Genomic DNA, 363,449 nt, shown 5'->3' on the forward strand with positions numbered 1-363,449 from the left:
TATCTGAGTGCCGAGGGCGATGCCATCAAAGCCAATGACTGAAAGCTGCTGGGGGACGTGCCAGCCGTTGCGACGCAGTTGTGCAATCAGGCTGATTGCCAACAGATCGTTGGAGCAAACCAGCGCACTGAGGGCTTGCGGGCCTTGCAGCAGCGGCTCGATGGCGGCGAAGTCGGCTTGGGTATGGGCCGGCATTTCAATCACCGGCAGGCAGTCGAGACCGGCCTCACGCATGGCGTCGCAATAACCGGCGTAACGCAGGCGAGCACGGTCCGATTGCAGTGCCGGGCCGGCCACCATGCCAATGCGCCAATGCCCGGCTTCGAGCAGATAACGCGTGGCGAGGGCCATGCCGGCACGGTTGTCCACCGACACGGCGCTGTAGTCCGGATTGCCCGGCTGGTGATAGGCCAGCACAAAAGGCGTGTCCTCGTTGTCCAGGCTTTGCAGCACGCGGTTGCTCTCGGCGTCGGTCACCGTGAGGACCAGGCCGTCGACGCGCTGGCGCAACAACTCCTCGACCACCACGCTTTCGCGCTCGCTGCTGTAGTCGGTCGTTGCCAGGAGCAGGTTGTAGCCGCGCAAGCGCGCAGCGCGCTCCATGGCCTGGAATTGTTCGGCGAACACTGGATTGAGCAGGTTAGGGACCACCACACCGATCAGCTTGGTCACCTGCAGGCGCAGTTGGCGGCCCAGACGATTGGGCCGAAAACCCAGTTGGCGCGCAGCGGCGAACACTTGCTCGCGGGTCGCCGGACGCACCACTTCAGGGGAGGCAAAGGTGCGGGCCGCGGTTGCCCGCGAAACCCCAGCCAAACGTGCCACTTCTTTCAAATCAGTCATTGTCACTCGCTTGAGATCGATCTCATTGGCGAGGACAGTACCCAGCCGCCATGGCATTTCAGCGACGGAGTGATGACGATTTGATGTCAGTTTGCGATAGCAGCCTCTGACGGTTATGCAGGTCGCGCACGCCGCATCTGGTCGCAGGTCGGCGAATGGACGCGCTGGCACCAACCATTGGTGCAGGTGGGCGCCGAAGGGGCGATGGTTACTTGCGAATCAAGGCTATGACGTATTCGCACACTTGCGATGTGGCGTTTTCGAACGTGCAGGCTTCTTCCGGCAGCCCCAGTTGCAAACAGTCGCCTTGCTCCAGGACATAGGTGGTAGTGCCCTTGGTAAACGTCAGCGTGCCTTGCGTGGTCCACACCTGCTGATGAAGGAACGCATAGGCCGTGGCGGGGTAGCTGATACGCACGCCCGGAGGCAGTTGCACGCTGATGAGTTCCAACGGCCAGCCCTCCCGCGGGGAGACTTGCTGGCGCGAATAGCCGGTTTCCGGGTCTACCCAGCGCGGTTGCTCTGCCGCCCTTGAAAGAAGTCCCGAGCGCCCCTCGGCTCGATGCAACAGTGTGGAGAGGGGCAAGCCGAACGCCCCCGACAACCGACCCAGGATGGTCGAAGTCGGGCTGACCTGCGCGTTTTCAATTTTGCTGATCATTGCCTTTGATACGCCAGATAGCTGGGCGAGCTCGCCGATGGACCATTCCCGAGCGGTTCGCTCGGCTTTGATGGTGAGGGCGATGTCGATGGGTTGATTGTTCACTATAGAAGACTTCCAGATCGGGGTGATTTAATTTGAGCTTAGCGCCCGACATGCATCTTGTTGGTGCAAAAAATAAATAATGCTCTATTTCTGTGCGATAAAATTTCACCGAATCATAATCTATTGATTTTAAATGGAATTAATATCACAAATTTGATGTTTCAAAATAAATCTATTGTTCGTAGCGCCGTCGATTAAAAGTATTAATTTGTTTGCGGGAATCGCTTGTTTACTATCTGAAACGCGCAGCGACATTCCGTCGCGGCCATCCAAGCTACCTTATCGTATTTGGGGGGATCTATGCCGGCTCAGCAAATGGAACAAGGCTGTCTGACGGGTGAGCAAATCATCCATTCGATTAAAGGAATGATCACGGCTTCGGGGATCAACACCAATGCGTTCTATAAAACCTTTCGACAGGCCCCGCTGCCCAAGGCGACGCTGAAGAAAGTGTTCCAGCAGTACTTTTATTACATTCGTACGTTCCCTCAGATCCTGGCGGGCACCTCGCACCGTACCGACAGCGAAGTGATTCGGATGAAGTTGGCGCGCACGGTCGTGTCTGAGCTGGGCGATGGGGTAGGCGAGGCACACTTCATCATGTTTGAGCGTGTACTTGCCGGCGTTGGCATCACGTTGGATGACTGGAAGAAGGTTGAATATATTCCCGAAGCCAGTGAACTGGTCGACGGCCTGCGTCGAATTTTCCTCGAGGGTTCGACAGAGCATGCCATTGGTGCTCATTACGTTATCGAAGAGTTCGGCTTTCCGATGATCGCCAACCTGTACGAAGGCTTCCGCCTCTACAGCGGGTGGAAACACGAAGACTTCACCTACTTCTATCTGCACATGCTGGTAGAAACCGATCATGTGCAATGGATCAGTGACGCGGTCATGGAGGCGGCCCGGGACACTGACAACGGCAACAATATTCTGGAGGGCGCTGCCGATGTACTGAACTTGTTGACCCGATTCTGGCAAGGACTCAACCGAGTAGCCACTCACGCCTGACCGATCAATACAAGGGGGCGGGAAGTCATGGATGATTTGACATTGATTGGTCGAGTGGCGCCCTTCAGGGATGCCAGTGCATACGCAGCATCCTCAGGAGCGTTGAACCTTTCGCAAGGAATTCCTGAACCCCTGTTTGACAATGCCATGAATGCGGCGCTGGCCCGCCAGGTCCGGGCGGGCTGGCAGTACGCCGACCCTCGCGGCGAAATGATTTTGCGCGAAAGCATTGCAGCTCACAGTGCAGGCTATGCACCCGACAGCGAAGTGCTGGTGACCAGTGGCTGTACCGAGGCCTTGTACCTGGCCCTGTACGCAGCGTCCACGCAGTACGGCAGCCGGGTCGCGTTCTTTGAGCCCTTTTATCCCTATTACCCAGGAATGGCCTCGTTGCTGGGGTTGGAGTTTGTTGCAGTGCCGTTGTCGGCAGGGGAGTCGATCGGCCCCGATTGGGCAGTGCTCGAACAGCAATTGCGCGCTGGTGTTCGCATACTGCTGCTCAATACACCCCATAACCCGACGGGGTGGTGCATGTCCGCTGATGATTGGCAGCACATGGTGGCGCTGGCAAAAAACCATGACTTCATGGTGATTGTCGACGAAGCCTATCGTCACTATCAGTACGACACTGACACATCGGCGCGGTACCCCCGGCAGCAGATTCCCATGATGGTGGCAGGCAGCGCATCAAAGTTGTTGTCCATGACGGGCGTCCGGATCGGCTGGTTGTGCGCGCAGGCAACCTTCATGGAGCGAGCCTATGCCCATCACCTCTACCTGAGCTATTGCCAACCCACCCCCATACAGGCAGCCGTTGCTGTTTTGCTCGATGAGTTGACCGCCGGGCGCCTGGATAGCCTGCGCGAGCACTACAAGCACAAACGTGATCGCCTGGCAGGTGCGCTGACGGCTGCCGGGCTGGATATCCGGTTACCGGCGGGCGGCCATTACATCATGGCCGACTATTCACGGCGGGCGCCTTCATTGTCCCCCGTTGAATTCAGTCAACACCTGGCCGTTCGTTGCGGGGTCATGCCATTGCCTGCGACGCCCTTCTACCAGGGGCCGTGCCCCACCTATGTCAGGTTTTCTTTCTCGGTAGCCAAACCCATTGTTGATCAAGCCTGTGCCCGCCTGGAGGATTTTTGAAATGGAGCAGCATGTGTTCGACGTCATTGTCGTAGGCGGCGGTCCCGCAGGGCTTAGCGAGTGTATCCGGCTGATTGATCTGGGCCTGAAAGTCGCTGTTATCAGCGATGTATTCGGGGGGTGCATGGGCATGATGGGGGATCATCCATTGCAGTCCTACTGCAATGAACTGGAGATCGAAGGCGCGCCCTATCCCTTGCATCGGTTCATGCGCAAGTTGTGCGTCAGCCCCACCGGTGAGGAATACGCAGCCTACATCCGTAGTAACTTCGAAGCCTTGCCCTTGACCAGGATCCAGCAACGGGTGGTCACCGTCAGCAAGGCCCAGGGGCTGTTCGAGGTGAGCCTGGCCCCGGGTTCCCAGCATCGGTCCTTGCGTGCACAGCAGATTATCCTGGCAACCGGGATTCGCCCGAAGGCGCCGCCCTTCGAAATGCCCAGTGCCCATTGGTTGAAGTGCTTTGACGTCTATCAAATGGTTGCGCGGGGCGAGGCCCACCGTTTCCTGCAGCAGGATGTGGTCATCTTCGGCAGCGGTAACAGTGCGTTTCAGATCGCACTGCTCCTGGCCCCGTTCGCCCGCAATGTGTCGATTCTGATCAAATCCTATCTGGGGCTGTATCCCCAAGAGACCGATGATCGCTTTGCCCTCAGGTCCCTTAGCCAGCGCACGCTGGAAATGATTGCCAAGACTTCGTCCAGTTCCTTTCAAGGGCCGCTCAACAGCGCCAGCAGCACAGGCCGGGCCAATATCTGGCTGCATGCCTACAGCAGCATTCGCCAGGATGGCGACAAGGTCGTCCTGGACCTTCCGTCGTCACTCAACGGCAATCCGCTGCTCCAGGCTTCCTGTCGCAAGGCTCAAGAGGCGGGCCGGTTGGTCGCCGCCCAGGCATCCGACGGGCATGAGTTGCACTTGGATGTGTCGGCCAAGGAGCAATGCCTTGTTTCGGCCATCGGCGTCACCGCACAACTCCCCGCCACCGACTGGCCGCAACTGCTCAACCAGCAAACCGGCTTTACCTGCCACCAGGATGGGAAAAGCCCTGTCGCCGGCCTGTATTTCGCGGGTGCTGCCTCAGGTTATGCGTCGATCAATACGATGGTGCCGGCAGCTGCAGAAATGAGTGCCGCAATATCGCTGCAAGAAGGACTGCGGTCATGGGCGTGAGGATGTTCCAGCCGCTGCGCCTGGACCTCGGCGACGTGCTCGGGCAGTCGGCAGCGGAGCTCAGGCAGGCCATCGCGCAGGCCAAGGTGCTGGTCATCGCCAACCAGGACGTCAGCGTCGCCCCTTATGTGCAGTTGATGCGCAGGCTGGGCTCGCCTGTCCATCATGTGTTGGCCAAGTACTGCCTCGAGGATTATCGGGAAGTGCTGACCGTGACCAATCTCCATCGGGACGGCCAGGCCTTGGGCGTGCATGAAGGAGGAGGGTATTGGCACACCGACATGTCGTACAAATCGGCGAACACGGTATTCACCTCACTGCTGTCGGTACGTGTACCAGACCAGCACGGCGAGACCCAATTCATCGATTGTGTCGCGGGCCTGCATCAGGTTCGCCAGTGGCTGGAAAGCCCAGGTTGCCCGTCGTACCTGAAGGGGCTCGACCTGGAAAACCTGCGGATTCACCACCGTTTCGGCAATCGAGACGCGCTGCGCAATGCCGACGCCGCGGTGCAACAGCTCAATTCCCAGGAGGCTGGCGCACTGGAAAACACCGTGGTCCACCCCCTGGTGTACAAGCACCCACTCGCTTGCACGGCGTCGCTGTATGCACCGGCTGCCACGGCCATGCAAATAGAAGGGGTCACGCCTGCACTGTCCCATCGCATTCTCGACAGTCTGGTCGACTTCCTTGTCCAGCACGCACCGCGCTATCGGCATGCCTACCGCCCAGGCGACATCGTCATCTGGGACAACCTTTCAACGCTACATAAAGGTCCGCCCATACCCAAAAGTGAAGGGGGCGCCGATGCGCGCCTTCTCTATCGCATGAACGTCGACTTCCAGTGAGGCACTACCATGATCCAGACCATCGTTTTCCTGACGCCCCATTACCTTAACTTTGCCTCCGAGAAGGCGCTGCAGACGCTGGGTCGAGATTGCCGGACAGTGTTGATCGCCTATCACGCCGACGTCCTGCCGCCTACGCTTGAGCGCAATGTCTCGCAGATCGTGCGTGTCGATGCGGACCTGCAGCGCAACATCCGCCCGTTGCTGGATCATGACCAATGTCGCAGCGTCATCAGCGATGAGCTGCGAGCCGTGCAAGGCAAAACTTCCTCATTGCGTATTTTCTGCCAGGAAGAGTGCCACGTTGAACTGGCGGCTCAGTTGCGCGAGGAGTTCGGATTAGAAGGCGACACACAGGCGATCGTGGCGAACTTTCGCGACAAGGTGCTGATGAAACACGCCGTCAGCAAGAAGGGGATACGCATTCCCGAGTTTGTGCCACTGGATCACGTACGGCTATCGGCTGAGCCTCAGGCTTACTACGCTGATCTGACGGCGCGATTGGGCTTGCCCCTGGTCCTGAAGCCGGTGAACGCAGCGGGCAGTTTCGAGGTGTCGATCATTCGCAACGAGGCCGAATTCATCAAGGCCCGCGAACAAGTGTTGGCCTCGCCGTATCATTTTGATTATGAGGTGGACGAGTTCATTGACGGCGACATGTTCCAATGCGACTCGTTTGTGGTCGACGGTCAAATCCGCTACTGCGGTGTGCTGGAACTGGGCTGCACCAACTTCGACTTTGTCCAGGGCAAGCCCTTGAGCGTGATTCCCGTGGCCGACCCCACGCTCAAGGCGACCCTGGAGGCATTCAATCGGGACGTGATTGCGGCCCTGAACTTTCGCAACGGTTCGACGCACCACGAGGTCTTCGTGGACCGCAAGCGCGGTTATCCGGTGTTCCTGGAAATTGCTGCACGCGTACCTGGCGGCATCGGGGTGCCGTACCACGAGAAAAACAGCGACATCAACCTGATCGACGCCAATCTCTACCTCGTAGCCGGCGCCGCAGCACTCGATGACATCAAGCCCAACGAGAAGAACAACGTTGTGTCCGCCTTGTTGCCCTTGCGCAAAGGCCGGATCAGCCAGCTCAACGAACCGCCCATTTCCAGTACCTACGACATCGACTGGCGGGTCGCCCCCGGAATGGTGGTGGACTCCCGGTCCCTGGCCGATACCGCGGGCATCCTGACTTTGTACAACGCAGACCCAAAGGTACTTCGCGCCGACTTCGAAGCCTTGCAGGACTACGTACCGACCCAGGTGGAAGTGCTGGAGCCGGGAACCGCTTGATTGATCCAGCGGGCGGCAGGCAACAGGTTTTTCTCAAGGAGCAGGCATGAAGACAGGAATACTCGGTGCCGTCAGCATGGCGGTCTACTGCATCTCGACGGCGCTCTCGGCCGTCTGGGTCATGGTGGCGTTCACCCGCATCAGTGGGGCGGCGTTGACATTCATTACCTTCCTGATGGCCTGGGCGGTATTTTTCCTGGTGCATACCTTGCGGGGTCATGACCCGTTTCGTCTGCTGCGCGAGGAGTGGCGAGGCGTTCTGCTGCTCAATGTGCTGACGTTGTTCAGTTGGTGGTTGATGTTCATGGCATTGCAGCGCATTGAGGCGTCGGTGGAGTCAGCGATCTATCAGGGCTGGATGCCGCTGGTGGTGGTGGTCTGTGAAATGCTGGTGGCGCGTTCCTCGGTCAGTCGTTCCCGCTGGCTGGGCGCGCTGCTGATCCTGTTGTCGCTGATGGCGTTGGTCCTTATGCGTCTCGCGCTTGGAGTCACGGCCCAGGTAAGCCTGGTCAACTTGCATGAGGGCATTGCCCTGGCGACTGTCGCCGGGATCACTGGTGGGATCTATGTGTTCTGCTCGGCTCGACTGAACCGCGATAGCAAGTACAGCGCCATGGATATCCTGTGCGTCAGGTTCTTCCTGCTATTGATCGTCACAGGGTGGGTCGGCCGGGAAAATTTGCACCAGTTGCTCACGCTGGATACCGCCATGCTCGGCCAGTTGATCAAGCTGGCGTTTGTCAGCGTGCTGATTCCGGTGTTTACCCTGCAATTTGCCATTCAGCACCTGGGAGGCGGGCGGGTGTCCATTCTCACGCCTTGCGTACCGGTCATCGCCTTGGCCGCCGAGTTCGTGCTCTCCACCTGGCATAGCCCTTGGGTTCCCGTCCTGGTTACGGTGGTGTGTGTGGCGGTGTTGTTGTCCAACGTCTGGTTTTCGCGAGACAGGCGCGTTGTTCGTTCAGGGCCCATGCCTGTTGCCCTTCAAAAATAGACTTCTGTTTGCTGGAGCATCCCATGACTCTTTCCTTGGCCTTTGCGCAGGGGGCGGCAGACGCGTGCTCGAATGACGGCCGCAGCGTGCTGGCACGCACGTTGGAAATCGCACGAACCTTGATCGGTTTTCCTTCGGTCAGCGACCGCTCCAATCTGGACCTCATCGAATGGGTGAGCGGTTACCTGCACGGCTTCGGGGTACAGGCCCGGATTCTGCCGGACGCCTCCGGGCGCAAGGCGAACCTGTTTGCCAGTCTCGGACCGCCGCGCCCCGGGGGCATCATCCTGTCCGGACATACTGACGTGGTGCCGGTAGCGGGCCAGGCCTGGGCGCAGGATCCGTTCAGCGCTCACCTGGATCAGGATCGGCTCTACGGTCGTGGCAGTTCGGACATGAAGGGGTTCATCGCCGTGGTGCTGGCAATGGTTCCCGAGCTGATGGCGTCTGCACGACAAAGCTTTCACCTGGCCTTGTCCTATGACGAAGAAGTGGGGGCGATGGGGGCGAAACATCTGGCCCCATTCATCTCCCAGGCACAGCTGGAACCCGCCGGTTGCATTGTCGGCGAGCCGACTTCAATGGCGTTGGTGATCGGCCACAAGGGGCGTCACGAAATCAATTGCTGCGTCCATGGCAAGGTGGCGCACTCATCGTTGCCGAGCGAGGGGGTCAACGCCATCGACTATGCCGCGCGGGTACAGATGCAGCTTCAGCAAGTGGCCAGGCGGCTTTCACAAGGGCCGCTGGATAGCGGGTTTGATGTCCCGTACACCACCGTCCAGGTCTGCCGGGTCAATGGCGGTGTCGCTGGCAATGTCATTCCTGGTCAATGCAGCTTTGACTTTGAGATTCGCTACCTGCCCGGCTGCGATGCCGAGCAACTGCTGGTGCAGATCAAGGACGACGCCAGGCAGGTCATGCACAGTGAGATGGATGATCGCGCCGCGGCGGCGTCCATCGAGTTTTCCCACACGCTGCACACCCCGGGGTTGGATGAGAAGGGCAACCAGGCGTTCGCGCAGTGGGTCCGCGAGGCTAGCTCAATGGCCCATGGCCAACAACGCGTGGCGTACAGCACCGAGGCCGGGCTGTTTCAGGCCGCAGGGATCCCCACGATCGTCTGCGGCCCAGGGAGCATCAAGCAAGCGCACAAGGTGAACGAGTATGTGGACCTGGCTCAGCTTGAGGCCTGTGAACAGTTCCTGCGCCGCCTGGCACGTTGTGAGCCATTGCCTCCATTTCCCGCTGGGGGTGCGCAATGAGCGCCACAGCCCAGGATAGCCAGGGGCGCAAACGCAGAAAACTGGTGCTCGCGGTGAGCGTGGGCGCCGCCCTGGAATGGTTCGACTTCACCCTGTTTGCGATCTTCGCCTTGCAGATCGCCGCGGCGTTCTTTCCGGCATCCGATCCATTGATGTCGTTGCTCGCGTCCTACCTGGCACTCGCCGTCGGCTTCGTGGCCCGGCCGTTGGGCGCGCTGCTGATGGGGCGCTATGCCGATCGCCAGGGGCGCAAGGCCGCGTTGACGCTGTCGATCATGCTGATGGGCGCCGGAACCCTGATCATTGCCGTATGCCCGACCTACGAGACCATCGGTTGGTGGGCACCGCTGAGCATTGTCGTCGCGCGCATATTGCAGGGGGTTGCAGCAGGAGGAGAGATCGGTGGTGCGCTGGCCTATCTTGTCGAGACAGCACCTGCGGACCGCCGCGCGTTATTTGCGTCCAGCCAACAGGTGGCGCAAGCCGGATCATTCCTGCTATGCGGTTTAAGTGCGAGTCTGTTGTCGAGCGCGCTGACGCCCGCCCAGTTGGATGAGTGGGGTTGGCGCGTGCCCTATGTCTTCGGACTGCTGGTCGTGGTGGCGGGCTTGAAAATTCGTCGCAGTCTCGAGGAAAGCGAGCCGCTGCGCCGCTTTCTCGATAATCAAGATAAGCACGCGCTGGCCGGGAAGGGGCCTAACCTTCGCCCCTATCTGCCCAACCTCGTGAGGGGGGTGCTGATCGTCGTTCTCTGGACGGTCGCGACACAATTGATCAACTTCATGCCGACCTATGCATCGATGGTGCTTGAACTCCCGCGCAACAAGGCCTACCTGGGGTTGGTGCTGGTCGGCCTCATCACGCTGCTGTGTCCGTTAACGGCACTGCTGTCGGACCGCATCGGGCGCTACACCGTGATGCTCATCGGTGCCGTGGGGGTCGCGCTCTGTGCCTACCCAGGGTTCGTATGGCTGAACAACAGTCCCAGTCTCCAGACGCTGATCAGCTTCCAATGTGGGCTGGCAGTGCTGATGGTGCTTTACACCGGGCCGGCTGCAGCAGCCCTGGCAGAGCTGTTTCCGGTGCAGGTCAGGGCCCTGGGTGTCTCGCTGGCCTACGCCTTATCGGTGACCCTCTTCGGCAGTGCCACGCCTGCGCTGATTACCCTGATCTACCGACAGAGCGGCGATGCCCTGGCGGCGGCCCACTGGCTGTTTGCGGCGGCCTGCCTGAGTGCGATACCGCTGGCCTGGGTAAGCCTGTCGAAATACCGGGCAAGCGCCACCCCGGCGTTGGCCGCCGAGCATGAGACTTGAGCGAAGATGACTCACGATCCTCATTGAATGCTCTGGGTAAACCCGCACTGCCTGGCAGACCACACCACCGCCAATGTCAGCAACAGGAGAATGACCAGGACCGGCGCAAACGCAACGACACCGAGGTGATCGAGCAGGACGCCCCCCACGATCCCACCCCCGGCAATGGCGACGTTCCAGGCCGTGACCAACATCGACTGGGCGAGATCCGCTGCCTCTGCGGCCGTCTTGGCGATCGCCGTCTGGAACAACGTCCCGGCCCCTCCAAAGGCGATTCCCCAGGCCGCTACCGCGATGTAGATCGCGGCAGGGCTGTCGCTCATGGCACCTAGCGTCAGTGCCGAGATGGCGAACAGCGCCGTGCTCGCAAGGGTCAATGCCCGTAGATGGCGATCGATCAGCACGCCGACGACCCAGATGCCCAGCAACGATGCGACCCCGAAGACCAGCAGAACCAGGTCGGTCCGCTCGCCCAGGCCCGCCGTCATCAGGAACGGCGCGATATAGGTAAAGAGAATGTTGTGCGCCAGGACAAAGGCCAACACCACGAACAACACCGAGCGAACGCCCGGCAGGGTGAAGACCTGACCCAGGGCAAGGCGTTTGCCGGTGGTTTGCCCGGGAAAGTCAGGCACCTTGAGTCGTACCCAGACCATCAAGGCGACGGCGAACAAGCTCATGATGGCGAAGCTCATCCGCCAACCGATCAAATTGCCGAGCAAGGTGCCGGCCGGTACGCCCAGGGATAACGCCAGGGGTGCACCAACCATGGCTATCGCAATCGCCCGACCTTTCTGGCTCTCGGGCACCATGCGGGCGGCATAACCGGCCAACAAGGCCCAGAGCAGCCCGGCCGATACGCCACCCAGCAAGCGGGCAACGATCGTCAAGCCATAGTGGGACGAAAGCGTCGTGACTGTATTGGCCACGGCAAAACCGGCAATGGCCAACAGCAAGAGCGGCCGGCGCCGCATGCCTTGGGTCGCGGCCGTCAAGGGAATGGCCGCCAGCAAGGAACCTATCGCGTAGACCGTGACCAACTGGCCGGCGAGGGCTTCGGAAATTGCCAGCCCTTCGCTGATCTGTGAGAGAAGGCCGGCGGGCAAGGCTTCGGTGAGAATGGTCACGAACGCCGCCAGCGCGAGGGCAAACAGTGACCCGATGGGGAGCGGCGCAGCGTCTTGAACGACCTCGGCCTCGGCGTCGATATGGGTATTGGCAATCGTCATGTGTCACCTGCTTGGAACGCTTCTGGCCCGCCGGATAGCGGCGTCAGTCGCAGATTGATAAGTGCCGACTACGGTAAGGGCCCCTTCTTTGCGAGACAAGAATGCTAGAGTGCGCAACACATCGGAAAAAATGTCCGTAATGGGAGCCTGGCGTGGAGTCACTGAGCGGGATTGATTTTTTTGTTCGCGCGGCCGAAACCCGCAGCTTTTCAGAGGCGGGCAGGGCGCTTGGCATTTCGTCTTCGGCGGTGGGCAAAAGCGTCGCCCGGCTCGAGGAACGGCTGGGTGTGCGGCTGTTTCATCGCAGCACGCGCAGTATCACGCTGACGGCGGAAGGGACGCTTTTCCTCGAGCGTTGCCGGCGTATTCTCTGCGAAGTCGAAGCGGCCGAACTGGAGTTGTCGGAAACCCGCAAAGCGCCGCGGGGCAAACTGCGGGTGAGTTTGCCACTGGTTGCAGACCTGGTCATGCCGACGCTGATGGCCTTCATGCGCCGCTACCCCAGTATCGAACTGGACCTGGATTTCTCCGACAGGCTGGTGGACATCATTGAGGAAGGTTTCGATGCCGTCATTCGGACTGGAGAACCGAACGACTCCCGGCTGATGTCCCGCCCGCTGGGCGCGTTCAAGCTCGTCGTGGTCGGTTCGCCCCGGTACCTCGCCGAACACGGCACGCCGCAGGTGCCGACGGATCTGCTGCGCCATGCCTGCCTGTTATACAAGTTTCCCAGCACTGGCAGGATGCAGGTCTGGCCGATAAACGGGGAAGGGCAGCCGGATCTCAACTTGCCGGCGACCCTGGTCTGCAACACCACCGAGGCGTTGCTGTACGTCGTGCGCGATGCATTGGGGATTGCCTGCGTGCCGGACTTCACTGTGCGCGATGCCATCGCCAGCGGTGAACTGGTCACCGTCCTCGACGACTTCAATCGGCATCAGAGCACCTTCCGCATGCTCTGGCCTTCAAGCAAGCACCTGGCGCCGAAACTGCGGGTGTTCATTGATTTCATGAGCAGTGAATTGTTCAAGTGACTCATCGCTTGGCGAGCAGCTCAAGGCACTGTTGCAACACTGGCGATACGTCCCCGGCGCGGTAGCTCACGACGATGGGTGAAGTGGCGCTGCTGTCCAGCAGCGGGGTGTAACCAATGTCATCGCGGTGCAGTCTTTGCACCGAGGCGGGTACCAGGGTGATACCGATGCCTGCTGCAACGAGGCCGATGGCGGTCTGCAGCTCGTTCACCGTTTGCACCACCCGGATCCGCAAGCCCTGTGCGGCGAAGATACCCAGGACGTGGTCGGCATAGCTCGGGCGCGGGGTGCCCGGGTAGAGGACAAAAGGTTCTGCTGCCAGTTGCTCCAGGGTGGCCGGTCCCGACAGCAGCGGGTGACCTGCCGGCAGGGCTGCGACCAACGGGTCCTGGCGCAGGATTTCCTGGGTGATAGTCGGATCATCGAACAGCATCCGGCCAAAACCAATGTCGATGCGGCCACTTTTCAGCGCTTCGAGCTGCTGCAGGGTGATGAGTTCCGAGAGCCCCAATTCCACATCGCCGAGGCTACGCAACTGACGGATCAACTCAGGCAAGGCGCCGTATAGCGTGGAAGGGGCAAAGCCAATACCCAGCCAGCGTTTCTGGCCTGCTGCGACGCGACGCGTGTCGTCGCCAATGCGCACGAGCTGTTCCAGCAATTGGCTGGAGTGCTCATGAAAGAACCGACCCGCTTCGGTCAACCTCAGCGGCCTGGAACGTTCAAGCAGCGCCACCCCCAGTTCATCCTCCAGTTGCTGGATCTGGCGACTCAGCGGTGGCTGGGCAATGTTCAACTGCTCAGCGGCACGAGTGAAATTCAGGGTTTGCGCCAGCACCCGGAAGTAACGCAAATGACGAAGCTCCACGATACCCCCAAGGTATAAAGCGAGACTTATTCAATATTGGACGGTGCGCTTGCTCAGCGTCAATCTTTGCCCAAGAACAAACACAACGCCGACGGAAAGATTATGACTGCTGTCACCATCGAACGCTTCGATACCCAAATTGTTGACCTACCCACGATCAGGCCACACAAATTGGCCATGCATACCATGCACGGCCAGACGCTGGTCATTCTGCGGATCCAGTCCAGTGACGGCATCATCGGCGTCGGCGAGGCCACGACCATCGGTGGCTTGGCGTACGCCGGGGAAAGCCCGGAAAGCATCAAGGTGAACCTCGACAAATGGTTCGCACCGCTGTTGATCGGGCAAGACGCGAGCAATCTCAACGCGGCCATGCAACGGGTCGACCGGAGCATTCGTGGCAACACGTTTGCGCGCTCAGCGGTGGAAACCGCGCTGCTCGACGCCCAAGGCAAGCGCCTGGGACTGCCGGTGGCGGAATTGCTCGGCGGGCGTCTACGCGACGGTGTGGAAGTGGCGTGGACGCTGGCCAGCGGCGACACCGGCCGAGACATCGAAGAGGCCGAACACATGCTCGATATACGTCGCCATCGGCACTTCAAACTGAAGATCGGTGCCGCAGAACCGGCTCGCGACATCGCCCATGTCGCGGCGATCAAGCGTGCCCTGGGTGACCGCGCCAGTGTGCGCGTCGACATCAACCAGGCATGGAGCGAAGCGCTGGCCATACGGGCCTGTCGACTGTTGGCCGATGCTGGCGTCGAGCTGATCGAACAACCCTTGTCCCGACACGACCGGCCGGGCATGGCCCGCCTCAGTGCCCACAGCCCGATCCCGCTGATGGCCGATGAGGCGATCGAGTCGGTCCAGGACAGCTTTGCCCTTGCGCAGATGGGCGCCGCTTCGATTTTCGCCCTGAAAATCGCCAAGACCGGTGGCCCCCGGGCGGTGTTGCGTACTGCTGCGATTGCCGAAGCCGCCGGTATCGGCCTGTACGGCGGTACGATGCTCGAAGGCAGCGTCGGCACGCTGGCGGCCGCTCATGCCTTCGCCACGCTGGACAAGCTGGAATGGCATACCGAGCTGTTCGGACCGCTGCTGTTGACCGAAGATATCCTGGTGGAACCGCCTGTCTATCGGGACTTTCAGCTCATGATCCCGCGCACGCCCGGTTTGGGCATCGAGCTGGATGAACAACGGCTTGCGCGTTTTGCGCGCCGCTGACCTGCCTTAGCCAAGAGGATACCCACGAGATGCTTTTCCACGTACGCATGACCGTCAGGCTCCCAGCCGATATGCCGGCTGAAACAGCCGCTCAGCTCAAGGCCGACGAGAAAGAACTTGCGCAGCGCCTGCAACACGAAGGCACCTGGCGTCATCTGTGGCGCCTGGTCGGGCTCTACGCCAACGTCAGTGTGTTTGATGTGCCGGATAACCAGGCGTTGCATGACACCTTGATGCAATTGCCGCTGTACCCCTACATGGAGATCGACGTGACACCGATGTGCCGACATCCATCTTCGATCCATGCCGACGACCGCTGAGTTCACCGATTCGCAGTACTGACATCGACAAGAACAAATAATACTGATGAGGGCAAAAGCCATGACCGTTCGTATCTCCCAAACCGCTGAAGTGCAGCAATTCCTCGAGAAAGCATCCGGTTTCGACCAGCCCACCGGGAGCCAGCGGATGAAGCAGGTGGTGCATCGTGTCTTGAACGACTCGATCAAGCTCATCGAGGACCTTCAGGTAACCCCCGAAGAGTTCTGGAAGGCTGTCAACTACCTGAACGACTTGGGCCGCCGCCAGGAGGCTGGCCTGGTCGTCGCGGGGCTGGGGCTCGAACATTACCTGGACATGCTGATGGACGCCGAAGATGAACAGGCCGGCCAGGTCGGCGGCACGCCACGGACCATCGAGGGCCCGCTGTATGTGGCCGGCGCGCCGCTGTCGGAGCACTTTGCCCGCCTCGATGACGGCCAGGACCCCGGCACGGTGTTGTTCATGACCGGCCAGGTACGCGACACCGATGGCGAGCCCCTGGTCAACGCGGTGGTCGATGTCTGGCACGCGAATACCGGCGGTACCTACTCATATTTCGACCCTTCGCAGTCCGAATTCAACTTGCGCCGGCGGATCCTGACGGACGCCGAAGGACGCTATCGTTTCCAGAGCATCGTGCCCTCGGGCTACGGCTGCCCGCCGGATGGTCCGACCCAGCAATTGCTTGACCAGCTGGGGCGTCATGGCCAGCGGCCTGCACACATTCATTTCTTCATTTCGGCGCCTGGACATCGTCACCTGACGACGCAAATCAACCTGGCAGGGGACCGATACCTGCACGATGATTTTGCTTATGCAACCCGCGACGAATTGATCGCCGAGATTCGCTTCAGCGACGATGCCAATGGCCAGCGGGCGGATATCGAGTTCGATTTTGTCCTTCAACCAACCGCTGCGCCCAAAGACGAAAGCCGTCCCGAGCGAGTGCGAGCGCTGGAGGTGTGATTCACCGTTACGCCTGACACCCAAGCCCCCGCAGCGATTGCTGACGGGGGCTTTGTGGCTTCAGCCTGGTCTTGAGCGAACAACAAAAAAGAGGCGCCAACATGACCGTGTTATTGAGTGAGCGCAGCCAGATTTTCGACCGTGCAGATGCCTATGCCGTGTCGGATTACGTTAACCAGCACGTGGGCAGTCACTGCATTCGCCTACCGCCGCGGGGCCGCCCCGAGGCGAGCATCAGCCATCGTACGTTCTCGAGCCTGGACTTGTGTCGTATCAGTTATGGCGCGCCGGTGCGGGTCACCTCGACGGCGCTGGAGACGATCTATCACCTGCAAATCCTGCTTCATGGGCATTGCCGATCCGCTGCCCGAGGCAAAGAGCAGGTTTTGCGGGCCGGTGAGATTCTGCTGATCAACCCGGATGACCCGGTCGACCTGACGTATTCGGCCGACTGCGAAAAATTCATCGTCAAAGTTCCCGTCAGGCTGTTGGAAAACGCCTGCCTGGAGCAGCACTGGACGCTTCCGCAGCAAGGGATCCGGTTCGTGCCCGAGCACCACGAGCTCAAAGAGATGAGTGGTTTTGTGCAACTGCTGGGGTTGATCTGCCATGAGGCCGAGAACGCGGCGCAAGGTGAGGTCCAGTGCCTGTACGAGCGGATAGTCGCCAACAAGTTGCTGGCGTTGCTGGCAAACAATGTATTGAGAGTCGCACCGCGACCTGAAGAGGGTGCGGGCTTCGACCGCGTGCGGCAGTTCATCGAGGAGCACCTGACCGAAGACATCAGTCTCGAACAGTTGATGGCGGTTGCCCGGGTCAGCGAGCGCTCGCTGTATACGCTGTTCGAGCGCCAGGTCGGCCTTTCGCCCAGGGACTACATGCGCCAACGCAAGCTGGAGCGGGTGCATGCCGAACTGCAAACCGCGACAGCGCGCAGCGTTACCGAAGTCGCGCTGGATCACGGTTTTCTGCATCTGGGCCGCTTCTCCGAGGTCTACCGCAAGCGCTTTGGCGAGCTGCCTTCGCAGACTTGCCGGCGCCAGCGTGAACGGGCCGCGCCAGGCGGATAGCGATTTGCAGTACGTGGATATTGACGCCGCAAGTGAACACGTAGGGTGAGGGGGCCTGATACAAGAACAACCGAGGGTACCCCATGATCAGCACGCTCGACAGACTCGCCCGTCAACTCAGCGAATCCGTTCAGGAAGATCCCACTACCGGGGTCTTCCGCTGCCGCCGCGACATCTTCACCGACGCCGAACTGTTCGCCCTGGAGATGAAGCATATTTTTGAAAGTGGTTGGGTCTACCTGGCGCATGAAAGCCAGGTGCCGGACATCAACGACTACTTCACCACCTACATTGGCCGTCAGCCCGTCGTTATCACCCGCGACAAACAAGGGTCGCTGCACGGCTTGGTCAATGCCTGCGCTCACCGGGGCGCCATGCTATGCCGACGCAAGCAGGGCAACAAAGGCTCATTCACGTGCCCGTTCCACGGCTGGACCTTCAGCAATGCCGGCAAGCTGCTTAAAGTCAAAGACGCCAAGACCGGCGCCTACCCAGACACTTTCGACTGCGACGGCTCCCACGACCTCAAGCGCCTGGGCCGTTTCGAGAATTATCGCGGTTTCTTGTTTGGCAGCCTCAGCGAAGCCGTCCCGGAATTGAGTGATTACCTGGGCGAAACCCGGGTCATCATCGACCAGATGGTCGACCAGGCGCCTGAAGGGCTGGAAGTGCTGCGCGGCAGTTCGTCCTACACCTACGACGGTAACTGGAAACTGCAGATCGAGAACGGTGCCGACGGCTATCACGTCAGCTCAGTGCACTGGAATTACTCGGCAACCATGGGCCGCCGCAATTATGAAGCCGAAGGCACCCGCACCGTGGATGCCAATGGCTGGTCGAAGAGCCTGGGCGGCGTCTATGCCTTCGAACATGGGCACATCCTGCTGTGGACCCGCCTGCTCAATCCCGAAGTGCGTCCGGTGCATGCGCACCGTGAGGCCCTCGCCGAGCGCCTGGGCCAGGAGCGTGCCGATTTCATCGTCGACCAGACCCGCAACCTCTGCCTGTACCCCAACGTTTACCTGATGGACCAGTTCTCCACGCAGATCCGCGTGGTACGGCCCCTCGCGGTCGACAAGACCGAAGTGACGATCTACTGCATGGCGCCCAAGGGTGAAAGTGCCCGGGAGCGCACGACCCGCATTCGCCAGTACGAGGATTTTTTCAACGTCAGTGGCATGGGTACGCCGGACGACCTGGAAGAGTTCCGTGCCTGCCAGACCGGTTATCAGGGGGCGATAAGTTTGTGGAATGACCTGAGCCGCGGCGCAAAGCAGTGGATCGAGGGGGCTGACGAAAATGCACGCGCCATGGGCATGAACCCGCAGCTCAGCGGGGTGAAAACCGAGGACGAGGGGTTGTTCGTCCGTCAGCACGCCCACTGGGCCGCCAGCCTGCAACGAGCGATTGAGTTGGAGCGACAAGGCCTGATTGCCACCGACAAGGAGGTGCGCTCGTGAGCATTTCCCGTGACAGCCTGCTGGCTTTTCTCTACCGCGAAGCACGCCTGCTGGATGATCGCCAGTGGGACGAGTGGCTGGAGTGCTACTCGCCCAAGGTCGAGTTCTGGATGCCGGCGTGGGATGACCACGACACGCTGACGCAGGACCCGCAGAGTGAGATTTCGCTGGTGTATTACCCCAGCCGCGACGGCCTGGAAGACCGAGTTTTCCGCATCAAGACCGAACGCTCCAGTGCCAGCACGCCAGAGCCGCGAACCGTGCATTTGATCACCAACCTCGAGGTACTGGCTGAAGACGCCGGGCACGTGGAGCTGCGTTTCAACTGGCAAACCCTCAGCCATCGCTACAAGACCACGGATACGTATTTCGGCACGTCTTTCTATCGCCTGGACATCAGCGCTGAACAGCCGCTGATCACGCGCAAGAAAGTGGTGCTGAAAAACGACTACATCCATCAGGTCATCGACATCTATCACATCTGAGGACAGCGCCATGACGTACTCCATAGCCCTCAATTTTGAAGACGGGGTGACCCGTTTCATCGACTGCAAAGTGGGTGAGAAGGTGCTGGATGCCGCCTTTCGCCAACGTATCAACCTGCCCATGGATTGCTCGGACGGTGTCTGCGGCACCTGCAAATGCCGCTGCGAGACCGGCGCCTATGATCTGGGCGACGAGTACATCGACGATGCGCTGACGGAGGACGAAGCACAGGAACGGCAAGTCCTGACCTGCCAGATGGTGCCGCAATCCAACTGCGTCATCGCCGTGCCGGTGCCTTCCAGCGCCTGCAAGACCGGCACCACCCGGTTCGCTGCCAGCGTCACCGGCATTACTCGGCATGCCGATGCGGCGTTGGAAATCAGTTTCGAACTGGACCAGGCGCCGATTTTCCTGCCAGGCCAGTACGTCAACATCGAGGTGCCGGGCAGCGGCCAGACGCGCTCGTACTCATTCAGCAGCCGCCCAGGCGAAAAGCACGCCAGTTTTCTGATCAAGCATGTCCCCGGCGGCCTGATGAGCGGTTGGCTGGAACGCGCTCAGGAAGCCGAGAACGTCGCCATGACCGGGCCATTGGGCAGTTTCTATCTGCGTGAAGTGACCCGGCAGCTGTTGTTCCTGGCTGGCGGCACCGGGCTTGCGCCGTTCTTGTCGATGCTCGAGGTGCTCGCCGAACGCGCAGAAACCCAGCCGGTGTCGCTGATCTACGGTGTGACTCGCGATCAGGACCTGGTGATGGTCGAGGCCCTGGAAGCCTTCGCCGCGCGCCTGCCGAACTTCAGTTTCGTGACCTGCGTGGCGGACCCCGGAACCGCTCATCCTCGCCAAGGCTATGTCACCCAGCACATGGCGCCAGCCGTGCTCAACAACGGTGATGTCGACGTGTACCTCTGCGGGCCACCGCCGATGGTTGATGCCGTACGCCGGCATTTCAAGGAACAAGGTGTCACCCCGGCCAGCTTCCACTACGAGAAGTTCACGCCCAACGCAATCGTCACCGGCGACGCCGCCTGAGGACACTGAAATGAACCCACGTTTCAACGAAAAGGTCGTGCTGGTCACCGGCGCGGCCCAGGGAATCGGTCGGCGTGTCGCCGAGCGAGTGCTGGAGGAGGGCGCGTTGCTCGTTGCCGTCGACCGCTCTGAACTGGTCCACGAACTGCAGCATGAACATGCGCTGACCTTGACGGCTGACCTGGAGCAGTACGCGGAGTGCTCGCAGGTAATGGCCGCGACCAAGGCGCGTTTCGGGCGTATCGACATCCTGATCAACAACGTTGGCGGGACGATCTGGGCCAAACCGTTCGAGCACTACGCCGAACATGAAATCGAAGCCGAAGTACGCCGTTCCTTGTTCCCGACGCTGTGGTGCTGCCACAGCGTATTGCCCTACATGCTCGAACAGGGTAACGGCGCGATCGTCAACGTTTCATCGATTGCCACGCGCAGCATCAATCGCGTTCCGTACGGCGCGGCCAAAGGCGGCGTCAATGCGCTGACTGCCTGTCTGGCACTGGAAACCGCCGGCAGCGGCATCCGGGTCAACGCCACGGCCCCCGGCGGCACCGAAGCACCGGCGCGCCGCATTCCTCGCAACAGTCAGCCGCAAAGCGAGCAGGAGCGGGTCTGGTACCAGCAAATCGTCGATCAGACCATCGACAGCAGCCCGATGAAACGCTACGGGACCCTCGATGAGCAAGTCGGCGCCATTCTGTTCCTGGCATCGGATGAGGCTTCCTACATCACCGGCGTGACCTTGCCGGTAGGGGGCGGCGACCTGGGCTGACGCTGCGGCAGTACATACGGTTCTCACACACAACAAAAATAATGAGAGTAAAGCCATGCGGACCATCGACGTACATTCGATCATCGACAACGCCCGTTTCGGGCGCTTCCATTGGCTGGTCATGGGCTTATGCGCCTTGCTGTTGATCTTTGACGGCTATGACCTGTTCATCTACGGCGTGGTCTTGCCGGCGATCATGAAGGAGTGGGGGCTGACGCCTCTACAGGCCGGCGCGCTGGGCAGCTATGCACTGTTTGGCATGATGTTCGGTGCCTTGGCATTCGGCAGTCTGGCCGACAAGATCGGCCGCAAGAAAGGCATCGCCATCTGCTTCGCGCTGTTCAGCACGGCGACGGTGATCAATGGTTTCGCCAGCACGCCCGGCGAGTTCGGCGTGTGCCGTTTCATCGCCGGGCTTGGATGTGGCGGGCTGATGCCCAACGCGGTCGCGCTGATGAACGAGTACGCGCCGAAAAAAATGCGCAGCACCTTGGTTGCGTTGATGTTCAGCGGCTATTCCCTCGGCGGCATGCTGTCGGCCGGTGTCGGTATCTTCATGCTGCCGCGTTTTGGTTGGTCGTCGATGTTCTTCGTCGCGACCCTGCCATTGTTGCTTCTGCCGTTGATTCTTCACTACCTCCCGGAGTCCATTGGCTTTCTCATCCGCCAGGGCCGCACCGAACAGGCCCGTACGCTGCTTGAGCGCCTGGCGCCAGGGAATGAAATCGGCGTCGAAGACACGCTTCAACTAAATGAAACCAAGGGCAAGGGCACATCCGTACTGGAGCTGTTCAGGAATGGCCTCGGTGTAAGAACGGTGGCGATCTGGGTAGCGTTTTTCTGTTGCCTGCTGATGGTCTACGCATTGAGCTCGTGGTTGCCCAAGCTGATGGCCAACTCCGGCTACAGCCTGGGTTCAAGCCTGACGTTCTTGCTGGCCCTGAATTTTGGCGGCATGGCAGGCGCGATTCTGGGAGGTTGGCTTGGGGATCGGCTGAATCTGGTGAAGGTCATGATCGGGTTCTTTCTTGCTGCCGCACTCTCCATCAGCTTGCTGGGTATCAATAGCCCGATGCCGGTGCTGTACCTGCTCATCTTCATCGCCGGCGCTACCACTATCGGCACGCAAATCCTGTTGTACGCCGGTGCCGCACAGCTTTATGGCTTGCACATTCGCTCCACGGGCCTGGGGTGGGCCTCCGGAATCGGTCGCAACGGCGCAATCGTCGGCCCGCTCTTGGGCGGCGCACTGATGGGGATCGAATTGCCCCTGCAACTGAACTTCATGGCCTTTGCCATTCCGGGCGCTATTGCGGCGCTGGCAATGACCGCCTTCGCCCTGAACGAACGTCGCGCCCTGCCTGCTGCGCTTGAAGCGCCCTCGGTAAAAGCCTGACACCGAGCGTAATAGCCCGCACGACATGACGGCGGGCCCATGAGCTGTCGATAAATAACAATAATTAAGAGCACAACATGAATCAGCAGACCATACCGCGTTTCTGGCTTTCACTCCTGGGCGTGCCACTCGTCGCGTCGGCGGCGGACCAGGGCTTGCTCGAAGGTTCCACCGCCACCTTGCAAGCTCGCAACTATTACTTCAGCCGGGACTATTCCGACATCGTCGGCGCAAATCGGCAATCCAAGGCCGAGGAGTGGGGGCAGGGTTTCATCCTGACGTTCAAATCCGGCTACACACAGGGGCCTGTGGGGTTCGGCATCGATGCGCTAGGAACGCTGGGCCTCAAGCTCGACAGCAGCCCTGACCGGGTCAATACCGGGTTGTTGCCGATCACGGACGATGGCCGTGCGGCTGACGATTACAGCCGTCTGGGCCTGACGTTCAAAGCCAAAGTCTCTAAAACCGAACTGAAGGTCGGGGAGCTGCAACCGAATCTTCCGGTACTCGCCTTCAGCGACATACGTCTGCTGCCCCCGAGTTATCAGGGGGTGAGCATCAGCTCCAGCGAGATCAGTGGCCTGACGGTGCAAGCAGGTCACTTGACGACGACCAGCCTGCGCAACGAAGCCGGCGACGAAAAAATGATCGCCATGCTAGGCCATGTGCCTAAACGCCAGGCTGAAAGCGATGCTTTCAACTACCTCGGCGGCGACTACAGCTTCAACAGCAATCGCACCAGCGTCAGCCTCTGGCACGGCCAGTTGAAAGACATCTATGCCCAGGACTTCATTGGTTTCAAGCACAGCCAGCCCATGGGCGACTGGGTTCTGGGCGCCAATCTCGGTTATTACGATGCCAGCGAGGACGGCAGTGAAATGCTGGGGAAAATCGATAACCAGGCGTTCTTTTCGTTGCTGTCTGCAAAGCGTGATGGCCACACCTTTTATGTCGGTTACCAGGCGATGTATGGCGACAGTGCGTTCCCCAGGGTTTTCGCCAACGTCACGCCTCTGGGTAACGAGGTGCCAACTTATGAGTTCGCCTATACCGATGAGCGTTCCTGGCAGGCTCGTTACGACTATGACTTCGCTGCAATGGGGGTGCCTGGCCTCACGACGACGGTGCGCTACATCACCGGCGACAACGTGAACACCGGCGCGGGTTTTGAGGGCAAGGATCGCGAGCGCGATCTGGATATCGGCTACGCGTTCCAGAACGGTTTTCTAAGCGGCCTGGGGGTACGCGTGCGCAACGTCATGGCGCGTTCCAACTACCGCAGCGACATCGACGAGAACCGGTTGATCCTCAGTTACACCTGGAAGCTGCTCTGACCTGATCGGTTCACCCTTGCCGGTGCCATGGCGAATGCCTGGGAAGCCTAGTCAGATCAAGGAGCCTTGTTCTCGACCAGGCAATTTCCGCCATCCACCACGATGACTTCGCCAGTGAGGTAGCTCGCCTCTGAAGAGGCAAGGAAAGCCACCAGTGCAGCGACCTCTTCGGGACGTCCGGCGCGGCCCATCGGCGTGTATTCGGCCGCTTTGGCTTCCTCTGTAGTGGTCGATCCTGTGGTGATCCAGCCGGGAGCGACGCTGTTTACGGTGATCCCTTGCTGGGCGACTTCCAGCGCCAGGCTCATGCTCATTCCGACCATCGCGGCCTTCGCGGCGCTGTAAGCCGCTTCACCGGGGTTGCTGCAGCGGGTGCCGGTAGTGGAACTGATGTTGACGATGCGCCCGTAGCGACGCGCCCGCATGCCGGGCAGAACAGCCCGTGTAAGCAGAAAGGCCGTGGTCAGGTTTCGCCCCAGCGTCAGGTTCCAGGTGTGCAGATCCATGCTTGCCAAGTCGGAAAAAAACTCCGGGCTGCCTTGCATGGCCATGCCCGCGTTGTTGACCAGGATATCGATCTGCCCCCAGAGGGACTCCGCCCACGCCATGAACTCACGTACCTGGTTTTCATCGGTAAGATCGAGGGCCCGGCCTTCGACTTCGAACCCTTCGGCGCGCAGTTCTGCGACTCGATCATTGATTCGCGCACTGCTGGCGGTGACGATCAGTCTGGCTCCCGCCGCGCCAAGCCTGCGGGCGATCGCCATGCCGATTCCGATCTCGCTTCCAACCCCACTGATGAGTGCCACAGGGTTCTGTCCAACTGCGTTTGGCATGGTGCCTCCAGAGGGGGGTAAGTGATTGCCAGGCGCCGGCGCGCTATATAAACATCCGGATCAACGCCCGAATACCGCCGTCATCCCCAACAACCGCTTTTGCCGCCAAGCCGGTGCACTCGTGGGGAAAAGCACTTCGTTTGGCCGATAGCGGGCGATGCCGCAGGCAGCGGCGATGCGCTGGCGTTGCTGGCCGTGGATAAGGGCTTGCTGAAAGCTGTGTTCGCTATGGGCCAATCCCAGCATATAACGAGTACCTGCCGGGAAGTGTCCGCTATTGGCTTGCCACCATCTTTCGATTGCCTGCGGGTCGGGCCAGGGCAGGTTTTCATCGGGGTCCATCGCGACATTGGGGTCTTCAGGGTCATCGTTCGGGCCCGCATCGAAATCCGGCAAGGCCTGCTGTTCCAGGTCGAGCAGCGCCAGGTCTGCGCCGGTGATCAGGCTAAAGGTTTCACCGGCGACCCGGGCATAGGGCAGGTCGCTCATCTGCTGGATCAACCACGGTACGCAGACCGGATCGCCCAGCAGCCCAAGGGCTTGGATGCCGATGCGCCGATCCCTGGGATCCTGTACCCACTGGCGTATCCAGGCGACGCTGGGCTCGCGTTCCTGCCAGGCCAGCAGTACGCAGAGCGCGCGGTACTGGAACTCGCCCGGTTGTTCGGCGAATTGTCGCAATGGCTCCAGGGCTTGCTCGTCGCCCATCTGTGCGGTGGCCCAGTTGGCCCAGAAGCGCGTGGCCGCATTCTCATGTAGACGATGGGTACGAATCGTCTGTAACAGGTCACGTCGGCGCAGTTCACCCGCCGTGCGTGCGGCACGTGCCAGCACGCTGGGGTCGGCGTGGGACAGTTCGGTCAGCAGGATAGGGCCGGGATCGTGGCGATGCATGCCGCAGGCTGCCAAGCCAAGGCGACGGAACAAAGGCTCGGGGGAGGCGAGCATGCGCTCGATCCAGGGCGATACCCGTTCCCAGTCGAGCCACCCCAGGGCCATCAGGTAACCTCGTTCAGTTTCCGAGGCACTTCTTAAGTGCTCGCTGAGCAGCGACAGCCCCTTCGCATTGGCCGCCTCGAAGGCCAGCAGCACACTGGCGAACATCTCGCCGACGGTGTGCGGGCCGAGCTGGGTCAGCAGAGTCTCCAGGCCTGTTGAGCCAGCAATGCGCAGACCATCGAGATGAGCGTCGATGCGTTCGTCCAGTTTGCTGAGGTCGTCAAGGTCATAGTGGGGCGCGCGCACGGCGTGATCGTGCAGGAGGATGAGGAAGCAAGCTTCTTCGGCGTGTTGCTCGATCATTGATGAGATGGGGACCATGACGTCTCTGTCTTGTTACGGCACCAGGTTTCCAAAGAAGTAACGTTTACCGACTTCGAAGTGCAGGGGAGAGGCCATGTACCGGTCCAGGACAGCGGCCGCATTCAGCGGTTGGAACTCGCCGTTTTTTCCGTAGAAGCTGGAACAGTCGACGCCGGAATACACCTCGAATTTACGCCTCCAGATAAGAAAGTTGCTCCAATCGATCCATTCGTCAGTGCCTGAAGGAACCAGGGACTTTCTCATGACCCAGACTTGTTTGTTCATGTCGACGGGCATCCCCCCGGAAATTGAGCAGCGATCGCTGCCATAAGCGTTCTGCAGTTCGCTAAGTCGTGAATCGACAGCCGCTTTGTAATCGACTTCGTTCAGGCCACTGTCAAAGAACTCGGGCTCGTTTTCGATGGGGTCAAGAAGATTGGTTAAATTGGCTTCCACGGCGGCTCGGTCGGCCCGACGTGCAAACGTACGCCATGCCTCAACCATGAAAGGTATCAGCCAAAGCACACCAGACCACTGGGCTGCCAGGCACGCCTCGATGCGAAGGTAAGTGGGGCCTTCGAGTATGAGCTCCGCAAGGAAATCCAGGTCAGTGTCGAGCCCTGCATCAGCGGTCAGGCCGAGGCAGGCCGATACCAGCGTTGGATCGCAACTGGGTTCCACTATCCATTTGCGCAGTTGGGATACGTGGCTGTAATCGCCATGCTTGGCCTGTTCCAGAATCGCAGCAAGTGCAATCCACGGGTCATTGCTCATCCATCCGTCAGGTGACAATACTTCTGCCGGAGCGGGGCCACTGTAGTGATATCCACGCCCCTTCCAATAGAAGCTGTCTTGAAGGAAACCAGGTCTTTGGGTGTGCTTGTAAATAGAGGCTTTCATCATTCGGGCCTTGGAAAACTATTGATGCGTGTTTCTTGAAGTGCACTCAGCTCTCCTTCGAGCTTCTCACACTTCTTGCCAGTAGGGGCGAGATTCCCTTGCCCGGCCGGACAACCTCCGGCCGCCTTGGGGACTCTATGCGCCACCGGCTCTCCCTGGCCCACTTCTGTTTTCCAACGCATATAGCCTGGTCTGTTAATCGCCCAATCATTTTCAATGTTGGCTTTCTCTCGTTTGCTCGTTACGTAGTACTTATTGCAGCCGCTCGGTTGCTTTCCGGCGGGTGGCAACAGGTGCCTGCACTTGGGGTTGGCCCGGACTTTGGCAAGCACGGCTGCATTCTTGGGATTTTGTGCGGTGCCGTAGAATTGCTCCTCCGTCATGTACTCCCCGTTCGCTTGAGCCTTGGAGTGCGCCGCGCCGCCGCAACATTCACATTTGTGTTTGCCCGGCACCTTGGCGTCTTGTTGCACCGGACTGTATTTGGCGGTGTTGACCATGGGCACAGCCGCATTCGCTGCAGGGCTGGCATGATTCGATGTGGTGAGATCGGTATGTCTGTCTACGTTCTGGCCTTCGAAAAGAACATCCATTGACCATGAGACAAAATAGGTCTTGCCGGTGATGACGTGAGTGATGACACCGGCACCCTGGCTTCTTGTGGCAGCTTCATCGCCCAGCGGTGAGGTTTTATAGAAGGAGCGATTTTTTAACATGATCTCCTTGTTTTCGATCTTGACGGTCTTGCTGCCTTTCTTCATGTCCTTGGAAAACGAGGTGTCTGGATAGGGCACCGGGATTGGCCCTCCCGGAGGCGGTGGTGGCGTCAGGCAGACATCCGGGAACGCCGCGATGACCTTGCCTCCACCCGCTTTGCAGGCAATCTCATCGCCATTTGCGTAAACGTCGCAGCTCATAGGTCCCCCTCTGGCTGGCTAAGGTCGCGCACAACGGCGGCGGCGCGTGCGCCGGCCAGGGCACTGCTCAGACAGATCGCGGTGGTTCCCGGTGCATAGCCTTTGCGAAACGCCTGGTCGGCGAGTATCAATTGGACGATTCCAGCAATGGCCCCGGTGTCACCCATGGCCTCTGCCCAATGCCACAGTGGCTGATCCTCTTTTCGGACTGTCCGAAAAAGCCGGGCCTCCATCAACGGAAGTTCCTTGAACCCGTATTGCTCTCCCGTGACATCGGACAGGCGCAGGTCAATTTCATGCAGACCCAGTTTGGCCTGTGCGAGCGCCGTACGAGCGGCGTCGGTCAGCCCGCCTGCCCGCAGGGGTTTGCTCGACAAAAGAGGCGCCTCTTCTTGCCCAAAGCCCAGGCCTGAGATTTGCAGGCAGGTACCAGGTTGCCGATAGGCCTGAATCAGGATGGCCGCGGCCCCTTCGCCAGGAAACAAGCCGTCATTGTGAGTCGCCGTTTTCAGCCGGCGATGTTCGTCCAGCCACTGCAGCGTCAAGGCGCTGAGCAGCGAATCAACACCCGCCACCACACAGGCGGGAACCCGTGTTTCCTGCATTAATCGACTGGCTTCATGAAGGGCATGCATGCCGGCAACATGGCCAGAGGGGATGACCCTGGAATGCGTTGGATGGAACTGTATGCCCAACTTGGAAGATACGTCCTGTATGACGGCCTGGGCTATTTCCCTGATATTGATTCCGGGGCGCTCCGGTTCAGCCAGGCACAGGAGAAATGGCACTTCTGTCCAATCCAGCTTCGGCGCACCCTGTATCAACTCGACCAGTGCATGCATCATGAGTCCGGACATGCGCGCTGCTGCCGGCAGAGCCAGGTCAAGGCTGGGCACAGCCGCGCCGATGATGGGTTCGCACGCGTTGTCAAAAAACGGCAGCTCCTGGAGTGCTGACAGCCCGGCGCGCTTGGCAGCACAGGCGCTGGCGACGCATAAGCCCACGGGACACGCCATGCCCATGCTGGTGATGAAGAGGGCGTGTCCCTGCATGGAGGTCATATCTCCTCTTCCGCGGGAGGATAGGCTTCCTTAGTCCACGCGATGAGTTGAGCCAATGACTTGAAGTGTTGTTTTCCTCGCATGCGTTCTTCGTTGGCCTTGGCCTGTTCGAACTGATCGGCGGTTTGCCCGACGATGACCTTGGCCACCTCCTTGATGTTGCGCCCGAGGGGCGAAGAGGCTCGCCATGTCAGCGTCAGGCGATTCGCGTCAGGTTCAAGAATGACGGTGTCGACCACGGCGGCTGCTTCCCGTGTGCTGTCGTCGTGAAAAACGACAAGCACCGCTAGTTTCAGGTTTGCCGGAAGCCTGAATGCCGAGCGGCCTTTATCGCTCAGATTAAGCAGCGCGACTTCTTCGCCCCCCCGGGGATAATCGATTTGCTGGTCCTCGGGTGCACATTGGAAATAGCGCAAGTCAAAATCTTCGGGAAGGAATGGAAATTGATGATCAAGCCACGCCTGATCATAGGTGCCGGCCCATTGGATACGCTGCCGCCATGCTCGACCAATCGGGCCAAATGCCATTGGCTTGTAATGTTCGTGGGGGGCGGTGACCGGCCTTTCCAGTTCTTCGGTATTTGGGAGCGGCAAGCCATTGGTCTGGGCACTGTTTGCTGCGGGGTAAAATCCGGCTCCAACCGGGTTCCATGGGTACCATTTGTGTTTGGCCGGGTCTGCATGCGTGCGATCCGCGCCGCCAAAAGCCTGCGCGTAGGTAATCGGCATTGTGGTGAATGGAACAGGTTTGCTTATCGAGTGTGAGAGGGCGCTGTCCTCATAGATTCGTGCCCCAATCACTTTGAATGCTTTGACGAGAGTCCCCACTTTCAGCGCTACGTTCACCTCCGTCGCCGGCTCTCCATTGGGGGCGTGGCAGTGACCATTGAGCAGGACATCGCAGCGGGGCTTGTGCAGCGCAAAATCGTTTTCGTATAACGCAGCTGATTCACTCGGTTCACCTGGGAATACGTCGGCCATGATCAACGGAGCCTGTTGTTCGAGCAGGCGCGGCGCATGTCCAGGGTGATCTGGAATGCCGTAGGTTCCTTTCGCCACCACGACCAGCCATTCACGGCCCGTTTTATCGGTTGAGGTCGTATAACCGCCGACGAGGCGAGTCTTGTTTACCAATTCCATGGCGTCATTGCCTCAGTTGATCTGCACCGAGCCGCCCTTGATGCGGTTCACGCCGGATGACCGGTTCGAGAGATAGGTCCCTCGAATCAGCACCTTGCCCTCGCGGGTGAGGGTGATGCTGGCCTTGCCGCAGCGCAGGACGATTTCCCGCTCCGCGGTGAACTCCAGGCGTTCGCCGTCCAGGTGGGCGACGGCTGGCGTTGTGGTTTGCGGCAGACGCTGGATGCGACCGATCACCAGCGGACGGCTCAGGTCGCCGGCCTCGAACATCAGCGCGACCTGGGCGCCGATGTCCTCGCGGCTGAGCGGTGTGGTGGTGCGCGCGGCGAGGCCGCCGTCAGCAGGGCAGCCGGGAAATGCCACGACCGGCGCGTCGGCCTTGGGCACATCCAGCAACAGGCCGATCACGACGCCATCCACGCGCGTCGGCGCGGCAGTGGAGGAGGAGGGCAGGTAATATTCGACGGTCATCGCACACGCTCCATGACTAGTTCTGCAGAATCTTCTGGCCTTTGACGACCACGTTTTTGTTGGCCTTGATCTTGATGGCGCCAGAGCCGTCGATGGTGATGTTCTTGCCGCTGATCACGATGGTGCCGTCCTTCTTCATGGTGATGCTCGCCGCGCCCGTGGTCAGGCTGATGGAGTCGCCGGCGGTAAGGGAGAAATGCTTGCCCACGTCCAGGCTGTCGTTCTGATTGATGTTGGTGGTGCGATTCTGGGCGACGTCGCGGGATTCGTTCTGGCCAATCTGGGTGCTCTGGTTGCCGTTGATCTCGATGCCTTCGTTGCCCTGGACCGTTTCGTTACGGTTGCCGCTGATGCTGATCGTTTCGTTGCCGCCCACGTCTTCGGTGCGGTTGCTGGCGATGCTGATTTTCTCGTTGGCACCGACTTTTTCCGTGCGGTCCGCGCCGATGGTGATGGTCTCGTTACTGCCCACTTTCTCGGTGCGATTGGCGCCAATGGTGATTTTCTCGTTGCTGCCAACATCCTCGGTGCGGTTCACACCGATGGAGATGGTTTCGTTATTGCCGACCTTTTCCTTGCGATCCACACCAATGGTGATGGTTTCGTTGTTATCGACGGTTTCGGTGCGGTCGTGTTTGACATGCACGGTCTCGTCGTTGTCGATGGTCTTGCGGCGATCATGGCCGACCCAGTGGGTTTCGTCGTTCTCGACCTCGATGTCCTGGTTCTTCTCGGCGTGGATAAACAGTTGCTCCGAGCCTTTCTTGTCCTCCATGCGGATTTCATTGAAGTTGGCCGGTGAACCGCCCTTGCTTGAACGACTTTTCACCCCGCTCTGGGTGGCATTGGCCGGCAATCCGTAGGGCACGGTCTGTTCAGCGTTGTAGACGCGGCCAGTGATAATCGGCCGATCCGGATCGCCCTCGAGGAAACTGACGATCACTTCCTGACCGATCCGCGGGAGCTGCACGGATCCCCAGTTCTTGCCGGCCCAGGCCTGGGACACGCGAATCCAGCAGGAGCTGTTTTCGTTGGACTGGTCATGGCGATCCCAGTGGAAATGCACTTTGACCCGGCCATATTGGTCGGTCCAGATCTCCTCGCCACTGGGGCCGACCACCACGGCAGTCTGCGGCCCGCGAACAATGGGCATGGGGGTGAGGGGGAGAGGGCGGAAGACTTGGCTGGCATCCATGCAGTCCAGCTCGCTGACGAACTGTTCAGCGACGTCCGACTGGCCGCTTTCATAGGCATCCTGACGGATCTGATAACGGGCGGTCACCACCAGGTATTCACGGTTCTGGTCGGCACGGTCGTATCCCGTCAGCGTGAACACATGACCGCAACCGATTCCGCGGGCGCGACCGCGTAATTGCACACGCTCGAATTGGCTGTGAATGGCTTCGATGCGGGTACGCGCGTAGTGATCGCCATCGTTGCTCTGGACGTATTCACCCGGGTAGTCGTAGAGCGGGTAGTCGGCGTTGGTGTGGTTGCGCGGCACGCTGGAGCGCACCTCAAGACTGGCGCGTGGGCGCAGGAAGTCATAGTCGTTCAGCGCCAGCGAACCGGGTTGGACTTCCCGCGCCAGTTGCCAGTCGTAGAAATGATCGCGCTCGCGCATTTGCCGATCAGGCGGATAGAAGGGCACCGAGGCGTAGTCTGGCGCCGTGGAGTGGGCGCCATAGGCGTCGGCCAACACCAATACATGGCGCGCCTCTTCATGGCGAAAGTAGTAATAGATGCCTTCCTGCTCCATCAACCGACTGACGAAGTCGAAGCTGGTTTCGCGGTACTGCACGCAATATTCCCACTCGCGGTAGCTGCCGCTCAGGCTGTCCTCGAAATCGGAGAAACCGAGGTCGCGGAACACCTGCTTGATGATGTCCGGCACGGTCTTGTTCTGGAAAATCCGGCAATCGGAGGTGCGCGTGAGCAGCCAGAACCAGGGGCGCAAGCTGACGCGGTAACCGGCGAACTGACCGTGGCCGGTCAATTGCCGGCAACTGCAGACAATGCCGTGGAAGTAGCGTTTGCCGCCGTCATACAGTTCCAGGGTCAGGCCCATTGGCTTGCCCAGCAGCTGGTCGAACGTGATCGCCCGGTCTTCGGAGGTCAGGTCCAATTCGTAGTGGAACAACCGCCCCAACTCTTCGCTGCCTTCCATGCCTTGCAACAACAGGACATCGCCGCCGAGAGGACTGTCGACCTGTACCAAACGGTTGTTTTGCGTGATTGCCATGAACGGCTTCCTTTGGCTCGTGTTCGGGCGTCAGTTGGCCGTCGTAAAGAAGGTGGCGTCGCATGCATCGTCGTCGCCATAGGGGATGCCAGGGGGAATCGAGTCCAACAATTGCTGCACATCCACCACAGGGGGATCTCCTTATCGGTCTTGCGGTCTTCAATCAAACTGGACGTACGAGCAGATCCTTATCCTGCGGATTAACGTGTGTCTGGAGCCCGTTGGATAACGTTCCAGCATCGCCCCAAATGGGACGGATACCTGACGTCAAGATAGGTGACGGAAGGTCGTCTACATAGTTTCGTTAGCTATAACTGTAATTCCAAATTCGAATAACTCCACGAGAATGACGAACTCGGCCCTTGAAGCATTTTCTGACAAGAATGTCAGGAGGCGGTCAGCCTGCGGACACCTTCACAGCCTAGACTGGGGAAAATGTACATCCAGGCGATCTTGCAGGGGGGCTTGAAGCATCAGCACCAAGCCAAACATCGGGATCGACTATTTGATCTCCCAATTTGTGGCACCGTTTCAGAGAGGCGTTACCCGATGCGTTTGCTCATTGTCGAGGATGAAGAAAAAACCTCCTCCTACGTCCATCGTGGCTTGACCGAGCTCGGCTACATTGTCGACGTTGCCACGAATGGCATCGATGGCCTGCATTACGCGCTGGAATGGGATTACGACGTGGTGATCCTGGATGTGATGTTGCCGGGCAAGGACGGCTACGACGTGTTGCAAGGCCTGCGCCTGCAAAAGAAAACCCCGGTCATCATGTTGTCGGCCAGGGGGACGGTGGATGACCGCATTCGAGGGCTGCGCGAGGGGGCCGATGATTACCTGGGCAAGCCTTTTTCGTTTACCGAACTTGTCGCACGTGTCCAGGCCTTGATCCGTCGTCGCGCCGGTGACACGGTTGACCTGACACATTTGCGCATCGACGACCTGGAAGTCGATCTGCAAGCGCGCAAGGTGACCCGGGGAGGGCTGCGGCTGGACCTGACGGCCAAGGAGTTCACCCTGTTAAGCCTGTTGGCACGGCATCAGGGCGAGATCCTTTCCAAGTTGATGATTGCCGAGCAGGTCTGGGACATGAATTTCGACAGTGACGCCAACGTGGTCGAGGTCGCGATCAAGCGTGTTCGCGCCAAGGTAGATGCCCCGTATCCGCGCAAGCTCCTGCATACCGTCCGCGGCATGGGGTATGTGCTGGAAAGCCGTGAGGTCGATAGCAGGCAAAGTGGAACGCCTTGATGAAAAGATCGATCGCCAAGCGGCTTGCCCTGATGTTCGGCCTCGCTGTCCTGCTGATCATGTCGATCAGTGCGACGCTGTTGCGCTGTTCTTTGGACCAAACGCTCGATGAGCAGATGCAAAACGAGCTGGTCTTGCGCCATTCCGTGCTCGACCCGGTACTGGCGAAATACGATTCGCCGACATTCTGGGTCGGTTTGCGCCAGAAGCTCGACGGCTTGACGCCTGCGGATGAACGGGTGCGCTATTGGATCCTGGTTGACAACCCAGACTTCAGTTACGGCGGGGCGATGCCGGACGGGCAGGATTGGTCGAAGCGCTCCGATGGGCTGTTTACCCTCGACCTGCCTGAGCGGGAGCGTCCCATGATGGCTTTGCTCAAGACCATTCCTGCGATGGGCAACCGTCCGGAGCTGCGTTTTATCGTGGGGCTGGATTCAACGCCGTTCAGGAAGACCCTGGACCACTTCACCAAGATTTTGATCCTGACCTCGGCGTTGGGCATCGGGCTGGTTGCGCTGCTCGGTTACTGGATCGCGCGTTTCGGCCTGGGGCCGGTGAGACGACTGAGCCGTCAAGCCAATAGCCTGCCGCCGGGAGATTCGAAGCAGCGACTGGACACCGAGGCGCTGCCTGGCGAATTGCAGGAGCTGGCGGTGTCGTTCAACGGTGCCCTGGCTCGCCAGGAAGCGGCCTGGTGTCAGCTCGAAGGGTTCAATGCCAATGTGGCCCATGAGCTGCGAACGCCCTTGACCAATCTGATCGGACAGACCCAGGTGGCATTGGCCCACGGGCGCGATGTGGGTGAGCTGCAGGATCTGCTGCAGTCGAACCTCGAAGAGCTGGAACGGATGGGCACCATCGTCAACGACATGCTGTTCCTGGCGGGGGCCGAGAGCGGGCAACGGGCAACCGAGCTCAGTGATGTCTCGCTTTATGAAGAGGCGTTGAAAACGGTGGAGTATCTGGAGCCGGTCTTGCACGACAAACAGCTGGGCGTGGTGATCCAAGGTGACATGCGCGTGTGCATCGACCGACGCCTTTTTCACCGCTCCCTGGCTAATCTGATACAGAACGCGGCGCGCTACGCTGTGCCGACCAGCACGATCACGGTGAGCCTGGTCAACCACGGCATGCAGGTCGAGGTGAGCGTTTCCAATGCCGGAGAGCCCATCGACAATTCGCACCTGGAGCGTTTGTTCGAGCGTTTCTATCGCGCCGACACCGCCAGGGCGCGAAGCGATGCGCACCATGGCCTGGGCCTTTCCATCGTGCGGGCGGTGGCGTCCATGCACGGTGGCCGCGTGTTTGCCCACAGCGAGAATGGGCTCAACACCTTCGGATTCTCCTTGATGAACCAGGCGGCGCCTTAGTCGTCGCCTGCGAGTAAAGTCTGCCCGCGTTTGACATCTTCCCGTCAGCCAGCAGTCACCTTGACGTCAGTCGCCCCCGCCTAGAGTGCTACGACCATCCCAACGAGGACTGTGTCGTGGAGCCCACTATGAACATTCGAAACCTGTCGATTGCCGGCCTGCTGGCAGTCATCTCCTTGAGCGGTTCACCGCTGCTCGCCAAAGAACAATCGCAGTTTCCGGCCTACGAATATGGCATGCCGCTGGACATCGCCAGGGTCATTCATATCGAGGCGGCGACATCGCCGGTATGCGAGGTCGTGCCAGCCAAGATGACCTACTTGAACACCCAAGGGGTAAAGAAACACGTCAGCTTTCTGCAGTTGGCTGAGGCGTGCTCGACACAGTGACCGTCCGGCGATGCCGGTTCATTTCTTCAGACAGGGACCATCACCATGTGGAATAGCACAACAACACCCACCATTGGCCGCATGAGCCGGCTTGGAAGACTGGCTCGAATCCTCGCTGCGGGCGTCGCGCTGCTCAGTGCGGTGAGTATCGAAGCCTCCACTCGCGTTGCACCGAAACCAGACTGGTCGACCGGCGACATACCGTCCCAAAAAGGTCGAATTGTCCTGATCACCGGTGGTACCAGTGGCATGGGCTACGAGGATGCGCTGGCCTTGGCGCGTGCCGGCGCCGAGGTCATCATCGCCGCGCGCAACCCGGAGCGCGGCGCACAGGCCATTGCGCGTATCCGCGAGTCCGAGCCCGACGCCAAGGTGCAGTTCGAGAACGTGGACCTGGCTGATCTTTCATCTGTGCGCGACCTGGCCCAGCGTCTCAATCAGCGGCTGCCACGCCTTGATGTGTTGATCAACAATGCCGCCGTCATGGCGCCGCCCGAGCGAGGCACGTCCGCCGATGGCTTTGAACTTCAGTTGGCCACCAACTACCTGGGGCACTTCGCGCTGACCGGCCTGTTGGTGCCGCTCTTGCGTCAAAGCGAGGATGCCCGCGTGGTAAGCCTGTCCAGCATTGCTGCGGCGCGCGGCGCGATGAATCTTGATGATCTTCAGAGCGAGCAGAAGTACGACCCGTACGCCGCCTACGCGCAATCGAAACTGGCCGTCTTGCACTGGGCATTTGCCTTGCAGCGGCGCAGTGATGCCGAAAACTGGGGCATTCGCAGCATGGCGGCGCATCCCGGCGTTGCCGTTACCGAGTTGGTCGCACGGGGGCCAGGCCTCGACAGCGAGTTCGGTCGGCGCTGGGCAAAGGACCGTGACGCGTACCACTCAGCGGCACAAGGGGCGTTGCCCACCTTGTATGCCGCCACGGCTGCGCAAGCCGTGGGTGGGGCTTATTACGGCCCGACCGGTGACGATGAAAGACGCGGTCCGTTGGGGTTCGCCAAGACACCGCCCGCCGCGAGCACGGAGGCGGATGCCGAGCGGCTCTGGGTTGTCTCCGAGCGTTTGACCGGCGTGACCTATCGCTGATGCCACCCAGGGCGCGGGCATCCGTCCTGCGCTTGACCATTGCCTTGTTGCCGTCTCCCCGGAGTCCCTTATGAGTGCGCCGTCCTATTTGCACCGGCTGAGTTTCGCCCTGAACGCCCGCGACGGTGAGTTGCGTCCGGCGCTGTGCGGGTTCCTGCTGTTCCTTTGTCTCTTCACCGGTTACTTCATGCTGCGCCCAATCCGTGAGTCGATGGGTATCGCGGCGGGGGTGGAGAACCTGCAATGGCTGTTTACCGCGACCTTCCTGGTCATGCTGGCAGCCGTCCCACTGTTCGCCTGGCTCAGTTCGCGGGTGCCGCGCCTGCGCCTGATCGATTGGGTGTACGGCTTCTTCGGCTTCAACCTGTTGATGTTCGTCGAGCTGTTCCAGTTCCAGCCGGACAGTGTCTGGTTGGCCCGGGTCTTTTACGTCTGGATCTCGGTTTATAACCTGTTCGTCGTATCCGTGGCCTGGAGCCTGATGGCGGATGTATTCGACAGCGAGCAGGCCAAGCGGCTGTTCGCCTTCATCGCCGCAGGCGCCAGCGTCGGCGGCCTGCTGGGGCCGACCCTGAGCGCGCTGCTCATCGGTCCTCTCGGCGCCTCGGGGTTGATGCTGCTGGCAGCCTTGTTGCTCGGTGCCACGCTGGTGTTGAAACGGGCGTTGATGGGATGGCGCGAAACGGGCGGTGCCGGCCGTCCGGGCGCTGCGCCGACGCAAAGCCCTCGGCAGCCATTGCACGGTAATCCGTTCAGCGGGTTGACGGCGGTGCTCAGGTCACCTTACTTGCTGGGGATCGCCGGCTTCGTGGTGTTGTTGGCGACGGTCAGCACCTTTCTCTATTTCGAACAGGCGCGCCTGGTGGCCGAGCACTATCCAGATCGCCAGGCGCAAGTGCGCATCTTCGGCACCATCGACATCATCGTGCAGGCCGGTGCGTTGCTGTCCCAGTTGTTCATCACCGGGCGCATCGCGCCGAAGCTGGGGGTGCGTGCTTTGTTGGCCATCGTGCCGCTGCTCATGTGCGTCGGCTTCCTCGGCCTGGCGTTGGCGCCGGGGTTCGCTCTGCTGGCGGCATTGATGATCGTGCGACGGATCGGTGAATACGCGTTCGTCCGACCGGGCAGGGAAATGCTGTTCGCGCCGCTGGATGCCGAGAGTAAATACAAGGCCAAGAACTTCATCGACACCGTGGTTTATCGCGCAGGTGACGCCATGAGCGGCTGGGCCAAGAGCCTGCTCGACCTCCTGGGACAAGGCGCCGGCCCGGCCGCGATAATCGGCGCCTGTTGCGCACTGCTGTGGGGCTACTTGGGCTGGCAACTGGGGAGGAGGGCGGATAATGCCACTTTGCGGGAGCTACGCTTGGCGGCCATCTCGGCCAGGGCATGAAGACCGTGCCGACCAGAATGAAACCCACTCTATTGTCTGCCGTGTCGTTGCGGCGAGGAAAGGTGACGCGGATGACTCTGAAAAACAAGGTACTGGCGATCGTAGCGGTGATTGCCTTCTCGGCGTGCTCCAGTGTGTTTGCGGGCAAAGAAAATTCCGTGGTCGGAACCTGGCGCATGATCAGTGCAACCGTTGAGAGCCAGGGCATCAAATCGAATGCTTATGGCCCCGATCCTCATGGTTGGCTCGTCTTCACACCAGAGCTGACGTTTGTCGAAGTACTCACGGATCCACGCGTGCCAGCGTTTCGGTCCAACGTTCGTGGCGAAGGCACCGATGAGGAAAACCGAGCAGCGATGGCGGGGGGCATCGGTTTTTTCGGGCGATATACGGTCGACCAGAACGGTGAGTTCACGGGCAACACTGTCGAAGGGGCTACGTTCCCGAACTGGGTGGGCGCTGTGCGCACCCGGGACGACCTGCAGTTGAAGGTCGATGGCAACCGGATGGTAGAAGATTTTCGCCGCCCGGATGGGGCGAAGGTTCACATTGTCTTTGAGCGTGTCAGGTAATTGCGAAGCGGCGCGTGTGCAATCAGATGATGGCCTTTTGCTTTTAAACGGATCCCGCTAGAATTCGTCCCCCTCTCTGTGAGCGGCATTAGTCAAATTACGCAAGGAAGTCGATATGCAATTTGCAAAAGCCATAGGCCTAGCCCTGGCCTTGAGCCTGAGTGGATGCGCCAGTTTCACCAAAGATGAAGTAGCCCCCGTGAATCTGCCTTCAATGGCCGGCTACTCGAACAAGCCGAACGTCTATGTCGATTTCGATTTCTATCAGGGCGACCCCGACAATGCCAAGGCCACCGAGGTGCCGCAGGCTCGCGACATGCTCAAGCCCGATCTGAAGCGAACCTTCGATGAATCAGGGCTTTTTGGGCGCGTGGTCTTTGACGAATTCCAGAAGCAACCAGGCGATTACAGTCTTCGATTGAAGGTCTATAACCATGCGCCAGGCGGTGGGCAAATGGTCCTGGCGTTCATCAGCGGCTTCACCTTCACGATCATTCCTGCCTTGGCAACCGACCAGTACACCATGAGCCTGGAAACCCTGGACGAGCAGGGTCAGCCGTTGGGCAAGACCAGCAATCATGATGCGATCAACACCTGGATGGGCATCTGGTTCCTGCCCCTGGCAAGTAATACGCCCAAGGCCGCCATTACCAACACCTTCAACCGCCAGGTCAATGCGCTGTTGAAGAACTGGGTCGACAACAACCGCATAAAATACTCCGCTGTCGACACCCAAACTCCACGGGGCTGACACCGATAGAAAAAGAGCCGCAATCGCGGCTCTTTTTTTTGGGTCACTTCAGCGCTTGAGTGAACTGCGGGTCGCTGTACAAGCTCTTGAGCAAGTCTTGCAGCATAGGGTTGTAGTTGTTCGCGGCCGCCGGAATGGCGATCGGACCGAAGAAACTGCTGTCCCAATCACGCTGCACGTCTTTAGTGGTTTCGTATAGAACCTGATCGCCTTTACGCAGCGTGAAGCGCGCAGCCACCTCGCCATGGCCGCTGCCTACGCCTGCAGTGAGTTGGCTCTTGACCAACTGAACCTGCAACTGCCGGTCAGCACGAGGGTCCAACAGACCGGCCTGACGGAGCTCATCGTTGATCGCGGCCTGGATGTGCAGCGGAACGCTGCCCTCGGGCGACGAAATCGGGTTCAGGCGCACCATCAGCGACCCTTGACCTGAATCCGCATTCACCTGCGTCTCGCGCAGGGGCTGCATGGGTGCATTTTGCTTGAGCTGCTGAACGTTCTGAAAATTGGGTTCATAGCGAGCCATGGTCACACCACAGCCTTGTAACAGCATTGCGCAGAACGGTAGAGCCAAGTAGAGCTTCTTCACAGCAAATCCTTATGTGCTTTTTTTGAAGACGTGATTATCGACTGATGGCCTTAAGCTATCAAGAATGAGTTGCGGTTTACGCTGCACCCAAACATCTCAGCCGTATTGACTGGCAGCTTCGGCAGCGGTTTTAGGCTTCCTGGAACAGGTCAACTGGTAAGCAATTGCCAACCATATGAACCACCCCGGCATGACCATCAACGCAATACGGGTATCAGGTCTCAATGCCAGCAGACAAAGAACAAAGCCCAGGAACGCCAGGGAAAACCAGGCCATTGGTACGCCGCCAGGCATTTTGTAGGCCGATTTCGCGTGCAGCTCAGGTCGCTTTTGGCGGTAGGCAATATACGATGCAAGGATGGTCGACCAAGTAAAAATCACCAGGATTGCCGATACAGTGGAAACAATGGTGAATGCGGTCATCACTTCAGGAACGATGAAAAGCAACAGCACACCCACGAGCATCAACAGTGTGGTGAACGCCAGACTCAGCAGAGGCACGCTATTGCTCGACAGACTTCGGAAAATCCTCGGAGCGTTGTCCTGGTTGGCCAGTCCGAACAGCATGCGGCTAGACGAAAATACACCACTGTTGGCCGAGGAAGCGGCAGACGTCAGCACTACAAAGTTGACGATACCGGCTGCCGCGGGAAAACCTGCAACCAGGAACAGCTCGACGAAAGGGCTCTTGTTGGGCGAAACCTGTTGCCACGAAGTCACTGCAATAATGCAGGCCAGTGCCAGCACATAAAACAGGATGATTCGCAGCGGAATCGAGTTGATGGCTTTCGGCAGGGTCTTCTCGGGGTTACGGGTTTCGGCGGCGGCGGTGCCGATCAGTTCGGTGCCGGCAAATGAGAAGATCGCCATCTGGAAACCGGCAAAGAAACCGAACAGGCCGTTGGGAAAGGCCGCTTGTTTATCCAGCAGGTGGTTCAGCGAAGCAGTAACACCGCTGGGTGAGACAAATGAGCTGGCAATCAGCACCATGCTGACGCCAATCAGGGTGACGACGGCAATGATCTTGATGATCGCGAACCAGAACTCCACTTCACCAAAAAGCCTGACCGTCAGTACATTCAAGGCGAACAGTGTCATCAGCATACCGATGGCGGGTATCCAGGCGGGCACATCGGGGAACCAATACTGAAAAAACCCGCCGACCACGACTGAATCACCTATCACCGCCACGCTCCAACTCAGCCAATACGACCAGCCAAGAAAGAATGCCGCGCGCGGGCCGAGGTAGGCACCGGCAAAATCCGCGAAAGTTTTGAAGTTCAAGTTCGAGAGCAGCATTTCGCCCATGGCACGCATGACGAAATAAACGAACAGGCCGATGATCATGTAGATGAGGATGATCGACGTGCCAGAGAGGGCGATGATCTTCCCGGAACCCATGAACAGGCCTGTACCGATGGCGCCTCCCATGGCCATTAACTGAATGTGACGATTGCTGAGGGTGCGTTGCAGCGCGGGCTGTTCAATCAGCCCTGAGGGAGTTGATTTCATTACAAAACCTCTTGATTTTATGTTTTTGAGTTTTGGCAGAAAAGTGGTGTCTTGCGTATTTGTTAGAGATGCAACGGCTACTGACGGTGGTTGTTTTTGCAGAGCGAGATTTGCCGCGTACACACACAGTGTCTGAGTAGCCCCTTGGCACTTTGCGCAGGGGCATCACCTATGGTTTTTTCAGCTCACTGTGCGCAGGCGTGAAGGGACGATTGCTGGCTGCTGATCCAGGATCTGGTAGAGGTCTTTTATGTTGGCAGGCCTCGGCACCAGGTGGATGTGTTCACCGATTGCATGCTCCTGGGCCAGGTCCAGTACGTAGCGCAGTGACGAAAAGTCTTCGAGGGCAAAACCCACCGAATCGAACACAGTGACCTGAGCGTCGTTCTCGCGGCCCTTGATTTCGCCCTGAACAATCCGGAAAAATTCGACGACGGGAAAGTCGGCTTCCAATTGCTGGATGTCACCTTCAATCCGGGTCTGAGGTTCAAATTCAACGATGACCCGGGCGTTACGCAAGATCTCGGCGTGCAGCTCGGTTTTCCCCGGACAGTCCCCCCCTACGGCATTGATATGCATGCCGGGCTCGATCATCTCGGGCGTCAGAATCGTTGCGTAGGCTTTATCTGCAGTGACTGTGGTGACGATGTCTGCGCCCTTGACCGCTTCTTGCGCCGAGCCGGCCAGGATCACTTCAAGATCCGGGAACGCGGCCAGGTTGCGCTTCAACTTAAGCGAGGCGTCGCGATCGATATCGAATATGCGCAGTTCCTTGATCGATAGCATTTCATGGAAGGCGAGGGCCTGAAATTCGCTCTGGGCGCCATTGCCGATGATGGCCATGATGCGTGCATCCGGACGCGCCAAGGACTTCGCCACCAAGGCGGAGGTCGCCGCCGTGCGCACAGCGGTGGTCAGCGTCAGTTCACTGAGCAGGGTTGGATAGCCACTGTGGACATCGGCCAGGACGCCGAAGGCCATGACCGTCAGCAAGTTGCTTTGACCGTTGTCCGGATGACCATTGACGTATTTGAACGAGTACCGCTGGCCATCGTCGGTCGGCATCAACTCGATCACACCCTTGGCCGAATGATTGGCGGTGCGCGGCGACTTATCAAACTGCGCCCAACGTGAATAATCAGCTTCGATGTAATCTGCCATTTCGCGGATTGCGCGACGGATGCCCACCGTGGCGAACAGGCGTGCGACATGATCGACGTCTATGAAAAGAGTCATGTTTTTATTCTCCGGTTCATTAGTAAAAACGTTGCGGGGCAGGGGACGGCTCAGCTGCGTTTGCTCTCGAAACCATGCAGCACATTGACCGCATTGATTCCGATTTCATCGACCATATAGCCGCCTTCCATCACGAACAGAGTGGGGCAGCCCACACCCGCTATCAGCTCGCCGATGCCGATGAAATCTTCGCTTTCCAGCAGGAAGTGGCTGATGGGGTCGTCCTTGAACGTGTCGACGCCGAGTGAAATAACCAGCACTTCAGGGGCGAATTGCTGGAGTTTCCTGCAGGCGTGGAGCAGGGCGCCGCGATAGCTTTCCCAAGTGGTGTTTTTCGGCAACGGGTAGTTGAGGTTGTAACCTTCGCCATGGCCGGCGCCGACTTCGTGACTGAAGCCTGAGTAGTACGGATAAGACACCGCAGGTTCGCCGTGCAGCGACACGAACATGACGTCACTGCGTTCGTAGAAGATGTTCTGGGTGCCGTTGCCATGATGGAAGTCGACGTCCAGTACCGCGACACGTTTCGCGCCTTGAGTGATGGCCTGTTGTGCGGCAATGGCAGCGTTATTGAGATAGCAATAGCCGCCCATGTACTCACGCGCTGCGTGATGGCCGGGCGGACGGCACAGGGCGAAGGCACTGTCGTGGCCTTCATCGATCAGCGCCAGGCCGGTGAGGGCGATGTCTGCGCTGGTCTTTACGGCTTGCCATGTGGTCGCGGTAATCGGAGAACCGGCATCCATGGCGAAGAAACCGAGCTTTCCGTCGATGAAGGTCGGGACTTGATCGTTGGACAAATCGCGCACTGGCCATACCAGCGGCAAGGCGTCGTGGGTACGCCCGGTCGCACACCATTCTGACCATGCGCTTTCAAGAAAGCTGACGTAACGCTCGCTGTGCGCATTGACGTAACACGACCGGTCAAATGCCCGTGGTTCGACGATCTGGCCAAGGCCTACCTGCTTGACTCGATCATGTACGGTATCGGCCCGGCTGGGCTGTTCGAACGACGGTTTGAGCACGCCGTCCTTCAATTCGGTGCCGTGGTGCAAGCGATGGGAATCACTGAAAACTGTAAACATTCTGCGCATCCGTTAATTTGAACCAGTGCAAATATTCTCTTCCGGTCTGGATGCGCTTTCTTTGCTTTATTTTCGTGGTCTGCTAGATTTTTCGGGCGTTTTTACTCAGGAATTGCGAAATGCAGAAAAAATCATCCAAACGCATCAACCTTGACGAGACTGACTTGGCGATACTCACATTGCTGCAAGAGGATGCGAGCATTTCCAACGCCGAGCTCAGTGAACGCCTGTCGTTAAGCCTCACGCCTTGCTGGCGCCGGCGTAAGAGAATGGAGGAAGCGGGCGTGATCAAGGGCTATCAGGCCAACCTTGATCGACGCATGCTGGGGTTGGATATCATGGCGTTCGTGCACATCCGTTTTTCCACTCACGCCGATCACGCTCCCGACGCCTTCGAGGCGGTGATTGCGCAATTGCCTGAAGTGTTGTCCTGTCACAAGATCACCGGGGATGCCGATTACGTGCTGCAAGTGCTGGCAGAAGATCTTGATAGCTACAGTGACTTTATCGAGCAGGTGCTCAGGCGCCAGGTGGGTATTGCATCCATTCAGTCGAGCCTGGCGTTGCGCGAGGTCAAGACCAGTAGCCGGATTGCGATACCCAAATCTTGCAAGGAGTGAATGGAGTTAACGATCTCGCTCTCTATTAAGCACGCGGCTTTAAGCCGTTTGCATCAAAGGATGCTCAGCATAGACGGGGAGGAGGGTAACTCCGACGAGGCACAACAATGGTCGTTGAGAGTGGCTTTTGCCTTTGCGCCAAGCATTTTCAATAGCGCTCCGCGAATGCTTCGAGGTGCTTCCTAGTCACCAGATCCAGATCGCGCGAGTTCCTGCAGAACATCCATTGCTTTCTGCGCATCATCTTTACCTACAAAAATGTGGTCGTGGTAGTAAGCCGCGATGACATTACAGCTGATGCCTGCATTGCCCAGAGCGGTTGCAAAGGCAGCCGTCAAGCCAACGGCATCCAGCGCCGAGTGGATGGTCAAGGTAATCCAGGCGGCGACATATTCGAATTCAAGACCAAGCTCCAGAGCTGCGGATTGCTCGAGGATTACCGTTAGGCCTTCCTTCTCCCGAAAGCTCCCCAGCACTTCCTGCCCCTCAAGGATGTTGTTGTTTTTGATAGTGCAGAAGACATAGTTACCCTCATTCAGCGAAGGGCTCATGCCATGGAGTAGCTTTGCTATTGATTTTTCACCCGACATTTCATAAATCTCTATTGATTGTTGACGTCCCCAGTCTCCGCGATTTTACCGATAAGCAAAGTTAATTTTTATGATGCAGGATTAGCAGATCTAATGTTGCAGGTATTGAGCACATGGCAAACGAATGGGGGCTAGCGATCTGCTAACTTCGCAATGATCAGGCGAAATTTTCGAAGCTTGTGCCGATTCGGGCAACCAAGTTGTCGGCTTAACGGCCGCTTGGAGCCATATGGCGTAACCGTCCAGTAAAGCCAGGATCGATTCGAGGTGGCAGGCCATATTGAGGTCACGGCTTTTGGCGTAGCTATAGAAAGCCTGGATCGCTCCGCGCGGAACCTTAGCTTGAGTTGAACGTAGATGAAAGGGACAAGCATGGGCAACGGCACCGCATCTCCGGTCTGCACGAGCATGACAAGATGAGTAACGGCACTGAATCAGCTTCATCGACAGCCGCCTCATTCAATGTCTCACCATGAACATGACCCGTTGAAAGAGAAGGCTTCAGAAGCAGGTATGTCGAATCAGGGACTTAGGCGCCTCATGAACATATCTCACATAACACATCATTTAACATAATATACATTACACGTAACAACATATTTCAGATTCTGCCTGGTTACCCTGTGCAGCCATTCTCAAACGACTGCCACGATGCCTAGCTTCTTCAGGCGCGACGCCAGCGTTGTGGGCTTGGTTGTGAGGATTGGCGAAGTCAGTGACTCAATCCTGTAAATGACATCGCACACACTGCTGCTCATCCCCCAGCAATACCTGAGGCTTCTCGCAGCCAACGGTGCATAGATTGCACCGTTCGCGGAAGAAGCAGCCGCTCGGTAGTCGGCGGTTCCCTGGTAATTCGGTAGGCGCCGCGACTTGCTCGTCGTGCAGTGGCACGCCCAGTCGTGGTACCGCCTCGAGCAACAAACGGGTATAGGGGTGACGTGGCTGATCGAGTACTTGAGCCGCGCTGCCCAGTTCAACGATTTGCCCCAAGTACATCACCGCTACCCGGTTAGCCATATGACGCACCACTGATACGTTGTGGGAAATCAGGATGTAAGTCAGATTGCGGGCACTTTGCAGCTCGGCCAGCAGGTTGAGAATCTGCGCCTGAACCGAGATGTCCAGTGCCGACGTGGGCTCGTCCAGGACAATGATATCCGGGTCTGACGAAAGGGCTCGGGCGATGGCAATGCGCTGACGCTGCCCCCCGGAAAACTGGTGCGCGAAGCGGTCCAGGTACTCCGGACGGATGCCGACTTGGGCCGCGACCCTGGCGGCCACATCGCGCATCTGCGCGTGGCTGACATGGCCTCGGGCGTATAACGGCTCGGTGATGATTTTCCAGATAGGCAGGCGCGGATCAAGGGACGACTGTGGATCCTGGAAAACAATCTGAACGTTGCTGCGGCCTTCACCGCTGCGATTGGCCCAGTTCATCTCCCCGCTGCTGGGCGGCACCAGGCCCATCAACAGTTGGGCCAAGGTGCTCTTGCCGCAACCTGACTCGCCGACAATACCCAGGGTCTCGCCTGCCCGCACCTGAAGATCAATACCGTTCAAGGCGTGGGCATATCCGCGCGGTCGCCCCAACCAGTCATTGCTCACAGGGAAACGAACGTGGACATCGTCAAGTTGAAGAATCGTGGGAGCCATTTGGGTGATGGGTTGAAGGACGGCACTGTTCATCACGAAAGCTCCTTGACCGGTAACCAGCACGCGCTTTTACGTTGGTCATTACCGTTGATGGTGTTGAGATTCGGGCGCTTGCTACACACCGGCATGGCGTACGTACACCGCTCCTGAAAAGTACAGCCCACGGGCAAAGAGGCCAGGTTCGGCACTTGACCGGCAATGGTCAGCAGCGGCTGGCCCGGCTCGACCATTTCCGGCAGACCACTGAGCAAACCTTGCGTATAGGGATGTTGCGGATTGCCCATGACATCCGCCGTGCGGCCCTCCTCGACCACTGCCCCTGTGTACATGACGTAGACCCGGTCGCAGAACTGCGAAACCAACGCCATGTCATGGGTGATGAGCAAGATGGCCGTGCCCCGCTGCCTGGCTTTTTCTCGCAACAGCAACAACACCTGGCGTTGCACGGTCACGTCGAGGGCCGTTGTCGGCTCGTCGGCGATCAGCAATTGGGGCTCGCAGGAGAACGCCAGCGCGATCATCACCCGCTGGCGCATGCCGCCAGACAGTTCGAAAGGATAGCTCTCCAATACCTGTTCCGGACTGGCTATGTGCATGTCGCGCAATAGTGCGATCGCCTTGAGACGGGCCTGGGCGGCGCTGATTTTCTGGTGATGAATGATCACATCAAGCATTTGCCTGCCGATGCGCCGGGTCGGGTTCAAGGCGGTCATCGGTTCCTGGAAAATCATCGCGGCGTCGCGCCCGCGAATCGTCAGTAACTCTTTTTCAGGCGCTGCCAGCATGTCGCGACCGAGCATGCTCAGGCTGCCGGCGGTGATGCGATAGCTGCGCTCGGGCAACAATCGCATGCTGAGCATGGCCGTGACCGACTTGCCCGATCCGGACTCGCCGACGACGCCGACGATTTCCCCGGGATTGACGTGCAGCGACACGCCGTTCAGGGCTTTGACGTTGTTTTTGTAAGCCGGGAATTCCAGGCTCAGGTTGTCGATGGACAATACTGGACTCGACGTCTGCATGGTCACTTCCCCTGTTGCCGTGGATCGAGCAGATCGCGTACGCCATCGCCCAGCAAGTTGAACCCGGTGGCCGTGATCAGAATCGCCAGGCCGGGAAAGGTCGAGTACCACCAGTTATCGAGGATGTAGTTGCGCCCGGTGGCGACCATCGCGCCCCACTCGGCCGTAGGCTGCTGCGCTCCCAGGCCGATAAAGCCCAAGGCCGAGGCCATGAGGATCGCGCTGCCGATATCCAGGCTCAACTGCACCAGCAATGGCGGCATTGCGTTGCGCGCCACGTGCCAGTGCACCAGGTGCCAGCGCCCTGCCCCGAAGGTTTGGGCGGCCTTGACATAACCCATCTCGCGGATGCTCAAGGCTTGGCCGCGGGCTAGCCGGACATAGGAAGGAATTCGTACCAGCGTAATCGCCAGCATCGCGTTGAACAGGCTCGCGCCCAACGCAGCCGCCAAGGCCATGATCAGCACCAGCGATGGCACCGACAGCATGATGTCCATCAGGCGCATGATCAATGCGTCGAAACGACCACCGATGACCCCGGAAAAGCACCCCAGCAACCCGCCGATAAAACAGGATGCAAAAGCCACGAACAGACCGACACCCACCGACTGCTGACTACCGAACAGCACGCGGCTGAACAGGTCGCGACCGACTTCGTCGGTGCCGAACCAATGGCTGCTGGATGGCGGCGCCAGGCGTTCGGCCAAGTTCAGCGCGTTGGGATCGTGACTGGCCAGCCAAGGGGCGAAGATCATGCACAGCAAGACGATACAGGTGATCGCCAGGCCCGCCATGGTCAGCGGACTGCGGCGGATGCGGTAGGTCAGATAGGCGAGTTTTTCGTTCCAGCGCGGGCGGCGCGTAGCCATCAGGGTAGCGGACATTTCAACTTACCTCGCCGATGCGTGGGTCGATCACGCGGTACACAATATCGATGGCCATGTTCAGGAGCACATAGATGAACGAAACCAGAATGGCGAAGCCCATCACCGCCGGGAAGTCCAGCGACTGGATCGACTTGACCACATAGGCGCCCATGCCGGGCCAGGCGAAGACCGTTTCGGTCAGCACCGCGCCATACAGCAAATCTCCGAGGGTCAATCCCAAGACTGTCACCGAAGGGATGAGCGCGTTAGGCAGTGCATGGCGCAGGATCACAGTCCAACGGGACAGGCCGTAGGCGCGGGCGGTGCGGATATAGTCTTCGCCGAGTTGATCAAGCATGGCTGAACGAATCTGCCGTGCGACGACACCCAGGGTCACGAACCCCAGGGTCGCCGCCGGCAGAATCAGATGCTCGACGGCATCGAGAAACAGCGCGCCCTCACCGGCGAGCAGCGAGTCGAGCAGATAAAAACCGCTGATTGTCGGCGGCGGAGCAAGCCCTTCGGACAGCCGCCCTCCTCCCGGCAACCAACCCAGATGACCGTAGAACAGAACGATTGCGCCCAGGCCGAGCCAAAAGGCCGGTGTTGAAATCCCGGTGACTGCAAGCGTGCGGGCGATCTGGTCAATCGCCCGATTGTGGTAAACCGCTGATAGCACGCCAAGCGGCACGCCGGCCAGGATCGCAAGCACCAGCGCTACCAGCGCCAACTCCAGTGTTGCCGGGAAGAACGTCTGCAAGTCTTCCAGCACAGGACGGCTGGTGCGTATCGAGGTTCCCAGGTCTCCCTGCACCAGGTCCATCAGGTAACGACCGTATTGTTGATACAGCGGCAGATCCAATCCCAGTTGATGACGTATGCCTGCCACCAACGCATCACTGGCACGGTCGCCAGCGATCAATCGGGCAGGATCCCCGGGGATCAGGTGCGAAATTGCAAAGGTAATCAGCGAAACGCCGAACACGACCAGCAACAGGCCGAGCAGGCGCTTGCGCAACAAAGTCAGGAAGGCCATTTTGGCACCTCAGTAGCACCCACGACGAAAATCAGAAACCGCGCCAGCCACGAATGGCCAGCGCGAGGGAGCCGGTTTACTTGCTCATACTGCCCAAGTTGAACACCTGTTCGAGCATGGGGTTGAACACGTAACCCTTGACCGAATCACGCATCGGCAAGGTGTAGCTCTTCTGGTAGAGGTAGGCGTAGACGCTGTCCTTGAGCACCATTTTTTGCGCGGTCTGGTACAGCTCGACGCGCTTCGCGGTGTCGCTATTAGCGGCCGCCTCTCGAATCAACTTGTCGACTTGCGGGTTGCTATAGAACGAGCGGTTGCCCTGCAGGCCCTGCATCTTGGAGTCGAACCAGAAGTTCATGAACATGTACGGGTCGGCAAAGTCCGGGCTCCAGGCACCAACGGCGATGTCGTAGTCGGCCTGGCCGACGCGCTCACGCAGCGTGGCGTTGGCGAGCTTTTCCAGCTTGAGGTTGATGCCCAGTGGCGCCAATGCCGCTTGCAGGGTCAGGCCGATCGGTTCCCAGTTAGGATCCTTGTCCGAATACATGTAGCTGAGGTTGGTGATTTTCTGCGACGTTTTGGCCAGGCTCTCCTTGGCGGCGGCCATGTCCTGCTTCATTGGCGGCAGCGAGCTGTCATACGCCCACATGCCGTCCGGGATTGGCCCGTTCAGGAGCTTGGCCTTGTCCCTGAGAATGCCTTTGACGATGCCGTTGTAGTCCACCGCTTCGGTGATCGCACGACGAGCATCGACGCTGGTCAGTGGGCCCTTTTTGTTGTTCAGGTAGAGATAGGTGACCCGTAGCGACGGGAACTCCTTCACCACCACGCCGGGCTTGCTGGCAAGAACGCCGAGCTGGTCTTCGGGCATGTCTTCGATGATGTCCAGGTCACCCCGCTCCAATTGCAGGCGACGCACGGAGGGCTCACCGATGATCTTGATGACCACGGTTTTCAGCGCAGGCTTGGGGCCGGCGAAGTAGGTGTTCGGCTCCATGGTCAACGACTGGCCTTTTTGCCAGTTGCTCAAGCGGAAGGGACCGGAGCCTGCGGTGTGGCTCGACAGCCAGGCATTGACGTCCGCGCTTTTATTGACCACAGCGGGGTTGATGATCGATGCACCGTTGTGGGCCAGGGTAAACAGGAACGGCGAGAAAGGCGTCTTCAGGGTGAACCGGATGGTCTGCGGGTCGACAACCGTGACCACCATGTCCTCCGGGAATGCACCGGAAGGTCCCTGCTTGAGAGTCATCAAGCGATCAAAGGAGAACTTCACCGCGGCGGCATCTACAGGGGCACCGTCGTCAAATTTGTTGCCAGGTTTGATTTTGAATTCCCAGACCAGATTGTCCGGAGAAACGGTCCAACTCTCGGCCAGGTCACCCTGAACTTCGGTGCTGCTTTTGTCGCCTTCGACCTTGTAGCCGACCAGGCGCTGGTACGACGGATAGGTAATGGTCCAGTCGTTGTTATCGAAGGTCACGGCCGGGTCGAGGGTCTGGGGATCAGCGGGTTTGCCGATGACCAGGGTGTCTTGTGGTACAGCCGCTGTCGCAGCCTGCCAGGCACCGAGGCTCAATGCACTGCACAAAATGCTCAGCAATAGCTTGCCGGCGCCGGGAAAGGGTTTGCTGGTCACGGTGTTCATTGGGTTCATGCCGGTTTCCTTGATCATTCGATAGAGGGAAGTACGTCAGGTTTTTTATAAAAGCTATAACCGGGCAGTTGCAGGTGAAACGTAAGTAACGCTGTCTTGTTATTGTTATCAGCCGCACTGAGCGTGGGCTGCGCGGTGCTATCTGTTGGTAGATCCGTGGTTTAAACGTCTTCCAGCAAGGGGTAATCGTCGGCATCCGGAAGTTCGTAATGCCACCACTCGGTGGCAATCGCCTGGAAGCCGGCGGCGAGCATGATTCCCACCAGCAGCAGTCGATTGCGCTGCACGTCTACTGGCAAGTCGGGATAGAACTGGTGGGATTTCTCTTCCATTGCGTCGAATTCAGTCCCCATATTCAGCGGCTCGCCATCAGTACCGACCAGCGTCAGGTCCACCGCCACGCCACGGCTGTGATGGGAGCCCAAATGTGGGTCACGCACGTAGTCGTTGTTTGGCAGCGCGTCCCACAACAGGTACTGGGCATAAGGCGGCCGATAGGCGTCATAGATGCGAAGGGTAAACCCGGCCTGACGCGCGAGCTGACTGGCTTTGTACAGACAGTCGGCAGCCTGGCGATGTAACAGGCAGCGCGCATGTGGATAAATCACTCTTCCTGCCAGGTTATCTGCACCGGCGTAGATCAAATCGATTTGCACCTGGTAGCGCTGGGCATCGATCTCTACAAGGGGGCTGTTGTTCACGCCAATACTCCAGTTGGGATTCAGTGGGACGATGAAGATCAGCCTTCGAACTGACCGAAAGCTTTTTGCAATTGACGGTTCTTGGCCAAGCGCTCATCGAGTCGATCCCCGTATTTCTCAGCGACGGCCGACACGATGAGATTCAACAGGCAGGCCAATGGCGCAGGTGAATCCCAGAACTGCCCGACATCGGTTTTCAGTTGCAAGAGGTCAAGTGGGTAGTCTCTGGCCCAGGGGCATTGCAGGTCGGTGATCAGGGCCAATGGGAGGTTGTTGTCTATGGCCGCGTCGCAGAAAGTCTGAGTCACGCTGGAATAAGCACGGAAATCCGCAATGATTGCGTAGGGATTGGCAAAGCCGGAATTCAGGGTTTCAGCGTAAATGCCGGACAGACCATCGACGTAGTAGACCTTGGGCCGGATGTACTCAAGGTGGCTATGGAACGCTGTGAGAATCCCTCGAGTGGACTGAATGCCGAGAATGAACACTGCATCGGCTTCGTAGATGCGTTGCACGATATCGGCGAAGGCGTCGCTGCGCGCCAGACCGTAGACATACCGAATGGCCTCGATCTCGCGACTCAGGGAACGATCAAGAGCATCTTGCTGATTGCTTTCGGCACGAAAGGCGCCGATGCGATCGGTGATAAGCCACGACGCCGGCGTTTCAACGCGCAGGCTCTGTTTGACTTCATCGATGTTCTGGTAGCCAAGGGATCGAAAAAAACGCCCTACGGAAATCCCCGTGGTGGAGGTCTGCTGCGCGATGCTATCGGCCGACTCAAACGGAAGCTGTTCTGGGTTACCCAACAGATAACTGGCGATCCGCTTGCCCGTTGGGGTCAGGTTGGAGAACTCTCGCTCCAGCAACTGCAGGAAGCTGTTCTTTTCCATGGATTTTCAGAGCTCCCGAACGCGAAATGTTATTTCACTGTCATTAATTTTTACCGTGTTATAACAATAACATTCGATTTCGAAGCAATACAATGACTATTTTCAGCAGACGTCCTGCAGTGATTGGGCGGGAGCACAACGCGCTTGAGTTTGAAGGGAAACGAATCCCTACTCCCCTCTTTTCATGAAAAAACGGGTTCTTTTCGAGCGCGTGCTTCTGCGGCAATCATCAGGACAATAGCCGGGACAATCACCACGCTGGCCGATAGCATCGCCCCCTTGAAGCCAGCCACATTCAGCGTTTCTCCACCGATAATCACACCCAGCCCGATCGCGCTATTCAGCACGGCTGTATGGACCGCAGTGGCCGGTACCGTGTGATCGCCGGCAATTCGCAAGACCCAGGTCTGCAGGCCGGTAAACAAGGCGGAAATCGCGACGCCCCAGACCACCAACAACATAACCACCGGCGCAATGCCCAATAACGGGCCGTAGACACCCAAGGTCACCAGGGCCAATGCCATCGCGACCAACGCCACCAGAATGAAGACCATCAAGTAGCGATCGATAAAGAAAGCGCTGAGCAAGTTGCCCAGAAAACCTGCGGCTCCGAAAGCAAACAGCAAGGTGGCAATCAAGTACGGCGTGATACCAGGTACCTGGCCAATAAACGGCTCGACGAAGGTATAGGCGCCAAAATGCGCAGCCGCTGTCAATCCGGTGATGACGTACGTGATCAACAGATCCTTGCGCCGCAGCACCGCCGCAAACCCGCCCCCCTTGGCCAGGGAATGAATCTGCATGGAAGGAAGCACCAGTGCTATCGCACCGGCGCTGACGACACACATCAAGGCCAGGCATACGAACGCCGTACGCCAACCATCGTATTGCCCCACCAGATTGATCAGCGGAACGCCCATGACAGTGGCGATCGTGATACCGCCCAAGACAATCGAGGTGGCCAACCCCATGCGTTGCGACGGCACGATATGCGCGGCAGTGGCTGCCACGATTGCCCAGAACACACCATGGGCCAATGCGCCGACGGCGCGCGCACCGAGCAGCGTCGAAAATTCAGGGGATAACGCCGCCAGCCCGTTTGATACGGCCAGTATTAACATCAATGCGATCAGCAATGTCCTGCGGGGGATCCAGCGGTTCAACCCGTTGGATAACAAGCCGCTGGCAGCCCCGATCCAGGCATATAACGTTACCGTTAGCCCGACGGTAGACGGGGTTTGATTCAGGTCTGTCGATATCTGCGATAACAAACCAATGGGCGCGAACTCGGAAGTGACCATCGTGAATGAGGCCATGCACAGCACACTGACTGCACACCATATCCGCAAGACTGAGTTACCCATCGATAATGTCCATCCCTGTTCATCTGCCGAGTCATCGTAAACCCGCCCACCGCCCTGCCCTGCGCGTTCTTGACTCGCTTCAGGTCCAGTAGATGGTGCATCGAATACTCGACGAAACATCGGCACAGCATCGGGTAATGACACTGAACTTCGTTAATTGGCAAAAGCTTCCTGGAACACTAGCGCGTTAACAGCACTGGCAAACGGGACATTTGAGGTATGACTAAGGACAAAATTCACGAACAGATGAAACAGCTCGGATTGGCTGGAAATGCCGAGCTTGAAATACAGGTGCTTGCGGTGATTTTTTACCGTGCCCTCCGCGATACCAAGGTGCAGTGAAATCGAAAGGCTGGAGTGTCCACGCAGGATCATGCTGACGATCAATTGTTCACGGGGGGTTAGCTGATCAGCGGCGAATCGCGAAAAAGCGTTGTTCAAATGCTCTTTCAAGGCTGATGCACTGTCGTCGTGATGAGCGCAAACGCCTTGATAGTGACGTTGCAACAATACATCAACCATCGCACCGCAACCCTGTAAACCTTCGAACTGCAAGGCGGAAAACGTCGGAGAAGCGTTCTGTCGCATCAGTGAATAAGCAAGGTGACCAATGCCCGGCAATGCAGAGATGAAGACAATTTCTTCGGCCAATGTGCCCGACTGCATGGAAATACAGGGATGCACATCGGGGGAATTGAAGTAATCACCCTCGAAGAAAGCATCAGGGGCCAATTCGCTCATGCGATAGAGTCCGGTCGCCTTGCCGTGAGCGCAGGCGGTATAAACCGGGTCCAGCAAATACGTACCGTTAAGATAGCTATGCATCGCCCCCGGTTCGCAGATACCTTGCAGGTTGTTGTGCAGTAACACCGGTGAGCCGTCCGTTGGGTAAAACAGCACGCAGCTTTGGTCGAAACTCGCAACGGCCCATAAAGCCTCATCCAACTGTCGGGCAAAGCCATCACACTGCAGCAATGCGACCAGGCCGGGCGTCGCGCAGTGCCATGCATCAAGGGCGGGCGCGGCATCCATGCCACGTCTGCCATTCGGAACTGAAATTGCCATGCCATCCCCTTGTCTTTATCCAGTGCGCCCTACTAGTGAGCGCACCCTTAACCCAGCGATAAAGAGCAAGCATATTTCTTGCCACGATTGATTTAGACCGCTGAAAAACCGTTGTCCACAAACAGCTGCGTGCCACTGACAAATGAAGCATCGTCGCTGGCTAAAAACAACGCGGCCCGTGCGACCTCCTCCGGCTCGCAAAGCCGCCCCTGCTGCGACTTGATTGCCGCTTCACTGGCATCCACCCCCATCAGTTGCAAGTCGCGCATTTCCCGCTCGCCGTGCGGGGTACGGATAAAACCCGGGGCGACTGCGTTGCAGCGGATACCACGATCACGAAACTCGACGGCAATGGCCCGCGCAAACATTTGGCATGCGCCCTTGCTGGCGTTGTATACGACCTCGCCTGGGGTCGCATACTGCGCGGAGATCGACGAAGTGCACACGATACTGCCCGAGCCCTTGGCAAGCATTTGTGGAAGCACCGCCTGAGTGACCAGGTACATGCTCTTGACGTTCACGGCCATAAGCCAGTCCCACTCATGCTCCTGCACGTCCAGAAAAGGCTTCACGATCAAGGTGCCGGCGTGGTTGAAAAGCACGTCCGCCGGGCCAAATTCTGCCAGCCCTCGGGCGATAGCCTCACGAACCTGAACGGCTTGCGAGACATCGGCGCCCAATCCCAGTGCTTGGTCGCCGTCGGCAATGATCTGCGACGCCAGGTTGACGGCGGCATCGCCATTCAAATCGATAATGATCACCTTGGCCCCTTCAGCGGCGAACAACCGACTTGCGGCAGCGCCGCAACCGCCGGCGCCACCGGTGATAATGGCCACTTTTCCGGCCAGACGGCCCTTGCCTTTGGATCGTTCAACATTAGTCATTTTGCGGATTTCCTTCACGACCGCCACTCACGGCGAATGCTTCTTCAGGTGACAACACCAGGCGATGACGACGATAGAAAGCAAAGTAAGCAATCCCGATCAGGTACCAGCAGGCAGCAGCGAGGGCCGCCCATTTATAGAGAGGATCGAGGAACTGATAAATCAGTGTCGCGGTTGCAATGATGATCACCGCGACAGCTCCGAATATTCCGTAAGGGCTGCGATAAGGCCGATGCAAATCAGCGAAGGAGCGCTTCAAGCGAATATAAGCGACGCTTTGCAAGATGTAGGAAATCATCCCGGCGAACACAATCATGCTCACCAGGATTCCGCCCATCAATGCGTTGTTATCCTTGCCGAAAGTAAACCAGCAGAGCATCAGGATCCCCAGTGCAGCCAGCGCCCCGGTGGCCAGTGCAATATTCGGCGTATTGCGGGTCGGGTGTGTAACCGATAGCCCGGTTGGCAAGTAACCGGCACGCGACAGCGAATAGATATTGCGTCCTGCGGCAAAGCTACCCGCCAGGAACGACGCCGCCAGCCCCAGCACGGCCACTGCTGACAACAGCTTGCTTGCGGTGTGCCCGAAAATCTCCCGGAAGCCATCGAGTAGCGGTTCCGACGACGTGCTCATGAAGAAGCTGCCGCCGCCGATCGAGGCACTGAAAAACAACACACCCAACGCCAATACCGCAAGAATCACGGTGCCCCAGACCAATGCCAGCGGCAAATGCCGGGTCGGGTTATGCGATTCCTCGGCAGTCAGCGGCAATTGCTCGATGGCCAGAAACATGTAGACGGCAAACGGCAATGCAAGCATGACGCCGGTCAGTCCGAACGGCAGCCACGGTCCGTTACCGCCCTGCACTTCGACCGGCTTGCCTGCGGCGTCAGCTGCAAGGTTCAGGGCATTACCGGTGAAATCCATATGCGGGTAAGCCGCAATGAAGAACACAACCAACACTGACACCGCCGCGATGGTAATGAGCACGACCGCGCGCATCGACACACCCAAGCCCCGGTTCGAAAGCAGCAGCATGCAGGCATAACCGACCACCCACCAGACAGGTTGCCATTCGGGGCCAGTACCGAAAATTGCAGTCAGGTAGGCCCCCATGAAAAACATGTTCCCCGCAGGGGCCAGGATGAATTCGATGTTCTCCGCAAGGCCTGTACTGAATCCCCCCCACGGGCCCATTGTCGTACGCGCAAAAGAATAGGCGCCGCCGGTATGTGGTAGCGCAGCCGCCATTTCGCCGATTGAGGAGCAAAGAAACAGGTACATGACGGCAATGATCAGCAAGGCCAAAAACATGCCGCCAAAGCCTTGAGCCAAGCCAAGGTTCCAACCGGAATACTGACCCGCCACCACCGCACCGACACCGAGAATCAGCAGAGTGAAGAATCCTGCGTGACGCTGCAGGCGACGTTGTTCAAAGTAACCGCTTTCTACACTTTGGTAGCTGATCCCTGACGGGTTAACGGCCGCCGTCGGCGCTTTTGTTGTTCTGTCCACGCGGTGATCCTCCAAATCTTGTTCAGGGCAAACTCCCCGACCGTCATCTTCGAATGCACCGCGCAAGCTGCCTATGTCTCCAAGGGGACATGTCGACGCAGCGTTCTCATCAATCACCGCCCTGTCAGATCCTGTAATAAATCGCCTCGTCTGAAATGTTAGAAACCGTTGTAGGATTTCTTCCCCAATCATTTCCAGGTCTGTATGCACACCCTCCAGGAACCTCCCAGTCGCCTTTCAAAGAACTGCTTTCTCTCCTGCGTCCCTGTGGTCTGCTCTTGCGCGTTGCAGCCCCCTTCCCTCGCATTGATCATCCGAGGGAGCGAATAATCCATGGAATGGATCGTTGACCCCACGGCATGGCTGGGCCTGCTGACCTTGATCGTGCTGGAGCTGGTACTCGGCATCGATAACCTCGTATTCATCGCCATCCTGGCTGACAAACTTCCGCCCGAGCAGCGCGACCGCGCCCGTATCATCGGCCTGTCCCTGGCATTGCTGATGCGCCTTGGCCTCCTCGCCAGCATCTCCTGGATGGTGACATTGACCAACCCGCTGTTCGAAGTTTTCGGCAAGACATTCTCGGGCCGGGACTTGATCATGCTGTTTGGCGGTGTGTTCCTGCTATTCAAGGCAACCATGGAGTTGCATGAGCGACTCGAGGGCCACGTGGCGCAACGTGCCGGCAATGCCGCCTATGCGATGTTCTGGCCTATCGTTGCGCAGATTGTGGTACTGGACGCGGTCTTTTCCCTGGATGCGGTGATTACGGCCGTGGGTATGGTGGAACACCTGTCGGTCATGATGATCGCGGTGATGTTCTCCATCGGCTTGATGATGATCGCGAGCAAACCGCTGACAAAATTCGTCAACGGCCACCCTACTGTCATCATGCTGTGCCTGGGTTTCCTGATGATGATCGGCTTCAGCCTCACCGCCGAGGGCCTGGGTTTCCACATTCCGAAAGGCTACTTGTACGCCGCGATTGGTTTCTCGATCCTGATCGAACTGTTCAACCAGTTGGCGCGCTCGCGTCGCAAGAAAAGCCTGCAAGGTCTTCGACCGGTGCGCGAACGTACCGCCCATGCGGTGTTGCGCCTGCTGGGCGGCCAAAAGCTGGATGCCGCTGAAGTCGGCGAGGAAATCGCCGATATGCTGGAAGGCGACGAACCGGAGCAGGTTTTCCATCGGCGCGAACGGGTCATGATCAGTGGCGTGCTGCAATTGGCCGAGCGCCCGATACGCAGTGTGATGACGCCTCGTGCGCAAATCGACCACCTCGACCTGGCAGATGCTCCGCAAGAAATCCGTACGGCGCTGATGCACTCTTCCTACTCACGCTTGCCGTTGATCCGGGAAGGACGCGTGGATGAGCCGCTTGGCTTTGTCCATAAGAAAGAACTGCTAAAGGAAATACTCGCCGGCAATCAGCCGAATCTGGAGGCCATGGCGCGCAAAGCCATCAACCTGCTGGACAGCTTCACGATCCTCAATGCACTGGAACAAATGCGTCAGGAGTCGACCCACATCGCGTTCGTGGTGAACGAGTTCGGTGACTTCGTGGGGCTTCTCACGATGACCGACATCCTGGAATCCATTGCAGGTGAACTGCCGGATGCCAGTGAAATCGAAGGCCCGAACATTGTTCCCCAGCAAGAGGGTTTCCTCGTCAGCGGTGCCCTGAATCTCAGTCAGGTTCGCGAACACATCGGCTTCCAGGCAAAAGCGACGGAGGATTACCAGACGCTTGCCGGGTTGGTAATGAGCCTGCTGGATCGCTTGCCGATCATTGGCGACACGCTCAGTTGGCAAGGATGGAGCATGACTGTGATGGAGGTTGAAGAGCGTCGGGTAACCAGGGTGCTGTTGCGTCAGGAATAAAGTACAGAACGAGGCCGCATTTACAGCGGCACAGCTTTAGTCGCTGCCATATCGGACTCGGGATCGCATACGTGTCCGACTGGCTGCGGATTACTGCTGACTATCAAGTCGGCTGCCAGATACCCCGTTTATCCATTGGTCTGGCGCACCAGTGGTTCCGGGCTAGAGTGATTCCTTCAGGATATTTTTGAAGGATGCAGACATGGCCAGCACTTACAGCGCCCCGGGGATCATGATCGTCGATATCGCCGGGCACACCGATAATGTCCAGGACATGATCTTACAGCCCGACGGTTCAGTACTGATCGCCGGCTTCAGTTACCACAGCGATGACCTGGATGACGGCAAGGATTTTTCCCTGACCCACCTCTACGCCGATGGTAGTTTGGATACGACCTACGGCAACGCTGGTCGGCTGGTGATTCACAAGCAAATCCCCCTCGACAAGGCGTACAGCCTTCAAGTCCAGGCCGATGGCGCCGTGGTGACGGCTCACGAAGGCCACGATGACACCCCTATCGTCCAGCGATGGGGGCCAGACGGTAAAGCCGATACCGCGTTCAACAGCAATGCCCAAGCCAGCCTGTCCAGCGGGTTCGGCGCCGCGCCGCTAGTGGACGTCAACGCCGATGGCAGCTTGCTGGTCGGTGCAATCGAGGGCAATACGTTGAAAGTGGCGCAGCTGCTTGCCGACGGCACGCGGGACCTGTCCTTCGGCACGGATGGTGTATTGACCTTGCAAGCCCAGGGAACGTTTGCATTCATGCAGGGCATCACCGTCCTGAAGGATGGCGGCGTGTTGGTCCAAGGCGCGCCAGGTTTTGACAACAGCCTGCTCAAATACACTGCCAGCGGGGAGCTGGACAGCCACTTTGGCGATAATGGCGTCGTCGCGCTAACCCACTTTGCCAGCTACAACGGCAACGTGGCTGTACAAGACGATGGCAAAATATTAGTCGCCAGCACTGTAGCTTACGATGATTTTTCCGTACTGCGGCTCAATGCCGATGGCAGCCCCGACACCAGTTTCGGTAATCAAGGGCTGGTCAGCATCGACTTGCCCGGGGTTTCGGCGGCAGCCAACGAAGTCACCCTGCAGAACGATGGAAAAATTTTGCTCAGCGGAAGCGCTTTTGCCAACGGCGGCAGCGACTATGCGGCCGTTCGGCTCAATGCCGATGGCAGCCTGGACACCACGTTTGGCAGCGCGGATGGCAACACAAGACTTACCGGCTCCTCTGGCCATGATGAATTGCAAGGCTTGGGTACTGACGAAATCCTGCGCGGTCTTTCAGGGGACGACGTGCTACAGGGCAATCTCGGCCGTGACCTGCTATCCGGCGGCTCGGGAAGCGATGTATTCAACTACGCCAATGTGGCCGACAGTTTTCGCACCGCTGACAGCAGCGGCAGTGACCGCATACTCGACTTCAACCCCAGTGAGGATCACATCGACCTCAGTGCCCTGGGCTTTACGGGTATCGGGAACGGATACGACGGCACCCTGGCGATCGGAACTAACGCAGACGATACCCGCACGTACCTGAAAAATTTCGAGGCCAATGCCGACGGCCAACGCTTCGAGCTGGTGCTCGACGGCAACCTTGCCGCACAGCTCAACGACAGCAACCTGATATTCAGCACGGCGAGCGACGCCGCCCGCTCCGGCTTCGATGCTGCCAAGGGCCAAGTCGAGCTTTACGCGCCTGAACACGTGGAGCTGACGCTGATAGGCAGCGTGAATTCACCCAGCTATGACCTGACCTGATCGGCCACGCAGTGGCTGAGCCAGCCTTCATCCCCATTAATGTCCTGCTCAACGCTGCTTCAAATAAACCCCCGTCAACATATCCGGGGAATCTGGCGCAGCGTTGTAATTGATGACCGCAAAATTCTTCACAAGCTGTATGTGATATGGGCCATTTTTCTCGGAAGCTTGCGGCTCGCGCACGATGATCAGGTTGTCGCTTTCCATCGGTACGATGTGATGCTCGGTCACGCCGCCCTTCAAGGTCACGGTGAATTCGGTGACTTCTTTCCCGTTGGCGTCGCGGTCCGGCAGGATCTTCAAGTCCAGGTCCGCGTCGCGCCCCAGGGCGTCCTGGCGCATCTGGTAATGGCCGCTGCGCAGGTCACGGTCGACGTCGTCGATTTTGTCGCCATCCAATTCGCGCTCTTCATCGTGCAGCAGGATCGCCAACTTGCGGTCGTCGCCCTGAGTGCCGCTGACCCAGGTGCCGGTGTGATTGTAGGGTTCGACGTTTTCCCGGGAGATCCTCCAGGTACCCGTTTGACGACCGTCATCGGCATATTCGTGGAGGCTGATGAGGTCGTCGTCGGCGTCTTCCCGGGTTCCCAGCAGCTTGATCGGTTCGCCACTGCCCGCCTGGGTATAGCGCACCTCGCCAATGATCACGACACCTTGCGCCTGGTACCAGAGTTCTACCGGGGTCTTGGCATCGAGGGTTCCGGCAAGAATCACCGGATCCTCCTTTTCCGGGCCTTCCAGGCTCGATTGTTCGCGCCACTGGCCATCTTTCAATTCGCCGGTGGTGCGTAGCGTGTAGCCGCTGGGCATGCTGGTATTTTCGCCTGGCTCGGTCGGCTGGATCTGCTCCTCGGTGTCTGAGTGAAGCAGGACCAATTCGTCGCCGCGCATTTTCCAGTGGGTGGCGCGAGTCCAGCAGCAGTCACGGTCGGTTTGCGAAAGCAGGACGCCGTCCAGCGGGCTGACGGCGAACATGCCTTTGCTGTCCTCCTTTGCCAGGCCCGTCAGCGCAGGGTTGAGGACCCACTGAGTTTTCTGCGGATCTTGCAGGTAGACGTCGAACGCCGGTTTGTAGCTCGCGTCGGGATCGTTGCCGTTACGAATCGCCAAGTCCAGGCGGCCATCGAAGTTGAAGTCGTCGAAGTACAACAGGCTCTGGGGGCCGAGTAGCCAGTTGTCGACTTTGCCGTTGCGGTCCACGGGCACATTGCCGGCGGGCGTCTGCAACTGCTGCAAGGCTTCGTGGGTGGCGTTGTCGCGAATGGTGATAAACGCGTGCGCCAGTTGATGCGGGTCTTCCGGCGGTTCCGGGAACAACACTTCGACCAGGTATTGGCCGCTGCGATCATTCACCGAAAACGCCCTTGGCTCGGCCATGACCGGGGCTACCAGCGTCATGGAAAGAAGCACACTGCTGACAAGCGAACGCATCCACCCACTTCCTTGCTGAAATTCGGGCCAGCAGTTTAGCGATTACCGTGATGCATCGCGAGAAACGACTGTTGCTATCAGATTGGCCCGGACTGTAACTGACGCCCTCCTCGTCATTCGCTTACTGTCGTGGCTCATCCCACGGAGTGATCCCCATGCCGGATACCGCCAATCTCTACCTGTTCGTGGTTGCTGTCGTGCTTCTGCTGATCGTCCCAGGGCCCAACATGGCCTTCGTCACCAGCCATGCGCTGGCCCACGGCTGGCGTGCCGGCGTTGCCGCCGCCCTTGGCATTTCCTTCTCGGACGTGCTCATGACGATGATGGTCAGCGCGGGCATTGGTGCGCTGGTGATGAGCTGGGCACCGGCGTTCGACATCCTGCGCCTGGCCGGGGCTGGTTATCTGCTGTGGCTTGCCTGGCAAGCACTGAGAACGCCAGCAGCGACTCAGGATAGCCAGCTCCAGTCGGCTTCGCTGTGGAAAATCTTCTGCCGCGGCGCCCTCAACAGCCTGTTGAATCCCAAGGCGCTGCTGTTCTTCATGGTGTTCCTGCCCCAGTTCGTCAACGTCAAGGTCGGCGGCGTGAGCCTGCAGTTGATCTTCCTGGGCGCGCTGCTGGCGCTGATTGCACTCATCTTCCATACGCTGCTGGGTGTTTGCGCCGCACAGCTCAGGGCGAAACTGGCAAGCAGCGGGATTTCAAGGCGCTTGGGCACGTATGGTTTTGCCGGGGTCATGGCAGCGCTGGCGGCACGCCTGTTGTTTCTTGACCGCCCGCTTTGAGCACTGGCCTCCCTGCGCCAGCGATTGGCCTATGCTTAGCCAATCCATTGCGGAGCTGGATCAATGTCATCCTCGGAAACCACCCTCCTTCAAAGCTGGCACCACAATGCCCAATCCTGGATCGAAGCCATCCGTACAGGTGCCATCGAAAGCCGGCTGACGGTCACGGACCAGGCCATGCTACTGGCGGTACAGAGCCGCCAGCCCGAGCGCGTGCTCGATCTGGGTTGCGGCGAAGGTTGGCTGTTGCGGGCGCTGGCTGAACGGGGCATCGAAGCGGTCGGTGTGGATGGCGACGCGACGCTGGTCGATGCGGCGCGGGCGGCGGGTTCCTCGCCAGTGCATCTGGCAAGCTATGACGCGCTGGTGGAGGCAAAGGTGGACGTCGGCAGCGGCTACGACCTGATCTGCGCCAATTTCGCCCTGTTGCACCAGGACATCATCCCATTGCTCGCCGCGATGAATGCCCTGCTCAGCCCAGGCGGTGCGCTGGTGGTTCAGACGCTGCATCCATGGACCGTGGCGGCAGGCGATTATCAGGACGGTTGGCGAGAAGAAACCTTCGATGGGTTCAAAGGCCAATGGCAACGTATGCCGTGGTACTTCCGCACCTTGTCCAGTTGGCTCAACGCCCTGGACATGGCCGGTTTCCGATTGGTGGTCCTGCAGGAACCGCAGCATCCACAAAGCCCGATGCCGCAGTCGTTACTGCTGGTGGCCGAGCAATCCCCGTCATGGCGTTAGCGACTCGACGGTAAAACACCCCGAGCGATACACCCTGCGCGCCTGCAGTCCGCGCTTTTGCAGGGTTTTCCTGACAGTTCTGAGAAACATGCCGTGGGAGATAACGATCGTGGTCTTTCCCGGTTCGCCGCAGCTGCTGTAAAGCTCATCGGCGACACCGAGCGCCCGCTGGTGTTCGGCTTTCCGGCTGGCGGCTCCCAGTGAAATCCCCAGCAACCACAGGATCCTGTGCAAGGCGAACCAATGCCTCACGCCCATTTTCAAGACGGGAATGCTGCTCAGCCGCAGGTCGTATTCACGTAGTCGAGCATCCTGTTGGATACGTGTGGCTTCGAATAGCCGGCATGCCGTCGCGTAGGCTCTGTTGACGGGCGAGGAAATGATGTTGGCTTCGGTCGCCAAAAGCACTTGGGACAAGTCCGGTTGGCTCAGGAATGCGACAATCTCACCCTCATCGATGGACGAGGTCTGATTGTATTCATCCAGCAGCAGCTTGGCCGAATGAGCATTGCAGGGTTTGTAATCGATCAGCGGCGTGGCATGGCGTATCAGGTAAATCACAGCGACAGCTCCCTTGTGTTGTCTTGAAAATCCCTTTCGAAGCGCACCTGTATACAGGCAACGACGCCATTGATCGAGTGCAATGCTATTTTTATTCAAGGAGTGATGACCCTGTGGCGAGGGAGCCAGCTCTCTTGCCACAGGATCGGTTTTACCGGCGATCTCTTTACCAAAGCGCCATCGTGTAGCTGACAATCAACCGGTTCTCATCCAGGTCATTGCCAAAATTCGAGCGCACCGTCGCGTTGCGCCATTTCAAGCCCAGGCCCTTCAACGTTCCGTCCTGTACCACATAGGCGATATCCGTGTTGCGCTCCCATTCCTTGCCTTCGCCCGGTGCGCTGCGCTGGACGTTGTCGCCGGTGATGTAGCGGGTCATGAAGGTCAACCCGGGTACGCCAATGGCCGCAAAATTGTAGTCATAGCGCGCTTGCCAGGAACGCTCGTCGATGTTGGCGAAGTCGCCGATCTGCACGAAGTTGACCAGGTAGGGATCGCTGCGTCCGATGTACGGGAACGGATCGTCGCCGCTCATGCGCTGGTAGCCCAGGCCCAACGCATGGCCCGCCAGGCTGTAGGTGAACATGGCGCCGAAGGCCTGGTTGTCGAGTTCGCGAAAACTGCCGTCTTCGGTGCTGCGCGAATAGCGCAAGTCACTCTTGAACGACTGGCCTGCGCCCAGGTCCAGGGTGTGGACGAAGCCGAGGTAGTTCTGCTGGTAGATGTCTTCCAACAGGCTATAGCGGTATTGCGCGCTGAGGTTCGGCAGGAACTGATAGTCCGCTCCGGCGAACTGGAACTTGTCGCTGCTGCCGCCGATGCGGTTGGCGGTCATGTCCTGGTAGTCGGTGGAGTCGACAAAATTGATCTGCGTGAGTTGCCCGGCGGTCAGCTTCAAGCGATCGATTTCCTGCACGCTCAGCAAGCCGCCCTTGAAGGTTCCTGGCAACAGGCGCGTGTCGTTGGAACTCACCGCAGGGTCCTTGATTTGCAGGGTTCCCAGCTTCAAGGTGCTGTTGGACACACGGACTTTGGCGGTCAGGCCCAGTTCGCCATAGCGGTCTTGCGAACCACCAGACAAATCCGCTGGCAGCAGGTTGGTGCCCGCCGTACCGCCCCCGGAGTCCAGTTTGAAACCGGCCATGCCCAAGGCATCGAGGCCGAAACCCACGGTCCCGGCGGTGTATCCCGACTCCATCCGCAGCAGAAAGCCCTGCGCCCATTCTTCGGCCTTGTCCCGTGCCCCTTCCTGGCGAAAGTCACGGTTGAAGTAGAAGTTGCGGGCCTCCAGGCTGCCTTTGCTGTCGGCGATGAAGTCGGCCTGGGCGTTCGGCACGCCGATCAGGCTCAGGCCCAGCAACGTACCGGCGGGGGTATAAAACCAGGTGGATGTGAAATGCCCCATGTCATGCTCCTTTTTTATGGACGCGAGCGAACCCTCTCGGTGGCGTTGCAATCGCGTCCGATGGTTGTTGTTTTAAGGGGTGTAGCGGCGTCCGCGCTGTGCACGGACGTCACAGGTAGTCAGGACTCGAGTTGTCTGCCGCGGGTTTCCGGCAGGCTCAACGCCGCCAGGATCACCACGCCATAGGCGCCAGCGGCGAATACGCCGATCCCGGTGCCGATGGGCAAGGTGTTGCTCAACGCGCCGATGAACAAAGGGAACAGCGCCGCGATGGAACGCCCGGCGTTGTAGCAGAATCCCTGCCCCGACCCGCGCATGCGGGTGGGAAACAGCTCGGTCAGGAATGCGCCCATGCCGGCGAAGATGCCCGAGGCGAAGAAGCCCAGTGGAAAGCCCAGCCAGAGCATCCAGGTGTTATCGATGGGCAACTGGGTGTAGGCCAGGACGATTGCCATTGAGCCGACGGCGAACAGGATGAAGTTCTTCTTGCGGCCGATGGCATCGGTCAGCAATGCACTGGTCACGTAGCCGATGTAGGAACCGACGATGACCATCGCCAGGTAGCCGCCAGTACCGAGCACACTAAGGCCGCGTTCGGTTTTCAGGTACGTCGGCAACCAAGTGGTAATGGCGTAGTAGCCACCCAGCGCGCCGGTGGTCAACAGCGAGGCGCGCAACGTGGTGCTGAGCATCCGTGGGGCAAATATCTCGAAGAATGCCCAGCGAGAGCCCAGTTCCGGCTTGGCCTGACGCTCCCGCATCGCATGTTCGAAGGTATCCGACTCCTTGACCAGTCGACGGATCACCAGCACAAACAACGCCGGCACCAGGCCGATCATGAACAACGCCCGCCAGGCGTCTTCCGGCGGCAGGAAACTGAACAGCCCGGCATACAACAGCGCCGTCACTCCCCAGCCCAGCGCCCATCCGGCCTGCACCATGCCCACTGCTTTGCCACGGTCCTTGGAGCGGATCACCTCGCCAATCAATACCGCCCCTGCGGTCCATTCACCGCCGAAGCCAAAGCCCATCAAGGTCCGGGCCACCAGCAATTGCTCGTAGTTCTGCGCCAGCCCACACAGGAAGGTGAAGAATGCGAACCACAGGACCGTCAATTGCAGGGTCCGTACCCGGCCGATGCGGTCGGACAGGATCCCGGCGATCCAACCGCCGGCCGCCGAGGCCAGCAGCGTGCAGGTGCCGATCAAGCCGGCGTCGCCCTTGGAAATCCCCCAGGTCGCGATCAGGGTCGGGATGACGAAACTCAGCATCTGCGTATCCATGCCGTCCAGGGCATAGCCGATCTTGCAGCTCCAGAATGTACGTTTTTCATTTTTCGACAGGGGGCCGTACCAACTGAACGGGCCCGTGCGCCCTGTCCCGGTGGTTACGCAGTCAGTCATGGTCTTTTCCATGGAAGGTTCCTGCGGCAGCAAGCGAAGATGACGGACACGCCTCGTTATTTTTTTGTGAAGGCGTTGTCGTTGGGGATGCGGACGCAGTGGCTGCGTCGTGGAGCGGATTCTTGGTGGCGAATCGGCACAGCGTCAAACGGGAAAAACAACAGATGGGACATAAGAAAATTTGATGCCCCAACGGCCCGATCTGGAGTAACAATTGCAAAACAATTGCAACATAAGAACCACACGCCCCCAGAGAGCCTTCATGAACCTCAAATTCCTCGAAACCTTTGTCTGGGTCGCCCGGCTACAGAGTTTCAGCCTCACCGCCGAGAAGATGTTCAGCACCCAGGCGGCGATCTCCAGCCGGATCGCTTCGCTGGAAGAGGAGTTGGGCCTGCGCCTGTTCGTACGGGATTCACGCGGGGTTTCGCTGACACCCGAAGGCCTCAAGGTGCTCGACTACGCCGAACAGATGCTCGAAGTGCAGCGGGCGTTGAAGCAGTCACTGGACACCAGCAGCCCGCAACAAGGCCTGGTGCGCATCGGCGTGATGGATACGGTGATCCACACCTGGCTCAGCCCGTTGATGTCGATGCTGATGCAAGCCTTCCCCGCCGTGGAAATCGAAATCACCGCCGATGCCGCGCGCAATCTCTGCGAGCAATTGCAGAAAGGCTACCTGGACATCGTGTTCCAGACCGATCTGGTCCGCCACGAAAGCGTGCGCAACCTGGAACTGGGGCACTATCCCATGCACTGGATCGCCGCCAGCCAGTCGATCTATGCCCGCCCCTATGCGTCGCTGGTGGAGATGGCCGGTGAGCGCATCATCACCTTCGTCAAGCATTCGCGACCGCATCAGGATGTGCTCAACCTGTTGTACGCCCATGGCGTGAGTGCGCCGCGGGTCAGTTGCGTCAACTCGGTATCGGCCATGACCCGGCTGATTCGTGACGGATTCGGCATCGGCGCCCTACCCGCCGCGCTGGTGGCCAAGCCCCTGGCCAGCGGCGAATTGATCCAGCTCGAACCCGGCACCGCCCTGCCCCAACTCGACGTCGTCGCCTCGTGGCGCGCTGGTGTCGGCCTGGAACTGATCGAGAACATCGTCCAGATGAGTCGCCAGGTGGTCAGCCAATACGCCGTTGATGTCGGGCCGCTACGCATGGTGGCGGCCCCCGGCCTGAACAGCCAACCTCCTCTTGAATAACTTTTAGTTGTCACGGGGTAGCAATATTCCTTGTTGGACGTCATCGCCACGGTGTTCTCAAAGTAGCGAACGAACGCTTGGAGAGCCCCGTAATGACGTCCTTCGAACAACTGCAGCAATGCACGCCCCTGGCCCTGCGCCAAAGCATCGCCGCCGGCCAGTACCAGGGCCATACCAGCGGCCTGGGCCAGGGCCGCGTACAAGCCAATATCGTGATCCTGCCCGGCGACTGGGCCAATGAATTCCTGCGCTACTGCACCCTCAATCGCCAGGCCTGTCCGGTGCTTGATGTGACCGAGCCAGGCGATCCGTTCTTGCGCAACCTGGGCGCCGCCATCGATATCCGCCACGAGGTGCCTCAATACCGCGTCTATCGCCACGGCGAGTTGAGCGAAGCTCCGCTGGACATCGAACACCTGTGGCAGGACGACCTGGTGGCCTTCGCCCTCGGTTGCTCGTTCTCGTTCGAACAACCGCTGCTGGAGGCCGGCATCCGTTTGCGGCACATTGAGTTGGGGCGCAATGTCGCGATGTTCCAGACCAACATCGACACACGCCCCACCGCCCGCCTCTCTGGCAAAATGGTAGTGACCATGCGGCCGATGAAAGCCGCCGCGGCGATCCAGGCGATCCAGATTACCGGGCGCATGCCCAACGTTCACGGCGCCCCGGTGCACATCGGCGATCCGTCACTGATCGGCATTCAATCCCTGGACTCGCCGGATTACGGCGATGCCGTGCCGGTGGAAGCGGACGAGATCCCGGTATTCTGGGCCTGTGGCGTAACGCCTCAATCGGTGGTCCAGGCCTCACGTCCACCGTTGTGCATCACCCATGCCCCGGGCTGCATGCTGGTGACGGACTTATGGAACAGTGATCTGTAAACCTTGGACGAGACTGTTTTTCAACTTGAAGGGACCCACGATGAACACTGCTCAGCGATCGATCCAACAGTACATCAGCGCCAAGGACGGTAACCGCCCTCACCTGCTGGACCAGGCTTTTACGCCGACTGCTATTCTGCACATGGTGGTGCGCACCGGCTCCATCACGTTTCCCGACCACGTCGAAGGCCGTACCGCCATTGGCGACGTGCTGGTCAGTCGCTTTGGCCAGACCTTCGAAAACGTCTACACGTTCTGCCTGGCCGCCCCGCCACCGGCCAACGCCGAGGCGTTCCAGTGCAAATGGCTGGTGGCGATGTCCGACAAGAACAGTGGCGAGGCACGCGTCGGTTGTGGCCTGTATGACTGGCAGTTCGATCCGGCGTCGAGCCTGGCCGAGCGACTGACCATCACCATCGAACACATGAAGACCCTGCCGGCGACCGATCTGCCGATGATCATGGCCTGGGCATCGCGACTGGAGTACCCATGGTGCCGGCCTGAGGCGGTTATCGATAACGTGCCGGATCTGGACGAGTTGCAAGAAGTAGTTCTGTACATGGCTAATGCCGAGCAGTGAAGAATATGAAGCTTGCCTAGCCACTGTACGAGGGACTGTTCTGTGGGAGCAAGGCTTGCCCGCGATGCAGGCGCCTCGGTCCCAGGGAGAGCGCATTGACCTCATCGCGGGCGAGCCTTGCTCCCACAGGGTATGGGGACACTCCCCGCGCCACAGTTTCTATGCTCCCATGACTGCGCCAAGGAATCGCCCCAAATGAACATCAAGTTTCTCGAAACCTTCGTCTGGGTCGCCCGCCTGAAGAGCTTTCGCCTCACCGCGGAAAAGCTGTTCACCACCCAGGCGTCCATTTCCAGTCGGATCGCCGCCCTGGAGGACGAAATGGGCGTGCGCCTGTTCGTGCGCGATTCCAAAGGTGTGTCGCTGACCTCCGAAGGCCAGCGCGTGCTGGAGTACGCCGAGCGCATCATGGACACCATGCAAAGCATGAAAGCCGTGATCAAGGATCCGCGCCAGGTGCGCGGCCGGATTCGCATCGGTGCGATGGATACGGTGATCCATACCTGGCTCAGCCCCTTGGTGACACGCCTGATGGAATGTTACCCGGCCCTGGAAATCGAACTCTCGGCCGACACCGCGAGCAACCTGTGCTCGCAACTGGAAAAAGGCTACCAGGACATCATTTTCCAGACCGACATCCTGCGCCTGGACAGCGTGCGCAACGCGCTGCTGACCCGTTACCCGATGCACTGGGTGGTGCGCACCGGCTCCGCCTATGACCGGTCCTATGCATCGCTGGAGGACTTGTCCCAGGAACGCATCGTGACGTTCTCGCGCAACTCACGGCCCCACCAGGACATCCTCAACCTGCTGCACTCGGCCAACATCGTCTCGCCACGCATCAACTGCGTGAACTCGGCCTCGGCCATTACCCGCCTGGTTCGCGACGGCTTTGGCATTGGCGCCATGCCCGCGGCGCTGGTCCTCGGCGAACTGGCCCAAGGCACATTGACGTTGGTGGACGGTGTGCCGCTGCCATCGGTCATGGACATCGTGGCCAGTTGGCGGACCGGCGCGGGAATGGAACGGGTGGAAGACATCGTCAGCCTGACCCGCGAAGTGGTCAGCGAATTCGTCGCACAATTACCGGCCGGGTACCGACTCGATATGAATTAAGCCGCACATTCATTTCGTCATCAGATATTCACACCGGTGACATACCGTGGGCACCGATTGATCCCGTCCCTCGATCGGTGAGCCATCTGCCTGATGCAAGCATTCCTGAAAAAAACAACGCCCAACGCGCCGACTACAACGACGAATCATCGGGAACACAGGCATGACGCGCAGAACAGCGACAGATCCCGTGAAGGTGAGATCTGTGTTCGGTTCCTGTCGTGTGCAGACATCCCCTCGTTGCTTGAGCTCGAGCAAAAGAAATGGACGGACGATCAGCGGGCCGATGCCGCCATGCTGGCCTCCCGAATCGCTGCATTCCCTGCCCTGAGTGTCGGTGCGTTTTGCACACGCAGCGGCACCGCGCAGGCATCGCTGTTCATGAAACCGACCCGGCACGATCATATTCGCCAATGCCCGACCTGGGCAGACTGCGCGAGGAAACAGCAGGGTGACGAAGCGGCCGGAACGGATGCGTTGTTTGGCATCAGCCTGAGCAGCGTCGACCCGAAAGCGGCCAATGCGATTTTCGAGTTCTTCTGGCCCTACGCGCTGAAACAAGGCTGGTCGGTCATCTACCTGGGATCCCCTGTCCCGGGCCTAAGGGATTGGCGCTCGAAAAACCCGGGTATCACGCTGGCGCACTACATCCTGAGTAAACGCCAAGGGCTGCCGTTGGACCCACAGTTGCGGTACTACTTCAAAAAAGGCTTTCGCAAGATTGTCGCCATCAAAGACAACTACTTCCCCCATGAACCCTCGCTGGATGTTGGCGTGCTGATCCAAGGCAAAGTGCCGCTGTCGGGCCTTTCGTTCATCTGGAAGAGAGTTCCGTTGCCCTGGTTGCAACGCATGAAAAAACTGGTCTTCGTGTGCCTGTGAACACCTCCCAGGCTGTAGACGTTGCGCGCGCAGTGGCTTTTCCCTCATCGAGCAGCAATCTTCCCAGCTACCTATTCATGATGCTGTGTGTCCTGAATAGCACCGCGATTGCCTGGCTGGCGACGCACGAGGCATTCGTATGGCTGGCTGTCGCGCCACTGATCGTGCTCCAGGCAATCCTGATGATCGGTGTCCAGGAGATCAAGCATCAAGGCGTGCATCGCCAGTTCCTCGTGGGCACACGGCTCAATGACGCAGTGGGTGTGTTCGCGGCGGGCATTTTTGCGGCCAACTTCGTGGGCTACCGCTACTTCCACCTCGAACACCACCGCAAGACCTGCCAGGCCGATGATCCCGAAGGCTTGATGTACGAACAGACCTGGCCGACCCGCTGGATCAGCCTGCTGGGCGCCGCAGAGCAACTCTGGGTGGCGATCTCCACCAACAGGATCTCCCGCCGCTACTTGCCGCCACACGCGGTCTGGCGCTGGCGCTGGAACAACGCCTTGATCGTCGTTTTTGCCGGTGCGCTGGCGTTCGGTCTCTATGAGGTGCCTCGCCTGGTCGTCTGCGTCTATCTGCTCCCGTATTGCCTGTTTGCCTGGATGGATTTCTGGCTGACGCAGGCCGAGCACTATGGCGTACGGATCTCGGTCCAAGGCCCGCGCCGCGCGCCCTGTGAGATCACCACAGACGTGCGCATGCCAAAGGCCCTCTCCTGGCTGATCCTGCATCGCTCGCTGCATCGCACCCACCATCATGCGCCGGCAACCCGCTGGTTCCACGCGTACGCGCAATCGACGGTGCTTGCCAAAGACAAGCCCGGTGGCATGACAGACCTGCCCGCGTTCGTTGCGACATGGATGCGACTCGGCCCCCGACTCTGGAAATAAGCCATGAAAAACAACTGCGAGCCCTTCTGGAACGACACACCGATCAGGACCTACCTGTTCGATGCCTTTTCGGTGCTGCTTCCTGCCGGCGAACAATTCGTGATTTCTGTGGTGGAATCATCCGCTCTGCAGTTGCCGCCAACCTCGACACTGGCTGACCAGTCGCGCGACTTCGTGGCCGAGGAGCGCGCCCACCAGCGAGCCCATCGTCTCTACAACCAACAACTGGAAAAGCAGGGTTTTGAAGTCAAGAAATACGAACGCGAGATCGAAAAGGACCTCGATGCCCTGCGCGCCAAACTGTCACTCCATGCGCAGCTGTCCCTGGCCGCGGCGTTCGAGCATGTGACGGCCGTCACCTCGCGGATCGCTTTGCGCAGCGGCGGGCTGCTTTCTACCAGCGCCTCCCCGCAAACACGCCTGTGGCGCTGGCACTGCGCCGAAGAAGTGGCTCATCAGCACGTCACCACCGATCTGCTCCAGGCGTTGGGTGTTCCCTATTGGCAGCGGATTTTCTATTTTTTGGCCGCATCGGCGCTGATGACCTTCGATGTCCTGCGGCATCTGCACGGTTTTGCTCGCCTGGACGTTGCCCGCGGCCGCGTCAGCACCCGGCAACTGGGACGGGCCACGGGGCGCCTGCTGCTGCGCGATGGCGCGAACCTGGCGCTGCTGGCAGCCGGATGGGCTGCCTACTTTCTTCCGCTGAAAACGAATGCGGTGGCGGACTGTAAGTGAACTGCAACATCCCCGACTTATTCTGGACCGAGCGCACGGCGGCGAATGGCTGGTTGTGCATGTCGCCCGCTCGGAACGATCCAGGGAGTTCGCCATGAAAATCAGTGTATTCGGAAGTGGTTACGTAGGCTTGGTGCAAGCCGCCGTGTTGGCCGAAGTGGGCCATGACGTGGTGTGCATGGACATCGATGAGCGCAAGGTCGACAGCCTGCGCCAAGGCCAAGTGAGCATTTACGAGCCTGGCCTGGCCGCGCTGGTGCGTGAAGGCCTGGAGGCTGGCCGTTTGCATTTCACCTGCGACGAACAGCTCGCCGTGCAGCATGGCCAGGTACTTTTTATCGCAGTGGGCACGCCTTCCCGGGACGATGGCAGTGCCGATCTGAGCCAGGTTCTGGCCGTCGGCGAGGCCGTCGCCCGCTACCGCGAGCAACCGCTCATTGTGGTGGAGAAGTCCACCGTGCCGGTGGGCACCGGCGACGTTCTGCGGGCGCACATCGACAAATGCCTGCTCAAGGCCAGTCGCCTGCTGCAGTTCGATATTGTCTCCAACCCCGAATTTCTCAAGGAAGGCTCGGCGGTCGCCGATTGCCGTCGTCCGGATCGCATCGTGATCGGCTGCGAACGCGATGAAGTGCGCGAAACCATGCGCGACCTGTATGCCCCGTTCAACCGCAACCACGACCGGGTCCTGTTCATGGACCTGCGCAGCGCCGAGCTGACCAAATACGCCGCCAACGGCATGCTGGCGACCAAGATCAGTTTTATCAACCAGATCGCCGAACTGGCCGAGCACCTGGGGGCCGACATCGAGTCCGTGCGCCTGGGCATCGGCGCCGACTCGCGCATTGGCTATCACTTCATTTACCCGGGATGCGGCTACGGTGGCTCGTGCTTTCCCAAGGACATGCGAGCCCTGATCCACACGGCCGAGCAGGCTCATTGCTCCAGCGACCTGCTGCAAGCGGTGGAAGCCATCAACGGGCGGCAGAAACACAAGCTGTTCGAGCGGATCAATGCGTTCTACCAGGGCGACCTGCGCGGCAAGACCTTCGCCCTGTGGGGCCTGGCCTTCAAGCCCAACACCGACGACATGCGCGACGCACCGAGCCGCACCTTGCTGGAATCGCTTTGGGCCGCGGGTGCCAGCGTCCGCGCGTTCGACCCGGAGGCGATGCAGCAGACGCAATTGCTCTACCCCGACGAGCCCCGACTCATGCTGATGGGCACGCCGGAATCGGTGTTGCCGGGAGCCGACGCGTTGGTCATCTGTACCGAGTGGCAGCCCTTCAAGGCGCCGGACTTCGACCTGATCCAGCAACGGCTCAAGGCCCCGGTGATTTTTGACGGTCGTAACCTGTTCGATCCGGAGCGCATGGCCGACAAGGGTTTCACCTATTTCCCGATGGGTCGCGGGCAGTCGCGCAACCTGCCTATCGCCCAGCAAACGTGGTTCCCAGCTTCGAGAAGCGCGTGAACTGTGGCGTTACCTCAAAATTAATGCACTCAACCAGCATTAATATGAATTTGTAAGCAGGGGTCGTGAACGGCACACTGTGCGCCGTTCCTCCCCCAACTGTTGGAACACTTAAAGGGCTTTCTGGGACTTTCCCGTAAGCCCCTTTTTTTGTTCGTTTTCTGGATTTTCGCTTAATGCTTTCTCGCTGGTTCCCCGCTGCTATCAATACCCGTCCCACCGAATGGAGCCGCGCCGCCATCGGCATGGCGCTGGGGACGATGTTCAGTGTCTGGCTTTGCGGGCAGGTATTTGGCCTTGAGGTGGCGCAACACCTCATCGGCCCCCTCGGCGCCTCAGCGGTGCTGTTGTTTGCAGTGTCATCGGGCGCCCTCGCCCAGCCCTGGTCGATTGTCGGCGGTTATCTGTGTGCGTCGGTCGTCGCGCTGCTGGTGGCCCATGTATTGGGCCGCACGCTGGGTAGCGCCTGCCTGGCGGCGGGCATGGCGCTGGTGTTGATGTGCTGGCTGCGTTGCCTGCATCCGCCGGCAGGCGCCCTGGCGGCGACGCTGGTGCTGGCGGCCCCGTCTATCATTGCCTTGGACTGGCAAGCCGTTGGTGCGGCGATGCTGGCCGGCTCCGGGCTGCTGGCCTTTGCGCTGGCCTACAACAACCTGACGCGGGTGCGCTATCCCAGGCGTGCCAGCGAACCGCTGGCCGTCATACCGGCTGACCACCCTCCCGTCGACCGCCAGGCGATCACGGCCGAAGACCTGAAACTGGCCCTGGCGGAAATGGAAGCATTCTTTGACGTCACACCGGAAGATCTTGAGCAATTGATCCACGTCAGCGAGCGAAATGCCAAGCGTCGCAGCATCGCGGAGGTTCTCTCTAGTCGCGGTTGAGCCTGTGGCTGCTATAAATATGCAGAAAGGACCTGCACGTATCCCGGTTGTGCAATGCAAATTTGCACTGGTACGATCCTGAATGGGTACGCGCGACACAATTCATAAAGAAGAATAAAAGCAGGGAGTTAGCGATGACAGCTCAGGTTTCATCACACGCCGCGGGAACCATCGAAACCGCGGCCTATGAGGTGCTGGTCGAAGTTCGCAATCACATTGGCCATTTGACCCTGAACCGCCCCGCCGGCCTCAATGCCCTCACCCTGGGCATGGTGCGCAGCTTGCAGCAACAACTCGATACCTGGGCCCTCGACCCACAGATCCGCGCCGTGGTGCTGCGTGGTGCGGGCGAGAAGGCGTTTTGCGCCGGCGGTGATATCCGTTCGTTGTACGACAGCCACAAGCAGGGCGACACCCTGCACGAAGATTTCTTCGTCGAGGAATACGCCCTCGACCTGACGATTCATCACTACCGCAAACCGATCGTCGCCTTGATGGACGGCTTCGTGCTGGGCGGCGGCATGGGGCTGGCACAAGGTGCCGACCTGCGGGTGGTCACCGAGCGCAGCCGCCTGGGCATGCCGGAAGTCGGCATCGGGTATTTCCCGGACGTGGGCGGCAGTTACTTCCTGCCGCGCATTCCTGGCGAACTGGGTATCTACCTGGGCGTCAGCGGCGTGCAGATCCGTGCGTCTGACGCCTTGTATTGCGGGCTGGCCGATTGGTATCTGGACAGTCGCAAGCTTGAACAGCTCGATGCGCGCCTCGATCGCCTGGAGTGGGGTGATACACCACTCAAGGACCTGCAGAGCCTGCTGGCCAAGCTTGGTGTGCAACAGCTGCCTGCCCCGCCCCTGGCCGATTTGCGGCCAGCCATCGACCATTTCTTTGGCCTGCCCGACGTGCCGAGCATGGTCGAGCAGTTGCGCCAGGTCACCGTCGCCAACAGCCACGAATGGGCAATAAAGACCGCCGACCTGCTAGACAGCCGCTCTCCCCTGGCCATGGCCGTGACCCTGGAAATGCTGCGGCGCGGTCGGCATTTGAGCCTGGAAGAATGTTTTGCCCTGGAACTGCATCTGGATCAGCAATGGTTCGAACGCGGTGACCTGATCGAAGGCGTGCGCGCCTTGCTGATCGACAAAGACAAGAACCCGCGTTGGAACCCGCCGACCCTGGAGGCGCTGGACGCCGACCATGTGGCGAGCTTCTTCGACGGCTTCGACGACCACGGGAACTGAGCCATGCATGACCTCGAACTGACCGAAGAACAAGTGATGATCCGCGACATGGCCCGGGACTTCGCCCGTGGCGAAATCGCTCCCCATGCCCAGGCGTGGGAAAAGGCCGGCTGGATTGACGACGGCCTGGTGGCGAAGATGGGTGAGCTGGGCCTGTTGGGGATGGTGGTGCCGGAAGAATGGGGCGGTACCTACGTCGATTACGTCGCCTATGCCCTGGCCGTGGAAGAAATCTCCGCAGGCGACGGTGCTACCGGCGCACTGATGAGCATTCACAATTCGGTGGGTTGCGGGCCGGTGCTGAATTTCGGCACTGACGAACAAAAGCAGACGTGGTTGGCCGACCTCGCCAGTGGCCAGGCCATTGGTTGCTTCTGCCTGACCGAGCCCCAGGCCGGCTCCGAAGCCCACAACCTGCGCACCCGGGCCGAATTGCGCGATGGCCAGTGGGTTATCAATGGTGCCAAGCAGTTCGTCAGCAATGGCAAGCGAGCCAAACTGGCGATCGTGTTTGCCGTGACGGACCCGGAACTGGGCAAGAAAGGCATTTCGGCGTTCCTGGTGCCCACCGATACGCCGGGTTTCATCGTTGATCGCACCGAACACAAAATGGGCATCCGCGCCTCGGACACCTGCGCGGTCACCTTGAGCAACTGCACCATCCCCGAGGCCAATCTGTTGGGGGCTCGCGGTAAAGGCCTGGCCATCGCCCTGTCCAACCTGGAAGGCGGCCGCATCGGCATCGCCGCACAAGCCTTGGGCATCGCCCGTGCGGCCTTTGAAGCGGCGCTGGCTTACGCGCGCGATCGGGTTCAGTTCGACAAGCCGATCATCGAGCACCAGAGCATCGCCAACCTGCTGGCCGACATGCACACCCGCATCAACGCCACCCGCCTGCTCATCCTCCACGCCGCCCGCCTTCGCAGCGCGGGCAAGCCGTGCCTGTCAGAAGCCTCCCAGGCCAAGCTGTTTGCCTCGGAAATGGCCGAGAAAGTCTGCTCCTCGGCGATACAGATTCATGGTGGGTATGGGTATCTCGAGGATTATCCGGTAGAGCGCTACTACCGCGATGCGCGGATTACCCAGATTTATGAAGGGTCGAGCGAGATACAGCGGATGGTGATTGCCCGGGAGCTGAAGCACTACCTGGTGTAACGGCAGGAAAAGCATCGCGAGCAAGCTTTGCTCCCACTGAATCTACGCTGCAAACAGAATACTTGTGGGAACAAGGCTTGCCCGCGATAGCGGTGTATCAGCCATTTATAGGCTGAATGTACCGCCGCCATCGCGGGCAAGCCCAGCTCCCACAGGGTTCAGTGGTGTACACAGATACTGCGTACAGCCCAGATCCACTGTGGGAGCGAGCTTGCTCGCGATGGCGTCAGTGAGAACGCCGCGTTACTTGTCCTGGAACTCCGCCGCACGCTTGGCCACGAATGCCGCCATGCCTTCCTTCTGATCCTGCGTCGCAAACGCCGCATGGAATACCCGCCGCTCGAAGCGCACGCCTTCGGACAGGCTGACCTCAAAGGCGCGGTTGACGCTTTCCTTGACCATCATGCTGATGGGCACCGACTTGGAGGCGATCAACGCTGCAGTTTTAAGCGCCTCGTCCAGCAGCTCATCGGCCGGTAGGATCCGCGCGACGATGCCGCAGCGTTCGGCTTCCACCGCATCGATGAAGCGCCCGGTCAGGCACATTTCCATGGCCTTGGCCTTGCCCACCGCGCGGGTCAGGCGCTGGGTGCCGCCCATGCCTGGCAGCACGCCGAGGTTGACCTCCGGCTGGCCGAACTTGGCGTTGTCGCCTGCCAGGATGAAGTCGCACATCAACGCCAGCTCACACCCCCCGCCCAAGGCAAAACCGTTCACCGCCGCGATGATCGGCTTGCGACGGTTGGCCACGCGGTCGCTGTCGCTGAACAGGTCGTCCAGGTAGATCTGCGGGTAGGTCAGCTCGGCCATTTCCTTGATGTCGGCACCGGCGGCAAAGGCTTTTTTCGAGCCGGTCAGCACGATGCAGCCAATCTTCGGATCAGCCTCCAGGCTGTCCAGCGCCTGGTTCAGTTCGCTGACGATCTGCGCATTCAAGGCGTTCAATGCCTGGGGACGGTTGAGGGTGATCAGGCCGACGCGGTCCTTGATCTCCAATAAAATCGTTTCGTAGCTCATGCAGGACTCCTGTTCAAAGATTGCGCGAAATGACCATGCGCTGAATGTCGCTGGTGCCTTCGTAGATCTGGCAGACTCGCACGTCGCGGTAGATGCGCTCCAGCGGGAAGTCGTTGAGGTAACCGTAGCCGCCCAGGGTCTGCAACGCCATGGAGCAGACCTTTTCAGCCATTTCCGAGGCGAACAGCTTGGCCATGGAGGCCTCCACCAGCGCCGGTTGGCCACTGTCTCGCAGGGCGGCGGCGTAGTGCACCATTTGCCGGGCCACGGCGATCTGGGTCGCCATGTCGGCCAGGCGGAACGCCACGGCCTGGTGCTCGATGATCGGCTTGCCGAAACTGGAGCGCTCCCGCGCATAGTCCCGGGCCGCCTCGAACGCCGCGCGGGCCATGCCCACCGCTTGCGCCGCGATGCCCACGCGCCCGCCTTCCAGGTTCGCCAGGGCGATCTTGTAGCCCTCGCCCTCCTCCCCCAGGCGATTGCCCACTGGCACCTTCAAATCCTCGAAGAGGATCTGGCAGGTGTCGGAAGCGTGTTGGCCGAGTTTGTCTTCGACCCGGGCCACGCTGTAGCCCGGCGAATCGGTCGGCACGATGAACGCACTGATGCCACGCTTGCCGGCGCTCGGATCGGTCACCGCGAACACGATCACCACCCCGGCGTTCTGCCCGGACGTGATGAACTGCTTGCAACCGTTGAGCACGTAATGATCACCCTCCAGCCGCGCCCGCGTCTTGAGGCTGCTGGCGTCCGAACCGGCCTGGGGCTCGGTCAGGGCGAAGGCGCCAAGCATCGCGCCACTGGCCAGGGGCGTGAGGAATTTCGCCTTCTGCTCATCGTTGCCGAACTTGAGGATCGGCACGCAACCCACCGAGTTGTGCACGCTCATGATGGTCGAGCATGCGCCGTCGCCGGCGGCGACTTCTTCCAGGGTCATCGCGTAGGCCAGGTAACCGGTGTCACAACCACCCCACTGCTCCGGCACCAGCATGCCGAAGAAGCCCAGTTCGGCCATTTCATCGATGGCTTCCCGGGGAAAACGGTGCTCGCGGTCCCATTCGGCGGCGAACGGTTTCAAGCGTTCCTCGGCGAATTGCCGAGCCATGTCGCGGATTTGGGTCTGTTCTTCAGTCGGGAGCATGGTGATTCCTTAATACAGGCATTCGACGGCCATGGCCGTGGCTTCGCCGCCGCCGATGCAAATGGCCGCGACGCCGCGCTTGAGCCCCTTCTGGCGCAACGCCGACAGCAGGGTCACCAGGATCCGTGCGCCAGACGCGCCAATCGGGTGGCCCAGCGCACAGGCACCGCCGTGGACGTTGACCTTGTCATGGGCAATCTCCAGCTTGTCCATGGTCACCAGACTCACCACGGCAAAGGCTTCGTTGACTTCGAACAGGTCGACTTGATCCAGCGACCAACCGGTCTTTTGCATCAGTTTCTTCACGGCGCCAATCGGTGCGGTGGGAAACAGGCTCGGGGTATCGGCAAACGCCGCGTGACCGTGAATCACTGCCAGGGGCTTGAGGCCACGCTGGACGGCCTGGCTCTGGCGCATCAGCACCAGCGCCGCGGCACCATCGGAAATGGAACTGGAATTGGCCGCCGTCACCGTGCCGCCCTCGCGGAATGCCGGCTTGAGCGAGGCGATCTTGTCGATCCGGGCCTTGGGTGGCTGCTCGTCGTGGCGCACGGTCACTTGTTCCTTGCCGACCATGACCTGCAACGGCACGATCTCGTCATCGAAACTGCCGTCCTTGATCGCCTGCTGGGCGCGGGTGGTGGACGCAATGGCGAAGGCATCCTGGGCCTCGCGACTGAAGCCATTGGCCTCGGCGCAATCTTCGGCGAAGGAGCCCATCAGCCGACCTTTGTCGTAGGCGTCTTCCAGGCCGTCGAGGAACATGTGGTCGAGCACCCGGCCATGGCCCATCCGGTAACCGCTGCGGGCCCGATCGAGCAGGTACGGCGCGTTGGACATGCTTTCCATGCCGCCGGCCACCACCACTTCGGCGCTGCCGGCGATGAGCATGTCATGGGCGAGGATCGCCGCTTCCATGCCCGAGCCACACATCTTGTTGAGCGTGGTGCAGCGGGTCGACTTGTCGAGGCCGGCACCCAGCGCGGCCTGACGCGCCGGTGCCTGGCCCAGGCCGGCGGCGAGCACGCAACCGAACAGCACTTCTTCAACCGCGTCGGGTGCGATGCCGGCACGCTCCACGGCGGCCTTGATGGCGGCGGCACCCAACTGCGGGGCGCTGAGGCTTTTCAGTTCGCCCTGGAAGCCGCCCATGGGTGTACGGACGGCGCTGACGATGACAATAGGATCGTTGGACATCATGAATCCTCCTGATTATTTGGCTGCCATACGCAAGGCACCATCGAGACGGATCACCTCGCCGTTGAGCATGCTGTTCTCAATGATATGCCTGACCAGCGCCGCATACTCGGAAGGTTTCCCAAGGCGCGGCGGAAACGGCACGCCGGCGGCCAGGGAATCACGGACTTCCGGGGTCATGCCGGCCATCATCGGGGTCTCGAAAATCCCTGGCGCAATGGTCATCACCCGGATGCCAAAACGCGCCAGCTCGCGGGCGGCCGGCAATGTCAGGCTGGCGATGGCGCCTTTGGATGCAGCGTAAGCCGCCTGGCCGATCTGTCCATCGAAGGCCGCCACCGACGCGGTATTGATGATCACCCCGCGCTCGCCGTCGGCGTCTGCCTCGGTTTCGGCAATGGCCGCAGCCGCCAGGCGCAGCAGGTTGAAGCTGCCGATCAGATTGACGTTGATCACCTGGCTGAAGCTGGCCAGCGCGTGGGGACCGTTCTTGCCGAGGATCTTCTCGCCGCGCACGATACCGGCGCAGTTCACCAGACCATTGAGACCACCGAACGCATCGACCGTGGCCTTGACCGCCGCTTCAGCCGCCGCTTCGTTACTGATGTCGGCCACCACGCTCTGGCAGCCCAGTTTTTGCGCCTGGGCGGCCACGGCGTCGGCGTTGAGGTCCACCAGCATCACTTTGGCACCGGCCTTGACCAGCATTTCGCCGGTGGCCGCGCCGAGGCCGGAAGCACCGCCGCTGACGAGAAAAATCTTGTTGTCAATCTGCATCATGGTTTCCTTGGATTCAAGCTGAAACGTTCTGCGCCGCAGCCTCTTGAGCTTTGGCGATTTCCTGGTTGCGCAAGATAAAGCGCTGCAACTTGCCGCTTGGGGTTTTCGGCAAGTCGCTGACAAATTCGATTTCACGGGGATAGGCATGGGCCGCCAGGCGCTTGCGCACGTGCTGGCGCAATTCTTCGGCCAGTTCCGCAGAGGCACGGTACTGCGCGCTGAGTACCACGAAGGCCTTCACCAGCTCGGTGCGTTCCGGATCAGGCTTGCCGATCACCGCCGCTTCCACCACCGCCGCGTGTTCGATCAGCGCGCTTTCCACGTCGAACGGACCGACCCGGTAGCCGGACGTGGTAATCACGTCGTCGCTGCGGCCTACGAAACTGATGCTGCCGTCCGGGTTCAGCTCCACGGTATCGCCGCTCAAGTAGTAGTCACCGACGAAGGCCTTGGTCGGCCCGCCTTCGTAACCGGCGAACCAGCACATGGGCGACTGGCTGCGGTCCAGTGCGAGAATGCCCGGCTGGCCTACGCCCAGCTCGCGCTGGTTTTCATCCAGCACCACGATCCGATGGCCTGGCGAAGCAAAGCCGGCCGCGCCCAGGTGCACCGGGTGTTCCAGCCCATGGTGGTTGCACAGCACCATGCCCAGTTCGGTCTGGCCGTAATGGTCGTGGATCACCACGTTCAGGTTGTCGGCGAACCAACGGATCACCTCCGGGTTCAATGGCTCACCGGCGCTGCTGACGATGCGCAGCTTGCCCTTGATCGAGCGGGCAAACTGCTCGCCACCGGCAATCAACAGGCGATAGGCCGTGGGCGAGCCGGTGAGGTTGGTGATGCCGTATTTGTTGATGACCCGGCAGGTGCTTTCCAGGGTGAACGGGCCATCGTAGAAGGTAATCGGATGCCCCATGGCCAGCGGCCCGGTCACGCCAAAATAGATGCCGTAGGCCCAGCCCGGGTCGGCGACGTTCCAGAAGGCGTCTTCGGGACGCAGGTCTACCGCGTCACGGGTGTAGTTCTGGAACGCAACGATGGCCTTGAGTGGCACCGACAGCGCCTTGGCAGGTCCTGTGGTGCCGGAGGTGAACATCAGCAGGAACGGGTCTTCGCCGGTGAGCATCAGCGGTTCGCACTGGCTGGAGTGGTTCGCCACCTCGGCCCAGAAACTGTAGTCGCCACGCACGATGCCCTGACCCTTTTCGCCGCCGACCGTGACGATGGTGGGACAACCGGCGACTTCGTCGAGCTTGGGACGGTTGACCGCATCGGTAACGACCAAGCGCGCCCCCGAGCTGCCGAGGCGGTGCTCGATGGCCTTGGGCCCGAATGCGGTGAACAACGGTTGATACACTGCCCCAATGCGCCAGGTGGCGAGCACCACGATCAGCAGTTCAGCGGTGCGCGGCAACAGACCGGCCACTTTGTCGCCCTTGCCGATGCCTTGGGCGCGCAGGAAATTGGCGAACCGCGCGGCGTTGTCCTGCAGGTCACGGTAAGTCCAAGTCGCATCGCTGCCGTCACGGCCCTCCCAGAACAAGGCGATGCGCCCTGGCAACGCATGCCGGTCGCAACACTCTACGCAGGCATTGAGCGCCTCGAGCGAGCCGTGCAGTGCAGTGTTGACGGTGTGCAGGTAATCGAACTGCGAAGTGGCGGACGAATAATCGCGCATGACCAGCATCCCTCTGTGGTTTTTATTGGTTGGGGGAACCGTGAATAGCAGGCAAATACTCGCGCCGAAGGGCTGTGGCGGCAATGGTCAAAGCTTTCAAGTTGCTTGACTGGTTTGGCCATGGTTTAGGGATGTGGTGTTATTTAGGCACTCATCGCGAGCAAGCTCGCTCCCACAGGGGATTTGTGATGGACCTCGATTTGTGACCACCCAAGCACCAATGTGGGAGCGAGCTTGCTCGCGATGGCGGCAGTTCAGCCGCTACAAGGGCTGCTGCCAGGCAAACGAATACACCTTCTCCGGCGTTGGCGACTGGCAGCGCTGGTTGTCCGCATCAACCCCCACCAGGAACCACTCGGCCCTTGAGGTATTGCCGACCCGGCGAGCTTTTTGCGGGTCGTAACAGCGGGCCAGGTCCCGAGCGGGCACCAGGGCGAAGGCCTGCGGGTGGCTGCGTAGCCAGGTGGCGGATTGTTCCAGGGAGTTGCCGTTATAAAAGCCGAAATGCACGATGGGTTGCTGGGCGAACAGCCAATGGCCCTCACGCCAACCCACGAGCACCAACTCGGCATTTGCAGTCATTCCGGCGACATCGCGCATCAAGGTCTGGTGGGGGTTGATGCCTTCCTTGTGGGGCTCGACGAAGCCGCGCACAAACCAGGCACACAACCACAGCGCAACCAGCACATTGAAGACCGCCCTGCCCCTTGGGCGCGCGCCAAACCAGCGGCGTAGCAGCCACGGCACAAGCGGCGCCACCACCAGAATCAACGCGGGTAACGCGGGAAAGATATACAACTTGCGTTTGCCGCTGCTCAGGCTAAAGAACACCAACACCAGCAGTACCCAACCGAGCAGCACCAGCACCCGACCGTCATGCTTGAGCAATTGTCTGCGCCAGGCCGGCACCAGCCAGGGGAGCATGAACACAATCGGCAGCCAGTACTTCGGAATCACCTGGACGAAGAAGTACCAGAAAGGTTCGCGGTGTTCCCATGCGTTGGCATAACGCCCAGCGGTCTGCTTGAACAGGATTTCCTGGGCGTACGCCAGGCTGTCGGCACTGCCCTGCGCGACAATCATCAGCAAGGGCCCCAGCCATAACGCAATGGCGGCCAATGCTACGACCAGCCCCAGCCACCAGCGTCCTGCCTGGCCAGGCATGGCCACCACCCCTTTCCAACCTTTGCGCAGCGCATAGGCGTAGGGAATCAGCATCAGCACCGGCAGAAAACCCACGCCTTTGCTGATGATCCCGAACCCCATCGCCGCACAGGCCACGTAGTACCAACGCCAGGCCGGGCCGAGCAACACGTGCCGGCACAAGCCATAGATCCCCAGGATGGTCCAGAGCGCAAGGAAACCATCGATCTGCCCGGTGCGCAGGATGCTGTAGGTCTGGTAGGTCGCGAGAAACAAGAGCGCCGCGATCACCCCCACGCGCCGTCCCCACAAGCGTCGGCCCAGGTCATACAGGCACGCGGTGGTGACGGCACCTGCCAGCAGCGCGGGCAAGTACAGGGCAACTTTGGGCAGGTGGGTCAGTTGCACGAACAGCGCCACCGTCCACATGAACAGCGGCGGTTTGTCGGCGTAGATTTCACCGGCGCGATGGGGAATGAACCATGAGCCGTTCTGCAGCATCTCCAGGGCAACGCCAAGGAAGCGCTCCTCATCGACGTTCATCGGTTGGCGCCAGCCAAGGCCAGCGCCCACTATGATCAAGGCTAATACCACCAACGCCAGGAGCTCGAGCCGCGAGGAAGATAATCGTATCCGCACCGGTTCAGCCCTTCTTGGTCAGTTCGGGGTTTTCCTGCTCATGATGCTTGGCGATCAACTGTAAATTGCGCAGGTAAACGATAAAGCCGAAAGACTGGCCGACAATGAACACCGGGTCTTCGCGGTAAATGGCATAGGCCAGCAACAGCGCGCTACCGATGATGCTCAGGTACCAGAAGCCAACGGGAATCATGCTGCGCTTCTTGTATTCGCTGTACAGCCATTGCAGGGCAAAACGCCCGGTGAATGCCAATTGACCACCGAAGCCAACGGCCAACCACAACGATTCTCTGCCCATTTCAAACCTCGGTTTCTTGTGCGTTGACATCCAGGCGGGTGCGTTTGATCAGCCACCACACCCCGAACAGATCGACAATGCCCACCAGCGCCCGGTCCAGATTGCCGTAGTTGGACACCCCGGCCCCGCGCTCACGGTGATTGACCGGTTGAACCAGCATTCGGCCGTTGTGACGGCGGATCAGCGCCGGGATAAAACGGTGCATGTGATCGAAATACGGCAGGCGCAGAAACGCCTCGCGCTCGATCAGCTTGATGCCGCAACCGGTGTCGGGCGTCTGGTCCTTGAGCAGGCTGGCGCGCAGTTTGTTGGCAAATCGCGAGGCCCAACGCTTGCTCGCCGTGTCCCGGCGGTTGACGCGATGCCCTGCCACCAGCTTGACGCCCGCGGGGGTGCCTTCGGAGCCGCGCACCAGGTCGAGCATTTTCGGCAGATCGGCCGGATCGTTCTGACCGTCGCCGTCCAGGGTTGCCAACCAATGCCCGCGTGCCACTTCAGCGGCGTGGTAGATCGAGGTGCTCTGGCCGAGGGAACGGGTGTGGCTGAGCACTCGCAATTGCTGGTAGCCACTGCCTTGTAAGGTTCTTAACTCAGCGGCGGTGGCGTCGGTGCTCCCATCGTCCACCACGATGACCTCAAAGTTCTCATTGGCCAACGCCGTGCGCACTTCTTCGAGAAGTGGGATGAGATTGCCTGCCTCGTTTTTGGCCGGAATCAGGACCGACACATAAGGGGTTTCGTGCATGATGCTCCAGAAAAGATGCTGGGAAATGAGGGGTTAGACGGCGTAATAGTCGCGGTACCAATCGACAAACGACTGCACACCGACCGGCACTGCGACCTGTGGGCGAAACCCCACCCGCTCCTCCAATTCACGAGTGTCCGCCCACGTGTTGACCACGTCGCCCGATTGCAACGGCAAGAAATTCTTTATCGCGCGGATGCCCAGCGCTTCTTCAATGCACTCGATAAACTGCAAAAGCTTCACCGGTGAGCCGAAACCGATGTTGTAGACCTTATTGCACACGCCGGTCTCATCGGTCGGCGGCAGCGGTATCAGCCGCACGAGGCCCTCGACGATGTCGTCGATATAGGTGAAATCGCGATACATCGCACCGTCGTTGTAAACGTCGATGGTGCGACCGTTGAGGATGGCATCGGTGAATTTGAACGGCGCCATGTCGGGCCGTCCCCAAGGCCCATACACGGTAAAAAACCGCAGGCCGGTGGTGGGAATTCCATAGAGATGCGAGTAAGCGTGGGCCATCAGTTCATTGGCGCGCTTGGTCGCCGCATAGAACGATACGGGCTGATCGACGGGGTCGGTCGTGGCGTATGGCAGGCGGTCATTCAAGCCATACACCGAGCTGCTTGAGGCGAAGATCAGGTGCGCCGGCCGATGGGCGCGGCAGGCTTCCAATATGTTGAGGAAACCTACCAGGTTGCTTTGCGCATAAACGTCCGGGTTGTCGATGGAATAACGCACGCCGGCTTGGGCCGCGAGGTGAACGACTTGGTCGAAGGCATGTTCGGCAAACAACTCCAACAGCGCGTGCTTGTCTGCCACATCCAGCAACTGAAAGCGGAAATCGCGGCATTCGGTCAACTGAGCCAGTCGTGCCTGTTTCAGCTCGACGCTGTAGTAGCTGTTGAGGTTGTCGATGCCAATGACCTGATGGCCATCGCTGCACAGCCGCTTGGCGGTATGAAATCCGATGAACCCTGCGACGCCGGTGACGAGTACTTTCATACGTCTCGTCCTTGCGGACCTTTCCCAACGGCGTGACAGGACCTGACTTGCAAACCGACGCAATCGCTACCCAAAACGGTCACTTGCATACATTACTCTGATGGATGGCCTGGCTTTTCCGGCACCTGCAGAGGCTTATATCAAACATAGATGACGGTTTTATGAGCGGTAAATGACGCGATCGAACCCCTGTGGGAGCGAGCTTGCTCGCGATGAGGGCCTGATAGTCAATGAAGAGGTGGCTGGGCCACCGCTATCGCGAGCAAACTCGCTCCCACAAGGGGACTTGGGCAGGCACAAGATTGGAGGCCACCCGATGGGTCAATCAGGGTCGTTGAGAATCAGGCTGCGATAATGCCCGGGGTTGGAGCCGGACCATTTGCGAAACGCCTTGTAGAAGGAGCTGGCATCGGCAAAACCCAGGCGCGAGGCGATTTCGACGAAACTGATGGAGGGCTCGGCCAGCCAGGTGATTGCCAGATCCTTGCGCACGCTGTCCTTGAGGCCCTGGTAAGTCTGGCCCTCCTCCGCCAGGCGGCGGCGCAGGGTGGACGCGGACACGCACAACTGCTGGGCCAGCGCCTCGGTTTCCGGCCACTGTTCGGCAGGCAACTGCCGCAGGTCGTGCCGGATACGGCTGGCCAGGCTTTGCGGGTTGCGGTATTTGACCAGGATGTTGGCCGGGGCCTGGGCCAGGAAGCGCTTGAGCTCATCAGCGTTGCGCCTGATCGGCAGGTCGAGGCATTCAGCCGCGAGAATCATCCGGGTGCGCGGCCGGTCAAAACGCAGGTTCTGGGAAAACATCACCCGATAGTCGTCGCAGAAATCCGGTGCCGGGCAACGCAGTTCGACGGAAAGAATGGGAATGCGCCGCCCGGCCAGCCAGCAGGCCACGCCATGGACGATCATCCAATAGGTGAAATAGGTAAAGGCCCGGCGCGGTTCCTGATCGTCTTCCAGCAGCACGATCTCCGCCAGGCTTTGCTGGCGCATCCACTGGGCCGGCAGATGTTCGAGCATCAGCGACAGAAACCCCAGCCCCGCCGTCAAGCCGCTCGCCAGCGTGGGCTGGGCCATGGCGCACTGACAGAGAAACGCCAGGCTGCCGGACTTGAGCTTGCGCGGGTCCATGCCAAAAAACTCGTCATCCAGACGCCGGGCGAGCAAACGCCAGAGCCGCGCATAGGCATGGGCCGGCACCCGCGCCTGGGTGTCGTCGAGCAACGCAGGGTCTATGCCTACCTTGTTCAGGACCTCATCGGTAGCCGCTCCGGGGGCGCAGCTCTGCAGCAGCGCCTCTCGCACCAACTGGATGGAGATGGTGTCTTTTTTCGACATGGCGCGGGTGTTCACAGGATCCGGTAAAGCAGCCGTTCTATCCGCACCCGGCTGACCCGCTTCAGGAACCTGGCCACGGCGTCGGGGTAATCCGGCAGGGTTTCCAGGTCCAGGTAACGTTCGATCCGGCGGGTGTGGCGGTAGATCTGTTCAAGCTCGGCCTGGCGCGGCGCCAGCAACTCGCCCTTGGGGTCGTCCAGCAACAGCGCGTTTTCCAGGTCCAGGCGAAAGGCCCGCGGGTTGAGGTTATTACCGGTCAGCAAGGTGTAGCGCTCGTCGATCCACATGCCCTTGAGGTGATAGGTGTTGTCCCCGTCACGCCACAGGTGCAGGTTCAATTGGCCGCTGTCGATAGCGCGCTGATGGCGTTTGGCGAAGCGCCGCAAGCTGATTTCGTAGAGGTATGGCAGCGCCGCGATGATCTTGAACGGCTCGCTTGGCGGAATGTAGAAGTCGTTGGCGGTCTTGTCGCCGACGATTATGTCGATCTTGACCCCGCGGGCCAGGGCGCGATTGAGCTCCCGGGTCACCGCCAGGGGCAGGTTGAAATACGGTGTGCAAATGGTCAGTTGCTGGCGGCTGCTGGCGATCAGTTCGCCGATCACCCGGCTCAGCGGATTGTTCTTGCCCACCCCCAGCAACGGGCTTACCGACAGGCCGCTCTTGTCGAGGCTGCCAACGCTGGTGTCATAGGTCGCGTACTTGAGGCGACTGCGCAAATCGCCGATGTCCTTGCGCAAACTGCGGGTGCTGGGCAGGTTCGGCAGATCCAGGCGGTGCACGGCCCTGGAGGTGACCAGGCCGTGCTGCACCAGGTGATGCATCGAATCGGCCAGTGCCGTGTTCTGCAGCAGGTGATAGCGGTCGTAGCGGTACTTGTCGAACTTGTGCAGGTAGACGTTATTCAGGCTGGCGCCGCTGTAGAGCACACAGTCGTCAATCACGAAGCCTTTCAAGTGCAGCACGCCGAACAGCTCGCGGGTCTGCACCGGCACGCCGTAGATCGGCACTTCGCTGGCATGGGTGCGAGTCTGCTCCTGGTACCACGCCGAGTTGCCCGGCTGCTTCTTGGCGCCGATCAGCCCGCGCTGGGCCCGCAGCCAGTCCACCACCACGACCACATCCAGTTCCGGGCGCGCGGCCTTGGCGGCATGCAAGGCATCGAGGATTTCCTGGCCGGCCTCGTCCTGTTGCAGGTACAACGCGACGATGTAGATGCGCTGGGTGGCCTGGGCGATTTTCTCCAGCAGGCAACGGCGGAATTGGGCAGCGCCATCGAGGATGGTCACCGCGTCGGCGGTCAGTGCAAAGCTGCGCAGCTTGGGCAGCAGGGAGCGTTTGAAAAGCGACGGCATAGGGCTCGCAAAAGGTCGATTCCGAAGAACGGATGAGCTTACACCATGGATGGGTTTGGGTCTTCCTGTCCTCAAGAAAAAAAGACTTGACCAAGGAGAACGATCATTCTACTTTTGTTTCATGAACGAAATCACTGGTAATGAAACACGAGACATCATCCTCGATGTCGCTGAAAAGTTGATCTATAAAAGTGGCATCGCCGCCACCGGCATGGACCTTCTGGTGAAAACCGCCGGCGTCTCCAGGAAAAGTGTCTATCGCTACTTCGCCAACAAGGACGACCTGATCGTGGCCGCCCTCAGGCGGCGGGATGAACGCTGGATGCACTGGTTCAGCACCGAGGTGGACAAGGCGCCGACCCCGACTGCACGGCTGCTCAACCTGTTCACCGTGCTCAAGGGCTGGTTCGACAGCGAAGGTTTCCGCGGCTGTGCCTTCATCAACACCAGTGGCGAAACCGGCGATCCTCAGGATCCGGTCCGCCTGGTGGCGAAGCTGCACAAACAGAAGTTGCTCGATTACATAACCCGGCTGTGCGTCGAACAAGGTGTCCAGAACCCGGACGCACTGGCCCGCCAACTGCTGATTCTGATTGACGGCGCGATTACCGTGGCGCTGGTCATGGGCGACCACAGCGCGGCTGACGACGCCCAGGACATGCTGAAGATGTTGTTACACGCCTGAGCTGTTGGACCTTGTGCAATTCATTGGAGATCCGCCATGTCTGCTTCTTCCGAAGTTCGTCCGCCGTTGCCGCCGTTCACTCGTGAATCGGCGATCGAGAAAGTTCGCCTGGCCGAAGACGGCTGGAACTCTCGTGATCCACAAAAAGTATCCCTGGCCTACACGCTGGATACTCAATGGCGTAACCGCGCCGAATTCGCCCATAACCGCGAGGAAGCCAAGGCGTTCCTGACTCGCAAATGGGCCAAGGAGCTGGATTATCGGCTGATCAAGGAGCTCTGGGCCTTCACCGATAACCGCATCGCCGTGCGCTATGCCTACGAATGGCACGACGACTCGGGCAACTGGTTCCGCTCCTACGGCAACGAAAACTGGGAGTTCGATGATCAAGGCCTGATGTACAACCGTTACGCCTGCATCAACGACATGCCGATCAAGGAAAGCGAGCGCAAGTTCCGCTGGCCGCTAGGCCGCCGGCCGGATGATCATCCGGGGTTGTCTGAGTTGGGGTTGTAACGCTTTCGACTGACCTGCCGCCATCGCGAGCAAGCTCGCTCCCACATTGGATTTTAGCGAATACACATGGTGTGTCCGACATGGAACCCCTGTGGGAGCGGGCTTGCTCGCGAAGGCGGCCTTGCAGCCGACCTGGCTCTCCCGGTCGTACACCCATCAGATCTGTGGGAGCAAAGCTTGCTCGCGAGGCGGCCTAATAGTCGACCTGGCTCTTCCGGTCGTACTCCGATCCCATTGTGGGAGCGAGCTTGCTCGCGATGACAGCGGCATATCCGACAAAGGTGCAGGCTGACTCACCGCTATCACGAGCAAACTCCCACAGCAGCGCCAGACAAGTGGCCCCTCCAACAGGCTTGACCCACATGCCGCCAGGCATCACATTGCCTGGGCCGGCGATAAGCTCGCTGTTTCGTTGTGCAGCAGATTTTTGTGGAGCCCATGACCGCGTCGATTCCGATCCGTCCCCCCTGCCCGCCCGGCGTCTGCGATTGCGGCCGTGATGCCTTGCTGCAAGCGCCTGGCAGCGACCTGCGCATCCTTTGCTTGAATCGCCAGGAAGAAAAACGCCTGCTTGAACGCCTGGAGAACATCCAGAGCCTCGACGAACTCCAGCGCCTGCAGCAACGCCTGTACGAAAACCTGGGGATCCGCCTGAGCGTCGAGCCTGGCTATAACGAAGTGCGGACCATGCGCGGCATCGCCATCGAATTCCAGGACCAGCCCGGCCTGTGCCGCAAGATTCGCCAGTCGATTCCCGCCGCCATCCGCCGTGGGCTGGAAAAACGCCCCGAAATTGCCTGGCGACTGCTGGATGCTCACGATCTGTTTCGCGACATCTGAACCCAGGCGGCTCCTTCCCTGGAGCGGCACCTGGGCCTAGAAATCCACCGTTGCGGAAAGCAGGTAGGTGCGCGGGGTCGACAACGTCAATCCGGCCTCACTGTCATCCGACGCCCCGGCCGAACTCCAGTAGCGCTTGTCTGCCACGTTTTCGATGTTGGCCCGCAGGGTGACGTTCTTCTCGTCGACCTTGAATGCGTAGCGGGCGCCGACGTCGAAGCGTTCCCAGGAATCGATTTCCTTGGTGTTGGACTGGTCCAGGTACTGCGAGCTGGAGTAGATGCCCCGGCTGGTCAGGGTCAGGCCCTGTACCGTCGGCACGTCCCATTCGGCACCGAGGTTGACGTTGTACTTCGGCGTGGCGGGGGCGCGGTTGCCATCGAAGGTGCCATTGGTGGTATGGGTCAGTTCGCTGTCGATGTACATCACGCCGCCGAGCAAACGGGTTCCCTTCAGCGGTTCGCCAAACACACTCAACTCCACGCCGGTGTTTTCTCGCTTGCCGTTCGGGCCGAAGACACGCGTCGTGGCGTCGGTCGCATAGGCCGGCTGCTTGATCCGAAACAGCGCGGCGGTGACGGCGAATGGGCCGGCATCATACTTGGCGCCCACCTCGACCTGACGGCTGATGAACGGCGGGAAAATCTCATCCTCGTTCACCGACGTCGACGGCGCGATCTTGCCCTGGCTCAGGCCTTCCATGTAGTTGGCATACAGCGACAACTTGTCCGTCGCCTTGAACAGGATGCCGCCCGACGGTGAAACCTTTTCCTCATCGTAGGCAGTGTCGCCCTTGACGTTATTCGTCCAGTCGTCAACCTTCACCCGTTGCCAGCGAGCGCCGAGGGTCAGCAGCAAGCGATCGTCGAACAGCCCCAGGGTGTCGGACAACGCCACGCCACTGAAGCGGTTCTCGGTGTAGACCTTATCGTCCTGTCGCGTCGGGTTGCTCGGCGCCGGGGTCTGCACCGGTTCATACAGGTTGCTGCGACCGTTGGCGTAACGGGCGCCGCCATTTTCGAAGTCCATGTAGAAATAGCTGGCAGCCAGGTTGACCTCATGGCTCACCGGGCCGGTATGGAACCAGTTGCGCACCCCGGCTGTGGCCGTGCGGACATTTTCGTCGCGGGTAAAGTCTCGGGGCTGGACGGTGAAGTCACCCGCGTCGTTGGTGACCGAAACGTTGTGCCGAAGGAAGTCGTGCTCGCTTTTACGCGCTCCGACACCGCCATACAGCATGACGGAATCGTTGACGTCGAATTCAGCGTTCACGGTGCCGAAGGTGTCCTTGGTGCGCGCCTTGCTCCAGGACTGGGCGTAGTTGTCGCGCACATCACTGGCGTGAGGAACCTGTGCATTGGCGCCCACCTGCACGCGTTCCTGGGGCGCGTCGGTGTTACGTTCGGTGTGGCCGATGTCCGTCGAGAATCGCAGGCGCTCACCGCGAAAATCCAGGCCCAGCACCGCCATCTCGCGGTCCACGCTCTGTTGATCCCATTCGGTGTCGCCCGCCTGCTTCACGCCATTGAAGCGAATCCCGAACTTGTCATCTTCGCCAAAGCGCCGACCGACATCCACAGCACCGCCCAGTTGGTTGTTGGAGGCATAGCTGCCGGTGAACGAGGTGATGGGCTTGTCGGTGGCACGCTTGGGCACCACATTGATCCCGCCGCCCACGCTGCCCCGCGGCGAGATACCGTTGATGAGCTGGCTCGGGCCCTTGAGGATATCGACGCGTTCGGCCATTTCCATGTCGATGGTGTAGGTCGGCAGGATGCCGTAGAGACCGTTGTACGCAACATCGCTGTTGAACAGGCTGAAACCACGAATGGTGAACTGCTCAAAGCGTCCGCCCGCCGGGTTGGTGGCGCGGACCGAGGGGTCGCTGGCGATCATGTCGCCCAAGGTGCGCGCCTGCTGGTTCTTGACCGCCGCGCTGGTGTAGGTGGTCATGCTGAACGGTGTTTCCATGAAATCCCGCGAGCCCAGCAAGCCTTGCGAACCACGGCGAGCAACCTGGCCACCGGCATACGCCGGGCTGTCCGTCGACGTCGTGGCGCCTAGAATCGAGGTGGGTGCCAGTTGCAGGCTGCCGCCTTCCGGTGCCGGCGTCAGGATATAGGCCTGCTCACCCACCGCTTGCAATTGCAGGCCCGAACCCGACAACAGCCGGGCAAACCCCTCCTCTACGCCAAACTCACCCGAAAGCCCGGCGCTGTTGCGACCACTTACCAGGGCCGGATCCACCGACAGGTTGACGCCCGCCAGCCCGGCAAACCGGGCCAACGCTGCGCCGAGGCTGCCGGCCGGCACCTGATAGCTGCGCCGGTCGGTTTCTTCGGCCAGGCTCGATGAGATAAAGAATGGGCTGGCGCTCAAGCTCAGCATGAGGCTCAGGTTCAACAGCGGACGCCAGCCGGCAAAGGCCGGGCGCAAACGCAAAGGTGCAACTGCGGACATTGGAAAGCGCTCTCATTTTTGTTCAGTTGCCTTGAATGACAAGCGAGACAAAAAAAGGGGACAGGCATCAGGCCATATTTTTGCGAAGCGTCAACGTGACCCAGTAGCGAGTGCGCATGTGCACGTCCAGCGGTAGGCTGGCCGCAAGCAGCGTGAGGATTCGGTCGGTGTTGTCCAAGCGGAAGCTGCCAGTGATTCGCAGGGCTTCCAGGGTTTCGTCCCAACGCAACACCCCGGGGCGATAGCGGCTCAGTTCCCGCAGGAAATGCCCCAGCGGCTGGTCCTGCGCAACCAATACGCCGTCACGCCAACCCAGCTGCGCCACGTCGAACGCCTTCACTGGCCCCGCGCCTGAATCCTGGATGTTGACCTGCTGGCCCGCTTCCAAGCTCAGCAATGGCCCGCGCAGGGGTTGCAGTTGTGCCGAGCCGCTGACCACCGCCACCCGGCAATCGCCCTCGCCCAAGTGCAGGCAGACCTCGCCACGAGTGATGGTGATGAGTCCATAGGGTGATTGAACGGACAGCGGCGTGCTCCCGGCAAGCCTGAGGGCCATTTCGCCGCGCACCAACACCAGGCGTCGCGCCTTGAGGTCCAGGTCGACGGCGCTGTCGGTGTTCAGTTGCAGCGCACTGCCATCGACCAGCGACCAGCGCCGTTGCTCGCCCGTGGCAGTGTGCAAATCAGCGCGCCAGGCCTCCAACGGCAGCTCTCGCCCCAGCAGCCAAGCGGTCGGGACCAATGCGGCGACGCCCAATGCGCGCTTGAGCACCTCGCGCCGAGCCAGCACTGGGCGGTCCAGGGTTGCCATGCCCAGGGACGCGGGCACCCCGGCAAAACGCTGGCGCAATCGCTGGGCCTTCTGCCAGGCCGCCTCGTGATGATCGCTGCTGTCGCGCCAGCGTTGCAGGGCCGCCGAGTCGAACGCATTCCCGTCGAACTCCATCAGGGTCAACCAGCGAGCCGCCGCCCGTGCCGCTTCGCGGGCTTCGGGTGATGGGGTCGAGCGCATCAGAAGTCCACCAACAGGCAATGTTCATAGGCCTGGGCCATGTAGCGTTTCACGGTGCGTTCGGACACTTGCAGGCGTTCGGCGATCTCGCGATAACCCAGGCCTTCAAGTTGGCTCCAGAGAAAAGCCCGCCGCACCAGGGGCGGCAGGCCATCGAGCAGTTCGTCCAGGGCTTGCAGGGTTTCCAGCAGCAGCCAGCGTTGCTCTGGCGACGGTGCGCAGGCTTCAGGCAGGCTCGCCAGAGCGTCGAGATACGCCTGTTCCAGATTGCGCCGGGTGTAGAAGTTGCTCAGCAGGCGTTTGCCAACGGTCAGCAGATAAGCCCGGGGTTCTTGCAGGTCAGCCAAGGTCTGGGAACTGGAAAGCACCCGCAGGAAGGTATCCTGGCGCAGGTCCGCCGCATCCCAGGCATTGCCCATGCGCCGCCGCAGCCAGCCTTCCAGCCAGCTACCGTGGTCACGGTACAACGCATGGAGGGAATGCTCCGTCGGCGTAACTGCATCACACATGTCCAGAAGCCTGCGCAAAGTCTTAAATGAGACTGATTCTAATTAATGTTCGCGCGTTAATCCAAGCTCTTTGTACAAAGTGTGTCTAAACACGGGGATGGAATTGATAGAGGGCCCTGTGGGAGCGAGCTTGCTCGCGATGGCGGTGCGTCAGAAACATCGATGCTGACTGATACTCCGCTATCGCGAGCAAGCTTTGCTCCCACAGAGCTGATGGTGTACGACTGCGAGAGTCAGGCCGCCTCGCGAGCAACCTCGCTCCCACAGGCAGGTCTTTAGCGAGCAGGGCTATCAGTGGCTGGCGTGCAAGGTCTTCGGCACCTCAGGCATGGCCGATGAGTGATGGTTGATGATCTTCCACTGGCCATCAAGGCGCTCATAGAGGAAGGTGTAGCGCGCCTGGACCTCGCGCTTGGAACCGTCGGCCTGTGTGAGCGTGAAGGTATAGACACCACTGTCCATCGCCGCATCGGGGCCCAGATGGCGGATCTCCCGATAGTTGATTTGCCCCACCGGTTTGCCGGCCAGGAAATGCTCGAAATAATCCTGGATCTGCGCCGACGTGTTGCGCACCTTGTTGGAAACAGTCGGTTGCAAAATCGCATCCGGGGCATAGAGGCCGGTCACGGCGGTGGCGCTACCGGTTTGCAGCGCGGCGTTCCAGCGGTCGAACAGTGCCGCGATCTCGCGGTCATTCACATTCTTGGGCTGCTCGGCCACTGTGCGATACACATAAGGCGTAGCCTCAAGCGCCTGGACAAGCGGCGCGGCCAGCAGGAATAAAGCAGCGATGGCGCAGGTTTTCATTTTCATCAACGTGGTCCTTTGGGTTTCAATGGGTCCACTTTGCCGGCCTTCCCTGCCTTCGCCATCGGCCAACCGGTGCCAATCGCCTATGCCGTTCGGCAGATAGGCTCGGTGCCGGTGACACGTTCTAATGACGCCATCGCGAACCGGACCGGTCCTCTTCCACGCTGGAGTTCCCCATGCAAAGCCCACCCCATGACCCCGGCAGTGCCCTGGCCATCCGCAGCCAATATCGCCAGTCGCAAAGTCGTGCCGCACGCCTGGGCCTGCTGCTGGGCACCGGCCATGAACTGACGCAGTTGCCCCTGTTGGCCATGCGCCAGCGTGCGCTGCAACGGGCGTGCGCGTTCATGGCCATGGACCATGGCCTGCTACTGGAGTGGGCGCCGGACCAGCCGTTGCGCACCCTCGCCAGCCACGGCAGCGCGGAACGACTCGAGCTGCTCGCCAACCTGGCCCAGCCACAAATGCCCGGCCCACAATGGCTGGAATCGCCCGGCAGCGCCCTGCCCCAGGTCTTGCGGGTACCGTTGCGTGCCTCCGACGGCGTAGAGTTCGGGGCGTTGTTGCTGGGCAACAGCGTGGCCCTCGGCGCGCCGGACAACGAAGACATCGAATCACTGCAATTGCTCGCGACGCTGTTGGCGGCACACCTGGAGAACAGCCGTCTGCTCGAAGCGCTCCAGGCCCGCGAACGGACCATGTCCGAGTTGGTCCACCGCTTGTTCAGCGCCCAGGAAGACGAACGCAAGCGCGTGGCCTACGACCTGCACGACGGCCTGGCGCAGAATCTCGCCGGTTTGCATCAGCGCTTGCAGGGCTTCGCCGGTCGCTGCCCGTCGCTACCGCCTGCACTGGCGAACGAGCTGCAAAGCATCCTCGACCTGGCCCAAGGCTGCGTCGGCGAAGGCCGGCAACTGATCAGCGGCCTGCGCCCCCACGTACTGGATGATTTCGGCCTGTACAAAGCCGTCGACAAGGAGGCCGATCGCCTGCGCGACGCCGGCCTGACGGTGAACTGGGCCGAACACAGCACCGCGCGCCTGCCGGGCAACACGGAGATCGCCCTGTTTCGCATTGCCCAGGAAGGCATCAACAACATTCTCAAGCACGCCCAGGCCAGCCATGTGCAGTTGGGGTTGGCGGTGGACGATGGCCACGCTTGCCTGCGAGTGGAGGACGATGGCCGTGGCTTTGCCCTGGAACAGCCCATCGAGACCAACGGCAGCTGCCACCTGGGGCTGGCCGCCATGCAGGAGCGCGCGCACTTGCTGGACGGTCACCTGAGCTGTTGCAGCCAGCCCGGTGGCGGCACCCGACTGCTGGCCAGCGTGCCGCTACCGGCCCACGGAGGACAACCATGAACCGACCTTTGCGCCTGCTGCTGGCCGATGACCACGAAGTCACCCGCACCGGGTTTATCAGCATGCTCGCCGGCAACCCGGGATTCGAGGTCGTTGGCCAGGCCCGCGACGGCCAGGAAGCCCTCGACCTGTGCGAGCGGCTACAGCCGGACATCGCGATTCTCGACATCCGCATGCCCGTCCTCAACGGTTTGGGCGCGGCGCGGATCCTGCAGCAGCGCCAGCCCGGAATCAAAGTCGTGATCTTCACCATGGATGACAGCCCCGACCACCTCGAAGCCGCCATCGGTGCGGGCGCGGTCGGCTATCTGCTCAAGGACGCCAGCCGCGATGAAGTGCTCGACGCCCTCAAACGGGTCGCCCAGGGCGAAGAGGCGTTGAACAGTTCGGTCAGCGCGCGCCTGCTGCGCCGCATGACCGAACGCGGTGCGAATGGTGCCACTCAAGTCCAGGCCCTGACCGCCCGGGAACGCCAGGTCCTGGGGCTGGTGGCCGGCGGTTTCAGCAACCGTGAAATCGGCGAGAAGCTGGGCATCGCACCCGGCACGGCCAAGGCCCACGTAGAGCGTGTCATCGGCAAACTGGGCGCCGCCGACCGGACCCAGGCCGCCGTGCGCGGCGTTGCCCTGGGCCTGGTGGCGCAACCTGCCGGGCAATGGCCATGAGGTTTCTCGCCGCCCGCCGCTGGGCCGACCTGCCCTTGCGCGGCAAGGCCCTGGTGGTGATCTCCCTGCCCCTGGTGGTCCTGCTGCTGTCGCTGGTGCTGATCTATATCACCGAACGCCAGACCGCCCGGGCCGAAGAGGATGTGCGTCGGGTGCTGCTGGTCCAGGGTGATATCCAGACAGTCCATACCCTGCTGGCCGAGGCAGCGGCCAGCGTGCGCGGCTACCTGCTGACCCGCCGCGAAGATTTCCTGCCCAGCTACGAGCAGGCTACGCCACTGATCCACGCCGCGTTGCAGCGCCTGGACCACAACATTCGCGACGCCAGGATGCGCGAACACCTAAAGACCATCACTCCGCTGATCGCCGACAAACTCGACGGTTTGCTTGCGCTGCGCAATGGCAAGCGCGACGACCCCGAGGCCATCACCGCGATCCTGATCGAAAACAAACAGGTGCTGGACGTATTGCGCGAGCAGATCAGCGCCATGCGCATACGCGAGGACGCCCTGCTCGCCGACCGCAGCGCCGCCGCCTCGGCCACGCGCATGCGCCTGTTGTTCGCCACCTTGCTGGCGGCGGTGTGCGGGCTGCTGGGGGCGATTGTCGCGGTGCTGTTCCTGTCCAAGGGCATTGTCGCCCGGGTCCAGCAGGTGCAAGGCAACGCCCAGCGCCTGGCATTGGGCCAACCCTTGTTGCCACAACCGCCGGAGCAGGACGAAATCGGCCAACTCGGCACGCGCCTGGTGGAGGCCGGGCAGTTGCTCGCCGAACGCGAGCGGGCCCTGCGCGATAACGAGGAGCGCTTGCGGCTGATCATCGATGGCGTGAAGGACTACGGGATCTTCGCCCTGGATGCCCAAGGCTACGTCACCACCTGGAACGCTGGCGCGGAACGGATCAAGGGCTACACCGAGCAGGAAATCCTCGGCCGGCATTTTTCCCTGTTCTACCTGGCCGAAGAGTGCCCGGCGCACCCGGAGATGGCCCTGCGCGAAGCCACCCGCGACGGTCATTACATGGAAGAAGGCTGGCGTTGCCGCAAGGACGGCAGCCGCTTCTGGGCCAGCGTGGTCATCACTGCGCAATACGATGGCACCGGCGCCCTGCGCGGTTTCTCCAAGATCACCCGCGACATCACCGACCGACGCGCTGCCGAGATCGCCCTGCGCACCGCCCGGGAAGAAGCCGAAAGCGCCAGCCGAGCCAAGAGCGAGTTTCTCTCGCGCATGAGCCACGAACTGCGCACGCCACTGAACGCCATCCTCGGTTTCGCTCAATTGCTGGACATGGACTCCACCGCCGGCCAACGCCCTCAGGTCAGCCACATCCTGCGGGCCGGCCAGCACTTGCTGGCGTTGATCAACGAAGTGCTGGACATTGCCCGGATCGAGGCCGGGCGCCTGCCGCTGAACATCGAACCGATCGCCCTGTCGACGGTGCTGCACGAAGCCCTGACCTTGGTTTCACCGATGGCCGCCGACGCCGGGATCCACTTGGCCGAGCTGCCAGCGCTGCCTGACGACAGCGGCGTGCTCGCGGACCGCCAGCGCCTGGTGCAAGTGCTGCTCAACCTGCTGTCCAACGCCATCAAGTACAACCGGCCCGGCGGTGAGGTGCGCATCGAAGTCAGCGTCCAGGCCCATCAGGTAAGCATCGCCGTCAACGACACCGGCCATGGCATTGCCCCGGAACAGCTGGACCAACTGTTCAAGCCTTTCGAACGCCTGGGCGCCGATCCTCAGGTCGAAGGCACTGGCCTGGGGTTGTCATTGAGCAAGAGCCTGCTGGAAATGATGCAGGGCAACCTGCAGGTCCACAGCGAACCCGGACACGGCTGCTGTTTCACCCTGCAACTGCCCGGCACCCAGGTGGTTGGCGCGCATTTGCCACCCATAGCCGCCCTGGCGGTGACGCGTTCGCCTGTGGACTATCACGGCAAAGTCCTGTGCATCGAAGACAACCTGTCGAGCCTGGCGCTGATCGAAACCCTGATGCAACGCCGGCCTGGCATCCAGTTATTGTCGAGCATGCAAGGCCAGATGGGCCTGGACCTCGCTCGCCAGCACACCCCGCAACTGATCCTGCTGGACGTCAGCCTGCCGGACCTCGAAGGCCTGGAAGTCTTGCGGCGCCTGCGCCAATCCCCGGCCACTGCCGCCACGCCCGTGCTGATGATCACCGCCGATGCCAGCGACCTGACCCACCGCGCCCTGCGTGACGCCGGCGCCACGGCGATCCTGACCAAACCTATTCATATCCAGGCCTTCCTGGGCCACCTCGAGCACTATCTACCGGAGCCCGCATGAATCGCGACTTGCGCATTCTGATCGTCGACGATCAGCGCCCCAACCTGGACCTGATGGAACAACTGCTGGCCCGCGAAGGGTTGCACAACGTGTTGAGCAGCACCGAACCGTTGCGCACGCTCGATCTGTTCAACAGCTTCGAGCCGGACCTGGTCATCCTCGACCTGCACATGCCGGCGTTCGACGGCTTTGCCGTGCTCGAACAACTCAACCGGCGGATCCCGGCCAATGACTACCTGCCGATCCTGGTGCTGACTGCCGACGCGACCCGAGACACGCGCCTGCGGGCCCTGGCCCTCGGCGCCCGGGATTTCATCAGCAAACCCCTGGACGCGCTGGAAACCATGCTGCGCATCTGGAACCTGCTGGAAACCCGTGCGCTCTATAAGGCGTTGCGCGAGTTGATTCCGTCCCAGCAGATCGAACTGTTGCGCCAGCACCGTCCCGCCGCCGGCCCGTCTTGACCTGGCGGCCGTTCCATCAAGGCATTCGATGCATGAAAGTCACTGAACGAACATCGGCAACCGGCCTGCAGGCACACATTCGCGGCGAGCGCCTGGCGACGTCCGACGGCGTATCGGCCAAGGAAATCCTGGTCGAGATCTTTGTCCGTGAGCGCAGCGAAGCACACATCGTCGTGCCGGCGGTGGCCGAACCGTTGCTCGTCTGGGTGTTGTCCGGGGAAGCCATCGTCGAGGAGCGCGTTGCCAACGAGGCGTGGGAAACGAATACCGTGGTCACTGGAGATTTTTTCCTGACCACATCCCCGGTTCCTTATGAGATGCGCTGGCAAGTGACCAGCCGCGAGCCATTTGTGGTCATGCATCTGTACCTGGGGTTGGCGTTATTGGAGCGCGCCATTGCCGAAACCGGTGGCAGCCGCGCGATCCAGCTGCGGGAAGTCTCTGGCGGGCGGGATGAAGCACTTTCAGCCTTGCTTGAACAGATTCGGGCGGAATTGACCCGGCGCGGTGAAACCAGTGCCTTGCTGATCCAGGGCGTGGCGCAATGTGTGGCGGTGCACCTGGCGCGGCATTACCTGGATGCCAATGCCGACGACATGTCCGGACGTAACGCCCTGCCCGCTTTCAAGCTCAAGCGGGTGATCCAGTTGATGGAACAACACCTGGCCGCCCCCTTCAGCCTCGGTGACCTGGCCCAGGCCATCGGCATGAGCGAATACCACTTCAGCCGCTTGTTCAAGCGCGCCACCGGGCGTTCACCTTCGCAGTACTTCATCCAGCTGAGAATGGCCCGGGCCCGGCAACTGCTGCTGGAAACCGAACGCAGCATCATCGATATCGGCCTGGAGGTTGGCTATGGCAGCGCCAGCCATTTCTCCCAGATCTTCCGCCGTGAAGTGGGCGTGGCGCCGAGTCATTACCGCAAGTAAAACCCCTTTCGGCTGGCTGATCGTGGCTGATCGTTCCCACGCTCTGCGTGGGAATGCATCCCGTGACGCTCTGCGTCACATCCAGAAGCGGAACGCGGAGCGTCCCTGGCGGCATTCCCACGCAGAGCGTGGGAACGATCGACACTGACTACTGTGGGCATGTTCTCATTTGATCCGGTAGTGAAAAGTATTGCGCACTGCCGGCACCGTCACTGCCTTGCCATCGATGATTCGCGGCTGATAACGAAACGTCTGGGCAGCGGCCAGGGACGGTCGGATGAACAATGGGTGGCAACCGTCGAGCACCTTGGGGTTATCGATCCGCCCGTCCGGCGTCACGCTGTATTCCACGGTGCAATCGCCTTCCAGGCCCTTGTCCAGGGCGCGTTGCGGATAGTCCGGGGCTTGCTTGCTCAGCGGTTGGTAGCTGCGGCTGTCGGCGGCGGCCTGGCGCGCCTGCTCGGCTTGGCGTTGTTCGGCGAGTGCTTGTGCCTGCCGGACCTGCCGCTGTTGTTCGGCGGCCTGCTGCTCGGCGTCTTGCCTGCGTCGTTCGCTTTCCTGGCGTTCACGCTGCTGTTGGGCCTGTTGCTCGCGCTTTTGCTCCTCGACCCGTTTGCGGGCCAGGGCCGCCTGTTCCAGTTTCTGCGCCTGGACACGCGGGTCGACAACCGGCTGGGTGGGCGCGGGACGCGGCGCTTCTACCGGCGCCGAGGTCGGCTCGACCGATGGCGGTGCAACAGGCGCGACAGGAACCGGGACAAGGGCTTCGGGCGCTGGCGGCAGCATCACCAGTTGCGTGTGCAACACCCTGGGCGTCTCGGCGGCTGGCTTCTCCACGCTCCACCCCAGCACCAACAACGCCACCACACCCGCGTGCAGGGCCACGGCGAGCCCCGCCGCCAGGCTGTTTTTCCAAAAGCGACGGCCCAGCGCAGGTACGCTCAAGGAGGGACTGTCCATGATCATCGCCGTCATTGCGGCGCCTCGGTCACCAGCCCCAGGTTGCTCACGCCGCCCTGTTGCAACGCGGCCATGGCTGCAACGACCCGACCGTAATCGGCATGCGCGTCGGCACGGATGTACACCTGGGTATCGCTGCGCTCGGCGACGACCTGCGCCACCTTGGCGCGCATCTGCTCCAGGTCCACGGCGCTGTCGGTCTGGTGGTGGGTGTCCAGCTCACCGCCCAGGTTCCAGTAGTAACCGCCCTCGGCCTTGACCGACAGGGTGAGGATTTGCTGGCGACGGTCGTTGGCCAGTGCTTCGCTGGCGACCTTGGGCAGTTCGATCTTCACCCCCTGGGTCAGCATCGGTGCGGTGACCATGAAAATCACCAGCAGCACCAACATCACGTCGATGTACGGCACCACGTTCATTTCGGCCTTGGGACCGTGCTTGCGTTGTGGCTTGACGAGCATCTGCCCTCTCCTTTCAAGCGGCCGAGGCCAGGTTCACCGGGGCACCGTGCAGCTTGCGGTGCAGACGCGCCTGCAGCTCGTTGCCAAAGGCGTAGTACCGGGTCAGCAGGGTCTGGCCGCGAGCGGCAAAACGGTTATAGGCAATGACCGCCGGGATTGCCGCGAACAGGCCGATGGCCGTGGCGATCAACGCTTCGGCAATGCCCGGCGCCACAGTGGAAAGGCTGGCCTGTTGCACTTGGGACAGGCCGATAAAGGCATTCATGATCCCCCAGACGGTGCCGAACAAACCGATGTAGGGGCTGACCGAACCGACGGTGGCGAGAAACTGCAGGCCTTTTTCCAGCTGTATTTCCTGTTCGCTGATCGCCACTTGCAGCGCGCGCTCGACACCTTCAAGCACCACTTGCGGCGTGCTTGAAGGTTGGTTGAGCTGAGTGAAGGCCAGCACACCCGCCTGGAAAATCGGCGTGACACCACCGTCGTCTTCGCGGACCTGTGCGTGTTCCCGATACAGGGGTAGCAGATCCTGGGTGCCGCGAAAGCGCTGCATGAAACCGTTGAGCTGGCGTTCGTTGCGTTGCAGTACGGCGCTGCGCTGGATGATCAAATACCAGCTCAATAGCGAGGCCAGCAGCAACGTGAGCATGACCGCCTTGACCAGCAGACTCGCGTCACTGATCAGGCCCCAGATCGTCATGTGTTCCAGAGTGGCTTGCATGGTTGAAACTCCTGTCTGGCGGTTATTCGATGAAATGTTCGTGACCGGTTGATGACGGCGTCGCTCAAGGCAGGCGCAGCGCTTTCGCCACGTCGGCCCAGGGCACGAACTTGAAGTTCTGGGTCTGCTCGGGCATGCGCTTGCGGCCGTCCTGGACCACCAGCATGCCCTGGCTCCAAGGCCCGCCGAGGTTCACCGAGGTCACCTCCAAGCCATCGGTTTGCGACGCGCCATCGATGCCCGCGGCCGCGTTCAGACCGACCCGGAAGGCGCCGCGCACGGCATAGGGAGGCTCGGCATCGAGCACCAGGTAACTGTCGTTGCCCTGGCTGGAGATCACCAGGTAGTCGTGGCCGCTGGCCTGGTACAAGGCCATGCCCTCGACGTCAGCGTGCAACGACGGGCCAACCTTGATCACACTGTTCAAGGTCGCCGGTTGGTCGGCCCGGGCATCCACTGCCCAGACGCCGACGTCCTCTTCACCGAGAAACAAGCGTTGGCGCTGCTCGTCGGCGACACAACCTTCAGGCTGGCTGTCGACGCTGAACTGACGCACCAACTGGCCTTCCACCACGCCGTCCGGCGCGCTCAGGCGGTACTGCACGAAGCGCCCGTCCTTGCCGTTGGCGAAGGCATACAGTTCGCCTTCAGCAGGCTGGAACAGGCAGATGCCGTAGATTTCCTTCAATGACGTCGCAATCTCACCGGCTTCGCGCAACTCGCCGCTGGTGCGGTCGATGCTGAACAGGCTCAAGCTGTTGCGATCTCGGTTGCTGGCCACGGCCAGATCGACGGTTTGCGTGCCCAGCTTGAAGTTCGCCCGCACATCGACGTTATTCAGGCGCCCGACCGCCAGTTCCTGCAGCAACTTGCCTTGCAGGTCATAGGCCAGCAGGCCTTGCTTCTTGTTGGTGCCCAGCACCCGGCTCAGCCCGGGCGTCGTCGGATGCACCCAGATCGCCGGGTCATCGGCGGCGTCGCCCTGGCGGGCCACCGGTTCGCTCTGGACGATGGCAGCCACAGTGGGCAGTACCGGCGGCAAAGGCGCTGGCGTGGGTTTCCAGCTGATTTCGCCTTGGTACAGGTGTCCGTTGTCATCGTCGCGCAGCAGCACTTCAATGCCATTTTTCGTCAGCCGCGCCGCGAGATTTTCCGGTTCCTTCAGGCCCGCCAACGGCAGATTGGCTTTGGCGCTCCAACTCTCGTCCTGTTGCTGGTACACATGCAGTTGCGCCGCTTCCGGGTCCAGCCCCAACAGGCCGCCCGGCAGCACGGCCATGGCCCCGGCGCTTTGCTGGAGGTCGCCAAACGGCGCACGCATCGCCACGGGTACCCGCACGGTCTCGGCCTCTGAGGATGCCGGATAGGCCCACCAACCCACCCGCTCCTCGTTGACGAACAATTGATTGGCGCTGTCCTGCACCTGGCAGGTCTTGGCGTCAGGCGGCAATGGCAAGCCGCGCACCCGTTGCGCGCTGTCGCTCAGGCGCTCGCCATTGCCTACCAACCATTGCTCGCCCTTGCCCTCCTCGCCGACCAGGAACACAAACAGGTTGCTCGCCTCGTCGCGATACAGGCACAGTCCGTTGACCGGGAAATCCCGCGTGGGCAGGTACAACGGCACGCCCCACTGACGGTTTTGTGGGTCGAGGCTGACCACCAGGGCTTGCTGACGCGTGCTGTCGAGGCTGGCGACCAACGCGTTCGCGCCTTGGGCACGGCTATCGAGACCTTCAAAGGTGCCCTCCAGGCGTGTCAGTTCGCGACCTTGGGCATCGAGCAAGAACAAACCTTCGCGGGCACTGGCCAGTCGCTCGGTCGTCGAAGTGCCAGGCAGGAATGCCAGGGCGTTGATCGACAGTTGCTCGGCTTGAGACCAGGGTTGCAGCTTTAGCTTGGGCGCTGGGTCAGCCGCCAGGGTGGCGGCTGATGCCAGGCTGATCGCCATCGCCAACAGGTAGCGCTTGGGTAAGAAAAACATCGTGTTCAACGGGAAAATCCTTGTCGTTCAGTCAGGCTCAAACGGGCTTGTTGCTCACTTCTATGGCCAGGGAACTCATCTGTGGGAGCAAAGTCCCCTTGCCAAAAGTGATCAGGCACGCGATTCAGAAATGGGTAAAGGTCAGCCCCAGCTTGTAGGTCGGGCCGTACTCTTCGTACTGGCCGTTGTAGGAGCGGTGGCCGGTGTAGACGAAATACGGCTCGTCGGTGAGGTTCTGGGCTTCCAGGCTCACTTGCAGGTTTTTGGTCAGCGAATAACGCGCGCTGAAGTCGACGAAGGTCTGGGCGTCGACGTGCAGGTCATGGTCGCGGTCGCTGATGGACGCCAGCTCGAACAGGTACGCGGACTTGTAGTTGGCCGACAGACGTAGGCTCAGCTTGTCGTTTTCCCAACCCAACATCAGGTTGCCGACCGTGTCCGACTGGTTCGGCAAGTCGATGCTGCGCTTGCGCTGGGTACCACTGGCTTGGTCGAAGCCTTCGATCTCGGCGTCCGAACGACTGAAGGTGGTGTTGGCGCCGAGCAGCAGGCCGTTCCAAGGTGCCGGCAGCCAGTCGAATTTTTGTGAATAGGCCAATTCCAGGCCATACAGCTTGGCGCTGTCGCCGTTGGCGTAGCTGTGGGCTTCTGAAAAATCGGTCCAGGCACCGGTGCCGGCCAGATCGGTGTTGTAGACGAAGTTCTTGATGTCCTTGTAGAACACGAAGGCCGAGACCGTGCCGGCGTGGCCCATGAAGTGCTCGATGCCCAGGTCCAGGTTGCTCGATTCCAGCGGCTTGAGCTCCGGGTTGCCGAACGTCGCCTCGTCATCGTCGATGACAAAACCCGGCGCCAATTGCCCGAAGGTCGGACGCACCACGGATTTGGTCCAGGCCGCACGCACCTGGGTGTTCTTGTCCAGCTGATAGCGCGCGTGCAGGCCCGGCAACCAGTGGTGATACTTGCGACGGGTCTCGGTGTCGGTGAATACGCCGTCGGTGGCGCCGGTGCCCTTGGCTTCGAACTCGGTGCCTTCGTAGCGCATGCCGGCGATGAAGCGCCAGTCATCTATATCGACGGTGTTCATCAGGTATCCGGCGTTGATGTCCTCGCTCATCTTGAAGTCGTTGACTCGCGACTCCTGCTCGTCAAAAAACTCATCGCGATTCAGACCGCCGAGCAACTGCTTGATCGCGTCGGCGCTGATGCCCGGGCCGAAGCGGCCGAGGCGATAGTCCACGTTGCCTTTCTGGAACTGCCCAAGGTTCAACTGCTCGTCGGTAAACCCCAAGTCGTCGAAATCCTTGTAGACCCAGGCATTGAGGTCGTTGTCCTTGTTACGTCGGCTGACTTTGCCACCGAACTTGACCTGGGACGCATAGCCACGCAGGTCATAGTCCCGGGCCAGGTCCAGGCGCAGGTTTTTCTCGGTGTCGGTGGTCTTCTGTTCTTCCCAATCCACCTTGTCGAGGCTGAAGTTGGCCGGATCGTAGAACCCCGAGCCGATGATCGGCCGCGGTTTGTCGCTGTCGTAGAAGCCGCCGTTGAAACCGTCGATGCCTTCGAAAGTGGCGCCGGCGATGTGACCGGGGCTGTCTTCGCTGGATTGGCTATAACCGCCCTGGCCACTCAGGGTCCAGAGCCCGAACATGCGTTCGCCACCGAGCACGTAGGATTGGATTTCCTGGGTTTCTTCACGTTGCTTGAGTTTGCGCTTGCCCTCGGCATCCCCCAGTTCACCGGCGGCTTGCGGGTCTTCGAAGGCAATGCTGGCGGCGTTGCGGGTTTCACTGTCCTTGTAGCGGCTGTACAGCGTGCGCAGGTAATAGCTGCTGAAGTCATCGGGCTTGTAGTCGAAGTTCAACCCGCCACCGGCACGCTCGCGACGGATGTCGTAGTCGCGCTGTTCGAACTCTTCGAGGCGCGAGCCTTGCTCGAAATCCCAGGCGCCGCCGGTTTCGACATTATCTGAACCGAAGTCACGCTTCTGCCAGCTCAGCGCCGCAGCCACGCCGAAATTGTCGATGCCGTCGCCGAGGCTGAAACGATCACTGATGGCGCCGGAGAATTTCGGGCTGGTCTGGCTGGTGTTCTTGTCATAGCTGGCTTCGCTGCTGCCGGTGTAGAACAGGCCCTTGTGGTCGAAGGCCGAGAGGCTTTTGACGTCCACCGTACCGCCCAGGGAATTGGCGTCCATGTCCGGCGTCAGGGTCTTGATCACCGACAACGATTGCACCAGCTCCGAAGGCAGCACATCCAGGGCAACGGCCCGGCGTTCGCTCTCCGGGGCTGGCACCAGCGTACCGTTGATGGTCACGCTGTTGAGGTCCGGTCCCAGGCCGCGCACGCTGACAAACCGGCCTTCGCCCTGGTCGCGCTCGACGCTGACACCGGGCAGGCGCTGCACCGCTTCGGCGACGTTTTCATCCGGCAACTGCGCCACGCCGTCTGCATGCACCACGCTCTTGATGCTGTCGGCGCTGCGCTGTTCCTTGAGGGCCTGATCGATACTGGCCGCCTGGCCGACCACTTCAACGTGTTCAGTGGCCGCCTGCTCGGCGGCGCTCAGTCGCTCACTGGCAATGGCCATCGCCAATGCGGTGAACGTGAAACCGACGAGCCCGGCAGTGCTTGTGCGGTGATACATGGTGGTCCTCCCCAGGAATCCGGAAATCCGCCAGGCAATGGCCCGGCAACTGGGAGGGCACGCTAGGGGTGGGGAATGACGGTTCTGTGACAGGGTTTGGCTACAGGGGCTGCAATCGGCTGATTTAGGGGGGCTGGAGAACCGGAATGAGCTGAAATGACCTGTTTTACAGGTTCAGGGAATCTGAAGGGCGAAGGAATTTGGCGAAACGTCGCACCGCTGTGGGAGCAAAGCTTGCTCGCGATGCAGGCGCCTCGATTCCCTGAAAAACCGCGTCGTCTTCATCGCGAGCAAGCTTTGCTCCCACAAAATTCCCTCGCCACAATGAGATAGGTGGCGATGTCATGCATGAAAAGTTCAAACTAAGGATGAGCTGATTCGACCTCCCCCACCCCATCCCCCGCCGTCACCGCACTGTCACATCCATCTGCTGTGCTGGGTCGCATTCCGCTTCTGGCAAAGGATTCCGGCCATGTTCTCCGTGCTGCGCCCGCACCGCCTCAAACTCGCCCTGCTCCTGCTGGCGGCCAACCTCGGGTTGATCCTGCACTTGGCCAGCGGCGAACTCAAACCCGTCGCCGAATGGGTCTGGCTGGACATCCTCGGCGAAGGTGGCTCGGCGCTGCTGGCGCTGGTCTGGCTGGGGTTGGTGCTGAAAAGCCGCCCGGCCGGACGGGTCACCAACTACCTGATCCTGGGCCTGGGCTGCATCTTCTTTTCCTGGTGGATCGACAGCCTTGATGAATTCATCCGCCTGCCCGACAGCATCACCTGGGACCACTGGCTCGAATCCGGGCCGATGCCGGTGGGCATGATCCTGCTGACCCTCGGCATCTATCACTGGCACCGGGAGCAACTGGCGATCAACGGGCAGATGGAAAAACGTGAGCGGCTGTTCCGCGAGCATCGCCTGTTCGACAAACTCACGCCGTTGGGCGGCGCCGACTTTCTCAAGCACGAACTGTCCGCCAGCCTGGAAGACAGTCGACGCCGCCAGCAACCCTTGTCGTTGCTGGCCCTGGACCTGGACAACTTCACGGCCATCAACCAGCGTTTCGGCCACGGCGAAGGCGATGCGGTGCTCCAGGCCGTCAGCCAGTTGCTGGTATTGAACCTGCGACGCCAGGATCTGCTCTGCCGCCTGGCCGGCGATCGCTTCGTGGTGCTGCTGCCCGACACCGGCGAGAGCCAGGCCCGGCGCCTGGCCCTGGAACTGGAAATTGCGGTGCGCAGCCTGGCCCACAAGACCCGGCAACACAGCGAACGGTTGCAATTGGTCGCCAGCACGGCGGTGGTCATGGCGTTCGACGAATCCCCCGAGGCCTTGCTCAAACGCCTGAACCTGGCGCTGGCCCAGTCCCGGACCACATTGGCGAAAAGCGCATGACGCTCAAGACGTGCGGGTACGAAACCGACAGCCGCTTCATTCCGGGGCACTATCAGCCCGCCGCGCTGATCGACCTGGCGCTGTCGCGGGACATCGACAGCCATCGCCTGCTGCGCGGCACCGGGTTGTTTCACGACGATATCCTCGCCGGGCAGAGCCGTATCAGCCCGCAGCAGTTCCTCGGCCTGATCGACAATAGCCGGCGCCTGCTGGATGCCAGCGACAGTAGTTTCCTGTTTGGCCAGCGGCTGTTGCCGGGCCACTACGGGCCTGCGAGCCACGCCTTGCGCCACGCGCAGAATCTGCATCAGGCCCTGCAGACCCTGATCGACCAACAGGCGCTTCTCAGCCCGCTGGCCGCCCCGAGGCTGCTGTTGGACGAGCACTATGCCTATGTCCATTGGCTGGACAGCTGCGGCGCCGATGAACAATGGCGCTTCGTACTGGAGGCGAGCATGACCTCGATGGTGGCGATGAGCGCCTGGCTCAGCGGCGAACGCCTGCCCTGGCAGTGCAGCTTTCGCCACAGCGAACCGCGCTACATCGAGCAATATTGGGTGCATCTGGGTGAGCACACCCAGTTCGACCGCCCCCTGGACCTGATGCGCCTGCCCCGCCACTGCCTCGCCAAGCCCTGGCCCAACGTTTCCGCCACCGCCGGCCAGGTGGCGCGGATCGAAGCCCGGGAACAGCTCGATCAACTGGGTTTCGCTTCAAGCTTCCTGGATTGTATCTACGACTACCTGCACACTCATGTGCAGCAGACGCCCAGCCTGGAGCAGACCGCCCAGGCCTTCGCCATGAGCCCGGCAACCCTCAAGCGCAAGTTGCACAAGCACCACACCGGGTTCCAGCAACAGGTGGACCGGGTGCACACCCATGTGGCGTTGTATTTGTATCAGGTCAAGGGCTTCAGCAACGAGGAAGTGGCGCAGTACTTGCGCTTCAACGATACGGCGAACTTTCGGCGCTCATTCAAGCGCTGGACCGGCAGCACGCCGAATCTGATCCGGCAATTGCTGATGTTGGGCTGAACTGTGGGAGCAAGCCTTGCTCCCACAGATAAATTCCCTGCGGGCTCAGTGCCCGCGGATGTAATGCTCCAACTGCCGGATCAAATCCGCCTGCTCGACAATCGCCTCTTTCACCAGGTCACCAATGGACAGCAGGCCGATCAACTGCCCGTTATCCAGCACTGGCAGGTGCCGCAAGTGGCTGTCGGTCATGACTTCCATGCAGCGGTCGATGCTCTGCTGGCTGTCGGCGGTGACCACTGGCGCGCTCATGATGGTGCGCACCGTCGTCCCCACCGATGAGCGCCCCTTGAGCACCATCTTGCGCGCGTAGTCCCGCTCGCTGAACACACCCACCACCTGGCCGTCCTCGATCACCGGCAGCGCGCCGACATTTTTTTCGGCCATGATCTGCAGCGCTTCGAGCACCGTCTGCTCCGGTGCGATGCTGTGGACCTGCTGGTTTTGCACGCTCTTGAGTCTTACCAGTTGGGCGGCGGTTTTCATTACTAATCCCCAGGTTGCGAATCAAACAATAATTCGAGCTAAACCATCCCCTCGCCACAAATGGGTAAGCTGGTCAGTCTTCGCCAATCTCCACCACATCGCCATTGAGCCGCACCGGCCATACCCGCAGGCTTTGCTCCGGGTACTCCAGGCAGTGGCCGTCTTCCAGGCGGAAATGCTGCTTGTACATCGGCGAGGCAATCACCAGGTCACCCTTTATGCTGCCCAACAAACCGCGGCCGATAACATTCGCACCCGACTTGGGGTCGCGATTGTCGATGGCGTACAGCGGCTTGTCCTGATGCTCGGGCAGGTACAGCAACGCCACTTGGCTGCCGTCGTGCCAGGCGACCACACCCGAGTTGGGCACCAGGTCCTCGCGGCTGCACAGGGCACGCCATTGCAAGGGTTCTTGAGCGACATCACGGACAGGAATACGAACGACGTTTGACTGGCTCATCAGAGCACCTCCTCGGTAACGGGAATCAGGTGGAGTTCGTGGGCGTGGACCGGCCGACGCTGGCCGCGCTCCCTGACGAAGTGAACATCCGGATCGCCGCGCCCGTCGTTGACGAAGGTGCGGAAACGCTTGAGTTTTTCCGGATCCTTGAGGGCATTGGCCCATTCGCATTCGTAGCGGTCGACCACCAGTTGCATCTGCGCTTCGAGCTCGGCGCCCAGGCCCAGGCTGTCGTGGATGATCACGTCCTTGAGGTAGTCCAGGCCGCCTTCCAGGCTTTCGCGCCAGACTGAGGTCCGTTGCAGCTTGTCGGCAGTACGGATGTAGAACATCAGGAAGCGGTCGATGTAGCGGATCAGCGTGGCGTCATCCAGGTCAGTTGCGAACAGCTCGGCGTGACGCGGGCGCATGCCGCCGTTGCCAGCCACGTAGAGGTTCCAGCCCTTCTCGGTGGCGATCACGCCGACGTCCTTGCTCTGGGCCTCGGCGCACTCGCGGGTGCAACCGGACACCGCGAACTTGAGCTTGTGCGGCGAGCGCAGGCCTTTGTAGCGATCCTCGATGGTCAGGGCCATCTGCACGCTGTCCTGCACGCCGTAGCGGCACCAGGTGCTGCCCACGCAGGATTTCACTGTGCGCGTGGATTTGCCGTAGGCATGCCCGGTTTCGAAACCGGCTTCGATCAGCTCGGCCCAGATGTCCGGCAACTGGTGCAACTGGGCGCCGAACAGGTCGATGCGCTGGCCGCCAGTGATCTTGGTGTAGAGGTCGTATTTCTTGGCGACCGCGCCGATGGCGATCAGCTTGTCGGCGGTGATTTCCCCACCGGCGATACGCGGTACCACCGAGTAGGTGCCGTTTTTCTGCATGTTCGCCATGAACGTGTCGTTGGTGTCCTGCAACGGCACCAGGGACGGGTCCATGATCGGCTGGTTCCAGCACGACGCCAGGATCGAGCCCACCGCCGGCTTGCACAGGTCGCAGCCGGTGTGGCCACGACCGTGCTTGGCCAGCAGTTCGTCGAAACTGATGATGCCTTCCACCCGCACCAGCGCATACAACTCCTGGCGGGTGTAGGCGAAATGTTCGCACAGGCTCTTGTCGACGCTGACGCCGCGGGCAGTCAACTCATGCTCGAACACTTGCTTGACCAGGGCCGCGCAACCACCACACCCGGTACCGGCCTTGGTGTCACATTTGAGCTGGCCCAGATCAGTGCAGCCACCATCGATGGCCGAGCAGATCGAGCCCTTGGTGACATTGTGGCACGAGCAGATGGTGGCGGTTTCGGGCAGCGCCGCAGGGCCCAGGGTCGGGGCGCCTTCGGACGAGGGCAGGATCAGGCTGGCAGCGTCCTTGGGCAAGGCGATGCCGTTCTGCATGTATTGCAGCAAGGTGTCGTAGTAGCTGTTATCGCCCACCAGCACCGCGCCGATCACGCGCTTGCCGTCGGCGGCCACCACCAGTCGCCGGTAGCTGGCGCTGGTTTCGTCGATGAATTGGAAGCTGCGCGACCCCGGGGTGTTGCCATGGGCATCGCCGATGGAGCCAACGTCCACACCCAGCAACTTGAGCTTGGTCGACATGTCGGCCCCGGTGAAGGCTTCCGCGCTTTCGCCGCACAGCCGGGCCGCGACGTTGCGGGCCATCTGGTAGCCCGGGGCGACCAGGCCGAAAATGCTGCCGTTCCAGGCCGCGCATTCGCCGATGGCGTAGATGTCCGGGTCGCTGCTCTGGCAATGATCGTCGATCACCACGCCACCGCGCGGACCGATCTGCAGGTCGCTTTGGCGAGCCAGGGCATCCTGGGCACGGATGCCGGCGGAAAACACGATGAGGTCGGTTTCCAGAAAATCGTCGTCGCCGAAGTTCATCCGATAACGGTATTGCTCACCGACGCTGATGGACTGGGTGCCCTTGGACAGGTGCACGCCGACGCCCAGCTTCTCGATACGGGCCTTGAGGGCCAAGCCGCCCTGGGGATCCAATTGCACCGGCATCAGTCGGGGGGCGAATTCCACCACGTGGGCTTCCAGGCCCAGGGTCTTGAGGGCGTTGGCCGCTTCCAGGCCCAGCAGACCGCCACCGACCACCACGCCCCGACGGGCATTGCTGGCGGCGGCGCGGATCGCGTCCAAGTCCTCCAGGGTGCGATAGACCAGGCACGAATCGCCTTCGGCACCTTCAATCGGTGGCACGAACGGGTAGGAACCGGTGGCGAGCACCAGCTTGTCGTAGTGAAGGCGATCATGGGCGGTCACCACTTGATGCGCGTCACGGTCGATTTCCAGTACCGGCACACCCAGGTGCAACGTGACGCCGGGGGTCTGGTACAACGACGCTTCGCCAAGGGCCAGGGACTCGGCATCGCGGCCCGAGAAGTACTCGGACAGGTGCACACGGTCGTAGGCACGCATCGGCTCTTCGCTGAACACATGCACACGGTAATGATTGAGGGCACCGCGCTCGATCAGTTGCTCGACGCAGTGATGGCCGACCATGCCATTGCCGATCACGATCAGCGTTTGCAGCTTGTTCAGAGAAGCAACGTTGGAATTCATAAAAAGCACCCGGCAAAAGCCCATCACGATTTTGAAAGCAAAAAAAAAGACGCCTGAAACCTTGCGGTTCCAGGCGTCTTTGCCTGTTCTGTGCGGTATCAGCCCGGCGACTGCGCCCTGACCTACCGTTGTCCCCCGGCCTGCTGGCACTCGATCTTCGTTGACCGACGGGGTTGCCCACTCGACTGTATTCGCGGTGGGCCTGGATAGCCTCTTGCAGCGAGCGTGCCAAACCTCGTCCAGCCCCTATTCACGGTCGCGCATGCACCGCTAATCCCCAGTGAGAGCGGGCCTGCCCGCGAAGACGCCAGCTCTGTCACCGCAAGCTGAGTGGCGTCCGCCGCCGCTGCGCAAGCACCGCCAACTGCCTTGCGATGGTGCGAACACCTCGCCTGCGGCTTCATAAAAGTGCAGCCAGCCCTCAAGAGGGGCTTGCTCTCGATATCCGTCGGTCAGTTGGCAAAGAGGCTGAATATGCCGCCGTCATCGCGAGCAAGCTCGCTCCCACAGGGGTAAGTGGTGGTCGTGGGGTTGGGGGCGGTACAAATTTCCTGTGGGAGCGAGCTTGCTCGCGATAGCGGTAGTTCAGCTTGAAGGGGTGTCGACGGTCCTGTTCACCATTGCAACGATACTGACCAGCAGCTCTTCCTTCGCCTCGCCAGCGCTGATTTCCCCGGTGGCAGCGGCATTGGACAGTGCCTCCGCAGCCCCCAGCATCGCTCGCAAACCGGCCTGGGTGATGCCTTTCGTGCCGGCGAACGGTTCCAGCACGGCGCGGCACTTGTCGAGGAAAATCCCCTCGTATTCGCGCTTGATGCGTTCCAGCTCCGGCGTGCTGGTCAATGCCGCGATCACCCCGGGAATCTCCCGGCCTTGCAACAGCACGCATTCGACGTAGGAAGAAGCAATCACCGCCGCCCGGCTTTGCAGGGTCGCGTCGCTGGCGTCCAGGGCCGCGTCCATCAACGCGGTCTGGCGGGCGTCGAAATCCTGGTACAGCGCCGCCAGCAACCCGGACCGGGTGATGAAGTGGTCGTAGACGATGGGCTTGGTCACCCCCGCCTGATCTGCCAGCCGCGCCAGCGTCAGGGCGTCGCTGCCCTCCTCGCGCACCAGTCGCCAGGCGACATCCAGCAATTGTCGCTGCCGGTCATGCCGGGATAAACGACGACGAGGTGAAGACTGCGGATTTTCATCAGTGCTTGACATGCTAACTTTACCAACCGTAACTTACTAACCGTAACTTAACCCAGCATACCTGTCTTCCAGACTGCGTGACCAGAAGGAGTTTCGCCATGCATGCATTGATCGTTGTGGCTCACCACGACCCTCGTTCCCTCACCCACAGCCTGGCCGGAAAAATCGCCGAGGGCATCACCCGCGCCAACCCCGCCGATACGTTCGAGATCGCCGACCTGGCCGCCGAAGGCTTCGATCCGCGTTTCAGTTTCGCCGACCACGCCGTTCACCACCGCGAAGCCTTGCCGCCCGCGGATGTGCTGGCCGAACAAGCCAGGATCGATCGTGCCGATACGTTGGTGCTGGTCTATCCGATTTACTGGTGGTCCATGCCGGCGCTGCTCAAGGGCTGGATCGACCGGGTGTTTTCCAACGGCTGGGCATTCGATTTCAGCCTCGACAAGCCGTTTGTCCAACAACTGCAGCACTTGCGGGTGCACCTGGTGGCGGTCGGTGGCGCCGATGCCGACAGCTTCCAGCGCCACGGCTATGGCGAGGCGATGACCACGCAGATCGACCATGGCATTTTCGATTACTGCGGCGCCCGCGTGGTGAGTTCCCAACGTTTGCTCGAATCGGAAACCGCCGATCCGCACCAGCATTTGCAGGCCGCTAGCGTTATCGGCCAGCGGCTGTTCACGACGCTCGACGAGACCACACACGCCGCCACCGCCTGCGCTTGACCTCAGAGTGCCCGCCCCTGGGCAGCAGACAATGTCGCGTCACGAGCATAGATATCCGGGATGTACAACGGCTGGCCCTGGCTGTCCGCTTGTGCTGTCCAGTACCCCAGCAGGATCGGCACGGGCCGGGCCAACCGGAACTCATGGGTCGTCTCGCTGGCCAGCAGTGTATCGGTGCGTGCGCGTTCGGCCGGGCTTACCAGCAAGTCGCGCAAGTGCATCACTTGCTCGATCCGCACGCAGCCTGAACTGAAGGCTCGCGGACCTTTGCTGAACAGCGCCTGGCTCGGGGTGTCATGCAGGTACACCGAGAACGGATTGGGAAAGCGGATCGCCATTTTGCCCAACGGATTCTTCGGGCCTGGATCCTGGCGCAGCATGAGGTTGCCCGGGTGCTCCCAGTCGATATCCTCTGCCATCAACGGCAGGCCTTCACTGTCGAGGATCCGCAAGTTATGACGGGCGAGAAACTCCGGATCACGGCGGATCTCGGGCAGTTTGTCTTCGCGCATGATGGTGGGGGGGATGGTCCAGGTCGGGTTGAGCGTCAGTCGGGTGACGTGGGACTTGAGCAACGGTGTCTGCCGTTGCGCACGGCCCACCTGGGTGCGGGTTTGCCAGATTGGCTCGCCGCCTCGATAAACCGTCAACTGGGCCGCCGCCACGTTGACCAGGACGCTGTCGTTCTCCACGTCCTGGGCCAGCCAGCGCATGCGTTCCAGATTGATGCGCAACTGCTCGCGACGCATGGCCGGGCTGATGTTCAGCTCGGTCACGGTCCACGGCCCCACCACCCCATCGGCCTGCAGCGAATGCTGGAGCTGGAAGCTCTTCATCGCCTCCACCAGCGTGGGACTGTAGTGCTCGTCTGTCACCAACGGTGGTGTACTCAAGTAACCTTCGTTGAACAGTCGCTGGGCCAGGGCGGGTACGCGAGCGTCCTGCTTGTCCGGTTGCAGCAGCGGCCCGCCGGGCACGGGTTGCCAGTCGGATAAAGGCTGTTGCCGCAGCCGGGCATAAAGCCCGCGCAGGTTGCGATAAAGGTCAAGGTTCGGCCGGGCCTGTTCAAAGGCACTGGCGACGTTCTGCAGGCCTACCCCGGCGATGGCCAGAACCACGGCCTGGTGATCCTGTGGCGGCGGGTTGGCCTTCCATACCGGTTCCAGACGCTCTTGGGGCAAATAGCCGAAACGCAGGTCATGCAAGGCTTTCAGGTAGCGTTGGCTGATGGCGATGTCGACACAATGAGCACCCTGGTCTGCCCCCTGGGCCGGTAGGTTATAGCGGGTTGGATCCAGGCCGTCGTCGGCCAGTTGTTGCAACTGGACCTGCAACGCCCTCCGTCGTTCGTCGTCCGCCCAGGCTTCCTGGCCTGCGTTTTGCTGATAGAACGCCTGCAAGTCGAGCAACGCCTGAAAGTCGACACTTGCCGCTACTTTTGGACACGCGACCGCCAATTGCGCCAGTGTCGTCTGCACGAGAGCCGGATCGCTGTCTTCGGCTGTCGCGACCAATGGCGCAGTGAGCAATAAAAGGCTCAGGTAACATGCGGACTTTTTGAACAACTGCTTTACTCCACTCCATGGCCGTCTCGCTGACGGTAAATTTTGCGACAGGTACGACCCGCCATCATGCAAACAAACGAAATCGGACGGGATGCCGCGAACGAACACCACGCTGGAAACGCTTCGCCTGTACAGGGCTTTTTGCGCCGATTCTGTCTGGTCATGCTGGGCCTGGGCGTGATTTGCAGCCCGGCACTGGCCGAAAAGAAGACGAATTCGCAAACGCTCTACAACAGCCTCGCCCACGCAGCGCCGGAACTCAATCCCCTGGCGCTCAAAAGTGCCTTGAGCGCCATGCAATGCGCAGTCGCCAATGGCGCCAGCCAAGCCCGCCACCTGGCGGTCATCGACTACTCGCAACCCTCCACGGCCCGTCGCCTGTGGATCTTCGACCTGCGTCAGCAGAAGCTGGTATTGCGCGACCTGGTGGCCCACGGGCAAAAATCCGGGGAAAACTTCGCGACGCAATTCTCCAATCGCCTGGGCAGCTACCAATCCAGCCTGGGTCTGTTTCGCACCCAGGAAAGCTACCAGGGCACCCACGGCTATTCGCTGCGCATGGACGGCCTGGAGCCCGGTTTCAATGACCAGGCCCGTGATCGGGCAATCGTGATCCATGCCGCCGATTACGTGAACCCGTTGTGGAGCGTGCGCCAGGGACGCATCGGGCGCAGCCAGGGCTGCCCTGCCGTACGTCCCCAGGTAGCGCGCCAGGTGATCGACAAGCTCAAGGGCGGTCAATTCATGTTTTCCTGGTACCCGGACCCCAGTTGGCTCAAGCGTTCGGCGTACCTCAACTGCCAGCCGCAACAGGTTGCCAGCATTCTTGGCAGCAGTGGCAGTTAAGGTGGCAGGGATTGCGCCGGGGTAGCCTGCGGTTAAAATGCCGGCCTTTCAAATCCCTGGCGTTGCCTGAATGAATTGCGTAGCCCTTCAAACCCTTCACGCCCATTTGCTGACAGCCCTGGAGTCGGCGCCAGAAGAAACCCGGCGCCTGTTCCATGGCCGCGGTCGCTGCTGGCCGGGCCTGGAGCAAATCACTGTCGACTGGTTGCAAGGGTTGGTGCTGGTCTCGCTGTTCAAGGAGCCGGAACCCACGCACCTGGACGATTTGATCGCGACACTGCTGGCGCTCACTGCGTCGCCAGCCTGGCAACACAGCAAGGCCCATACGCTGGCGGTACAGCACCGCTACCTGCCGCAAAGCCTCACCCAATGGCTGGTGGGCGAGCCCATTGACGAATGGACCCTGACCGAAGGTGGCCTGCGTTACCGGATCGACCTGGGCAAGAAGCAGAACAACGGCCTGTTCCTCGACATGCGCTATGGCCGCGACTGGGTCCGGGCCAACGCCGAGGGCAAACGGGTACTGAACCTGTTCGCCTACACCTGTGGCTTCTCGGTGGCGGCAATCGCCGGCGGCGCCCGGCATGTGGTCAATCTGGACATGTCCCGTGCGGCCCTGAGCCGAGGTCGCGACAACCATCGACTGAACGGCCACGACCTGAGCCAGGTGAGTTTCCTCGGCCACGACTTGTTCAAGTCCTGGGGCAAGGTGATCAACAGTGGCCCGTACGACCTGGTGATCATCGATCCGCCGACCTTCCAGAAAGGCAGCTTCCTGCTGACCAAGGACTATCAACGGGTATTGCGCCGCCTGCCGGAACTGCTGACGGCCCACGGCACAGTCCTGGCCTGCAGCAACGACCCGGCCACCGGCGCGGATTTCCTCATCGACGGCGTTACCCAGCAAGCGCCGGGGCTGGTCTTCGAGAAACGCCTGGAAAATCCGCCGGAATTTCCCGACATCGATCTGGAGTGTGGCCTCAAGGCCCTGGTCTTCAAGACGACGCCTGGCCACTGACCTGCGACGCCACCAGGCCCACAGCACCTGTGTAGGAGCTGTGTAGGAGCTGTCGAGTGAAACGAGGCTGCGATCTTTCCCCAGACACCTGAGTCCCAAGCGAAAGATCAAAAGATCACAGCCTCCGGCAGCTCCTACAACGTTCCCGACGTCCACCAGGCGCTGACCAGCTCAGTCGTTATCCGACGCACCAGCGCCTCGACCTCCCGGCTCTTGAGCGAGCGATAGATCGCCATGGTACGTCGCAACTGATCTTCGGTGAGCGTCACCGGCTGGCCCGCAGTCCAATTCACATCCGCGACGGCCTCGAGTCCTGTGCGGCGCCAGACAGTACGGTCGCCCTGCGTGAAGGACTCCAGTGGGCTGGGCAGGTCGGCATCCGGTCGCGCCAGGTTATCCAGCAGCACCCGGGGCCAACGGGATGGATTCACTGGTTCACTGAACGCATCCACCAAATCGTCATCGACCGTTTCCCAGACCGCCAACCCTTCGGACCAGTCGCGAGACATCAACCCCAGGTAGGGACGCCAGGTCATTTCTCCGGTACGGGGGGATTGATCATTGTTGTTGAAAGTGTCCTGCGCGTCGCAGAGCCAGTCGATGAACGCCGCCCGCGTCATATGCGCCTGGCGCTGCTCGATGTTCGGATAACGCTCCGCCAGCATGTGGTTCCAAAAGGCGTAGTGCTCGATAAGGAAGCCTCCAAAAGGTACACCCTGCCGTTCGAGGCGAGCACGCTGGAGTGCTTCGAACATCGTGAAATGCAGTTCCAGCTCAGCAAGGTCTGGCTGTTGCCGGTCCAGACTGCGCGCTTGCAGCCGCACGCGCAGTTGCCCCAGTTGCTGATCGAAATCCGCGATCAAGTCCGGCAAGGGCGCATGAGCGTTCTGGTAGCCGATATAGTGCTGCAAAATAGCCGCCGCCCTCTGGCGATCGCCAAAGCTCAGCCCGAGAGACGAACGGGCATCGGCTTCCTGCATAGCGCCGGAGAACCAATCGATGAACCGTCGGTTTCCGGCGTTATCGCGGGCAACTTCCAAGGCCCGCTGAAGGCTGGGGGAGATATACAGCCAATCGTCGATGGTGTAGCGAAAAGCCTCGGGCACCATTGCGCGAAGGGCCTGGATTTGTGCGCTTGGCAACGGATTATCCTCCAGCCACAGCCCAACGGGATCTTCCCTCGGCCACTGGACCAGGGCAGGCAGCAGGTCATCCTGGATGTTGGCGATACGGTTTTCCCTGAGGTCGAGAATGAGCATGTCGGATGAAGGTCTCGATAACACCGTCAAAACCAGTGCCGGCACTCGATCAAGCCCGGTACTGGAAAGCTCCAGTTCCTGCAGGTTCACAAGCTCCGACAAATCCGGCAGGTCCCGGCAGTTGTTACCGCTCAGGCGCAGTTCCTCCAGGCCGACGGCCGTGCGCAGGAACGCACTGCCCTGCTGATCCAGGCGCAGACCACAGCGCGCCAGGTCCAATGTACGCAACCCGGGTAACGCGGTGATGGCCTGCAGCTCCTGGCGGGTGAAATGCAAGTTGTCAGCCCATACCAGCTCACGCAGGGAGATCAATCCGTCCAGGCGGTCGATAGCGGCGACCATGGCTGCACTGGCCCCCGTCTCCCCGCCGCTGCTGATTCCAGACAGGTGCAGCGTCCGTAAATGAAGCGCAGAACCGGCACCGAGCAGGGGCGCAAAGACATCCTCGTCCATCATGAGCGGATTGTTGCTCAGTGACAGCTCTATCAGCCCGGGCAGCTCGCCCGCGGCCATGGGCACCGCGGTGAGGTTGTTGCCTTGCAGGTGCAGCGTGTCCATGTTGGGGAACAGCCGCAGGAACGTCGAAGGGTCCTCGCTCAGGCCCATGTTCACCAGAAACAACTCTTCTATATGTTCAAAACTCGTGCTGATCGGCGGCAGACGACCGATGTTGTACCCCACCAGCCGCAATGCCAGCTCACTGCCCTCTTGACCTGGATCCGGTGCGCGTCGCCAGGCGCGGCGAATTTCCGCGGCTACGGCCCGGCGCAGCGAGAGCCGTGTCTCGGTGTCGAGGCTGTTCTCGGCCGGATGATGAGCGCCCTCATGGACCTCCCACTGACGCAGCTCATGATCCAGTGCGGTCCATTGGTTTTCCAGTTGGGCGACCAGGTTCTCCAGGCTCAGGCGCTGGCGACTGGCTTGTCTGGCCAGGGTCTCTTGAAGCCGCGCCAGTTCACTCCCGGCATAGCTTGGATAGAGTCGCTCAAGACGCGCTTCCAGGCTTCCACTCCAAACCTGCAAGGGAAGCCGTCCACGCCCGCTGAACGGATAACCCAAGCGCCCGTTCAGCCATTGCGGACGGGCGCCACGGGTGCCCAAGGGTTTTATCAGCAAATAGGGACGCAGGCCTGGCCGATCGTCAAGGGCTTGTGCGAGCAACCAGGTCCGCAGGGTGTCGCCCTGCCAGATGTTCAAGCCCAGCGCCCGGCGAGCGTCGTCCGGCAGCGCTCTGAGCAACGCCGCTTCCAGGTCCAGGGCATCGGCCAGTTCATGCCCCTCTTCGTCAAAGGAGCGGTACAGTTCGCCTTCCTGGCGGATGATTTTCAACGGCCCGGTTTCCCCCACCTCCAGCGGATTCGCAAGCTCGCGCAGAAACAGGCGCAGGCGCACCCGGCCTTGCAATTGGGGAGCGCTACCCACCAGCCCCATGATGATGCGATCCCGATCAACGCTGCTCTCACCGCGTTCCAGGGCACGCAAGGCACGGCTCAGGCGCAGCTCGCGCAGGGCTTCGGCGCATTGACTGCCCAAGCCTTCTCCCACCCGGCCCTCAGTCAGGCGCACGCGGTCCTGGCCGATGGCCTGGCTGGCAAGCTCGTTGGCCATGGATTGTGGCAAGCCCGGAAAAGCCCGGACCAGTGGGACGGCCAGGGGATCTAGCCCGATGGTACGGAGCATGGCGTCGATCACCCGCCGTGTATTGCGCTGCAGATGCCTGGCCCAGTGCCCGGCCAACAGCCGACTGCGCTCCACGGGCGGCAAGCCGAGACTGCCTTGGCCCAGCAGCGAGGTCTGTTCAGCCGTGCTCAGGCCAGCCAGGACACGCTCGGCCCACGCGTCGTGTTCCAGGTCCGCTTTGCGTAGATAGAGCGAGCGCGTGTCGGCCAGGTCACCAATGGGATGAAGGGCCACGCCGTCGTGGTAGCGCAACGTCAGGTCGCTTGGCCAACCCGGCAACTCCACAATCGTCTGGACGATGCGAAAGTGCCCGCTTTGCGGCGTTTCATTACGCAGCAACCGTTCAATGGTGTACCGCACCTGCTGCCAACACCTGACCTCGTCCAGGGTATTGGCGAGTATCGCCGGCATCGGCTGCCCCTCTACTTGCAAGTAGCGCAGATGCGCGTCGCTGATGCCGACCTGTCGCTGCATAACGAGGATCGTCCTGTCGTCCAGCTCGGCCGGCGTCTCGGCGAAGTTGCGCAACAGCTCCAGGCGGCCCCGTTGCAAGGGGTTGCGATGCGCCCATCGCCAGCCACGGGCACGACTCCACTCCAGGGGTGGGCGCACGCCTTTATGTCCCGCAGGCAGGCGCAGGTCCAAGGCATCGCCCGTGCCTTGGACTTGGAAGTAGCGGTCCTCGATGCGCACCCACGCCTCGTTTGGCGTGCGCCAGACACCCCAGGCGTCTTGCTCCGCTTCCACAGGTGGAAAGTGTCTCGCTTCAAAAGGCCTGACATCGCCATTCCACAGGCGCGTGGCGCCGTCACTCACGGGCATGGGTTCCACCGTCCCGCCGACGAACCCCAGGTAGGCACCTTGAGCAACGCCGAACAACACGTTGAAGATATGTTCGATGCCTTCCTGGGCATGACCTTCGTTGAAGGCCTGGATGCCTTCGAAGATTTCATACACCAGCCGCACGCCCCCGACCGCTGCCGCTGTCATGCCGAGGGGCGCGCAGAACGGGAAGAAGGTCGCCGCGAGCATGAGCGTGCGCTCGACAAGGCTTTCCCAATACGCGAAGCGAGCCTGCAGCGCCTGCCAGTCCTGGTCCCGGGTCGGGACCATCAGCGCCGCGGCGTTGGCCAAGGCATGGCCACGCCATTCGTGATAGCCGGCTGGCCAAGGTGGCTCACGCAAATCACTCAAGCCCCAGGCCACCTTGGGCATGGGTATCCGAATGCGGCTGCCGTCCTCGCCCCGTTCGCCTTCGCGCCACCCCGTGATACGGGCATGGATTTCCTGTAGCACATTTGGGTGAGTCTCCAGCCGCCACTCCACTTGATCATGCAGGGCCGTCCCCAGCCACGCCTGCAAACGCAGCGGCAGGTAGCGCATCAGGCTTTCTCGATAGCTACGTCTACGTACCCGCTCGGTCAACTCCGCAGACATGGCCTGCAAACTGGTGAATTGCTTGAGCGGTGCCACCGCATCATGGGGCATGTGCAGGACGATCGGGCGCACACCTCTGGCGTCCCCTTGCACGCCCCAATACACCCGCGCACCGAACAGCGGCACGGACAGCAGCTCCAGCGACTTGACCTCGCAGGCCAAAGGCGCAATGGACCGGGCTTGGAGTTGAATGCCGGCGTAGGCCAGCAGGCGCTCACCGGTTTCATCGAGGCGCCCGTCCAACTTTGCCTCGTAGGCGTCATGGGTGAGCAGGCTGCGTGCGTACGCCATGTAGGCGCTGGCAACGGCAGGCACCTCGGCGCCGATGCGCGGCAACCGCCGTTCAAGCACCGTGCGGTAGGCGCCACCGGCATCCATGCGCCGACACAGGCGGGCGAATTCAGCCGGGGTCGTGGGTAATAAGACGGTATCCGACGGCACGTTCCATGGGCGGAACTCTTGCGGTTTTCCCTGAATGAACAGCTGGCCCGTGTTGTCGAAATCGCTGCCGGTGACCGCCTCGGTGGGCGCGTAATTGCGCATGGCCGCTTCCACCACTGACAGCGAGGGCTCATAGCGGAAGGCGCCGCGCCTGACCCTTGCCCGGCGTATGGCATCGGCAGCACCGCCGGTGCCATTCACCGCTGGCCAGGCCTGTACTTCCGGCTGGGCTTGCAGCAAGTTGCGCGTGAAGGTCTCCGGCGCCGGCAGGTCGACAAGCAGTGCATTGAGCGCATCACTGTCACGCTGCAGTTGCTGGGCAAGGACCTTGAAACGCTCCTGGTCGGCCCGTGACGCGCGTTTCAGCCAGGTGGGCAACCTGGCCTGGATAAAATCGACATGGGTATCTTGAGTGGACATGATGGACCTCCTTCCTTGGGGTCGATTGAGCATTGGAGATGCTGAGGCACACTGAATTGATGTGCCTGCGATGCTCGCGAAAACAAGCGCTTTTTGAAACCGCCCAACCGTTGCAAGGGGTTGCGGTCCCAATCAGTCCCCCGCTCGCCCGTTTGCCTTGCTGCGCAGCAAATCGATGAACAGTCCCAACTCCCGGCTCACCGGTTCACCCTTGCGGCGCAGTAACCCGAACGGCGCCAGTTGCACATCGAGCGCCACCGGCAACGCCACCACCAGGCCCATCTTCAGGTAATCGCGCAAGGCGGTTTCCGAGAGCACCATGATCGCGTCGGTCAGTTGAATCAGTTGCTGCATGGAATACACCGAGCTGCACTCGATGATGTCCGCCGGCGTTGGCAGCGCCAGGCGTTGCAGGGCCTGATCGAGGCCGATGCGTGCCGGACTGGTTTCCGGTTGCAGGATCCACGGCCAGTCGCTGACCAGTTCGGCCAGCGCCAGTTTCTTGCGTCGCGCCAGGGGATGGCCGGCGTGGACCACTACCAGCAAACGTTCGTTGCCCAACTGTTCGAACTCGTAGTGCTCGCTGTCGGTGGCCGCGTTGCGTCGGGCGATGGCCAGGTCGATACGGCCCTGTTCCAACAACTGGATCACCTGGTCGCTGGTGTCGCCCATGATGCGGATCCGCAGTTGTGGGTTGAGGGCCTTGATGCGGGCGATGGAGTCCATCACCAGGTCCGGTGCGGCGCCCATGATGGTGCCGATCGACAGATAGCCGTAACCGCCCTGCTGACGCGCCAGCAGGTCTTCGGCGCAGCGGTCCAGGCCACTGAGGGCCAACTCGGCGAAGCGGATCAGTTCCTGGCCCAAGGCAGTCGGGCGCATGCCCCGGGGCAGGCGCTCGAACAGGTCGCAACCGAACATGTCCTCGATCTCGTGCAGCATCCGGGTCGCCGCCGGTTGCGACATGTTCAGGCTCTGGGAGGCGCGATGCAGGTTCTGGCTGGCACTCAGGGCCACCAGCATGTGCAGATGTTTATAACGCAGGCGGTTGAACAGGCTGCGGGACAGCACGGGATGGGTCATCGAGGGCCTCTTTATCGATACCTTGAGGGTATCGCTTGTTAGCGAGATTCGATTTGTAACGCATCGTTAGCCGGCCGTACAGTCCAGCCCATAAGAACAAATACCTGCTAAAGGAACCCCGCGATGAAGACTCTTCCTGCGTCTGTGCTGGCCAAGATTTCCTGGCGCCTGCTGCCCTTCCTGTTGCTGATGTACATCATGGCCTTTCTCGACCGCGCCAACGTCGGGTTCGCCAAGCAAGCCTTCCAGGCCGACACCGGTATCGGCGATGCAGCGTTCGCCTTTGGCGCCGGGGTGTTCTTTGCCGGCTACGCCTTGTTGGAGGTGCCGAGCAACCTGATCCTGCACCGCGTCGGTGCCCGGTTGTGGATGTGCCGGATCATGGTGACCTGGGGCCTGGTGTCGGCGGCCATGGTCTTTGCGCACAACGAAACGAGTTTCTACGTGCTGCGCTTCTTGCTGGGCGTGGCCGAAGCCGGGTTCTTTCCCGGTGTCATCCTCTACCTCACCTATTGGTTCCCCTCGGCGGCCCGGGGCAAGGCCATGGGCTTCTTCTACTTCGGCGCGCCGCTGGCGTTCATCTTCGGCAGCCCGCTGTCGGGCCTGTTGTTGGAGCTGGACGGTTTTGTCGGTGTCCACGGCTGGCAGTGGTTGTTCGCCGTTGAAGGCCTGATGGCTTCGGCTGTGGGCATCTGGGCCTATTGGTACCTGGACAACCGCCCCGCCGATGCTAAATGGTTGACGGTCGAAGAACGCCGGCAGGTCCAGGCGTTGCTCGATGCCGAGGACCAGCACAAACAATCCCACGGCCGCAGCCTGCTCAGCGTGCTGTGCCAGCCTTCTGTGTTGTACCTGTGCCTGATTTACCTGCTCATCCAGGCCAGCGTCTATGGCGTGGTGTTTTACCTGCCGACCCAGGTCGGCGGTCTGTTGGGCAGCAAGGTCGGGCTGATGGTGGGGCTGGTCACGGCAATTCCGTGGATCTGCGCCCTGTGCGCGGCCTACCTGATTCCCGGTTACAGCGACCGCACCGGCCAGCGCCGCCGTACCGCCGCGCTGACCCTGCTGATGGCGGCCGTCGGGATCGCCTGCTCGGTGAGTGTGTCCAGCCCATTGCTGGGAATCATCGCCCTGTGCTTCGCCGCTTCCGGCTTCATCGCCGTGCAGCCGGTGTTCTGGACCTTTCCGTCCAGCTACCTGGCCGGCAGCGCGGCAGCAGCGGGTATCGCGTTGATCAATTCCTTTGGCGCCCTCGGCGGCTTTATCGCCCCGGTGCTGAAGAATTGGGCCGAAGGCGCCTTCCACTCCCCCGCCGCGGGCCTCTACCTGCTCTCTGTTACCACCGTTATCGCCGCGTTGCTGGTGCTGGGTATCCACTCGCCCGGCCAACGTGCTTCGAAGACGCCCGCCACTGTTTAACTCAAGGAGCTGCATACATGGGTATTCCCACAATCAAACACGTTCGCGCCTTCGTGCTTCGAGGCGGCGGCGCCGATTATCACGATCAGGCCGATGGCCACTGGATCGACGATCACATCGCCACGCCCATGAGCAAGTACCCGGACTACCGCCAGAGCCGCCGCAGTTTCGGCATCAATGTGCTCGGTACCCTGGTGGTGGAAATCGAAGCCAGCGATGGCACCGTCGGGTTCGCCGTGACCACCGGTGGCGAGCCCGCGGCGTACATCGTTGAAAAGCACTTGGCACGATTCGTCGAAGGCGCCCGGGTGACCGACATCGAGAAGATCTGGGACCAGATGTACCAGTCGACGCTCTACTACGGTCGCAAGGGCCTGGTGATCAACACGATTTCCGGCGTGGACCTGGCGCTCTGGGACTTGCTCGGCAAGATCCGCCAGGAGCCGGTGCATCAACTGCTCGGCGGCGCGGTGCGTGATGAATTGCAGTTCTATGCCACCGGCGCACGGCCGGACCTGGCGCAGAAAATGGGTTTCATCGGCGGCAAGATGCCTTTGCATCATGGCCCGGCCGAAGGCGAGGAAGGCCTGCGCAAGAATCTCGAAGCCCTGGCAACCATGCGCGAGCGGGTCGGCCCCGATTTCTGGCTGATGCTCGATTGCTGGATGAGCCTGGACCTCAACTACGCCACCCGGCTCGCGATCGGCGCCCACGAGCACGGTTTGAAGTGGATCGAAGAGGCGTTGCCGCCCGACGACTACTGGGGCTACGCCGCGCTGCGCAACAACGTGCCCAAGGGCATGCTGGTGACCACCGGTGAGCATGAGGCCACCCGTTGGGGCTTTCGCATGCTGCTGGAGATGGGTTGCTGCGACATCATCCAGCCGGACGTTGGCTGGTGTGGCGGCCTCACCGAACTGGTGAAGATCTCGGCCCTGGCCGACGCCCACAACGCGCTGGTGATTCCCCACGGCTCCTCGGTCTACAGCTATCACTTCGTCGCCACCCGGCATAACAGCCCATTCGCCGAATTCCTGATGATGGCGCCCAAGGCCGACGAAGTGGTGCCGATGTTCCATCCGCAACTGCTGGGCGAACCGGTGCCGGTGGAAGGCCGCATGCGCCTGTCGGTCCTTGACCAGCCTGGCTTCGGCGTGACGCTCAATCCGGATTGCCAGTTGCACCGACCTTATCACCGCGAAAGGAGCACGCCATGAACATGCCCCGCAACGCCTTCAAGGCCGCGCTCAGCTCAACACAAACCCAATACGGTATCTGGGCCGGTTTCGCCACCGGCTATGCCGCCGAGATCATCGCCGGCACCGGTTACGACTGGATGCTGATCGATGGCGAACACGCACCCAACACCGTACCCAGCGTACTCGGCCAGCTCCAGGCCGTGGCGCCCTATGCCACCGCGCCGGTGGTGCGGGCGGTGACTGGCGACGCCAACCTGATCAAGCAGTTGCTGGATGTCGGTGCCCAGACCCTGATGATTCCCATGGTCGAAACCGCCGAGCAGGCTCAGGCCCTGGTGCGTGCCATGCGTTATCCGCCCCATGGTATTCGTGGTGTGGGCGGCGGCCTGACCCGCGCCACTCGTTGGGACGGTGTGGCGAACTACCTCACCACCGCCCATGAAGAACTGTGCCTGATCGTCCAGGTGGAATCGCGCACGGGCGTGGAAAACGTCGAAGCGATCGCTGCCGTCGAGGGCGTGGACGCGGTGTTCATCGGCCCCGCCGACCTGTCCATCGGACTCGGCCATGCAGGCAACCCGGGACATCCCGAGGTACAGGAGCGCATCCGGCACGCGGTCGACGCCACCCTCGCAGCGGGCAAGGCCTGCGGCATCCTGGCGCCCAACGAAGCCGATGCGCGTCGCTATCAGGCTTGGGGCTGCCAGTTCATTGCGGTGGCCATCGACATCAGTCTGCTGCGCCAGAGCGCCCAGGCCACCCTCGCCCGCTATCGCGAACCTGCCACCGTCCAAGTGCCGTCGCGCACTTACTGAAGGAGCCTGTCATGTCATCCGTTCCTGTGTTCCAGAACTTCATCAACGGCCAGTTCACCCACAGCGAAGCGCACCTGGACGTGTACAACCCGGCCACCGGCGCATTGCTGTCCCGGGTCCCGGCCTCCACTTGCGCCGATGTCGATCAGGCCTTGGCTGGCGCCCGCGCTGCGCAGAAAGCCTGGTCGGCGAAACCGGCCATCGAGCGCGCCGGTTACCTGCGGCGCATCGCCAGCAAACTGCGGGAGAACGTTGCGCACCTGGCGCGCACCATCACCCTGGAACAAGGCAAGATCAGCGCCCTGGCCGAAGTGGAGGTGAACTTCACCGCCGACTACCTTGACTACATGGCCGAGTGGGCCCGGCGCATCGAAGGCGAAATCATCACCAGCGACCGGCCCGGGGAAAACATCTTCCTGTTCCGCAAGCCCTTGGGCGTGGTCGCGGGCATCCTGCCGTGGAACTTCCCGTTCTTTTTGATCGCCCGCAAGATGGCGCCGGCCCTGCTGACCGGCAACACCATCGTCATCAAGCCCAGCGAAGAAACCCCGAACAACTGCTTCGAATTCGCCCGGTTGGTGGCCGAAACCGACTTGCCTCCCGGCGTATTCAACGTGGTGTGTGGCGACGGCCGGGTGGGCGCGGCCCTGAGCGGCCACAAAGGCGTGGACATGATCAGCTTTACCGGCAGCGTTGATACCGGCTCGCGGATCATGACGGCGGCTGCGACGAACATTACCAAACTCAACCTGGAGCTGGGCGGCAAGGCCCCGGCCATTGTCTTGGCGGACGCTGACCTGGCGTTGGCGGTCAAGGCAATTCGCGACTCACGGATCATCAACACCGGTCAGGTCTGCAACTGTGCCGAGCGGGTCTACGTGGAGCGCAAGGTCGCCGATCAATTCATCGAACGCATCAGCGCGGCCATGTCCGCCACCCGTTACGGCGACCCGCTGGCCGAGCCCGATGTCGAGATGGGCCCCTTGATCAACCGCCAGGGCCTGGACAGCGTCGAGCGCAAAGTGCGGATCGCCCTGCAGCAAGGTGCCAGCCTGATCAGCGGAGGCCGCGTGGCAGACCGCCCCGACGGTTTCCACTTCGAACCCACCGTGCTCGCCGGTTGCAACGCCTCGATGGACATCATGCGCGAGGAAATCTTCGGTCCGGTACTGCCCATCCAGATCGTCGACGACCTGGACGAAGCGATCGCCCTGGCCAACGACTGCGACTATGGCCTGACCTCTTCGGTCTATACCCGGGACCTGGGACGCGCCATGCACGCCATTCGGGGCCTGGACTTTGGCGAGACCTACGTCAACCGCGAAAACTTCGAAGCCATGCAGGGGTTCCATGCCGGAGTGCGCAAGTCCGGGGTTGGCGGGGCCGATGGCAAGCATGGCTTGTATGAGTACACCCATACCCATGCGGTGTACTTGCAAAGCTGACCGGCGATTGCCCTTCAGGGGGAACTTCGCCCCCTGCGGGAGCCAGCGCCCTCGAGACTCAGACCACCAAGGTCAACCACGCCGATACCAGCAGCATCACCGCCATGACCCGATTGAACCGTCCCATCGCCACGGCGGAGCGGCAGAACCGTGCGGCGCCGCGGCCCAGGTAGGCCCAGGCGGTCATGCACGGGATCGAAATGGCGAAGAATGCCAGGGACAGCCAGAGAACCCGCACGGTGCGGTCGGCCTCCGCCCCCGCGAAGACGCTGACCACCGCCAACGCCATCATCCAGGTTTTCGGGTTCACCAACTGCAACCCGGCAGCCCCCGCCAAGCCCAGCCGCGGGCCTTCGACGGGACGGTCCGGGTCGATGGCCTGGGCCGGTGCGCTGAAAATCTGCCAGGCCATCCAACTCAACCAGGCGATGCCCGCCCATGAGAGCAGTGTCTGAATCGTGGCATGGCGCGCCAGCACGTCTCCCAACCCGGTGCCGACCAAAAGCACCAGCAAGGCCGCCGCCGCGCAGGCACCGAGGATGATCGGCACAGTGGTTGCCAGGCCGAAGCGCGAGCTATGGCTCAGCACCAGGATATTGGTCGGGCCCGGGGTGATGGAGGCGACAAACGCGAACAAGGCAAACGGCAGTAACTGGTCCATGGAGCAAGATCTCGGTGAATGATCGATGGCTTGATCATCCCCACGAAGCCGTGGTCAGTCTGGAACAATTGAGCAGCGCTTGCGGTAGTCCGCCGGGCTCAGGCGATAGGCGCGCTGGAACCAGCGGCCCAGGTGGCTTTGGTCGGCAAAACCGAGCATGGCCGCCACCGCCACGACGCTCTCGCCACCGGCCAGCAAGCGCCGGGCGCGGGCCAGGCGCAACTGGATCAGATAGGCATGGGGCGCCAGGCCGAAAGCCGCCTTGAACGCACGGGTCAGGCGGAAACGATCCACGCCGGTGACCTGCGCCAAGTCGTCCAGCCCGATGTCTTCGCTCAGGTGACTGTGCAGATAATCCCGGGCCTGCTGCGCCACCAATGGCAGCCGCGGATCCGGGTTGATCCGCGTCCGCCAGTGCAGGTGTTGGGTCAGGTTGGCCAACAGCGTATCGAGGGCCGTCTGGCGCACGATGCGGATCTCCTGCTCGTGCAGGCTCTGGAAGGCCATGGCCGTGGCACTCGCCAGCCGCGCATCGTCAGTCAGGGTCGCGGCAAACCCCAGTTGGGCGTTGTCCGGCGCCACGTCGAACAAGGAACGCAACTCGCGCTCCAGCCATTGAGGCTCCAGGTACAACGTGCGATAGGTAAACCCGTGGTCGTGAGGGGCGTTACCGTCATGCAGCTCGCCGGGCTCGAGCAGGAACACTTTGCCCGGCGTGCTGTTGTGCTGCTGGCGGCGGCAATGAAACTGCTGCACGCCCTGCTCGGTCACGCCCACCAGATAGGTGTCATGCCAGTGGGGATCATAGGCATGCCCCTCGAAATGCGCGCGCACGGTCTCGATACCGGACGTGGCGTCCTGCTTGAGATCGATCCAGTTGCGCGCTGTCATGCCCTATCCCGCTTGGTGAATGTGCTCTTGGCAGATTAACTGCTGATGAGGAGCGTGTCTGGAAGATTTGTGCACACCTTGTGGAGTTTGGGTCTGCTCGCGATGGCGTTCGGTATGTAGATGCATCTGTGACTGATCCACCGCTATCGCGAGCAAGCTCGCTCCCACAGGTTTATAGCCGCCTCAGGCATCCGGAGTGATCGCTGGCAACACCGTCTCCACCGCCAAACGAGCCAATTCAGCATCCTGCTCAGCCTTGACCCCTGACACCCCGATGGCACCAATGCACTGGCCGTCATGACGGATGGTCACTCCTCCTTCAAGCATGCCCTGCAGGTGCGGAGCGCTGAGAAACGCGTAACGACCACCATTGATCATGTCTTCGAAAACCTTGCTATCACGCCGTCCCATGGCGGCCGTGCGGGCTTTTTCGGTAGCGATGTAGGCCGACAACGGCGAGGCATCGTCCAGGCGCAGCAGCCCCAGGGGATGACCACCGTCGTCCACCACACAGACCGACACTGCCCATTGACGCTGGTGAGCCAGCTCCTTGGCCGCCACCAGCAATTGCGCAACGTCCTGCTCAGTGAGTACCGCTTTGGTCTTCATGAATCACTCCGTGTTGTACAACAGCAAGCCCGTGAGACAAAACCCACGGGCCGAGGATTATTCGCCGTAGATATCGAAGTCAAAGTACTTCTGGCGAATCCGGTCGTAAGTGCCGTTGGCGCGAATGGTCGCCAGCGCCTGATTGAAGCGGCTCGCCAGCGTATCGTTCTTGCGTACCGCAATGCCGATGCCCGTGCCGAAGTATTGTTCCTCGGTGAAATTGGGACCGACAAACTCGAAATCCTTGCCCTCTGGACGCTTGAGCAGGCTCTCGTCGATCACTACCGAACTGGCCATGGTCGCGTCCAGGCGCCCGCCCAGCAGGTCGAGGAATATTTCGTTTTGCGAACCATAGCGCACTACCTCGGCGCCCGCCGGGGCAAAGCGATCAGTGACATAGCGATCGAAGTTGGTCGCCCGCTGCACCCCGATCCGCTTTCCTTTGAGTTGTGCCGGAATATCGTTGATGCCACTGCCCTTGCGAAACACCAGGCGCGCCGGGATGCGGTAGTAGCGATCGGTGAAGTCCACCGACTTCAACCGCTCGGGGGTGATGGACATGGAGGAAATCACCGCGTCGACCTTCTTCACCTTGAGCGCTGGAATCAAACCGTCGAATTCCTGTTCCTGCCAGACACAACGGACCTTCATCTCGGCGCAAAGTGCCTGGCCGATGTCGTAGTCGAAACCGACGATGGCGTTGTCCGGGGTTTTCGAGGCAAAAGGCGGATAAGCCGCCTCAATGCCGATGCGCAACGATGACTCGGCGGCTTGCAGGCTCGTACCGAAAGCCAGCAGCGAGACGAGGCCCAGTTTCAAGGCGATGCGTTTAACGTTCATTCATTTGCTCCAGATGCGATGTTATTGATTTCGGACGCTCCACAGAAGTCGTCCGTTATGGCAGCAGCAATGTGAACAAGCCCGAGCGGTTACTCTGGTGGTCGCCTGCCCGGTGACAGCACAACGGTGATCCGGCCGACGGCCTCAGACCGCCGCCGTGACAATCAGCTCCAGCAAAATTTCCGGGTCGTCGAATGCCACCTGGGCCGTGGCCCGCGCTGGCGTCTGCGAGACATCGACCCACTCGCTCCACAGCGCGTTCATCGCGGCGAAATCCCGGCCCATGTCCTTCATCCAGATCTGCACACTGAGCAGCCTGTGCTTGTCGCTGCCAGACGCGGCAAGCAGCTCATCGATCCGCTGCAGCACCTGACGGGTCTGGCCCTGGATGTCCTGACTGCAATCGGTGGCCACGACGCCGCTGAGCCAGGCCACGCCGTTGTGCACGACACTGCGGCTCAGGCGTGGGTTGCTTTCGATGCGTTGAATACTCATGAAGGTTCCTCGACGGAAAGACGCTCGCCGGCCAATTGAGCGAGCGTGATGGGTTTGAGGGGCGAACGGATGCGGTAATAGCCCACCTCGGCTGGTGGCACGTGGCGGCGTTCGGCGATGATTTCAGTGACGCTCAGACCGCATTGGCGCCCCTGGCACGGGCCCATGCCGCAACGGCCGAAGGCCTTGGTCTGGTTGGGACCCAGGCAACCCAGGTCGACGTAACGGCGAATGTCGCCAGCACTGACCTCTTCGCAGCGGCACACCGTGACGTCATCAGCAGGGATGCGATTCTGGGACCGGGGGCGATACAGGGTGTCGAGCAGAGGCCGTGCGGCGCGGGCGCGGCGTAACAGCCGCTGCAGAGCGCGCGCGTGCGCCGGCTGGCCGGCGATTGCCAACGCGACCAGGCGCCCCTCCAATTGCGCCACCTGGGCCCCGCCGATGGCGCCACCGTCACCGGCGATAAAAATGCCCGGCACGCTGCTTTCACCCCATTGATTGCGGCGCGTAATCCAGCACAGTTGCTGTTCATTCCAGTCATGCTCCAGACGCAACGACCAACTGACGTGGGTGTTCGGCACCACGCCTTGATGCAACAGAATCAAATCGGCGCGAATGCGCTGCGAGCGGCCTTGACTGTCGAAGCTCAAGGCGCAGGCCCGATCCGTGCCGTCAACCTGCAGGTTGCAAGCACCGCGAAAATGCTGGACGCCGGCACGCTTGAGCTCCGTCAGCAGCCCCAGTCCTTTGAGCAGGTCGCGCCAGCCGCGCAGCGCACTGGGCACTTGCCGCCAGGCCCGCAGCAGATCGCTTCGATGGCTGGTATCCACCAGGGCTTCAAGCGCGATCCCGGCGCGCAGGTATTGCACCGCCAGCAAGTAGAGCAATGGACCACACCCGGCCAGCACCACTGGAGTGGCCGGCACCATGGCAGCGCTCTTGAGCAGGATCTGCCCGGCCCCGGCGGTCATGACGCCCGGCAAGGTCCAGCCGGGAATCGGCATCGGCCGTTCGAAGGCCCCCGTGGCAATCAACAGATGGCGCCCTTGCAAGACTTCGGCACGCCCCTCGAACAGGTAGTGCACCTGACGCTGCGGCGTCACCTGCCAGATGGCTGCGTTGGGCAGATAGCGGGCACCGCATTGCAAAAAGTCGGCGGCCAATTTCGCCCCGGCCACGTAGTCGTCACCCAACACGGCGCGTCGGCGCGCGTCAGCCTGGAGCACCTGGCGATAAATCTGCCCACCCGGGCTGGCCTGTTCATCCAGCACGACGACCGACAGGCCGTGGGCCCTGGCTTCGAGCGCAGCGCTCATTCCCGCCGGACCCGCGCCGATGATGATCAGGTCGATGACTGCATTACTCATCGCCGCCCTCCTGCCACGGTGCCAGGCAAGCGGCTCCGCGTTGGCGACGCACGCGCATGCCGGAGCGCACCGGCACCAGGCAAGCCTGGGCATTGGCTTGTCCGTCCACCTCGACCAGGCATTCGAAGCACGCGCCCATCATGCAATAAGGGGCACCGGGGCGACCGTTGATCGCGCTTTCGCGGGTGTGGCGAATGCCACAGGCCAACAGCGCCGCCGCCAGGGATACCTCGGCAGGTACCGTGAGCAGTCTGCCTTCGAATTCGATATGCACGGTGTGATCTTCCGAAGCCAGTGGCCGGAACAGACTGTCAGCCGACATGGCGCACCTCTGTTTGCAGGTTGAAACGGTGCAGCCCGAATGGCTTCACCGCCGGGTCATCGAATTCGCCGGCGATCCAGGGCGCCAGGCGCAAGGCGTGGGCGGCGGCCAGCGTCACGCCACTGTGGCAGCTGACAATCGACAGCCCCGGGCAGCCCTGGGGCATTTCGTAGATCGGAAAGCCATCGGCGCTCATCACCCGCAACGCCCCCCAGGCCCGCACCAGTCGTACCTGGCCCAACCGCGGAAAACACTGCACCGCGCGCCGGGCAATAGCCGCCATGACCTGGCTGCCGGTGCCGTCATCGAAGCCCGTCGACTCGTGGGAATCACCCAGTTGCAGCGTGCCCTCGTCGGTCTGGCGGACATACGTAGTGGGGTACTGCAGAAATGGCTCAAGCCGCTCGGTAACCAGAATCTGCCCACGGTTCGGCTGCACCGGCACGTCCAACCCTACCCTGGCCCCCAGCGTCCGATTGCCGAGGCCAGCGGCCAGGACCACCTGGCGGGCAGCCCAGCGCTGCTCTCCTGCCCGCAGTTCGAAGCCCTTGGTGCCCGTGTCGATAGCCTCGACGTGATGACCGTTGATGAGCTTGACCCCGCGAGCCTGGCAGGCGGCGTAGAGCGAGCGCAGCAGCTTGAGCGGGTTGACGTGGCCGTCCATGGGCGAAAAACAGCCGCCCACTACATCAGGCCCAATGCCGGGCAAGCGGGCGCGCAGTTGCGTGGCGTCCAGCAGTTCAAAGGGGTAGTCGCCAGCAAAGGCGTCACGCAGCCAACCCAGCCGATGACTTTCCTCGGCCATTTCCACGTCGCTCAGGCACAACTGGAAGCCACCCTGTTGGCGCAGGTGGACGTCGATGCCGGTATCGGCTTGCAACGCCGCAGCGAATCGAGGCCAGAGCGCCACCGATTCCCGCGTCCATTGCGCATAAGGGCTCATCCGGTAGCCCTTGCCCTGGACCCAAAGCAACCCAAAGTTGCCCCGGGCAGCGCGGATGGCGTCGTCGCCTTCGTCGAGCACGCTCACCTGGCGCCCGAGCAAGGCCAGCCCAAAGGCGATGGACATCCCCACCAGGCCACCTCCTACGACAATGACATCAGTTTTTTGCATGGCTTTCTTATCGCTGTTTTCGGCGCTTCTCATTCAATCAAGAGCCGGCCCATGGCTGGATTAAGTGGTTGCGCTCGATCCTAGGGCCATGACAACGCCTTGAAAAATGCTTTATTTTGGCAACCTCATGTCTTTTTGTTATGGATTGGATTGGCCTATGAACCTGCGTCAGTTGGAAGCCTTTCGCGCCGTGATCCTGGGCCAGACCGTGACCCGGGCCGCCGAAATGCTGCACATCTCGCAGCCGGCGGCGACCCGGCTGATCGCCAGCCTGGAAGAGGACATCGGCTTCAGCCTGTTCGACCGGGTCAAAGGGCGACTGCAACCCACTGCCGAGGCCATGACCCTGTATCAGGAAGTGCAGCGTTCGTTGTTGGGCGTGGAGCGCATTGCGCGTACCGCCCAGGACATCCGCACGCTCAAGCGCGGTTCACTGCACATTGCCTGCGCACCGGCCATGGGTTTGTCGTTCGTGCCCCGGGCAATTGCCGCGTTCATGGCCGAACACGATCAAGTGCAGATATCGCTGGTGGTGCATTCGTCCCGGGAAGTCGTGGACCTGGTGGTGGGCCAGCGCTGCGACCTGGGCCTGATCGTGCTGCCCAATACGTACCCCAGCCCTCGCGCGGAAAAATTGCTGGCCACGCGCATGCTCTGCGCCCTGCCCGCCGGCCATCGCTTGCAGAACCAGGCGACGATCCGCCCGGAAGACTTGCAGGGCGAACCGTTCATTTCCTACCCGCAGTCGATTGCCTCGCGCCAGCACATCGATGCGATCTTCGCCGCCCATGGTGTGGACCGCGAACTACGCCTGGAAACCCAACTCTCGCTGCCCATGTGCGCGTTTGTCGAACAGGGCCTGGGCGTGGCGCTGGTGGATGCCATCAGTGCCGTCGAGTACCGCGGCCAGGGCATCGTCTTCCGGGCCTTCGAACCGGCGATAGAAATGGATTTCAGCATGCTCCTGCCCATCCAAGGGCCGGTTTCCAGGCTGCACGCCAGCTTTCTGGAGCACATGCAGCGGTTCATCGAAGCACAGGTGCCGGCGGCCTATCGGTTCTGATGTGACCGCCAATCGCCCACCAATGGATCCACTGATCAGATAAATCGGCCATTACTCCAGCAATACCGTTGACAAATAAATTAGTTAAGAGAGTTAATGGATCCACAGACAAGAACAACATCCGCCTGGAGATCCCTCATGTACCCCAAAAATGCCTGGTACGTTGCCTGCACCCCCGATGAAATCGCCGACAAACCCCTGGGTCGCCAGATCTGTGGTGAGAAGATGGTTTTTTACCGGGGGCATGAAGGCAAGGTCGCGGCGGTGGAAGACTTCTGCCCCCATCGCGGCGCCCCGCTCTCCTTGGGGCATGTCGAAAACGGCAACCTTGTGTGCGGCTATCACGGCTTGGTGATGGGCTGCGACGGCAAGACTGTCGAGATGCCGGGGCAACGGGTACGAGGCTTCCCCTGCAACAAGACCTTTGCGGTACAGGAACGGCATGGGTTCATCTGGGTCTGGCCCGGTGACCAGGCGCTGGCCGACCCGGCGCTGATCCATCATCTGGAATGGGCCGAAAGCGATGAATGGGCCTACGGTGGCGGCCTGTTCCATATCCAGTGCGACTATCGCCTGATGATCGACAACCTGATGGACCTGACCCACGAAACCTACGTCCACGCCTCGAGCATCGGCCAGAAGGAAATCGACGAGGCGCCGCCGGTGACCACGGTCGACGGCGATGAAGTGGTCACCGCCCGGCACATGGAAAACATCATGGCCCCGCCATTCTGGCGCATGGCCTTGCGCGGCAACAACCTGGCCGATGACGTGCCGGTGGATCGCTGGCAGATCTGCCGTTTCACCCCGCCCAGCCATGTGCTGATCGAAGTCGGCGTGGCCCATGCCGGCAACGGCGGTTATCACGCCGCGCCGCAATTCAAGGCGTCGAGCATCGTGGTGGATTTCATCACGCCCGAAACCGAGACGTCGATCTGGTACTTCTGGGGCATGGCCCGGCACTTCCAACCACAGGATGAAGCACTTACCGCGTCCATTCGCGAAGGCCAAGGCAAGATTTTCAGCGAAGACCTGGAAATGCTCGAACGCCAACAGCGAAACCTGCTGGACCATCCGCAACGCAACCTGCTCAAGCTCAACATCGACGCGGGCGGCGTACAGTCTCGCCGGGTACTGGAGCGCTGGATTGCACGGGAACGGGAAGCACAGGCCGGGTTGATCGCCAGCAGCCATCAACCACAGCTGGCGGAGCAACGGCCATGATCGAAGTCCACGTCGCGGCGCGACACAACGAAGCCCTCGATATCTGCAGCTACGAATTGACGCGTGTCGATGGTGAGCCGCTGCCGGCCTTCACCGCCGGCGCCCATATCGATGTGCACTTGCCCGGCGGGCTGATTCGCCAGTACTCGCTGTGCAACCACCCCGAGGAGCGGCATCGCTATCTCATCGGCGTGCTCAAGGACCCGACATCCCGCGGTGGTTCGCGCAGCCTGCATGAGCTGATCCAACCAGGTATGCGCTTGCACATCAGCGAGCCGCGCAACCTGTTCGCTCTCGCCCCGCAAGCCCGCCGCAGCCTGCTGTTTGCCGGCGGCATCGGCATTACGCCGATCCTGTGCATGGCCGAGCACCTGGCCCAGAGCGGTGCAGCGTTCGAGCTGCATTACTGCGCCCGCGCCCGCGACCGCGCGGCCTTTGTCGAGCGCCTGCGCCAGTCTCCTTATGCCGACCGGGTCTTCCTGCATTTCGATGAAGAACCTGAAACCCTGCTGGACGCCGCCAGGGTGCTGGCCGCGCCCGGTGACGACGTGCACCTCTACGTCTGCGGCCCCGGCGGATTCATGCAACACGTCCTCGACACCGCCAAGAACCAGGGCTGGCAGGAAGCCTGCCTGCACCGCGAATACTTCGCCGCCGCCCCTACCGACACCCGCGCCGATGGCAGCTTTTCGGTCAAACTGGCCCGCAGCGGCCAAGTGTTCAACGTGCCGACGGACCGCAGTGTGGTGCAGGTGTTGGAAAGCCACGGCATCGAGATTCCGATCTCGTGCGAACAAGGTGTCTGTGGCACCTGCCTGACGCGTGTACTGGAAGGTGTGCCGGAGCATCGGGACATGTTCCTGACCGAGGCTGAACAGGCCAGCAACGACCAGTTCACGCCATGTTGCTCAAGGTCCAAGACACCCGTCTTAGTACTGGACCTCTAACACCGGACACTGTGGGAGCGAGCTTGCTCGCGATGGCGTCGGTTCTGCAGCATTGATGGTGACTGACACACCGCTATCGCGAGCAAGCTCGTTCCCACAGGGGATTTGTGGTGAATGACAATCCAGCTGTTACCTGCAACCGGGCGGGTTACTCCGAGCGCAGGATCACCGTCATCCGCTCGTCAGCCAGCGTCGAGCCGAACACTTCGGCGTAGCGCAGGGTCGCGTTGGCATGCTCGCGCATGATTGCCTCGGCGCGGCCGCTCTGGCGGTTGATCAGGGCGTCGAACACCGAGTGGTGTTGCATATGGGCATAGTTGAAGCGGCGAAATTCGCCGGCCATGTTCTGGCGATCCACCGCCAGGGCGGTGACTGAGGCGAATGGCAAATGATCGTTGCGGGCCAGGGCATCGGCAATCGCCGGGTTGTGGCTGCCTTCGACGATCACTTGGTGAAAACGCATGTTGAGGTCGTGATAGACCTCCAGGTCGTCCTCGGTCACATAGCCCTTGGCGAACAGTTCATCGCCCTGCACCAGGCATTGCTCGAGTATCGCGCGGGCTTCTTCAGACAAGCCGTGCTCGGCTGTCTGCCGTGCCGCCAGGCCTTCCAGCACGCCACGCACCTCCACCGCTCCGGCGATCTGCTCGGCACTGACCGAACGCACCTGGAAACCTCGTCCGCCGAAGCGCACCAGCAACCCTTCCTGCTCCAGGGTTCGGAACGCCATGCGCACCGGCATGCGCGAAACGCCGAACAGCTCGGCCGTAGGTATTTCCATCAAGCGCTCGCCAGCGGCCAACTCGCCCGAGGCGATCATCTTGCGCAGCGCAACCAGCACCGTTTGGCCGGGCTTACTCATCCAGGCGATTCCACAGAAAAGAAGCCGTCATAGTAGAAGGCTTGGCGCAGCGTGTCACGGCAAGGCAGTGGCAGCCAGGCTGGCCGCCACAGCGGGTTGTTCAAATCCCTGCCAACTCGCGCAATTGCGCCAGGGTCTGCTCGTCCAAGCTAATCCCATGCTCATTGGATTTGCTGCGTTCGCGATGGCGACGGTCTCCCGGTAAGCGCCGCAACCCAACGCCATGCATCTGCCTGACCAACTCCTGGCTGCGCTCGGCGAAGTTTTGCCCGGCGGTCTTGCTCGGGTCGATCACGATCAACAACTGTCCGGTCCACGGGGTCTTGGCGCCCGGGTGGTCGTGCCAGTCGAATTCGAAGGAAAAATTGCCGCCAGTCAGGGCTGCCGCCAGCAATTCGACCATCATCGACAGCGCCGAGCCCTTGTGCCCACCAAAAGGCAGGAGCGCGCCACCTTCGAGAATCGCCTTGGGGTCGCGGGTCGGCTGGCCAAGGCTGTCCACGCCCATTCCTGGCGGCAACAACTCGCCCTTGCGTGCAGCAATCTGTACGTCGCCGTGGGCAATGGCGCTGGTGGCGAGGTCGAAAACAATCGGCTCACCGTCAGCCCGTGGTGCGGCGAAGGCAATGGGATTGGTGCCGAACAATGGGCGGTCCGCGCCATGGGGCACCACACACGTCATGCTGTTGACCACACTCAACGCCACCAGGCCTTCATAGGCGAACGGCTCGACATCCGGCCAGAGGGCGGCAAAGTGATGGGAGTTGCGAATGGCCAGGATGGCAATGCCGGCGCTGCGGGCCTTCGCCACCAGCAATGGACGCGCTGCGGCCAGTGCGGGCTGGGCAAACCCGTTGCCGGCGTCCACGGCGACAAACCCTGACGCGACGTCCTCGACCACTGGCACGGCCTTGCCGTTGACCCAACCGCTGTCGAGTGTCGAGACATAACCGGGAATGCGAAATACCCCATGGCTGTGGGCACCGTCGCGCTCGGCCCCGGCGCAGTTTTCAGCCAGGCACCGAGCGACTTCGGTCGACGTGCCATGACGCAGGAAAATTTTCTCCAGCAAGCTCACCAGAGCATCGAAAGACAAGGTGCAAGAAGCGGCATGATCGGATGGCGCAGACATCTGAAGCTCCAGAATGATTGTTGGAGGTAGCAACAGCGTAAAGGGACCCGCCGGGTGATTAAACACCGTTTCAGGCGCGCACTGTCAATCCTTGTCCGCGGCATTTGCCCGGCCTGGCAGGTCGAAAACCAGCATGCGGTAACTATGTACCACCTTTGCTCATTCATCGTTGCCTAGTCTGGCGGCTTCCTCCATGTTCGCGCCGCTCTGAGGCGCCCTGATCGAGAAGCAACGATGCTCACTGAAACCACGCCACTTTTATTTCCCGAGGTATTGCCCCCCCATCGCCTGGACGAATTGACCGCCACCCACGGTCTGACGCAGGCAGACCTCGACTGGTTGCAGCACATCGCCCTGCCCGACCACACCCAGCGCGCAGCGCAGACACCCCCGATGTTCGCCGAAACCATTCTGTTGCAAGCCGATGAAAAATCGCCCATTGCACTGGCCGGCTGCTTTGTCCTTAGCACCTCGTCGAACAGCGCCGAAACCAGCACCCACCCGGTGTTTCTCTACACGCCAAGAGGTGGCATAAAAAAGTTCGACAACCTGGTCTCCCTCGAAGAACAGATTGACCACATGCGCCGGGACACCGCGCAACGCGACGACCTGTTCCGCCTCTTGTCGATTTCCCAGCGCAGCGAACTGAACAGCACCACTGACATCAGGCTGACCCGGCAACTCATCGAAGAGGATGTTTTCAAGACCCAGCTCGAATCCATCGAGTACGCCCAGAGCCTCAACGCCCTGGCCATGGTGAATGAACTGATCAAGTTGCCCTCCTTGAGATCAATGCTTGACCAGATCTTGAACGAGGCGCTGCCGGACCTGGATCATCGACAGATCCGCGTGGCCTTCGGCAAGGGGGCTCGCCCGGGAAATCCAAGGGCCATCCAGGTGACCGAAAGCATCCCACTGAGCGATGCCATCCTAGGCTATTTCCATCATCAGGGCTGGCCTGTCGGGCATGACATCGATCTGACTCATCCGGGGACACTTGCATCGTCCTACAGCCCGCAGCAATGGGAAAACATCATAAAGGACGTTGCCAGGAAACTGATTCCGACGCTCATCGGCTGCCTCGATGCCTTTTGGGAGAACACGACGACTCACTTCTATATGTCTCGACGCAAACTGCTTTCCCAAGTCATCCACGATGGACTCTGGGCAACCATCCTGGTCGAGCGGGAAAAAAGACAACTGACGGAGGAACAAAGTCGTGAGCTGCTCCGGCTGTTCAGACCTTCCCGTCGAGACGAGACACTGCTGTTCATCGAAACGATTCGCCTCTGGGAATATGAGCCGCACTTCGTAGAACTTGCAGGCTCCATGATGATCAGCGCCAAAGGCAACTATCTCTACACGCCCATGCATGGTCTTCAGAAAATAGACAACCATCTCGGTTTCAAGGCTGCGCTGTTCGGTAACCCCGCAAGCACCGCACAAAAGGAAGCGCTCTATAGCCTGCTGAGCCTGGAAGAGCGCAACCGTTTCCTGCGGTTTGACGAGCCACAGCTTTCGGGCAAGCCACTGGATTTGCCAGTGGCCGAATCCCTGGCGAATACCATCATCGAAAAACAGAAGAATAATCTTCATTACGCACTGGAAATGTCTCGCCAGGGCGATGTCGATATCCACCCGCTCATCGACAAGGCGTTGGATATACGCACCTTCATCAACAAAAGCCTGTTGGACCAGCCTACTGCCGGACACTGGGGCACTCATCCCGCTTTTCATGGAAGTCTGCGCCCGTCCAACTTCATGGCTGATCAGATGCAAAGAAAGGTCAAGAGTTACACCGATGTCGAAGCGGCTTTCGATAACCTCTTTACCCGGTTGCCGACCTCCCACAACGTTTCGCTGCGCAATGGGCTCAAGCAATTACTGGCTGAACTGACCAATGTTTTTTCCTTGGGGATACGTGCCGAGGCCGAACTCAGGGAACTTAACGCGAGCCTGCCGTCGATTGCGAATGACCTGATCAGAGCGGTTTTTGCCTACGATTCAGAATACCCGGACCGCGCACAACGGATAGGCGTCAGGGGCTTTCGGCCGGATGTCTATTCATTGACGCTGGCTTGTAGCGAAGATGGTCGAACGGTTTATCTACCCCTTGCCAACTGCTTTTTATTAACTGAACGCGGAGGCCTCGACACCCCCTATTCGGGCATGGCAATCCTCTGGACGCCCGCCGATGGCTTGCAGGCGTTTTCGTCTGTTGAAGTTGCCACCCAGCAATTGAATCGACACCTGCTCGACTCCCGGAAACGCTTTGGTTTGCTCGCTAATCTCACGCCGGCACAACGCCAACCTCATGGGCATTATCAACTCCAGGCGTATGAGCTGATCGAGGACAACGTGCTGGTGAATCGGATGAATTCGTTCATCAAACACTTTGAGGCCGAGCATGCTTATCTGAGCACCTTGAAGGCCGGGAGCTGGCAACTGACCGGCAAGGCACTGTCGAGAAGCCTTCAGGCATTGCTGAACAAAGGCGCGCCCACCAACCTCAAGCGCGCCTCACACATTGCCCAGGCCAACAAGCAGCAACAGCAACTCCCCGCCTGGCTCGGTACAGCGGCACTTGACGATCAACGCCTGCACGTCGAGTTGCTTGAGCAATATAAAAACAGCGTGGTCGATGGCAAGGACTATCTGGACGGTATCGAGCCGCTGCGCACCTATGTGCGTAATAAACTGAAAGCGCTGCTGAGCGCACGCTTCGCCGCAAACAACCTTGACCCCGACACCATCCAGATCACACCGAACCTTGCCATCGTCGGGCCGGCCAGTTCGCTAACCGACTTCGCCATGCATCACATCGAAGTGACCCGGGAAGGATTCAAGGTTTCTTCAACGTCCACGCAGAAACTGCCGGACGGCCTGAACGAGATCACCGTCCGGCAGATGCTGTCTTCGTTGGATATCTCCACCGACTTTAAAAATCAGGTGGCGCAGAAACTGTCCGGCACCACTGCGCAGGCCCGGCAAAGGAAAGCGGCCTTCCGCCAACAAATGCCCTGGCAGTTGCTGCAATACGCTCACGCACGCTATCTGCAACAACACCTTTCCCCCCTGGCCTTTGATTTGATCCGTCAGGTGGTGGACATGCCCGATGCCGTCGCTCGCAAAGCCGTTGACGGTGCCAACGCGTTTATTCGCCCGCTGGAGTTGATCAAGACCGACGGTGCCGTGCCGGTCAAAGTGCAGGGGCTCTACTTGATCGGTTCGAGCGTCGATGCGACAAGTCCTCAAGTCCTGTATTCGCCCTACCATGAGGGGGATCACTTCACCGAATTCAAGGATGAAAAGAGCGTCATTGCCGCATTCAATACGCCAGGGATACTTCAGGACCTGCTGATTCGCCGGCTTCCCGAGCACCAGCAGTCCACATTCAGGCACCTGTTCGCCGCCACGCTCGGGCAGCGATCGGAAATCACCCTGGCCTCGAACCCTATCCAGACCAACCTGCTCGACACATTGTTCGACGACAACGCAGCATTGTTATCGGACATGCTGACCGCGCAAACCAATGAAAATCGACAGTTTGACTGGGGAACGGTCCTGCACCTGCTCAGCTCCGGCATCAAGTTGGTCGGGGGACAGTTGTCGGGCAAACTGACTTTTATCGAAACGCTTTGGGAAAGCTACCAGGACTTCAAGGCTTCAGCCGAAGCCTTGCAGCAACATGACTGGAGAACAGGCCTGCACGACTTTATCGCTGGCGCCGCGGAGATGGTGTCGCTGGGCCTGATGAATCGCGAAGACACATTCGGCCTGCTCGATCCCGTTGAACCTCTCTCCCAAGGCGCTACGTTGGCCAATCGCTGGAAGGACATCGCTTCCACCGCCCAGATCCGAACCGACTTGAGCGTTTTCGAGGCCATGGGCATCAGCCTGTCGGGCCTGCAACTGGACCTGATCGACGGAACCTACAAGGCACTGGAAAACGGCAAGCTGTACATCCCCCTCGCCGGCAAAGTCTTCCAAGTAGCGAAAGCCGGCCAAACCTGGCGAATCGTGCATGAGCACGCAGAGGGGCCGTTATTGAGAAAGTCGCCTGACGGCCGGACATGGGCACTCGATCCACAACGCCAGACCATACGCTTCGGTAAAGCCGGCTCGAAGATGGCCGTCACCTACAGCGACTTCAAGGCCAAGGGTTCACTGAATATCGAAGCAAAGGGCATGGCTGAGATACGCAGGAAATATCCGTATCGTGCAAATGCAATTATGCAGGCACTGGAGACCGCGAGGTTCTATTCATTCAACGCCCTTCACAACTTTGATCAATTCAAGCGACAACCACTTGTGGGCTCTCGGCTGGATAATTTCCTGAGATTGTTTTTTGGGGTCAACAGCGTCGATGCGCGTCTTATCGGCAAGATAGAGGCGGCGATCTCGCCTATATGCCGGGCGTTGGCCGATCCATCCTGGGCGCTCCAGAATGCCGACCGCATCGTGATCGGCAACCTCAAGCACCTGGAAGATCGAGCAACCGCCTTCGTACTCGAGCCGGCAGCCGTCGGAAGAATCTATATCACGCAGTTTTTTTTCGACATGGGCTTGGACTGGTACAAGGCCGTCGTACCCGAGTTCTTCAATGTCGATGCACATGCCCAGGGAGCGACCTTCATTCACGAAATTTCCCATCAGTTGTTCAATACGTTCGACATCATCTACCTGGACGCCGCACTGCCATTTCTCGATTTGATTTCAACAGTGACTTACGCCGGAAAGTTGCAATACGACAAGCAAAAGGACCTGCAACTCAACGGGCTTTCATTGACCACGCCAAAGTCAAAACTGTTCACGCAATGGGACAGCACGGATAACACCTACAAGAAGCTGGAGCTGTTGCCTGGATACCGGCAAACCACCCGGGAAATCCTGAAGATAACCGGCGCCAGAACCATGGATAACGCTCGTGATGATTTTCTCGATCCGATTTTGCCGGACAAGCGCATCGACGTCATACTTCGCAACGCCGACTCGCTCACGCTCTTGATTTGTGAATTGGGACGCCAACTCGACTCCACTCCATCACGGCAAATTGCCGTGCCGTGAAGGGTTTGAGTGGTTGATCTTTTTTTCACGCAATGTATGCGACGGTAGGCCACGACGAATGTTTGAGAAAAAAAGGCTCATTGATGCGTAAACGCCATGACGGCTGTTCTCGGCAGCTCATGCCGAAGGTTAGAATGCGGCAAACCAGGAAGAGTCAATGACCGAACATCCCCTCTCGGAAGCCGAATACGACGCCATTACCGATGCCGCTGCCCATTGGTGCATGCGTTTGCATGCCGTCGATTGCACCGATGCCGAACGGCAGGCGTTCAAGCAATGGCACGATGCCGATCCCCTGCATGCTTTCGAATACGAAGCCATGCTGGAGATCTGGGCTGTTGCCGATCATCTGCCGCGCGTCGAGTCGGCGCCAGCCGCCCCAGCACGCCGCAGCCGGTCGCGCTGGAGTCGGTTGGCGGTCGCCGCTGCGGTGTTCGTAGTCGGCATGCCGCTGGCCGCTTACACCGGTTGGAACCTGGGCTGGGTTGCCAATTCCTACCAGCGCTTCGAAGCCGGCGCAAGCGTACGCCATGTCACCCTGGGTGACGGCAGCCAGGTCGAACTCAACCTGGGCAGTGAGCTGGTATTTGCCAACTACAAAAACGAACGCAGGGTGACGCTGAAAAAGGGTGAGGCGTTTTTTGACGTCAGCCACGACAAACAGCACCCGTTTGTCGTTCGGGCCGGCCAAGGCCAGGTGCGCGTGACCGGTACTCGCTTCAACGTATGGATGTACCAGGACCAGGTCCGGATCACGCTACTGGAGGGCTCGGTGAGGGTGACCAGCAACCAGGCGAACCCCCGTGACGGCCTGCCGCTTTCCCCGGGCATGCAGGCAAGCTACAAGGCCGGCGACCAGCAACCGCAAGTTCGTGAGACAGACGCCAACGACAGTTCGCTGGCGTGGCGCAACGGCAAGCTGGTGTTGGATAACCTCGCCCTGAGCGATGCACTGCCGCTGATCAACCGCTACCTCGACCGGCCCGTCATGCTGGCCGACAACAGCACCGGTGGCTTGCGTATCGGTGGTGTCTACAACATCAGCGAAGTGCAGAACCTGGTGCCTTCGCTGCCCAAAGTCCTGCCGGTCTATCTGACCCGGAACAAGGACGGCAACCCGGTCCTCAACTCCATCGGGCAACGACCGGCCACGAACTGAAAGCTTTTCTCTGTGGGAGCAAAGCTTGCTCGCGATAGCGGTGAGTCAGTCTGCCTTGATGTTGAACATGCCTCCGTCATCGCGAGCAAGCTTTGCTCCCACAGTTTGGATCGGTGCCAGCCTGCGATTTCCCGGCCAACACAAATCCCCTGTGGGAGCAAAGCTTGCTCGCGATAGCAGAGGGACAGCTTGCCACGATGTTGAATCTGCCGCCGTCATCGCGAGCAGGCTCGCTCCCACAATTTGGATCAGTGCCAGCCTGCGATTGCCCGGCCAACACAAATCCCCTGTGGGAGCAAAGCTTGCTCGCGATAGCGGTGGGTCAGTCTGCTTTGATGTTGAACATGCCTCCGTCATCGCGAGCAAGCTTTGCTCCCACAATTTGGATCGGTGCCAGCCTGCGATTTCCCGGCCAACAAAAATCCCCTGTGGGAGCAAAGCTTGCTCGCGATAGCGGTGGGTCAGTCTGCCTTGATGTTGAACATGCCTCCGTCATCGCGAGCAAGCTTTGCTCCCACAATTTGGATCGGTGCCAGCCTGCGATTTCCCGGCCAACACAAATCCCCTGTGGGAGCAAAGCTTGCTCGCGAAGGCGGTGGATCAGTCTACATCCAGTTTGAATGTGACCGCACACAAGCGGCTATTGCGTCGCCACCCTGCCCGTCTCATCACGCTCGCGGATAATCAGCGCCTGATAGTGCGGATCGGCCTTGATCTGCTGTTCAGTGAATGGCAGCACACTCCACTGCTTCTGCGAAAAGGCCTGGGTCTGGTCCGTCGAATACGGCGATGCCGGGTCGCTGGAGAGGGAGAATGCCAACAATCCCAGGGCCTGCGGACCTTTGCCGTCAAACGTCACCACTTGCAGATAGCTGGTCCCGCTGACCACTTCCCGCTTGCCGTTCGCCCCGGGCACACTCTGGATCGCGTTGTAGATGCCCAGCTCCCCGGGACCGCCGTGAATCGGTGTCTGGCGGCTGCCGCTGCTGGCCACCTGGACGTCTTGCCATTGGCTGTTCTTCGACAACCCGGCGACCTTCACCGCCTCCACCGAAGCCAGCATGGCATCGCGCACGGCCTTGAGTACTGCCGGCCGCTCGACCGCCAGGCCACGCGGGGTGTGTTGCGGATCTTTGGGATCGAAGGCGACGCGCCATGAATCAGGTACCGCCTGCAACCGGTCCATGATGTGCTGGAAATGCACGAACCCCAGGCCGCTATTCAGGCCGGCCTTGCGATCCCAGGCCTCGAGGCTGGCACAAGCCTCGACCAATGCCGAAGCATCGGCCCCCAGGTCACCGGCGCACACGCCGAGCAGGTCCGGCATCACCTGGTCAGCCAGATAAACCTGGTCGTCCATGACCATGCGCTGCAAATCCTCCACCTTCACCGGCCCGTTCTTGGCCAACTGGCCCATCCGGTCCAGTGCAAAACGCGCCCGCAGTCCCAGCGGCTGACCTTGCTGGCTGATCAACGGGGAGTAACCGGACAGCGGCTGCGCAGGGTTGACCATCCAGGCCGAATCGTTGGAGTTCTGCACATAATCACGGCGCAGCAACTGCGGAAGCCTGTCGGCGGCATAGATGCCTTTTTGCACGGCTTTGGAATCGATGCCCCAGGCACACTCGCTGCGAGAGCCATCCAGCACGATCAGTCTCAACCCGGCCCGGGGATCGCTGCACCGGGCCAGTTTGTCGGCGTCGACGTTCGGCACCACCGACACGTTCATGTAAAGGCTTTGCCCCTGGTCGTCCACCGCCAGGGTATTGACCCAGGGAATGCCCTGAATCTTATGGACGGCGTCCTGCAGATCCTTGAGCGTGACCGCCTTGTTCATGGCGTACCACTGGGCCAGCACGCGATCGTTTTCCAGGTTCGCGTCCCGCAGGCTGTAGGCGAACCGGTTATCCCAGTCCAGCCGGCCAGGCCATTGCACGATCGGGCCGAACTGTGAGCCATAGACCACTCGGGAGACCGTCTGCACCTGGCCGTCAGGTTGCTTGACGTCTACCGCGACCGTTTGCTGGCTCATCGGCACAGACTTGCCGTCGAGCAGATAGCGGGTCGGGTCCTTCGGATCGAGTTGCAGGCGGTACAGGGTGAAGTGTTTCGAGCTGTCGACGGTGTGGGTCCAGGCCAGGTGCTGGCTGAAACCGATGTTGATCATCGGCAGACCTGGCAGCGCCGCGCCCATGACGTCCAGCTTGCCGGGAATGGTCAGGTGCATCTGGTAGAAACGCATGCCGCCTACCCACGGAAAATGCGGGTTCGCCAGCAACATCCCACGGCCATTGAACGAGCGCTCGCTGCCGATGGCCAACGCATTGCTGCCGCGCTCCAGGGCAAAACGCTGCTGCCGGGTTGCGGCGGCCGCGAAACCGGTGACCGGGGTGCCCGCGAGTGCGGTCGCCTGGGGCGGTTGCGCGCCGGCCAGGGCCTCGGCGAACTGGCCGACGCCCCCTTCCACCAACAGCCGGCGGGTCAACTTGACCAGGTCCAGCGCCGTGATCGGCCGTACCCATTCGCTGGCACATTGTTCGGGCAGGCCTTTGGCCTTGCGTTCGACCAGCGCACGGTTGTAACCCGCCACGTAGCCTTCGACCAGTTGTTGCACCTGGGGCGTCTGGGCCTGCCAGAAACCGGAAACCGCTTGTGGCGTGTTGAGCCAACTGAAGAACAGATCGCTGACGCGGTTCTCCCGCTGCTCGAGCGTGACCTGCTCCGGCCCGAAATAGCGCGAGCGCTGGGCGTTGACCGTGACGATCTCATTGGCCAGCAGGCACAGGTTGTCCTGGGCGTAGGCGTAGCCGATGCCATAACCCAGCCCACGTTCATCCTGCGCCCGGATATGCGGTACGCCAAAACGGGTGCGACGGATCTCGGCACTGGCCTGCTGCCCATCGTCCTGCGCATTGACCACGGGGCTGAGCCCGAAGGCGATCCCCAGAAAAGCGCCTGCGAGGCCAACCCTCGATAACTGCCCGGACATTCTCACGTTCACTCCTGATGAAAACTTCAGAAACCAGGACGGCTACCGGTGCGACAGAAGACAAACACTCGGCCCGCCTGGGAAATCACATGCCGCGTGCTGAACCGGAATGTGCCTACCTTGAAAACGAACCGGATGAAAAAAAATTAATGGCTGGCGGCCTTTTGAAAGCGAGGGTTTGACGCAGCAAGGGCATTTTTTTCACATCATGGCCCTCATGATTGTGCGTCCTCGTTCGTCCTATTACAGGAGAGTATCCGTGACCTTTTCTGATCAGGCTGGTAAGGAGTTTTTGCATGCGTAACGCGCAACTGCCCATGGAGGGCAAGCCAAGGGCGACCGGCGTCTCGCTGAACGCCCCCCACCGTGTATTCGACAGGCCGGCGGAACGAGGCGGCAATGACCACATCAGGCGCTTGCTCAAGAGCTTCGGGCTCAGGACCAGCCTGATTCGTCTCAAAGTCATCGACGCGCTGCTCAAGGCCGCCCACGAAAACCGCAGCCTGGGCGTGCGCGGGGTGCACAGCCAGTTGTTGGGGCTGGACATTCCATTGTCCTTTCTCAGCGTGCGCGAGGTTTTGAAGCGCCTGTGCAGCGAGGGCGTCGTCACCCTCAATCCGGATAAAAGCTACTGCCTGCACCCCAGTGCGATGGCCGTGCTCCAGGCCGAGGATTGAAGCCGTCGCTCAGGACTTGACCTTGCGCCGCATCACGCCGTTGATCACCACCACGATGACCGCCACGGCAATGGCGATGTATTGAAACAGCTGCTCGCTGATCATGCCCTTGCCCTGCATCCACGACAGTCCAAGCATGATTGCCAGGACGACGAGGACGATCAGAATCGAGTATTTCAAACGTTGCGAATGAGTCATTTGCCAGCTTCCTGAAGTGATTCCCCTCTGCATCGCATTTGCATCTCGGCACTGCTTCACCTTTTTCGTTGCGCGATGCAAGCAGGACCCTATGGTACAGCCCTCGCGCATTTTCGCGCGACTGTAGTCGTAGGCATTGACGACCTGCTTTCATCGGGCACCGGATTATTAAGCAGCCGCCGTAAATACCTTCTGAAGGATTCATCCTACAAAAAAAGTTCCGTTTTCCCTCGCTCATACAGGGGAAGTCGCCTTACGACCGTGGACGTCACCAACGTAATCTCGAAAAAGAAGTGATTTCTTCTTTCCGAAAGCCAGCGTTGGAAACCCATGCAAAATCAGCCGATCATTTTTTCGTCCACTCGCCTGGCAGGCTTCTGCCTGGCAATCGCCGTTTTTGAACTCCTTACCTATATGGCCAGCGACCTGGTCATGCCCGCCATGCTCATGGTGACCCGGGATCTGGATGCATCCGCCGATCAAATTCCCTACGCATTCAACTTGTACCTGTTGGGCGGCATCCTGTTGCCATGGCTGATCGGCCCACTGTCGGATCGCCATGGACGGCGCCCATTCATGCTGGTCGGGTGCGCCGGATTCGTGCTGGCTTGCGCGGCGATCACCCAGGTCACCAGCATGCAAGGTTTCAATGGGCTGCGCTTGATCCAGGGGATGGGGTTGGGTTTTGTGATCGCGGTCAGCTATCCGGCCATTCAAGAGGTCTTTTGCGAGTCTACTGCGGTGAAAGTCATGGCGTTGTTGGGCAACCTGGCCCTTCTCTCGCCCCTTTTGGGACCGTTGGCTGGGGGGATGCTGCTGCAATGGCTGTCCTGGCGTGAGCTGTTCATGTTGCTGACCGGCCTCGGGATGTTGAGCTGGCTAGCCTTGTGGTGGTTCATGCCGAGAAATAGCGACGCGACTCGACTCCCCGATAACACTCCGACTACCCAACCACTCGACATGCGTTCGCTGGTCCGGCGATACGGCGCGCTACTGGGCCATGTGGGGTTCATGTCGGCCAGCGTCGCGCTAGGGTTGATGAGCCTGCCGCTGATTGCCTGGATCGGCCTGTCTCCGCTGCTGTTGATCCAGGGCCAGGGCCTTTCTCCATTGCTCTACGGTATCTGGCAGATTCCGGTTTTCTCGGCAGTCATCCTCGGCAATCTGATGCTCAACGCCCTGGTGGAGCGAGTCGGCGTGCGTCGGGTGGTCGGCTACAGCCTGCTGCCCTTCTGTACCGGCCTGATCGCTTTGGTCGTTGCCAGTCAATTCGATCTATCGCTTGCCGTACTGGTCAGTGCCCTGTCGCTGTACGCGATCGGGCTCGGCATGGGCAACGCCGCGCTTTACCGACTGGCGCTGTTCACCAGCGACGACAGTAAAGGGCTGGTCTCGGCCATGGTCGGAATGATTTCGATCGCGGTGATGAGCGCGGCGAGCTCGCTGCTGGCGCTGCTGGGCGCCGGGGCGAGCCTGGAATCCTTCGCGTTGATGGTCGGCATCGCCGGCCTCGGTTGCTTGATTGCATTGCGCCTGTTTTCGGCACAACCCGCCGCTCACGTCTGAATTTGCCTGCCCTGAGGACTACCTGATGACTCACTTTCCCCATGCCGATGCGCTGTGCGCATTGCCCCAGCCCTATGGCTACGATTCGGTGCCGCCGGGACTGTTCGATAAAGCCATGGCTGAAATCAGCCGGTTTCATTGTCAGCACACGCCCGGTTATGAACCTTGGCTCAACGCCAACGGGTTATGCGTCAATGACTTGGAGCATCTGACTGACTGGGCGCGACTGCCGCCCATCTACGCCAGCTATTTCAAGCAAAGATTGCTGCTCAGCCCTACCGCTGAAAACGCACTCGAACTCACCTCCTCCGGCACCAGCGGCCAGAAAAGTCGTATGCGCTATGACGAGCGCAGCATGATGGCGGCCCAAGGTATGGTGGCGAAAATCTTCGAACACTACGGCTGGTCCACGCCTGATTCGCCCTGCAATTATCTTCTCTTCAGCCACGAGCCCGAAGCGGCCAACCAACTCGGCACGGCATACACCGATCAATTCCTGTGTCGCTTCGCGCCGGCCAATCGCGTTGCCTACGCCTTGCGTCGCACCGGAAAAGGTCATGAATTCGATGTGTTCGGCGTGATCAGCGCCCTGCAATCCTTCGCCGAAGAAGGCCTGCCGGTGCGGATCTTCGGTTTTCCGGCATTGTTATGGCACGTACTTGAACGCATGCAGCAAACCGCTGTACAGGACCTGAAGCTTGCCCAAGGATCACTCGTCTTCCTGGGGGGCGGTTGGAAGAAGCAGGCTGCCCAGGAAATCCCTCGCCATCAGGTCTACGCACGCATCACCCGGCAGTTGGGCATCGAGGCCCATCGGTGCCGCGACGGCTACGGCGCGGTCGAGCACGCGGTGCCTTACATCGAATGTGAACAGCATCGGTTCCACGTACCGGTCTACTCGAAAATCTTCGTGCGCCACCCCAAGGACTTCAGTGTCCAGCCGCTGGGCGAGCCAGGGTTGCTGTCGTTCGTCTCGCCCTACATCTCATCCAGTCCGGCGCACGCCGTGGTGATGAGCGACCTGGCGACGCTGCATCCGGCCGATTGCGAGTGCGGCCTGCCAACCGAGTGGTTCGAATTGCACGGGCGCGCCGGCACCAGTGCCAGCCGAAGCTGCGCCATGGCCGCCGCCGAATTGATCAAGGAAAACTGATATGTATCTCATCAACGGTCAACTGAGCGCCGAATTGACGCTCGATGCAGCACTTGAACGCCTGCAGGCGCAACTGCCCGCCCTCCTGGACTGCCCGCCCCGCATCGAAGAGGTGCTCGATTGCGCAGACGCGTTCGTACAAATGCTGCAGATGTCCGACCAAAACCCAATGCTCGACGAGGAACAGCGTCAGGCGCTGATTGCCTTCTGTGGCCGCACCCACCTGGGCCTCAAGCTTGAGCGGGAACTGGGTTCGGCCCCACGCTCGTTGCGGCGGATCGATTACGGCGATGGCCCGTTCGAAAGTTGGCAGCCCCTGGGGCTTGTGGTGCATGTGACGCCGGGCAACTCACCCTTGTTGGGATTCTGCGCGGCGCTTGAAGGCCTGTTGGCGGGTAACGTGAACTGGCTGCGCCCCAGTACTCGTGACGGCGATCTCACGGCGCGACTACTTGGCTGTATTGCCCGTGCCCTCCCACGAAACCGGTCGCCTTTTCGCGCTGGCACAGGGCATCAGCGCCTGGGGCGGCGAAACAGCCCTGACAGCGTTACGCGAACAGGTTCCAAGTGGCTGTCGCTGGATTGATTGGGGGCATCGCATCAGCTTCGCCTATATCACGCCTCTTGCGGCAAGCGCGCAGGCGCTGGACAACCTGGTGGACGAAATCTGCCGCCTCGATCAGCAGGCATGCTCCAGCCCGCAATGGCTGCTGGTGGACAACGACGAGCCTGCCCGGATACAAGCATTGGGCGACGCTCTGGCCGCCGCTTTCGAACGGCGCGCCGGACACTGGCCCGCCCTGGAAACCACCGCGGCCGAAGCATGTGAAATCACCACCCGAACGGCACTGGCCCGCCTGGATTACAGTTTCGCAGGTCAAACCGGTCAGGTCTGGGCAGGTAACGGCTGGCGCATCCTCTGGGAACATCACCGCGAACTCCAACCTTCACCACTGTTTCGCACGCTGTTGCTACGGCCAGTGCCTGAAGGAATGCTCGCTGAAACTTTACTGCCATGGCGCAATGTGCTGCAGAGCTGTGCCCTCATCTGCGAACCGGAACGAGTACCCGCACTGGCACGCCGCCTGATAACCGCCGGCGTAACTCGCGTGACCTCCACCGCGCAGATCCAGCAGGGCTATGACGGTGAGCCCCACGATGGCGTCTATGCGTTACAACGATTGAGTCGCCGGGTATCGGTCGGCCTCGAAGCGGAAGTTGCCAGTCACCACGTGACGCTGGATGCTTCCCCTGGCGCGTTATCGCTTTGCCCCTCGACGCCGATTCTGGACAAGACCGCGTTCATGGCCTTGCCTGCGGCCCCTCAAGCGCAACTGTTCTTCCGCTCCGGCGGCAGCAGCGGCGCCCCCGTGCTGTCCCCCTACAGTTACCGGGATTTCGAACACCACATGCGCGCCGCCGCCGACGGACTGCGCGCGGCGGGCCTGGACCCTGCGCAGGATCGGGTCATCAATCTTTTTTATGGCGGCAGCCTGTACGGCGGATTCCTCAGTTTCACGAAAATCCTGGAACAGATGAAGGTCGTGCATTACCCCATGAGCGCACCATCGGATGACACCTTCGACGAGATTGCGAAGCTGATTGTCGATCAGCGAATCAACACGGTGGTCGGCATGCCGAGTACCTTGCATCGCCTGTTCTCCAGCCAGCAGCCGGTGCTGCAAGCGTACGGCGGCGTCCGCAAAGTCATGCTGGGTGGCGAGCACCTTGGGCAAGACAGCCACAGGTTATTGCAGCAGTGTGGCGTCGCACGCATTTGCTCAGCCATCTACGGCACCGTCGACGCAGGCCCCCTCGGTCATGCCTGCATCGCCAGCGACAATGGCGTGTTCCACCTCATGGACGGCATTCAGTCCTTGGAAATCGTCCATCTTGAACAGGATAAGCCGGTCGCTCCCGGGGAAACCGGACGCATGCTGTTCACCTCTCGCATACGCCAGGCGCGCCCCCTCCTGCGATATGAAGTCGGCGATCTGGGACGCTGGTTACCCGGCCCCTGCGCTTGTGGCCTGGAGTCGCCGAGATTCGAGTTACGCGAGCGCCACGGTCGCCTGGTACGCATCGCCACGGAGCTCATCAACACCCAGGAACTGGCCGAACGGGCGCAAGCAGCCATTCAAATCGTGCTCGACCATGGGAGTGGCGGCTGTGAACGCTTGCTGATTCGCACCGATGGCGACGCCGAAACGGTTCGACGCCAAGTGCTGGAGCTAGCACCGCTGCGCCTATCCGTCGATGCCACGCTGCTGGTCCTGGAAGTCCATTGCTGTCCGGTGGAGCACTTCGAACGTAATAAACACAGCGGCAAAGTCCCGCTGGTGATTGACCGTCGAATCCTGGCCAGTTGATCTCGCCCATTTTCGATAAGCAAACCTTCAAGCCTTGAGAAAATCCTGATGAGCGCTTCATTAGCCTATGAGCAATGGTTCAACCATATCCGCACGCACTCAGCGTTCTATAACACTCAGCTAAGCCACTTGCCCGTCCAGGGATGCGACTTCGGACAATGGCCGATTGTCGATGTAAATGAATACTGGAAAGGCAGCCATGACCTGGATACCTGGCGAGTACTGACCGATAAAGTCAGGGATGCGCTGGTTTTCAAAACCGGCGGCACGACCAGCCAAGGCAAAATGTCGGTGTACACCCACGCTGAATGGCAGATGATGCTCGACTGCTTCGGTCGCAGCCTGTCAGCCCAGCTGGTTGCAGGGGATCGAATCGCCAATCTGTTTTTTTCCGGAGACCTGTACGCCAGTTTCCTGTTTATTCACGGCGCCCTTTGCAGCTTGAATGTACCTATCACCGAGTTTCCCTTCACCGGGTCGGTAAAACTTGATCCCTTGGCCGAGGCCATCGCCGACCACCGCATCAATGTGCTGGTCGGCGTGCCTGCCCACTTGTTGGCATTCGCCAGCCATGTCAATGGACAGGGGCGAACGCTGCCACAGATCACCACCGTCCTGTTTGGCGGCGAGAACCTGTTCGAAAGCCAGATGCCGACCTTGAAGCGGGCATTTCCGCGGGCACGCTTTGCGTCGATCGGATACGCCAGCGTGGATGCCGGCCTGGTAGGCGCCAGCACAGCCGATTGCGACTTGGGCGAGCATCGCGTGTTCGACGAACAGACACGGGTGGAGATTATCGACGACCTGAGCGGTGAGGTCATCGATGCCTGCGGTCAAACCGGAAACCTGGTGGTGACCAACTTCACCCGGACCCTGATGCCCATCGTCAGGTACCCGGTAGGAGACCGGGCCAGTTGGTGCGAACCTGTCGGTACGCCACAGCGCAAGTTCGCCCTCCAAGGGCGCAGCGCACAAAGCCGTCGAGTACGGGTTGGCGTGTTGTCGCTATTCCCTGAAGAAATCAGCGGCATCGTCCAGCGCGTGGGCGGCAATCTTCAATGGCAGTTGATTATCGAGCACGTCCAGGATAATGATCACCTGCTACTCAAGTGGCTGCCCGATGCACAGGCTGACGCTGACCAAACACACTCGCGAGCGCTGAAGGACGCCTTGATCGAGCAATATCCAGGAATCGATAAACTCGACCTGAGTGTCCAGGCTTGTGCTGCGCAGGACCTGGAACGTCATCCCCGCTCCGGCAAGCATCTGTCGATCATTGATCGTCGGGTCTACGGTGCGCTGCCAGCAAGGAGCATCGGATGAGCCACTTGGTCATCAGGCCGTTCAGGCCCTCGGACAGTGCCGACACCTGCGAGCTGTTCCGCCGAGTCTATGGCGATCACTACGTCTCGCCGGACGTCTACATGCCGCAGATGATCTGCCAACATAATCTGCAGGGGCGGTGGCACTCGTTGGTCGCCATGATCGACGACCGCGTGGTCGGTCATGCTGCGCTGTGCCGCCAACAGTTGGCGACCCAAGATGCCGAGCTGGCGCTGGTGGCGGTGGATCCCGACTCGCAGGGCGGACAGATTGCCACGCGGCTGGGACAGCAACTCCTGGACCGTTGTCAGGCGCTCGGGCTTGCCAGGCTGTCGATCAAACAGGTTACGAGCCATCCCTACAGCCAACGACTGTCCCAACGGCTTGGTTTTCATGATGTCGGCCTGCTGCCCGACTTCGTACCCTCGCCGTTCGCCACGGACCAGGCCGAAACCATCGTGATCGGCTGTCAGGCCATCGGTGGGGACTTTCGACCGCTGCCGCCTGTCCAGTGGCCCGCACCCTGCCAATGGCTAATGACTCCACTGGCTTCGCAGTTCGGGACCCTCCACGACGACACGCCACCGGGGATTCAACCGTTACGGATAAATCATTTGCCCGGACGAGTCGACATCTTTGCCGAACGCATGGATGTCGGCCTCGTCGGGCAGCTGCGACAGCTGCCAGCCCATTGGCCGCTTTCAATCCGACTCGGACTCGGTCGGCACTTTTGCACTGACTACCACCTGCTGCGCACCGCTGGTTTCTTCTTCACAGGAATAATGCCCTGCGACACTGCGCAAGGTTGGCAGGCGTTGTTCCACCGTGTGTCACAGCCGCGCAAGCTCAATCTGGAGTCCGCCTTCATGCAACGTCTCCACGATGAATGGCAGGTCCACGCCCAAGCCTCGAAAGACACGCAAGCCAGCTCGGCCGCCTGACGCGACGTCCCCCCGCTTCGCTCAAGCTATCGGCATGGACGCCGATACAACTTGGTACGCCCATCCCAACTGTTTCTGAACGTCGCCCTCGCGCAAGGAACACACCAACATGCCATCACTGCGCACCATTCAGGCCCGCTACACGCTGTTCCTGGTTCTGTTCATCCTGGTGTTATCTATCCTGACCGTTGTCGGCATCAGCTACTTGGTCGCACCGAAATTGCGTCACACCGAGGAGCAAGTGGCGCTGAACCGCATTGCCGAGGTCGCCGAGCAGATTCAGGGCGAACTGAACAAAGTCCAGGCCCAGCAACGCAGCATCACCCAGACCATCCCGCTGCTCGACAGCGATGCCATCGACAAAGTGTTGCCGGGGCTGGTGGATCAGTATGGCGAGCTGAAAGTCTTCGGCGGCGGGATCTGGCCGTTGCCCAACCAGCGGGCCGAGGGGCGCAACAAATTCAGCACGTTCTGGCACCGCGACGCGTCCGGCAAGCTGGCGGTCAATACCTTCTGGAACAGTGACGCCGCGCCCAACTATTACGAACAACCCTGGCACAAAGGCGGCATGGCCACCCCTCCTGGCAAATGTGCCTGGGCCGCGGCCTATAAAGATGACGCCAGCGCCGAACCACGCACCAACTGCGCCATGGCCATCCAGAAAAACGGCGTGCCTTACGGTGTTTCCACCATTGACGTGACCCTGGGCTTCTTCAATGACCTGGTAGCGCGCAAGGAAGCCGACCTGGGCGCCGAGATGCTGATCGTCGAGGGCGACGGCAAAATCATCAGCAACAGTTCGCGCATCAGTGGGCCGATCGTACTGAAGAACATCAGCGAACTGGCGACCACCTCGCCATTCGCCACCCAGGTCAAGGCGGGCCTGGCCAAGCGCGACCAGCCCCTGCAACGGGTCGAGTTCGACAACAAGGGCGAGGCCAGCACGTTCTTCATGCGCCCTATCGAAGGTTCGCCGTGGTTCCTGGCGACCGCCTTGCCAACCCGCCTGATCACGGCCCAGCGCGACGATGTACTGAACACGCTTAGCCTGCTGCAGATCCCGATGGTGATCCTGCTGGTGTTGATACAGCTTTACGCTATCCGTCAGTTGACCCACCGCATGAAGGTCCTCAAAGGCAACATCGACGCCTTGTCCACTGGCGATGCCGACCTGACCCGACGCATCACCATCCGGGCCGAGGACGAGCTGGGAGCGATCGGCCATTCGGTCAACCGCTTCATCGCTTACCTGCAAAGCATGATCGGCGAAGTCACCCAGGCCACGGGCGCCATGGCGTCGAGCCTGGGCGATCTGCACCGGACCTCGGCCCACACCAGCGAAATCCTGATGCGCCACGCCTCGGAAACCGACCAGACCGTGACTGCCATTACCCAGATGAGCTCCACGGCTGAAAGCGTCGCGCAAAACGCGGCCGAGACCGCGGCGTTCACCCAACGCGCCAATGAGCATGCCGATCGCTCCCGCGTGGTGGTTGGTGAGGCGTCCAACAGTGTGGTGGCTCTGATCGATGAAGTGGCCAGCGCCACCCGCAAGGTCGAAAGCATGCAACAGGATGCCCAGCGCATCACCGAGATCCTCGGCGTCATCGGCGCCATCGCCGGGCAGACCAATCTGCTGGCCCTCAACGCGGCCATTGAAGCCGCCCGGGCCGGTGAGCAAGGCCGTGGTTTTGCCGTGGTGGCCGACGAAGTACGCGCCCTCGCTGCCCGCACCCAGGCCAGCACATCGGAAATCAACGAAATGCTGGCCCGCCTGACCCAAGGCGTGAGTTCGTCGGTCGCAGCCATGGAAAATACCCAGGCCAGTTGCCAGTCAGCCGCCGATGCCACCTCTCGAGTCAACTCGGGCCTGGACGAAATGGCCGGCTCCGTCAGTCAGATCAACAGCCTGAGCACCCAGATCGCCACCGCCGCCGAGCAACAGAGCGCGGTGACCGAGGAGATCAATCGCAGCATGGTGCAAATCCGTCACATGGTGGAGGAGTTGGTGGAGGGCGGCCTGGCCAGCGAGGCCAATACCCGGCAACTGCTGGAGGCCAACACGCGTGTGAATGCGATCATGGGGCGGTTCAAGGTGCGCTGAGGCGTCTCCATTCTCCTGTGGGAGCGGGCTTGCTCGCGATGGCGGTGGGTCAGCCTCCATGGGTGTCGAATGGGCTGATGCCTTCGCGAGCAAGCTCGCGCCCACAGGACTTTATTCACCCCTGCAACCTGACAATTCTGTAATCCCCGCCTCAGCCCCCCGTCAGCTCGCGCTCGCTACTCTGTTATCCTCCCTCCAAACCGTTCGATACGAGACCACCGCCATGGCCCATCCCCTGCACCTGCTCGCCTTGAGCGCCCTGTTCATGACCACCCTGGCCCAGGCGGCCGAATCGGTCACCATTGATGTACACCGCGATGCCAATTGCGGCTGTTGCAAAAAGTGGATCTCGCATCTGCAAGCAAACGGCTTCAAGATCAACGACCATGTCGAGGCCGACATGAGTTCGGTCAAGCAACGCCTGGGCGTGGCGCCGAACCTGCGTTCCTGTCACACCGCCGAGATCAACGGCAAATTCGTCGAAGGCCATGTCCCGGCCGACCAGGTGCTGGCGCTGAGCAAGCGCGATGACCTGCTCGGTGTCGCCGCGCCGGGCATGCCCATGGGCTCGCCCGGCATGGAAATGGACGGCATGAGCGATGCCTACCAGGTCATCGGCTTGAAGAAAGACGGGACCCAAACCGTAGTGGCGGATTACCCGGCGCACTGATGGGCGAAGCCTATATCGGCTTGTTCCTGGCGGCTTTCGGCGCGGCGACCCTGTTACCGTTGCAATCGGAGGCCGTGTTGGTTGGCTTGTTGCTCAGCGAGCGCCATCTGGTCTGGCTGTTGCTGGCGGTTGCCACGCTCGGCAATGTCCTCGGCTCGCTGGTGAACTGGTGGCTGGGCTCGCGGCTGGAGCACTTCAAGGATCGGCGCTGGTTTCCGGTCAGCCCGGCCCACCTGGACAAGGCTCGCGTGCATTACCAACGCTTCGGTCACTGGTCGCTGCTGCTCAGCTGGCTGCCGATCATCGGTGATCCGTTGACCCTGGTGGCCGGGGTGATGGGCGAACCGTGGCGGCGTTTCCTGTTGCTCGTAAGCCTTGCCAAGGGTTTGCGCTATGGCGTTCTCGCCCTGGCGACCCTGGGCTGGATGGACTGAACGTTCTGGCTGTTGGGTTGCCTGTGGTTAATGTCGCCATAATCGGGCCGCGCCAGGATCGGCGGCGGCCACAAGGAGATTGACCATGCCCCGCACCACCGCGCGCTGGTTGCCCAGCCTGTTCCTCACCGCCGCCCTGCCCCTGTTCGCCCAGGCCGCCAACCCGCCCGAAGGCCCGGCCTACGGAGCGCAGTTGGAGGGTTTCGAATACCCCTACACCCTCAAGCACTTCGCCTTCCAGTCCCAGGGCCAGTCGTTGCAGATGGGTTATATGGATGTGCCAGCCCAAGGCAAGGTCAATGGCCGCACGGTGGTGCTGATGCACGGCAAGAATTTCTGCGCCGCCACCTGGGGCGATTCGATCAAGGTGCTCAGCGAAGCCGGATACCGGGTCATCGCGGCGGATCAGGTCGGCTTCTGCACATCGAGCAAACCCGAGCATTACCAGTACAGCTTCCAGCAACTGGCGAGCAACACCCAGGCCTTGCTCAAGGCCCTCGGCGTACAGAAAGCCGTCCTCCTCGGCCATTCCACCGGCGGAATGCTCGCCACCCGCTACGCCTTGCAGTTTGCCGACGAGGTCGAACGCCTGGCCATGGTCAACCCCATCGGCCTGGAAGACTGGAAAGCCTTGGGCGTACCCTATCGCACCGTGGACCAATGGTACGCGCGGGAGCTGAAAGTCAACGCCGAGGGTATCCGCAACTATGAGCGCACGACCTATTACGCAGGCCGCTGGGAACCTGAGTTCGAGCGCTGGGTAGACATGCTCGCCGGCTTGAACAAGGGCCCCGGTCATACGCAAGTGGCGTGGAACTCGGCGCTGATCTACGACATGATCTTCACCCAGCCGGTCTATTACGAGTTCAAGGACCTGACGGTACCCACCCTGCTGCTGATCGGCACCTCGGACACCACCGCCATCGGCAGCGACATCGCGCCGCCGGCGGTCAAGGCCACGCTGGGTCATTACGAGGTATTGGGCAAGCAGGCCGCCCGGCTGATTCCCCGCTCGACCCTGGTGGAGTTCCCCAATCTGGGGCATGCCCCGCAGATGGAAGAGCCGGATCGGTTCCACAAGGCCCTGTTGAGCTGGCTGGACAAACCCATTCCCTGACGAGGTGTTCCATGGCGGTGCAAATAGCAGTCATAGACGATTGGCAAGATGTGGCACGTGGCGTGGTGGACTGGTCGGTGCTGGACAGCGTCGGCCAGGTGACGTTTCTCCATGACTATCCCGCTGACCGCGACACCCTCGCCGAGCGCTTGCAGCGCTTCGAGGTGATCTGCGTGATGCGTGAACGCACGTTGTTCGACGAAGGCCTACTGCGTCGCCTGCCCAATCTCAAGCTGTTGCTCACTGGCGGCATGCGCAATGCCGCCCTGGACCTGAAGGCTGCCGCCGAGCTGGGCATCCAGGTGTGCGGCACCGACAGCTACAAGCACGCCACGCCCGAACTGACCTGGGCACTGATCATGGCCCTGACCCGCAACCTGGTGCAGGAAGCCAACGCCCTGCGCGCCGGCCTGTGGCAGCAAGGCTTGGGCGGCGACCTGCACGGCAAGACGCTGGCGATCCTCGGCCTGGGCAGCATCGGTACGCGGGTGGCGCAGTTCGGCCAGGTGTTTGGCATGCGGGTCATCGCCTGGAGCCAGAACCTCAGCGCCGAGCGCGCCGCCGAAGTGGGCGTGACCTACGTGAGCAAACAGGCATTGTTCGAGCAGGCCGACATTCTGTCGATTCACCTGGTACTCGGCGAACGCACCCGCGGCCTGGTGGATGCCCAGGCCCTGGCCTGGATGAAACCCGAGGCACTGCTGGTCAACACCTCCCGCGGGCCGATCGTCGATGAAACCGCCCTGATCGACGCGCTGCAACACAAGCGCCTGGCCGGCGCCGCCCTGGACGTATTCGCCCAGGAACCTTTGCCCGCCACCCATCCGTTCCGAACCCTGGATAACGTATTGGCCACACCACATGTGGGCTACGTCAGCCGGCAGAATTACCAGCGGTTCTATTCGCTGATGATCGAAGACCTGCTGGCCTGGGCGGCGGGCCAGCCGATTCGGTTGCTGACGCCAGCAGCCTGAACCTAAAGCATCAACACATCTTCCCTTGTGGGAGCGAGCTTGCTCGCGATAGCGGCGGATCAGTTGCAAGGTTTGTGACTGGCACACCGCTATCGCGAGCAAGCTCGCTCCCACAGGAGACATTGTGTTTTATTGGCCATCAAAACGCCTCCACCCCACCCGCCCTCCAATGGTGCATCACGCCATTCCATCGCGCACGCCGATGAAACAACGCCGTTCCCTTACACCCTTTTGGTTTCAGAGAACTGCACTTCGTCGGTGCGTATCCCCCTTTGTCATGTAAGAGATTGCCGACAAAAACCGTGATTGTCGGACAATGCGACGAACCGAGCCGCACCGCTCTACGTTCTGACCTAGACTGCCTAACCGGGGGGAAAACCAACCGGTCATCCAGACGAAAAAAAGTCGAAACTTTTCGCAACGGCGACAGGTCAGGTTAGAGGTAGGGCAACCGCGACTGGTGCAGTCCTTGCACTAGTCATTGCAACAGCTCCTTCAGCTGATTCGCTTCGCCGCATTGGGTAGCCGTTCGGTTTCCTTGCGTTGCGCTTGTGCGCCTGGCCGCAGGATTTGGCCAATGAAACAACAGCTCTGGCGCTTGCCGGAAACAGATCGAGAAAATGGGAGATATTTATGATCAGTGCTGCCTTGGAACCACAACAAGTCCGTTCTCAACTACCGCCCGCGGCCGAATCGCCAACGGCACCGGTGCTGGCCACCGGCGGCAAGGCACTGCTCCCCGTCGTTCGACAGAATCCCAACCGCAAGAAAGTATTGTTCGTCACCTCGGAAATCGCCGACCTGGTAAAGACCGGCGGCCTGGGCGATGTCTCCTCCGCACTGCCTCGGGCCATGGCCGGGCTGCATGATGTCCGGGTGCTGATCCCCGGTTATCCGCAAGTGATGAACAGCGGCAATCCGATCCACATCATCGGCGAACTGGGCGGCCACGCAGCGCTGCCGCCCTGCAAGATCGGGCGCATGGACATGGCCGACGGCCTGGTGATCTACGTCCTGATCTGCCCGGAACTCTTTGCCCGCGAAGGCTCCCCCTACGGTGCCAACAACGGTCGCGACTGGCCCGACAACCACATTCGCTTCGCCCGCCTGGGCCTGGCCGCGGCCGACATCGCCGCCAACCTTGCGCAGATCCACTGGTGCCCGGACCTGGTCCATGCCCACGACTGGCCAGCCGGGTTGGCACCGGCCTATATGCACTGGCGCGGGCAACGCACCCCGACCCTGTTTACCATTCACAACCTGGCGTACCAAGGCGTCGTCAGCCTGGCCTCCTGCCCGGAGCTGGGCATCCCCGAACACGCCCTGCAACAGGAAGGCATGGAGTTCTACGGCAAACTGTCGTTTCTCAAAGCCGGGATGGCTTACTCCAGCCATATCACCACCGTCAGTGCCACCTACGCCCAGGAGATCACCACCCCGGCGTTTGGTTGCGGGCTCGACGGTTTCCTCGCGGCCAAGACCCAGCAAGGCTTGCTCAGCGGCATCCCCAACGGCATCGATGAAAGCTGGGATGCAGCCACCGACACGCACCTGTTCCGTCAGTTCGCCATGGGCGACTGGGAAGGCAAGGCGGTCAACGCGTCCCATGTGCGTGAGCTGTTTGGTCTCGACGACTCCACTGGCCCGCTGTTCGCCGTGGTTTCGCGCCTGGTCTACCAGAAAGGCCTGGACCTGACTGAAGCGGTCGCCGAGTTCATCGTCGAGTCTGGCGGCCAGATCGCCATCATCGGCCGTGGCGAACCGGAGGAAGAACAGGCCATGCGTGAACTGGCACTGCGCTTCCCCGGACGCATCGGTGTGCGTATCGGCTTCAACGAAACCGACGCGCGGCGGATGTTCGCCGGCAGCGACTTCCTGCTGATGCCGTCGCGCTACGAGCCCTGCGGCTTGAGCCAGATGTACGCCCAGCGCTTCGGCTCGCTGCCGGTGGCGCGCAATACCGGAGGGTTGGCGGACACCATCGAAGATGGCATCACCGGCTTCCTGTTCGATGAGTCCACCGTGGAAAGCTACAAACAGGCCTTGAGCCGGGCCTTCAAGGTCTTCGAGTTCCCCGACCTGCTCAACGCCATGCGCTGCCGGGCCATGTCGGCGCCGTTCAACTGGTGCAAGGCCGTGGAACCCTATGCCGAACTCTACGAACAGCTGGTGGCTAAGTCACTGGGAAAATCGGCCAGACAATGAGGTAACAATGACGTCAAGGACGCCTGAGACATGGACCCACGGGGCGGTCATGCTGGATGACGAGCACACCCGCTTCGCCCTCTGGGCCCCGGATGCATTTTTTGTCAGTGTCGAGCTCGACACTGGAGATTCAATACCGCTACTGCCCCAAGCCGACGGCTGGTTCATGATCCAGACCCGTTGCCCCGCCGGCACCCGCTACCGCTACAACATCGATGGCGAGCTGGAGGTGCCGGACCCGGCCTCTCGCGCCCAGGCCGGCGACATTGACCGCCACAGCGTGGTGGTCGACCCGCATGCCTACCCATGGCGACACACCCAATGGTCCGGTCGCCCCTGGCACGAAGCCGTAATCTACGAGTTGCACGTGGGTGCCCTGGGTGGTTTCGACGGCGTCGAACTACATCTGGCACACCTGGCCGGATTGGGTATCACCGCCATCGAGCTGATGCCATTGGCGCAGTTTCCCGGTGATCGCAACTGGGGCTACGATGGCGTCCTGCCCTACGCCCCCCAGGCTTCCTACGGGACGCCCGAACAGCTCAAGCATCTGATCGACAGTGCCCACGGTCATGGGCTCTGCGTCATCCTCGATGTGGTCTACAACCACTTCGGCCCCGATGGCAACTACCTGCACCGCTATGCCAAGGGCTTCTTCCGTGAAGACAAGCACACGCCCTGGGGCGCGGCGATTGATTTCCGGCGCCGCGAAGTGCGGGACTTCTTCATCGACAATGCACTCATGTGGCTGCTGGAGTACCGTTTCGACGGCCTGCGCCTGGACGCGGTACACGCCATTGAGGACCCGGACTTTCTCCAGGAACTGGCGACCAGGGTGCGTGAGCAGGTGGACCCGATCCGGCATGTCTGGCTGACCGTGGAAAACGAACACAACCAGGCCCACCTGCTGGAGCACGGCTACGACGCCCAGTGGAACGACGACGGGCACAATGCCTTGCACGTGCTGCTGACCGGTGAGACCGACGCCTACTACGCCGACTATGCCGAGCAGCCGACCGAACAACTGGCCCGTTGCCTGAGCCAGGGTTTCGTCTTCCAGGGCCATCTCAATCGCCATGGCGAAGCCCGGGGCGAGCCCAGCGGCCATCTGCCGCCGAGCGCGTTCGTGCTGTTCCTGCAGAACCATGACCAGATCGGCAACCGTGCCCTGGGCGAACGCCTGCATCAGCTCGCCGCGCCCCAGGCCCTGCAAGCAGCGACAGTCTTGTTGCTGTTATCACCGATGATCCCGCTGCTGTTCATGGGCGATGAGGTGGCGGCCGAACAACCGTTCCTGTTCTTTACCAGCCACCACGGCGAGCTGGCAGAGCTGGTGCGCGAAGGCCGACGCAACGAGTTCAAGGCCTTCAGTGCCTTTGCCGATCCGCAGAAGCGCGAACGAATTCCCGACCCCAACGCCGCCAGCACCTTCGAGGCTTCACGCCCAAGCCTGGAATCGCAAGGTCCGGAGCAGCAGGCCAACGAGGCGCTGTATCGGCAACTGCTGAAAATCCGCCGTGAAGAGATCGTCCCGCGCCTGCCCGGTGCCCAGGCCCTGGGCACCGATGTGCTGGGCCATGGCGCCATCAGCGCACGCTGGCGGTTGGGCGATGGCAGCGTGTTGCGCATCGATTTCAACCTCGGCGATCAGCCCGTCGAACACAACGCTCCGGAAGAGGCACGCATTCTTTTCGAACATCCGCAGCAGGTCATGGGTCTGTTGCAACAGGGCGTCCTTGCGCCCTACAGCGCGCTGGTCAGTCTGACGCAGGCGACAACCTTGCCCAACATCACTGGAGAGCGCCTATGAGCGACGCGCAACTGGAAATCCTCGCCAGCCGAGCGGGACTGGCGGTGGATTGGATCGATGCCAATGGCCGGGCCCAGAAAGTCTCGCCGGCCGTCTTGCGTTCGGTCCTCACCGGCCTGGGCCATCCAGCCGGCAGCGCACAGGAAATCGACGCCAGCCTGCTGCAGTTGCAGGAAGCTCAACAGAACCATCAATTGCCACCGCTGATCACCGCCGACGTCGGGGTCAGCCTGGACTTGAGCCGCTACTTCGAGGCCGGGACACCCTGCGAAATCAAACTCGAAGATGGCGCGACACTGAACCTGAACCTCGATGCCGATGCAAAGCTGCCGGGGATGGTCCCGGTGGGTTATCAGCACATCAGCATCCAGGACCAGCATTTCACCCTGGCCGTCGCGCCGGCCCGTTGCTACAGCGTGGCCGATGCGGTGGACGACCCTACGCCACGGGCCTGGGGCCTGAGCGCGCAACTGTATGCCCTGCGCCGCCCCGGTGACGGTGGCTTCGGTGACACCCAGGCTTTGGAGGAGCTGGCGCGGGTGGCCGGCGAGCGCGGCGCCGAGGCCGTTGCCATCAGCCCGATGCACGCGATGTTCAGCAGCGACACCGGGCGCTACAGCCCCTACTCACCGTCGAGCCGACTGTTTTTCAACAGCCTGTACGCCGCGCCGGGAACCATCCTCGGTGAACGCGCGCTGCGCACCGCCATCGACGCCACCGGCCTGACCAATCAACTGCGCACCCTGGAGGAGCAACCGCTGATCGACTGGCCGGTCGCTGCCCAGGCCAAGCAGAAGATCCTGCGGGCCCTGTACGACGGCTTCAGCCTGGGTGAGCATCCGCTGCATGAAGACTTCAGCAGCTTCCGCCACACCAGCGGCGAAGCCCTGGAAAATCATTGCCGCTTCGAGGCCTTGCAGGCCGAACGCGCCGCCCGGGGTGAAAGCCTCGACTGGCGCCACTGGCCGGAAGAATGGCGCGACCCGCGCAGCCCCGCCCTGGCCCATTTCGCCGAGGAAAATGCCGATGAGATCGGCTTCTACGCTTTTTGCCAATGGTTGATCGCCCGCTGCCTGGAGCGCGCCCAGAGCGCAGCCAGATCCAGCGGCATGGGCATCGGTCTGATCGCCGACCTGGCGGTGGGTGCCGATGGCGGTGGCAGCCAGGCCTGGAGCCGGCAGGACGAACTGCTCGCCTCGCTGACCGTGGGCGCCCCGCCGGACATTCTCAACCGCTCCGGCCAAGGCTGGGGGATCTCGGCATTTTCCCCGGAAGGCCTGGTGCGCAACGGCTTTCGCGCCTTCATTGAAATGCTGCGGGCCAACTTCGCCCACGCCGGTGGCTTGCGCATCGACCATGTCATGGGCTTGCAACGGCTCTGGGTGATCCCTAACGACGCCCCACCTTGCGATGGCGCCTACCTGTATTACCCGGTAGACGACCTGCTGCGCCTATTGGCGCTCGAATCCCATCGGCACCAGGCCATCGTGCTCGGCGAAGACCTCGGTACCGTGCCCGACGGCCTGCGGGACAAACTCATTGCCCGCTCGATCCTGGGCATGCGCGTGCTGTTGTTCGAACAGGACAACACCCACTTCAAGCCCATTCTCGACTGGCCGGACAATGCCCTGGCCACCACCAGCACCCATGACTTGCCGACGCTCAATGGCTGGTGGCACGGTCACGACATCGACTGGAACGCCCGGCTGGACCTGATCGATTCCCATACCGAAATGGACTGGCGCAAACACCGCGAGCGCGAACGCGAAGGCCTGCGCCACGTGCTGAACCAGGACCCGCAGAACTTTCGCGAAGAACACCGCGAGACCGACCAGGTGCTCGACGCCAGCGTGCGCTTTCTCGGTCACACCCGCGCACCGCTGGTGTTGTTGCCGCTCGAAGACGCCCTGGGCATCGAGGAACAGGCCAACCTGCCGGGCACCATCGACACCCACCCCAATTGGCGCCGCCGCCTGGCCGGGCAAAGCCAGGCGTTGCTGGATCACCCGGACGCTGCCCGGCGTCTGGAAATACTCGCCTGTGCGAGACTTCAGGCGAACGAGCGTGACCGATGAAACAGACGTTGATCCAACCCCTGCGGGCAACATTGCGCCTGCAGTTTCATAAAGGCTTCACCCTGGACGATGCCATCCCCCAGGTGCCGTACTTCGCCTCGCTGGGCATCAGCCACATTTATGCCTCACCGCTGCTCAAGGCCCGGGCCGGGTCCATGCACGGCTACGATGTCGTCGACCCCACCCTGGTCAACCCCGAACTGGGCGGCGAAGTCGCGCTCAAGCGCCTGGTCGCGACCTTGCGCGAGCATCGGATGGGCTTGATCCTCGACATCGTGTCCAATCACATGGCCGTCGGCGGCAATGACAACCCCTGGTGGCTGGACTTGCTGGAATGGGGGCGCCTGAGCCCCTACGGTGAGTTCTTCGACATCCAGTGGCACTCCCCCGACCCACTGATGGAAGGCCAATTGCTGCTGCCGTTCCTCGGCAGCGACTACGGCGTGGCGTTGCAGGAAGGCACCTTGCAACTGCACTTCGATGCCAGCCAAGGCAGCTTCTACGTCGAGCACTACGAACACCGCTTCCCGATTTGCCCGATGCACTACGGCGAACTGCTCAAACCCACCGAAACCTTGCCTGCCGAGCAAACCGAATCGCTCAAGACCCTGGCCGAGCGCTTTACCACGCTGAATTACCAGACCGATGCCCATACCCTCGCCCGCCCGCTGCAGAAAGAGTTGCAGGACCTGGCAGCACAAGCGGACATCCTCACCGCCATCCAGAACAACCTGGCTGGCTACGACTCTACCCAACCCGAAGGCTTCGAACGCCTGCATCAATTACTCGAGCGCCAGAGTTACCGCCTCGCCAGCTGGCGCACGGCGGCGGACGACATCAACTGGCGGCGCTTTTTCGATGTCAACGAACTGGGTGGGCTGCGGGTCGAGCGTCCGGCGGTCTTCGAGGCGACCCATGCCAAGATTTTCCAATTGATCGGCGAAGGCCTGGTGGACGGTTTGCGGATCGATCACATCGACGGCCTTGCCGACCCTCGCGGTTACTGCCGCAAATTGCGCAGACGCGTCGATTCACTGTCGCCGACCCGACACCTGCCGATTTTCGTCGAGAAGATCCTTGGTGATGGCGAGACCTTGCGGCGGGACTGGAACATCGACGGCAGCACCGGTTACGAATTCATGAACCAGGTCTCGCTGCTCCAGCATGACCCGGCCGGTGCCGCCCCCCTCGCCGAATTCTGGAGCCGGCACAGCGAGCGGCCAGCGCACTTCATCGAAGAAGCCCGCCTGGCCCGCCAGCAGATTCTCAACGGATCCCTGGCCGGAGACTTCGAAAGCGTCGCCCAGGCCCTGCTGCAAGTGGCCCGGGACGACGTGATGACCCGCGACCTGACCCTGGGCGCGATTCGGCGAGCCTTGCAGGAACTGATCGTGCATTTCCCGGTGTATCGCACCTACATCACGCCCCTGGGGCGCTCGGCCGAAGACGAGGTGTTTTTCAACCAGGCCCTGGAAGGCGCCCGGCAAACCCTCAGCGAAGCCGACTGGCCGGTGCTCGACTGCCTGGCCGGCTGGCTCGGTGGGATGCCCTGGCGGCAACGTCCGCGCGGCAACCAGCGTAAACGCCTGCGCCATGCCTGCGTGCGCTTCCAGCAACTGACCTCGCCGGCCGCCGCCAAAGCGGTGGAGGACACCGCGCTCTATCGCTCGGCGGTGCTGTTGTCACGCAATGACGTGGGCTATGACACCGAGCGCTTCAGCGCCCCGCCTCAGGTGTTCCACCACGCCTGCCTCGAGCGGCTCGAGCATTTTCCCGACAACCTGATCACCACCGCCACCCACGACCACAAGCGCGGCGAAGACACCCGCGCCAGGCTGGCGGTGCTCAGCGAACGCGCCGATTGGTACACCGCCTGCGTGGAGCAATGGCGCATCCTCTCGCCTTCGCTGCACAGTGACCCGGCGGCGCCCTCGGCCGGTGATGAACTGATTCTGTACCAGGCACTGCTCGGCAGTTGGCCGCTGGATCTCGACCTCCAGGACCACAAGGCCCTGGCCGAATACAACGAGCGCCTGTGGCAATGGCAACGCAAGGCCCTGCGCGAAGCCAAGCTGCAAAGCAGCTGGGCGGCGGTCAACGACGCCTATGAGCAAGCCACCCAGATGTTCCTCGAACGGCTACTGCTGGGAGATGAGGGGTTGCCCTTGCGCAGCGCCATCGCCGAGGCGGTCCAGGCCATCGCCCCGGCGGGCGCCCTCAACAGTCTGGCGCAAACTTTGCTGCGCATGACCGTACCCGGCGTACCGGACCTGTACCAAGGCAACGAGTTCTGGGATTTCAGCCTGGTGGATCCGGATAACCGTCGTCCGGTGGATTTCCAGGCACGCCGCGAGGCGTTAGGGGCCGACAGCACGCCAGCCGCGTTGATACGCGATTGGCGTGACGGCCGAGTCAAACAGGCATTGATCGCCAGGACACTGGCCGTGCGAGCCGAGTATCCGCAGCTATGGCGCCAGGGACGCTACCAGCCGCTGGAAGTGCTCGGCGAACAAGCCGAAAGAGTATTGGCCTTCATGCGCGAAGACTCGCAACAACGGGCGATCATTGTTGTACCTGTCCATGCGGCGCCGTTGCTGGAAAACAGTGCCGTGCCGCTGGTGGCTGCGTCGGATTGGGGCGATACCCGTGTGTCGTTACCGTTCGCCGCCAAGGATGAAAAACTGAAGGGACTTTTTTCAAGCGCAACAGTCACACCCCAAGGGGAGCTGCTGATCAGCACCGCGCTGGGGAATTTCCCGGTCAATGTCTTTATCCAACCTTGAGTTGAATCAGGAGCACTGCGATGAGTACCGACGATAAACGCATTCGCGAATTCGCCTATCAGATCTGGGAGTCCGAGGGTAAGCCCGCCGGGCAGGAGAACCGCCACTGGGAGATGGCGCGCAAACTGGCCGAAGCCGAAGCGCTGGCGCCCAGCAAGCCACCCAAGGCGGCGAGCAAATCAGCGGCCAGCAAAACCGATGGCGCCAAGCCCGCTGCCGCCAAGAGCGCCACGGCCAAGACAGCGGCAAAAACCACCACGCCCAAGGCCAAGCCTGCGGCCAAAGCGGCTGCGACCACCGCAGACAAGAAGCCGCGGGCCACACGCAAGCCGCCGGCGGTTTGATTCATCCTATCGGTCTCCTCGTCAGGTGGGAGCAACGCCTGCTCGCGAAACAGGTGCCTCGATTTCGGCAGGCGCGCATCGCTTCCTCGCGGGCAAGCCTTGCTCCCACAGAGAAGCAACTTTGTCCCACATAGCGGGGCGGTGCGACGTTTCGCTAAATCCCCTCGCCACAAGTGAAGGGTGGAGCCACCCACCCCAAGTGAACCGCATCGCTGAATCTGTCTGTCTTTTGCAGGAGCAACTATGACCCGTCCAAAAAAAAACACGCCGCCGCCCGTGATCGAGGCTTCGCGGATTCGTGAAGGGCTGCCTTTTCCACTGGGTGCAACCTGGGATGGCCTCGGGGTCAATTTCGCGCTGTTTTCAGCCAATGCCACCAAGGTCGAACTGTGCATCTTCGATGATGCCGGCGAAGTCGAACTCGAACGCATCGAGCTGCCGGAGTACACCGACGAGATTTACCACGGCTATCTGCCGGATGCCCACCCGGGCTTGATCTATGGCTACCGGGTCTACGGTGCATACGACCCGGCGAACGGCCACCGTTTCAACCCGAACAAGCTGCTGATCGACCCGTATGCCAAGCAACTGGTCGGCCAGTTGAAGTGGTCCGAAGCCCTCTTTGGCTACACCATCGGCCATCCCGATGGCGACCTCAGTTTCGATGAGCGCGACAGCGCCCCGTTCGTCCCCAAGTGCAAGGTCATCGATCCTGCGCACACCTGGGGTCACGACCATCGCGTCAGCGTCCCCTGGGACAAGACCATCCTGTATGAGACCCATGTGCGCGGCCTCACCATGCGTCACCCTTCGGTGCCCGAGAACCTGCGCGGTACGTTCGCCGGGCTGATGGTCGACGATGTGCTGGAGCATATCCGCAAGCTGGGTGTCTCGTCGGTGGAACTGCTGCCCATCCATGCCTTCGTCAATGACCAGCACTTGCTGCACAAAGGCATGACCAACTACTGGGGTTACAACAGCATCGCCTTCTTTGCCCCGGACCCACGCTACCTGGCCAGCGGCAAGATCGCCGAGTTCAAGGAGATGGTCGCCCACCTGCACGAGGCCAACCTGGAAGTCATCCTCGACGTGGTCTACAACCACACCGCCGAAGGCAACGAACAGGGCCCCACCCTGTCCATGCGCGGCATCGATAACGCCTCGTACTACCGGCTGATGCCCGACGACAAACGCTATTACATCAACGATTCCGGCACCGGTAATACCCTGGACCTGAGCCATCCTTGCGTGCTGCAAATGGTCACCGACTCCCTGCGCTATTGGGCCACGGAGATGCACGTCGACGGCTTCCGCTTCGACCTGGCGACCATTCTGGGCCGTTACCATGACGGCTTCGACGAGCGCCACAGCTTCCTCGTGGCCTGTCGCCAGGACCCGGTGCTGCGCCAGGTAAAAATGATCGCCGAGCCCTGGGACTGCGGCCCCGGGGGCTACCAGGTGGGACGCTTCCCGCCGGGCTGGGTCGAGTGGAACGACAAATTCCGCGACACGGTGCGGGCCTTCTGGAAGGGCGACGACGGCCAGCTTGCCGATTTCGCCAGCCGAATGACGGCCTCGGGCGAGATGTTCAACCAGCGTGGCCGGCGTCCGTACGCCTCGGTGAACTTCGTCACCGCCCATGACGGTTTCACCTTGCATGACCTGGTGTCGTACAACGACAAGCACAACGAGGCCAACGACGAGAACAACCAGGACGGCAGCAATAACAACCTGTCCTGGAACCATGGCGTCGAAGGGCCGACGGACGATCCAGAGATCAACGCGCTGCGTCATCGGCAGATGCGCAACTTCTTCGCCACCCTGCTGCTGGCCCAAGGCACGCCGATGATCGTCGCTGGCGACGAATTCGCCCGTACCCAGCACGGCAATAACAACGCCTATTGCCAGGACAGCGAGATCGGTTGGGTCAATTGGGACCTGAGCGAGGATGGCGCGGCGCTGCTCAAGTTCGTCAAGCGCCTGATCAAGTTGCGCCTGACCTATCCGATCCTGCGGCGCGGGCGGTTCCTGGTGGGTAACTACAACGAGGACATTGGCGTCAAGGACGTCACCTGGCTGGCCCCGGACGGCAGCGAAATGACCATTGAGCAATGGCAGGACAGCCATGGTCGCTGCCTCGGCATGCTGATGGACGGCCGCGCACAGGAGACCGGCATTCGACGCAAGGCCGGCGATGCGACGCTGCTGCTGGTGGTCAACGCCCACCATGACATCGTCAACTTCCGCTTGCCGGAAGTCCCCGAGGGCAGCTTCTGGACCTGCATGGTCGACACCAACCAGCCGACCGTTCGTGGACAAGAGCGCTTCGATTTCGATTCCGAATATTCCGTCACCGGGCGCTCGCTGCTGCTGTTCGAGCTGCAACGCGAAGAAGAGGAATGAAGTACCGTTTGTAAACAGCCAGAGAGACCGCAAGGACGCGGTTTTTTCGATGTACACAGCCCAGTTTGAAGAAAAAAATGCAGTTCAGACACACATCTCGCAAGACGAATCGACCGACATGGTCAATACTTCACATGCGGTAGTCTCCAGGATTCGGAGCGCTGTGAATCGCAGCCATACCCACGCGGGCGTCATCGGACAGTAGGCCCGGTAGATGGCTGGAAGGTTGAACACACACAAGGACGTCTCTCATGAAGCCCGCCTCTCGCTTGCCCGGCCGACAGCATCCGCAAATCTGGAACAGTGCTGCGCAACTGGCCGATATCCCGATCATCAGTACCCAGACGCTCATTCCAGCCGGCGCCCGCGCCGTCGTCCTCTCCCCGCATCCGGGCGATGAGATCGGCGCCTGTGGCGGATTGCTGCAGTTGCTGAACAACCTGGATCAACCCATGTTGCTGATCTCGGTCTCCGATGGAGCCTTGGTCCACCCCGGTTCACCGTTGTGGACCGATGAGCGCCTGCGTACACACCGCCCTCACCCGCAGGAAAGCGTGGACGCCCTGCATCGCCTGGGCATAGCCGCCCATGGCCTGCAATGGGTGCGCGGCGGCTTCCCGGAAAAGGCCCTGGCCGAACACGAGGCCGAGCTCACCGACTTTATTGCGCGTCACCTGCGCCCCGGTGACGTGGTGTTCAGCACCTGGCGCCAGGATGGCGACAGCGACCACGAGACCGTCGGGCGCGCCGGTGCCCTGGCTGCCGACAGGATCGGGGTGGCGTTCAACGAACTGCCGGTATGGGCCTGGCACTGGCCGGTCCGCGAGCAAAATAAAATCCCCTGGCACCGGGCCCGCAAACTGCGCCTGGATGTCTGGACTACCGCCCGCAAGCGTCACGCCATGCATGCTTACGTCAGCCAACTCAACGGCGAGCCGGCGAGCGGCATCGCCCCGCTGGTGCCCAGGGTCATCCTGGATCGGATGGGCATGCCGTATGAGATTGTCTTCATCTGAACACGTGCCTGTGATGGCGGTGGTTCGGATACACCGCTATCGCGAGCAAGCTCGCTCCCACAGGAGATGTTGCATAATCCAATATGGGAGCGAGCTTGCTCGCGATAGCGATCGGCAAGGACATGAAAAATCCGGAACTGCCGACACCCCGGGTCAGTCGCATGAACAGGTACGTCTGATTCAGGAGCGAACGTGACTCAAGATCCCGATTGGCGGCCCGTCGAACCAATGCCATCGGAACTGCCTGCGGCGGTTCATCGGCTGCGGATCCTGACGGTCAATACCCATAAGGGTTTCACCGCCCTCAACCGTCGCTTCATCCTGCCCGAATTGCGCGAAGCGGTGCGCAGTACCGGTGCCGACCTGGTGTTCCTGCAAGAGGTTCTCGGCGAACATGACCGCCACGCGTCACGCTACGACAACTGGCCCCGGACCTCCCAGTACGAATTCCTCGCCGACAGCATGTGGAGCGACTTCGCCTACGGCCGCAATGCGGTCTACCCCGATGGCCACCATGGCAACGCCTTGCTCTCCAAATACCCGATCCGCCAGTTCCGCAATCTTGATGTGTCCATCACCGGCCCGGAGCGGCGCGGGTTATTGCACTGTGTGCTGGATGTGCCCGGGCACGCCGCTGTCCATGCGATCTGCGTGCACCTGAGCCTTTTGGAAAGCCATCGCCAATTACAGCTCAAACTGCTCTGCCAACTGCTCGATTCGCTGCCCGAGGATGCCCCGGTGATCATCGCCGGCGACTTCAACGATTGGCAACTACGTGGCAACCTCGCCCTCGCCCGTCGTGGTTATCTGCATGAAGCCTTCGAGCTCCACCACGGTCGCCCCGCCAGGACCTATCCGGCCCGCTTCCCACTGTTGCGCCTGGACCGTATTTACCTGCGCAACGCCAGCAGCCACGCCCCGCAAATCCTGGGCAACAAACCCTGGACGCACCTGAGCGACCACCTGCCGCTTTCGGTGGAAGTGCATTTGTAGGGTGGGTCTTTTCTGTTCGTTCTGCGCACGGACCTGTAAGTTCTGACAGTAGCGACGCTGGCTTTTCATTGCTAGGGTGCCATCCCATACAGCGAGCGTTGCCAGGCCCTGTGTGCCATCTGTCGTGCAACCGATGCTGAAACCGGCATTTGCGAAATGCCGATGCAGAGGGATAGCACATGATTCGGCACGATAAAGGATTCAATCGGCTGTTCAACGCCGTGTGGATATCAACCCCCTTCCTGTTACCCGTCCCGGCCGCCATGGCCGCTTGCACGCTGACGCCAACCGCAGGCGATGACGCTTATGTCTGCGACAGCGGCACCAGCCCCGGGCTGACGGACCTTTCGGGTAACAACAGCTTGACAATGCCCGCCAACGGCAGTGGTCTCATTAGCGGCGACGTCACATTCGGTACCGGCGTCGACCGCATCGTGATCAATGCCAACGGCGTGATTGACGGTGATGTCGAGCAAGGCTCGGCAGCCGACGATTTCGTCATGAATGGCGGCCGGATCTTGTCCCTGGCCCAGGGGGACGGCCTCGATACGTTCCTGATGAGCGGCGGGACCATCGTCGACGCGTTCGAAGATGGCGACATTGCGAAGATGACCGGCGGCACTATCGGCCGGGTCGACATGAAACTCGATGACAACGTCTTCGATATGTCCGGTGGAAATATCATCGGCAACCTGGTGACCGGTTTCGGCCAGGACACCATCATCCTCTCCGCAGGCCGCATCGGCGGCAATGTCAGTGTCAGCGGCGGCAATGACAGCATCACCGTCAGCGGTGGTGAGATTCTCGGCGAGGTCCGGGCCAGCGCGGGCGATGACCAGTTTCAGTGGAGCGGCGGACTCATTCATTCGGCCGTCCTGATGGGCGACGGTAGCGACACCGCGTTATTGAGCAACCTCGATGAAAGCCTGCTCGCCACTACACCCAGCGTGGACGGTGGGTTGGGCCAGGACGCGTTGACGTTCAGTGGCAGCACCTCCAGCACCGGCGCTCGCTACCTCAATTGGGAAACAGTCAACCTCACCCAAGGCTCGCGACTGGACCTTGACGACACCCTGACCTTGGGTGACAGCGCCACCGCCACCGGGACGCTCAACATAGACTCCGGCAGCACGCTAACGTCGACCCAAGGCGTCATTGCCCCTTTTACTGCCGGTCAGTTGACGACGCTCAACAACGCTGGCGTGGTGGACCTCGCACAGGGCAACACCCGCACCAACGATACCCTCACCGTCCAGGGCAACTACGTCGGCAACAACGGCCAGTTGCACCTGCAAACGGTACTTGGCGCCGACAACTCCCCCAGTGACAAGCTGGTGGTCAATGGCGGGACACTCACAGGCAGTACCGCCATTACGGTCACGAACCAGGGCGGCACGGGCGCACAGACGGCCCAGGATGGCATCGAAGTGGTCCAGGCCCAAGGCGGCGCGGTCAGTGATAGCGGCGCCTTTTCGTTGGCACAATCGGTCTCGGCCGGGGCATTCGATTACCGCTTGTTCAAGGGCGGCGTAACCGGCAATGAAAACAACTGGTACCTGCGTTCCACTGTGGTCGCCGGACCGATAGCGGCGCCCAGCCCGACGTTGCCCGTGCTGCCGGCTGCAATACCCGGCGCGGCGCCCATCCCTCTGTACCGGCCGGAAGTGCCGACCTGGTCGGTATTGCCCCCGGCGGCGGCACAACTGACCCTGATAGCCCTGGGCACGTTCCATGACCGCCAGGGCGACCAGCGCCTGCTCACGGAAAACGGCGCGTTCGGCGCAGGTTGGGGCAGGGTCTATGGCAAGGACCTGGAACAAACCTGGGCCGGCACGGTGACGCCGCGGTTCGACGGGTCGATCAAGGGTTTCCAGGTGGGCAATGACCTGTACAGCTCGCCGCTGTCCAGTGGACAGACCCAACGCATCGGTTTCTTCGTCGGCCATACCGAATTGAACGGCGACGTCGATGGTTTCAACCTGGGTTTCAAAGGCCGACGCGCCGGCAAGATAGAACTCGACGGCGACAGCTACGGGCTCTACTGGACGCTCACCGATCCCTCTGGCGGCTACGTCGACGCCGTGGTGATGGGCACGCGACTGGACGGCGACAACCGCTCCGAACGCGGGCTGAAAATTGACAATCGCGGGCACGCCCTGACCCTGTCGGCGGAAGCCGGTTACCCCTTCGCGGTGGTCACCGACTGGGTCCTGGAACCCCAGGTGCAGATCATACACCAGAAGGTCTCCCTGGACACGCAAGACGACGGGGTCTCAAAGGTAGAGTTCGACTCCGACAGTGCCTGGACCGGTCGCCTCGGCGCTCGCCTAAAGGGCCGCTACCAGGTCAGCGGCATGCCCGTGGAGCCATACCTGCGCGCCAACCTCTGGCACACGTTTTCCGGTACCGATACGGTGACGTTCGACGACACTGAACGGGTCAAGACCCAACAACGCGCGTCCACTGGCGACCTGGGCGTAGGCGTCATCGTGAGCCTGGCGCCCACGGTCAGCGTGTACGCCGGCGCGGACTACGGCGCCAACCTCGACAGCAGCCAGCAACGCAGTGTGGCGGGCAATCTCGGTGTACGGATCAGTTGGTAGCCAGCCTCTGCGACGATGATTTGACGCCCAAACGCAGACCTTAATAAGCATTTTAAATCAGCGTGTTATTGCCTCTGATTTCATCCTGCCATTCATCGTTCATTTTCTTGACGCGGCGCCATCGGTCTTCTTGACTACACCGTACTACCCCCGGAAATACAGTCAGGGGCAGGCCTCTGGAACCCGCCAAGACGGGCCGCCAGAGGCTTGCCTCAATCCATTCGGTCGCCCCTCATTCGGGGTAGGAGAGACGCCAAAAAGCGAGAAATGCATGCGATTGCAAGGCAGACCCCCATGAAAACTTCCCTCCGTCCGCAAGAGATCTCCATCACCTTCCACACCCTTTCTACTTCGTTGTTGCTGCTTTCCTCCATGGAGGTACAGGCCTGGCCTGACGAAGAAACAACACAGCCCTGGTATGGCCGAGCCCAGTCCAGCAACCGCAATACCGCAACCATCGGCAGCGACCCCGCCTCCGACAAGAGCTCTGCCCTGTTCACATTGCGAAACGACAGCGGTCATACCCAGCGCATGGGCCTGATCAGCGGGCAAAACCAGATCATTTCAACGGGCAGTGGCCTGCTGGTGACGCCCGCGATGGCCGAACCGGGCAAAGACGCCCTGAACCTGAAAGGCTCGAGTCTCGGCGCCTATTGGAGCCTGACCAGCCCCGCAGGCTGGCACGTGGACCTGAGCGCCAGCGGCGGCCGGGTCAATGGCTACAGCCGCACCGAACAAGGCCAGCGCCAGGCCACCGAAGGCAATGCGGTGACGCTGTCCGTCGAAGGGGGCTTTGCGATTGGCATCGGGACCCACTGGGTCGTCGAACCCCAGGCCCAACTGATCAACCAACGCATCACCCTCGACACACCGAATGCCGAGAGCGGCACCGGCAATGAACTGAACAGCTGGAGCGGCCGCGTCGGTGCGCGACTCAAAGGCAATTACCGAGTCAACAGCCTCGGCATGGAGCCCTATGTGCGAACCAACTTGTGGCACACCGTCCAGAGCGCCGATACCTTGTCCCTGGATAAGGTCGACAAGATCAGCAGCAGCCGAAAATCCTCCACCGTCGAAGTCGGCCTGGGCCTGGTGGCACGGGTCACGCCGACGGTAAGCCTGTATGTCAGCGCCGACTACAGCAGTGACGTCGACGACAACGACCTCAACGGCATCATTACCAGCATGGGGGTGCGGATGCGCTGGTAATGCCAATTCTGTAATCGATAGCCCCGCGTGCAGGAACTGTGTAGGAGCTGTCGAGTGCAGCGAGGCTGCGATCTTTCCCCAAACGCTTGAGCCTCAAGCGAAAGATCAAAAGATCAAAAGATCGCAGCCTTCGGCAGCTCCTACATAAACACGGCGCAAGCAATCTGCCGCCACTTAAAAAACACCTCCATTAAGGCGTATAACGCTAAAAGCGATTCATACCTGCAAGCCGTCTGCCCCTGGCTCATTTCATTGATGGAGTAACGACATGACCACCGACCCCTTCCTCGCCAACCTTTTTCCCGACGCCGCCGACATCCCGGAGGCCTATCGCCTCGAAGGCCGGATCGAACAGCGCGAATACCTGGTCGACGGCGTCCTGGAAACCTGGCAAGGGCCGCTGGCCGTCGTCCGCAGCCCCGTTTACGTGACGGGTGAACTGGGCGATGAGCAAGTGATTCTCGGCAGCACGCCGCTGCTGGATGCCGAGACCGCCCTCACCGCCCTGGACGCTGCCGTGCGGGCTTACGATCGCGGCCAGGGCCAGTGGCCAACGATGCGCGTCGCCGAGCGCATCCGCCATGTGGAAACCTTCCTGGCGCGCATGCGCGAGCAACGTGAGGCCGTGGTCAAGTTGCTGATGTGGGAAATCGGCAAGAACCTCAAGGACTCCCAGAAGGAATTCGACCGCACCTGCGACTACATCGTCGACACCATCAACGCCCTCAAGGAGCTGGACCGGCGCTCCAGCCGTTTCGAGCTGGAACAGGACACCCTCGGACAGATCCGGCGCGTGCCCCTGGGCGTGGCCTTGTGCATGGGCCCCTACAACTACCCGCTGAACGAAACCTTCACCACGCTGATCCCGGCCTTGATCATGGGCAACACCGTGGTGTTCAAGCCGGCCAAGCTCGGCGTCCTGCTGGTACGGCCATTGCTCGAAGCCTTCCGCGACAGCTTCCCGGCAGGCGTGATCAACGTAATCTACGGCAGCGGCCGGGAAACTGTCAGCGCGCTGATGGCCAGCGGCAAGATCGACATCTTCGCCTTTATCGGCACCAACAAGGCGGCCAGTGACCTGAAGAAGCTTCACCCGCGGCCACACCGCTTGCGTGCCGCCCTGGGACTGGATGCGAAGAACCCTGGCCTGGTGCTGCCAGACGTCGACCTGGACAACGCAGTCAACGAGGCACTGACCGGCTCGCTGTCATTCAACGGCCAGCGCTGCACGGCGCTGAAAATCCTGTTTGTCCATGAGGATGTGGCGCCGGCGTTCATCGAGAAGTTCAACGCCAGGCTCGCCACCCTGAAACCCGGCATGCCCTGGGAGGACGGCGTGGCGCTGACGCCGTTGCCCGAAGCGAGCAAAGTCGATTACTTGCATTCGCTGGTCGCCGATGCGCTGGCCAAGGGTGCAGAAGTGAAGAACGCCCACGGCGGCGAATCGCGAAGCTCGTTTTTCTACCCGGCGGTGCTGTATCCGGTGAACACAGCGATGCGGGTCTACCATGAGGAACAGTTCGGCCCGGTCGTACCCATCGTGCCGTACCGCGACCTCAATACCGTAATCGACTACGTGCTGGAGTCCGACTTCGGCCAGCAGCTCAGCATTTTCGGCACCAACCCGGCACAAGTCGGCAAGCTGGTGGACACCTTCGCCAACCAGGTCGGACGCATCAACATCAACGCCCAGTGCCAACGGGGCCCGGACACGTTCCCGTTCAATGGCCGGAAGAATTCGGCCGAGGGCACCTTGTCGGTCCACGATGCGCTGCGCACCTTTTCCATCCGCACGCTGGTGGCAACCAAGTTCCAGGACAACAACAAGGCGTTGATCAGCGACATTATCCGTGAGCGGGATTCCAACTTCCTGACCACTGACTACATCTTCTGATCCACGCCCGAACGGTGGGCTACGACAGGGCTGGGCGCCGCGACTTGATGCCCCAGCCCTGTTGCATGCCGGCAGCCGCCAGCAGGATCGCCGCCACGCCCAACCATTGCAGCGGCTCCAGGCGATGGCCGAAGGCGAACCAGTCGACGAAGATCGCTGCGATGGGATAGATGAACGACAGCGCACCGGTCAATGCAGTCGGCAAACGTTGTATGGCGCTGTACAGCAACACGTACATCACGCCGGTGTGCACCACGCCCAGGATCAACAGACTGACCCAGGCCTGGGGGTGTTGCGGCAATGCCGAGAAGTTCGCCCAGGGCGCCAGCAGCAACACGCCGGTGCTGACCTGGATCAGCGCGATCAGATGAGGTGGCGTGCCGGTCAGGCGCTTGATGATCAACGCCGCGATGGCGTACAGCAATGCGGCCCCCAGCGCCAAGGCAATGCCCAGCAGATAGTCGCCGCCACCCTGCCCTTGCTCACCATGGGCACTGACGATGGCCAGCATCCCGAGAAACGACACCGCCAGCCAGAACAGTTTCTGCGCGGTGATTTTTTCCCCCAGGAACAACGCCGCCAACCCCACCAACATGAACGGCTGGACGTTGTACACCGCCGTGCCGATGGCGATCGAGGCACGGGAATAGGAGGCAAACAGCAATACCCAGTTGCCGACGATCGCTACACCGCTGAGGACCGCCAGCAGGAACGTGGTACGGGTGAGGATGCCGGGGCGCAAAAAGCCGAAACCGGCGCAGATCAGCAGCAAGGTCACGGCGCCGAACACGCAGCGCCAGAACACCACATCCAGCACCGGCAGGCCGGAAACCAGCACGAACCAACCAATGGTTCCGGAGATCAGCATGGCGGCAGTCATTTCCAGCGAACCGCGGCGTAAGGTCTTGTCCATCTTCAGGCTCCTTCAGCAAGTGGGCACAGTATGCCGAGCCGACGGGGGGCTTCTCCATGGTTTGAAAAAGGCTAAACTGCGATTTGACCTTTTTTATCAAGGCAACTTCACACATTCGCCTAATGGAGTTGAAATGACTGACGATATTGACCAGATCCTCATCAGTGCCCTGATGGAAGATTCCCGACGTTCCCTCAAGGCCTTGGCAAACCTCAGTGGCCTGTCCTCCCCCAGTGTCGCCGAGCGCCTTCGCCGGCTCGAAGAACGTGGCGTGCTCAGGGGCTACACCGTTGAGGTGGACCCCAAGTGCTTCGGCTATCAACTCCAGGCCATCGTGCGTATCCGCCCGCTGCCGGGGCAGTTGCAGGAAGTGGAGCGGCAGATCCAGGCCATCGCCGAATTCACCGAATGCGACAAGGTAACCGGCGACGACTGCTTCATCGCCCGCCTGCACGTGCGCTCGATGGAACAGCTGGATACCTTGCTGGACAAACTCAATGTCCACGCCGAGACCAATACGGCCATCGTCAAGAAAACACCCGTCAAGCGACGGTTGCCGCCGATGGCGTAAGAACGTCCCCCCCCGTGGGAGCGAGCTTGCTCGCGAAGAGGCCAGCATATTCAACACCCTCGTCGACTGTGACATCGCCTTCGCGAGCAAGCTCGCTCCCACAGGGTTACGCTTGCAACGGATAGACACACCAAGCCTTATCCTTTACGAACACGGCGATGGTCAGCGAAAAAGGGCTTATCCGTGGCAATACGATCCGAGGCCTTGGGCCCATTGGCCGCCTGGCCGTCCTGGCCATCGACGTACCAGTAACAGTGCTGCACCGCACGCGTGATGCCCACATACGCCAGGCGCAGGATTTCGTCCTTTTGCGCCGAGTCGTAAGGTTCGGCGTCACCGTCCTGGCCTAGCCCGGCCATTCGATAGACCTGATTCTTGTAGGGTGAACTGCTCAGGTGCTGGCAGTCGCCCAGCAGGAACACCGCATCGGCCTGGAGCCCCTTGGCACTGTGGTAAGTCATTTGCCTGAGCCGTCGCGCGTCGTACGGCAAGCTAGAATCAACATTAACTGTTGGCTGAATATACTTTTCTATCAATAGCTTATCGCTACTTTTTCGATACAACATCAAGATCGAATCGCCGTTGCGATAGTGCTCATCCAGTCGCCGCGCCAACCCTTCGTCGTCGCGATCCAACACATTCACCGGGCTCAACGAGCGAGACACGCCACTGGCCTTGGCCTTCTTGCCTGGGATAGCCGCAGCGGCGCGAACAATATGCTCGGCCGCATCGATGATGTGTTGGTGGCTGCGGTAGTTGTCAGTGAGCATGACCCGGGTCGTCGTCGGCGACGGGAATTGCTTGTTGAATGCCATGAAATAGCTCGGCGAGCTGCCGCGCCAGCCATAGATTGATTGCCAATCGTCCCCTACACACAACAATGAAGAGCGTTGGGCGCCGCGCCCCACGTGCATCGCGGGACCACGGCTGCGTATTTCCCGAAGACTGGCGCGCAGCCAGGAGACGATCTGCGGCGACACGTCCTGGAACTCGTCGACCATCAGGTGCGAAAGCGGCCTGAGCAACGCATCCCCCAGCAACTTGAAATTTTCCGGCGAATGTTCGCTGAACAGCGCAAACATGCGGTTGTAGGTCATGACCGGCGGCGATTGGTCGAGCAGATGGTCTTCGAATGCCCGCCAGTAGCGACTCAGCGCTTCGAAGAAATACCGATCGGGATCATCCTGGGCAAAGGACATCCGCCCCACGGCATCCGGGACGTCGAGGCCCAGGTTCTCGATAAAGCCTGCCGCCGCAACAAAGCAGTCCAGCAATGGCGCTGAACCCAGCTCGCCCTTGACCTTGTAGTCGAACCCAGGCCCGGCGCTGGCATCGCCGGCCATTGACGCTAATACACGTTTTGACGCCTCATAACTTTCCAGCCAGATCAGTGGCTTACGGCAAAAAGCTTGAAACAAGGTGCGCTTTACCGCCCATTCCGCGCGGATGCTCAACTTGGCGCCCGGACGATTGAGCCGGGCATCTTCCCGTGGATCGAACCCCAGTATCACCCAGGCATCCAGGGAAGGCGCGTAGCCATGACAGTGGAACGTCGAACCATTGATTTCGAACGTTTGTCGCTTCGGCTCGATACCCTTGATCGGCCAGGCACCGGCGCGGAACCACAGGTCTTCGACGGCATCGCACAACTCTTCGTCGCGCTGGGCTGCCAGTTCGGTCACGGCGACGCGCTTTTGCACATCCGGGTGATCGCGTTCCAGCTCCTTGAGTTGCAGCGCGTGGCGGGACAACGGCAGGATCAGCTCACGGAAACGCGCGTCACGCTGGTAAAGGTTGTAATAACAGGCGTTGAGTTGCTGGCGCTGGGCGTCGTTGATGCGCAAATCAAAGGGATTGCCCTGGGCATCATCGTCACCCGCTTCGGCGCGATGACTCAGGGTCTCGAACGCCTGGAGTCGTTCGAACCCGGGCAGGCTGCGAACCATGGGCAAGATGCGCGAATGGAATGTCCGCACCAGGTCACGGGCTTCCTTGAGGCTGACGGTTCGCCCCCACAGGGCAAACACTTCGATCAGTTTCTGGATGAAATCCTTGCGCGATTCCCGGGTAAACGTCACCACGGTCATCGAGTCCAGTTCGAAACCCAGGTAATGGGACAACAGCACAATGCGCAGTACCAGGGTGGTGGATTTGCCCGCCCCGGCCCCGGCGACCACCGAGGTCGAGGGCGTGTCGCTGAAAATCATCTTCCATTGCGCAGCGCTCGGTTGTGCATGCGCCGGCAGCAATCGGGTGACATCTGTCTTGATGCGTTTCTTCAGCTCGGCGGTCAGCGGCAGGCGCCAGTCATCGAACAGCAGATCATCGACCTGCGGTGCCGGATGCTCCGTGCTGCGCGAATCACGGATCAACAGGACCTGACGACCCTCCTCAAGCCCTTCGGCCCGGCCTTCCTTGTAGCCATAGTCAAAACCAGCGGTATGACCGCTGCGGAAACCGTCGGCCTGGCCATGCAACCAGGAAGCGCGATGTTGGGCTCGCAGGCGTGTCAGGCCATGGCCGAAGAACCGGGCTGCCAGGCGCTTGAACAGCGGCATCTGGGCCAGGGATAAAAGCTCGGGGGGAAGATCGGGAGTGTGTTGCGCCACGCTGATGACTCCGGGTGTTCATGAACCATGACGGCTATGGTGTCTGTATTTGCCGCCGGGTTCCACCCAAAAGCTTTTAAGTCATGGGTTTAGGCGATGAAGTGAAAGTTGGCTCGCGATTTTATATCTAAATACACGATAACTTTGACGCGTTTTTTACGCTTTTTATCGATGTGTTCCTTAGCGAAAATAGCCCCATCAACCATCGCTTTCGCTGCTCAGCGAAAAGGACACGAACATGCTCGAACTCAGGCCCTTCGCCACCTTGGGCGCCGCCAACCACGGTTGGCTGGATGCCCACCATCATTTTTCGTTCGCCGAATATTACGACCCACGGCGCATGAACTGGGGCAACTTGCGGGTCTGGAACGATGATGTTATCGCCCCTGGCAGCGGTTTTCCCCAACACCCGCACCGGGACATGGAAATCATCACCTATGTGCGCGAAGGCGCGATCAGCCACCAGGACAATCTGGGTAACAAGGGCCGCACGGAGGCCGGTGATGTACAGGTCATGAGCGCGGGCACCGGGATTGCCCATAGCGAGTACAACCTGGAATCGACGGCCACCCGCATTTTCCAGATCTGGATCATCCCCAACGAAGAAGGCCTGGCACCGTCATGGGGCGCCAAGCCGTTTCCCAAGGACTCGCGCGAAGGCTTCGTGACCTTGGCCAGTGGCAAGGCCGGCGATGACCAAAGCCTGCGCATTCGCGCCGACGCACGACTGGTAGCGGCCAATCTCAAGGCGGGTGAAAGTGCGGAGTATCGGCTGGACGCCGCACGTCGAGCTTATCTTGTGCCGGCAACTGGATTGATAGAAATCAATGGTTTGCGCGTACAAGCTCGAGACGGTGTTGCGATTGAAGATGAGCGGATATTGCGGGTGACCGCCATTGAAGACAGCGAAATCGTGCTCGTCGACCTCGCTTGATTGGTCTTGTGGTGAGAGGAATTTGTGTGGGAGCAAAGCTTGCTCGCGAAACGGGCCTCGCGTTAAAGACCGCATCGCCTGGATCGCGGGCAAGCCTTGCTCCCACATAGTTGGGACAAGGCTTGCCGACGGTGTCACTTGCTGGTGATAGCCCCATCCACCAACGTTTGCGCCTCAGCCACCAATTGCTTGAGGTGCGCGTCGCCAATGAAGCTTTCGGCGTAGATCTTGTAGATATCCTCGGTCCCGGACGGGCGTGCCGCAAACCAGCCGTTTTCAGTCATGACCTTCAGGCCGCCAATGGCCTGATCATTGCCCGGCGCGTGACTGAGGATGTGCTGGATCTTCTCCCCGGCCAATTCGGTAGACGTCACCTGATCGGGCGACAGCTTGCTCAATAGCGCCTTCTGTTGCGGGCTGGCCTTGGCATCGACGCGTACCGAGAACGGTTCGCCCAGCTCGTCAGTCAACGCGCGGTAGGCCTGGCTCGGGTCGCGACCGGTGCGCGCCGTCATTTCAGCTGCCAACAGCGCCGGGATCAGGCCGTCCTTGTCGGTACTCCAGACGCCGCCGTCCTTGCGCAGGAACGAAGCACCGGCACTTTCTTCACCGCCAAAGCCCAGGGAACCATCGAACAGGCCGTCGGCAAACCACTTGAAGCCCACCGGCACTTCATAGAGGCGGCGACCCAGGCGCTTGGCCACGCGATCGATCAGGCCGCTGCTGACCACGGTCTTGCCCACCGCAGCATCGGCGCGCCATTGCGGGCGATTCTGGAACAGGTAGTCGATGGAGACCGCCAGGTAGTTGTTCGGCGCCAACAGGCCGCCAGACGGCGTCACGATGCCATGACGGTCATGGTCCGGGTCGCAGGCAAAGGCCACGTCGAAGCGGTCCTTCAGACCAATCAACCCTTGCATCGCATGGCTGGAAGACGGGTCCATGCGGATCTGCCCGTCCCAGTCGACGGTCATGAAACGGAAGGTGGAATCCACGTGAGTGTTCACCACTTCCAGGTCCAGGCGGTAATGCTCGGCAATGGCCGGCCAGTAGCGCACGCCTGCGCCACCCAACGGATCGACGCCCAAATGCAGCCCGGCGGTGCGGATGACATCGAAATCGATGACATTGATCAGGTCCGCCACGTAGGTGTTGACGTAGTCGTGACGGTGGGTGGTGTCGGCCTTCAGGGCTTGCTCGTAGCTGACGCGCTTGACGCCGGCGAGCTGGTCGGCCAGCAGTTCGTTGGCCTTGGCTTCGATCCATTTGGTGATGTGGGTATCGGCCGGGCCACCGTTGGTAGGGTTGTACTTGTAGCCGCCGCTTTGCGGTGGGTTGTGGGACGGCGTGATGACGATGCCGTCCGCCAGGCCCGAGGTGCGGCCACGGTTGTAGCAGAGAATGGCGTGGGAAACCGCTGGTGTCGGGGTGTATTCATCGCCCTCGGCGATCATGACGGTTACACCGTTGGCCGCGAATACTTCCAGCGCACTGGCACCCGCCGGGGTCGATAGCGCGTGAGTGTCGATGCCGACGAACAGTGGCCCGTTGATGCCCTGGGCTTCGCGGTACAGGCAGATCGCCTGGCTGATGGCCAACACGTGCCACTCGTTGAAGCCCAGGTCGAAGGAGCTGCCACGGTGCCCGGAGGTGCCAAAAGCCACGCGCTGGGTTGCAACCGAGGCATCGGGTCGGCCGGTGTAGTAGGCCGTCACCAGTCGCGGGATATCGATCAACAACTCTGCCGGTGCCGGCTTGCCCGCAAATGGACTGACTGTCATGCAAAACCTCTGAGTGGAGTGGCTCGGTAAATGGAGTGCAGTTTACTGACAGTTCGACCATGGCGCGATGGGTTCGATCCATTGCCGCCGATTACGCTTGTTCGAGCCTCAAGGCGTCGGCCAGCGCGCAGAGCGCAGCGTCCATGTCCTGCGGCCCGTTCAGGGCGTGGGTCAGGCGCATATGTTGTGCATACAGGCCCTGGAGGCTGAACAACTCCCCCGGCGCGATGACGATTCGCTGGGCAAGCAGCCGATGGAAAACCCGTCGCAAGTCGACCCGTCGCGTCGACTGCATCCAGATCGTCGCACCACCTTGAGGTTCTGCCCATTGCAGGCTATCCCCTAGCCGCTCGCGCAGCAATTGCGTAGTCGAAACCGCGCTTTCACGCAGCAGGCGCCGCAACACCAGCAAGTGCTGGTCAATCCGACCGTTGCTGTACAGCCGGGCGATGGCTTTCTGGCGGATCGGCGACAAGCGAAACGCTCGCAACAGGAAATGTCGCTGCAGGTGCAGGGTCAACTGGCGCGACAACACGTAGCCATACGGCGCCTCTGGCCCGATGGTTTTCTCGAACGTCGAATAGACGATCAGCCGGTCCGGGTCGAGCAAGTCTCGAAAAGGCGTCATCCTTGCCTCGAACGCCAGGTCTGTATGGCTGTCGTTCTCCAGCACCCAAGTCCCGTGCCGCTCCAGCAAATGCGCGATGGTACGACGGTTCTCTTCAGGAACCAGTGTCCCCCTCGGCATATTCAAGACCGACGACAGCACCACCAGGCGTACCGTTTCGTTCACCAGCAGCTGTTCCAGTTGCTCGACATTGAGTTCCCCCCCGGCCAGCAGTGGCAGCTCGATGACGTTGACCTCCGCCGCCTGCAGCAGGCGCAACACCGCCCAATCGCAGGGCGATTCGATCAGCACGGTGGCCCCCCTGAGTGCCAGCACCGCGATAAGAATTTCCAGGACGCCCCGCAGGTCGGCGCCAATGTAGACATCATCGGCATTCCAGCAACGGGCCGGCGAAGACGTGTAGCGGGCAGCCAGCGCAGTGCGAAGCTCCAGCTCGCCCCAGGGTTGCGAGGGTGTCTGCGAGGAGCGCGGGTACTGGCGCAGCAGTTCGCGCTCGAGCAGCAACAGCGGGCTGTCCAACGGCTGCATCGACGCCGGTTCATCCGCGCTGAGCACCTGCATACCTGGTCGTCGGGCATTGACGTACAGGGTCTCGAGTAAATCGTCACCGCCGTCCAGGGTGGCCATGCTGGGCACGGGCAGCGCGTAGTAACCGGACTTGGCGATCGAATAGACCCGCCCTTCCTTTTCCAGCAGCGAATACGCGTACTGAATGGTCGATATCGACACGTTCAGACGCTCGGCCAGTTGCCGCAGCGACGGCAGGCGAACCCGCGCATCAACCTCCAGCTCGTTGATCAGCGTGGTCAGGTAGCGATAAACCGCCTGATAGGCGAAGTCTGTCTCCCGGCAATTTTTCATCGGCTCAGGCCAGGACAGCGGGTCGCAGTCAGCTCAGTCGCAACGCCGGGTACAAGGACTGGGGACGAGGTAGATGAGTCCGTCAAACCTCGTTCCTCAATGCCTTGCCGAGCGTTCGTGCAACCCATCGGCAGCCGATCCGCCTTCTGCAGCGTCAACGCCGTCATTGGCCTGCTGCGGATCGGCGCCCGGGGCGCTTTCCGCTTGTTCCGGCAGTGAAACACTCGCCCGGTACAGCTTGCCAAGGATGTCGATGGGCAAGCCGCTGACATCGACCATCCACTGCGCTACCTGATCGGCGACGGTCGCGCCCTGCATGGCCTTGTGCAGGTCCGGCATCGCCACCAGCATGCCGGGGTGGCAGCAACGCAGGAAATGCTCCAGGCCCGTGCCCTGCCCCACGAAGGGCGCGAACAGCATGCACACCAGTTGCGTTTCACTGAGCCCCAGGATCTTTTGTGCTTCAAGGGCGGCGTAGGCACGACGCTCGGGAATCGACGACGGCGAGCCGAACAGCGCCCGAGCCTGTTCGCAGACGTGTTCCGGCAATTGCTTGCGGTGCATGATCATGATCGCCCGCTGCGCGTAGTCGCCGTAGCCGGTTTCATAGCTGCGTCCGTGCAGGTAGCAGGCCTGCAGGCCGTGCAGATGGGCCGACAGCAGCGGGCTGATGTATTCGTTTTCAGGCGCCGATGGCACAAGCCCCTCGGTCTGCACCCGCAGGAACTCGTTGAAGAGCGGCCAGTTGGTTCCCTCCGAACGATCGACGATCAGGTCGTCGATGCCGACGTGGCCCACTCGCCGGCAGGCCTCGAAGTGACCCTCGGGCTTCCAGGCATCGAGGCGCTCCGGCCCATAGAAATGCCGGTAGACATCACCGCCCAGGGCGTCGAGGTGGGCAAAAAGGTTGTCGAAACCGCAGGCGTGCTCGGTCAGCAGGCCGATCTTGCGAGTCGCGCGGCGCAGGCCCGATATGAATTGTTTTTGCTGGCGCGGTGTATCGCTGCTGACCAACGAATCCACGCCCGACTCCCAGCGGGCCATGTGCCGATAGAACTCGGCCATCGCCAGGTAGCCGTCGTCCCCAATCTCCAAGGGGCTGTCGACCGCGCGAAGGTGCCCCAGGACCAGCAGGTCCATGCGATTGGCTTCGTGCCCCGCCATCGACAGGGGCTGCCGGTGATTGAACGGCAACACCTCGCGGTTATCGGCCATCAGCAATTCGACCCGGGGATCATCGTAGACAAACAGCGCGCTGTAGCAGCGGTGGATGTTTTCCAGCGTCGCCTGGGTAGTTTCGCTCAGGCGTGGCGTGGCGACGCGCAAGGTGAAGGTCACCGGATGTCGCCCTGCGATGCTCAACTGTGCGGCCCGCAAGGCGGTCAGCACATAAAAACTTTCCCTGCTCCCATTCTGGACCGTCAACACTCGGTAATCGCCAATCCGCTCGATGCCTCCGGCGGCGACAATTAAACGCTGGATCAAAAGCTGCAACGCGGTACGTTCTGCCCGGGAATAAAAACCTGACAGTCGTTGCAGTATCTGTTGATACACGTGAGTCATTGCCTGCTCATGAATTGCACTCATAGCCATTTACCTGGAAATTCAACTATCGGCGTCGCACCCGCACCAACGTGACTGCGCGACGTGTTGATCTAGATGGTTGTTCTAGCACTCAAAGAGTATTAGCAATACGCTCGAGCATTGCTTGTCGTAATTATTTGATACATATACCGAGAGTAGGCTCACGCCCCTTCACACTCCCGCCTAAAGCCCCGAAAACACGGGACCCAAGCGACCGGACGGCACGTCCTAGGAGAATTCCGACAACGTCCCACAGACAATGAGCACAAGAAACAAAGAACTTGCCGAACTTTAATTGGCAGTCTACCCCGCCCTGTCTTCTCCAGGGTCGATAGATATATCTGCAGCTGTTAATGCTCGTTACCCCTTGAATGCATCTTGAAGGATGAAGACCTTCGAAAAAGTTATACCGCACCACGACTTCTTCCTTGATATGGAAATCAGCGTTCAATTATCAAGACTTAAACAATGATTAGAAGATACAGATTGAGGGCAAAAACCAGTTCAGATGTTGGCCGACAGACCGTTTCAGTCTTGAGCGAACCGGGACAGGCCATTCAAGGCGCGAGATGGTGAGGTGCGAACGCAGCACCGCCAGGCAGGAGGTGCCGTAAGAAAGGATGGGGTGTCAGGGCGAAGGCAGCGCAAGAGCCCGGGGCGATGACTCTTGCGCAAGACAGGGTTCAGGCCGGGTCGACGACCTGAAGGGCAACACGTTCACGGCAAGGGCATTCGCCCATGTAACGGTGAGCCTCGACGAACTCGGAGAATGGGAAGACCCGAGTCTTGAGTGGCAACAGCACGCGGTCGGCGGTCAGTTGATTGATATCGCGCAGTGCTCGTTGCAAGGCCACCTGGTCCTGGAGAATGCCCAGTTCCGGCTTGCCAGTGAAATTGCCGATGCAGTGCACAAAGAACTGAATGTTCTTCTGGAACGCCGCGCAGGCTGGAAACGGCGTCTGGTTGCCACCCTGCAAGCCATACAGCACCAGGCTGCCACGCGGTGCCAACACGTCACCCAGCAGCGACATCTGGGGCCCGCCGAGGCCGTCGAAGACCACATCGACGCCACGGTTGTCGGTGAGCTTGTTGATTTGCATCAGCAAGTCCTGCTCTTCGGTGACGATGACCTTCTCGGCGCCCAGCGACAACAGGTACTCACGCTCGTCAGCCGTCTTGGTGGCCGCGATCACCCGCACACCCAGGGCCTTGCCCAGTTGTACGAAGGAAGGGCCGGCGCAATGACTGGCATCGGTGACCAGGGCGAATTGCCCCGGCTTGACCCGCGCCAGGTCCATGTAGGCGAAATATGCGATCAGCAGCGGCGTGTAATGCACGGCGGCTTCGATCGGGCTGAGCACGTCGGGATAACGGGTCAGCGCGGTGCGTGGCAGCACGATGACCTCACCGTACACCGGATAATCGTTCGGGCTCTCGGCCGGGAAACTGGCGACCTTGTCGCCCACGGCCAAGTCATCGACGCCGTCGCCGACGGCCGTTACCACGCCGGCCATTTCATGGCCCAGGCCCGAAGGCAGACGTGCCTGGGACGACGCCAGGTTCTGGCGCCACAAGGTGTCGTACCAACTGATGCCGATCGCTTCGACACGGACCTGCACTTCTCCTGGCGCAGGAAGAGCCGCCGCATGCTCTTCGCATTTGAGCACCTCGGCACCACCAAACTTGTGAAAACGGATCGTGCGGGACATCACAAACCTCGTCAAAGTAACCTCTAATGCCATGAACTCTATCCGGGCTTTGTACCCAAGACCATCAGTGGCTATTAATAGTCGACATGCCTGTCATTGATTCCGCAGTAAGAAAAACCAACCAATCCTGTAGGACTTAACCTAAGAAAACTCAATTAGCCGGTGCAGAGTACCAGCCTTTCCCCGTAAGATTCATGCCGGCCATTGTTCCCATATGGCCGCTCACGTCAAGCTTACCGAATCTGCCAGGACCCCAGATGAATCGTAATGACCTGCGGCGTGTCGATCTGAACCTGTTGATCGTGTTCGAAACATTGATGCATGAACGCAGTGTGACTCGCGCGGCCGAGAAACTGTTCCTAGGCCAACCGGCCATCAGCGCCGCGCTGTCGCGCCTGCGCAGCCTGTTCGATGACCCGTTGTTCGTACGTACCGGCCGCAGCATGGAGCCTTCGGCCCGGGCGGTCGAGATCTTCGCCCTGCTCTCCCCGGCCCTGGATTCGATTTCCACGGCGGTCAGCCGTGCAGCGGAATTTGACCCGGCCACCAGCACCTCGGTGTTTCGCATCGGCCTGTCGGACGACGCCGAATTCGCCCTGCTGCCGATGCTGCTCAAGCGCCTGCGCGCCGAAGCGCCCGGCATCGTGCTGGTGGTGCGCCGGGTCAACTACATCCTGATGCCTGGTTTGCTGGCGTCCGGTGAAATCTCCATTGGCGTCAGCTACACCGACGACCTGCCGGCCAACGCCAAGCGCAAGGTCTTGCGACGCAGCTTGCCCAAAGTATTGCGGGCCGACACCGCGCCGGGACGACTGACCCTGGACGAATTCTGCGCGCGGCCCCATGCCCTGGTGTCTTTCGCGGGTGACTTGAGCGGCTTCATCGATGAAGAGCTGGCGAAACTCGACCGCAAGCGCCACGTAGTGCTGGCCGTGCCGCAATTCAACGGTCTGAGCACCCTGCTGTCGGGCACCGACATCATCGCCACCGTGCCCGACTACACGGCCGACGCGCTGACCGCCGCCGGCGGCGTACGCGCCGAAGACCCACCCATACCGGTGCGCAGCTTCGAGCTGCACATGGCCTGGCGCGGTTCCCAGGACAACGACCCTGGGGAGCGGTGGTTGCGGTCGCGGATTCAGATGTTTTTTGGCGACCCTGAGAGTCTTTAGGCGTCGTCGGGCAGGCTGTTCAGTTGATCATTTCTGCCTTTTCATAGACCATGGAGATCTATCCACTTCCAGAGGATGAGACACCTGGGGGGCAAATCTGAGGGCATGTTTGGGATGGTTTGAAAAGGATGCCCCCAGCCTAAGGTCCAGCAGCCCAATCTCGAAAAAGTCACACACTGGTGATGGGATTGACGTGGGCAAACTCGGCTGAGGACTATGCCGTGCCAGCGTCTCACTCAGTGAGACGCTCCCAAGTCGCTTCAAGAACGCCGAAGGTTTTGTCGAGAATGGCGGTTCCCCTTTGCTCGGTCCATGCTGACCTCTTCCCTCTTCGCGGTTTTCTAAGGTGTATCACGATCCCGGACGTTGGCGATGGAAAACACCACATTCAGCGCGATCCAGTCCCATGACATGAAAATTAAATCAGCCAGAAAATGCGAGTAAAGAACGCAATGACGGATAGCTTGTGAACACTTAAGCTGCTGGTTATTACGCACCACTCAAGGGGCCATTAATGTCATTTGATTTTCACCACCTTCTACTCGTTTTTACCGCCTACATTGTTGGAGCTGCAAGCCCGGGTCCCAGCAATATGCGGATCATGGGCGTTGCCATGCACCAAGGCAGAAAACCTGCGCTGATACTTGCAGCCGGAGTTATCAGTGGTTCTTTTTTTTGGGGATCAATGGCCGCCACAGGCGTCTCGGCCATTCTGCTTCAGTTCACCCAGGCACTCTTCGTACTCAAGATCGTCGGCGGAGCGTACTTGCTGTTCCTAGCCCTGAAAGCGGGACGTTCTGCTCTGACACCTGACGAGCAAATTGAGAAAGCGCTGGCCGCAGCACCAACCGTCTCGGGCTTTGGCCTCTACCGGCGGGGCTTGCTTATGCACCTTACCAACCCAAAGGCTTTACTGGGTTGGATCGCAACGATGACACTGGGTTTAGGACCACAAGCGACGCCTGAAACGGTTGTAATCATCCTGGCTGGCTGTGCCGTGTTGAGCATTACTATTTTCTGCGGCTATGCGATCGTTTTCTCCACGGCACCGATGATTCGGGGGTATCGCAGGGCGCGCGGGTGGATTGAAGGCACCCTTGCGTTGGTCTTTGGCGCCGCAGGTTTTAGGCTGCTGTTCTCCCGCACGTGATTCAAAGCCAACCCTTGCGAGGATGGCCTAAGTTCGAAAGCCATCCACCAACTGCTTGAGTCGTGTGGCTTGCCGTTCAAGATCGTCACAAGCAAGCAGCGTGGCTTGAAGGTTTTCCAACCCTTCCTGGTTAAGGGTTTTGATCTCGGTGATGTCAACGTTCAACGAATCAATGACCGAAGTCTGCTCTTCAGTCGCGGTCGCCACCGACTGGTTGATGCCGTCAATTTCGCTGATACGCTGACTGACACTGCCCAGCCGCTCACCTGCCTGGTTGGCGATCATCACGCCGTCCTTACTGTAGCGTTCACTTTCATTCATGGTGAGTACCGCCTCCCGTGCGCCCACCTGAAGCTCTTCAATCATCGTATGGATTTCCTGGGCCGACGTCTGAGTCCGGTAAGCCAGGCTGCGAACTTCGTCAGCTACCACCGCAAAACCGCGGCCGGCATCACCCGCCCGCGCGGCCTCGATGGCGGCATTGAGTGCCAACAGGTTGGTCTGTTCGGAAATGCCTTTGATCACTTCAAGAATCCGCCCGATGTTCTCCGTCTTGCCGTTCAGCACCTCTATGTTGTTGCATGACGTGCGGATTTTTCCTGATAGCTTGTCCATGGCATTTATCGTTTGTGTCACTACCTCGCGGCCACCTTCTGCCTGACGTCGGGCATCCGACGCCTGAAGGGAAGCGTCACCAGCGCTACGCGCAATTTCCTGGGCCGCCGCACCCAGTTCATTAATCGCTGCGACAATACTGTTGGTTCGACTGGCCTGGTTGTCCGAGTTGTCCATGGACGAGCTGGAAGTCTGCATCACGCGCTTAGTCACTTCATTAACCTGCTCGGTGGCAAAAGAGACCTCACGTATTGAGTGCTGGATACGCTCAACAAAAAGGTTAAAGTCGCCGGCCAGCTCTCCGAACTCATCCTTTGAATGCACACTCAAGCGACGGGTAAGGTCGCCCTCACCCTGAGCGATATCACGCATGGCTTTACCCATCAGCCTCAGGGGCTGCATCAATACGCGAATCAGTACGCCCAGCAGAAGCAGCGTGATCACCACGGCAATGACCATCGCCAAAATGGCAGAAGCGCGAAAATCACCAAGTGCCTTGTAAGCTTTGCTTTTGTCGATAGACAAACCGACATACCAGTTCACCGAAGGCAGTCCCTTGATTGGTGAAAACATCACGATTTGAGGGACTCCTTCCTGCTCTGTCTCACTGATGTGGGTGCTGAGTGACGGTGTGCTTTGGGGATAGATATCGCTCAGCCGCTTCATCACCCGATCTTTGTCCGGATGAACCAGCACCCTGCCCTCGGCGTTGACCAGAAAGGCATAGCCGATTCCCCCCAGATCAAGCGAGCTGACGATTTTCGCCAGCGTTTGCAACGTCAGATCCCCGCCTACCACCCCAAGCGGCTGGCCGTCGCGACCGACCGGAGTTGCAATGGTCATCATCAACTGACCCGTCGTCACATCCAAGTACGGCTCGGTCAGCGTAGTCCCTCCGGCAGCCATCGCGTCCGTATACCAAGGACGGGTGCGAGGATCGTAATCAGCGGGTAAATCGTCCTTCGGTCGAATGGCGTAACTACCGTCACGACTGCCTAGATAAGTGAAGGTAAACGTTGATAGCACTGACCTCTGCTCAAGCAGTCGCGTGACGTTTTCCGGAACTGGATCGCTGGCAAAGGTCTGAGCAATATGATCAACCAGCAGTATCCGTCCAGAGAGCCAGGACTGAACACTTGCGGCCGTGATCTTGCTCATCTCTTCAAGATGGTTTTCAAGGTTCGTGCGGATCGTTTTGCGCTGAATCGAGTCGTTGTAAAGCGTAAAAAGCGAAAACGCTGCGACAACAACGAATGATGCCGCAAGCAGTACCTTATGACTGAACTTCAGGTTGGCAATCATCATGGTTTATCCATAGGTCCGGGGTGTTGTAGTTGTTATTCGATACCGAGGTTGGTTGATGACTGCTTCGTCGATATGCCCCAGAGCCCCATGGCCAAGGCGTTTCACTTCAGCCCGTTGGACAGAAACTGCTGCAGGCGCTCGCTTCGGGGGCTATCCAGAATCTCAGGTCCGCCCTGCTCTTCAACCAGCCCCTGATGAAGAAACAGCAGTTGGTTCGACACTTTGCGTGCAAACCCCATTTCATGGGTCACCATGATCATGGTTCGTCCCTCTTCAGCGAGCCCTTGGATGACTTTCAACACCTCGCCCACCACTTCAGGGTCGAGCGCCGAGGTGGGCTCATCGAACAGCATGACCTCAGGCTCCATGGCAAGGGCACGCGCGATCGCTACCCGCTGTTGCTGCCCGCCCGAAAGAAAGGCAGGGAACTGATCGGCAACACGAGCCGGCAACCCTACTTTTTCCAGATATCGCCGGGCACGGTCCTCCGCGTCTTTTTTGCTGACACCCAGCACCCTACGCGGGGCAATGGTGATGTTTTCCAGCACGGTCATATGCCCCCACAGGTTGAAATGCTGGAAGACCATGGCCAAACGGGTACGCAGTCGTTGCAGCTCGCGATCATCCGCCACACGCAATCCCGCATGATTTTTAACCATGCAGATCGGTTTGCCATCCAGGCTCATGGCACCGTCGTTAGGTGTTTCGAGAAAATTGATACAGCGCAGGAACGTACTCTTTCCCGAGCCGCTGGCGCCGATCAGGCTGATGACATCGCCCGTTTTGGCTTGCAGGGAAACGCCCTTGAGTACTTCATGGGTACCGTAACTTTTGTGTAGCCCGTCAACCGTCAATTTGTACATGTTCGCAATCATCCTCTAAGCGGATTGGGAGCAGCCCTGTCAGAAACAAGGCTCAGTGAGTCGGCCCTAAAAAAGCCAGCCAGTGACGTTCGGCAATTCGGAACAGGCCGACCAGCGTAAAGGTCACCGCCAGGTAAATCAGTGCCGCAACCCCAAACGATTGAAAGGTTAAAAAGGTCGCAGAGTTCGCGTCACGGGCGACTTTGAGAATGTCCGGTACCGTGGCGGTGAATGCCACCGTGGTCGAGTGCAGCATCAAGATCACTTCGTTGCTGTAATACGGCAGCGAGCGACGCAAGGCTGACGGCATGATCACAAACGCATAGAGCTTCCATCCCGAGAGGCCATACGCTTTTGCCGCCTCGACCTCGCCATGGGCAATGTTGCGAATGGCCCCGGCAAATATCTCTGTGGTGTAGGCGCACGTGTTCAAGGCGAAGGCAAGAATGGTGCAGTTCATCGCATCGCGAAAAAATGCATCCAACACAGGCTGAGCACGTATTGCTGCCAGGCTATAGATCCCGGTGTAGCAGATCAGCAGCTGGATATAGAGCGGTGTGCCCCTGAACAGGTAGGTGTAGAACTGCACCGGCCAGCGCACGTAAAACCTCGGCGAGACTCGAGCGATGGACAGTGGAATCGATACGACAAAGCCGATGAACAGCGATGCACTGAGCAACCACAACGTCATGGCTAGACCGGTAATTTGCTGGCCGTCGCTGTAGACGAATGACCGCCAGTACTCTTGCAGTAGTTCGATCATCGCACCGCCTCCCGTGAACCCGCGGCGTAGTGTTTTTCCAGGCAGCCCAGGACGAAATTGGAGACACTGGTGATGATCAGGTAGGTCAGTGCAGCCAGAACCAGGAAAAAGAACAATTGATAGGTGCTTTTTCCCGCGTCCTGGGCAGCTTTAACCAAGTCAGCCAGGCCGATGATCGACACCAATGCGGTGGCTTTGAGAATCACCATCCAGTTGTTACCCAGCCCCGGGAGGGCAAACCGCATCATTTGCGGGAACACCACAAAGCGAAAACGCTGAGCACGACTTAACCCATAGGCGGTAGCGGCTTCGACCTGGCCACGGGGCACTGCCAGCATGGCGCCGCGGAAGGTTTCGGTGAAATAGGCACCGTAGATAAACCCAAGGGTGATAATTCCTGCGACGAAGGGATTGATTTCGATGTACTCCCAGCCCAACGCCACCGTGATGACCGTCAGCCAGGTTTGCAGGCTGTAGAAAATCAACAGCATCAGTACCAGATCGGGCACCCCACGAATCAGCGTGGTGTAGAGCTGCGCCGGCAAGCGCAGCAGCTTGATGCTGGAAAGTTTGGCGCTGGCCCCGATCAGCCCGAGCAATACGCTGAGCACCAGGGAGCACAGGGACAGCTTGACGGTCATCCAGGCGCCTTCGAGCAGCAGAGGGCCGAAGCCTTGAAGGCTGAATGCAGAGAGCCCCAATGCGCCTATTAGTGTTTCGAACATGATCAACAACCTATAGCGATAAACGCCCATCCGGCGGATGAGCGCCGGGTGGTTATTTGCCGCTGTAAAGATTCAGATCGCCAAAGTGCTGCTTCTGGATCGAATCATAGGTGCCATCGTCGTGCAGGGCCTGGATCGCTTTATCCAACAAGGCCTTGAGCTCTGTATTGCCCTTGGCGATACCGATGGCTGTCTTGGAGGGAAGATAAGGACTCTCTACCGGAGGGCTCATTTCGTAATCAGTGCCCTGCGCTGACTTGATAAAGCCCATTTGCGCTTGAAGTGTATCCTGCAACGAGGCGTCCAGCCGCCCCGCTACCAGGTCGTAATACACCTGGTCCTGGTTCTGGTAGGACTGGATTTTTACGCCGGCCTTGTCCAGCACGGCCTTGGCGTAGGCTTCCTGGATGCTGCCCTGAAAGTAGCCAACCGTTTTGCCTTTGAGCGACGCCACATCAGCGCTCAGGCCCGACCCTTTCTTGAACACGTAGGAGGTGAACCCGGAAAACAGCTCGTTTGAAAAATCGATGGCTTTTTCGCGGGTGGCCGTCACGGTCATGGATGACAGGATCCCGTCGAACTTGCCGGCTCTGAGCCCCGGAATCAGGCCATCAAAATCGCTTTCCACCCATATGCATTTGACTGAAAGCTTGGCGCAGATCGCGTTACCCAAATCAATATCAAATCCCTTGAGGCTGCCATCTGCTGCCTTGGACTCAAACGGCGCATAGTTGGCATCCACGCCGAAGCGCAAGGTGGAATATTCTTTGGCCGACACTGCACTCGTGCACAACGCCAAGCACGTAATCAAGTACAACTTTTTTAGCGAAATCATAAGTACATCCCTAGATATTGTAGTTGGATTAAGGGCAGTAAACATCTGACAGCGTTAAACGTGACACTCATTATTATTTACCAAGGCCAGAGCCTCGACTTGAACATTACCCGAGTGTCGCGACTTTACGAATATGGCAAACTGAACGTTATCACGAGCAAAATGCTCGCCTTTCAAGCAGACACGAGCTTCATCATTAACAAACCACTGACAATCAAGACAGCCGCCACGATCCGCAGCAGCGTGGCGGGTTCACCCATGAAGAAAATACCCGCCGCAAACGCACCCACCGCGCCGATGCCGGTCCAGATGGTATACGCCGTACCCAACGGCAAACTCTTCATCGAGAACGATAACAACGCAAAACTGGCGATCACCGTGACAAATGTAATGACCGTTGGCACTAATCGGGTAAACCCTTCAGATTGTTTCATCGAAAAAGCCCAGACCACTTCAAACAGCCCTGCAACAATCAAACTTACCCAAGCCATAAGCAACTCCCAAGCAACAAACAGACAGTTCGTATAGACACAATTAACACATCAATCTTATTAAAAAGACCCCCGCAAGCACGGGGGTAAAGACGGGTTGACCAAACCCTGGTTGCGTGACGCCTGTATTCAAATCAGTTGAATGTCGCATCCAGCGCGAACGTAATATCCTTGATCAAGTCATCTGGATCTTCCAGCCCAACAGAAAAACGCAAATGACCGTACTGGCGGAACTCTTCAGGGTACTTGTCAAAGCCACCCCGCCCTTCTGCGCCCACGTGCACGATCAGCGATTCGTCATGCCCTAATGAAACAGCCGATGTGATGATGCGCAGGTTCGAAACAAAGCGGTTCTGGGTGTCGGGATCGCCTTCTACTGCAAAGGCCATCACGGCCCCATACCCCTTGCCCGCAAATTGCCGACGCGCCAACTCGTGCTGCGGGTGGGAAGGCAAACCTGGGTAATAGACGTAGGCAATCCGATCGTCGCCTTCCAGAAACTGGGCCAACTTTTCGGCCGTGTTCAGCAACTGCGTCAAGCGCAATGGCAACGTGACTGAACCGCGCATGATCATCCACGCATTGAACGGGGAAATGGTCGCGCCTAGGTCAACCAACGCATCATTCTTGATCTTGTTGATCAACTGATTGGAGCCGATCACCACCCCACCCATGGCATCACCATGACCATTGATGTACTTGGTCAGTGAGTGAATGACGAAGTCGACACCGTGCTCACTGGCACGGAAAAAAGGAGGAGGAGTGAATGTCGCGTCCACAGAGATAAGCGCGCCATGCGCATGGGCAATCTCAGCCAGCGCTGCAATATCTGCGACTTTGGTGGTCGGGTTGGCGATCGTTTCGGTATGGATCAGCTTGGTATTGGGCCGAATGGCGTTACGCACCAACTCCAGGTCCCCGACGTCCACGAACGTTGCTTCAATACCGTAACGTTCAGGCAGGAGTTCTGCGAAAAGCCGCCAGACCGCCTGGTAGGTGATGTCGCTGACAATGACGTGGTCGCCACTTTTCAAAAATGAAAAAAACACCGAGTGCAAAGCCGCGACACCGGTCGCGAATACCACCGCGTCGCCACATCCCTCAAGGGCTGCGAGTTTCTTCTCAAGGCAGACTTGGTTGTGGCCTTGATTGCGCGTGTACACAAGACCATCCGGGCTGGACCAGTCCATGGTCGCCGGATCTTCAGGCAGGAGATAGGAGTTTGCCATGACCAATGGCGTGCGGACGGCGCCACTGGTGACATCCGCGACATTCCCGCCATGAACAGCCAGTGTCGCTGCAGATAATGTCGAAAGATTGTGCTTATCGGGGCGCATGTCGATTCCTCTTTATTGTTGTGTGATTCGTACTTGAGTCGAGCGAGTTGTTTAGCTTCCACTCACACCGTTAATACAAATGACCTTGGGTTGCGTCATATCCTCATAAGCGAAACGCACGCCCTCACGACCCATGCTCCCGTACTTGAAACCGCCGAAAGGCATTGCATCAAAGCGATAATCGGAAGAGTCGTTGATCATCACCCCGCCCGCCTCCAGTCGTTTAGCGGCAGTCATTGCAACGTTCAGATTGCTGGTGAAGATCCCGGCATGCAGGCTGTATTCGGGTTCGTTAGCCAGCGTCAATGCCTCATCCAGAGACGCAACGCTTTGAAGGATGACAACCGGACTGAACACTTCCTCGCACCACAACTTGCAATGGCGGTTGACGCCTTCCAGCACAGTGGGGGAATAGAGCGAACCAATGCGTGTATTGCCAGACAACAAGGTGGCACCTTGGGCAATGGCGTCATTTACCACCTCTTCGGTACGCTTGGCTGACGCCTCGGTAATCATGGGCCCTACGTCCGTCTGCTCATCAGCAGGGTTGCCTACGATCAACTGCCGGGTCTTTTCAACAAAGCGCGTTTTGAAGACTTCGTAGAGAGGGGCCTCGATGAGGATCCGCTGAGTACCGATGCAGTTTTGACCTGCCGCCCAAAAAGCCCCTGACACGCAGGAGTCGACGGTTTCAGCCAAATCACAATCGGCCATCACGATGACTGGTGCATTACCGCCAAGGTCCATCGCCAGTTTCTTGAGGCCAGCTGTGCGAGCGATCTGCTCACCGGTGACAAAGCCGCCTGTGAACGACACCATGCGCACGGCACGGTGAGCAACCAGGGCCTTACCCAACGCGGCGCCGCCTGTGGCGACAGTGACGACAACCGGAGGCAGGCCCGCGTCGATCAAGCACTCCACCAGCTTGATCGCTGATAGCGGTGTGAGCTCAGACGGCTTGAGAACAACCGCATTTCCCCCCGCAATGGCAGGCCCCAATTTATGGGCGACCAGATTAAGCGGGTCGTTGTAAGGCGTGATGGCGACGATGACGCCTAACGGTTCACGAGTGAACCACCCCTGACGGGATTCAGACCCGACATAGGCATCGAAAGGGATGACTTCACCGGCATTGCGCTTGGCTTCCTCGGCCGACAACTTCAAGGTGTTGACGCAGCGCAACACCTCCTTTCTCGCCTGTTTCAAGGTTTTGCCAGACTCAGCAACGATCAGTCTGGCAAAGGCGTCCTTATCACGCTCAACCGAGTGTGCGGCCTTCTCCAGAATGCGTGCGCGTTCATGCCGCGGTAAATCCTTGGCAATCCGGGCCCCCAGGATGGCGGTGTCGACTATCGTGGTAGCTGACGATGCAGGTATATCTGCCACTTCACCCACCTTGCTGCCGTCAAACGGGCTGAGCACCGTAATGGCGTTATAATCAGCAGCGAGCGAGAGACTCAAGCTATTCATGATTACTTACCTGACGTGGTTTTGTGGTTGTGAATGCTCACGATGTCGGCCAGTAAGGCAAAGGCGGTTTCAAAACGACCTGCCCCCGCCCCCACCACAGTGACGGGACCGAGAATGGCCGTGTTGAACGTGATTGCGTTGGTGGCTCCGCTGACTGCTGACAGCGCGTCACCGGATGGCAACAACTGAGGACTCACCGAGGCCGAAATCGAGCCATCGCTCCGTTTCTCTGCACTGCCAATCAGCTTCCAACGGGCATTCGCTTTCGTTGCCTCGGCGACATCCTTGGCCGTGATTTCAGAGATCCCTTTGCACAAGACATCGCTTGGTTTGAGTTTTGCGCCCAGTAGTTCATTGGCGAGGATGACGACCTTCAAGCGCACATCGTGCCCTTCTACATCCGCTGTTGGATCGGCTTCGGCATAACCCAACTCCTGGGCTTTTGCGACAGCACTCGAGAAGTCCAACCCCATCTCCATGCTGGAGAGGACAAAGTTTGACGTGCCGTTGAGGATCCCTTTGAAGCCGGTGATTTCCGAGCCTGCCAGTGACTCCTTGGCCAAACGGATAACCGGGGTTCCGCTCATGACAGAACCTTCAAATTCAAAGCGGGCACCGGCGCTATCGGCCAGCGCCTTCAAGCTTTGTGCATGCAACGCCACAGGCCCTTTGTTGGTGGTCACGACACTGACGCCCTTCTCCAACGCCCAGCGGCAGAAGGTAGTAGCCGGTTCACCATCCACAGGATTGGTGAAGGTTGCTTCAGCCACAATATCGGCACCTGAGAAACGGATAACGGTTTCGTTCGCCGGTTCAGCACTGCCGCCGGGTAGCGTCCTGAAGCCGCCTTTAGCAGCAGGCACTGCAGCCAATTCATGAGCATCCAAGCCGTCTTTGTTAATGATTGAGCCGAGGTAAAGGTCACTGATACCGACAATCTTCAACGTAAAACCTAACTCATCCGCCCAGCGCGAATTCTTATCGGCAATAAGCTGAGTCAGCGCGCGGTTAACGCCACCAAAACCAAGCAACGCAATTTTGTATTCAGTCACGACAGGGTTCTCATTGTTATGTTGTGGTGCTGAGATAGTAATCCGCCAACTTAACTTTACGAATATGGCAAACAGAACGTTGTTACGAGCAAAATGCTCACGCAACAACGCAACTTGCTACTTAGTGCTGGACAGCACAAAAGAGGTCACGGTGTTCAGGACACCCGGCAACGCCGAAATTTCACTCCATACCCTGTGGATACGATCTGCATTCATCGCCTGAACCGTCAGTACGATATCAAGGTCGCCACTCATCACATTGCAGGAAATGACTTCAGGCATTGCACCAACGGAGCGAACAACTTCTGAATCTCGCATACGGTCTTGACGATAAACGAAGATCAATGCATTAATGGGGCCTGCATCGGCTGAGGGCATACCTTTAATAATTGTGTAGCCTCGGACATAACCATCACGTTCCAGTCGCTCAATCCGCAGCCTGACTGCATTCCTGGACAAATTAACTTTTAGGGCAATATCGTTGTGGGCCAACCGTGCATTTCGGGTGAGTTCTTCCAAAATTTTTTCATCAACTTTATCTAAAACACGTTTCATCTCTGGCTCCGAACTTATAACGAGTGAGACTCCGTGTCTTTGGATAAGGCCTTGACCAGCGAGGTCAGCGCCCTGATGTCGTTAGCAATTGAAGTACAGTCTTGTTCGGCGACTGCAGGAGCACCGCCTGTATTCAGGTGGCCGACAATCTCCGACTTATGGGTTGCAACGCCAATCTTCGACGGATGTGTCGTCGCCAGGCAAATCATGGGGATCAGCAAGCTGCGCCTGCTCGCACGTGCAGCGCGCAAGCCGATAGCGGTATTGGGGCTGACAAGATACCCACTCTGTGCAAAGACCTCATGAATACAACTGAATGCGTCCGCATCGTCCACAGCCAGTGAGTCAAACAATTTGCGCGCCTCCAACCATTCACCCTGCTCTAAGTTGATGGTGCCCTCGCCTTCTAACAACTGCATATTACGAGCTACTTTTTCTCCACATCGATTTAAAATACTCCACTGCAGGCGCTCAAAATTAGAGGCTAATGAAACATTCATAGTGGGCGTTCTGGTCGTACGAATCTCATTTCGACTGTACAGATTTGATTGGAGAAAGTTATGCAATCCGGCGTTAGCATTCGTGGCAACGATTAGCTGTCGGATGGGCAGCCCCATTTGCTTGGCAATATAACCAGCGTACAGGGCGCCAAAATTCCCAGTCGGCACACTGAAAGCAACCTCTCTTTTAGGCGCGCCGAGCTGAAGAGCGGAATAAAAATAGAAGGACAGGTGCGCGAGTATGCGAACCCAATGCACTGAGTTGAACGAAATAAGATACTGCTGCGCATCATTATTTTGTTTCAGGAACTGCTCACACAAACGATGACAATCAGAATAATCTCCGTCGACCGCAATGTTGACAACATTTCCTTCGTCCTTACTCAGTAAACGTCGGCGATCCTCCATGGTTAAACCCTTGGCGGGATGTAACACCAACACAGTAACGCCCTTCATTCCCGAAAATGCTTTTATTGCAGCAACCCCTGTATCTCCGCCTGTACAACCTACCATCAGCGTTTTCTTTCCAAACTTCAGCAAATCGTGATTGATAAAGCGAGACATCAATTGAAGGCCAAAGTCTTGATAGACGCCTGACGGCCCATGAAACAACTCGAGTATCCACTCGTTACTTGCTGTCTGGTACAGCGGTGTCACTGCGTTGCTTTTAAAACAATCAAAGGTCTCCTCAAGCATCCGGGACAGCTGACCTTGCTCGATCCAGCCCCCCAAAAATGGCTCGATTACATAGCGAGCCAATTCATGAAAGGGCAACCATTCGAGCTTTGAGAGTTCCTCCTTTTTGAAGCGAGGCACCTTGTGGGGCACGTACAAGCCACCGTCAGGCGCGTACGACCCCATCAGCACCTCGCTGAAATCGAATGTTCTACCAGGGGTCCGTGTGCTGACGTACTTCATGATCCAAGACACCCTCAAGCCATTTCCGAGCGGGCCACCTGCAAGGTGGGGCTCTGTTGGAGTTCAATGCGGCGGCGTTAATCGCCTTTGATGAAGCTTCATACCATTGACTATAAAAGTCAATATAGTGACTATTATATCTCGCCAACGGTATTCCGCTCCGTTGCACGCCCCCCCTTTGTCCCAGCTCCTGTGATGTGCCAAGGGCCGACGACGCTTAGAAAGACGCTTAGAAAATGGGAGAACGCCATGTGTGCCAAAAACCTGCTGCACTCGCTTTATCAGTACAAGGCATGGTCTGAGGAGGCGCTATTCCGGTGCTTGAAAGCACCCATTGCACAGTCCTTCCCTGTGGAAATGGAGAAGGCCTGTTATTGGCTCAGGCACATCAATATTGTGGACCAGTTGTTCATCGCCAGACTGCAAGGTAAACCGGAGGAATTTGACGACGTTGTCACTGAGCAAAGGCAAGACTTTCGTCAGCTGGAAGAGGCATTCACAAAGGCAAATCAGTGGTTTGTTGACTACACAAAATCAGTCACCGCAGCGGAGCTGTCTGACCCGGTGGCATTTATCTTCAAGGACGGCAAACCCGGCAACATGACCAAGGAGCAAATCCTTGCTCATGTACTTTCTCATGGCCTGCAGCATCGAGGCGCTGTTGGCACAATCCTGCCAAGGGACATTCTGGAGGGGCACCAGGATCATTTCACAACGTTTTTGAAGCTGTAGATATTGGGACTTCTGCCTCACCCACCAAGGGTGAGGCAGAACATCCCTGTCAACATTCAGCTCAATTCAAGCGCCTGAATCACCGCAGCAATTTGCTCTCGTCCTTCCCCGGCGATGGTTCTGAGCGGCAGGGGTAGACTCGGAGAGTGAGTAAACCCGAGAAGCTCCGCCGCTGTTGCTATCACTCGAAAGCTACCGCCAAATTGCCTGAACAAAGCCCAGAGCGGCTTCAACGATTCAGAAAGGCGCGCGGCTTCAGCGGCGTCCCCTGACAATGCAGCTCGCGTGATTGCGAGCGCTGTGTTGGGGAACAAACCGCCCATGACGGAGTACCAGGCATCGCAGCCGGCATTCATGCCAATAGCCGCTAACGCATCGCCGCTTATTCCGATCGTCACGTGGCTCGGAATCAATTTTCGCAGACGTACCACGCGCTCCCTGGCCAGGTGCGGCGCGTCGGGGACGCCCGGAATTTTGATTGATCTGACGTTGGGTAACTCCGCGATACGCCCATGTAACTCATCGGTAAAATCGAAATGGGTGGTACCCGGATTGTCATAGACACATAGCGGGACTGAGACGTTGGCCGAAACCATTTCGTACATCGAAAAAACATCGTCCTGAGTCAGTTTTTGATACGACACGGGTGGCAGCAATAAGGCTTTGACTCCCACGGCTTGCGCATCCTCGGCCAGCAGCAAAACGTCGCGTGTACGCAGCGCTCCGATGCTCACCATCACAGGCACACCCTCCGCCGCCTCTACCACCAACTGCGCAACTCGAGAACGTTCGGCGCGAGAAAGATACGCATAACTTCCGGTGGATCCGAGAGCCCCGATGGAATCTACTTTCGCCGCCACCAGTTGCTGCACAAGACGGGTAAAAGCATTTTCGTCCACCCCTCGCTCATTCATAGGTGTCAGAGGAAATGCACTAAGGCCGGTAAACATCGTCATCACTCCTTGCAGTGGCTTGTCGACTATTTGACCCCAAGACCAATCAGTGAGCTTTCGATCTGGACGCCTGGCATCATTTGCTGCAACCCTTCGATCAGCTTGTCCCCCGCTTCCGTCAAGGCTTCAAGCGGCATCGCCGGCAAGCTCTCCAAAATGAACCACATGCTCTTCGCGTCAGCACCGAGACGGGTTCTGACACCTTGCCGCCAATTCCAGCGACGGCAGGTCACGCCTTTGTCATCGCGCCAGACAACCTCGCCGGGGTCTGGATACTCGAAAGCAGGAGCGCCCTCTTTCATGGTGTCAAAAGGCTCGGTGCCATCGGCGACTACCAGCCGTGGGGAGCCCACATAGGCTTCAATGTTTTCCCCGCCAACAGGGATGGCGTACTCAATACTGATTGCGTTGTAGAGATCGACGATGGGATCCAGGCTCGGCAAGCTTCCGTCACGTAAAACCCGTTTACGTAGCGCCTCAGCTGAACAAGGCGTCCGCTGCGGCTTTGCGCCGAACTTTCGGAATGTCTCCGCCCATGCGGCCAGGTGCGCATCTCCCCAGCTTGGCCCACCTTCCTGCACGGCCTTGCAAGCGCGATCCAGCGCAGACTGAGCAACCTCAGGATGAATCAGCGGCGCAGCTCCCACCACAATGCTCAGGGCCCTGAACTCCGGAGCCAATTCTGCAACGGCTTGATCGATCAACGGCAGTACGGACAGCATCAAAAACCTCCAGGAACCTAAATGTCATTTAATGCTAGTCAGCGACGACCAATAAAGTCAATATAATGACCACTATCATCTAATATAACGGCTGAGCCGATTGACGCAGCTACTGATAAAGGCCGAAAATCCCAGCACCTTTTTCTAATGACCTTCATCAATGACCACCAATACCAGCCTGTCGACTACCTCTGGTGCTGACGCTCAAGCCGTCAGCCTGGCCGTCGCGCGCACTCTCAAACAGGCGCGCAAAGCAAAGAAGATCACGTTGGATGAGCTTTCCCGCCGCTCAGGGGTGAGCAAAGGAATGGTCGTCGAAATAGAGAAATGTACGGCGAACCCCAGTATCGGCATCCTTTGCAAAATCGCCGCCGCGCTTGGACTGTCTGTTGCAGACATCGTCAATGTGACCGAAGCCCCATCCGCCCATATCATCGACAGCCAAGACATCCCCACGCTCTGGACCGGTGACCTGGGAGGAACGGCGCGCCTCCTGGCGGGAACGTCCGGCCCTAATATGATCGAGCTGTGGCGTTGGGAAATGCATCCAGGCGAATCTTTCGCTTCACAGGGGCATCCTCAGGGCACGCTTGAACTGTTTCATGTGGAGAAAGGCACGCTGAAATGCGTGGTAGGGGAAACAGAGTTGGTCATCCCTGCGGGGAGTTCGGCAGTGGCGAAAACCGATGTACCTCATTCCTATTCCAACGCTGGCAGATCCAAGTTGGTGTTCACCATGTCCGTGACGGAGATGCATCAGTAGATACCGGCAGACTGGCAGCCAGTGAGCATATGTAAGGCGGGCGAACCAGCCAATTTCAAAAGGGCTGTGCCACCGAAAGCCATCAAGCCCCACGTAGCATCACCGCCAGGGCGCGCACTCGCAATTGTGAGTGCATCGCATGCAACTGGGGGCAAAACTGGGGGCATATTTGATTTTTTTCTGCCTGAAAACATTGTTCTAGAGCCCAGTCAAAATGTTTTTCGGGGCTCCTGAGAGCCTTTAATGCGAAATCGCGCACTTCACAATGCAAGATTGGCTCGCTAAAACGCCTCAAAGCTCGTGGTCACGTTCGATTCCCGACATGACGGCGGCCGCCCTTCGGACAGCCATAACGTTAAAACACAAAGCCATGCCCCAACTCCCCTTCCATCCAACCCAAAAATCGCCTGACTCTGGGAAAACTGGAGTGGGCCTTCGGGAACACTAAATGGTGGGCCGCTACCGGAGAGCTCAAAGCTTCGGGGGCGACCTCAACGAGCGAACCGCTGGCGAGGTATTTTTGCGCCAGCAGCGTGCTTTCCAGGGCAAATCCCAACCCGTGGCTCGCCGCTTCCAGGCTCATGTAGGATCGGTCAAAACTCAAGGCGTAGGGTTTTTCGGGGCGCGCCAGGCCATGCTGAGCGAACCACTCAGGCCATCTGAGCAAAGTCGCTTCGGAAAGGATCAGGTCTTCTACCAGAAGATCCACTGCGCTTTTTACCGCGCAGCGTGCGATCAGCTTGGGCGAGGCCAGCACAGCGAAGCTCTCGTTACGCACGGTGCGCACTTCATAGCTGGGCCAGTTGGGCCGGCCATGGCGAATATCGACATCGATCTTGTCCTGGCTGAAGTGCAGTGATTCATAGGAGCAAGATAAATTGATTTGGATGTCCGGGTTGGTCAAGCGAAATGACTCCAGCCGGGGCATCAGCCAGAGCAAGCCAAAACTGGGGGAGGAATGCAGCCGCAGGCAATCCAGGCTAACGTCACTCGCCGCCCGCTCGGTAGCGACCTCAAGGCTTTGCAACAAACCGGAAATGTCCTTCAAGTACTGCTCACCCACCGGTGTCAGCGTCACCCCACGCGCTGCCCGCACAAACAACTGTCGACCAATCATGACCTCCAGTTTGGCCAGTTGGTGGCTGATCGCCGACGGCGTGAGGTCCAGCACTTCGGCGGCTCTTGCCAGGTTGCCAAAACGCGCGGTTTGCTCGAAGGCTTGAATGGCTCTCAGCGGTGGCAGCTTGGATGAAGGGATATCGTCCTGGCGCATCAGTATTCAGCCTATGGTTTGGGGCTCGAACGGGGAGTGCCATTCAAGCATCTGCGGTCTGTATTGAGGAGTGCTGAATTTTATTCATGTAGCAGTGACGTTTGCGTTATTGCTCGGCATGTCCACGGGGACCACTCTGAGCCATCGATCGCTGAATCGAACCATAAAAACAATCAGAGGTACCCCTCATGCTTCTTCAAGGCAAAGTCGCGATTATTACTGGCGCTGCATCCGAACGAGGTATCGGCCGTGCAACGGCTGTCACCTTCGCCAAACACGGCGCCCGCGTGGTCATTCTGGATCTCGACGAATCCGCCGCCAGTGACGCAGCGGCTACCCTCGGCGAAGGCCATCTGGGTCTGGCTGCCAACGTCGCCGACGAGGTGCAAGTCAAAGCAGCCGTCGCCAAGGTTATCGAGCACTACGGCCGTATCGACATACTCATCAACAATGCTGGCATCACGCAGCCGATCAAGACCCTGGACATTCGCCCGAGCGATTACGACAAGGTCCTGGATGTAAGCCTGCGCGGCACACTGTTGATGTCGCAGGCGGTCATTCCGGTGATGCGCACCCAGGCTTCGGGCAGCATCGTCTGCATGTCATCCGTATCGGCCCAGCGCGGCGGCGGCATTTTCGGTGGCCCGCACTACAGTGCAGCGAAAGCCGGTGTGCTCGGACTGGGCAAGGCCATGGCACGCGAATTTGGCGCGGACAACATTCGCGTCAACTCCATCACCCCAGGTTTGATCCACACTGACATCACCGGCGGCCTGATGCAGGATGAGCGACGCCACGCAATCATCGAAAGCATCCCGTTGGGCCGGCTTGGCGCAGCGCAGGATGTTGCCAATGCGGCGCTGTTTCTAGCCAGCGACTTGTCCTCCTACCTCACCGGCATCACGCTCGATGTAAACGGCGGCATGTTGATCCACTGACAACAGGTGTCACCACCGCTGTCCATTCAGTTCTGGATCGACGATACGTCGGGCTTCAGGCCCGGCGTTCTATAAAAACAAGAGATCAGACCATCATGATGACCACCATGACGCTCGACGCTGTGTCCACAGTACGCTCCAGCGCGTATCGCAAAACTGCCTGGCGATTGATGCCTTTCCTGATGCTGTGCTACCTGTGCGCTTACCTGGACCGGGTAAATGTCGGGTTTGCAAAGCTGCAGATGATGAACGACCTGTCCCTGAGCGAAACCGTATACGGGCTCGGCGCGGGCATGTTCTTTCTTGGTTATTTTCTCTGCGAAGTGCCAAGCAACCTCATCCTCCACAAGGTCGGTGCCCGTCGCTGGATCGCGCGCATCATGATTTCGTGGGGCATCATCTCCGCCCTCTTCGCCTTCGTAGAAACGGCCTGGCAGTTCTATACGCTGCGCTTTCTGCTCGGTATCGCCGAAGCCGGTCTCGCGCCGGGCTTGCTGCTCTACCTCACTTACTGGTTCCCCTCCTACCGCCGCGCAAAAATGACCGTGCTGTGGTTCATCGCGATCCCGCTCTCAGGAATGATCGGCGGGCCGCTCTCAGGCTACATCATGACCCAATTCGCAGGTTTTCAAGGCTGGGCGGGCTGGCAGTGGATGTTCGTGATCGAAGCCATTCCGACCGTCGTCGTTGGCCTGATGGTGCTGGCCTACCTCAAAGATGGCGTCCACCAGGCGACATGGCTCACCGATGAAGAAAAAACGCTGATCAGCAAAGAACTGGCCGAGGACAACAGCCGCAAAGTCACCCATGCATCGGTCGGGGCGTTCCTGCGGGACCGTCGCCTGTGGATTCTCGCCTGCATCTACTTTTGCGTGGTCATGGGCCAGTACGCGATCACCTTTTGGCTGCCGACGCTTATCCGTAACGCAGGCGTAGCCGATCCGATGCACATCGGCTTGCTCACCAGTCTCCCCTACCTGTGCGCCATCGTCGCGATGGTGCTGATGGGGCGTAGCGGCGACAAGCACCAGGAGCGCCGCTGGCACCTGGTCGGGCCAATGATTGCCGGCGCGCTGGGCCTCACGTTGGCGGCGGTGTTCGGCACCAACCTGATGCTGTCGGTGTTGTGCCTGTGCCTTGCAGCAGCAGGCGTGCTGTCGGCGTCGTCACTGTTCTGGATGCTGCCTACCACATTGCTCGGTGGCGTCTCCGCCGCTGCGGGGATCGCCGGCATCAACAGCTTTGCCAATCTCGCGGGGTTCTGCTCGCCCTACCTGATTGGTTGGATCACCACCACAACCGGTTCGAGCGCCATCGGCATGTACCTGATTACCGGTGTGCTGTGCATCGGTGCCTGTCTGGTGCTGCGTATTCCTGCCGCTTCGGTCAATCGTTGAGTTAACGGAGAACTCCATGACTGTCACATTATCTCGCGTCTCGTCCACCACTCTGGTGCAGCGCGCCCATAACATTCGCCGCCATGCCTTGCGCATGGGGCAAGTCCAGGGCCAGGGCTATGTTGGTCAGGCGCTGGGCGCGGCAGACTTGCTGGCCGTGTCGTACTTTCATGCCTTGAACTACAAGCCCGATAACCCCGAGTGGGAACAGCGTGATCGCTTTTACCTCTCCATCGGCCACTACGCGATCGCACTGTATGCGGCGCTGATCGAGGCTGAAATCATTCCACTGGATGAACTTGAAACCTACGGTTCGGATGACAGCCGCCTGCCCATGTCCGGCATGGCCGCGTACACCCCCGGCATGGAAATCACCGGTGGTTCGCTGGGCCAGGGACTGGGTATCGCGGTGGGCGCCTGCCTGGGTTTGAAGCGCAAGCAATCCGCCTCATTCGTTTACAACCTGCTATCGGATGGCGAGCTGAATGAGGGCTCCACCTGGGAGGCGGTGATGTCCGCTTCGCACTGGAAACTCGACAACCTGATCGCCATCGTCGACGTCAATAACCAGCAAGCCGACGGACACTCCAGCGAGGTGCTGGCATTTGAACCCATCGTTGACCGATGGCAAGCCTTTGGCTGGTTCACCCAGCGGGTAGACGGCAACGACCTGGACGCCTTGGTCAAGGCGTTCGACGCGGCCCGCAGCCATCCCGCCGCACAACCGCGCGTCATCATCTGCGATACCAAGATGGGCAAAGGCGTGCCGTTCCTGGAAACCCGTGAAAAGACTCACTTCATCCGCGTGGATGAGCATGAATGGGATGTGGCCCTGAACAACCTCGAAGAAGGCAAGACCCTATGAGCAACGCAACCAACACGACGGCTCAGGCGCCCGAGGCGCCGAAGAAAAAGCTGACAACCTCCGCGATGATTGCTTCGATTGCCGCTGAAGGTCAGGCCACCAAATCGGCGCCCTTTGGCCACGCATTGGCCGCCCTCGCAGACCAGCGCCAGGATATCGTGGGCTTATCGGCTGACTTGTCCAAATACACCGACCTGCACATTTTTGCCAAGGCGCACCCAGAGCGTTTCTACCAGATGGGCATGGCTGAGCAACTGTTGATGAGCGCGGCAGCGGGCATGGCTCGGGAGGGGTTCGTGCCCTTCGCGACCACTTACGCGGTGTTTGCCTCGCGCCGGGCCTATGACTTCATCTGCATGGCGATTGCCGAGGAAAACCTCAACGTCAAAATCGTCTGCGGCCTGCCTGGACTGACCACCGGGTACGGCCCCAGTCACCAGGCAACGGATGATTTGGCAATCTTCCGGGCCATGCCGAACCTGATGATCGTCGACCCCTGCGATGCCCTGGAAATCGAACAGGCAGTACCCGCCATTGCCGCGCATCAAGGGCCAGTCTACATGCGGTTACTGCGCGGCAACGTACCGCTGGTGCTCGATGAATATGGCTATAAATTCGAGATCGGCAAAGCCAAGACCCTGCGTACGGGCAATGAGGTTTTAATCATTTCCACCGGCTTGATGACAATGCGCGCCCTGGAAGCCGCCAAGGAACTTCAGGCTGATGGCGTGGATGTCGCGGTGCTTCACGTTCCCACCATCAAGCCCCTGGATGAGCAGACTATTCTGGCTGAGGCCAGGAAGCCGGGGCGATTGGTAGTGACTGCCGAAAACCACTCCATCATTGGCGGACTGGGCGAAGCGGTGGCAACCGTGCTGTTGCGCAATGGGGTCACGCCGACGTTCAGGCAAATAGCGCTGCCGGACGCGTTTCTCGATGCTGGCGCGCTGCCGACGTTGCATGATCGCTACGGTATTTCCACCCAGGCTTTGCGCGCGCAGATCAAGGGTTGGTTATAGGGTTTAACCTGCAGGGGGCTGACTCAGCCCCCTGCAAGGGGGCATCCCCTTTTCGAGAAAGATACACATAACTTCCGGTGGACCCGAGAGCCCCAATGGAATCTACTTTCGCCGTCACCAGTTGCTGCACAAGACGGGTAAACGCATTTTCGTCCACACCCTGATCATTCATAGGTGTCAGGGGAAATGCACCAAGGCGAATCTTTCGCTTCACAGGGGGCATCCCTCAGGGCACGCTTGAACTGTTTCATGTGGAAAAAGGCACGCTGAAATGCTTGGTAGGGGAAACGGAGCTAGTCATCCCGGCGGAAAGCTCTGCAGTGGCTAAGACCGACGTACCACATTCCTATTCCAACGCAGGCAGATCCAAGTTGGTGTTCACCATGTCCGTGACGGAGATGCATCAGTAGAACACCCATCAGGCATCCTGTATGGCAGGCCAAACAGCCCATTTAAAAAGGGCTGTGCCACCGAGAGTCACCAGGTTCCACGCAGGATCACTGCCAGGGCGCGAGCTCGCAATTGCTCGTGCATTGCATGCGACAGGGGGAGCACAGTCTTTTTTCCCGGCTTGAATCGCTAGCGCCAATCCAGATAACGAAACAGCTCCTCCTCTTGTTCAAAGTGCAGTTGCACCAAGGTGTCCAGGCGGATCAGTTGATGCTGGATCTCATCGGCAGTTGCCGTGGCGGGGGCGCAACTGAAGTCGTCACTCATGCGTGCCAGCAAATGAATCAGGCGAAAAATCTCCCGGTGGACGTGGCTCATGGCCGATAGCGGGTCCTCACCTGTCATGTTTCGCACCAGCAGTGGATACAGTGTCTGTTCATCTTCGCGCTCATGCTGCGCCAGTGAGGTCTGCAGGTGGTTGACCAACTCCGACAGGTCAGTCCGCGCCTGCTCAGGCGGTCGTCGGGCAAAGTCGTTGGCCAGTCGATGCAGATCGCTCAGTAGAGCACCGAGTTGCTGGTGTTCAGCTTGCAGGTGATCAATATGCTCAGCGGCCAGCTTTCTTTTCCCCTGCGCCCAGAACGGCCCCAAGGCGCGCAAGGCGTTGACGATGATCACCACGTCGATGCCCTCCTGCACCACGGCACCGATCAACGGCGGTAGATAACCGAGGGCCGCCAGCGCCATGGCCAGCAAGGACATTCCCATCCCTACCAGCACGCCTTGGCGGGCGATAAAACGGGTATGCCGGGCGACGTCCAATGCCTCGACCAGACGATCGAGGCGATCGACCAGCAACACAACACCCGCCGCTTGTGCAGAAGCGGTGGCACCGCTGGCTCCCATCGCCACGCCAACGTTGGCCGCCGCCAGCGCGGGGGCGTCGTTGATGCCATCACCGACCATCAATGTGCTGGCGCGCTGGCAACCCTGCTGTACAGCCTGCACTTTGTCCTCGGGGGTCAACCCGGCACGCAGTTCATCTATCCCGGCGGACAGGGCAATCATTTCGGCAGTTTCCAGGCGATCCCCGGTGAGCATGACGATCCGTTCAATCCCTCTATTGCGCAGTCGACGCAGGGTTTGCGGGGTTTCGCGCCGAACCGTGTCGAGGAAGACCAGCAGGCCAGCGAGCTCGCCATCCACTGCGATGAAGCTTGCGCTGCATGCCTGGTAATCCATGTGGCGCAGCATGGTGGTGGCCCAGTCGGTCACAGGCGCATCGTTACTGGCAAACGCCAACGTGCCAAAACGCACCTGTACGCCGTCGACCTGCCCAGACAGCCCTGCACCGGGACTCTCCTCTACCCCTTGCGGGACGCAGAGCTGCAGTTTGCGCTGATGCGCCGCGTCGACGATGGCCTGGGAGATGGGGTGCGTCGAAGCCTGCGCGAGCGAAGCGGCGAGGCCAAGCAGGCGTTGCGGATCGATGGGGCCGTTCGTCTCGATCGACTGCAAGCGGGCATGCCCGCTGGTCAAGGTGCCGGTCTTGTCGAGGAATATCTGTTTAATGCCGGCCAGCGCTTCCAGGGTCACGCCATCCTTGATCAGTATTCCGCGTCGCGCCGCCCGCGAGATACCGGACATGATGGCAATCGGCACCGCCAGTATCAAAGGGCACGGCGTGGCCACTACCAAAACCGCCAGTGCCCGCAAGGCATCGCCGCTCATGTACCAAGCCGTGGCTGCCATCAGCAACGTCAAGGGGATGAAGAACAACGCATAACGGTCAGCCAGGCGTACGAAAGGCGCACGGGAACGGCGTGCCGCCTCGGCCAGGCGCACGATCCCGGCGTAGGTGCTTTGCGCCGCCGTGCGTGTGGTGATGAGCAGGATTGACGCACCGACATTGGAAACCCCGCTGGACAGGTGTTCGCCTTCCCGGCGCGTCTGGGGTAACGATTCGCCGCTGAGCGCCGACTCGTCGAGAACCGCCACAGGGCTCAGCAAGCGACCATCAACCGGAATCACTTCCCCCAGCCGCACCAGTAATGTTTGATTGGGCTGGACCTGCTCAACGGGGATTTTGCGTAAGCCGCTCTCCTCCTGCACCCAAGCAAAACGTGGTGCCCGATCGATCAGCGCACTGAGCTCCCGCTCGGCACGTTGCCGGGTGAAGAACTCCAGGATTCGGCCGCTCGCCAGCATCAAGGCAATCAGCGCTGCTACCAGAGCCTGCCCAAAGACCAGAGCCGCGGTGATCGACAGCAGGGCGATCAGGTCGACACCGCTCTCGCGCCGGGCCAGGCGCTTCAGGATTTCAACCAGCAGGACCCCAGACATTACCAGGCTGCCCGCCGCCCAGCATATCGACGCCCATTCGGGTTGCTGCGCAATATTCGCAACGGCCCCCGCCAGCAGCGTCAGCGCGGTGAACAGCAAAAGAACGGGGTCCAGCCATTTATCGAGCATAAGAAAAACTTCCTCAAAAACGATTGGCCTGCCTCGTTGTGCGAATCCTGGCAGCGCGCCCAGGGCTCGCCCCGCTTTCGTGTCGTTGCCCGTCGGGACATGACCCTTACCCTATCGATCCTAGCGATCAACGGCCAGCGAGCACTGTTACCCACTTGACCTAGCTCAATGTCTTGACGCTGACCGAGGGTAAAAAAGAGGAACGGGCAAATCCTGCCCCTTCTACCGAGGACATCGTCATGAGCGACCTGAGCCTGCGCAACACCATCCTGGAAGAGCTTGAATTCCAGCCCGGTATCGATGCCGCCGACATTGGCGTTGCCGTACACGATGGGGTTGTCACCCTGACTGGCCACGTCAGCGACTACGCCCAGAAAGTCAGTGCCGAACGTGCCGTCAAGGCAGTAAAGGGCGTGCGCGCAGTGGCCGAAGAACTCCAGGTAAGACTGAACAAGGTGGCCGGCACAACGGATGACGCCATCGCCACTCGCGCGCTGCACATCATTGATTGGAGTTCCGATCTTCCAATAGGCGCCGTCAAGGTGATCGTGGAGAACGGCTGGATCAGCCTGGAAGGCCAGGTGGACTGGCAGTACCAGAAGGAAACGGCAGAACGGGCCGTACGCAAGCTTTCGGGCGTGGTCGGCGTGGACAACCGACTCACGCTTCGTCCCCAGGTGGCCGTGGCCGATATCCAGAGGCGCATTGAAGAAGCGCTCAAGCGCAATGCCGAAATCGACGCCAAGGCGATTCAAATCAAGGTCGAAGGCAGTGTGGTCAAGCTTGAAGGCAGAGTGCATCTGTGGCGTGAACGTCAGATCGCGGAACGGGCCGCCTGGTCTGTACCGGGGGTCAACAAGGTGGAAGATCATTTGCTGATCGCCTGAAACTGTAGCCCGTAAGAACCCCTTGGCCCCTGCAACGCTGTCACTTAAGCAAGTAGCTGAATCTACTCTTGAACTGAACAGCATCACCTTTTCTCAGGGTTTTTTGATATTCCGCCTGCGTGCTCAACTTTGAGGGATGACGTTCATGAACTCACCTTCGCAAAAACTGATGGAAAAGCTCTACGGTCGGCAATATCACGTTGATAGAGCCCACATAGCCCCTTTGCTGCGTCAATACGCTGAACCACTGCCGGACCTGGACTCACCCGGCTTTGCCGAACTGTTCGATCGCTACGCCGACGCGCGCGTGGTGTTGATCGGCGAGGCGAGCCATGGAACCAGTGAATTCTATCGAGCCAGGGCGGCGATTACCCAACGGCTGATCGAGCGTCACGGATTCAATATCGTGGCGGTTGAGGCCGACTGGCCGGATGCCGGTCATGTCGACCAGTACGTCCGGGGGCTGGCGCATTCGGCGTGGAAACGCCACATCTTCAGCAGGTTCCCGACCTGGATGTGGCGCAACAGCGAAGTCAAGGCATTCACCCGTTGGCTGCATGGACACAATCACCCCCTGGCTGCCGAACAACGAGTCGAGTTCCGTGGCCTGGACGTCTACAGTCTGCGCAACTCCATTCATGAGGTGCTGAGCTATTTGGAACGGGTCGATCCGCATCTGGCCCATGAAGCCCGGCGACGCTATGGTTGCTTGACTCCGTGGCAGGATGATCCCGCGTTGTATGGTCATTTTGTCGAGCGCGACGGTGTAATGCCCTGCGAACAAGCGGTGGTCGAGCAGCTCAACGTCATGCTGGCCGAGCAATTGGCCGGGCTCATCCGCGACGACGAAGCGTTCTTCAACGCGACGCAGAACGCCAGGGTGGTGGTGGCGGCGGAACAGTATTACCGCGCGGTTTATCGAGGATCGACGCTCTCCTGGAACCTGCGGGACCGACACATGTTCGAGACGTTGCGTGCCTTACTCGAACATCGAGGGCCGCATGCCAAGGCAGTGGTTTGGGCGCACAACTCCCATATCGGCAATGCAGGCGCCACGGAAATGGGTTGGAAGGGGCAGTTCAACATCGGTCAACTGTGCCGTAGCACCTATGGGCGTGACGCCGTCTTGATCGGCATGGCCACCGACAGCGGCCAGGTGGCTGCCGCCGATGACTGGGACGGTGAGATGCGGATCAAGGACATTCGCCCTTCCCGGCCGGACAGCTGGGAACATCAGTTCCTCAAAGCCGGGGTTGCGGCGTCCCTGACCGATTGGCGAGATCCGCAGCGAAAAGAACTGCGACGCGTGTTGTCCACCCCTTTGCTGGAACGGGCCATCGGGGTGATTTACCGCCCCGAGAGCGAGCGTTTCAGTCACTACTTCGAGTCGGTACTGGCCGAACAATTCGATGCCATGATCTGGTTCGAGCAAACCAGGCCGGTCACGGCGCTGCCCCTGCCGCAAAACCAGCAACTGGAACCGGAGGACGAAACCTATCCGTTTGGCGTATGAGGAGGTAGGCAGTTTGTTGAGGGCTTGGAAACCAGCAGGTATTTCTCAAACCAGTCGCCGGCAAGCCTGGTGACTTCCTCCAAGGTGCCGGGCTCTTCGAAAAGATGCGTGGCACCCGCCACGACTTCCAATGCCTGCTCACACCGAAGGACCCGGCGAATCTGGTCATTCAAGCCCAACACCAGTGGGTCTTGTGCACCGACAATCTGCAAGGTCGGCGCCTCCACCCTGACCAACGCCGGCCCCGCCAGGTCGGTTCGCCCTCCCCGGCTGACCACTGCCGCGACCGCATCCACGCGCTCGGCAGCCGCCACCATAGCCGCTGCTGCGCCGGTACTGGCGCCAAACAGACCGATTCGCAGCGCGCGCAGGTCAGGGTCGCGGCGGGCCCAGTCAATCACATGGATCAGTCGCCTGGCCAACAAGGGAATATCGAAACGCAACTCCCCGGTCAGATTGTCCATGCGCTGCTCCGGCCCGGTGAGCAGGTCGAACAACAGCGACCCCAGGCCACGACGGGCCAGGACATTGGCCACGTATTGATTACGCGGGCTGGCGCGACCACTGCCACTGCCATGTACGAAGATCACCAGGGCGCGGGTGTTCGCCGGCAAACGCAGATCGGCCGATAACTCCACGCCTGGCAGGTCGATGGATAGAGACTGAGGTTCAAGCATCAACATGCTCCGTCGTGCAACCGCTCGACGCTTCCCGCTGCCAGGCCTGGTGCATGAGATCGATGACTTCTTCGTCCGAAGTCTGGGCAAAATTCAAATACCAATAACCGATCGACATCATCCACTCGGGAATGAGCGGGCAAATCACTTCATTCACTTCGCTGCGCAAAACCTCGACCGTTTCCAGCGGAGCAACCGGCACCGCGACAACGATGCGCGCCGGGGACTGCACGCGTACCGCATGGACCGCAGCCATCATGGAGGAGCCGGTTGCCAGGCCGTCGTCGACCAGGATCACGACCTGGTCCTTGAGCTGCAACGGCGGGCGGGCTCCTCGATAAACCTGTTCGCGCCGGGACAATTCCTGCGTTTCCCGGGCGACCACGGCCTCGAAACTGGCGCGGTCGATCGGGTGCACCCGCAGCGCGTCGTCATTGAGGATTTGTATGCCACCGCTGGCAATGGCGCCCATGGCGAACTCCGGGTGCGATGGGATGCCAAGCTTGCGCACCAACATCAGGTCCAGGCGAACATTCAGGGCGGTAGCGACTTCATAAGCCACCGGGACGCCACCACGGGGCAAGGCGAGGACGATGACGTCAGGTCTGTTGGCGTATTTGAGCAAGGGCTCCACCAGTCGTCGACCGGCCTCGGTGCGGTTCGGCAAAGTGGTTTGCAATGAGGGGCTCTGAATCATGGGAACCTCCTGAGGCAATGATGCCTGTCGCTTCGTTATGGACGATCCTGGCCGCACTAGATGGCTAGAACGCTGCAAGGCACCTGGTAGAGGGTATGTTCCGTCGTGCTGCCCAAAAGCTTTTCCAGGCCATGGGACTGGACCCTGCCCATCACAATCACATCCATATGCTGCTCATCGGCGAACGCACTCAACACCGCCACAGGGTGCCCTTCAATGAAATGACGTCGCTCAGCAGCCACGCCATATCGGTCAGCCAGGTCGAAAAAGGATGTTTCATGTTCTTTGCGCAACTGCGCGCCGAGGTCCGAGAGCGTTAGACCGCCGCCACCCATATCGCCCATGTACACCATCGAGATGTCGCAGGCGTACAGCAAGTGCAACTCGGCATCACATTGGATGGCGAGCCCGCATGCCTGCTGGATGATCCGCTCATTGAGCTCGTTGTCCCGTGCCAGGGTATTGGACGCATCGACCGCCGCCACGACCTTGCGCGGCAAGGGCAGGTTACCTTCACTCAGCAGGTACACCGGTACCGGGCAGTGACGCAGCAAGCGCCAGTCCAGCGGGGTGAGAAAGGCCCGCTTGAACGCTGATTCGCGCTGCACCTGCTTGATCAGCAGGTCAGGCTGCATTTCGGCGACGTGATCGAGGATGTCTTGCTGCATATCATCGGCCCAGGTCACCTCCGTCGTCACGTCGATGCCTGTGTCGCGCAGGTGATTCGCCTGGTTCTTGAGCCAATCGCGATGGTCTTGCAGGTAGCCTTCGCGCGCCTGTTCCCGGTCACCTTCTTCAAGCAGTGACAACAGTTTCCAGGAAGGGATCAAGGCGGCGATGTGCAAGCTCGCACCGCTGGCCTTGGCCAAGGCTGCGGCGTGTCCCAAGGCATGGGAGTGGCGCAGGGCCGGGTTGATGATCAGCAATAACCGTTGATACTGGCTCATGATCGGACTCCATGGAACTTGCTCGTTTGTCTCTGCCTGCCACGGCGGGCCACTGGCGTATCTGCCGCTGCAACGGGCACCTTCGTTGTAGATCCACCATCCTCTGTCAGGGCACCCGTGGCGTTGATATATATCAATTACTTTCGTCGGCCGGGCATTCAACGACGCATGCGCGTTGGGAGGGGTGGCGGTTCGCCCTCGTCAATGACCGGTCTTTGTTTGGACCGCGATTGATCAATGTCAATCTCGTCAATGACAACCGGATTAACTTGATTGGAAACCCAGGCACAACGGTGCAGTGCCTGGGTACCTGACCCATGGTTTACCGACAGGAGAAAGGCGATGACGGTCCTACTGGCAAGTCAGCGGGTGCGCCTGTATGACAGCAACGAGCTGGATGACGTACTGCAGGCAATGGCGCGCAAGGCCGCGACTCTCCTGCCCCCGACTCACGCGGCACTGATTGGTATCCAGCGCCGGGGCGAACCACTGGCGCAACGGTTGCGCGAGTACATTGCGCATCGGACCGGCCAGCCGCAATTGCCTCTTTACCCGCTCCGGGTCAAGCGTTACGCCGACGACCTGCAAGTGCTGCATACCTACACCCAATTGACCGAAAACCCGGCCCTGGGCGGTCTCGACCTGGCCAATACCACCTTGCTGGTGGTCGACGATGTGCTCTTCGAAGGCCATTCGCTCTTGCGCACTTGCGCCTACCTGGCGCAACTGGGGGCTCGTCGCGTCCATACCGCCGTACTGGTGGACCGGCATATCTGCCAGCAACCGATTCGGGCCGACATTGTTGGCATACATTTGCAGGTCGCCGCCGATGACATCGTCGAATGCCATGTGCCGCCCTTCGAAGAGGAGTATTGCATTGAGGTGGTGCGCCATGGCGCGGCCCGTTGAGGATGCGCTCGATCAAGGCCGGCGAGCCAGGCAGGCTCGCAATGGCAAAAATGCACATGGATACGTGCCACTGAAATGAGGCGCCTTGCCGGCAGCCTCAGAGGAGTCTTGCATGCTCACCCTGCCCCCGCTTCTTTTTGCCCTGCAAGGTAGCGAGCACTATGCCGCTCGCGTCGCTCAACGGCTTGGCTGCCCGTTGGCACGCCATGAGGAACGTGACTATGAAGACGGCGAACACAAGTGTCGCCCGTTGGATCCGGTAAACGGGCGCGAGGTCATAGTCTTCCATTCCTTGTATGGCGATGGCCGGCAGAGCGCCAACGATAAGCTGTGTCGCCTGCTGTTTTTTTGCGGAGCCCTCAAGGATGCCGGCGCGCGCCAGGTGCAGGTGGTTTCACCTTACCTCTGCTACGGGCGCAAGGACCGCCGCAGCCAGCCTCAAGACCCGACCATCACTCGCTACGTGGCGTCGTTTTTCGAAGCCAGTGGCGTGGATCGCCTGCTGACCCTGGACGTGCACAATCCAGCCGCGTTCGATAACGCATTTCGCCTGCCTGCATGGAATCTGCAGTGCGCGGAACTGTTCGCCGAGCATTTCGCGCCACGCGTCGGCGACGCCGCCGTGGTGGCGGTGTCTCCGGACTCGGGGGGGACCAAGCGCGCTGAACACTTTCGCCAGGCCCTGGAGCGGCAACTGGGACGTACGGTCGGCAGCGCCTTGATGGAAAAGCACCGTGCCCATACCACGCTCACGGGCACCCTGCTGATCGGCGATGTTGCCGGAAAGACCGCCATTATTTTCGATGACCTGATCAGCACGGGGGACACGCTCAAACGTGCTGGCCTGGCTTGTCAGCAGGCTGGCGCCACACGTTTGTTCGCCGCCGCCACCCATGGTTTGTTTACCACTGGCCCTCAACTGTTCGACCCGCCGATCTTTGAACACATCGCGATTACCGACACCGTTGTGCCGTTTCGCCTGCCGCTCGACTGCGTCACGCAACACTTGCAGGTGCTCGACAGCACCGGCCTGATCGCCACGTTCCTGGCGGAAAATGGTGCATTTGCAGGAAACGGCATGCCCAGCCTGTCGCTGCATCGATGACAACATGCAGAACAGGAATGATTCCATTCTGGTTCACCGACCGAATCCTGACTGGACGAAATCCGATTAAACCGAGCCTGGAGAGAGCATGCACTTCTTAGCCTTGGCAATGGATTTTGACGGGACCATTGCCGAAAACGGCAACGTCCCGCCGCAGGTCTGTGCAGCGCTCACGCGCCTCAAAGAGAGCGGCCGCAAGTTACTGCTGGTGACCGGCCGGGAACTGCAAGCGCTCAAGCACCAGTTTCCAAACCTTGATCTGTTTGACCTGGTGATCGTCGAAAACGGCGCGCTCTTGTACGACCCCGTCACGGACACCGAAGAACTCATCGCTGATCCAGCTTCGACCGAACTGGTGGCCAGCCTACGTGACAAAGGGGTCTCGCCGTTGTCGATCGGCCGATCAGTCATCGCCACGTGGCGTCCGTTTGAAAACACAGTGCTCAGCAGCATCCGCGAACTCGGCCTGGAGTGGCAAATGACGTTCAACAAGGATGCGATCATGGTCCTGCCTCCTTGTGTGAACAAAGCGTCGGGCCTGAGTGCTGCTCTGCGAAGACTGGGTATCTGTGAGTTGAACGTGGTGGGCGTGGGTGATGCGGAAAACGACCACGCCTTTTTATCGATCTGTGGCTGTGCCGCGGCCGTGAACAATGCCATTGCGTCGATAAAGTCCAGCGCAGACGTTTGCCTCAGCCAAGACCATGGCCGCGGGGTCTGCGAGCTGGTGGAGATGCTGCTGGAAAAAGACGCCGCGCTGGTACCCATCGAGCGCACCGGGGTCCCGTTGGGCCAGACGGTTGATGCGAACAACGCCTGGCTGCCTGCGGAGTCGGTGATGCTGGTCGTTGGCAACTCAGGCTCCGGCAAATCCAGTTTCATTACCTGGCTGACAGAACGAATGGTCCAGGCTCGCCAGGATTTCTGCATCATTGATCCGGAAGGCGACTATCTGACCCTCGACGGCGCGGTAACGGTGGGAGGCCTGACCACGCCCCCGACGACCGAGGAATCGGTACAACTGCTTCTACAGGCGCGGCTTAACGTTGTGGTCAGCGCCCTGGCCCTGGATCCGGCAGCGCGGGTGCAACTGTTTGGTGAGCTATTGCCCGCAATCCAGCATCTTCGCAACGTTTCGGGCCGACCCTATTGGCTGATCGTCGACGAAGCACACTACATGCTTCCCCACTGTGCCAGTTGGGCACCCGGCTTTCTCGGCAACATGGGGGCAATCATTGTTGCCCTGAACTTCGATCAGGTATGCCCGGCGCTCCTTGAGGAGGTTGACGTGCTGGTAACGTTGGGCAGCACTGCCCGGGAACTGGTCGAACAGTTCGCCAAACGCATACAACACAGCGGGCCCGCCTTTCCAGGGCGTTCACCAGGCCTGGAACATGGCTGTCTGTGGAATATACGAGAAGACGAACAAGTGGTGTTGCTCGACCAGGTCCAGCCAGACCAGAAGCACCATCGGCACAGCGGCAAGTACGTCTCGGGAAATGTAGGCGCATGGCATGCCTTTCACTTTCCAGCCCTAGGCAAAAGTGCCGCGAACCTGACGGAGTTTTTGTCCCTCTCGATACAACTGCCCGATGTCGCTCTTTGCGAACATTTGAAGGCCGGCGATTTTTCCAACTGGTTCCGCCATGTGATCCGGGACGATGTGCTTGCCAACAAGACACGCCTCATTGAAACGGACAGCACCCTGGCCCCCGGGAAAGCATTGGAACAAATCCAACAATGGGTGCAATCGCGCTACCACCTTTAGGGGGTCATGTCGTTTGCATCCGGGCTCAAACGCACTGTTCCCGATTCCACCTGAACAGCCCCTCAAGCAGCTAGAGCTTATGTTCAAGATCGATGAAACTATCCGCCTGCCAATCCCAATCCTGGGCGTCGGCGGCATCGGGTGCAGGCGCTCCGCCATATTCCATGGGCCGGTCGATATAGGCCGTCATCAGCCCGCAATCCCTGGCTGCCGCGAGATCGCTGTGGTGGCAGGCCACCAGGCAGAGTTCATTGGGTTTGAGATCCAGCGCCCTTGCCGTGGACAGGTAGGCGGCAGGATCCGGTTTGTAGGTTTGCGCGAACTCCGCCCCCAGTAGCGCGTCCCACTGCAAACCGTTGTAGCGGTTCATGGCGATCATCAAGGCCACATTGGCATTGGACAAGGTCACCACCGCAAAGCGCCGGCGCAGCAGGGCCAGGCCCTCGGCCACGTCAGGCCACGGGTCCAGGCGGCGCCAGGCATGGGCAAGCGTGTGCAATGCCTCGGGGGCAAGCTGGTCGACTTCCAGGCCGTAAGTTGTCAACAACTGGACCAGCGTCTCGTAGTGCAATGTGTCCAGCACGACGAAGCCTCCATGCCCCTTGATGCACTCGCGCAGCGCTGGCGCATACAACCGGCGCCATTGCATTGCAAATTCGGCGGGGCTGACAGCGGGCAGGTAGGTCGACACGAATGTACTCGCCTCACGTGCGATGCCTGAATGCCAGTCAACCACGGTACCGAACACATCGAATGCCAACGCTCGTGGAAGCGTCATCGCAAGACTCCTCTGCTATCTGCGGCCCAGCCTGGCACACCGACCGCTGGGGCACTGGAACGCAGGAATCAATGAGCTTAGCTTTATCCTAGTCAAGCGCCATCGATACTGCGCAGGCGCCTATAGCTTGTGACTGCCTAACACCCGATACCGCTGCGGCGCTACTTTGCGCAGTCGCGCCGCGAGGAACACGCCAGCCAGCAGGGCTGCAGGAATGATGGCGCAGAGGCCGTACGACAAGGTCTTGCTCGCGCCCGTCAACACATCGAAATGCACCACCGCGATAAACAGGACCGTCAGTAGCGCAATGCAAGAGAACCCCGGGAAAATCCGCCCACGCCAGATCCCCAGCTTGAGCTCGGGGTGGCGCCGGGCAAAGGCCCATACTGCGGCGGACGTGAGCGCCATCAGCAAAATCACGCAAAGCGTCGCCAGGTTGGACAGCCAGGCGAACAGTTGCAGGATCGGATCGGCATCCATCGCGGCGAAAATCAGCACGACCACGGCGGAGATCAAGCTCTGCAGCGCCGAGCCCATGTGCGGGCTCTGATGGACGCGATGGGTGGTCCCCAACCGGCTGGGCAGCAAGCCGTCACGCCCGATGGCGTAGAAATAACGGGCCGCGGCATTGTGGAACGCCAGCAGCCCGGCGTAGATGCTGACCATGAACAGCACGCGGATGACCTGGGTCAGGTGCGGGCCGACAAAGTGATCGGACATGCCATAGATAAAGGTCGTCGGGTCCTGCAAGGCCTGAAGCGTGGAGACGATTTTGTCCGCCCCGACGCCAATCACCATCGACCAGACCGATAGCGCGTAGAACCCACCGATCAGCAAGACCGAACAGTAGGTGGCAATCGGGATCGTACGTTGCGGGTTCTTGGCCTCTTCGCCGTAGATAGTGGTGGCCTCGAAGCCGATGAACGCGGCGAAACAGAACAGCAGGCCGATCGACGGGGTGCCGCTGAACACGTGGCGGCCCGCAAACGCGTCGAGATTGATGCCACTGTCGCCGCCGGTCCTGAGAATGGCGAAGTCCAGGAGCAGGATCGCCAGATATTCGGCGATCACAATGACCGACAACACCCGCGCCGACAGGTCGATCTTGCGATAGCCGAGAATCGCAACGCTGGCCATCGCCATCAGCGAGTACGACCACCAGGGCAACACCAGGCCGAACACGCTTTCCATCGTGCCGCTGACCACCCCACCGAACATGCCATACAGGCCGACCTGGAGGATGTTGTAGGCAAACATCGCCAGCACTCCCGCCGCCCCACCGGCCAGGCCACCCAGGCCGCGCGAGGTGAACGCATAGAAACCGCCGGCGTTGGTGACGTGCCGGGACATGGTCGTGTAGCCGACCGAGAACGCCAGTAACACCAGCAGGGCCAGGATCAGCAACGCCGGTGTGCCGGCACCGTTGCCCAGCATGATGCCAATGGGAAAGCCGCCGGCGATGACACTCAAGGGGCTCGCCGCCGAAACCACGAAGAAGATGATGAAGCCGACACCCAGGGCCCCACGCTTGAGCTCCGTGGAGCTGTTGACCGGGAGAGGTACACTCATGTTTTCTTGACCTTATTGTATGAGGCAGGCGTTGTAGGATCGATGCAGTCAACCGCTCACCGTCACCGGATGGCGTTATTGTTCTTGTCGCACGCTGGATTCGATCCTATGCCTCTCCCTGAACCTCCCACTATCCCAAATCGGTAACAAGAGACCTGTGCTCGGAAAAAACCGGACGGGTCATCATCCATCCCCCCTACCCCCTCATTGCAAGGCGATACGTGCCGTCAGTTCCGATGCCGCGCCGGTAACCAGGTCGCACAGGTAGCCCGGTTGAAACGCCCGAAACCGTTCACTGCGCCCGACCAGGGTCATGCTTCCAAGGACGCGCCGTTTTTCGTCGAAGATCGGCGCCGCAACGCCACTGCGTCCCGGGTGCAACTCGCTTTCGCTGATACAGTAGCCCTGCTTGCGGATGGCGAGCAGGCTCTTGGTGAACGGCTTCCACGCCAACCCCAGGTGCAACAATCCGGACGGGATCGCGTGAGCGTCATAGATGCGTCGGATCTGGCGCGGCAGCAGATACGCCAACACGACCCGCGAGGTGGCACTGTGGAAAAGGTCGATCGGGCGCCCCCTGTCGCCACCGACCGGGCCGACATCGGAACCCCGCTGGATCAGCACGTTGACCACTGAATCGCCATGCCACTCACTGACCAGCGCATCCAGGCCGGTATCGTCGACCAACCTGTCGACCAGGTCCCGGCTGCACGCCAGCAACGGATCGTAGTTCGCCATCTGATGTTCCAGCGTGACGATTCGAGGGCCGAGTGCGTAGCCGCGCGGCAACCGCTTCAAGAAACCCGCGTCGCCGAGCTCGCGCAGATAACGATAGGCGGTGGCAGGCGTGTAGCCGAGCTCCTGGCAAATGATGTCCACATCGATGACCGGCTGCTCAGGGCGAAACAAGTCGAAGACTCTGAGCAGGCGGCGAAGGCTATTCATCGTTTCTACATCCTTGTGAAATCAAGCCAGCCCGTGCGCAGTGCAGCAGGCAGATATTCAAGCAAGCACGCAACCGCTGATGGCAGCGCGCGCGGTTTGAGAGGGCAGTTCGGCGAACAGTTCCTGATATTCCGCGGCAAAATGGCTGAGGTGATAGAAACCCCATTGGGCGGCGGCATCGCCGATCGAAAGACGCGACGCCTGGGTGGTCATCAAGGTCCGGCGTACACCGTTGAGCCGCACGGAGCGCAAGTAATTGATCGGGGTCGTCTCGGCAACCGAGCGGAAACTGTTCTGCACGGTACGTCGACTCACCTGGAGTCGCTGGCACAACTCGTCGACGCTGGGCACGTTGTTCAGTTCCGCGGTCGCCAGGCGATGGCATTTCTCGACAATGAAGCTGCGCGTGGAGCTTGGCGAACGCTGCTGCTTGTCACAGGCCGGGTCAGTCATGAGTTGCAGCAACTCGTCGAGCATGGCCTGTTCAAATGCCAGCTCCCGGTCCTGCCCATTGTCGAGTTCTTCGTTCGAGAGCGCCTGGGAGAATGCAGCCAGCATCCGACGTCGAGCGTCAGCGTAGCGTTGCGGGGGGAGCCTGATCACTGGCTGGCGGAGTAACTGGCTGATTTCCTTGGCCGACGCGGTTTGCGCCAACGCCTGTTCGAACAATTCGCGTTCGAAGGTAATGGCTAGCAGCTCCATGCCCATCGGCATGTGGAACATGAACTCCTCACCGCCATGAAGAAAGAACAGGCTGCTCTCGTCCACCTCTCGACCCTGCATCCGAATCGAACCCGGGACGGTGATCGGCACGGCAAAGCACATCTTGCCTCGGGGGGCCACGCCATGCTGCACCACGCGCTGGTTGATCTGCTCGCGGAATACGTGGCAACGCCCCGTCGTCAACTGGATGAGCGAACTCTCGGCCGTACCGGCGGTTAGCTGGTTGTAGTCCTGATTCCACTCCTGGACGGTGGCGGCGTGGACGTGGATGTCACGAAAATGGCTGATGTTCTGATTTTTCATGATGACGAGAGCCTCGGCCAATATTCTTGTTCTTAGAATGCCTTGTTGCGCGATATTCTCACATTAAGAGAATTATGCAAATTCTCTTTGATCATGGCAGTGCTCTGGTGCTGACGCTCGAGGCGGCCCGCCCAATGTGCCGATTCGGGCTACCGGCCTGGAACGGGCCACGAGGATGATCGGGACACTGAAACCGACATCCTGAGAGACCGTCATGAGTGAAGCCAAACTAGAATCCCTCCATTTCGCCGATGCCCCGCGGATCAACACCGCCATTCCTGGCCCCAGGGCCACCGAGGCCCTGGCATTGTCGGCACGTACCGAGTCGATGGCTCGCGGCGGCGGACGCATGCCCGTCGCCATGGACCGGGCCTTCGGCGCGACCTTCAAGGACGCCGATGGCAACACCTACATCGACCTGTCCGCTGGCGTGGGCGTGAGCAGCGTAGGCCGCTGCCATCCGAAGGTGGTGCAGGCCATTCGCGAGCAATCCGAAGTGCTGATGCATGCCTTGGAAGTCAACAGCACCCGGCGCACCGAACTGGCCGCCAAGCTCTCCGAGATCGCACCCGACGGCTTGCGCGGCGACTGCATCACTTTCTTCACGCAAAGCGGCAGCGATGCGCTGGAGGCGGCGATCAAGTTCGCCAAACGCGTCACCGGACGGCACCAGATCATCGCCTTCCACGGCGGCTACCACGGCGTGTGGAACGCCTCCGGTGCGCTGACCACAGGCACGGCCTACCGCAAGGGCTATGGCGCCCAGATGGGCGGGGTCATTCATGCGCCCTACCCTTATGCCTACCGTTTCCCCTTCGACACCACGCACAAAAGCGCCGAGCAGATTGCCGGCGACTACGTGGATTACCTGCTGAACACCCCCTACACCGCCGCCGATGACGTGGCCGCCGTGATCGTCGAACCGGTGCAGGGCGAAGGCGGTTACGTGCCCCCCTCACCCGAGTTCCTGCAACTGTTGCGCAAGGCCTGCGACCGCAGCGGCGCGCTGCTGATCGTCGATGAAGTGCAGTCCGGCGCGGGGCGTACCGGCAAGATGTGGGCGGTCGAGCACTCGGGCGTGAAGCCCGACATGCTCACCTTCGGCAAGGGCATCGGCAGCGACCTGCCGATGGCGGGCCTGATCATGCGTTCAGACCTGGCAGCCAAGATTCCTGACGGATCGATGCCCAACACCTTCGCCGCCAACTCGTTGTCCGCAGCCGTGGCGCTGACCAACATCAGCATCCTCCAGGACCCGGAGCTCGATCTGCTCAACCGCGCCCACACGCTGGGGCTGCAAGCGCAGGAACGTATCCGTGGCTTCGACAGCCCGCTGGTCGGTGAAGTCCGTGGTCGCGGCCTGATGATCGGGATCGAGCTGGTCGAGGACCCGGTCACCAAGGCGCCACTGGCACCGGACAAGATCGGCCAACTCATGGGCTACCTGTTGAACCACGGGGTGCTGATGATTCCCTGCGGTCGCTACAGCAACGTGATGCGCGTCATGCCCTCGCTGACGATCTCGCGCGCGCTGTTCTTCAAGGCACTGGACATCTTTGGCGACGCCCTGGCCTCCCTCAAGGGATGAGGTGTGCATACCCCGACTACTCCACATCAATCAGGGACTGCAAAATGACTCAACACCTGAACCACTTCATCGAAGGCGCGTCCTTCGAGGCCTCCGACGGCCGTCGCATGACACTCGTCGACCCCGTGACAGAACAGATCTACGGCAGCTCCGCACGCGGCACCGTCGAGGACGTGGACCGTGCCGTAGCGGCGGCACTCACCCAACTTGAAGGTGGCGCCTGGAGCCAGCTCGACGGCGCCCAGCGTGGCCGGCTGTTGTCGAAGCTGGCGGACCTGGTGGAGCGCGACACCGACGTGCTGGCTGACCTGGACACCAATGCCATCGGGCGCTCACCGATCGAGCCGCGCCGGCTGGACGTACCCAACGCCATCGCCAACCTGCGCGCCGCCGCCGGCTGGGCCAACCAGCTGGAGGGCCGCACCATTCCCACCGGCGGCTACTTCGGCACCAAGGCCCTCTCGTACACGATCCGGGAGCCGGTGGGCGTGGTTGGCGCCATCGTTCCCTGGAACTCGCCGCTGATGATCACAGTCTGGAAGCTCGCCGCTTTGCTGGCGGCCGGCTGCACCGTGGTCATCAAGCCTTCGGAAGAGACGCCACAGTCGGCCCTGCACCTGGCGGCGCTGGCTCAGGAAGCGGGCTTCCCTGACGGCGTGATCAACGTGGTCACCGGCTACGGCAACGAGGTGGGACGCGCCTTGTGCGAGCACCCGCACGTCGCCAAGATCAGCTTCACCGGCAGCCCCGAGGCCGGACGCGAGATCCAGCGCACCGCCGGCGTGCTTTTCAAGCACGTGGCACTGGAGCTGGGCGGCAAAAGCCCACAGATCGTCTTCGACGACGCCTCGTTCGAGGACGCGCTGTTCGGCTGCTCGCTCGGCCTGTTCGCCAACCAGGGACAGATCTGCGCGGCTGGCTCGCGCATCCTGGTCCAACGCAACATCGCTGATCGCTTCGCCGCAGCGCTTGCCGATGCCGCGCGAGCCGTCAAGGTCGGTGACCCTCGGCAACCCGACGTACAGATGGGACCGGTGGCCAAGAAGGCGCAATTGGATCGCGTCAACCGTTACATCCAACTGGGCATAGACCAAGGTGCCACCCTGTTGGCCGGCGGCGTATCGAGCCCTGAACGGGGCTGGTTTGTCCGGCCGACGATCTTCGCCAATGCCAGCAATGACATGGCGATCGCCCGGGACGAGATCTTCGGCCCCGTCGGCACGGTGATCACGTTCGACAGCGAGGACGAGGCGATCGCACTGGCCAACGATTCCAACTACGGCCTGGCGGCCACGGTCTGGACAAGCGACCTGGTGCGAGCACACCGCGTCGCCGCAGCAGTCAAGGCCGGTGCCGTGGGCATCAACTGCTGGAGCCCGCTGGACGCCAACTTGCCCTGGGGCGGCGTCAAGTCCAGTGGCGTTGGCCGTGAAGGCGGATTTAGCGGCGCGTTGGCCTATACCGAAGAGAAAGTCATTACCGTATTGCTACCCAACTGAGAACAAAAAACCGCACTGACCGGACCACCCTCCAAGGCCCTGTGTCGTGGAGGGTGGCCGTCCAAAACGTGCATTTCGATGGCTTGATGATCGATGGAGAGACCGCGATGAATCCGGAAAATCAAACAATAATTGATCGGTATCCGACGTCCCTGCGTATGTTGCACTGGGTGCGCGCCGTGCTCATCGCCGGCCTCCTCTGGGCAGGCTGGCACATGACCGGGCTCGATGACGAAGTGGCGAGCAAATATGAGCTCTATTACCCATGGCACAAATCCTTTGGGGTGCTGGCGTTTCTGCTGGCCCTGATTCAGATTACCCTGCGCGTGCGCACCCCCAGGCTGCCGCAACCGCCGGAGACGCTGGCGCGCTACGAGAGAGTTTCCTCATGGCTTGCGCACCGCACCTTGTATGCACTGCTGGTGATTGTCCCGTTGATGGGCTATTCGATGTCGAGCACCTACACGATGAGTGACGGGGTGTTCTTTTTCGGAATAAACCTTCCGGAACTACTTGGGAAAAATGACGACTGGTTCGTCGTCTTTCAATGGCTGCATAAAGTGCTCGCCTACACCCTGCTCGGCCTGATCGTGGTGCATATTGCCGGCGCCCTCAAACACCGGCTCTTCGACCGGGACCCTCGAAGCGACGTCCTGCGCCGCATGCTGTGACGCTGACTTGACGGGGCATTGGAGCAAGGTACCAATGCCTTGCGGCGCTAAATGAACGCGAGGAAAGAATTATCGGAGCGGTCCTCAGATGTTCATCGCTGGGCCCTGGCCCTACTTTCAGCACCTAGTACAAACAAGAAGACCAACGCCAGGGCAACTTCGACCAGCACCGCCGGCAAGATGCCCGATTCGACATTGCCCATGGCCCATTCGACCAGCCCCAGCAGCGCCAGCAGCGAGCACGTGGTGACAAAGCCCGCCACCACGCCGGTTCGTCCTGGTGACGGCGGCGCATTGCGGGCCAACAGCAACGCAACTCCAATGCCCGCGTAGAGCGGTGCCGCACGCCGGCCTACCAACCCCGTGACACCGCCATCGAAAACCACCCCCCAATTGGCCAGCAACGCGGCCGGCGCGAACAACCAGATGGCGGCCAACACGAAAAACAACAGTGCCGAAAAAGTCGCCAGGTAGCGGAACGCGCGAGAAGCGTGGCTCATGCATTCACGTCCACGACGGTGCGCCCGCGCACCTTGCCTTCCAGTACCCGAGCGGCAACGGCAGGCACCTCTGCCAAGCCAACCATCTGGGTGGTGCGGGTCAGCTTGCTCAAATCAAGGTCCTGGGCGAGTCGCGACCATGCCTGCAGGCGCACCGCTTGCGGAGCATTGACCGAATCGATACCGGCCAGGGTTACGTTACGCAAGATGAAAGGCAGCACCGAGCCAGGCAGATCCGCGCCCTGGGCCAGGCCGAAGGCAGCGACAACGCCGCGATATTGGGTTTGAGCCAAGGCATTGGCCAGGGTGTGGCTGCCCACCGAATCAATGACGCCAGCCCAGCGTTCCTTGCCAATCGGTGCGCCCGGCTGCGACAAGGTGTTGCGGTCGATGACCTGCGTCGCCCCAAGGTCGCGCAGGTAGTCGCCCTCCTCTTGCCGTCCGGTCGAGGCGATCACTCGATAGCCCAGGCCCGACAGCAGTGCGAGGGCCACCGAGCCGGCGCCGCCGCTGGCACCGGTGACCAGGATATCGCCTCGATCCGGGGTCAGCCCGCCATGCTCCAATGCCAGGACACTGAGCATCGCCGTGTAGCCTGCGGTGCCGATGGCCATGGCCGCCTGGGTCGAGAATACTTCCGGGACTTTTATCAGCCAGTCACCGCTCACCTGCGCCCTCTGCGCAAAGCCACCGTGGTGGGTCTGGCTCAGCCCCCAGCCGTTGACCAGCACACGGTCGCCGGCCTCGAACCCCGGGTGACTGGAAGTCTCGACGATACCAGCGAAGTCGATGCCCGGAATCAGCGGAAACTGGCGAATGACGGGGGAGCGTCCACTTAGGGCCATGGCGTCCTTGTAGTTCACGGTCGAGAACTCGATCGCGACGGTAACGTCACCGGGCATCAGGTCCTCGTCCTTGAAGTCGACCAGATGGGTCGAGATCGCTTCGCCGGTTTTAGTCGTGAGCAGCGCCTTGAATGTCATGGTTCTTGTCCTGTTCGTTCAAAGGATCGTCATCGCTGCCCTGCAGATGCAACAGACACGGCAACGGGTATGGCCAGGCCGCATCAGTGTGCCTGAGAAGGCCGTTTGGTTTCGAGCTGCAGCGCCCTGCGGATGCCCGTTTCCAGCAAGCGTGCCGGAGCAAAAACTGCGCATGAACTGCAACTGGCCGGCCGCTTTGCCAGCGGTATAGCGCAACTTCGGACGCTCGGCACGCGCGATCTGGAGTACCACTTCAGCCACCACGTCGGGGCCGTCGGCGGTCGCCATGGCCTGGTTCACCACTTTCGTCACTTTTGAATAATCGGTTCTGTTTCTGCGGCCATTTAAACTTTCGAAAAAAGCGCAAAAATTGCCTCACCAATGGTTATGGGTCAGTCACATGGCTGTTGGGCTTGCAGCCCTCTTCGCGAGCAGGCTCGCTCCCACAGGTTTTGCGGTGTACATGGATTCTGTGTCTGCTGAAGATCCAATGTGGGAGCAAGCCTGCTCGCGATGGCGGTGTCATAGCCGATGACGATTCTGGATGTGCTGGCCTCTTCGCGAGCAAGCTTTGCTCCCACAGGATGAATTCGGTCTTCACCAAGAACCAGGTCGGCTGTCAGGCCGCCTCGGGGTGGACGTTGATCTCGGGCGCCCCGTTAACCACGATGGCAATGCCGGAGTGAGGGCATGCCGAGCCTAGGCGAGGCACCGAGTGGTGGGGCAAAGCGTTTTTGCTTACTTTTGGCTGGTCCGGCTCCCGGCTCTTCCAAAAGTGAGCCGCCGTCAAGGCGGAACCCTAAGTAGCCGTTACCGCAGCAACGGATATACACACGCCCCCCCTAAACCTCAGGCCCCCAACGACGAAACAACACGCTGGCATTGACCCCACCGAACCCAAATCCATTGGAAAGCGCATGGGTAATCGGCATCTTCCTGGCCTTCAGACCAACCAGATCAAGCCCCGCAGCAGCCTCGTCAGGATGAACCAGGTTCAGGGTAGGCGGGACAATCTGGTCCCGAAGCGCCAACACCGTAAAAATTGCCTCAATACCACCAGCCGCCCCCAGAAGATGCCCTGTGGCCGATTTGGTAGAGGTAATCGCCACACCGGAGTCCGTGCCGAACACCGAGCGAACGGCGGCCAGTTCCCCGCTATCGCCGACCTGGGTGGACGTCGCGTGAGCATTGATATGTTGCACATCCGAGGGGCTGACAGAAGCCTGGCGCAGCGCCTGTTCCATCGCACGCCGAGCGCCGTTGCCGTCTTCCGGCCCCGCCGTCAGGTGATAGGCATCGGCGCTGGTGCCATAACCCACCAGTTCCGCCAGGGGCTTGGCGCCACGTGCGAGAGCGTGCTCCAGCGACTCGATCACCAGCAATCCAGCGCCCTCGGCCATGACAAAGCCGTCGCGATCACGATCAAAGGGCCGCGAGGCCTCTTGCGGGCGCTCGGCAAAACCGGTGGACAGTGCGCGGGCGGCGGCAAAGCAACCCAGGGTCACGCGATCTATCGCCGCTTCCGTACCGCCGCATATGGCGATATCCGCTTCGCCGCTTCGGATGAGCCTGGCCGCGTCGCCAATGGCCTGAACCCCGGCCGCACAAGCGGTTACCGGCGCGCCCAGAGGTCCTTTGAAACCGTGCCGGATGGATACGTGCCCGGCCGCCATGTTGGCGAGAAAAGCCGGTGCCGTGAACGGCGACAATCGGCGCGGGCCACGCTCATCGGTGGTGCGTACGGCACCGGCAATCGCGCCAAAGCCACCCACGCCCGAGGCGATGAGGGTCGCCGTCCGCTCCTGGTCGTGGGCATCGGTCGGTTGCCAGCCAGCCTGTTGCAACGCTTCCTCGGCCGCCACCAGCGCGAACTCGATGAAGCGATCCATCTTCTTGCGATCCTTGGCCGGGATGATGCGTTCCGGGTCGTAACCGGCGATGGCGTCCTCCTCCAACGAAGGTACCTGGCCGCCCACGGCCACGCCAGTTCCCTCGGTAATATCGCCAGACAGGATGCGAATGCCGGAGCGCCCGGCCAGCAGGCGCTGCCAGACTTCTTCAACGCCACAGCCCAACGGGCCGACAATGCCCACGCCAGTGACGACGATGCGTTTTTGACCTTGGGAAGTCATCATTGAAACCTCTTCATATCTCAGTCGATGTTCACTAAACAGCACAAGTGCACTGCTTAAACCTGCACAGCTGTGTGAGCGTGCGCTGAAGGGTCAGGACGAATCCTGAACCAGATGGAATACATCGCCGGCAGGAACACCAGCGTCATGATGGTGCCAACGAACGTACCGCCGATCAGTGTGTAGGCCAGCGTCCCCCAGAACACCGAATGCGTCAGCGGAATGAAGGCCAGGATCGCTGCCAGCGCCGTCAGCAGGACCGGGCGGGCCCGTTGTACCGTGGCTTCGATGACCGCGTGGAACGGGTCCAGCCCTTCCTGTTTGTTGTGATGGATCTGCCCGATCAGAATCAATGTGTTGCGCATCAGGATGCCCGAGAGTGCGATCAGGCCGACCAAGGCGTTGATCCCGAACGGCTGCTGGAAAATCAGCAGGGTCGGCACCACGCCAATCAGGCCCAGCGGTGCGGTGAGGAACACCATGATCATTGCCGAGATCGAACGCACCTGCGCGATGATGATCAGCAGCGTCAGGGCCACCATGATCGGCACCAGCGGCACGATCGCCTTGCCGGCCTTGCCCGACTCCTCGATGGCGCCCGCCTGCTCGATCCGGTAGCCGCTCGGCAGCGTCTCGATGACCGGCTGCAGTGCCTTTATGATCGCGCTCGAGACGTCCGGTGGCTGCAAGCCTTCGGCAATGTCGCCACGTACCGTAATGGTCGGGGTGCGATCACGACGACGAAGGATCGGATCCTCCATGCGCACATCGACTTCGCCCACCTGGGACAGCGGAATGCGCTGGCCCGCCGCGCCCACCAGGGTGAACCCTTCGATCCTGGCCGGATCGAGGCGAATGTCACCGGCAGCACGACCGACCACCTGCACCGAACGAATGTCCTCGCGAACCGCCGTGATCGGCACCCCCGTGAGCAGGAACTGCAATTGCTGCGCGACGGCATTTGACGTCAGGCCGACCGCCTGCAAACGATCCTGATCCAGGGTGAAATGCAACGTCGGCGCCAGCGGCCCCCAGTCGGTATTGACGGTTCGCATCAGCGGGCTCGCCTGCATGACATCCTGGACCTGGCCCGCGATCTCGCGCAATTTCGACGGATCAGGCCCCATCACCCGGTAGGCAACCGGAAATGGCGAATACGGACCGAACACCAATTGCGTCACCCGGATCCGCGCCTCTGGGGCGAGCCCCTGGGCAGCCGCCTCACGGAGACGGAACTTGAGGGTCTCGCGCGCTTCCTGGTTCTCGGTCAACACCACGATCTTGGCGAACGAAGGATCGGGCAGTTCCGGCGCCATCGCCAGGTAGAAACGTGGCGCGCCTTGGCCGATGTAGGCCGTGACGATTTTTGCCTCATCCTGTTTTTGCAACCAGGCCTCGACCTTGGCGGTGGCGGCACTGGTCTGCTCGATGGAGGTTCCATAGGGCATCTGCACCTCGACCATCACCTCGGGACGATCGGAGGTCGGGAAGAACTGTTTCTTGACCAGCCCCATGCCGAGAATCGCCACGACGAATGTTGCGATCACGGTGCCGGCTACCCACCATTTGCGTGCGATGACGCGGGTCAGGACCTGGCGGAAACGATTGTAGTGGCGGGTGTTGTAGATGGCTGCGTGGCCGCCTTCGACCTGCTTGATGTCCGGCAACAACTTCACCCCCAGGTATGGGGTGAAGGCCACCGCCACCACCCAGGAAGCGATCAGGGCAATGCCGACGATCCAGAACATGTTGCTGGTGTACTCACCGGCGGTCGACTGGGCGAAACCGTTAGGCATGAATCCGATGGCCGTCACCAGCGTGCCGGACAGCATCGGCGCGGCCGTATGGCTCCAGGCATACGCGGAGGCCTTGATCCGGTCGTAGCCCTCCTCCATCTTCACCACCATCATCTCGATAGCAATGATGGCGTCGTCCACCAACAGCCCAAGCGCCAGGATCAACGAGCCCAGGGTGATCCGGTCGAAGTTCTTTCCGGTGGCCGCCATCACTACAAACACTATCGCCAGTGTCAACGGTACGGCGGCTGCGACCACAACGCCTACACGCCAGCCCATGCTGAGAAAGCAAACGAGCATTACAACCAGCAGCGCGACAAAAAACTTGACCATGAACTCGCCGACGGCCGAGTCAATGTTCACGGCTTGATCGGTGACCTTGGTCAACGTCATGCCCAGTGGCATGCCTTCATTGATCCTGGCCGTCTCCGCGTCCAGGGCCTTGCCCAGGTCCAGGCCGTTCCAGCCCTCGCGCATTATGACCCCTAGCAACAAGGCCTCTTCGCCGTTATTGCGCACCAGGAAGGTGGCCGGATCTTCATAACCACGCTCGACGGTCGCGACGTCCGAGAGCTTGAGCGTGCGACCTTGAATCGCCAGGGGCGTGTCACGGATTTTTGCCAGCTTATCGAAGGCGCCGTCTACCCGGAGGAAGACCTGCGGCCCGTTGGTTTCGATGGAGCCGGCGGGCGTGAGTAGGTTCTGGCTGTTCAGCGCGGCGAAAATATCCTGGGGCGAAACGCCCAAGGTGGCCAGCCGGTCATGGGAGAAGGAAACAAAGATGCGTTCGGCCTGTTCGCCGATGATGTTGACCTTTTTCACACCTGCCACGTGCAACAGGCGTTGGCGCAACGCTTCAGCATCGCGCACCAGCAACCGCTGTGGCTCGCCTTTGGCTTTCAGGGCGAACAGCGCGAACGTCACATCGGAAAACTCATCATTGACCATCGGCCCGATCACGCCCGCCGGTAACTTGAGTGCTTCGTCCTGGAGCTTTTTACGCGCCTGATAGAACTCCTCCTGCACTTGCGAAGGTGGCGTGCGATCGACCAGCGACACCATGGTGAAGGCCAGGCCGGGACGGGTGTAGGTGTCCGTGCGGTCGTACCACTTCAGTTCTTGCAGGCGCTTTTCAAGCGGCTCGGCGACCTGGTCCTGCATCTCCTGGGCGGTCGCGCCTGGCCATGCCGTGATGACGGTCAACTGCTTGACCGTAAACGGTGGGTCCTCGGCACGTCCCAACTGAAAGAATGCCAAGGTGCCTGCGACGGCAATCAGGAAGATCAGGAACACGGTAATGGAGCGCTCGCGAACGGCGAGTGCCGACAGGTTGAGGCTCATGGACGGCCCCCGGCAACCTTCACATCACCCGGTTGAGCCAGCCGCACTTCCTCACCTTCACGCAGCAGATGGGTGCCGAGCCCGACAATACGCTCGCCCACATTGAGCTTGCCGGCGACTCGTGCAGCGTCATCGCTCAAACTCAGGATCTGCACAGGTCGCCAGGTGACTTTCGCAGGCTCCCCGTCTATGACCCACACGCCGGTGCCGTTGCCCGGGTCAAAAACGGCAGCGATCGGCACTTGCAGCGCCTGCCGTTGCGCGCGGTCTTCGGCGATGCGAAGGGTGACGGTCGACCCCAGCGGCGCATTGGCCAGCGCGCCCTCCAGCACGTACCGCGCCTCGAAGGTCCGCGTCACGCGGTCAGCCGAATCCGAAAGCAGCCTCAGCTTCGCGGTGACCGCCCCCGTGGTGACGCCATAAAGCGTCGCCTGTGCGGTGGCGCCTGCGGCAGGCCGCAAGGTCTCGGGCAATTGCACAACGGCTTCGCGCTGCCCTGCCCGCGCCAGTCGAACCACGGTTTGCCCGGGGCTGACGACTTGCCCGGGCTCGGCCAGCGTGTCCATCACAACACCGTCGGCATCGGCGAGCAGCACGGCATAACCCGATGCGTTCCGGGCGACGTCAGCCTGCGCTTGCGCAGCGCTGAGTTGTGCCTTGGCAGTATCGGCAGCAGCTTTTATCTGGTCATAGCCCGATGCGGAAATAGCGCCTGCGGCGACCAGGTCGCGATAGCGTGCCTCGTCATCGGCGGTCTGCTTGGCCCGGGCCCGAGCGGCAGCGACTGCCTCTTGTTGGGCTCGCGCCTGCAGCCCAAGGTCGATGGGGTCGAGGCGCATCAACGGCTGCCCCCGTTTGACGACCTGTCCGCTATCGACCAGGCGCTCAAGCACCTTGCCCGCGACCCGAAAGCCCAGGTCACTCTGGACCCGAGCCGCCACGACGCCGGTAAAAGATCGCGAGAGATCAGACGAACCCTGGACTTCAGAAACCCGCACCAGGGGCGCAAGCGTGCGTGGATCTTTAGCGGTGGATGAGTCGCCACACGCCGTCAGGACGAGAGGCAACAAGCAAGCGGCAAAGGTGACAGGTCGAAGCCGGAGCATAGGTTCCCTTTTGGGCAGATAGGACAAGAGCCTCATTCTCAATCCAGTGACTATTTCTGTCAATCGTCACAGATCATCCCGCTGTGCTAGTTGCAGCAGCGCTTAACGATTAACGGACATACTTACTATTGCGCCCTATGAGTGTTCATTGACAGGATGTGACCATAATATAATATGGTCACAAATCATCCATGACTCCAGGAGTCTCAATGTCGCCCCTCCACCCCGCCGCTTTGCTGGTGAGCTTCAGCTTGATGACAGGCTGCACGGTCGGTCCGGACTACCAGCGTCCGGACGCTGCGCCAGGGCATCGCTACCTGGGCCAGGCGTCTGTCGAGCAGAGGTCCGCAGCGACATCGGCCAGCCTCGTCGCGTGGTGGGAAGGCTTTGCTGATCCAGTGCTCAGCGACCTGATTGCCCAGGCGCTTGAGCAGAACCTGGACCTGGCCCAGGCTTCGGCCCGCGTCACCCAGGCACGGGCGGGCCTGGGTGCTGCAAATGCCGCGTTATTGCCCTCTGGAAACATCAACGGCCAGGCCGCGCGCTCATACCAATCCGTGGAAACACCCCTTGGCCAAGTGCTGAACTCGACGCCTGGATACGATCGGTACGGCAACGCCTACGAACTTAACGTGGGTGCCAGCTGGGAAATCGACCTCTTCGGCGGCCTGCGCCGTGGACGCGAGGCCGCATTGGCCCAATACCAGGCGTCCGAGGCTGGCGTCGCGGCCACACGACTGGTCGTTGCCGCGCAGACCGCTGATCTCTACATCACCGCCCGCGGGCTGCAGGCACGGCTGGACATCGCCAATCAACAAGTCAAGACACAGCAGGATCTGTTGGAGAAAGTCCAACTGCTCTACAGCAAGGGCCTTGCGGCCAACTATCAGGTTCACCAGGTCGAGGGCGCCCTGTCACAGGTCCAGGCGACGGTGCCCGTGCTGCAGACCGGCCTGGATGCCGCCATGAATGCGCTGGATGTCATGCTTGGCACGCCGCCCGGCACCCATCGCACGCAACTGGTGAACGGACGAAGCATCCCCCTGGCGCCACAGATAACAGCCATGGGAACCCCCGCCGATCTGCTGCGCCGCCGACCAGACCTGATCGTGGCCGAGCGCCGTCTTGCCGCCTCCAATGCGCGTATCGGCGAGGCCGTCGCTGAGTACTACCCGAAATTTTCCCTCAGTGCGTTACTGGGCAGTGCCACAGCGGTTTCCGGCGGCAACCTGTTCACCGGCGACTCCAGCCAGGCGGCCGGCGCACTGGGCCTGCGCTGGAGACTCTTCGACTTTGGCCGCATCAATGCGCAAATCGACCAGGCCAAGGGGCAGGAAGCCGAAGCGCTGGCGGCCTACCGTCAGTCCGTATTGCGCGCCACCGAGGACGTCGAGAATGCCTTCTCCGCGCTGGTGAATCGAGAATCCCAGGCGAGCACCCTCACCCAGGGCGAAACCTCGCTGACGCAGGCCCGCCAATCGTCATTCATTGCCTATCAGAAAGGCACAGCCAGCCTGATCGATGTTCTGAATGCCGACGCGACGCTGCTGCAAGTCTCCGATGCGCGGGCGCAAGCGCGCATGGAGTCGGCACGGGCGGCGGTTGCAGCATTCAGGGCGCTAGGTGGCGGCTGGCAACCTCCTGAGGCCGAGCCGGTGGCAATTCGCTGAGCTGACCAGATAACCCGACACTTGCGCCCCCTCTCTCCTTCAGCTCACAACCAGAGAACAACGATATGAAACCTAACGAACGCTCCTGGGTGCTCATCACTGGCGCCTCAAGCGGATTTGGCGAAGAGTTTGCCCGGCAATATGCAGCGCAGGGAAAATCGCTCGTCCTGGTAGCACGCAGGTTGGATAGACTCGAGGCGCTGTCGGCGCAGTTGCGCGAGCGGTTCCACATCGATGTGCTCGTCGAACAAGTCGACCTGTCCTCGATCCCCGCGATCATCGATCTGCACGCGCGACTGAGCGAGCGCAATATCCTGATCGATGTGCTCATCAACAATGCCGGCCATGGCTTGCAGGGGCCTTTCCTGACTCAGTCCCTGGACCAATCGCTGGCGATGATCGCCGTGGATATTGCCAGTGTGACGGCCCTGACCCACCTCTTCGCAACTGACATGCGAATTCGCCAACGTGGACACATCCTTATGGTCGCAAGCCTGCTGTCCTTCCAGGGCGTAAAGAACTTCGCCGTTTACTCTGCCGCAAAAGCCTACGTGCTTCGTTTCTCCGAAGCCCTGCACCGCGAACTCAAAAACGAAGGCATCGCCGTGACAGCCCTTTGCCCCGGCATGTCGGACACCGGGTTTGCAGAGAGCGCCAGACAAAAGCTCACACCGGCTTTGAAAATGGTGATGATGCAACCCCAGCCTGTTGTGCGCGCAGGAATCCTGGCGCTGCAAGCCGGACGCATGAGTGTCGTTCCGGGGTTTGGCAACAAGGCAATCACCGTCCTGACCTGGGCCACGCCACGCTGGTTTCATCAAGGCCTCATGGCACGCATCATGGGCGTCTGAGCAAGGCTGCTTTTACCCTGGGAAACGGCATTCTGAAGGTCGGGGGACAATGCACGCGCGCCCCCGACCTTTAGAGCGGTGATCGATCAGAAGCGATAGCTGACGGAAGTACCCAGGCCGCTCGCGCTGTTCCTGTACCTGGAGCTGTAGGCACCTCTGGTCGGCGAGGTTTCGTTGACCCGTACGCTCTCCTCCCACAGATAGGAATAAGCGACATCGATCGTGACGTTGTCCACTGGCGTCCAGCCGGCGCCGAAGCTGATGATTTTTCGGTCGCCGGTAGGAATACGTGGCCCACGGTTGGTGTTGTTGGCGGGCGACTGGTCGACCGAGAAGCCTGCGCGCAGCACCCACTGGTTGTTCAACTGATACGACGTGCCAATGGCGTGAGCCCACGTATCGTGCCAATTCTGCTCTTCTGTGATGGTACCCAGCGCGCCGCTCAATAAAGGTGGCAAGCCCGTGTTCTCGATGGTCAGTTCCTTGAAGCGACTCCAGCGTGTCCAGGTGCTGCCCGCGTACAAGGTCCAGTCATTGTCGAGCTGGTGAGTCAGCGAGATGTCCACGGACTCCGGAGTATCCACATCCAGTGAAGCATCATAGCTGCGCCCGCTAAGCCCTATCACACTGAAGATGCCGTTGCTGACCTTGGTCTTGGCATCCAGGTGGTAGCTGACCTTGGAATGGTAGGTCAATCCCACACGGGTTCGATCTGTCGCCTGCACCAAGACACCGGCATTGAAACCAAGGGCCGTATCGTCGCCGTTGCTTTTGAGTTTTCCATCATTGCGACCCGGGCTCAGTGGGTTGGGTACTGTGCCGGTTATCTCGCCACTGATACGGTTGACCGTCGGGCCGAAACCGATCGAAACCCTGTCATTGAAGGCATAGCTGATGGTGGGCTGGAACGTGAGCGTCGTGACCTCGCTTTTGTTGCCGTAATAGCGCCCGGCAAAGTCGCTGCCGTAATCGGTAATCAGGCCGAACGGCACATAGAAACCCACGCCGAACGCCCAATGTTCATCGATGGGCTTGACGTAGTAACCCATGGGCACAGTGGTCGTGGGCACGACGTCGCCGTCTTCCTGGCCGCCAAAAGTACTGCGGGTCTGGCTGATGTCGTTCTTCGCGAAGAGCGTCGCCGCCCCCAGGCTGACCTGCTCTGACTTGAGGCGAGACATGCCCGCGGGGTTACCGAAGACGGTGCTCGCATCCTCGGCCGAGGATGAGCGACCGGCAAACCCCGATCCCATCCCGCTGATGCTCTGTTCATTCAGGGCAAAACCGCTTGCAAGCACATGAGAAGTGGCGAGCGCAACGACGAGGCCCACGGGGGCCTTGAATATTATTTTTTTCATTATTGGGACTCTTGGATTGGAACTCTGGGGGGTGCAGCCTGGGTTGTTTGTATTAGGTAAAAATCGCCACTGTCTGGCGCGCCCAAAGCACACGACGGCCGCTTTCGTCCCATATTTCCATGTCCTGTAGCGAGTACCCTTCCAGCGCCTGCTGGCTGAAAGAGCTCACAAGAAACCATTCGCCGGCAGCGGCTGGCTGCGGCAGGTCAATCATCCAGGACGCAGAGCTGATAGCCGCGGGTTCGGTGAAACAGGTCATGGCGGCCGGCGGCAAACTGTCAGCCAGTGCAATCAGGGCAACGGCCGGATCCACGCCCTGGGCATCCAGGTGGCGTACCCACATCAATAATTCAGGACTTTCGGCACCGGACACCGGCAACGAACCGCCCGCAGGACGCATCTCGAAGTTATAGGCGCAAGCCGGAGCAATCTTGCTGTCCAGCGCCAGGGTGGCGTAGTGGGACGGTCCCTCCACAAACGGCCGACCCCAGGAATCATGCGTAATCCTGCTCGCCCGGGGCTGGGCGAACAGCAGGATTGTGCGCAACGCAAGGTCATCACCCGACAGACAGTCGACGGATACCGAGGTGACTGATCGTCCTTGGCGCAACACGCTTACATCGAACGTCTGGGCCTGTGTCACCGGGGCGATGAATGACACCTGGGCGGACTTGAACGGAGGGAAGTCCGCCGGACGTTCCCGCAAGACCGCCTGCAGCGACAGCGCCGCTGAAAGCCCGCCAAAGATGGTACGACCTTGCTGCCAGTTGGGCGGAGAAACAAAGGGGGCGTCTGGATCGAATTGCTGCAGCAGTTTGGCAAAGCTCGTCATACCGACGCCCCAGGCTAAGAGCAGATACGCCATATTTATTCATGTGACCATTTGTGTCAATAGTCACAAACTGGATAAATAAAGGCGACCATCAGCCGCTGGAGCATGGGGCGAATCGGATGGATAAAGCGCCTGCAATGGCCTGGGTGCAATCTTCAGCCACAGCTCAAGGCATGAGGCTGCGCAAGATCAGGTTGCAGGTGAGCGTGGGGGCAACCTCGACGTAATCGAGGCTGTACTGCAGCAACAACGGATTGACGAAAGGCCGCAGCGCCAGATGGATCGCGTCTACGGTTTCGTCCAGGGGCGTCTTGCGCTCGAACTCGCCCAGCTCGCGCCCCTCGCGCACGATTTGCAACACGAAGCTCTTGATCCGAGCGTTGTAGACTTGCGAACTGGGCCATTGCTCAGACGCGGAAAACGCTGCAATGTCATAGAGCTTGCGATCATTGAAAAACAGGTTAACGCCTGTGGTGATCAGCGCCTTGACCAAGCGGCGAAAACGCTCCGTCGCTGAAAGCCCGTCTTCACTGATGGCCTGCTCCACCGCCGCGACGATTTCTGCCAGGCACTGGCTACAGATGGCCTCGCCAATCGCCTGCTTGGAGTCGAAGAACTTGTAGATGTAGGCCTTGGAGAACCCGATGGCCTTGGCCAGGTCGGACACCGTGGTCTTGCCGTAGCCGTATTGACTGAAATGCTCGTTGGCCGCCGCGACAATCTGGTTTCGAATGTCGTGATCGGCGGGGCCGCGGGTGCTGGGCGAAGGTATTGAGGGCTGGTTCATGGAGGCAGCTTACGCATCCTGAAGATCGTTGACAACTTGTGACCATTAAGTAATAGCGTCACAAGCCAGCCACTATCAAGCTGCCGGCACGCCCCTTCCTTCTATTTAGCGAAAATCTGGCTCATATCCTTGAACGCCTTGAATTCCAGCGCATTACCGCAAGGATCGAACAGAAACATTGTCGCCTGCTCTCCAACCTGTCCTTTGAAACGTATGTAAGGTTCGATCACAAACTCGGTGCCAAAGGATTTCAGCCTCTCGGCCAGCGCTTCCCACTCCTGCCAACCCAGAATGATGCCGAAGTGAGGCACCGGCACGTCGTGCCCATCGACCGGATTGCTGTGGGCGCTCTCTTGGGAAGCGGTCTTCGGCTGTTCATGGATAACCAACTGATGGCCGTAGAAGTTGAAGTCGACCCAGTGCGCGCTGGAGCGACCCTCTTGCAACCCAAACACTTCGCCATAAAAGGCTCGAGCGCCTGGAAGGTCATAAACAGGGATTGCGAGGTGGAAGGGAGAAAGGCTCATCATGGCTCCTGCTGCTTTCTGTAAGGACCTGGCCATCGTAAGGCCGGGCTCAAAACAAGAAAAACAATATATTTCTCTCAGTAACACAATTAATATTTGTGAATGATCAAAGAACTCAAGACCCTTATCGCCGTAGCACGGGAAGGTACTTTCGCTGCCGCAGGCAATAAAATCGGCCTCACCCAGGCGGCGGTCAGCGCACAGATCCAGCGCCTGGAGGCCGAGCTTGGCTTCGAGATTTTCGACCGCAAGGGACGCTCGGCTCATCTCAATCGGATGGGCCATCAAATACTCTTGCAAGCCCAAGAATTGTTGCGCCTTTACGACAATCTTGGCGCGAGTCCTGCCGGGCTTGCCCCCAGCGTCCTGGTGAACATTGGCGCTATCGCTTCGGTGCAGCGCTCCTTCCTGCCAGACGCGCTCGCCAGGTTTCACCAACAATGTCCGCAGTGCCGCACGCGGGTCCTTCCTGGCGTGTCGATGGAGTTGATCAACCTGGTGGATGCCGGCGAAATCGACATGGCCGCCATCATCCGCCCGCCGTTCTCGCTGCAAAGCGACCTGCGCTGGATAACCCTGGCGCTGGAGCCGTATCGACTGATCGTTCCAAGCGCGCTCCCCGGAGACGACTGGGCTGAACTGCTTGGCAGCCAACCCTTCATTCGTTATGACCGGGCGTCGTTCGGTGGCCGGCAGGTGGACCGTTTCCTGCGCAAGATGCATTTCGCCTTGCACGAAGTCAGCGAGCTGGATGAACTGGAGGCCATCATCAAGCTGGTTGGAAACGGCGTCGGTGTGGCCCTGGTGCCGCAAACCGCGACCCACCACAAATGGCCAGAGGGTGTGCGCGCCCTCGACCTGGCGGAGCACACCTTCCACCGTGACGTCGGGCTCGTCCATCGACCTCGACAAAGCCTCACCGAACCCGCGGGGATACTGGTGCAATTGATTGCCGAGCAGGCCCGAGCCAACCCCGTATGAATCACACCTCTTTGCACCGAAACAAAAACCCGTGCGCTGGCTCAAGGTTTTTGTCGAGCGGATGATCTATACCTTCAAGTACACGCAGTCAGGCCAAGGCAACAGACTGGCGTGTCCTGATAAGACGACTGTGGCAAACCCGCTTCGGGTGCGCTGCATGACATAAAAACGTCGGCCTGCAAGACGCTGTTTCCGCGCCCCCTTTGAATGGCGCACCACTTTCCAATGCCTGAAGTATTGATCATGAGCCCGAGCAAACGCGTCTTGAATGCCCCCACCAGAGCGCTACCCAGGCTTTGTCTGTTGTTACCGCTGTTGGTTGTCAACAACGCACGCGGTGAACCCTTGGAGATAGAACTGCATATCCTCGACGCGCCGCCGCTGACATTCGTCAACGACCCCAGGGGCCACGGAATCGTTGGCGATGTCGCCGTGGCGGCCATGACCAAGGCCGGGTACGCCGTAAAAATCCATCTACTCCCCTGGGCCAGGGCACAGAAACACGTCAGTGAAGAACATGACCACTTGATCGCGCCACTGTCGCGCATCCCTACCCGCGAGGATCGCTTCACCTGGATCGCTTCGATCATGCCTATGGAGCGTGCTTTTTTCAGCCTTGAGCGACGGGTGAGCAGCTTCGCCCAAGCGAAGGAAACCTATCGCAAGATCGGCGTCGGCCTGGGCAGTGCACAGGAAGATATCCTGCGCACCGAAGGGTTCAGCGATGAACAGATCTATCCGCTGGCCATCGGCGACAACCCCGCCCAGATGCTGTTGATGGGGCGTATCGATGCCTGGTTCAACGGCGTGCCGGAGAGTCTGTACATCTGGCCGAAGGTGTCCAAGCGCAAACTGCTCATGAGTAAGGTCGGCAGCAGCGCTGACCTTTACCTGGCCTGCTCGAAGCAATGTTCGCCAAAAATGGTCGAGGACTTGCGCGAAGCGGTTGAAGCGCTTCGCGCGGATGGGACAGTCAAGCGAGTCCATGACATCTATTTGCCGCAGTAGGCTGTGGCGAGGGGATTTATCCCCGTTGGGTTGCGCAGCAACCCTGAATCTTTTGGGGTCTGCTGCGCAGCCCAGCGGGGATAAATCCCCTCGCCACAATAAACTCAACATCCAATGGATAGCATCGCCGGACTAGAGGCCTTATCGATGGCTTATATCATTCTGAATGATAGTTACCTTTGCTTCATTCGATTCGTTCCTCTGCCTTGCGCCACGCATCATCCGCCCATTCTCAATACATTGGCGGATGCTATCCATGGAACATTCACTTTCAAAACTGCGTTTTCCCCTCGCGCTGCTGGCGGTGCTGGTGATGAGCGCCTGCGGCAAGACTCCCGACACGGCAGCGTCCATGCCGCCGGCCAAAGTCAGTGTGGCCAAGGTATTGGAGCAGCCCGTCAACGAATGGGATGAGTTCACCGGCCGCCTGGAAGCGCCGGAAACCGTCGAGATCCGCCCACGGGTTTCCGGGCAGATCGACGAAGTGGCCTTCACCGAAGGTGCGCTGGTCAAGAAAGGCGACCTGTTGTTCCAGATCGACCCACGCCCCTTCCAGGCTGAAGTACGTCGTCTCGAAGCCCAACTGGCCCAAGCCCGAGCCACCGCCACCCGCAGCGAGAACGAAGCCCAGCGTGGCGAACGCCTGCGCTTGAGCAATGCCATTTCCGCCGAGCTGGCCGACTCGCGCACCAGCGCCGCCCAGGAAGCCCGCGCCGCCGCTGCGGCCATCCAGGCACAATTGGACCTGGCCAAGCTGAACCTGAGCTTCACCCGGGTGACCTCGCCCATCAGCGGTCGCGTCAGCCGGGCGGACATCACCGCCGGCAACCTGGTGACCGCTGACGTCACCCCGCTCACCAGCGTGGTCTCCACGGATAAGGTCTACGCCTACTTCGATGCCGACGAACGCGTCTTCCTCAAGTACACCCAACTTGCCCGCCAGGGCCAGCGCGGCCAGGCCACACCGGTCTACATGGGCCTGTCCAACGAAGACGGCAACCCGCACCAGGGCCAGATGAACTTCGTCGACAACCAGGTCAACCCGCAGACCGGCACCATCCGTGGTCGTGCCGTGTTCGACAACAAGGACGGTGCCTACACCCCAGGCCTGTATGCCCGCCTGAAACTGGTGGGCAGCGGCACTTACGCCGCCGTGCTGATCAACGACGAAGCCGTCGGCACCGACCTGGGCAAGAAATTCGTGCTGGTGATGGACGCCGAGAACAAGCCGGCCTACCGCGCCGTCGAACTGGGTCCGAAGATCGAAGGCCTGCGCATCGTGCGCAGCGGCCTGAGCAAGGACGACACCATCATCGTCAAGGGGCTGCAACGGGCTCGTCCGGGTGCACCGGTCACGCCTGAAACCGTGCCGATGGCCAGCGACGAAACCATTGCCGCCCTGGCACAACAACGTAAAGCGCTCGAAGCCAGCAACCTGCCCCAAGTCGCGCCATCCAAGGACGCGTCAGGGGCGGCAGGCAAATTGGCCGCTGCGACCCCACGCGGTTAAGGGACTGAATCCAAGATGAAATTTTCCCAGTTCTTCATTTCGCGGCCGATCTTCGCAGCAGTGCTTTCGCTGCTGATCCTGATCGCCGGCGCCATCTCGCTGTTCCAATTGCCGATCAGCGAATACCCGGAAGTCGTGCCGCCGACCGTGGTCGTGCGCGCCAACTTCCCGGGCGCCAACCCCAAGGTCATCGGCGAGACTGTTGCCGCGCCCCTGGAACAAGCCATCACCGGCGTCGAGAACATGCTGTACATGTCCTCGCAATCCACCGCTGACGGCAAGATCACCCTGACCATCACCTTCGCCCTGGGCACCGACCTGGACAACGCCCAGGTGCAGGTGCAGAACCGCGTCACCCGGACCGAGCCCAAGCTGCCGGAAGAAGTGACCCGGATCGGCATCACGGTGGACAAGGCGTCGCCCGACCTGACCATGGTCGTGCACTTGACCTCGCCGGACAAACGCTACGACATGCTCTACCTGTCCAACTACGCCCTGCTCAACATCAAGGATGAGCTGGCGCGCCTGGGTGGTGTGGGTGATGTGCAGCTGTTCGGCATGGGTGACTACTCCCTGCGAGTCTGGCTGGATCCGAACAAGACCGCCTCGCGCAACCTGACCGCCACCGACGTGGTTACCGCGATCCGTGAACAGAACCGCCAGGTGGCGGCCGGCGCCCTGGGTGCACCGCCAGCGCCCAACGCCCAGGCTTTCCAGCTCTCGATCAACACCCAGGGTCGCCTGGTGAACGAGGAAGAGTTCGAGAACATCATCATTCGTTCCGGCGCCAACGGCGAGATCACTCGCCTGAAGGATATCGCCCGGGTCGAACTGGGTTCCAGCCAATACGCCCTGCGCTCGCTGCTGGACAACCAGCCAGCAGTGGCGATCCCGATCTTCCAGCGTCCGGGCTCCAACGCCATCCAGATCTCCAACGACGTTCGCGAGAAGATGGAAGAGTTGAAGAAGGGCTTCCCGGCCGGGATGGACTACAGCATCGTCTATGACCCGACGATCTTCGTCCGTGGCTCCATCGAGGCGGTGGTGCACACCCTGTTCGAAGCGCTGATTCTCGTGGTGCTGGTGGTGATCCTGTTCCTGCAGACCTGGCGCGCCTCGATCATTCCATTGGTGGCGGTGCCGGTTTCGCTGATCGGTACATTCGCGGTGATGCACCTGTTCGGCTTCTCGTTGAACGCCCTCTCGCTGTTCGGCCTGGTACTGGCGATCGGTATCGTGGTGGACGACGCGATCGTGGTGGTGGAGAACGTCGAGCGAAACATCGAACTGGGGCTCACCCCGGTGGAGGCGACCAAGCGCGCCATGGGCGAAGTGACCGGCCCGATCATCGCCACCGCCCTGGTGCTGTGCGCGGTATTCGTTCCGGCGGCGTTCATCAGTGGCCTGACCGGGCAGTTCTATAAGCAGTTCGCCCTGACCATTGCCATCTCCACGGTGATTTCGGCCGTCAACTCCCTGACCCTGTCGCCAGCCCTGGCTGCGGTATTGCTCAAGGGTCATGACGCGCCCAAGGACCGTTTCTCCAAGTTCCTCGACAAGCTCTTCGGTGGCTGGTTGTTCCGTCCGTTCAACCGCTTCTTCGAGCGCGCCAGCCACGGTTACGTGGGCACCGTCGCCCGAGTGATTCGTAGCAGCGGCATCGCCCTGGTGCTCTATGCGGGCCTGATGGTGTTGACCTTCTTCGGTTTCTCCACCACCCCGACCGGTTTCGTGCCCGGCCAGGACAAGCAATACCTGGTGGCCTTCGCCCAATTGCCGGACGCCGCGAGCCTGGACCGTACCGAAGACGTGATCAAGCGCATGTCGGACCTGGCCCTCAAGCAACCGGGCGTTGAAAGTGCCGTGGCCTTCCCGGGCCTGTCGATCAACGGTTTCACCAACAGCCCGAACGCCGGCATCGTGTTCGTGACCCTCAAGCCCTTCGACGAACGCAAGGACCCGAGCATGTCGGCCGGCGCCATCGCCGGTGCCTTGAACGGCCAGTACGCCGGGATCCAGGAAGCCTACATGGCGATCTTCCCACCGCCGCCGGTACAGGGCCTGGGTACGATCGGTGGTTTCCGCCTGCAAATCGAAGACCGGGGCAACCTGGGCTACGACGAGCTGTACAAAGAAACCATGAACATCATCACCAAGAGCCGCAGCGTGCCGGAACTGGCCGGGTTGTTCACCAGCTACACCGTGAACGTGCCGCAGGTCGATGCCGCCATCGACCGTGAAAAAGCCAAGACCCACGGCGTGGCCGTCAGCGACATCTTCGACACCCTGCAGATCTACCTGGGTTCGCTGTATGCCAACGACTTCAACCGCTTCGGTCGCACCTACCAGGTCAACGTCCAGGCCGAGCAGCAGTTCCGTCTCGAGTCGGACCAGATCGGCCAGCTCAAGGTGCGCAACAACCGTGGCGAGATGATCCCGCTGGCGACCTTCATCAAGGTCAGCGACACCTCGGGGCCAGACCGCGTGATGCACTACAACGGCTTCATCACCGCTGAAATCAACGGTGCCGCCGCCCCGGGCTACAGCTCCGGCCAGGCTGAAAAAGCCATCGAGAAACTGCTCAAGGACGAACTGCCCAACGGCATGACCTACGAGTGGACCGACCTGACCTACCAGCAGATCCTCTCGGGCAACACCGCACTGTTCGTGTTCCCGCTCTGCGTATTGCTGGCGTTCCTGGTGCTCGCGGCACAGTACGAAAGCTGGAGCCTGCCATTGGCGGTGATCCTGATCGTACCGATGACCCTGCTGTCGGCCATTACCGGGGTGATTCTCTCCGGCGGCGACAACAACATCTTTACCCAGATCGGCTTGATCGTACTGGTGGGGCTTGCCTGCAAGAACGCGATCCTGATCGTCGAGTTCGCCAAGGATAAACAGCTCGAAGGCATGAACCCGCTGGCGGCGGTGCTGGAAGCGTGCCGCCTGCGTCTGCGGCCAATCCTGATGACCTCCTTCGCCTTCATCATGGGAGTGGTGCCCCTGGTGTTCTCCAGTGGTGCCGGTGCGGAAATGCGTCATGCCATGGGTGTGGCGGTGTTCTCCGGGATGCTCGGCGTGACCTTCTTCGGCCTGCTGCTCACCCCTGTGTTCTATGTACTGATCCGCAACTTCGTCGAGCGCAGCGAGGCCCGCAAAGCGGCCCGGGCTTTGAAACTGGAGGCGCAACAATGAGTTTGAAAGCGTTCGTGCCGAGCTTGCTGGTGTTGGCCTTGAGTGCCTGCGCCGTGGGCCCGGACTACAAGGCCCCGCAAACGGAGGCGGCGAATATCACCACCGCCACCGACGGCGCCGCCGGCCAGAAGAATTTCGACCGTGCCCGGTTCGAAGGCATCTGGTGGCAGCAGTTCGACGACCCGACCCTTAACGCGTTGGTGACCCGTTCCCTGGAAGGCAACCGCGAGTTGCGCGTGGCCTTCGCCCGTTTGCGGGCCGCCCGGGCGATTCGCGATGACGCCAGCAATGACGCCATGCCGACCATCACCAGCCGTGCCAGCAGCAATCTGGGCAAAGGCCAGATCCCGGGACAGACCACCGACCGGGTCAATACCGAGCGTTACGACCTGGGCCTGGACATGGCCTGGGAACTGGACTTGTTCGGACGCATCCAGCGCAACCTGGAAGCCACCGATGCCAATCAGCAGGCGATCGAAGCCGATCTCTATCAGTTGCAGGTGACCATGATCGCCGAACTGGTGGACGCCTACGGTCAATTGCGCGGCGCGCAACTGCGGGAAAAGATCGCCCTGGCGAACCTCAAGAACCAGCAGGATTCGCGCAAGATCACCGAAAGCCTGCGTGATGCCGGCGTCGGCGATCAGCTCGATGTGGTGCGGGCCGATGCGCGCCTGGCCTCGGTGGAAGCCAGCGTGCCGCAGTTGCAGGCCGAACAGGTGCGTCAACGCAATCGCATCGCCACGTTGCTGGGCGAGCGTCCGGACAAACTCAGCGTGGACCTGAGCCCGAAACAGTTGCCGGCCATCGCCAAGGCCCTGCCCATCGGCGACCCGGGTGAACTGCTGCAACGGCGCCCGGACATTCTCAGTGCCGAACGCCAACTGGCCGCTGCCACGGCGCGCATCGGCGTGGCCAAGGCCGACCTGTTCCCACGGGTCAGCCTGAGCGGTTTCCTCGGCTTCACGGCTGGCCGCGGCTCGCAGATCGGCTCCTCGGCGGCCAACGCCTGGGCGCTGGGCCCGAGCATTACCTGGGCGGCTTTCGACCTGGGCAGCGTACGGGCTCGCTTGCGCGGTGCCGACGCCGAGGCGGACGGCGCCCTGGCGACCTACGAACAGCAAGTGCTGCTGGCTCTGGAAGAATCGGAAAACGCCTTCAGTGACTACGGCAAACGCCAACAACGGCTGATCTCGCTGATCCGCCAGAGTGAATCGAGCCGCGCCGCCGCCGACCTCGCCGAGATTCGCTACCGCGAAGGCACTGTGGACTTCCTCGTGCTGCTCGACGCCCAGCGCGAACGCCTGGCCGCCGAAGACACACAGGCCCAGGCCGAAGTGGACCTGTACCGCGGCATCGTCGCGATCTACAAGGCCCTGGGCGGCGGCTGGAAACCGGAAACCGTCGCCAGCAACTGATCCCCCTGCTCAACCGAGCTCCTTTGGTTGGCCGCAACCAGCCAAATTTTTGCCCCGCTTCTCATTTGGACGCGGGGCTTTTTTTCGGCTGGCGCTAACCTCCACCTCCTCTTGGAGGAGCACCCTGTGGGAGCAAAGCTTGCTCGCGATAGCAGTGTGTCAGTTGCATTGCTGCAAAATGTGCCACCCTCATCGCGGGCAAGCCTTGCTCCCACACTGACTCGGGCAAGCTTACCCTCGGCCCATGAGATGCTTCACAGGGTTTGACTCAAGCCCCCACCTGACCGAAGCTTGCGGCATTTCACGCTTCTGGTAATGGATTCCCTGCATGCTCTCGCCTCGCCGCCGCTATCTGCTCCTCAGCCTCTGTGTCCTGTTGGTGATTGGTCTTGTCGCGGTATGGCTACGCAGCACCACGCCGCAGATCCCTGAAGCGATCAAACGTGGCTACAGCGAAGCCTTGGGAAGCGCCCGCAACGGGCAGCCAGGGGCAGCGCGGATGCTTTACCAGCAATTGGGGCGTCCGGACCTTTCGCCCAAGCGCCGCGTGTGGCTACACGCCGAACTGCCCAACTACCCCAGCCCCCAGGCTCTGAAGCTGGCGGACGCGGACCTGCACAGCGAATCACCGGACGTGCGTCGGGCCGCCATTGGCAGCATCGTCGGGCTGGTGCCGACGGGTCAGCGCAGCCTGTTGCTCGGCCCGCTCCTGGATGATGACGACCAGAATGTCCGGTTCGCCGCCGTGAACGCGTTGCTGGGCTTGTCGCCGGATGACCTCGGCCTGTATTTCGGGGCGATGCAGTTAGCCATCGACACCTGGGAACAGGTGCTCGAGGACGGTCCGAAAACCGCTGAGACCCACTACCAGCTCGCCCGACTGCACCTGCACAACGCCGAACTGAAGAAAGCCCAACAAGCCCTTGAACAGGCCTTGCGCCTGCAACCGGACAACCTGCCGGCGCTGGTCATGCAGATCGAGGTGCTGGACAAACAGGGCCAAAGCGAAGCCGCACGATTATTGCTCGCCCGACAGTTGCAAACCCAGCCCGCGTCGGCTTATCTGCAACATGCGCTGGGCATGTGGCTGCTGCAACACGGCCAGAACGAGTATGCGGTGCTCGGCTTGGCAAAAGCGGTGGAACTGGAGCCCGAGAACCGCCATTACCGCTATGACCTGGCGACCACCCTGCATGCCGAGCAGGAAGTGGAAGCGGCGCTGAAACAGCTGCAGGAAATTGTCCAGCGCTACCCCGCCGACCGCAAGGCACGGGTGCTGCTGATCAACTATTGGAAGGAGACCGGCCAGTTGCAGAATGTTCAAATCCTGCTGGCGCAACTTGAACAGTTGAACCCCGACGATCCGGCGCTGCAACAGGGTCTGTAGGCCCTTCGGTGCATGCCGAAAGTTGTGCAATACACCGCGTTTTATCGATGTAAGCGGAACCGCCATCAGCGCCAAAGGTCAAGTGTTCAGGCAGTTGAATTCAGGCGTTACCCCGCCTGCTGCCCACTTCCCTAGTCATGAGAGGGCTATTTTTGTCTACATCTAACGAGTTGATCAGTGCAAAAGCCGCCACCGGCATCGAAGGACTGGACGATGTCCTTTCCGGTGGTTTGTCCCGCGGCCATGTGTTCCTGCTTGAGGGGGAACCGGGGACTGGTAAGACCACGGTCGCGCTGCATTTTCTGTTGGCCGGCGCCAAGGCTGGCGAGCGCTCGTTGTACATCACGCTATCGGAAACCGAGCGTGAACTGCGTCAGGGCGCAACCTCCCACGGGTGGACGCTGGACGACAACATTCATATTTTCGAACTGACCCCGCCCGAAAGCCTGCTCAATGCCGAGCACCAGCAGAGCCTGCTGTACTCCTCGGACCTGGAGTTGGGCGAAGCGACCCGACAGATCTTCGAAGTGGTCGAACGGGTCAAGCCGACCCGGGTGGTGCTCGACAGCCTGTCGGAGATTCGCCTGCTGGCGCAAAGCTCCTTGCGCTATCGTCGCCAGATCCTCGCAATCAAGCACTACTTCGTGCGCTACGACGCCACAGTCCTGCTGCTCGACGACCTGACCACCGAGTCCCTCGACAAGACCGTCCACAGTGTCGCCCACGGGGTGATTCGCCTGGAAGAACTGACCCCCAACTATGGCGCCGAACGACGCAGGATCCGGGTGGTCAAGTATCGCGGGCAGAAATACCGTGGTGGTTACCATGACTTCACCATCATGGGCGACGGCGTACACGTCTTCCCACGCCTGGTGGCCGCCGAACACCGTGGCCAATACCTGCGCCAGCAACTCTCCAGCGGCATCGGCGAACTGGACGCCCTGCTGGGTGGCGGTATCGAGACCGGTTCCAGCACGTTGATCCTCGGCCCGGCGGGGACCGGCAAGTCGCTGATAGCACTGATTTTTGCCGCAGCCGCCGTGCATCGCGGCGAGAAGGCCGCGCTGTTCATCTTCGATGAAGAACTGGGCTTGTTGTTCGAACGCATGAAAAACATCGGCATCGACCTGCAAGCCCTGCAAGAGACCGGCAACCTGCTGATCGAACAAGTGGACGCCGCCGAGCTGTCCCCTGGCGAGTTCTCCCACCGCGTGCGCCGTTGTGTCGATGAGGGCGATATCAAGACCGTGGTCATCGACAGCATCAATGGCTATCAGGCGGCCATGCCGGAAGAGAACGCCCTGGTGCTGCACATGCATGAATTGTTGCTCTACCTCAACCGCAAGGGCGCGGCGACCTTCATGACTGTTGCGCAGCACGGTCTGGTCGGCGACATGCAGGCGCCCGTGGACATTACTTACCTGGCTGACACGGTGATTCTTTTGCGTTATTTCGAAGCACTGGGCAAGGTGCGCCGGGCGATTTCCATCATCAAGAAACGTACGGGCAGCCATGAGTCGACCATCCGCGAATACCGCATCAGCGGCTTGGGCATGACCATCGGCGAGCCGCTCGAGGCGTTCCAAGGCGTCTTGCGAGGGGTTCCCACTTACATGGGCGAGAGCAACCCGCTGCTCAGGGATGAACACCGGTGATGCTGGCCGAGCCCCTGTCCGAGCGGGCGCTGATCCTCGCGCCGCTTGGGCGGGACAGCCAGATCGCCTTGATGATCCTCAATGAGGCCGGTTTTGCCGGCCTCATCTGCCGTCATCTGGGCCATTTGTGCGAAGAACTGGAAAAAGGTGCCGGCCTGCTGGTGATTTCCTCGGAAGCCCTGGTGGGGCCCGATCTGGAAGCGCTATTCCTGCACATCGAGCAGCAACCGGCCTGGTCTGACCTGCCCATTGTCTTGCTGACCCATCACGGCGGCCCGGAACAGAACCCGGCGGCGCGTATCGGTACGCAACTGGGCAACGTGACCTTCCTTGAGCGCCCTTTCCACCCAGTGACCCTGATCAGCCTGGTGACCACCGCCCTGCGAGGCCGTCGAAGGCAGTACGAAGCCCGCGACCGCCTGATCGACCTCAGCAACAGCGAACTGCGCCTGCAAACCACCCTTGAAACCCTTGAACAGCAAGTGGAAGAACGCACGGCCCAGTTGCGCCATAACGAAGAGGCACTGCGCCAGTCGCAGAAAATGGAAGCAGTCGGCCAACTCACCGGCGGTATCGCCCACGACTTCAACAACATGCTCACCGGGATCATCGGCAGCCTCGAACTGCTGCGCCGGCGCCTGGCCCGGGGCCGCACCGAGGACCTGGACAGCCTGATCGACCTGGGCGTGACCTCGGCCAACCGCGCCGCCGGCCTGACCCATCGCCTGCTGGCGTTTTCCCGTCGGCAATCGCTGGACTCCAAGGCGGTCCAGATGAACACGCTGGTGTTGTCCATGGGCGAGCTGCTGCAACGCAGCCTCAACGAAAGCATCCGCCTGGACATGCAGCTGGACGAACAGCTCTGGATCGCCGAAGCCGACCCCAACCAACTGGAAAGCGCCCTGCTCAACCTGGTCCTCAACGCCCGGGATGCCATGCCCAATGGCGGGAACCTGGTGGTAAAGACCTGCAACCGGCACCTGGATGCCGATTTCACCGACGCCTACACCAACCTGGAACCCGGCGACTATGTGGTGCTGAGCGTGCAGGACAGCGGTTGCGGCATGCCCGAAGCGATCATCGGTCGCGCGTTCGATCCGTTCTTCACCACCAAACCAATCGGCCAGGGCACCGGGCTGGGCCTATCGATGATCTATGGGTTCAGCAAGCAATCGCGCGGGCATGTGACCATCGACAGCGAAGTCGACAAAGGCACCACTGTGAACCTTTACCTGCCGCGCTTTCGCGGTGAGGAAATCCACGAGCCCCAGGTCAACACGCCACACGCCCCGTATGCGCAGGACGGTGAGACCGTGCTGATCGTCGAGGACGATCCAGCGGTGCGAGTGCTGGTGAGCGCGGTGTTGAGCGAGCTGGGTTATGCCTTTGTGGAAGCGGCCGACGCCAACGGCGCAGTACCGATCCTCCAGTCAGGCCAACGCATCGACCTGCTGATCAGCGATGTGGGCCTGCCCGGCATGAATGGCCGGCAACTGGCGGAAATCGGCCGGCAGATCCGCCCGGACCTGCCGATACTGTTCATCACCGGTTACGCTGAACATGCAGCCGTACGCGGCGGTTTCCTTGACCCGGGGATGCAGATGATCACCAAACCGTTCACGTTTGATCTATTGACGGCCAAGGTCCGGGAGATGATCACGGTTCCTTGATTTTGTGGGAAGGCCCTTAACCCTGTGGAAAGGTCCTTGATTCTGTGGGAGCAAAGCTTGCTCGCGATGAAGTCGCCTCGGTTTCAGGAAGACCCAGTGGGCCTCATCGCGGGCAAGCCTTGCTCCCACAAAGCCTTGCCCAATCCAAACAATACTTATGAAACCTACGACAACATCGACTGCATGATGGCCTGCAGCTCATCCAGGTCGAACGGCTTGTCCAGGATCGGTGCCTTGCGGGTAATGGGGCTGTCAGTGTCGCGCACTTCCTGCGCGTAGCCACTGATGAAAATGACCTTCAGCTCGGGACGCAACTTGACCGCAGGCTCGGCGATCTGCACCCCGGAGATACCACCCGGCAGGCGGAAATCGGTAATCATCATGTCCAGATGAGGCTTGCTCGCCAGGATCTCGAACGCCTGGGCACCGTTTTCGGCCTGTAGCACCCGGTATCCCTCGCCCGACAGGTAGGCCGACAACACCATCAGGATCGACGGGTCATCCTCGACGATCAATACAACATCTTGCGCATCTTCACTCATGAGAAGCCTTTGTTCGATCAATAGCTGCTGATACGACCTTGGGGTCTCTCAGAGGTTGCGTCTGTTCGGCGGTTTTGTCCAAGACAGTTTTCTGCAAGGGCAGGCAAACACGAAACAACGCCCCTTCATTGAGGCGACTGTTGACCGTGATGGTCCCGCCATGAGCCGCGACAATCTGCTCGGAAATGAACAGCCCCAGCCCAAGGCCAGCAGCGGCCGCCTTGGACGATACGCGCTCGAACTGCTGGAAGATACGTTTCTGGTTTTCCTCGCTGATACCGATGCCATGGTCCTGGACCTCGATACAGGCGTGGTCGGGCGTCTTGTAGACGCGCACCTCGATCGGGCCCTTGCCACCGTAGCGCAACGCATTGGTCAACAAGTTCGAGATCACCTGCTCGATACGAAACTCATCCCAAAGTCCCTCCACCGACGGTTCGGCCAGGCAGGTCAACGAGCACTCGGCGACGGCTATCTGCGGCTGGAAATTGCGCAGCAGGTTCTCCACCAGTGCCGTCAGGTTGAAGCGGGTCGGGCGGATCGACAGCTTGCCGGTGCGAATCCGCGAGACATCCAGCATGTCCTCGATCAACCGGATCAGGCTCTTGATCTGGCGCTCGTCGCGCTCGACCATCGCCCGCACCTTGTCCAGGCTGAAGGCTGCGGCGTTGTCCCGGGCCAGGTGCATCTTGCGCAACTGTGTCTCGAGGATAAGGCCATTGAGGGGCGTGCGCACTTCGTGGGCGACGATGGACATGAAGTCGTCACGCATGCGCACCGCTTGCTCCAGCTCGCCACGGGTGGCCTCCAGTTGCTGCAACAGAACCTCCTGCTCGCGGCGACTCTGCTCAAGGGCTACGACCTGCTCCTTCATGGCCTTTCGTTGACGGTACAACTCGACGAACACATTGACCTTGCTTTTGACCGCTTGGGTGTCCAGCGGCTTGTGCAGGAAGTCCACCGCACCGTTTTCATAACCGGTAAAGGCATAGTTGCGTTCACGACCTGCGGCACTGACGAAAATGATAGGGATGCTGCGGGTCTTCTCCGTGCCGCGCATCAGCTCGGCCAGTTGGAAACCGTTCATGTCCGGCATCTGCACATCGATGATGGCCAGGGCAAAGTCGTGTTGCAGCAGCAGGGACAGCGCTTCGTCCGCGGACAGGGCCTTGAAGACCTCGCGGTCGCCGCCCTTGATCAACGCTTCCAGGGCCAACAGATTCTCAGGCAGATCATCGACGATCAGCAGTTTGGCTTGAATATCTCTTGGCATGTGGTTCATTCCAGCCCGGCCAGCAATTGGCCGATGCCTTGCAAAGTAAGGATATGGTCGGGCTCGTGCAGGGCCAGCGCCGCCTCGGGCATGGTCGAGACCTGGGCTTCACCGGGGTCCTGGACCACCGTGATCCCCCCCAGCGCCCTGACCTTCGCCAAGCCACAGGCACCATCGTTGTTGGCGCCGGTCAGCACCACGGCCAGCAATTTCTGGCCGTAGACATCGGCGGCCGATTCAAACAACACATCGATGGACGGCCGCGAATGATGCACCGGCTCCTCCAGGCTCAACGACAGGCTACGGTCAGCCTCGACCGACAAGTGATAGCCGGGCGTGGCGACATACAAGGTGCCCGGCACGATGTCTTGCTTGTCCCGGGCTTCCTCCACCGGCACCGCCAGACGATGTCCGAAGACACGGGCCAGTTGGCTTTCGCGCTCGTCCGGCAAATGCAACACCACCAGGATGGGCACGCCAAAGCCTTTGCGCAGGTGTCCGAAGACCCTGAGCAGTGCCTCGACGCCACCGGCCGATGCACCGACGACAATGGCTTCGATGGGCGGATTGGATCTGTCCTTGGTCTGGTTCATAACTTGCGATAGATCCGTTCCTGTTTGACCAACGGTTCGAATCGATGGCCGTAAGCCGAGAAATCCAACGTCTCCTTACTGCCCAATACCAGGAAACCACGGTGACAAAGGGACTCATGAAACAGTCCAAACGCACGATCTTGTAGTTTCTTATTGAAATATATCAATACGTTACGACAGGAAATTAACTGAGTTTCTGAAAATACACTGTCGGTCGCCAGGCTGTGATCGGCAAAGGTCACGTTCTCGCACAGGGTTTTGTCGAACATCGCATAATCGTAGGCGGCGGTATAGTAATCGGCAAACGAGCGCCGGCCTCCGGCGGCCTGGTAGTTCTGGGTGTAGGTGCGCACGTTTTCCAGGGAAAAAATCCCCTGCTTGGCTTTTTCCAACGAGCGCGGGTTGATATCGGTGGCATAGATGAGCGTGCGGTCCAGCAGGCCTTCTTCGCGCAACAGGATCGCCATGGAGTAGACCTCCTCCCCCGTGCTGCAACCGGCGATCCAGATCTTGATCGAAGGATACGTCCTGAGCAGCGGCACGACTTCCTCGCGTATGGCCAGGAAATGCGAGGGGTCGCGAAACATCTCGCTGACCGGGATCGTCAGCAGTTGCAGCAGTTGCATGAACGCTCCCGGGTCGTGCAGCACGCGCTCCTGCAATGCCGAGATGGTCCTGCACTCGAACTGGCTCAGCGCATGGTGGACCCGGCGCTTGATGGACGCACCGGAATAGTCGCGAAAATCGTAGCTGTACTTGAGGTAGATCGCTTCGATCAACAAACGAAGTTCAATGTCGGTGTCACGTTCCACTAAATTCTTTCCATATTCGGCAACCACACGCGAATCAGCGAGAACAGACGATCCAGATCGATCGGTTTGGCCAGGTAGTCGTTGGAACCCGCCGCCAGGCAGCGTTCCTGATCATCCTTCATGGCCTTGGCCGTCACGGCAATAATGGGCAGCTTGCGCCAGCGCGGGTCCTTGCGGATCAGCGCGGTGGCTTCGAAACCGTCCATCTCCGGCATCATTACATCCATCAGCACCAGGTCGATGTCGTCGAATTCGTTCAGGCGATCGATCGCCTCCAGGCCGTTACGGCCGATGACAACGATCGCCCCCTTCGCCTCCAGGGCGCTGGTCAGGGCAAAGATGTTGCGCACATCGTCGTCCACCAGCAGCACCTTGCGGCCTTCAAACACCTTGTCGCGGCTGCGGGCGGTCTTGAGCATCCGCTGCCGTTCATGGGACAACCGGGATTCGACTTTGTGCAGAAAGAGTGTCACCTCGTCCAGCAGGCGCTCTGGCGAGCGGGCGCCCTTGATGATGATCGAGCGCGAATACTTGCGCAGTTCGGCCTCTTCATCGCGGGTCAGGTTGCGCCCGGTGTAGACGATCACCGGCGGGAAGGAACAGATGTCTTCACTGGACATGCGCTTGAGCAGGTCATTGCCGAGCATGTCCGGCAACTTGAGGTCGATGATCATGCAGTCGTAGACGTTGCTCCGCAGCAGGTCCAGGGCTTGCTGGGCCAGGCCAACGGCGGTGATCTCGATGTCATCGTCGCCGATCAGGCGGGTAATGCTATCGCGTTGCAGGTCATCGTCCTCCACCAGCAGCACCCGCTTGACCTTCTGGGTCAGCTTGGCTTCCAGGCGGGCGAACACATCCTTGAGTTCTTCGCGGGTGGTCGGCTTGACGGCATAGCCGATGGCGCCCATGTGCATGGCGGCTTCGACGCGGTCTTCGACGGAAATCACGTGCACGGGGATGTGCCGGGTTTCGGCCCGTTCCTTGAGCCGCTGCAACACCGTCAGCCCGGAATGATCCGGCAGGCGCATGTCCAAAAGGATCGCGTCGGGAGCCAGTTGCAAGGCCAGGTCGAAGCCTTCATCGGCACCGTGGGCCACCAGGCACTGGTAACCGAGCTCATGGGCCAGGTCGAACAGGATCCGGGCGAACTTGGGCTCGTCCTCGATCACCAGGATGCACCGGGTGTCGAACGGCGCCTTGTCGCGGTCGTCGGCAAATCGGGCAATCGACGTATCCACTTCAGCGATCAGCGGTGCCGGGGCGGCTTTGGGTGCAGCCGGCGCTGGCGCAGTGGCCGTCGGGGTGAACGTCATCGGTTCCATCGGCGAGTCCCCGGGCTCGACATAACGTTCAGGCATTACCAGCGTAAACACACTGCCCTGCCCCGGCTCGCTGGAAACGCAGATCGAGCCGCCCAGCAACGTGGCCAGGTCCCGGGAAATCGACAACCCCAGGCCGGTGCCGCCGTAACGACGATTGGTCGTGCCATCGGCCTGGCGGAACGCTTCGAAGATGCTTTGCTGCTGATCGGCGGCGATGCCGATCCCGGAGTCGCGCACCATGAACGCGATGCCCGAGCCCGGCTGCCCGGCCACCGACAGGCTGACGGTGCCTTGCTCGGTGAACTTCACGGCATTGGACAGCAGGTTCTTGATCACCTGCTCCAGGCGCTGGCGATCGGTGTAGAGCATCGCCGGCGCATCGGGCAATACCTGGACCTCGAACCCCAGGCCCTTGTCGGCTGCCAACGGCTCGAACATGTCCCGCAGGCCTTCCACCAGACGCTGCACGCTGGTGTTTTCCGGGCGCACTTCCAGCTTTCCGGCCTCGACCTTGGAGATGTCGAGAATATCGTTGATCAGGTTCAACAGGTCGTTGCCGGCGGAGTAGATCGACTCGGCAAACTTGACCTGTTCCTCGCTGAGGTTCTGCTGCGGGTTTTCCGACAGCAGCTTGGACAGGATCAGCGAGCTGTTGAGCGGCGTGCGCAGCTCGTGGGACATGTTGGCCAGGAACTCGGATTTGTACTTGCTCGAACGCTGCAACTCTTCGGCGCGCTCCTGCAACTGGATCTGGGCCAGGTTCAGCTCGCTGTTCTTCTGGTCCATGGCGTCGCGCTGCTCGGCCAATTGCTCGTTGGTCTGCTCCAGCTCCTGTTGCTGGGCTTCCAGGTGGGCCTGGGACTCCTTGAGAATGCGCGACTGCTCTTCCAGTTCCTCGTTGGCGGTCTTGAGCTCTTCCTGCTGCACTTGCAGTTCTTCGTTCAACTGCTGGGTTTCGGCCAGCACTTCCTGCAAGCGCTGGCGATAACGAGCGGCCTCGATGGAGGTGCCAATATTGCCGGAAATCAGCTCCAGCAGCTCAATGTCGCGCTCGGTCAATGGCCGCAGGAAGCCCAACTCGATGACACCGTTGATCCGGTCGTCGTCACTGGTGGGCGCTACCAGCACGCTGTTGGGCAGCCCTTGTCCCAATCCGGAGCTGACTTTCAGGTAATCGTCCGGTACGTCATCCAGGCGAATGAGACGCCCCTGTTGCACGGCCTGGCCGGCGATGCCTTCACCGTCGACAATCTTCTGCTGCTGCGCGTCATCCTCCCGGGACAAACCATAGGTGGCGACGCGCTTGAGCACACCATTTTCTTCTCGCACATAGAGCGCAGCGACCGCCACATCCAGGTACTTTGCACAGAACTGCAAGATGTTGCGGCCCAACAGGTTCAGGGACAACTGCCCCAGGACCTGCTCGGCCAACTGCGTCTGGCCATTGCGCAACCAAGCCTGCTTCTCCAGGTGCAAGGCGCTGCCTTGCTGGATCTTCAGGCTGGCGCCGTAGCTCTCGGACAAGCTCAACAGATCCCGGCGGCCGACGTAGGCCAGCAACCCACTGACTGCGGCGACGAACAGCAGGTACAGGGCAATGCTCCAGACAGTGGTGGTGCGCACGTCCTGGCTACGCGCCGCACGCAGTTGCTGCTCGGTATCGACGATTTCCTCGAAGGTTTGGCGGATCTCGTCCGTCAAGCGCTTGCCGCGCCCGGACCTCACCGCACTCCGGTAATCCCCGCTGCTGCGTTGCAGGTCGATCAAGCCCTGGGCGTACTTGGACCATTCCGCCTGGATCGCTTGTATCTTGTGCAGCCGGTCGGTCTGGACGGGGTTGTCGGCTGTCAATTCCAGCAGTGTATCCAACGCGACGGCGATCCGCGGCTTGGCCACTTCATAGGGCTCGAGAAAGTGCTCGTCACCGTTCAACAGGTAGCCACGCATGCCGGTTTCCAGGTCCACGCTCAGCTTGAGCGCCTCATTGGCATTATTGATCACCCGGTCGGTATGCCCGACCCACTGGATCACCGACAGCAAGTACGTGACAAGGATGATGAAAAACACCGAGCTGAGGGCGCCCATGCCCAGCGGCAGGCTGATATTGCGGCTCAGGAGCTTGCGAAAACTTTGCTCGTCGACCGAAGACGAAGGAGTCATGGAAAGGGCCTTGGTGGACAGTTGAAAACCGTGGAGTTTGCCCGAAAAACGGCGCTTGGATCCACATTATCTGACGAGTCAAAGGCGCAACTCCCGCGACGATCTACCTTGTAGCAAGGAAGCGACTATCCTTGTCAGCTCTTGTACTATAGATCCTTTCTTGTACAACCTTGGGAACTTGTGCCGCCTCGGTACTTACTCATAAAAGAGGCTCATAAAAGAGGCTCATGAAAGAGACTGTTTTTTTCAAGTCTCCCTCCCGCTCCCTTCTTCGAGAATGTCTACTATGTCCACCCCTCCTCCTCCTGCCACCCAGTCCACCATCCTGGTCGTCGAAGACGATGACATTGTGCGGATGTTAATCGTCGACGTGCTGGAGGAGCTGGAATACCAGGTGCTGGAGGCGGATGGTTGTGAGCAGGCGCTGGCATTTTTGCACAACGACGCGCAGCCCATCGCACTGATGATGACTGACGTCGGCCTGCCGGTCATGGATGGGCGCGAATTGGCGAAACAGGCTCGAGCCGTGCGACCACAACTGCCTGTGCTGTTTGCCAGCGGTTATGCCGAAAGCATCGATGTGCCTGAAGGCATGTCGGTGATCGGCAAGCCCTTCTCCATCGATCAGTTGCGAGACAAGGTCAAACGCATTCTTTCTTGAGCCGGATCGTATTCTTGGTCACTATCGGCGCCCCGCGCGCCGATGGCGCCTGATCCGCTTCGAGGAGCCCCCTGCTCATGCATCACCCCACCGCCACCAAGGTCCTGGTCATCGGCTATGTCTGGCCCGAGCCGCGTTCATCGGCTGCCAGTGGGCATGTCATGCAGATCCTCGACACCTTCCTCGGGCAAGGCTGGGACATCACCTTCAGCAGTCCGGCAGGTCCAGGCGAACACCGCGCCGACCTGCTCGCGCTGGGTATCCGCGAAGTGCCGATCGAACTCAATAGCAGCAGCTTCGACGCCTTCATCAGCGAGCTGGCGCCGGACATCGTGCTGTTCGACCAATTCATGATGGAAGAACAGTTCGGCTGGCGGGTCGAGAAGCACTGCCCCGGCGCCCTGCGGGTGCTGGAGACGTCAGACTTGCAGAGCCTGCGCCACGCTCGGCACCAGCGTTTGAAGGACCGCCTGAAACACGATGAGGCTGGCGAGGATTTCAGCGACCTCTTCGCCCCGGCCCTGGGCGAGGAGTTCCAGCGGATGGCCGATACCGACCTGGCCAAGCGGGAAATCGCTGCTTTGTACCGCTGCGACCTCAACCTGATGGTGTCCGAGGTTGAAATCGAACTGTTGGTGGAACACTTCAAGTTGCCCCGTAACCTGCTGCACTGGTGCCCGTTGATGCTGGACCTGCCCGGCGAGCCGCCGGTACCGTTCGAGGACCGGGCGCATTTCCTGAGCATCGGCAACTTTCGCCACGCGCCGAACTGGGACGCCGTGCTCTGGATGAAAAACGCCATCTGGCCATTGATCCGCCAACAATTACCCGGCGCGCAACTGCACCTGTACGGCGCCTACACCCCGCCCAAGGCCGCCGCGCTGCATAACCCGGCCCAGGGCTTTCACATCATGAACTGGGCCGAGGACGCCTTGCAGGTGATGTCGGCGGCACGCATCTGCCTGGCGCCGCTGCGTTTCGGCGCTGGCATCAAGGGCAAGCTGATCGACGCCATGCTCTGCGGCACCCCCAACGTCACCACACCCGTGGGGGCCGAAGCCATGCACGGCGACATGCCCTGGCCCGGTGCGATTGCCCAGAGCGCCAAAGGCATCGCCAATGCGGCGGTGCAGTTGTATCGCGACCAGGCGCGCTGGACCCAGGCCCAGGATGCGGGCCTCACTTTGCTTGCCAGCCGCTACCGACAACAGGTGCATGGCCCGGCGCTGATCGACAGCCTCAACGCTTGCCGGGTGGACCTGGCGCAACGACGCCGGGACAACTTCACCGGCAGCATGCTGCGTCACCACCAGCACAAAAGCACCCAATACATGTCCCAGTGGATCGAAGAAAAAAACCGCAACGGTTAGACGTCAGAGTGGCAGCCGCCTGGCGAAGGGGGCATTATCCGATGGCGATAACAATAAAAGCGCCAGGCCATGACCCGAACAGCCAGAATCACCGACCCCTCCTACGAGTTGATGGACGACCATAACGGGTTGTCCATCATCTACCGTCAGCACGGTTTTCCCTGCCCGCTGGTGCGCTGGCATTTCCACAAGGAATACGAGTTGCACTTGATCGTCGCCAGTTCCGGCAAAGTGTTCATAGGCGACTATATCGGCAACTTCTATCCCCAGTCGCTGTTCCTCACCGGCCCCAACCTGCCCCATAACTGGATCAGCCAGGTGGCCGAGGACGAAGTGGTGCACAAGCGCGATATGCTGGTGAACTTCACTGATGAGCTGTTCGAAAGCGGCCACCAGGTATTCGCCGAACTCAAGACGGTCGCACCGCTGCTCGAACGTGCCCAATACGGCATCGAGTTCCGCTGCAAGCGCACCATCCGCCAGGCCATGACCCTGATGCAGCGCATCGCCGATTCCCAAGGCATGAGCCGCCTGGGGCATTTTTTCATCCTGATGGAGCTGCTGGCCGCCACGGATGACTACCAACTGCTTTCCGGCGCGACCTCTGCGCAAGCGGCGGACGAACACAGCGTCGACCGCACCAACCGCGCGGTGGACTACATCTTTGCCCACTACGCCCGAGAACTGTCCCTGGAAGAAGTGGCCGAGCACCTGGGCATGAAACCCACCTATTTCAGCCGGGTGTTCAAACAGGCCACCGGTCGCTGCTTCATTGAATTCGTCAATCGCCTGCGCATCAGCAAATCCTGCGAGTTGCTGGCCGACGGCGATAAACCAGTGACAGACGTGTGCTTCGAATCGGGTTTCAACAACATTTCCAATTTCAACCGGCGTTTCCAGCAGCTCAAGGGCATGACCCCGTCCCACTACCGGCGGCTGGCGGTGCAGCGATTGACCGAGCAGAACCAGGGCTGAGAATCTCGAATCATTTCTGTGACGGGATTTATGTAGGAGCAAGGCTTGCCCGCGATGCAGGCGCCTCGGTTCCCCAAGAGACCGCGTCATCTTCATCGCGGGCAAGCCTTGCTCCCACAAAGCGGGGCGATGCGACATTTCGATAAATCCTCTCGCCACAGGGTCCTTTGTTTGGCTTGAACCCTCATCAGTGCAAAAAAGTATCAGCACAAGTGCGACGGATGATTTGTCACGCCGTCCATTGAGGGCTGTAATCAGCGCACATTCTTCCCTTCATCCGGAAGACACAAAAACAATAACTGTCCTTCTGCAGCCTTCGGGCGCGGAAAAGGAGTGCGCGATGAAACCTTCGGTAAAAGCTCTGCTTGTCTCCACCTGCATGACCCTCAGCAGCGTCAGCTTTGGCGCACAGACCCTCACCATTGCCACCGTCAACAACAGCGACATGATCCGCATGCAAAAGCTCTCGAAAACCTTCGAGGCCGAGCACCCGGACATCAAGCTCAACTGGGTGGTGCTCGAAGAAAACGTCCTGCGCCAGCGCCTGACCACCGACATCGCCACCCAGGGCGGACAGTTCGACGTGCTGACCATTGGCATGTACGAAGCTGCACTCTGGGGTGCCAAGGGCTGGCTGGAGCCGATGAAAGACCTGCCGGCCTCCTACGACCTGGACGACGTTTTCCCTTCCGTGCGCGATGGTTTGTCGGTCAAAGGCTCGCTGTACGCCCTGCCGTTCTATGCCGAAAGCTCGATCACCTATTACCGCACGGACCTGTTCAAGGACGCCGGGCTGACCATGCCCGAACACCCGACCTGGACCCAGATCGGTGAGTTCGCTGAAAAGCTCACCGATAAATCCAAGGAACAATATGGCCTGTGCCTGCGGGGCAAGGCTGGTTGGGGCGAGAACATGGCGCTCATCACCACCCTGGCCAACGGTTATGGCGCGCGCTGGTTCGATGAGAAGTGGCAGCCGCAATTCAATGGCCCCGAGTGGAAAGACGCACTCAATTTCTATGTCGACAACATGAAGAAATCCGGCCCGCCGGGTGCTTCCAGCAACGGTTTCAACGAAAACCTGGCGCTGTTCAACAGCGGCAAATGCGCGATCTGGGTGGATGCCAGCGTCGCCGGTTCGTTCGTCACCGACAAGACCCAGAGCAAGGTGGCCGATCACGTTGGATTCACCTTCGCCCCCCACGAAAAAACCGACAAGGGCACTTCGTGGATGTACTCCTGGTCCCTGGCCATCCCGACCAGTTCCAAAGCCAAGGACGCAGCTACGGTCTTTACCACCTGGGCGACGTCCAAGGAATACAGCCAATTGGTCGCCAAGACTGATGGCATTGCCAACGTACCGCCAGGCACCCGCACCTCGACCTACAGCGACGAGTACATGAAGGCCGCGCCGTTTGCCAAGGTGACCCTGGAGTCGTTGAAAGTCGCCGACCCGAAAGCGCCAACCCTCAAGCCTGTGCCCTACATCGGCATCCAGTTGGTGACCATTCCCGAGTTCCAGGCCATCGGCACCCAGGTGGGCAAGTTCTTTTCCGGCGCACTGACCGGCCAGCAGACCGTGGACCAGGCGTTGACCGCCGCGCAGTCCACCACCGAACGCGAGATGAAACGCGCTGGGTATCCCAAGTAGTCGGCTCATTGAGGCCCGCTCCCGATTCCCGTGGGAGCGAGCTTGCTCGCGATGAGGGCCTTGCAGCCCATATCGCGGGCGGCTGACACGACGCTATCGCGAGCAAGCTCGCTCCCACAGTGGATCTTCATAGGCCCGCAAAAATCGGTTCAATGCCATGAATAGCTCAACAACAACTGCCAAAGCCCCCATCGAGATTGCCCCGCCGGCACGCAAGATCCGCCTGGCGAACCCCGGTTGGTTCCTGGTCAGTCCTTCAGTGGCCTTGTTGCTGCTGTGGATGATCGTGCCGCTGGGCATGACCGTCTACTTCTCGATGATCCGCTACAACCTGCTCTACCCCGGCGAAAACGAATTCGTCGGGCTGGAGAACTTCACCTACTTCCTGACCGACTCGGGTTTCATGCCCGGTGCCACCAACACCCTGTTGCTGGTGGGCAGCGTGCTGCTGATCAGTATCGTGCTGGGGGTGTTGATCAGCGCGCTGCTGGAGGCCAGTGAGTTTTTTGGTCGCGGCATCGTCCGTGTGCTGCTGATCTCGCCGTTCTTCATCATGCCCACCGTCGGCGCGCTGATCTGGAAGAACCTGATCTTCCACCCGGTCTCGGGCATCCTCGCCTCGGTGTGGAAACTATTCGGCGCCCAACCGGTGGACTGGCTCGCCCACTATCCGCTGCTGTCGATCATCATCATCGTGAGTTGGCAATGGCTGCCCTTCGCGATCCTGATCCTGATGACCGCCATGCAGTCGCTGGACCAGGAACAGAAAGAAGCCGCGCGCCTGGACGGTGCCGGCCCGATTGCGATCTTCTGGCACCTGACCCTGCCGCACCTGGCCCGCCCGATTGCCGTGGTGCTGATGATCGAGACGATCTTCCTGCTGTCGGTGTTCGCCGAGATCTTTACCACCACCAACGGTGGCCCCGGCTACGCCTCCACCAACCTTGCCTACCTGATCTACAACCAGGCGCTGGTGCAGTTCGACGTCGGCATGGCTTCGGCCGGTGGCCTGATTGCCGTGGTCATTGCCAATATCGCCGCCATCATCCTGGTCCGGATGATCGGCAAAAACCTCACCGACAAGAACTGAGGCCGTCGCCATGACTCTTCAACAATCCCGTCGCCTGCAAAGCCTGCTGCTGGGCACGTTGGCCTGGGCCATCGCGATCCTGATCTTCTTCCCGATCTTCTGGATGGTGCTGACCAGCTTCAAGACTGAAATCGACGCGTTCGCCACGCCACCGCAGTTCATCTTCACGCCCACGCTGGAGAACTACCTGCACATCAACGAGCGCAGCAACTACTTCAGCTTCGCCTGGAACTCGGTGGTGATTTCCTTCAGCGCCACCGCCCTGTGCCTGCTGATTGCGGTGCCGGCGGCCTACTCCATGGCGTTCTATGAAACCCAGCGCACCAAAGGCACGTTGCTGTGGATGCTCTCCACCAAGATGCTGCCGCCAGTGGGCGTGCTGATGCCGATCTACCTGCTGGCCAAGCAATTTGGCCTGCTGGACACGCGTCTCGCGTTGATCGTCATCTACACGTTGATCAACCTGCCCATCGTGGTCTGGATGATTTACACCTACTTCAAGGACATTCCCCGCGACATCCTCGAGGCCGCACGCCTGGATGGCGCCACGCTGTGGCAGGAGATGGTCCGCGTGCTGCTGCCGATTGCCAAGGGCGGCCTGGCCTCCACTGTGCTGCTGTCACTGATCCTGTGCTGGAACGAGGCTTTCTGGTCGCTGAACCTCACCTCCTCCAAGGCCGCGCCACTGACGGCGTTGATCGCCTCCTATTCCAGCCCGGAAGGTTTGTTCTGGGCCAAATTGTCGGCCGTCTCGACCCTGGCCTGCGCGCCGATCCTGATCTTCGGCTGGATCAGCCAGAAACAGCTGGTGCGCGGTTTGTCCTTCGGCGCGGTGAAATAACGCGCCCTACCCAATAATCAGAAGTGGAGGCCCATCATCATGGCCAACCTGAAAATCAAGAATCTGCAAAAGGGTTTCGAAGGCTTCTCCATCATCAAGGGCATCGACCTTGAGGTGAACGACCGCGAGTTCGTGGTCTTCGTCGGCCCGTCGGGCTGTGGCAAGTCCACGCTGCTGCGGCTGATCGCCGGCCTTGAAGAAGTCAGTGACGGCACCATCGAACTGGATGGCCGGGACATTACCGAAGTCAGCCCGGCCAAGCGTGACCTGGCGATGGTGTTTCAGACCTACGCCTTGTACCCGCACATGAGCGTGCGCAAGAACATGTCCTTCGCCCTGGACCTGGCCGGCGTGCCCAAGGCCGAGGTCGAGAAGAAGGTCAACGAAGCGGCGCGCATCCTTGAGCTGGGGCCGATGCTCGAGCGCAAGCCCAAGCAACTGTCTGGCGGCCAGCGCCAGCGTGTAGCGATTGGCCGGGCCATCGTGCGCAACCCGAAAATCTTCCTGTTCGACGAACCCCTGTCCAACCTCGACGCGGCCCTGCGGGTGCAGATGCGCCTGGAACTGGCACGCCTGCACAAAGAGTTGCAGGCGACCATGATCTACGTGACTCACGACCAGGTCGAAGCCATGACCCTGGCCGACAAGGTGGTGGTGCTCAATGGCGGGCGCATCGAACAGGTCGGTTCACCGCTGGAGCTGTATCACCAGCCAGCCAACCTGTTTGTCGCCGGGTTCCTCGGCACGCCGAAAATGGGCTTTCTCAAAGGCAAGGTCACCGGCCTGGACAGTCAGGGCTGTGAAGTGCTGCTGGACGCCGGCACCCGTATCAGCCTGCCCTTGAGCGGTGCCAGCCTGAGCGTCGGCGGCGCGGTGACCCTGGGGATTCGCCCCGAACACCTGAATCTGGCGCAACCGGGTGATTGCACCCTGCAAGTCACCGCCGACGTCAGCGAGCGGCTGGGCAGCGACACCTTCTGTCACGTCGTCACGGCCTCCGGCGAAGCCTTGACCATGCGCGTTCGCGGCGACCTGGCGAGCCGTTTCGGCGAGCAACTGAGCCTGCACCTGGACGCTGAACACTGCCACTTATTCGATGCCGAGGGCGTTGCGGTGACCCGCGCGCTGCGCGCCGCCGCCTGATTGCCGAGACCTGCGATGAAACTCAACCGACAAAACCTGCACAACCTCAACCCTGGCGTCGCCCTGCCCGCCTACCCTTTGGGCGACGTCCGCCAGGGCATCGCCCACATCGGCGTCGGCGGTTTCCACCGGGCGCACCAGGCCTATTACACCGACGCGCTGATGAATACCGGCGCCGATCTGGACTGGGCCATCTGCGGCGTGGGCCTGCGGGCCGAGGATCGCCGTGCCCGGGATGACCTGGCCGGCCAGGACTACCTGTTCACCCTGTACGAACTGGGCGACACCGATGACACCGAAGTTCGCGTGATCGGCGCGATCAATGACATGTTGCTGGCTGAAGATGGCGCCCAGGCGCTGATCGACAAACTCGCCGATCCGCAGATCCGCATCGTCTCGCTGACCATCACCGAGGGCGGCTATTGCATCGACGACAGCAACGGTGAGTTCATGGCCCACTTGCCGCAGATCCAGCACGACCTGGCCCATCCTGACGCGCCGAAAACCGTCTTCGGTTTCCTCTGCGCCGCCCTGGCCAAGCGCCGCGCGGCCGGCACCCCGGCGTTCACACTGATGTCCTGCGATAACCTGCCTCACAACGGCGCCGTGACTCGCAAGGCGCTGCTGGCCTTCGCCGCGCTGCGCGATGCGGAGCTGGGGCAATGGATCGACCGCAACGTCAGTTTCCCCAACGCCATGGTCGATCGCATCACGCCCATGACCAGCGTGGCCCATCGCCTGCAACTGCATGATGAACATGGCATCGACGACGCCTGGCCGGTGGTCTGCGAACCGTTCGTGCAATGGGTCCTGGAAGACAAGTTCGTCAACGGTCGCCCGGCCTGGGAAAAGGTCGGCGTGCAGTTCACCGATGACGTCACCCCCTATGAAGAGATGAAGATCAAGCTGCTCAACGGCAGCCACCTGGCGTTGACCTACCTCGGCTTTCTCAAGGGTTATCGCTTCGTCCACGAGACCATGAACGATCCGCTGTTCGTGCGTTACATGCGCGCCTACATGGACCTGGACGTGACGCCGCAACTGGCGCCAGTGCCGGGCATCGACCTGACCGACTACAAGAACACCCTGGTGGAGCGTTTTTCCAACCAGGCCATTGCCGACCAGTTGGAACGGGTCTGTTCGGACGGCTCGTCGAAGTTTCCAAAATTCACGGTGCCGACCATTAACCGCTTGATCGCCGACGGTGGCGAAACCCGCCGCGCGGCGCTGGTGGTGGCCGCCTGGGCCGTGTACCTGAAGGGCGTTGACGAGAACGGCGTGACGTATTCAATCCCGGACCCACGGGCAGCGTTCTGCCAGGCACTGGTGGCTGACGATGCGCTGGTGACCCAGCGGGTGCTGGAGGTGGAAGAAATCTTTGGCACCGCCATTCCCCGCTCGCCGGAGTTCGTGGCAGCATTCGAATGGTGCTGCAACAGCTTGCGCGAACACGGGGTAACGCGAACGCTTGAGCGGATACTGACTGACGTGAACTGAGGTTTAATCGTTCCCACGCTCTGCGTGGGAACGCCTCGACGGACGCTCCGCGTTCGGCTTCTTGGGGACGCGGAGCGTCCCGTGCTGCATTCCCACGCAGAGCGTGGGAACGATCTGACCACTCAGGGGTTTTTCCATGGCAAACCAACAACTGTTCCTGGGCATCGACTGCGGCACCCAAGGCACCAAGGCGCTGATCCTGGACGCGACCAGTGGCCAGGTCCTGGGCCAGGGTGCCGCGGCGCACGCCATGATCAGCAGCCCCAACGGTCGCCGCGAACAAGACACCCAGCAATGGCTCGATGCATTCACCCAGGCGACGCACCAAGCCTTGGCGGACGCTGGGGTCGATGGCCAGGCGATCCTCGGCATCGGCGTCTCCGGCCAGCAACACGGCCTGGTGTTGCTCGATGACCAAGGCCAGGTGCTGCGCCCGGCCAAGCTGTGGTGCGACACCGAGACAACGCCGGAAAACGATCGGCTCCTGGCGCACCTGGGTGGTGAAGACGGCAGCCTCGAACGCCTCGGCGTGGTGATCGCGCCAGGCTACACGGTTTCCAAGCTGCTCTGGACGCGGGAGCAGCATCCCCAGGTTTTCGAACGCATCGCCAGCGTCCTGCTGCCTCACGACTTCCTCAACTACTGGCTCACCGGCCGCCATTGCAGCGAATACGGCGACGCCTCGGGAACCGGCTACTTCAACGTACGCACCCGCCAATGGGACGTGCAACTGTTACAACACATCGACCCCAGCGGTCGCTTGCAAGCAGCGCTGCCGGAACTGATCGAGGCCCATCAACCGGTCGGACGCATCCTGCCGGCCATTGCTGCGCACTTGGGCATCAACCCCGAGGCGGTGGTGGCCAGTGGTGGTGGCGACAATATGATGGGCGCCATCGGCACCGGGAACATCCAGCCCGGCGTGATCACCATGAGCCTCGGTTCCTCCGGTACGGTCTACGCCTATGCCGCCGAACCTGCGGTCAGTCCACAGCCGTCCGTGGCGACGTTCTGCTCCTCCAGCGGTGGCTGGCTGCCGTTGATCTGCACCATGAACCTGACCAACGCCACCGGGGCGATTCGCGAATTGCTGGCGCTGGACATCGACACGTTCAACGCCCTGGTGGTCCAGGCTCCGATTGGCGCCGAGGGCGTGTGCATGCTGCCGTTCCTCAACGGCGAGCGTGTTCCCGCCCTGCCCCACGCCACCGGCAGCCTGCTGGGCCTGACCACTACCAACCTGACCCGGGCCAACCTGTGTCGCGCCGTGGTCGAAGGCACGACCTTCGGTTTGCGCTATGGCTTGGACCTGCTGCGGGCCAACGGACTCCAGGCCCAGAGCATTCGCCTGATCGGCGGTGGTTCGAAGAGCGCGGAGTGGCGGCAGATCGTCGCCGACATCATGGACACCACGGTCATTTGCACCGAACAGAGCGAAGCAGCTGCCTTGGGGGCGGCGATCCAGGCAGCATGGTGCCACTCCGGTTCACAGACAGGCTTGGCCGAACTGTGCGAGCGCTGCGTCAAGCTCGACCCGAGCAGCGAAACCCGGCCAATCGCCGCGCATGTCGCGGCGTCGCAACAGGCTTATGAACGTTATCGACAACACGTCGCAACCCTTTGAGAGCGGGAAACTATGTATTTGGTGTGTGGTGAAGCGCTGTTTGATTTTTTCAGTGAGACCGAGGCGGATGGCCCGGCCTCGCAAGTGAACTACAAGGCTATTGCCGGTGGTTCACCGTTCAACGTGGCCGTGGGGCTGCGTCGCCTGGGTGTTGAATCGGCGCTGTTTACCGGGTTGTCCACCGACTACCTGGGACGACGCTTGCAGCAGGTTTTGCTCAATGAAGGTGTCAGCGCCCAATATCTGGTGGACTTCGACGCACCAACCACCCTGGCGATGGTCGCCGTAGGCGCCAATGGTTCGCCCCACTACAGTTTTCGCGGCGACGGCTGTGCGGACCGACAACTGAGCCTGGCGCATCTACCGGACCTGGGCCCCGAGGTACGCGGCTTGCATTTCGGCTCGTTCTCACTGGTGGTCCAGCCCATCGCCGATACGCTCCTGGCCCTGATGCAACGCGAAAGCGGCCGCCGCCTGATCAGCCTCGACCCGAATGTGCGACTCAACCCGCAGCCGGATATCGAGCTGTGGCGCTCGCGGATTGCGACGCTGGTGCAATATGCCGACCTGGTCAAGGTCAGTGACGAAGACCTGAACCTGCTCTACCCCGGGAAAGAACCGGAGTCGATCATCGAAGGTTGGCTGGGGAACCGCTGCCAATTGGTCTTCCTGACCCGTGGCGGCCAGGGCGCTACGGTCTTCAGTCGCCAACACGGCTCATGGTCGCTGCCGTCCTGTCCGGTGACGATCGCCGACACCGTGGGTGCAGGCGATACCTTCCAGGCCGCACTGATTGCGTGGTTGACTGAACAACAATTGGATTCGGTCGAGGGCTTGCACACCCTGACCCGGGAACAGATCAGCGCAATGCTTGAATTCGCCATTCGCGCGGCCGCCCTGACTTGCGGCAAAACCGGGCCAGACCTGCCCTATAGGCAACAATTGAACTGAATGGCGCATCGCAGCTAAAAAACTGGACGCCGGGTTCGGACATGACCGGACCCGAGCGTCAGGCTTACAAGGACAAGGCCTTTATCAGCGGCCAGTCATCCGCTGGTGTTGCTGATGAAAGTGATTGCCAGCGGCAGGGTTGTGGTCGAGCTCGGTACGCAGCTCCGCGATCAGGTCGTTGATGGCCCGGCAACCGGTGAGTTTATTGGCATCGATGTCGGTTTTGATCAAAGCCACGCGATCGGTTGCATGATCGTCGTAAATCTTGACCGTCATCTTGAGCTCAGGTGACAAGGTGCATTGCGAGCGCTTGGGCAACAAGCTGCTTTCAATGATGTTTCGCATTTCGAGGGCAGATAGAAACATGGCGACTCTCTCCTGTTGAGGCGGCCAACTTATGTTCACGCCGGCGGTATTTTCGTCCGTTTTCTTCCCTGCGGACTGGGACTACGAATACCGTGCCGTTCGTTCGTTCTTTTTAGCGTTTTCAGTCAACGAGTTCGCCAGGCGAACTCTTGAATCATCCCGCAAGAAGTATGCCTGTATTGAAGACCTTGCGGATTGATCTGAATCAAGCGCTTAGCTTCGTCCCGCGCCAGAGAGCTCGTGCAAAATGCAAGGAAACGCTACTTTTTCCATGCAAACTGCAATCGCTTTTATCCTGCTCGCAACCTAGAGTAGCCCCTATTGCGAAGACGCAAACGGGCATCCGTCGCCTGCTTCAAAAAAAGTGTGACGTAGCGTAAAAAACTCAAAACGCGCCCACCGCCGCACGCTCGGCCACGTGGCGCAAGCTGTCGAAATTGATATTGGCACCGGAATCGATCGCCACCAGCGTCTGGCTTCGCGCCCCCGTGTGCGCCACGTACTGCTTGATGCCTGCCACCCCCAGTGCGCCCGACGGTTCGGTGATGGAGCGGGTATCGTCATAGATATCCTTGATCGCGGCGCACAGTTGATCGTTGCTCACGGTCATCACTTCATCGACACAGAAACGGCAGATATCGAAGCCATGGGCGCCGATCTGCGCCACGGCCACGCCATCGGCGAAGGTTCCCACCTCTGGCAAGGTAACCCGCTCACCGGCTGCCAGCGCCGCCTGGAGACAGGCAGAATGCTGCGACTCGACGCCGATGATGCGTACTTCCGGGCGCAGGTACTTGACGTAGGCCGCGATCCCGGCGATCAGCCCACCGCCGCCGACCGGGACGAAAATCGCATCCAGCTGGCCGGGGTGCTGGCGCAGGATTTCCATGGCGACGGTACCCTGCCCGGCGATCACGTCCGGGTCATCGAAAGGCGAGACGAACTCCCGCCCGGTCTGCTCGGCCAGGTCCAGCGCGTGCGCCAGGGCAAACGGAAAGCTTTCCCCGTGCAGAATCGCTTCGGCGCCTCGGTTGCGCACGCCCAGCACCTTCAATTGCACAGTGGTCACAGGCATGACGATGCTGGCCGAAATCCCCAATTCCCGTGCCGCCAGCGCGACACCCTGGGCATGATTGCCGGCGGACGCGGTGATGACGCCACGGGCACGCTGCTCCGGGGTCAGTTGCACGAGTTTGTTGTAGGCACCGCGGATCTTGAAGGAAAAAGTCGGTTGCAGGTCTTCGCGCTTGAGCAGGATCCGGTTACCCAAGGCCTCGGACAATGCGGGAGCCGCTTGCAGTGGCGTGCGCACGGCCAGCTCATAGACCGGCGCGGCGAGAATCTTCTTAACGTAGTGCTCAAGCAGGGCTTGCTCGGTGCGGGTAACGGTCATGGCGATCTCCTGGTTCGGGCAGAGCCCAGGAGACAGAAAGAAAAAACCCGCCTCCAGGGCGGGTTGGGTGCAGCCGTCAGCTAACCCGCCAAATAAGGAATGGCGGTAATAATGCTTGGCTGGCTGCGCAGTACGGTTGAAGTCATGGGTGGAAATTAGCGGTGCGTTGTTGGCAAGTCAATGGCAAATATTGATTAGCTGTGGCGACAGTCTCAAGTGAACAGCATTACCTGTGGGAGCGAGCTTGCTCGCGATAGCGGTGTGTCAGTCAGCATCAATGTCGGTTACCCAAAGCCATCGCGAGCAAGCTCGCTCCCACATTTTCTACAATTACTTGAGTCCGACTTTATACAACGCCCCGTCGTCCTCATCCGTCAGCACATACAGGTAACCGTCCGGGCCCTGGCGAACATCCCGGACTCGCGCCTTGAGCTCACCCAGCAAACGCTCCTCGTGGACGACCTTGTCGCCCTGCAATTGCAGGCGGATCAGTTCCCCGGGCACCAGCGCCCCGATGAACACGTTGCGCTGCCAGGCCTTGAAACGATCATGGTCGTAGAACGCCATGCCGCTGAGCCCCGGTGACACCTGCCAGACGTGGTGTGGGCCAACGGTGCCCTCGACAGTCTTGCCCTGGGCTTCGGGAATCGGGGCACCGGAGTAATTGATGCCATGAGTCGCCAGTGGCCAGCCGTAGTTCTTGCCACGCTCGATGATGTTCATCTCATCACCGCCCTTGGGCCCGTGTTCGTTCTCCCACAACGTGCCATTCCAAGGGTTGAGGGCCGCCCCCTGGGGATTGCGCATGCCGTAGGACCATATCTCGGGACGGACGTTTTTCTGGCCGACAAAGGGGTTGTCGTCGGGCACCTTGCCGTCGGGGTAGATACGCACGACCTTGCCTTGCAGCTTGTCCAGGTCCTGGGCAGTGGGCCGCTCGTTGTTTTCCCCCAAGGTAATGAACAGATAACCGTCCCGGTCGAAGACCAGGCGCGAGCCAAAGTGGTTGCCCGTGGACAACTTGGGCTGCTGACGAAAGATCACGTCGAAATTCTTCAGGCTCTTGAGGTCTTCGGACAGTTGCCCGCGCCCCACGGCGGTGCCAGCCTTGCCGTCTGCGCCCGCCTCGGCATAAGACAGGTAGACGGTGCGATCCTGCTTGAAGTCGGGCGACAGCACCACGTCCAGCAGACCGCCCTGGCCCTTGGCCCACACTTCTGGCACGCCACTCAAGGGTGCGGACAATTGGCCATCGGGGCTGACCACGCGCAGGTTGCCCGGTCGCTCCGTCACCAGCATGCCCTGCTGACCAGGCAAGAATGCGACAGACCAAGGGTGCTCCAGCCCCTTGACCACGGTGGTCACTTCCACGGTGCCCTCCTCGCTCTTGAATGATTGGGTCGGCGCGCCAGCCGCCGGCGTGGCAAGGGTCAGGGCAGCGCTGGCGCAACATGCGGCCAGGAGTGTTTTACGCAACATGCACAATTCCTTCTGTGGTTTGAAAAGAGAGCGACTGTCTCCAGTACCTAGCGGTTGCCATTTTGGCTGCTCCTGGGTGGCGTAGGAGACTCGATGGTGGGGCGCGGCGAACCCGAGGGCTGGCCGGACCGGGGATAACCATTGCCGATGCCGCCGTTTTCCAGGGTCGGTGGGCGCGGTACCGGCACCGTCGGGTTGTCATGAATCGTCGGCACATTGGACCGCGTGCCCTGCATGCTGTTGGGATTGGCCCGCCGCGTCGGGCTGTTATAGGGATTGTTGTTGCCCGGCAGATTCTGGGTCAGAACCACGGGGCCTCCGCCAGGCGTGGCGGCTTGGGCGGCGGCGGTCAGCAACAGCGTCATGATGGCAATTATCAGCCTGTTCATTCGGACACCTCTTGAGTTCAGGCATATCGAAAACACGCTACGCCGCAGGTTCGCCCTTGTTAAGCGAAATGTCCGGGCGAAGATGTAACGAAGAGTCTCCGAACCAATATGGGAGCGAGCTTGCTCGCGATAGCGGCGGGCCAGCTTGCGTCAATGGCGCCTGCACCGTCGCCATCGCGAGCAAGCTCGCTCCCACAATGGAAACTTTTCCCAAGGCGCGAAGGTCACCAGAAAGACATCCACCGGCAAGGACAACACCACCATGGCACGGGCAATCTGGAAAGGCGCAATCAGTTTCGGGCTGGTCCACATTCCTGTCGCGCTGGTGTCGGCCACCTCGTCCCAGGGTGTGGATTTTGACTGGCTGGACAAACGCAGCATGGACCCGGTGGGCTACAAACGGGTCAACAAGGCCACGGGCAGGGAAGTGACCAAGGACGACATCGTCAAGGGCGTCCAGTACCAGAAAGGCCAGTACGTGCTGCTCAGCGAGGAAGAAATTCGTTCCGCCCACCCCAAGTCCACCCAGACCATCGATATCTTTGCCTTTGTCGACAGCGAGAAGATCCCGTTGCAGAACATCGACACGCCCTACTTTCTCGCCCCCGACAAACGCGGTGGCAAAGTCTATGCCCTGCTGCGCGAAACCCTGGTCAAGACCAACAAGGTCGCCCTGGCCCATGTCGTGCTGCACACCCGCCAGCACCTGGCGGCGCTCATGCCCCTTGAATCGGCGCTGGTACTGGTGATGCTGCGCTGGCCCGCGGAGGTACGCGACCTTGATGTCCTGGAGCTGGGCGACGAGGTGACGAACCCGACCCTGGCCAAGGGCGAGCTGGAAATGGCCAAGCGTCTCGTGGAAGACATGAGCGCCGACTGGGAGCCACAGGAATACCGGGACAGTTTCGAAGACAAAATCATGGAACTGGTGGAGAAAAAGGCCAACGAAGGCCGCCTCGAAGCGGTGGAAACCGACCCGGGCGAAGAACAACGCAAGACCGCCGATGTCATCGACCTCACCGAGTTGCTCAAGCGCAGCCTGGGCAGCAAGGGCAAGGCCACCGACAAATCCGCCGGGAAGCCCCTTGCAAAACCTGCGAAAGCCGGCAAATCCGCTCCTGCCAAAAAAGCCACCAAGGCCTCCCGGGGGTAAACCCTGGCGTGCGCAATACAAGGGAATCTGTCATGGCCAACGCCGAGAGTGAATCTGCTCGTTTGTCCAACGCCAAGTCGGACGCTACGACGGCCCGCAAGGCGCCTCAAAACCGCCTGCCCGAGCGCCTGGCGCCGCAATTGGCCACGCCCGTGGAAGAACCGCCCACCGGCGAATGGCGCTATGAAGTCCAATTCCACGGTTATCGACTGCTGACCCGCATCGAACATGGCGAAGTCCGCTTGTTCAATCGCAATCACCAGGACTGGACCGAGCGACTGAAGCTGCATGCCGACGCCCTGGCCGGGTTGAACCTGGGGGACAGTTGGCTCGACGGCGAACTGGTTCTGCTCGATGAGACCGGCCACGCCGATTTCGCGGCCCTGCGCCAGGCCTTCGACATCAGCCGCACCGTCGACATGGTGTATTTCCTGTTCGATGCGCCGTTCCTCAATGGTGCCGACCTGCGCCAGGCGCCGGTGGAAGAGCGTCGTGCAGCCCTGAAAAAAGCCCTCGGCAACAACGCCAGCAAGCGCCTGCGCTTTTCCGAGTGGTTTTCCGCCAGCCAGCACGACATGTTCGAAAGCGCTATCGCGCTCTCACTGGACAGCGTGGTCGGCAAGCGCCTGGGCAGCCCCTATATGTCCCAGCGAAGCGCCGATTGGGTAAAACTCAAGTGCCGGTTGCGCCAGGCTTTCGTCATCGTCGGGTTCACCCGCCCCCAAGGCAAGCGCAGCGGTTTCGGCGCGCTGTTGCTGGCTGTCAACGGGCCCTCGGGGCTGGTGTACGCCGGTCGGGTCGGGACAGGGTTCAGCCAGGCGCAAATCAAACAATTACACGCGCAACTGTGCGCGCAGCAGCGCGAGACTTCGCCACTGGCGTTGCCACTCGACGGTGTGCGGGGGCGCGGCGTGCAATGGGTCGAGCCCGGCCTGACCTGCGAGGTCGAGTTCACAGAATGGAGCCGCGACAACCAGGTGCGCCAGGCTATTTTCCTGGACTTGTCGAGCACTATGCCGGCCAACAAGGTAGTTCGCGAGCAGCCCCTGCCGATAAAGCCCGCGACGCCAGAACCCAAGCGTCGCAGCAAAGCCCGCGCGGCCAAAGTCGACGGCGTGACAATCACCCACGCCGATCGGGTCATCGACAGTGTCAGCGGTGTGCAAAAGGCCGAGCTGGCGCAGTATTACCTGGACATCGCCCCATGGATCCTGCCGCACCTCAAGCAGCGGCCGGTCGCGCTGCTGCGGGCACCGGACGGTATCGGCGAAGAGCAGTTCTTTCAAAAACACGCCGATCGCCTGGAGATTCCCCATATCAAACAGCTGGATCCGCGACTGGACCCGGGCCATGCAGCGCTGATGGAAATCGATGACATCCACGCCCTGGTCAGCGCGGCGCAGATGGGCACGGTGGAACTGCACACCTGGACCGCGACCCACGACCGGATCGAGACCCCCGACCTGTTTGTCCTGGACCTGGACCCGGATCCTTCGCTGCCCTGGAGCGCCATGATCGAGGCGACCCACATGACCTTGGCGGTGCTCGACGAGTTGGGTTTGCAGGCTTTTCTCAAGACCAGCGGTGGCAAAGGCATGCATGTGATCGTGCCCTTGGCGAGAAGTGAAGGCTGGGACACCACCAAGGCGTTCGCCAAGGCCATCTCACAGTTCCTGACCCGGCAAATGCCAGAGCGCATCACGGCCACCATGGGACCGAAGAACCGCGTCGGGAAAATATTCGTCGACTACCTGCGCAACGCCCGCGGCGCGAGCACGGTGGCCGCCTACTCGGTGCGCGCCAGGCCCGGCCTGCCGGTCTCGGTGCCGATTGCCCGGGCCGAACTGCAGACCCTGCGCAACGCCCAGCAATGGGACATCTATACCGCCCTGGAACGAGCCAAGGGCTTGAGCGCCGATCCTTGGGAAGGCTACAACCACCGCCAGCGGATCACGGCCAGGATGTGGGAGCAACTGGATGCGCAAAAACCCACCGACTGAATGTAGGAGCTGTCGAGTGCAACGAGGCTGCGATCTTTCCACAACCCATTGAGTCCAGAGCGAACGATCAAGATCAAAAGATCGCAGGCTTCGCCAGCGCCTACATCCAGATAAAGATCACCAGCAAGCCACCAAAGAACGCCCACTTCTGCAGGTAATAAAGCGTGCGGTTGCGTTTTTTCAGGGCCTTGCCCTGCAACCGTATCTTGTAGAGCCTGGAGAACGCCCGGTTCAAGGCACCCGTCCTGTCGCCCGCGTCGTTGGGCGCACCGGCCGCCGCCATCACGGTGCGGCTGAACCAGCGGTTGAACGCGGCTGCCCAGCGAAACTTCATGGGCCGCTCCACGTCGCAGAACAAAATGATGCGGTTCTGGGCGGTGGTGTTCTCGGCGTAATGAATGAACGTTTCGTCGAAGATCACCGCCTCGCCGTCGCGCCAATGATAAGGCTCGCCATCGACATTGATGTAGCAACCAGCATCGTTGGGCGTTTCCAGGCCCAGGTGATACCGATAGGACCCGGCGTAGGGGTCGCGGTGCCGGACCAGTTTCGAGCCCGGCGGCAACTCGGCGAACATCGCTGCCTTGATCGAGCCGATGCTCTGCACCAGTTCGGTGGTGCGGGGGCACAGCTTCATGGCCGAAGGATGGCTGTCGCCGTACCACTTCAGGTAGAAACGCTTCCAACCGGTCTTGAAGAACGAGTTGAAACCCACATCGTCGTATTGCTCGGAACGTTTGATCTCCCCCGCGTGCAGCAGGCCCAGGCCTTCGGCACGGATCTCTTGCCAGTGGGCCTGCAACGGGGTCAGGTCCGGGAACTGCGCCGGGCTCAGGAACGGCCTGTTGGGCAGTTTCGAGCACAGGTACAGCAGGCAATTGATCGGCGCGAGAAACGACGAATGATCGCTCAACTGGCGTCCGAACTTATGCCGCACGCGACCGCGCAGATGAACGTAGCCAATGGAGAAGATGTAGAGCGCGACAATGATGAGCTTCACGAAAAACCATCACAATGCTGGAGTGAACAGGTCGTTTCCCCGGGCCAGCCAAGCGGCAAGGGAGATGGCATAGGGTGAGATGGCATTTTAGCCACAGTTTGTAACCGAAAGTTATCCTTCAATTGTGAAAAACTGTCTTGCCCGGGCAATACCCTATCGTTTATGCGGCCAGACCAGTACAATCGCCGCCAACTATTACGCGCCCCCTTTGGTCGATACCGCAAACGCGGCTTCGGCGCACGTCTACCGGGCCAGGCGCTCCGTATTGCTGCTGTCCTCTTATGCCGGATGGACCCTTGCGCTTGCGACCGCGACGCCTTTGCGCGGTCGGGACGTGCGCAAACAGGTACTGAACAGGTACTGCCGCACCCTTAGCTACTCTGAATGTTCCGCAGGATAAACCTTTGATCTCTACAGCTAACATCACGATGCAGTTCGGCGCCAAGCCACTGTTCGAAAACGTCTCTGTCAAATTCGGCGCGGGTAACCGCTACGGTCTGATTGGCGCCAACGGTTGCGGCAAGTCGACCTTCATGAAAATCCTCGGTGGTGACCTCGAGCCGTCCGGCGGCCAGGTCATGCTCGAACCGAACGTGCGCCTGGGTAAACTGCGCCAGGACCAGTTCGCCTACGAAGAATTCACCGTGATCGATACCGTGATCATGGGTCACGAAGAGCTGTGGAAGGTCAAGGCCGAGCGCGATCGCATCTATTCGCTGCCGGAAATGACCGAAGAAGACGGCATGGCCGTGGCCGAGCTGGAAACCGAATTTGCCGAGATGGACGGCTACACAGCCGAATCCCGTGCCGGTGAACTGCTGTTGGGCCTGGGGATTGGCATCGAGCAGCATTTCGGCCCGATGAGCGAAGTGTCGCCAGGCTGGAAGCTGCGTGTATTGCTGGCCCAGGCGCTGTTCTCCGACCCGGAAGTGCTGCTGCTCGACGAACCGACCAACCACCTGGATATCAACACCATCCGCTGGCTGGAAAACGTGCTGACCCAGCGTTCGAGCCTGATGATCATCATCTCCCACGACCGTCACTTCCTGAACAGTGTCTGCACCCACATGGCGGACCTGGACTACGGCGAGCTGCGCCTGTTCCCGGGCAACTACGACGAGTACATGACCGTGGCGACCCAGTCCCGCGAGCAACTGCTGTCGGACAACGCCAAGAAGAAAGCACAGATTTCCGAGCTGCAGTCGTTCGTCAGCCGCTTCTCGGCCAACGCCTCGAAAGCCAAGCAGGCCACCTCTCGCGCCAAGCAGATCGACAAGATCCAGCTGGCCGAGGTCAAGCCTTCGAGCCGTGTCAGCCCGTTCATTCGCTTCGAACAGACCAAGAAACTGCACCGCCAGGCGGTCATTGTCGAACGCATGGCCAAGGGTTTTGATGGCAAGCCGCTGTTCAAGGACTTCAGTTTCACCGTCGAAGCCGGTGAACGCGTGGCGATCATTGGCCCGAACGGTATCGGCAAGACCACCTTGCTACGCACCCTGGTCAATGAACTGGAACCCGATGCCGGTACCGTGAAATGGACCGACGCCGCAGAGCTGGGCTACTACGCCCAGGACCATGCCCACGACTTCGAGGACGACGTCAACCTGTTCGACTGGATGGGCCAGTGGACCCAGGGCGGCGAACAACTGGTTCGTGGCACCTTGGGCCGCATGCTCTTCTCCAACGACGAGATCCTCAAGTCGGTCAAGGTCATTTCCGGTGGTGAGCAAGGCCGCATGCTGTTTGGCAAGCTGATCCTGCAAAAACCCAACGTGCTGGTCATGGACGAACCGACCAACCACTTGGACATGGAATCGATCGAAGCGCTGAACCTGGCGCTGGAAAACTACCCGGGCACGCTGATCTTCGTCAGTCACGACCGTGAGTTCGTCTCCTCCCTGGCCACCCGCATCATCGAGCTGAGCGCCGATGGCGTGGTTGACTTCAGCGGCACCTATGACGACTACCTGCGTAGCCAGGGTGTGGTGTTCTAAGGACAGCCCTTGGCTGTTCGCTGCAAAAGCAAAGCCCTGCCCACTGTGACAGGGCTTTTTGCATTCCAAGGTAAAAACCTGTGGGAGCGAGCTTGCTCGCGATGGCGGCCTGACAGCTGGCCAGGATTTTGTTGACCTGGGTACATATCCATTGTTGTGGTAACGGCGGCTTATGGTTCCGCCCTTACGGCGGGTCACTATTGAGAAGCCCGGAAGCCGGCCCAGTCAAAAGTAACCAAAACGCTCCTGCCCCACCACTCGGTGCCTCGCTTAGGCTCGGCATGTCCTCACTCCGGCATTGCTCCGTGGACCCGCCGCGAAGGGCCATCCATGGCCCAGCGCAGCTATCCCGGTCGTGCACCCATCAGCCCTGTGGGAGCAAAGCTTGCTCGCGAGGCGGCCTTACAGCCGACCTGTTTCTCCCTGGTGAGCCCAATCCCTTGTGGGAACGGGCTTGCTCGCGAAGGGGCCGGTGCATACAACCTCAATTGAAACTGAACATCCGGCTCCCCAAGCACATTTAGTTAGCCTGCTTTCTTTTATCCCCTCCTCGCGCCATGATGAGGCTCTCTTACCGCTGCCCGCGAACGAGCCCTATGCCCACGCCCTCACCTGCCTCCAGCTCCCTGTCGGTCACCCTGCAGATCGTCTCCATCGTTTTCTACACCTTCATCGCCTTCCTCTGCATCGGCCTGCCCATTGCCGTGCTGCCGGGTTATGTCCACGAACAACTGGGCTTCAGCGCGGTGGTGGCCGGGTTGACCATCGGTTCACAGTACTTGGCGACCCTGCTCAGCCGCCCCATGGCCGGGCGGCTGTCGGACAGCGTCGGCACCAAGCGGGCAATCGTCTATGGGCTGTCGGGGATTGTGCTCAGCGGCGTACTGACTCTGCTCTCGACCTTGCTGCAAAGCTTTCCCCTACCCAGCCTGTTGATTCTGATTGTTGGGCGCTTGCTGCTCGGCGTGGCCCAAGGGCTGATTGGCGTGGGCACCATCAGTTGGTGCATGGGCCAAGTGGGTGTGGAGCACACCGCCCGCTCGATTTCCTGGAACGGCATCGCTTCGTACGGAGCCATCGCCATCGGCGCCCCGCTGGGCGTGGTGATGGTCGGTGAGCTGGGGTTCGCCAGCCTGGGCGTCGCCTTGTCGCTGCTGGCCGGGGCGGCGCTGTTGATCATTCGTAACAAGCCGTCGGTGCCGGTCATTCGCGGCGAGCGCTTGCCTTTCTGGGCGGTGTTTGGACGCATTGCGCCGTTCGGGGCGGGCCTGAGCCTGGCGTCGATCGGCTACGGCACGCTCACCACATTCATCACGCTGTTCTATATCAGTCGCGGCTGGACCGGCGCGGCCTGGTGCCTGACAGTCTTCGGTGTCTGCTTCATCCTGGCGCGGTTGTTGTTCATTTCCAGCATCGCCCGTTTCGGGGGTTTCAACTCGGCCATTGCCTGCATGAGCATCGAAACCCTTGGGCTGGTATTGCTGTGGCTGGCGCCGTCCACCGCGTTCGCCCTGGTCGGTGCCGGGCTGGCTGGTTTCGGGCTATCGTTGGTATACCCGGCGCTGGGGGTGGAGGCCATCAAGCAAGTGCCTAATACCAGCCGGGGGGCCGGCTTGAGCGCCTATGCGGTGTTCTTTGACCTGGCGCTGGCGATTGCCGGTCCGCTGATGGGGGCGGTGGCGTTGAACCTGGGCTATTCGTCGATCTTCTTCTGTGCTGCCTTGTTGTCCCTTACCGGGCTGGGTCTGACTCTGCTGCTGCGTCGCCGAGCCGTAAGCGCACCTTATTGATCGTAATACTGAAGGTCCGGTATTTACTTGTTCTTGTGTGTATATCCGTTATTTAGGTAACGGCGGCTTAGGGTTCCGCTCTGACAGCGGGTCACTTTTGGAAGAGCGCCAAAAGTAACCAAAAACGCTTTGCCCCACCACTCGGCACCTCGCCTAGGCTCGGTGTGCCCTCACTCCGGCATTGCTCCGTGGGCCCGCCGCGAAGGGCCATCCATGGCCCAGCGCGGCTACCTCGGCATCCATGCCGAGGTGCCCACTCCACAATGCCTGCGTTCGGCCAGCGTGGTTAACGGGGCGTCGAGATCAAAATCCAAAGCAAAGCAAGAGCGCGACACGTCCAGCATCTATGTAGCTGAGCCACCGCCATCGCGAGCAAGCCCGCTCCCACAGGAGAAACGCGATCACCCAGAACCAGGTCGGCTGTTAGGCCGCCTCGCGTTGGACGTTGATCTCGGCACCCCGTTAACCACGCTGGCTGAACGAAGGCATGCCGAGCCTAAGCGAGGCACCGAGTGGTGGGGCAGAAGCGTTTTGGTTACTTTTGACTGGGCCGGCTTCCGGGCTTCTCAAAAGTGACCCGCCGTCAGGGCGGAACCCTAAGCCGCCGTTACCGCAGAAATGGATATACACACCATCCTTACGTAAAAACCATGCCCCTCGGAACAGAAGATCAGAATCTCCGGGAACGCTTAAGTGAACAGCTTATTGATCAGCCGTCCTCATCCCCGCCCGGGTTGGCTTGCCCAAGGCCTCGCCGAAGAAACGGCTGGCCTCGGAGATCATGGTGCGGTGGATGTCCTTGCGATCGACACCGTCAGCATCCGTGCACAGCGCCGGCATCGCGGCGATCTGTTCGTCGGTGCACGGTGCCAGGAAAACAAAATGCCCCGCGCCGGCCAGGGTCTTGAAGTCCGGTGCAGTGGGCAGCTTGCGGGCCAGCGCGGCGGCATTCTTGTCGAAGGCCACGAGTTTGTCGCCATCGCCGCTGTACAGCAGCACCGGCACGTGGACATCGGCCAGGGTATGACGGCCAAACTTCAGGCTCAATGGCGCCATCAACAACAATGCCCTGACCCTGGGATCAGCCACTGGTTGCAGGTCATCGCGGTCAACGATCAGTTCGCCTTGGGTATTGCAGGCGTCTCGGTCATCCGGTCGCTCCACGCAGTAGCGGCGCAGACGATTGAGGTCCGGCGTCGCACCGGACAGGATCAACGCGGTTTCGCCGCCGGCCGAATAGCCGATCACCCCGACCTGCCCGGCGTTGACGAACGGCGAGAGCATCGGGTCATTGAGCGTGGCGGTGATGGCTTCGGAAATCTGGATCGGCCGCCCGTACAGGTTGCTCAGGGTGCCAAGCCGGCTGTGATCCTGGGCGTTGTCGCCGGGGTGAATCACTGCCACCACGACAAACCCCTTGCGTGCCAGGGAGGTGGCCAGGTCATGCAGGGCCAGCGGCGTACCGGTATTGCCATGGGACAGCATCAGCAGCGGAAAGCGGCCGATGGCGATCTGGGCGTCTGGCGCGGCATCGATCTGGTAGCCACCCAGCAGGCTGGACTGTTCCCGGTCGGTGGACGGATAAAAGGCGATGGCGTGCATCGGCTGCTGATCCAGCGGATCGAGAAAGCTCAGCTCATGGAAACCGGCGCTCCAATGCGGATGCGGCCCCGGTGCGGCCTGCACTGAACCGAGACTGGCAAACAAGCAAAGCAGCAGCGCTGCACCAAAACGCGTCATCGAATCTTCCACCTTCACCAGCGCACGGGAAGGCCCCGTCGCTCGCCGTCTTGGCCGTGCATAACCTGCGCCATAAAACCCGGCGCCGAATGCAGCAAAACCCTGCATCCCGGCCATCCAATGACGACGAGAATACAGGGTTTTACGAAGGTTGCCCCAATAGCTTTGGAGCCTTTACGCAAGCCTTACGCGGCGGCGAACTGTTCGCCGATCTGCGCCTGGGCTTCGTTCATGCCCTTATTGCGCATGTCGTCGCCCTTGGCCAGCCCTTCTGCACGAACGAATTCGATGTCGGTGATACCAAGGAAGCCGAACATCACTTTCAGGTAATCTTCATGACCCGCGCCACTAGGTTGGCCGGCATGCAAGCCGCCCGCAGTGGAGACGATCACCAGTTTCTTGCCACCGCACAGGCCTTCGAAGCCGGCTTCGGTGTAGCGGAACGTCTGGCCAGCGACGGCAATGCGGTCGATCCAGGCCTTGAGTTGAGTCGGAATGCTGAAGTTGTACATCGGCGCGGCGATGACCAGCGCATCCGCCGCCTGGAATTCTGCCATCGTCTCGGCGCTAAGGTCAGCTTCGTGCTTCAGGGCCGCGTCGCGCAACTCGGCGCTGGTGCCAGCGGCGATCAAGGTCTGGGCGGAAAAATGGCTGATGGCGTCAGCGGCCAGGTCGCGATAAGTCACCGTGATGCCTGGCTCGGCGGCTTTCCAGGCTTCAACCACTTCACGGCTCAATTGGCGGGAAGCGGAGTTGTCGCCGAGGATGCTCGAATCGATGTGCAGCAGTTTCATGTCAGTGCTCTCCAAGTGAGGACCGCAACCGGGCGATCAATTGGCGACAATCCTATCGATGAAGCCAATGATCGATAAGTCAGCACAAATGCGATAGTTTGTCCCACTGACAGGACAATCGAGTTCAACATGCAAGACCTCAATGACTTGTACTACTTCGCCAAAGTCGTCGAAGCCGGCGGTTTCGCGGCGGCCGGACGGTTGCTGGGCATTCCCAAGTCACGACTGTCGCGGCGCATCGCCGAGCTGGAAGAACGCCTCGGCGCCCGGTTGCTCCAGCGCACCACCCGCCAATTGAAATTGACCGCGGTCGGCGAACGTTATCTGCGCCATTGCCAGGCCATGTTGCTGGAGGCCGAAATGGCCGACGAAGCGGTGGCGAGCATGTCCAGCGAACCCCGTGGCCGATTGCGGGTGTCGAGCCCGGTGGGGCTGGCCCACCAGTTTCTGCCGGTAGTGATCGAAACCTTCCTGGTGAAATACCCTTTGGTGCAACTGGATATGACCCTGCTCAACCGGCGGGTGGACTTGATCGGCGAAGGCATCGATGTGGCGTTGCGCGTGCGCGACCTGGGGGACGAGGATCCCTTGCTGATGACCCGGCGCCTGCGCCAGGCGCGGCTGATGATGGTTGCCAGCCCGGCCTTTGTCGAAGGACGGCGGATCGAAACCCCGGATGACCTCAAACAGTTGCCGGTGCTGGGGGCATTGGAAGCCGATCGCCAGGTGCACCTGCGCCTGGTCAGCGCAGATGGGCAGCGTGTGGAACTGGGCCTGGAAGCCCGCCTGGGCATTGACGACTTCATTGTGCGCCGCGCCTGTACCCTCGCCGGCCTGGGCTTCACTTTATTGCCGAGCATGTATTGCGAGCAGGAATTGCAGGACGGCACACTGGTGGAACTCTTGCCTGGATGGTCATCGCCCGATGGCTGGCTCCAGGCGGTCTACCCGCATCGGCGCGGCATGCTGCCAGCGGTGCGTGCATGGATCGATCATTTGGTGGAAGCCTTCGAGGGCTGTGGAGATAGAACGATATGAGGTTGAGCGAAGAGGATGTCGCGCAGTTTTGCCTGGGCCTGCCCGGCGCCAGGGAGGACTACAAATGGGGTGGCGTACGGGTATTTTCCATTGCCGGGAACAAGATGTTCGCCCTGCAGGGCCTGCGAGGCGACTCGCTGGCGTTCAAGGTCGACAAGGATCTGTTCCTGGGCCATTGCGACCGGCCGGGCATTCATCCCGCCCCTTACCTGGCGCGGGCCCAGTGGGTCATCATGCAGGTGCCCTACCCGCTGGGTGCCGAAGAGCTGCGTGGTCTGCTGCAACGCTCACACCAATTGGTGGTCAGCAAATTGTCCAAGCGCACGCAGGTGGGCTTGTTGCTCTAGCCATTCAGAACAGATAGCTGCCCAGGAACAATTGGTCGATCCAGAACACCTGGTGCAGCAGCACGATGAACCAGAACACGACCTGAAACGATACTTTGCGGGTCTTGTGGCGAAACAGCTGCTGGGCCAGCAAGGCTCCGGGCCAACCGCCGGCCAGCTCCACCGCATGCAGCACGTTCTCCGGGGTGCGCCAGGTGTCGGCGCGCGCCTTGCGCTTGTCGCTCCAGTACAGCAGGAACGCCACCACGCTGACGACGCCGTAAGCCACCATCGGCACCCACGACACCGCCCGCAGCCCGAACAGGAGCGAACCGAACAACGGCAAGGCACAGAGCAGCGCAAACACCATCAGTTTGAGCCGCAGGTGCTGCACGCTGCCTTCAGCATTGCGCCCGGCGCGTTTGCGGCTGCCTGATTCGTTCATGGCTTGGCAGCGGTCCAGTCTACCCAGCCGAACTGCCAGGTTGCCAGGATCAACAGGCCGAAGGCGATTCGATACCAGGCGAACACGGCGTAGCTGTGGCTGGCGATGAATCGCAGCAGGCCCTTGACCGCAATCATGGCGAAAATGAACGCCGTGACGAAGCCAATGGCGAACACCGGGAAATCCGTCGGGACGAACAACTCACGGTATTTGTAGCCCGAGTAGACTGCCGCGCCGACCATGGTCGGCATCGCCAGGAAGAACGAAAACTCGGTAGCGGTTTTACGCGACAGCCCGAACAGCAGGCCACCGATGATGGTCGCACCGGAACGGGAGGTGCCTGGGATCATCGCAATGCATTGGGCCAGGCCGACCTTCAGCGCGTCCTTCCAGGATATCTCGTCCACAGTTTCAGCGTGCACCTGGTGCTGGCGCTTCTCGGCCCAGAGCATCACCAGGCCGCCCACCACCAACGCGGTGGCCACCGTGATCGGGTTGAACAGGTAGTGGTGGATCCAGTCGGCTAACAGCACGCCCAAGACCACGGCAGGCAGGAAGGCGATCAGCAGGTTGGCGGTAAAGCGGCGGGCGCTGGGTTGCGTCGGCAGGCCCAGCACCACGTCGAAGATCTTGCGCCGGAACTCCCAGACCACCGCCAGGATCGCGCCGAGCTGGATGATAATGTTGAACGCCATCGCGCGCTCGCCACCGAACTCAAGCAAGTCGGCGACAATGATCTGGTGCCCGGTGCTGGAAATCGGCAGAAACTCCGTCAAGCCTTCCACTACGCCAAGAATCAATGCCGAAAAGGCAGTCCACAAATCCATTCATCCCCCAAAAAAGACGCTGTTCATGCAGGTCTTATCAATATTCAAGTGTCATGCAGGTACCCCCGCAGCGGGTGCACGATAACCGCGACCTTTCAAAAAAAACCAATGAAAAATGAGAACCGGCTCAGGTTTTGCGCTGCGGGGCCGAAATCCTATCAGACAAGCCCTGATAACGCTGCCGCGTTGTGACTCAGGTCAATTACCGATAGCGGCCGGGCGCTACAGTGCCGGCCGTCGATATGACAAGAATAAAAAACCGGAGTGACAGCGTATGAATAGCTTGCGCAGTGTGTCGATCAGCCGACGCTTGTGGCTCATCCTGGTCGTGGCCATCGTGATGTTGTTCACGCTCGGCGCCTTGATGCTTAAACAGATCCACGCCGACCTCTACCAAGCCAAGGTGCAGAAAACCCAGCATGTGGTACAGACCGCCAGCGGCGTGCTGACTTACTACCAAGGCCTGGAAGCTGCCGGTACCCTGACCCGTGACGCCGCGCAAAAGCAGGCCCTCAGCGCCGTGCGTGGCCTGCGCTATAACCAGAGTGACTATTTCTGGATCAACGACCTGACGCCGGTCATGATCATGCACCCGGCCAACCCGAAGCTTGAAGGCCAGAACCTCTCGGCCATCCGCGACCCGAACGGCTATGCGCTGTTCAACGAGATGGTTGCCATCGCCAAGTCAAAGGGCGCCGGCATGATCAACTACCTCTGGCCGAAACCGGGCGCCGAGGCCCCGGTGGGCAAGACCTCCTACGTCCAACTGTTCGAACCCTGGGGCTGGATCATCGGCTCAGGCGTGTACGTGGATGACGTCCAGGCCGAGTTCCAATCCCAGGTAATCAAGGCCTCGGTGGTCGGTTTGATCATCACCCTGCTCATGGGCCTGCTGTTGACCCTGATCGTGCGCAGCATCGTCGGCCCGTTGCAGGAAACGGTCAACGCCATGGCCAACATCGCCAGCGGCGAGAGCGACCTGACCCGCACCCTCGACACCCACGGCCAGGACGAAGTCACGCAACTGGCGCGGCATTTCAACGCCTTTACCGCCAAGCTGCGGCAAGTGGTGACCCAACTGCAAGCTTCGGCCAGTGCGCTGGGGCAATCTTCCAGCGAATTGGGCAACGACGCGGCGCAGGCTCAGGAACGCAGCCAGCAGCAGTCGCAACAAATGGAACTGGTAGCGACCGCGATCAATGAAGTCACCTATGGCGTGCAGGACGTGGCCAAGAACGCCGAGCACGCGGCCAGTGAGATGCGCGACGCCGAATCCCAGGCCCAGCAAGGCCAGGTCAACATCGATGGCAGCTTGCAGCAGATCGACCGCCTGTCCCAGACCATCGACCAGGCAGTGGAAGTGATCCGCACCCTGGCGAGTGAAAGCACCCAGATTGGCAGCGTGCTGGAGGTGATTCGCTCCATTGCCGAGCAGACCAACCTGCTGGCTCTCAACGCCGCGATCGAAGCCGCCCGTGCCGGCGAACAAGGCCGGGGCTTTGCGGTGGTCGCCGATGAAGTGCGGCTGCTGGCCCAGCGTACGCAGAAGTCCACTGCAGAGATCCAGGCGATGATCGAGCGCCTGCAAAGCCATTCCGAAGCTGCCGTGAAAGTCATCAGCGACAGCAGCCGTGCCTCGCAACTGACGATTGAACAAGCCGGCCTGGCCGGTGCCAGCCTCAACGCCATCGGCCAGGCCCTGCGCAATCTCAACAGCCTGAACGCCTCCATCGCCAGCGCCACCCTGCAACAGGCCCATGTGGTGGAAGACATCAACCAGAACGTCACCCAGGCCGCCGGCCTGTCCCACAGCACCGCCATGGCCGCCGAACAATCCAGCCAGGCAAGCACCCGTCTCAAGGCGTTGAGTGAACAGTTGAACGGGTTGCTCACGCAGTTCCGGGTCTGAAGATCGGTAGACCACCCCTGTGGGAGCGAGCCTGCTCGCGAATGCGGTTTGATTTGATCGTTCCCACGCTCCGCGTGGGAATGCATCCCGTGACGCTCTGCGTCACATTCCAGAAGCGGAACGCAGAGCGTCCCTGGCGACATTCCCACGCAGGAGCGTGGGAACGATCGTAATCCCTTGCTCGCGATAGCGACGGTACATTCAACATTGGTATTGGAGCTGTCCACGCCATAGCGTTTACAATCGCCGCCCTCTTCTATTTCCCCAAGGAACCGCCATGTCCGGGCTTGAACTGTTTGCCGCAGCCCTCGGCGTGATCGCCGTCTGGTTGACCGTCAAGCAGAACCCCTGGTGCTGGCCGATCGGCCTGGTCATGGTGTTGCTGTACAGCTGGATTTTTTTCGAGGTGAAGTTGTACTCGGACATGCTGCTGCAGGTTGTCTACGCGGTGCTGCAACTCTACGGTTGGTGGCAATGGACCCGCGCCGGGCACAATCATGATGGACGCCAGGTCAGCCGCCTCGGCGGGTCGTCAGTGCTGTTCGGCCTGGCTATCGGTGCGGCAGGCAGCCTGCTGTTGGGCGCCGCCATGGCCCACTGGACCGATGCCGCCCAGCCCTGGCTCGATGCGGCGCTCACCGGTTTCAGCCTCGTGGCCCAGTGGTGGATGGCGCAAAAACGCGTGCAATGCTGGCCGCTGTGGATTGCCCTGGACGTGATCTTCGTCGGCCTGTTCATCTACAAGGGCTTGCACCTGACAGCGGCGCTCTACGCTCTGTTCACCCTGCTGGCCGTACAAGGCTGGCGGGAATGGCGCGCCGACCCGGCCCTGCGCGCATGAAGGTGGTGGTGCTGACCGGCCCGGAATCCAGCGGCAAGAGTTGGCTGGCGGCGCAATTGCAGGAACACTTTGGTGGCGTGCGGGTGGATGAGTACGTGCGCCATTTCATGGAGCAGACCCAACGCGATACCTGCCTGGCCGACATCACCGACATCGCCTCCGGCCAACTGGCCTGGGAAGATGAGGCGCGTGCCCGCCGGCCGGCGCTGTTGATCCTCGACACTCACCTGCTGAGCAACATCCTCTGGAGCCAGACCCTGTTCGGCGACTGCCCGGACTGGCTCGAACCGGCCTTGCTGACCCGCCATTACGACGTGCACCTGCTGCTGAGCCCCGAGCAGGTCGAATGGACCGGCGACGGCTTGCGTTGCCAACCTGAACTGGCTGAACGGCTGGCGTTTTTTGAAGCGATCGAGGCTTGGCTGAGCGGACACCGGCAACCGTTCCAGGTCATTGAAGGCGATTGGGCGCAACGCCAACAGCAAGTGTTCGCCGTCGTTAGCCAGCTGCTTCAAGCCTGATCGCGGGGTGATCTGTTCCATTCTTGAAACAGCGCAGTCGCTCCAAACCCGGATCCAACGCCGCTTCACCAAATTGCCATCAAGACTGTCAAGCTTCTGAAACACCCGCCCAAAAGCCTGGATCCAGAGGCCTGGGACGGTAGGTGACCGGTTGGTCACCATGCACCTTGTCTCAGCGCTGAAACAGGTTCCTTCCCCGGCATGCCCTCCGTAGCTCCAACTCGTTGAAATAAAAAACATTTCAAAATACGGCACGACACCTGCTCTCCACCTTCGCAACGCTGACTAGGGCCAGCGTACCGAAGAAGGAATCAATGCCATGGGGATTTTCGATAGGGGCATAACCTGTCTGCTGTTGATCGGCTGCGCCGCCAGCGCAACGCTCAGTCTGCCGGCACAGGCCGAGGGCAACGGCGTCATTGTCCTCAACCGTGACGTGCAGCCCATCGCAATTGGTCGCAACGGTGGCAAAGACCCCTACCCGACCACCGTCAATGCCAACCCCTCTGAACGAATCCACCAGGCGACCGCCAGCACCGAACTGAGCGATGGCGAATTTGCCAGCGTGGCCAGCGGCTCGTCGATCCGCAACACCGTCAACCCGAATACCGGCGTGCAAGGCTTGAACGTCGTGACCAACCCCAACGGCATGCCGGGCATGAGTGCCGGTCACGGTGGCGGTAGCGGCGGCGCGATCTCCGGCACCATCAACCGCTCGTTGAGTTCAGGCCTGGCCCCGCTGGGTCGGCTCGCGGGAGGCCAGTGAGATGAAGCCAACCTTGTTTCTCCTCGCCCTGTTCATGCTTTCCCTGCTCAGCTCTTTCAACGTATTTGCCGATTCGGGTGCTGCAGCGGTCAGCAGCGCCAACCTGCAGGATTCCGGCAGCCATTACACCGGCAACTTCAACGTCAACCAGGCGGCCGGTGACCAGACCCAGCAGACCAACACCCGGGCGATCGCCATCGGCAGCCACGCCCAGGCCAGCACGAGCGTGCAGCAACGCGTCGACACGCCGGCCAACCCCTCCATGAATGCCACCGCTCGAATCGGCGGCCACTCCTTTACCAACGGCAACGGTGTGCTGGGCGTCAACCAGTCCGCCGGGGCCAACAACCAGATGGCCAATGTCATGCGGGTGGGCATCAGTGCCCATCCGCAGAGCATTGATGACAGCGCCCTATCTCAACAGAACGTGGCGTTGCTACCGAACTCAGGAGCAACTGGCGCCCCAACCGGCAGTCGCCAGGTCGTTACCAGCGACCAGGCCTTCACCGGCAGCCGAGGGGTAATCCAGGTGAACCAGAGCGCCGGGGTGGGAAACCGTATGGCTAACACCCTGAGCATCCGAGTCGCTGATTGACCCGGAGGCTACATAAGAAAGTACCGACACTTAACCAACGACACGCAAGGAGAAACACCATGAAACCTACAATGGCACTCAAACCATTGGTTTTCGCTCTCGCCGCGGTCATGACAATGGCGGCACAGGCTGGAGGAAACGGCAACGGGCACGGTGATGATCACGGCCACCACGGTCCCAAAGGCCCAACGTGGGAAGAACAGCTGTCCATCAACGCCAGCGCAATGGCTACCGTGATGGATGAGCAGAACAGCGACGGCAACGAGGTGCTCAACCAGGGCACTAAAAACACCGCCGAAGCTACCGATTCCCTCAATGGCAGCAACGGTAACATGGGGGCGAACATCGCCGCTGGCGACGGAAACCAACAAGACAACGCCGCAGCGCTGGCTACCGCTGACGAAAGCTTCATCTTCGGCTCGGCTGTCGCCGCCTCAAGTGCCACGCAAACCAATACCAACAACTATGTAAAAAACAACTCGACCCACAACAACGCCTCGCTCACCAATGCAGGCAACAACGGCTCCGGCAACATCGGCATCAACGTGACCGCCGGTAACTTCAACCAACAGAAAAACAACCTGGCCATCGCAGTGTCGGGTGGCCGTGTCGCACAGGCCTCTGCCGAGGCCAATCAATCCTCCACCGGCCTTGTGGTCGACAACAAAGGCGTGCGGACCTACAAGACCGACACCCTCACCAGCACCTACAGCGCCTCCGGCACGTTCAAGGCCAAAGGTACCGGTACCGCCGAAGACGATCACGGCGGCTGGGACAACAAAGGCGGCGGCTATGGCGGCGGTCACGATGACGACAAGTTCAAGTTCTCCGCCGTGGGGACCTTCGAGCTGGCCGGCAGCAACACCCAGCAGGTGCTGACCCGCGACGGTTGGAAAAACCCTGTGATCAACAACGCCACCATGACCAACTCCATGAACGGCTTCTCCGGTAACGGCGGCGCCAACGTGTCGGCAGGCGTGGGCAACCAGCAGAGCAACTCGCTGTCCATCGCTGCCGGCTGCAAGGCTTGCATGTAAAAAAGTACCGCTGTAGGGGCGAGTCTGTGGGAGCAAAGCTTGCTCGCGATGAGGTCGTTACATAAAACGCCTCTGTTGGTTGTAAAACCGCTATCGCGAGCAAGCGTTGCGCCCACGGACTCGCTCCCACAGGGGGCTTTTTCCTGGATGCCCACTAGGCGTATTGATCATGCGTGTCACTGCCGTTTCCCTGCTGCTCTGTCTGGCCTGCACGGCCGAAGCAGCGCAGATGCCCGTCGCCGCCCTGCCTGGCGGCATGCTGGTCTACAAACCGGTGCAAAGCGTACGCGAACGCAAATTCAGCGACATCGTCGAACAGAAAACCGATTTCAGTTGCGGCGCCGCCGCGCTGGCCACGGTGCTGCGCCAGGCCTATTGGCTTGACGTCGATGAAGAGCACGTCATCAAAGGCATGTTGGTCAATGCCGACCAGAATCTGGTTCGCACCCAAGGATTTTCCATGCTGGACATGAAGCGCTACGTGGAAACCATCGGCATGCGTGCCCGAGGCTACCGGATACCGCCAGAGAAACTCGAAGCGGTGACGATTCCGGTGGTGGTCCTGATGGAGATACGCGGCTACAAGCACTTCGTGGTGTTGCAGCGGGCCGACAAGCAATGGGTCTACATCGGCGACCCGGTGCTGGGCCACAAGCGCTACGCCCATGATGAGTTCGTCAAAGGCTGGAACGGCATCGTCTTTGCGATCGTCGGCCCGGGCTATGACAAGACCAATGCGCTACGCAGCCCTCCGCAACCACTGACAGCACGTAACAAGCTGGACGGTTTCAACCCGGTCAGGGATGCGGAACTGATGGATTTCGGCTTCATACAGAGCGACTTTTTTTAATCGCCGACCAACTGCCAACATAAGTACAAAAAGGAGCAGGACGCTCCGGGAGCAGCACATGAAAACCTCACACTGGCTGTCGCTGGCCTGCCTGCTCGCGACCGCCTCGGGCTACGCCCATGCGGGCTTCAAACCCATCGAAGTCAAGGACCAGGAGCTTTCCGAGCTGCGCGGTCGTTATGTCATGCCCGGCCGAGTCATCAGCTTCGGCATCGTCATGAGCAGTACCTGGCGCAACGCCAGCGGCGACTTGATCGGCGCCACCAGCGCCATGCAGATCCAGGCCGCCACCGTCAAACCCGAATTCTATGTCTCCACCATCAAGCAGACCGGTAACGGCAGCGCCCCCGAACAGGGCAGCGGCAATATTACCGGTGGCGCCGGCCTTGGCACGAGCCAGGGCGTGACCCAGAGCGTACGCGCCGCCGGAGACGGCAATACGGCCTACAACAACGTCAACATCAACGTAAAAGAGAGCAACCAGGCCCCGGCACTCGTGCCTTCCCAAGGCCAGTTGCTGACCAAGGGCCAGACCATCAGCGGCAGCAACGCCGCCGGCAGTGTCGCGGTCACCGCCACCGGCAGCGGCGTGCAAATGGCGATCCAGGCCAGCCATAACCAGGGCAGCACCCTGCAACAAGTGGCCCAAGGCGGCTTGCTGCAAAACACCCGTCTGCTGGGAAACAGCAATCTGGTCAACAACATGACGCAGCTCAACGTGGTGCTGAACAACAACGGCCCCAGTGCCGGAGCATTGGACTGCAACCTGACTCAGTTACGTGGTCTTCGAAACCTCGGATATTGATCTACATTGATCTACGTTGATCGCCGATCAATGGGCAAATAAGGACGGCATATTTCATGTATCGATCCGTATCGTTGCGCGCTGTGATGTGTTTAAGCACGTTGTTCCCGGCGGCCGTGTTGCAGGCGGCCCCGGATGCGGACATCGAGGCCCTGAAACAGGAACTTCTTGAGCTCAAGCAACGGTACGAGGTCCAGCAAAAGGCCCTGGCGGTGCTCGAACAGCGGGTTCGCCAAGTGGAGGATCAACCCGCCGCCCCACCGCCCAAACGCCTGGCCAAATCCCCGGCCGACATGAAAGGCAACCAGACCGTGGCCGGCGGCGGTGCGACAACGGCTGGCGGCAGTGGCTATGGGCAATCCCTGGCCGATGATTCCCAGCCGGCCCAGAGCGTCTCCAACCTCTATGACGAGGCCAGCGGCTTCTTCGGCGGCGGTAAATTCAGTTTCGAGACCGGCGTGACCTATTCGCGCTACGACACGCGGCAACTGATCCTCAATGGTTTCCTGGCCCTGGATTCGATTTTCCTGGGCAACATCAACCTCGACCGGATCAAGGCTGACACTTGGACGCTGGACCTCACTGGCCGTTATAACTTCGACAACCGCTGGCAGTTCGACCTCAACGTCCCGGTGGTCTACCGCGAATCCACCTATCAGTCAGGCGGCGCAAACAACGGCGCAGCCGGCGTCACCAGCGAAGAAACCGTGACCCGCGACCCGACCATCGGCGACGTCAACTTCGGCATCGCCTACAAGTTCATGGATGAGTCGATCAATTCCCCGGACGCGGTGGTCACCCTGCGGGTCAAGGCCCCCACCGGCAAGGACCCATTCGGCATCAAGCTGCGCCAATCCCAGGCCAACACCAACCTGTTCGTGCCTGACGACCTGCCCACCGGCAACGGCGTATGGTCGATCACGCCAGGGCTTTCGCTGGTCAAGACCTTCGACCCGGCGGTGCTGTTCGGCACCCTCTCCTACACCCATAACCTGGAGGAGTCGTTCGACGACATCAGTTCCACGGTCAACCAGAAGATCCCAGGCAAGGTGCGGATCGGCGACAGCTTCCAGCTCGGCGCGGGCATCGCCTTCGCCTTGAACGAGAAGATGAGCATGTCGTTCTCGGTTTCTGACCTGATCCAAAAGAAAAGCAAGCTCAAACAGGACGGCGGCGACTGGGAATCGGTGGTCTCCAGCGACGCCAACGCCGGCTACTTCAACATCGGCATGACCGTCGCCGCGTCCGACAACCTGACCATCGTGCCCAACCTGTCCATCGGGCTGACCGACGATGCGCCGGATTTCACCTTTAGCCTGAAATTCCCGTACTACTTCTGATGCCCTCAGGGATATGTGATGGGCACATATCCCAAGGGAAATGCAAAACCACTGTGGGAGCGAGCTTGCTCGCGATGAGGCCCTTTCAGTCAGCATTGATACTGAATGAAAGACCGCTATCGCGAGCAAGCTCGCTCCCACAGGGGATGTGCGCAGGTTTTAGTCAGCGGATCTGATGCTTGTGCAGCAGGCGATAGAACGTCGGCCGGGACACGCCCAGCACCCTGGCGGCCACGCTCAGGTTGTCGCTGTGACGGTTGAGCACATCGCTCAGGGCCTGGCGCTCGGCGCGGGTCTTGTAGTCCTCCAGCGTACCCATCGGCACCGCGACGCCCTGGTGGCTGGCCAAGCCAAGGTCCCGGGCTTCGATTTGTCGCCCTTCGGCCAACACCAAACCGCGCCGGACGCGGTTGGCCAGTTCCCGCACATTGCCGGGCCAATCATGCATGCCCATCGCCACCAAGGCATCTTCGCTGAAGCTGCGGGGACGGCGACCGGTTTCCTGGCTGTAGAAATGGGAGAAGTGACTGGCGAGCATCGACAGGTCGCCATGACGCTCGCGCAGCGGCGCCATCACTACTTGCAATACGTTCAAGCGGTAATACAGGTCCTCGCGAAACCGCTTGTGCTCGATGGCCGCCTCAAGGTTCACATGGGTGGCCGCCAAGACCCGCACATCGACCGCGATCGGCTGGCTGCCACCGACCCGCTCAATGTGTTTTTCCTGCAGGAAACGCAGCAGATTGGCCTGCAGCTCCAACGGCAGATCGCCGATTTCATCGAGAAACAACGTGCCTCCATGGGCCGCCTCGATCCGCCCGATCTTGCGTTGGTGAGCCCCGGTGAACGCGCCCTTCTCATGCCCGAACAACTCGGACTGGATCAGGTGCTCCGGGATCGCGCCGCAGTTGATGGCGATGAACGGCTTATTACGCCGGTAAGACTGACAATGCAGGGTGCGCGCCACCAGCTCCTTGCCGGTACCGCTCTCCCCGCGAATCAATACCGGCGACTCGGCGGGCGCCAACTTGCTCAATAATTTGCGCAGTTCGCGAATCGGCTTGCTGTCGCCCAGCAGTTCATGTTCGGGCTGATCGATGTGGATCGAGCCCTGTCCCCGCAGGCGCGCCATGCCAAACGCCCGGCCCAGTGTCACCTGGACCCTGGACACGTCGAACGGCAAGGTATGGAAGTCGAAAAACCACTCGCAGACAAAATCACCGACATTTTGCAGGCGCAACACTTCCTGGTTGAGCACAGCGATCCATTCGGTGCCGCTACGGCTGATCAACTCCTTGACGGCTTCCGGGCGTTCCAGGTGAAAAGGCTGCAATCGCAAAAGACCGACGTCACACGTCCGATCGCCAGCGTGTTCGAGGGCGCAACTGTCCACCTCCCAGCCAATAGTGCGCAGAGCTGGCAACAAGCGATGACAATCATCGCAGGGATCAACCACGAGCAGACGACGGGACGTACTGGCTTCGATCATGACTGATCCTTGGCGTCAAAATAAGGAAATATGATTAGAAACAGGCGTTTGGCAGACCTGCATGTAACAGTAGCAAGAAGTTGACACACCCTTGTATCAATTGATTATTGGGATCGCTTCAAAGTGGTTATAAGCAGGCGTTTCGTTAGTTATCACAGACCTGTTTGTTTCAGGGTGCTTTCAAACAAAAGCCCAAAAGCCTGGTCTGAAAGAAAATCGAAATTTATTTAAATAATGTGTGACCCGCCTACGGGTTCGGGACATCAGTACAAGTAACCAGCCGCACGGTACGCCCAACCGACGGCACATCATTTGTTTGGGCACACTTAAGAGAAAACGCCATGAACGCCCCGCTCCGTATCAACGAAGCTCTTTTGATTGCCGACCGCGCATTCCGTCCTTTCCAATGCGTGGCCTGGGCTCCACAAGACGGCAACGGTGAACTTAGCCTGACCGTCATCGACCGCACCAATACCCATATTGGCCGCACCCAAATTCCAAGCAGCGCCTATACCGACCCGGTCCAACTGGCCGATCTGTTGAAACAGGCTCGTGCCGAACTGAGCCAGGAAGGCTACACATTGCAATCCTGGTCGATGCCTGAATAACCACAGGTAAAGCCTGTTATCGATTGCAGGCTTGGCTCTGGGTTGTAAAGCCATCGTTATGGCACGAATCGCCGCTGTATCTGTAGAACATGACAGTTGTGTATTGTCACATTCAGGGATTGAATGTTGCCCTCATGCAGTCGTCGCCCTTTCGGGCTGCTCGACACGCAAGGAGAGGCAGGCATGCTCGATCAATTCGCGTTTGTGTCCCCCAGGGCCATGGCCCACGCTGGGCAACTTGATCCAGGCTTTGCCACCAACGGCAAAGCCTGGGTTCATTTCGAAGACAGTACCTCGAGCCTGACCACCGGATTGACCCTCGATCACGCCGGACAAATCCTGGTGGCAGCCAGGGTCGAGACGGCCCACGGCAGTCGGTTCGGGCTGGCGCGACTCAACCACGACGGTGAGATTGACCCGGACTTCGGCACCCGCGGCTACGTGATCGGCGCGTTTGAACAGGGTTTCGAAGCGACGGCGGGCAAGGTGATCGTGTTGCCCGATGGGCATATCCTGCTGTCCGGCCTGCACTACGAAAGCAATGACCACACCCTTCCCGCCCTGGCGCTGTTCGACCAGCAAGGTTGCGCCGTTCAAAGCTTCGGCAACGCCGGCCGGCACGTCATCAGGCTTTGCGGCAATCTCTCCCAAGGCCTGCGCGACCCCTGGCTACCACCCGGCGTGCCGGGGCTTGAGGCTTGCGACATGCAAGTGCAGGCCGATGGTCGGATCCTTGTGCTCGCCAACCACCACTATCAATTTTCCGATCATGTCGGCGTACTGATCCGACTCTTGCCCGATGGGGCGTTGGATCCTTCGTTCAACGGTCGCGGCTTCGTGATGGTCCGACGCTTGTTGAAAAATACCTGGCTCGGCTGTCTGGTGCTCCAGGCTGACGGTCATATTGTCGTCGGCGGCGCCATCGACTTGCCCCAGCATGGCTTGATTGCCCGTTACGACAGCAGCGGCAAACTCGATGACAGCTTCGGCGAAAATGGCTTCCTGTCCATCCTGGCGCAGGGGCACAGCGTGATGGTCAGCCAAATCGTTCAGGATACGAGCGGTGATCTGCAGGTGTTCGGCAGCAGCCGTGATCCGATGCATAGCCTGTCACTGAAAGTACGCCCCGACGGCAAGCCGGACCGTCATTGCAACCAGGGCCAGTGCCAACTCATGGCGATCGGACGCAATGCCAGTCAGTGGACCGCCGCCCAGCTTCAAGCGGACGGAAAACTGGTGACCGCTGGCGCTACCATCGGTGGTATCGAGGCCGACTTCGTACTTGCCCGACATCTGCCAGACGCCAGCCTCGACCCGGATTTCGGCCAGGGCAAAGGCTGGGTTCGTACTCGACTCGGCTACAGCCTGGACACCGCCACCACCCTGGCTATGCAGGCTGATGGAAGAATCCTGGTGGGCGGTTATTCGCTCCAGGGGCATTATCGAGCGGTGGTTGCGCGGTATTGGGCCTGAGTCGGATTGTCGCGGGTGAACGGTATTTATTCTTACTCTTGATATTCCTCATTTCTTACGGCAAGTTGCGCGCTTCTAATTAAAAGGAGCAGCCGATGTCCGGTTCAATGGCTCAGGCTTTCGCGCATAACTTTCTGGGGCATTCCCCGCGCTGGTACAAGGCGTGCATCATCACGTTCCTGATCCTCAATGCCGTGGTGCTGTGGACCCTGGGCCCGGTTGTTGCCGGCTGGATGCTGGTGGTGGAGTTCATCTTCACCCTCGCCATGGCCCTTAAATGCTACCCGCTGATGCCCGGCGGCCTGCTGCTGGTCGAAGCCCTGGTGCTGGGCATGACCACCCCCAAGGCGCTGTACGATGAGCTGCTGCACAACTTCCCGGTGATCCTGCTGCTGATGTTCATGGTGGCAGGCATCTACTTCATGAAGGATCTACTGCTGTTCCTGTTCTCACGCCTGCTCCTGGGCGTGCGCTCCAAGGCGCTGCTGGCCTTGATGTTCTGCTTTCTCTCGGCGTTCCTGTCTGCGTTCCTTGACGCATTGACCGTCACCGCGGTGATCATCAGCGCCGCGGTCGGCTTTTATGCGGTGTATCACCGTGTGGCGTCGGGCAACGATCCGCGCCAGGACAGCAATGTCGATGAAGACCACGATCTGCCGTCGAGTCATCATGAAGATCTCAATCAGTTTCGGGCGTTTCTACGCAGCCTGCTCATGCATGGCGCCGTAGGCACAGCGCTGGGCGGCGTCTGCACCTTGGTAGGAGAACCGCAGAACCTGCTGATCGGCCATGAGATGGACTGGCATTTCATCGACTTCTTCCTGAAAGTCGCGCCGGTGTCGCTGCCGGTGCTGGTGGCCGGGCTGGTGACCTGCGTAGCCCTGGAAAAACTGCGCTGGTTCGGTTACGGCACGCTGCTACCGGACAACGTACGTGCCGTGCTGGCCGACTACGCCGAGCAGGACAATCGTGAACGCACCGCACGCCAACGCGCCGCCCTGATCGTCCAGGGTATTGCCGCGCTGATCCTGATCGTGGGCCTGGCCCTGCACATTGCCGAGGTCGGTCTGATCGGCCTGATGGTCATCGTGTTGATTACCGCCTTCACCGGCATCACCGACGAGCACAGGCTCGGCAATGCGTTCAAGGACGCCATGCCGTTCACCGCGCTGCTGGTGGTGTTCTTTGCGGTGGTGGCGGTCATTCACGACCAGCAGTTGTTCACGCCGCTGATCCAGTGGGTGCTGGGCCTGCCCGCCGACCAGCAGCCCGGCATGCTGTTCATTGCAAATGGCCTGCTGTCGGCCATCAGCGACAACGTGTTCGTGGCAACCATCTACATTACCGAGGTCAAGCAGGCCTTCGTCACCGGCCACATGAGCCGCGAACAGTTCGAGACCCTGGCGGTGGCCATCAACACCGGCACCAACCTGCCGAGCGTCGCCACACCCAACGGCCAGGCTGCATTCCTGTTCCTGCTGACCTCGGCGATCGCCCCGCTGATTCGCCTGTCCTATGGCCGGATGGTCTGGATGGCCGTGCCCTACACCGTGGTGATGGGTGGCTTGGGCTGGTATGCGGTGACTTACTGGTTGTAAAAAACTTGGAACATCGATGGCAAGGGGATCCCTCTGTGGGAGCAAGGCTTGCCCGCGATGAAGGCGATACGGTCTATCAGGAACCGAGGCGCCTGTTTCGCGAGCAAGCTTTGCTCCCACAGTGGGAATGAATTCCCCTGCCACCAAAGGCCAGGACATCCTATCGCGGCAAGATGTAGCGTTCGATCGCCAGCGCCGCACCGTCGTCAATAACCGCAGCGGTCACGACGTCCGCTTGACGCCGGATCGCCTCTTCCGCCTGCCCCATGGCAATCGACAATCCCGCGCGATGAAACATCGCCGGGTCGTTGCCACCGTCACCCATGGCCGCCGTCTGCTCCAGCGGCACATCGAGGAAGGCTGCCAGGGTCGACAGCGCTTCTCCTTTGTTCGCCTTCATGGCCGTCACATCCAGGTAGATCGGTTGCGAGCGCGACACCTGGGCCTGGTCCTTGAGCAGCGGATGCAACCGCGCCTCCAACTCCACCAGCAGGTCCGTGTTGGCGCTGGTGGCGACGATCTTGTCGATCCGCTCCAGGTACGGCTCGAAGCTTTCGACCTCTACTGGTGGGTAGCCCAGGCCACGCGTCTCCACCGGCACCATCGGACCGTTGGCGTCGCGCACCAGCCAGTCGCCATCGGCAAATACCCAGACTTCGATGCCGGGCTGATCGGCGTACAGGGCCAGTGTGGCCAGCGCTGCTTCGGGTGGCAGGTAGTGGACGGCAAGAAAGCTGCCATCGGGATGAACCAGCGTGCCGCCATTGAACGCCGCCGTGGGCAGGTCGACACCCAGGGCCTCGATCTGCTGCAACATGGCCCGCGGTGGCCGCCCGGTGGCGAGGCTGAACAGCACACCGGCCTCACGCAATGAGCGAACCGCCTCAATGGTGCGCTGGTTCAGGCTGTGGTCGGGCAACAGCAGTGTGCCGTCCATGTCGCTGAGCAAAAAACGGATGGGATGCTTCACCAGATCACTCATCCGAGGTCGTGCCAGACGCGACTGTCGCGGGTCAGCAAGTCATCGGCGGCCGCCGGGCCATCTTCGCCGGCCTTGTAGGGCTGGAATGCCGCGTCCTGCTGCCAGGCATCGAGGAACGGCTGCACGGCGCGCCAGCCGTTTTCGATGTTGTCAGCGCGCTGGAACAGCGTCTGGTCGCCGGTCAGGCAATCGTAGATCAGGGTTTCGTAACCCGTGGATGGTTGCATTTCGAAGAAATCCTTGTAGGCAAATCCCAATTCGATATTGGCCATGTCGAGTGCCGGCCCCGGCCGCTTGGCCAGCAGGTCGAACCACATGCCTTCATTGGGCTGAATCTGGATTCTCAAGTGCGTAGGTTGCAGTTCGTCGACTTCGGTGTCGCGAAACTGCGCGTAGGGCGCGGGCTTGAAGCAGATGACGATCTCCGTGTCCCGCACGCTCATGCGCTTGCCGGTGCGCAGGTAAAACGGCACGCCGACCCACCGCCAGTTGTCGATCATGACCTTAAGGGCGACGTAGGTCTCGGTGCTGCTGTCGGGCGCCACGTTGGCCTCCTGGCGATAACCTTTCACCGCCTTGCCACCGACTTCACCGGCCGCGTACTGGCCGCGGACCGAGTTGGCCCGGGCCTGCTCCACCGACCAGGGCCGGATCGCCCCGACGACCTTGGCCTTTTCCCCACGCACTGCGTCGGCACCAAACGCCGCTGGCGGCTCCATGGCCACCATCGCCAGCAGTTGGAAAAGATGATTGGGCACCATGTCCCGCAGGGCGCCGGTATGTTCATAAAAACTGCCACGGGTTTCCACGCCGACCGTTTCGGCGGCGGTGATTTGTACGTGGTCGATGTAGTGGTTGTTCCAGAACGCCTCGAACAGGCTGTTGGAGAAACGGCTGACCAGAATGTTCTGCACCGTTTCCTTGCCCAGGTAATGGTCGATGCGATAGATCTGTTTCTCGCTCATGACCTTGAGCAGGCAGGCGTTCAGCGCTTCGGCGGTGTGCAGGTCGGAGCCGAACGGCTTTTCGATCACCACTCGCCGGAAGGCCCCCTCCTGCTCCTGAAGCAGCCCGGCCGCACCAAGGCGGCTGACCACTTCACTGAAAAAGCGCGGCGCGGTCGCCAGGTAGAAAACCGCGTTGCCGGTGCCGCTGGCGGCGATTTTGGCCGCCAGCGCCTGGTAGGTGCTCTCATCGAGGAAATCACCCTGGACGTAGCTGATGCCCCGGGCCAGCTTGGCCCACAGCACCGGATCGAGCGCCCGGTCGGCATCGCCGCCCTTGCTCGCCGCTTCGTTACGGATGAAGTCCTCGAGTTTCTTGGCAAAATCCACATCGCTGATGGCGTTGTGGTCAACCCCGATGATGCGCAGCCCATCGCCCAGCAGACCGTCGCGACTGAGGTGGTAAAGCGCCGGCATCAGCAGACGCTTGACCAGATCGCCATGGGCGCCGAACAGAAACAACGTGGTCGGCGGCGCGGGTTCTGCCTTGGATTTGCTGCCGATCGAGGTCATTTTTTCGGCGTCTCCACGTGGCCGCCGAAGCCGAAGCGCATGGCCGAGAGCATTTTGTCACCGTACGTGCTTTGCTGGCGCGAGCGGAAACGGGCAAACAACGAACTGGACAGGACCGGAACCGGCACCGCTTGCTCGATGGCAGCCTCGATGGTCCAGCGCCCTTCACCGCTGTCGGCGACCTCACCGGAAAAACCATCCAGTTTCGGATCGCTGGCCAACGCGTCGGCGGTCAAGTCCAGCAGCCAGGACGACACCACGCTGCCGCGACGCCAGACTTCAGCGATATCGGCCACGTTCAGGTCGAAGCGCTGCTCCGGTGGCAGGCTTTCGCTGGATTTGGTCTTGAGGATGTCAAAACCCTCGGCAAAGGCCTGCATCATTCCGTATTCGATGCCGTTGTGGATCATCTTCACAAAATGCCCCGAACCGGCCGGGCCAGCGTGGATGTAGCCACGTTCGGCGCGGTCATCGTCGGATTTGCGGTCACGGGTGCGCGGGATGTCGCCCATGCCCGGCGCCAGGCTGTCGAACAGCGGGTCCAGGCGCTTCACCACTTCGGCATCACCGCCAATCATCATGCAGTAACCGCGTTCCAGGCCCCAAACGCCGCCGGAGGTGCCGACATCGATGTAGCTCAGGCCTTTTTCCGACAGGGCCTGGGCGCGACGGATGTCGTCCTTGTAGTACGTGTTACCGCCATCAATGATCACATCGCCCGGCTCCAGCAGTTCGCTGAGGACGTTAATGGTGTCTTCGGTGGGTGCGCCGGCCGGCAGCATGACCCAGACCGCCCGAGGCTTCTCCAGCCCGGCGACCAGTGCCGGCAGGTCCGCGACGCCCGTGGCGCCTTCCTGACGCAGGTTTTCGACAAAAGCGGCGTTGCGGTCGTAGACGACGGTGGTGTGCCCATTGAGCATCAGGCGCCGCGCAATATTGCCGCCCATGCGGCCCAGTCCAATGATCCCGAGTTGCATGTGCTGATGCTCCCTACTACAAATAAAGGTGTGTCAAAGATTTAACACTATCGACTAATGGAGGTTAGTCCAGAGCATTGCTGCATAGTTTCCGGGTAATTCGAGCGATCACAAGGGATAACGCTCAAGATCCGGCCGAAGACACAGCGACCATGAAAAATAAAAAAGTTCCAATCACAAGCAAAAGAAATCAGAATCGGCGCCGATAGTAGAGGTGTCGACCAAATACTGGCGACATCTCTATAGTTGATGTACGCCATTTGCGAGGTGAGCAATGGGCCCTGTCGTTACCGCACGTCCTCCCCAAACCCTTTATGTGACCATTCGTCGCGATGAATTGCGCCTACTCAAGGAAGAACGCGATCTACTGCTTGATGAAGTGACGCAACTGCGCATGCAGTTGCAACACGCACAGTTGTCCCACCAGAGCCAGTCCCTGGCTCGGTAACCGCCCCAGAGGCACAGCGCCAGGAAGTGACACTGGCCAAACCGGTGTCATTTCCATGCGAGTCCGCCATGCACACTTGTGGCGAGGAGATCTGTCCCCACAGGGCTGTGGGAGCAAAGCTTGCTCGCGAAACAGGCGCCTCGGTTCCTGAAGGACCACATCGTTTTCATCGCGGGCAAGCCTTGCTTCCACAGACACATCCCCTGCCACAAATAAATCCCTCCCCCCAGGTGCTCGCACCCCGTTATCGATTTGTATTCGAAAAACTCACAAACTTTTCACAACCGACTCGTGATACTCCCCGCCTTTAAGGTTGCTCGGCGTATGCCTGCGGTCACCAATCCGGTGCAGACAGCGTCGTCGACAAAGGCTGGAGCGCTTGATGAGTTTGTTCAAACGCAGCAAAACGACTGCGAAAGGTTTCGACTGGGCCGGGCTTGGCTGGCTGTTTCTGTTCTTCTGGTACTTCTCTGGCATCACCCAACTGCTCATTCTGTTGAGCGACACCTCCGGCTTCACCGGCTTTCGCCAAGCGTTCGTGATGAGCGCGGTGTGGTTGGCGCCCATGCTGCTCTTCCCCGCCCGCACGCGCGTGCTCGCGGCCTTGATCGGCGTGGTGCTGTGGGCCTGCTCCATGGCCAGCCTCGGCTACTTCTTCATTTATCAGCAAGAATTTTCCCAGAGCGTCATCTTCATCATGTTCGAATCGAACGTGTCTGAAGCCGGCGAGTACATGACACAGTATTTTGCCTGGTGGATGGTGGCGGCGTTCCTGGCCCACACCGCCGTCGGCTATTGGCTCTGGACCCGCTTGCGCCCGGTGTACCTGCCCCGGGGCCAGGCCATGGTCGCAGCAGTCGCCATTGTCTTGGCCGTGGTCGGTTATCCGCTGATCAAGCAGACCCAGCGTACCGGCAGCTTTGCCGGTGGCCTGGAGAAATTCGAAGATCGCATCGAGCCTGCGGTGCCGTGGCAGATGGTAGTGGCGTATCGTCGCTATGGTGAGCAGTTGGAGAACATGCAAGGCATGCTCCACAGCGCCAGCAAGATCGCGCCACTGCGCAACCTCAAGGACGCCATGGCCGACCAACCGGCCACTCTGGTGCTGGTGATCGGTGAATCCACCAACCGCCAACGCATGAGCCTCTACGGTTACCCGCGGGAAACCACGCCAGAGCTGGACAAGCTCAAAGGCCAGCTGTCGGTGTTCGACAACGTCATCACCCCGCGCCCCTACACCATCGAAGCGCTGCAGCAGGTGCTGACGTTCGCCGACGAACAGAACCCGGACCTGTACCTGAGCACCCCGTCGCTGGTGAGCATGATGAAACAGGCCGGCTACAAGACCTTCTGGATTACCAACCAGCAGACCATGACCAAGCGCAACACCATGCTCACGACCTTTTCCCAACAGGCCGACGAGCAGGTGTACCTGAACAACAACCGCAACCAGAATGCCGCGCAGTACGATGGCGATGTGATCGAGCCATTCAACAAGGCCTTGGCCGACAGCGCCCCGCGCAAGCTGATCGTGGTGCATCTGCTCGGCACCCACATGAGCTACCAGTACCGGTATCCGCCGACCTTCAACAAGTTCACCGACCGCCAAGGCGTACCGGCAGGCCTGCGTGATGATCAGGTCCCGACCTACAACAGCTACGATAATGCGGTGCTGTACAACGACTTCGTCGTGTCCAGCCTGATCAAGGACTACGCCAAGACCGACCCCAACGGCTTCCTGCTGTACCTGTCGGACCATGGTGAAGACGTGTTCGACTCCTCGGGCCACGGCACCCTGGGCCGTAATGAAGGCAAGCCGACCGCGCCGATGTACACCATCCCCTTCATGGCCTGGGCCTCGCCCAAGTGGCGCGAAAGCCATGACTGGAACTTTGCCGGCGACCTGTCGCGCCCCTACAGTAGCTCGCACCTGATTCACACCTGGGCGGACATGGCTGGCTTGAGTTTTGATGAACTGGACCACAGCAAGAGCCTGGTCAGCGCGGACTTCAAGGCGCGCCCGCTGTTGATTGGCGACCCCTATCAAACCCCACGCAAGGCCCTGATCGACTTCAGCCTGATGCAGCCCAAGGCACCGGCGGCTGCAGTCGTGCAGAAATAACCGAACCCCTTAGAAGCCCGCTTTTACAGGGGCTTGATCCAGAACTCCATAGGTCCGTGGGCCGGGTCGAACATGCCGGCGGCAAAGCCGAACTTGGCATAGCTGGCCTGGGCCACGGCATTGCCCTCGAGCACTTCCAGGGTAATCTTGCAGCAACCACGCTGGCGGGCGATGTCCTCGACCTTCTGCAGCATCTTCTGGCTCAGCCCGAGCCCACGAAAATCCTTCATCACCGCCACGTCGTGGACGTTCACCAGTGGCCGGCAGGCAAAGGTTGAAAAACCTTCGAAACAATTGACCAGCCCCGCCGGCTCGCCGTTGACGAAAGCCAGCACGCTGAAGGCATGAGGGCGCTTGGCCAGTTCCTCGGGCAGATGCAGCAGCACCTCTGCCGGCAATGGATGCCCCCCGCCCATCGGGTCCTGTGCATAGCCGTTGAGCACATGACAGATCGCTTCGGCGTGAACCGGGTTGGTGTAGCTGGCTTGCAGTACAAGGATGTCCTTGGCTTCTTCCATGACCTTCCATCTCACTTCGTTAGTGCCGCCAGCTCGAAGCCGTCGGCGGGATACAGGTCAGGTTCGCTGACCAAAACGTTGCATTTGCATTTCCTGGAGGCGGCTGAGGGTACGGCGAAACGGGAATTGCAGATAGCCCTCGGTATACAACTCATCCATCGGCACCAGGGCCGAAAGGCACAACGGCACCTTGCGGTCATAACACTCGTCAACCAGGGCGATGAAGCGCCGTACACCATCGTCATGGATCGACAACTGCGGCAATTCGCGATCACCGGCCTCGACCCGTTCGACACCGTCTTCGGTGCCACGGGCAATGCGCCCTTCGCGTTGTTCGGCGCTCAGGCACGGCACGTCACTGAGCAGGATGACGCTGAAGCGGTCGCACAGCGCCATGAAATCCAGCGCCGAGAACGGTTGCTCGCACAGGTCGGAGTAACGGCTCCAGAGCACGGTATCGCTGGCCCGAACCGGTTCAAGCAGGCGATGACCGACCTCGATCGGCGCAGTGCTCGACGCTTGCCCGGTGGTCAACTGGTTGAAGACCTCCCCCAGCGGATCAGGTTGCCCGGGATCGCGCAGCCAATAACGTTGCTGTAACTGACCTGGGTGCTGGCGATGGTCTTGCCAACCGTTCACCGGCACGACCTGCATGTATCGATTGATCGCGGTGATGGTCGGCAGGAAACGCTCGCGGTTGTGGCCGTTGGCATAGAGTTCTTCCGGCGGCAGGTTGGAGGTACTGACCATCACCATGCCCAGCTCGAACATCACCTGGAACAGGCGCCCGAGGATGATTGCATCGCCGATGTCGTTGACGAACAGTTCGTCGAAACACAGCACCCGTACTTCAGCACTCAACTCCCGGGCCAGGGCCTGCAAGGGATCCGGCGTGCCAGTGAGCTGAAATGAACGCTGATGCACCCACGCCATGAAATGGTGGAAGTGTTGTCGACGGGCCGGCACCTTGAGGCTTTCATAAAAGCGGTCCATCAGCCAGGTCTTGCCACGTCCCACCGGGCCCCAGAGATAAACGCCCTTGATCGACTTGCGACCTTCGTGCAACGCCTTGTGGCATTGCTCCAGTGTCATGATGGCCAGTTCCTGGGCCTCGTCCTGGACGAAGCCGTGGTGTTCGATGGCATGCTGCCAGGCACTCAAGGGGGAGTCGAAAGTCATACGGCCCGGGTCCGGAAAACGAAGGTGGGGAGTATGCCATGGCGGACGACTGCAGGAACCCTGCGTGGATCTGTGGCGTGGGGTTTATCTGTGGGAGCAACATCTTGTGAAAGCATGGCCTTTGGGAGCATGGCCTCTGGAAGCAATGGCCTGTGGGAGCATGGCTTGCCCGCGATAGTCGCGCCGCGGTCCAACAGCCAAACCGCGTTATCGTTCATCGCGGGCAAGCCTTGCTCCCACAGGCCTTGCTCCCACAGACCTGAGTGCAGAACTTAGATCGAGATATCCAACCGACTGATCTTGCCCTGCTCATCGAGCCGGAAGGTGTAGCGTAACTCCAACGGGCTGCCGGGGAATGTCCCGGAGATCAGGTTCTGCACCAGCACCTTGCCAGTGCGTTGCTGCACATTGAGGACTTCCACCCGCGGCTGGAAGCGCTGGGCGGTGTCTTCCATCCATTGGGCGATGGCCTGGGTGCCAACACGGTGCTGGCCTTCATCGAACACGTTGGCATCCTCGGCGAAGAAACGCGTCACCGCCGAACTGTCACGGGCATTGGCGGCCGCGATGTAGCCGGCGATGGCCGGGGCCAGGGAAGAGACGGGATTGGACATGGTACGGCTCCTTGTTTTATCGATCTGGCACTATGCTAGAACAGCGTTGTGTCAGTTTTTGTCAGGAGTGAAACGCCCGGTTTCGTCCAGCTTCATCAGCGCAAACCAGTCGCGCAGCAAGTCGCTGCGTCGGCCCGGATAGCGCTCGCCCTGCTCGGTGGCAGAGGCAATCCGGTCAGTGCGAAAAGTCCGATAGGCGCCGCGCAATTCACACCAGGCCACCACCACCCGCGCTTCATTGAAAAAGCCCAGGGCCAGCGGCCAGATCAAGCGTTGGCTCGGGGTCTTGTTCACATCGGCGTAATCGATATGCAGCTTGGCCTGGGCGCGAATGGCCTGGCGGTACACATTCAGTTCCACCGTGTTCTGCGGATAGCCATAACCCGGTGGACCGGGCAATACCGTGGGGTTGCGCAAGGCGTCTCGCACATCGGGGGCCAGCACTGCGGCGACCTTCGCCAGGGCGTCGGCGGCGGCCTTGCCCAGCACCTCGTCGGCGCGCTGATCGACGTAGCGCAAGCCCAGCACAATGGCCTCGATTTCATCGGCGGTGAACATCAGTGGCGGCAGGAACAGGCCGCTGCGCAAGACATAACCGATGCCCGCCTCGCCCTGGATCGGCGCGCCGAGGGCGGTGAGTTCGGCGATGTCGCGGTACAAGGTGCGCTCGGAAACGTTCAGTTCACCCGCCAATGTCGCAGCGGTGACCGGGCAACGCTTGCCCCGCAAGACTTGCAGCAAAGTGAGCAACCGAGAGGTACGCGACACGATGGACTGTCCGGAAAGAAAAAGTTGACGCAGATTAGCAGAGGCTGGTGTCAGAAACTGTCAGGAGCCATGATCCTTGTTTGGACCCAGAGCAAGGTGGAATCTGCCCCCGCAAGGCTGTGGGAGCAAAGCTTGCTCGCGAAACAGACACCTCGGTTCCTGAAAGACCGCATCGCCTTCATCGCGGGCAAGCCTTGCTCCCACAGGGTGGTTTGCCGTTGTCATGGGGCCGCTGTGGGTTATCGTACTCAATCGTTTCCGAGTTTTTTCCTTTCTTGAGAGTCTATCCATGCGCAGAATCCTCGGCCTTTCCGTTTTCCTGATACTGCTCAGCCTGAGCGCCTGCGCCCTCTTCCCGCACCGTGACCCGCTGAACATCAACGTAGTCGGCATCGAACCCTTGCCCAACCAGGGCCTGGAGGTGCGTTTCGCCGTGAAACTGCGCGTGCAGAACCCCAACGAAACCGCCATCGACTACAACGGCGTGGCGCTGGACCTGGAGGTCAACGACCGTACGCTGGCAACGGGGGTCAGTGACCAGAGCGGTTCGATCCCGCGCTTTTCCGAGGCGATCCTCAGTGTCCCGGTGAGCATTTCGGCGTTTTCGGTGTTGCGCCAGACCTTGGGCCTGAGCCAGACCCAAGGTCTGGACAACCTGCCCTATGTGCTCAAGGGCAAGCTCGCCGGCGGCGTATTCGGCACCCTGCGCTTCGTCGACCGCGGAACCCTCGACCTGCCGGGTTCCGCCGCCAGCTGGTGAATCATGCCGTGAAGCGCACGCCGGGCTTGGCGCGCTCATCCACCACCAACTCGAACACATCCGGCCTGGCGTAATGCCCCACCACGTCATAGTCGTAGCGCGCCCGCACCAGTTCATCGGTGTCGATTTCGGCGGTGAGTAACCCCGCCGTGTCTTTCAGCGGCCCGGCCAGCACGTCGCCCATGGGCCCGACAATCACGCTGCCACCAGCAATCAACGGCCGCTCGGCCGGCCAGTGCGCGACCTCGATACCCAGGGCCTGCGGCGAAGCCTGGACCTGGCAGGCACTGACCACAAAGCAGCGACCTTCGTGGGCGATATGGCGCATGGTCACCTGCCACATCTCCCGCTCATCCACCGTCGGCGCACACCAGACTTCCACGCCTTTGGCGTACATCGCGGTGCGCAGCAGCGGCATCATGTTTTCCCAGCACACCGCCGCGCCGACCCGACCGACCTGGCTGTCGATCACGGGCAAGGTCGACCCATCGCCCTTGCCCCAGATCAGCCGCTCGGTGCCGGTGGGCATCAACTTGCGGTGCCGGGCTACCAGGCCTGCATCGGGTTCGAAATACAGCGCGGTGCAGTACAGGGTGCTGCCGACACGCTCGATGACGCCCAGCACCAGGCTCGCCCCTGTACGCGCCGACAGCCCGGCCAGCGCTTCGGTTTCAACGCCGGGCACGTCAATGGCATTGGCAAAATAGCGGGCAAACGCCTCGCGCCCCTCCGGCAGCCGGTAACCCAGTTGAGTCCCGAACCCCTCGCCCTTGGGATAGCCACCCAGCAGCGCTTCAGGCATCACCACCAGGCGCGCGCCGGCCTCGCGAATGGCCTCTTCGTAGGAAAGGATCTGTGCCAGGGTCTCGCCCTTGCCGCCAGGCAACGAGCCGATCTGCAGGGCAGCCACAATGGATTTGGGCATGTTTTTTCAACTCCTTGATCATCAGGTGTTGCTGATTCTCAAGCAGCGGCCGATCATGAATAAAGCCCTGAATGCTGCTAAATGATATGAGCCTTATGAATATCGCTGACATCGACCTCAATCTGCTCAAGACCTTCGAAGCCCTGCATGACGAATCCAGCGCCAGCCGCGCCGCCGTGCGCCTGGGCGTGACCCAGTCGGCCATCAGCGCTGCGCTGCGCAGGCTTCGCGGTTTGTATGACGATCAATTATTCGTGCGCACCGGCCGGGGCCTGGCGCCGACGCTGCGGGCCAATCAACTGAAGCCGGTGATCAGCGAAGCATTGGATAAATGCCGCCAGAGCCTGGCGATGGTCGACCCGGATGCCAGCCATTACGAAGGCCGCTCGGTCATCGTCGGCCTGTCGGACGATTTCGAAATTGCCCATGGGCGACGCCTGATCGAAGAAGTGGCCCACCGCGCGCCGGGCCTGCGCTTGATTTTCCGCCAGACCCACAGTCAGATCGTCGGCCGGGCCCTGATGGAGCGCGACCTTGACCTGGCGATCACAGCGGGCGGTTTCGCCCAGCGATTGCTCAGCCGTCAGGTGTTGGGCGAAGGCGATTACGCTTGCCTCCTGGACCCGGCGAGCCTGGCGCAGGGCCAGCAATCCCTCAGCCTGGAGGCGTTCGTGGCCCGTGAACACCTGCTGGTGTCTTCGGGTGGTTTCATCGGCATCACCGACGAAGGGCTGGCCGGGCTTGGCCTGAGTCGGCGAGTCTGCGCCTCGACCACCCACTTTGCCGCGTTGCCGTTCCTGCTCAAGGGCAGTCAGGCCGTGGCGACCATCCCGACCCATGCCGCCCGGGCCATCGCCGACCTCAGCGGCCTGGCCTTGCTGCCCTGCCCCCTGGCCTTGCCCCGCTACCCCATCGAGTTGGGATGGCGAACCCACACGCAAATGGAGCCGACTATGCTCAAGGTTCGCGAGGCCCTTACGGCAACATTCGCCTAAGGCTTACTTGTTGGCAGCCATCAGTCGATTGACCTCACTGCGCACCATGTTGGCGTACTCCGGCGGCGACATGCCGTCCAGTTCGGCACGCACCCACTCGGCCCACTTGCCCTTGCGTTTGGAGCGCTCGCCGAACAAGCGGGCGGCATCGCCCTTGGCCTTGCCCAGGTTGTTTTGCCACAGTTCAAAAAGTCGGGATTTTTCGTCTTCCAGCGCGGCGCGCTCGGCCAGGGGCTTGTCAGCCAGATTGAAGCTCATGGGAATTACCTGTTGCGTAAATAGGCGCCATCTTACACCTTGGAGGGAAACGTCTTAACCACGATTTGTGATGGACTGCCCTGCCAGCGCCGAGCGTTGCAACTTTTTAACGGGCACGGCACTCCATTGTTCAATGCCATCATCCACACAAGGAGTACTTCCATGGCCCGTAAAGGCACCGTGCAAGCGAACGGAGAGCAAATCAAGGATCAAGCCTTCAGCGAATTGACGGCTCTGATTGAAGAATCGGAAAAGCTGCTCAAAAGCAGTGCCTCGCTGGTGGGCGAAGAGGCCGAAGACCTGCGAGGCCAGATATCCCAGAAACTGCAACAGGCGCTCGACTCAGTCACCAGCACGCGGGAACGTACCCGTCCCATGGTCGATGCCACTGAGGTCTATATTGGCGGCCACCCCTGGCAGACCGTGGCGATTTCCGCCGGTTTCGGCCTGGTGGTGGGTTTGTTGCTAGGACGGCGTTAAACACCACAAACCAGTCCCCGGACCTCATGTGGGAGCGAGCTTGCTCGCGATGACGGTGAGTCAGGCAACATCTCTGCTGCTGAACCACCGCTATCGCGAGCAAGCTCGCTCCCACAGGAGTTTGTGGATGAGCCTGCCACTTATGAACATCCACAAGGTTTTGCTTTAAGCCACAGGTCCCGCCCGCAGGATCGACACATCCTCCCCGCGATACAGCGCCTCGACCTTCCCCGCCCGCCACTGCAGCACCGCCCGTTGGTTGATCGAGCCTTTGTCGGTGATTTCACCACGGTCGATGGACGCCGGTTCATCGAGCAAGGCGATCCACTCCACGCGACTGGCGTTGCCGCTGGCTTCGCGGTTCAGGCGTTGCAGCCAGTCGGCGAACCATTGGCGTACCGGCGGGCTGGCGAGGACCTGGGCGTCGCTGGCCTCCCCGCCCAGGCCCGACAAGCGTCGGCATTCAGCAAGCCGTGGGAACACCAGCGCCCCCAGGCACTCGCGATCCGGCGCGGTGATCACCAGGTCCTGGACGTAGGGCGTGCCCTCCAGCACCGCGCGGTTGCGCAACGGCCCGACGCTTACGAATACACCGGAAGACAATTTGAAGTCCTCGGCGATCCGCCCATCGAACATCAGCCCCAGTTGCGGATTGCTGGCATCGGCCAACTTGATCGCATCCCCCGAACAATAGAAACCCTCCTCGTCGAATACCTCGGCAGTTTGCTGCGGCGAGCGCCAGTAGCCGGGCATGATGTGCGGCCCGCGAAAACGCCCTTCGAACTTGCCGTCCACCGGCACTAGCCGGACTTCGCAGCCGGGCGCCGGAAGGCCAATGTAGCCGGCCATGGACAACGGCCCGGTGGTGAAGGTGCAGGACGGCGCCGCCTCGGTCATGCCCAGGCCCGCCATCATGCGGATACGTTCGCCGCAATGCTGTTCGGCGACCTTGTCGAGCCGGTCCCAGGTGCTTTGGGACAAACCCGCTGCCGCAAAGAAGAACAGACTGATGCGCTTGAAGAATCGCTCGCGCAACTCACCGTCCCGCTCCAGGGCGCTAACCAGCTCCTCCCAGCCCTTGGGCACGGTCAGGTAGGCGGTCGGTGAAATTTCCTTGAGGTTGCGCAGGGTTTCGGCGAAGCCCTGGGCGGTGGGTTTGCCGTCGTCCAGGTAGAACGTGCCGCCGTTGTACAACACGATGCCAACGTTGTGGCTGCCACCGAACGTGTGGTTCCACGGCAACCAGTCCACCAGCACCGGGGGCGCCTCGCCGAACACCGGAAAGGTCTGCAGCAGCATCTGCTGATTGGCGCAAAGCATACGCTGGGTGGTGATCACCGCCTTGGGCAGTTTGGTGGAGCCTGAGGTAAACAGGAACTTGGCGATGCTGTCCGGGCCAGTGGCGGCGAACGCCTGCTCGGCCTCGGCGCCGCCGGGTTGGGCCAGCAGGCTGGCGAAGCTTGTCCTCGACCGGCCAGCTATCTCGCCACGCACCGTGATCAAGGGCACGTCCGCCGGCAATACGGCAGTGATTGCCCGCTCGAACGGTGCGGCTTCGCTGACAAACACCAGCCCCGGCTGCAACAGATCGCAGACGTGACGCAGCTTGGCGAAATCCTGGGACAGCAATGAATAGGCCGGCGAAACCGGGCAATAGGGAATACCGGCGTACATCGCGCCGAGGGCCATTTGCAGGTGCTCGATGTCGTTGCCGGAGAGCAGCGCCAAGGGTTTCTCGGCCGATAAGCCGTAACCGAGCAGGCTTTGGGCGATGGCCCGGACACTGTCGAGCATTTGGGCATAACTGACACGACACCAGTCACCACCGGCTTCACGGGCGGCGATAAACGTCTGCTCTGGGCGCACCTCGGCCCAGTGCACCAGGCGCTCGAGCAACCGCGCCGGCAGCGGGGCCAGAGGCTCCAGGGAGCGCATGTGCAAGATGCCACGCTCTTCCCGGACTTCGACGGCAGGATGACCAATCGACACCTGGCGATACCGCCTGGCCTCGGGTCGGGAGGACGGTCTGGACTCGAAACTCACGTACATTTCCTCCACCAAGGCACACTCGGGTCGCGATGCGAGCGGAGCGTGGCAGCACTAGGCTGCGGCCTTGTCATTATTATTCTGGCCTGCATCGGGGCGACGGTGTTCAAGGCTCCACCGCCCGCGATGCGACGGGTTTCAGATCGGGTAATGCCGGGGACCGTTCTGCAAGGTCACCCAACGCAGCTGGGTGAAATGCTCGATGGACGCCTTGCCGCCAAAGCTGCCGTAACCACTGGACTTGACCCCGCCAAAGGGCATCTGCGCCTCATCGTGCACGGTCGGCCCGTTGATGTGGCAAATGCCCGACTCGACCCGCTGGGCCAAGGCTAGAGCACGGCTCGTGTCGCGACTGAAGATGGCGGCCGACAGGCCGAACTCGGAATCGTTGACCAGGCGCAACAGCTCTTCATCGCCGTCACCGCGCAGAAGCACCGCCACCGGCCCGAAAGACTCTTCGCGGTACAAGCGCATCTGCGCAGTGACGCCGTCGAGCAAGGTTGGTTGCAGGATGCTGCCTTCCAACTGCCCACCCGTGACCAGCGTTGCGCCTCTGGCCAAGGCATCGTCGATCAGCCCCTTGATGCGTTGACCGGCACTGACGTCAACCAACGAGCCCAGCACCGAATCAGCAGCCGTCGGATCGCCGGCGCGCAGGGTGGCGATCTTGGCGGTCAAGCGGGCGATGAACTCATCCGCCACACGGGCATCGACGATCAGTCGCTCGGTGGACATGCAGATCTGGCCCTGGTTGAAGTAGGCGCCGAAGGCCGCCGCTTGCACCGCAGCGTCCAGGTCGGCATCGTCCAGCACCAGCAGCGGCGCCTTGCCGCCCAGTTCCAGCAAGGCCGGCTTGAGGTGACGCGCCGACAGTTCGCCGACGATGCGCCCGACATGGGTCGAACCGGTGAAATTGACCCGACGCACCGCCGGGTTGGCGATCAACCGCTCGACAATGGCCGGCGCATCCGCCGGTGCGTTACAGATCACGTTGACCACGCCGTCACCCAGCCCTGCGTCCTGCAACACCTGGCCGATCAGCCGGTGCACCGCCGGGCTTATTTCAGAAGCCTTGAGCACCACGGTGTTACCACAGGCCAGGGGCATGGCGATGGCGCGGGTGGCGAGAATCACCGGAGCGTTCCAGGGCGCGATGCCCAGCACTACGCCGCAAGGCTGACGCAGGGCCATGGCGAAACTGCCAGGCACGTCCGAAGGAATGATTTCGCCATTGATCTGGGTCGTCATGGAAGCGGCTTCACGCAGCATGTTCGCCGCCAGGTGTACGTTGAAACCGTACCAATTGGCCATGGCACCGGTTTCGCCGGCAGCAGCGACGAATTCACTGCTACGGGCCTGCAACTGCTCGGCCGCACGCAACAGTCGCGTGCGGCGTTCGTTAGGCGCCAATGCGGCCCAGGCGGGAAACGCCGCTTGGGCAGCAGCTACCGCGGCGTCGGCATCTTCCAGGGTGGCGGCGGCCACGCGAGACACCACCTCACCCGTCACCGGGTTGCAGCGTTCGAAGGTCCGGCCGTCACGGGCCGGGCACGACTGGCCGCCAATCAACAGGGGCACGTCCAGCATGGTGATTCCTCTTTATTGTCTTTATCGGGAATGCATCGCAGCGGTGTAACAGTAGCGCCAGGGCGAGGCAGCGAACAGCGGGATGCGGCCCGCCATTCGCCGGTCGATTCAGCGCTTATAGGTTTGCAAGCCAGGCTTGATGCTCTTGTCGTCCAGAAACTGTTTCATGCCCTGCTCGCGGCCACCTTCGGTGTCGAGCAGGCGCGACTGGTCGAGCTTGGCGTATAGGTAATCCTCGTTCTGCTCCCAGGTCAGTTCGCGGCAGCGTTTGAAACCATGCTTGGCGGCCCGCAGCACCACCGGGTTCTTTTCCAGCAGGTTGCGCGCCAGCTCCACCGTGACTTCACGCAGTTGCGCCAAGGGCACGCTTTCGTTGACCAGGCCCATTTCGGCGGCTTTCTGCCCGCCGAACGTCTTGCCCGTCATGATGTAGTACAGCGACTGGCGATGGCCCACGGTGTCGGCCATGGCCTTGCTCACCAGGTTGCCTGGCGGAATGCCCCAGTTGATTTCCGAGAGACCGAAGGTCGCTTCGTCGGCGCAGATCGCCAGGTCGCACGCCACCAGCGGGCTGAAACCGCCACCAAAGCACCAGCCGTTGACCATGGCGATGGTTGGCTTGGCGTACATGCGCAGCAGCTTCCATTGCCATTGCGACGCTTCGCGACGGATTTTTTCCTGGAGGATTTCCGGCCCGGCATCCACTTCGCGGAAATATTCCTTGAGGTCCATGCCGGCGGTCCAGGCATCACCGGCCCCGGTCAGCACCAATACGCCAGCGGCCGGATCCTGCTCCAGCGTCTCGAGCACGTCGATCATCTCGCGGTTGAGGGTCGGGCTCATGGCGTTGCGTTTTTCCGGGCGATTGAGGGTGACCCAGGCGATGCCCTCCTCGATATCGACCTTGACCGTTTTCCAGCGACCTTCGTAATTACTCATGATGCGTGCTCTCTTGTTCTTGGCTGAAGATGATCAAAAACTAAACCGGAAAAATAGTTATGTCAATTAACTATTAATCGATTTATCTGTATTTTTCCGGGTCTGGGTCGGCGGTTACAAATCTCGAATTTGCGCGACCCCATAGCCAGGGCGTCGCAACCCCGGCAAACTGGATAGCCTTGTTAATCACTTACCTTGAGGAAGTTCACTTCGATGGCCAAGTCTTCCAAGCTTGCCGAACCCGCCGAACCCGCCGAGCCCCTGGCCGCCGGTACCGACGCGCAAGCGCCGCTGGACTCCGCGCTGGACGACCTGATCGGTTACGCCCTGCGCCGCGCCCAGTTGAAACTGTTCCAGAACCTGATTGGCCGGCTCGCCGTCCACGATCTGCGCCCTGCCCAGTTCTCGGCGCTGGCGATCATCGACCAGAATCCCGGCCTGATGCAGGCCGACCTGGCCAAGGCCCTGACGATCGAACCGCCGCAAGTGGTGCCGCTACTGAACAAACTGGAAAGTCGGGCCCTGGCCGTGCGTGTGCGGTGCAAGCCGGATAAACGCTCCTACGGGATATTCCTGAGCAAGACTGGCGAAACCTTGCTCAAGGAACTCAAGCAAATCGCCGCACAGAGTGACTTGGATTCCACCGCGACCCTTTCAGGCGCTGAGCGGGAGGAGTTGCTGCGGTTGTTGAAGAAGGTTTACCACTAGCAAACCTGGCGGCGCTCCCTGTGGCGAGGACGCAAGCTCCGGCTATGTGGGAGCAAAGCTTGCTCGCGACGAAGGCACCTCGATTCCTGAAAAACCGCAGCGCTTCAATCGCGGGCAAGCCTTGCTCCCACAAGAGCAAGCCAGACACCTGGGAACTCACCAGATCGGCACGCTGTACGTCACCAGGAACCGTGTCTGGTTCTCGTCGCGAAACGCCGCCGTACCCGGGAAGTTGTTGCGATAGATCGATTTGCGCGCCAGCAGCCCGACGTTTTTCAGCGGGCCGCTCTGGATCACGTACCCCAGTTCCATCTGGAACTCGCGTTCCTTGCGATCCTCGGCATTGAGGGCCGCCAGTTCGATGTGATCACCACGCACATAACGCAGCCGACTCCGCAGGCCCGGCACGCCCACGGCGGCAAAGTCGTAGTCATGGATCGCCTGCCAGGTGCGTTCCTTGGCATTGAGAAAATCCGAGCTCATGGTCATTTCGCTCAAGCCCATCAGCTCGGTGCCGGACACATAAGGCGTGGCCGTATCGCCACTGGAATGCATGTAGCCCAGGCTCACGCGATGGCCACCCAGGCGATAGCCGACCAGCGCCGAGACATTGCGGTTATCCACTTTTCCGGCCTTGGCCGCGCCGTCTTCGTCGCTGAAAAAACTGCGCAGGTCGGTGGTCAGGACGCCATCGCCCAAAGGCAGGTTATGCAATAACGCCAGAGTGTTCTGTTGATACAAATCCGCCACTTCGGCGTGGTAAGCCCGCAGGCTGAGGTCTTTGCTGACCTGGTAGTCGCCGCCCACGTACGCCATATGGGAAGAAGTCGCCGCACCGTTGAAACGACGGTTGGGCGAGGCGATGCTCATCGGTTGGTAGTCGGTGGAATCGCGCCGGGCGATGCGATCGATATAACCGGTGTTCAACGTCAAGCCGTCGATGTCCTTGGAACTGAGAGTCGTCCCGCGAAAGGTCTGCGGCAGCAGCCGCGATGGGCTGGCAAAGGCAAACGGCAGGAAGATCGACACATCGCCGGTCTTCACCGTGGTTTGCGCGAAACGCAGCTTGCCGGTCACGCCCAGGCGCGAATACTCATCAGCTGCGCGCTTGTCGCTGCTCGACACCGGCAACAGTTCGGTGCCGCTTCGGTCAGGTGACGAGTCGAGCTTGATGCCCAGCAATCCCCTCACGTCGAGGCCGAACCCAACCGCCCCTGGGGTAAACCCCGACTCGACGTTCATGAACACACCTTGAGCCCACTCCCTGGCCGCGGTCTTGGCGCCGTCGTCCTTGTAGTCGCGGTCCATGTAGTAATTGCGCAGGGTCAGGGTGCCGTGACTGTCGTCGATGAAGCCCTCCGCCCGCAAGGCCGGAGCCCCCAGGCTCAGCCCGAGACAAGCCAGCAGATGAACGAGCGATGAAACAGGGCGCGCCGTCAGGGCGGCCCGGGCAAGGTTTGGCATGTTCGATTCCACTTATTGTTGTTGTTTTGTTCGGCCCAACCTTGGTGGTGGGGGGCCGTGGGAACCAAGAATGGAAACTGCACGGGCGCTTCGTCAATCAACAATGACCGATAATCGAACATTAATATCATTAACTAATTTACCAACTGACTCGAAGATTCATACCAAACCTCTGATTTTTATAATGATCTGGCCAGTTTATGACTCCCCATTGGCAACCTTCATTTTTTAGTTAGCTTTGTTAATCTTAAATGCACCTACCGGCTATCCTCCGAGCCGGTGTCCCTCACAAAAACAATAAGAGGATTTGCCATGAACCGTCCGGCGCGTCGTGCGACGCTGACCATCGCCTTGTGTTTCATCGTCGCGCTGATCGAGGGTTTCGACCTTCAGTCAGCCGGTACCGCAGCCGCAGGTCTGCGACAGACGTTTGCCCTCGACCCGAAAATGATGGGTTGGGTATTCAGCGCCGGGATCATAGGGCTGTTGCCAGGTGCGTTCTTCGGTGGCTGGATCGCTGATCGCATCGGTCGCAAGAAAATCCTCGTCACCGCTGTCTTGCTGTTCGGCGTGTTTTCCCTCGGCACCGCTTATGTCGAACACTTCTCCAGCCTCTTGCTGGTGCGTTTCATGACCGGCCTGGGCTTGGGCGCCGCCCTGCCCAACCTCATTGCCCTGTGCGCCGAAGCCGTGGGCGAGCAGCGCCGGGGCACGGCTATCAGCGTGATGTATGCCGGCGTTCCGTTGGGTGGTGCATTGGCGGCAGTGGTCGCCATGTTGTTTGGCGAGCACTGGCAGATGACGTTTTTCATCGGTGGGCTCGCGCCCTTGCTGGTGGTCCCGCTGATGCTCCTGTGGCTCCCCGAATCGAGCGTCTTTCGCCAGGCGCAGGATGGCGGCTCATCGCGCGGCTCCACCGCCCAGGCGCTGTTCGGTGAAGGTCGCGGCCGCACCACCTTGGCGCTGTGGCTGAGTTATTTCTTCACCCTGACGGTGATGTACATGTTGCTCAACTGGCTGCCATCGTTGCTGCTGGAGCAGGGCTTCAGCAAACCCCAGGCCGGCCTGGTGCAGATGCTGTTCAATATCGGCGGTGCTCTTGGCTCGTTGCTCGGCGGCCTGTTGCTGGACCGTTGCAATGGCATCAAGGTGGTGCTGTTCGTCTATGCCGGTCTGCTGAGCGCCCTGGCCGGGGTCGGGTTGTCGGTCGGTATCGTGCCGATGGCCATTGCCGGGTTCGCCGCTGGGTTGTTTGTCATGGCTGCGCAATTGGTCCTCTACGCCTTGGCTCCGCCCTCCTACCCTACGACCGTACGTGCGACGGGGGTTGGTGCGGCGGTGGCCATCGGACGCCTGGGGTCGGTGGCCGGGCCTCTGGCTGCAGGGCAGATCCTGGCGGCAGGGGGTGGGACCACGGCCGTATTGCTGGCGACTTCGCCTGGGTTGGTGGTTGCGACGTTGGCTGTTCTTAGTGTGGTTCGTCGTTCGGTCGGGCCGCGGTTGAGGGCTACGAATCCGGTTGTGGAGCATTCCTGACTTGGGGTGAATATCCGTTATTTAGGTCACGGCTGCTTATGGTTCCGCCCTGACGGCGGCTCACTTTTGAAAAGCTCGGAAGCCGGCCCAGTCAAAAGTAAGCAAAACGCTTTTGCCCCACCACTTGGTGCCTCGCCTAGGCTCGGCATGCCCGAACGAAGGCATTGCTCCGTGGGAGCGAGCTTGCTCGCGATGACGCCAGCACTGCACATCACCACACGCTGACCCAACGCTTTCGCGAGCAGGCTCGCTCCCACAGGGGATTGTGGGGGCTCACAGCATCCGGACACGATACAAGGTCCTTATGGGAGCAACTGTCTTGGATGATTTATTTAGCCATCTTTTCCAGGGACATCTCGCCCCGCAATAAGCGATCTAGACCTTGAACCGCGCCACCGTCTCATGCAGTGACCCGGCCATCTGCGCCAGGTCCTGGCCCGCCGTATCGGTATGCCGGGCGCCCAGCATGACTTGTTCGGACAGGTTGCGAATGCCCACCAGGTTACGATCCACCTCTCGCGCCACCAGCGCCTGCTGTTCCGTGGCGCTGGCGATCATCAGGTTGCGCTCGTTGATCTGCGAGATCGAATGGGCGATTTCATCCAGGGCATCGCCGGAGCGCTGGGCCACTAGCAGCGTGGCTTGCACCAGTTCGCTGTTGTTCTGCATGGAGCTCACCGCATGCCCGCTGTCCAGGCGGATGTTACCGATCATGCCCTCGATTTCCCGAGTCGAATCCTGGGTCCGATGGGCCAACGCCCGGACTTCATCGGCCACCACTGCAAAACCACGCCCGGCATCACCGGCGCGGGCGGCTTCGATGGCGGCGTTCAGTGCCAGGAGATTGGTCTGTTCGGCGATGCTGCGGATCACGTCCAGCACCGAACTGATGTCCTGGACCCGCCCGGCCAATTGCTGGATTCGCCCGGAACTGTCCGTCACACCTTCGGCCAGCGCGGTAATGGAAGCCACCGTTTCCTGGACCTGTTCACGACCGCGCTGGGCCGTTTGCTCGGACACTCGCGAGGCTTCGCTGGTGCTCACCGCATTGCGCGCCACTTCATCCACCGCAGCGGTCATCTGGTTCACGGCCGCGGCAGCCTGTTCGATTTCATGCCCTTGCAACTGCAAGGTGCTGCTGGTCTGGCTGCTCACCGCGCTCAGTTCTTCGGAGGAACTGGCCACCCGATCCACCGAGGCCGCAATGTGCCGGACCATGCTGTTGAGGCTCTGCTGCATGTCGTGCATGTTGCTCATCACGCTGTCATTGGCGCCAACGCCCACGGGCACGCGGATCGTCAGGTCGCCCTGGGCGATGAGATTAAGCAGCCGCGCCGCGTCATTCGGTTCACCGCCCAGGGGACGGGTCACGCTGCGGGTCACCAGGACCGCCACGGTCGTTACCAGGGCCAGGCAAGCCAGCACCAACGCCAACATGTTGCGCCGCGCATCGTTGTAGCGTGCCTGGGCCTGCTGTTCACGTTCGACAAAGACCTTGCCCTGCATCGCCATGATCCCTTCGAGGCTTTTGTACACCTCAAGCTCCGCCGGAATCACCCCTTGCTTGAGCTGCGTCATCGCCTCCTCCGTCGCGCCCTGGCGGATCAACGCCTGCACCTGGACGAAAGCCGCCACATAGGCCTCGCGACGCTTTTTCAACTCGGCATACGCGGCCTTGCCTTCAGGCTGATCGAACAACGGCTCCAGCGTGGCGAAGGCCTGGGTAATCCGCTGCCGGGTGGCGTCGATGGATTGCTGGACTTGCGCGTTGTTCTTGTCGATCAACAAGTCCCGGGTATTCCTGGCGTTATCGCGCACGCCCGTGGCGATCACCATGATCGGGTCGATCTTCGGCCAATCCTGCCTGATGATCTGCTCGGCCTGGTCGCGCAGCATCGCCAGGTCGCTCAAGGCGTAAAGCGCCAAGGCGATCAAGGCCAGTGGGGCGATGGCAAAGCCGATCACGATGCGTTGGGCAGTGGTGAATCTGGTCATATCAAATGCTCCCTGTTCAACTACCTGCCGGGTGGCAGCGCATTTGAAAACCTTGAAAAAGTGCGGCCCAGTCATCCCGGGCCGCTGTCGGTCGTTCATCCCGGCGCTCGCTCAACTGCGTAAGACGAACGAGGGGAACAACTCGCGCATGGCGGCCCACAGCTCAGGTTGCAAGGCTTGTGCCGAAACGCTGGAAAGGTGGGGATCGAGCATCCGCGCGGTGCGCACCAGTTGTACGGCGAACCGCGTGACGCCGCGTTCGCTCAAGCGTCGGGCCAGGGTCAGCAACCGCTCGGGGTCGAACAGGTGCCAGTGCACCGTTGTGCGACATTCATAATCCACGCCGCTGGCCAGCAGGTGGTCGAGGCTGCGCCAGTTGGCGGCACCGCTGCCTTCGACCCGGGTCACGTCCAGGGCATCCTCGGGCAAGGCCTTGACGTCGAAACCCACCCAGTCGGCAAGCCCGACCACTTTGGCGAAGGCCGCCGGCTTGATGCCGGCGCTGTGCAGGCCGATGCGAAAGCCCATCTGCCGCACTTGCTCCATGGCCGGCGCCAGGCCGTCCTGCAAGGTTGGCTCACCGCCGCTGAACACCACGGCGTCGAGCAGATCCTGACGGCGTTGCAGGAACGCCAATACCCGGCACCAATCCACCTCCTCGCTACCGCGCGGCGGGATCAGTTGCGGGTTATGGCAATAACGACAACGCCAGGCACAGCCCTGGCAAAACAGCACGCACGCCAGTTGGCCCGGATAATCGAGTGTGGTCAGGGGCACCATGCCCCCGACCCGTAGCACTCGACTCATGGACGCCCGGCCGCGCGTTCGGTGAAGTGCACCCGCTCGCGGTGCTCGGACTGCTTGCCTGGGTTGAAGGCCGCCACCGGACGGTGATAACCCATCACTCGGGTCCAGACTTCGCAACGTTGACGCTGTGCTTGTGGAAGGCTTTGCGATGCATTCATGGGTGAAGCTCCTTGCGGTCGATGGATCGGATCAGTGAACGCTGCCCTGGCGCTGTTGTTGCAGCAGCAAGGCCTCGTCGCATTTGGGGCAAAACTCGTGTTCGCCGGCCAGGTAACCGTGCACCGGGCAGATGGAAAAGGTCGGCGTGATGGTCAGGTACGGCAGGCGGAAACGTCCCAGGGCCTTGCGCACCAACTGCTTGCAGGCCTGCGTGGAGGAAATCTGCTCGGCCATGTACAGGTGCAACACGGTGCCGCCGGTGTATTTGCATTGCAGTTCGTCTTGCAGCTCCAGGGCTTCGAACGGATCTTCGGTGAAGCCCACCGGTAGTTGCGACGAGTTGGTGTAGTACGGTGCGACCGGGCTGCCGGCCTGCAAGATGTCCGGGTAGCGCTTGAGGTCTTCCTTGGCGAAGCGGTACGTGGTGCCCTCGGCAGGCGTGGCTTCGAGGTTGTAGAGGTGGCCGGTTTCCTCCTGGAATCGCAACAGCGTGGCCCGCACGTGATCCAGCAGTTTCAGGGCGAATTCCCGGCCTTGCTCGGTGTGCAGGCCTTGCTGGTCATCGGTGAAATTGCGCAGCATTTCGTGCAGGCCATTCACGCCGATGGTGGAGAAGTGATTGCGCAAGGTGCCCAGGTAGCGCTTGGTGTAGGGGTACAAACCGGCATCCATATGATGCTGGATGACCTTGCGCTTGACCTCCAGGCTCTCTTTCGCCAGTTCCATCAGGGTATCGATGCGTTGCAGCAACGCACTGGTGTCGCCCTTGTACAGATAGCCCAGGCGGGCGCAGTTGATCGTCACCACGCCCAGGGAACCGGTCTGTTCCGCCGAGCCGAACAGCCCGCCGCCACGCTTGAGCAACTCGCGCACGTCCAGTTGCAAGCGGCAGCACATCGACCGCACCTGATTGGGTTGCATGTCCGAATTGAGGAAGTTCTGGAAATACGGCAAGCCGTAGCGGGCAGTCATTTCGAACAGCCGGTCGGCGTTCTCGCTGTCCCACGGGAAGTCGTGGGTGATGTTGTAGGTCGGGATCGGGAAGGTGAACACCCGGCCTTTCGCATCGCCGGCCTGCATCACCTCGATGTAGGCGCGGTTGATCAGTTCCATTTCCGTTTGCAGGTCACCGTAGGCGAACGGCATCTCTTCGCCGCCGATGATCGGGATCTGTTCGCGCAGATCCTGTGGGCAGACCCAGTCGAACGTCAGGTTGGTGAACGGGGTTTGCGTGCCCCAGCGCGACGGCACGTTGAGGTTGTAGATGAACTCCTGCAACGACTGGCGGACTTCGTCGTAGCTGAGCTGGTCCTTGCGCACATAGGGCGCGAGATAAGTGTCGAACGAGCTGAACGCCTGGGCGCCGGCCCATTCGTTCTGCAGAGTGCCAAGAAAATTAACCATCTGCCCCAGGGCACTGCTCAGATGCTTGGGAGGCCCGGCCTCGACCCGCCCCGGCACGCCGTTGAGGCCTTCGTGCAACAAGGTGCGCAAGGACCAGCCGGCACAGTAGCCGGCGAGCATGTCCAGGTCGTGGATATGCAGGTCAGCCTCGCGGTGCGCCTCGCCGATGGCCTGGCTGTAGACCTCGTCGAGCCAGTAGTTGGCGGTGACCTTGCCCGAAACGTTGAGGATCAACCCGCCGAGGGAATACCCCTGGTTGGCGTTGGCCTGCACACGCCAGTCTTCGCGGTCCAGGTATTCGTTCATCGACGTGGCGACTTCCACCAGTGTGCGACGATCCCGACGCAGGCGTCCGTGTTGCTCGCGATACACGATGTAGGCGCGCATGGAGAGAAAGAAACCGGCGTCCATCAGTACCCGTTCGACACGGTCCTGGATCTGCTCGACGTTCAACCGCGTCTGCCCTTCCAACCGCGCCAACACCGCCTCCAGCAACGCCTCGGCCTCGACTTCGGCATATTCGCCGGTGGCCTTGCCAGCGGCGATCAACGCCTGGCGGATCTTGTCCGCATCAAAGGCAACCACACTGCCATCGCGCTTGTGCAAGCGGTTACATCCTACTGAGATCAACGTGCTCTGCATTTTGGCTCCAGACACTACATATAGGCTTTTTGAGATCTTCAAACACAATATGCAGTGGAGAGTACGGGCAAAAGGCAGGGTTGCAATTGATCGACATCAAGAATCGGAAGCGACCCACATTCAGGCTCGAAAAGTCATTTTTGCAAGCACCATAGATCCCCTGTGGGAGCGGGCTTGCTCGCGAAGAGGCCAGCACATTCAACATCAATGCAAGCTGACCCACCGTCATCGCGAGCAAGCTCGCTCCCACATTGGTTTCGGGGTGACTGCAAGGTCTGTATCCACCACAGGTCCCTTTGTGGGACCTGTGTACTGCTCACCCCCCACTCATGTTCATGAACCGCACGATCTGCACTTCCCCACCCGGGTTGAAGTCATGGCGCAGTGGCTTGCCACGCAACGCCCGTTGCACCGCCTGGATCACCGGTTGGTCGTCCAGCGGATAACGCCGCAGCAAGCCGCGAAGGTCGAGGGAGTCCTCTTGTCCCAGGCACAACAGCAAGCGCCCTTCGACGGTCATGCGCACGCGGTTGCAACTGGCGCAGAAGTTGTGGGTGTTGGGCGAAATGAAACCGATCCGGGTGTCCGGATGACGCTCCAGGCGCACATAGCGCGCTGGCCCGCCGCTGTTTTCGGTGCTGTCGAGCAGCCGGTGATGGCGGGCGATTTCGGCCCGTACCTCATCGCTGGAACAGAACGACTCGCCCCGGGAACGCCCGACCTCCCCCAGCGGCATTTCCTCGATGAAGCTGATGTCGATGCGCTGCTCAATGGCGTATTGCACCAACGCCGGGACTTCATCGAAGTTGCGCCCTTTCATCACCACGCAGTTGAGCTTGATCCGCTCGAACCCGGCGACCTTCGCCGCTTCGATGCCGGCCAGCACCTGGTCCAGGTTGCCGTTGCGGGTGATCGCCCGAAAACGATCGCCGTCCAGGCTGTCGAGGCTGATGTTCATGCGCTTGACCCCGGCCTCGACCAGCGGCTGGGCCAGTCGCCCCAGCTGCGAGCCGTTGCTGGTCATCACCAGTTCCCGCAGGCCGGGCAATGCCGCGATCTCGCGACACAGCCCGACGATGCCTGGACGGATCAGCGGCTCACCACCGGTCAGGCGGATTTTCTTCACCCCCAGGCCGACGAACAGCCGCGCCAGGCGCTGCAACTCCTCCAGGGTCAACACTTGCTGACGCGGCAGGAAAGTCATGTTTTTCGCCATGCAATACACACAACGAAAATCACAACGATCGGTCACCGACATCCGCAAATAATCGATCTGGCGCCCAAATCCGTCCTGCAACACCGCGTTCATGAAGATCTCCCGATTGAGCCCGTGTTCACTGCACCAGCGGCGAGTCGGCGCCCTGAAGGTGAATGCCGCGAATATCCGCCGCACCGATCAGGGTTTGCAGGTACTGCACCAGCGCTTTTTGCCACACGCCCTGCTGCAACTGGGTACGAATCGCCGTCGCCACTGCCTCATACGGCAATGGCTGGCCATCGATTCGCTGGTCGATGCTGATCACGTGCCAGCCGTAACGACTTTCCAGCGGTTTACCAGCCAGGCCCGCCGGCAGGGTGAACAACTGGCGCTCCAGTTCAGGCACGGTCTGGCCCTTGCTGATCTGCCCCAGCGAGCCGCCCTGCTCCTTGGATGGACACGCCGAATGCTTCAGCGCCAACTCGGCAAAACTGCCCGGGAACTGGTCCAGCCGCTCCAGCAGCAGCTCGGCCTGTACATGGGCCAGGCTGCGCGCCTCGGCATCGTCCGGCGCACACTCGAGCAGGATGTGCCGCACCGCCAGCAACGGTGCGCTGTGAAAGCGCGCCCGGTTGCTTTCGTAATAACGCAGGCAGGTGGCCTCGTCGCACTGTGGCACCAGCACCTCGCGTTCGAGCAACAACCGCGTCGCCGCCTCCTCTTCGTTTTCCCCGGCACCGACCTGCAACGCCAGGCCAAGCTCGGCGATACGCTGCTGGAGCAATTCGCGAATCACCAGCGCCCGAGCGGCCTGGTAGACCGCATCCTCGCGACTGTCAGCCGGGTGATATTGCAGCTCCTGGGCCATCGCCTGCGGGGTGACCGACACCCCGTTGACGCTGATGATCGGCCACTCTTGCTCACTGCTGGCAATCAACTGTGGCGCTTCATCCTCCGCCACCGGCCCGGCCTGGGCCGGCTCGAACTGCACCGCCCCCGCCGGTTCGGCATCGGCCAGCGGCGCGATCACCGGTGCCGCTTTTGCCGAAGAACCGCAGCCGCCGCTGCCGCCACCACTACCGCCACATCCGCATCCACTCGCCATGATCTTCTCCTCAAAACTTCTGCCGAACGATTTGATAACGACGCCCCAGGTACCAGACCGGCGCACTGACGATATGGACCAGACGGGTGAACGGGAACAGCACGAACAGGGTCAGGCCCAGCACCACGTGGAGCTTGTAGACCAGGCCCACCGGCGCTATCGAGGTAGCGGCGTCGACCGGACGCAACAGCACGGTGTTCTGGGCCCAATCGGCCAGCATCACCATCACCGAGCCGTCCATATGGGCGGTGGACGCCACGATGGTCATCAGCCCCAGTACCAGTTGCACCAGCAGCACCACCAGCACGAGGATGTCCGAGACATTGGAGGTGGCGCGAACCCGTGGGTCGGTCAGGCGACGGTTGAGCAGCATCACCAGGCCGATCAGGCCCAGTACGCCGAAGAAACCGCCGGAAACCATCGCCAGCAACTGCTTGTTCTCGGTGCTCAGCACATGGTGGTAGATCGCCGAGGGTGTCAGCAGGCCGACGAAGTGCCCGGCCAGCACGAACAGCACACCGATGTGAAACAGGTTGCTGGCCACGCGCATGCCGCGCTTGTTCAGCATCTGGCTGGAACCTGCCTTCCAGGTGTACTGGGACAGATCAAAGCGTGCCCAACTGCCAAGCAGGCAAATCGCCAAGGCGACATAGGGGTAGACCCCGAACAACAACAGATCCCATTTAGACATTGCCCACCTCCCCGGCTGGCGCTGCGGCCAGCCCTTCATGCTGAAAATCCACCCAGTGCAGCGGCACCGCACTTTCGTCCCGCGCCTTGCCCGGCGCGCTGGGCAGTGAACTGCAACGGTCCTGCTGTTCGGCCTTCATGAAATCCACTGCCTCTTCTTCCCAGATCTTGTCCAGGGCTTCGAGGGAGTCGTCCCGTGGTTCGGCCTTCACTTGCTCACGCAACTCGGCCACGGCCACCTGGGGCTCGGCCCCGGCGATTTGCAGCAAGGCCCGGAAGCAACTGGCGTAGGCGCTTTCACGCTCGTCCAGGCGCGCCGCGAGCAAGGCCAGCAGGTGCGCGACATCGGCCAGGCCCTCGCGGGCCTCGAGGTCTTCGCGGGTGGACAGAAACTCCAGGTACAGCGGGATGTAGTCGGGCAGTTCCTTGACGCCGATGGCGAAACCGGCCTCTTCGTACTGGGCCATCATGTCGACCATGGCCTGGCCCCGGTCGCGGGATTCGCCATGGACATGTTCGAACAGCAGCAGCGACAGCGAGCGACCGCGGCCGAACAGAGCACCGTAGTGCTCCTGGCCATCCATCAGGTCCTTGCCGCAGATCACCTCCAGCAACTCGAACAACCCGGCGCGCTGGTTCGGACTGATTTCCCGCGTTTGGAGAATCGCTTGTTCCAGCTCATCCCGACCGGCCACCAGGGTCTCGGTCGGGTAGTCGAGCAGCAACGAAATCACCTTGAGAATGCGCATGCTCATTCCTCCCACAACTGCACGGTTTTGATCACGTCGCGGCGGTTGGCCTTCTTGCCACCGAACATGTTGGTGTCGGAGCTGCCACTGCAACCGCTGCCAAAGCTGAAACCGCACCCGGAACGCTCGGCGAACGCGTCGCTCATGGCGTCTTCGCGGTGGGCGCTTGGCACAACGAAACGGTCTTCGTAGTTGGCGATGGCCAGGTAGCGGTACATCTCTTCCACCTGGTTCACGCTCAAGCCGACGTCGGCCAGCACTTGCAGGTCCTGCACGCCGTCGACCTGCTCGGAACGCTTGTAGGCACGCATCGCCAGCAAGCGTTTCAGCGCAAGCTTGACCGGCTTTTCATCACCGGCGGTGAGCATGTTCGCCAGGTAGCGCAGCGGGATACGCAGGCTGTCGACGTCCGGGATCACCCCGTTCATGCCCACGGTGCCGGCCGTGGCAGCGTTCTGGATCGGCGACAGTGGCGGCACGTACCAGACCATTGGCAAGGTGCGGTATTCCGGGTGCAGCGGCAGTGCGAGTTTCCAGTCCACGGCCATTTTGTAGACCGGCGAGCGTTGCGCCGAATCGATCACCGACTGCGGCACGCCATCGGCCAGGGCCTGGCGAATCACCGCCGGGTCGTTCGGGTCGAGGAAGATCTCCAGTTGTTTCTCGTACAGGTCCTGCTCATTGGCGGTGCTTGCCACTTCGCTGATGCGATCGGCGTCATACAGCAACACGCCGAGGTAACGGATGCGGCCAACGCAGGTTTCAGCGCAGACGGTCGGCATCCCGGCTTCGATGCGCGGGTAGCAGAAGATGCATTTTTCCGACTTGCCGCTCTTCCAGTTGAAGTAGATCTTCTTGTACGGGCAGCCGCTGATGCACATGCGCCAGCCGCGGCACTTCTCCTGGTCGATCAGGACGATGCCGTCCTCTTCGCGCTTGTAGATCGCTCCGCTCGGGCACGACGCCGCGCACGCCGGGTTCAGGCAGTGCTCGCACAGGCGCGGCAGGTACATCATGAAAGTGTTTTCGTACTCGCCGTAGATGTCCGCCTGGATCTTGTCGAAGTTCTTGTCCTTGCGCCGCTTGGCGAATTCAGTGCCGAGGATTTCCTCCCAGTTCGGGCCCCATTCGATTTTCTGCATGCGCTTGCCGGACACCACCGAGCGTGGTCGCGCGGTGGGCTGGTGCTCGCCCAGCGGTGCGGTGTGCAGGTGCTGGTAGTCGAAGTCGAACGGCTCGTAGTAATCGTCCAGGCTCGGCAGGTCCGGGTTGGCGAAGATGTTCGCCAGCACGCGGAACTTGCCGCCGATGCGCGGGTTGATCGAACCGTCAGCGTTGCGGATCCAGCCGCCTTTCCACTTGTCCTGGTTTTCCCACTCCTTGGGATAGCCGATGCCAGGCTTAGATTCGACGTTGTTGAACCAGGCGTATTCCATGCCTTCGCGGCTGGTCCAGACGTTCTTGCAGGTAATCGAGCAGGTGTGGCAGCCGATGCATTTGTCCAGGTTCAGGACCATGCCGATTTGTGAGCGAATCTTCATCTCAGTTCTCCTCGATATCAGTCGGCAGTGGACGCGGCAAATCATCGCCACTGGAACCATCGAGCCAATCGACCTTGACCATCTTGCGCACCACGACGAATTCGTCGCGGTTGCAACCGACCGTGCCGTAATAGTTGAAGCCGTAGGCCTGTTGGGCGTAGCCGCCAATCATGTGGGTGGGCTTGAGCACCACGCGGGTCACCGAGTTGTGGTGGCCGCCACGGGTCTTGGTGGTTTCCGAACCCGGCACGTTCACGATCCGTTCCTGGGCGTGATACATCATCACCATGCCTTCCTTGACCCGTTGGCTGACCACCGCACGGGCGGTCAGCGCGCCGTTGACGTTGAAGCATTCGATCCAGTCGTTGTCCTCGATACCGGCGCGCTTGGCGTCGATTTCCGAGAGCCAGACAATCGGTCCGCCACGGCTCAAGGTCAGCATCAGCAGGTTGTCGCTGTAGGTGCTGTGGATACCCCACTTCTGGTGCGGGGTGATCCAGTTCAGGACGATCTCGGTCTCGCCATTGCTGCGCTTGCCCTTCACGCCGGCGATGGTGCGGGTGTTGACCGGTGGCCGATAGCTCATCAGTTGCTCGCCGAACGCCTGCATCCACGGGTGATCCTGGTAGAACTGCTGGCGACCGGTGATGGTGCGCCATGGGATCGACTCATGGACGTTGGTGTAGCCAGCGTTGTAGCTCACGTGATCGTCTTCCAGGCCAGACCAGGTCGGGCTGGAAATGATCTTGCGTGGCTGGGCCTGGATGTCACGGAAGCGAATCGCCTCGTGCTCCTTGGACACCGCCAGGTGGCTGTGGTCGATGCCGGTGAATTCCGACAGCGCTGCCCAGGCTTTCACCGCGACATGGCCGTTGGTTTCCGGCGCCAGGGACAGGATCACTTCGGCAGCATCAATGGCGCTGTCGATTTTTGGCCGCCCTTGGCTGATACCCGCCTCGACTTCCTTGTGGTTCAGTTCGCCAAGGAATTTAACTTCAGTGTCGGTGTTCCAGTTGATGCCCTTGCCGCCGTTGCCGAGTTTTTCCAGCATCGGGCCCAGGGAGGTGAACTGCTTGTAGATGTTCGGGTAGTCGCGTTCCACCACTTGCAGGTTCGGCGCGTTCTTGCCTGGGACCGGCGCCACACCGGCACTTTTCCAGTCGGTGCCGCCGAATGGCTGGGCCAGTTCGCCGACGCTGTCGTGCATCAGCGGTACGGTGACCAGGTCTTTCTCGACACCCAGGTGGCCGACCGACATGGCGGAAAACGCCTTGGCGATGCCCTTGTAGATTTCCCAGTCCGAACGCGACTCCCAGGCCGGATCGATGGCGGCCGACAGTGGGTGAATGAACGGGTGCATGTCCGAGGTGTTCATGTCGTCTTTTTCGTACCAGGTGGCGGTCGGCAAGACGATGTCGGAATACACGCAGGTCGAGGACATGCGGAAGTCCAGGGTGGTCACCAGATCGAGCTTGCCAATGGCGCCCTCGTCGACCCATTCGGCTTCGGTGGGCTTGCACTCGGTGCTATGGCCGATGTCTTCGTTCATCACGCCGTTCTTGGTGCCCAGCAGGTACTTGAGCATGTACTCGTGGCCCTTGCCCGAGGAGCCCAGCAGGTTGGAACGCCAGATGAACATGTTGCGCGGGAAGTTCACCGGGCTGTCCGGCTGCTCGCAGGCAAAGCGCAGGGAACCGTCCTGCAGCGACTTGACCACGTAGTCCTTGGGGTCCATGCCCGCAGCGGCGGCATCGCGGCAGATGTGCAGCGGGTTGGTGTTGAGCTGCGGTGCGCTCGGCAACCAGCCGGCCCGTTCGGCGCGGATGTTGTAGTCCAGGGCGTGCTCGGGGAATTGCGATTTGTCGGCCAGGGGCGAGAGCACATCGTGCATGCTCATCTTCTCGTGGCGCCATTGCGAACTGTGCCCGTAGAAGAAGCTGGTGCCGTTCATCTGCCGTGGCGGACGGTTCCAGTCCAGGCCAAAGGCCAGGGGCAGCCAGCCGCATTGCGGACGGAGTTTTTCCTGGCCGACATAGTGGGCCCAGCCGCCGCCGGTCTGGCCGACGCAACCGCAGAGCATGAGCATGTTGATCAGCCCGCGGTAGTTCATGTCCATGTGGTACCAGTGGTTCATCGCCGCACCGACGATGATCATCGAGCGTCCACGGGTCTTGTCGGCGTTGTCGGCAAACTCGCGGGCGATCTGGATCGCCTTCTCGCGGCTTACGCCAGTGATCTGCTCCTGCCAGGCCGGGGTACCAGGCACCGAGGCGTCGTCATAGTCCTTGGCAACGTTGGCGCCGCCAAGGCCACGGTCGATCGCCAGGTTGGCCGCCGACAGGTCGAATACGGTGGCGACTTTCGCCACGCTGCCGTCGGCCAGTACCACGCTGTGCACCGGCACCCGCCGGAACTGCACCGCGTCACCGGCCACGTGCTGGAAGTACTCCTGGGCTTCGCCAGCGAAGTACGGGAACGCCACCTCGGCGACGTCGCCGCCGATCAGGCTCAGCTTGAGGTCGATCTCACGGCCCTCGCCGCCTTCACGGGGCAGGATGTTCCACTTGCCCTTCTCACCCCAGCGATAGCCGATGGAACCTTGGGGCGAAACCAGTTCGCCGGCGGCATCCATGGCGATGGTTTTCCATTCCGGGTTGTTGTCCTGGCCGAGGTTGTCGGTCAGGTCGCTGGCCCGCAGGAAACGGTCCGGCTGGTAACCCGCGCCCGGAGCGGCGCCGAGCATTGGCTTGAGCATCACCAGTACCGGCAGGTCGGTGTAGCGCTTGGCGTATTCGGTGAAATAGACGCTCGGCTTGTCCAGGTGGAATTCTTTGAAGATCACATGGTTGAAGGCCTGGGCCAGCGCGGCGTCGGTGCCCTGCTTGGGGTTGAGCCACAGGTCGGTGAGCTTGGCGACTTCCGAATAGTCCGGGGTGATCGCCACGGTCTTGGTGCCCTTGTAGCGCACCTCGGTGAAGAAGTGGGCGTCAGGGGTACGGGTCTGCGGAACGTTGGAGCCCCAGGCAATGATGTAGTTGGAGTTGTACCAGTCGGCCGATTCCGGCACGTCGGTCTGCTCGCCCCAGACCATCGGCGACGCTGGCGGCAAGTCGCAATACCAGTCATAGAAGCTCAGGCAGACGCCACCGATCAACGACAGGTAACGCGAGCCGGCGGCGTAGCTGACCATCGACATGGCCGGGATCGGCGAGAAGCCCACCACCCGGTCCGGGCCGTGTTCCTTGACGGTGTAGACGTTCGCTGCGGCGATGATCTCGTTGACTTCTTCCCAGTTGGAACGGATGAAGCCACCCATGCCGCGCTTGCTTTTATAGGAGTCGGCCTTGGCCTTGTCCTCGACGATGCTGGCCCAGGCTTCCACCGGCGGCAGGGTCTGCCGGGCTTCACGCCACAGCTTGAGCAATGGCTTGCGAATTTTCGGGTACTTGAGCCGGTTGGCGCTGTAGATGTACCAGCTGTAGCTCGCGCCGCGAGGGCAGCCGCGTGGTTCGTGGTTGGGCAGATCGTTGCGGGTACGCGGATAGTCGGTCTGCTGGGTTTCCCAGGTGATCAGGCCGTTCTTGACGTAGATTTTCCACGAGCACGAACCGGTGCAGTTCACCCCATGGGTGGACCGCACGATCTTGTCGTACTGCCAGCGCGAACGGTAGACGTTCTCCCAGTCCCGGGACTCCTTGCGGGTCTCGCCGTGCCCGTCTGAAAACTCGCCTTGCTTACGGTTGAAAAACCGCAGTTGATCCAGTAAATGACTCACAGTGTGTTCCTCTCAGGCTTGCTCCGCGGGGTCTGCGCCCCGCCCACGCAGGTTTAGGTTCGGCTTAGCAAGGTGTCGCGGCGCCCTTGCGGGCATACCACCACCAGGTCACCACGATGCAGCTCAGGTAGAAGCCGACGAACATGTAGAAGGCCATCTCCGGGCCGCCGGTCAGGGCCATCGAAGTGCCGAATGATTTGGGAATGAAGAAGGCTCCGAAGGCGCCCATGGCCGAGCTGAAACCCAGCACGGCGGCCGATTCCTTGCCGGCGTTCTTGATCGCTTGTTCACGCAGCTCGGGCTTTTTGCCCAGGGCGGCTTTTTCATGCAGGGTGCGGAAGATCACCGGGATCATGCGGAAGGTCGAACCGTTGCCCACGCCAGTGGTGATGAACAGCAACATGAACATGCCCAGGAAGCCGTAGAAGCTGCCGCCCTGGCCGTTCTGCGGAAGAAAGTGCAGGACGCCGAACACCATCACGATCATCAACACGAAGTTCCACAAGGTGACCTTCGCGCCACCGAGCTTGTCCGCCAGCCAGCCGCCCAGCGGCCGTACCAGCGCGCCCACCAGCGGGCCGAGGAAAGCGAATTTCAGGGCGATGACTTCCGGGAACGAGGTCTTGATCAGCAGCGGGAAGGCGGCGGAGAAACCAATGAACGAACCGAAGGTGGCCAGGTACAGCCAGCACATCAGCCAGTTGTGCTTGCGCTTGAAGATCACCGCCTGTTCGCTGAACGAGGCGCGAGCGCTGGACAGGTCGTTCATGCCGAACCAGGCGATCACGGTGATGGCGAGGATGAACGGCACCCAGATGAAACCGGCGTTCTGCAGCCACAGCGAGCTGCCGTCGGCCAACACCTGTGGCTGGCCGCCCATGAAGCCGAACACGCCGAAGGAGATCACCAGCGGCACGCTGAACTGCATCACCGACACGCCCAGGTTGCCCAGCCCGGCGTTCAGGCCCAGGGCAGTGCCCTGCTGGGACTTGGGGTAGAAGAAGCTGATGTTGGACATGCTCGAGGCGAAGTTGCCGCCACCAAAACCGCAAAGCAACGCGATCAGCACAAACACGCTGTAGGGCGTGGCCGAATCCTGCACGGCGAAGCCCATCCACAAAGCCGGTATCAGCAACGACGCCGTGCTCAGCGCGGTCCAGCGGCGTCCGCCGAAGATCGGCACCATGAACGAGTAGAAGATGCGCAAGGTCGCGCCGGACAGCCCCGGCAATGCCGCCAGCCAGAACAGCTGGTCGGTGCTGAAGCTGAAACCGATGGCATTCAGGCGCACGATCACCGTGCTCCAGACCATCCACACCGCGAAGGCCAACAGCAGCGCCGGGATGGAAATCCACAGGTTGCGCCGGGCGGTCAGTTTGCCGCTACTGCCCCAGAAAGCAGGGTCTTCCGGGCGCCAGTCATGAATGACCGGGCCCTTTTCAGGCGTTTGCAGAACGGACATGTTCTTCTCCTTGGGCAATGCTGGAAAACGGGGATTGAGTGGCCGGCGGCTGTTTACCCAGCAGCGGGCGCTTGCGCATTTCGCTGAAGTACATCCAGGCCAGGGAGACCCAGACCACGCCGTACATCAACATGAAGCAGGACGAGCGCACGCCGGTGAGGTCCACCAGGGCGCCGAACATGATCGGCAGCACGAACCCGCCCAGGCCGCCGGCCAGGCCGACGATGCCGGACACCGCGCCCATGTTTTTCGGGTAGTCGTTGGCGATGTATTTGAAGACCGAGGCCTTGCCGAACGCGAAGGCAATGCCCATCACGAACAGCAGCACGGTGAACAGCGTGGGGCTGAGACCAATGTGGAAATCGACGATGCCGTTGACGGTCTGCACTTGCAGTTGAGTCTGGGGATAGGAGAGCAGGAACAGGCAGATCCAGCTGACCCACAACACCCACCAGGTCACGCTCTGGGCGCCCCAGCGGTCGGACATCCAGCCACCGACCGCCCGCAACACGCCACCGGGCAAGGAGAAACACGCCGCCAGCAGCGCCGCGCTTTGCAGGCTGAAGCCGTATTCCTGCACGTAGTACTTGGTCATCCACAAGGCCAGTGCCACGTAGCCGCCGAACACGATCGAGTAGTACTGGCAGTAGCGCCACACGGCCGGCTCTTTCAGGGTTTTCAATTGCTCGCGCAACGTCGCGCCGCCGGTGCCGCTGTGTTCCTTTTTCTCGGTGGTGAGAAACCAGAACAACAGCGCGGTGATGAACAGGATGGCGCTGAACACTTTCGGCACCAGGTGCCAGGTGCCGAACGCGATCAACGCCGGGGCGAGGAACTTGGTCACTGCCGCACCGGCGTTGCCGGCGCCGAAGACGCCCATGGCAAAACCCTGGTTCTGCTTGTCGAACCATTTGGCGACGTAGGCGATGCCCACCGAGAACGAGCCACCGGCCAGGCCGACGAACAGGCCCAGTACCAGGAACTGCCAGAAGGCCGTGGCGAGGGTGATCAGGTACAGCGGCAATACGCAGGCCAGCATCAGCAGGAAGAACACGATCCGTCCGCCAAAGCGGTCGGTCAGAAGCCCCAGGGGCAAGCGCACCAGCGAACCGGTCAACACCGGCGTAGCGGCCAGCAGGCCAAACTGGGTTTCATTGAGGGCCAGCAGTTCCTTGATCGGAACCCCCAGCACGGCAAACATCATCCAGACCATGAAGCACACGGTGAAGGCCAGGGTACTCATCCCTAGTACCAGCCCTTGTTGCACTTGCGCTCGCATCACGATGCACTCCGTCAGTTCGATTGAGCGCAGCCTAGTGATACGAACCCCGCGAAAACTTGACTTGGGTCAACGTGTGCCGGGGCGGTCCAGGCCTATGCTTGGCCCGTCTACCTCCAAGGAGGTAGACCCGGATATTGATACAACCCTTTATTTATCAATACCTTGATCAAGTCTGCCGAAGCTTTTATGGAAATGGAGCGGCCGACAACTCTTTAGAGGTAGTGCGCCCAGGATTGGCTGCTACACCCCCAGGTCCAGGGCGCCCCCTATGCTCGGTTCACAGTTTTGCCCCGCAGGCCCGCGTCGATGATGCGTTGGCTGCGCAGTTCCCTGCCCGCTCGCGCCGGGCTGGCGGTGATCCTGATCGCCATCCTGGCCCTGGCCAGTTCCTTGAGTGCCGGGTTGATCGCCTGGTTCAGCCAGGGCGACGCTGCCGCCATCAACACCGCCGGCTCCGTGCGCATGGAGACCTACCACCTGAGCTGGAAACTGGCGGCGGGGGCCAACGACGACGTCCCGGCGATCATCGCCAGCCTGCAACAACGCCTCGACAGTCCTGCCCTGCGCGCCGTGCTGGAAGATGGGCCGGAAACCTCCCTGCACAAGAGCTATCGCGACCTTGTGCAACGCTGGAACCAGACTTTGCGCCCGGCCATCGAGCGTGGCGACTCGGCGTTTTTCCAGGCCAATGCCAATGCCTTCGTCAACCAGTTGGACCGGTTCGTTACCCTGCTGCAGCGCCAGAGCGAGCACAAGCAAGGCTGGCAGCAGGTGATCCAGGGCGCGGCGCTGTTCAGCACCATGATCATCCTGCTGATCGGCCTGTATGAATTGCAGTACGGCGTGGTCACGCCCTTGCAGGAGTTGGTGGACGCCACCCAGCGCTTTCGCCGTGGCGAATTCCAGGTGCGAGTCAATCACCAGTCCGAAGATGAACTGGGCCAGTTGGCGACCAGTTTCAACACCATGGCCGAGACCATCGAGCAATCGCACCGCACCCTGGAAAACCAGGTCCGGCAAAAGACCCTGAACCTGCAACAGGCCAACGCCGCCCTGGAGCTGCTGTACCAGAGCAGTCGCAGCCTGGCGACGCGACAGGCCAATGCCGAAGGGCTGGATGAATTGATCCGGCGCTTCCAACAGCGCCTGCCGGGCCTGCGCCTGACGCTGTGCCTGCAAGGGCAATTGCAATCACCGGCCAGGCACCTGCTGGCGTTGCATGGCGCCGACAGCCGCCAGGTCTGCGCCAGCAGCGATTGCGCCAGTTGCCATAAACGCAACGCGGCACGCCCGCAAGCCTTCAGCATCAGCAACCAGGGCAACGAACTGGGTGAGCTCAAGGCTCATTTTGTCGACGGCCACGCCGCGCAGCCCTGGGAAACCGCATTGATCCAGGCCCTCGCCAACCTGATTGGTACGTCGCTGTCGCTCAAGCGCCAGCGCGAACAGGACCATCGCCTGCTGCTGCTCGATGAGCGCACGATCATTGCCCGCGAGCTCCACGATTCACTGGCCCAGGCCTTGTCGTACATGAAGCTGCAAGTCAGCCGCATGCAGACCCTGATGCGTCGGGGCGAACCGGTGCAGACCCTGGAGACCGTCACTGGTGAACTGCGTGAAGGGCTCAACAATGCTTATCGCCAGTTGCGCGAGTTGCTGACCACCTTCCGCTTGCAGATCCACGACGATGGCCTGGTCGAAGAGCTCAAGGACACCGCCGAGGAATTCTCCAACCGAGGGGACTTCAAGGTGCATCTGTTCGTCGACACCCTGGCCTTCGAGCTGTCGGCCAGCGAGCAGATCCACATCCTGCAGATCACCCGTGAGGCGCTGTCCAACTGCCTGCGCCATGCCCATGCCGAAAACGCCTGGCTCGAACTGCGCCAGGAAGGCGAGACCGTGCGGCTGTCGATCGAAGACGATGGCCGCGGCTTCAGCGGCGAGGTCGACCAGCGCGAACACCATGGCCTGAACATCATGAACGAACGGGCCCGCAGCCTGCGCGGCCAACTGCAGATTCTCTCCCGAACACCCCAGGGCACCCGCATCCAGGTGCATTTCCAACCGGAATTCCTGGGCCAACACACCGAAGGCCTCGCAACATGAACGCCCCCCTGCGCCACACCCTGCTACTGGTCGACGATCATCCGATGATGCGTCGCGGCATTCGTCAGATGCTTGAGCTCGAAGACGATTTGCAGATCGTTGGCGAAGCCAGCCACGGCGAAGAAGCCCTGACCCTGATCGAACCGCTCAAGCCCGACCTGGTGCTGCTGGACAACAACATGCCGCAGATGAACGGCATCGAGACCCTGCGTCGGCTGCGCGCCATGCACTACACCGGCAAGGTGCTGCTGTTCACCGTGTCCGATGCCGAGGACGACATCCGCGATGCCTTGCGCCTGGACGCCAACGGTTACCTGCTCAAGGACATGGAGCCGGAGCTTCTGATCCAGTACATCCGCGATGCCCTCAACGGCGCCCTGGTGATCAGCCCCGGCCTGACCCGCGTCATGGCCCAGGCGCTGCGCTCGCCACCGCGCCAGGCCGATGTGGAACTGACCGAGCGCGAACGCCAGGTCCTCAAGACCATCGCCGGCGGCTACAGCAACAAGGTCATCGGGCACAAGCTGGGCATCACCGAAGGCACGGTCAAGGTGCATGTGAAGAACCTGCTGCACAAGCTCGGCTTGCGCTCACGGGTCGAAGCCGCGGTGTGGGCGATGGAGCATTTGCGCGGGGCGGGCTAGCCCAGCAAAACACACCGATTGTGGGAGCAAAGCTTGCTCGCGATAGCGGTGGTTCAGCTTGCGCAAATGTTGAATGTACTGCTGCCATCGCGAGCAAGCTTTGCTCCCACAGGGGATTGGCAGCAGATCTGGATTTCGTTCCCCACAGGACTTGTGTCTTGATCGCGCAGCCCATCCCTCTTCCGAGGTAGGCCAGCCGAGGCATAGGCCAATGACGACTTGGGCTCTACCATGACGACACGCGGAGGTACGCCATGCTGACCCACCCTTCCATCGTTTTACTGTTGCGTCGTCATCACCTGTTCAGCCAACTGCCGGAGCGGGTCTTTGAGGATGTCTGCAGCCTGGCCGTCCTCAAACGCCTGGAATGCAACAGCACGCTCATGCACCAGGGCGATCCGGCCAAGCGGTTTTTCTTGTTGGTCAGTGGCCAGATCAAGCTGTTCCGGGTGACCGGTGAGGGCCAGGAGAACCTGGTGGAGATCATCCAGCCCGGACAGACCTTCGCCGAGGCCCTGCTGTTCAGCGAGGCTCGTTGCTATCCGGTCAGTGCGTCGGCAATCAAGGACAGCGTGCTGGTGAGTATCGAGGGTACCCATTACCGCAAGGCCCTGGAGGACCAGCCCAAGGTCTGCCTGGCGATCCTGGCGAGCATGAGCATCCATCTGCACCAGCGCCTCAAGGACATCGATAACTTGACCTTGGCCAGTGCCAGTCGGCGGGTGATCAATTTCCTGCTGCAGGAACGCGATCCGCGGGATGGTCAATTGGTGTTGCAGGTGTCCAAGCGTCTGGTGGCTTCCAAGCTGGGGATTCAGCCGGAGACGTTTTCGCGGATTCTTCATCGGTTGGTGGATGGGGGGTTGATTGCCATGGAGCGGCGTCAGATTCGTATCTTGTCCGAGGATGGGCTTGAGGGTTATCAGCAGTAGGTTTGTGTGAATATCCGTTATTTAGGTAACGGCGACTTATAGTTCAGCCCTTACGGCGGCTCACTTTTGAAGAGCCCGGAAGCCGGCCCAGTCAAAAGTAAGCAAAACGCTCTCGCCCCACCACTTGGTGCCTCGCTTAGGCTCGGCATGCCCGCCTAGTAGCCGACCTGGTTCTTGATGGGGACCGCATTCCTCCTGTGGGAGCGGGCTTGCTCGCGAAGAGGCCGGCACATCCAACATCATCACAAACTGACCCACCGCTTTCGCGAGCAAGCTCGCTCCCCACATGGGTTTTCGGGTATTCAAAGCATCCGCATACGACACAAGAACCTGTGGGAGCGAGCTTGCTCGCGATGACGTCGGCACAGCCAACCTCACCGCGAGCTAACCCACCGCTTTCGCGAGCAAGCCCGCTCCCACAGGAAAAACGCGGTCCCATCAAGAACCAGGTCGGCTGTTAGGCCGCCTCGCGATGGACGTTGATCTCGGACGCCCCGTTAACCACGATGGCCGAACGCAGGTATTGCGCAGTGGGCCATGGATGGCCCTTCGCGGCGGCCCACGGAGCAATGCCTTCGTTCAGGCATGCCGAGCCTAAGCGAGGCACCAAGTGGTGGGGCAAAGCGCTTTTGGTTACTTTTGGCTGGTCCGGCTCCCGGCTCTTCCAAAAGTGACCCGCCGCAAGGGCGGAACCATAAGCCGCCGTTACCGAAGAAATGGATATTCACCCACCCCTAACCCGCATCAATCAACCCCACTACCCGCGAAAACACCAACTCCATCTCAGGCTCACCGCAATCCACCCCGAACCGCTTGCGCAACCCCAGCTGGTTCAGAATCACATGCACATCCGCCACCAAATCATGCTGCCGCAGACACGCCTGAACACACTGCAACGGACAACCATCCAACGCAATGATCCGCCGCCCCGACCGCGCCTTGTCAACCAGCGGCGCCACATGCCCACCCACCCCGACAATACAAGACATCTCCGCCAGACCCGCACGGTCCAGCCGCAGGGCGACGGTGTTGGCCAGTTGCGCCACATTGGAACAACCGGAACACGAATACACCAGGGGAAGCGCGTTCGAAGCTTTCATCAGACCGTCGCCAACCCCTTGCCCGCCCTCTCCAGGTTGCGCCAGAGCCACGGCGGCAGGACGTCCGGATCAAGACTGTCGATCAGATTCTTCAGTGCCAGCCCCAACTCGGTATCCCCCTCGATCACCAACCGGCGACGGAAGAACAACGTGTCAGGATCTTCCTGCCGACTGGCCAGTAACAGAAACTCACGCCAGTTGCCGCTGATGGTGACCTGGGCCTCGGCCCGTTCGGCAATCCGCAATCCATCCCGTGCCAAAGTCAGGTACCAGCACAACTTCAAGTCCGGCACACGCAGGCACAACCATCGCCCACGCAGCACATCGAACCCGCCATCGCGCAGCGGCTCGGCCAGGCAGCGATTGAGCGCCTGCTGCAACGCCAGTCGCTGCACCACGAACGGCACCTTGCCCACCAGCGGCAGCAAGCGGTCGGCGCCTTTGAGCACCCACTTCTTCGGACTCAACACAGGCCCGCCTCCTCTACCTTCAACATGCCAGCATGACCGTGCCAGTAACCATTGCAACCGTCCACGAACAGCGGTGGTGCCTCGCCCTGGCGCACCTTGTCGAAGGCCGTGACCACCTCGGCCATGCCCTGGGCGCGAGGGCTCAGGCGCAGCACATCGGCGCCGCAGGCCATCAGCGCGTTGTAATCGGCCAGCAGGTTCGTCACCTCGCCGGACATCGTCTGGATGCCGTTGAGGGTGAACAGCTGTTGGCCTTCCTGACTGCTCAGCGCAAGGCCGTCGGGGTAGTTGATGCAGCAGAACTGACAGTCGTCCTTGGGGCGGTTTTCGGCTCGGGCGGTAAAGCAGCGCGCCGAGTACGCCAAGGGCAGATGACCGTAGGCAAAAATCTCCACCTCGGGCACCTCGCGGTCCATGTCCCGCACCTGCTCCAGCACATCGCCGATCAGCGCCGCCGAGCACTCCACCGGCGGCACCCAACGGATCATACCGCTGTCGAGCAATTGCCCCAGGGCGTGGCCGTTGTACAAGTTCAGTGCCGGGCCACCGACGAAAGGCAGCTTGCGTTCGGCCATGAACTGCACCGCGCCCATGTCATTGGCTTCCACCAACAACTGGCCGTTGTCACACAGGCGTCGCAGCGAGGACAGCTCCGAGGCCGCCTCGATCAGCGTCAGGCTCGACAACACAATCTGTGCCTGGCTGCACGCTTGCAGCTCGCGCGCCAACCCCAGCCACTGATCCAGGGAAAACGCCCGGCGTTTCGAACACACGGTTTCCCCCAGGTAAATCACGTCCAGCGGCAATGCCGACATCTCGGCATAGAAATTCCCCAGTTGCGCTTTGTCCCAATAAAACAGGACCGGTCCCAGGCTGAGTTTCATCTGGCCTCCCCTCATTGCCATGATCGATGGTAGGCACCCAGGGTGGTCTGGCTGCCTTCGGACAAGCCAGCCAGCACCTGGCGCCATTCTTCCTGCACCCGGAACCGTTGCGGCGCGGCCTGATGGGCGTCCAGTGCGGCGCGCCAGACCCGGGTCACTTGTTCAACGTAGGCCGGGCTGCGTTGGCGACCCTCGATCTTCACCGCTTCGACGCCGATGGCTGCCAACTCCGGCAGCAGGTCAAGGGTGTCGAGGCTGGTGGGTTCTTCCAGCGCATGGAAGCGCTTGCCGCCCACCAGGAAGCGGCCTTTGCACAAGGTCGGATAACCGGCCGGCTCTTCGGGCGTGTAGCGGTCGATCAGCACCTCGCTCAGGCGTGCGCTGAGGCCTTGGGCGTCCTCGCTCCAGCGCACCGCCTTGGCGGGCGAGCAGACGCCACACAGGTTCGGCGATTCGCCGGTGATGTAGGAAGACAAGTGGCAACGACCTTCAGCCATGATGCACAGGCTGCCGAAACCGAAGACTTCGATCGGCACCGGACTGCCCGCCGCCACCTGGCGCACCTGGGCCAGGGACAGTACCCGTGGCAGCACGGCGCGGCGGATGTCATAGCGCTCTGCATAAAAAGCCAGGGCCGCCGCGTGGGTGGCCGAGCCTTGTACCGACAGATGCAGCGCCAGTTGTGGATGGCGCTGGCGGGCGTAGCTGAGCACGCCGGGGTCGGCGGCGATCAGGGCATCCACGCCGAAATCGGCGGCGCGGTCCACCGCCCGTTGCCAGCGTTCCCAGCCCTTGGGTTGCGGGTAAGTATTGACCGCCACGTACAGCTTGCGTTGGTGCTGACGGATGTGTGCGACAGCCGCATCGAACTGCTTGTCGTCCATGTTCAGCCCGGCGAAGTGCCGGGCATTGGTGTCATCGCGAAAGCCGACATAGACGGCATCGGCGCCTTGGCGCACCGCCGCTTTGAGGGCAGGCAGATTCCCTGCCGGGCAAACCAGTTGCATGGGGCATCCTCATGAGAAAAACTCAAGCGCCGCCAGTCTAGCCAGCCCTCGGCCGGCGACCTTGACGGCAATCAATTGCCGTCAATGCATCAGCTCGGCGAATGGCAGGTACAGCACCTTGTCGTGCTTGTGCAGTTGCGCCTCACACTCCACCACCGCCAGCCCATCGGCCCAGCAAGCGGCCGCCAGCATCGCCGAACTTTGCTGAGGGTGCAGTTCCACGCACAGGTGGCCGTTGGCATCCGGAACCAACCTGGCCCGCAGGTACTGCCGGCGCCGGTTGCGCTTGAGCCAGTCGAACCCGGCCGGCACCTGCAACGGCACGGGTAACACGTCGCCCATGCCCTGGGCCCGGAACAGGAACGGACGCACGACGATCAGCGCGGTAATCAAGGCCGCCGACGGGTTGCCCGGCAGCCCGATCCATGGCTTGCCTTCCACATCCCCAAAAGCCAGGGGCTTGCCCGGCTGGATGGCCAGGCGCCAGAGGTCAATGCTGCCCAAGGCTTCGATGGCGTGCTTGAGGTGGTCCTCTTCACCCACCGAGACACCGCCCGAGGTGATCAGTACATCGCATTCGGCAGCGGCCAGGCGCAACGCTTGTCGGCTGGCCAATAGCTGGTCGGGCATGACCCCGAAGTCATGCACCTCGACACCCCAACCGCGCAACAGCGCGGCGAGGCTATGGCGATTACTGTTGTAGATCTGCCCTGGCGCCAGTGGCTCGCCCGGCTCACGCAGCTCATCGCCGCTGCTGAGCAGACCCACTTGCAAGGGGCGATAGACGTCCACCTGGCCGACACCGGTACCGGCGAGCAAACCCAACTCCTGGGCGCGCAGACGCGTGCCGGCTTCAAGCAACCGGTCTCCTCGACGCAGTTCCTCGCCTTCCTTGCGAACATGGTCACCGCCGTTGACCGACGGCAACCAGACCCGCTCGCCATCGACGCGACAGCTTTCCTGCGGCACCACCGTGTCGGCCCCCGGTGGCAGCGGCGCGCCAGTAAAAATCCTCACGACCTGCCCCGCCTGCAACGGTTCGCCCGGCTCGTCACCCGCGGCGATCCGCCCGCCCAACAGCAGGTAGCCGCCGTCACCCGGCAGGTCAGCGGCCCGCAGGGCATAGCCGTCCATCGCGCTGTTGTCCCAGGCCGGCAGGTTCATCGGGCACACAATGTCAGTGGCCAGCACACGCGCCAGGGCCTGGTCCAGGCCAACCCGTTGCACGGGCGGTGGCGGCGGTGCCTGGTCGAGCAGATGACGGATCGCCTCATCCACCGGCATCAGCACGCCGCTGTCGCACACCTGGCCGCTCACGAGCGTGTCTCGCAAGCCGTCGGGGCGATGCCGTCCTGGGGCTTGAGGTGCGGAGTGAAATTGCACGGGCCGGTGCGGCTGTCCAATTGCCCGGCCAGGATCTGCTCCCAACCGGTCCGGCAAGCCCCCGGCGAACCCGGCAAGCAGCACACCAGCACCCCATTGCTCATGCCCGCCAAGGCGCGCGATTGCAGGGTGGACATGCCGATCTCCGCCAGCGACACCTGGCGGAACAGCTCGCCGAAACCGTCCACCTGCTTGTCCAGCAGTGGCGCCACCGCTTGGGGGGTGTTGTCGCGCGGGGTGAACCCGGTGCCGCCGGTCATCAACACCACCTGCACCTTGGGGTCGGCGATCCATTGGGAGACCTGGGCGCGGATCTGGTAGATATCGTCCTTCACCAGCCCACGGTCGATGAGCACGTGTCCGGCTGTTTGCAGCAGGTCCGCCAGGGTTTGGCCCGAGGTGTCGGTTTCGAAGGTTCGGGTATCGCTGATGGTGAGGACCGCGATGTTCAGCGGTTGAAAGAGGCGTTGCGTCAGATGGGCCATGATCAGCCGTCCTGTCAGAAAAGATGGCCCAGCCTGAACCGCAATCGTTGCCGGGCCTATTCCTCCTTGGAGGTACCTCCCTCGGCGCTCAAGGCGCCAGGCGACTGCGCTGCCAGACGCCGTCTTGCAGGCGGTAGTCGAGGCGATCGTGCAAACGGTCGGCGCGGCCTTGCCAGAACTCCATCCGTTCGGGCCGCAGGCAATAGCCTCCCCAATGGTCGGGGCGCCGCACGGGTTGATCGGCAAAGCGTTTTTCGGTTTGCGTCAGCAAGGACTCGAGCGCAGCCCTGTCCTCCAGTGGTCGGCTTTGTGGCGAGGCCCAGGCACCCAGGCGACTGGCGACGGAACGGGATTCGAAATAGGCATCCGATAACGCCGGATCGAGTTTGTCGACCGGCCCTTCGATGCGGACTTGCCGCTCCAAACCCGGCCAGAAAAACGTCATGGCCGCCCAGGGATTGGCCGCCAGGTTCTGGCCCTTTGCGCTGTCATAGTTGCCGAAAAACGAAAAGCCCTGGGCGTCGAAGCCCTTGAGCAACAACACCCGACAGTGAGGCCGGCCCTGCTCGTCCACCGTCGCCAGGGCCATGGCGTTGGCTTCCACCGGCGGGCTTTCGGTGTCGCGAGCCTGTTGCATCCAGAGCGCGAACAACGCCATGGGGTCATCGGGGGCCTGGACTTCATCCAGGCCATCAAGGGTGTACTGGCGGCGCATTTTGGCCAGGGAAAGGGGCATGACGGTGATCTCCACGATGGATTTTGGCCAGTGTGGATTCTGTGGCGGTGGCGGGCCTTGATCGTTGTCAATGGCGGTTCTTGTGGTGGGTTGAAGGGCGCTATCGCGAGCAAGCTCGCTTGTATGTTTAGACTTGAAGGGGTGGGCGGGACTAAAAGCTCGATTCCGACTCTAGCCAGTACGGACCGTGGGAGACTTCTCGTCCCGCCCTTTCTACCCAAAGCGCCAATAAGGA

General features: G+C 60.7%; 309 protein-coding genes and 1 pseudogene (1 of these 310 cut by a window edge). 154 read left to right on the plus strand and 156 right to left on the minus strand.

The genetic code is table 11. From position 1 onward, the window contains the following. Positions 1-843: the 5' portion of a LacI family DNA-binding transcriptional regulator gene (locus tag F7R20_RS11575; RefSeq protein WP_003201853.1), read on the minus strand. It extends 177 nt beyond the left edge of the window; only the first 843 of its 1,020 coding nucleotides appear in the window; it begins with the start codon at positions 841-843; its stop codon lies off the left edge, out of view. Positions 844-1,051: 208 nt separating this feature from the next. After that, positions 1,052-1,609, minus strand: coding sequence for a helix-turn-helix domain-containing protein (locus tag F7R20_RS11580; protein ID WP_003201855.1), 558 nt, complete (start codon positions 1,607-1,609; stop codon positions 1,052-1,054). A 300-nt stretch (positions 1,610-1,909) separates the two neighbouring features. Here F7R20_RS11580 and F7R20_RS11585 point away from each other — a divergent pair, with 300 nt between their 5' ends. Genes F7R20_RS11585 through F7R20_RS11620 form a run of 8 tightly spaced genes read left to right on the plus strand, consistent with a single transcriptional unit; the run spans position 1,910 to position 10,656 of the window. Next, the gene (locus F7R20_RS11585) at positions 1,910-2,620 is read left to right on the plus strand and encodes an iron-containing redox enzyme family protein (RefSeq protein WP_013693359.1); all 711 of its coding nucleotides are present in this window, start codon (positions 1,910-1,912) and stop codon (positions 2,618-2,620) included. 27 nt (positions 2,621-2,647) lie between these two features. Continuing rightward, on the plus strand, positions 2,648-3,769 hold the full coding sequence (locus F7R20_RS11590; protein WP_003201857.1) for a pyridoxal phosphate-dependent aminotransferase: 1,122 nt from the start codon (positions 2,648-2,650) through the stop codon (positions 3,767-3,769). 1 nt (position 3,770) lies between these two features. Continuing rightward, positions 3,771-4,940 (plus strand): NAD(P)/FAD-dependent oxidoreductase, encoded by a 1,170-nt coding sequence (locus tag F7R20_RS11595; protein ID WP_003201859.1) that lies wholly within the window; start codon positions 3,771-3,773, stop codon positions 4,938-4,940. Next, positions 4,931-5,788 carry a TauD/TfdA dioxygenase family protein gene (locus tag F7R20_RS11600; protein ID WP_003201861.1) on the plus strand — a complete coding sequence of 286 codons (858 nt, stop codon included), beginning with the start codon at positions 4,931-4,933 and terminating at the stop codon, positions 5,786-5,788. The genes F7R20_RS11595 and F7R20_RS11600 overlap by 10 nt, the downstream gene beginning before the upstream one ends. A 9-nt stretch (positions 5,789-5,797) precedes the next feature. Further along, entirely contained in the window at positions 5,798-7,081 is a 1,284-nt protein-coding gene (locus F7R20_RS11605; protein ID WP_003201863.1) for an ATP-grasp domain-containing protein, read from the plus strand. 46 nt (positions 7,082-7,127) lie between these two features. Beyond that, positions 7,128-8,075 (plus strand): EamA family transporter, encoded by a 948-nt coding sequence (locus tag F7R20_RS11610; RefSeq protein WP_003201866.1) that lies wholly within the window; start codon positions 7,128-7,130, stop codon positions 8,073-8,075. 23 nt (positions 8,076-8,098) lie between these two features. Further along, the gene (argE, locus tag F7R20_RS11615; protein ID WP_173667099.1) at positions 8,099-9,340 is read left to right on the plus strand and encodes an acetylornithine deacetylase; all 1,242 of its coding nucleotides are present in this window, start codon (positions 8,099-8,101) and stop codon (positions 9,338-9,340) included. Next, positions 9,337-10,656, plus strand: a complete 1,320-nt coding sequence (locus F7R20_RS11620) for an MFS transporter (RefSeq protein ID WP_003201870.1) — start codon at positions 9,337-9,339, stop codon at positions 10,654-10,656. The genes argE and F7R20_RS11620 overlap by 4 nt, the downstream gene beginning before the upstream one ends. 20 nt (positions 10,657-10,676) lie before the next feature. Here the strand turns inward: F7R20_RS11620 and F7R20_RS11625 are convergent, their stop codons facing one another. Continuing rightward, entirely contained in the window at positions 10,677-11,885 is a 1,209-nt protein-coding gene (locus tag F7R20_RS11625) for an MFS transporter (protein WP_003201872.1), read from the minus strand. 152 nt (positions 11,886-12,037) lie between these two features. Between F7R20_RS11625 and F7R20_RS11630 the strand changes: the two genes are divergently transcribed. After that, positions 12,038-12,919 (plus strand): LysR family transcriptional regulator, encoded by an 882-nt coding sequence (locus tag F7R20_RS11630; protein ID WP_003201875.1) that lies wholly within the window; start codon positions 12,038-12,040, stop codon positions 12,917-12,919. 1 nt (position 12,920) lies between these two features. On the opposite strand, the gene F7R20_RS11635 is transcribed toward F7R20_RS11630, so the two are convergent. Continuing rightward, the gene (locus F7R20_RS11635; RefSeq protein ID WP_003201877.1) at positions 12,921-13,787 is read right to left on the minus strand and encodes a LysR family transcriptional regulator; all 867 of its coding nucleotides are present in this window, start codon (positions 13,785-13,787) and stop codon (positions 12,921-12,923) included. Between the two features lie 102 nt (positions 13,788-13,889). On the opposite strand from F7R20_RS11635, the gene F7R20_RS11640 reads away from it, so the two are divergent. The 10 genes from F7R20_RS11640 to F7R20_RS11685 all read left to right on the plus strand — a co-directional run bounded on the left by F7R20_RS11640 (position 13,890) and on the right by F7R20_RS11685 (position 23,848). Next, on the plus strand, positions 13,890-15,011 hold the full coding sequence (locus F7R20_RS11640) for a muconate cycloisomerase family protein (RefSeq protein ID WP_003201879.1): 1,122 nt from the start codon (positions 13,890-13,892) through the stop codon (positions 15,009-15,011). 29 nt (positions 15,012-15,040) lie between these two features. Beyond that, positions 15,041-15,331: a muconolactone Delta-isomerase gene (gene catC, locus F7R20_RS11645; RefSeq protein WP_003201881.1), complete on the plus strand. Its 291-nt coding sequence runs from the start codon at positions 15,041-15,043 to the stop codon at positions 15,329-15,331. Positions 15,332-15,392: 61 nt separating this feature from the next. Further along, positions 15,393-16,298 (plus strand): catechol 1,2-dioxygenase, encoded by a 906-nt coding sequence (catA, locus tag F7R20_RS11650; protein WP_003201882.1) that lies wholly within the window; start codon positions 15,393-15,395, stop codon positions 16,296-16,298. 101 nt (positions 16,299-16,399) lie between these two features. Next, positions 16,400-17,368: an AraC family transcriptional regulator gene (locus F7R20_RS11655; RefSeq protein ID WP_003201884.1), complete on the plus strand. Its 969-nt coding sequence runs from the start codon at positions 16,400-16,402 to the stop codon at positions 17,366-17,368. Between the two features lie 83 nt (positions 17,369-17,451). Then, positions 17,452-18,828, plus strand: coding sequence for a Rieske 2Fe-2S domain-containing protein (locus F7R20_RS11660; RefSeq protein ID WP_003201886.1), 1,377 nt, complete (start codon positions 17,452-17,454; stop codon positions 18,826-18,828). Beyond that, positions 18,825-19,313, plus strand: coding sequence for a benzoate 1,2-dioxygenase small subunit (gene benB, locus F7R20_RS11665; protein WP_003201887.1), 489 nt, complete (start codon positions 18,825-18,827; stop codon positions 19,311-19,313). The genes F7R20_RS11660 and benB overlap by 4 nt, the downstream gene beginning before the upstream one ends. A gap of 10 nt (positions 19,314-19,323) precedes the next feature. Beyond that, positions 19,324-20,346 carry a benzoate 1,2-dioxygenase electron transfer component BenC gene (gene benC, locus F7R20_RS11670; protein WP_003201888.1) on the plus strand — a complete coding sequence of 341 codons (1,023 nt, stop codon included), beginning with the start codon at positions 19,324-19,326 and terminating at the stop codon, positions 20,344-20,346. 10 nt (positions 20,347-20,356) lie between these two features. Next, the gene (locus F7R20_RS11675) at positions 20,357-21,118 is read left to right on the plus strand and encodes a 1,6-dihydroxycyclohexa-2,4-diene-1-carboxylate dehydrogenase (RefSeq protein ID WP_003201890.1); all 762 of its coding nucleotides are present in this window, start codon (positions 20,357-20,359) and stop codon (positions 21,116-21,118) included. A gap of 55 nt (positions 21,119-21,173) precedes the next feature. Beyond that, positions 21,174-22,514, plus strand: coding sequence for an MFS transporter (locus F7R20_RS11680; protein WP_003201893.1), 1,341 nt, complete (start codon positions 21,174-21,176; stop codon positions 22,512-22,514). Between the two features lie 77 nt (positions 22,515-22,591). After that, positions 22,592-23,848 carry an OprD family porin gene (locus F7R20_RS11685; protein ID WP_003201895.1) on the plus strand — a complete coding sequence of 419 codons (1,257 nt, stop codon included), beginning with the start codon at positions 22,592-22,594 and terminating at the stop codon, positions 23,846-23,848. A gap of 56 nt (positions 23,849-23,904) precedes the next feature. Here the strand turns inward: F7R20_RS11685 and F7R20_RS11690 are convergent, their stop codons facing one another. The 8 genes from F7R20_RS11690 to F7R20_RS11725 are packed head-to-tail and all read right to left on the minus strand — an operon-like array spanning position 23,905 to position 32,716. After that, the gene (locus tag F7R20_RS11690; protein WP_003201897.1) at positions 23,905-24,684 is read right to left on the minus strand and encodes an SDR family NAD(P)-dependent oxidoreductase; all 780 of its coding nucleotides are present in this window, start codon (positions 24,682-24,684) and stop codon (positions 23,905-23,907) included. A gap of 60 nt (positions 24,685-24,744) precedes the next feature. Beyond that, positions 24,745-26,004 carry a TIGR02270 family protein gene (locus F7R20_RS11695; RefSeq protein WP_003201899.1) on the minus strand — a complete coding sequence of 420 codons (1,260 nt, stop codon included), beginning with the start codon at positions 26,002-26,004 and terminating at the stop codon, positions 24,745-24,747. A 15-nt stretch (positions 26,005-26,019) separates the two neighbouring features. Beyond that, positions 26,020-26,886: a hypothetical protein gene (locus tag F7R20_RS11700; protein WP_170291493.1), complete on the minus strand. Its 867-nt coding sequence runs from the start codon at positions 26,884-26,886 to the stop codon at positions 26,020-26,022. Then, positions 26,886-27,803: a DUF4150 domain-containing protein gene (locus F7R20_RS32085; protein WP_003201902.1), complete on the minus strand. Its 918-nt coding sequence runs from the start codon at positions 27,801-27,803 to the stop codon at positions 26,886-26,888. The genes F7R20_RS11700 and F7R20_RS32085 overlap by 1 nt, the downstream gene beginning before the upstream one ends. Continuing rightward, positions 27,800-28,864 carry a hypothetical protein gene (locus F7R20_RS11710; RefSeq protein ID WP_003201904.1) on the minus strand — a complete coding sequence of 355 codons (1,065 nt, stop codon included), beginning with the start codon at positions 28,862-28,864 and terminating at the stop codon, positions 27,800-27,802. Before F7R20_RS11710 ends, F7R20_RS32085 begins: the two co-directional genes overlap by 4 nt. Further along, a complete protein-coding gene (locus tag F7R20_RS11715; protein WP_003201906.1) occupies positions 28,861-30,003 on the minus strand; it encodes a DUF2169 family type VI secretion system accessory protein in 1,143 nt (380 codons plus the stop codon). The genes F7R20_RS11710 and F7R20_RS11715 overlap by 4 nt, the downstream gene beginning before the upstream one ends. Before the next feature lie 12 nt (positions 30,004-30,015). Further along, positions 30,016-30,474, minus strand: a complete 459-nt coding sequence (locus tag F7R20_RS11720) for a DUF6484 domain-containing protein (RefSeq protein ID WP_003201910.1) — start codon at positions 30,472-30,474, stop codon at positions 30,016-30,018. A 16-nt stretch (positions 30,475-30,490) separates the two neighbouring features. Next, positions 30,491-32,716 (minus strand): type VI secretion system Vgr family protein, encoded by a 2,226-nt coding sequence (locus tag F7R20_RS11725; RefSeq protein WP_003201912.1) that lies wholly within the window; start codon positions 32,714-32,716, stop codon positions 30,491-30,493. Between the two features lie 549 nt (positions 32,717-33,265). Between F7R20_RS11725 and F7R20_RS11730 the strand changes: the two genes are divergently transcribed. From F7R20_RS11730 to F7R20_RS11760, 7 genes are all read left to right on the plus strand, one after another. After that, a complete protein-coding gene (locus F7R20_RS11730; protein WP_003201915.1) occupies positions 33,266-33,970 on the plus strand; it encodes a heavy metal response regulator transcription factor in 705 nt (234 codons plus the stop codon). Then, positions 33,970-35,343 carry a heavy metal sensor histidine kinase gene (locus tag F7R20_RS11735; protein ID WP_003201917.1) on the plus strand — a complete coding sequence of 458 codons (1,374 nt, stop codon included), beginning with the start codon at positions 33,970-33,972 and terminating at the stop codon, positions 35,341-35,343. Before F7R20_RS11730 ends, F7R20_RS11735 begins: the two co-directional genes overlap by 1 nt. A 128-nt stretch (positions 35,344-35,471) precedes the next feature. Beyond that, on the plus strand, positions 35,472-35,732 hold the full coding sequence (locus F7R20_RS11740) for a DUF2790 domain-containing protein (protein ID WP_003201919.1): 261 nt from the start codon (positions 35,472-35,474) through the stop codon (positions 35,730-35,732). 45 nt (positions 35,733-35,777) lie between these two features. Then, positions 35,778-36,824, plus strand: coding sequence for an oxidoreductase (locus F7R20_RS11745; RefSeq protein ID WP_003201922.1), 1,047 nt, complete (start codon positions 35,778-35,780; stop codon positions 36,822-36,824). Between the two features lie 70 nt (positions 36,825-36,894). Continuing rightward, the gene (locus F7R20_RS11750) at positions 36,895-38,217 is read left to right on the plus strand and encodes an NTP/NDP exchange transporter (protein WP_003201924.1); all 1,323 of its coding nucleotides are present in this window, start codon (positions 36,895-36,897) and stop codon (positions 38,215-38,217) included. Between the two features lie 71 nt (positions 38,218-38,288). Then, positions 38,289-38,789 (plus strand): lipocalin-like domain-containing protein, encoded by a 501-nt coding sequence (locus F7R20_RS11755; protein WP_013693381.1) that lies wholly within the window; start codon positions 38,289-38,291, stop codon positions 38,787-38,789. Positions 38,790-38,904: 115 nt separating this feature from the next. After that, positions 38,905-39,540 carry a hypothetical protein gene (locus tag F7R20_RS11760; protein WP_003201928.1) on the plus strand — a complete coding sequence of 212 codons (636 nt, stop codon included), beginning with the start codon at positions 38,905-38,907 and terminating at the stop codon, positions 39,538-39,540. A 43-nt stretch (positions 39,541-39,583) separates the two neighbouring features. On the opposite strand, the gene F7R20_RS11765 is transcribed toward F7R20_RS11760, so the two are convergent. The 4 genes from F7R20_RS11765 to F7R20_RS11780 all read right to left on the minus strand — a co-directional run bounded on the left by F7R20_RS11765 (position 39,584) and on the right by F7R20_RS11780 (position 43,962). After that, on the minus strand, positions 39,584-40,129 hold the full coding sequence (locus F7R20_RS11765) for a hypothetical protein (RefSeq protein WP_003201930.1): 546 nt from the start codon (positions 40,127-40,129) through the stop codon (positions 39,584-39,586). 96 nt (positions 40,130-40,225) lie between these two features. After that, the gene (locus F7R20_RS11770; protein WP_003201933.1) at positions 40,226-41,641 is read right to left on the minus strand and encodes an amino acid permease; all 1,416 of its coding nucleotides are present in this window, start codon (positions 41,639-41,641) and stop codon (positions 40,226-40,228) included. Positions 41,642-41,821: 180 nt separating this feature from the next. Further along, positions 41,822-42,877 (minus strand): ornithine cyclodeaminase, encoded by a 1,056-nt coding sequence (locus F7R20_RS11775; RefSeq protein WP_003201935.1) that lies wholly within the window; start codon positions 42,875-42,877, stop codon positions 41,822-41,824. Positions 42,878-42,927: 50 nt separating this feature from the next. Further along, positions 42,928-43,962 (minus strand): histone deacetylase family protein, encoded by a 1,035-nt coding sequence (locus F7R20_RS11780; protein ID WP_003201938.1) that lies wholly within the window; start codon positions 43,960-43,962, stop codon positions 42,928-42,930. A gap of 119 nt (positions 43,963-44,081) precedes the next feature. On the opposite strand from F7R20_RS11780, the gene F7R20_RS11785 reads away from it, so the two are divergent. After that, on the plus strand, positions 44,082-44,582 hold the full coding sequence (locus tag F7R20_RS11785) for an Lrp/AsnC family transcriptional regulator (protein ID WP_003201941.1): 501 nt from the start codon (positions 44,082-44,084) through the stop codon (positions 44,580-44,582). 182 nt (positions 44,583-44,764) lie between these two features. On the opposite strand, the gene F7R20_RS11790 is transcribed toward F7R20_RS11785, so the two are convergent. The 12 genes from F7R20_RS11790 to F7R20_RS11850 form a co-directional block, all read right to left on the minus strand. Next, positions 44,765-45,172 carry an ACT domain-containing protein gene (locus F7R20_RS11790; protein ID WP_003201943.1) on the minus strand — a complete coding sequence of 136 codons (408 nt, stop codon included), beginning with the start codon at positions 45,170-45,172 and terminating at the stop codon, positions 44,765-44,767. Between the two features lie 720 nt (positions 45,173-45,892). Beyond that, positions 45,893-46,861 (minus strand): ABC transporter ATP-binding protein, encoded by a 969-nt coding sequence (locus tag F7R20_RS11800; RefSeq protein ID WP_003201946.1) that lies wholly within the window; start codon positions 46,859-46,861, stop codon positions 45,893-45,895. After that, positions 46,861-47,850, minus strand: a complete 990-nt coding sequence (locus tag F7R20_RS11805; RefSeq protein WP_003201949.1) for an ABC transporter ATP-binding protein — start codon at positions 47,848-47,850, stop codon at positions 46,861-46,863. Before F7R20_RS11805 ends, F7R20_RS11800 begins: the two co-directional genes overlap by 1 nt. A gap of 2 nt (positions 47,851-47,852) precedes the next feature. After that, positions 47,853-48,734 carry a D,D-dipeptide ABC transporter permease gene (gene ddpC, locus F7R20_RS11810; protein ID WP_033028114.1) on the minus strand — a complete coding sequence of 294 codons (882 nt, stop codon included), beginning with the start codon at positions 48,732-48,734 and terminating at the stop codon, positions 47,853-47,855. Position 48,735: 1 nt separating this feature from the next. Beyond that, positions 48,736-49,752, minus strand: coding sequence for an ABC transporter permease (locus F7R20_RS11815; protein WP_003201952.1), 1,017 nt, complete (start codon positions 49,750-49,752; stop codon positions 48,736-48,738). A 76-nt stretch (positions 49,753-49,828) separates the two neighbouring features. Continuing rightward, positions 49,829-51,409, minus strand: coding sequence for an ABC transporter substrate-binding protein (locus tag F7R20_RS11820; RefSeq protein ID WP_027913087.1), 1,581 nt, complete (start codon positions 51,407-51,409; stop codon positions 49,829-49,831). A 161-nt stretch (positions 51,410-51,570) separates the two neighbouring features. Beyond that, positions 51,571-52,110, minus strand: a complete 540-nt coding sequence (gene ddpX / locus F7R20_RS11825) for a D-alanyl-D-alanine dipeptidase (protein ID WP_003201955.1) — start codon at positions 52,108-52,110, stop codon at positions 51,571-51,573. A 38-nt stretch (positions 52,111-52,148) separates the two neighbouring features. Continuing rightward, positions 52,149-53,003 (minus strand): MurR/RpiR family transcriptional regulator, encoded by an 855-nt coding sequence (locus tag F7R20_RS11830; protein ID WP_003201957.1) that lies wholly within the window; start codon positions 53,001-53,003, stop codon positions 52,149-52,151. Between the two features lie 182 nt (positions 53,004-53,185). After that, positions 53,186-54,367 (minus strand): MFS transporter, encoded by a 1,182-nt coding sequence (locus F7R20_RS11835; protein WP_003201959.1) that lies wholly within the window; start codon positions 54,365-54,367, stop codon positions 53,186-53,188. A gap of 153 nt (positions 54,368-54,520) precedes the next feature. Beyond that, positions 54,521-55,432, minus strand: a complete 912-nt coding sequence (locus F7R20_RS11840; RefSeq protein WP_003201963.1) for a helix-turn-helix domain-containing protein — start codon at positions 55,430-55,432, stop codon at positions 54,521-54,523. A 92-nt stretch (positions 55,433-55,524) separates the two neighbouring features. Then, a complete protein-coding gene (locus F7R20_RS11845) occupies positions 55,525-56,316 on the minus strand; it encodes an SDR family NAD(P)-dependent oxidoreductase (protein WP_003201965.1) in 792 nt (263 codons plus the stop codon). Next, entirely contained in the window at positions 56,309-57,832 is a 1,524-nt protein-coding gene (locus tag F7R20_RS11850; protein ID WP_003201968.1) for an amino acid permease, read from the minus strand. The genes F7R20_RS11845 and F7R20_RS11850 overlap by 8 nt, the downstream gene beginning before the upstream one ends. Positions 57,833-58,165: 333 nt before the next feature. Here F7R20_RS11850 and F7R20_RS11855 point away from each other — a divergent pair, with 333 nt between their 5' ends. Both F7R20_RS11855 and F7R20_RS11860 read left to right on the plus strand, forming a co-directional pair. Next, the gene (locus tag F7R20_RS11855; RefSeq protein ID WP_003201970.1) at positions 58,166-59,713 is read left to right on the plus strand and encodes a TerC family protein; all 1,548 of its coding nucleotides are present in this window, start codon (positions 58,166-58,168) and stop codon (positions 59,711-59,713) included. A 202-nt stretch (positions 59,714-59,915) separates the two neighbouring features. Then, positions 59,916-61,481, plus strand: coding sequence for a M10 family metallopeptidase C-terminal domain-containing protein (locus F7R20_RS11860; protein WP_003201972.1), 1,566 nt, complete (start codon positions 59,916-59,918; stop codon positions 61,479-61,481). A gap of 48 nt (positions 61,482-61,529) precedes the next feature. On the opposite strand, the gene F7R20_RS11865 is transcribed toward F7R20_RS11860, so the two are convergent. Then, a complete protein-coding gene (locus F7R20_RS11865; RefSeq protein WP_003201974.1) occupies positions 61,530-62,912 on the minus strand; it encodes an XAC2610-related protein in 1,383 nt (460 codons plus the stop codon). 155 nt (positions 62,913-63,067) lie between these two features. Here F7R20_RS11865 and F7R20_RS11870 point away from each other — a divergent pair, with 155 nt between their 5' ends. Both F7R20_RS11870 and F7R20_RS11875 read left to right on the plus strand, forming a co-directional pair. Next, positions 63,068-63,697 (plus strand): LysE family translocator, encoded by a 630-nt coding sequence (locus F7R20_RS11870; protein WP_003201977.1) that lies wholly within the window; start codon positions 63,068-63,070, stop codon positions 63,695-63,697. A gap of 63 nt (positions 63,698-63,760) precedes the next feature. Next, entirely contained in the window at positions 63,761-64,441 is a 681-nt protein-coding gene (locus F7R20_RS11875; protein ID WP_003201980.1) for a class I SAM-dependent methyltransferase, read from the plus strand. On the opposite strand, the gene F7R20_RS11880 is transcribed toward F7R20_RS11875, so the two are convergent. From F7R20_RS11880 to F7R20_RS11890, 3 genes are all read right to left on the minus strand, one after another. Then, positions 64,430-65,197 carry a phosphoglycerate mutase family protein gene (locus F7R20_RS11880; protein WP_209311717.1) on the minus strand — a complete coding sequence of 256 codons (768 nt, stop codon included), beginning with the start codon at positions 65,195-65,197 and terminating at the stop codon, positions 64,430-64,432. The two genes, F7R20_RS11875 and F7R20_RS11880, sit on opposite strands and share 12 nt — an antisense overlap. Further along, positions 65,169-66,407: an OprD family porin gene (locus F7R20_RS11885; RefSeq protein WP_003201984.1), complete on the minus strand. Its 1,239-nt coding sequence runs from the start codon at positions 66,405-66,407 to the stop codon at positions 65,169-65,171. Before F7R20_RS11885 ends, F7R20_RS11880 begins: the two co-directional genes overlap by 29 nt. A gap of 119 nt (positions 66,408-66,526) precedes the next feature. Next, on the minus strand, positions 66,527-67,810 hold the full coding sequence (locus F7R20_RS11890) for an MFS transporter (RefSeq protein WP_003201986.1): 1,284 nt from the start codon (positions 67,808-67,810) through the stop codon (positions 66,527-66,529). 262 nt (positions 67,811-68,072) lie between these two features. Here F7R20_RS11890 and F7R20_RS11895 point away from each other — a divergent pair, with 262 nt between their 5' ends. The 11 genes from F7R20_RS11895 (at position 68,073) to F7R20_RS11950 (ending at position 78,867) form a co-directional block, all read left to right on the plus strand. Beyond that, complete coding sequence (locus F7R20_RS11895; protein ID WP_003201988.1) at positions 68,073-69,020, plus strand: LysR family transcriptional regulator; 948 nt, start codon at positions 68,073-68,075, stop codon at positions 69,018-69,020. Positions 69,021-69,112: 92 nt separating this feature from the next. Further along, entirely contained in the window at positions 69,113-69,904 is a 792-nt protein-coding gene (locus F7R20_RS11900) for a putative hydro-lyase (RefSeq protein ID WP_003201990.1), read from the plus strand. A 40-nt stretch (positions 69,905-69,944) separates the two neighbouring features. Next, positions 69,945-70,484, plus strand: coding sequence for a hypothetical protein (locus F7R20_RS11905; RefSeq protein WP_003201992.1), 540 nt, complete (start codon positions 69,945-69,947; stop codon positions 70,482-70,484). Between the two features lie 195 nt (positions 70,485-70,679). Then, positions 70,680-71,600: a LysR family transcriptional regulator gene (locus tag F7R20_RS11915; RefSeq protein WP_003201993.1), complete on the plus strand. Its 921-nt coding sequence runs from the start codon at positions 70,680-70,682 to the stop codon at positions 71,598-71,600. Between the two features lie 294 nt (positions 71,601-71,894). Beyond that, entirely contained in the window at positions 71,895-72,482 is a 588-nt protein-coding gene (locus tag F7R20_RS11920; protein WP_223523008.1) for a hypothetical protein, read from the plus strand. Further along, positions 72,479-73,375, plus strand: coding sequence for a fatty acid desaturase family protein (locus F7R20_RS11925; protein WP_003201997.1), 897 nt, complete (start codon positions 72,479-72,481; stop codon positions 73,373-73,375). Before F7R20_RS11920 ends, F7R20_RS11925 begins: the two co-directional genes overlap by 4 nt. A 3-nt stretch (positions 73,376-73,378) precedes the next feature. Further along, a complete protein-coding gene (locus tag F7R20_RS11930) occupies positions 73,379-74,113 on the plus strand; it encodes a metal-dependent hydrolase (protein ID WP_003201999.1) in 735 nt (244 codons plus the stop codon). Between the two features lie 94 nt (positions 74,114-74,207). Next, positions 74,208-75,587 carry a UDP-glucose dehydrogenase family protein gene (locus tag F7R20_RS11935; protein ID WP_003202001.1) on the plus strand — a complete coding sequence of 460 codons (1,380 nt, stop codon included), beginning with the start codon at positions 74,208-74,210 and terminating at the stop codon, positions 75,585-75,587. A 176-nt stretch (positions 75,588-75,763) separates the two neighbouring features. Beyond that, entirely contained in the window at positions 75,764-76,471 is a 708-nt protein-coding gene (locus tag F7R20_RS11940) for an HPP family protein (protein WP_003202003.1), read from the plus strand. Between the two features lie 134 nt (positions 76,472-76,605). Beyond that, positions 76,606-77,712, plus strand: a complete 1,107-nt coding sequence (locus F7R20_RS11945; protein ID WP_003202005.1) for an enoyl-CoA hydratase/isomerase family protein — start codon at positions 76,606-76,608, stop codon at positions 77,710-77,712. A 3-nt stretch (positions 77,713-77,715) separates the two neighbouring features. After that, on the plus strand, positions 77,716-78,867 hold the full coding sequence (locus tag F7R20_RS11950) for an acyl-CoA dehydrogenase family protein (RefSeq protein ID WP_003202007.1): 1,152 nt from the start codon (positions 77,716-77,718) through the stop codon (positions 78,865-78,867). Positions 78,868-79,110: 243 nt separating this feature from the next. Here F7R20_RS11950 and F7R20_RS11955 read toward each other — a convergent pair whose 3' ends face one another. The 11 genes from F7R20_RS11955 to pssA all read right to left on the minus strand — a co-directional run bounded on the left by F7R20_RS11955 (position 79,111) and on the right by pssA (position 91,203). Continuing rightward, entirely contained in the window at positions 79,111-79,884 is a 774-nt protein-coding gene (locus F7R20_RS11955; RefSeq protein WP_003202009.1) for an enoyl-CoA hydratase, read from the minus strand. Positions 79,885-79,897: 13 nt separating this feature from the next. Further along, positions 79,898-81,025 (minus strand): acyl-CoA dehydrogenase, encoded by a 1,128-nt coding sequence (locus F7R20_RS11960; RefSeq protein ID WP_003202012.1) that lies wholly within the window; start codon positions 81,023-81,025, stop codon positions 79,898-79,900. A 9-nt stretch (positions 81,026-81,034) separates the two neighbouring features. Continuing rightward, positions 81,035-82,225 carry an acetyl-CoA C-acyltransferase gene (locus tag F7R20_RS11965; RefSeq protein WP_003202014.1) on the minus strand — a complete coding sequence of 397 codons (1,191 nt, stop codon included), beginning with the start codon at positions 82,223-82,225 and terminating at the stop codon, positions 81,035-81,037. A 12-nt stretch (positions 82,226-82,237) separates the two neighbouring features. Continuing rightward, positions 82,238-82,999 (minus strand): SDR family NAD(P)-dependent oxidoreductase, encoded by a 762-nt coding sequence (locus tag F7R20_RS11970; protein ID WP_003202015.1) that lies wholly within the window; start codon positions 82,997-82,999, stop codon positions 82,238-82,240. Positions 83,000-83,015: 16 nt separating this feature from the next. Then, on the minus strand, positions 83,016-84,680 hold the full coding sequence (locus F7R20_RS11975; protein ID WP_003202016.1) for an AMP-binding protein: 1,665 nt from the start codon (positions 84,678-84,680) through the stop codon (positions 83,016-83,018). Positions 84,681-84,941: 261 nt separating this feature from the next. Beyond that, positions 84,942-86,366: an ArnT family glycosyltransferase gene (locus tag F7R20_RS11980; RefSeq protein ID WP_223472317.1), complete on the minus strand. Its 1,425-nt coding sequence runs from the start codon at positions 86,364-86,366 to the stop codon at positions 84,942-84,944. Positions 86,367-86,466: 100 nt separating this feature from the next. Then, positions 86,467-86,760, minus strand: coding sequence for a lipid-A-disaccharide synthase N-terminal domain-containing protein (locus F7R20_RS11985; RefSeq protein WP_003202020.1), 294 nt, complete (start codon positions 86,758-86,760; stop codon positions 86,467-86,469). 1 nt (position 86,761) lies between these two features. Beyond that, positions 86,762-87,505 carry a glycosyltransferase family 2 protein gene (locus F7R20_RS11990; protein ID WP_003202022.1) on the minus strand — a complete coding sequence of 248 codons (744 nt, stop codon included), beginning with the start codon at positions 87,503-87,505 and terminating at the stop codon, positions 86,762-86,764. 33 nt (positions 87,506-87,538) lie between these two features. Next, a complete protein-coding gene (locus F7R20_RS11995) occupies positions 87,539-88,510 on the minus strand; it encodes an NAD-dependent epimerase (RefSeq protein ID WP_003202025.1) in 972 nt (323 codons plus the stop codon). Positions 88,511-88,831: 321 nt separating this feature from the next. Then, the gene (locus F7R20_RS12000; protein ID WP_003202027.1) at positions 88,832-89,848 is read right to left on the minus strand and encodes an AraC family transcriptional regulator; all 1,017 of its coding nucleotides are present in this window, start codon (positions 89,846-89,848) and stop codon (positions 88,832-88,834) included. An 11-nt stretch (positions 89,849-89,859) separates the two neighbouring features. Further along, on the minus strand, positions 89,860-91,203 hold the full coding sequence (gene pssA, locus F7R20_RS12005) for a CDP-diacylglycerol--serine O-phosphatidyltransferase (RefSeq protein WP_003202029.1): 1,344 nt from the start codon (positions 91,201-91,203) through the stop codon (positions 89,860-89,862). A 121-nt stretch (positions 91,204-91,324) separates the two neighbouring features. Between pssA and F7R20_RS12010 the strand changes: the two genes are divergently transcribed. The 3 genes from F7R20_RS12010 to F7R20_RS12025 all read left to right on the plus strand — a co-directional run bounded on the left by F7R20_RS12010 (position 91,325) and on the right by F7R20_RS12025 (position 93,244). After that, positions 91,325-91,888 (plus strand): TetR/AcrR family transcriptional regulator, encoded by a 564-nt coding sequence (locus tag F7R20_RS12010; protein ID WP_003202031.1) that lies wholly within the window; start codon positions 91,325-91,327, stop codon positions 91,886-91,888. 36 nt (positions 91,889-91,924) lie between these two features. After that, positions 91,925-92,404, plus strand: a complete 480-nt coding sequence (locus F7R20_RS12015; protein WP_003202034.1) for a nuclear transport factor 2 family protein — start codon at positions 91,925-91,927, stop codon at positions 92,402-92,404. 438 nt (positions 92,405-92,842) lie between these two features. Next, positions 92,843-93,244, plus strand: a complete 402-nt coding sequence (locus F7R20_RS12025; protein WP_003202036.1) for a hypothetical protein — start codon at positions 92,843-92,845, stop codon at positions 93,242-93,244. 36 nt (positions 93,245-93,280) lie between these two features. Here F7R20_RS12025 and F7R20_RS12030 read toward each other — a convergent pair whose 3' ends face one another. The 4 genes from F7R20_RS12030 to F7R20_RS12045 all read right to left on the minus strand — a co-directional run bounded on the left by F7R20_RS12030 (position 93,281) and on the right by F7R20_RS12045 (position 98,038). Next, positions 93,281-95,704 carry a TonB-dependent receptor gene (locus F7R20_RS12030; protein ID WP_042956569.1) on the minus strand — a complete coding sequence of 808 codons (2,424 nt, stop codon included), beginning with the start codon at positions 95,702-95,704 and terminating at the stop codon, positions 93,281-93,283. A gap of 67 nt (positions 95,705-95,771) precedes the next feature. Continuing rightward, a complete protein-coding gene (locus tag F7R20_RS12035) occupies positions 95,772-96,716 on the minus strand; it encodes a FecR domain-containing protein (protein WP_003202040.1) in 945 nt (314 codons plus the stop codon). Next, complete coding sequence (locus tag F7R20_RS12040) at positions 96,716-97,225, minus strand: sigma-70 family RNA polymerase sigma factor (RefSeq protein ID WP_003202042.1); 510 nt, start codon at positions 97,223-97,225, stop codon at positions 96,716-96,718. Before F7R20_RS12040 ends, F7R20_RS12035 begins: the two co-directional genes overlap by 1 nt. 291 nt (positions 97,226-97,516) lie before the next feature. Next, on the minus strand, positions 97,517-98,038 hold the full coding sequence (locus F7R20_RS12045) for an SgcJ/EcaC family oxidoreductase (RefSeq protein WP_003202044.1): 522 nt from the start codon (positions 98,036-98,038) through the stop codon (positions 97,517-97,519). Between the two features lie 173 nt (positions 98,039-98,211). Here F7R20_RS12045 and F7R20_RS12050 point away from each other — a divergent pair, with 173 nt between their 5' ends. From F7R20_RS12050 to F7R20_RS12070, 5 genes are read left to right on the plus strand one after another with little or no spacing between them, the layout of a single operon-like run. Next, on the plus strand, positions 98,212-99,396 hold the full coding sequence (locus tag F7R20_RS12050) for a sensor histidine kinase (RefSeq protein WP_003202046.1): 1,185 nt from the start codon (positions 98,212-98,214) through the stop codon (positions 99,394-99,396). Continuing rightward, entirely contained in the window at positions 99,393-100,061 is a 669-nt protein-coding gene (locus tag F7R20_RS12055; protein ID WP_013693411.1) for a response regulator, read from the plus strand. The genes F7R20_RS12050 and F7R20_RS12055 overlap by 4 nt, the downstream gene beginning before the upstream one ends. Then, complete coding sequence (locus tag F7R20_RS12060) at positions 100,058-102,370, plus strand: ATP-binding protein (protein ID WP_003202050.1); 2,313 nt, start codon at positions 100,058-100,060, stop codon at positions 102,368-102,370. The genes F7R20_RS12055 and F7R20_RS12060 overlap by 4 nt, the downstream gene beginning before the upstream one ends. Beyond that, positions 102,367-102,834, plus strand: coding sequence for a response regulator (locus tag F7R20_RS12065; RefSeq protein WP_003202053.1), 468 nt, complete (start codon positions 102,367-102,369; stop codon positions 102,832-102,834). The genes F7R20_RS12060 and F7R20_RS12065 overlap by 4 nt, the downstream gene beginning before the upstream one ends. A 32-nt stretch (positions 102,835-102,866) precedes the next feature. Next, the gene (locus F7R20_RS12070) at positions 102,867-103,763 is read left to right on the plus strand and encodes a helix-turn-helix domain-containing protein (protein ID WP_003202055.1); all 897 of its coding nucleotides are present in this window, start codon (positions 102,867-102,869) and stop codon (positions 103,761-103,763) included. A gap of 165 nt (positions 103,764-103,928) precedes the next feature. On the opposite strand, the gene F7R20_RS12080 is transcribed toward F7R20_RS12070, so the two are convergent. The 5 genes from F7R20_RS12080 to F7R20_RS12100 all read right to left on the minus strand — a co-directional run bounded on the left by F7R20_RS12080 (position 103,929) and on the right by F7R20_RS12100 (position 110,530). Continuing rightward, a complete protein-coding gene (locus F7R20_RS12080) occupies positions 103,929-104,738 on the minus strand; it encodes an energy transducer TonB (RefSeq protein WP_003202058.1) in 810 nt (269 codons plus the stop codon). Continuing rightward, positions 104,735-105,181, minus strand: coding sequence for a protein TolR (tolR, locus tag F7R20_RS12085; protein ID WP_003202060.1), 447 nt, complete (start codon positions 105,179-105,181; stop codon positions 104,735-104,737). Before tolR ends, F7R20_RS12080 begins: the two co-directional genes overlap by 4 nt. Positions 105,182-105,194: 13 nt before the next feature. Then, positions 105,195-105,902 (minus strand): protein TolQ, encoded by a 708-nt coding sequence (gene tolQ, locus F7R20_RS12090; RefSeq protein ID WP_003202062.1) that lies wholly within the window; start codon positions 105,900-105,902, stop codon positions 105,195-105,197. 64 nt (positions 105,903-105,966) lie between these two features. Then, positions 105,967-107,883: a phytase gene (locus F7R20_RS12095; protein WP_087945364.1), complete on the minus strand. Its 1,917-nt coding sequence runs from the start codon at positions 107,881-107,883 to the stop codon at positions 105,967-105,969. Positions 107,884-108,007: 124 nt separating this feature from the next. Continuing rightward, a complete protein-coding gene (locus tag F7R20_RS12100; RefSeq protein WP_003202065.1) occupies positions 108,008-110,530 on the minus strand; it encodes a TonB-dependent receptor in 2,523 nt (840 codons plus the stop codon). 472 nt (positions 110,531-111,002) lie between these two features. On the opposite strand from F7R20_RS12100, the gene F7R20_RS12105 reads away from it, so the two are divergent. Beyond that, complete coding sequence (locus tag F7R20_RS12105) at positions 111,003-111,917, plus strand: GGDEF domain-containing protein (RefSeq protein ID WP_003202067.1); 915 nt, start codon at positions 111,003-111,005, stop codon at positions 111,915-111,917. Then, positions 111,914-112,951: an AraC family transcriptional regulator gene (locus F7R20_RS12110; protein ID WP_003202070.1), complete on the plus strand. Its 1,038-nt coding sequence runs from the start codon at positions 111,914-111,916 to the stop codon at positions 112,949-112,951. The genes F7R20_RS12105 and F7R20_RS12110 overlap by 4 nt, the downstream gene beginning before the upstream one ends. Before the next feature lie 45 nt (positions 112,952-112,996). Here the strand turns inward: F7R20_RS12110 and F7R20_RS12115 are convergent, their stop codons facing one another. The 4 genes from F7R20_RS12115 to F7R20_RS12130 form a co-directional block, all read right to left on the minus strand. Next, positions 112,997-113,437 carry a CBS domain-containing protein gene (locus F7R20_RS12115; RefSeq protein ID WP_003202071.1) on the minus strand — a complete coding sequence of 147 codons (441 nt, stop codon included), beginning with the start codon at positions 113,435-113,437 and terminating at the stop codon, positions 112,997-112,999. Positions 113,438-113,510: 73 nt separating this feature from the next. Next, positions 113,511-113,897, minus strand: a complete 387-nt coding sequence (gene nirD, locus F7R20_RS12120; protein ID WP_003202074.1) for a nitrite reductase small subunit NirD — start codon at positions 113,895-113,897, stop codon at positions 113,511-113,513. After that, positions 113,897-116,458 carry a nitrite reductase large subunit NirB gene (gene nirB, locus F7R20_RS12125; RefSeq protein ID WP_003202076.1) on the minus strand — a complete coding sequence of 854 codons (2,562 nt, stop codon included), beginning with the start codon at positions 116,456-116,458 and terminating at the stop codon, positions 113,897-113,899. The genes nirD and nirB overlap by 1 nt, the downstream gene beginning before the upstream one ends. 585 nt (positions 116,459-117,043) lie before the next feature. Then, positions 117,044-117,667 carry a TetR/AcrR family transcriptional regulator gene (locus F7R20_RS12130; protein WP_003202078.1) on the minus strand — a complete coding sequence of 208 codons (624 nt, stop codon included), beginning with the start codon at positions 117,665-117,667 and terminating at the stop codon, positions 117,044-117,046. A gap of 86 nt (positions 117,668-117,753) precedes the next feature. On the opposite strand from F7R20_RS12130, the gene F7R20_RS12135 reads away from it, so the two are divergent. Further along, positions 117,754-118,380 carry an NAD(P)H-dependent oxidoreductase gene (locus tag F7R20_RS12135; protein WP_003202080.1) on the plus strand — a complete coding sequence of 209 codons (627 nt, stop codon included), beginning with the start codon at positions 117,754-117,756 and terminating at the stop codon, positions 118,378-118,380. Between the two features lie 2 nt (positions 118,381-118,382). Here the strand turns inward: F7R20_RS12135 and F7R20_RS12140 are convergent, their stop codons facing one another. After that, positions 118,383-119,945, minus strand: coding sequence for a L,D-transpeptidase family protein (locus F7R20_RS12140; protein ID WP_003202082.1), 1,563 nt, complete (start codon positions 119,943-119,945; stop codon positions 118,383-118,385). 162 nt (positions 119,946-120,107) lie between these two features. Here F7R20_RS12140 and F7R20_RS12145 point away from each other — a divergent pair, with 162 nt between their 5' ends. Together F7R20_RS12145 and F7R20_RS12150 are read left to right on the plus strand one after the other, a co-directional pair. Next, positions 120,108-120,791, plus strand: a complete 684-nt coding sequence (locus F7R20_RS12145; protein WP_003202085.1) for a murein L,D-transpeptidase catalytic domain family protein — start codon at positions 120,108-120,110, stop codon at positions 120,789-120,791. Between the two features lie 70 nt (positions 120,792-120,861). Further along, positions 120,862-121,809, plus strand: coding sequence for a class I SAM-dependent methyltransferase (locus F7R20_RS12150; RefSeq protein ID WP_003202087.1), 948 nt, complete (start codon positions 120,862-120,864; stop codon positions 121,807-121,809). Positions 121,810-121,943: 134 nt separating this feature from the next. On the opposite strand, the gene F7R20_RS12155 is transcribed toward F7R20_RS12150, so the two are convergent. Both F7R20_RS12155 and F7R20_RS12160 read right to left on the minus strand, forming a co-directional pair. Then, a complete protein-coding gene (locus F7R20_RS12155) occupies positions 121,944-127,046 on the minus strand; it encodes a dermonecrotic toxin domain-containing protein (protein ID WP_003202089.1) in 5,103 nt (1,700 codons plus the stop codon). Between the two features lie 132 nt (positions 127,047-127,178). After that, the gene (locus F7R20_RS12160) at positions 127,179-128,129 is read right to left on the minus strand and encodes a LysR family transcriptional regulator (RefSeq protein ID WP_003202090.1); all 951 of its coding nucleotides are present in this window, start codon (positions 128,127-128,129) and stop codon (positions 127,179-127,181) included. A gap of 123 nt (positions 128,130-128,252) precedes the next feature. On the opposite strand from F7R20_RS12160, the gene F7R20_RS12165 reads away from it, so the two are divergent. From F7R20_RS12165 to aldA, 4 genes are read left to right on the plus strand one after another with little or no spacing between them, the layout of a single operon-like run. Then, the gene (locus tag F7R20_RS12165) at positions 128,253-129,548 is read left to right on the plus strand and encodes an MFS transporter (protein WP_003202091.1); all 1,296 of its coding nucleotides are present in this window, start codon (positions 128,253-128,255) and stop codon (positions 129,546-129,548) included. 17 nt (positions 129,549-129,565) lie between these two features. Continuing rightward, a complete protein-coding gene (rhmD, locus tag F7R20_RS12170) occupies positions 129,566-130,765 on the plus strand; it encodes an L-rhamnonate dehydratase (RefSeq protein ID WP_003202093.1) in 1,200 nt (399 codons plus the stop codon). After that, the gene (locus F7R20_RS12175) at positions 130,762-131,562 is read left to right on the plus strand and encodes an aldolase/citrate lyase family protein (protein WP_003202095.1); all 801 of its coding nucleotides are present in this window, start codon (positions 130,762-130,764) and stop codon (positions 131,560-131,562) included. The genes rhmD and F7R20_RS12175 overlap by 4 nt, the downstream gene beginning before the upstream one ends. Before the next feature lie 11 nt (positions 131,563-131,573). Continuing rightward, positions 131,574-133,007, plus strand: a complete 1,434-nt coding sequence (gene aldA / locus F7R20_RS12180) for an aldehyde dehydrogenase (RefSeq protein ID WP_003202098.1) — start codon at positions 131,574-131,576, stop codon at positions 133,005-133,007. A 58-nt stretch (positions 133,008-133,065) separates the two neighbouring features. On the opposite strand, the gene F7R20_RS12185 is transcribed toward aldA, so the two are convergent. The 8 genes from F7R20_RS12185 to F7R20_RS12220 all read right to left on the minus strand — a co-directional run bounded on the left by F7R20_RS12185 (position 133,066) and on the right by F7R20_RS12220 (position 139,309). Continuing rightward, complete coding sequence (locus F7R20_RS12185) at positions 133,066-133,668, minus strand: LysE family translocator (RefSeq protein ID WP_003202101.1); 603 nt, start codon at positions 133,666-133,668, stop codon at positions 133,066-133,068. Between the two features lie 54 nt (positions 133,669-133,722). Beyond that, positions 133,723-134,559, minus strand: coding sequence for an AraC family transcriptional regulator (locus tag F7R20_RS12190; protein ID WP_003202102.1), 837 nt, complete (start codon positions 134,557-134,559; stop codon positions 133,723-133,725). 183 nt (positions 134,560-134,742) lie between these two features. Next, complete coding sequence (locus tag F7R20_RS12195) at positions 134,743-135,168, minus strand: GlcG/HbpS family heme-binding protein (protein WP_003202104.1); 426 nt, start codon at positions 135,166-135,168, stop codon at positions 134,743-134,745. A 57-nt stretch (positions 135,169-135,225) separates the two neighbouring features. Then, a complete protein-coding gene (locus F7R20_RS12200; RefSeq protein ID WP_003202106.1) occupies positions 135,226-136,008 on the minus strand; it encodes an ABC transporter substrate-binding protein in 783 nt (260 codons plus the stop codon). A gap of 144 nt (positions 136,009-136,152) precedes the next feature. Further along, positions 136,153-136,503 (minus strand): RidA family protein, encoded by a 351-nt coding sequence (locus F7R20_RS12205; protein WP_003202108.1) that lies wholly within the window; start codon positions 136,501-136,503, stop codon positions 136,153-136,155. Further along, a complete protein-coding gene (locus tag F7R20_RS12210) occupies positions 136,500-137,873 on the minus strand; it encodes an FAD/NAD(P)-dependent oxidoreductase (protein ID WP_003202111.1) in 1,374 nt (457 codons plus the stop codon). The genes F7R20_RS12205 and F7R20_RS12210 overlap by 4 nt, the downstream gene beginning before the upstream one ends. Then, on the minus strand, positions 137,866-138,195 hold the full coding sequence (locus tag F7R20_RS12215; RefSeq protein ID WP_003202113.1) for a (2Fe-2S)-binding protein: 330 nt from the start codon (positions 138,193-138,195) through the stop codon (positions 137,866-137,868). The genes F7R20_RS12210 and F7R20_RS12215 overlap by 8 nt, the downstream gene beginning before the upstream one ends. Further along, positions 138,185-139,309, minus strand: a complete 1,125-nt coding sequence (locus F7R20_RS12220) for an NAD(P)/FAD-dependent oxidoreductase (protein ID WP_013693424.1) — start codon at positions 139,307-139,309, stop codon at positions 138,185-138,187. Before F7R20_RS12220 ends, F7R20_RS12215 begins: the two co-directional genes overlap by 11 nt. 157 nt (positions 139,310-139,466) lie before the next feature. Between F7R20_RS12220 and F7R20_RS12225 the strand changes: the two genes are divergently transcribed. The 3 genes from F7R20_RS12225 (at position 139,467) to F7R20_RS12235 (ending at position 142,543) form a co-directional block, all read left to right on the plus strand. Next, entirely contained in the window at positions 139,467-140,372 is a 906-nt protein-coding gene (locus F7R20_RS12225; protein ID WP_003202118.1) for a LysR substrate-binding domain-containing protein, read from the plus strand. Between the two features lie 138 nt (positions 140,373-140,510). Further along, positions 140,511-141,596, plus strand: coding sequence for an aromatic ring-hydroxylating oxygenase subunit alpha (locus F7R20_RS12230; RefSeq protein WP_003202120.1), 1,086 nt, complete (start codon positions 140,511-140,513; stop codon positions 141,594-141,596). Further along, entirely contained in the window at positions 141,593-142,543 is a 951-nt protein-coding gene (locus tag F7R20_RS12235) for a PDR/VanB family oxidoreductase (protein WP_003202122.1), read from the plus strand. The genes F7R20_RS12230 and F7R20_RS12235 overlap by 4 nt, the downstream gene beginning before the upstream one ends. A 148-nt stretch (positions 142,544-142,691) precedes the next feature. On the opposite strand, the gene F7R20_RS12240 is transcribed toward F7R20_RS12235, so the two are convergent. Both F7R20_RS12240 and F7R20_RS12245 read right to left on the minus strand, forming a co-directional pair. Further along, entirely contained in the window at positions 142,692-143,405 is a 714-nt protein-coding gene (locus F7R20_RS12240) for a GntR family transcriptional regulator (RefSeq protein ID WP_003202123.1), read from the minus strand. A gap of 100 nt (positions 143,406-143,505) precedes the next feature. Continuing rightward, positions 143,506-144,537: an Ldh family oxidoreductase gene (locus F7R20_RS12245; RefSeq protein WP_003202125.1), complete on the minus strand. Its 1,032-nt coding sequence runs from the start codon at positions 144,535-144,537 to the stop codon at positions 143,506-143,508. A 234-nt stretch (positions 144,538-144,771) separates the two neighbouring features. On the opposite strand from F7R20_RS12245, the gene F7R20_RS12250 reads away from it, so the two are divergent. Together F7R20_RS12250 and F7R20_RS12255 are read left to right on the plus strand one after the other, a co-directional pair. Further along, positions 144,772-149,604: a dermonecrotic toxin domain-containing protein gene (locus F7R20_RS12250; RefSeq protein WP_003202127.1), complete on the plus strand. Its 4,833-nt coding sequence runs from the start codon at positions 144,772-144,774 to the stop codon at positions 149,602-149,604. Positions 149,605-149,761: 157 nt separating this feature from the next. Beyond that, a complete protein-coding gene (locus F7R20_RS12255) occupies positions 149,762-150,763 on the plus strand; it encodes a FecR family protein (protein WP_003202128.1) in 1,002 nt (333 codons plus the stop codon). A gap of 640 nt (positions 150,764-151,403) precedes the next feature. Here the strand turns inward: F7R20_RS12255 and pvdQ are convergent. Further along, a complete protein-coding gene (gene pvdQ / locus F7R20_RS12275; RefSeq protein WP_003202130.1) occupies positions 151,404-153,752 on the minus strand; it encodes a bifunctional acylase PvdQ in 2,349 nt (782 codons plus the stop codon). Positions 153,753-153,769: 17 nt separating this feature from the next. On the opposite strand from pvdQ, the gene F7R20_RS31630 reads away from it, so the two are divergent. Together F7R20_RS31630 and F7R20_RS12280 are read left to right on the plus strand one after the other, a co-directional pair. Beyond that, positions 153,770-153,934, plus strand: coding sequence for a hypothetical protein (locus F7R20_RS31630; RefSeq protein ID WP_155252611.1), 165 nt, complete (start codon positions 153,770-153,772; stop codon positions 153,932-153,934). Between the two features lie 114 nt (positions 153,935-154,048). Then, positions 154,049-154,429, plus strand: coding sequence for a hypothetical protein (locus F7R20_RS12280; protein ID WP_003202132.1), 381 nt, complete (start codon positions 154,049-154,051; stop codon positions 154,427-154,429). Positions 154,430-154,438: 9 nt separating this feature from the next. Here the strand turns inward: F7R20_RS12280 and F7R20_RS12285 are convergent, their stop codons facing one another. Beyond that, the gene (locus F7R20_RS12285; RefSeq protein ID WP_003202135.1) at positions 154,439-154,627 is read right to left on the minus strand and encodes a hypothetical protein; all 189 of its coding nucleotides are present in this window, start codon (positions 154,625-154,627) and stop codon (positions 154,439-154,441) included. Between the two features lie 330 nt (positions 154,628-154,957). Here F7R20_RS12285 and F7R20_RS12290 point away from each other — a divergent pair, with 330 nt between their 5' ends. From F7R20_RS12290 to F7R20_RS12390, 21 genes and pseudogenes are all read left to right on the plus strand, one after another. Further along, positions 154,958-156,193 (plus strand): MFS transporter, encoded by a 1,236-nt coding sequence (locus F7R20_RS12290; RefSeq protein ID WP_003202136.1) that lies wholly within the window; start codon positions 154,958-154,960, stop codon positions 156,191-156,193. Between the two features lie 25 nt (positions 156,194-156,218). Next, a complete protein-coding gene (locus tag F7R20_RS12295; RefSeq protein WP_003202138.1) occupies positions 156,219-157,346 on the plus strand; it encodes a LuxE/PaaK family acyltransferase in 1,128 nt (375 codons plus the stop codon). A 1-nt stretch (position 157,347) separates the two neighbouring features. Beyond that, positions 157,348-159,715: pseudogene (locus F7R20_RS12300) on the plus strand (acyl-CoA reductase). A 48-nt stretch (positions 159,716-159,763) separates the two neighbouring features. Then, positions 159,764-161,038, plus strand: coding sequence for a phenylacetate--CoA ligase family protein (locus tag F7R20_RS12305; protein ID WP_003202140.1), 1,275 nt, complete (start codon positions 159,764-159,766; stop codon positions 161,036-161,038). Continuing rightward, the gene (locus F7R20_RS12310) at positions 161,035-161,979 is read left to right on the plus strand and encodes a GNAT family N-acetyltransferase (RefSeq protein WP_003202142.1); all 945 of its coding nucleotides are present in this window, start codon (positions 161,035-161,037) and stop codon (positions 161,977-161,979) included. Before F7R20_RS12305 ends, F7R20_RS12310 begins: the two co-directional genes overlap by 4 nt. A gap of 109 nt (positions 161,980-162,088) precedes the next feature. Continuing rightward, positions 162,089-164,083, plus strand: coding sequence for a methyl-accepting chemotaxis protein (locus F7R20_RS12315; protein WP_003202143.1), 1,995 nt, complete (start codon positions 162,089-162,091; stop codon positions 164,081-164,083). Between the two features lie 223 nt (positions 164,084-164,306). Continuing rightward, entirely contained in the window at positions 164,307-164,753 is a 447-nt protein-coding gene (locus tag F7R20_RS12320; RefSeq protein WP_003202145.1) for a DUF411 domain-containing protein, read from the plus strand. Next, the gene (locus F7R20_RS12325) at positions 164,753-165,187 is read left to right on the plus strand and encodes a YqaA family protein (protein ID WP_003202147.1); all 435 of its coding nucleotides are present in this window, start codon (positions 164,753-164,755) and stop codon (positions 165,185-165,187) included. Before F7R20_RS12320 ends, F7R20_RS12325 begins: the two co-directional genes overlap by 1 nt. Before the next feature lie 85 nt (positions 165,188-165,272). Further along, positions 165,273-166,304, plus strand: coding sequence for an alpha/beta fold hydrolase (locus F7R20_RS12330; protein ID WP_003202149.1), 1,032 nt, complete (start codon positions 165,273-165,275; stop codon positions 166,302-166,304). 11 nt (positions 166,305-166,315) lie between these two features. Further along, entirely contained in the window at positions 166,316-167,278 is a 963-nt protein-coding gene (locus F7R20_RS12335) for a D-2-hydroxyacid dehydrogenase family protein (protein ID WP_003202151.1), read from the plus strand. Between the two features lie 633 nt (positions 167,279-167,911). Then, the gene (glgA, locus tag F7R20_RS12340; RefSeq protein ID WP_003202154.1) at positions 167,912-169,483 is read left to right on the plus strand and encodes a glycogen synthase GlgA; all 1,572 of its coding nucleotides are present in this window, start codon (positions 167,912-167,914) and stop codon (positions 169,481-169,483) included. A 7-nt stretch (positions 169,484-169,490) separates the two neighbouring features. Beyond that, positions 169,491-171,293: a malto-oligosyltrehalose trehalohydrolase gene (gene treZ / locus F7R20_RS12345; protein ID WP_003202155.1), complete on the plus strand. Its 1,803-nt coding sequence runs from the start codon at positions 169,491-169,493 to the stop codon at positions 171,291-171,293. Next, complete coding sequence (gene malQ, locus F7R20_RS12350) at positions 171,290-173,368, plus strand: 4-alpha-glucanotransferase (RefSeq protein WP_003202157.1); 2,079 nt, start codon at positions 171,290-171,292, stop codon at positions 173,366-173,368. Before treZ ends, malQ begins: the two co-directional genes overlap by 4 nt. Continuing rightward, entirely contained in the window at positions 173,365-176,151 is a 2,787-nt protein-coding gene (locus F7R20_RS12355) for a malto-oligosyltrehalose synthase (protein WP_003202159.1), read from the plus strand. The genes malQ and F7R20_RS12355 overlap by 4 nt, the downstream gene beginning before the upstream one ends. Before the next feature lie 20 nt (positions 176,152-176,171). After that, positions 176,172-176,495: a DUF2934 domain-containing protein gene (locus tag F7R20_RS12360; RefSeq protein WP_003202161.1), complete on the plus strand. Its 324-nt coding sequence runs from the start codon at positions 176,172-176,174 to the stop codon at positions 176,493-176,495. A gap of 243 nt (positions 176,496-176,738) precedes the next feature. Continuing rightward, positions 176,739-178,898: a glycogen debranching protein GlgX gene (glgX, locus tag F7R20_RS12365; RefSeq protein ID WP_003202162.1), complete on the plus strand. Its 2,160-nt coding sequence runs from the start codon at positions 176,739-176,741 to the stop codon at positions 178,896-178,898. A 251-nt stretch (positions 178,899-179,149) separates the two neighbouring features. Next, the gene (locus tag F7R20_RS12370; protein ID WP_003202164.1) at positions 179,150-179,914 is read left to right on the plus strand and encodes a PIG-L deacetylase family protein; all 765 of its coding nucleotides are present in this window, start codon (positions 179,150-179,152) and stop codon (positions 179,912-179,914) included. Positions 179,915-180,142: 228 nt separating this feature from the next. Beyond that, positions 180,143-180,907, plus strand: coding sequence for an endonuclease/exonuclease/phosphatase family protein (locus F7R20_RS12375; protein WP_043042918.1), 765 nt, complete (start codon positions 180,143-180,145; stop codon positions 180,905-180,907). Between the two features lie 179 nt (positions 180,908-181,086). Continuing rightward, entirely contained in the window at positions 181,087-183,510 is a 2,424-nt protein-coding gene (locus F7R20_RS12380; RefSeq protein WP_003202167.1) for an autotransporter family protein, read from the plus strand. A 294-nt stretch (positions 183,511-183,804) separates the two neighbouring features. Then, positions 183,805-184,719, plus strand: a complete 915-nt coding sequence (locus F7R20_RS12385; protein WP_003202170.1) for an autotransporter domain-containing protein — start codon at positions 183,805-183,807, stop codon at positions 184,717-184,719. A 268-nt stretch (positions 184,720-184,987) separates the two neighbouring features. After that, a complete protein-coding gene (locus F7R20_RS12390; RefSeq protein ID WP_003202172.1) occupies positions 184,988-186,613 on the plus strand; it encodes an NADP-dependent glyceraldehyde-3-phosphate dehydrogenase in 1,626 nt (541 codons plus the stop codon). A 19-nt stretch (positions 186,614-186,632) separates the two neighbouring features. On the opposite strand, the gene F7R20_RS12395 is transcribed toward F7R20_RS12390, so the two are convergent. After that, the gene (locus F7R20_RS12395) at positions 186,633-187,526 is read right to left on the minus strand and encodes a DMT family transporter (protein ID WP_003202174.1); all 894 of its coding nucleotides are present in this window, start codon (positions 187,524-187,526) and stop codon (positions 186,633-186,635) included. A gap of 133 nt (positions 187,527-187,659) precedes the next feature. Here F7R20_RS12395 and F7R20_RS12400 point away from each other — a divergent pair, with 133 nt between their 5' ends. Beyond that, the gene (locus tag F7R20_RS12400; protein ID WP_003202176.1) at positions 187,660-188,097 is read left to right on the plus strand and encodes an Lrp/AsnC family transcriptional regulator; all 438 of its coding nucleotides are present in this window, start codon (positions 187,660-187,662) and stop codon (positions 188,095-188,097) included. Positions 188,098-188,234: 137 nt separating this feature from the next. On the opposite strand, the gene F7R20_RS12405 is transcribed toward F7R20_RS12400, so the two are convergent. Next, positions 188,235-190,706 carry a UvrD-helicase domain-containing protein gene (locus tag F7R20_RS12405; protein WP_003202178.1) on the minus strand — a complete coding sequence of 824 codons (2,472 nt, stop codon included), beginning with the start codon at positions 190,704-190,706 and terminating at the stop codon, positions 188,235-188,237. Between the two features lie 238 nt (positions 190,707-190,944). On the opposite strand from F7R20_RS12405, the gene F7R20_RS12410 reads away from it, so the two are divergent. Next, entirely contained in the window at positions 190,945-191,640 is a 696-nt protein-coding gene (locus tag F7R20_RS12410) for a pirin family protein (RefSeq protein WP_003202180.1), read from the plus strand. Between the two features lie 134 nt (positions 191,641-191,774). Here F7R20_RS12410 and pgm read toward each other — a convergent pair whose 3' ends face one another. The 4 genes from pgm to F7R20_RS12430 all read right to left on the minus strand — a co-directional run bounded on the left by pgm (position 191,775) and on the right by F7R20_RS12430 (position 198,203). Beyond that, positions 191,775-193,421 carry a phosphoglucomutase (alpha-D-glucose-1,6-bisphosphate-dependent) gene (gene pgm, locus F7R20_RS12415; protein WP_003202183.1) on the minus strand — a complete coding sequence of 549 codons (1,647 nt, stop codon included), beginning with the start codon at positions 193,419-193,421 and terminating at the stop codon, positions 191,775-191,777. Between the two features lie 91 nt (positions 193,422-193,512). Next, the gene (locus F7R20_RS12420) at positions 193,513-194,910 is read right to left on the minus strand and encodes an aminotransferase-like domain-containing protein (protein WP_013693445.1); all 1,398 of its coding nucleotides are present in this window, start codon (positions 194,908-194,910) and stop codon (positions 193,513-193,515) included. A 96-nt stretch (positions 194,911-195,006) separates the two neighbouring features. Continuing rightward, positions 195,007-196,497, minus strand: a complete 1,491-nt coding sequence (locus tag F7R20_RS12425) for a hypothetical protein (protein ID WP_003202187.1) — start codon at positions 196,495-196,497, stop codon at positions 195,007-195,009. Between the two features lie 680 nt (positions 196,498-197,177). Then, entirely contained in the window at positions 197,178-198,203 is a 1,026-nt protein-coding gene (locus tag F7R20_RS12430; protein ID WP_003202189.1) for a zinc-dependent alcohol dehydrogenase family protein, read from the minus strand. 257 nt (positions 198,204-198,460) lie between these two features. Here F7R20_RS12430 and F7R20_RS12435 point away from each other — a divergent pair, with 257 nt between their 5' ends. Then, positions 198,461-199,375 (plus strand): LysR family transcriptional regulator, encoded by a 915-nt coding sequence (locus tag F7R20_RS12435; protein WP_003202191.1) that lies wholly within the window; start codon positions 198,461-198,463, stop codon positions 199,373-199,375. A gap of 514 nt (positions 199,376-199,889) precedes the next feature. Continuing rightward, complete coding sequence (locus tag F7R20_RS12440) at positions 199,890-200,525, plus strand: LysE family translocator (RefSeq protein ID WP_003202193.1); 636 nt, start codon at positions 199,890-199,892, stop codon at positions 200,523-200,525. A gap of 27 nt (positions 200,526-200,552) precedes the next feature. On the opposite strand, the gene F7R20_RS12445 is transcribed toward F7R20_RS12440, so the two are convergent. The 11 genes from F7R20_RS12445 to thrC form a co-directional block, all read right to left on the minus strand. Then, positions 200,553-202,442 carry a methyl-accepting chemotaxis protein gene (locus tag F7R20_RS12445; RefSeq protein ID WP_027911546.1) on the minus strand — a complete coding sequence of 630 codons (1,890 nt, stop codon included), beginning with the start codon at positions 202,440-202,442 and terminating at the stop codon, positions 200,553-200,555. A gap of 104 nt (positions 202,443-202,546) precedes the next feature. After that, a complete protein-coding gene (locus F7R20_RS12450) occupies positions 202,547-203,308 on the minus strand; it encodes an ABC transporter ATP-binding protein (protein WP_003202197.1) in 762 nt (253 codons plus the stop codon). A 52-nt stretch (positions 203,309-203,360) separates the two neighbouring features. After that, positions 203,361-204,071 carry an ABC transporter permease gene (locus F7R20_RS12455; RefSeq protein ID WP_003202199.1) on the minus strand — a complete coding sequence of 237 codons (711 nt, stop codon included), beginning with the start codon at positions 204,069-204,071 and terminating at the stop codon, positions 203,361-203,363. Next, the gene (locus F7R20_RS12460; protein ID WP_003202201.1) at positions 204,068-204,796 is read right to left on the minus strand and encodes an ABC transporter permease; all 729 of its coding nucleotides are present in this window, start codon (positions 204,794-204,796) and stop codon (positions 204,068-204,070) included. Before F7R20_RS12460 ends, F7R20_RS12455 begins: the two co-directional genes overlap by 4 nt. A 52-nt stretch (positions 204,797-204,848) precedes the next feature. After that, entirely contained in the window at positions 204,849-205,631 is a 783-nt protein-coding gene (locus F7R20_RS12465) for a transporter substrate-binding domain-containing protein (RefSeq protein ID WP_003202203.1), read from the minus strand. Positions 205,632-205,804: 173 nt separating this feature from the next. Then, entirely contained in the window at positions 205,805-206,122 is a 318-nt protein-coding gene (locus tag F7R20_RS12470) for a DMT family transporter (protein ID WP_003202205.1), read from the minus strand. Between the two features lie 134 nt (positions 206,123-206,256). Further along, a complete protein-coding gene (locus tag F7R20_RS12475; RefSeq protein WP_003202207.1) occupies positions 206,257-207,459 on the minus strand; it encodes a trans-sulfuration enzyme family protein in 1,203 nt (400 codons plus the stop codon). A 51-nt stretch (positions 207,460-207,510) separates the two neighbouring features. Next, complete coding sequence (locus F7R20_RS12480) at positions 207,511-208,929, minus strand: aldehyde dehydrogenase family protein (protein ID WP_003202209.1); 1,419 nt, start codon at positions 208,927-208,929, stop codon at positions 207,511-207,513. Positions 208,930-208,931: 2 nt separating this feature from the next. Then, positions 208,932-209,981, minus strand: coding sequence for a homoserine dehydrogenase (locus F7R20_RS12485; RefSeq protein WP_003202211.1), 1,050 nt, complete (start codon positions 209,979-209,981; stop codon positions 208,932-208,934). A 117-nt stretch (positions 209,982-210,098) separates the two neighbouring features. Next, a complete protein-coding gene (locus F7R20_RS12490; RefSeq protein ID WP_003202213.1) occupies positions 210,099-210,536 on the minus strand; it encodes an Lrp/AsnC family transcriptional regulator in 438 nt (145 codons plus the stop codon). A gap of 14 nt (positions 210,537-210,550) precedes the next feature. After that, positions 210,551-211,954, minus strand: coding sequence for a threonine synthase (gene thrC / locus F7R20_RS12495; protein ID WP_003202217.1), 1,404 nt, complete (start codon positions 211,952-211,954; stop codon positions 210,551-210,553). 249 nt (positions 211,955-212,203) lie between these two features. Between thrC and F7R20_RS12500 the strand changes: the two genes are divergently transcribed. Then, positions 212,204-212,686, plus strand: coding sequence for a DinB family protein (locus F7R20_RS12500; RefSeq protein ID WP_003202219.1), 483 nt, complete (start codon positions 212,204-212,206; stop codon positions 212,684-212,686). Positions 212,687-212,742: 56 nt separating this feature from the next. On the opposite strand, the gene F7R20_RS12505 is transcribed toward F7R20_RS12500, so the two are convergent. Both F7R20_RS12505 and F7R20_RS12510 read right to left on the minus strand, forming a co-directional pair. Then, positions 212,743-213,636, minus strand: a complete 894-nt coding sequence (locus tag F7R20_RS12505) for a dihydrodipicolinate synthase family protein (RefSeq protein WP_013693452.1) — start codon at positions 213,634-213,636, stop codon at positions 212,743-212,745. Between the two features lie 29 nt (positions 213,637-213,665). After that, positions 213,666-214,361, minus strand: a complete 696-nt coding sequence (locus F7R20_RS12510) for a B3/B4 domain-containing protein (RefSeq protein ID WP_003202221.1) — start codon at positions 214,359-214,361, stop codon at positions 213,666-213,668. A 160-nt stretch (positions 214,362-214,521) separates the two neighbouring features. Between F7R20_RS12510 and F7R20_RS12515 the strand changes: the two genes are divergently transcribed. Beyond that, positions 214,522-215,124, plus strand: a complete 603-nt coding sequence (locus tag F7R20_RS12515) for an XRE family transcriptional regulator (protein ID WP_003202223.1) — start codon at positions 214,522-214,524, stop codon at positions 215,122-215,124. 355 nt (positions 215,125-215,479) lie between these two features. Here the strand turns inward: F7R20_RS12515 and F7R20_RS12520 are convergent, their stop codons facing one another. After that, the gene (locus F7R20_RS12520) at positions 215,480-216,397 is read right to left on the minus strand and encodes a LysR substrate-binding domain-containing protein (RefSeq protein ID WP_003202225.1); all 918 of its coding nucleotides are present in this window, start codon (positions 216,395-216,397) and stop codon (positions 215,480-215,482) included. Between the two features lie 188 nt (positions 216,398-216,585). On the opposite strand from F7R20_RS12520, the gene F7R20_RS12525 reads away from it, so the two are divergent. From F7R20_RS12525 to F7R20_RS12540, 4 genes are all read left to right on the plus strand, one after another. Then, on the plus strand, positions 216,586-217,335 hold the full coding sequence (locus F7R20_RS12525) for an SDR family NAD(P)-dependent oxidoreductase (protein ID WP_003202227.1): 750 nt from the start codon (positions 216,586-216,588) through the stop codon (positions 217,333-217,335). Positions 217,336-217,430: 95 nt separating this feature from the next. Beyond that, the gene (locus F7R20_RS12530) at positions 217,431-218,732 is read left to right on the plus strand and encodes an MFS transporter (RefSeq protein ID WP_003202229.1); all 1,302 of its coding nucleotides are present in this window, start codon (positions 217,431-217,433) and stop codon (positions 218,730-218,732) included. A 16-nt stretch (positions 218,733-218,748) separates the two neighbouring features. Continuing rightward, entirely contained in the window at positions 218,749-219,597 is an 849-nt protein-coding gene (locus tag F7R20_RS12535) for a transketolase (protein WP_003202231.1), read from the plus strand. Then, entirely contained in the window at positions 219,594-220,616 is a 1,023-nt protein-coding gene (locus F7R20_RS12540) for a transketolase family protein (protein WP_003202233.1), read from the plus strand. The genes F7R20_RS12535 and F7R20_RS12540 overlap by 4 nt, the downstream gene beginning before the upstream one ends. Positions 220,617-221,195: 579 nt before the next feature. Here F7R20_RS12540 and F7R20_RS12550 read toward each other — a convergent pair. Next, positions 221,196-223,478, minus strand: a complete 2,283-nt coding sequence (locus F7R20_RS12550; RefSeq protein ID WP_003202235.1) for a heavy metal translocating P-type ATPase — start codon at positions 223,476-223,478, stop codon at positions 221,196-221,198. A gap of 239 nt (positions 223,479-223,717) precedes the next feature. On the opposite strand from F7R20_RS12550, the gene F7R20_RS12555 reads away from it, so the two are divergent. Both F7R20_RS12555 and F7R20_RS12560 read left to right on the plus strand, forming a co-directional pair. Then, complete coding sequence (locus F7R20_RS12555; RefSeq protein ID WP_003202237.1) at positions 223,718-224,365, plus strand: BON domain-containing protein; 648 nt, start codon at positions 223,718-223,720, stop codon at positions 224,363-224,365. A 145-nt stretch (positions 224,366-224,510) separates the two neighbouring features. Continuing rightward, positions 224,511-225,878 carry an erythromycin esterase family protein gene (locus tag F7R20_RS12560; protein ID WP_003202238.1) on the plus strand — a complete coding sequence of 456 codons (1,368 nt, stop codon included), beginning with the start codon at positions 224,511-224,513 and terminating at the stop codon, positions 225,876-225,878. Here F7R20_RS12560 and F7R20_RS12565 read toward each other — a convergent pair. The 3 genes from F7R20_RS12565 to F7R20_RS12575 are packed head-to-tail and all read right to left on the minus strand — an operon-like array spanning position 225,860 to position 228,199. Then, the gene (locus tag F7R20_RS12565; protein WP_003202239.1) at positions 225,860-226,555 is read right to left on the minus strand and encodes a dienelactone hydrolase family protein; all 696 of its coding nucleotides are present in this window, start codon (positions 226,553-226,555) and stop codon (positions 225,860-225,862) included. The genes F7R20_RS12560 and F7R20_RS12565 overlap by 19 nt on opposite strands. Further along, positions 226,548-227,252, minus strand: a complete 705-nt coding sequence (locus F7R20_RS12570; protein ID WP_003202241.1) for a phosphoribosyltransferase — start codon at positions 227,250-227,252, stop codon at positions 226,548-226,550. Before F7R20_RS12570 ends, F7R20_RS12565 begins: the two co-directional genes overlap by 8 nt. A gap of 56 nt (positions 227,253-227,308) precedes the next feature. Next, a complete protein-coding gene (locus F7R20_RS12575; RefSeq protein WP_003202243.1) occupies positions 227,309-228,199 on the minus strand; it encodes a universal stress protein in 891 nt (296 codons plus the stop codon). A 342-nt stretch (positions 228,200-228,541) separates the two neighbouring features. On the opposite strand from F7R20_RS12575, the gene F7R20_RS12580 reads away from it, so the two are divergent. The 3 genes from F7R20_RS12580 to F7R20_RS12590 all read left to right on the plus strand — a co-directional run bounded on the left by F7R20_RS12580 (position 228,542) and on the right by F7R20_RS12590 (position 231,981). Then, positions 228,542-229,108 (plus strand): phosphoribosyltransferase family protein, encoded by a 567-nt coding sequence (locus F7R20_RS12580; RefSeq protein ID WP_003202245.1) that lies wholly within the window; start codon positions 228,542-228,544, stop codon positions 229,106-229,108. Positions 229,109-229,220: 112 nt separating this feature from the next. After that, complete coding sequence (locus F7R20_RS12585) at positions 229,221-230,213, plus strand: ribose-phosphate diphosphokinase (RefSeq protein ID WP_003202248.1); 993 nt, start codon at positions 229,221-229,223, stop codon at positions 230,211-230,213. A gap of 88 nt (positions 230,214-230,301) precedes the next feature. Continuing rightward, entirely contained in the window at positions 230,302-231,981 is a 1,680-nt protein-coding gene (locus tag F7R20_RS12590) for an HAD-IIB family hydrolase (protein WP_003202250.1), read from the plus strand. A 70-nt stretch (positions 231,982-232,051) separates the two neighbouring features. Here the strand turns inward: F7R20_RS12590 and F7R20_RS12595 are convergent, their stop codons facing one another. The 4 genes from F7R20_RS12595 to F7R20_RS12610 all read right to left on the minus strand — a co-directional run bounded on the left by F7R20_RS12595 (position 232,052) and on the right by F7R20_RS12610 (position 236,299). Beyond that, a complete protein-coding gene (locus F7R20_RS12595; RefSeq protein WP_003202252.1) occupies positions 232,052-232,759 on the minus strand; it encodes a haloacid dehalogenase type II in 708 nt (235 codons plus the stop codon). A 120-nt stretch (positions 232,760-232,879) separates the two neighbouring features. Further along, positions 232,880-234,328, minus strand: a complete 1,449-nt coding sequence (locus F7R20_RS12600) for an APC family permease (protein WP_003202255.1) — start codon at positions 234,326-234,328, stop codon at positions 232,880-232,882. Between the two features lie 204 nt (positions 234,329-234,532). Then, on the minus strand, positions 234,533-235,273 hold the full coding sequence (locus F7R20_RS12605) for an IclR family transcriptional regulator (RefSeq protein ID WP_003202258.1): 741 nt from the start codon (positions 235,271-235,273) through the stop codon (positions 234,533-234,535). A 57-nt stretch (positions 235,274-235,330) separates the two neighbouring features. Further along, the gene (locus F7R20_RS12610; RefSeq protein WP_003202259.1) at positions 235,331-236,299 is read right to left on the minus strand and encodes a helix-turn-helix domain-containing protein; all 969 of its coding nucleotides are present in this window, start codon (positions 236,297-236,299) and stop codon (positions 235,331-235,333) included. Between the two features lie 214 nt (positions 236,300-236,513). Between F7R20_RS12610 and F7R20_RS12615 the strand changes: the two genes are divergently transcribed. The 3 genes from F7R20_RS12615 (at position 236,514) to F7R20_RS12625 (ending at position 240,057) form a co-directional block, all read left to right on the plus strand. Next, a complete protein-coding gene (locus F7R20_RS12615; RefSeq protein ID WP_003202261.1) occupies positions 236,514-237,887 on the plus strand; it encodes an aspartate aminotransferase family protein in 1,374 nt (457 codons plus the stop codon). Positions 237,888-237,931: 44 nt separating this feature from the next. Further along, a complete protein-coding gene (locus tag F7R20_RS12620; RefSeq protein WP_081352556.1) occupies positions 237,932-239,386 on the plus strand; it encodes an aldehyde dehydrogenase family protein in 1,455 nt (484 codons plus the stop codon). A 107-nt stretch (positions 239,387-239,493) separates the two neighbouring features. Then, complete coding sequence (locus F7R20_RS12625) at positions 239,494-240,057, plus strand: cytochrome b (RefSeq protein WP_003202265.1); 564 nt, start codon at positions 239,494-239,496, stop codon at positions 240,055-240,057. Between the two features lie 92 nt (positions 240,058-240,149). On the opposite strand, the gene F7R20_RS12630 is transcribed toward F7R20_RS12625, so the two are convergent. The 6 genes from F7R20_RS12630 to F7R20_RS12660 form a co-directional block, all read right to left on the minus strand. Next, positions 240,150-240,557 carry a hypothetical protein gene (locus F7R20_RS12630; protein WP_003202267.1) on the minus strand — a complete coding sequence of 136 codons (408 nt, stop codon included), beginning with the start codon at positions 240,555-240,557 and terminating at the stop codon, positions 240,150-240,152. Then, the gene (acuI, locus tag F7R20_RS12635; RefSeq protein ID WP_003202269.1) at positions 240,554-241,540 is read right to left on the minus strand and encodes an acrylyl-CoA reductase (NADPH); all 987 of its coding nucleotides are present in this window, start codon (positions 241,538-241,540) and stop codon (positions 240,554-240,556) included. Before acuI ends, F7R20_RS12630 begins: the two co-directional genes overlap by 4 nt. Before the next feature lie 18 nt (positions 241,541-241,558). Further along, positions 241,559-241,828 (minus strand): hypothetical protein, encoded by a 270-nt coding sequence (locus tag F7R20_RS12640; protein ID WP_232002346.1) that lies wholly within the window; start codon positions 241,826-241,828, stop codon positions 241,559-241,561. 554 nt (positions 241,829-242,382) lie between these two features. Continuing rightward, on the minus strand, positions 242,383-243,675 hold the full coding sequence (gene fabF / locus F7R20_RS12650; RefSeq protein ID WP_003202274.1) for a beta-ketoacyl-ACP synthase II: 1,293 nt from the start codon (positions 243,673-243,675) through the stop codon (positions 242,383-242,385). 53 nt (positions 243,676-243,728) lie between these two features. After that, a complete protein-coding gene (locus tag F7R20_RS12655; RefSeq protein ID WP_003202276.1) occupies positions 243,729-246,809 on the minus strand; it encodes an efflux RND transporter permease subunit in 3,081 nt (1,026 codons plus the stop codon). Beyond that, entirely contained in the window at positions 246,806-247,915 is a 1,110-nt protein-coding gene (locus tag F7R20_RS12660) for an efflux RND transporter periplasmic adaptor subunit (RefSeq protein ID WP_003202278.1), read from the minus strand. Before F7R20_RS12660 ends, F7R20_RS12655 begins: the two co-directional genes overlap by 4 nt. Before the next feature lie 209 nt (positions 247,916-248,124). On the opposite strand from F7R20_RS12660, the gene F7R20_RS12665 reads away from it, so the two are divergent. Continuing rightward, positions 248,125-249,585 (plus strand): efflux transporter outer membrane subunit, encoded by a 1,461-nt coding sequence (locus tag F7R20_RS12665; protein WP_003202281.1) that lies wholly within the window; start codon positions 248,125-248,127, stop codon positions 249,583-249,585. Between the two features lie 65 nt (positions 249,586-249,650). Then, positions 249,651-250,436, plus strand: coding sequence for an SDR family NAD(P)-dependent oxidoreductase (locus F7R20_RS12670; RefSeq protein ID WP_003202283.1), 786 nt, complete (start codon positions 249,651-249,653; stop codon positions 250,434-250,436). A gap of 86 nt (positions 250,437-250,522) precedes the next feature. Here F7R20_RS12670 and F7R20_RS12675 read toward each other — a convergent pair whose 3' ends face one another. From F7R20_RS12675 to F7R20_RS12690, 4 genes are all read right to left on the minus strand, one after another. Beyond that, complete coding sequence (locus F7R20_RS12675) at positions 250,523-251,794, minus strand: OmpP1/FadL family transporter (RefSeq protein ID WP_003202285.1); 1,272 nt, start codon at positions 251,792-251,794, stop codon at positions 250,523-250,525. 52 nt (positions 251,795-251,846) lie between these two features. Next, positions 251,847-252,659, minus strand: a complete 813-nt coding sequence (locus tag F7R20_RS12680) for a thioesterase family protein (RefSeq protein ID WP_003202287.1) — start codon at positions 252,657-252,659, stop codon at positions 251,847-251,849. A gap of 133 nt (positions 252,660-252,792) precedes the next feature. Next, complete coding sequence (locus F7R20_RS12685) at positions 252,793-253,413, minus strand: TetR/AcrR family transcriptional regulator (RefSeq protein ID WP_003202289.1); 621 nt, start codon at positions 253,411-253,413, stop codon at positions 252,793-252,795. 101 nt (positions 253,414-253,514) lie between these two features. After that, positions 253,515-253,940 carry a VOC family protein gene (locus F7R20_RS12690; protein ID WP_003202291.1) on the minus strand — a complete coding sequence of 142 codons (426 nt, stop codon included), beginning with the start codon at positions 253,938-253,940 and terminating at the stop codon, positions 253,515-253,517. Positions 253,941-254,042: 102 nt separating this feature from the next. On the opposite strand from F7R20_RS12690, the gene F7R20_RS12695 reads away from it, so the two are divergent. From F7R20_RS12695 to F7R20_RS12730, 8 genes are all read left to right on the plus strand, one after another. After that, positions 254,043-254,921 (plus strand): LysR substrate-binding domain-containing protein, encoded by an 879-nt coding sequence (locus F7R20_RS12695; RefSeq protein ID WP_081352557.1) that lies wholly within the window; start codon positions 254,043-254,045, stop codon positions 254,919-254,921. Positions 254,922-255,164: 243 nt separating this feature from the next. Beyond that, positions 255,165-255,929: a substrate-binding periplasmic protein gene (locus tag F7R20_RS12700; protein ID WP_003202294.1), complete on the plus strand. Its 765-nt coding sequence runs from the start codon at positions 255,165-255,167 to the stop codon at positions 255,927-255,929. Between the two features lie 256 nt (positions 255,930-256,185). Then, on the plus strand, positions 256,186-257,439 hold the full coding sequence (gene mexE / locus F7R20_RS12705) for a multidrug efflux RND transporter periplasmic adaptor subunit MexE (protein ID WP_003202296.1): 1,254 nt from the start codon (positions 256,186-256,188) through the stop codon (positions 257,437-257,439). 15 nt (positions 257,440-257,454) lie between these two features. Continuing rightward, complete coding sequence (locus tag F7R20_RS12710; protein ID WP_003202298.1) at positions 257,455-260,634, plus strand: efflux RND transporter permease subunit; 3,180 nt, start codon at positions 257,455-257,457, stop codon at positions 260,632-260,634. Continuing rightward, positions 260,631-262,052 (plus strand): efflux transporter outer membrane subunit, encoded by a 1,422-nt coding sequence (locus F7R20_RS12715; RefSeq protein ID WP_003202299.1) that lies wholly within the window; start codon positions 260,631-260,633, stop codon positions 262,050-262,052. Before F7R20_RS12710 ends, F7R20_RS12715 begins: the two co-directional genes overlap by 4 nt. Before the next feature lie 328 nt (positions 262,053-262,380). After that, positions 262,381-263,439 (plus strand): tetratricopeptide repeat protein, encoded by a 1,059-nt coding sequence (locus F7R20_RS12720; protein ID WP_003202300.1) that lies wholly within the window; start codon positions 262,381-262,383, stop codon positions 263,437-263,439. Positions 263,440-263,591: 152 nt separating this feature from the next. Next, positions 263,592-265,094: an ATPase domain-containing protein gene (locus F7R20_RS12725; RefSeq protein WP_003202301.1), complete on the plus strand. Its 1,503-nt coding sequence runs from the start codon at positions 263,592-263,594 to the stop codon at positions 265,092-265,094. Beyond that, positions 265,094-266,764 carry a response regulator gene (locus F7R20_RS12730; protein WP_209311737.1) on the plus strand — a complete coding sequence of 557 codons (1,671 nt, stop codon included), beginning with the start codon at positions 265,094-265,096 and terminating at the stop codon, positions 266,762-266,764. Before F7R20_RS12725 ends, F7R20_RS12730 begins: the two co-directional genes overlap by 1 nt. A 164-nt stretch (positions 266,765-266,928) precedes the next feature. Here F7R20_RS12730 and F7R20_RS12740 read toward each other — a convergent pair whose 3' ends face one another. The 5 genes from F7R20_RS12740 to F7R20_RS12760 are packed head-to-tail and all read right to left on the minus strand — an operon-like array spanning position 266,929 to position 273,466. Continuing rightward, positions 266,929-267,306, minus strand: a complete 378-nt coding sequence (locus tag F7R20_RS12740; protein ID WP_003202304.1) for a response regulator — start codon at positions 267,304-267,306, stop codon at positions 266,929-266,931. After that, positions 267,299-268,579: a hybrid sensor histidine kinase/response regulator gene (locus tag F7R20_RS12745; protein WP_013693472.1), complete on the minus strand. Its 1,281-nt coding sequence runs from the start codon at positions 268,577-268,579 to the stop codon at positions 267,299-267,301. The genes F7R20_RS12740 and F7R20_RS12745 overlap by 8 nt, the downstream gene beginning before the upstream one ends. Before the next feature lie 5 nt (positions 268,580-268,584). Beyond that, positions 268,585-269,172 carry a chemotaxis protein CheB gene (locus F7R20_RS12750; protein WP_003202309.1) on the minus strand — a complete coding sequence of 196 codons (588 nt, stop codon included), beginning with the start codon at positions 269,170-269,172 and terminating at the stop codon, positions 268,585-268,587. Next, positions 269,169-269,984, minus strand: coding sequence for a CheR family methyltransferase (locus F7R20_RS12755; RefSeq protein WP_003202312.1), 816 nt, complete (start codon positions 269,982-269,984; stop codon positions 269,169-269,171). Before F7R20_RS12755 ends, F7R20_RS12750 begins: the two co-directional genes overlap by 4 nt. Further along, positions 269,984-273,466, minus strand: a complete 3,483-nt coding sequence (locus F7R20_RS12760; protein WP_003202314.1) for a response regulator — start codon at positions 273,464-273,466, stop codon at positions 269,984-269,986. The genes F7R20_RS12755 and F7R20_RS12760 overlap by 1 nt, the downstream gene beginning before the upstream one ends. 286 nt (positions 273,467-273,752) lie before the next feature. Here F7R20_RS12760 and F7R20_RS12765 point away from each other — a divergent pair, with 286 nt between their 5' ends. The 10 genes from F7R20_RS12765 (at position 273,753) to F7R20_RS12810 (ending at position 285,269) form a co-directional block, all read left to right on the plus strand. Then, positions 273,753-274,127: a response regulator gene (locus F7R20_RS12765; RefSeq protein ID WP_003202315.1), complete on the plus strand. Its 375-nt coding sequence runs from the start codon at positions 273,753-273,755 to the stop codon at positions 274,125-274,127. Positions 274,128-274,204: 77 nt separating this feature from the next. Continuing rightward, positions 274,205-275,497 carry a glycosyltransferase gene (locus F7R20_RS12770; protein ID WP_003202317.1) on the plus strand — a complete coding sequence of 431 codons (1,293 nt, stop codon included), beginning with the start codon at positions 274,205-274,207 and terminating at the stop codon, positions 275,495-275,497. 69 nt (positions 275,498-275,566) lie between these two features. Further along, a complete protein-coding gene (locus tag F7R20_RS12775) occupies positions 275,567-276,472 on the plus strand; it encodes an AraC family transcriptional regulator (protein WP_003202319.1) in 906 nt (301 codons plus the stop codon). A gap of 340 nt (positions 276,473-276,812) precedes the next feature. Further along, the gene (locus tag F7R20_RS12780; RefSeq protein WP_003202320.1) at positions 276,813-278,123 is read left to right on the plus strand and encodes an ABC transporter substrate-binding protein; all 1,311 of its coding nucleotides are present in this window, start codon (positions 276,813-276,815) and stop codon (positions 278,121-278,123) included. A gap of 157 nt (positions 278,124-278,280) precedes the next feature. Further along, positions 278,281-279,213 carry a carbohydrate ABC transporter permease gene (locus F7R20_RS12785; protein WP_003202322.1) on the plus strand — a complete coding sequence of 311 codons (933 nt, stop codon included), beginning with the start codon at positions 278,281-278,283 and terminating at the stop codon, positions 279,211-279,213. A 10-nt stretch (positions 279,214-279,223) separates the two neighbouring features. Beyond that, positions 279,224-280,054: a carbohydrate ABC transporter permease gene (locus tag F7R20_RS12790; RefSeq protein WP_003202324.1), complete on the plus strand. Its 831-nt coding sequence runs from the start codon at positions 279,224-279,226 to the stop codon at positions 280,052-280,054. Between the two features lie 39 nt (positions 280,055-280,093). Further along, positions 280,094-281,197: an ABC transporter ATP-binding protein gene (locus F7R20_RS12795; protein WP_003202326.1), complete on the plus strand. Its 1,104-nt coding sequence runs from the start codon at positions 280,094-280,096 to the stop codon at positions 281,195-281,197. A 15-nt stretch (positions 281,198-281,212) separates the two neighbouring features. Then, complete coding sequence (locus F7R20_RS12800; RefSeq protein WP_003202328.1) at positions 281,213-282,694, plus strand: mannitol dehydrogenase family protein; 1,482 nt, start codon at positions 281,213-281,215, stop codon at positions 282,692-282,694. Between the two features lie 136 nt (positions 282,695-282,830). Continuing rightward, positions 282,831-284,318, plus strand: a complete 1,488-nt coding sequence (gene xylB, locus F7R20_RS12805; protein WP_003202330.1) for a xylulokinase — start codon at positions 282,831-282,833, stop codon at positions 284,316-284,318. A 12-nt stretch (positions 284,319-284,330) separates the two neighbouring features. Then, positions 284,331-285,269, plus strand: a complete 939-nt coding sequence (locus tag F7R20_RS12810; RefSeq protein WP_003202332.1) for a carbohydrate kinase family protein — start codon at positions 284,331-284,333, stop codon at positions 285,267-285,269. Positions 285,270-285,353: 84 nt separating this feature from the next. Here F7R20_RS12810 and F7R20_RS12815 read toward each other — a convergent pair whose 3' ends face one another. Next, positions 285,354-285,635, minus strand: coding sequence for a DUF1652 domain-containing protein (locus F7R20_RS12815; protein WP_003202334.1), 282 nt, complete (start codon positions 285,633-285,635; stop codon positions 285,354-285,356). A 31-nt stretch (positions 285,636-285,666) separates the two neighbouring features. Here F7R20_RS12815 and F7R20_RS31635 point away from each other — a divergent pair, with 31 nt between their 5' ends. After that, positions 285,667-285,834, plus strand: coding sequence for a hypothetical protein (locus F7R20_RS31635; RefSeq protein WP_155252630.1), 168 nt, complete (start codon positions 285,667-285,669; stop codon positions 285,832-285,834). A 186-nt stretch (positions 285,835-286,020) separates the two neighbouring features. On the opposite strand, the gene ilvA is transcribed toward F7R20_RS31635, so the two are convergent. The 3 genes from ilvA to F7R20_RS12830 form a co-directional block, all read right to left on the minus strand. Beyond that, the gene (gene ilvA, locus F7R20_RS12820) at positions 286,021-287,028 is read right to left on the minus strand and encodes a threonine ammonia-lyase, biosynthetic (protein WP_003202336.1); all 1,008 of its coding nucleotides are present in this window, start codon (positions 287,026-287,028) and stop codon (positions 286,021-286,023) included. A gap of 330 nt (positions 287,029-287,358) precedes the next feature. Continuing rightward, positions 287,359-288,507, minus strand: coding sequence for a PQQ-dependent sugar dehydrogenase (locus F7R20_RS12825; protein WP_003202339.1), 1,149 nt, complete (start codon positions 288,505-288,507; stop codon positions 287,359-287,361). A gap of 47 nt (positions 288,508-288,554) precedes the next feature. Further along, positions 288,555-288,896 (minus strand): hypothetical protein, encoded by a 342-nt coding sequence (locus F7R20_RS12830; protein ID WP_003202340.1) that lies wholly within the window; start codon positions 288,894-288,896, stop codon positions 288,555-288,557. A gap of 262 nt (positions 288,897-289,158) precedes the next feature. Between F7R20_RS12830 and ku the strand changes: the two genes are divergently transcribed. Together ku and ligD are read left to right on the plus strand one after the other, a co-directional pair. Then, the gene (gene ku / locus F7R20_RS12835) at positions 289,159-290,049 is read left to right on the plus strand and encodes a non-homologous end joining protein Ku (RefSeq protein WP_003202342.1); all 891 of its coding nucleotides are present in this window, start codon (positions 289,159-289,161) and stop codon (positions 290,047-290,049) included. Between the two features lie 32 nt (positions 290,050-290,081). After that, positions 290,082-292,049: a DNA ligase D gene (ligD, locus tag F7R20_RS12840; protein WP_050516640.1), complete on the plus strand. Its 1,968-nt coding sequence runs from the start codon at positions 290,082-290,084 to the stop codon at positions 292,047-292,049. A 100-nt stretch (positions 292,050-292,149) separates the two neighbouring features. Here the strand turns inward: ligD and lpxO are convergent, their stop codons facing one another. After that, positions 292,150-293,049: a lipid A hydroxylase LpxO gene (gene lpxO, locus F7R20_RS12845; protein WP_003202345.1), complete on the minus strand. Its 900-nt coding sequence runs from the start codon at positions 293,047-293,049 to the stop codon at positions 292,150-292,152. Positions 293,050-293,453: 404 nt separating this feature from the next. Between lpxO and F7R20_RS12850 the strand changes: the two genes are divergently transcribed. Then, positions 293,454-295,043 carry an ABC-F family ATPase gene (locus F7R20_RS12850; RefSeq protein WP_003181279.1) on the plus strand — a complete coding sequence of 530 codons (1,590 nt, stop codon included), beginning with the start codon at positions 293,454-293,456 and terminating at the stop codon, positions 295,041-295,043. 596 nt (positions 295,044-295,639) lie between these two features. Further along, on the plus strand, positions 295,640-296,833 hold the full coding sequence (locus F7R20_RS12860) for an MFS transporter (RefSeq protein WP_003202348.1): 1,194 nt from the start codon (positions 295,640-295,642) through the stop codon (positions 296,831-296,833). 702 nt (positions 296,834-297,535) lie between these two features. On the opposite strand, the gene F7R20_RS12870 is transcribed toward F7R20_RS12860, so the two are convergent. Together F7R20_RS12870 and F7R20_RS12875 are read right to left on the minus strand one after the other, a co-directional pair. Beyond that, positions 297,536-298,573 carry an alpha/beta hydrolase family protein gene (locus F7R20_RS12870; protein ID WP_003202350.1) on the minus strand — a complete coding sequence of 346 codons (1,038 nt, stop codon included), beginning with the start codon at positions 298,571-298,573 and terminating at the stop codon, positions 297,536-297,538. A gap of 185 nt (positions 298,574-298,758) precedes the next feature. Then, complete coding sequence (locus F7R20_RS12875) at positions 298,759-299,367, minus strand: FMN-dependent NADH-azoreductase (protein ID WP_003202352.1); 609 nt, start codon at positions 299,365-299,367, stop codon at positions 298,759-298,761. 129 nt (positions 299,368-299,496) lie between these two features. Here F7R20_RS12875 and F7R20_RS12880 point away from each other — a divergent pair, with 129 nt between their 5' ends. Then, positions 299,497-300,405 carry a LysR substrate-binding domain-containing protein gene (locus F7R20_RS12880; protein WP_003202353.1) on the plus strand — a complete coding sequence of 303 codons (909 nt, stop codon included), beginning with the start codon at positions 299,497-299,499 and terminating at the stop codon, positions 300,403-300,405. Further along, a complete protein-coding gene (locus F7R20_RS12885; RefSeq protein WP_003202354.1) occupies positions 300,402-300,752 on the plus strand; it encodes an MmcQ/YjbR family DNA-binding protein in 351 nt (116 codons plus the stop codon). Before F7R20_RS12880 ends, F7R20_RS12885 begins: the two co-directional genes overlap by 4 nt. 4 nt (positions 300,753-300,756) lie before the next feature. Here the strand turns inward: F7R20_RS12885 and F7R20_RS12890 are convergent, their stop codons facing one another. Next, positions 300,757-301,176, minus strand: coding sequence for a DUF1294 domain-containing protein (locus F7R20_RS12890; RefSeq protein WP_003202356.1), 420 nt, complete (start codon positions 301,174-301,176; stop codon positions 300,757-300,759). After that, on the minus strand, positions 301,173-302,003 hold the full coding sequence (locus F7R20_RS12895) for an undecaprenyl-diphosphate phosphatase (protein ID WP_003202359.1): 831 nt from the start codon (positions 302,001-302,003) through the stop codon (positions 301,173-301,175). The genes F7R20_RS12890 and F7R20_RS12895 overlap by 4 nt, the downstream gene beginning before the upstream one ends. Positions 302,004-302,277: 274 nt before the next feature. Here F7R20_RS12895 and F7R20_RS12900 point away from each other — a divergent pair, with 274 nt between their 5' ends. The 9 genes from F7R20_RS12900 to F7R20_RS12945 all read left to right on the plus strand — a co-directional run bounded on the left by F7R20_RS12900 (position 302,278) and on the right by F7R20_RS12945 (position 310,667). Further along, entirely contained in the window at positions 302,278-303,912 is a 1,635-nt protein-coding gene (locus F7R20_RS12900; RefSeq protein ID WP_081352558.1) for a methyl-accepting chemotaxis protein, read from the plus strand. A gap of 277 nt (positions 303,913-304,189) precedes the next feature. Next, on the plus strand, positions 304,190-304,753 hold the full coding sequence (gene pnuC / locus F7R20_RS12910) for a nicotinamide riboside transporter PnuC (protein WP_003202363.1): 564 nt from the start codon (positions 304,190-304,192) through the stop codon (positions 304,751-304,753). Further along, the gene (locus F7R20_RS12915; protein ID WP_003202366.1) at positions 304,750-305,274 is read left to right on the plus strand and encodes an AAA family ATPase; all 525 of its coding nucleotides are present in this window, start codon (positions 304,750-304,752) and stop codon (positions 305,272-305,274) included. Before pnuC ends, F7R20_RS12915 begins: the two co-directional genes overlap by 4 nt. A gap of 319 nt (positions 305,275-305,593) precedes the next feature. Further along, positions 305,594-306,040: a hypothetical protein gene (locus F7R20_RS12920; protein ID WP_003202367.1), complete on the plus strand. Its 447-nt coding sequence runs from the start codon at positions 305,594-305,596 to the stop codon at positions 306,038-306,040. Position 306,041: 1 nt separating this feature from the next. Further along, on the plus strand, positions 306,042-306,635 hold the full coding sequence (locus F7R20_RS12925; protein WP_003202370.1) for a hypothetical protein: 594 nt from the start codon (positions 306,042-306,044) through the stop codon (positions 306,633-306,635). A gap of 59 nt (positions 306,636-306,694) precedes the next feature. Then, positions 306,695-307,672 carry a hypothetical protein gene (locus F7R20_RS12930; RefSeq protein ID WP_003202372.1) on the plus strand — a complete coding sequence of 326 codons (978 nt, stop codon included), beginning with the start codon at positions 306,695-306,697 and terminating at the stop codon, positions 307,670-307,672. A 169-nt stretch (positions 307,673-307,841) separates the two neighbouring features. Beyond that, positions 307,842-308,522 carry a C39 family peptidase gene (locus F7R20_RS12935; protein WP_003202374.1) on the plus strand — a complete coding sequence of 227 codons (681 nt, stop codon included), beginning with the start codon at positions 307,842-307,844 and terminating at the stop codon, positions 308,520-308,522. Between the two features lie 58 nt (positions 308,523-308,580). Continuing rightward, entirely contained in the window at positions 308,581-309,327 is a 747-nt protein-coding gene (locus F7R20_RS12940; protein ID WP_003202376.1) for a hypothetical protein, read from the plus strand. 56 nt (positions 309,328-309,383) lie between these two features. Then, a complete protein-coding gene (locus tag F7R20_RS12945) occupies positions 309,384-310,667 on the plus strand; it encodes a transporter (RefSeq protein ID WP_003202378.1) in 1,284 nt (427 codons plus the stop codon). 163 nt (positions 310,668-310,830) lie between these two features. Here the strand turns inward: F7R20_RS12945 and F7R20_RS12950 are convergent, their stop codons facing one another. After that, positions 310,831-312,156 carry a sigma-54 dependent transcriptional regulator gene (locus F7R20_RS12950; RefSeq protein ID WP_003202380.1) on the minus strand — a complete coding sequence of 442 codons (1,326 nt, stop codon included), beginning with the start codon at positions 312,154-312,156 and terminating at the stop codon, positions 310,831-310,833. A 341-nt stretch (positions 312,157-312,497) separates the two neighbouring features. On the opposite strand from F7R20_RS12950, the gene F7R20_RS12955 reads away from it, so the two are divergent. The 3 genes from F7R20_RS12955 (at position 312,498) to nhaB (ending at position 315,835) form a co-directional block, all read left to right on the plus strand. Continuing rightward, entirely contained in the window at positions 312,498-312,764 is a 267-nt protein-coding gene (locus tag F7R20_RS12955; protein ID WP_013693488.1) for a hypothetical protein, read from the plus strand. 183 nt (positions 312,765-312,947) lie between these two features. Beyond that, positions 312,948-314,237: a hypothetical protein gene (locus tag F7R20_RS12960; RefSeq protein ID WP_003202384.1), complete on the plus strand. Its 1,290-nt coding sequence runs from the start codon at positions 312,948-312,950 to the stop codon at positions 314,235-314,237. 95 nt (positions 314,238-314,332) lie between these two features. Continuing rightward, complete coding sequence (gene nhaB, locus F7R20_RS12965; protein WP_003202385.1) at positions 314,333-315,835, plus strand: sodium/proton antiporter NhaB; 1,503 nt, start codon at positions 314,333-314,335, stop codon at positions 315,833-315,835. Between the two features lie 160 nt (positions 315,836-315,995). Here nhaB and F7R20_RS12970 read toward each other — a convergent pair whose 3' ends face one another. From F7R20_RS12970 to gnd, 3 genes are read right to left on the minus strand one after another with little or no spacing between them, the layout of a single operon-like run. Continuing rightward, positions 315,996-316,817 (minus strand): HAD family hydrolase, encoded by an 822-nt coding sequence (locus F7R20_RS12970; protein WP_003202386.1) that lies wholly within the window; start codon positions 316,815-316,817, stop codon positions 315,996-315,998. After that, positions 316,814-318,334 (minus strand): glucose-6-phosphate dehydrogenase, encoded by a 1,521-nt coding sequence (zwf, locus tag F7R20_RS12975; RefSeq protein WP_003202388.1) that lies wholly within the window; start codon positions 318,332-318,334, stop codon positions 316,814-316,816. Before zwf ends, F7R20_RS12970 begins: the two co-directional genes overlap by 4 nt. Beyond that, positions 318,331-319,335 (minus strand): phosphogluconate dehydrogenase (NAD(+)-dependent, decarboxylating), encoded by a 1,005-nt coding sequence (gene gnd, locus F7R20_RS12980; RefSeq protein ID WP_223524515.1) that lies wholly within the window; start codon positions 319,333-319,335, stop codon positions 318,331-318,333. The genes zwf and gnd overlap by 4 nt, the downstream gene beginning before the upstream one ends. 250 nt (positions 319,336-319,585) lie before the next feature. Here gnd and F7R20_RS31640 point away from each other — a divergent pair, with 250 nt between their 5' ends. Both F7R20_RS31640 and F7R20_RS12990 read left to right on the plus strand, forming a co-directional pair. Further along, positions 319,586-319,759 (plus strand): DUF6026 family protein, encoded by a 174-nt coding sequence (locus tag F7R20_RS31640; RefSeq protein WP_013693491.1) that lies wholly within the window; start codon positions 319,586-319,588, stop codon positions 319,757-319,759. Positions 319,760-320,141: 382 nt separating this feature from the next. Beyond that, the gene (locus F7R20_RS12990) at positions 320,142-321,881 is read left to right on the plus strand and encodes a phosphoethanolamine transferase CptA (protein WP_003202394.1); all 1,740 of its coding nucleotides are present in this window, start codon (positions 320,142-320,144) and stop codon (positions 321,879-321,881) included. 23 nt (positions 321,882-321,904) lie between these two features. Here the strand turns inward: F7R20_RS12990 and F7R20_RS12995 are convergent, their stop codons facing one another. From F7R20_RS12995 to F7R20_RS13015, 4 genes are all read right to left on the minus strand, one after another. Continuing rightward, positions 321,905-322,399, minus strand: a complete 495-nt coding sequence (locus tag F7R20_RS12995) for a GNAT family N-acetyltransferase (RefSeq protein WP_003202396.1) — start codon at positions 322,397-322,399, stop codon at positions 321,905-321,907. 57 nt (positions 322,400-322,456) lie between these two features. Further along, the gene (gene zapE, locus F7R20_RS13000) at positions 322,457-323,578 is read right to left on the minus strand and encodes a cell division protein ZapE (protein ID WP_003202399.1); all 1,122 of its coding nucleotides are present in this window, start codon (positions 323,576-323,578) and stop codon (positions 322,457-322,459) included. 272 nt (positions 323,579-323,850) lie between these two features. Next, a complete protein-coding gene (locus F7R20_RS13010; RefSeq protein WP_003202401.1) occupies positions 323,851-324,192 on the minus strand; it encodes a nuclear transport factor 2 family protein in 342 nt (113 codons plus the stop codon). 51 nt (positions 324,193-324,243) lie between these two features. Beyond that, positions 324,244-324,960, minus strand: coding sequence for a helix-turn-helix transcriptional regulator (locus tag F7R20_RS13015; RefSeq protein WP_003202404.1), 717 nt, complete (start codon positions 324,958-324,960; stop codon positions 324,244-324,246). 289 nt (positions 324,961-325,249) lie between these two features. Between F7R20_RS13015 and F7R20_RS13025 the strand changes: the two genes are divergently transcribed. Beyond that, the gene (locus F7R20_RS13025; protein WP_003202406.1) at positions 325,250-325,720 is read left to right on the plus strand and encodes an LEA type 2 family protein; all 471 of its coding nucleotides are present in this window, start codon (positions 325,250-325,252) and stop codon (positions 325,718-325,720) included. Position 325,721: 1 nt separating this feature from the next. On the opposite strand, the gene F7R20_RS13030 is transcribed toward F7R20_RS13025, so the two are convergent. Then, on the minus strand, positions 325,722-326,645 hold the full coding sequence (locus F7R20_RS13030) for a carbon-nitrogen hydrolase family protein (RefSeq protein WP_003202409.1): 924 nt from the start codon (positions 326,643-326,645) through the stop codon (positions 325,722-325,724). 86 nt (positions 326,646-326,731) lie between these two features. On the opposite strand from F7R20_RS13030, the gene F7R20_RS13035 reads away from it, so the two are divergent. After that, the gene (locus F7R20_RS13035) at positions 326,732-327,640 is read left to right on the plus strand and encodes a LysR substrate-binding domain-containing protein (RefSeq protein ID WP_033028117.1); all 909 of its coding nucleotides are present in this window, start codon (positions 326,732-326,734) and stop codon (positions 327,638-327,640) included. Positions 327,641-327,643: 3 nt separating this feature from the next. Here F7R20_RS13035 and F7R20_RS13040 read toward each other — a convergent pair whose 3' ends face one another. Continuing rightward, positions 327,644-327,898 carry a hypothetical protein gene (locus tag F7R20_RS13040; protein WP_003181187.1) on the minus strand — a complete coding sequence of 85 codons (255 nt, stop codon included), beginning with the start codon at positions 327,896-327,898 and terminating at the stop codon, positions 327,644-327,646. A gap of 162 nt (positions 327,899-328,060) precedes the next feature. Between F7R20_RS13040 and F7R20_RS13045 the strand changes: the two genes are divergently transcribed. Then, the gene (locus F7R20_RS13045; RefSeq protein WP_003202414.1) at positions 328,061-328,378 is read left to right on the plus strand and encodes a DUF883 family protein; all 318 of its coding nucleotides are present in this window, start codon (positions 328,061-328,063) and stop codon (positions 328,376-328,378) included. Positions 328,379-328,543: 165 nt separating this feature from the next. On the opposite strand, the gene F7R20_RS13050 is transcribed toward F7R20_RS13045, so the two are convergent. From F7R20_RS13050 to F7R20_RS13060, 3 genes are all read right to left on the minus strand, one after another. Beyond that, positions 328,544-330,421: a feruloyl-CoA synthase gene (locus F7R20_RS13050; protein ID WP_003202415.1), complete on the minus strand. Its 1,878-nt coding sequence runs from the start codon at positions 330,419-330,421 to the stop codon at positions 328,544-328,546. Positions 330,422-330,562: 141 nt separating this feature from the next. Beyond that, positions 330,563-332,011, minus strand: coding sequence for an aldehyde dehydrogenase (locus tag F7R20_RS13055; protein WP_003202418.1), 1,449 nt, complete (start codon positions 332,009-332,011; stop codon positions 330,563-330,565). A 108-nt stretch (positions 332,012-332,119) separates the two neighbouring features. Continuing rightward, complete coding sequence (locus tag F7R20_RS13060) at positions 332,120-332,950, minus strand: p-hydroxycinnamoyl CoA hydratase/lyase (protein ID WP_003202420.1); 831 nt, start codon at positions 332,948-332,950, stop codon at positions 332,120-332,122. A 213-nt stretch (positions 332,951-333,163) separates the two neighbouring features. Between F7R20_RS13060 and F7R20_RS13065 the strand changes: the two genes are divergently transcribed. Further along, positions 333,164-333,658, plus strand: coding sequence for a MarR family winged helix-turn-helix transcriptional regulator (locus tag F7R20_RS13065; RefSeq protein WP_003202422.1), 495 nt, complete (start codon positions 333,164-333,166; stop codon positions 333,656-333,658). Positions 333,659-333,814: 156 nt separating this feature from the next. On the opposite strand, the gene F7R20_RS13070 is transcribed toward F7R20_RS13065, so the two are convergent. Beyond that, positions 333,815-335,122, minus strand: a complete 1,308-nt coding sequence (locus tag F7R20_RS13070; RefSeq protein WP_003202424.1) for an OprD family porin — start codon at positions 335,120-335,122, stop codon at positions 333,815-333,817. Between the two features lie 312 nt (positions 335,123-335,434). Here F7R20_RS13070 and mhpT point away from each other — a divergent pair, with 312 nt between their 5' ends. After that, positions 335,435-336,658: a 3-(3-hydroxy-phenyl)propionate transporter MhpT gene (gene mhpT / locus F7R20_RS13075; protein WP_003202426.1), complete on the plus strand. Its 1,224-nt coding sequence runs from the start codon at positions 335,435-335,437 to the stop codon at positions 336,656-336,658. A 375-nt stretch (positions 336,659-337,033) separates the two neighbouring features. Here mhpT and F7R20_RS13085 read toward each other — a convergent pair whose 3' ends face one another. From F7R20_RS13085 to F7R20_RS13140, 12 genes are all read right to left on the minus strand, one after another. Then, the gene (locus tag F7R20_RS13085) at positions 337,034-338,653 is read right to left on the minus strand and encodes a methyl-accepting chemotaxis protein (protein WP_081352559.1); all 1,620 of its coding nucleotides are present in this window, start codon (positions 338,651-338,653) and stop codon (positions 337,034-337,036) included. A 111-nt stretch (positions 338,654-338,764) separates the two neighbouring features. After that, positions 338,765-339,460 (minus strand): anaerobic ribonucleoside-triphosphate reductase activating protein, encoded by a 696-nt coding sequence (locus F7R20_RS13090; RefSeq protein WP_032833023.1) that lies wholly within the window; start codon positions 339,458-339,460, stop codon positions 338,765-338,767. Continuing rightward, a complete protein-coding gene (gene nrdD / locus F7R20_RS13095; protein ID WP_003202433.1) occupies positions 339,457-339,618 on the minus strand; it encodes an anaerobic ribonucleoside-triphosphate reductase in 162 nt (53 codons plus the stop codon). The genes F7R20_RS13090 and nrdD overlap by 4 nt, the downstream gene beginning before the upstream one ends. Positions 339,619-339,649: 31 nt before the next feature. Further along, a complete protein-coding gene (locus F7R20_RS13100) occupies positions 339,650-341,665 on the minus strand; it encodes a ribonucleoside triphosphate reductase (protein WP_003202438.1) in 2,016 nt (671 codons plus the stop codon). Positions 341,666-341,981: 316 nt separating this feature from the next. After that, positions 341,982-342,974, minus strand: a complete 993-nt coding sequence (gene moaA, locus F7R20_RS13105; RefSeq protein ID WP_003202440.1) for a GTP 3',8-cyclase MoaA — start codon at positions 342,972-342,974, stop codon at positions 341,982-341,984. 25 nt (positions 342,975-342,999) lie between these two features. Next, entirely contained in the window at positions 343,000-343,968 is a 969-nt protein-coding gene (locus tag F7R20_RS13110; protein ID WP_003202442.1) for a peptidylprolyl isomerase, read from the minus strand. A gap of 10 nt (positions 343,969-343,978) precedes the next feature. Continuing rightward, positions 343,979-344,659 (minus strand): respiratory nitrate reductase subunit gamma, encoded by a 681-nt coding sequence (gene narI / locus F7R20_RS13115; protein ID WP_003202444.1) that lies wholly within the window; start codon positions 344,657-344,659, stop codon positions 343,979-343,981. Next, entirely contained in the window at positions 344,652-345,407 is a 756-nt protein-coding gene (gene narJ, locus F7R20_RS13120; RefSeq protein WP_013693501.1) for a nitrate reductase molybdenum cofactor assembly chaperone, read from the minus strand. The genes narI and narJ overlap by 8 nt, the downstream gene beginning before the upstream one ends. A gap of 2 nt (positions 345,408-345,409) precedes the next feature. Then, positions 345,410-346,948 (minus strand): nitrate reductase subunit beta, encoded by a 1,539-nt coding sequence (narH, locus tag F7R20_RS13125; protein WP_003202449.1) that lies wholly within the window; start codon positions 346,946-346,948, stop codon positions 345,410-345,412. Position 346,949: 1 nt separating this feature from the next. Further along, positions 346,950-350,723 carry a nitrate reductase subunit alpha gene (locus tag F7R20_RS13130; protein ID WP_003202451.1) on the minus strand — a complete coding sequence of 1,258 codons (3,774 nt, stop codon included), beginning with the start codon at positions 350,721-350,723 and terminating at the stop codon, positions 346,950-346,952. A gap of 64 nt (positions 350,724-350,787) precedes the next feature. Then, positions 350,788-352,185, minus strand: coding sequence for a NarK family nitrate/nitrite MFS transporter (locus F7R20_RS13135; protein ID WP_003202453.1), 1,398 nt, complete (start codon positions 352,183-352,185; stop codon positions 350,788-350,790). Further along, positions 352,163-353,464 carry an MFS transporter gene (locus tag F7R20_RS13140; RefSeq protein WP_003202455.1) on the minus strand — a complete coding sequence of 434 codons (1,302 nt, stop codon included), beginning with the start codon at positions 353,462-353,464 and terminating at the stop codon, positions 352,163-352,165. Before F7R20_RS13140 ends, F7R20_RS13135 begins: the two co-directional genes overlap by 23 nt. Before the next feature lie 309 nt (positions 353,465-353,773). Here F7R20_RS13140 and F7R20_RS13145 point away from each other — a divergent pair, with 309 nt between their 5' ends. The 3 genes from F7R20_RS13145 (at position 353,774) to F7R20_RS13155 (ending at position 357,149) form a co-directional block, all read left to right on the plus strand. Then, complete coding sequence (locus tag F7R20_RS13145) at positions 353,774-355,573, plus strand: HAMP domain-containing protein (RefSeq protein ID WP_003202457.1); 1,800 nt, start codon at positions 353,774-353,776, stop codon at positions 355,571-355,573. After that, positions 355,570-356,217, plus strand: a complete 648-nt coding sequence (narL, locus tag F7R20_RS13150; protein WP_003202460.1) for a two-component system response regulator NarL — start codon at positions 355,570-355,572, stop codon at positions 356,215-356,217. Before F7R20_RS13145 ends, narL begins: the two co-directional genes overlap by 4 nt. A gap of 254 nt (positions 356,218-356,471) precedes the next feature. Beyond that, positions 356,472-357,149 (plus strand): Crp/Fnr family transcriptional regulator, encoded by a 678-nt coding sequence (locus tag F7R20_RS13155; protein ID WP_003202464.1) that lies wholly within the window; start codon positions 356,472-356,474, stop codon positions 357,147-357,149. 734 nt (positions 357,150-357,883) lie between these two features. Here F7R20_RS13155 and F7R20_RS13175 read toward each other — a convergent pair. From F7R20_RS13175 to pdxH, 7 genes are all read right to left on the minus strand, one after another. Then, positions 357,884-358,249 carry a putative zinc-binding protein gene (locus F7R20_RS13175; protein ID WP_003202466.1) on the minus strand — a complete coding sequence of 122 codons (366 nt, stop codon included), beginning with the start codon at positions 358,247-358,249 and terminating at the stop codon, positions 357,884-357,886. Further along, on the minus strand, positions 358,249-358,719 hold the full coding sequence (gene ubiT, locus F7R20_RS13180; RefSeq protein WP_003202468.1) for a ubiquinone anaerobic biosynthesis accessory factor UbiT: 471 nt from the start codon (positions 358,717-358,719) through the stop codon (positions 358,249-358,251). Before ubiT ends, F7R20_RS13175 begins: the two co-directional genes overlap by 1 nt. After that, positions 358,713-359,603 carry a U32 family peptidase gene (locus F7R20_RS13185; RefSeq protein WP_003202470.1) on the minus strand — a complete coding sequence of 297 codons (891 nt, stop codon included), beginning with the start codon at positions 359,601-359,603 and terminating at the stop codon, positions 358,713-358,715. The genes ubiT and F7R20_RS13185 overlap by 7 nt, the downstream gene beginning before the upstream one ends. Before the next feature lie 11 nt (positions 359,604-359,614). Continuing rightward, positions 359,615-360,610, minus strand: a complete 996-nt coding sequence (gene ubiU / locus F7R20_RS13190; protein ID WP_003202473.1) for a ubiquinone anaerobic biosynthesis protein UbiU — start codon at positions 360,608-360,610, stop codon at positions 359,615-359,617. Positions 360,611-360,691: 81 nt separating this feature from the next. Beyond that, entirely contained in the window at positions 360,692-361,927 is a 1,236-nt protein-coding gene (locus tag F7R20_RS13195) for a molybdopterin molybdotransferase MoeA (protein WP_003202475.1), read from the minus strand. Then, on the minus strand, positions 361,924-362,478 hold the full coding sequence (gene moaB / locus F7R20_RS13200; protein ID WP_003202476.1) for a molybdenum cofactor biosynthesis protein B: 555 nt from the start codon (positions 362,476-362,478) through the stop codon (positions 361,924-361,926). Before moaB ends, F7R20_RS13195 begins: the two co-directional genes overlap by 4 nt. 88 nt (positions 362,479-362,566) lie before the next feature. Next, a complete protein-coding gene (gene pdxH, locus F7R20_RS13205) occupies positions 362,567-363,214 on the minus strand; it encodes a pyridoxamine 5'-phosphate oxidase (RefSeq protein ID WP_027911924.1) in 648 nt (215 codons plus the stop codon). Positions 363,215-363,449 lie beyond the last annotated feature (235 nt).

It is taken from the genome of Pseudomonas brassicacearum subsp. brassicacearum (assembly GCF_008801605.1).
Taxonomy (GTDB): Bacteria; Pseudomonadota; Gammaproteobacteria; order Pseudomonadales; family Pseudomonadaceae; genus Aquipseudomonas; species Aquipseudomonas brassicacearum.

Coding starts and splice junctions, on each gene's coding strand:
- F7R20_RS12890 (WP_003202356.1), bottom strand. CDS start 301,176: ATGAACGAATCAGGCAGCCGCAAACGCGCCGGGCGCAATGCTGAAGGC.
- F7R20_RS11760 (WP_003201928.1), top strand. CDS start 38,905: ATGCAATTTGCAAAAGCCATAGGCCTAGCCCTGGCCTTGAGCCTGAGT.
- nirD (WP_003202074.1), bottom strand. CDS start 113,897: ATGAGCCAGTCAAACGTCGTTCGTATTCCTGTCCGTGATGTCGCTCAA.
- F7R20_RS12510 (WP_003202221.1), bottom strand. CDS start 214,361: ATGCTGTCCGTACTGCCGTTGATCGATCAAGCCGTTGCAGAATTGGCT.
- F7R20_RS12480 (WP_003202209.1), bottom strand. CDS start 208,929: ATGAATAGCTTGAGTCTCTCGCTCGCTGCTGATTATAACGCCATTACG.
- F7R20_RS13010 (WP_003202401.1), bottom strand. CDS start 324,192: ATGTCCAATCCCGTCTCTTCCCTGGCCCCGGCCATCGCCGGCTACATC.
- mexE (WP_003202296.1), top strand. CDS start 256,186: ATGGAACATTCACTTTCAAAACTGCGTTTTCCCCTCGCGCTGCTGGCG.
- F7R20_RS12950 (WP_003202380.1), bottom strand. CDS start 312,156: ATGATCGAAGCCAGTACGTCCCGTCGTCTGCTCGTGGTTGATCCCTGC.
- F7R20_RS11625 (WP_003201872.1), bottom strand. CDS start 11,885: ATGACGATTGCCAATACCCATATCGACGCCGAGGCCGAGGTCGTTCAA.
- F7R20_RS12590 (WP_003202250.1), top strand. CDS start 230,302: ATGCACTTCTTAGCCTTGGCAATGGATTTTGACGGGACCATTGCCGAA.
- F7R20_RS11745 (WP_003201922.1), top strand. CDS start 35,778: ATGTGGAATAGCACAACAACACCCACCATTGGCCGCATGAGCCGGCTT.
- F7R20_RS31635 (WP_155252630.1), top strand. CDS start 285,667: ATGTTCACGCCGGCGGTATTTTCGTCCGTTTTCTTCCCTGCGGACTGG.
- F7R20_RS13060 (WP_003202420.1), bottom strand. CDS start 332,950: ATGAGTAATTACGAAGGTCGCTGGAAAACGGTCAAGGTCGATATCGAG.
- F7R20_RS12490 (WP_003202213.1), bottom strand. CDS start 210,536: ATGAAACGTGTTTTAGATAAAGTTGATGAAAAAATTTTGGAAGAACTC.
- F7R20_RS11955 (WP_003202009.1), bottom strand. CDS start 79,884: ATGAGCTACGAAACGATTTTATTGGAGATCAAGGACCGCGTCGGCCTG.
- F7R20_RS12185 (WP_003202101.1), bottom strand. CDS start 133,668: ATGGACCAGTTACTGCCGTTTGCCTTGTTCGCGTTTGTCGCCTCCATC.
- F7R20_RS12100 (WP_003202065.1), bottom strand. CDS start 110,530: ATGTATCACCGCACAAGCACTGCCGGGCTCGTCGGTTTCACGTTCACC.
- F7R20_RS12435 (WP_003202191.1), top strand. CDS start 198,461: ATGAATCGTAATGACCTGCGGCGTGTCGATCTGAACCTGTTGATCGTG.
- F7R20_RS12015 (WP_003202034.1), top strand. CDS start 91,925: ATGTCTGCTTCTTCCGAAGTTCGTCCGCCGTTGCCGCCGTTCACTCGT.
- F7R20_RS12970 (WP_003202386.1), bottom strand. CDS start 316,817: ATGAGTGATCTGGTGAAGCATCCCATCCGTTTTTTGCTCAGCGACATG.
- F7R20_RS12795 (WP_003202326.1), top strand. CDS start 280,094: ATGGCCAACCTGAAAATCAAGAATCTGCAAAAGGGTTTCGAAGGCTTC.
- F7R20_RS12580 (WP_003202245.1), top strand. CDS start 228,542: ATGACGGTCCTACTGGCAAGTCAGCGGGTGCGCCTGTATGACAGCAAC.
- zapE (WP_003202399.1), bottom strand. CDS start 323,578: ATGACTTTCGACTCCCCCTTGAGTGCCTGGCAGCATGCCATCGAACAC.
- F7R20_RS11915 (WP_003201993.1), top strand. CDS start 70,680: ATGAACATCAAGTTTCTCGAAACCTTCGTCTGGGTCGCCCGCCTGAAG.
- F7R20_RS12990 (WP_003202394.1), top strand. CDS start 320,142: ATGAGTTTGTTCAAACGCAGCAAAACGACTGCGAAAGGTTTCGACTGG.
- F7R20_RS12160 (WP_003202090.1), bottom strand. CDS start 128,129: ATGACCCATCCCGTGCTGTCCCGCAGCCTGTTCAACCGCCTGCGTTAT.
- F7R20_RS12925 (WP_003202370.1), top strand. CDS start 306,042: ATGAAGCCAACCTTGTTTCTCCTCGCCCTGTTCATGCTTTCCCTGCTC.
- F7R20_RS12235 (WP_003202122.1), top strand. CDS start 141,593: ATGATCGAAGTCCACGTCGCGGCGCGACACAACGAAGCCCTCGATATC.
- F7R20_RS12375 (WP_043042918.1), top strand. CDS start 180,143: ATGCCATCGGAACTGCCTGCGGCGGTTCATCGGCTGCGGATCCTGACG.
- F7R20_RS12095 (WP_087945364.1), bottom strand. CDS start 107,883: ATGTTTTTCTTACCCAAGCGCTACCTGTTGGCGATGGCGATCAGCCTG.
- F7R20_RS12355 (WP_003202159.1), top strand. CDS start 173,365: ATGAAACAGACGTTGATCCAACCCCTGCGGGCAACATTGCGCCTGCAG.
- F7R20_RS12250 (WP_003202127.1), top strand. CDS start 144,772: ATGCTCACTGAAACCACGCCACTTTTATTTCCCGAGGTATTGCCCCCC.
- F7R20_RS12065 (WP_003202053.1), top strand. CDS start 102,367: ATGAATCGCGACTTGCGCATTCTGATCGTCGACGATCAGCGCCCCAAC.
- F7R20_RS12420 (WP_013693445.1), bottom strand. CDS start 194,910: ATGAAAAATTGCCGGGAGACAGACTTCGCCTATCAGGCGGTTTATCGC.
- F7R20_RS11655 (WP_003201884.1), top strand. CDS start 16,400: ATGACCGTGTTATTGAGTGAGCGCAGCCAGATTTTCGACCGTGCAGAT.
- F7R20_RS12215 (WP_003202113.1), bottom strand. CDS start 138,195: ATGTCGGCTGACAGTCTGTTCCGGCCACTGGCTTCGGAAGATCACACC.
- F7R20_RS12195 (WP_003202104.1), bottom strand. CDS start 135,168: ATGAAGACCAAAGCGGTACTCACTGAGCAGGACGTTGCGCAATTGCTG.
- F7R20_RS12940 (WP_003202376.1), top strand. CDS start 308,581: ATGAAAACCTCACACTGGCTGTCGCTGGCCTGCCTGCTCGCGACCGCC.
- F7R20_RS12770 (WP_003202317.1), top strand. CDS start 274,205: ATGCATCACCCCACCGCCACCAAGGTCCTGGTCATCGGCTATGTCTGG.
- F7R20_RS11725 (WP_003201912.1), bottom strand. CDS start 32,716: ATGGCAATCACGCAAAACAACCGTTTGGTACAGGTCGACAGTCCTCTC.
- F7R20_RS11875 (WP_003201980.1), top strand. CDS start 63,761: ATGTCATCCTCGGAAACCACCCTCCTTCAAAGCTGGCACCACAATGCC.
- F7R20_RS11920 (WP_223523008.1), top strand. CDS start 71,895: ATGCTGGCCTCCCGAATCGCTGCATTCCCTGCCCTGAGTGTCGGTGCG.
- F7R20_RS12595 (WP_003202252.1), bottom strand. CDS start 232,759: ATGACGCTTCCACGAGCGTTGGCATTCGATGTGTTCGGTACCGTGGTT.
- F7R20_RS11980 (WP_223472317.1), bottom strand. CDS start 86,366: ATGAACGTCGATGAGGAGCGCTTCCTTGGCGTTGCCCTGGAGATGCTG.
- F7R20_RS11820 (WP_027913087.1), bottom strand. CDS start 51,409: ATGAACCCAATGAACACCGTGACCAGCAAACCCTTTCCCGGCGCCGGC.
- F7R20_RS11970 (WP_003202015.1), bottom strand. CDS start 82,999: ATGCAGATTGACAACAAGATTTTTCTCGTCAGCGGCGGTGCTTCCGGC.
- F7R20_RS11660 (WP_003201886.1), top strand. CDS start 17,452: ATGATCAGCACGCTCGACAGACTCGCCCGTCAACTCAGCGAATCCGTT.
- F7R20_RS12145 (WP_003202085.1), top strand. CDS start 120,108: ATGCTGGGCCTGGGCGTGATTTGCAGCCCGGCACTGGCCGAAAAGAAG.
- F7R20_RS12920 (WP_003202367.1), top strand. CDS start 305,594: ATGGGGATTTTCGATAGGGGCATAACCTGTCTGCTGTTGATCGGCTGC.
- F7R20_RS12110 (WP_003202070.1), top strand. CDS start 111,914: ATGACGCTCAAGACGTGCGGGTACGAAACCGACAGCCGCTTCATTCCG.
- F7R20_RS31630 (WP_155252611.1), top strand. CDS start 153,770: ATGAAAACTTCAGAAACCAGGACGGCTACCGGTGCGACAGAAGACAAA.
- F7R20_RS11885 (WP_003201984.1), bottom strand. CDS start 66,407: ATGGGGCATTTCACATCCACCTGGTTTTATACCCCCGCCGGTACGTTG.
- F7R20_RS12010 (WP_003202031.1), top strand. CDS start 91,325: ATGAACGAAATCACTGGTAATGAAACACGAGACATCATCCTCGATGTC.
- F7R20_RS13135 (WP_003202453.1), bottom strand. CDS start 352,185: ATGTCCGTTCTGCAAACGCCTGAAAAGGGCCCGGTCATTCATGACTGG.
- moaB (WP_003202476.1), bottom strand. CDS start 362,478: ATGGCCCATCTGACGCAACGCCTCTTTCAACCGCTGAACATCGCGGTC.
- argE (WP_173667099.1), top strand. CDS start 8,099: ATGACTCTTTCCTTGGCCTTTGCGCAGGGGGCGGCAGACGCGTGCTCG.
- F7R20_RS12750 (WP_003202309.1), bottom strand. CDS start 269,172: ATGAACCAGACCAAGGACAGATCCAATCCGCCCATCGAAGCCATTGTC.
- F7R20_RS11835 (WP_003201959.1), bottom strand. CDS start 54,367: ATGGGTAACTCAGTCTTGCGGATATGGTGTGCAGTCAGTGTGCTGTGC.
- F7R20_RS12395 (WP_003202174.1), bottom strand. CDS start 187,526: ATGGACAAGACCTTACGCCGCGGTTCGCTGGAAATGACTGCCGCCATG.
- F7R20_RS12560 (WP_003202238.1), top strand. CDS start 224,511: ATGAACTCACCTTCGCAAAAACTGATGGAAAAGCTCTACGGTCGGCAA.
- F7R20_RS11830 (WP_003201957.1), bottom strand. CDS start 53,003: ATGGAAAAGAACAGCTTCCTGCAGTTGCTGGAGCGAGAGTTCTCCAAC.
- F7R20_RS13110 (WP_003202442.1), bottom strand. CDS start 343,968: ATGGCGAGTGGATGCGGATGTGGCGGTAGTGGTGGCGGCAGCGGCGGC.
- F7R20_RS12680 (WP_003202287.1), bottom strand. CDS start 252,659: ATGGCGTATCTGCTCTTAGCCTGGGGCGTCGGTATGACGAGCTTTGCC.
- F7R20_RS12605 (WP_003202258.1), bottom strand. CDS start 235,273: ATGAATAGCCTTCGCCGCCTGCTCAGAGTCTTCGACTTGTTTCGCCCT.
- F7R20_RS12200 (WP_003202106.1), bottom strand. CDS start 136,008: ATGAACGTTAAACGCATCGCCTTGAAACTGGGCCTCGTCTCGCTGCTG.
- F7R20_RS13145 (WP_003202457.1), top strand. CDS start 353,774: ATGATGCGTTGGCTGCGCAGTTCCCTGCCCGCTCGCGCCGGGCTGGCG.
- ligD (WP_050516640.1), top strand. CDS start 290,082: ATGGCCAACGCCGAGAGTGAATCTGCTCGTTTGTCCAACGCCAAGTCG.
- F7R20_RS12830 (WP_003202340.1), bottom strand. CDS start 288,896: ATGAACAGGCTGATAATTGCCATCATGACGCTGTTGCTGACCGCCGCC.
- glgX (WP_003202162.1), top strand. CDS start 176,739: ATGACCCGTCCAAAAAAAAACACGCCGCCGCCCGTGATCGAGGCTTCG.
- narL (WP_003202460.1), top strand. CDS start 355,570: ATGAACGCCCCCCTGCGCCACACCCTGCTACTGGTCGACGATCATCCG.
- F7R20_RS11605 (WP_003201863.1), top strand. CDS start 5,798: ATGATCCAGACCATCGTTTTCCTGACGCCCCATTACCTTAACTTTGCC.
- F7R20_RS11940 (WP_003202003.1), top strand. CDS start 75,764: ATGCTTTCTCGCTGGTTCCCCGCTGCTATCAATACCCGTCCCACCGAA.
- F7R20_RS12810 (WP_003202332.1), top strand. CDS start 284,331: ATGTATTTGGTGTGTGGTGAAGCGCTGTTTGATTTTTTCAGTGAGACC.
- ubiU (WP_003202473.1), bottom strand. CDS start 360,610: ATGCAACTGGTTTGCCCGGCAGGGAATCTGCCTGCCCTCAAAGCGGCG.
- F7R20_RS12585 (WP_003202248.1), top strand. CDS start 229,221: ATGCTCACCCTGCCCCCGCTTCTTTTTGCCCTGCAAGGTAGCGAGCAC.
- F7R20_RS12935 (WP_003202374.1), top strand. CDS start 307,842: ATGCGTGTCACTGCCGTTTCCCTGCTGCTCTGTCTGGCCTGCACGGCC.
- F7R20_RS12440 (WP_003202193.1), top strand. CDS start 199,890: ATGTCATTTGATTTTCACCACCTTCTACTCGTTTTTACCGCCTACATT.
- F7R20_RS11640 (WP_003201879.1), top strand. CDS start 13,890: ATGACTGCTGTCACCATCGAACGCTTCGATACCCAAATTGTTGACCTA.
- F7R20_RS11780 (WP_003201938.1), bottom strand. CDS start 43,962: ATGTTTACAGTTTTCAGTGATTCCCATCGCTTGCACCACGGCACCGAA.
- pvdQ (WP_003202130.1), bottom strand. CDS start 153,752: ATGTCCGGGCAGTTATCGAGGGTTGGCCTCGCAGGCGCTTTTCTGGGG.
- F7R20_RS13055 (WP_003202418.1), bottom strand. CDS start 332,011: ATGCTGGACGTGCCCCTGTTGATTGGCGGCCAGTCGTGCCCGGCCCGT.
- F7R20_RS12900 (WP_081352558.1), top strand. CDS start 302,278: ATGAATAGCTTGCGCAGTGTGTCGATCAGCCGACGCTTGTGGCTCATC.
- F7R20_RS12460 (WP_003202201.1), bottom strand. CDS start 204,796: ATGTTCGAAACACTAATAGGCGCATTGGGGCTCTCTGCATTCAGCCTT.
- mhpT (WP_003202426.1), top strand. CDS start 335,435: ATGAACCGTCCGGCGCGTCGTGCGACGCTGACCATCGCCTTGTGTTTC.
- benC (WP_003201888.1), top strand. CDS start 19,324: ATGACGTACTCCATAGCCCTCAATTTTGAAGACGGGGTGACCCGTTTC.
- F7R20_RS11965 (WP_003202014.1), bottom strand. CDS start 82,225: ATGATGTCCAACGATCCTATTGTCATCGTCAGCGCCGTCCGTACACCC.
- F7R20_RS12315 (WP_003202143.1), top strand. CDS start 162,089: ATGCCATCACTGCGCACCATTCAGGCCCGCTACACGCTGTTCCTGGTT.
- F7R20_RS11900 (WP_003201990.1), top strand. CDS start 69,113: ATGACGTCCTTCGAACAACTGCAGCAATGCACGCCCCTGGCCCTGCGC.
- malQ (WP_003202157.1), top strand. CDS start 171,290: ATGAGCGACGCGCAACTGGAAATCCTCGCCAGCCGAGCGGGACTGGCG.
- F7R20_RS12610 (WP_003202259.1), bottom strand. CDS start 236,299: ATGAAAAATCAGAACATCAGCCATTTTCGTGACATCCACGTCCACGCC.
- pnuC (WP_003202363.1), top strand. CDS start 304,190: ATGTCCGGGCTTGAACTGTTTGCCGCAGCCCTCGGCGTGATCGCCGTC.
- F7R20_RS12860 (WP_003202348.1), top strand. CDS start 295,640: ATGCCCACGCCCTCACCTGCCTCCAGCTCCCTGTCGGTCACCCTGCAG.
- F7R20_RS12390 (WP_003202172.1), top strand. CDS start 184,988: ATGACCACCGACCCCTTCCTCGCCAACCTTTTTCCCGACGCCGCCGAC.
- F7R20_RS11735 (WP_003201917.1), top strand. CDS start 33,970: ATGAAAAGATCGATCGCCAAGCGGCTTGCCCTGATGTTCGGCCTCGCT.
- F7R20_RS12550 (WP_003202235.1), bottom strand. CDS start 223,478: ATGCTCGATAAATGGCTGGACCCCGTTCTTTTGCTGTTCACCGCGCTG.
- F7R20_RS12665 (WP_003202281.1), top strand. CDS start 248,125: ATGTCGCCCCTCCACCCCGCCGCTTTGCTGGTGAGCTTCAGCTTGATG.
- F7R20_RS12640 (WP_232002346.1), bottom strand. CDS start 241,828: ATGGCGACCGCCGACGGCCCCGACGTGGTGGCTGAAGTGGTACTCCAG.
- F7R20_RS11585 (WP_013693359.1), top strand. CDS start 1,910: ATGCCGGCTCAGCAAATGGAACAAGGCTGTCTGACGGGTGAGCAAATC.
- F7R20_RS12960 (WP_003202384.1), top strand. CDS start 312,948: ATGCTCGATCAATTCGCGTTTGTGTCCCCCAGGGCCATGGCCCACGCT.
- glgA (WP_003202154.1), top strand. CDS start 167,912: ATGATCAGTGCTGCCTTGGAACCACAACAAGTCCGTTCTCAACTACCG.
- catA (WP_003201882.1), top strand. CDS start 15,393: ATGACCGTTCGTATCTCCCAAACCGCTGAAGTGCAGCAATTCCTCGAG.
- ddpC (WP_033028114.1), bottom strand. CDS start 48,734: ATGTCCGCTACCCTGATGGCTACGCGCCGCCCGCGCTGGAACGAAAAA.
- F7R20_RS11675 (WP_003201890.1), top strand. CDS start 20,357: ATGAACCCACGTTTCAACGAAAAGGTCGTGCTGGTCACCGGCGCGGCC.
- F7R20_RS12335 (WP_003202151.1), top strand. CDS start 166,316: ATGGCGGTGCAAATAGCAGTCATAGACGATTGGCAAGATGTGGCACGT.
- F7R20_RS12615 (WP_003202261.1), top strand. CDS start 236,514: ATGAGTGAAGCCAAACTAGAATCCCTCCATTTCGCCGATGCCCCGCGG.
- F7R20_RS12700 (WP_003202294.1), top strand. CDS start 255,165: ATGAGCCCGAGCAAACGCGTCTTGAATGCCCCCACCAGAGCGCTACCC.
- F7R20_RS12930 (WP_003202372.1), top strand. CDS start 306,695: ATGAAACCTACAATGGCACTCAAACCATTGGTTTTCGCTCTCGCCGCG.
- F7R20_RS12685 (WP_003202289.1), bottom strand. CDS start 253,413: ATGAACCAGCCCTCAATACCTTCGCCCAGCACCCGCGGCCCCGCCGAT.
- F7R20_RS12885 (WP_003202354.1), top strand. CDS start 300,402: ATGAGGTTGAGCGAAGAGGATGTCGCGCAGTTTTGCCTGGGCCTGCCC.
- F7R20_RS12695 (WP_081352557.1), top strand. CDS start 254,043: ATGATCAAAGAACTCAAGACCCTTATCGCCGTAGCACGGGAAGGTACT.
- nrdD (WP_003202433.1), bottom strand. CDS start 339,618: ATGAATGCATCGCAAAGCCTTCCACAAGCACAGCGTCAACGTTGCGAA.
- F7R20_RS12520 (WP_003202225.1), bottom strand. CDS start 216,397: ATGCGCCAGGACGATATCCCTTCATCCAAGCTGCCACCGCTGAGAGCC.
- F7R20_RS11905 (WP_003201992.1), top strand. CDS start 69,945: ATGAACACTGCTCAGCGATCGATCCAACAGTACATCAGCGCCAAGGAC.
- F7R20_RS12660 (WP_003202278.1), bottom strand. CDS start 247,915: ATGCTCCGGCTTCGACCTGTCACCTTTGCCGCTTGCTTGTTGCCTCTC.
- F7R20_RS12720 (WP_003202300.1), top strand. CDS start 262,381: ATGCTCTCGCCTCGCCGCCGCTATCTGCTCCTCAGCCTCTGTGTCCTG.
- F7R20_RS12295 (WP_003202138.1), top strand. CDS start 156,219: ATGACTCACTTTCCCCATGCCGATGCGCTGTGCGCATTGCCCCAGCCC.
- F7R20_RS11985 (WP_003202020.1), bottom strand. CDS start 86,760: ATGGGCAGAGAATCGTTGTGGTTGGCCGTTGGCTTCGGTGGTCAATTG.
- F7R20_RS11770 (WP_003201933.1), bottom strand. CDS start 41,641: ATGAAATCAACTCCCTCAGGGCTGATTGAACAGCCCGCGCTGCAACGC.
- F7R20_RS12285 (WP_003202135.1), bottom strand. CDS start 154,627: ATGACTCATTCGCAACGTTTGAAATACTCGATTCTGATCGTCCTCGTC.
- narH (WP_003202449.1), bottom strand. CDS start 346,948: ATGAAGATTCGCTCACAAATCGGCATGGTCCTGAACCTGGACAAATGC.
- F7R20_RS12430 (WP_003202189.1), bottom strand. CDS start 198,203: ATGTCCCGCACGATCCGTTTTCACAAGTTTGGTGGTGCCGAGGTGCTC.
- F7R20_RS11720 (WP_003201910.1), bottom strand. CDS start 30,474: ATGACCGTCGAATATTACCTGCCCTCCTCCTCCACTGCCGCGCCGACG.
- F7R20_RS12955 (WP_013693488.1), top strand. CDS start 312,498: ATGAACGCCCCGCTCCGTATCAACGAAGCTCTTTTGATTGCCGACCGC.
- treZ (WP_003202155.1), top strand. CDS start 169,491: ATGACGTCAAGGACGCCTGAGACATGGACCCACGGGGCGGTCATGCTG.
- F7R20_RS12690 (WP_003202291.1), bottom strand. CDS start 253,940: ATGAGCCTTTCTCCCTTCCACCTCGCAATCCCTGTTTATGACCTTCCA.
- F7R20_RS12880 (WP_003202353.1), top strand. CDS start 299,497: ATGCAAGACCTCAATGACTTGTACTACTTCGCCAAAGTCGTCGAAGCC.
- F7R20_RS11690 (WP_003201897.1), bottom strand. CDS start 24,684: ATGCCAAACGCAGTTGGACAGAACCCTGTGGCACTCATCAGTGGGGTT.
- F7R20_RS11950 (WP_003202007.1), top strand. CDS start 77,716: ATGCATGACCTCGAACTGACCGAAGAACAAGTGATGATCCGCGACATG.
- F7R20_RS12555 (WP_003202237.1), top strand. CDS start 223,718: ATGAGCGACCTGAGCCTGCGCAACACCATCCTGGAAGAGCTTGAATTC.
- zwf (WP_003202388.1), bottom strand. CDS start 318,334: ATGACCTCGATCGGCAGCAAATCCAAGGCAGAACCCGCGCCGCCGACC.
- F7R20_RS12575 (WP_003202243.1), bottom strand. CDS start 228,199: ATGAGCCAGTATCAACGGTTATTGCTGATCATCAACCCGGCCCTGCGC.
- F7R20_RS12330 (WP_003202149.1), top strand. CDS start 165,273: ATGCCCCGCACCACCGCGCGCTGGTTGCCCAGCCTGTTCCTCACCGCC.
- F7R20_RS12765 (WP_003202315.1), top strand. CDS start 273,753: ATGTCCACCCCTCCTCCTCCTGCCACCCAGTCCACCATCCTGGTCGTC.
- F7R20_RS11695 (WP_003201899.1), bottom strand. CDS start 26,004: ATGGTCCCCATCTCATCAATGATCGAGCAACACGCCGAAGAAGCTTGC.
- F7R20_RS11870 (WP_003201977.1), top strand. CDS start 63,068: ATGCCGGATACCGCCAATCTCTACCTGTTCGTGGTTGCTGTCGTGCTT.
- F7R20_RS12785 (WP_003202322.1), top strand. CDS start 278,281: ATGAATAGCTCAACAACAACTGCCAAAGCCCCCATCGAGATTGCCCCG.
- F7R20_RS11740 (WP_003201919.1), top strand. CDS start 35,472: ATGAACATTCGAAACCTGTCGATTGCCGGCCTGCTGGCAGTCATCTCC.
- F7R20_RS13155 (WP_003202464.1), top strand. CDS start 356,472: ATGCTGACCCACCCTTCCATCGTTTTACTGTTGCGTCGTCATCACCTG.
- F7R20_RS11840 (WP_003201963.1), bottom strand. CDS start 55,432: ATGGCAATTTCAGTTCCGAATGGCAGACGTGGCATGGATGCCGCGCCC.
- fabF (WP_003202274.1), bottom strand. CDS start 243,675: ATGATGACTTCCCAAGGTCAAAAACGCATCGTCGTCACTGGCGTGGGC.
- F7R20_RS12945 (WP_003202378.1), top strand. CDS start 309,384: ATGTATCGATCCGTATCGTTGCGCGCTGTGATGTGTTTAAGCACGTTG.
- F7R20_RS12190 (WP_003202102.1), bottom strand. CDS start 134,559: ATGACAGCGCGCAACTGGATCGATCTCAAGCAGGACGCCACGTCCGGT.
- F7R20_RS11860 (WP_003201972.1), top strand. CDS start 59,916: ATGGCCAGCACTTACAGCGCCCCGGGGATCATGATCGTCGATATCGCC.
- nirB (WP_003202076.1), bottom strand. CDS start 116,458: ATGAATTCCAACGTTGCTTCTCTGAACAAGCTGCAAACGCTGATCGTG.
- F7R20_RS12670 (WP_003202283.1), top strand. CDS start 249,651: ATGAAACCTAACGAACGCTCCTGGGTGCTCATCACTGGCGCCTCAAGC.
- F7R20_RS11790 (WP_003201943.1), bottom strand. CDS start 45,172: ATGTCGGGTGAAAAATCAATAGCAAAGCTACTCCATGGCATGAGCCCT.
- F7R20_RS11935 (WP_003202001.1), top strand. CDS start 74,208: ATGAAAATCAGTGTATTCGGAAGTGGTTACGTAGGCTTGGTGCAAGCC.
- F7R20_RS13100 (WP_003202438.1), bottom strand. CDS start 341,665: ATGCAGAGCACGTTGATCTCAGTAGGATGTAACCGCTTGCACAAGCGC.
- F7R20_RS12030 (WP_042956569.1), bottom strand. CDS start 95,704: ATGTCCGCAGTTGCACCTTTGCGTTTGCGCCCGGCCTTTGCCGGCTGG.
- F7R20_RS12370 (WP_003202164.1), top strand. CDS start 179,150: ATGAAGCCCGCCTCTCGCTTGCCCGGCCGACAGCATCCGCAAATCTGG.
- F7R20_RS13025 (WP_003202406.1), top strand. CDS start 325,250: ATGCGCAGAATCCTCGGCCTTTCCGTTTTCCTGATACTGCTCAGCCTG.
- F7R20_RS12220 (WP_013693424.1), bottom strand. CDS start 139,309: ATGCAAAAAACTGATGTCATTGTCGTAGGAGGTGGCCTGGTGGGGATG.
- F7R20_RS12040 (WP_003202042.1), bottom strand. CDS start 97,225: ATGTGTGATGCAGTTACGCCGACGGAGCATTCCCTCCATGCGTTGTAC.
- F7R20_RS11960 (WP_003202012.1), bottom strand. CDS start 81,025: ATGCTCCCGACTGAAGAACAGACCCAAATCCGCGACATGGCTCGGCAA.
- F7R20_RS13175 (WP_003202466.1), bottom strand. CDS start 358,249: ATGAAAGCTTCGAACGCGCTTCCCCTGGTGTATTCGTGTTCCGGTTGT.
- F7R20_RS12870 (WP_003202350.1), bottom strand. CDS start 298,573: ATGACGCGTTTTGGTGCAGCGCTGCTGCTTTGCTTGTTTGCCAGTCTC.
- F7R20_RS11730 (WP_003201915.1), top strand. CDS start 33,266: ATGCGTTTGCTCATTGTCGAGGATGAAGAAAAAACCTCCTCCTACGTC.
- F7R20_RS12205 (WP_003202108.1), bottom strand. CDS start 136,503: ATGAGTATTCAACGCATCGAAAGCAACCCACGCCTGAGCCGCAGTGTC.
- ilvA (WP_003202336.1), bottom strand. CDS start 287,028: ATGACCGTTACCCGCACCGAGCAAGCCCTGCTTGAGCACTACGTTAAG.
- F7R20_RS12740 (WP_003202304.1), bottom strand. CDS start 267,306: ATGAGTGAAGATGCGCAAGATGTTGTATTGATCGTCGAGGATGACCCG.
- F7R20_RS11990 (WP_003202022.1), bottom strand. CDS start 87,505: ATGCACGAAACCCCTTATGTGTCGGTCCTGATTCCGGCCAAAAACGAG.
- F7R20_RS12895 (WP_003202359.1), bottom strand. CDS start 302,003: ATGGATTTGTGGACTGCCTTTTCGGCATTGATTCTTGGCGTAGTGGAA.
- F7R20_RS11800 (WP_003201946.1), bottom strand. CDS start 46,861: ATGAACAGTGCCGTCCTTCAACCCATCACCCAAATGGCTCCCACGATT.
- thrC (WP_003202217.1), bottom strand. CDS start 211,954: ATGAAGTACGTCAGCACACGGACCCCTGGTAGAACATTCGATTTCAGC.
- F7R20_RS12380 (WP_003202167.1), top strand. CDS start 181,087: ATGATTCGGCACGATAAAGGATTCAATCGGCTGTTCAACGCCGTGTGG.
- F7R20_RS12790 (WP_003202324.1), top strand. CDS start 279,224: ATGACTCTTCAACAATCCCGTCGCCTGCAAAGCCTGCTGCTGGGCACG.
- F7R20_RS12760 (WP_003202314.1), bottom strand. CDS start 273,466: ATGACTCCTTCGTCTTCGGTCGACGAGCAAAGTTTTCGCAAGCTCCTG.
- F7R20_RS12470 (WP_003202205.1), bottom strand. CDS start 206,122: ATGGCTTGGGTAAGTTTGATTGTTGCAGGGCTGTTTGAAGTGGTCTGG.
- F7R20_RS12240 (WP_003202123.1), bottom strand. CDS start 143,405: ATGAGTAAGCCCGGCCAAACGGTGCTGGTTGCGCTGCGCAAGATGATC.
- tolR (WP_003202060.1), bottom strand. CDS start 105,181: ATGCTCGTCAAGCCACAACGCAAGCACGGTCCCAAGGCCGAAATGAAC.
- F7R20_RS11680 (WP_003201893.1), top strand. CDS start 21,174: ATGCGGACCATCGACGTACATTCGATCATCGACAACGCCCGTTTCGGG.
- F7R20_RS12310 (WP_003202142.1), top strand. CDS start 161,035: ATGAGCCACTTGGTCATCAGGCCGTTCAGGCCCTCGGACAGTGCCGAC.
- pdxH (WP_027911924.1), bottom strand. CDS start 363,214: ATGCCCCTTTCCCTGGCCAAAATGCGCCGCCAGTACACCCTTGATGGC.
- F7R20_RS12655 (WP_003202276.1), bottom strand. CDS start 246,809: ATGAGCCTCAACCTGTCGGCACTCGCCGTTCGCGAGCGCTCCATTACC.
- F7R20_RS11815 (WP_003201952.1), bottom strand. CDS start 49,752: ATGGCCTTCCTGACTTTGTTGCGCAAGCGCCTGCTCGGCCTGTTGCTG.
- F7R20_RS12535 (WP_003202231.1), top strand. CDS start 218,749: ATGACTGTCACATTATCTCGCGTCTCGTCCACCACTCTGGTGCAGCGC.
- F7R20_RS12775 (WP_003202319.1), top strand. CDS start 275,567: ATGACCCGAACAGCCAGAATCACCGACCCCTCCTACGAGTTGATGGAC.
- F7R20_RS31640 (WP_013693491.1), top strand. CDS start 319,586: ATGGGCCCTGTCGTTACCGCACGTCCTCCCCAAACCCTTTATGTGACC.
- F7R20_RS13185 (WP_003202470.1), bottom strand. CDS start 359,603: ATGAAACTCAGCCTGGGACCGGTCCTGTTTTATTGGGACAAAGCGCAA.
- F7R20_RS12070 (WP_003202055.1), top strand. CDS start 102,867: ATGAAAGTCACTGAACGAACATCGGCAACCGGCCTGCAGGCACACATT.
- F7R20_RS12815 (WP_003202334.1), bottom strand. CDS start 285,635: ATGTTTCTATCTGCCCTCGAAATGCGAAACATCATTGAAAGCAGCTTG.
- F7R20_RS12400 (WP_003202176.1), top strand. CDS start 187,660: ATGACTGACGATATTGACCAGATCCTCATCAGTGCCCTGATGGAAGAT.
- F7R20_RS11700 (WP_170291493.1), bottom strand. CDS start 26,886: ATGAAAGCCTCTATTTACAAGCACACCCAAAGACCTGGTTTCCTTCAA.
- F7R20_RS12165 (WP_003202091.1), top strand. CDS start 128,253: ATGAAGACTCTTCCTGCGTCTGTGCTGGCCAAGATTTCCTGGCGCCTG.
- F7R20_RS11785 (WP_003201941.1), top strand. CDS start 44,082: ATGCAGAAAAAATCATCCAAACGCATCAACCTTGACGAGACTGACTTG.
- F7R20_RS11685 (WP_003201895.1), top strand. CDS start 22,592: ATGAATCAGCAGACCATACCGCGTTTCTGGCTTTCACTCCTGGGCGTG.
- F7R20_RS12915 (WP_003202366.1), top strand. CDS start 304,750: ATGAAGGTGGTGGTGCTGACCGGCCCGGAATCCAGCGGCAAGAGTTGG.
- F7R20_RS12455 (WP_003202199.1), bottom strand. CDS start 204,071: ATGATCGAACTACTGCAAGAGTACTGGCGGTCATTCGTCTACAGCGAC.
- F7R20_RS11610 (WP_003201866.1), top strand. CDS start 7,128: ATGAAGACAGGAATACTCGGTGCCGTCAGCATGGCGGTCTACTGCATC.
- F7R20_RS13065 (WP_003202422.1), top strand. CDS start 333,164: ATGGCCAAGTCTTCCAAGCTTGCCGAACCCGCCGAACCCGCCGAGCCC.
- F7R20_RS32085 (WP_003201902.1), bottom strand. CDS start 27,803: ATGAGCTGCGACGTTTACGCAAATGGCGATGAGATTGCCTGCAAAGCG.
- F7R20_RS12515 (WP_003202223.1), top strand. CDS start 214,522: ATGACCACCAATACCAGCCTGTCGACTACCTCTGGTGCTGACGCTCAA.
- F7R20_RS11930 (WP_003201999.1), top strand. CDS start 73,379: ATGAAAAACAACTGCGAGCCCTTCTGGAACGACACACCGATCAGGACC.
- F7R20_RS12280 (WP_003202132.1), top strand. CDS start 154,049: ATGCGTAACGCGCAACTGCCCATGGAGGGCAAGCCAAGGGCGACCGGC.
- ku (WP_003202342.1), top strand. CDS start 289,159: ATGGCACGGGCAATCTGGAAAGGCGCAATCAGTTTCGGGCTGGTCCAC.
- F7R20_RS11620 (WP_003201870.1), top strand. CDS start 9,337: ATGAGCGCCACAGCCCAGGATAGCCAGGGGCGCAAACGCAGAAAACTG.
- F7R20_RS11600 (WP_003201861.1), top strand. CDS start 4,931: ATGGGCGTGAGGATGTTCCAGCCGCTGCGCCTGGACCTCGGCGACGTG.
- F7R20_RS11895 (WP_003201988.1), top strand. CDS start 68,073: ATGAACCTCAAATTCCTCGAAACCTTTGTCTGGGTCGCCCGGCTACAG.
- F7R20_RS12155 (WP_003202089.1), bottom strand. CDS start 127,046: ATGTCCACTCAAGATACCCATGTCGATTTTATCCAGGCCAGGTTGCCC.
- F7R20_RS11595 (WP_003201859.1), top strand. CDS start 3,771: ATGGAGCAGCATGTGTTCGACGTCATTGTCGTAGGCGGCGGTCCCGCA.
- F7R20_RS12305 (WP_003202140.1), top strand. CDS start 159,764: ATGAGCGCTTCATTAGCCTATGAGCAATGGTTCAACCATATCCGCACG.
- F7R20_RS12360 (WP_003202161.1), top strand. CDS start 176,172: ATGAGTACCGACGATAAACGCATTCGCGAATTCGCCTATCAGATCTGG.
- F7R20_RS12385 (WP_003202170.1), top strand. CDS start 183,805: ATGAAAACTTCCCTCCGTCCGCAAGAGATCTCCATCACCTTCCACACC.
- F7R20_RS11755 (WP_013693381.1), top strand. CDS start 38,289: ATGACTCTGAAAAACAAGGTACTGGCGATCGTAGCGGTGATTGCCTTC.
- F7R20_RS11805 (WP_003201949.1), bottom strand. CDS start 47,850: ATGCAGACGTCGAGTCCAGTATTGTCCATCGACAACCTGAGCCTGGAA.
- F7R20_RS13040 (WP_003181187.1), bottom strand. CDS start 327,898: ATGAGCTTCAATCTGGCTGACAAGCCCCTGGCCGAGCGCGCCGCGCTG.
- F7R20_RS12225 (WP_003202118.1), top strand. CDS start 139,467: ATGAACCTGCGTCAGTTGGAAGCCTTTCGCGCCGTGATCCTGGGCCAG.
- F7R20_RS12000 (WP_003202027.1), bottom strand. CDS start 89,848: ATGTCGAAAAAAGACACCATCTCCATCCAGTTGGTGCGAGAGGCGCTG.
- F7R20_RS11855 (WP_003201970.1), top strand. CDS start 58,166: ATGGAATGGATCGTTGACCCCACGGCATGGCTGGGCCTGCTGACCTTG.
- F7R20_RS11865 (WP_003201974.1), bottom strand. CDS start 62,912: ATGCGTTCGCTTGTCAGCAGTGTGCTTCTTTCCATGACGCTGGTAGCC.
- F7R20_RS12025 (WP_003202036.1), top strand. CDS start 92,843: ATGACCGCGTCGATTCCGATCCGTCCCCCCTGCCCGCCCGGCGTCTGC.
- F7R20_RS11590 (WP_003201857.1), top strand. CDS start 2,648: ATGGATGATTTGACATTGATTGGTCGAGTGGCGCCCTTCAGGGATGCC.
- F7R20_RS12425 (WP_003202187.1), bottom strand. CDS start 196,497: ATGAGTGCAATTCATGAGCAGGCAATGACTCACGTGTATCAACAGATA.
- F7R20_RS12540 (WP_003202233.1), top strand. CDS start 219,594: ATGAGCAACGCAACCAACACGACGGCTCAGGCGCCCGAGGCGCCGAAG.
- tolQ (WP_003202062.1), bottom strand. CDS start 105,902: ATGCAAGCCACTCTGGAACACATGACGATCTGGGGCCTGATCAGTGAC.
- F7R20_RS12570 (WP_003202241.1), bottom strand. CDS start 227,252: ATGATTCAGAGCCCCTCATTGCAAACCACTTTGCCGAACCGCACCGAG.
- F7R20_RS13045 (WP_003202414.1), top strand. CDS start 328,061: ATGGCCCGTAAAGGCACCGTGCAAGCGAACGGAGAGCAAATCAAGGAT.
- F7R20_RS13140 (WP_003202455.1), bottom strand. CDS start 353,464: ATGCGAGCGCAAGTGCAACAAGGGCTGGTACTAGGGATGAGTACCCTG.
- F7R20_RS11715 (WP_003201906.1), bottom strand. CDS start 30,003: ATGGAATTGGTAAACAAGACTCGCCTCGTCGGCGGTTATACGACCTCA.
- F7R20_RS12135 (WP_003202080.1), top strand. CDS start 117,754: ATGCATGCATTGATCGTTGTGGCTCACCACGACCCTCGTTCCCTCACC.
- F7R20_RS12035 (WP_003202040.1), bottom strand. CDS start 96,716: ATGCGCTCGACCCCATCACCCGAAGCCCGCGAAGCGGCACGGGCGGCG.
- F7R20_RS12055 (WP_013693411.1), top strand. CDS start 99,393: ATGAACCGACCTTTGCGCCTGCTGCTGGCCGATGACCACGAAGTCACC.
- F7R20_RS12800 (WP_003202328.1), top strand. CDS start 281,213: ATGAAACTCAACCGACAAAACCTGCACAACCTCAACCCTGGCGTCGCC.
- F7R20_RS11890 (WP_003201986.1), bottom strand. CDS start 67,810: ATGACTGACTGCGTAACCACCGGGACAGGGCGCACGGGCCCGTTCAGT.
- F7R20_RS12745 (WP_013693472.1), bottom strand. CDS start 268,579: ATGCCAAGAGATATTCAAGCCAAACTGCTGATCGTCGATGATCTGCCT.
- F7R20_RS12465 (WP_003202203.1), bottom strand. CDS start 205,631: ATGATTTCGCTAAAAAAGTTGTACTTGATTACGTGCTTGGCGTTGTGC.
- F7R20_RS12525 (WP_003202227.1), top strand. CDS start 216,586: ATGCTTCTTCAAGGCAAAGTCGCGATTATTACTGGCGCTGCATCCGAA.
- F7R20_RS12565 (WP_003202239.1), bottom strand. CDS start 226,555: ATGCTTGAACCTCAGTCTCTATCCATCGACCTGCCAGGCGTGGAGTTA.
- F7R20_RS12115 (WP_003202071.1), bottom strand. CDS start 113,437: ATGAAAACCGCCGCCCAACTGGTAAGACTCAAGAGCGTGCAAAACCAG.
- F7R20_RS12710 (WP_003202298.1), top strand. CDS start 257,455: ATGAAATTTTCCCAGTTCTTCATTTCGCGGCCGATCTTCGCAGCAGTG.
- F7R20_RS11845 (WP_003201965.1), bottom strand. CDS start 56,316: ATGACTAATGTTGAACGATCCAAAGGCAAGGGCCGTCTGGCCGGAAAA.
- F7R20_RS12715 (WP_003202299.1), top strand. CDS start 260,631: ATGAGTTTGAAAGCGTTCGTGCCGAGCTTGCTGGTGTTGGCCTTGAGT.
- F7R20_RS12500 (WP_003202219.1), top strand. CDS start 212,204: ATGTGTGCCAAAAACCTGCTGCACTCGCTTTATCAGTACAAGGCATGG.
- moaA (WP_003202440.1), bottom strand. CDS start 342,974: ATGAACGCGGTGTTGCAGGACGGATTTGGGCGCCAGATCGATTATTTG.
- F7R20_RS12600 (WP_003202255.1), bottom strand. CDS start 234,328: ATGAGTGTACCTCTCCCGGTCAACAGCTCCACGGAGCTCAAGCGTGGG.
- F7R20_RS12780 (WP_003202320.1), top strand. CDS start 276,813: ATGAAACCTTCGGTAAAAGCTCTGCTTGTCTCCACCTGCATGACCCTC.
- F7R20_RS12150 (WP_003202087.1), top strand. CDS start 120,862: ATGAATTGCGTAGCCCTTCAAACCCTTCACGCCCATTTGCTGACAGCC.
- F7R20_RS11945 (WP_003202005.1), top strand. CDS start 76,606: ATGACAGCTCAGGTTTCATCACACGCCGCGGGAACCATCGAAACCGCG.
- F7R20_RS13030 (WP_003202409.1), bottom strand. CDS start 326,645: ATGCCCAAATCCATTGTGGCTGCCCTGCAGATCGGCTCGTTGCCTGGC.
- F7R20_RS13085 (WP_081352559.1), bottom strand. CDS start 338,653: ATGACCAGATTCACCACTGCCCAACGCATCGTGATCGGCTTTGCCATC.
- F7R20_RS12875 (WP_003202352.1), bottom strand. CDS start 299,367: ATGAAACTGCTGCACATCGATTCGAGCATCCTCGGCGACAACTCCGCT.
- nhaB (WP_003202385.1), top strand. CDS start 314,333: ATGTCCGGTTCAATGGCTCAGGCTTTCGCGCATAACTTTCTGGGGCAT.
- F7R20_RS12325 (WP_003202147.1), top strand. CDS start 164,753: ATGGGCGAAGCCTATATCGGCTTGTTCCTGGCGGCTTTCGGCGCGGCG.
- F7R20_RS12475 (WP_003202207.1), bottom strand. CDS start 207,459: ATGCGCCCCGATAAGCACAATCTTTCGACATTATCTGCAGCGACACTG.
- F7R20_RS12245 (WP_003202125.1), bottom strand. CDS start 144,537: ATGTCTGCGCCATCCGATCATGCCGCTTCTTGCACCTTGTCTTTCGAT.
- F7R20_RS12630 (WP_003202267.1), bottom strand. CDS start 240,557: ATGAGCCACGCTTCTCGCGCGTTCCGCTACCTGGCGACTTTTTCGGCA.
- narI (WP_003202444.1), bottom strand. CDS start 344,659: ATGTCTAAATGGGATCTGTTGTTGTTCGGGGTCTACCCCTATGTCGCC.
- xylB (WP_003202330.1), top strand. CDS start 282,831: ATGGCAAACCAACAACTGTTCCTGGGCATCGACTGCGGCACCCAAGGC.
- F7R20_RS12450 (WP_003202197.1), bottom strand. CDS start 203,308: ATGTACAAATTGACGGTTGACGGGCTACACAAAAGTTACGGTACCCAT.
- F7R20_RS12060 (WP_003202050.1), top strand. CDS start 100,058: ATGAGGTTTCTCGCCGCCCGCCGCTGGGCCGACCTGCCCTTGCGCGGC.
- F7R20_RS11750 (WP_003201924.1), top strand. CDS start 36,895: ATGAGTGCGCCGTCCTATTTGCACCGGCTGAGTTTCGCCCTGAACGCC.
- F7R20_RS12620 (WP_081352556.1), top strand. CDS start 237,932: ATGACTCAACACCTGAACCACTTCATCGAAGGCGCGTCCTTCGAGGCC.
- F7R20_RS13090 (WP_032833023.1), bottom strand. CDS start 339,460: ATGAGTCGAGTGCTACGGGTCGGGGGCATGGTGCCCCTGACCACACTC.
- F7R20_RS12445 (WP_027911546.1), bottom strand. CDS start 202,442: ATGATTGCCAACCTGAAGTTCAGTCATAAGGTACTGCTTGCGGCATCA.
- F7R20_RS12255 (WP_003202128.1), top strand. CDS start 149,762: ATGACCGAACATCCCCTCTCGGAAGCCGAATACGACGCCATTACCGAT.
- F7R20_RS11710 (WP_003201904.1), bottom strand. CDS start 28,864: ATGACCTCCATGCAGGGACACGCCCTCTTCATCACCAGCATGGGCATG.
- F7R20_RS12175 (WP_003202095.1), top strand. CDS start 130,762: ATGAACATGCCCCGCAACGCCTTCAAGGCCGCGCTCAGCTCAACACAA.
- F7R20_RS12105 (WP_003202067.1), top strand. CDS start 111,003: ATGTTCTCCGTGCTGCGCCCGCACCGCCTCAAACTCGCCCTGCTCCTG.
- F7R20_RS12730 (WP_209311737.1), top strand. CDS start 265,094: ATGCTGGCCGAGCCCCTGTCCGAGCGGGCGCTGATCCTCGCGCCGCTT.
- F7R20_RS12675 (WP_003202285.1), bottom strand. CDS start 251,794: ATGAAAAAAATAATATTCAAGGCCCCCGTGGGCCTCGTCGTTGCGCTC.
- acuI (WP_003202269.1), bottom strand. CDS start 241,540: ATGACATTCAAGGCGCTGCTCACGACTAAAACCGGCGAAGCGATCTCG.
- catC (WP_003201881.1), top strand. CDS start 15,041: ATGCTTTTCCACGTACGCATGACCGTCAGGCTCCCAGCCGATATGCCG.
- aldA (WP_003202098.1), top strand. CDS start 131,574: ATGTCATCCGTTCCTGTGTTCCAGAACTTCATCAACGGCCAGTTCACC.
- F7R20_RS12825 (WP_003202339.1), bottom strand. CDS start 288,507: ATGTTGCGTAAAACACTCCTGGCCGCATGTTGCGCCAGCGCTGCCCTG.
- F7R20_RS12080 (WP_003202058.1), bottom strand. CDS start 104,738: ATGACGGCGATGATCATGGACAGTCCCTCCTTGAGCGTACCTGCGCTG.
- pssA (WP_003202029.1), bottom strand. CDS start 91,203: ATGCCGTCGCTTTTCAAACGCTCCCTGCTGCCCAAGCTGCGCAGCTTT.
- rhmD (WP_003202093.1), top strand. CDS start 129,566: ATGGGTATTCCCACAATCAAACACGTTCGCGCCTTCGTGCTTCGAGGC.
- F7R20_RS13070 (WP_003202424.1), bottom strand. CDS start 335,122: ATGCCAAACCTTGCCCGGGCCGCCCTGACGGCGCGCCCTGTTTCATCG.
- F7R20_RS11775 (WP_003201935.1), bottom strand. CDS start 42,877: ATGACTCTTTTCATAGACGTCGATCATGTCGCACGCCTGTTCGCCACG.
- F7R20_RS11975 (WP_003202016.1), bottom strand. CDS start 84,680: ATGCGCGATTATTCGTCCGCCACTTCGCAGTTCGATTACCTGCACACC.
- F7R20_RS12290 (WP_003202136.1), top strand. CDS start 154,958: ATGCAAAATCAGCCGATCATTTTTTCGTCCACTCGCCTGGCAGGCTTC.
- F7R20_RS12625 (WP_003202265.1), top strand. CDS start 239,494: ATGAATCCGGAAAATCAAACAATAATTGATCGGTATCCGACGTCCCTG.
- F7R20_RS12505 (WP_013693452.1), bottom strand. CDS start 213,636: ATGTTTACCGGCCTTAGTGCATTTCCTCTGACACCTATGAATGAGCGA.
- F7R20_RS11995 (WP_003202025.1), bottom strand. CDS start 88,510: ATGAAAGTACTCGTCACCGGCGTCGCAGGGTTCATCGGATTTCATACC.
- F7R20_RS12050 (WP_003202046.1), top strand. CDS start 98,212: ATGCAAAGCCCACCCCATGACCCCGGCAGTGCCCTGGCCATCCGCAGC.
- F7R20_RS12410 (WP_003202180.1), top strand. CDS start 190,945: ATGCTCGAACTCAGGCCCTTCGCCACCTTGGGCGCCGCCAACCACGGT.
- F7R20_RS12230 (WP_003202120.1), top strand. CDS start 140,511: ATGTACCCCAAAAATGCCTGGTACGTTGCCTGCACCCCCGATGAAATC.
- pgm (WP_003202183.1), bottom strand. CDS start 193,421: ATGACAGTCAGTCCATTTGCGGGCAAGCCGGCACCGGCAGAGTTGTTG.
- F7R20_RS12320 (WP_003202145.1), top strand. CDS start 164,307: ATGGCCCATCCCCTGCACCTGCTCGCCTTGAGCGCCCTGTTCATGACC.
- F7R20_RS12530 (WP_003202229.1), top strand. CDS start 217,431: ATGATGACCACCATGACGCTCGACGCTGTGTCCACAGTACGCTCCAGC.
- F7R20_RS12130 (WP_003202078.1), bottom strand. CDS start 117,667: ATGTCAAGCACTGATGAAAATCCGCAGTCTTCACCTCGTCGTCGTTTA.
- narJ (WP_013693501.1), bottom strand. CDS start 345,407: ATGCGCATTCTCAAGGTGATTTCGTTGCTGCTCGACTACCCGACCGAG.
- F7R20_RS12045 (WP_003202044.1), bottom strand. CDS start 98,038: ATGAAAATGAAAACCTGCGCCATCGCTGCTTTATTCCTGCTGGCCGCG.
- F7R20_RS12995 (WP_003202396.1), bottom strand. CDS start 322,399: ATGGAAGAAGCCAAGGACATCCTTGTACTGCAAGCCAGCTACACCAAC.
- F7R20_RS12210 (WP_003202111.1), bottom strand. CDS start 137,873: ATGAGTAATGCAGTCATCGACCTGATCATCATCGGCGCGGGTCCGGCG.
- F7R20_RS13035 (WP_033028117.1), top strand. CDS start 326,732: ATGAGCCTTATGAATATCGCTGACATCGACCTCAATCTGCTCAAGACC.